The sequence below is a fragment of the Paenibacillus psychroresistens genome (genome assembly GCF_009728935.1).
Lineage (GTDB): Bacteria > Bacillota > Bacilli > Paenibacillales > NBRC-103111 > Paenibacillus_AC > Paenibacillus_AC psychroresistens.
Genome location: NZ_CP034235.1, coordinates 7,390,515 through 7,851,887, shown reverse-complemented (window position 1 = coordinate 7,851,887; position 461,373 = coordinate 7,390,515). Strand labels below are relative to the sequence as shown.

Below are 461,373 nucleotides of genomic sequence, written 5' to 3'. Positions count from 1 at the left end.
TGTCGCAGTAGCTCCTGGAACAGTAATGAATGCATCCACATCTGTGTAATAACCGCTGGAAGCCGCATTCTTATCGCTCCGCAGCTGAATTTTAATGGTGTGGGAGCCACTGCTTAAACCTGTTTTCGTATAAAGAATCTGCTGCTTATCGAAGGTTGCCGAGTACGTATCGATGGTTGCATCGAGGACACCATCCATATAAATGTCAGCTTTTCCATGATCGTTATTCTTCGCGCCCATCCATTTAACGCTTGTGCCTGTAAATCCATATTGAGCATAATTTCCGGATGCATTCGAATAATGCACGGAGCCGTTATAATAACCTCCCGATGGAATGCTGCCCCAAGTACCGGAGTAAGTAATCCCCGCATCACCATCATCCGTCGTAGTAGGAGATCCCGGATAAGGTCCAGGCAGCAAGCCAGGGGTAGTGGAATAGAGTGCCAATGACAATTTATCCAGATTAACATTACCGCTGTTTCCCGAATCGTACTTATAGGTTATTGTATTATTACCCGCTGTAAGCCAAGCAAACATCGTAAGCTCTGTCCAAGTAGCATAGACCTGCTGGGATTTCCCCAGCTTTAATGTATCTAATTTAACACCATTTACATAAAAACTAATACTCTGATAAGCACTCGTATTGTAGCGTATCTTGAGAATATGTGAGCCAGCAGTTGCCGCATTCACAGTAAATTCAGCTTTATCGCCTACACTATCAAAGCCTGTAACATATCCGCTTCCCGTATAGCCCGCTACACTGGTTGAAGTAGTTACGCCAGTTAAAGCAGATGAGGTTTCAGCTTCAAAGGATTGAACGGGATTCGTTGTGAAATATACGGGCAGCAGCTGCAGCCCATATGGACTTCTCCCTGATGTGGTTGCCCACATTTTCTTGCCGCCATTGCTGGTGAAGCTCTGCATAAGATAAGCCCATGTGAGGTTGTCGCCATTCTTATTATTTCCATTTTCTTCAAGAATGGTTGTCCACGGTCCCCAAGGGTTGGGAGCTTCGTGCATACGAATCGTGCTATCTATGGGTGGGCTCAACCAGCTATCACTTTTGAACGATGTCATAACATAGCGATCCAATCCGTAGTTGTAAACCATAGCCGTAGGTGAGTTCTTGCCGTCGTAGATTGATACTGCACTTGCCGCGCTTGAAGACCAAGTAGCTCCAGCACCGCCTGCATAATACTGAATCTTGGTTTTATCGAAAGTGGTTGTCCATGCTGATAAATCGGATCTTAAGATGCGGGCTAAATATAAATGATCATTGGCCTCATCTGGATTTGTTAAATATACATAGGTCTGAGCATTATCTATATTAGGAGCTGCACCACCCTGACCATATTTAACAAAATTAACCTCGCCCCAGCCGCTAGGGAAGGTGCTGGAAGCAGCATTATCGCCGGGCAAGGTGTTGGTTTGACCGCTAATATTAATCCAGGTTGCTCCGCCATCCGTTGATTTCAGCAAGCTCGGATTGCGGAATACCCAATTCCCAGGAACCTGGCTGCTATAACAAATGATATGGTATAAAGCGCCATCAACCTCATAAATGCTGGTGGAATAAGTGCTGCCAAGAAAAGAGCTGATATTCGAGCCCGATATGGTTGAAGGTGTGTCAGGTGATCCGTTAAATTGCGAGATGCGATCGTGTTGGGAGGTGTTGCTGCCACCCCAGCCATAACCATCATTATTTTGTAAGAAGGTGGTGCCGTTGGCTCGCCAGGTTGAATCCCAGGTATCTCCTTCATTTCCTCCAGGAACGACCGTTTGTCCAAAGCCAGCCATGGTAATGGGACTGCCTGCTGCTTGTGCTTGATCAGGGGTCTGTATTACAAATTGGAGAATGAACAATAATAAAGCTGTGAAGAAAATGCGGCTTCCATATCTTGCTGGTGTCATAATATATTCCTCCTATATTCATCTAGTTTTGATAGCGCTTACAGCTGTCGACTTTAAAGATCATACCATTGATTTACATGGTTGATAATCCAATAAGCTGTTCACTTAACTACACTATCCTGTCATTCGTTTCAATCAAAGGTATCGAATTTAATAATGCTTTCTTTGATTGTTTTACGATAGACACTAGGGGAGGTTTGGGTCGTTTTTCGAAAAATTTCATTAAAATAGTTCGCATTTTCATAGCCCACAAGCTTCGCAATTTCTGATATGGTCTTATTCGAGGAAAGCAGCAGCTTTTTAGCTTCGTCAATTCGGCGGGTAATTAAATAATTAATTGGAGAGTCGCCCGTTTCATTCTTAAATAAATGAGAGATATAATGCTGGCTCAAATGAAAGGTTTTGGCAATTTCTTTAAGTGTTACTTCCTTCATATAGTTCTCATTGATGTATTCCATGATGATTTGTCCTATGGAATACGTTTTATTAAGGGTATGCAGCTGATGAAGATGGTTAAGAATTCTCAGTATCAGAATAATTAAAGAGGTCAACAAATTATGGCAAACGGTTTGATAGCCGATGGCTTCATGCTTGCATTCGTTGAAAATTTCAGATAGATAATATTCGACTTTGTAGGAGTACTCGTTGTTTGATAGAATAGGCGGTATGGTTCTGGGGATTAAGTCGCCTTCTTTTAAACCATCAATGCTGATGTTTCCAATCATGCAATAATAAGTTTGCAAGGGATTAGCCGGATTTGAAAACTCTTCATGATTGACGCCTTTATTAAAAATAGCGATATCGCCCTTTTGTACATGATACCGTTGGTTATTAACGATGAATTCGCCTTCGCCTTCTGTAATAAAGATGACCTCACTATAATTATCATGCTTATGCGATGGAAAATAAAGATGGGGTTCATCTTGGATTTGCCCGCAACCAATCAGTATAGGAGGTTTCTTTAAATAAAAAATCGCGTGCTTGAATTCGGTAAAACTAATATTAGCCATCATATTCACCCCATTATCTATACTAATTCAACCTAATAGAAACAGCAATAGATTTAAGGTGTTAAATGAAAATAACAGGATACCTGTGATTTGTTGGCAATATAGTTAATTTTCATAATCGGATTTACCGAGTAAGATTAAGATATAAGCGAGATGAAAGCGCTTAAAAACAGATTTACTGGAGGGTCAATCAATGTTTAAATCAGCTAAGCGCAACGGATTGGTTTTATTGATAGTTATGTGTCTTATGGTGTTAACTGCCTGCGGCAGCGGGAATAAAGACGAAGCATCAGATGCGGCAAATCCGGACGCAACATCAACGAAAGCCCCAGATAGCGGCAAGAAGCAAACTTTAATTGTTTATGCACAAGATGATCAGAATGTATTTGGCGATGAGGCGAAAGCCGACCAGCTGTTTGGCGATTTCAAAAAGGAAAACAATGTGAATTTACAAATTGTATCGATCAAGTCCAGTGACTTCTTGCAAAAATTTACGATTTCAGCTCAAGGAAATGAACCCATGGATGTGCTTTTTACAAATGGGCAATTCATCCGCACCTTTTACTCTAAAGGCTTAATAGCTGATTTGACGAATGAGATTAAAGCACCTGCGGATCGTTTTAATCAAAGTGCATTAGATACTTATACTTATGGGGGCAAGCTATATGCATTGCCTTGGAGCGGAGCAACGACAAGCGCCTTATATTACAATAAATCGCTATTCGAAAAATATAATCTAAAGGTGCCGACTACCTTTGATGAGCTGACTGCTGTATCCAAAGAGTTCAATAAAAACGGAATTGCTCCCATTGCCTTTGGCGGTGGAGATAAGTTCATGTGGCCAATGTGGTATTTTGAAACCTTCGCTCAAGCTTCTGGAAATGATTCTGTTAATCGTACTTTTGCAGCTCTGCAGGGTAAAGCCAAGTTTACAGATCCTGATTTTGTTGAAGCGATGGAGGAGCTTGGGAAGTTTGGCAAAGACAAAATTCTCCAAGATGGTGTGAATGGAACCAATATGGATGCAGCCCGTGCGTTGTTCATTGCCGAGAAAGCGGCTATGTTCTATGGCGGCAGCTGGGAATTGGATGGCTTCAGCAAGGGTATCGCCGATAAACTGGATGTAGCCTTGTTCCCAACTGTTAAAGCTGGAACCAAGGTACAAATGACGGGAGCTGGCGGAGATGGTGTCGCTTTATATGCCAAGGTAGCCCCGGAGAAAAAAGACCTTGCTGTTAAATTAATTGAGTACTTTACTTCGGATGCCGTCCATCAAAAATATGTAGATATCAGTGGAATGGCGCTTCCTGCCAACAAGAACATACCTACTAAAGGCAATGCTGTAGTTGCTGCGCTTAAAGATAAGCATGTTCCTGTAACTGTAACTTTCTTAGACTGGTACTGGCCAAAGGAAATTACAGAGGAGTTCCAAATCGAAATTCAAGCAGTTGTCGGTCAAATGGTTTCGGCTAAGGACGCTATGGCTAAAATCCAAGCGGTATACGATAAAATAAAAGCAGGCGGCTATGATTTTGACAGCACTAAGTAAAGCAAGTCATCCGTAAGTAGATAGGAGGAGGGATGCGCAGATTGCATCCCCCCCTCTATTTATACAGATAGGAGGTAAGTGGAGTTGACCCAAAAAATAAGAAATACATTGACCGCTTATATATTATTGTTTCCGGCACTCCTTTTGTTTCTTGTTTTTGTATTGATTCCCTTTGCCTATGAATTTTGGATTTCTTTGCATCATTGGGATGGCTTTGGCGAGATGAAGTACATGGGTCTGCACAATTATTTAGCATTGTTGAAGGATGCGGAGTTTTATCTGGCTTTAAAACATAATATTTATTATGCCTTTGGAACTGTCATAGGCAAAGTTTTCTTTGCTCTAGTAATAGCACTTTTATTAAATGGGGCTTTTCGTGGGGTTGTCTTCTTTAGAACAGTATTTTTTATGCCGGCGGTGATGTCATTTGTTGCTATAGGTATCCTCTGGCAATGGATTTACAATCCAAGCTTTGGCATGCTTGATGCAGCGTTAACTCATTTAGGCATAACAAAAGTACCGATTCAGTGGCTAGGTCAAGCCAAGACAGCACTGCTTTCATTAATGATCGTCGATATTTGGCGATGGACGGGCTATCATATGGTGCTTTTTTTAGCGGGACTGCAGAATATTCCGCGGGATTTATATGAAGCTGCAGAGGTAGATGGAGCCTCTCCTAGGCAAAAACTATTTTATATTACGCTGCCTCAATTAAAAACCATCACTTTATTGAATATTACTATTTCCGCCATGGGAGCTTTCAACGTTTTTGATATCATTTACGTTATGACCGATGGGGGACCTTATAATTCGACAAACGTGCTGCTAACCTACATGTATAAGCAAACATTTGGAGCTTCGAATGATTTTGGCTATGGGACGACCATCGCATTTGCGCTGTTTCTAATCATTCTTGTCATAACTTTTATTCACCTTAGAATTATGGAAAAAGATCAGCGCGATTAAAGAGAGGTGAATCGTATTGAAAGCAAATCCCTTATATAAATTGCTGCGTATTCTCGTGCTTTTCATATTCTCGCTTACGATATTGTATCCGCTGCTCTGGATGCTTGGCGTTTCGTTGAAGGATCAGAAGGATATGTTTGCAAGACCATGGAGTATTGTTCCGCAAGAGTTTTTATGGTCTAATTTTTCGAAAGCTTGGACGGTTGGCAAAATCGGCAATGCGATGTGGAATACGGCATTTGTTACCGTGGTTACACTGCTGTTTATTGTGATTTTTTGCTATCTCGCTTCTTATGCGCTAGCCAGAATTGAATTTAGAGGTCGAAAGCTTATTTTGACGCTTTTTATTTCGACCATGCTGCTGCCGATCCAAATTATCCTGATCCCGCTTTATCGAATTGAGAAAATGTTGCATTTGCTTGATTCCTTATGGGGCTTAATTTTACCGTATATCGCTATAGGCCTGCCTATTTCGATTTTTCTAATGACTGCATTTTTAAGAGCCATTCCGTTTGAGTTGGAAGAAAGCGCAGGTATTGACGGCGCCAATCGGCTGCAGCTTATATACAAAATTATGCTGCCTTTATCGAGACCGGGTTTAGCGACTGTAATTATTCTACAATTTATGACGGTTTGGAATGAATTTCCGCTAGCTTTAATCGTTATCAATAATCCGCATTTGCGTACGATCACTTTAGCCTTAAGCAACTTTAAAGGCATGTGGGGCATGATGGATTTTAATAAATTATTTGCAGCGCTTGTTATTACAACTCTGCCTGTTATAGCGATGTTTATTGTTTTTCAGAAGCAGTTTATTAGCGGTCTTACCTCTGGGGCACTTAAAGGCTAAAGTGTTGAGAACTTATTATGAATTGAAAGGTTGAGCATCTGTGAATTATCGTCTAGAGAATGAATATATAGCCGTTGAATTTTCCCCTGAAACGGGAGCACTTAGCGGATTGTTAAATAAACAAAACGATTGGCAGGTTATTCGTCAGCCGAAGCTAGCAATGGGTATTCGCTTAACAGTACCGATTCCTAATCATAGAAACAATCGGATATTAAGCGAGAGGCAGAAGCTGTCCTCTTACTGGAATCTTGCACCGAATAAAGTGAAGCTGAAATGGGATAAGGTTGAAGGTGACAAGTCTGGAGTTATGGATATAAAGGTCCAATTAGTTGTTACTCTTGAAAAAGACCAAATCCATTTTGTTCTTGAAATAGATAATCAATCGCCTTACATTGTGGAAGAAGCGTGGGCTCCATGTCTAGGCGGTCTAAGAGAGCAAAAGGGCGAGCCGCATCTTAGCTCGATGTCGATTAATATGTGTGGTGGATTTCGCGAGGTCGCACATGGTCCCACATTTCCTAATCAACTGGGATACTGGGGAACGGATCATCCAAGCTTTCTAATGACTTATCCAGAGAGCAGTGTATTAACTCCATTTATTCTGTTGACTAATGGTTTGAATGGTATTTATCTAGGTCAGCACGATCAAGAACAGAATATTGTCAACTTTCTTCATGAGCTAAAGCCGGGTTATATCGATAGCAAACACAGCCGAGTAACCGAAGAGGATGAGATAGACGGGGTCCCGGCGGGTTATGTGATTAGTGCGATTCGCCTTCCGTTCATTCAACCAGGTGAGAGCATGACGTTGGCTCCAATGGTCATTCGGATGTACGAAGGTTCTTGGCATGAGGGATTGAAGCCTTATATGGATTGGCGGCAAACCTGGCACGCGCGGGGTCCGCTTCCTGAATGGGCAGAAGATATCGATTGTTGGATGACGCTGCACATTAACTCTCCGGAGGGCTGCTGCCAGCATTCCTATCTGGAGCTGATAGATATTGCTAGAGAAGCCAAAGAGCGTGGTGTTGGAGCGATTCAGCTGATAGGCTGGGCACGTGGAGGCCAGGATGGAGATGTGCCGTTCCATGACTTTGACCCGCGTTTGGGAACAGAGGAGGATTTAAAAACGGCTATTCGAGAAATGGAGCAGCTTGGGGTACGAGTGTTGTTAATGTGCAAATTTAAATGGGCGGATCGGACTACCTCCGAGTATACAGAGGAGATATTACCGCACACCATGAAGGATATGTATGGCGAGCCAGTTTATTTTCAAGGGTATGCTTATCAAACTATGACCCAACAGCTGGGTGGTGCTAGCCGTCGCACAGGGGCAACTTTATGTCATTTATCGGCTGATTATCGCAAGCTTGCGTTACGGGAGCTGCAAAAAATACTGGAGCTCGGCTCAAGTGGATTGCTTTATGACGAGTTAACGAGTGATGACCGCTTATTATGTTTTGATCCCTCACATAACCATCGTTATGGAGAGAATAATGTTAAGGGCTCTACACGTCTTGCTGAAGAATTCAACGAAGCCTGCATGCAGCACAATCCTCAGTTCTTGTTGGCTGGAGAGGGCGGCAACGATCATCTGTCCCAAATGTATCTGATTAATTATGTGAGGTCTAATGATTCATGGGCGGGCTGGGAGACTAATCATCGAGCTGCTTGGAAGTACATGGATCCCGAAATGAAAATGGCCACTTGCCTAACGGGTTGGGATGATCGGGAAATGGTTAATCAATGCCTAGCGTATGGATATATTATTAATTATGAGCCCTACAATTTTAAAGGTCGCTTAAGCGATTATCCACGCACCGTCGAGTATGGGCAGCAAGCACAGCAGCTTAGAAAAAAGCTAAAGGACTATTTATGGGATGGAACCTTTCAAGATACTATAGGTGCAAAAGTTGTAGCAAATCAGGAGCAGGAATTTCTGTATAGCGTTTTTATCAATAAGCAAAATGGTAAAAAAGCCGTAGTGCTGGCAAATCAAACTGTTGATATATTGGATGCTCTAGTTACACTTGTGGGTAAAGAGGCCACGTTCGAATTATATAGATTAGGTCAAAAAGAAGTCGAAGAAAGCCAAGGTATTGTTATTGTGCAGCCTAGATCTGTTATCGTTCTGGTAGAGAAGTAGAATTAAGGAAAATAGGAGGATATAGCCTATGAAAAAGACAGGTATTATTAACCATAGCATATCTGAAGTGATTGCCAGCATGGGACATTATCAGAAAATAGTCATTTGTGATGCAGGATTTCCGATTCCACCCCACGTGAAACGGATTGATGTATCACTGACACCTGGGATGCCTGCTTTTATGGATGTACTTAAGACAATATTGGTTGAGCTATGTGTGGAAGATGTGATTATTGCGGAAGAGACAGGCCTTTATTCACCTCAAAGGCTTGAAGAGATCACGACTCTATTTCCTGAGATTAATCCAACCTTTGTCCCGCATACGGAATTCAAGGAACAATCTAAAACAGCAATTGCCTGTATACGCAGCGGTGAAGTTACACCTTACTCTAATATTATCTTGGTTTCGGGCGTAACCTATTAATAAAATTAACTTTAGTGAAGCTAAGGATTATCTCGGCTTCACTTTTTTATGTTTATGAAAGGGTAAATGTTAAGTTTTATATACTAAGTGTATTTTGCTTATTGCGGCATTCGGTATTGTTAATACGCTTTTAGTTAATGTAATGGATAGAATGAAAGAGTTTGCCATGCTGCGGGCGATTGGAAATACCAGATGGCAGATTCGCAAGATGATTATTGGCGAAGGGTTGATTGTGGGCACTTCGGGGATATTGTTTGGGATAATTATGGGGCTGGGTTTGTCTTATTTATTCGCTATAGCAGGAATGAATTGTTATCTTTCAAATTGCATTTTATTACGCCATGGCGCACAATTGAATTAGCTGCTATTCTTGTCCTTTTGAATCAAGGTCCACATTATGGATATGAGATCAAAAAGGAATTTGATGAAATGGTGCAAGCGCAATGGCCATTAAATACGGGTCAAATTTATTCAACCATTGATCGGCTTGTTCGGGATGAGCTTGTGGATTCTCTGGGCAAGGATGATGCGGATCGCAAACAGTATGCCATTACCTCAAAAGGTGAGGATGAACTGCGCAGCTGGCTGCTGAAACCAGTGGAACGTTCGATGTTTCAGGATGAGTTTTATTTTAAGGTGCTCTGTGCTCGAAAAATGAACTTTGTGGACGAGCAAGAAATGATCACCCGACAAAGAGGACTCATCATGCAAAATATTATGGCACTTACTAAGCTGCGCCGCCAATTATATGAACAGAAAAACCGCAATATGCTTCTCATGATCGAAGGTTCTTTGCTTCATTTGGAAGCAGATCTCAAATGGTTAGAGATTATTGATAGTGAGAAATAAGCAAGGAGGCGAGATCTATCAAAAAGCGAATTTTAATTGTCGATGATGATCCTTCCATTGTTAAAATTATTAAATTGTATTTAACAAAAAACGGATATGAGGTTGCGGAAGTTTTTGATGGACAAGCCGCGTTGGAGCAAATTAAAACGGGGAATTTTGAATTGGCTGTGCTTGATTTAATGCTGCCTATTAAAGATGGATGGGCTGTATGTCGGGAGCTAAGAGAAATTCATAATTACACCCCAATTATTATGTTAACCGCGCGCGGTCAGGTCCATGAGCGAATTGAGGGCCTTCGTTTGGGAGCGGATGATTATTTAGTCAAGCCTTTTGATCCCAATGAGCTGTTAGCAAGAATTGATTCGGTGCTGCGCAGATCGGAAAGAAAAACAACTGAAGATAAGTCGCAGGAGTATGAAGATGAGCTAACGATTGGGAATTTGTCCTTACATATAGATGGGTTCTCAGTAACAGTAAATAGATTACCTATTTCAATAGCGCGGCGGGAGTATGAGCTACTTGCTTTTTTGGTTCGTCGTCCGGGAAAGGTATTCACTCGTGAAGAACTGATCTCTCAAATTTGGGGCTGGGATTTTAATGGTGAGGATCGGGTTGTGGATTTATACATCCAACGTATTCGGCGCAAATTAGGTGTCGGAGTGGGTTGGCAGCTGACAACCGTTTGGGGAATAGGTTATAAATTCGAGGTGATCTCATCTTAATGAACTCTATTTTTCGCAAATGGGCTGTTGCTTCTATTGCCATCACATTTTGTATAATTCTTATTCTTATCCTTAGTATTACTTGGTTAGTGCAGCGCGACTTTTACAAGCAAGGATTGGATCAATTAAAAAGTCATGCACAATCTGCCGAGCAATCTTTTGAGGAATATGAGCAGGGTAATCTATCTTTAGCGGAATTCCGTACAGGGTTAAAAAGAATAGAGAAGGATAACGATGTCAACATCAGCATTATTGGAAAAAAAGTTAACTTTCTTAAAAAAGAGCTTTTGGATATTGGTGTGCGTCCGGATGTGAGAAGCTGGGTTACCTCTGTAAATGAAGGCAATTCCGTCGAAAAAATCTCTACATTCCGAAAACAAGATAATGAAAAAATGCTCGTTGTCGGATTCCCTTTGCGGGTGGGAGATAAAGTTGTCGCCTCGGGATTCATTTATTCTCCGGTGGCTGATGTTAAGCTGCTTTCAGGGCCAATTCGCAAGAAAATTTGGTTGGTAGCACTAGCTTGTGTAGGACCATTGATGCTGTTATTGTGGGTTGCAGCACGCCGATTTGTGAAACCGATCCAGGAAATGAATGCGGCTGCTTCATCTGTAGCAGCTGGGGATTTTAGTCGTAGAGTAAAGGTGAAAGGTGATGACGAGGTAGCGCAGCTAGGTTCAGCTTTTAATATTATGGCAGAGCGAATGGAGCGGATTGAGGATCAAAGACGACAGTTGATAATGGAAATCACCCATGAATTACGCACGCCATTGACGACAATAAGAGCAACATTACAGGCTGTTTCCGATGGGATTCTTACAGCTTCAGAGCTGAATGAATTTATCACACTTTCACTTGAGGAATCGAAGCGTCTCGGGAGCTTAATCGATAATCTTCACGAGCTATCTGCTTTTGAGGAGCATCAGGTAAAATTTGATTTTAACAGGGTGGATTTGACCGAGCTTGTGGAGCAGACCGTAGTCCAATTTCAGCCTAAAGCTGAGCAGCTGGGGATATATTTGAATATGCATATGGATCAAAATAGACCCATTTATATAAATGGGGATTCGTTACGGATCAAGCAGGTGTTGATTAATTTAATTGGCAATTCGCTCGATCATAACAAGAGTGGAATCAGGGTGAATGTCAGCCTGCAAAGTCACTCTTATAAAGCAAGAATTATTGTTCAAGATAATGGACAAGGCATAGCTGCGGAGCACATGGCACATTTATTTGAAAGATTATACAAGGTGGAATCTAGCCGTTCGACTAGAGGATCGGGACTTGGGCTGACCATATCTCGTCATATTGTTAATGCTCACGGAGGAACGATTATCGCAAAATCAGAAGTAGGAAAAGGTACGGAATTTGAAGTTGAGCTGCCTTTGGTTCTCGCATGACAAACTTTTGATACAATTAAACGATATGCTTAACTTGTAAGTAAATAAGCCTATTGGAGGTAGATTACATGTTGAAAAAGAAGATGGCAGTGGCTGTCATGGCGCTTGCCCTATCGCTATCGGTGGTTCCCTCGGCATTCGCGGCAACGACTGGTACAACCGCGGAAAAAGCTGCTAAAAAGGAACAGCACCAGGTATGGAAAGACCAAACGGCGTCGCTTAAGGCACAGTTGGTTTCGCTGAGAACGGAGCAAAAGGCTTTAGCAGTACAAATTAAAACGCTGCAAGCTTCGAATAAGGCTGCGAAAAAGACCTTAACTAAGCAAGAAAAGACAGCTTTAAAGGTAACCCTTGCTAATTTAGCTCAACAAATCAAGGCGCAGCAGACTTCGATTGAAACGCAGCGTTCGCAAAAGCAGGCACTCTGGGTTCAGGTGAAAACGGCGAAAGCAGCCGGTAATGTTAGTTCAGGGTTAGCGGATCTGGAGCAAATTATTAGTTTGAAGCAGCAGATCATCCAGGAGAAAAACACAGTCTTAGCTTTGCAGCAAAGCTTACAAACTTTGCTGAATGGCAGTAATGCTTAAGGATTAATTGTTTTTGAAGTAAGCAGCCTTGTTAAGCGAGGCTGCTTTTGTTAAGTCTTTTGAGATCTGCTGTAAAGCTGAAAATCAGCTCTACAGCAGCGAAAAGAACGCTGGAATAAGCTGTAGAGCTGAAAATCAGCTCTACAGTAGAAAAAAGAGCGCTGGATCAAGCTGTAGAACTGAAAATCAGCTCTACAACAGTAAAAAGAGCGCTGGAACAAACTGTAAAGCTGAAAATCAGCTCTACAGCAGAAAAAAGAGCACTGGATCAAGCTGTAGAGCGGTAAAACCGCTTTACTCGCTCTGATTCGCCTTTGACCTGCGCTGTAGAGCGGTAAATCCGCTTTACTCGCTCTGATTCGCCTTTGACCTGCGCTGTAAAGCGGTAAAACCGCTTTATTCGCTCTGATTTGTCTTTGACCTGCGCTGTAAAGCGGTAAAACCGCTTTATTCGCTCTGATTTGTCTTTGACCTGCGCTGTAAAGCGGTAAAACCGCTTTATTCGCTCTGATTTGTCTTTGACCTGCGCTGTAAAGCGGTAAAACCGCTTTATTCGCTCTGATTCGCCTTTGACCTGCGCTGTAAAGCGGTAAAACCGCTTTATTCGCTCTGATTTGTCTTTGACCTGCGCTGTAGAGCGGTAAAACCGCTTTATTCGCTTTGTTCAGCCTTTGACCTGCGCTGTAAAGCTGAAAATCAGCTCTACAACAGGGACAAACATGTTGCTATTCCTGCAATATCGCCTTAAGAATAGCATCACTCAAGACACGATCAAACGCACCCCAAGTGATATCAACATTCCCGTAAGGATGGTTGACCATATTGCCTTTCAGCTCTGTAATGAAGTATTTGCCATAAAGGTGGAGTTGGTCGAAATATGCGTATCCTCCGACAAAAGCTACCTTGTATTCCGCAGCCAAACGGCGATAGAGCTCATGATACAAGCGGAAGTTTCGCTTAGCTCCAAGTGGAGTGAAATGAGGGTTCACGCCGTTGTTGGTGACAACCAAACACGCGGAGCCGGAATCCTTAATTCGCTCTAGAATGGTTCTTATATTCTTTTCTGTGATTTCAGGATCGCCGGAGCAAGCATCATTGATCAGATATTCAAGTATTATTAAATTTGGCTGAACATTAAGCACTTCATTCTCCAACCGGTGAATGCCGCGATTAGTCCCTTCTCCGCCAATAGCAACATTGGATGAATATAGGCGAGTATCGGGATATTTTGATCTTAAACAGCGCATCAGCTGATAAGTCCATAAACCTGAACGTGTGGTGCTTTCGCCAAAAAAAGCAATCCGCGCCGTTTTTGCTGAACTTAGGGAATGCTTAAAGCCGGTAAGATGCTCTAACTGCTCAAGCGGGATGCGATCTATAGGATTTGAGCCTGCTAGCAAATGCCTCATATCGAAAATCATTTCCGGAATGGCCTCAATCTCATACCGAATGGTAGTAGTCTCGTCTTCACCGCTAGGCTGCTCAATTTCCAGCTCTAAGCCCCAATCTACTTCACTCTCATAAGCGGTTTTCACCAATAACGGCAGCTTCTGGCCAAATTCAAAGGGTTTAGGCTCTGTCCAACGCAACGTCGAATTCGTGATAATCTTATTAGTTCCGTAGTCTTCTCCAGTTGCAGCGAGCTTTACATAGTTCATGCCATCGTCAAGGTCTTGGGCAATCTCAACATAATAAGTCCGTCGTACCATATCTTCATAACGACCATGGAGCAAGACTGGAGCATCAACCGCCCCACCCAATACACGGCTATTTCCTCCATAAATACAATCCTGCCCCCAGCCTGTAAAGATATGGGCAAGCACAAAGCCCTCTCTAACAGCTGGAGGCTCAGGAAGCAACAGCTCCCTCGATTCAGGTGCTTCGCTGTCTCCTTCAACTACACAAATCGTTCCATCCTCATGCAAAACAAGCGCATCGTAGCGGCATAGCCAGACGGAATAATCCAAGCTGAGCTCTTCTCCGGGGGCAATTTTCCCTAGAGGATGCCGTTTAATCGTTCCCCAATAGAAGTCATAAACATAATCTTGATCGGGAATATATTGAATTTCACGGTTTTTGGAATATACGTATAGGCTGTCTGGAACCATTCGTTAATAGGGTACACCGCCACTGCCGCGCATTTCCTCCCCATTCCAAAAGCTAGGTGAAGTCGTTCCTTCCCCGCGAATAGGATAGACATGCTGAGTAAACTGCTTCTGCCCGGCAATCCGCAATTTCACTTTAGATGCTTCCTTAACTTCAATTTTCTTACCTGAAAAAACCAGCTCACCAGGCTGAACAACAACCTCCATCGAGGGCGGGGAGGTAGCTGAAATGGAAAGTCCCGTATAGTTATTATTCATTTTTAGTATTCCTCCATTGTACGTTTTAACATAAGAAAGATAATTATTTTTCAGTATAAAGGATGTATGCTATATTTGCGAACGCTGGCATATTTTGGTAATAATTAGCGGGTGATTTAGAGGGGGAGCCGGTGTTTTCTTTGACCGCTCTACCTTCACAAATGATTTTGTTTAAGGTAATATAATCATAAAAATCAATGAGAGAGAGATGATCTACTATGAACATATTAGCGATTGGTGCGCATCCAGATGATATAGAGGTGTTTTGTGGAGGAACTTTATTGCAGTACAAACAACAAGGGCACAATATCTTTATTGCCCTGACTACAAGCGGGAATATTGGTTCCAACGAGTATAACAGCAGAGAGGAAATCGGTGCGGCGCGGGAATTAGAGCAGCTGGAGGCAGCTAAGATATTCGGAGCTGAAGTCAGATTTATGAGATTTGATGATCAGGGCTTGCAGGACACTCCTGAAACAAGACGAGCTGTAATCAACGCTATTCGTTGGGCGAATCCGGATGTTATTCTTGCCAATTATCCTGAGGATGCCAGCACCGATCATGCGGTTACAGGGAAAATTGTCAGCGAGGTCATGCTGTCTATTCCAGGTAAGCTTATTCCAGCAGATGAACCGCCTATTGCTAAGAATCCTTCGCTATTCTATTACGGTACGGCCGTGGGCATAGGCTTTACACCTGAAGTGTATGTGGACATTACCGATGTCTTTGATCAGAAGTTGGAAGCCTTAAAATTGCATAAAAGCCAGTTTGCCTGGATGGATGTCTATCAAACTCATGGGCTGTTAAGCATCGTGGAAATCACGGATAAATTTAGAGGACTGCAAGCTGGGTTTGTTTATGCTGAGGGCTTTAGAGCTTTCCGAATTCATGGATATATGCCGAATTTTAAATTGCTTCCTTAATTTTTTACAGGAGGATTTCCGATGAAACCAAGCTATTCCTGAGGTTTCAGGTATACAGACACAAAAAAAGGCTGGGAAACACCTTGTTAGGGGTGTCCCAGCCTATATTATTTTTACACACTGCCAATACGAATTAACTCAGCATCCCCAGGAGATAGCTGTAAAATATATTTGTTATCCTTCAGTTCTATTTCTGTCTCTGCTCCAGTGTTTTTATCGAATTGATAGACATGTTGCGAGCCTGTCAGCTCCAAAATAACCTCAGTAGGCGCTTTAAAGTCTTTGTTGGCAATTAAAATATAGTTTTCCGTAAAGTATCCAAGTGTATAATTGCCTCCGGATGCAACCTTTATAAGTTCATCCGCTTGGAAAAAGTTCACCTTGCTGGACTCGCGTTCCTCGCCAACATGATACACTTTCAGTGTTTTTTTATCAAAAAGCTTGTCCCCAAGAAGCTTTAATTGAGGATTAATACGCTTCATTTCTTGGTAATGCTCGGTTTCAACGCCATCATCGATAACAGCATTGCGGAAATTCCACACTGAATCAGGTGGTGGATTCCAATAGGTGAACCAACAAATCGATTTTGCACCATAAGCAAGGGCTTGAAATGCCTCCCAACGCAGCTCGGCTTCCGTAAGATCCCTATATGGGCCATGTGTTACCAGTAGCGCTATGAATATAAAAGGAAGATCGTATTGCAGTGATTTCTGTCTAATCAGCTCTATGTTCTCGAAATAGCCAGGTCTATTCTGACGCCGAATAGAAGCTTCATAAATTAACCTCTGTCTCTCATCCTTAATCTCCGTTTCCGATGTGATCTCAGCAGGTTTAAAAAAGTGATAATGATCGTAGCTGATTACAAACGGCTTTACTTCTTGGATAAAACGATCGACATACTCCTCGTAGGTGGCTGTATTCAGCTGGTTCGGACTTGCATAGTTAGGAAATAAATTAATATAAGCATGACGAGTGGGGTCAATTATCTTTAAGTAGCTCACAATCTCTGAAATTCTGGAGAAATCATCGGCACCTGGCTCATCTTTAATATCGTAGGCGTATAAAGCAGGGTAACCTTTATAATCTTCCACAACCTCATCTATTAATGCTTTCCAATTATCCGAATGGACAGCTTCATAGATTCTGTCGTCAGCCAGATAAGTCTTCAATCCATGCTTCTCGCAGAGATTCAAGAGTTTTAAATTGGACTCCTTGTTAAGAGCACCCTCATCTATTGGCCAGCTTGTATAATTAAAGCCCGCTGCTTTCATTTGGAGATACCTAAAGTCGTTTGTTTCATAGCTAGGGGGAGATACCCAAGGAAAGATTTGAAACTCATCCAGCATATACATCCTACTTTCGTTTATAGTCTATTTAATATCATATTACTTTCACTTGTTATTATATTTGGGATATATATGCAAGTCAATGATTGAATATCATCCATAAACTCATTATAATAGAAAGCATATGAAAGAATTGTGAAAATAACATCTTAAATTGAAGAGAGTGATCTTAGTTGAAATATATAATGGCTCTTGATGGCGGAGGCTCCAAACTGCTATGTCTGGTTTCTGATGAATACGGCAATCTATGTGGTTACAGCACTAGTGGTCCGACTAATTCGCACTTTAACTCAGAGCAAGAAATCGAGCAATCCATTTCACAAGCCATTGAGCAAGCTCTTCTCCGCAATAATATCCAACGCGTTGATATAACTGCAGTCTATTGGGCGATGCCAGTCATCCATCAATTTGTTCATGATACGATTATTAAATGGACGCATCCGCATGTAGCTGTACATAATTGCGAAGAATACCATCTCTCCCTATATGCCGCTATTCAAGAGGAATATGGTGCAATCTGTGTGGCTGGCACCGGTTCATTTACGATGACCCATACAAAGAAATTCGGGGCGAGATATGTCGGCGGGTGGGGGAGCATATTCGGTGACGAGGGGTCGGGTTATTCCATTGGATGTAAGGCGTTTGCTGCCTGCACCTATATGTCTGATCAGATTGGTCCCTTTACCTCGCTTCTGGAAAAAATCTTAACCGAATTCCAATTTGATAATTTAAGAAATCTGCTATTCTACATACATGGTCTACAGAAAGGAGACCAAAGGAAACGCATCGCTTCGATTTGCAGAATAGTTGGCCTCTCAGCAGCAGAAGGGGACATTGTAGCCATAAATATCTTAAAAGATGCTGCAATCATGCTTGCAAATCAAACGATTCAGACATTAAGGCTCGATCAATCTGAGCTATACCAAGGGTTTCCTCTCACAATTTCCGGTGGCGTATGGAAAGCACACCCGCTTTTGTATCAAACATTTGCGAAGATGGTAAAGCAGCAACAGCCTCAAATTGAGGTTTTTCAGCCATTATTCGAGCCTGTAGTTGGTGGAATCCTTATTGGGCTCAGAGAAAGAAACTTTCCCATAAAACATAATATTGGTAAGTTTAAGCAAATTTACGCTGATTATTTAATAGATAAATAAACAGAAATGATTTTGATAATACGAAATACGAAAGATATTAACTATAATGATTGCAAATAATTATTTTGAAGGGAATCCGGCTATGCATGCATTGCAAAGACATAAAAAGATAATCGATTACCTCGCTGAAAATGGCTTTGCCGGGGTAGCGCAATTAAGCGAGATGTTCGAGGTCTCTCAGGTGACCATTCGCACCGATTTACGTTTATTGGACGAGAAGGGGAAAATAGACCGCAAGCATGGCGGAGCAGCCTTAAAAGAAGGAGAACCGCTTCCATTCTCGTTTACTTCTCAGGCGTTAAGCGAAAGAAAAAGCGCGATTGCTCGCATGGCCATTTCATCTATTAATGAGGGTGATACTATTTTCTTAGATTCAAGCGCTACTGTTTGGCATTTGGCCCTAGAATTAAGGAAGCTCAAGAATATTACGGTAATTAGTCATTCCATCCCTATTTTCGAGATATTTAAAGACTATTCGGAAGGAACCTTATTTGGAATTTCGGGAACGCTTAATCATTTTTCACAATCCTTTGTCGGACATTTCGCCGAAGAAACGATTCGGAAGTTACGCGCAACTAAAGCATTTATTTCCCCCAACGCCATACTCCCTGAAGGATTACGCTGTATTAATATGATGGAAGCAGCTATACGCCGATGCATGATTGAATCCTCAGCCGAAACGATAGTCTTAGCCGATTCAAGCAAATTTTCCAATACATTTGCAAATTCAAAAGCTTTATTCGGTATTGACGGCTTCGAATCCGTTAGCCAAATTTATTCAGACGCTCCGCCAACGGATGAAACATTTATTAATCTATTTAAAGAGAAGAAAATAAGGTTTACATGCTCTAGTTAAGCAAGGAAATGATTGAATATATTTTATAAAAGAATAAGTGACATGGGGCATTATCCCACAAGGAGGGGATCGGAGATGCAGAAAAAGATTTGGGAATGGACCGGGTATAACGCATTAGAATCAAGCGTAATAACACGTGAGGAACCAGGTCCTGGCCAAGTAGAGATACGAATTCTGTCCATCGGCATCTGCGGCACGGATCTGCATATCATGAGCGGACATGCTGATTTCAGTACACCGCCGCTTCCGCTTGGCCATGAATTGGCCGGGTTTGTGGAACGAGTTGGTACCGGGGTTACCCAATGGCAGCTTGGTGATCGTGTTTGTATTGATCCGTTGATCGGCTGTGGGACTTGCCAGGAATGTTTAGCCGGCAATAAACACCGTTGTATTCGGTCTGGCGAAATTGGGCTGCAATTTCCTGGGGGCTGGCAGGAGTTCCTTGTTGTGCCTTCCACTAATCTATATAAACTGCCGGATTCCATCAGCTTCGCAGAGGCTACACAAGCAGAAACGCTGCATTGCTGCTTAGGCGGCATCGACAAATTAGCTATTCGCCTAGGGCAGCATGCCGTTGTGATAGGAGATGGTCCAACCGGTTTATACTACGTGCAGCTGTTGAAGGCCGCTGGAGTGAGCAAAGTCACTTTGATTGGGATGAGGGAAAGCCGACTGGAGCTGGGGCTTAAGCTTGGAGCGGATGTAACGGTAAATTTGCGAGCTTCGGAGGCTGCTCTTTCTGAAGAAACGCAGGATATTGTAATAGATGCGGCGGGAAATGAAGCCTCAATCAAGCTCGGCATTGAGCTGTTAAAAAGAGGTGGACAGCTCTTGTTATTCGGATTGCCGGGCAAGCCAATTTTAGTGGATATTCAAACTGTAGTCCTTAAAGAATTAACTTTATTAGGTTCAACAAATGCTCCTCAAGTGTGGCCGCGGGTTATTGAAATGATGGCTTCCGGCAGCGTGCAGGTGGATCCGGTGATTACCCAATATTATAAGTTTGAGGATCTGGATAAAGCGATTGAGTTTGCGCGAAATGAGCCTGATGAAGCTATCAAAATAATCGTAAATAACAAATAAAATTTGGGAGGAAAACAAATGAAAATTACAGCAGTTCATACCAAGATGATCAAGATCCCATTCTACAAAGGTGAGAAATGGTCTGGAGGAACTCGATATAGTGCGCCTTCACTGATTGTACAAATTGAAACAGACGAAGGCTTAATCGGAATTGGCGAATCGGTAGGGCCGACAATACCCGTTATCCAAACTGTCGTGGATAAAGAATTTGCGCCTTTTATCATTGGCCGCGATCCGATGGAATTGGAATCGATTCTCCACCGTTTGGAGGAATACAGTGTCAATTGGAAGCAAATCGGTTATTACGGTATGGCTGGGGTTGAAATGGCCTTGCTTGATTTGCGCGGAAAAATTCTCAACACGCCAGTCTATAATTTATTGGGCGGCAAGGTTAAGCAAGAAGTTGCTTTCTCAGGATATATTTTTATCGATAAGCCAGAGAACAATGCTGAAGAAGCACGGAAGTTTGCAGCAGCGGGGTATACGGAACTAAAGCTGAAGGTTGGCCGCGATATCGAATTGGATACTTTGCGGGTGAAAGCCGTACGTGAAGCTGTAGGTCCATTAATGAAGATTCGCATTGATGCGAACCAAAACTGGAGTGTGCCGACTGCGATCAAAGCAATTCGCAAAATGGAGAAATATGACCTGCAAATGGTTGAACAACCTACGCGCTATGATGATGTAGACGGAATGGCTGCCGTAGCCCGCGCAGTAGATGTGCCGATTATTGCGGATGAGGGCTGTGCGACCTATGAGGATGCGCTGCGCCTAATCGACAAAAGAGCCTGTGCATGCTTTCTCGTTTACCCATCTGAAGCAGGCGGTATCTTAAAAGCCAAGCAAATCGTCGATTTAGCCAATCATGCAGGCATTTGGTGCATCACTGGAAGCTGGGCTGAAACGGGCATCGGCACTTTGGGCAATGTACACATGGTCGCTTCTTCACGGAACTTTCCGTTTGCAAATGATACGCATCTTAAGTTCATGAGGGGTGATTTGCTTCGTGAAGAGCTTGTATTTAATGATGGCAAAATAACAGTACCTGACCGCCCCGGGTTTGGAATTGATTTGGATATTACTAAGCTGGACTACTTTGGACAAAACTTCGAACGCGAAATGGTTTTCTACGATCCTCAAGATCCAGGATTCCAACCACGTATTGGGCAAATTTTATAGGAGTAATCGCAAATTTAAGCATCTAACAATAAAGGAGATAATTGAAATGAGAGTTCTAGCAATCGGTGCACACCCAGACGATGTTGAATTATGTTGTGGAGGTACATTAGCGAAATTCGCTGCACGCGGTGATCATGTTACGATCATGATAGCAACGAACGGAAATGTAGGCTCACCTACATTAACTAAAGAAGAAATTGCAGCTGTTCGTAAAAAAGAAGCAGAGGCAGCCGCTGCCGTAATTGGCGCGGATTTAATTTGGATGGACTATGATGATGAATTCCTGTTTCATGATCGTGAATCCAGAATGGCTTTCATTAATGCTATCCGCAAAGCTAATCCAGACATAATGCTTGTCCATAGCCCTAATGACTACCATCCCGACCATCGCATCTGCTCGGAAATCTCGATTGATTGCCGTATTCCGGTTACTGTTCCATTGATCGTCACAGAATACCCAGCTATGAAAAATGTACCTCATGTATTCATGTATGACAATGTGGGTGGTATTGATTTTCAACCGGAGATATATGTCGATATTACTGAAACATTTGATACCAAAGCCCAAATGCTGAAGTGTCATGAAAGCCAAGATGTTTGGTTGCAGCATGTGTTCGGAGCCGACATTGTAGCGAATATGGTAAGAATTTCTTCCATGCGCGGTCTTGGACCTGGATATAAATACGCGGAAGGCTTCCGCAGCTTGCCTATGTTCCCGATACCTGGCAGACCGCACTTGCTGCCCTAGATGGAGGCATAACCGATTGCTTTAATAAACACATCATTTAGGCTAATCTTTATTCATTAGCAGAAGAGGTGTGCTTTTTTCTTTTTATTTATAAGCATCTTATAAGAGGAGTTAGGGGAATGAAGAAAACGGTCAAACAAATGCTTGAAGCTCTGAATGAGAAATTTGCTGTTATCGGGAGTCTGGATGCGGGACAAATGGTTATTCTAGAGCGTGGTTCTCGCGTGATTGAATTAAAGGCTCCGAACCACGATGAATCGGCATTTTGGACTAATCTATCCGCTATTGCCGAAGAGCAATGGAATGTAGGCGGGGATCGAACGTGGATTAGCCCAGAGCTAGATTACTTCATAGATGCTAGTGGCGAATATGATATACCCAAACAGCTGGACCCGGGAAGCTATTGGATGGGGGATGCTAGCGACTCTGACAAGACCACAACACAGCAAGCTTTTATGGTTAGGAATTCTCGTACCAACCAGAATATTCACTTAAAAATGCATAAGCAATATTCACCCATACCTAATCCCATGAAGCGCAATTTCTCTACGGAGAGCTCAGAGCTTTTAGATATCAGCTATGTCGGCTATGAGTGCGAGACTCGATTACTTGCCTTGCCTGAGGAGAGGTCAATTTCACGGCTCGAAGGATGCTTCGACGGATCTTTCACAGGTCTATTATTTTGTGGGGAAAACAGCTGCAATTGCAAAAATAGTGGAGCGTATGCTTGGTATTACATTATAAGTGCTTTCTTTGGTGTAACGATTATTGTGCTAAAAGGAGGCAAGGTCTCAGGGGTTTCGCATCAAGCTGTTAATAGATTATAAGGAGACTATGGCATATGGAACAATCAATTATTGCAAAAGATGAGCTTCAATGGAACTCACCAGTCGAAGCACCTTTTCAAATTTCCGGATTTGCTTGGTGGTCGAAGGAGCAGAAGTTCCGCCGACTGCCTGTAGTTGAACCTGGAGCTATTCGCCAAGAATTAGATGATTTGGCTGATAATACGTCTGGCGGGCAGATTCGTTTCCAGACGAACGCCACCAAGCTGGTGATCAAAGTAAAGCTATTTGGCCCGAATACCGCAGAACATATAACAGGAACTGCAGTAAATGGGTTTGACTGCTATTTAGGCAAGCCAGGCTCTCAGCTCTATTACGGCACAACCCGATTCCCGCATGATTCTGATCAATACGAGTATGTATTCTTCGAAGCCCTAGAAGCTGAAATGCGCTGCATTACACTTAATTTTCCTTTATGCCAAGGTGTCCATGAAGTACTAATAGGATTGAATGAAGATGCTAATATATTCAATTTTCCAGCGTATGCTACTGATCAAAGGATTGTTTTGTATGGAACATCCATTACACAGGGAGGCTGCGCCTCACGTCCAGGTATGTCTTACACCAATATTCTTAGCCGCCGCTTTGATCTAGAATTTATTAATTTGGGCTTCTCCGGCAACGGCAAGGGCGATCCGGAAATTGCAGAAATGATTAACGAGATTGCGGATCCGAGCTGTATTGTAGTGGATTATGATGCCAATAACCCGCATATAGATGACTTGATCCGCACAATGCCTGAGTTTATTCGTATACTCCGCAGTCGGAATACAGAGGTTCCTATTCTTGTCCTATCGCGAATTCCCTACAGCTTTGAGCATGCTAACACCTCAGCTTATGAAGATAGGATAGCAAGAAGAAATTATCAAAGTGAGCTGGTTAAGGAGCTGCAGGCTAAAGGCGATAGCATGATTTATTTTCACGATGGAGCTGAGTTGTTCGGGGAGATTTGGAATGATTGTACGGTAGATGGCATCCATCCGACAGATCTTGGTTTTATGCAGATTGCTAATGGGTTAACTCCGATTCTGAAGGATATCTTGAAGCTCTTAGGCTAAAATTGAATTCTATTGTTGTGAATAGAAGACACATATCATATACTCTTTATATCCACTTTCAGTTTTAGAGGAGATATATGTAAAGAGAGGTACGGCTAAATGAACAGAAAGATTCCCTTGTACAATCAAATTCAGAAATTTATTTTGGACCAAATTCAAGCTGGAGTATGGAAGCCCCATGATCAGCTGCCGGCTGAACGAATTCTGGCGGATCAATTTAAGGTAAGCCGCATTACAGCCAAGAATGCAGTAGTAGGCTTGGTTGCAGAAGGGTACCTCTATCGCCATCGCGGAAAGGGGACATTTGTTACCGATAAAAAAATCTCGTTGTCTTCCCCAACCTTTGAAAATACACTATTGGTTAAATCGGCACCTAAAATTGGCTTGATAATGCCATGGATGGAATTTCGCTACCAATTCCTCTTGATATCGGGTATTGAATTTGAGCTAAGCCGCAGAGGTTATCACCTTGTTTTTAAGCGGATTGACGATTCTGACAACCTAGGAGCATCGACGATTAAAGAGTTGTTAAGTATACCGATTGATGGATTAGTAGTCGTGGCTAGCCGAGGTGAATATTTTCAGGATGATATGCTGCGGCTTATATTAGAGAAGTTTCCATTGGTTTTTGTTGAGAAGTATTTTCGTGACTTTAAGGTAAATGGCGTGCATTGTGATACAGAAAAAGTGGGCTATCTAATGGGGCAGTATCTGGTTAGCCGCAAGAAGCAGCAAATTGGCTATATCAGCTATCCTTCCCATTACACAGTGGGTGTGAGAGAAAGATTATTTGGATTTCAATCGGCTCTGCTCGAATATGGCGTTCCTCCATTGCCTGCACATCTTAATTTGACTGTTTCTCCAGAAGTATTGCAAGGTTTGAATCAAATAGGTCCACATCCAGTACCGGAGGAGATCTTGAATTTCATTAAGGATCATCCGGATTTAGAAGCAATTGCAGCCGCTGATGCCCACATTGCTCAATTCATCGGCAGAGCATGCTGGCAGCTTGGTCGACATGATATAATCATTATTAGCTGTGATGAGCCTAGTCTTGCACCTGAATGTATAATGCCAGCGGCCTATGTAGATCAGTCTCCTGCAGAAATTGGCATCATCGCTGCTCAATTAATGGTTAATAGCATAGAACAAGACTCGGATACCGTATTGACGCGGGTGGAGCCCCGGTTAATTGAATTATATAATTAAATAGCTAAGCGAAAAGTGCTGATTCTCTTAGATGAATCGGCATTTTTTGCTATAAGGAAGATTTGCAGCAATGTGTCAGCCAGCGGAATATCAGCGCTATTATTCATAGGATTCACCAAGAAAACGCGCGATATTTTAATTATAGTAAGGGTAGATAGTTAAGAAAGGATGATGAATATGGAACCGATTCTAACACCCGAACAAATCGCCTTTTATCAAGAAAATGGCTTTATTCAAGTAGATAATGTATTAACCTTAGATGAGGTTGCTGAGCTAGCTGAAGCAATGGAAGAAGCAATGACGGTTGACGCCGAAATTTCGGTAAAAACAGACAAGCCAGATGGTGCCTATTTCAAGGTATTAAATCAAAAGGTAAACGTATGGCGCGACCAAGGCTCGATGGGTAAATTTTCTTTTCATCCAAGAGTTGCCCAGATTGCCAAAGAGCTGAGTGGTGCTGACCGCATTCGTTTCTTCCATGACCATGCCTTGTGGAAAATGCCTCAAGATTCGAAGCACACACCGTGGCATCAGGATCTTGTATACTGGCCCATGAATGAACCAGGTGCTCTTTCGGCTTGGATCCCAGTTGATGATGTAGATGAAAATAATGGTTGTATGAAATTTGTACCGGGTTCTCATAAATTAGGCAAATTAACGGGTATTGATTTAGTAAATCCGCAAAATATTTTTGACTTCACTCAGGGAACAGATATTTCGGAGAAAAGAGCAGTCATCGTCCCTTTAAAGAAAGGAAGCTGTACTTTCCACCACGGGTTAACCTTTCACTACGCGCATGCCAATAAGACAGATAAACCACGCAGGGTTTTAGCCGTGATTTATATGCCCGATGGAACAACATATAATGGTGCCAAGCACTTTATTACGGATAATCGCTTTCAAGTGAATGATCCGATTAAAGGCGGCACGTTTCCTTTGTTGACCAAATAAACAGACTTGTGTAGATCGGTTGCATATGACTTGATCTAGGATGAAGGGGTTTTTTATGCCAAGTGAAGTGAACTATCTACGTTGCGAGTATTTGGTTAATCCACTGGGGATTTGTACAGCCAAGCCCAGATTTTCTTGGGAAATCATAGATAAAAGAAGAAGTGTTAGGCAGACAGCCTATCGTCTTCTAGTTGCATCAGATCGCATGATATTACAGCAAAATATTGGTGATTTGTGGGATTCAGGCAAGGTGGAATCCGATGAGACTCTTCATGTTGAATATACGGGGGTGCCGTTATCATCGGGGGAAGCTTGTTATTGGAAGGTTTATAGTTGGGTTGCGGCTGCGGGAGAGTCGGAGGAAGCGTGTGAATCCCGCGAGTTGGCTGAGTTCTCAATTGGTCTTCTGCATGAAGAGGATTGGAAAGCCAGCTGGATTACCGCTGCTGAATTTATCTCGGATACACCTGCACATATAGGTTACATGTCATTGGAAACGAAGGACCCATTAGAACAAAAGTGGGTCCAAATTGATCTGGGCCATTCGCAAGAGCTAGACGGCATACGGCTATATACCGCTGTCGGAAAGCGGGGCAACAGGCCGTATGGAGGTGAAGCTTCCCCGACTGACGGCTTTCCTGTCCGTTTTATAGTGGAGGTATCGGATAACGAGGAAATGTACGCAAGTCAAAGAGTGGTTGATTGTTCAACGGAAGATGTTTTACCCGAACCGATTATTCAAATGAATTTTAACCAAGTTAGTGGACGTTATGTTCGCTTTACAGGGCTTAAGCAGCTTGGATCCGAGTTTATGGGAGAGAGCGTTTGTTTGAAATTTGCCGAGATCGAGCTGCTGAACAAGGATCTCAATATAGCTGTGGGCTGCCGAGTGACTGCATTGGATTCCTATGAAAATACACAAGAGGGCTTTAGTGCAGCTTATCTGACGGATGGAAAAACAGCCTATGATGCAGGAAGCCGCAGAAAACTCCGTTCCGCTCCTCTAATGCAGAAGGAGATTGCTTGCAGCAAGCCCGTTAGCCGGGCTATGGTTTATGCAACTGCCTTGGGCAATTATGAGCTGTACATTAATGGGGAACGTGTTGGCGACCATTGTTTGGCTCCTGGTCTTACTCAATACGAGAAAAGGGTGGCTGTGCAGGCCTACAATGTTACAGCCCTATTAAATCAAGGGGATAATGCGATAGGGGCAATTCTTGCCGATGGCTGGTACCGATCGCGATATCGTTTAGATGGATTTGATCAATTTAAGGATTTTGCGGAGGGGAGCTTTGGCGATGCAATACCACGGCTGCTTGTGCAGATTGAGATAGAATATAGCGATGGATCAGCTGAAATAGTTGGTACGGATGAAAGCTGGACCTATTCAATGGAAGGTCCATACCGAAAGACAAGCATGTATGACGGAATCCTCTACGATTCAAGGCTGGAGCCCGCGGGCTGGAGCAAGCAAGGCTTCAACGACAGCTCGAAATGGAGTCAAGTAAGCGTCTCAGATGTCCCTTGGCCTTTAATTAAATCGCCGCAGACCGTGCAGCCGGTTCGCCGTATTCGTGAATATCCATTTATTTCCGAGAAAGAAATTAGCCCTGGTGCATATTTATACGACTTCGGTCAAAGTGTTGGCGGCGTTTGTCGGGTGACGTTGCAAGGAGCAGCGGGTCAGAAGGTAAAGCTTCGTCATATCCCTGTTTTAAATGAGGATGGATCGATTTACACAGACACCCTGTGGGGAGCCTATGACAATGGAGATATTTATATACTGAATGGCCAAGGTCCCCAAACGTTCGAGGCTGCTTTCACTTTTCACGGCTTTCGTTATGTGGAGCTGACGGGTTTGGTTTCATTAGATAATTTGTTGGATATTACAGCTGTGATGATAGCAGACGATTATCCAGAGGCTTCTAGCTTAAAGACATCGGACGAGCGTTTGAATAAGCTATGGTCCAATGCACTCTTGACCTATCAAGCCTGTATGAAAAGTGTTGTAGTTGATGTCTGCGATCGTGACGAACGTTGGCCGTGGATGGGAGACTGCTTCACCACCCACTCTCAATCTCTGCCTTATATGCTGGATATAGCAGCTCACTTTACCCGTCGCTGTAGAGATCTGCAGGATGATCAAACCGAGGGTGGCTATTTTTCAGCAACTGCACCGCGTATGAATTTAATTACAGGGGCAGCTTGTTATTCGGATGCAGCTATAACTACAGCCTGGTCTTCGTATATGAATTATGGCGACATTCGCCTGTTACAAGAATTGTATCCCTCCTTGTTGACCTATTACCGTATGCTTCAGGATAAATATGAAAGCGGAGCTGAGCCGTTCGTGGAGGGATGGACCGATCACTTGGCATCCAATATGACGATTAAGCCAGGTGCTATGTCTTGGAAAGAAAAAGGACCAGCAAAAATCGGGAAAGCGCATTATGAAATGCTCTCCTTTTTACAGGTAAGTAAGTTGATGCGAAATATGGCGGAAGTGTTAGCTGATTTGGCAACATGTGCGTCCATTGATGGTTTTGCAAAGAAACTACGCCAGGAATTCGTGAGAACCCTATTGGAATCGGATGAAAAGATCGACGGGGCGCAGACGCTTTATGGGTTATTGCTGGGCTACGGCATTGTTCAACCCGAAGAGAAATCAGCTGTATTGGACCGGCTGCTTGTAGCTATCGAACAATATAACGGATTCATGACAACGGGCACGCCATCGACGAATTTGCTTCTGAATGCCCTATCTGACAATGGCCATCATGAATTAGCGTATGGATTGGTGATGCGTCCAGAATACCCGTCGTTTGGAAGCATGATTGACCAAGGAGCAACTGTAATTTGGGAGCGGCTTGATTCACATGTTCCCGGTTTAGGTTTTAATCCTTCTGGAATGAATGGGCTTATTCACGTTGGTTTCGCTTCAGTTGCAGAATGGATCTTTGGGAACTATGCAGGCATTCGACCCCATGAAAGCTTACCTTCCTATAAACAAGTGGTTATTCAACCGTGCATTGACAGCCCAATCGATCATGTACAAGCCTCCTATCGCTCCGTTCGGGGTCCAATTACCACGGAATGGAGCAAGGATGGGGATGGATTTGTTTTGAAGGTCGAAATCCCAGCAAATATGGCTGCGACAGTAATTATTCCTAAATTCAAGAGTGGATTAATCACCGAAAGCGGAGCGCTGGCTGCAGAATCAAAAGGAGTCACATTCGTCTCAGCAAGGGAAGGCGCTTCAGAATATCTCATCGAATCGGGAGCTTACTTCTTTCATTCCCAATAAATGATCTGAAAAGAACGAATGTAGATAGATAAATGAATATTAATGATGATTAAGCAGGGTCCTTAGCGACCTTGCTTTTTTATTGTATAGGAAATAAAAAGTGACGATAGTACAATGCTGAAAATCAGCATTACTGAGCCAGAGTAGCCTCAAAATCAGCATTACAGAGCGCCAGCAAGGCGAATTTGTTTTTACTGAGAAAAACTGGATATATATTAAATCCAGAAATGTATATCCAATTAATCAAAATTTATTTTTCATCCCACACATATCTCATTTTAAAAATGCGCTATACCGCTGCTAAAACTGCCGGTTTTATCAAAAAAACATGCTGAAAAGCTAATAATTTATTGTAAATACGGTTAATTGGATATAAAAATAACTAATTGGACTTATTGACGTATCCAATAAACTGATCTATACTCAGGATATAAAAGAACGTAGGAATGGGAGAAGAATTGTGCGAGGACTAAAAGGAAAAGTTGCTATTGTTACTGGCGGAGCACAAGGGTTAGGACAGGCGATTGCCCACCGTTTAAGCGAAGAAGGCTGTATAGTCTGGATTCTCGATCTTAAGGCGGATGGCGAAGAAACAGCAAATGCAATTAAAGATGCAACTGGACATCCCGTTTACTATGCAAAGGTTGATATTAGTAAAGAAACTCAAATAGAAGAAGTATTTCTCCAGGTTGCCGAAAAGTCGGGCTGTGTAGATATTCTCATAAATAACGCTGCTCAATTTATTTTTAAAGGAATTGAAGCTACTCCACAAGAATGGAAAGAAATTTTGGATGTGAATATTATCGGTACCTCACTAGTTACTCAGTATTGTGTCCCTTTGATGAAGAAGACAGGTGCAGGTGCAATCATTAATTTATCTTCTGTAAGCGGTTTTATCGGGCAGCCTAGCTTTGCAACCTATAATGCAACTAAGTTTGCAATTCGCGGGTTAACAAAATGCTGGGCAATAGATTTAGCCCAATTCCATATTCGTGTGAACAGCGTTTGCCCAGGCTACATTAGAACAGAAGCATTTGAGAAAAGCTGTATCCTGCTTGGCATGGATCCTGAGGAAGAGAATGCGCGGATATCACAGCATCATATTCTGGGTCGTCAAGGACGTCCCGAAGAAGTATCGGGTGTAGTCGCTTTTATGGTATCCGATGATGCATCGTTCATCACTGGCGAGGATTTAATGGTAGATGGCGGCTATTTAGCTAAATAAAATTCCTTTATTGGAGAGTAGGCGGCGAGTTGACTGCCCAAGGAATTTAAAATGAAAGCGATTTCATAACGGGTCTCTAAGAAAGCTGAAGTTAAGCTACAGACAGGAGTTGTGGGTATAAATGCAAGCGATGATCTATCATGGTCCCGAAAAGGTAACTGTTGAAGAGGTAGATGCCCCGAGCTTTCAACCCAATGAAGTGCTCATTAAAGTGGAAAGCACAGGGATCTGCGGCAGTGAATTGGAAGGTTATTTGGGGCATAGTAGTATTCGAAAGGCACCGTTAGTTATGGGCCATGAATTCTGCGGGCGAATAGTTGCTCTAGGAGATCAGGTTCACGGCCTATCCGTTAAAGACAAGGTCGTAGTTAATCCGTTAATTGCCTGTCGCACTTGTGCTAGCTGCCTCATGGGGAAAACCAATGTTTGTCGCAATCGGAAGATCATTGGCATTCATCGACCGGGTGCATTTGCAGAATTCGTTGCCGTACCTTATGAAAATATATTCCAAGTACCAGAGGGTATAGATGCCTCGTTAGCCTCGCTTGCTGAACCCTTAGCTGTGGCGATCCATGCGGTTAAGCTGGGGCTTCAGCCACTCGATGATTTACTCATTTATGGTGCTGGCCCAATAGGGTTGTTATGCTTATTGGCTGCTCAGCAAATGGGGGCAGGGAAAATCGTAGTACTTGATCTGCAGCCTGCAAGATTGGAGCATGTTCGTAGATTAGGCGGTATCGGGATTGCTCCAATGCAGATTGAAGAGCAGCGAGAAGAGCTATTTTCTCAGGGGATACCGACAATTATTGATTGTGTTGGCGTGAAAGCCACTAGAGAGCAAGGTATGAACCTGGTGGATTCGGGCGGAACGATCATTATGGTGGGATTAGGCCATGACAAATCTGATTTGCCTGTGAATCATTTGGTAAGGCAGGAAATTTCACTTATTGGTTCCTATACTTACACGCATGCAGATTTTCAGCAGGCAATTACGCTTTTGCAGCAAGGGAAAATAGACATTCAGGGATGGTCAGAAACACGTAGTTTAGTTGATGGACCTGCTGCATTTCAAGAGCTGGTTGCTGGTAAAAGCAGCTTTAGTAAAATTTTCTTAAAACCTTGATTCCAAATTATCCATTGCGGAAAGGGTGAAAGTGTATGGCTGTAAGGATCGTGGATTTATCGCTTGAAATTTATCATGGCGCACCTAACTTTGCTTGGGATCCGAAATGCGCAGTGATTGTGCATAACACAACCGAGAGTATTGGCTATAACATGACCCAGCTTTCCATGAGCACACATCAAGGAACCCATCTCGATGCGCCTTTTCATTTCTTGGATGAGGGCAAGACGGTTGACCAATTGGATTTGCATCAATGCATAGGCAAAGCTATCCTCATCGATTTAACCTACAAGAAGCCTAAGGAAGCCATTGAAATAAAAGACTTCGAGCCCTATGCGGATCAGATAGTAGAAGGCTCCAAGGTGATTTATCGCACAGATTGGTTTAAACAGCTTCAAGAAAGACATTATTTTAGCGACTTTCCTTATATGACAATTGAATTGGCGAGATGGTTGGCTGAGCGAAAAATAGGCTTAATCGGGATGGATGTTCCCACGCCTAACCCCACGGATTATGATCCTGTCCATAAAGTTCTATTGGGTGCAGAGATTGTCATAGTTGAAGGCTTGGCGAATCTAGGTGATATTGGTGCAGATGAATTTTATTTTGCCGCAGCTCCTTTAAAAATTAGAGGTCGAGACGGAGCGCCGATTAGAGCTTTCGCAATGATTGGCTTGTAACGGTTTAATCTTTTGTAGTACCTTTGAAAGGTGGAGATGCTATGGTGTAGGTGGTTAATAAGGTAGCTGTGCGATAGTGTGGGATCGATTCTGTAATGCGGATTGAAAATTAATGCGATTGAGAATTCATTCTAGTATTTCAATTAAAATCTGAGGGGGAAGTAAATTGAAAAAAAATGTAGCATTTATCCTTATTCTAGCCTTACTGGTTGTAGCCTTTTCTGCCTGTACCAAGAAAGATACCCCTGAACCGTCCGCTGCTGCAACCACTGCACCAACTGCAGCTGCAGAAACAGCTGCTCCACCAGAAGCAACACCAGAAGCGACACCTGTTCCTGCTAAAGAGTGGGCAGGGGAAATCAACATTAACTCACCATCTACCAATTCAGCTGGCTGGAATGCCGTTGCAGCTGCGTACAATAAACTAAACCCTAAGGTAAAAGTAAATGTGGAAATGAAGCCGTCCGCAGGTTATGCAGATTGGTTGCGCGCTCAATTAACATCAGATAAGCCGACACCTGATATTGTTGTTAATAACACAGTAGTTGATTTGCAAAGAACCAAATTTGTTGATTTTAAACCGTATTATGATCAACCAAATCCATACAATAACAATGCAAACTGGAAAGATGGCTTCAAAGACTTCTCGACCCAAACCGTTGATGGTGTTACAGGAGGCATCTACAATATTAACTTAGAAACCGTTCAGGTCGCTTGGTTCTATAATAAAACGATGTTCGAAAAAGCTGGAATTACTACGCCGCCAACTACTTGGGATGAGCTAATCGAAGTGAGCAAGAAGCTGAAGGCAGCAGGCTTTACTCCACTTGGTCTTGGTGGAACAAGTGATGATTTCTGGCTTGGAGCAATGGGCTGGATGGCTCGAATTTATGCAGATTCATTCCAAAGAACCGAGTTTGAGAAAGTGCGTTGCCAAGAAAATGATTATTGTTATGATCCTGAGGTTGATGGAGAATGGAAATTAGATATAACGGATCCTCATAACGATGATGATGCCAACGTTAATAAGAACCCATTGCGTCAAGCTTTAGCCATTCAAAAAGGCGATATTAATGTAACCAATGATGGTTATAAAACGATCTACACAAACTTTAAGAAAATGATTCCTGAATATACGCAACCTGGCTTCTTTGGTACTAATGAAGCTTCAGCCTATACTTTATTCTTAACACAAAAAGCTGCTATTCATATTGATATCGCTGGGTTAATTACTTCACTGGATAAGGATTTGAAGGATGCTACAAAAAATGGCGGAAATAAAGACGGTCTTCCGGCATTCGAATATGGTCTTTTCCCAATGCCTACTATGAAGGAATCACAAGCGCCTGTTCGTACTATTGAAGTACCAATTGGATTCTTGGGAGTTGTGAAGAAAGAACAAGAGCAAAATGATTTAAACATGGACTTTATGAAATATTATGCAAGCCCAGCCGGATATTCCATTTACCTGGATGCAACCTTTAAAGATGGTAAAGGTATCAACGGACCTCCAATTCTTAAAGATGTTACGCTTGAACCTAATCTGCAAGAGAAATTCGACGCTTTGAAATTACTTGGTAATGCTGAAAAGAATAACTCGATGCATATCATGTCCCGTGGAATTTTTGATTTTCAACCATCTGTTCGTGAATGGACTGGATTAGCTCAACAATTTTTCTCTGATAAATTGCCTTTGGATGACTTCTTAACACAGTATGAAAAATCCATTCAAAAGAATCTTGAAGCAGCTTTGCAAGCACAGAAAATAGAATTAGTCGACTTGAAAACACCTGAAAAGAAAAGCCCTGAACGTAAATAATCGCAGGTCCAATTAGAAAGAAATTAGAACAAGAAATAAGAAGTCATCTGACTTCTTATTTCTTTCATTGGAAAGGAGGGCATCTATGAATGCAATTAGCGCTCCAAAGAAAAAAGGGATAAATTTACGAGGATGGACGATAGCTTCGATTGTACTTTTGAGTATCTCATTCATTTTATTTGCCGTTGTTTGGTTCTTGGATCGCAGTCTGGAGACACCTGTAGCTTGGACGAAGGACTTCGGCATTCAGGAAAGTGTGGCTGCATTGGATAACGATGCAGGGTTAGTTATTGGAGGCAAGGATAATCAGATTTCGCGGGTAGATAATGCGGGCAATATCGTTTGGACATTTAAAACAACGGGTAGTGTCAAAGGTCTAGCCCTTTCTAAGGATGAACAGGAAATTGCAGCGGCGACAGAGGATCGTCTGGTATATATTCTGGATATAAAAACCGGAACAATGAAGAAGAGCTGGAAAATCCCTTATCCTGCAACGACTATTGAGATGAGCCCGCAAGGATTGATCTCTGTATCCGCAGGGGCCATTTTGGCAAGTAAATACCGCATTTATACATTCGATCACGAAGGTACAGAGATTTGGAAATATGAGAGCAATGTCGCAATGCGCTCTTTAGTGTATTCTGCCGACGGTCAAACCTTATTCATTGGAACGGATTCATCCCGTATTATGGCGCTGGACAAAAGCGGCAAATCGGTTTGGGAGTTTGTTTCCAAAGCCCCGATATATGGAGTAAACCTTATAAGCGAGCGTATTATTTATGCGGATAAGCTGGGAACAGTTGGCGCATTGGATTCAAAAGGGAAGTCATTGTGGACCACTTCCTATAAAGAAGTATTTACGGGTTTAACCTCCTCCTCTACAGGAGACAGCTTGATGCTGGCCAATGAGCAAGGGAATTTAAAATTGATTTCTGCCAAAAATGGGGGAGAAATCACACAGCTGCCTTTAAATAATGGTACTAAATACGTTCATATGGACCAAAGTGGGAAAAATTTAATTGCAGCAGGCGAGCAGGTTACCTTTGTAAATGTAGTTGCTATGGAATCCTTTAATTCCATCTCACAACAACGAGGGATATTCTTCCTTGTACTCGTATGTGTAGGGATTGTTGCCATATGTGTGCTTATTTTACGCTTATTATTCCAAAGCTACCGAATACAGCAAAGCTTGCTCTTAACTCTAAAGCTAGTATTTAAAAATAAAACAGCTTACTTACTACTCCTGCCTACTTTATTATTGCTCGCGTTATTTAATTATTATCCAGCTTACTCGGCATTCTATCATTCTTTTACAGATTGGAAGCCGGGCTTATCCACAACATTTGTTGGTTTCGAACAATATATAAAGGTGTTTAACAGCCATTATTTCTGGATAGGGATTAACAATATGCTGTTTCTGGTTGTTTCTAGAGCGCTTCAGCTGATCATTCCATTGCTTGTTGCTGTGATGATCTTTCATTTGGCATCTGAGAAAGCCAAGTATTTTATGCGGAACCTGTTTATTTATCCGCTTGTTGTTCCTAGTATTGTGGGTACGTTGTTATGGTTTTTCATTTACGACCCCAATTTCGGAATGCTTAATCAAGCTTTAGGGGCAGTTGGACTAGAAAGTCTGCAGCATGTTTGGCTTGGAGAAACCAAAACAGCCATGCCGGCACTTGCTTTTATGGGCTTTCCGTGGATTGGCGCCTTCTCTTTGCTGATTTTCTATGGGGGCATGATCGGAATTCCCAAGGATGTATTCGAGGCAGGAATTATGGACGGCATTGGCAAATATAGACGATTCTGGAGCATCGAGCTTCCGCTTTTGACTGGTCAAATTCGCTTGCTGCTAGTCTTAACCTTTATTGGAACTATCCAGGATTTCACGCTGGTCTATCTCACTACATTAGGGGGACCTTTCGACAGTACGTATTTGCCGGCTTTGGAGTTGTTTTTTGCCGCGACCCGATTCAATGATTACGGTTATGCTTCTGCTATGGGAATAATCTTGTTCATATTCATTCTTATCGGAACAATATTCCAATTGAAGGTCAAAACAGCCGATCAATAAAGCAACAGGACTGGAGGTTAATCCATGTATAAGTCTTCAAAAATATCGAAGTTATCTGTTTGGTTTGTGCTAATTCTATTGGGGATCCTTACTTATATCCCGATTGTTATTATGCTATCCATGTCTTTTCGCAATAATGGGCAAATTTATTCCGACTTCTGGGGATTGCCCAGTCCGTGGATTTGGAAAAACTATAAAGAAGCTTTTGAGGGGATAGGGAGAAGTATATTCAACAGTGTTTTTGTGAGCGGAATCGCGACTATAGGCGTGGTCTTCTTATCATCGCTTAGCGGCTATGTTTTTGCACGCTTGCAGTTTCCTGGAAGAAACTTCTTTTATTTGCTGATTCTTTCTTTGATGATGATTCCCGGTGTCTTAACGCTCATGCCTTTGTATGCGCAGATATCTGGGTATGGATTGCTTAATACCTGGTGGGCTTTGCTCCTGCCTTGGATTGCTGGTGGGCAGGTATTCGGAATTATTCTTTGTCGTACCTTCCTTGAGGCTTTGCCTAATGAGCTATTCGAATGCTCACGTATAGACGGTGCTACCGAATTCACGAATTATTGGCGGATTGCAGTGCCGTTGACGATGCCGATTCTAATTACATTGGCTGTAATGAATATGATCGGGAATTACAATGATTTCATTTGGCCTTTACTTACTATTAGTGGGGAAAAGCTGCAAATGGTCACCGTTCAGCTCCAGAAGATTGGCGTTGATTCAAGTAACAATGTTCAGTATGGACAGAGAATGGCAGCGTATATCATTTCTTGTCTGCCGTTGTTAGTTTTGTTCAGCTTTGGAATGAAATATTATGTTTCAGGTGTTACATCAGGGGCGGTTAAAGGCTGAAAGCAATTTATTATAGGAGTGGAACTAGATGAAGCTGCAATATAGCATGGCACATGAACCGTTGCTGGATACTGCTACGAGAGATGCGTTGGTTGCGAATATGAAAAGAGCCGGAATCCAGAAAATATGGATAGCCGGTTTCTTTTCGGGCAAAATGGTCGATATCGAAGAGCTTAAGGAGGCTAAGGCCTTTGTTGAGCATAATGGGCTTGAGGTCGGTGCGGTAACCATCCCGATCGGGCATCCTGGCAATGCGCTTAATCCGGACGATCCTGATCTCGATTTGGAGATCCCTAAGCATTGGCATTATCGGGTTGATAATGAAGGTGAGACCGTTTATTTCTGTGGGGCGATTGATACCTGCCTGATTGAGGACAACGGCAAGGTGGCCCAAATACTGCATAACGCAGGCTTCAAAGAGGTATTTCTCGATGATGATCTCCGTGTCGGCAATTTTAACGAATTTATCGAAGGCTGTTATTGTGATGCTTGCGTGACCGAATTTAATGGGATTTATCACCACAGTGAAACTAGAGAAACCTTAATGGTGCAAATAACCCGAAAGCTCAATCTCCAATTAATGAAGGATTGGGTTTCTTTTCAATGCGATAAAATTACAGCTGTGATGAAGGCAACGGATATAGAGGGTGTCCAACCAGGCATTATGGTGATGCATTTTGGGGACGAACGCCATGGAATAGATATTCCGGCAATTCGCGAGCAAATCCCAAATGCACTGTTTCGCGTCGGGGAGCTGCAATTTAAGGATGCTTCCTTTACGAAGCCATCTGCAAAAGCGGAAGAAATGCTGGGCATAACTTACCATTTGAACTTTATGGATAAGGAATTAGCCTATAGCGAATCAACGATTTTTCCGCCGCGTTCCTTAAAGGAGCACAATTTGGTATATAAAGCGAAAATGGCCATTACAGCGGGACTTGAGAATGTGCTATTTATGAGCGGCACCTGGGTGCTGGATGATAGCTATTGGCAAGCAATAGCTGCTGCACTGCCGGTATTGCAAGAGCTGGACAAAGCAACTGCAAACACAGAAAGATTTTATCCGGTGCACTTAGCTTATGGAACGCACGGATCTCACGCAGAGCCCATTGTGCCAACAAGTCTGCCTATATTGGCGGGATTACCGGTCAAGCCCGTTCGTGCGGATCAGAATAGTGAAGGCGGAGATTTGCTGTTGTTCTTCGGAGATTATGAACTAGGAGCAGAATGGCAGAAAAAGCTGCCTCTATATAAGCAAGTCATATTTGATCAAAAGGCCATTTTTAAGAATAAAGATATCCTCCAGCAGCTTGAGCCATCTGCTATTAATTTTATTAATTGGGATCACCAAGCTGCTTCCAAGCCTGTTGCTGAAGACATTGCCTTGCTTCAAAGCCTGGTGGAACAAGGTAACTGGAGCTTCCCACGGTTTGTCGAAGGCAGCAACATCGGCTTAGTATGGTTGAAGGAAAGCCGCAAAGTCATTTTGTATAATCTACTGGAAACCGTAAATCAGGGAATTGTAAAAATCGCAGATAGTCTATATCCGGTTCGGTTGAAAGCATTATCCTTTGCGATTATGGACAGCGCAGGGACATTCGTCGAGTACGATACCGAAATTACTCTTTAAAAAGTACACTACTACTCTATATGGAGGAGTGACATTCAATGAATCCAAATACGCTTAAACAAGCCAACATAAAGGCATTTGATTTAAAAACAGAAAATACAATTAACCCATTGGGGATTAGCACGATGCTGCCTTTGTTGAGCTGGAAGCTGGAGGCATACAAGCGGGCCCAATGCCAAACAAGCTATCATATTATTGTCGATACAGACGAGACACAATTGAATCGATTGATTGGAAGCAGCTGGGATAGCGGCAAGGTGAATTCTGATGAAACCCTGCAAATTCAATATTTGGGAAGCCAGCTGGTCTCTGGCCAACGTTATTATTGGAAGGTTATGGTTTGGGATGGGGAAGAAAACGCCTCAGATTGGAGTCAAACGGCATGGTTTGAAACAGGCTTATTGCATCCCGAGGATTGGCAAGGCGAGTGGATTGGCGGCAATTCGAGCTATAATCCGCTAGACGGGAGCCAATGGATATGGCATTCGTTGAATTTAGCTGAAGCAGCTCCGGATACTAAAGTTATATTTAGAAAAGTGCTGCAATTGCCGACAGATCGGATAATACGTCAAGCTATCTTTCACGGAACCTGTGGCAGTCTCTTCACTTTGTTCGTCAACGGAAGCACAATAGCTAAGCTGAATAAGAGGTGGAAGCAGGATTGGATCTCGCCTTTTTATTATATTGATTTTACCGCTAAGCTCATCGATGGGGATAACTGTCTGGTTTGTGAAGTGGAGAATACAGACTCCGAACATGCTGGTTTTGTTGGTGTGTTTGAGCTCCATTATGACGATGGCTCGCAAGAAACTATTTTCACGGATGCTGCCTGGGCCGTTTCTGATCCAACAGAAGACGGCTGGAAGCTGGCTGACTATGTGGCGGATAGCACTTGGAGCGAAGCGAAGGTCATTGCAGAGTTCGGGGATCAGCCATGGGGCCGTATTAAACGCAGAGGACCAGCACCTTTGATTCGTAAAGAATTTGTGGTCACGAAAACAGTCAAGCAAGCAAGGCTGTATATGTGCTGCCTTGGGTATTTTGAAATGAGCTTGAATGGTGAGCGAATGGGCGATGGAGTGCTGCAGCCGGATTATACGCAGTTTCCTAAACGCGTGTATTACCTGACCTTTGAAGGTGAGCAGCTACTTGAGATGGGAAGCAATTGCATCGGGGTTGAGCTTGGCCGAGGCCATTATGCTTATGGAAAAGATTGGATCGGCGATAACTTCAGCAAGGCGGAGCCTAGCTCAGGGACAATAGAGCCTAAATTTCTGCTGCAGTTGCAAATGGATTATACAGATGGAACAAGCAGCACCCTAGTTAGCGACAGCTCTTGGATGACAGCAGATGGCCCTACCCGAGATGATAACATTTGGTACGGGGATAAATATGATGCGCGATTGGAGCAATCAAGCTGGGATAAGGCTGGTTTCGCAGCTGTAGGCTGGGTGAGTGTAAATCGGATGACTCCTAATGAAGGGGTCATTGAAGCTGCTTTTATACCGCCAATCCGTGTGGTTGAAACCGTTAAGTGCGAGTATATTTCAAATCCTAAACCCAATGTCTATATCTATGATGCTGGCAAGGTTACAGCTGGATGGGTCAAGCTAACGATAGCAGCTCAAAAAGGAGCCAGTCTTAAGCTGATCTATGGGGAGTCGCTGACTAAAGACGGTCTGCTCGACATTTGGAAGAAGGGCTATGACCATCAATTCTGGGAAAACGCGCAAGAGGATACTTACACCTGCAAGGGTGGGGGTGTAGAAAGCTGGGAGCCTAAATTTAGCTATAAAGGCTTTCGCTATGTGCAAATCGAGAGCTTGTGTGAGATTAGCAACCTGCAGCTGGAAGCTAGAATCTTTCACAATGATGTAGAAGCGATAGGCAGCTTCGAAAGCTCGAACAAGCTGTTCAATCGAATTCATCAGGTGATGGTGGATACTATACTGAATAACTTCCACAGCATACCTACCGATACTCCATTCCATGAGAAAAGAGGTTGGTTGGGTGACGCGCAAGCGATAGCCGAATGCTCAGTGATGAACTTGGATCTAACTGCATTTTACAGCAAATGGCTGCAGGATATCGCGGATTCGCAGGATGAGTATGGGGCTGTTTGCCACACCTGTCCAGGTCCATTTTTATATATGAAGCCAACACCGGCTTGGATGTCAGCGTTTATTATTATTCCATGGACTTTGTATGAATATTATGGAGACAGAATGACGCTAAGTAAACATTACGATGGGATGAAGCGTTATCTGCAATATGAAATGAATCGCTTGGTAGATGGCACGAGCACAGATGAAAGCTATGCAGATTGGGGAGCACCAGATCCATTTATTGGTCCTGAAGGTGGAGATCTACTGGCTACAGCCTACGTAAGCTATTCGTGCACCTTGATGGCGCAAATCGCAGATGTTCTCGGACATGAGGCAGACGGCAAGGTTTTCCGAGCAGCAGAAGCCAACATGAAAACCGCAATCATTGAAAAGTTTTATGATCCCGAGCAGCATGTATTCCACACGAAGATCGAGGCTGGTTACCGCCAAACGTCCAATGTCCTGCCGATCGCATTCGGAGCTGTGCCTGAAGCGAATATCCCTCATGTAATTGCAAACCTGGTAGTGGATATCACAAATCGAACAAACGGACATTTGGATACAGGCTGTTTTGGTACGAAATATTTAGCACCTATGCTGACAGAGCATGGAAACGGTGAAATCGCCTATCAAATTGCGAACAAAGAAACGTTCCCAAGCTGGGGGTTTTGCCTGGCTGAAGGGGGTACCACCTTCTGGGAGGGGTGGGTGACGGAGACCCGATCCTATAACCATTTTTTCCTGGGGACAATAGACGATTGGTTTTATAAGCATTTAGCAGGAATCAAAACCGGGACGAATGGCTATAAAACTAGCGTAATTAAGCCTTATCTCTTAGGTGACCTTACTAGCGTCAGCGGTAAAATAAACACCGTTCGCGGCTGGATCGAATCCTCTTGGGAGAAAACGGAGAGCAGCTTTAGCTATAAGCTTACAATCCCGGTTAATACAACAGCTACAATATTTGTGCCAAAAGCAGGCAGCGGTGTTTTGCAAGAAAGTGGAGGGCCAGCTGAGCTCGCTGAAGGCATAATCGCAATAACAGATGAACACGAATATTGGAAGGTTCAAGCGGGCTCAGGAACCTATCAATTTGAGCTAGATATAGAAGGAGAAATATAGATGAAGCTATCTTTTCACATTATAGTCCCCCGTTACGAAGATGAGCAACAGTTTAAACAGCTGCTTTCGTTTTTGTTGGAGCATAAAGATTGTGTAGATGAAATCGCATTTTTTACGGATTATTGGCATCATGGATATTTTCCTTTAGAAGATTTCAGCAAGCGCTGCGAGATTCTCGAGGACCGTATGGTACGGCTGCGAGAGCATGGATTTACGAATGTTGGCATAAATGTACTTGATACGCTTGGTCACCTTCCTGAAGCATGGGATTGGCTGCCTAAGCTGCCTTACCAGGCTGCTATGTCGCCAGATGGAGTCCTATCGAAAAGCAGTTTTTGTCCCAATTCTAATGAGTATCGAGCCTATATCGCTACAAAATATACGCTAGTTGCAAAAGCTAAGCCCGCTATTATCTGGGTGGAAGATGATATTCGAATGCACTCCCTTGGCGTTCCATTTGCCTGCTTTTGTGCGGAGTGCGTGCGAATCTATAACCATAACCATCAAACAGCTCTAACGAGAGAGCAGCTGGTGAGTGAGCTTAACTCCCTAGATGGGGGGATTGCCCGAACACGTTGGGTGGAGCAGAATGTTCGTACCATTGAGCGTCTGCTTGAGCTTATTGAAGAATCGGTCCACACCGTGGATAGTCGAATTGAGCTGGGACTGATGACTCTGGCGCTTGGCTTGACGACGTATGCAGGCTCCGATTTCAAGCGATGGTTTAAGGCTTTAAAAGCGGTTAAAGCTAGGCCGGGCAACGGTTTTTATGATGATAATCAGCCGTTCGACTTTGTCAAAAAAATACATGAGGTCAATCGCCAGGTTGCTCATTACCCCGATTTCGTCCAGGATATCCAGTATGAGCTGGAGAATTTCCCGTTTCAAAGGCTGAAGAAATCGATCCATATTACAATGTTGGAATGTACGGTCTCTATTATGTCAGGTGTAAACGGGATTGCTGTTGATGCGCTTAAGCAAGAGGAAGGGGAGCTTGAAGAATATCATGCCTTAATGCGTGGTTTCAGTAAAAATATACCACTATGGACCGCCATGGACGAAATTGCCGGCAAGTATAAAAATGCAGGGCTTTATCCCGCCTTGTCCGCTTCTTTTGAGGCAAAACGGAGCGTAGTAAACGGAAAATGGTTCGAAAATCCTGCCGGAGAAAGTGGCTTAAATGCTTATGTACTGAGCGAGATAGGCATTCCGTTGACAATGGATGGCAGTTCAGCTTGCGCAACAATTCTGACCGGGAATCTGCCTGAAGGATATACAACAGATGAGCTTATAATCATGTTATCCGGTGGAGTGCTGTTAGATGGCAGAGCCTTGCAAATTTTAACTGAGAAAGGCTTAGGGGCTTATTGCGGGGTATCCATTGAGCAAATTTATGACAATGGCATTTATGAACGCCTGACGGATGACCCGTTAAATGGAGAACATCAGGGTGAGGAAAGAGATGCCCGAACCGCGGTATTTAATGGTTTGGGATATATTCTAAAGCCGCTTCACGAAGAAGTAAGAATCTTGAGCCGCTTGATCAGCTACACTAAGGTTGATTTAGGCCCGACCACTTCGATATATGAGAACACATTAGGTGGTAGAGTTGCTGTTCAAGGCTATGCTCCCTGGGACAATATTCATTCAGAGGTTAAAAGAACGCAGATTATGCAAATCTGCGATTGGCTCAGCTATGGACGTCTTCCTGTAATCATTGACAGCTGTATCAAGGTTGTTCCTTTTCTCAAGCAATCGCCGGACGAAAGCAGTTGGTTGCTGATGCTGATGAATGCCTCATTTGACGATACGGAAGCTTTTGTAGCTAAGCTTAGATATTCAGAGAATAAAGGACCTGTTTTTGAACTGTTGGCGGATGGAAGCAGCATTGAACTGCCAGATAGCGTTTATCGAATAAGCGCTGAAGAAATTCATATTTCAATAGATAATATTAACGGCTGGAGAAGCCGGTTTTTCTACCAAAGATAGGAGTGGATACGAGCATGGAGAAACGGTATGTATTGGACAACGGGCTGAAGCTGTCTTTTCGGATTGTCGTTAACCGATATGAGGATGAGGAGCAATTTCAACAGCTGATTGCATTTCTGTTAGAGCATAGAGACTGTATAGATGAGCTGGCAATTTTTACGGAATATTGGCATTATGGTTATTACCCGCTGGATAAATTTGGTGCTATATGCTCCATCATCGATAATCGTACTGAACGGCTGCGGGCGCTTGGTTTCAAAAACGTTGGCAGCAATATGCTGGCGACCTTGGGCCACTTTCCTGAGGCTTGGGATTGGCTGCCCGCATTGCCGTATCAAGGCGCTATGGCCCCTGATGGGAGTGTCTCAACCAGCAGTTTTTGTCCCAATTCGGCAGAATTCCGCGCTTATATTGCCCAAAAATATATCCTTACTGCACAGGCTAAGCCAGAGTTTATCTGGGTAGATGATGACATTCGAATGTTTGCTCTTGGAGTGGAATATGCTTGCTTCTGTCCGGAATGCTTGCAGATTTATAATCAAAATCATAATTACGAATTCACCAGAGAGCAGCTTGTAAGCGAGCTGAATGCGAGCGGTGGCGGCCTTTATCGGGAGCGCTGGATTCAGCAGAATATCGAAACCATTGAACGATTGCTTGTGCATATAGCGGAAGCTGTTCATAGTGTGGATGAAACAATCGAGCTTGGTCTTATGACAGTAAGCTTAGGCATATCCACTTATTCCGGTGTTGACTTCGCAAGATGGTTTAAGGCGCTAAAGGCTGTAAAAGCCCGGCCTGGCGGTGGTTTTTTTGAAGACAGCAAGCCGTTTGGTTTTGTGCGCAAAATTCATGAGATTAACCGCCAAATCTCGTTATACCCTGATTCTGTGCGAGATATCCATTATGAGCTTGAGAATTTCCCGTTCCAGAGATTGGCTAAATCCATCCACATTACAATTTTGGAATGTACAGCGGCTATTATGGCCGGGGCGAATGGGATAGCCTTCGATGCACTTAAAGGCGAGCGAGGCTCACTTAAGGAATATGATGAATTAATGCGTGGTATTCAAGCGAGCAAGAAGTTATGGAGCGAGATCGAACGAATTGCCGGGAAATACAAGACGGCTGGCTTGTTTCCAGCGCTGTCCCCTTTGTATGAAGCGAGACGAAATGTGGAGAATGGCAATTGGTTTGAAACTGTCACTGTAGACAATGCGGCGACGGCTTACGTGCTTAGCGAAATAGGTATTCCACTGAGTATGGATGTGAATTCAACATGCGGGACTATTCTGGCAGGTACTATGGCAGAAGGCTACACAACCGCTGAGCTGAAGGAAATGCTTAGTCGGGGAGTATTAATGGACGGGAGGACATTGCAATATTTAACCAAGCTAGGCCTAGGTGAATACTGTGGAGTAGCTATTGAAAGAACCTACGATAACGGAGTTTTTGAATCTCTAACGGATGATCCCTTAAATACGGGCAATCAAGGCGAGGAGAGAGACGCGCGCAACTCCATGTATAAAGGCTTGGGTTATATCTTAAAGCCGCTAAATGATGAAGTCAGAATTCTGAGCAAACTTATTAGCTTTACAAGAGATGAGCTGGGACCCACTTCTACCGTTTATGAGAATACTTTAGGCGGTCGGGTTGCTGTTCAAGGCTATGTGCCATGGGTGAGTATTCACTCCGCAGTAAAAAGAACACAGCTCCTGCAAATCTGTGATTGGCTTACCTATGGACGACTTCCGATTGTAATTGACCGCAGCCTAAGGGTGGTTCCTTTTCTCAAGCATGCAGAGGACCAAAGCCGTTGGTTAGTTATGCTGCTGAACACTTCCTTTGACGATACGGGCATTTTTGAAGCGAAATTGAGATATCCGGCAAGTCATGGTCCAGTATTTGAATTGATGGCTGATGGAAGCAGTGTCTTGCTGCCAGAAAGTGCATATAAGAAATCGGATGATGAGATTATACTTTCGATAGATACTATTGCTGGCTGGAAAAGCAGAATCTTCTATCAAAGCTAGCGAGCGAAAAAGCGTCAACCAACTGCAAATCTGCAGATGATTGACGCTTTAGTTTTAAGCATCCAATAAGCCTAGCTGTCCGGCAAATTCGGCTAATTGACCGGATCGTTGTTTACGCAGCTGGAGCCATTCTACATAAGGAAATTCAGTGCGGAAAAGCTTGGCAGCCTTAGATAATTCGTTATAAATGGTCTGTTCATTATAGAAAAGGGCTTCCGCCATTTCCTTAGTGCTCTGTCCATCTGCAAGGCGCTTTAATATATCAAGCTGAAGTGGGGTCAAACGATCCTTCAGACCAACACGGAAGGATTGAAGCATGCGCTTTAACAGCTTGCTGGAAACAGAGTGATGAACGCTTGCGGTACCTTTACCAACCTCGCGGATGGCTTGCGGAACGTCCATATAATGTTGTTTGACGATAAAGTTAGTTGCTTTCCCGAAACCAAAAGCATGCCAAATCATGTCTTCATCCTCAATATTGGAGATAATAATGATCGGCAATTCAGGGCGTGCTGCTTTCACTTCGATAGCGGCTTCAAGGCCATTAAAACCGTAGAGATCGCTAGTCGCAAGCTCCAAAACAATTACATCAATCGCAAGTGAGCGAATAGCGCTGACAAGCTGATGGCGGTAGCCTACAATGCCAACAACTTCGAAATCAGGCTCCTTCCCGATCAAATCTGCAATAGAGTCACGAAACAAGGGATCTCCGTCGCACACTAAAATCTTAATTCGATTCATATATTTTCCTTCTGTCTACTAATTTATTTGTTTAACTAAGCCTTATATTGTTGATTAATAAACTTCCCATCCGAACGGTCGTTAGGTATAATGAAATCACCTATTTAGATAGGGATATTATACCATAGTAGTGTGCAAATATGAAAAATTTTCTAGAAAGGATGTCATTGAAGATGAACGATAAGCTAGAGGATGATGATATTGAGTTTGAATTTGATATGGATGACGATGATACGGATGTAGATTTTGAGTTCGAACCCGAGAAGCCAGCACCACCGCCGCATTTATTCGCAAAATTTGGTGGACCAGAAGCTATCCAAATTGTAGTTGAGAAATTTTATAATTTGGTCTTGGAGGATGAACAGCTTAGGCCTTATTTTCAAGATATTGATATGAATCGCTTAGCGAAGCATCAAGTGGATTTTGTTTCTTTTGCATTAGGCGGTCCAACTTTTTATTCCGGTCAGAGCTTAAGTGAATCTCATAAGGGTTTGAATATCAAGCCGGAGCACTATGATTTAACGCTTAACCATTTGGCAGCTTCCTTACTCTATGCAGGTGTGTCCGCAGAGGATACGGAAAGCGTGATGGTCATGTTTAGACCACTCCGTGCGTCCATAGCTCCAACTCTAGAATAGTCTTTAAAACCTCTAATAATACTCGTATAGTGTAGGCGTTCTGCTTCCCTGCTGACCGCCTAACGTCTGTAATCCCTCTATTTTATGTGCCACATCCCCAATTATCCGCTTAATTCTAACTCTGAAACGCAATATACTCAATTTTCGAGTATATCTCAACCGGACCCCCTCGGTTAATATAAAGCTATCACCTGAAGGGGGAATCAACTATGGAAAAATTGCACAATAAATTTGGCGGCCAAATCGTCATTGCTAAATTGGTTAAATACTTTTATCAGCAGGTACTTACAGACAATACGATTAAACATTTTTTTACTAGCCCAGATAAAGAGCAACAAAGAAAGCATCAAGTGAAATTTATCAGTCTTATTCTCAGCAGTTCCAATACGGCCTCTGCTGCAACGATGGCTAAAGAAAATCCGGAATTGAATCTACAGCCTGTTCATTATCAGACGATTGCCAAGCATTTATCTAATGCACTAATCTATTTTGGGGTACATGAGACACACATAGGGCAAATTGTCGGTACGATCGCTCCATCAAGCAACCAGGGATCCATTAAAAAATGGGTAAATAATAGCTATGCACATTTATTATAGGAGTCGCAGGAATTTTTGGGTTTTTGGAATAGGTTTCATAGGGATTGTAACAAGGTTATGGATGCTGAGCTTCACCCTAATAGGAAAATTACTATCCAAAATATATAGAAGTTTTTTGCCTAATCATTATCTAATCGATAAGAATGAGATCTGGTTTCGCTCGTTATATGAGAATAACTCGGATGGCATTATCTCTATTGATTGCAATGGCCGAATCATTGGGGTCAATCCTGCAATCTTAAGAATCACAGAAACCAAGCAAACGGATTATATCCATAGACACCTATCTAAGCTTAAGTTGAATCTCAAAGAAATGGAAAGTGAGAAATTAATAGATGCCTTTTATAGATCCTTCCATGAAGCGCCTCAAAGCTTTGAAGAGACCTTCCTCCGATCCAATGGAACTTCTATAGAATTAAGATTTGTAAATGTTCCTGTTGAACGTAATGGGAAACGGATTGGAAACCATATTATCGTTAAAGATATTTCAGAGGAAAAACACTCGCAGGAGCATATCCGCCATCAAGCCTTCCATGATGAATTAACAGGGCTTCCTAATCGGCGTCTATTTAATTTAGTGCTTTCTCAAATCATAGAGACCAGTTATCTTAACGGATCTGGATTCGCTGTTATGGCGATTGATCTGGATCGTTTCAAGCTGATCAACGATTCACTAGGACATGCCTATGGCGATGTGTTTTTGAAAATGGTGAGCGAACGAATTAGCAAAAGTGTAGAAGGATATGCCGTAACGATCGCGAGGATGGGGGGAGATGAGTTCACTCTGATCTGTGATGGTGACAGCTTGCAGGAATATTCGCTTATGGCTGAACGGATTATGAACGAAATTCAGCAGCCTTATCTTTTGAAGGATAGTGAGTTTCATATGTCATCTAGTATCGGAATTGCGATTTACCCGGAACACGGTCTGGATGCAGAGCAATTGCAGAAGAATGCAGATATCGCTATGTATGCAGTGAAAAAAAAGAGTAAAAACAACTACCACTTTTATTCCACAGGAATGGACAAAAAGGAGCTGGAGAAGTTTGTACTTGAAGGCGATTTAAGAAATGCGATTGACCGTGGAGAATTACAAATCTATTTATCAGCCCCAAATCCAGACCAAGGATCATAAGATGATTGGGGTTGAAGCCCTTCTTAGGTGGAATCATCCTACAAAAGGTTTCTTGCCGCCGAGCGCGTTTATTCCGCTTGCTGAGGAATCTGGGATTATTTATGAGCTTGACGATTGGGTGCTGCGCGAAGCTTGCCGACAGATGAAAGAATGGCAGGATGCAGGCGGGCCACTTATTCCAGTAGCGGTTAATTTATCAGCCAACCAGTTCCATCAGCTAAACCTTGTCGATAAAATCAAGCAAATTCTTGAAATGACTGGCTTAGAGGCCCAATATCTCGTTCTGGAAATAACCGAAAGTATGATGATGGATATCGAAGGGTCATCTGAAAATTTAATAAAACTATCCGATTTAGGCATCAAAATCAGTCTGGATGACTTTGGTACAGGCTATAGCTCACTCAGCTACTTAAGGCAGCTTCGCATCCATAAATTAAAAATCGATAAATCATTTATAACAGGAATTGCACAAACTGAAAGCAATAGACAGATTGTTTCAACTATTATAGCAATGGCCTATCATCTTAAAATGGATGTAATTGCAGAAGGAGTTGAAACGAGAGAGCAGCTTGAAATCCTCACAGAAATGAAATGTATGGAAATTCAAGGCTATTACTTCAGTGCTGCACTGTCCGCTATCAATGTGGAAGAGGACTTTTTTATGCCTATGCGGGTTGGGTGCTAAATCTAAACTCCAATATCTAAAATTCCTGTGCACCTTGGGAGGTAATCTATCGAAAAAAGGAATTTTCAGTAGAACTGTGGAATATGTCTAGAGAACTATGGAAGTTGGCGGAAAAATGGAGTACTAATATACAAACCGCAGTGGAGGTGTTTTAGAGTGGCTGAGTCTAAACAAAAGAAATCATCTATAAATGCGAATGGTACTGAAATATCTGTACTATCAAAAGGAAATGAAGATGACTTTATCTCCTTGACGGATATTGCTAAGTTTAAAAACCCGGAATTTCCGGCCGATTTAGTAAAGAATTGGATGCGTAGCCGAAGCACGATTGAATTTCTGGGATTGTGGGAACAGATGTACAACTCAAACTTTAAACTGGTCGAATTCGACCAGTTTAAAAATGAGGCTGGTGCGAATAGCTTTGTACTCTCCCCTCAAAAATGGATTACCCATACCCAGGCAATCGGGCTGGTCTCCAAGTCTGGTAGATATGGAGGCACATTCGCCCATAAAGATATTGCTTTTGAATTTGCGTCGTGGGTATCCGCTGAGTTCAAGCTGTATATCATTAAAGATTATCAACGATTAAAAGCAGAAGAGAATAACAGTCATGCGTTAAATTGGAATGTTAATCGAATACTCTCTAAGATCAACTACAAAATACATACAGATGCAATCAAGTTAACCCTTATCCCAGAGAATGTCTCAAAAGCACATCAAGGCATTACTTACGCTACGGAAGCAGACTTACTTAATGTCGCGTTGTTTGGCAAGACAGCCAAAGAGTGGCGGAAAGAGAATCCTAACTTAGAGGGAAACCATAGAGATTATGCAACTTTGCACCAATTAATAGTATTATCCAATATAGAGAGCTTAAACGCAGAATATATTAAAGAAGGTTTGTCCCAACAAGAACGCTTAATTAAATTAAACCGAATTGCAATTGGTCAATTACACTCACTATTGGATAATTTAAGTGTTAAGAAATTAGAATCTCTTAATTAAACAAATAAATGAGCTAAAAATCGAAAATGCCTTGCTCGCAAAAAAGAACCCTCAGTCAGTCAGGGTTCTTTTTTTGTCAGTAATTACTTATCAGCCTCTTCAGAAAAACTTCTCCAGCTGGTCCTGGATTTCGTTGTTCGTACCTCCAACAACCGTTTGAAACTGTGGTTTATTGAACAGGGCTTGAATTTGCTGTGGAAATACCTGTTCAATGCTGCGCAATTGTATGGATTCATCGAATTTGGCAGGGTGAGCGGTTGATAAAGCAACGGTTACTTCATTGTCTGCAGTTATTTTATCAGCTGCAGCAACTCCACAAGCTGTATGCGGATCGAGCAAATAATTATATTTATCATAATAGGTTCGGATGGTATCTAAAGACTCTTCATTCTCTACGCTATACCCAACAAAGTCAGCTTGTACGAGCTGGAGCTTGTCAGCAGGGATAACAACTCGCCCTGTATCTTTGAACTGCTGCATAATCGTTGAAACAGCTTGCCCATCCTCTCCGTAGAGGTAGAACAAATAGCGCTCAAAATTACTGGCAACTTGGATATCCATAGATGGGCTGTAGGTACCGCGGAAGGCTCCGGGTTCATATACACCTTCACGTACAAATCGCTCAAGAATATTATTCTCGTTAGTTGCAAGAATGAGCTTATGGATCGGCAGCCCCATTTTACGAGCAAGATAACCAGCAAAAATATCGCCAAAATTCCCAGTAGGAACGCTGAAATTAAGCTTATCCGTTTTGTTTTCTTTGGAAAGCTGCAAGTAAGCGTAGAAATAATACACGGTTTGGGCCAAAATGCGAGCGATGTTGATCGAGTTGATAGCGCGCAAATGATAACGGTGCTTGAAGTCCACATCGGCGAAAAGCTCTTTAATGATACGTTGGCAGTCATCAAAAGTACCTTCAACAGCTAAATTCAAAACATTGGCATCATCGACTGTTGTCATTTGCAGCTCTTGCACCTTGCTTACCTTCTGATGGGGGTGAAGAATGCAAATCCGAATGCCCTCTTTGCCGCGTACACCTTCAATTGCTGAAGCTCCTGTATCGCCGGAGGTTGCTCCGAGAATGTGAATGATCGAATCGGTTTTACGTGAGATGTAGCCATACAGGTTGCCCAAGAATTGCAAAGCAACGTCTTTAAAAGCAAAAGTCGGGCCATGGAACAGCTCAAGTACATATAACTCATCGTTGAGCTTGTGTAGTGGAGTTACAGCTGGATCACGAAAAGTTGAATAACTATTATCGACTAATTCCTTTAAATCGTTACGTGGGATCTCATCCTGGATGAAGAGTGAAAAAACTTCCAGAGCAAGCTCTGAGTAGGATAGCTGCTGCCACTTGCCAAGTGTTTCCGTTGTCACTTGTGGAATATGCTTGGGTATAATGAGGCCCCCATCATCAGCCAATCCCATTAAAACGGCATCCATGAAGCCGATTTCTTTAACTTTTCCGCGCGTGCTTACATAATCCATTATGATTCCCCTTAGACAAATAAGTTTGTACCTAGTTTATCAAAATCAACACGGCAGAACAAATAATTTGCTAAAGAATTTTGTATATCTCTTATTAATATTTCAATAATGCGCAATCAACTTAGAAGGAAGGATCGAAACCGCTAATCTAGCGGGAATAAAATGAGTGTTATCCCAGGTTAAAAGGTTTTCGACATACCCAAGTGTGTCCGCATTAACGGTTCCAATGATTCGCTGCAAGGCTAGTAAATCATAGTTCATTGTTTTCAAATCTGTAGCAATCGGATAAAGCGCTCCTAGAGCAAGCACCCCACCTGTGGTCGGTGTTTTTAACGTTCCATTCTCATTGTAATATTGGGCTAAATAATCATGTCCTTTATTACTAATGTCCAATATAAAAAGTACATCAAGCTGAGGGCTTCTTATACTAACTCGATAGTAGTCTTCAAAATGCACATCGAATTGAAAGTAACTATTATAGCTGTCCACATCGAAGAGTCTACGTAAAACGTTATTTTTAAACGAATAAACATAAGCACTGATATATCCGCCGCTTCCGCCTGAATCGATAGTTACTAGAATATCGGCTATTTTATCTTTATTGAAATCGCCAAGGAACAGCCTGCCGTTATAGCCAGCATTATTCGGGAGGTTAACGGTTGTTTGAGTATGGGAATGGCCATTCTGAATGATAAGAGTTATGTGATCAGTGAATCCTCCAGAGGAGTCATCTGCTTTGTTGCCGTATAAATAGACATGATCGATTATTCCATCTCCATTTACATCCGCTTGCTTCATATCCAACAAAATCAGGTTATTATGTGGCCGATTCATTACAAAGACCTCCGTATACGATTGGATTAGTTTTTTCATCGTATGCGGAAGCCTATTTGATAGTGCAGCTAAGCTTATTTGTTATTTTTGAATCAGGTCCTCAATGGAAGCAAGGTTCATATACTTTGGAACGACTAGACCAAGCTTGGTTCCAATCATGTTGGGTCCCAAGTCATCGAATTTACCTTTAAACTTCTCATAATAGTCTTTATGCGTAGTTGGCAGCCAGCCTGCAACCATAGCGTCAGCATCACCGCTGGCAATTCCAGCCCACATCGGCCCAGCCTCGACCTGAAGCATGTCCACTTGGTAGCCAAGCTTACTTTCTAGTACGCATTTAACCACGTTGGAGCTGGAAATTTCAGAATCCCAAGCTACATAAGCCAGCTTTAGTTTTTTGCCGCTCGCTTTTGGAATACCTTTGATCCATGCATTTACTTTATCAGGGTTAGCCTCCACCCACTGTGAAGCTGCTTCCTCTGGCTTCTGTCCTTCTTGAATTTTTACCATCACCTGTTCCATGTCGGCAGGCTTCCACTCGAAATTATCGAGGAATTGGTATGCCGAAGGCTGATCAGCTTGCAAATCAAGACGTACAATCGTGTGAATCTCCTCATCTCCGCCGAATACGTTTTTTGGATCCGCCAAATATTTAAGCTCGTACTTGGAAAACATCCAATGTGGTGTCCAGCCGGTCACGATGATAGGCTTGCCTTCCTTATAGGCCTTGTCCAAGGCGATAGTCATTGCCGTACTTGAACCTTCAATTAGCTTCCAAGAGGTTAGATCATAGCTTTGAAGCGCGGTTTCCGCAGCTTTCATTAAACCAGAACCGGGATCAATGCCTATAATGCTATAATCGACCTGCTCACCAACAAAATCACCTGTTGAGCTAGGAGATTTCTTCTGTATCCCTACAACGAATGCTACTACACAGAAAGCGATTATGGCTGTGATCACCAGTGGTTTTTTTAATGCGAAAGATTTGTTCACTTTTCTTTTCTTTCCAATGACGTTTTGTGTCAGGCGGTCCAACAAGATAGCCAAAACTACAACAGCAAGTCCAGCCTCAAACCCCTGTCCCGTCTTTAGCTGAGTCACTGCCCGATATACATCTGCTCCAACACCTTGAGCTCCGATCATGGAGGCAATAACCACCATAGACAAGCTCAGCATGATGGTCTGATTGATGCCAGCTAATATAGTCGGCAGAGCTAATGGAAACTGTACTTTGAAGAGCTTCTGATAGGGGGTTGAACCAAATGCATCCGCAGCCTCGATTAAATCAGCAGGTACCTGCTGAATACCGAGATTTGTTAAACGAATAGTCGGCGGGATTGAGAAGATAACCGAGGCGATAACACCTGGAACCACGCCAAGCCCGAAAAAAGTAACCGCTGGAATAAGGTAAACAAATGCCGGCATCGTCTGCATGAAATCTAACAGCGGGGTCAGCGTACTACGGATAGAGTGATTTCTGGCACACCAGATTCCGAGGGGAAGTCCGAGAACAATTGAAACTAAGGCAGAGGTTAAAACCAATGCTAATGTGTCCATAGTGGGTTCCCAATAGCCTAGATTTAGGATAAGCAGCAGTCCGAGCGCAGCAAATAGCGCAAGCCGCCATCTACCGAAGTAATAGGCAAGAAGCGTTAGGAAGATGATAACTATAAGAGCGGGAAAAGCATGAAACAGCAAAGTGAATCCGCCTACAAGCCCGCTAATGATGGATGAGATGAAATCAAAGAGAAAGGCAAAGTGGATATTTAACCAGCTGATGATGGATTCAACCCAGCGATCCAAAGGGATTTTGATGAACATTAGGGGTTCACCTGCTTGTCACTGGTCTCATGGGTGCCTGCGATAGCAGCTAGGACAGCACCACGAACTATAATACCTAGTAATCGGCCATTTCCATCAACCACACTTACCGGAATTTTTGCGCTGCTGATAAGTTCAAAGCATTCATTCAAATGGATGTCAGGGGGAACTATAGGGACGTCCCGAATGACAATATCCTCAATTGTTTTACCATCCCGAACAGCAGTAACGGCATCCTCGGCAGTAATGGCGCCAATAAGCCGTTTTGCTCTGTCCACTACATACAGATTGGAAATCCCATTATCCTGCATTAGCTGCAGGGCCACTCTAGGTCCTCGTTCGAGGGTGATTGTTTCAGGTCTGCGCATTACATAGGCAGCCGTTAACACTTTGGATAGATCGACATCCTCTACGAATCTTTCCACATACTTGTTCGCTGGATTCTTTAATATCTCTTCCGGTGTTCCAATCTGGACAATAGAGCCGTCTCGCATGAGTGCGATCCTATCACCGATTCGCAAGGCTTCATCTAAATCATGGGTGATAAAAATAATAGTTTTTTTCATTTTATCCTGGAGCTCCAGCAATTCATCCTGCATATCCTTACGAATTAAAGGATCCAATGCGCTGAACGCTTCATCCATGAGCAGTACTTCTGGATCGTTCGCTAAAGCGCGTGCCAGCCCAACCCGTTGCTGCATGCCCCCGCTTAGTTGATCGGGAGTGCTATCCTCTAGGCCTTTTAGGCCGACAAGTTCTAAAGATTCCAGAGCTTTCTGCCGATTGGCTATCTTGGAGCCACCTTGAATCTCCAACCCAAATTCCACATTCTCAATGATTGTTTTATGTGGAAACAAGGCGAATTTCTGGAAGACCATACTGATTTTGCTGCGCCTAACTTGACGAAGCTGTTCATGGTTCATCGATACAATGTTTTCCCCATCAATGAGAATCGTTCCAGCGGTGGGTTCAATAAGACGATTTAATAGACGTACCAGAGTAGATTTACCGCTTCCCGACAATCCCATAATCACGAAAATTTCTCCAGCCTGTATGGTTAAATTGACCTTATTGACACCAATAGTATGCTTTGTTTCTTCGTATATTTTCTTTTTGGACCATCCTTTATCAAGCAGTAATAGCGCCTTTTTGGGATCTTGTCCGAAAACCTTAGTCAGATTATTGACTTCAACAATATGCATAGTTACCTCCTGTTGTTTAGTTGAAACCAGCCTCTCTTTAACTCGACAATTTCCTCTCCGATCGTAAAAGCCATCTAATAAGTATAGACATAAATGCTAAAGCTGAAACATGAGGTCCTAAACCGCTCGTGCATGAAATGAGTCGGGTTGTCCATAATATAACAGGACGTAAGTCCAATTCGTGTTTAGAAGGAGAAGGTATATTTGAAAATAGTATTGTTGAAGCTAACCTTTTTGGCTATGTTCCTCATTGTCAGTGTGACCCCATTAAAAGCTGAAGCCCAAGATAACGTTCAAGCTGCCAAGCACAAGCAGTGTATGACCCAATCGATGGTTCAGCTTAAAGCAAGCATGAGAAAGCTTTGGTTTGACCATGTTTTATGGACGCGAAACTACATAGTTAGCGCCGTTGCAGGCTTGGATGATCAAGCAAAAGTGCTGGCAAGGCTTTTGAAGAATCAACAGGATATTGGCGATGCGATAAAGCCTTATTATGGAGAGGCAGCGGGCAACAAACTAGCTGAGCTGTTGAAAGAGCACATTCTACTTGCTGGGAAAATAGTAGACGCAGCTAAAACTGGAAATCAAGCGGATGTGGAAAAATACAATAAAGATTGGTATAGAAACGCGGATGATTTGGCGAAGTTCCTCAGCAGCGCTAACCCGTATTGGTCGGAAAAGGTTCTGAAAGAGCTGTTGTATATGCATCTACAGTTAGTTACCGATGCTGCGACTGCAAGGATCAAAAAGGATTGGGATGCAGATATCGAAGCTTTTGATAAAGGCGAAGCCCATATAACGGTGCTGGCGGATACTCTTACCAAAGGCATTATTCAGCAATTCCCAGATCGCTTTAAATGAAATAAAAAGGGAAAAGAGACCCAATCACATGAGATAGGGTCTCTTTCCTAATTGGAGTGTATGACATCGTAACCGGTTATCCGCTTATTCAGACGAATGATTGATATCACACTTGTTCAGGATGAACGAAATTTGATTCTCAAGCCGACTAATCATTTCTTGGGACTGCTGGTTTTCAATAGGGCGTCCACGATGCATAGCAAGCTCCTGCTTAAGTTTATGGAGATCACCGCCTGCATCGGCACAGTCATAATTACTCTCGAGATTATCCATCATAAAAGTCCTCCATTCGTTAATGGGTACTAGCTTATTATGGAGAGTTTCGTTTATCTTATTCAATTAGCAGGTTTTAACTTCATTCTTGTAGTCATATATTACCTTTCGGCTAATAGAGTGGTAATGGAGCTTGCCCCTTGTTTTAATAAATATTTTTTGGGATAATAAAAAGACTGTAGGCTTCGGGTGTGTAATTTTGAAGATAACGGATTTTCTAAGTTTGAAAAGAGGGTAAAGCATGAATAAGGACTCCATATATGGATTAACGCTTGAAAGATTAACAGAGTGGCTTGAGGGACATGGACATAAGAAATTCCGCGCAGCCCAGGTCTGGGATTGGCTTTACCGGAAGCGGGTAACGGAATTCTCAGAGATGATCGATGTAAATCCAGAGTGTCTGAAGTTATTGGCTGAGCATTATGTCATTCAAACCTCAGATGAGCATTTGAAGCAGGAATCTGCGGATGGAACGATTAAGTTTCTATTTAAGCTTAAGGATGGCAATCTGATTGAAACGGTATTGATGCGCCATAAATATGGATTGTCGGTTTGTGTCACGACCCAAGTCGGCTGCAACATTGGCTGCAGCTTTTGTGCGAGCGGTTTATTGCCTAAAAGCCGTGATTTATCCGCTGGTGAAATTGTCGAACAAATTATGAAGGTCCAGCAGCATCTCGATCTAGCAAAGCTTAATGAAAATGTAAGCCATATTGTTGTTATGGGGATTGGCGAGCCGTTTGATAATTTCAAGAATTTGGTCGACTTCCTGCAGATTGTTAAAGATCAAAAAGGGCTTGCTCTAGGTGCAAGACATATCACCGTATCCACCAGCGGCCTTGCCGATAAAATAATTGAATTTGCTGATTTGGATTTACAGGTGAATTTAGCGATTTCTTTACATGCACCCAATAACGAGCTGCGAACGCGGATTATGAAAATAAACAGAGCCATCCCATTAGAGAAATTAATGGCATCCATCGATTACTATTTAGCTAAAACAAATCGGCGGGTTACGTTGGAATATATTCTTATCAAAGACATGAACGATCAGCGGGAGCATGCATTGGGGCTTACCGCACTAATTGGCGATCGGCGGGAACTAGCTAAGGTTAATTTAATACCTTATAACCCTGTGGATGAACATAGCCAGTATAAAAGAAGTGAGCATGAATCCGTGATGGCGTTCTATGATACTTTGAAAAAGCAAAATATCAATTGTACGATACGCCTTGAGCATGGGACAGATATTGATGCAGCATGTGGGCAGCTAAGAAGTAAGCAAATAAAAGCTACGGTTGGTTAATAGGGGATAAATAAAGAAGCTACTAGAGAGTTATCTCTGGAAGCTTTTTTTGTGTTCGAATTAGTTGAGACGCTATTTCTTCACTATAAAAGTGACTGTAGTCCCTTGATCGAGCGTGCTCTGGATTTGTAACCCATTGCCGTAAAGCTGCTTCAAGCGACGATCGGTATTAACTAGACCGATTCCTGATCTTCGCCCGGCTTTTTTGTCCAATAGCTGCTTATGCGCAGTAATATCCATTCCAATCCCGTCATCTGCCACTGTCACCTCCGCATAATCACCATAATCGATAATCTGAATATGAATGGTTCCGCCTTCAGTGCGCTTCATTATGCCATGCCGGATGGCATTCTCGACAAGCGGCTGGATGGAAAGCGGTGGGATAGAAAGCACAAGGCTCTCATCGATATTCCAGGTCACCTGCAGCCGCTCTTCAAAGCGTTCTTTTTCAATAAAGAGATAGGAACGAACTAAATCCAGCTCATCCTTAAGTGGAATCACGCGTTCGGAATTACGGAAGTCGAAGCTCCCTTGTAAATAATTGCCGAATTCAACAAGCAGGGTGCGCATGCGATCTGTGTCGAATTCACTTAACGCTGCGATGGCATTCAAAGTGTTGAATAGGAAATGAGGCTGGATTTGCGCTTGCAGCCACGCGCCTTCCATACGCAAACGATCGTGGATCGATTTTTTGATTTCGGTCAGTGCTCTTACGCGTGACTGCAGCTCCATCGTATCGACAGGCTTCGTGACGTAATCATTAGCTCCAGCAAGAAATCCTGCATCAATATCCTGAGGCCGATTACGTGCGGTTAGCAGCAGAATGGGCAGCTCTGAGACAGAAAAACGCTCACGTATCGATCGTGAAAGTTCGTAACCAGACATTTGAGGCATCATAACATCCGAAATAATTAAATCCCACTCCCTAGTATCCAAAAGAGCTATGGCTTCTGTTCCACTTGTAGCCGTAACGATATCATAACGCTCCTCAGTGAGCACACTTACCAGAATACTCAAGTTAATAGGATCATCATCTACCACTAAGATTTTTGGTCTATCAGCAGCAAGTGCGGTTTTTGGTTCAAGGGTTATGCTTGAGCTAGCTGCGGCAGCTTCTAAATGGACTAAGGAAAGCAACTCCGTGTGATTAGGCTCAACCTCTTGAAGGGGAGCCATGGAAAGCGGCAAGCTCAGAGTGAAGGATGAACCTTGATCGAGCGTGGAGCTAACGGTTAGTGTGCCGTGATGCAGCTCTACAAGCTGCTTGCAAATATTCAAGCCCAGACCAAGTCCCACTACACTTTCGGTTTGATCCACTTCACCTTGTTCGTAAGGTTGAAATATTCTTCGCAGTGTTTCCAGATTCATCCCAATTCCCGTATCCGTGATTTGAATATGGGCTTTACCATCTATAATCTGAGCGTCAATGGTAATAGAGCCTTCTTTAGTAAATTTTACTGCATTATGCAGCAGATTAAACAGGATCTGGATAAGGCGATTCTCATCTGCAATAACAGGCGGAAAAGTATCGGGAATGTTATTAATTAACAGGATAGGTTTACCTTCCGTCATAAATCGCAGCATATCCAAGGCGCCAGCAGCAACGGTTTGCACTTGTAGATTCTTCAGCTGAAGCCGAACACGACTTTCTTTCAGCATCGTTAAATCCAGCAGGTCATTCAGCAGGAACGACATTCGTTTCCCGACAGAGATAAGCAGCATCATATGTTCTCTATTCTTGCCTTCGTCATATCTACTTTCACTATTTAGCACAGTCTGGGCAATGTTTAGCATTCCGTGCAAGGGATTTCGCAGCTCATGAGAGGTATTAAGCAGAAAGTCATCTTTAAGCTTGTCTGCTTTTTGAAGCTGGTCGGTGAGTATGGCTCTTTGAGTAGATGTACGGAAATAGCCTTTGAACCAGAAGGCGGCAAATGCGACAAAGCAAGCGATAATATCGATAGGGTAGAAGCCTAGCTCGATTATGCCTAAATTCTTAATAATGCCCCAAACCATATTCGTTGTAATAGCAGTTGAGCCGAGCAATAAATAAATGGCATCCTCATTGCCTCGTCTTGCTGAACGGAATAGCAGGGTTGGAAGCACGAAGAAAGGGACTACGATGACTAAGGTATGAAGGGCATCTGTGAGCATTATAGTTTTGACCGGTAGAAACAGTGCGAATAGGAAATAAATGCCGCAGAAGTAGGTGTACCAGCGAAAACCTCTGAACGATGCATATTCGGGTAAAAGCCCCTTGGCATATTGAGTCAAAAATGTAGCAAGCCCAAGATAACCCAGGTAGTATAGCTTTAAGGTCCATTCATAGTTTAATGTGGACCAAGCCGGCAACAAGCGATCATCATCGATCAGGATCGTGATAATGGCACAAAGAATGAGCATCGCAAAAGAGAGCAGCACCTTCTGGCGGGCTCCAACCCAATATAAAATTAAGATATAGATCACATGCATCAGAAGGAGCAGACAAACCGCAAGCTGTGTACCAACTGAGAAACCGACAGCTCTATCGATAGCAAGATCTGTGCCGAATTTTACTGGTAGAAATAGCCCGCCAGTTAAACGGTCCGCATAATTGGCAGTAACAATGATGATCTCAATCTCACTCTGATCGGTAGCAAACGAGACTGTATAAGGCACATTGCCTGCTATGTATTGCTCCTCGCTTGCTGCAGGTTTGCCGGAATGAGCTAATAAACGGCCATTGACATATAGCTCGGAGGAGGAAGCAATAGGAGGTATGCGAATACTAAACAATTGATCTTTATCTGGTTGGATCAGCAGCCGTAAACGATAGCTGCCATAACCGAAGGTTGGGTTTTTATCGTTAGCTATTGTGCTGTTCCAAGTTCCAGGCACGTTAATAAACACTTTATCATCGGGGATGGTGTGCTTGTCTTTGTCACTCTGCAGCAGCAATATACTAGGGTAAAACTCCCACTGGCCATCCAATGAAAGAACGTGGGTATCTTTGAATTCCCAATTCCTTAAATCCACTTCACCCTTTACGGCCTGAACATGATCGGGTGTATTCTGAAGTAGGATCCAGATAATTCGGATTACCGTTAGGATTAGGAAAAAGCAGCCAATAGTCAGAAAAATTCTTTTTTTAGTCATCATACAGCATTATTTTCGACAAAAACTCCCATATTCCTTTATTTAAAGATTAAGCTGATTTTCAGCTTCATGTGGTATGTTTGAAGCAATAGGCTGTTAAGGGGTGTGATGAGCTTGATCAGGGAAAGATCCATTAAGTGGCTTATGAGTATATCGGCTATATCCTGTTTAGTTTGGTTGGGAGGATTAACGTGGTCATTCCAGAATTATTTCAGCAGCTCATCATCACCGCTGGTGCCAGCTACAGTGCCCGCGCTGGTGGAAACAACACCTGATCCAGTGGGAGCAGATGATCATTTTCACTTGCTTGCGCTAGGGGATTCATTGACCAAAGGAACGGGAGATCCAAGCGGCAAGGGTTATGTAGGTTACTTGCTAGAAGATTTACAGGGGAAATTGAAGCAAGAAGTAGTTGTGAGCAATTACGGTGTAAATGGTCAAACCACTAGCCAGCTTGCAGATGAGCTCAATCAAAGTAAATTGCAGAGTGAAATAAAGACAGCGGATGTGATTGTGATAAGTATAGGTGCGAATGATTTATTCCAAAGTGGCGAAACACTGGGGAATTTGGACTCCACCTATATTCAACCTATAGAAGATAAGTATACGCAGCAGCTGGATGCCATTCTCAAGCAGCTTCGTGGGGAAAACGCCAAGGCTAACATTTACTTAATTGGATTGTACAATCCATTTAGCGCTTTAGAAAATGCAGAGAGAACCAATGAAATTATCCGAGACTGGAACTATAAAATGGCAGATACGGCTGCGAGCTTTCCGTTGACCGTTTTGGTGCCGACAGCAGATATATTCCAATTGAAGGTTCAGGATTATCTAGCCAGAGATTTATTCCATCCGAATGCGGCCGGCTATCTATTAATGGGTGATCGGGTAGCTTCACTGATCGACGAGCAGGGGGTGACTGAATGAGTCAGATTACATTATCAGTCAAAGGCTTGCGCAAAATAATCGGAAAACGTGAGATTATTCAGGGGCTTGATTTTGAGCTGACGCGCGGCGAGGTATTTGGTTTTCTTGGGCCAAATGGTGCGGGGAAAACAACGACGATTCGAATGCTTGTTGGATTGATTAAACCAACGGCTGGCTCTATACACATCTGCGGATATGACCTGCAGAAACAGTTTCCTGAGGCTATGAGCCAGATGGGGTGTATTGTGGAAAACCCTGAGTTATACACTTATTTAAGCGGCTGGCGCAACCTGCAATATTTTGCACGGATGATGGATGGGATTGATGAGGCGCGGATGACGGAAGTAGTCCGGCTTGTCGGGCTGGGTGCAAGAATACACGATAAAGTGAAGACTTATTCTTTGGGGATGCGTCAACGGCTAGGTATTGCCCAAGCTTTGCTGGGACGGCCTAAGGTGCTTATTCTCGATGAGCCGACGAATGGGCTGGATCCCTCGGGTATTCGTGAGATGAGAGAGTTCATCCGCTATCTTGCGGAGCAGGAGGGTTTAAGTGTGCTGGTCTCCAGCCATCTTTTGAGTGAGATTCAGCTAATGTGTGATCGAGTGGCGATTATTTCCAAGGGACGGATTGTTCGTGTAGATACCGTGGTTAATCTTTTGGCTGATCAAGAGCGGGTGAATTGGCGGTTATCCCCTCAAGCTCAAGGGGTAGAAGTGCTGCGAACGCTAACGGATTCAGTAGAGGTGGTTGGAAATGTTGTGAAGACCCCTTATATGGAACAAGAGGTTGGGCGATGGAATCAGGTGTTGGTCGAAGCGGGAGTAACGGTAATGGAGCTAAGCCGCAAGCTTCCCTCTCTAGAGGATCTGTTCATTGAGCTGACGGGAGGGGAAAGCATTGATTAATTTGGTCTATAACGAAATGGTCAAAATTACCGGGAAGCGCAGGCTGCTCGTGATTACGTTAATTATTGGGATTCTTATCTCTTTGTTCACCTATGCACAGCTTCGCCAAGCTCAAGAGAATCTCAAGCGATTTGGTAATACCGATTGGCGGATAGCTTTGGAGCAGCGGATTTCTGGCTGGGAAAATCGTTTGTCGAGTGGTCGGACACCAGAGGATGGGCGAGAGGATCTCAAGGCACGTATAGATCAGCAGCAATACTATCTAGACCATGACGTTAATCCGGCTGAGCCAGGGGCGCCAACCTTTGTTCGAGGCTTCGTAAAAAGCGGAATTAGCCTGTTGCTGCCTTTAATGATGATGATCATCGCGGCAGACCTGGTATCCTCCGAGTATAGTGCTGGAACGATTAAGGTCTTGTTGACTCGCAAAGCTCGCAGGTGGCGGATTCTACTCAGTAAATACTTGGCGCTGATGCTCTGTGTCTCGTTTATTATTACTTTGTTCGGCTCACTGTCGGCCTTGATCTCAGGGCTGATCTTCGGCTTTCAAGGGTGGACTGCCCCCGTTATTATTGGGTTTTCTTTAAGCGATGGTTTGTTGGATGCAACTGGTGTACATTTACTGCCGCAATGGCAATATATTATCATGGAGCTTGGTCTAGCTTGGTTCGTCTCACTCGTAGTAGCAACAATCACCTTCATGTTATCGGTGCTGTTTCGCAGCACAGCAGCGGTGATGGGAACCATGTTGGCTTGCCTCATTGCAGGAACTATTCTGAGTACGATGATAGCTTCTTGGGAATCTGCCAAGTATCTCTTTATGGTGAATCTCCAGCTAATCGATTATTTTGAAGATGTGGCACCACCGATACCAGGGATGTCACTGGGCTTTTCAATGCTGGTACTCTTGGTCTGGGGTGCATTGGCGCTGACAGTGGCATTCGTATCCTTTACCAGGCGGGATGTTTACTAGATTGAGCTCCGATATCAGCTCAATTTCCGCTTTGAAATAGAAGCTGCCCCATAAATCAGCCCAATAATCAGGATAATAGTCACACCTATCGGCAGCCAAAGCTGATTTTGCGAGCTTCCTTTTGTAACCAGATCTCCTGCAGCTTTCGATAGGTGGCCTGGACTCCATTTCATATAACGTGTTAATAGTTGGCTAGATAACGAAAAGCCGGCTACTGTTAGCAAGGAAAGAAAGGCGATTCCACCTGTCGATTTCAGCATGCTGCTATAAAGCAGAGTGACTGATAGGACGAATAAGAGCCAAAGACTGTAAATAAGCAAGCTCGGCCAAACCTGAGCAAAATCTACATCGCCAATAAGCTGCCCCGTATAATACCACGCTGCTAGATATCCGAGAACAAAAGATAGGATCGTCAATGAAAACATCCCCGCCCATTTGGTGGTTACATAAGAAAGATGAGCTACGGGCTTAACTAGTACCATAATAGCCGAGCCATTCTGCCGTTCACTAGCCAATGTTCCCATAAAAGAAAGCACGAGGACAAGTATGCCTAGCGTGTTGAATTGGGATAATGTTTTGATCATTGTATCAGCAGCTGTAGGTATAGGAATCGTCAGGAGAACCTCCTTAGCAATACCATTGGCTTCGAGAATTTGAGGCATATAAAAATTCAGTACAGGATTCATCATACCTAACAGAATAAAAACAAGCGGAACCCACAGCCATTTGTGATTTCTCCACATTTCCAGATTTTCCTTTTTAAATAAAACGAGCCATTGTGTCATCACCGAGCCACCACCTTCATGAATAAATCCTCCAGCGTGGATTGAGCAACCTCAAATTTCATAATTGAAATGCCCCTATCGACAATCTCTTTTAGAAGGTCAACCTTCGCCAACTCCAAATCATTTACGGTAATTTTAGCTGCGTTATGTTGGGTTTCGAAATCAATTACATAGGGTTTGTTAGCTAAAGAATGCAGCCAAATCTGATCATTACTGGAAAGTGCAATGGATATGATAGGCTGCTGATTCTCTAGCATGATCTTACCCAACTCACCATTTAGTACAATTTGGCCGTCACGAATAATCAGTACGTCGTCGCAGATGGCCTCGGCATCATGAAGCACATGGGTGGAGAATAGGATAGTGGTTTCCTGCTTCAATTCTTGCATAAGCTCTAAGACCTCGCTTCTACCGATGGGATCGAGTGAGGAAACCGGTTCATCCAACAAGAGCAGCTTAGGGCGATGAATGATGGCTTGTGCCAGTCCAAGCCGCTGCTTCATCCCACCAGAGTAGCCGCCAATCCGGCGTTTGGCCGCATCCTTCAGCCCAACTCTATCGAGAATGTTGCTCGCTCTCAAGGCTGCTTCCTTCTGTGATAAATGAGCCAGCTTTCCCGTGAACTCAAGGAACTCCTTGCCGCTCATCCAATTATAGAAAGCAGGATATTGCGGCAAATAGCCAATCGATTGCCGTATATCGAGTTCATCCGTACCTTCAAAACCAATAGTTCCAGACGAGGGAGCCAGCAATCCAGAGAGCATTTGCAAAGTGGTAGTTTTGCCAGCCCCATTGGGTCCTAATAGCGCAACACAACGTCCCTCTAAGACATTAAAAGTTAGCATGTTAACAGCTATTTTAGCACCATAGTGCTTAGTCAACTGATTAACCCGAAGTAAAGGCACTATGAATTTCTCCTTCCAAAAATGAAATATGCGATGGTACCAAGCAAATTGCCTAAAACAATAATTGTCACCCACATTAGCTTAGGTCCATTGGTTTTCTCAGTTTTAGCCAAATCAACAAGTGCAATAGCCATCAGAATCAACTCAATAAGGATTACAGGTAGAATCACATTCCAGCTAATCGACATATAACATGCCTCCTTTTTGATTATTTATATAAGCTTAGTCCTAGAGTAAGTAAAATTATGCCAACTAAAGCTACTATTTAAAGTACAGTCGATAGGGTTGATTTTGTCAATACTTTTGTCAATACCTAAACCTTGAAGGTATGCTGAGCCGTATTAGGGTTACCCTAACACGGAGGAGGTGATTAGTATGTCAGGAAGAAACAACAAACCAGATAATGACGGGCCAGCAAGCAGTCCGTCACAATTAGATCAGTTCGGTGATAAGCTGGCCTCACACAATGAAGAGGAATTCAATGACGCGCTGGAGCAAGTATGCGAGGCTGAGGCTTCTAATGGCGCCGATCACAAGAAGTAAATGCTAAGATCATAATATAATAAATGGAGGGCTAGGTATTTATCCTCAGCCCTCTTAATTACTCACCCACATTTCAAGGCAATTGTAGTGTATAATTAGTTGCAAGATATAATGCAGGGGAATAAAATTTAATGTAGAATAGTAATAAGCTAGGGTTCATTACCAAATTTAATAGAGGGCTTATTTTTATATAGATTATATTCATTTTTACGCACATTTATAGTAATTGGATTTTCGCATAAGGAGTATTAAAGGCATTCATGGAGGAGATTTAGTCATGCGGAATCTGTATAAAAACGATTATTTGTACCTGCAATCTGAACGGGAAAAAGTCTTTGTTGAGGTTTTTAAGCTTGGTTTTCAGCTCAAGGATTTTGATCAAATATTGAAGGAAGTTCCACAGGTTGCGTTGACCCAGTTCGCTAATTTAAAAAAAGCTTTGTCGATGATACATAATGAAGCAATTGAGATAGGGATTATTAAGCCACGGGTTGAATTGGTGATATCTAAAGATTTATTAGAGTTAAAAGCAAGGATAAATATGTCGAAGGAAGAACTAGAGGAAGCTCGAGCGGAAATCACTACAGAAATTATGGATTTTATTGAGAAGACAGGAGTGAAGGTAGGCATTCTTCATGAGGTGATTAGCTCGGGGTTAGTCGCTGGTGATGAGGTTGTAGTTGCTAAAGGCACTGCACCTGTAAACGGACAAGATGCAAAAGTCACTTATTATACTTTATCGGAGCGCAAACCTGTCATTCAACAGGACGGAACGGCTGATTACTATGAAATGAATTTTTTAGATGAAGTTAAGCAGGGAGAATGGCTCGGTCAGAAAATACTACTGGAGGCAGGTATTCCTGGAGTATCGGTAACGGGAGAAGTGATTCCAGCAAGTTCGGGCAAAGATAAGCAGTTGTACTATGATAGGGATACCATATCGGCTGTAAATGAAGGGGATAAAATTGTACTGCATGCGCGTATTAAGGGTGCGTTTGCTAAAGTAAATGGCAATATCATGGTGCAAGAAGTCATGATTATTGAAGGTGATGTCGGCAGTAAAACAGGCAATATTGATTACGATGGCAGCGTTATAATTAAAGGGACGATTAATGATGGCTTTAGCGTACATGCGACTAAAGATATCTCAGTGATCGGTAATATGGGACTTGGAGCCATCGACAGCATCATTTCACGTACAGGGGATATCTATATTAAAGGCGGTATTTTTGGTAAGGAGAAGGCGCTTATTCAAGCTGCTAATAATGTCTATATGAAGCATGCCAATGAGTGTACCATTCAAGCTGGTGGGGACATCCATATTGGTTTATATGCTATCGGCTGCAAGCTGACAGCTAATAATATATTTCTAGATGTAAATCGCGGCCGAATTATTGGTGGCAAAATACAAGCCAAAGCTCAGGTGGTTACAGCTTTCATCGGTAATGAAGCCGAAAGATCAACAAGTATTAATATTGAAGGCTTTGACCGTGCCATTCTCAAAAAAGAGCTGGACGAGCTCATGGATAAACATCAAAAACTGACACTGATCATGGATAAATTAAAGCGCGAGCTGGATGCATTTGAAGAAACCTTTGAGAAAATTGTTGAAGAAAGAACAGTTGCAGATGAAGCGGAAAGCGAAGCCATGCGCAGTAAATATGAGCAGATTCGCCGGATGATTTTTACTATTGATGAACGTAAGAATGCCTTGATAACTGTCCTGAAAACAAAGGGTGAAGGTGAAGTCACGATCATGCGTAAGGCATTCCCCAAAACCTCACTCTTGATTAAAGATTTCCAGAAAGAGATTGAGAAGAGCACAACAGGTGTGTTTTTTGTTAAGGATAAAAACTTATTTTTTGAGTGATAAGCGTCGTGACTTATTCAATAGCAAGCAGCATAGTAATTTTGTTTAAAGCAGGCAATCCTTTGGATTGTCTGTTTATTTAGAATTCTAAGAAAGTATATTTTTTTTGCGTATACTGATCTTAGAATTCCGGACAAACGCACCGTTTTCTTTCAGAAAGACGGCGGAGCCGGTATCCTTGGTTCTTTTAGTGATAAATGTCGAAAAGTGTAAATATTCCGAAAACAAATCTCCTATACAATGGTATAGACATGTCTTATTACAGGGAAGAAAATTAGGAGTGAGCACAATTGAGAAAACTGCTGGTATTGGCTGCTATTATTTGTCTATTAATTGGGATAGCAGCATGTATTTCTACCCCTAAAAAGCTAACGATTGGTTTTGTTCCCTCTGGCAGTCCTGAAAAAATGAAGGTCGACTTTCAGCCCATACAGCTTTATCTTGAAAAAACTTTGGGTGTAAAGGTGGATGTATTCATTCCTGAAGATTACCTTGGATTAATTGAGGCCATGAAGAATAAAAAAGTCGATATCGGCTGGTATGGGGCGTTTTCTTATATTGCTGCTGAGAGTCAAATGAAGCTTGATCCAATGGTGATTCAATCGCGATACGGGTACGGGACGATTTACCATTCGCTGATTGTGACGCGAAGTGATTCGGAAATTCATACCGTTGAGGATTTGCAAGGGAAATCATTTGCTTTTGTGGATAAAGGCTCGACCTCTGGTTTTGTTGTACCTATGGCATTGTTTAAAAGTCGTGATCTGGATTATGAACAATATCTGGGAGACACCATTTTTTCGGGTTCACATGATGCTGTGTTTAATGATGTAATGAGTAAGAAAGCAAATGCAGGCGCCATGGATGATCTCACATTAGGGAAAAAAATAGATACAGGCGAAATAAAAGTAGATGATATAAGGATTATTTGGAAATCCAATGATATTCCAGGCTCGCCATTTGTGGCAAGAGCGGACTTAAACAGCAAGCTTAAAAACAGATTTAAGACAGCGATGATTCAATTAAATCAGAAAGCTCCTGCTGCGATAAAAGCTTTCGATTCGAAAACAGAAAAATATATTCCGTTTGAACCCAGTATGTACAATGAAATCCGCAATATTGCTACGCTGCTTGGCAATGATTATATTCGTACCAATTTCCTGCAAAAAAAATAACTTGGCTATCTAGGTAGCCAAAGGGGTGCGTGCTTCCAAATGAGAAGCATTAAATTTATTGCTACAGCGTTAATTCTTGGAGTTAGTACGATAACGATTTTAATATTTGGCTATGTTTCTCATATGAATACAAAAACGAGTATTGAAAAAACATATTTTCACGAATCTGACCTCGTTTTACGGCAAACCGTAATGGCTTTTGAGAATCTGATAAAAAGCTCAGAAGCGACCATGGAACAGTTTTCTAGCTCCGTTTTAATTAAGCAGGCTAGCTATATTAAGGATCCAAGCAGCATAAGTCCACTATTGGAGGTTTATCAGAAAACAGTCCCGCAAAGCAGCGCATTGAAGCTGGGATTAACCACTGGAGCCATGTATACGGGCACTAAGATGTCGATCCCCCCAAGCTACGATCCGAGAACAAAAGCTTGGTATACCAAAGCCTTGGAATCTCCAAGCAACCACATTGTTTGGACAGAGCCTTATATTGATTATATGACTCAGAAAATTATTATTTCAGCTGCCAAAACTATATATTCCAAAACTGGCGAGGTCGTTGGCGTACTGGCGATCGATTTTGATGTGAGTAAGATTAGCTCTTCCATAAGCTTTTCTAGAATTGGTGAACAGGGATTTGTGATGCTGCTTAATCCAAATGGAGTCATTATTGCCAATAAAGATGATTATTTAATTGGCGAGTCGATTTTTGGTGAACAATTGCAGGAAATGGTAAATAAATCTACTCGAGCGCAAACTCCCTTTATATTGCACGGTAATAAGTACTATCTTAAGTCGGCCTCCTTTGGGGACAATGGGATGATGGTAATGACAGCGGTCAACATTAAAGAGATTAACACTGCGCTTCTTAAAGAGCTTTCTAGTGTGTTTATTATCGCAATCATTTGCTTGTTGGTCTATGGTATTCTGGCATATGCGGCAACTTTAAAGGGGATAGCTCCTCTCCAGAAGCTGGTGCTTCTTATGCAATCTGCTGAGAAGGGAAACTATCAAGTTCATGCAGAAATGAAGAATTACCGGGAGATTGGAGCTTTATCCAGTGGGTTTAATCAGATGATTCAAGGAATTAGTGAGCGGGACGCTCAATTAATGGTAACCAATAGCGAGCTAAAGGCTAGTGAAGAGAAAATTATGCTCCTTGCTTATTACGATGTGCTGACAGGGCTGCATAATCGGCGGAATTTGTTTGAGACGCTGAATAAAGTAATCAGCAAGCAGGTGAATTCAGACGCTAAAGCGGTATTTTTTATTGATTTAGATAATTTCAAAACAATAAATGATACATTGGGGCACGCTACTGGAGATGCGGTTCTCAAGGAGGCCGCTCTCCGTATTCAGGAGCTGGCAGGGCCTGAGGATATTGTCGCGCGGATCGGTGGAGACGAGTTTATTCTTATCATTCACATAGTGGATCTCATTCCAGATACGATAAGAGTGGCACAGCGCTTATTGGGTCTGATGGAGAATCCCATTAAGATTGATGCTGTTAGTCAAGCGGTTACAGCGAGTATTGGCATTGCCTTGTATCCGAAGCATGGTGTAACCCCGGAAGCCCTTCTGCAAAAAGCAGATATGGCTATGTATAAAGCAAAGGCCAGCGGGAGGAACAATTATCACATCTTCGATGAGAGTATTCAGCAGGCGATCAATGAGAAAGCGCTGATTAAAAATGGAATTAGAGAGGCGCTAAAGGACGATCTTTTTGAGTTGATGTACCAACCGTTGTTTGATTTGCGGGAATGGCGAACTACTAGCGTAGAGGCACTTTTACGGAGTAAGTCGGCTGCACTTGCAGGCAAAACGACACTTGATATAATTGAGGTAGCTGAACAAACGGGCCAGATTGTAAAAATCGATAAATGGGTATTTAAAAAAGCGTGCCAATTTGCCAAGATAATCAATCAGGATTCAGATGAGCGGATAAAAGTCTCGATCAATGTCTCATCCTTCCAAATTGGACAAAGTGATTTTGTGAAATTTATTAAAAATGCCCTCACCGAGGTAGGTGTTTCTCCCAGATGCATCGAGCTTGAGATTACAGAAACGGTCATGATGGACTCGTTCGAGGCCAACCGCCAAAAGCTGGATGAACTAAGGCAATTAGGGATACATATTCATTTGGATGACTTTGGTACGGGGTTTTCTTCCCTAAATTATATGAAAAACCTGCCGATCGATGATGTGAAAATAGACAAGTCTTTTATCGATTCGATGCTCCATTCAGAAAGAGACCAGAAAATTACTAAGGCAATCGTTGATTTAGCACATAATATTGGTCTGAAAGTAACAGTTGAAGGAGTAGAGAGTGAAGCGCAATTTGAGATGCTGCGTACTTATGAGTGCGATGTTCTTCAAGGCTATTTTATTAGCAAGCCACTATCGGAAGATGATATAATTGCGTTTATTCAGAATGAGAAGGTTAAAAGATAAGTATATTACTGGATATTGAGAATTAATTGAATTGAGGATTACGCTTTATGACTCTAGGTCCACGTGTATTAAAAACAGGAATTGCTGTAACCCTAGCTTTATATTTATGCTCCTTTATAGGTTTAGAGCCAGGTGTGTTTGCTGGTGTAGCGGCATTGCTCTCCATTCAACCATCGATATATAGAACATGGAGATTGATGCTGGATCAGATCATTACAAACACGCTTGGGGCGACTATTGCACTTTTGGCCATTCAATTTCTCGGAGACAGCCCTGTTATTATAGGATTTGTCGCAATGCTGGTCATAGCTGTCACGCTTAGAATCAGAATGAGCAATACAATCCCGCTTACATTAGTAACGGTATTGGCCATTATGAGTGTTCCCGGCAATGAAACCTTTCTGTTTGCATGGAATCGTTTTGCCATCATTATGGTTGGGGTGGGCTCGGCTTTGCTGGTGAATTTAATCATATTGCCACCCAAATACAAAGAGAATTATCTGAAAAAAGCACATACTGCGTTTGAGAATATGTCCTTGCTGCTGCGTACAGCGATTTCGAATGAGATGCTAGAGAGAACTGTGAGGGACGACAGCAAAAAATTTAAGGATGACATGCAAGCGCTAGAAGAGCAATTTGAATTATTTGATGAAGAACGCGTAAAAATGATCAAGCTTAATCCAATGGATGTCCGAGAAATTGTCGTTTTCAAACAGATGCTTAAGACCTTGCAGCATGGAGGGCAAGTGCTGGATAACATCGAAGAGCATTTCTTTCAGAGCAAGGTGGAAGAGGCCGAAAACCATTTATTTGATCAATATCTGGAGAGATTGGTCCGTAGTCATGAATACCTTTTGTTGAAATATGAAGGCAAAATGAAAGATAAAGAAACACACTTTGAAGAAGATGTGCTTAAAGAGAGTGGGCTATTCTTTAAGCAGGTATTGGAGTTCTATAACCAAGACGTCGACCAGAAATATCGCTTGCTGATTATCGCATCATCCATTGTTGAATATACTTTTCATTTGCAGCGCTTGAACCAGCTCATTGAACAATATGACAAAGTCGCGAATAAGAAGTAAAATTATAGTTATAGACATGCAATAAGGAAGGAAGACTATCTGTGGAAATATCCAAAGTCGAACAATTTAGGATTTTTAAGAATGAAATTACGCGGTTTATGATGGTTTATAAATTTGCTTTAGATGCGATAGATACCAAATTGGAGATTCTTAAAGAAGAATTTCAAATCCTACACGACTACAACCCCATTGAACATACCAAATCTCGGCTTAAATCACCGGAAAGCATTATGAAGAAGCTGTTTAAAAAAGGCTGCGAAATTACATTGCCTAGCATTAGAAGCAATATTAGAGATATTGCAGGCATTCGAATCACTTGCTCTTTTATTTCTGATATTTATTGGTTAAGCGAGATGCTTAAGGGACAAAGCGATTTGAAGATTCTCGAAATCAAGGATTTTATCCAACAGCCCAAGGAAAATGGTTATCAAAGTCTACATATGCTGATTGAAATTCCGGTATATATGTCAGATAGGCAAGAGCAGGTGTGTGTCGAGGTACAAATTCGGACGATTGCTATGGATTTCTGGGCCAGCCTTGAGCATAAAATTTTCTATAAATACAATCAATCGGTGCCACAGCATTTATTAAATGAATTGAAAGAGGCTGCGGAAACAGCCACAGCCTTGGATCGCAAGATGGAAATGATTCATAAGGAAATTTCGGAAATTAAAGAAAGTCAGCCAGAGGATTTGGAAGAGGAGCTTAAGCAGCTGCGAATCGGCAACCAACAGTTTCAAATCCCGGAGGATTTATTAAGATTGATCAGCGGGACTTAATGAATTTCTACTTGAATGGGTGTGCATAGATAGCCGTTACAATCGCTTTCCTCACAAGGGCATGCGGAAATGGCAACTATGACATCCATTTCTGCTTTTAGGGTAATGTAATCGCCTGCTTTGGACAGTGGAGCTTTAACTTGGATTAAACCCTTCTCATCAACAACTGTATTCATAAAAATATTAAAAGCATGATGCTGATCGGGAGGAGAAATCCCGTGTTGGCTTAAAGCATTATTTAAATTATGGTAACAGCTAGCGTGATCAGGCTTCTGGTATAAGAAAGCATACATTTCTGGGCGGCAGGAGGAGTTAAGGAAATCATGCTTACCAACCTTGTCTTCGATTAAGGTAAACATCGGTGTATACAGATTGGAGTAAATTTTGTCATGCAGATTAATGTTTATTGATCGTAGGACATCCATAGTCACAGTGGGATCTAACCGTTCTTTGTGGTTGTGTGCGTTGTAAGCCACGAAATCGGATACCTGCTGACCCGCTATATCAATGATTTTAATGTACTGGTCTTGCTGTAATGTGAAGCTTCGTCCTTCTTTTGCCGGAATGGTTATAATATCGATGCTCAGCTGCTGGCTCATTAGAAACCTCCTCTTATTTGAATAATCTAACCCTAAAGAGACCATCCTATGTGGGTGTTATAACAAATTTCTCAGGAGGTAATAAGACGCATGCAAAACTCATATTCACAACAAGGCAATTTACAAGGTAATTCTCAAATGAATCAAGCGATGAATCATGGTGGACATGAGATGTTCGATGCCCATGAAATTCTAGCTGGATTTATAAATGTCTTAGATCAGTATGTGCTGTATAACGGCTTCATTCAAGACCAAGAGCTTAAACAGATGTTGCTGCGCCAGTATGAGTTTATTACGGATTTATACAATATTTCGGTTGAAGCTTTTTCAACAGGAAGTAAACCGTCTCATCCAACTCAAAACTATATGATGAATCAGAATAATGATGTGGTTTATGGGATGCAGCAGCAATCAGCTCCTAAAAAACCAATGACTAATATTAATGAAATCAAAGATGCAGGGATTTCTGCTTATATGCTAGGTCAGATTAAAGGCATAACGTCATGTCTTTCGATGGCGGCATTTGAGGTGACTAATCCGGTCTTGCGACGGATGATGGCAGATAGCGTGCCTGACTTTATTGAAATGGGTTATGAGATATTCCTGTACCAGAACAAGAACCAATATTATCAGGTGCCGCAGCTTGCCGAGCAGGATATGAAGCAAATGCTGAACAGCTTCGATTCCATTCATTAAAACACCGCGCGGCCACCTGAAATGGTGGCAGTTAACGTTGCTTGGCATGGGCTGCACGATCGGCAATGGCTTCTTCCTTGGCTCAAATATCGCCTTGCAGAGGAGTGGCTATACCGTGCTGTTCCTGTTTGTTCTGGCAGCGGTAGCCACTTACTTTGTGTTTGAAGCATTGGCTAAAATGACTGCAGCGCATCCAGAGCAAGGCTCATTCCGCACGTATGCCAAGATGGCTTATGGGCGATGGGCCGGCTTCAGCAGCGGTTGGATTTATTGGTCATCCGAAATGCTAATCTCAGGGAGCTCCTTATTGGCGCTCTCTATTTTTACACAGTTTTGGTTCCCTCAGCTTCCGCTTTGGATATTGAGCGCGATTTATGCTGTTCTTGGACTTGTTATTGTGATTCTCGGAGCCAAGGGCTTGGAGAAAACCGAGTATTTGTTAGCCGTAATGAAAGTGACTGCCATCGTTTTATTTATCTTAATGGCTTTAGCCATTTGGCTAGGCTGGTTTGATTGGAATGCCTCGTGGACGAAACGTACAGTAAGCTGGAAGAGCATAATTAAGCCTGGTTATTTGGGGATGTGGCAAGGATTAATCTATGTATTCTATGCGTTTGCCGGTATAGAAGTTATGGGCTTAATGGCTTCTGGCTTGAGTGAGCCACGCAAAGCGATTCGCTCAGGTTTTATAATGCTCCTCTTGGTAGCTATTCTTTATCTTGCGTCGATTGGTTTGCTGCTCTTATTAATCCCACTCGATCAGCTGCAAAAGGAGGGAAGTCCATTTATTCTCGGCTTAACCAGCCTGGGCTTTCATGTGCTGGTCCATGTGTTTAATGCAGTCTTAATAATTGCCGGCTTTTCGACGATGGTAGCTTCTCTATATGGAATTACACTTATGCTTGTAACATTGGCTGAAGATGGCGATGCGCCAAAATGCTTCATTAATAATAAGCAGCCAAAAGGTAAGATACCAATTCCTGTTTTGGGATTAACCGCAGCGGGATTATTAGTCTCTATTCTGATGGCATTGTGGATGCCTAAGCATATTTTTGAGCATGTTGCGACTGCTGCAGGCTTGGTGCTGCTCTACACATGGTCGTTTATCTTAATCTCTGCTCCTAAAGTAATTAAGCTCTCCACAGCCGCTAAAATTAAAGGGATCTTCGCCTTGGTCCTAATGGGTATTGCGGTATCTGGAACTGGAATTGTAGCGTCTAGTCGACCTGGTTTGTGGGTTAGTTTGTTATTGGTGGCAGTTATTGCGAGTGTAACTCTTATTATGAACCGAAAATGGAAGCAGCCAAGCAGTTGATGAGGTTATTTTGATGAGTCATTGCTGAAGCTGCTCCACTTCTTCTTTAGTAAAACCAGTGAACTCGACAATGGATGGAATGTCTAATCCTTTAAGCAGCATGCGTTTTGCTACTTCCTCTTTACCTTCTTTCTTTCCTTCGAGCTTTCCTTCGAGCTTGCCCTCTAACTTGCCTTCCTTTTTCCCCTCTAACTTAGCTTCTTTTCTAATCTTAGGATCGAAAATAGATTTACGCATATGGTTTATCTCCTCTTCCATTTCTTTGTATTGTCCATATCGGTTGTATAAGTAGTCTGTTATGTTTTGGATGACACGCAAGATTCGTTCTAAATCTCCGACTTTTATTTGATGCGTATCATGCAATTCTCCAAGCACTTCTAAGGTTTGTTGGATCGTCCGTTTTAATTGTTCAAATTGTGCAGCCATTAACTGACGTTTCTCAGTCTCAGGCCGATTGCTGGTGCTTATTGTTCTCATGCGCTTACGCGATTGAAATACGAGCAGTGGAAGGAGAGCATACATCCGTTGATGTCTTAAAGATTCAGGAGTGTGCTTCCAATACTTCATCACATCAACATCGTAAGTAAGCTCATGACCGTTGGAAAGTCGTAGAATCAAGGATAAAGTGTCATCGACGGCTTCATTCTCTTCTAGAAAAATGACAAGCTGCTTTGGAAATAAGAAAACTTTCTTTTCCCGTGGCACTTTGTTATTAGCTTCCAATGATGTAGCATGCTCGAGTGCTTTCTCGAAGCCATAGCGGAACATGCGAATAACCATTGTCTCATCGTTTAAGGTTTGAAACTCAATATGAAAATGGAACGTTTTGTGCTTGGACTCCACGGTGATGAACATATCGCCGATGATCCGATCATACTCGTCACTGATAAATTCACTGTTCCCATAACGAATTTTCACTTCAGGTCCATAGAAGGTTTCATTAAATAATCCGTTGATCAGCTCAATCGTCAAATTCTTCGATAATTTGAATAATACTCGCATGATCTGGTCTAGCTTTATTCGTTCTTGTTTGTTCTGTTTACTACGAGCTTTGCGTTTTTCATTCATCCACTCAGATCCCCCTTATTATACCACATTCCTTTTCTGCCTGACCAAGCTGAGTTAACGTCTATAGACAGAAAAAACACACTCCAACTAGGCATAAAGCCAGAAGTTGGGTGTGCTTCACCACAATTGTTATGAAATTAGCTATCTTTAGAGAAATCATAGCAAACATCAGCTCATATGACAATTTATTCTTTTATTATTCAAAGCTTCATCTTTGCAAATGGGCACTGGGCAGGAACCTGGTCATCATCTCTAAGATAATACTGCTTCCATTCTAGATTGTCTTTTTGCCCATACCAATTCAGTGAAGGATGCGCAGGAATTCCATCATATTCGACTAAGCGGCTGCGTATAGCTTTCTTGATTTTTAGCCCAAACGGAGTGGAATCATTGATATCAGCGAACACCCAGCGGGGTTGAAAAGCGAGCAAGAGAGAGGAGAAGTGTCTACTTTTACGAATGGTATGTGCAGGGGTGGCACAAAATATGAAATAAGGATTGCCATCAAAACAGAACTCCCAAGAGGCTTGCGAGGGATCTCTGGAAACCTCGGGTGGCCATGCTTTTTGATCATAAGAGTTTACTTTATTCATTAGTTCCCAGAATACATGTTCATACTCTTCAATCGATTTTTTCTGAACACCCTCTAAAGGCTGGGTAAAAACGACTAGAGAGGCATATTTTCCGGTTTCTCTGGAAATTTGTCCATATTGCATTAATAAGCTTGCAAGCTCTCGGGAAGCAGCCTCCGAATTTGGGTCAGGGATAAAGCCGAAACGTAAATGATCCGCCAGAAAGCCTTGTTTACCAGGAATACAGGGGTACGCATTCTCATCATCGTTAAGCATTGCTGCAAAATCATTATAAGCTTGCAGTTGCCAATTACGTAACGTTGACGGATGTTGGTCCAACCTGCTTTTTGAAAATAGTTCAGACATCTGTTCTAATCCTCCTTCACTATGCACGTAATATGTGTATGTAGAGGAGACTATCTAGGTGAATGCCTTGCTTATAACAATAATGCTTTAACAGCTTGATAGCCGAAATAGAGACCAAAGCCGATTAATGAAACGCTAGCCATTCCCGAAATAACCTGAATAATTTGCTTGCTGCCCCATTTGAATACGGTGCTGGCTATAGTCGCCATAATGACATCCCAAAGCAAGATGCCAAGAAATATGCCCAAGCTATAAATAAACACATATCGCATACCATAAGTCTCCACTGTTTTGGCTAAGATCGATCCATAAATCCCGAGCCAAAAAAGAATATTCAATGGATTAGTCAAGGCCATTAGAAAACCTGAGAAAAAAGACTTAGCGGCAGATACATCCTTGCTTGTGACGCGAGCAGCTGCTTGGTTCTTTCTAAGATTAAGCAAGCTCTCAATTCCTGTGTAAATCAGAACGAAGCAGCCAAATGCCCAAAGAAAGGTTTTCATGAAGGGCGTGTTAAGAAAGTGCGCTAGTCCAAAGTAAATCAACAGCATGTAAACCACGTCAGCAAGCATAGCCCCTAGCCCAACAAGCCATGCATGTAGAAAGCCATATTTAATACCCTTGTCCAGCTGAGCAGCATTGATCGGTCCGATTGGAGCGGATAAAGATACACCAAGAATCATATAGGTAAAAAAGATATTCACAATCCAATTCCCCCTTGTAAAAGCTTGTACACGTAATTGTATTCTTGTGAAATAGAATACAGAACGGCAAATAGTGGGGCAGATTGTTTTACATCGCTAAAAGTAGGGTAAGTTATATAGGAATATAATTTAAAGGAGTGATTGAAGATGAGTCAAGTCAGTCTGAGTCAAACCAACCTAACCGACAAAATTAAAAAAGTGCTGGATGCGAATCAAGTATGTTCCTTGGCAACTATTGAAGGTACTAAACCACATGTTCGGTATATGGCCCTGTTTCATGATGGCATAAATATCTTATTGGTTACCAGTAAGAAAACACACAAGGTTGAAGAACTGATAGAAAATCCACACGTTCATATCATTACTGGTTTTAATGGGGATTGGGAGTCGGAAACCTTGCAGGTTGAAGGAACAGCTAGTGTTTCTTCGGATGGAGGCTTACGGAAAAAGCTCTGGAAGGATACGTTTAAAATATGGTTTGAGGGTCCAGAGGATCCTAATTATGTTGTGCTAGTTATTAAACCACAGAGGATTCTTTACTCGGATGGAAAATCGATGAAAAGTGAGATATGGGAATCATAGAATTAAGTTAGTAATCGCCTTCTGTTCAACATGAAATTGATGTTGAGCAGAAGGCTTTTTAAGGAAATGATTGTGCAAAAAATGTCGAATAATCTAGCCTTATAAAGGCAGAAATCAAGTTCAGGTTTGCAATGAATGGTTTTTAGCCTCTGAATGAGGGATAATGAGATTAATGGGAAATAAAAAATAAAATTTTAACCAATAAAAGGGGTTTATCTATGAGTGCAAGCAGCTTTAGTGATTATACATTAAGTGAAGAAATCGTCCGTGCATTAGAAAGCTTGGGTTATACCAAGCCAACAGAGGTACAAAGTAAAGTAATTCCAATCGCGCTTACGAAGCGGGATATTGCTGTGAAATCACAAACAGGCAGCGGCAAGACGGCTGCATTCGGCATTCCGCTATGTGAAATGGTAGATTGGGAAGAGAATAAGCCACAGGTCTTAATCCTAACTCCAACAAGAGAGCTTGCTGCACAGGTCAAAGAAGATATTACTAATATAGGTAGATATAAACGGATAAAAGCAACAGCGATTTATGGCAAAGAGCCCTTCATTAAACAAAAAACGGAGCTAAAGCAGAAAAGCCATTTCGTAGTAGGTACGCCAGGACGGGTATTGGACCATATTGAGAGAGGTTCGTTTGATTTGGAGCGTCTGGAATATCTCGTGATAGATGAAGCGGATGAAATGCTGAGAATGGGCTTTATTGATCAAGTGGAGTCGATTATTAAAGCATTGCCTAAAGAGCGCATGACGATGTTATTCTCCGCGACTTTGCCGAAGGATGTAGAAAATCTATGCCATCGCTATATGAACAACCCGCTTGATATCGAGATCGAAACAACGGAAAGTTCAACCGTTAAAATAGATCATTCGCTTTATATCGTGAGAGAAAATGATAAATTCAGTTTATTTAAAGACATTACAACTCTCGAAAATCCAGACAGCTGCATTGTTTTTTGTCGGACGCAGGAGCAGGTCGATCATGTTGCTAACGAATTGGATCGGATTGGTTATACGTGTGATAAGATCCATGGCGGTATGGTGCAAGAGGATCGTTTTAAGGTAATGAATGAGTTTAAAAGAGGCGAATACCGTTACTTGGTAGCGACGGATGTTGCGGCAAGAGGGATCGATATTGATAGTATTACTCATGTGATCAATTATGATCTTCCTTTAACCAAGGAAAGCTATGTCCACCGAACGGGAAGAACCGGGCGTGCCGGCAAAACAGGAATTGCTATCAGCTTTGTTACGCCGCATGAAGATAAATTTTTAAGCGATATAGAAGGCTACATTGGGTTTGAAATTCAGCAAAAGGAAGCTCCGTCCAAGGAAGAAGTAGCAGCTGCTAAAGCTACATTTGATGCGAAAATGAGCACTCAGCCTCCTGTAAAGAAGGAAAAAAGTGAGAATTTGAATAAAGAGATTCTCAAGCTGTTTTTTAATGGAGGCAAGAAGAAGAAGCTTAGGGCTGTTGATTTTGTCGGGACGATTGCCAAGATTGAAGGGGTAACTGTCGAGGATATCGGAATCATTACGATTGAAGAGAATATTTCGTATGTGGATATTCTCAACGGCAAGGGAATGCTCGTCATTAAAGCAATGAAAACAACAACGATTAAAGGTAAGCAATTAAAGGTGTACGAAGCGAACAAAAAATAATTAAATTAAAGGGGGCAACAGAGATGATTAGTTCCCTTAATACAGGTTTATCCTATGTAATGTTAGGCATTGTATTTCTCGCGATGCTCTCGATTGTGTTTGTTAGCTGGCGGAATGGGATATCTCCAATGCCTTCATCGGTCAAAGTCCGTTCAACGGTAGCGAGTGAGATCAATCGGCTTTCTGGAACTGGAACAATCGTCGAAGCGGGCTCAGGCTGGGGTACGCTTGGATTGCATTTGGCGAGACAATGTACAGGCTGGAAAATAGTTGGCTTAGAGAATTCGCCGGTCCCATTGTGGATTTCGCGGGTTTTTTTACGCTGGGCATCAACAGTGAACGGTATTTCTCGTGAGAGTATTACGTTTATTAAAGCTGATATTTATACGTATCCGTATGGTGCAAATGATGTGATCGTTTGTTATTTATACCCTGGTGCGATGAAACGGCTAAGCGAGATGGCTAATAATCGACTCTCGCCTGGAACACGAATCATAAGCGTTTGTTTTGCGCTGTCTGGCTGGGAGCCTGAGCGGATAGTGACGTGCGGAGACTTATATCGGACTAAGGTTTATGTGTATAGCATATAGGTTTGCTTATCGTTGCCTAATAGGAAAACGACTCACGGCTAAAGCCTTCAAATCATCAAGATTAGCCATTATTATGCCAGATAAGGTTAGTAAGGCGCCAAGTATGGAAGACAAGGAGACACTTTCGTTGTACCACAGTGCACCTATGATAAGGGCAATGACAGGCGAGATATAAAGCCAAGTGGCTGGGAAGACGGCGTTCGTTTTGGCAAGCAGCCAGTAATACAAGCTGTGGCCGATCATGGAGCCGATAACGATTAGATAAAGCATTGAGCTTGCTGATGAAACTAGATTAATGGATTCTGGATGGAAATGCTCGAACATTAAAGAAATCAATAACATGCCAGCTCCGACATACATCATCTGGATAGCGTTGACCGTGATGGGAGAGATCTCCTTGACGCGAAGCATAGTTTTGCGAGAATACAGAGTACCTGCAGAGTATCCAACTTCACCAATTAGAATTAGCAAACAGCTTACACCCCAAATCAAATTATGTTTTAGCCTGACGAGTTATAGCCTGACGCAGGAAAATCGATTGCATGCTCAGAATCATAATAGGTCCCGTGGAAGACAGCATAGCAGCAATGCCTGAGGAGACATGCTGTTCGGCCCAATATAACGATGAGAATGTAATAAAGGTGCTGGTCATCCCGATGATCATAAACTCTATTCGTAGAAGTGAGGATATAGAGATCCTGCGCTTCCATAACATCCAAAGGAAGATGATTAAGCCGGCGATGAAGAAGCGACTTCCTGCTGAGAGGAAAGGGGGGGGCCCGGCGTCCACCCCGATTTTGATCGCGAGAAAAGTTGTTCCAAAGATTAAGCACATAAATACATAGTTGATAAGAATCATTAGATGTTCACCTCTTATATACACTATAATGGAATAGGTATAGAACAGATGGAATAATAAATAGAACAGAATTCACGAGTGGAATTTAGAATAGAGATAAACCTCCATATAGCTTTATTTACTGATGTGGCCTGAAAGAGGCGATGAGATGAGAAATGAGAATGAGCTGCAAGCGAATGTTGTAAATTCTCGGTTTAAAGCTGCTTATAATATGGTTTTAGCAGGTATTGAGCAGGGTGAATGGCAAGAACACGATAAGCTGCCTTCTGTGCGATTAATGGCTGAACGGATGAAGCTGCACCGCTTAACGGTCTTTAAAGCCTATCAGCAGCTCAAGCAGGATAATATTGTTTATGTGAAGGAAAAGTCGGGTTATTATGTTAATCCTCTTCTCAAGAATGTAACAGTTGATGCAGATAAGGAGGAGGTATCATGGGATTATCGGGCAGAAAATGTTTACGTCAATCGCAGCCGCCTCTCGGATATTCATCAAATCCCAGTGAAATATCCTATGTCCGAAGCGCTGATTAATCCCAATTTGCTGCCGAATATATATATGTCTGAGTATGTGAAAAAAGTGTTTGATTTATATCCTAAGGTACTTGGAACTTATTCATCTGTGCAGGGTGATCCTGAGCTTCGTGAAGCGTTAGCCAATTATTTTATTGAAAAATATCGAATTGAGGTATCCGAGGTGGATCTCCTGATTACATCTGGTGCTCAGCAAGCTATTGATCTGATTTCACGGGCGCTGCTTAGACCTGGAGATGCCGTAATGATTGAGCGACCTACATATAGTGCGGCTATCGATATTTTAGGCAGCAGAATATACGATTGCTGCCAGTAGATATTCATCCGGACGGTTATGATCTCGAGCAGATCGAAGGATGGATGAAACGAGCGAAGCCGCGGCTTTTTTACATGAATCCAACCTTTCATAATCCAACTGGCTTTACCGTGCCAGCTTGGCAGCGCAAGCTGCTGGTAGAATTGGCAGAGCGATATAAATGTATGCTGGTGGAGGATGATGTTTTTCATGATATTTATTTCGAAGAGTCACCTCCGCCGCCCATTTTCTCCTATGATACTGAGGGTTATGTCATTTATATAAGCAGCTTTAGTAAATATATTGCGCCTGGACTTAGAGTGGCAGTTATAGCAGCTCGATCTTCTATTATGAAGAGCCTTATGCCAGTTAAAGCCTTGTTAGACAACGGATCGCCTCTGCTTAATCAGAAGATTTTCTTGCTTTATTTTTTTTCAAAAAGGCTTCAGGAGCATGTGGCAAAGCTAAGGATTGCTTTGCAGATTCGCAAAGAGAAGATGGAGCAGGTTCTATCTGCTTCAAATTGGAGCTGGACCAGCCCAAAAGGCGGTTTAAGCTTATGGGTCCAGCTGCCCAAGGGGGTAGCCGTTGACCTGCTTTTGGAACGAAGCTTGCAGCAATCTATCGCATTCGTGCCAGGTAGCATCTGTGATCCGCTAGGTCACCTTGATGATTGGATTCGCCTGAATTTTTCCTATATTCAACAGGATTTGATAGAAGAAGGCGTTCAGAAGCTGATGGTAATTGCTGATTCGATAAAGCAGGAATATTCTTATTTAATACTGGTAATTATCGAAGATTAGCTAGATTGAGAAAGCCTCAATTTACTCAGGTGCATTTCTGCACCTTGATTCATGAGTTGCGGCTGATAGCACTCAACAAGGTGCATTTCTGCACCTTGATTCATGAGTTGCGGCTGATAGCACTCAACAAGGTGCATTTCTGCACCTTGATTCATGGATTGCGGCTGATAGTGCTCAACAAGGTGCATTTCTGCATCTTGATTCATGGATTGCGGCTGATAACGCTCAACAAGGTGCATTTCTGCACCTTGATTCATGAATTGAGGCTGATAGCACTCAACAAGGTGCATTTCTGCACCTTGATTCATGAGTTGCGGCTGATAGCGCTCAACAAGGTGCATTTCTGCACCTTGATTCATGAGTTGCGGCTGATAGCACTCAACAAGGTGCATTTCTGCACCTTGTTTTACGGATTGCGGCTAATAGCGCTCAACAAGGTGCTTGAATGGGGCAGTTTGCTTGACAGTCAATCATTCTAATGTAATTTTGGATAAGCTGCTATTTTGTGAAGGAGTTACATGTCAGAAAGCTTTTGAAAGATCCTCTTTTACGGCAGAGATGCTGTGGAAGAGGTTTTTTTTCAGTAAACCTTCAGTTTATGTTCAAGTTATATTCAGTTAGGCGCTGTATAGTAAACCCATATCCAAATAAGTATAGACGGTTACTATCGTAAAATTCAGATGCTGAGAGGATTGAATAAAATGGTGATGAATAAACTGAAAATGCTTGGAATTTGCACGCTCCTAACACTGGTGCTTACAGCATGCGGAACGAAAGCAGCGGTTGAGGAAGATACGAATCAGATGGCAGCTCAAACGGATGCGGGTGGAGACAAGGCGGCAGAAGCTAATGCTCCTAGAGCAGCCTTAGATCCGAATGCCTTGGATCCGAATGCCATGTTAATGATGACAACCTTTCGTGGGTTGATCCAAATGGACAAAGCTGAGGGACTCGCGATAACGAAGGCACAAGCGGAGCCGATGGTTACAATCGTCCAGGATGTCATAACGAAAGGTGAGCTAACTGCTGAGGTACAAACTCAATTGGAGGCGTATCTAACAACGGATCAGAAGAAATTCCTTACTGATAATGCAACTAAGAGACCACAACAAAGAAATGGCAACGGAAATGCAAATGGTGATGGTCCTCAAGGTGGCCCGAATGGTGATGCACCTCAGGGAGATCCGAATAGTGACGCAGCTCAAAGTGGCCCGAATGGTGATGCTCCTCAAGAAGATCAGAACGGCGATGCTCCACAGGGCAGTCCTAGGCCAAGACCGAACGGGAATGGCGGCGGTGGTTTCGGTGGTGGCGGCAATTTCCAGAACATTGGACCACAGCTGCTTGAGTTGCTGCAGGCAAAATTGAAATAACTTGAATTTGATCTAGTAGGCAATCGTTCCTTAGTATTTAGGGAAAGGGTTGCTTTTTTGAATTCTAAGAAAGTATAAGTTTTTTACTTATACTGGATCTTAGAATTCCGGACAAACGCCGTCTTGAAAGACGGCATAGCCGTTTATCCTTGTTTCAAAGCTTATACTTTTCGAGCAAAGGGATTCCGAATTTAGTTAGCAGTTTTTCGAGGAATGACCAGCTCCAGCGGCGGTGAAGCGGTAAATGGCTGTCGAAGACAATGCTATATTCAATGTCTCCACGTGCTCCGCGATTGCGTTTAAACTGAGCTGCACCTGAGCTTTCGTGCAGCAGAATTTGCTTCTGCTCGGCAATGCTAAGCAGGACGGCAGATAACATACGATATAAGCCAAGCTCCTGAGGGAGTGAGGTGTCGTAGCCGAATAAAGGTGTAGTCATGGCACCGTTGCGAATAAAAAAGCCAAGTACTGCGTCAATCTGATTATGTTTACGCAAAACATAGAGCTGAAGGATCTTTTCCTGTAAGGCTAATTGCATAAAGGCTTCGGTGAACTGTGGATTGTGATAGGAATATTTGTCTAGATAAAGTGCATTGTACAGCTGTAAAATGCGCGGAATATCACTTTCCTTGAGCTCATGAGCTGGTATTACTTGATAACCTTTTTTAGCAAGGAGTGCATAGTCGCGTTTGACGAGCCAACGTGATTTCGCATTTGCATAGGTGGCATCTGAGGGGGATAAGAAATATATTTTACGGCTAGGCACTTTTTTACTGCCCAGTTTGTTACATGCAGCAAGGATGGTTGAATTTAAAGTTTGATTTAATGAACGGAATACAATAGCATGCTGGGGAAAACGAAGCTTAATAAAGTCGATTATCCGGTTAATTTGATCTGCAGTTAGATTTGGATAAAGGTTGGTGGATACTAGCCAATTATTCACATGAACCACACGGTTGATTCGACTCAACTTAAGTAGAAGGCCAAGCCCATCCAGAACGATAGGGAGCATTAATTTGGCTAAACGGTTTTGGACTAGATAAAGCTCCTCTTTGGCGTAGCTGACATAATGGGTAAATGGCGAGCAGACGTAGCTATTCGTGTACTCCTTGTCGTTAATGGTTATGGGGATTATTAAATGATCTAAGGCGAGAATCATAAGCTTGGTTTGTACATTTTGAAAATAATCGGACACGGAGTGCTGCACCAACGGCATTAGATAACGCCTCGCATACTGTCCATCCTCTGTGTCGGGCCAAACAAGCTCTGCGATATTGCCCTTATCGTATAGAGTTATCAGCGAGCTCATTGGACAACTCTCCGTTCCACGCGGCGTAATTTACGGATACCGGGTATGAAATGATAATGTGAAAAGCAGATTTCAGGCATTTGGCAGTGGAGCTTTTGAAAAAGCTCTGACAGCGATTGCGTCATACTTTCCTCTGCTTGCATACGTGAGGCTCCCTCTTTAAGCAAATAACATATTTCTATGCGATCATTAGCATGCTGAATCGCTTGATATTCCACTATTTCAGCACAGCTATTTAGAATCGCTCTCGTAATGAAATCAGGAAAAACAATCACGTTTTTACCGTTAGCTCCCACCACAGAATCTTCAGTAGATGGAAAAATAAATAAATCATCACAACGGCCTTCAATCGTTTCAATGGCTGTAAATATAGAGCCGCAGGGGCACAGACCCTCACGTTCAGTCAGAATATCGTTTAAACGATAGCGGATAATTGGCTGCGTGAAGCGGGTGAAATCCGTAATAATGGGTACAAATTTCCGCTGAGCTTCATCAAGGTAAGCTTTTTCAATATGGACGTACTCTTCATTAAGATGCAGGGTGCCATAATGACAGCTTGAGGCTAAAAAGCCTTCCGTACACTGATAAATTTGATGAACAGTTTGCTCAAAAGCAGCCTCAATCCGCTGACGATCGAGGGGATCAAGCACCTCGGCAACCGAGATGATTTTACGTGGATGGATAGCAAGTTGTTTAAGGTTTGCTGCTTCTGCAAGCAGGCTAAGCACGGAAGGAGGCGCAATGAGGAGCGTGGGCAGAGTTTGATTTAGAGTGGCAATGTGTTGATCTATAGGTATCAATAAGTCATAGTAGGAAAACTTTAAACGGCCACGTTGCACACTCTGGTAGAGATTACTATTCGCTCGTAGGAAGAAAGCAATATGCTCGGTCTGTAGTAGGGAACGAGGAAGCACCTTAGCCAAGATTGTACCTGCCCATTGGGCTTGTTCTTGCTCGCTAACGAGAAAAAGACCGCGATTACCCGAGGTTCCAGAGGATAACCCTACAGTAATATTGCCGATTTTTGGCGCGAAATCCCTCGTAGTTTCAGAATGAAGAGCAACAGAAAAAGCTTCATCCTTACTTATCCCCGCAGTATTTAATAAATCAAAATTTTCCATCATAATACCTTTATCTAGCAAAGGAAATTGTCTCCATTCAGCAAGAGGTTGATCCGCCCATAACTCACGATAAAAGGGCGAGTGCTGGCGAACAAAAGCTAAATGCCTTAGAATACGTCGTTCTTGCCATTGCTCAAACGAAGCACGATCCGACCATTTATATAAGTATTTAGCCCGCAGATAATAGAAGAGTGGTTTTAGTTTAGCTAACATTAGAGCACTCCCTTCTGTGGAGCTAATGGATAGAATGTGGGGCAATGGCTGGGGACAATTTGCAGCTGAGGATATTGCTCATGTAAGCTGCAAAGACGTTCAAAGCTATCTTGGTACTGTGTCCGACTAGACATGATCAAACCTGCTAGCAAGTTAGGCAAACGATGCTCGCGATAAGCGCGGCTTGACCAAACGGTATCTGCACATAGTAGATAGGATTGCTGATCAGTCGCAACCATTAAGCCGATTTGTCCTGCAGCATGTCCAGGTAAATCAACAGCAATTAAACTGCCATCACCCAAGATATCCATTACACGCCGAAAAGGAAAGTTCTTTGGTACTGAGAACTGCTGTGCTTCATCAATTGGCAGAGAACGTGCAATAAAATCATCTGGCAACAGCTCGGACAGATATCCAGCTCGGAGAGCACTTAAGCCACGGCGATCCTTAACGGCATTATAGGCAGCTTGCAAATAAATGAACTGGGCATTCGGGAAATCACGCAAACCTCCGAGATGATCAGCATGAAAATGCGACAGTACAATGAGCTTTACTTCTTCTGATGCAATGCCAAGAGCATTAAGCTGGTTAACAGCGCTTTGGCTATCCTCATAAATAACAGGAGTCAGCTTGCGATACATGCTAAAAGGAAAGCGCTCTGTAGCAGCGAAAAAGCGAGAAGAGTAGCCCGTATCGAACAAAATAACCCCTAACCGAGGATGCTGTATACAAGCAAATCCAGCAGGAAAAGGCACAGAACGGAAGGAGCCTCCCCGAAGGGTTATCCACTCTGGATGTGTGCAATAACCGGCAGCTAATAAGGTTAATTGAATTGTAAGCTTATTTATACCCTTCATAGCTTCGCCCTCCAAGCCGCGGCAAATCGCCCCAAGCCCTCCGTTAAACTTACTTTGGGTTTATAACCGAGATTAGTAACCGCTTTTGTAATATCTAAAGTTTGGCTTCGACCCAGCACGCCAACGGTATAACGAGTAAGAAGCGGCTCTTTATTACCAGGCAGCACTTTTGCTAAAAGCTCCATGCCGTATGCAAGCCGATAGGCATTTGCAAAGGACACTGGCTTAGTTTTTAAAGGAAGTTCAAGTAAGTCAAACAGCTGATGCAAGACTTGAATAAAAGTAACAGGCTCTTGATTGGTTATATTATAAATTTCACCACTTGCAGAAGCATTCGCAGTACCGCAAAGTACAAGGGCTTCCACCACATTGTCGATATAAGTGAGATCAAGCTCAATGCTACCACCATCGATTAGCGGTATGCCGCGTGAAGAATTTGCTTTAATCAATCTCGGAAAAATACTGGGATCCCCCGGACCAATAATCGCACGAGGACGCAGGATAATCGCAGCTAATCCAGCAGAAGCCGCTTTTTTAACGACCAGCTCAGCTAAGCGTTTTGTTGCTGCATAAGCATTGGCGAATTTAAAAGGTAGCGGTGCAGATTCTTTAATATTCAACCGATGAGTGTAATCCAAATAAACGCTAGGCGTGGATACATGGACAAGTCTTCCGACGTTATGCGCCATGCAGCCCTGAACAATATGCTCGGTTGCTTGGACATTACTGCTATAAAAATCAGCATACTTGCCCCAAGGTGTTGAAAGAGCCGCACAGTGATAAACAACATCCTGATCAGCACATAATAGATTTGTTTTAATGGGATCACGCAGATCCACGGGAACAAAACGAATATTCTGTGAAAGCAGCTCAGAGCCAATAGCTGGATTACGTCCCGTAGCCGTGACATTCCATCCAAGCTGCTGCAGATTTAAGGCCAAGCTTTTTCCGAGGAATCCTGTAGCGCCTGTGACAAGTGCGTTCATGCTTCACCATTCCATTCGATATCATAGGTCAAAGCTTCAACCATAGAGATTTGAAGCTTTCGACTCATTTGCCAGGTTGCAAACAGTACCCGAAGCTGCTCAACGTAAGGAAAAGGATCTCGCCATCGGAAAATAACATCTTTACTCTGAGAGTAGGCACTGATCCAAGCACGTAGATGCTTCCATGTACGTATTCCAGCAAATCCGTAGGATAACATAGCTAAGGATAGCATAGATCGGGTAGTGGGTTTAGGAGTTAGTGGCTTGCTTGAGGCAAATGAAATAAAAGCTTGGTCCAGTCGATCCGCAGGCTCGAATAAATGAGTACCGCTAGTTGCACGAGGATTGCATTCCAGTGGATAGAGTTTGCCCTCCGAAGTTTCGATAAAATCAAAAGCTATCTGACCCGTAAATTGCTCCAGCTCCACAAAACGCCGTATCCAGTTAAAAACCGCAATGTGCTGCAAAGGTTTGAAAAAGATGCTAGCGCCAAGGCCTGCTTTATAGGAGGTTTCATAAGCTGCATGTGCCGATACAATGCCATCGTGTACGATGCTATAAGTCGAAATAAGCTGGCCTGGAATGTAAGCCTGCACCACCCAAGGAGCTGTGACAGATATTTCGGAAACCGGATATTGGTGTTGTAGGTTTTCTAAGTCAACCTGCGAATTTCGCTCCAATGAAGGCTCAATAATCAAGGTTTTAGCAGCAAAACGGGAGTAGACTGGCTTAAACACAAGTCCATTTTCCGGTGAAAAAGCAGATAAAGCAGCTCGCCATTCTTCTGCTGATTGAATAAGTCTAGTTTCAGGCACAATAAACCCATATCCAGCAGCTTTTTGAATAAAATCCAGCTTGTTATGCAAGGAAGTGAGCTTAGAGAAAGAGTCTGTAAATACCGTGCAATGAAGCTTCAATCGCTCTAGACCTCTTGCCACATAGAAAATTTCCTCACACGTAGGGATAATTAAATCGATTCCTTGTTTGATTGCAATTTCACACAATGCATCAATGAATTCATCCGGCTGAAATCTAGGTTCAGGTACTTTAAAACATCCAGTCACAGCAGAAGAAACCCGGCATAAATACCGGTTTAAGCTTTCAGCGACATAAACACGATGCCCAGCAGCGGTAAACTGCCGTGCCAATTCTAGCGTAACCGGTGCTCTACCACCGGTAAGCAGGATATTCAGCGGTTTACTGTCCGTTATTTTAATATTCAAGGACCAGTCCCCCAAGCGATAAACCCGCCGAGGTACCAAGTAATAACACGCGGTCGCCCCGGTTCACACGTTGCTGAGAGATGGCTTCATGTATGCCCATAGGGATTGCTGCGGCAATGGTGTTTCCATGATCGGGTGTAATATATATGAGCTGTTCATCAGAGATACCCAGTTTTTTTTGCAATAAACGCATAGCCATCGCGCTTCCTTGGTGAGGGATTACCAGTGAAATATCTGCAATCGAGCAGGATGCCTGTTTCAACAAATCAGCTACAAACTCCGGTAACAGTTTAGAGGCCATTTTAAAAATAGCCGAGCCATCCATTTTAAATAAGAATTCATTTTCGGTAAGCGGCGTATACTCACGCGGGTGATATTTAGTCCCGCCGCCGCGAACTTCAGATAAGTGTGCCCCATGGCTGTATGTTTTCATCGATGCACAAATTACTTGAGAGCTTTCCCCAACCTCGGATCTCCCAATTACAACAGCTGCAGCGCCATCACCGAATAAAGCAGCACTTTCTTTGTCCTGCCAATTCAAGGCGTTCGAAGCCACCTCAGTAGATACAATTAAGATACGCCGATACCGCCCAATATCCACAAGGCAGGACATTACATCCAACGCTGTAACAAAGCTAAGGCAGGTCGAGTTGATATCGAAGGCGGGAACGCCGGATTCCTGCTCGCCCATAGCTTTCTGGATCAATACAGCTGTACAGGGGATAGGCTGCTCCATCGAACCGCTGGCACAAACCAAGCAATCGATATCTGCAAAAGAAAGATTAGCAGCAGCCAATGCCGCCTGAGCAGCCTGAGCTCCCATGTAAGAGGCAGTTTCATCCTCTACAAAATGGCGCAGAGCCACATCCGTTTTCTTGAGCACCCAGCCAGCGGGCATGCCAAGAAGTTCATCCATGTCTGATGCGGTTATTTTTCGTTTAGGCATGTATTTGCCGGTTCCAAGTATTCTTACTTTGCGCGCTTGCATGTAAAACCTCATCTCATTTTAAACCCTAAGTCTCCATTATCCGTCAAATCACGAGAAAATCAATATAAGTTTCAGTTGAAAATATAGTAAAATAGGCTATAGAGTCAAAATCGACTGGAGAAAATAAGTGAAGCCTTATACATTGCAGGTCATAAAAATTATTCAAAGTATTCCTGAGGGTTATGTGATGAGCTATGGACAAATCGCCGAACTGGCTGGTAGCGCTAGAGGAGCCAGACAGGTCGTACGCATTCTGCATTCGATGAGTAAAGCATACAAATTGCCCTGGCATAGGGTTGTTAATGCCAAGGGACAAATTGCTATTACGGATGACGAATCACGTTTTCAGCAGATTCTTTACTTACGCGATGAAGGTGTGGAAGTGGACGATAGCGGTCAAATTGAGCTGGATATCTACCGATTCGTACCGGAGGTCACTTAGATTTGTGCCATTTTTCGACCAAAGGCCCGTTTTCGCCATAAATCGGATCTAAAAGTGGTAGAGGAACCTGTCGTATTTCTTCCAATACCTCAGGCCGCTCATCAGCTAATCCTCTGCGTAAATTATAGTCCATCCCTTCGGGATAAGCGCCTACAACCTGAAAGTCGGAGCTGGCTGACAAGCGTTTATGCCCAGTTCCAGCGGGGAGCACCAGAACATCGCCTGCTTCTACAACCACTTGATCACCTTGCTCGCCACCAAGCTGCAGAGTTGCCGAGCCTCTTATGCTCCCTAATACTTCATGAACGTTGCTGTGATAATGATGATAACGGAATACACCGTTGGTCCAGCTGTTGCGCCAATTGTGGCTATTGAAGATTTTTTCCGTTTGCTCTGGTTTTTCCTTGAGGGCACCTACATATAGTAAAGCCGGTAAATCCACGTTATTAGGAATTTTCCCGTCATCTTCATAATAGTAACTCCGAACCTCCAAGCCTTTCATACCGAAACCCTCCTTTTAAATAATAAAATGATGGGAAGCTTTATTGGATGAAACATATATGCGTAATACGGCATCATTCTGGTCCACTGTATCGACTATAAAGTATACAGGTGTTTCATCCTTTGGATCATCCGGACGGTGAGATAATTCCTCTTTAGTCAGAATACGTATACCCACTTCTGTCACTTGTTTAACATGGTAAGCTTCAAATGCCACTAATTTAGCTTGATCAAAGGTAGCGGAAGGTCCTATCACTCTATCGTGATCCATGGACAGTGTATTATATTCTGGGATGTAACTAATTAGAAATTGCATTGTTTCTGCTACATAACGAATAGGTAGATAGATATGATTATTATAGTTCAAAACCGTATACTCTGCTGGTATCGTAACCTCTTTTCCAGCTACAGATAACTTTACTGGGAACAGATAAGCTTGAATAGTCTTTGCCTCCCCCAAAGCTTGCTGTACAGGAAGCATTAATAAAATGATTGATAGGATCATTATTCTTTTTATCATTTTGCGTCACCTCTTTTTATATTTAGCCGACAGAATAAAAGGCTATCCTAGGTTGTTACTGTTAATAATCCAATAAGTTCCTTTATATCCCACAAAATAGTGGATTATAATGATAAAGAGCGATATAGTCAAAGAGAAAATACTTTTTCTGGGGAGGTAGCAGATGGCTGAAGGTGGGAAACGTAAAAAAGCATTCGCTTCCATTCTAAGCAGAGACAGTCTAGTGAAAACAGCCCTATGGATCATTTATATGTGGGTTCTGGTGCAATTCGTTTTCAAGCTAACGAATGAAATATGGGAAATTATAGTAGTAGTATTGGTATGTTCAGTAATTTATGGATTTATCGAGCACTTTATACTTAAAGGGATTAATCGTGTGTTTAACAAAAGATAGATGTTGCTTAACCTAATCGATAGGGAAAGTGAGCTGAATTCCAAAATGAATCTAATGGAGCAAATAGGCGATATTGACATTTATTTATTGGATCAGATTCTCAAGGGTCGAATTACAAAAGACATGCGAATCCTCGATGCTGGCTGTGGATCTGGGCGGAACTTAGTTTATTTTCTGCGTAACGGATATGAAGTGTTTGCGGTCGATAAATCGGAGACAGCCATACGTTCGGTGCAGCTGCTTGGGGCAAGGCTTTCACAGACCTGGACGAATGAACATGCACGTGTAGGAACCATAGAGCAAATGAGATTTGCGAGGGAGAGCTTTGATTTCGTAATTAGTAACGCTGTGCTGCATTTTGCGGAGAACGAGTTGCATTTTCAACAAATGCTAAATGAATTATGGCGCGTGCTAAAGCCAGGCGGGCTGCTATTCGTACGTTTAGCCTCTACATTAGGAATAGAAGATCAGATAGAGCCACTAGGTGATGGACGTTATATTCAACCTGACGGAAGCACGCGATTTCTTGTTAATGAAGCTAAGCTAATTAAATTAACAGATGAACTGAATGGCATCTTGTTTGAACCTCTAAAAACCGTTGTTGTGGCCGGACAGCGCAGTATGAGTACTTGGTGTGTGGAGAAGATTAAAGCATTAGATGATCTGTAGAACAACTAATATATAAATAAAGCTAACTGGAATGAGAAGTAGGTTTTTATAACCAAGGAGGACAGCCAATTGTACAGATTCAACGGAGAACTTGGTGAGCTGTCTTTTTTTCATGAAACCAGCGATCATATGTTTAGTAAATAGCCTATTTAGAATAAGATTGTATATCCCGAAAATAATCGCAAAACCAACAAACTCCCAAATGATATCCGTAACCGTCATTCCATATACGCTGAGAGATATCTTATCGCGAAATCCAATTGAATTGAAGTCGCGAATGGCTGTGTCTGTACTTAATGATATAATGAGAATATATTGAAAAATGCGGATGATTTGAACAATAATTTCAATAAGGTAGTACCACCAGGCATTGATTCTTTCTTTATAAAGGGCCTGATAGCAACGGCCAGCGGCAGTAATTATAGAGATGCCAAATAGCATAATACTTGCAAAATAGAATACATAGGACTCACGCAGCGTGTTAAAGCCATCAAGAATAAACAAGGTGTGCCTCCTTCTTGGGTGTGCATCTTATCTTCATCATATAGGGGCAAGCCATTTGTTTCAAGAGCAGCTTTAGGAGTGTGCATCAGGAGGACGATAATGAAACGGTTAAGTGATGTTGAAGCGAGTAAGCGGAGTATCAGTCATGTGGGTTTGAATCATATTTTTCTACCCGAGCTCGTTGAAGCAATGGAGCTTAGAGGCTATGCAGATAAAGAGAAAATTTGTTCCATTGGTGATAAGCTGGATGGAATATTCGTGTTGGTTACTGGTAAAATAAAGGTTTATACGATACTGCCCAATGGAAAAACGATGCTCATTCGCTTTGCCAAACCTCCTTCACTTATTGGTGATGTGGAGTGGATGGCGGATTATCCCATTCAGAATATCGTAGAGTCGGTTGGAGCGAGCTCTCTGTTGGTCATTAGCCGATCGCTAATGCTAGAGATGGAGCTGAACAATCCAGCTTTTCTGCGCTTTATGATACAGACCCTTAGTCAGAAGCTGTACACCCTAGCCCATACATCTGCCATGAATCAGCTTTATCCGGTCGAGAATAGGTTTGCCAGCTATTTGCTTTCCCTGCTTTTGGATGTAGAAGGAAACGATCCTGCTGAGGAAATTCGCACTTCAACACTTGTGGAAACGGCAGAAATGCTAGGGACAAGCTATCGACATTTAAATCGCGTGATTAATCGTTTGGTTGAGGATAAAGTTCTTGAACGAACTAGAGGGCGAGTACGGATACTTAACCAACCGCGGCTTAAGGAGCTAGCTAACGATAACTTATACACATAGAGGATCTTAGAAAAACATTTAATAGGACATATGTCCTTTTTGGAATTGCTGCTGATTGCGTATACTAAATTTCAGAAGAAGGAGTGTCCAGGAGACAGAAAGAAGGAATGGCAAGCATGGCAGGTATTTTATATTCGTTGTTAGCTGGGATTGTAATTGCAACACAAGGTGTCATTAATACCAGAATGAGTGAAAAAGCAGGGTTTTGGCTGACTAATACGTTCGTGCATGGTTCGGGTTTTCTACTATCCTTGGTGCTGTACGCGATCATTCGTGACGGCAGCTGGAGTCAATTACATAATGTAAGTAAAGGATATATGTTAGGCGGCGTGCTAGGGGTCATTATCCTATTCTCTGTTATGAAAGGCATTGGCCAGTTAGGACCTGCGTATTCGGTGGCCATTCTAATGGTAGCTCAATTGATCTTCGCGCTAATTATTGATAGCTATGGTTTATTCGGCGCACAGAAAATCCCTTTTGTATGGAACAAAGGAATGGGGATTCTGATTATGGTCGCAGGCATAGTGGTGTTTAAATGGAAATGAGATGTAAATCCATTGATTTATATGCAAACGAGTACCTGCCTCGAAAATAACCCCTTCTTAGCAACTCCGCGATCTACAATAGTGAATCCTGCTTTTGCGATCATTTCATCCATTTCTTCTATGGAAATCACAACTACTTTGTTGGCAATACGACGTGCATGCTGCAGGATTGAAAACTGTTCCTCCGTTGTGATCGTGGAGAATAAGTTATAGGGCATGTCGACAATCGCTACATCGTAATGGTCGGAAACATTCGCTATAGCCCCGACAACAACTTCTCCATCCAGCCCAAAATGCTCCAGATTCTCACGAGCCCCACGCACGATGAAGTGGTTGATATCTCGACCAACTATATCAATTCCCATAGATAGAGCTTCGACCAGAACAGTGCCGATTCCACAGCACGGATCAATCGCCTTAATCCCTTCAGGATGAGGAACAGCAATATTCGCCGCTGCTCTTGCTAATCGGGTCGTGAGCGCGATTGAATAATTACGCGGCTTTTTCATATGGTGCAGCCAAACGGCTGTATTCTTAAGGTAGTTTCCGAAATACCATTTCCCACCTAAGGCAACAATCCCAAATACATAGGTTGGATGATGGACATCGGCTTCTCCAGTGATATGAATCCCTAACTCTCGCTCTATAGCTCGCTGATCCTCGTAAGATATTTTATCCTCGGGACTTAAATCATTTAATTTGACGAAAATAACTTTGAATGTAGCGTCTAGCAATTGGATGGCTTCCACCTTTTGCAGGATTTCAGCCATAGTGCTCCCCTGATACATCACTTCAATACGTTCTTTAATAAAGGGGCTGCGGCTGGGGTCTATTCCAACTGTACTTTTCAAGATATGACTGGGAGCCTCCATACCAAAAAACGCGCGCATTTCCAGCTGGCTTAAGGAAAGCTCGTCCTCACGGCAAGCAAATGTATATATAAAACTAGGTTGTTCGGTAGTATTCAATCGTATCTCATCCTTATCCTGATGCATTTATCTTCCTCTCAAACCATAGCTGTAAAAGCCTAGAAAAGCAAAGATTTATCAGGTATTGGAATGCTTAATAGTTGGTTTTTGTAGTAAATCTTTACATTCCATTAACAGTTCATTGATTTTGTAATGAGGGTTGAGGGGTATGATAAGAAGAAAAGCTGCAAAAGGAGTCCCTCATGACAACCGATCAAATTTCCCAATTCGAGAAGAAAGTGATCATTCGCAGTATCGTACGAACCGATTTTGATAAAATTATTGAGCTGCAGAATATTTGCTTTCCCAACATGCAGCCTTGGAATATCAAACAGCTGGAAAGCCATTTGCGACTTTTCCCAGAGGGTCAAATATGCGTTGAATTAGATGGTGATATTATCGGCTCTTGCTCTAGCTTAATTGTTAATTTTGACGATTATTTGGAGCAGCACACGTATCAAGAAATCACCGATAAGGGATACATTCGCAATCATAACCCACGCGGCGAAAACCTATATGGCATGGAGGTCATGGTGCACCCCAGCTTTCGTCGAATGAAAATTGGCAGGCGGTTATATGAAGCTAGAAAACGCTTGGCAGAAACGCTGAATCTCAAAAGTATTATTGTCGGAGGCAGAATCCCAGGCTATCATAATTTTAGCGATAAAATGGCGCCGCGGGAATATGCCGAAGAGGTGCTGCAGCAGAATATCTATGATCCTGTGCTCACCTTCCAAATGATGAACGGCTTTACCTTGAAGCGGATTATTACGAATTATCTATCAGATGATGAAGACTCGATGAATTACGCAGCATTGCTGGAGTGGAATAATATTGAGTATAAACCGAATATCAATAAAACACATTATAAAATGTCCTTTCCCGTCCGTTTCTGCGTCATTCAATATATGATGAAAAAGATTGATTCCTTCGAGGAATTTGCGACGCAATGCGAGCATTATGTGGATGTAGCCTCTGACTATAAATCGGATTTTGCCGTTTTTCCAGAGAATTTCACGATGCAGCTGCTGTCGTTTCTTGAGGAGCGTTCACCAAGCTTAGCCATACGCAAGCTGAGTACATTTACGGAAAATTATGTAGCCTTGTTTTCTGAATTAGCTGTCAATTATAATGTTAATATCGTCGGCGGCTCGCATTTTGTCGAACAAAACAACCGAATTTATAATGTTGCCCATTTGTTTCGACGAGATGGTACAATTGAACAGCAATATAAGCTGCATATTTCCCCTAATGAGCGTAAATGGTGGGGAATTAATGGCGGCTCTAAATTAGAAGTATTCGATACAGATTGCGGTAAAATTTCGATCCAATTGAGCAGTGACATAGAATACCCGGAGATTTCGCGAATTGTTGCGGAGGAAGGGGCACAGATTATTTTTGTGCCTTTTTGCGCCGAGGATCGCCAAACCTTTCTACGAGTCAAATATTGTGCACAAGCCCGTGCTGTTGAAAACCAGGTTGTAGTAGTTACAGCGGGTACAGTAGGAAATTTAACACACGTCGATAATGTCGACATTCAATATGCACAATCAGGCGTTTATACACCTGCTGATTTTTCATTTCCACGTGATGGCATTGCAGGTGAATGCAGTGAAAACACGGAGGCTGTGATCATGGCAGAGGTAGATATGGAGAATTTACAGCGTTATCGCAAGTCCAAGGATGTATTAACTTTCCGAGATCGCCGTACAGATATTTATTCACTGCAAATCCGATCTTGATTCATTAAATAGGGGGCACATATGACAAGCTTAACTATCGCAACCACACAATATGGACTCTCGAGCTTACAGTCTGTGGAGCAATTCTGGACAAGGCTCAGCGGCAAAATACGAGAAGCAGCAGAAGCTGGAGCGGAGCTGATTCTATTCCCTGAATACATGACCGCACATTTATTATCGCTTAAAGAAATTCTGACGCATGACGAGGCCTGTGTATACTTAGACAGCATTACCGCAGATTACCTGCATTTCTTCCAACAGCAAAGCAAAGAATGGAACATAGCCATACTCGGAGGAACGCATATTTGCAAAGAAGATCAGGCTTATGTGAATAGAGCGCACTTGTTTTTTCCTGATGGGCGGATGGAGATTCAGGATAAGCTTCAGCTAACGCCAGAGGAGCAGAATATTTGGCCGCTCATACCTGGTGAAGATCTCCATGTTTTTGATACTAAATGGGGACTTGTCTCTATTCTGACCTGCTATGATATTGAATTTCCAGAGCTGGCAAGAGCAGCCGCTGATCGAGGTGTGAAGCTGATTCTCTGCCCTTCTTACACCGATTCTTCCTTTGGTTACCACCGTGTCCGGCATTGTGCACAAGCAAGAGCGATTGAAAACCAGCTTTTTGTCGCTTTAAGTGGAATTGTAGGAGTACTGGCAGAGGGGCGGCCTCAAGTAGATACAGGCTACTCGCAGGCAGGCGTTTTTGCTCCATGCGATCGACCGTTTACAGTAGACGGCATCCTTCAGGTTGGAACACCAAACGAAGATATGACCGTTTTTGCAAATGTAGATTTCGAAGAGCTGCATGAGAATCGCGAGCATGGTGCAGTTGCACCATTTTATGACCGACGTCCAGCGCTCTATGAGCGAGAGTTTCAGAAATTGATCGTTAAGGAACGCTGATGAGTAGATAATTACACAACTAGGGGTACATACATATGAGGTGGATGCAAGGTTATCCGTTTTATTTATTAATGGGATTCGCAGTTTGTTTGCTGCTAAGCATTCTTTCTTATAAATATCGTAAAATACCTGGTAGGCGTTATTATTGGATCATCAGTATGCTGGCGGCTATCACGCTATTAACAACTGTTTTTGAGATCATGGCGATCTCGTTTGGCCCTAAGTTATTCTGGCGGAACGTCCAGTCGGCAGGCCGTTGGAGAAGATCCAGAAGCAGCTGAAGCTGTTAGCTATCCCTATTTTTATCGATGCTTTGTTAATTTACACAGACCAGTATCATCATCTCTTGCGCAGCAGTATTGGCTTAGTGTATGTAAATGGATTAAGTGAAATTACCGTGCATCCTACTTTGTTAAGTATGGCTTTCATTGTCTATAACCAAAGCCTTACGCTGTTTGCAATGTTCATTCTAGCGGTCAATATTCGCAATACACCTAAGCATTACTTTCGTCAGCATTTATTGTTGTTTCTAGCGCTATGTTTGCCGATTATACTGGTTTTCCTCATGCCGCTCATTCATCTCAAGATTCTAGGATTTACGGCAGTAGCCTTCATACCGGTTATGGTCATTATTTATTACATATTGTTTCGTATGGAACTACTTTCGATTTGGCCGATTGCCAAGGATAAAATTTTTACGAACCTCAAGGACGGTATTGTACTTACGGATCGATATGGAATAATTGTCGAAATTAACCCGTCTGCGGAACGGGTTTTGGCGCTTGTAAGTCAGGATTTCCAAACTAAATGGTTGAGTAAAGCGTTAGCTCCAATCCTTCAGAGCTTACCAAAGCTTTTAGACCATTATGATAAACATGAGGAAACTAGCATAGAGCTCACATTGTCTGGAGAAGTTGCGTTAAGCTATAGTGCAGCACTTATCCCAATTGGGGTAAAGGCAGCCCATAGCTCAGGAATGCTGTTTATTTTCACGGATATTAGTGTAAAGAAAAGCTATGAACAAGAATTGATTCATCAAGCTGGAATTGATGAGCTGACCGAAATATACAATCGTCGATTCTTTCTCTGTAAGGTTAGATCGAGGAATTGTAGGCAGAGTCGGCGGGGAGGAGTTTGCCTTATTCCTTACTGACTTCACTGATCAGAAAAGCTTCAACGAAGCAGAAAGATTTCGAAAGCTGGTGCAAGACCAGCTATTCACGGTTTATGAAGATACGCCTATTCCTCTGACTATTAGTATGGGAATTGCCCATTCGAAGAAGCGGGGTATAACTTTTGAAGAATTATATCAGCATGCGGATGAAGCACTGTATTCCTCCAAAAAAGCTGGGAAGAACAAAGTGACCTTGAATGTGCTGACTGAAACTTAAGCTGGATGATGGAGTGGATAAGATGACACTTACGAATAGCCGGAATATAGCTGCCCAGCCTGATCAACGTTTAGCTGTAGTCACTGGTGCAAGTGGCGGTATGGGACGGGCTACCGCTGCATTGCTGGCTAAAGATCATGGAATGAAAGTGTATTTAATCGCACGGAATCAAGAAAAGGGGCAAGCGGCTGTTGATTATGTGAACCAGCAAAGCGGACGTAGGGACGCGGAGTTGGTTATTTGCGATCTAGCTTCATTTGACAGCATTCGCGCGGCTGCGGCTGATCTTGCTGCTCGCTGTGATCATATCGATGTCTTAATTAATAATGCGGGAGTGGTCACCTTGCGACGTGAAGAAACGGAGGATGGTTTTGAACGACAGCTCGGGGTTAACCATCTTGGGCATTTTCTGTTATCAGGACTATTATTACCGTTGCTGCAGAAAAGTGACTCTGCGCGAATCATCGTCGTCTCCTCAGCCGCACATAAAATCGGTAGGATGAATTATAATGATCCGGGCATGACCAAAGGATTTAGGGTTTGGAATGCCTATGGCCGCTCGAAGCTAGCTAATCTTTGGTTTATGAAAGAACTAGCTGGACGTTTGGCTGGAAGCTCTATAACCGTTAATGCCGTGCATCCCGGAGCCGTTGCCACGCAGATTGGCGTAGATCGTAAAACAGGCTTTGGAGCTTTTGTACATAAGCTGCTGCGTCCATTTTTCTTAACTTCAGAACAGGGATCGACGACAGCTATCTATTTAGCGACTTCAACTGAAGCAGAAGGACAAACGGGTCAATATTATTATCGGTTGCAGCCAGCTAAAGCTTCCGAACGCGCTGACTCGGTTGAAGAAGCTCAACGTTTTTGGGTTTGGAGCGAGCAGGCAACAGGATTTCGTTGGGACTTGTGAAGTTTTAGTGGATAGCTTGGTTGTGACTTGTCCCGCATGTTGGGGAAGGTTATAATTTAAGAGTTATCTATAGAGGGGGAAGTTGAATTGACGTATCCAAATGAATTGAACTATAGCATGCCTGCGGAATGGGTTAAACATTCGCGCACTTATATCTCTTGGCCCGTACAGGATTCGATGGTTTACCCAGATGATTATGAAACCGTGAGCGAAGGATACAAACAGATTATCAAAGCTATTGCTGAGTTTGAACCAGTAAGTGTTGTGGTGAATTCTGCGGATTTAGAACGGGTGAAGCTTAAATTTACAGAAGACAACATTGAATTCCTGCCGATTGAGCATAATGATGCTTGGCTCCGTGATAACGGACCGACTTTTATTGTTAATGAACAGGGTGGCATTGCCGGTGTAAACTGGGGCTTTAATGCGTGGGGCGGCAAATATTCACCGTGGGATCTCGATGATCAAGTAGCACCACAAATTCTCGAATTTGCTGGCCTGCAGAAATTCGATGCTCCTTTTGTAATGGAAGGCGGCTCGATTCATGTCGACGGCGAAGGCACACTTTTGACAACGGAAGAGTGTTTGCTCAATCCTAATCGGAATCCCAACCTGACTAAAGCGGATATTGAAGCCTATTTAAAGAAATATTTAAACATCGATAAAGTCATTTGGTTGAAAAATGGTTTGAGCGGCGATGAGACGGATGGCCATGTGGATAATATTGCTTGCTTTGCAGCTCCAGGCAAGGTTATTGTGCAGGTTTGTGATGATCCTGAGGATGACAATTATGCGATTACCCGGGAAATGTTAGAGGTATTGAATAATGCAGTAGACGCCAAGGGTAGAAAGCTTGAGGTTATCCAGATTCAACAGGCTCCCATTGCTGAGTATGATGACAATCGATTAACCTTGAGCTACTTGAACTTTTATTTCGTAAATGACGGGATCATTCTTCCTATCTTCGGTGGGACAGCAGCGGAAACAGATCGTTTAGCAGAAAAAGTGCTTAGCGAGGCTTTTCCAGATCGTCGAATTCGAACAGTAAATGGTATGGCGATTATTCGCGAAGGCGGCAATGTCCATTGCACCACGCAACAGATGCCAGCAACAATATAAAATAAATCAGATACATGATAAAGCGAGGTTATTATGAGAATCGTTAAAGTGGCAGCTACACAAATGAGTTGTTCGAGCAATATTGATGAGAATATAAACAAAGCCGAGAAGCTTGTTAGGGAAGCAGCAGCTCAAGGTGCGCAGATTATCCAGCTGCAGGAGCTGTTCGAGACACCGTATTTCTGCCAAAAGCAAAAATCCGATTATTATGCTTATGCGACCGAGCTAGAACAGAATAAAGCGATCAATCACTTTAAGAAAATTGCTAAAGAGCTCGAGGTTGTCTTACCCATTAGCTTCTATGAGAAGAAGAATAATGCCCGCTATAATTCACTTGCAGTCATTGATGCAGACGGAGAAGTGCTGGGCAAATATCGCAAGAGCCACATTCCAGATGGGCCGGGGTATGAGGAAAAGTTTTATTTTAATCCAGGGGATACGGGCTTTAAAGTATGGAATACGCGCTATGCCAAGATTGGCGTGGGAGTTTGCTGGGATCAATGGTATCCGGAATCGGCACGCTGTATGGCATTAATGGGGGCAGAAATCCTGTTCTATCCTACTGCTATTGGAACAGAGCCTCAGGACAGTACGATTGACTCCAAGGATCATTGGCAGATGTGTATGCTTGGGCATGCGGCATCCAATTTAGTGCCTGTGATCGCCTCCAATCGGATTGGTCTTGAATCAGATGAAGATTCCTCGATTACTTTCTATGGCTCCTCCTTCATTTCAGGTCCAATGGGAAATAAGGTTGCTGAAGCTAGCCGTTCAGAGGAAGAAGTCCTTGTAGCCGAATTTGATTTGGATCAAATTGAGATTATGCGAATCGAATGGGGAATTTTCCGTGATCGCAGACCGGAGCTTTACAAAGCAATAGCTACTTATGACGGTGAATTATCGGTGTGAGATTTAGGAACACGAGCTGCCACTATTTGGTGGAACTCGTGTTTTTTTGTTGAGAAGACTTACTAGTAAGTGATAGAGGTCGATTGAATGGTTAGTATAATAATGTTAGAATAAAGTCAGAATAAAGCTATCTGAAGGGTGAGATAAAATGAATATTAAACCTTCTTCAACAATTAGACAAGACTATAACGGGTTTTCAAAATATTGTCATGAACTCGATGAGCCGGTCACACTTACCCGTAATGGTGAAGCAGATTTGGTAGTGATGAGTCATGAAACTTATCGAAGGATGGAGGCTCGTATCAAGTTACAATCGAAGCTGCTAGTGGCAGATAAACAAATTGCCGAAGGCATTCCATTACTTGAGCATGATCAGGTTATGGCAAGAATGCGGAGGAAAATTGATGCCGCCAAAGAGTAAAATTAAATATACGGCAGTAGCCGTTGATGACATGGATGAGATTTTTTCGGTTATCTCGTTAAATCATCTCTCTTTGGCTGAAGTGATGCTAGAAAAGCTGAATAGCCGGATATCCATGCTTTCAGATTTTCCGAATATGGGGTCAGTATTGTCAGATGAGGAATATAGTCTTGTCGAACGTGGGTATCGTTTTATTGTCGTACAGCCCTATCTTGTATTTTATCGGGTTAATAAGGATCTCATCATAATTTCCCGAATCCTTCATAGCCGCCGAGATTACCTTCGTGATTTATTCACTGCATTGGAATAAGAAAATTAGTACTTAACGTTTTAAATAGAGAGGAACCTTAAATGATATATTTAATCATAGCTGCTGCCATTATTGTCTTAGCGTACCTTGTATTAAACTTCTACCCAGCACTCGGCGGGAAAAAGTCGCAAGAAACTATACGGAGAATCAATGTGTCGAAAAACTTCTCCAATGGCAAGTTCATTAATCAAATTCCAACCCCCATGGATATGAAGCTTAAAGAAACCTTGAAGCTCGTTGGACAGATGATTAAAGGTAATCCATTAAGTAGACCTAAAGGCGGCATTATCGCAGATAGCTTGGACCCAAAATTCGTTAGAGAAAATAGAGCGGATCAAATCACATGGTTTGGCCATTCGGCTCTATTGCTTAGAATAAATGGATTGACGTTGTTATTGGATCCGATGTTTGGAAGATCACCATCGCCCTTTCCGATTTTTGGCCCTAAGCGATATAGTACTAAGCTGCCCATAGAAATTGAAGAGCTGCCGACAATTGATGCTGTGATTTTTTCTCATGATCATTATGATCACTTGGATTACGGCACGATTCGGAAGCTGAAAGCTAAAGTGAAACAATTCATCGTGCCATTAGGAGTCGCAGGACATTTGGTAAGATGGGGTGTAGATCCGCAGATCATTCAAGAGCATGATTGGTGGGACGAGTTTACTTTTAGAGGACTGACTTTAGCTAGTACGCCAGCAAGACATTTTTCTGGACGTGGCTTAGGCGGGAGAGATACTTCATTGTGGTGTTCTTGGGTCATTCTTAGTGAGGATACGAGGATTTTCTTCAGTGGGGATAGTGGGTATGGCCCGCATTTTAAGGAAATTGGCAGCAAGTACGGACCTTTTGATTTAACATTAATGGAATGTGGTCAATATAATGAACGCTGGGCAGGCATTCACATGATGCCGGAGGAAACCGTGCAAGCCCACTTGGATGTGCAAGGGAAGCTAATGATTCCGATTCACTGGGGTGCGTTCTCTTTAGCATTGCATAGCTGGTCAGATCCAGTTGAGCGGGCGGTTAAAGCAGCGAAGCAGCTAGGATCAGCAATAGCGACACCACGAATTGGTGAAACAGTCTCTATTGGGGCAGCGGTTTATCCGAATTCAACATGGTGGGTATAGATCAGGTATAACTAGATAGCTGCAAAATAAAAATCACCCTCGTGGTGGTTTTTTTTGTGGATAAGCTGTTTAACGAAGCGGAAATACGGGTAAGACAGTATCCAAGAGAAAATTATCCAGAGGAGGCAGTATGATGCCGAAAGCTGTTGAAATTGCCAATGATAGACAGGATATTCATGTTATACCTAAAGGAGAACGCTGGATCGTTAAAGAGGTAGGTGAAAGCAAGGCTCTTTTGAATGCCAACACCAAAGCAGAAGCGGTTGAACGAGCTAAGGAATGGGCTTTAGATGCAAATAGAAGTGCTATTATACATCGTAAAGATGGAACTGTGGAAACCTCATACAATTACTCTTAATAGAGCAAGCTACTCTAAAAGCTAACAATTGGAGGAAATTACAATGGCTACAGCTGAAATTCAGAAGCAAACTATGCCCCCGCAGCACCAAAGCAAGCAACCCGGAATCGAAAGTGAAATGAACCCTAAACCAGAATCTAAGAATAACAAGTATAAGGGTAGCGGTAAGCTGCAGGGCAAGGTTGCCATCATTACGGGTGGAGACAGTGGAATTGGTAAAGCAGCAGCGCTTTGTTATTCTGCAGAAGGCGCTGATGTAGTGATAGTCTATTATAATGAGCATAGCGATGCGGAGGAAACCAAACGCTTGATTGAACAAGAGGGCACTAAGTGTCTTTTGGCAGCAGGTGATATTGGCGAGGAAGCATTCTGCAAGGAAGTAGTGGATAGAACAATTGCCCAATTTGGTAAACTCGATATTCTGATAAACAACGCAGCTGAGCAGCACCCTCAAAAAGAAATAACGGACATAACGCAGCAGCAACTCGAGCGTACATTCCGCACCAATATATTCTCGTTCTTTCATTTCACCAAAGCAGCCCTGCCGCATTTGAAAAAAGGAGCGACTATAATTAACACAGCCTCGATTACCGCCTATATGGGCAGTCCAGAGCTGTTGGATTATTCAGCAACTAAAGGTGCAATTGTCGCTTTTACGCGGTCGCTCTCGCTTAATTTGGCTCCAAAAGGCATTCGTGTGAATGGAGTTGCGCCAGGTCCGATTTGGACCCCACTTATTCCATCCACCTTCGATGAGCAGAAAGTAGCTGAATTCGGTGGAGATACTCCGATGATGCGTCCAGGACAGCCAGATGAGCTGGGTCCAGCGTATGTATTCCTTGCTTCGGAAGATTCTTCTTACATGTCAGGGCAGTTTCTGCATATCAATGGTGGCGAGATTGTTAATGGTTAACTTATAACACTCATCCAGTTTCAGGTGAGAAGATGGGGAGCTGCCTTAATAGGGCAAAGCTCAAATATCCATTCTCTTGCCTGAAATTTTTCTGTTCATAAGGGGGATAATAGAGTAGAATTATATTGCGTATACTCAATAAGTTATTGGACTTTAAGGAGAAAATATCATGAGCGATTTAAAAGTACCTGTTTCACCAGAGCCTCCAACAGCCGCATACCTCTTGGAAACGTTATTTAAATCGACACACCATATTCATCGCCATTTTGAAGAGTATCTATCCGCCCAGGGAATTCCAGCTTATTTAACGGGACCTAGGATGCGATTTCTGAAATTTGTTGCGGATGCGGGTAAGATTCGGATGAGTGATTTAGCCGCAAGGGTAGGCATTAAAGCACGTACCGTTACCCAATTCGTCGACGCATTGGAACAAGAGAATGTTCTGGTTCGCATACCCGATCCGGATGACCGTCGCGCTACATTAATTCAAATTACCGAATCCGCCATTCCTCTGATTAGAAAAGCTGGTAATGCAATGAGCGAAGCTGCTGAAAAATTATTGATTTCTTTACCTCCAGAAAGCCGATCTCAGTTGCTCAAGCATCTCTATCAGCTTGCCGAAGTAAAGGGATTGAATGATGATATGAATGAAGATGAGAATGGATAGAGAATCAGAATGCTTCAGCTTTATTTTATCGCATGCAAGGCTTGATCAAAGCCAGTGTAGTAAATAACATCGTGATTTATTGCTGCGGCGGAATGAATTTTGTCAGTGCTGATTTTCCAAGTGAGCTGGCCAGAAGCTGCATCGATAGTATATAAATAATCTTCATTCTGAGTGCCCTCATAAGCGTAACCTGAACCAAAGATAAGCTGATCTTTATCAAATAGAGGAGCAGATAGGACATTGCCCTTGGTGAAAAATTTCCAAATGCTAATACCTGATTTAGCATCAACGGCTTCTACAAAATTTCCATTCGAGTTTCCAACATATATCACTCCATTTACGTAAATAGGTGAGGCTACCCAAGCAGGAGTGGTTAGCTCCCAAAGCTGTTTACCGCTGCTTGCAAGAATCGCATAGAGCTTAAAATTTCTCCCAGCTAGATAAATGACTCCGTCGTGTAAAGCGGGAGTAGATTGAATTGCTTTATGTCTGCCATTAGGTTCAGTTGCAAAGGTCCATTGTTTAACCCCCGTTTTTTTATCTAAGGCATACAAGCTTCCTTCCCAATCACCAAAATAAACCGAGTTATCATCATAGACAGGGGTGCTTTTTACAGCTCCACTGGCTTTATAATGCCAAATTTCAGTTCCGGATAGAGCATTCAGAGCATATACATTGTGATCAGCGCTTCCTATATAGACAGTATCTTTATCGATGGACGCAGAGGAATCGTAATAATCCCATTGATCCTGCTCCCCTTGCTGAACGGTTGTTGCAAAGCTCCATTTGCGCTTTCCTGATGTAGCATTTACAGCATAAACGGTACCAGCATTGCTCTGGAAAATGATTAAATCACCGCTGGACTGTGGATTGGAGCGAATAGAGCTGTCTGCTTCGAAACTCCACTGAGCTTGACCTGAGCTCTCATTTACAGAGTAAAGCTTATGATCATCGCTGCCAAAGATAAGGCTATCATTATAAACGAGTGGGGTGGAACTAATTCGGCCATCTGTTTGGAACTTCCATATTTCTTGATGAGTGGCAGGTATTTTTGTTTTGCCTGAGTAGAAGTTTAAATAGTCTTCAAAATGGCTGGACCAATAAGAAGTCGCATGTCCTCCTGGGCTGGTATGCCACTCTGCGGGAATTTGCTTGGCTTTAAGCAGGTTATAAAGCTTCTCATCCACCACAGCTAGCCCATCAGATTCACCTGCATCTAGATAAACCTGAACAGAGCCTAAGCTCCTAGTATCAGCAAGCCGAAAAGGATCCCTTAGATTTCGCAGAGCTTCGGTTGGGTATAGCCAGTCTCGTTGGCCCGCGTACTCATCATTAACCGAATAATCCCAGATAGATGCACTATGCCCACCGATTTTGCTGAACAGCTCTGGATGAGAAAAGCCGAGAAAAAGTGCGGCGTAACCTCCCATAGAGAAGCCACCGATGTATCTGCTTTCTTTTGCAGGGGCAGTGCTGTAATGGGAATCAACATAAGGAATGAGCTCTTTTATAAGGTAATCCTCATAGCTGCCTTCGTCGACACTACCTGGATTTACACCTTGTCCCGGTTTAGTGTTGACCCCAAAGCTATTCCCATAATCAGGGGAAACAATGATCAGCGGGTTGATGGATCCGGCTTTAATTAGACGATCTGTGACTTGATCTAAGCCCATCGAACCGAAGATATAATTACGGGTTCCGCCATACCCATACATCGAATAGAGCACAGGATACTGCTTTCCTGCATCATACCCAGGTGGGAGATAAACATTAAAGCTGATTTTTCGCTGTAAGGCTTCACTGGCAATCTCGATGTCATCTATTTTTGAATTCAAATTTGCTATAGATGCGGAAGCGGTGATGATTAATTCAGGAGCTAGCTTTCCTGAGGTGGGCATTGGAGTTGCCAAGGGTAGCAGGTCAGTTTGTTTAGCCTCGCAGCCTGTTAGTATGACTAAGGTAAATACGATAAGTAAAGATAACAACTTGAGCATGAGAGTTTCCTCCTTCGACATAGAGAAAGTATAACGGATTATATTTATAAAAAATCAGGACAGGACATATTTGTCCTCGACAATATTACCAATTTCTAGTAACGTGAATAGTGTTACTAAGAGGAGGAATAGGGTCATAATGATTAAATTCGGTGACTTATTAAATGAACTGCTACAGCTTAGAGACTGGTCGGCAGCAAAGCTGGCAAAAGCATTAAATATAGATTCTTCCTATGTCCGTAGATGGATTAGAGGGGAAAGAACGCCTGGGCTTAATTCCAACTATATAAGGCAAATTGTCGATGTTTTAAACGATGGATTGGACAAGGAATATAAAAAAACTACCAAAACGGCTTTCGTTCTTGGAGCAGAAAGTTTCTCGCAAGCTCGGATACCGCAGAACCCTTTCATATAAGATTAGAGCATGCGTTTCATGAATCGCAGATCTATTCGTTAACTCTGGATCCTGATTTGCGTAAGACCCACAAGCCATCAGATCGACCTACCCATGTGGTTGATTTGTTGGAGCATGCGCACCGTTCATCACCAAGTGAGATTATTACTAAACCTGGGAGCATAGAGGGTTTTATTAATAAGCAAATCCCCAAAGCAATTCAAGGTAGAGAGGCGGTGCTCTCGGCTGCTATATCGATGATTAAGACGGCAATTAATGAGAGTGTGATCAAGGGTAAATGTGAGATTTTACTTACACTGCAGAGTGAGCGAGAGCATTTTGACGGATATCCCAAGCTATATAGCTATTGGCAGGATACGATCATTCAGGCTCTGGACTCAGGCTGGAATATTAAGCAGCTGTGCAAATTAAATAAGAACGTCGGCAGATCGCTTAAACTGGTCAATCAGATTATGGACTGGACGAATTACCCTGGCACCTACAGCCTGTATTATTTTAATAAATATGGGATTCTCAATCCGCCTTTTGAAATCATTTTAGTGGAAGGTAAGTGTGCTTTGTTATGCTTTGCTGCAGAGAATCCTAGTGAAATAGATTCAGCGATATACATAGATGATATTGGGTCCGTGCAAGTGATTGAGAAGTTTACGAAGATGATGCTCTTGGAAGTGGAGCCACTGGTTAGAACGCTTGAATTGGAGGAGTATTTTGAGTTGAATGCGGCGAAGGATCATAAGTCAGGTAATCATTTACTGGTCTATCAGGATCTTAATTTTATAACAGTACCTTATCCTTTGATGGAGAAATATATAAAAATCACCATTCCTGATCAGGATGAACGTAAGATTCATCTGAAACGAATTGCAGATTGTCTGCAGAGCTTTAATCGAGATATTATCAAGCATAAAATGTGTCATATCTACCCGATGAGAGCATTTGAGCATCTAATTATGACAGGTGAGCATGTGAAAAACTCTTATTTTAGGCCTACGCCTGTCGACATTAAGCTGCATCTGGAACATTTAATTGGGTTGCTGAAAAGGCATAAAGGGTTTGAGGTTGCTTTAGTGAGTGATAATCAGTATGAGTTGCTTAACCAAGCTGAGTGGGAGATTAAAGGGGACCATACAATAACCATCGGGGTTACGGCCAAAAATGCTGGAAATAATAATGTGGCATTATTAACGATAACAGAGGGCACTATACTCGCTGCTTTCCAAGAAAGCTTCTGGGATCTTTGGGAAAGAATCATTCCGATTCATCGTGATAAGGCTTTTGTCATCTCTTGGCTGGAAGAGCGGATGATGTCGATCTGATTCAAAATGGCCCAAAGTGGTTATATAAGAGATATAACAACTCGAAGGAGATGATTCAAATGGAAAATTCAACAAAAAGCAGTGGTCTTTTGCTAGGTACCCTAATCGGTGGCGCTATCGGAGCAGCTTCGGCGTTTCTTTTGGCTCCTAAGTCAGGTGCGAAATTACGCGAGGATATAGCAAATAAGTACCATGTCATTAATGACAGAATGCAGCAAATGGCAACAAACGTTGGAGATAAAACACAGGATATCGCAAATAGCGTGAGTGAACAGTCCACTAAGCTTACAGATAAAGTAAGCGAGATCAGAGGCAATGTTACGGACAAAGCCATTGATGTTAAGGATAAGTTTACAGAAAAAACCAACGAGGTTAAAAACAATGTAGTTAACGCTTGGCAAGATAGCAAAGCAGAGGTTAAACGCGAGGCGGATAGTCATCGCCAGCCGTTTAGCAGCTAGGAAATGAGTTATATAGAATGAAAATAAGGCTGTCGCTCAAGTAGATTAACTACTTAAGCGACAGCCTTTTTAAAGATAATGCATTAAATTAATTTACGAATTCTGCAAATTGCAGCAATCTTTTTAGCATTACGACTGCTTGAGCGCGGCTTGCATTTGCTGTTGGAACGAAAGTTGTAGCCGTCATACCGGAGATGATTTTCGCATCTACAGATTGTGCTACAGCTACTTGTGCCCAGCTGCCAATGGAAGCTTTGTCTGTGAACTTAGCCAAAGCATCGCTTGATGAGGCAGCTGGTTTTTTACCTGCTGCGCTAATCGCTCTTGCTACCATAACCGCCATTTCCTGACGCGTAATGGTATTGTTAGGCTTGAAGCTCTTATCTTCAAAGCCGCTTACTAGCTTAGCTTTAGCAGCTGCGCCAACAGCGCCTGCGAACCAATCGCCTGCTTTAACGTCTTTGAATGATGCTGCTGAAGCGGCATCAGCCGTTAAACCTAATGAGCGAACCAACAAAGCTGCGAATTCGGCTCTTGTAATGCTGCTATCTGGAGCAAAGGTAGTATCTGTTGCACCTTTTACAACCAATTTAGAAGCCAAAAGTTCGATATCCGTTTTTGCCCAATGCTTGTTAATATCTGTGAACGTTTTAGTGGAAGAAAGCGCTGTGTAGATACTGTTTCCGTTACGTTTGAATGTAACCTTGGTAGTGCCGTCTGCTAGTTTCTCAAACAAGGCTGGTACGAAGGAGAATTCGCCAGTAATCGGATCATACAACACTACAGTTGCATGAGTATCATCAACTGGAATCGTCAATACAATGTTACGATCTACATAAGTGGTACCGAAATTGTTAAGCTCGATTGTTTTCCCGTTACCAGTTGCTGTAATCGAGAATTCAATTGCAGTTCCTAGCTGGGAGGTAGTGATACCTGTAGCATCGGATTTGATCTTAGCATTAACATCATTAGCTACGGTTGAGATATTAACTTGAATGCTAATTTTATCGCCTGTAGTACCAAGGCTTTGTGCTAGTGCAGCAAAGTCAATAATGCTAAGCGGTAAAGAATACTCACCATCATTGGTTTGTAAGGAAACGATAGTGTTAGGTGAATTTAATGCAGCTGCAGCTAATACAGATGATGAAAGATTAAATACGACTGCTTCACCTTTAGCATTATTGAAGGTAAGCGTAACGATTGGATCATCGCCATGGTTATCTTGCTTGAATGCTTTATCAAGTGCGGTTGCAAGTGCTGTATCGTCTTGAGTAACCGTTGTGGTTACTTTTCCGTTTGCATCCGTAACTGATTTTACTACGTTCTTGCTTGTATCCACAGCCACTGGTGTTGCTAGTGAATTAGGAGGAGTAACCGGGTTGCCATTTGGTGTTGCTGTAGGTGTTGGTGTTGGTGTTGGTGTTGGTGTTGGTGTAGCTCCATCGATAGGTGGTGTATCACATGAAGTAACACATGGGATAACGGTTGATATCGTGTATAGAGCAGTTGCTATTGCTGAATTGTTCATATCCGTTTTAATCGCAATGGCCTTTATCGTTTGGGTGGTTGTTACACTAATAGCACCTGTAAAAAGGGCAGATTGGACTGTCGGTGTACTTCCGTCTATCGTATACCTGATGGTAGCGCCAGCAGTTGCTGTCGTAATTGTAATTGACTGAGCTGTAGAATAAGTTCCAGCAGCAGGACTGAATACTGGCGTAATAACTGTTGATGGTAGTGTTGGCGTAGTGACATTAAATGTCGTCGTAGCAACTTGGTTAGCTTGTCCAGCAACAACCGTATAAGCGCCGCCTGTCTCCGTACTTGACAAGGTAAAGCTACTTGAAAAATGCCCATCAGTAACAGGGGTTATGTCGTAATAGGCGGTACTATTTCCAGGGCGAAGCACTTTAATAATGACTTCATTAAAAGTAGAATCACCGGAAATTAGTACAGAACCGCCCGGTGGGGTATCTGCAATAGTCTTTAAAGTTATCGCAGAGCTGCTGCTAGCAAAAGCAGCAACAGGTACGAGTGACAAACACAGCGCTAAAATCAGCATTAAACTTAACTTGCGTAATTTCACTTTGACATTCCTCGCTTTCATTTCAACTTAATATTCATAAAATATAAACTCAATTCATTTCCTTATTTAACTTCTAACCTATATCATTTTCATAATCATAATCATTCTGTACTTGATCCAATTCATTTTGTGTTTTTATAGTCGCTAGATTTAATCCAACATTTGCGGGGTCACTGCTGTATTTACTTACAATAAAAACATTAACAGTATAGTTCGGGTTAGCAGCATCTGCAACATTAAAGTTAGCTTTATAAGTCGCATCGGCTAGAAAGGAATCTAATGATACTATACTTACTGGGGTCGTTCCATTCATTAATTGGAATATAATCGTTGCATTACGATTGCTACCGTCGTATTCGAAGCCATCGTATATTTCAAGTGGATCATAAATATTCTTAACATTTACAGAGGCAGTGATACCACTTGTTCTAGTTAATGCTGGGGCTGTCATAATGTATGTTTCATTTGGTAGTATTGAAGTTCCTTCAGCATACGCATAATAATATTCTCCTGCATTAATATACAATTCATAATAGACGCCGTGTTTAAAGACTCCGGGATTAACTGTCAATTTCCCCGCTGAAATAGAATACTCATCTGCATTTAATATGCGATATGCACCACTATAATTGGTTTCTTCGTAGATAGTGACATTTTGAAAATTGTCCTTCCATACTTGGTTGTCTTCAAATGTAAATTCACTCGGTGCATTGCTATAGAAGTTACCTGTAATATCGGGAGTATTCTTCGTATTCACAGTTTCTTCAATAGGTGAGGTCTGAACATTACCATCTAAATCTTGTATTGCATTCGCTTCTATAATAAATTTAAGATTGTCATTTTTTGCAGTTTTAAAGAATACCGTAACTAATCTGCCATTTACCACTACAATATCATCAGTGGATAAGCGTTCAAAATTTGTACCATCTGTAGAAATGGTTATCTTATCATGTAAAGAAGATATGCCTTCTACTAAGGGGGCATACAAAGAAGTATTAAACCTAATATTCAACCATTGATTATTGTGAACTAAATACGCATCTTGTGTATATGGCTCGTTCGTATTCGAGAGACATGTTGGGTCAGATACGATATCTGTTGCATTTACATTACCATGGACATCTTTCACGCTATTAGCTTGAATCGTAACCTTGTATTTATTAGAAGTTAAAGATGTTGGAAACTGAATGACCAAATATTTACCAAAATGGTTTATCGTAGCGTTAGTCAAAGAAACTGGATTCCAACCACTGTCGACTAAATCAACATTATTAGGAAAAGAAGAGACAGAAATTGCAGCTTTCAAGGTATCTTCAGTCGCAGTGTTATTGTACATATCTTCATCAAACACAAGGACCAAGTCATGATTTGTATTGGAAAAAAACGAGCTATTCACTCTTGGTGCGGATTGATCCGTTGTGACCTTTAATGTTTGAGTCACAATGTTATCCCATAGTGGCATATTTTTAATGTTTTTAAGAGCATAGTTATCAACATAGATTACAATCGAATTTCCATTAAGTCCTGCAGCGAAATGAACAGTAAGTTTATTGTCTGAGACGGTAACAGTATCATTGGCACCCAACGATCTTAGGTCGTAGTTACCATTTTCTGAGTAGGAAATATACTCTTTTAAGTCTCCAACATTTGAAAACACATTCTCATTAAATGTCAAAACCGCATCTTTACCATTATCACTAAGAGCAGCAGATTGGTACGTAGGACCTATAGCGGATATTATAGTTGCATCATGCTGTACATGACCATAATCATCTACAAAGACATCTCCAGCAATTTTTATAACGGCTTTAGTGAAATCAAATTGATATTGATCTATATATAAATATATCGAATCTCCTCTTTCGTCTACTACCCAATATCCACTTGGATTAAGCGGATAAAAATGTTCACCATCTGTACTGTAACTAAGCTTATTTTTTAATTCTTGTAATGATACATTGAAGTGCGTAACTTTATCGAAATGAAGATTTATATCATAATAGTTAACACTATCAATACCTACAAAATTAGGAGCGTTTAAATCATTCGCAGTAATCAAACTGCTAACTTCAGAACTACCCGATAACACAACTAAATTAGCATCATTTTGAGTGCTCTTTAGGCCGTCTTTAACTATTTTAATTCTATTAGTTGAGCCTGTTAGCGCTGTAGCAAAAGTTATGGTTAGGGTATTATCCAAAAGTGCAACTGTATCTCCACCGACTAATGGATTGAAGTTAACGTCATCCGTTGATAATTGGATTGCATCCTTCAAATTCGGTAAATTGCTGGCTGAAGTATCACTATTGAGATATAATTCCAGTACTTTATTATCAGTTGGGCTCAAATCATATTCGTCGTCTATTAGTTCTCGGTTGAAATCACCACTGAAGTAGCTTGTCTGAGTGAAACAAACATTGTTCGAATCTTTTACAGCATTTGCAGCAATTTGTATACTATTCCAATTCTGAATCGCATCTACCAAGGTGATGACTAACGTTCCATCTAACGACATTATTGCAGTATTATTGGAATTGTCTTCTAAAAGTGGGACATCCCCATCGTCGTTTCTATCAATCATAATTTTTCCTGCTAAGGTTCCAGGGTTCACTGCAAATGCATAGACATTATACTCCACGGTGATCGTGTGTCTATCGCCGTATACGGTTGCTGTTGCAGAGGTAATTGTACCACCACCGGCAGCATGCCCCACACCAGGTGAAACCGTAATTACTGTTGCGATTACTAGTAAAACCGCCAACATTTGTGAAACGAATCTCATTAAACGGGTCTTGCCATTTGTACTTTTTGTCAACATGTTCATCTCTCACTCCTATAATTTGTTTTGGTCGAACAATGTCAGAATTGCTCACATTATGCGACATTCATCTCACTACTATATGCCTATTTGGAAAAAAAAAATATCCCCCAAATGGGGGATAAGGACTACTTTATAGTAAATTTTGTTCCTTAGCTGCCTGTACAGCTTGCACACGATTGTTTACTTCAAGCTTTTTATATATCTTTTTAATGTGTGATTTTACTGTTTCCGCTGTTATAAAGACTTGCTCTGCAATTTGTTTATTCGACAAACCTTGCTCTATTTGTTTGAGAATCCGCGATTCTTGTTCAGTGAGCTTTAATTTGCTAGTCGCTAGCTCAGGTAAATCGCCTTTGTAAGCACGAAGCAATTGTTTAATATAAGGCAGATAGTCGACAGGTGCTTTTTTCGGGATAAGATTAGGTGTGTTTATTAGTAGATATAGCATTGCAGCTAATGTAGGACCCCTGTCTATGAAACTACGAATGTAACCTTGCGGCTCGGCTAAACGCAGTGCTTCTAATAGAAAAACAAAAGCTTCGTTGGTTTTACCTAGTTCATAGAGAATCACGCTTTGTGAGATTCGAACTTTGATTTTATTGCGAATTCTGCCTTCTCTATTGGCGAACTGGTACATTCGCTCTAGGAGCTCCAAGGCCTCGCTCGTTTGTCCCGTATGAGCTAGGACTTCTGCAAAAACATGATATTCCTTGAAAGGATAAGAGGTAATAGGATCTTTATAATCAAAGTCACTTTTTTCTAACCAAGCAGAAGCTGACGCACTAGGATCCTGCTGTAAAACTAACTGGAGCTGGAATGCCTCAATTCTCAGCAGAAAGGCAGCTTGCTCAGAAGATTGAATCTGCTGTTTGATTTGCTCTAGAAGCTGATTGGCTCTTTCTGGATGTCCTTGTGCTTGTTCAATTTTCGCTAGAACCGTTGTGCAAGCAATTAAAAGCCGAGCGTAGGGCTGAATATCCTTGCGCATTAGCGTACGCTCTGCAATTTCTTTGGCCTCATCGAGACGATTCCACTCATAGAGCAGATCACTTTGCGAGGTTAGAAAATAACCGATTGCAGGATAATGCTGCTTCATTCCCCATGCTTGAACTCTATTGTTAATGTAAGAGTCAGCAACGTGCAAATCATTAACCAAGAGCAATACATCATCGTGGTCTGTACCGCCATAAGAATTGCCGCCAATCATTTGAAAGGAATTTCCTTCAGGCATAAGCGAATCGTACATTTCAAAATAGTGCAGTGAGCGAACATGATCTTTTTGATCAGAAGCTGTTATTGCGCCGAAAAAATATAAAGTCCCCCCAAGTTGATTCCATTCGGGTTCACTTAGGTAATCTTTTATCGCGAGAATGCGTAATTCAGCTTGTTTGGTTCGCTCTAAAGCCATGCTCCATTCTCCAACACCAATAAGCGCGCCAATGTAATAAATATCAATCATCGGTTTTCCGATTATGGTTTCATCAGGTAGTGCAGTGAGCCAGCGATGCAATACATTCCACTTAGAATGATGCGTCTGAGGCAGAAGCAGCTCAATTAATCGGATGGCTTCCGTATATTGCTTAGCGGCCAGAAAATGATCAACCGCAGCTTCTTGGAATCCATTGCTTTCTAGCCAGTGAGCTGCGTTCATATGGGCTTCTAACCATTGGTCATGATACTTCTGCTCTAGTGTATGCTGTAAGAATTCAGAGAATAATTGATGATACCGATACCAAACCCGATTGTCATCTAGCGGAACAATTAATAAATTCAATTTTTCTAAGCTTTCTAATTTGTCCTGACAGTTTTTTTGCTGGGTAACAGCCTCGCAGAGAGAATGATTCATTTCGCTCAACACAGAGGTTTTCAGTAAAAAATCCCGCATTTCCACAGATTGCTGTTGAAAAACCTCTTCAATTAGGTAATTAGAGATATCACGGTGTTTTCCGCTAAATTGACGAATAAACTGAGCTTGATTTTTAGTTTTTTCCATAGAAAGTGCAGCCAGCTGTAAACCGTTAATCCAGCCTTCGGAACGATCCACAAGCTGGCTGATTTCTTTTTTGGATAAATTCAATTCCGATCTCAGCTTGAAAAAATGAGTGCTGTCAGCTAATTGAAACCGTAAATCTTGAACGTTTATTTGATGGAGTTCTTTTTTGGCGAATAATCGGGTAGCTGGAAAGCTAGGCTTAGAACGGCTGGAGATATAAATATGGATCAAAGGTGGTAGATTTTCTAATAGCATGGTAATGGAATCATTAATTAAGTCATGGTCCACGAAATGGAAATCGTCGAGAATAATTACCCAATTCTCCTCTAAGGCTTGAAGCTCGTGGAGAAGAGATGTGGTAAAAACCTCGATCGATTTGGTTGAGAAATTTAGAAGAATAGGCCAAAGGTTTACGGCAAAGTCTGGTTTTATTAATTCAAACCCTGTCAGCACATAACTCCAAAAAGGAATAAAATCATTGTCATGCTTGTCCAAGGAAAGCCAGACGATTCTCGCCTTGGATTGTTTAGCCCACTCACTTAAAATAGTTGTTTTGCCATAGCCTGCTTGTGCCGTAACAAGTGTCAATTTTCGGGTTAAACCTATATTCAAATTATCAAGCAAAGAGGAGCGTTTGATAATCGAAGGATGTACACGAGGGATAAGAAGCTTGTTGTTGAGTAGCATAAATTTGTCACCTGACCCCAGTTAATCGTTTGTTTCTACTATAATAAGTATACTCCATTAGGGGTCTGATAAATAGCAGATAAATCCATCGGTGGAATTAATTTTTCCTCTGTGGCTCTTGCGAGAAGAGTGTGGACAGCGGCAAACCCACTTTCACCCAAGTCAGCGGAAAATTCGTTCACATATAAGTCAATATGGGCTTGGACAACTTCAGGTGCCATTTCTTGAGAGTGCTCAATTACATAATCCTGAGATGCTTCGGGGTGTGCCCATGCATATTCTACAGAAGCACGAATCCAACTGGAAATAGCTGCATGGTCAAGAGACTTGCGAGCAATAATTGCCCCAAGTGGAATAGGCAAACCGGTATCCGATTCCCACCACGCGCCTAAGTCAGTTAGTAAGGTTAAGCCAAAGTTCTGATAGGTGAAGCGCGCTTCATGAATGACTAATCCTGCATCAACTAAACCATCACGTACGGCAGGCATAATTTCATGAAAAGGCATAATCACAATTTCGCTGACGCCGCCGGGTACATTTTGTGCTGCCCAAAGTCGGAAAAGCAAATAAGCAGTTGAACGCTCGCTAGGGACAGCAACACGTTTACCTGCTAATGCAGATGGATTTGCTGCGATATTGCCAAGCCCAGCGCCGGTCAGAACAAGTGGTCCACAGCCTCTGCCTAAAGCGCCCCCACAGGGGATAAGGGAATAATCAGCATGGATCCATGGCAGTGCTGCATAAGAAATTTTCATTATATCAGGGCCCTCATTACCAGCCGCCAGTGTGTTGGTGATATCGATATCGGCATACATAACATCTAGCTCGGGAGCACCTGGCACTAAACCATGGACCCAAGCATGAAAAATAAAGGTATCATTCGGACAAGGTGAGAAAGCAATTTTCATGAGTGTAATACCTCCTTTAATATAGCAAAAGCTGATTCTAAGGCTTCTAACGCATCTTTAATCCGCCAAGCCTCGCGGTCCCGAGGACCAACTGGATTCGATATAGCGCGAATCTCAAGAATAGGAATGTCTTGCTCCTGAGCGGCAGTCGCTACCCCGAAGCCCTCCATGCCTTCAGCTGCTGCACCTGGCACTTGATCTGCTCGCGCTAAAGCTGTCGCAGCCGTACCTGTGGCAGTGGAAACCGTAAGGACAGGCCCTAAACAAACTGTAAGTCCCGCAGCACGCAGCGCTTCAGTTATTCTATTCGCAAGGTTAATCTCAACCTTAATAGTTGCCGAGCCAAAGCCAAGTTCATCCAAGCTAAGGAATCCATCGGCTGCTTCTGCGCCTAAATCAGCGGCAACGATTTCTGTTGCTACAACTAATGTTCCCACTTTTGCAAGATCTGCAAAACCACCTGCAATTCCTGCACTAATCACTAAGCCATAATTTGCTGCTGCTAGAGCCTTAGTCGATCTTACAGCAGCTAATGCAGGGCCGACTCCAGCTAGCTGGACGTCAAATTTATCACTATTGCCTAGTCCGCGCAAAACGGCGTCTTTTTCAACCTGCACGGCAGTCATCACCAGCACGCGGAAACTCTTTAAATCTATATCCATAGTCAATAACTCCTTATATTAGGGAACTAGTTTGAATCAAATAACTTTTTTAAATTATTAATTTTCTCATCCCAGAATTGTTCGTAGATTTGAAGCCAATCTTTGACTTCTCTAAGAGCATGAGGATTCAATTGGTAAATGCGCTCTCTGCCTACTTTTTCTTCTGTTACGAGCTTAGCCCCTTTGAGAATTTTTAGGTGCTTGGAGACGGCTGTTCGAGTAACGGGGAAATGGTCTGAGAGATCAGTAACGTTCATATTGTGAGTAGAAAGCAGAGTTAGGATACGGCGTCGAGTTGGATCGGCAATACCATCGAATACATCATATTGAAGTGCAGCACCCATATTAATTTCCTTTCTCTAATGGTTTTATGTTCGCCGTCCATTACATAAATCAAACCTTTTGGTTTCACTTAATTATACAAAAGGATAAGAAATCGTGCAATAAAGCAACCAAAAGTAACTATTGACAAAACATTCTAGACACATTAATATAAAGTATATAAACAAATGATAGATAATTATTAAAAGTAAGTAAATAACAGGAGGTAATTATAATGGGCAAGGTTAAATGGGCAGTAGACGCATCACATAGCAGTATTGATTTTTCAATTAGACATATGATGATCGCAAAAGTAAAAGGTACTTTTCATACGTTTGAAGCAGCGGTTGAGGCAGATCCCACAGATTTAACGACAGCTAATATTTCCGTAAGTGTTGATTTAGGCAGCATTGATACACGCAATAAAGATCGTGATGCACATCTTCGATCTGCAGATTTCTTTGATGCTGAGAATAACACGAAGATGACTTTTCAATCGACTAAAATCATTAAAACAGGCGATGGAGAATACGATGTGATTGGCGATTTAAGCCTGCACGGAGTAACTAAATCCGAAACGATTTCCGTTACTTTTGAAGGTGCTGGCAAAGATCCATGGGGCAATGAAAAAGTAGGCTTTAGTGGACACGGCAGCATCAAGCGCAGTGATTTCGGATTGACTTACAATGCAGCATTGGAAACAGGCGGCGTGCTAATTGCAGACGAGGTTAAAATCTCAATTGAAATCGAAGCTGTTCAACAGGCTTAATTACCGACTTATAATAAACAGCATAAATACCAAAAGAGACACCTTTCAAAAAGGTGTCTCTTTTGGTTGATTTAGGAAACTTTTAGAAAGCTCCGCTATCACTTCCCAACTGCCCATTGGGCAAACCAATCTTGCACATCATTAGATGGCATAATATTAAGCTCTTGAGAGAATAATTGAAGCATGGCTTCGTATTGTTGCTTTACAGCTTTGTTATTCTGATTGCGTGCGTGGATACGCATAAGTCCCAGATAGCTGATCTCTAGAAAAGGTGCTCGAGCTTGAAGGTGGTTATAGCAGTTAATCGCTTCACTATAGCGTTCGTTGCTCTCCAGAAATTCAACCAATCGAACGGCATGATTCTGCCAGAGGATGCGCAATCGTTGACGTTCGCCTTCTGCCCATAGATAGCCTGGCACCTCCAAGTAATCGCCAAGATAAGCCTTCTGCAGTAGTAGATGCTCCTCAATTGTTTCTGTATGCAGTGATGGTGCTGAATGTAAGCTGCGTTCCCACTCTTCAATATCTATCAGAATACTCCCCATGTCTAAGCGATAGCCTTCATTTTCATAATTCATATGCATCGTAGGCAGCTTTTCTTTTAAAACCTTTCTTAAATGATAGATGACGGTATGTAAATGAGCGATTGCTTTTTCAGGCTCCCATTCTGGCCAGAGCAGCTCAATTAAGATAGAGCGGTGCAGGGTTTGATGACGATAATGAATGAGGATCGCGAATACTTCCATTGTTTTCTGAGTACGCCAACGCAGCTGCACCGGTTCGCCATTAGCTTTACGCAGATGTAACTGCTGCAAGCATTGAATTTGCAGATCCTCAGTTGGTAATGGAGTTTGTATTTGAGCTTGAGGTTGCCTGGATTCAGCTTGTTTGAGCAATTTATTAATGGTTTGATCGACACGATTCCGCTGTAAAGGCTTTAGCAGATAGTCCAACGCATTTAAATTAAACGCTTCTACGGCATATTGCGAGTATGCGGTAACGAACACAATATCGGCGTCTGGACATAGCTGACTAATTCGTGCTGCGGCTTCTAAACCATTAATTTTTGGCATTTCAATATCCAAGAAGATGACATCTACTTTCTCCGTAATAAGAAATTCAAGAGCTAGAAGAGGCTCGTTAAAACAGCCAGATATCGATAAATCCGGGTAGGTGGATAACATGCGTTTTAGAAAGCCCAATGCGGGGTTTTCATCGTCAACCAAAAGTATTTTCAATGTCATTTTCCTTCGCCGTCTCCTTCGGTATACGAAATTTAACAAGGGTTCCTTGTTGAACAATACTGCTAATTATTAAACCTTTGCCATAGGTGTGAACTAAACGGTGCTGGATATTTTTAAGGCCAATCCCATTCACATCAGAGGTATTGGGCGTTTCATCAAAATCAGAGTCGATTGAGAGTTTGCTTAGGAGACTAACCAATTGCTCATTTGGAATGCCAATCCCGCTATCCTCGACGGCTAGCTCGACTTCATTATCGATGACTCGGGCTGTTATTCGAATACTACCGCCTTCCGATCGCTTCATGACACCATGGCGAATGGCATTCTCTATTAGAGGCTGTAGAGATAAGGGGGGTAAACGTATGTCTTTTGCTTGTGCAACATCTACATATATTTGTAAACTTTCACCAAAACGGGCTTGCTCTAGCTTTAAATAGGCTTCTACTAGCGTCCACTCCCGATCGAAGGGGACAGAAGGCTCTAAATTGGTGAAATCAAAGCTGAAGCGTAAATAAGTGCTGAACTCTCCCAGGAGATCTTGAGCTCTATAAGGCTCTGTCTCGATAAAAGAACCAATGGTGTTTAAGGAGTTAAATAGAAAGTGAGGCTTGATTTGAGCTTGTAAAAAAGCCATTTCTATGCGAACACGCTGCAAGGACAAGTTTTTGACCTGCTCCATAGTTTCTACGAATCGATGAGTAACGAGCAGCATAAGGCTTAATGCAAAAATCATCAAATCGATAGGCGGAACAAAAGGGAGAATAATATCGTAAATCTGTAAAATATAAGTAATTCCATTACACATCAAAGCTACAGCAGCAAGGAACAGGTAAGGCGCATCTTCGCGATGAATCCAAACGGCTTTCAGCAGAATAGCCAGCATGTAAATGATCATAATCTCTAAAAAATAATACCAATAGGGGAGGAATAGCGAATAGAAAGTCATCGGTGTGAATAGAAAAAGACAGGTATAACCTACACAAATAATTTGGATTACCAAAAGGATCGATTTCAAAGATAATTCAGGGTACAGCCAGATAATGAATTTGTAGGCAAAATAAACTATTCCAATGGTTGTAAGCATTTGTAAATCAGTATAGACGTTAAAGGGTAAAGCAGCAGTCGCTATTAGCAGTTTTTCACTATTGGTCATGAGGTAGAGAGAACTGCTGAGACAAAATAACATGAAATAAAGCAGATGCCTTTGTTTGGACTGATAGCTGAATAAAAACCCGCAAAAAATAGCAAGCAAAAGCAGAAGCACAATAATCGCGGTATCACTCATTTCGGCATATTTCTTACCTGTAATGATTTGGTCAGCTGTGCCAAACTCTAAAGGTAGAAGGATACCTCCACCCATCTGATGGTCAAAATTAGCTACATGTAGAATAACCTCGGCTTCGTTCCCTTTAATATTGGTTAAGACGATGTAGGGATAATTTTCCGGTTTATAGCTGGCTTTAGCTTTACCAGGAATACCGAGATTGCCTAGAGGAACTCCATTGACAAAAAGAGTATGCGCGCTACGGATATTCTGTATTTTGAAAGCATAAATAACAGGTTCCACAGAGGTAGTATTGTTGTTTTTAGGCAGAAGGATATTCAACCGATAGCTGGCATAGCCTAGCGGTGTCGTTTTTTTGTTGTCAAAAAAAGCATTCCACAAATGAGGAGTTTTCACAAAAGTAGCATGGGTTAAGTCTGAATGAGGAGCGGCAGGAGAAATAAATTGATTAGGGACAAAGGTCCAATCTCCTCTCAGCTTTACTTTGCCTTTCAATTGGAAATCCCATTGACGAAGATCCATTACACCCTGAACAGCTTTGGGCTGTGCATAACCGTTAAACACAAAAGGCCATACGAAACGCATGGTCACAAGTAGAATCGCTGCTAGAATCACACCGATCAAACGTTTTTTACGGTTGGGTAAAAGATGCATCCATTTCATAGGTTTTTTCCTTTCGCGATGATGAACCTTGTGTATAATTCGACATAAGATTTGCTTTTTCCTGCGTTTGTTTGATGGTGTAAGGGATGTAAAGAATTTGTTGAGAGTCATGTCATAAAATAGGAGAACGTGGTGAAATGCAAGAGGAGGTTTAAGCTGCAATGAAGTATATTTTAGGAAAAACGCTTAAATATGATGTAGTAAATGGAGTAGGGCTAGTTGTTGTTGCTGCAAAAACGGTAATAGAGTATGAGCACATTGAGTTAATGAAGCAGCATGAAATAGATGAATTTTCAATTGTTTTGGAAGCTGCAAACGGTACGACTAAAAGCCATACGAACCTGCTGGCGTTGCAATTAGTTGATCAGTGCATGGCATTGTTCAAGGGAATTGAGTACTCGCGTAAAATTCCTGTAATGGAATTCAAGAACATCATTGTGCCTACACTCCAGAAGATAGCGAATGATCCTAATATTTTCAGATTATTTGAGGCAATTAAGGCTAAGGATAATTATACGTATGAGCATAATGTAGGCGTTGGTGTATTAGCGACCTTAATCGGAAAGTGGATGAATCTGCCTGAAGCCGAGCTATCCTCCCTATCACTTGCAGCAATTCTCCACGATGTTGGAAAGGTTAGAGTTCCCACAGAGATATTAACCAAGCCCGGTAAGCTAACGGAAGAAGAAAATCAGGTGATGAAAGCACATACGGTTTTTGGCTATGAATTATTAAAAAATACAGTTGGTATTAGTCATAGAATGGCGTTAGTGGCCTTGCAGCATCATGAAAAAGAAGACGGTTCTGGCTATCCGTTTGGTTTGGGCAAAGATCGAATTGATCAGTTTAGCAAAATTGTAGCGGTAGCAGATATTTTTCATGCGATGTCGTCTAAGCGTCCTCATCATGGAGCGATTCCATTTTTTGAAATAATAACCCAGATGCGGCATGAGACTTTTGGTAAGCTTGAGCCTTATATTGTTTCGATGTTTATTAGTAACATTACCAAGCGAATGGTTGGCAAAAAGGTGTTGCTTACAGACGGTAGAGCAGGTGAAATTGTGTTAATCAATCCCAGTAATGACATACACCCGTTGATTAAATTAGAGAATGGATTTATAGATCTAAGCATGGATAGCAGTGTGAAAATATCGGAGATTATCATGTAATAAAGGAAAAATCATACAACCAAAGGAAGAGATCCAGTGATAAAGTTAAATGTCATGCTAATTGATGGTGATAAGGCTGCGTTTTCCATTTTGGAGAGAATGCTGGTCCCTTATGAATTTCTTCACTTGGTTGGTTCCTATTCAGACCCCTATCAAGCATTGGCAACTCTAAATCGCTATCCCTTAGATATGATTTTTCTTGATCTGGATATACAATATATTAATTGTTTGGAGATAGCTGCTCGTATTGGGCGTCTTTGTGAGACGACAGAGATTGTTTTTGTGACGGTTGAACCACATTATGCAATAGAAGCCTTTAATTTGAATGTAATGGATTATTTGCTGAAGCCAATAGAGCAACCGAGGCTGGACCAAACCATTATGAAGCTGCTGCGAAGAGTTGAAAAGCGCAATTTTATTAGAACTGTGGTAAAGTAAAAGGTAAATGAGTTAGAAGAATTGGAAAATATAGATGCAACTTTCATGGGAAGATATTGAGATATTCTTAAACAAATATGAAGCACTTGGGCCATTACCTGGTATATTGGCGGCGATGGTGGAAGCTTTTGTACCGGTTTTACCTTTGTTCGCGATCATTATTGCTAACGTAAACGCTTATAATTTCTGGGAAGGGATGCTGCTTTCTTGGATTGGGGTATTCTGCGGTTCGATTAGTGTTTTTTGGCTTGTGCGGAGGTTTGGCGATAGATTTCGGGCATTTATTGATCGCAAGTGGCCTCGTTCACGTAAGCTTACGGAATGGCTGGAGCATAAAGGGTTTATGCCGATTTTCCTGCTTGCTTGCTTTCCTTTTACGCCTTCGTTTTTTGTTAACTTAATTGCCGGTATCTCCAAAATGCCGATGCGTGTATTTGTAGTTGCAACCGCACTAGGTAAAGCAGTCATGATTCTCTTGGTTTCTTTTGTTGGTTATGATCTTTCGGCATTGTTCAAGGAACCGTGGAGACTAATTTTGGTAGCTCTGCTAATCCTATTCCTCATTGTAATTGGTCGTAAAATTGAATCGAGGTATATCAAGGAATAGCGGGGCTGGGATAGACAATAAATTCATCCAAACCTGCTTTCTCAAGCTGTTGAATCAGATATTCCTCAGGAGTTCCTTCGACACCTGCATAACCTCGTCTTGTATAGATTTGTTCGGCCTCAGGGAATAATTCGCGAAGTAAATAACGAATACGTTTTCCTGAGGAATCATTATCGGTAAACAGATAAATCGGCAAAGAGCCTGCTTGTTTCTTCAGTGTTTCAAGCTGATCCGTTCCAGGAGTGCCTAATGTACATAGTATCAGAACCTCATCTGTAAGAACTCGCTTCAGCCGCGCTTTGTCTCGTTTGCCTTCTACTATGATTACAATTTCCATGCTGCCTCCGGTAATGCAATAGTATGCAATAGTTTAAATTACTTGAAAAGCTTAGCTAAAGCTGGTTTCATTGTACACCCAGATGATAGGAAATCCAAACTCAGAAACAACAAATATAACTAATCTTTACAGCTATGATTTATTGCATGGATATAAGTGGGTATGGTATGGTGAAGCTATCTTTAGGAAGGGGGTGAGGTAGGATGAATCACGAATTAGTGAATAACCGTATTAGCCAGTTGCCGATCGCGATGGCTGGCATCGTTCATGTATTTATGGGCAAATGGAGCAGTCTGTCCAATAAAGCATATACGGTTTCACCATTCGCGAAATGACGCCTACCTTGACCTCAAACGGAACGTATCCACTGAGCTGTAGGGAAATTTCCCTACGGTTTTTTTGTGCAAAAAATTCTAAGGAGATTAAACAATCATGATTATAAGCTGTCAACATATAAAGAAATACCATGGTGCCCAATTGGTGCTGGAGGATCTCACACTCGAAATTCGTCAAGGAGAGCGAGTTGGATTAATTGGGCGAAATGGTTGTGGAAAGTCGACCTTATTGCAGCTGATTTCAGGTCAATTGAATCCAGATGAGGGACAGCTTGCGATCCGCAAAGGAACCCAAATAGGCTACTTGTCGCAAATTCCGCAAGAGCAGGATGAATTTACGGTTTATGAAGTTTTAGCTTTGGGCTTTCAAATGCTGATTGCTTGTCGAGACCAGATGGCAGAGCTGGAGATACAAATGGCAGAGAGCACGGGGCATGAGCAGCATTTGGAACGGCTGCTGAAGAAGTACGCAGAGCTGCAGGAATCCTATGAAATTAGCGGCGGTTATGAAATGGATGCGAGAATGAATCAAGTCATCCAAGGCTTACGGATCCCAGTCGAACAGCTTACCAGACGCTTCGCATCTTTATCAGGCGGGGAGAAGACTAAGGTCGGGCTGGCAACATTGTTGATTGAAAGGCCAACCTTATTATTGTTGGATGAACCTACTAACCATCTGGATTTAGCGGGTGTAGAGTGGCTTGAAACGTATTTAAATAACTATGAGGGGACCTGCATAATCGTATCCCATGATCGTTATTTTTTGGATCGCGTTGTGACTAAGATTGTGGAAATTGAAGATGGTGAAGCCTTTGTATATCATACGAATTATAGTGGTTATTCACTGGAGAAGGATGAAAGGCTGCTGCTGCAATTCGCCAGCTATCAAGAGCAGCAGAAGAAAATTAAACAAATGAAGGAAACGATAAAACGCCTGGAGGAATGGGGGCGGATTGGTGACAATGGAAAGTTTTTTCGTCGTGCGGCTTCCATGCAGAAAGCGTTGGATCGTATGGAGAAGATTAAGCGACCTGATCTTGATCCCAGGGCTGTAGACTTCGAATTAAAGCAAGGGGATCGATCCGGGCAAAAAGTACTAAAGCTAGAGGAAGTACAGAAGTGCTTTGGAGATAAAAGGATCCTAAACGGAGTAGAGCAATCTCTCCAGTATGGCGACAAGGTAGCGTTAATCGGCAGTAATGGATCTGGGAAAAGCACCCTATTCAAGCTTATTCTTGGGGAAGAGAGCTGCGATTCGGGAAATGTAACGTTAGGCTCAAGAATAGAGCTGGGTTACTTAGCGCAAGAAGAGAAGCCGCCAGAGGATCGCAAAAAAACCGTTTTACAGGTATTCCGTGAGGAAGCTGGCCTGGAGGAGGGGGAAGCTAGAGGCAAGCTTGCAGGTTATCTGTTCTATGGCGGAGATGTATTTAAAGCAGTGAATTTACTGTCTGGAGGAGAGTGGACTCGGCTTAGATTAGCTATTTTGCTGCACAAACAACCCAATCTCCTGCTATTGGATGAGCCGACGAATCATTTGGACATTTCCTCTCGTGAGGCGTTGGAGGCTGCTTTGGAGGAGTTTCCAGGCACAGTGCTAGTCATATCACATGATCGTTATTTCATAAATCGAATGGCAAAACGAGTTTGGGAGCTTCAGAAAGGTAAGTTAATTGGTTATCTGGGTAATTATGATGATTTTAGGGAAAAGCAAAAACAACTCGAATCCAGCCGCGAGCTTATAGAGATAGCCATTCCCAAAAAGCAGAAGACTGTAATAGAAGTGCACAAGCCTAAATCGAATTTGTCCGTTGAGCGAAATCGAGCTCGCCTAGAGCAATCCATTGCCGCAGCCGAACAGCAGCTAGCTGAGCTGGATGCGTTCTTTCAAACGCCGAATTGTGCGGACGATGTAATTAATTATGGTCAGACTGTGAGCCGGTGGGAAGCGCTGAAGGCGGAGCTGGAGCTATTCTATAATCAGTGGATCGAACAGGAGAAGTAAAGCAGACAACAGTTTGTGAGGCTGAGGTGTAAAGCCGGAAACCGGCTTTACATTGTGTTCATAAGCCACTATTACCGATTAAGATTCACCCTTCATAGGCTCTAACTGCTCTAATTTTTCCCGATCCAAATCCAATTGCTCATCAAGCCGATCAAAAGGCTCTTGATTCTCAGCTGTTAAATAAGCAGACATAACTCCATTTTCTGCCCGTTCTAAGGCATTCTGTGCCTGGTGAATTAACTGTGGACTTGGATGTGACTGTGCTTGTTTTAAAGCATTAGTTGCTTTATCCACTGCATTAGATAGCTGGTTAATCGGTTTATCCGGTTTCCAGCTTGTTTCGCTGTGCTTGGCCATTTTTAATCCTCCCAAATAAATTTATTTCCTATAACTACACTTCCTTACTATGTGAAGAAAATCCTATTTTATACATTCGGAAGCTCGTAAGTCCTCGGTTAGAGGTGGCGAGTTTTTTATTGTTTAAAAAATTTATTAAACGACTATTGACAATAAGAGCAATACGTCCTATAGTTAGTTACATAAGTAGTTAACCAGTTTGGTGGTGTGCGAATGGGATTTATCATAGACGAAAACAGGATCATATTCTTACAAATTGCGGAAAGAATTGAAGATGACATTATCGAGGGAAGGCTGCCTGAGGAAACGCAGGTTCCATCCACACTGCAGTTTGCTGCCTTTTATAAAATCAATCCAGCAACCGCAGCAAAAGGTGTTAATTTGTTAGTGGATCAAGGGATTTTATACAAAAAACGCGGTATCGGTATGTTTGTGGCAACAGGGGCTTGTGCGGAGTTGATGAAGAAACGTAAGGAGCAATTTTATAAGCAGTATGTAGTTACGATGCTGCAGGAATCCAAGAAGCTGAAGATTACATCCGAGGAATTAGCTGAAATGATCGCAAAAGGGGAGGGATTGGAATGAGTACCATTGTCGAAGTAAAGAAATTAGTGAAGTCGTATGGAAAGGTAATGGCGGTAGGGGAAGTTAGTTTTTCACTGGAAGCGAATAAAATCTATGGCTTGCTAGGAAGAAATGGAGCGGGTAAAACCACGATCATGCATATTCTAACGGCACAGCTATTTGCAACAAGTGGAGAAGTTAAGGTTTTTGGTGAGGATCCTTATGAGAACCAACATGTGCTTAGCCAAATCTGCTTTATTAAAGAAAGCCAAAGATATCCGGATAATTTTACTGTTGCTGATGTTATGGAAATCTCAGCCTCCTTCTTCCCTAATTGGGATCGGGAGTATGCATTATCTTTGATTGAACAATTTCGACTACCCTTGGATCGGAGGATGAAGAAGCTCTCTCGAGGCATGATGTCCTCTGTAGGTATTGTGGTTGGGCTTGCCAGCCGAGCGCCTCTTACGATTTTTGATGAGCCTTATTTGGGATTGGACGCAGTGGCTCGCAGCTTGTTTTATGATTCATTGATTGAGGATTATGCGGTCTATCCAAGAACTATTATATTGTCTACACATCTCATTGATGAGGTTAGTCGGATATTGGAGCATGTGATGTTAATTGATGACGGAAAAATGATTATTAATGAAGACGCAGATGCGTTGCGTGGAAGAGCATTCTCCATTGTGGGTCCAGAAGCGGTGGTCAAAACTTTTACAGCTGGGAAAAAGATTCTTCATCAAGAGTCATTAGGTGGTTTGAGTTCAGCGGTGATTATGGAGCAAACGGAAATAGCGGGTATGAAGCAAGCGGAGGCACTGGGATTAGAGGTAACTGCGATTTCCCTGCAGCAATTAGTCGTGTATCTTACAAATGGCAAATCGGCAAAAAAGGCGGTGACTGTAATATGATCTCGATTATTAATGTATGGAAGATGCATTTAAGAGATAAAAAAAGCTGGTTTATGATGCCTTGGATGATTATGATGTCGAGCTTTTTAGTTAACCTGGTCATCAGCTTTTTTACGGAGGATTTATACACTGGAGGACTTGCTTCCTTCTATATATTCGTGTTTGTTGCAGGGATTATTACGGTAACCCAAACCTTTCCTTTTGCAATCGGGTTTAGTGTAAGGAGAATCGATTTTTTGTTAGGCACAGGGCTAACTGTTACTCTAGCAAGCATCGTGAATGCTGTTGGGTTAGTTTTGCTAGCTGTAGCTGAGCACTCATGGTTTAATAGCTGGGGAACAGAGCTGCATTTCTTTCATATCCAATATTGGAGTGATGGAGCTGTATGGGAGCAGCTGTGGATCAGCTTTATGACCTTGCTGCAGTTTTTCTTTCTTGGTTTTGTTACGGCCTGTATCCATCGAAGATTTGGCCGAACAGGGATGTATGTATTCTACATCGGTTTTTCCGTACTGTTCACGATACTTAGCTTCCTCTGCACAAGCAACAATTGGTGGAAACCTATTTTTAATTGGCTGGGGGATCAAACCGCTTTTGATTATAGCTTGTGGATGATTCCGCTGCTTGCTTGCTATGGAATTATTGCTTACTTGCTGTTGCGAAGAGCTACAGTTTAATAAAGACAGAACATGAAAAAAGCCGAAGCTAAATGCTCCGGCTTTTGCTGATTATTAATTGATGAATTTTAGCTGCTGAAGCATATGCTTCAAGGCTGTGACCGCTTGAGCTCTAGTTACAGAGGCGGTAGGTTCGAATTGTGTTTTGGATATACCCGCCATTACTCCGTTCGCTAACAGCTGCTCGATATCATCCGCAGCCCAGCTTGGAACTTTGCTGCTGTCTTTAAAAGTATTCAATCTAGAAACTGGGGGAGCTGAGCGGATGATAGTTTGGGCTCCACCTGCATATTTCATTGCACGTGATATCATAACGGCCATCTCCTGCCTGGTTATGGTTCCGTTTGGAGCGAAGGTTCCATCGGCATAACCAGTGACTAAACCAGCTTGCACAGCCGCTGCTACAGATCTTGCATACCAATCCTTTGTATTAACATCTTTGAAATTGATATTCGGTTGTGGCAATAACAAGCTTAAAGTCCGAACTAAGAATGTGGCGAATTCGGCTCTTGTGATTAGTTGTTCCGGCATAAAGGTGCGCGCGGTTGTCCCTAAGACAATTTTTTTGGAAGCCATAATTTCGATATCATCTTTGGCCCAATGGTGAGCAATGTCATCGAAAGTTTTGGAGGCATCCACCAGTGTGTAAATACTGTTGTGGGGCGATTTAATATCGACAATCGTTTTGCCAGCTTCAACCCTCACTAGTGCAGGTACGAAGCTCGATTCATTGGTTATTGGATCAAATACCAGTGCAGAAACAGAAGCGGTGTTTACGTTTGTCGAAAGTACTATTGAACGAACAACATAGGTTCCATGTAGATCAATAATCTCGACCGTTTTACCATTGGATTCTACAGAGAGCGTGAAATTAATCGAGTCACTTAAAGTTGTGTAACCGTCTGAGGCCATCTTTTGCTTGATTTGATTGCTAAGCGAATCGTTTGCTTTTTCTATAGTCATGTTGATCTTGGAGTTAGTAATATCAAAGCTATCCCCAAAAAAAGTCTTCATCGCTTGTGAGGTCAAGAGCTGGACAGGCAAGGTATAGGAAGCCAGATCAGATTTCATAATAATAACCGCATTAGGTGCTTGTTGGTTGGCATCGGCGAAAAGCTTTGCTGGGATTTCTACATTTGCTCGATCAGAGGTGCCGTCAACTGGTATGACAATAGAAGGTACAATAGCTGCGTTATTCTCCTTCTCATACTGCTCGGAGCCGGATTGTGCAGACTTAAGCGCATCAAGCAGCTTCTCGACATTTGGCTTAATGTTCGATGATGTTTTTCCAAACGCATCGGTCTGATGCTCAACGACTAGATCATCTTTCCCCATTTGCCCAGTTGGCGATGGAGTTCCCTTCGGCGCTGCTGGAGTAGGCGTTGGGGTTGCGGTTGGAGTTGCTGATCCATCTCCAGCTGGCGGCGGTGCTCCTCCCCCTGCCGGAGGTGGTCCTCCCGTAGGTCCACCCCCAGTTGGAGGCGTTCCTCCAGTAGATCCTCCCGGAGGCGTGGTATCTACAACAGGCGCTGGTGAAGGTGTTGGGACAGTAGCAGGAGCACAGGGATTAACATTTAAAGCCTGTACCAAATTAGTTGGAGCGGGTAAGCTAAACCCGGCTTGAGTATTCGCAGCTAATGCATTCCCATTAGACTGGACATAGGTTGAAACAACAGAGGTGCTGTCTCCTCCATTCCTCGAATAAGCAATTAATAGCTCATTAGGATGTGAGCCCATTAGAATAGTTGAAGCCGCTTGAGGCAAAGTAATTTGCTGCAAAATATTATTGCCCGAGTAGTTATATACCTTTAAAATATCATTTTTTATTGTATAGAACTTCTCTAGAACAGAATCAAAAGCAATATCATCAAACCCGTCAATGGTTTGGGCTAGTTTCAAATCGATATATTGATCTGAACTATATATGACAGAACCAAAGGAGTTAAATAGGAAACGATTGTCTGGAGAAACTCTTAAAAGCTTAAGCAGTGGGTATGTGTCTTGGGTTGAAGAGTCATTTGACATAATGAAATTACCATTAGTATCAATATGGAAGGATCTAATAGTTCTATCATATTCATCTGTAGTGATTGTATAAATTCTATTAATAGTTGAGTTGTATACCATATATGAAAGTTGACGGATAGGAGTAGCAGAGAGGTTTGTTCCGTCAGCTCCTGAGTAGGATTTGAGATAAGTGTTTTGACCCGATCCCGAAGTAACATAGATATTGCCAACCTTATCTACAACAAGGTCATAAGGGTCACTATCAATCTTAAATTGGTTTGCTTTAGCTAATGAATCTGCATTTAGAATAGCTATGCTGCCAGTTTGGTCGGATTCTTGCCAATCATCATTATGCGGCTTGTCGGTTAAAGCAACATATATCTTATTATCCGCATAAAATAAGCGGACAGGAACCCGATCCATTGTGATGGTTTTAGTGGCTCCAGTATCCATATTGGCAGAAATGACTAGATTACTATTTTCAAATATGGAATATACTATAGGCTGGTTTGGATGTTTAATCATTTGTTTAAGTGGTTTGTTATAGTAAAAAGAGCCGGCAGACCCAAGAATTATTGGAGGTGCTGTTCGATTTAAAACTTGAAGATTATTGAAGGAAGGATATTGATTCTCGTGTAGATCTTGGATGATAGCAACAGCATTATCCTTATTATAAGTGATAACGATATTATCTGTTGGTAGAACCGGTTGGGATAAGGTGACAGTAATCTTTCGTGAGGCGATACTTGTGTTCTTTACAGCTGCCAAGCTTCCATTCACTTTAACCTGAATAAGGGAAGCTAAAACAGCGGAAGATGGCTTTATATACTCATTGAAGGTTAACACCAATTGAGTTCCCATGATAATTTTAGTAGATAACACGGGGGCTTTGGTATCGGCAACCAGAAAGTAGCCTGTATTCCAGTCAGGACGAATAGAATAGCCAAGGGTAGATGAACCAGTGGAGACGGTAACTTTATATTTATTATCCGATACTAGGTTTGAAGTGTTTAAAGTTACGCGGTCGAAAGTGACACAATCCACAACAATTCCAGTAATACTAGGAGCTGAGATGGATGGATCCAATGATTTAATTTGATAATTTACAGAGTTATTAAGCGAAGCAGAATCCATAGCTTTATTAAAAATAAGCGTAATTTGATTGTTGTTGATGGATGAAGCAGAAGCTAGCTTAGGGCTTATTGAATCTTGTATGGCTGTAACTAACCACGCTTGAGAAGTACCGTTTTGGGCTGTAACCATATAAGTAACGGGATTATTCAAGTTCACAGGGGTCTCGCTTGCAGGTAAAATAGTTGCATTTTGTGTAACATTAATGGTTGGTATTAAGGCTGTAACATCCACATCAGATTCCACATAAAAGGTGACTCTATGATTAATCCGATCAATAACCGCAGGACCGGTTTGCTGATCAACTTCAAAATCTAGAATATCATTATCGCGGATTGCTGGCACTACAAAGCCTTGAATAGTCCAGATTTGCTCAGCACCTAGATTTGATCTTACTCTATAGCTCACTGGGCTGGTAAAGTCTTTGGCTACAGAAGCATCAGGGGTTATGGTTGCTCCAGGTGAAACAGTAATTACGGGAGTTAAATTATTCAAGCTTGTGCCTGTGGTAACTTGGAATGTAACTGTGTGAGTAGTTGAATTGATAGCGGGTTCTCCTACCATATTAGGCGTCTTGAAGTATACAATATTATTGCTTATTGTATTTGCATACCCAAGTCCAACAGCCGCCCAAGCATCTTTAACTGCTTGGATGAGAGCTGGTTTTAGATTGTCGGCAACGGTTGTTAAATCACCTGCGGCCAGAACAAAAGCATCCCGCGCATCAATGAAATTGGAGGTTGGTGTTAAATAGGAGGTCATGGCGCCATAAACAATTTGCCCAAGCAGAGTTTTACCTTGCCCTTGTAGACCGGATATTTGATCAATCCCCGTTCCAATTAGGTAGGCGGCATGATTCGGAATACCGCTATTAGTATGAACACCTCCATTATCAATAGAGAGAGGTAGAACTTTAAAATCACTCATGATCGAAGGCTGTGGGTCAAGGCCTCTTGAAGGGGTTTGCAAGTCGCGAAGTACACGGTTGCCCCCAGTAATTCCAGTCGTTTCCCCGATAGTCCAATCCTTATTCTCGATAACCACGCCCATGATGTCAGAAAGCGATTCATTTAAAGCACCTGATTGGAAGGAATAATCCAAGCCTGCTGTATACTGGGTGACTCCATGAGTTAATTCATGCGCTACTACATCTAAGGCACAGGATAAACAGCTAAAAGTAGTCGAACCATCTCCATAGAGCATTTCATAGCCATCCCAATAGGCATTATCGATAGCCCCTACATTTACATAGGAAAGGATATCCATGCCATTATCATCTATACTGTTTCGATTAAGTTTATCCCGGTAATAATCGTAAACTAATCCAGCATTATAATGTGCATCTACAGCATCAGAATCGGTGAAAAAAACGGAGTTGCTCCAAACCGGCCCTTCAAACTGCTTTTGTATATCATAGGTAGCAATTACACCTGTCTCAAGGTTATTGATATTTTGATACATCGGCTTGGTTTTATCCTGAAGATTATAGCTGCCGTTCGTCTCTTGGAAAATATTAAGCATCTTCTTATCGTTGTAAAAGCCCGTACCAATTCCAATCGCATCGAAATGCTCAAGCTGACTATTCTTATTAAGGACAGCCCCTGTATTAGCATCAATAAAACCATCCCATTGGTTATAAGAAGGCTGGAGATATTCCAATTTCACCCGATAGGCTAGCAAGTATTGATTGTCAACGGGATATATAATCAACTCGGCAGTAGGATCCGTTAACTGACGCGGGCCGATGTTTCCACCAAGTGTAATCGGTTGGCCTATTGCTTGCTCTACTGCTGTAACAAGCGCAGCTGAAGCCTGACTTGAAGATATTGCAGGCGTCGTATCCAGAGTGATATCATTAAGCTCAGGAATCGATTGATTGGTAATAGCGTAAAGCTGATTACTTGAATCGACATGGGCACGCATATATTTACCATAGACGGGAATCCCTTTGTAGCTCTGCTGCAGCAGATAATGCTGTTTTCCTTGGGAATCGCTGTCTTTTTTGATTACATTAAGGTCGTTTTGAGGACTTGAAAAACCATATAGCTTCTTGTTGTTAGCTAAGTAACTATAAATTTCAGACTCGCCACGAACGGAGGAAGAAAGCGCTCCTTGAAGCATTCGCGGATGATTTCCAGTATCGTTCCAAGTAATGGACGGATTAGAGACATTACTTACGGGAACAATTGGAGTTGAACCCTCCGCAGCATAGGTAATATTTTGAAGCAATAACGTGGAGATTAGCGCTACTATTAGCACCAAGGATAAATGGGGTATAAGACGTGACTGTTTCAAGCGGGAGCCTCCTCATAATATGGCAATCTATCTAGCATTATAGCATTTGGAAGCCTTAGGTATTATGATAGATTTAATAATGACTACATTTATAGAAGCAGGTGCAAGCAGGCTATGGATTTATCCGATATTCAGTCTTATTTTACAGAAGAAAATTTAATGAATCTATTAGAGCAATACCGCTCATACGGTCCTTTCCCGGGGATCATTCTGACATTTATGAAATCGTTTATACCTCCCCTGCCAACTATGTTGATTATTGGGGTCAATGCGGCGGTTTATGGCCTTTGGTTAGGTTTTTTGTATTCTTGGATTGGGATTGTGACGGGGTGCTTGGTGACATTCTTAATTGTCCGTAAAATAGCGGAGCATCCTTATATGGTAAGGTGGGTGCAGAAACCGAAGGTAGAGAAGAGCATGCTGTGGGTACGGAGGAATGCTTTCAGCTATGTATTTCTGTTAAGTATTTTCCCTGTTGGTCCGTTTGTGGTGATTAATATGGCAGCAGGGATGGCTCGCATGCGGTTGAGGTCGTTTCTGATCGCGATCTGCTTTGGAAAAGCGATTATGGTGTTAGCCGTGTCCTATATTGGCTATGATTTAGCGCGGTTTAGACAGCATCCTTTTCAAATTATCTATGTGCTGTTATTCGTAGCTGCTTCTTTATGGATCAGCAAAAAAATCGAGAAGCGTTTTACAGTAGTTAAAGCTGATTAAGATAAGAAAACCCCGCCATAGACAAAAGCGGCAACAATAAGCAAAGCAGGATGTACTTTCTTCTTGGTCATTAGCCAGAGGGAGACTAGCGCAATTCCGAGAAATTGCAGGATGTTTATAGCAGCTATAGAATCTTTGGAATTGTTCCAGGTCAGGATCAGCATCATGATTGCTATCACAGGCTGAACCAGCAAGGTCATCCCTTTGACTATCTGAGATTGCCGAAAGCGCTGGAGAATTTTTAATAAAATAATTAGAGCAGCGGCAGAGGGCAGGACTGTAGCAATTAGAGCTATGAAAAACCCGAACCAGCCCGCGATATCATAGCCTACATAAGCGGCGATTTTAGTAGCTATCGGTCCCGGTAATGCATTGCCGAGCGCCAGCATATTAGAAAATTGGGCATTATCCAGCCAATGGTGATGCGGAACGATTTCTTGATACATTAAAGGGATAGAGGAAGGACCGCCTCCGTAGCCAAGCGCATTGGCCATGAAAAATCCATACAGCAGCTGCAACCACTCCATTAGACTCCTTCCCCCTTTTTCAATTTATTCTTAGCAAGCTTGGCTAGTAATTTGTAATGAAACGCCCCATACAGTAGGAATAGGATAATGACGATCGCAGGATGAAGATGCAAGATTTGCAGCAGGAGGAAAGAGAGCACGAAAAACACGATGCCTAAGGTTTTGCCCAAGCCTTTAATCGCCTTTTCCCCGAATTCATAAGCCATGATCCCCAGCATCACACAAACGACCGGAACTACTGCGGCAATCATCCCCGAAATGATCGAAGAGGATTTAAAAAAAGCAATCAGCGAGAATAAAGCCACCATAGCAATACAGCTGGGCATAATATGAGCCAGTACGGAAACAATGGCGCCAATAGTGCCTTTTCTCTGATAGCCTAGATAGGCAGCGAGCTTGGTAGCGATTGGGCCGGGCAGGGCGTTAGCTATAGCAAGCACTTCACCAAATTCATCATTATTCATCCATTGATAACGAGTCACAGCCTCATAGCGAATCAAAGGTACTGTAGCAGGTCCCCCGCCATAACCTAACATTCCCGTTCTGAACATTGCCATGCTCAGATCCCAATAATCATTTTTCATTGCCGTCACTCCATTATGCTGGTATAGTCTACAGCCGCATGCCCATGCGACTTTTATATCTTTTTATCAGAACCTGACAATCGACGCTATTAATACCGGGAAGCGTGTAGAGCTTATTCTGGAGAAATAGCTCCATTTCCTGATTGCCTTTGAATAAACCGTGCATATGAAGCTTGCTGGGTCCGGTCATGTGATAGAGGCTGGTTACTTCGGGCTCATCCGCTAAGGTGTCGGCAACCTGCATCAGATATTTGGGCTCCACCTCAACATTGAAAAAAGCAGAGACCGTAATGCCGAGCTTCTCTGGATTAACAATGCAAGCAAAACGCTCAATTGTACCATTCTCCATTAAAGCGTTGATCCGCGTTTGCACAGCAACCCGAGAAAGTCCGACTTCTTTGGCCAAATCAGTATAAGAGGTTCTGCCATTGAGATGCAGGATGGAAATGATTTTACGATCGATCTCATCAATTGGATTCTGTGAATTTTCAGTGGCTGGTTTAAGCTGCATCGAAGATTACCTCTTTTATTGGTTATTTTCAAATAGAAACTATTATATTAGTCTTAATTACCTTATGTAAGAATATAAACTATAATTAATTCTTATTCAACAGTTTATTTGATTAATACTTTCTTTATGATTAATTTAATATGCTTGCTTTTACGGATTCACGATTTGGTATTAAGAAATTCTTTTTATATAATGGAGGTATTGCAGCGCAGAATCGGAGGAACAGCATGATTGGAAATCAATGGGTTTTAGAGGAAGCGGAGAAGTTTATCCGAATTAGTTATGGTGAATTAGGCAAAAGCTACATAGATGTCGAGAATAGGCTGCAAGAAATTAGACAAGCAGTTGCTGAAAAAGGAACCTATGAGCATACCTATGAAGAGCTGAAGCATGGCGCGAAAATGGCTTGGCGCAACAGCAATAAATGTATCGGCCGTTTGTTCTGGGATATGCTTGAAGTCTATGATATGCGCAGCTTAGATGAGGAAGAGCGGATTGCCGAAGCCTTGTTTAGCCATATCGAGCTGGCAACCAATGGCGGCAAAATTCGTTCATCTGTTACTGTGTTTAAGCCTGCCATCGATGCGGTTGATCAAGTTATGATTTGGAATGATCAATTGTTGAGCTACGCAGGCTATGAAACGGAAGAGGGTATTATGGGTGATCCACTCAGGGTTGCATTGACTAAAAAATGCCTTGAGTTGGGATGGAGCGGTAAAAATACGAGGTTTGATATTCTGCCACTAGTTATCCAAATTGGTGATAAAGCGCCGCAGCTGTTTGAAATCCCTCCCCATATTGTGAAGGAAGTAAACATTGTGCATCCCGATATACCCGCATTTGCGGAGTTGGATTTGAAATGGTACGGAGTGCCGATTGTTTCGAATATGCTGCTTGAGATTGGCGGGATTAAATATACAGCGGCACCTTTTAATGGTTGGTATGTGGGGACGGAAATTGGGGCTCGTAATTTATCGGATACTGGGCGTTATAATATGCTGCCTGAAGTGGCGGCAGTGATGGGACTGGATACCCGAAAAGCAGCCTCGCTTTGGCAAGATAAAGCTCTAGTCGAGCTTAATATAGCCGTCTTGCATTCCTACAAAGACCAAGGTGTAATGATCATTGATCACCATACAGCTGCAGAGCAATTCATGCGGTTTGAGAAGAATGAGCAGAATAGCAATCGGGAGCTAACGGGGAGATGGTCCTGGTTAATTTCGCCGCTCTCTCCCGCAACTACGCCTATTTTTCATAGATCTTATGATGATACAATACTCTCCCCTAATTTTTATTATCAGTAGGGTGTAGATATAGGGATGAGGCAGAGAACGAGTAAACAAGGTGCAGAAGTGCACCTCATTTCACTGATTCCACTCAGATCACTCAAACAAGGTGCAGAAGTGCACCTCATTTCATGGATTCCACTCAGATCACTCCAAACAAGGTGTAGAAATGCACCTCATTTCGCTGATTCCGCCCAGATCACTCAAACAAGGTGCAGAAATGCACCTCATTTCACTGATTCCACTCAGATCACTCAAACAAGGTGCAGAAGTGCACCTCATTTCGCTGATTCCGCCCAGATCACTCAAACAAGGTGCAGAAATGCACCTCATTTCGCTGATTCCGCCCAGATCACTCAAACAAGGTGCAGAAATGCACCTCATTTCGCTGATCCCACTCAGATGACTCGAACAAGGTGCAGAAATACACCTCATTTCGCTGATCTCGCTCAGATTACTCGAACAAGGTGCAGAAATGCACCTCATTTGGCTGACTCCACTCAGATCACTCAAACAAGGTGCATTTCTGCACCTCATTTCGCTGATTCCACTCAGATCACTCAAACAAGGTGCATTTCTGCACCTCATTTCGCTGACTCCGCTCAGATCGCTCAAACAAGGTGCAGAAATGCACCTCATTTCGCAGATCTCGCTCAGATTACTCAAACAAGGTGCAGAAGCGCACCTCATTTCGCAGATCTCGCTCAGATCGCTCAAACAAGGTGCAGAAATGCACCTCATTTCGCAGATCTCGCTCAGATCACTCAAACAAGGTGCAGAAATGCACCTCATTTCGCTGACTCCGCTCAGATTACTCAAACAAGGTGCAGAAATGCGCCTCATTTCGCTGATTCCACTCAGGTCACTCAAACATGGGCAGAAATCAGACTGTTGAGAAAGTCTTTACTTCAGCGGGAACCTTAAAAACATAGACTCCTTGCACCTAAGTTACTTATTACTTTAACAAAATCCATTCTCCCAAGATATTTTGTGAATTATAGCTCATTTTTGTTGCTCTAACTGGAAAACATCCCGTTAATATTGCATTATTCGAGCATATTCAGTGAATAACTGGAAAAGCTCCATGTAAAAAGTGCCTTTAGCTGTTTCAAGGCCATTTTCGCTGAATTATCAGGAGGAAATCCATCTAAATCGCAAAAACCTATCTGAATCCATTTATTAACATGAGAAAATCCAGCTAAATCATCTGAAGGGTAGGAATCATCATCCCTAAAAAGTAACTTTCTCAATAGCCTGAAGGTGCAGAAGTGCCTCATTTCGCTGATCTCACTCAGATCACTCAAACAAGGTGCAGAAATGCACCTCATTTCGCCAAATGACTATAACAAACCAAGAGACCATCCCCAAGAGGATGGTCTCACTTCTTGCCCTACTTATATGAACCTTACTTATATAAACTCTACAAAAACCGTGAACCTACAAACCGCAGGAGATCGCCGCGACTAATAATACCAACAAGTTTGCCATCTTGGAGAACAGGTACTTTTTTAATTTTCTTTTGACCCAGAATTTCGGATACATCGCCAATTTCGGCATCATAATCAACACTGATGACTTTACGTGTTGCGAGCTCTAGTACATTTAGCTGCAGCAGCTCTTTTATTTTATCCTCGATACCTTCTTGATCGTACCAAATTCCCGAATAGGCAACAGATATGGCATCAATCATCATTGGTTTATGATGACCGATGCTTTTTAACAAATCCCCATCACTAATGAATCCAACAACCTCATTTGCCGAGTTAACTACAGGAAGTCCGCTGATCCGATGTGTAATAAAGTGCTTCAAAACATCAAGCACCAACGCATTTTCAGCGACTGTAATTACTTTTGAAACCATAACCTCATTTGCTTTACTCATTGTACGAGCAGCTCCATTTCGAGTGTTTCTGGATTAAGCTACAACTTCAGCAGGAACTAAAGCTTCTTTAGGCTTATGCTTTTTAACCATCCAAGTGAATGGCAAAGCGATCAATGCTATAAAGGTTGCTAATAAATAGACATCATTCACACTCATTGTATAGGCAAGCAAGGTAATCGTTTGTTCATTTCCAGCACCCTCTGCAGCTAGAGTAGCAGCATGAGTGGGGATATGTGACGCAAGTAAAGTGGAGAATAAGGCGATGGCAAAAGAACCAAAAACGTTACGCACCCAGTTAGTGATAGCAGAAGCATGACCAGACAGTACAGCAGGAATCTCTTCCATGCCTGCGTTGCTGGATGGCATCATTGTTAACGCAACGCCAATATTACGAATCGTCATCCAAAAAATGATATAAAGGTGAGAGGTACTGGTGCTTAACCAACTAACCGCAAGCGTGCCAATGACAATTAAGAGAATCCCAGGTACGGAAAGCGCACGCGGCCCAAGCTTGGTATAAAGCTTACCAATAAGCGGCATGGCAACAGCCATTGCCAGGGAAGCGGGAAGCAGAATAATTCCGGTATCCAACGGAGTTACATGCTGGACAGTTTGAAGGAATAACGGAGTTAAGAATGTCCCTGAATATAAACTAATCGTCACAATAGTTGTTGTAATTAAACTAAGGGTGAACCTGATGTTTTTGAATACTTTTAAATTCAATAAAGGCTCGTCTGCTCGAAGCTCACGAACGATAAAAATCGCTAACATCAATAAACCGAAGGCGAACAATCCCAAGACCCTCAAAGAGGTCCAGCCCCATGAATGCCCCTGACTCAGAGCCACTAATAAAGATGCACTGCTGAGGATAACGGTAACTAATCCAAGAACATCAAGCGATTTCGCGACACTGAGACGATAATGAGGTATCATGAAAATAATCAGCACAATAGCGAGCAAACCAATCGGAACATTGATGAAAAATAACCATTTCCAGCTGTAATATTGAATTAACCAGCCGCTGATCGTCGGGCCAAAAGCCGGTGCAAGCATAGCGGATAAAGCCCACAAACTAATAGCCATAGGCTGCTTCGCGCGGGGAATAACTTGAAAAATAATCGTCATGGTAGCAGGCAGTACAAGACCACTGAACATACCCTGAATAATTCGGAAAACAATGAGTGATGTCGCACTCCAAGCAAAGCCGCAAAGTAAGGAGAATACGGTAAACCCGATGATGGCAAACAAGTAAACTCGCTTGTAACCAAATTTATCACCTAAATATCCAGTGAGTGGGGCGATCGTTCCCAAAGATAACATAAAACCAGTTAAAGTCCATTGGATGGTACTCAGACTGGAATGAAAATCGTCAATAAGTGCAGGCAAAGCGATGTTAATCATACTGATGCTCAAGATGGTTAAAAAAGACCCGAAAAAAATCGCGGTCATAACAGGCCAAAAACGAATATTCTTCATATCAACTGCTGTGCTCATGTAAACCTCCCTAAAATTATAGCCTTGTCTATGTTTGAATTGATTATATGTATGTAATTACATATAATAGACGTGAAATGATCATACTATGCCTTAAATAGATATGTCAACAATTACATAACCTTAATAAGTCTGAAGAATTTATTTGAATTAGAGGGGGTTTAGAGTGAATACGTTATCTTTTGGATTGCTTTGCATCCTGGCAACACATAATTATACGGGCTATGAACTAATGTTAAAAATTCAGCCGTTTTGGCAAGCTAAGCACAGTCAAATCTACCCTTTACTAGCGGCACTTGTGAAAGAAGGCTTGGTGCTTTTTGAAGATGTAGCTCAATCAGATAAGCCTGATAAGAAAATCTACTCCATTACAGAAAAAGGCTTGAATGAACTCAAGCAATGGATGGCTGAATCTTCAGCCGAACCAGTTACTAGAGATGAAATGATGCTCAAGGCTTACTGCATCAGTATTGTCGATGTGGACGTAATTCAAACCTTATTCGATGAACAAGAGCAGATGTATGCGAATAGACTGGCGAAGTATAAGAATTATTGTGAGTTGATCCCCAAAATAGATGGTGGCATTGCCGAGATTGACTTTCATTCCCCACAGTTTGGCCTTTATATCATTCTCAAAAAAGCGATTATGAATGCAGAGGTTAACCTCGAATGGTGCCGCTGGGTGAAAAGTCAGATCAAAAAGTAATCATCTGCGCTCTAAATTAAAACGCCCTCGCTTCTCTTTAATGAGAAGGAGGGCGTTTTTAACTTTTAAGATAAACTTATTTTTTCAAAATCGGGATCCAAATTTCACTTTTAAAAGTAGGTGAGGTCGTATCTTTATCTGCGTTCCAGAGGATTTCCGGACCTTTAATCTGTTCATAGCTGGAGGTTGGAAACCATTCGGAATAAATCCGCCCCCATACATTTTGCAGCGTCTCGGGAAAAGGTCCAATTGCCGTGAATACAGCCCATGCAGATGCAGGGACATCAAGCTGCGTCAGATTATCGGGACATTCTTTAGTTGTTGCTGCGCCAATAAAGTGATCAAGCTCCCCTTTTTCCTCCATCCTATTCTCAGAAAAGTTTGTGGATGCACTAATTAGTCCAATGGGCTCGACATTAGAAAGATTTTTGAGGGTAAGGATTATTTCACCATCTAAGCTTTGCCACATAGCGGCAATCTCTGGATTAACCCCGTTAAAAATAATCGGAACTCTTTTCTTAATACCCACAATTCGAAATGCCGCTTTCTCTTCAATACGATAGTTCATTTCAATGCCTCCTTTAATGGATAACTGAAAAGTCATTGGTGGATAAGCTTTAAGTGAATGGCCATTATTTCTGGCGTCTGATGGTGTTATACCATGTAAATTCTGAAAAGCTCTCGCAAAAGAATCGGATGAGCTATATCTGTATTTAATCGCAATATCAATGACCTTTATGCTGCTGTCATTAAGCTCAAATGCTGCAAGCGTAAGGCGTCTGCGGCGAATGTATTCCGAGAGCGAAATGCCTGCAAGAAAGGAGAACATTCTTGTGAAATGGTATTCCGAGCATAGAGCCAGTTTGGTAACTTCTTTAAAATCAATCTCGTTCGTAAGGTTTTCCTCGATGTACTTTATCGCTCCATTCATGTTCTTAAGCAAATCCATTTATCTGACCTCCTTCATAAAAAGAATAGCAGGATTTGGAGGGAGCCACCCGACATTTGCTGCACAATTATGTAGGCTTAGCACCTCACGGCATCTGCCTATGCTTATCGGATTAAGGGCCACTTGGCTTGCCAATTTTTACTTATTAGGCGTTTTTCATAGATTGCCATTCTTTCTGAGGTGGCTGAGAAAAAAGCGGTCGGTTTAAGTTCTAAGTGAATAACATCATAAATGCCACAAGGTGCTGCCAAAATAATTTGATTATGCTCATCGAGCTTGAGTCCGAGAGTTGTTGCCGTTTCAGGAAATTTGGAGATGGCATCAACAGATGATATATAAGGGGGAAGGTTATTTACGCTATGCATTCTCGCTTCGTTTTTGATTGACCAAGGAATATGTGGATGAGTCAGCTTTAAGCGATTCTCCAGCTCTTTCTCAACAGCTTCATCAATCAAGGTGGGGTCGAAATATATCAGATCAATGTCGGGAAGCGGTGTTCGCTCATTATACCCATGAATAACATCCCATAGCTTAGAACGCACAAAACCAGCACAAATCCACCAGTCAGGTAACTGCAGGCTTTGAGCTGTTTGCAATAAGTCCATCATCCAGCTATCCTTACGGACAAGCTGAATAATATCTGCTTCATTAGTTATTGCCATAGTATAACCCCTTTTCGAACATATATTCCTATTATAAAGGAATGTTATTAAATGAAAAGGGGGATTATTCAGCTAGATTTTTAAGCCGGAACGAGATCTTTCTTTTTTTCTTCTTCTATCGCGGCCACTTTTGCTTCAAATGAATCAACTTCTAAATCTGACTCAGGAGACTCTTGAACGTCACTTACTGGAATGGTCATAATTTCTATAGCTTCATTGGCAGCTTCGGGATCGGATTCATCTGAAGCTATTTCAATTTCAAATTGGTCGATTTCAGTAAATAACTCTTGTGATAACCCATTGATTTCTACAGCGTGCTCGGCGATTTTGCGGATAGCCATATCCTGCTGCTGTGAGCTGGAGTTGACTTCCTCTACCCCGGCTGCAGTTTCTTGAGCGATCCCAGCGACTATTTGCAAGGTTTCATTAAGGCGATCGTTCTTGCGTTTAACCTGCTCAACCTTCAAGCTGATTTGCTCCATCTGTGAGGCTATTTCAAGAGCGGATGCATCCATATCTTGAAAAGATTCCAGCGTTTCCGATACTTTAATATTCTGTGAATGGATGCTCATTCGCGCTTCCAAGGTTTGTTGCTTGGCATCCTTCATTTGCAGCTGAACGGAGTTGATTAGTCTTGCGATATGTCCTGCGGAAGTTTTAGTTTCCGAAGATAAAAGCCGCACTTCCTCAGCGATTACAGAAAAGCCTTTACCATGAATGCCTGCACGGGCTGCTTCTATGGCTGCATTCAAAGCCAGAACGTTGGTTTGTGTAGAAATTTCGGTAATCGTATGTACAATTCTTTCGATTTGTGCGGAACTTTCTGTTAGCTTTTCCATTGTAATGCTGACGTGATCCATTTTATGATCGGATTGCTCTGCGGCTTCTTTTAATGCGCCTACTGATGCGGCTCCAAATTGTGTTTTTGCTAAAGCTGTAGCACCTGATGCTTTCATTGTCGTGGTGTAGCTGGCAATATCGTTCATTTCTGCTTCTAGCTCATAGATAAGAATGGAGCTTTTCTCGGATAATTCAGCTTGCTGCTCAGCCCCGTGGGAAATTTCTTCGATTGATCTAATAATTTCTGAATTTGCAACAGCTGTCATTTTAGAGAAATCCTCGAAGGAATGAGAATAATCAGCAAGCGAGAGGGCAATTTTACGCGAATGCCCGAGCATTTCACTAACTTTTACAATCATATGGTCAAAGCTTTGGCTTAATTGTCCTAGCTCATCGGAGCTTTTCTCGTTCAATTGATGACGAAGATCACCTTCTGCAATTCGATGCACAGCTAGCTGCAAACGACGAACCGGCTTAGTAAAGGAACGTATGATCAGAAAAGCAACTATTATCGAGAATAGGATAACTGCTGCAATCGCAAGCGTGGAAATGCGTACAGTAGAATCAACCATCTTATTAGAAGCAAGTAGTGCATCAGCCACATTTTGAGTATAGGTCAGATAGGATTCGTCAATTAAATTAACGATATTCTGTTTTTGAATTTGCGACTCGACATTCATGGCATCTGTTTGGTCCAGCAGGTCCATCGGATCTATTTCGAGATCATTTAATTTCTCCAAAGCCTTCTCTATATTAGCAAAATAAACCTGAGCTCCTTCAAGAACCTGGGCAGTAAAAGATTTTTCCGCAGCTGTTATAGCATCAATGGCGAGATTATCAAGATTTTGTTCAAAAGCTGCTCGCTTCTCCGCTAATAGATCAGCTAAGTCTGGATTATGATCAACCATAATAGATGAGGCTACAGGAGTGACATCCTCTAAAAGCTGCTTTAGTTCTAAAGTAGCTATTTTCTGATCCATTTGGGCATTCTGGTAGGTCATTTCCGCTTTAATTTGATGTACATTGGAAAGGTTGTACCAGGCGACAATGGATGAGATTAACACAATACAAGTAAAGCCCATAACTAATCTAGCTTTCATAGTTTTGAATAGTTTATTAAACAATGGCATAGGGCGCCTCCCATTTCCAACCTGTCTTCTAAAATGAAGATGGTATAGGATTATAGTACTACATGCATATTTTGTAGAAATAAATTCCATGTAGATATTTGTAAAAAAATAAGCAGAAAACGCTGAAAAATATCGTTAGATTTTACATGGAGCATACAAAAAGGGAGAGATATTCAATGAAAACGCAGTCAATATGGCAGAAGTGTGAAAACTAAATTTTAAGTATTGACGTACTTAAAGTAAGCGTGATATAGTATGAAAACTATATCCGAGTAAAATGGTAAGGTTTATCGGGTAACGCAATTTATCTTAGGGGGAAATAACATGGTAAACAAAAAAGTATTATTCGTTCTGGTTTTAGTTCTTGCATTAAGCAGTCTTTTGGCGGCTTGCGGTAAGAAGGAAACTACGAGCTCACCGGCACCATCAACAGAAACGGCAGCAACACCTGCTGCTTCAACAGAAGCTACAGCTGCTCCAAGCACGGATCCAGTTGCAAGCTTATCAGGTAAAAAAATCGCTTTGCTTATCCAATTAAGCTTAGGAACCTTTTCAGCTCAATATATCGATGGTGTGAAGGAACAGGTCGAAAAACTAGGCGGAACCGTACAGGTGTTTACAGCTGAAAACGATATGGCCAAAATGGCATCTAACCTAGATGCAGCGATTAACCAAAAATTTGATGGTATTTTAATTGATCATGGTACTACAGCAGCTTTGGAGCCCGGAGCGAAAATTGCCTTAGAGAAAAAGATTCCAATCGTTTCTTTTGATTCGGAGCTTTCATTGCCAGACATAACGGCGCTTGAGCAAGGTGACCAGAAGATGGCAGAACAAACGCTTACTCAGCTTGGTAAAGATATTGGCGGTAAAGGCAGTATCGTGAAAATTTGGGTTGCCGGCTTTGCTCCTATGGAACGTCGCCAAATTGCTTATAAAGCTTTTATTGACAGTAATCCAGATATTAAGGAAATTGCTGCATTCGGAGCTGCAACGAATAATACGGCTTTGGATACACAAGCACAAATGGAAGCCATTCTTAAAAAATATCCGAAAAAAGGTGACATTACAGCGGTATGGGCAGCTTGGGATGAGTTTGCCAAGGGTGCTGCAAGAGCGATTCAACAAGCTGGCAGAGACGAAATTAAAGTATATGGTATTGACTTAAGTGATGAAGATTTGCAAATGATTCAAGATCCGAAAAGTCCGTGGATCGCATCTGCAGCCGTAGATCCTAAAGATATCGGTCGTGTGCAGGTTCGCTTCCTATACCAAAAGCTGCATGGTGATGAAACACCAGCAAAAGTGGTGCTTGATCCAATCTTTGTATCGCGTGATCAGCTTCCGACAACACAGGTTTCTACAGTTGATTTAGGTCAGCATGTTAAAGGCTGGGGCGGTAGTGAACAAGGTTATACGGATTGGCTTAAACAATTGGAGCAGCTATCAGCTAAGAAATAAGGCGACAAACTTATTGCCTTACACCCATCGGCTTAGGCTGGTGGGTTTTCGTTGTGAGGAAAGGGAGTGTGAACGACAATGAAAGATAAGACATTGCTTGATATGAAAGGCATCAGTAAATCTTTCTCTGGAGTAAAAGCGCTGCATGATATCGATTTCTCCGTATCTAAAGGCGAAATCCATGCTTTATTAGGAGCCAATGGGGCTGGGAAGAGCACATTGATGAAAATATTATCCGGTGCTTATTCCATAGATACTGGACAGATAGCTTTAGATGATACAGATGTGGCATTTCTCAGTCCGCGAGAAGCGATTAGAGCGGGTATTCAGTGTGTGTATCAGGAAGTGGACACAGCATTAGTTGCAGAGCTGAATGTAGCTGAGAATATTATGATCGAACGTATAACCAATGCTTCCAGATGGATTAATTGGAACAGCATCTACCGGGACGCGGAAGCTTTGTTGAAGGAGTTGGGTATTGAGCTGCCTTTACGTCATAAGATAAGCCAATTGAGCATTGCTCAAAAACAGCTCGTGCTGATAACTCGCGCTTTGGCCCAGCAGGCAAAGCTAGTTATCTTTGATGAACCAACGGCACCTTTAAGCTTGGAAGAAGCCGAGCAGCTCTTTGTAATTATGCGTAAATTGAAGGCTGATGGTGTGGGATGTATTTTTATTTCGCATCGACTTCCTGAAGTTTTCAGCGTTAGTGATCGAGTTACAGTAATGCGGGACGGTCGGCATATTATGACGAGTTCTACAGCGGAAACAAACATCAATCAAGTGATTGAGGCAATGTTAGGCAAGGCATTGGTTGAAGAATTTCCTAAGGCAACTGTTGCACGAGGTGAGCTGCTGCTTGAGGTAAAAGGTTTATCCTCTGGCAAAAAAGTTAAGGCAGTGGACTTTCAGCTGCATCGTGGCGAAATTGTCGGAATTGTGGGGCTTGTTGGAGCAGGTAAGACGGAATTATCTCGTCTGCTCTTCGGTGCTGACTCTTTGGATAGCGGTGAAATTAAGCTTCTGGGACGTACCCTAAGTTTAAAAGATCCCAGTGATGCTGTACGTGAAGGGATTGCCTCTGTTCCAGAAGAACGGCGTAAGCAGGGGGTATTCGTCAATGAAACGCTATTGGACAATCTAGCTATTCCCTCCATGAGGTCATTAACCAGCTGGGGAATATTGAGCAAGCGTAAGCAGGTTTCATTGGCCCAGAAAATGATAACGGAGCTAGATATTCGCCCGCCTGATCTGAATCAAACTGTTAAGCATTTAAGTGGGGGAAACCAGCAAAAGGTATCTATTGGCAAGTGGATTCCTACAGATGCAGAGGTATATTTGTTCGATGAACCAACCAAGGGTGTGGATATTGGAGCGAAGACAGATATTTTTCGCTTGATTGGCGAGCTAGTTCAGCAGGGCAAGGGTGTATTGTATTTTTCATGTGAGATTGCGGAAATAATGGGCATTGCTGATCGAATTTTGGTCATGAGCTATGGCAAGGTTGTCAAGGAACTGACTCGAGCGCAGGCTACCCAGGACCAAATATTATATTATAGCAGCGCAGGGGAGGCAGATGAATATGGGCAATAAGCTATTGGATTTAACCTTTAAATACGGTGCATTATTTATCATAGCTGCCGTTTTTGTAGTTTTCACACTAGTGAATGAGAATTTTTTAACCTATAGCAATATGACCGATATTCTTCGAGCTATCTCGATTGTGACTTTCGTTGCCATTGGTGTAACCTTTTCGCAAATTGTCGATGGTTTTGATCTCTCCGTTGGGGCGACTGTTTCATTAACTACGGTTGTGACGGCTACCTTGATGGTTTGGTATCAACAGCCGCTGTGGATCGTTTTGCTTGTTCCGCTTGTGGTTGGTGCTGCGATTGGTTTGTTGAATGCATTGTTGATTGTTAAAATGAAGATTCCTGATTTACTAGCTACCTTGGGTGTTATGTATCTAATTACGGGTTTGCATAAAACTTACTCCAAGGGGTATTCGATTTATAACAATATGCCGATGACGGACGGTTCAAAGGCGCCAGGTAAATTTAGTGATGCTTTTCTCTGGATCGGTCAGGGCAAGCTGTTTGGTGTTCATTTTCCCGTTCTCTTAATGTTAATTGCAGTCATTGGTGTTCATTTATTCCTTAATTACACTCGGTGGGGTCGGCAAATGTATATCACTGGTGGAAATAAGGAGGCAGCGCGGCTTTCGGGCATCCGCGTTAATCGTGTACGAGTTATGGCTTATGTGTTATCCGGTTGTTTTGCAGGGATTGCCGGTATCCTGTTTACAGCGCGTGTAGGCTCAGGACAAATTGATGCAGGCGCTCCCTTGCTGATGGAAGCCGTAGCTGCTGTTTTTGTGGGATTTTCTGTATTAGGAGCAGGCAAGCCGAATGTCATTGGTACCTTCTTTGGCGCGGTATTAATTGGCGTGCTGTTGAATGGGCTGACGATGCTCAATATGCCTTACTATGCTTTCGACATTGTCAAAGGCTGCGTGCTCGTATTAGCTTTGGCCATTACCTTTGTGCACATGAATCGACGAGTGGCTTAAGAAGACGTGATGCTTAATAAAATTCGCTTTTGACCTGTATCCCCTCGGCTCAGTCTGTAGCTGAGGCAGAGGGATACAGGTTATCATTGGTTCCTTTTTTGCTTTTTTAGATAAAGAATAAAATACCAAGCTATAAAAATGGTGAAACAAATTAAACTTGGATAATAAATTATATGATCCTTTAATAATTTCATTAGAAAGTCGAAAAAGAAAATTGCCATTAACATAATAAGTAGGCGCAATCTTATCCCTCCAATGTTTAAGCTGCTCATTTCATTATACTCTATTCCAATATTTCCATGTTCTAACATATGTACAAGTAAGGTGAAAAAATATTGGAAAGCAGGCCTGAAATTATTCAGGCTTATTCTGCGTAGGGGATTCAAACCATATAGAAAAGGTCTCGCTTCCATTACAATTAATGGAAGTTTATTATATTTTGGTAGTTAATAGTAAGTTAATTATGTATTGTAATTAGATATCTTATAGTATATGATAAGCAAGTAACAAAAAATAAGTAAGTAGAAGGGAAGTTATATTAATGGCAACAGTTTTGTATATCACAGCACATCCGCTAGATCACAGCACTTCATTAAGCTTGGCAGTAGGAAAAGAGTTTATCGAGGCTTATCAAAAACAAAATCCAAGTGACGAAATCGTTACTTTGGATTTGTACAACATAGATATCCCTCTAATTGATAATGATGTTTTTACTGGTTGGGGTAAATTGAGCACAGGAACTGCGTTTGATCAATTATCCGATACTGAAAAAGCGAAAGTAAGCCGTTTAGGCCAAATCGTTGATCAATTTGTTGCTGCTGACAAATATGTAATCGTTAATCCAATGTGGAACTTTTCCTTCCCTCCAGTTTTGAAAGCATATATTGATGCTGTGTGTGTTGCAGGTAAAACTTTCAGCTATACAGCAACTGGTCCAGTTGGTTTGCTTGGAAGCAAAAAAGCGTTACATATTCAAGCAAGCGGTGGCGTTTATTCAGAAGGTCCTGCAGCTGGATTTGAACACGGACACAAGTATTTACAAACAATTGCAGCTTTCACAGGAATCCCGACATTAGAAGCTATCTTTATTGAAGGCGCAGCTGCTGCTCCTGATCAAGCTCCTGCTATCAAAGCTAAGGCTATTGAAAAAGCGCTTGAGCTAGCACTAAGATTCTAAAATATATTATTATCTATCAAGCTACAGAAAAGCCTCGAATTCTCAGCATTTGCTGCTGGATTCGAGGCTTTTATTTACCTTCTGCAGCTATTATCGATTCGTTTCCCTGTATTCCTGTGGTGTCATATTGAGATGTTTTTTGAACAATTTAATAAAATAACCCACCTCTAGACCAACTTGCTTAGCAACTTCATGGATTTTATAGGGAGTTTGTTTAAGCAGCGCTTTTGCTCTGTCTATTCTTTTTTCGGCAATATATTCGGTTAACCCATGGTTAGTCATTTGTTTGTACAATCTAGAAAGATACGAAGGATTCAGATAGACCACCTCAGAAAGCTGGGTTAAAGAAAGATCATCCTCTAAATGACTATTAATATATTGCTGGATGCGGACCAAGAGCGCTTGGGAATTCAATTCTTTCTCATTCTGCCTTCTCTCAAGCAGGAGTTGCGCTATTCCCTCAAAATAATGCGAAGCGATTTCCCAGGTTTTATGTTCTTCAATCCGCATGAGGCCGTCCAAATCACTATGTTCTAATAAGCTCCAAGTAACATCCATTCGATTCAAATAAGATAAGATCATCGTTGCAATACTATAATAGATTTCGGTATAAACATAATGATTACGCGAAGAAGATTGCAGCATGGAACGGCATAAAGTAGAAAACTCCAGAATAGCTCCACCCTCTAAATGAGATTCTAATAAGGGCATGTGATTACGATAATTTTGAATCATAAGACCATCTTCGAAGGGGCTTTTATTGAAAATCGACATCGCGGCTGCCGCATCTGTTAAGAGACTTTCTTTCTCAAGACCTAGGCCGCGACCTAAAAGTCGATTTAAGCTAGCGAATACCGTAGAAATGTCTCGCCAATGGCAAGGCTCAGCATGGGTAACTAGCGAAATGGTTATTTTCAGTAAGTTCCTGCAAGTGGATTGGATCGAATCCAATACTTCATGAATGCGATTATCTGCAACCTTATCTTCCAGAATAACAGTTGCTTTGACCTGCAATAGCCAGACAAATTTGCTCTGATCATATGAAATAGGAATGACATGAGAGAAAGCTAAGTATTCCTTAGCAATATTATGAATGGCATACATAAGCAATACCCGATCAGAAGTCGTGTAATCCTCAGGCCACTCATCCATCCGACCTACGATTAGCTGGACAGGTAAATCTGTTTGCAGCGGGATATCCAACTCATTGAATTTCCGTTTAATATTTTCGCTATAAGAGCGGTCCCCATTAAGCAGACTGACAAGATATTCTTTTTGCAGCATGGGCTTGGCTAGATACATTTCTTGTTTAGCTTCTTCGATAAAGCGATCTTTTTCTGTAATCTCCTCTAAGCTGGCAATGGCCTTATCGAAAGCATCCAGTATGCGTTCATCGCCTTCGGTTTTTAAGACATAGTCCAATCCACCATTTCGCATGGCTGTTTGTACATAGGAGAATTCATTAAATCCAGTTAGAAAAATCAGTTTGCAACGCGGCCAACGTTCTTTGATATGCTGCTGCAGCTCCAACCCATTCATTTCGGGCATATGAATATCGGCGAATACGATATTTATGTTGAACATAGCCAATTGTTCCAAAGCTTCAGCTGCTGAATAGGCTTTATAAACCTCGAGCTCGACATGCTCAACCTCGTTAAATAAGTCGTACAATCCATCCACAATGATCGGCTCATTATCAATAATTAACAATCTGTACATGTTCGGTCAATTCCTTTCGTTTGAATAAGATTATGGATGCGGCAGCTTAATTGTAACTTTAAAGCCGTCTAATGAACCTTTGGAGACGGATAGTCCAAAGCCGGCTCCAAAGCGAAAGCTAAGCCTGCGATGCACATTAATCAATCCTGTTGTTTCCATGGTAACATCCATATTTTCGAGTTTCCTTTGCAAGCTTTTAAGTATGGCTTCATCAACAGCCTTCCCAGTGTCCTCTACCATCATCAGCAAGCTATCGTCTTGTACAAGAAAACCAACATGAAGCTTGCCGCCGCTTCTGCGGTGCTCGAGCCCATGTTTATATGCGTTTTCTACGATCGGCTGTAGAATCAGGCGTGGCACCTTGAGTTGGGCGTAAAATGCAGGAAGCTCTTCAAAGCTAACTTCAATCTGATCGGCAAACCGCATCATTTGAATCTCCACATAGTTCTTGGCATGCTGGACTTCTTCTCCCAAGAGAACTTCATCGCTTGAATTATACGTCATGAACTGGAAGTAATCCGATAAATACTTGGTGAATTTAATTTGGTTCTCGTCGCGATTTTTCTTGGCTAGGCGATAGAGAATAAACAAGCTGTTGTAGAGAAAATGGGGATTGATTTGCGACTGCAGCTGCTTTAGCTCTGCATGCTGGACGCGATATTTCTGCTCGTAAACCTCATAGATCATCTGCTGCAGGTTGCTCACCATTGCATTAAATTGAGTGTACAGATATTGAAATTCATCCTTGCCGCGATAATCTAGGGTTAAGTCCAGATTGCCGTTCTCCACCTTGCGAAAGGCGCGAACCAGATGCTTAAGCGGACGGTGGATCAGCCTGTAGACAAAATAAGAAACCAGAATGATCACAACAAAGGATAAAGCGGAAATCATCCAGAACCACACCTTGAATTGATACAGCGGACCCAGCACATTCTGCTCGAGCTCATACATAACAAGAGTTGTGCCCAGTATTTTTGATTTTTCAAAAGCAACCAGATAGGTTTGGTTTTCGAAACGAATCGATTTTAAACCATGGGGGATGCCATTTATTTCTTTGGTGTAAGTAATTTCATCCAAGGCCTCTTCTTTGCTGCTTGCTGTGATCCTCCAGTCCTTCTGAAGATTAACCAGCATGGTGCTGCCGATGGTTTGATCTGTAAACTGCAGCAGCGCATTTCGGAGCAGGTCCTGTGAAATTTCAATATCAACGACAAACTGCGGGGCCAGATTATTCAGTTGAATCGGATAAGGCAGACTGATAAACAAACGGCCATCCCAATAAATAAAAGGGGATTCATAAATATTAGTGACCACATTCAAGGCGTCAAACTCATCCTTAGGAATCGCTTCAATGCTGCTGTCGGAAATGGAGCGGTCAATGGAAGGGATCAGCACTTTAGCGCTTTTGACATAATTACTGGCATTCTTGATCACAGTCAATTCCTTCTGCAGCTTGCGGATGGATTCAAGCTGTTCATAATAACCGAGGATTTCACTGCGATTGCTTAGTAGATCCAAGTCGTCATAGCTGGCGAATTCTTTCATCAATTGAATAATGCGGGTAAAATCACTCTCTAAAGCGCTATTATAAAAATGAACCTTGGATTGCATCGAGTTTGTAATTTCGCTTTTCACATTGTTCGCGCCATATTCATTCATGATCAGGCTCAATAGAAAAAGCGGGATCAACACCAGCAGGAAGGTGAGAACAAGCTTAGGGTAAATGGTGATTCTATTAAAAATATATTTCATAGGTGTCCTCCCTCAAACTCTTAGCTCTTGATTCGACAGGGTGCTCATGATGTCCTTTCCCAAAAAAATGTATGTAAAGAAAAAGCTATGAAAAGCAGAAGGATGTAAAAAGAGTTCTATATCTGTTAGAGAACATAGCTCTTATAATAAAGCCATCGAGGTTTCATGATCATGAAGAATATCGTCAGAAGCACAGAAAATCGGGAGGTATCAGAATGAAAAGTTTAAATGGGAAAAGATTCGCAGCTTTAGCACTCATTCTATCTATGGTAGTGGTTACTGCATGCACGAAGAAAGAAGCAGCTACAAATTCGTCAGCAGCGCCAGCAACTGAAGCTCCAAGCTCAACAGTGGCAGCCAGCCCAGCAGCAGACTTGAATCCACTAGGTAAATATGATCCGCCGATAACGCTTTCTACAGTGAAAATATTTGGTTCCACAGATAAATTTGCACCTGGCGAAACTCCAGAGAAGAACATTTGGACAGATGGCTATCTGAAAGACTTAGGAATCACGATGAAAATTAATTGGTCAGTAGTCGGTAATGAGCCAGGTGGTCCGGGCGAGCAGAAAATGAATATCGCCATTGCTTCCAATGACCTGCCAGATATCATTCCAGTTAATTCCAAGCAATTAAAGCAATTGGTGGATAACGATATGGCTGAGGATTTAACAGCTGCGATTGATCAATATGCCTCTCCTTTGTTGAAAAGCTTTTTATCGATGAATGATGGCTTAGCGGTTAAGACCAGTACATTTGGCGGCAAGGTTTTGGCACTTCCCGTTGTAGCGGCGAGCATTGATACTGCAGCGATGGTCTGGGTCCGTAAGGATTGGCTGGATAAGCTTCAGCTGCCAGAACCAAAAACGATGAATGATATCTTAGCCATTTCAGATGCCTTTACTAATAAGGATCCGGACGGTAATAACAAGAAGGACAGCTTCGGTCTAGGGCTTAATAAAGATATATATACCGGTGGTCTCTATGATTTAACTGGCTTTCTGGAAGGCTATCATGCCTATAGAAACCTATGGTTGAAGGGTGCGGATGGCAAGCTCGTCTACGGCGGGATTCAACCGGAAATGAAAACGGCGCTTACCAAGCTGCAGGAAATGTTTAAAGCAGGTCAATTTGATCCTGAATTTGGCGTTAAAGATAACGGAAAAGTCAACGAATCCGTTGTATCTGGTAAAATCGGCATGTTCTATGGCATGCACTGGAATGCATTCTACCCGCTGCCAGATGTCTTTAAACAGGATCCAAAGGCTGTCTGGATTCCTTATCCGATTGTGTCCGCTGACGACAAAACAAGTATTCCCTCCATTGGTCTTGGTGTAACGCCAACTTCAGTGGATCAAGGCTATGTAGTGTTCAAAAAAGGCTCGAAGCATCCGGAAGCGATTGTTAAGCTGGCTAATTATTTTGCAGATAAGGAATACGGTTTTGAGACAGGTGGCGTTGATTTGAACTTCCATCAGCCAGTGCCTAACCCGGAAAACTATATACGTTGGAGATTTGCCGCTGTATTAGCACAGGATCCGGCGCAGAATATCAATATTTTCCGTGGAGTCAAGGCAGCTGTGGAGAATAACGATCAGAGCGTGATGAAGAATCTTCAGGTGAAAGACAACTATACGAACTATTTGAAATTTACGAATGACCATGATGCCACTCAATATGCAACAGCAACCTGGATTGGACCGAAAAACTCAGGGTTTTCAGTAGTCGATTATTATTTGACCAACAAGCTTGGGGTTACGGATCAATTTTACGGGGCCAAAACAGACACAATGGTCCAAAAGCAATCGACACTAGACAAGCTGCAATTGGAGTCATTTACAAAAATATTAATGGGCGCTTCACCTGTAGAGGCGTTTGACAAGTTTGTTGAGGATTGGAAGAAGCTTGGCGGCGATGCCATTACTCAAGAGGTCAACGATTGGTACACTGCACAAAAATAAGGTTTAGAAACAGGGGGATGTAGAAGATAAAGCTTTTACATTTCCCGTTTTTACCACACGATTGGCTTGAAGGAGGAATAGGCATAATGCTTTCAAAAAAATGGCGGCGTGTCATGCCGCTTCATCTGATGCTTTTACCGGCTTTAGTGCTGCTAATTATTTATAGCTATGGCCCGATTGTGGGTTTGTTGATTGCTTTTGAGCGGTTCATGCCTTCCAAGGGCATATTCGGATCTCCGTTAGTTGGCTGGGAGAATTTCAAGTATGTTTGGGATTTGCCTGATACGAAGCACGTACTAACAAATACCGTGGTCATTGCCTTTTTTAAAATACTTCTGAATTTGATCATACCGATTATCTTAGCTTTATTGTTAAATGAGGTGAGGCTTAAGTTTTTCAAAAGAACGATCCAAACGGCCATATATTTTCCTTATTTCTTATCATGGGTATTATTAGGCGGCATTCTGATTGATATTCTTTCCCCTTCACAAGGCATAGTCAACGAAATCATCCAATTCTTCGGATTCAAGCCGATTTTTTTCCTCGGAGATCCGCATTGGTTTCGTTTTACCATAGTGGCTACGGATTTATGGAAAGAGGTTGGCTTTAATACGATTGTTTTTCTGGCTGCCGTCACGAATGCCAACCCTTCCCTATATGAAGCGGCTGTGATTGATGGGGCAAACCGCTGGAAGCAGACGCTTAATGTTACGCTGCCTTCGATGCTGCCAGTGATTATTCTGATGGCGACCTTAAGCATGGGGAATGTGCTCAACGCGGGTTTTGACCAGATTTTTAATTTGTACAGTCCCCAGGTTTATAGCACGGGTGATATTCTCGATACGTTCGTTTATCGCATCGGGTTGATTGATACGCAATATGGAGTTGCGACAGCTGTTGGTTTGTTTAAATCGGTTGTGTCCTGCTGCTTTATCTCCATATCTTATATTCTCGCTTATCGGCTTGCTAACTATCGAATATTTTAGAGAGGGTGATCTGAAGATGGTGGGTCAAGCATCCTTTTCCAGAACATTATTCACCATATTCAACCATATATTTCTATTCCTCTTCGCTTTAATGGCAATCCTGCCTTTCGTAAACGTGCTGGCAATTTCCTTAAGCGACAAGTCAGCAGCTGCGGCAGGGCTGGTCAAGCTTTGGCCAATAGGCTTCAACCTGAATTCCTATAAGTTTGTGTTCTTGCGCCATGAGTTTTTTACAGCGGCATTTATTTCACTTCAACGAGTTGTGATCGGGTCTATAATCAGCATGCTTATGACGGTGTTGGTTGCTTACCCGCTATCCAAAGAGGAACGGAGCTTTCCGGGCAGAACGCTTTATGCGTGGCTCTTCGTCATTACAATTCTCTTCAATGGCGGATTAATACCTTGGTATATGACGATAAAGATGACTGGGATTCTGGATTCGATCTGGGCACTGGTCCTGCCGAGTGCGGTACAAGTATTTAATTGCATTCTGCTGCTGAATTTCTTCAGAGGGTTGCCTAAAGCACTGGAAGAGGCTGCGTTTGTAGATGGAGCCAATCATTGGACGACACTTTGGCGTATTTATATACCGCTGTCGACGCCTGCATTAGCGACGGTTACTTTGTTCTCGATCGTCGGGCATTGGAATTCATGGTTTGACGGGCTAATCCTGATGAACTCGCCGACCCATTATCCGCTGCAAAGCTATTTGCAAACGGTGGTTGTGAAGCTCGACACCTCGACCTTTGCCAACATTGATCCAGCTCAGGCCAAATTGCTGAGCCAGATATCCGATCGAACTGTAAAAGCTGCACAAATTTTTATGGCCGCGGTGCCAATTCTGCTGATTTATCCTTTTTTACAGAAATATTTCATGGCTGGAATCGTACTGGGCAGTGTTAAGGAGTAAGACTCTAACAGCAATAATCTAATTTTAATAATTTCGCCAAGCAGTAAAGGCTATCGAATCTCTCGATAGTCTTTAACTGCTTTTTGCAGTTCGTGAATATAATGGCAATTAACGGAGAAATTACGCGTGTTTTGGAAGAAAATCTTAGCATAAAATGATATAATTCTAAGATGACATGGAATGAGGCGGCGATTGGTTTGGAAATGCAAAAGATGATCACATGCGAATGGATCTACTATAGTACTGCGAATTATGCGATGCAGCAAAATTATGTACCCCTAGTCCGGAGAATCACCCTCACTAACCATTCCGCGGAAGATTTGGTGAATGTGACGGTTTCCCTCTTAGCCGAGCCGGATTTCGCAAAAAAATGGACCAAAACGCTGGAGGTAATACCAGCAGGACAGTCGGTTGATTTAGGTGCAATTAATGTGCAGCTCCTAGGAACATATCTAGCAGGACTAACGGAGCGAATTGCTGGACATTTGCAGCTTACCGTAATGCACAATGAGACATTAATATATGAAGAGTCTGCACCAATTAATGTGCTGGCTTTTGATGAATGGATTGGATTGGCGGTATTACCGGAAATGATTGCAGCATTTGTAACACCGAATCATCCGGAAGTTGTGAGGATCGTGCAGGAAGCTTCTCAAATATTATTAAAATGGAGCGGGAATCCGGCTTTTGATGCTTATCAGAGCATGGATCCCAATCGTGTTCAATTGCAGGTAGCAGCGGTTTATGCGGCTCTCCAAGCTCATAGTCTCGTATATAGTGTGGGTTCACCCAGCTATGAAGAGATTGGTCAGCGAGTCCGCTTGCCAGAAGCTATCTTCGCTTATCGCTTTGCGAATTGCTTGGATATAACGCTGCTCTATGCAGCTTGCTTAGAAGCGATTGGGTTACATCCATTGATTGTTTTTACTAAAGGACATGCTTTCGTTGGGGCTTGGTTGATCCAAGAAACCTTCTCGGAGAGTGTACAGGACGACGCTTCCTTATTGACCAAACGGATTGCATCGGGGGTAAGAGAAATTTGTTTAATCGAAGCAACGGCGTTGTTGGCTGGTGTTCAGATGGCAAGCTTCGAGCAAGCAGAACGCGCAGCGCAGGCTCATTTAGCCGATGAAACTAAATTTGATTGTTTCGTAGATATCCGTAGAGCCCGAACTAGCAGCATTCGCCCACTCCCCATGCGCATTTTGACGCCAAGCGGCTGGGAGATTACCGAAGCTGACTTGAAGAAGACGGATTACACCGAAGCTCCCGGAGAAAAAGAGGTTTATGCCCGCCCGATAGACGTGGAGTCCATTCCAATTACTAAGCAAAAGCAATGGGAGCGCAGACTTCTAGATCTTAGCTTGCGCAATACTTTACTTAATTTCCGGATGACCCAGTCGAGTATTCCCTTAATGAGCACTCAGCTAAGTGAGCTTGAGGATGCTTTAGCAGATAGTCAAGAATTCCAAATTCTCGCTAAACCCCAGGATTGGGGAGATTCGCCGCGTAACTTGGAGCTTTTTCAGAGCATAAGCAATGATAATCCGGTGGTTACCTTACTGACGCAGGAATTTACTCAGAAACGGCTGCGTGCCGAGCTGACTGAGCTCGATTTAAACAATCGGTTAGTAAATTTATACCGTTCTGCGCGTTTATCGATCGAGGAGAATGGAGCGAATACGCTGTATCTCGCCTTGGGATTATTGAAATGGTATGAAACAGGAGCCAGCCAAAAGCCGAGGTATGCACCGCTTGTGATGATTCCCATTGAAATTATCAAAAAATCATCACGTTTGGGCTTTATTGTGCGGCAGCGAGATGAAGAGCCGCAGATGAATATCACGTTGCTTGAGATGCTTAAACAAGACTTCCAGCTAGACATTGGCGGATTAGATCCGTTGCCCAAGGAAGAAAAAGGGATGGATCTCAAGCGTGTTTTTACCGTCATTCGACATGCTGTTATGCACATGCCGCGTTGGGATATTGTAGAGTCTGGCTATCTGGGGTTATTTTCTTTCAGCCGATTTGTGATGTGGAATGATATTCGTACACGTTCAGAGGATTTGGCGAAGAATAAGATTGTAGCCAGTCTGATGGCAGGGAAGCTGCAATATACACCCGAGATACTAATTGCGAGCAGCGAAAGATTGGATGAGAAATATCACCCGAAGCAGCTAGCATTGCCGATTAGTGCAGATTCCTCACAGCTAGCTGCTATCAGTTCAGCGGCAGAGGGCAAAAGCTTTGTCTTGCATGGTCCGCCAGGAACAGGGAAGTCACAAACCATCACAAACATGATTGCGAATGCGCTGGCAAATGGCAAAACCGTGCTTTTTGTAGCAGAAAAAATGGCTGCACTCACGGTTGTTCAAAGGAGGCTGGCGAATATCGGATTAGGCCCATTTTGTATGGAGCTTCATTCCAATAAAAGCACGAAAAAGGCGGTTTTGGAGCAGCTGCGTTTAGCTATGGAGGTTAATCAGGACCAGCAGGCTGAGGATTGGGAAAGCGAGGCTAATCGCCTTGCGCGAATGCGCCAAGAGCTTAACGCTTATGTGGAAGCGCTGCATAAAAAGACGAGCTTGGGGATGTCCTTGTATGAGGTGTTGACCCATTATGGTCGAGTGAGATCAGCGTCAGAGGCGATTACATTCACTCGTTCACAGGTGGGAGCTTTGAGTGCAGCTAAACGGACAGAGTGGATAGATACCGTTGAGGAAATTCGTGCTGCAGGCGAGGCATGCGGCGAGCCCTACAGGAATGCTTGGGAGGATGCGGCTTGTACGAGTTATTCCCAAACGCTGAAATTGCAGGTCAGTGAAGGGATAGCGACGTATAAACAGAAGCTTGTGGAATACGAGGCTGCTTTGGCTGAAGTCGTTGAAATTCTTAAGCTTGGCAGAGCTGGAAATCAAGTTAATGAGCTCCCTCTGATTAGTGAAATAAGTGAGTTATTCGCTGCTATGCCTGTATTCCCTACATCTATGCTGCGTGTGGAGGATGCAGAGGGCACTGTTACAAGACTTAAACTTATCATGCAGCACGGCTTATTACGAGATGGATTAAGAGCGAAGGTTTACGCGCAATTTAGATCAGAGGTGCTGACTTTTGGAGCTGTTGGAGCTCTAACCGAATTGCAAAAAGTGAATCAGCAATGGTTCTTGCCGAAGTTTTTGGGGCGGAATCGGATTCGTAAAAGTATGCAACAAGTTATGCAACCCGGAAAGACAATTAGCAAAACGGAAATGGAAGACGAGCTAAAAACGATTATTCAGCTGCAGGAAGAAGAAAAGGCAGTTAGAGAAACGGAGGCGTTTGCTGCACCAATACTAGGTGTTATGTGGAATAGCGGGGATGCTAATTGGTCTCAGGTTTCGGCAGCTAGTGATTGGTTTATAGAGCTCCATAAGCTGATTACAGCTTTCTGTAAGGATGGCATTGAAATGCGCCAGCTGCAGAACCAGTTTTTAGATGTGCTGGCAATCGGACGGGAAGCATTTCTAGAGAGAAACACTCCAGCTCTCCAGCGGTTTATTGGCTTGAAAAAGCAAGTAGATGCGGATGAAGCGGTGCTAGCACAATTGCTTGATCTAGATTTGAAGCTCATCCGAGAAAAAAGCGGGTTAACGTCTTGGTTCCCTTACATGAACAAGAAGCTAAGCGGCTGGGAGCAGCATTTGGAGGTGCTTCGTGATTGGTGTACTTGGAGACGGGTGCGTGCTAAGGCCGAAGAGGCAGGGCTATCAGCCGTTATTCAGCCGTATGAGCTGGGCAAGCTGCGAAGCAGTGAACTTGCAGCAGCTTTTGAACGAGCGATCTATAAAGCTTGCTCTGAGCTTATAATCGCTCAGGATGAACGTTTAAATGCTTTTTCAAGCAAGCTGTTTGAGGAGACAATCAAGAAATTCACGGATGCTAATGAGCGCTTTGAGGCTTTGACTCAACGTGAAATTTACGCGAGATTGGCTGCCCGAGTACCACAAATCATCCAAAATGCGGCACAAAGCTCCGAGTCAGGCATACTCTTGCGTGCGATTCGTAGTAATGGTCGGGGTGTCTCGATCCGTAAGCTTTTTGAACAAATTCCTAATCTATTGAATCGCTTATGTCCTTGTATGCTGATGAGCCCGATTTCGGTTGCGCAATATTTGGATCCGAATAATACGCTGTTTGACCTTGTCGTATTCGATGAAGCCTCGCAAATGCCGACAAGTGAAGCCGTAGGCGCTATGGCTCGCGGACGGAATGTGATTGTTGTAGGAGATCCGAACCAGCTGCCGCCGACAAGCTTTTTTACAGCAACGGCAAATCTGGAGGAGAATGAGGAAGGTGTAGCTACAGAAGACTTAGAGAGTATTCTCGATGATTGTATGGTGCTTGGTTTGCCGCAGGAGCACTTACTGTGGCATTATCGCAGCCGACATGAGAGCTTGATTGCGTTCAGCAATACCCATTATTATGAGAATAAGCTACTAACCTTTCCTTCGCCGGATGAGCTGATTTCTTGTGTGACCTTACGTCTTGTAGACGGGGTTTATGATCGTGGGAAAACCAAGCATAATCGAGCAGAGGCGGAGGGGGTTGTAAACGAAATCCTTCGTCGTTTGCGGGATAATGAGCTTTCAAAGATCAGCATAGGAGTCGTGACATTTAGCTCGGTACAGCAGAATTTAATCGAAGATATGCTGGATGAGGCGTTTCGGTTAAATCCTGATTTAGAGCTGGTATCCACGGAGTCTGCCGAACCGATTTTTGTAAAAAATCTGGAGAATGTACAGGGGGATGAGCGTGATGTAATTCTATTTTCAATCGGGTATGGACCAGATTCGAATGGGAAGGTAAGCTTGAATTTTGGTCCTCTGAATCGTGAGGGAGGCTGGCGTCGTTTGAATGTAGCCGTTTCACGTGCTCGACATGAAATGATCGTCTTCTCCACACTGCAGGCACAGGATTTGGATGTTAGCCGCACCAGCTCCCAAGGGGTGGCGGGGCTTAAAGCTTTTCTGGACTATGCTGCTAAAGGCAGATTAGCCCTTGCCCTCCAAAACAAAGATATCACTGCGCTTCCTGCCAAGGGAATAGAACAACAAATTGCAGCCGAGCTAAAGCTCTTGGGTTACAAGGTTCATCTGCATATTGGAAGCTCCGGTTATCGAGTTGATTTGGCCATAGTGAATGCTAAACAACCAGGTAAATACCTGCTTGGGATAACCTGTGACGGTGATACCTATAAGAAATCACGCACAGCTCGGGATCGTGATATTCTGCGTACTCAGGTTTTGAAGCAGCTGGGGTGGAGCTTACACAGAGTCTGGTCATTGGATTGGCTGGAGAACTCGGGTAGAGAAATCCAGAAGATTGTACAAGCAATCGAGTTAGCTATGGAAGCTGCTGCGAAAAAGCCGCTTGCAGTTAAATCAATAGCAGCTGTCGAACATGAGCCAGTGCAGAATTCGAGCATAGGAGTAAATAAGCCAGCTGAAAAAGCCATTGAAGTCAAAGCGGATCCAGCATTTCCTGAATATAAAACATGTGTATTAGATTTTGTTGGGCTTGATCCTGATGATTTCTATGCACCAAGTCATATTCGCCAAATTTGTGAGCAGCTGACTAAAGTGATTGAATTCGAGGGACCCATTAGCCGTCAGCTTTTATGTAAACGAGTTTTAGTCGCTTGGGGTATTACTAGAGCAGGGGTCAAAAACGAGAAGTATTTTACGGAGCTGCTTAAGAAAATACCAACCGTTCAAACCAAAGTGGAAGATATGGATTTTTATTGGCCATTAGCCTCAACGCCGGCTTTGTATGACCGCTTTCGTGTCGCTAAACAGGAGAATGAACGCAGAAGTGCTGAAGATTTGCCTGTGGAAGAAACGGCTAGTGCTGTGAAGTATGTTTTGTCTGTTCAGATAAGCTTGCCGAAGCTTGATTTGATTAAGGAAGTTGCTAAGGTGCTTGGTTACCCGAGAAGCAGTGCCGCTTTAGAGAAAATCATCAGAAACGGAATCGATGAAGCAGTCAAGCGTGGAACTGTAAGAATAGACGATTTAGAGAGAGTTATTCTAAAGGGGTAATGCTAATGATAAGGAGGAGAAGTCATTGCTTACTAAAATACAATATGATCAAATAATCAGAGTCTTCCCTGTACTTGAAGAGATCAGCTCTGAGGAATGGGAAGCATGCGAGCCCGTAGTGCGTCATTTTGCGGAGAAAACAGTCGTTTTTAGTGCGGTAGATTATGAACAATATTCGATATTTATCGTCCAAGGCAAAGTGAGAATTACCAACCTGAGTGAGAACGGAAGAGCCACAGCTATGAACCAAATTAGTGAGGGTGACGTTTGTTCTTTAATGGTATTGAGTACGATGAGCCAACGAGAGTACCTTGGATTTATGACATCAGAAACAACGATTTTAGCGCTATTCCTGAAAAAAAGTTATTTTATTAAGTGGATTGAGACTTACCCTAATTTCCGCAAGTTTATATTTGAGAACATCTTGAATGGCTTTGTACATTTGACAGGTCTCATTCATAATGTGTTGTTTCAGAGATTGGATTTGCGGTTAGCTAAATTTCTGATTGAAAAGACCTCGGTTTCGCAGCCTGTGCTACGCATGACCCAAGAGGAAGTAGCTATTGAACTGGGCACGGCACGTGAAGTAGTCAGTCGAATATTTAAACGCTTTAAAGAAGAAGGATATATTCAAGCCGGACGCGGCTACTTGAGAGTTGTACATCGCAGTAAGCTTGAGAAGCTTGAGATTAGTTAATGGATTAATGGAGGAGCTTACCAATGAGGTAGCTTCTTCTATTTTTATTAAATAACGGAGGAAGCCATGATGCTTAAAGAAAAATATAAGAGAGTTCTAAATGAGTTTCTAGATAAAGAGAAAAACGAAGAAATAGTTATCGGCATATTCGTCTCTGGGTCGTATGTTCTTGACGATTTACATGCTAATTCGGATCTTGATGTTTTTATGGTCACAACAGACACTTACATACAAATTGCAGCAAATGTGATCGAGGGGATTGAGCTTGAATGCTGCTACAAGCCGCTTAAACAGTATTACTATGATCTCAATATTACAAGGAATCCAGTGGACATTCAGAGATATGCTATCGGGGAGATATTATATGACCCCATGGGTGAAGTGCAACCGGTTATTGCCAGAGCTAATGAGATTTACATCCAGGGTCCAAATAATAAAATCAATGATTCCGATTTATATCACTTAAGCGATCTGTTTTTAGATCTGGAAGATCGAATAAACTCTGCTTATGGAAGGGTGCTGCTAGTTAAAGCATTTGAACAATTAATCAAAGTATATTTCAAGAAAGAAAATTTATGGGAATGCAAGATAAGCCAGTGTATTGCAAAATTGAAAGCTCATCACGCTGAAGTTGGTCAATTGGCAGAGGATTTATTAATGGAACAGAAATTAAATAATCAGTATCAAAAGCTCTTATTGCTGAAAGAGATCATAATGAGTGGGGTTCAACCTCTGGATAAGCTGTGGAAAACCCCAAGGATCATCGCTCCCGCTTTAAAGGAAGAACTCAACTAATTTCGGTTGGATGCTATTGCCAATGTGATGGGCTGGTGAGCGAAGGTGGCAGCTTTGTCTGGGTATCACCTATTGCCGCGTTGAGCTGAGCTTGGGTGAGGAAGATGCTTTCTGTAAGGTCGGCGCCACTGAGGTCGGCGTCTCGAAAATCAGCTCCGATGAGATCAGCAGCTCTGAGGTCTGCACCTCTGAGATCAGCAGCAATAAGGTAAGCGCCTCGCAAATTGGCACCACTGAGGTCGGCGCCTTTGAGCTTGGCCCCGATGAGATCAGCTCCACGGTTGTAGGCCTTCCGGTATGCGGAAGGTTTTTTATTATGATGATGGGCTTCAGCTCTCACGAGTTCGCTAGTCCTTAAGAGTAATTCATTGACGTTGGCTCGATGCACTGGCATGTCTAGTTCTATGAGCGCTTCAGGACTGAGAAGTGTGAGCTGCTCTGTTTCTTCAAGAGCCGAACGGATGGCGTCATGTAATGAATAAGCGGATTGCAGAGTCAGCGCTTCGGTCAGGTACCAGAGCAGCTCGTGTAATTGCTTCATAATGGGGAGCACAGTAAACATTTGCGTCGCGGATGCTGGGACTTGCCGCCAATCTTTCCCGCCAAAGGTGACTTGGGATACTTTTTGCCCTGCGCCGAAGCAATCGTAAACCGTGCAGCCCTTAAGACCCTGCTGCCTAAGGTTTTTATGAATACTGCAGTGATAGTCCGCTTGCAGATTATGACACGGCTGACCGCCGTCTTTGGTGAACGCAAAATCTGCTGAAGCAGCGAAGGGCAGCGCAACACAGCACAAGCCGAAGCAGCTATCACAGTTGGATTGCAGGCTGCGACGACTACTTTCAGCGAATACAGCTTCTGAATACTCGTGATTCTCAGACATTTTTTGTGGTCCCCCTCCGTTTTATAGTTAGCTTATATAGTAGATCCGAATAGACTATTCGTCAATCCTTGTTGAATCTGATCCCCTCGGATCAGCCTGTTGCTGAAATGAATAAAAGCTAACTTTAGCGCTTTTCACCACTTTGTTATGTGACTTAGTCACAGAAGAGTGCTCTGGTTTAGTCTAAAGTAGGGAAGGTAGTGAGAAACCAACGAGGAGTTGATCGAGAGATGAAAATACAATCAGGAATGACAGCGCCAAATTTTGAAGTGGAGGATATGTTTGGCAAGCAGGTGAGCTTACAGAGTTATACAGAGCGTAAAGTGTTACTGGCTTTTTTTCGCAATTCAGCTTGTGCCATGTGTAATTTACGTGTGCATCAATTGATTCAGCAATATGCGGAATGGAGTCAGAAGGGGTTTGAAATCATTGCAGTTTTCGAATCGCCGCTTGAGAATATGGCTCCGTACGTAGGTCAAAGAGAGGCACCATTTCCAATCATATCGGACCCGCATGCAAAGCTTTACGAGCTATATGGCGTAGAGACTTCCGCAGAAAAAATTCAGAAAATGTTGACAAACCCCGAGACTGGGCAAATGATTATTCATGCAGCAGAACAAGGTTTTCCGTTAATTAAAGAGGAAGGGAGTAATTTCAATCGTCTGCCTGCTGAATTCTTAATCGGACCGCAGCTAAGAATTCAGCAAGCTTTCTATAGCGATGTGGTATATGAGCATCTGCCGCTGGAAACCATTGCACAGTTTGCAGCCTCGAGCGTCTAGCAATTGCTTATCTGGCATATTTTTTATTGGAATACATCAGCGGATAATGACTTCCATGAGATGTTAAATCCCTTCCGCCAAACAAGGAAATTCACAACGAGTAATAATCCCATATATCCATATAAACCGCCGTTAAGTATGGTAGCTAAGTAATGAATTCCGCCCAATAAAGAAACCAATACAATAAGTGCAAGTATAACCCAGAATTCGTTTTGCTGCCCAGCTTCAGAGGCTTCCGAGAATGGCAGAGCTTTTCTTAATGCTCGAAATGAAATAAAGGTGAACAACAAAATACTCAAGAAAATGACTAGTAAATGAGGAAAAATTCTAGCTCCGAATAGTAAAGTGAAAAGAATGCTTTCAATTATAAAAACAGGAAGAAGGAGCTTAATAATGAAGGCTTTAAGCGTTCCCTTAAAGATGGGAGCTGTATTCTGAAACGGAACGGTTTTGTAAATCCAGGCTGCTTTATATTTAGAGGAGTATTTAAGCATCATAATGACGGTAGGGATCATAATAGCGCATAGGTAAAGGCTTAAATACCAATTACCCGCTGCAACCGCACTCAACCCTTTATCCTTAAATTCATTAAAAATAAAAATAAATGGAAAGATAATCGAGAAGCCGAGTGTGGGATAGACCTTGAGCTTAAATTCCCTTTCATTACCCATCATGTAAATAGCAAAACGAAAGAAGGTGCGTTCATCTTGGCTTCTGCAGACGACCTTCGAGATTATTTTTAACAACCAACCGTTGCCTTTTTGATTAGTGATGCTGTTGTTGGCTAACTTTTGCAGATATCGCTCAAAGGTAGGCATTAGATTGCTGTATATTTTAAGGGCTATAAACGGTACTATGAGTGCGAGTATCGAGAAAATAATAAACTGGGTTTGGTTTTGACCATGCAAGAGCCATTCAAATGGGGCTCCGAACCATAAGGGAATAACGAATACTTGCCACCAATGAGCTTGGAATTCGAAATTAAACTTGATCATGTTGAACGAACGTACTACTAGCTGATACCCCACGGTAATAACAATAGATAGAGCGATTTGGACATAGTTGATCATATCCTTAAGCTTCTCTCCATCAAAAAACTTTAAAATCAATAAATAAACCATGGCTGTCATCACGACTATCAAGATATCGAGCAGAATTATTTCCACCACGAATACTAAGAAGAATAAAACGCCATTTTTGACCAGGCTGGTAACCAAGGGAGCGGCAGATAGTGAGCCTGTTAAGAAGAACAAATAAACGATGATGTGGATCAATTTGGCCATACTGACCGTTTTACGGTTAATGGGTTTCGAGAGGATGATCGTGCGGTCGCGAATATCCAAAAGGACAGCAGAAAAATCCGAGATCATCGAGGTCATGACCAGGAACATCAGAATTCCAAAGATAAAGCCCATTTGAAACAGATAATTCTGCCCGACGAAGAGCAAGGGAACCATAATGCCGCCCATCAATGCATAAAACCACAATGATTTAATAAAATTATTCTTATCGCTTGAATCTGTACGTTTTTTGGTGGATTGATTGAATATGGCGGGAACTCTTCTGCCATCCATAGTCAGCTTAACCTGTACCAGCTTGCGCATGATTGGATAGTCTATGCCCATTTTCACGAAATAGCTTTGCAGTAAATCCAATAGCTTAAGTGTCCGAAATTCTTTCATGTTTACACCTCTTGAACAATAGAAACGAATTGTTTAGCAATGTTCTGATGTTCGTGAAAACCAGTGAGTTGATTAAAAATAGCTTCCAGCGAGCCAACCTGTGATTTTTCTTTAAGCTCAGCGAAGCTGCCATCGGCAATAATCTCCCCGCCATCCAGCAGGATGATGCGATTGCTGATTTTCTCCACGACATCCATGATATGCGACGAATAAAAGATCGTTTTACCTTGACGGGCTAGCTGGGCTAGAATTTCTTTGACTACTATCACACTATTGGCGTCGAGACCACTGAGGGGCTCATCTAGAAATAAGACATCCGGGTTATGCAGCAAGCTGGAAACAAGCAATACCTTTTGTTTCATACCTTTGGAATAGGAGGATATGCGAGATTGATAGACATCAGATAAACCGAACAAATCTATCAAACGCTTGGCTTTCCATTCTGCTTGCTCATCACTAAGCCCATACAAATTACCAATAAAGGTCAAATACTCACTTGCTGTAAGGGCATCATATAGCTCGGCTGTTTCCGGAACATACCCAATTCTGCTTTTGTAACTAATATCCCCGTTTGAGATGTCGCTCCCGAATATCCGAATTTCACCTGAATATCCTTCAACCAAACCGAGCATAGCTTTAATCGTAGTGCTTTTTCCAGCGCCATTTGGACCAATATAGCCGATTATTTCCCCTTGATGCACGTCCAAATCGATCCCTCGTAGAACATAAGTATCACCATACATCATGCGCAATCCGTTAATAGAAATGACTAGCTCGTTTTTGGAATTCATAGGTGCTCCTTTTAATAGATTAGCTAAAATTCTACTAAATAATTACAGTTACGTAATCATTATTACATTTATGTATGCACTAAGACAAGGTGCGATGGAAGGCCAATCTAGCTATCTCGATTCTATTATTATTTATTTTTAAACAATAAGTGCAACCTTTTCTAGGGAAGTGCCGTTTAAAGGTTAACTCTAGAGGAGCAGTACACTAACTTAAACAGACAAAAGGAGATTAACTAAAATGAAAAAAATTATATCAGTAGCTCTAACAACTGTACTTGTAGGTAGCTTGTCATTCGGGACAGCATTCGCATCATTTACCGACGTTGACGATTCTCAAAAAGTAGCGATTGACCTTCTTAAGGATCGTGGAATCGTAAGCGGAATAGATAAGCTTCACTTCGCACCTAAAGGTAAAATTACTTACGCACAAAGCGTTCAAATGATAGTTAAAGGCTTGGATTTTAATTTAGATACTATGCGTTTTATTAAACAACCTTTAGCATCCGATACGTACACGAATGTTTCCAATGATTCTTGGTATGCAAATGCATTTGTTATTGCTAAATACAGTGGCTTGGAAATTCCAGCGGATGTAAATCCGAATGCAGTTATAACACGTGAGCAATTCGGGGATTTGTTAGTACGTGCATTGGAAAAGAAGGGTAGCTTCCCTACCGTGAAAATGTTTATTCAATTCAATGATGAAGCGCAAATTACCCCGGATCTGCAAGGCAGCTTGCAAAGAATGGTACTATATAAAATTGCTGAGCTAGATAAGAAAGGGAATTTCGAACCTAAAGGCGAGGTTACTCGTGGACAAGCTGCAACTTGGGTTTACAACACCGTTCGTTTTCTAGAAACACATGAAGCTGCACCAGCTCCAACACCAGCGCCAACTGAACAGGTAACAGTTAAAATTGATAAAATAAGCGACGATGTAAATAAAGTAACCTTATCTCGTGGTGAAAAGCCAAATGCAGGGTATGGTATTGTGATTAACAGCATTCGTTTTGCACAAGATGGCCATGCCGTTGTTACTTATTCAATGGTTGAACCAGATCCAGATAAAATGTATGCAGAGATGCTTACAGAAGCTAAGGCTGAAACGTATATTTCATCGAAATATACAGTAACATCAGAGCCTTCATTTGAAGGGATTAAAGGGCAAGTAACCACTGAATCACTTCCTGAAGCTAACAGATAATAGAAACAGAAACAGAAACAGAAACAGAAACTAACAGCAAATAAATGCCGCTTATCTCTTTAATGAGGTAAGCGGCACTTTTTTGTTTTATATCCGAGGCAGAAGGAGCTCAAAGGTTGTTCCTTGGGGAGAGCTTTCTACTAATGAAAGCTTCCCATTCAAAGCATTGGCCAGCATGCTGCTAAATGTAAGGCCAAGCCCTAGTCCATGAACAGCAAGCTTCTTGTTACCGCCGCGAAAATAGCGCTCGAAAATATTCTTCTGCTCTTCGATTGGAATGCCTTTTCCAGTATCCGTAACATGAATGGCCAGCATTGTGCTAGATTGCGTAAGCAGGGTGACTTTGATCTGTTCTTGATTCTGTCCAGATAGGGCTTGGCGGCTATTGTTCAGTAGATTGACGATAATTTGCTGAATTCGACTAGGGTCTCCATAAGCAAAAAGTGGTTGCGGCGGAAGCTCTGTAATCAGATCTAGGTTCTCATCTTGATAGAGCAAGCTCCACTGATAAGTGATCTCTTTAAGCAGCTTGCCTAGATCAAACTGAATCTGCTCTACATTAATCTTGCCAGAGGCGAACGAATTGAAGTCCAATAAAGCGATAACCATTTGCTGCAGTCGTTCGGTTTCTTTTATTGAGATGTCGAGAAACTCCTCGGCTTCGGTTCCAGTAACTATCTTGTCCCGAACGGCATGGATCAAACCATTAATCGAGGCAATCGGTGTCTTCAGCTCATGCGTGACTCCAGCCAAAAGCTCTGTACGCAAGTCCTCCAGCTGTTCCAGCCGCACGGCCATCCCGCGAAAGGAAACGAGCAACTCATAGATTTCTTTTTCTTTGACGGTATTTTGCAGCTCAATATTGTAATCGCCAGCTTCAATTTTCTTAGCAGCTTCGGCAATATCTCGAATGGGTCTTGTTAGCTTTTGCAGGATAAGATAAATGACCAGCCAGCCGAGTAATCCTATGCCGCCTAATAGTAAGGCAAGCAAGCGAGACTCTTGATTAATTTTGGTAATAGCCTTCTTGGTCTGGCCTATTGTTATCGTGCCAATCGTTGTGTCTTGATAGAGAATAGGCTCTGAAACTGTATATTGGGCAGCCTTAGGAGGTTCGGGCTGAGCTGGCTTATCGCCTTGAGGATCCGCAATGTTTGGTTGATTGGACTGGCTATAAATCATTTGATTGCTGTTGTTTTTAATGATTACAGAGACATGATCGGGTATGTGATAAAATCGCTGTCGGCTATCAATTAAATCGCCGAAATTATTGGGCAGCTTTATGGAGCCTTCTGGAGAGGTAACCTTTTCAGCTAACTCTTGAGCTAGCAGCTGCATCAGCTGCAGGCGATTCTGAACCGTTGAATGTCTTACCCAGAGAAAGGATAGCAGACCAATTGATAGCAGCCCAATGCACAAAATGATCACATAACGATAAGTCCAATGTCTTAGCATGGAGGGGCGATTAATTGTCTTTGTTGACATAGAACTGATACCCCGTTCCCCGTAATGTGCGGATTTCTCCTTCTTCCGGAGGCCAGTGCAGCATCGATTTGCGCAGCCGTTTGATCGCTAAATCCACGGCACGGTCACTGCCTTCATAATCGATTCCCCAGACTTTCTCTATTAGCTGTTCTCTATGAAATAATTGGTTGGGGTTTTCTGCTAAGAATAAAAGCAATGCGATGTCCTTGGGAGTGATCGTTAAGCTGGCACCATTTAAGAAAACCTCGCGAGCTTTAAAATCAATTTTTAAGCTTCCAAAATATTTTTGTCCAGAAGCCACTAAGGATTGGACAGGTCTGCGTAAAACCGCATTAACTCTTGCCACAACCTCATCTGGAATAAAAGGTTTAGTGATGTAATCATCAGCTCCATTGTCTAAGCCGGTAAGCCTATCTTGGATATCACCGCGAGCAGTTAACAGGATGACGGGGCAAGCGCTTTTACGGCGAATCTCAGCTAGCACTTCCCAGCCATTCAAGCTTGGCAGCATGACATCTAGCAGTACAAGCGTTGGCTGAAGCTCTTCAAATTTCTTGACAGCTAAGCCCCCATCCGCACATATTTCACAAGCATATTCTGCTTTTCGTAGATAAGCAGCCAGCACACGAGAAATCGCAGGCTCATCTTCAACTATTAAAATGGTTTTCATGCTTGTTCCTCCAAGGGATAGGACCCAGAATATGTCTCTTAGTATAACGCAAACTAGCTGATTGCTCTATCGTTACCTTTTATCATAATTCATGTTTATGTCAAGGGGATGTCAAACGGATAAATAGTTAAATATTTTTTTGTTCGGAAATTGTACAGAAATAGCCCCGTAGAAACGCAGGTGAATGTGGTAAGCTTTAATCGTAAGTACAAGGAGGGAAATATAATGGGAGTACCTGGATGGGTTTGGGTCGTTTCGGCTATTACAATTTTCATAATATCGTGGATTGCCATATATATAATTAACAAAGCTTACTCGAAAAAATGGGAAGAGCCAGAAGAAATATCTTGAGAATAGCGAGTGTAAATATCCCTTCTCCAAAGTTAATCTCGATTAACTTCCGAGAAGGTTTTATTTTATAATTATAAAGTATATTCCTTGACAGACATATTCCAGTTTAGGTATATTAATAGTGAGAATCTGTTTCAGGAAAAGGGTGATCTTATGAATGTAATGACTTTCAGTGCTCTTGCCGAACCCAACAGATTAGATATTGTTGAACTATTGCGTGATGGACCGTTGACTGTAGGTCTAATTGCTGAACGACTTGAGCTTAAACAGCCCCAAACCTCTAAGCATCTGCGGTTCCTTAGTGATGCGGGGCTTGTTGAGATGCAGCCAATGGCAAATAAACGAATCTACAAATTAAGGCCTCAATCTCTTAAGGAGCTAGATACTTGGTTGGAGACCTTCCGCCGTATTTGGGAAGAGAAATTCGATAATCTCGATAATTATTTACGTCTATTGCAAGATCAAGAAAAGGAAAAAACTAAATCGGAGGAATAAAAATGCCTGAAAACGAGTTTGTCATATCACGTACTTTCAAAGCTTCGCGGGAATTAATGTTCAAGGTATGGTCAGAGCTTGAGCATTTCAAAAAATGGTGGGGGCCAACAGGCTTTGCATTGGAATCCTCTAAGCTGGATTTCCGTCCAGGCGGCATATTCCATTATTGCATGCGTGCTCCAGATGGCTTCGAAATGTGGGGTAAGTTTGTCTATCATGAAATCGTAGCGCCAGAAAAAATTGTATTCGTCAATTCTTTTTCGGATCCAGAGGGCAATATAGTTCCAGCCCCATTCGAAGGTAAAATCCCATTGGAAATCAAGAATACGCTAACCCTCACTGAAAATGAAGGCCAAACGACACTAACATTACGTGGTGGACCCATTAATGCAAGTGAGGAAGAGCGCAGCTTCTATAGTGGTATGTTCGATAGTATGAATCAAGGCTTCACCGGAACGTTCGATCAGCTTGAAGCATATTTGGCTACATTTGAGTGAGCGATAAATAAATAATAAAACCAGCCCGACACAATTAGTGTTTGGACTGGTTTTTATTTGTGATGGCAAGGATGAATTAAGCTTTTTTCATCATATCGTGATCGACATAACGTGAGCCGTTCAGCTCACTGATGATATTGATTGCTGCTTTTGCGCCATCGCCCGCTGTAATAATCGCATGTACGCTTACGCCTGCCACAGTGCCTGCTGCCCAAATACCAGGAATGCTGGTTTTGCCGCTAGCATCGACATCGATAATCGTTTTAATTCTTGGCTCCGTGCCGTCTTTGGTTGCTAAGCCTATATGTACAGCTAGATCTGTTGCTGCGCCTGTTGCAAAGATAATGTGTTTAGCTTCATAGGATGTGCCTGATTCCGTAGTAATCGTCAGCCCATTTTCTGTTGAGGTGATATTCAGTACAGTATCTTCTACAATTTCGGCTCCGAATTTAACGGCTTGCTGCTTACCTATTTCAATTAAATCAGGTCCGCCTATTTCTAGTATGCCGTAATGATTCTCGAACCATGCATGCTTGGTCATTCCTTTGTTATTCTCGAATACCAAAGTTTTCTTACCAGCCTTAGCAGAGAAGATTGCGGCACTTGCGCCTGCGGGACCTGCACCAATAATTGCGATTTCATACATAAATGTCAGCCTCCAATTAATTTTAGTAGCTTACTATATATAATTATAGGTAATGTTTCATAAAGAATCAAATTATATGAAGTTCATAAACAGTTCATAAAAATATAGTATGATTATTTCAAACTGAAGTTATGAAAGAGTACTTACAAGGAGGAAAGCTAATGTTCAAATTGTTTCGGTTCGCAAGTCCGTACAGATGGATGATTGCTGCGGTTGTGCTGCTGATGTTTCTGCAAACAATTGGTCAGCTGTACCTACCGACGTTTATGGCTGACATTGTTAATGTCGGTATTCTTCAAGGCGATTCGGGCTACATCTGGCGAATTGGCGGTATTATGCTGTTGATTGCGGCTGGGGGCATGCTCTGTAATGTGTATGCAGGCTACCTTTCAGCCAAGATTGCTACGGGTTTTGGTAAAATTACGCGTGGCAAGGTGTTCACACATGTCGAGCGATTTTCGCTGCAAGAGTTTGACAAGATAGGAACAGCTTCACTAATCACCCGTACTACCAATGATATTACTCAAGTGCAGCAAGTGTTTTTTATGATGATGCGAATGTTCCTTAGTGCTCCGTTGATGATTGTCGGTGGGATTGTGATGGCGGTATCCAAAGATGCTAAGCTCTCACTAGTTTTAGTTGGGGTTATCCCCATTCTGGTTGGGGTTATCGTGCTGATTGCGGCTAAAGGGATTCCACTTTTTCGGGTGATGCAAGGTAAATTGGATCGTTTAAATCTGGTGCTGCGTGAGAACTTAATCGGTATACGAGTTGTTCGTGCCTTTAACCGTACGGATCATGAGCGTGAGCGTTTCGGATCAGCCAACGAAGATTTGACGGTTACGGCGATTAAAGTGACACGAATTATGTCTATTATGTTCCCGATTATGCTGTTTCTGCTCAATATAACGATTGTCGCTATCATGTGGTTTGGCAGTATTCGCATAGACTCGGGGAGTATGCAGGTGGGTGATTTAATAGCCTTTACCCAGTATGCTGGGCAAATTCTATTCTCGCTAACGATGGTATCGATGATGTTCATGATGGTGCCGCGTGCTTCGGCATCATCTGTGCGAATTAATGAAGTCCTAGGTACAATGCCGGTTATCATTGATTCGACTAGCGATCATAAAGAAGTTACGGATAAAGGCTCCGTACATTTCAAGAATGTTACTTTCAGCTATCCGGGAGCGGAGCAGCCTGCGATTCGCAATATTACTTTTAGCGCAAATTCTGGTGAGGTTACGGCTATTATTGGAGGGACGGGATCCGGTAAATCGACACTCGTGAATTTACTGCTTCGTTTCTATGATACGGACAGTGGAAGTATTCTCGTGGATGGTACTGAGGTTAGCAAGATGAGTCAGGAAAGTCTGAGGGCGAAGATAGGTTATGTTCCGCAAAAAGCTTCCTTGTTCACAGGTACAGTTGCTGATAATATTCGCTTCGGTAAAGAATCGGCTTCACAGGAAGAAGTGGAGCAGGCAGCCAAAGTAGCGCAAGCGGAGGAATTCATCACGGGTATGAAGGAAGGCTATGAAGCTGTGATTTCGCAAGGCGGAACGAATTTATCCGGTGGCCAGAAGCAGCGGCTATCGATTGCTCGAGCACTTGTGCGCAGGCCGCAAATTTATGTATTCGACGATAGCTTTTCAGCGCTCGATTTCAAGACGGATGCCAAGCTTCGCGCAGCGTTGTTGGTTGAGACCGCAGATGCAGCCATGCTGATTGTAGCCCAACGGGTGAGCACCATTATGCAAGCAGATCGGATCATTGTGCTGGACAATGGTGAAATCGCTGGAATTGGGTCGCACCGTGAATTGATGCAATCCAGCACCGTTTATCGCGAGATCGTCTTGTCACAACTGTCTGAGGAGGAAAGCGCATGAGCCAAGATCACAAAGGAGCGAATCGCAAAGAAACGACTCAGCAGCAGGGACCGCCGCCAGGTATGGCATTCGGCAGAGGACCGATGGGACTAGGAGCGCCAATCCAGAAAGCTAAAGATGCCAAAGGCACGATGAAGCGGCTTCTCGGTTATTTAAAGCAGCATCGTATGAAAATTTTTGTCATCTTCCTCACAGCTATTTTGAGTACTTTATTCGGAATTATTAGCCCTAAAATTATGGGGAAGGTAACGACTCATCTCTTCACATTCTCGATAGCGAAATTTAAAGGTACGTCTGGAGTCTCCATTGATTTCGATTATATTGGAAACATCTTATTACTGTTACTAGGCTTGTATTTGGTCAGTGCCTTATTTACGTTTATCCAGCAGTATATCGTTGCCGGCTTGGCACAGAAAATTGTCTTTAAGCTGCGCAAGGATGTACAAGATAAGCTGGTCCGTCTGCCATTGAAATTCTTTGATTCTCGGACACATGGAGAGATTCTTAGCCGTGCAACGAACGATGTCGATAATATCGGGACCACAACGCAACAAGTGCTTTCCCAGCTGATTTCTAACATTGTGTTATTAATAGGTACAATTGTAATGATGTTTACAATTAGTTTCTGGCTAACGTTAATTGCTCTAATTACACTGCCGTTAAGTATTCTTATCACTAAGAAAATCTCTTCATACTCTAAGCAATATTTTGTCTCACAGCAGAAGTCGATTGGTGAATTAAATGGACATGTCGAAGAAATGTACGGTGGGCATACGATTGTTAAGGCATTTGGACACGAGGACAAATCCGTGGAGAAATTCTCCGAGATCAATGATAAGCTTTACGATTCAGGCTGGCGGGCACAATTCATTTCCGGGATTATTATGCCGTTGATGATGTTTGTCGGCAACATTGGCTATGTGCTAGTCAGCGTAGTTGGTGGTGTTTTTGTTACAACAGGGGCGATTACTATTGGTAATGTTCAAGCATTTATTCAATATTCGCAGCAGTTTACGATGCCGATTACTCAGGTTGCCAGTATTGCCAACCTAATACAATCCGCGCTGGCATCAGGCGAACGTGTTTTTGAATTGTTGGATGAAGAGGAAGAAATACCAGAATCAGCGGTTGAGAAATCACTTGCTTCGCCTCGCGGCAGTGTCAGCTTCGAGAACGTTAAGTTTGGCTATAAAGCGGAAGAACCTGTTATTGAGAACATGTCAATTAAGATTCATGAGGGGCAAACGGTGGCGATCGTAGGTCCAACCGGAGCCGGTAAAACAACACTCGTCAACCTGCTAATGCGGTTCTACGAAATTGACGGTGGTCGCATTGTCATTGATGGAGTAGACATTCGTGATATGAAACGCAGTAGATTGCGCAACCTGTTTGGGATGGTGCTTCAAGATACGTGGCTGTTTAATGGTACTATACGAGATAATATTGCCTATGGCCGTGAAGGGGCAAGCGAGGATGATGTTGTCCAAGCAGCGAAAGCGGCTTATGCGGATCATTTTATCCGCACATTGCCAGAAGGTTACGATACATTACTGAACGAGGAAGCATCCAACCTCTCACAAGGTCAGAAACAACTGCTCACTATCGCTCGCGCTATCTTAGCGGATCCAGCGATTCTCATTCTGGATGAAGCAACGAGCAGTGTGGATACGCGAACAGAAATGCATATCCAGAAAGCAATGACCGAATTGATGCAAGGAAGAACCAGCTTCGTAATCGCCCATAGACTTTCTACAATTCGTGAAGCCGATTTAATTCTCGTCATGAAAGGCGGTACTGTCATTGAACAGGGCACACATCATGAGCTTATTGAAATGAACGGGTTCTACACTGAGCTGTACAATAGCCAATTTGCGGTTGGAGCTTAACTAGAGAGAGGTATTGTTAGCATCATGAGGCGACCTTCGGGTCGCTTTTATTTTTAAAATCTCACAATCCAAGGATGAAAAACGAATTAGACAGAAAATAGAGCAGGTTGTACAATATAAACTATATATTATTACTATTTCCTACCTAGGAGCTGGCATAATGAATATACTAGGCAATGATCATAAGCTGGAGATAATATTTTCGCTTCTGCGCTGGTTTTTTGTTGTGGCTTCTATTGTGCTGTTTTTTGAATACTATAACGACTCTACAGATAAGCTAATTAAGTTCTCCATACTTTTGTTTTTTGGGATTATATATATGACGGTGACGGAAGTGGTATTACATCGTAAAAACATTCATCCAACCATTTATAGTTATATGACTAAGGGCGGTGTGATCTTTGATTACATGGCCATATTATTTGTGATTTCGTTAACAGGTGGAACGAACAGCCCATTATTTCCGGTTGCGTATCTGCTTATTCTTCATGCTTCAGTCTATTGGGGGCTGGCAGGTGGTATTGTCACTGCTTTATTCGTGGAAGTTGGATATTCGGCTGTAATTGTTTTCGCAGATGGTGGTTATACAGCGGAGAGGCTTCCTTATCATGTTATGAACTATATCTTTGTTCTGATGGTGGGGATATTAGGCGGCTTCATTGTGGCAAGGGGAAGAAAGCATTTCTCTGACAAAAACTATTTTGAAAATATGGCTAAAAAAGATTACCTAACTGGGCTTTTTAATCATCGGAGCTTTCAAGAGCAGCTAAAAGAGATTGTTCATAGTAAGATGAACTTCATCCTGGTAATGGCGGATATTGATTTGTTTAAATTGATTAACGATCATTATGGGCATATTGCAGGTGATAAGGTTTTGAAGGAAATCGGCAGCTTGTTGGAGAAATGCATTCCCAAATCTAAAGGCAGCTCCTATCGATATGGTGGCGAAGAATTTGCTATTCTGCTTTATATGGAGGATCTTCAACAAGCGGATAATCTAATACAGCAGTTTAGAGAGCAGCTTTTGAAGATTCATTTGGAGGCTGGTAATGAGGAAATGAAAGTGACGATGAGTTTTGGCGCCGTACTGAATCAGTTTGAACAGCCCGCTGAGCTAGTGGCAGAAGCGGATAGCTTATTATATAGAGCCAAAGCGCAAGGGAGAAATCAAATTGTTTGGTCTACCCCGGCTGCGTGAAATTCTCAATACATAAGAGAGGCTTCTAACAAAACAAAAGACTCCTTATTAGGGGAGCCTTTAGTAAATCGCTATCTTATCTTCGCTTCAAGAACCTGCTTCTTAGCGCAAATCCCAGAATAATTAAGAAGAGACCAGCTAATATAACATTCATATGACTGGATTCTCCAGTCGTCGGCAGCATTCCATCACCTGGTGATACGCCTAGCGGAACTTCTTCCACATCAATATTAATAAAGACTTCTTCTTCATTGCCATCTTTATCAGTAATTATTATTGAAAATGAATCACTCCCGGTAAACCCTGGTTTAGGAGTATATATCCATTTACCATCTGAACCAACAGTAACAGTTCCATGTTCGGGACCTTTACCAATGGAAGGCGTACTTCCCTCAGGTACTTTAACAGTACCGGTTATAGGCACGTCTTGTTTTGTTGTTTCTATTTTACCTGGAGGTGTTGCAGTTGGTTTTACGACTGGTGTTGCTGATGGTGTTACTGCCGGTGTTACGACTGGTGTAACTACCGGTGTTGCGGTTGGTGTTACAACTGGCGTAACTGTTGGTGTAACCGTTGGTGTTGCAGTAGGAACTTCGGTTGGTGCCGGTGTTGGCGATTGTGTTGCCGATCCGGGTATTGGACTAGGTGTCGGCGTTGGCGTCGGTGTAGAAGTTGTGATTTTCGTATTGGTCACAACCTGATTGATTTCGGTGATTGAATTTATAGTTACATTGTGAGCGCTTGAATCCAGTAAATATCCCGCTGGAGCAACCGTCTCTTTGAGAATATAATTCCCACCTAAAAGGTTATTGAAAACCAATTTTCCATCTAAGCCTGTTGTAAGTGTGTTAACTAGTATCTCCGATGAACCTAAATCGCGGTACAAAGCAAATGTCGCGCCGCTTAGATTAAGGCTAGGGGAGTCTTGATCCACTTTGGTTACGGTCAATTTGCCAATGACTCCGCTTCCTGTTCCTGATCCAGAAGAAAACAGCACCTCAATGTTTTTGATTGTGGGGACACTCACTGTAGTCACATTATTTCCACTCAATGTAACCTTATTGCTAACAGTGTCATGGCTATCAGCAAAAATAACGGATTTGTATTCCAAAATGTATGCTTTCGTAATCGGCTGAATAAATGATAATACAAAAGTTTGTTTGCTGTTATTATCTGTGTGGATGACTACGGTATAATCGGTATCCTTAACCAATTCTCTATCTTTGGTCAAAGCTCCAACCATATTAACGGTGGTAGCGAAAAGATGGAACGAATCCTGCAACAATAGTTGGTTTACACTTGGCTCGTCTAATATAATGGCATCGTTTACTGTGGATTGTCCGCGATTAATATGGACGGTCCAATCTATAATATTGTTGTTCTGATGTCCATCCTTGGCTACATACTCTCCACCATAAACTACAGGTACTGAGGCAGTTAAGTTGCCGGATGCTAAGTTTAGAGTATCAAATAGCTGAGCTGTGTTAGGGATTTGAGCATCAATCAGCTTCCCAGCTAAGCTTGTTTTAAACTCTACATAGTAAGGTGAATTAATTGGACCATTAAAATTAACATATACGGTATTAGTCACATTATTTAAAATAAGGCCATACATCGTATTTGCTAGAGCTGAACCTAGCGTTTGAGTCCCATCCAAACCAATATTCATTGCGGATACTTTTAAGGAATTTGGAACCAGCTCTTGTCCTTCAAGAAGCGTATCTGCCAAAATTGCATGATTAATTGTCCGGCTGTTATAGTTCAGCCCAACTGTCCAAGTAATTTCTTTAGTTATCGCATTATAAGATCCAGACTTGGAACCATTATTCCTCGTTTCAATTCTTGGTGTGAATGTTGAGGTTGCTTCTGCCTGATGTTGGGTAGGAGAATTGGAATCATCTTGCCACTCAATTTTACCCTTGTTGACGTAATTGCTTATAGTCGAAGTAAGCCCTCGTTTATCAAAATAAGTTTTATAGCTTATCGTATAAATCCCTGTAATATCATGATTATGAAAGTCTACAGTAAAGCCTGCATGGAGTACAAGTGAAGCTACCGTATAAACCGATGACGCGACATCTACGCCATTGCGTTTTACAACCAATGAACCTGGAATGAATTCAAGATCGCCTGAAGTAAAAGTATCCGTTACAACCACATGTTTCATCGTGTAATTGTCTTGGTTGATGGTAAGATGCCAGTCTAGCGTTTTATTCTGGTAGTTTACATTATCATTGCTCTTGGCGATAACAATTTGATTAATGCCTCTATTGCCTGTTGCTGTATAAACATCTGAAGTAACTGTGTTGTGAATGGTTGTATTACTTTCAACCCGATCATGTGAGATTGTTTTGTATAAAATTTTGTAAGCGGATGAAGCATCGTAAATTACAGAAGTATTCTCTTTAAAAGTTAGTGTAAAGCCCTGGGTAGTTCCATTGCTTGTAACTGGCGTAAGGGTATAGTCGGTATTCAATACCAACGGGCTGCCCACTATGGTTTCTGTTCCTGTCGGACTCAATGAAATTTTATAGACGACAGCGGAAACAGGAAGGTAATCTTGGGAATCATTGAATAGATCCGTTAACGTAGCTGTTCCAGCTGGGATAACTTTTCCATCATAGTTATATTTAATTTCCCAATCAATCGTTTGGGTTGTTGAATTATAACCAGGTGATCTTTTTCCAAGATGAACACCTCTTACAACCGCCACAGTAGCTGAAGACACAACACTCGGCAGATTAGAACCGCTGAAGGAAGCTGTATTGGTATAGCTCGTGGCTGTATCGAGAATGGAAGTCACATATGAAATACGATATGCGGAAGTGATTGTCGCTGCTGAATCATGGAATGTGATAGTAAGCAATCCACCAGCTGATGTAGTTACTGTGTAATTATTTGGATTAAGAATAACAGGTACAACAGGTATCGATGTCGTGCCATTGAGGCTTACATCAAGCTGTTGAATCGTAATGCCGCTTGGATTACCTAATCCAGCTGGAGTTTGGTCGGTTACAACCGCATTCTGGACAGTACCCAAAGCCTTGTTAATATCGATCGTCCAATCGATCTGATCGGGATTAAAGCTGTGAGGGACGCCTTTCTTCTCGATGGTTAAGCCTACGTTTGGCTTGAAATGTACAGTTACATCTGGTAATTGTTGAAAAACCGGGAATTGGATTACATGTGTGGTACTGTCGGTAATTTGAGTCATATCGAACTTGCTGGTAAAGGTAAGAGTTCCTTGAACATCGTCATGGCCTTCAATAAAATCGTTAAAAGTCATAAGCACCTTTTTTGAAGCTTTATCCACAGAAAATGAGCCAATAGGAGTACCATTAAACAGAAGGCTGCTATTGGTAATATCATTGTAAAGCGCAAATTCAACGGGAAGAGCAAATTCAAAGGTAGATCCTGCTTCGTAACCATGATTGTTTGGCAGAGCCCATGTATAATTCAAAGTTACGTCTGAGCCTTGACTATAAACATTGCCAGTCACAGGGACATTGGGAGATTCATAAACTACCATTGTTACACCAGTCAGTATGTTTAAGTGGCTTTCTATTGTTGTAGCTATAGCATTTGCCTGTTTAATAAAGCCCATTCCATTTACGCTTTGCATAATGAGCACAAGCGCAATAATCATCATACTGATCTTTCTTTTTAACATTGAATAATTCCTCCAGCTCAAATTTTAACCTGTAATAGAAAATTTCATCCCGTTTATTATGTAGGTTAGGCTTACAACATTCTTCTCCCGTCCGTGTTCATTCTCATTGCAGCTTTTCTACTCTTCAGCTTGTATTAATTAATATTTTACAAACCGAGTAATCGGGAAGGCCTATTTTAAAAATAGGTCACTGGTTCTATATACCCATTTCAACAAGGTTTGAACCATTTTGAACCCATTACTTTGTCTGATTGCGCTAAAAAAGACCTGTAATCAGCTCTTCCATTTTGGAAATGAGCAGATCTACAGGCCGAAATTAAATGGAACATATTCGTTTATCAAACTTACAGCTCAGCTTTAGCATTTGCCTTCGCCCAAAATCTGACTCGTACAGTGGAGCAGAGTCGGAGCATATAGCGGTCAAATTTCTGAGTAAGAATCGGATAACGGAAGCTGCCTTTTGCTCTGTCATAGCCTTGACGGATAAGAGCTTCTCTTAGTATAGGGTCATTTTTTAAGCGCAGAATTGCATTAGCAATCTCAGTTGTTGCATTTGGGTCTACCACTAGACCTGTTTTTTCATGCAGCACAGCTTCGCCAGCCCCACCGGAATTCCCAGCAATGACCGGGATTCCGGCACACGCTGCCTCCAAATAGACAATGCCAAAGCCTTCGGCATTACCGGTATCGAGCTCCCTTGCAATCATTAGGAATTGATCACAGGTATTGTAATACTGATTAAGCAAATCCTCATCATGTATATTGCCTACAAAAATAACCCGATCGCTCAAGCCCAGCTTTGCTGCAAGCTGCTCCAAGCTGCTTCGTTCTGGCCCGTCACCAACTATTAGATAAACCAATTCGGGAATATCTCTTATCAGCTGAGGTAATGACTCAATCACACGATCATGCCCCTTGCGTTTAACCAAACGTCCTACAGTTAATAGCGCATATTTACCTTCTAAATCATGCTTTTTGACCAAATCGGGATGTTTGCTTTGTTTTTCATACATTTCCTCGACTCCAGGGAATACCAACTCTACTTTGCTTGGATCTACGCCATAGCCCAGCACCAGTTTTTTGGTGAATTCACTGTTTGTAAGCACGCCATCTGCCTGCTGTAGAATCAGTTTAGTCATGAAATTCAAGCCCCAGAAGCGGCGGAATTGCAGCATATCCATTCCGTGTGTAGAGATGACGTATTTATGCCCGAACAGCTTTTGCATAATCAGACCAATTAAACCAATCATGACATAGCCATAAATCGTCAATTCCGTGTTTTCTTCGCGAATGGCCTTACGTACATGTTTAAAAAGCCGCAGCCAACTCGTAATGTGCACTCGCTCATTTTTCATAAAGGGACCACGAATGATTTTAAAAGACTGTTTGGCGTCGAATGCTTTATCATCCGGATAATGAGGTGCAAGCACCGTCAAATCATGCTTCGAATGCTTCCCTATATTATAGTAATACTTCTGCATACCGCCAATGCCTGGAGGGAATACACCTGTGACGAGAAGAACTTTATTCCGTTTCATGATAGTCGCATCCTTTGCGTTACATAGTGAATTGCATTCATTCCCATGAAAAACAAAACCTCGCTCAGTACATTCCAAATTCGTGCAATTACAGATATCTGCAGTGCGATTTCCGGATCCATTTGAAACGAGAGAAAATACACGAGAAACCCTTCTCTAATGCCAATTCCACCGGGCAGAGGACTCAGTAAACCCAGTAACCAAGCCGAAGCGAACGTGCCTGCTGCATAGAAAATCCCGATGTTATATAAATGAAAGCTGCGGATCAGCAGCCAAAAAGCAAGGCCCATAACCAAATGGCTACTCAAAAAATAAAGTAAATATTGATAAAAGTGATTCCTTGTCAAAAGCGAGCCAGGTCCAGAGAACTTTTTCCAATGCAGCTTTTGCAGTACCCAACGAACAGATAGCTGTAACGAATTCGTAACCTTCGTATAGAAGAGATAAGCAACACCTAATGCCGCTAAGAAAAGCAGGAAAACATAAAGCTGAAGTACCCCGAGATAAACCAGCAGCACAAGAGAGTAAATAGAAGCGGCTAAGACAATCAGAATATTTTCGTAAAAGATCGTGGTCATTTGAATGCTCAAACCAACACCTTCACGACTTGTGAGCACTACACGACCGGCGTAATTCCAGAATCCACCCGGGATATACTTAGCGAATTGCGTATTGATGTAAATCATTAGACCCTTCACTAGACCTAGCTGTCGTCCAGAATCATTAAGGATGATTACCCAAATGCTTGCTTGGAGGACTAGGAAAAAGCTGAACAACAGCAAAGAAGCGTAAAAGTAGGCTCCAGTATGAAGCAAATAGTCACCGATTTGAGCAGCATTTAACGGAATCCCAGTCACAATAAAATAGAGGATACTCCCAACCAAAACGATTCTGAGCCCGTAAGGAAGCGACCTTTTTAGAGTCAACAAATCATTCACCTGCCTATGTAGGTATTATATAACCTCTAGTAAACATGAACTACCCATTTACGAACTCTAAATATTGCAGCAAAAAAGCCCATCTCATTTATCTGAGAGGGGCTTTGAATTAGGGTTAAATCGGCTCGCGGCGGGCAATTTCATGAATATCACTCAACAGCTGCTTGGACTGGCTCAGTAGGTGAATATAATTTTCCTCGGTTTTGCATATGTCTGTAAAAATGGTTATAGGCAGATCGCTTAGCTTCGACTTCAACGACTCGCCTTTCTCCGTTAAGCTGATCTCGACTTTCCGTTCATCTACAGATGAGCGTTTACGGTGAACCAAATTAGCCTCTTCCAATCTTTTTAGCAAAGGGGTTAATGTGGCAGAATCTAACAGCAGCTTCTCGCCAAGATCCGATACAATACAGCTGCCGTTTTCCCATAGCACGACCATGACCAAAAACTGCGGATAAGTAAGCTTGAATTTACTGAGGATAGGTCTATACAATCGTGTTAATTCACGAGAACAGGCATAGATGGAGAAGCAAAGCATAGTATCCAGCTTAATGGTTTCATCGGTTGCAGACATGATAATCACTCCTTTTTGCAATTATCACAACTATAGATTTCGTTTTGGAGAAAGTAAAGCTTATTTTTTCAATAAACCTTTTAGATCCTTCTCAATAGCAGATGGCTTGTCCGTAGATCCGTATCTTTTTAGAACCTTGCCGTTTTCATCAACAAGAAATTTAGTGAAATTCCACTTAATCGATTGGGAGCCAAGCACTCCAGAGGCTTCTTTTTTGAGATATTTATAAAGTGGCGCTGCATTATCCCCATTAACTTCAATTTTCTCGAATAGAGGGAAAGTTACTCCATAATTAATCTGACAGAAGCTTTGTGCTTCTTCATTGCTGCCTTTTTCGCCGCCCCCAAATTGATTGCTAGGGAATCCAAGAATTTCAAAGCCACTATTTTTATGCTGCGTGTAGAGATCTTGGAGCTCTTTGAACTGTGAAGTAAACATACATTTGCTGGCTGTATTGACGATCAATACGACTTTACCTTTGTAATCCTCCAGGGATTTAAGCTCCCCTTTACTCGTTTTCACTTTGAAATTATAAATTGACATTATGATCATCCTTTTCATTTTTTATAGTAAATTTATTGATGTATCGCTTATCTGTTATTAATATATAACACTATTTAATAGTTGTCAAATGAATAGTGCGCTATTTAATTTGCGGAAGCAACTATTCCTTATTCCCCACGTCTAATTAGATATGTTACATAATGGAAAGGATTGAAATAAATGAAAAAGTGGTTGCTTGTAGGCTTGCTTAGTTTACTTATTCTAGTTGTTGTTTTTAAGGTTCGAGAGTCAGATCCAGCTGCTGTTTCATCAGAACCGATGCAACCGGAGCCATCCATTTATATAAGTAATCCGCCACCTACAACCACACCGACTACTTTAAAAGAAATCTGGTTCACAGGATTAAGCGACCCAGAGCAAATGAATATCAGCACAATGGAGGATGGAATGCAGAGAATGTATGAGCCGGTGGATCGGCTATTCTTCAACAGCCCTGATGCCACAATTGATTTTTATTACCGGGATGTCCCTAACTTGACACTAAATGATATTGCAAAAATCAAAGCTGGTGTGACCGTTACAGCAAAAACAGATCAGCAGGCTATTCCATTCACAGTAACTGCTTTTAATGAGCTGAATAGTCAGGGGATTGCCATTCATTTAAATAAGGTGCCTCAAGCTGATTTAGTCGTGCAATTTAGAGCTATGGATGGATCTGCGCTGAAAGAATTTACATTTGAATATATGCCATTGTTCACTTATGAAATCCATAGCCCGGAGGAAAAAGATGCGGAATATTATGCGAAGCAATCGGGGACTTTATTCCGTATGCCGCCAGACCAGACGTATACCTATCAGGTTCATTTTTCGCTGGATGTGAATCAGACCGAAGCTTTAAAGCTGCTGCAAGCGCAGTTCAATGATCTCGATTGGTCCTCTGAATGGAAGGGAAGCCGTGATTTGATTATAACTTTGCGAACTCGTCCTGAGGATATTGCTAAACAGTTTCTGATCCATTTCTATGGAGTTAAAAGTACAGAGGGGTATGTGATTACTAGTTCGCAAGCTCTTCATGGGGTAATCCGGGAACCCAAAGTTTATGAAGCAGTTAATGTAGCAACAGGCAAGGTCAGTACGTTATTTACCAAGCAGCCTCAGTATCAGAAACTCGACTTATCGCCTAATAAGCAATTTTATTTAGCAACGGAGCCGCTGGATGATTTTCAAGGGGAATATCCCGTTGCTTCTGTATCCTTACTCGATTCAAAAGGGGACGTTATTAAGCGTTTTGCTAACATGGGAAACTTTGCACATTGGCTGCCAGATGGTCGATCCTTTGTCTATGTGTCTGATTCTTCTATTCTTAGCTATACGCCTGAAACGGATGTAACAAAGGTCATCTGGACATCACCGTACAAAGGGATAAAGACGTTCTACTCCAGCTTCGATGGTCTAGAAGTAGATCCTCAAACAGGAAGGATGATCGTGAGTATTAATCGACTTCCAGGGCTTGAGATGGAAAAGGGGGTTGTTGAGTTGTATTTATTTGATAATGTAAATGATCCGTCTCCGCGGCATGTTAAGAAGATTTCAGAGCGAGGCAATAGTTCCTTTGGTTTTCAGTTTGATGGGAAGTATGTCGTTTATACGAACTATTATGTTGCCGGTGAAGGGGACGAGAGTCGCTGGGAATCTAAACAGCAATGGCTGGATTGGAAGAGCTTGAAAATTAAGGACATAACAGGAATTGCGCCAACTAGTTATCTTACTTTATTAGCAGGTGGAGAGGCTCTATATCTAACGGGGGATAACAATTATTACGAATGGTTTCGTTACAATTTAGAGAGCGAGCAAAGTCGAAGTTTGTTTACTGCAGAGCATGGAATAGACGTTGCATGGTGGATAGGCAATGGGCAATATATGATTCATGATTTTACAGGCACCTATAAATTTAATCTAGAAAAGCTAAAGTTTGCTAACACCCCATTATTGCCTGAGAAGGCAGAGATTTTAGGGTCACAAGCGAATACAATCATTTATTTGCGAAATCCAGACCCATTGGGAGGAAATTGAGATGAGGGCTTCCGTTCTTCTAATTTGTTTGGTAATGGTATTGGTTGGGTGCGCCAGTACTGTTCAAACCGATTATCCCCCTGTTACGCGCTTGAATGGCCACAACTACCATACGACTATTGAAAACACATCATTGGCTAATATCGACAAAGAGCTTGGTACGGTTAAAAAGCACGTGGGTACAATGCCAGCGAAGGATTTCCAATCCAATGAGTTTCCAAAAGGAAGCAAGCTGTTTGAGATTAAAGATAAGGACCCCTCAGTGGTAATTGCCGTTCTTATTAATGGGGATTATCGTTTGTTAATTAGGATGAGTGGAGACTAAAGTCTTGAGTTCACGGCTTTTTTTGTTTTGTGTGGTGATGGAGTGGCATAAAGATATTAAATACCTCTACAGCAGGTTACTCTAACAAACTGGGTGCTGTAGCAATATTTCTTATCGCTACAAGCCCGAACCTAGCTAACTTTTTACACTCACTTCCACCCTAACGATATTAAATATCTCTACAGCAGATTACTCTAATAAACTTAGTGCTGTAGCAATATTTCTTATCGCTACAGCATCCAACCAGCCAACTATCCGTACACTGAGATATATAGCCTGAAACTGGCTCGAACCTAAAAATAACTCTTGCCTTAAAGTTAACTCTAAGGTGTATGCTAATTATAGTGGATGAGATGGTGAATAGCCCCGAGTGATGCTGGACAACCTGATCCACAAGATGAATAAATGGAGGAATCTACAGATGCAAACTCATTCTAACCAAGCATATACAGTTCAAACCGCAATACCGTCGGGGTTCGGCCCACAGACAACCGCTTCGGAAGCGTTAGCTGGCCGCGATCTGACAGGAAAAGTAGCCATTGTCACAGGAGGGTATTCCGGGATTGGTCTTGAGACGTCGCGTGTTCTGGCGGAAGCGGGGGCTACGGTAATCGTGCCTGCACGAACACCAGAGAAAGCGAAAGCTGCTGTGGCAGGTATTCCGCGACTAGAATTGGAGTCGCTGGATCTTATGGATCCAGCCTCAATCACCAGCTTTGCGCAGCGATTTCTAGCTTCAGGAAGACAATTAGACATACTAGTTAATAGTGCTGGTATTATGGCATCACCGCTACTGCGTGACTCGCGAGGTTATGAATCGCAATTTGCGACGAATCATCTGGGTCATTTCCAATTGGTGGCGCAGCTTTTGCCAGCTTTGCTGCAAGCGGGGAGTGCGCGAGTCGTTTCCGTTTCCTCGCGCGGACACCGACTTAGTGGCGTTGATTTGGAAGATCCGAACTTTGAACATAGAGAATATGACAAATGGAAGGCTTACGGGCAATCAAAATCGGCTAACGCATTATTTGCAGTTGAGCTTGATAAGCGCGGACGGTCGCAAGGTATTCGTGCGTTTTCCGTGCATCCCGGACTTATCCTAACGGATCTGAGTCGTCATTTAACGGATGAGGAGAGAGGGCCAAAGCTTGTGAAAGACGAGCATGGGAAACCTGTCGCTGATGAAAAAGCTGATCATATGAAGACAATAGAACAAGGTGCGGCGACCAGTGTTTGGTGTGCTGCGAGCCATCAGCTAGATAATAAGGGTGGTGTTTATTGCGAGGATGTAGATATCTCAGAAGCTGTCCCTGCCGATAGCCTCAAGGGTACTGGCGTTCGACCGTGGGCGATTGACCATGAATTGGCAGAGCGGCTTTGGCTTTTGAGTGAGAAGCTTACTGGTGTAAAGTTCACGATTTGATTAAGCATAGAAAAACGTGAATTAAATCAATAATAAAGCCCAGCTCAATAAAATGAGCCGGGCTTTATTAGCAACCGCAATCTATATTTTCCAGGCAAAACGTCGCTCTTGGGAAGCTTCAAGTGGAATGACAACTGGCTCTCCATTTAGCGCCCAAGCTTCATTTTGCTGCTCAATAATTTTTCGGGCGACCTCATAACAATCATTGATATGGCTGTTGCCAGCATGTCGCATCGCGCTAAAGCTTAACGCTGCAGCCATTCCTTGTCCCACTAAAGGAACGTATTTCACCACTTGCTTAGATGCAACACGGATCCCGACTTTTTTCATCAGCTGCAGGACAATTTCTCTTGAAATGATTTTGCCGATGGTCCGACTGCCAATAGCTGTAATGTAGCCATAAATATAGGCCTTCGTCCGACTATCTAAACCGGAAAGCTGCTCTTCGGACAAGCCGAACTTCTGGTTAATTGCAGGAAGCAGCTGCATCAGCATCGACACATCAGCAAGAAAATCAGTGCCTGGAAAAGGGACTATTGCTGCGCCGCCAGAAGCTGTTGCTCGCCGAATGACCATGCGTCTGCATTCTTTTTTAATTCGCTCAAGATCGTTTAAAGAGTAGTTGACCATAGGTAACCTCACTTTCACAAGCTTTTGTGTAGCTATTTATTAAAACGTTCGAGAATAGATTATGTTTCATTTCTTTTATTTACCCTATTTTAACTTTTTTCAATCAAAAAATTATTGCAAAGGCTCGATAATATCTGGATTAAACTTCAGTGGAATCATAAGCTGGTTGGTGGAAGCCCCATCCTTAGCGCTTTTCTCAAAAATAATTAAAGCTCCAACTGGATTGCTTGGCTTTTCATAGGTGACCGTATACTCGAAATCAGCCCATTCCGGTGCACCTGCGGCTGCTTTCACATTTCCCTCTGACAAAACCTTATGGCCATCTTCAAAAGAATAACTAAATGCGGCTTCAAAAACACGCGCTTGCCCCTTGACAGTAAAGGTGGTTCCAACTTCAGCATTAGGTGCAGGCTCGAATATGCGAAACGCTTCATTCTCCATCACTACTTTTGAAGTATCTGGAGCTGGTGAAGGAGTCAGAGTTGGCGAAGGAGAAATGGATGGCAATAACGTTGGCACAACTGTTTGCTGCACATTCATAGTCTCTGAAGCTTCAGGTTTTTTGGAATCGTCGGAAGTACATGCTGTAATTGAAATCGAACATACAATTATGAACGCTATTTTAAGAAAGTTATGGGATTTGATTTGCAAAGGTATGCACCGCCTTTTTAGTCTATAGTATGTTATTATTTCAAGTTATTATCATAATATTAAACCACTTTTTGAATTTTCAATCTACTGTTTAGGGGGTAATAAGAATTGACACCTTTATCATATACCACTATCCTAGGATTATAATGAAATGAATCGTTTTCCAAAATGATGAAAATGTAGGGTGGTAGCTTAATGATACAGCTTAAGGATGTTGCAGAATTAGCAGGGGTTTCGACCGGGTCCGTTTCCAAGGTATTGAATGGGTATGCGGTTTCACCGAGGATGAAGAAGAGCGTGGAGCTGGCTATAGCTGAATTAAACTATAAGCCGAATATGGTGGCGCGGAGCTTGCGAACCAAGACATCTAACTCGATCGGTGTCATGGTACCGTATACGAATGATCCGTATTTTATGGAGTTTTTCCGCGGAGTTTCTATTGGATTAAGTGAAAAGGGGAAAGTACCCTTCTTATTCTCGACCGAGCCGCACGATGAGTTTTCCGCTCAAAAGATGCAACAGATTTTCATGCGGGGTGTGGATGGATTGATCGTTTCCACCTATGGCTGGAAGGATTCTGTGCTTGAGGAGCTTTATCTGATTGCCGAGAAAATCCCAGTCGTTTCCTATAAAAGATCCTTCCCAGGAACCGCGATTCATTCGGTTGGAGTCGATGATTGCAGTGGGATGTTTAAAGCAGTAGAGCATCTAACCTCGATTGGACATAGAAGAATCGGCTATATTGCATCAGGGCTGAATTTGGATACAGGCCAGCAACGCCTAAAAGGGTATCAACAAGCTTTAGAGCAAGCAGGAATTGCCTATGAGGATAATTTAGTGGTAGAAAGCGCGGCTTTTCAGATTGAGGATGGCTATAATGCAGTTCAGCAGCTTTTAAAAAGATTCCCACTGCCTTCTGCGATCGTAGGAGCTAATAATTCAGTAGCTATAGGCGCTTTGAAATTCCTTGAGAGCCGGAATGTTAAGATTCCCGAGGACATTGCAGTGATGGGCTATGACGATGAACCCTTATCTACCTTGGTTACACCTAAGCTTTCATCGGTTTCCGTTCCGGTCTACGAAATGACGGCGAAGGCTGTCCAAATCATTGAAGATGCCATCCTTGGAGTCCATAAAGAAACAATAAACATACTCTTTCCAACTACACTAAAAATCCGCAATTCCACTGATTTTAGCGCTACAGCTGCTTTTGAATTTGAACGGTTTTCTCGATAAATTGGACAAGCCATTAGACTTTAAAGTCATAAGGGCTTGTCTTTTTGTGAGCGTTCAACAACCACACAAGCGCACCTCCTAACACAGCCGCCTTCCAAACCTTCCACAAACTGGAGTTGTAAAAATAAACCTAAATAAACCCAAAAAATTGTCGATAAATGGAGTAGGAATCAATACATCAGCATGGAGGCTGTCTATGAAATCTACTTCTTTTTTTATCCGTGCAACTCTCTTCTCACTTTTATTGATAGGTTCGTTAACTTTTGCTAGTACTAGAGCACATGCAGGACCAGCATTGGTACTTTTACAAGACTATACACAGCCAACTGGGGAGCATTTCACTGCAACAATTAAGGGTGATGAGTGGAAAAATTGGATTGCTACGGCTAAAAATGAAGTAATTATACAAGGTTTGGATAAGTTCTGGTACTATGTACAAATTTCAGATAATAAAGTAATAGCTTCTAGTATTAAATATGCTATCGATCCGCCCCCAGCACGAATAGTAACCTCTCAGGAGATTATTGATGAGGTAAGTGGGGATGCCCCTTCAAAGCAGGTCAGTTTAAGAAGTGCAACCACGGACTTTTCGTTAAGTCAATCAGCTGCACCCATTTTAACCTCACATAACCTTACTATGCCCCATAAGTTACTGGTGATTCTTGTAAGCTTCAACAATAAAATTATTCAAAATAGCGAAGCGGCTTGGAGCAATGAGATTTTTGGTGCTACTAATTCTGTAAACAGCTATTATAAAGAGGTTTCTAATAATCAATTTTACTTTTTACCTGCAGAAGAAACTTCAGGTATTACAGATGATGGTGTGATTAAGATTACATTGAGTCGAGCCCATCCGAATACAAGTAACGATACAGATGTTCGAAATGAACAGATTGTAAGTGATGCTTTGAGCGCAGCAAATGCGAAGATCAATTTTGCGTCCTTCGATAAAAATCTAGATGGTTATGTCTCTATGGACGAGCTACATATTATGACAATCATTGCAGGAAATGAAGCTTCACATGATGATCCTGCACCGACTGTTTGGGGGCATAAGTCCTCTCTTTATTATATTGTACCACCCACACTAGATAATGTTACCTTAGTTGATCCCTATCATTCTGGCGGCTATGTTCAATTTGGCGAAATGCACGGTACTCATATGGCAACAATCGGTATTTTGTGCCACGAGCTAGGGCATGATCTTGGTCTGCCTGATCTTTATGATACCGACAGTTCTTCATCCGGTCTGGGGATTCATAGCTTAATGGCAAGTGGAAGCTGGGGTTACACATCAAGCACTGAGGTGGGCGGCTCCCCTTCTCATTTTGATGCCTGGTCCAAAATGTTTTTGGGCTTTACAACTGCGCCTGAAGCGACTACTAGCAATCTAGTAGATGCTAACGCAGGAGATGTTTATAGGGTATCGACATCCAATCCAGCCGAATACTTCTTAATAGAAAATCGGCAGTTTAACGGGTATGATGCTGCGCTTGCTGCATACGTACTTCACGGTGGTATAGCTATTTACCATATTGATGAAGGAGTTATTTCTTCAACCTTAGGATCTAATAAAGTCAATAATAACGATGCCCATAAAGGGATTAAAATTATAGAAGCAAACGGAAAAAATCAATTGGATACTAGATCAGAAGATTGGTATGACCATTACTTCGCAGGCTCTTCCCTATATAAGACCTTCTCTGACTCAACGAATCCGAGCAGTAAATTTTATGACGGTACAGCTTCGAATGTTTCCATTACAGCCGTAAGTCCAAGTCAGAATGCAATGACTGTTAGTGTTGTTGGAATTGCAGCAAGCCCGAATGCTAGTTTGCGAAGCATTATTCTCTCCCAAGGGACAGTGAATCCTAAGTTTTCAGGTGCCGTAACGAGTTATAAAGCTATTGTAACTGATACAACAACCAGTCTTACTGTAACGCCGACTGTAGCTGTTGAGGGGTCAACGATTACGGTGAACGGTACGCCAGTCACTAGTGGAAATGCCAGTGGGGCGATTAATTTAAGTCTAGGCTTGAACAATATAAACATTCATGTGACTTCACAAGGGGGGACGGTTAGTAATGATTATGTAATAACCGTAAACCGCTCACAGGGTGTAGAAGCGACCTTCATCACCCTAAGCAAACGAGAATTAAACCTAACTCTGACATCACCGAAAACAACGTTAACTGCTCAATTTACACCTCTAACGACAACAATGAAAACAGTCACATGGAGCACTTACGATTCTAATGTGGCAACGGTATCCAATACAGGTGTAATTACAGTAGTTGGGACAGGATCTACTAAGATCGAGGCTAAATCAGCTAACGGCTTAACGGATGCAGCGATTGTGAATGTAACTGTACCCGTAACCAAGGTTGAGTTGAATGCGGATGAGAGTAAAGTCTTCCTAAACGTAGGGGATTCAGATATCAGTCTGCATGCAGCGGTATCACCATCTGGTGCAACGAATACTAAGCTAATCTGGACATCAAGCAATACTAAGTCAGTCACGGTGGGTACGTACGGTTCGATTCATGCTATTGCTCTAGGTACGGCTATCATTACAGCCACCTCACAGGTAGGGGGTAAATCAGCGAAGTCTACCGTTACAGTGCCGACTAAAGCAACGGCCGTAACGATTACGCCTAGTACGCTAACTTTAAAAATGGGGCAAGCCGTTTTCACGATGAAGGCAGCCCTTACACCAACGACAGCAACTTACAAGGTATTGAGTTGGTCAAGTGAAAACACAGCTATCGTAACGGTTGATCCAATAACAGGTAAGGCAACTACCGTTAGTGTTGGCGATACCTTTATAAAGGTTGTTACTCCTGAGGGGATCACAAGTAAAATCCCAGTCAAAGTCATTGTCCCAGTCAAAGCTCTGATTTTATCTCCTTCGGTCACAACAATAACTTACCAAGGCACTTTACCAATGGTTCCTTCCTTTGATCCACCAGATGCTACGATTAAAGATATAATTTGGACGAGCAGTTTACCAAGGGTAGCAACGGTAGATTCCTCAGGTACCGTTACTGGAGGCCATGCTGGAACAACTGTTATTACAGGTAAAACAGTGGATGGAAGCAAGCAAGCTTCAAAAACCATCGCAATAAACGGAATAGCATTAGCTGCAGATGAATTATTTTTGAACCTAAATAAACCCACTTCACTAAAAGTGACTCTGTTTAATACAGGTACGAATAGGACGCTCATTTGGAAGAGCAGTGATCCAACAGTCGCAGAAGTTAATACAGCCGGCTTAGTCACCCCAAAACTTATTGGTGAAGTAACCATAACCGCTTCCACCTATGACAAAATGTACTCAGATACCACGAAGGTAACGATCATCCAAACATCATTAGCTACATTTACGATAGATCCTAAGGCGGTAACTCTAAAGATTGGCGATACTGACCTTCAACTAACCCCAACAATTGGGCCTTCGGATGCAACTATACAGAAAGCTATATGGACTAGCAGCAATACGGCTACAGCTACAGTAGATTCAAGTGGTTTTGTACATGCTGTTGCGGCAGGTACAACCATAATCACTGCAACAACGCTTGATGGAGCAAAAATAGCCAAAGTCACCATAACCGTTCCAATTCCAGTCGCTAGTGTACGAATAGTAAACACAGGACCTCTTACATTGAAGCTCAATACCACCATTTCATTGAAATCAGCAATAACCCCTGCTACGGCTAGAGATCCTAAGGTAACGTGGGGCACTAACAGTTTTGTTGCTGAGGTGAGTACAACAGGACTCGTTAAAGGACTTGCAGTGGGTACAGCCACAATAAGCGTGCATACCAGTGATGGTGGATTCAAAGATAATATCACCGTGATAGTAATTATTCCTAACTCAACCATAAGCTTTGCTAGCACAAAAGAAACCTTAAAAGTAGGTGCTGCAGATATTACCTTAGTCCCTATTTTCAAACAAGTAGATGCAACAGATAAATCAGTTACTTGGAACAGCAGTAACCCAGCAGTAGCTACGGTAGATAGCGATGGTGCTGTGCATGCTGTAAGTGCAGGTACGGCAACTGTTACCGCTACTACGGTAGAAGGGGCAAAATCAGCTAAAGTCATAATCACGGTGCCTAATTCAGTGAAGAGTATTAAATTACTTCATCCAGATGTGATTTCGATTAATCTTAAATCAGCTCTGGCCCTAAAGGCTTCCGTCCTTCCACTTACTTCTACTAATTTAAAGGTAAGCTGGAAGAGCAGTGACGAAAACGTGGCTACAGTAGGTGCCAAAACGGGAGCGGTAAAAGCCGGCAGTATTCTAGGCTCAACTATCATAACAGCAACTACCGAGGATGGCTTAATTACAGATACCATCACTGTGAACGTCATTAAAGCCATTACAACATTCACGGTTAATAAAACCTCTGCGACTTTAACGGTTACTGGAGCTGATCTGGCTTTAGGGGTTAAAATTCTTCCTGCGGATGTAGTGGACAAGGCTATAATTTGGGAAAGCAGCAATTCTGCTGTAGCGACTGTCGATTCAAACGGCTTGGTACATCCAGTCAGTGTAGGCAAAGCAACCATTACAGCAACAAGCAGTGATGGTGCGAAAGTAGCTAAGACCGCAATAACAGTTAAATAAAAAACCGAAATAAGCCCACTTGTTGCTAATTAGCAAGCGGGTTATTTTTTAACTGAATAATTGTTTGATGAAGGGAAGGGAATTAACATAGAATAAAAGAATTAGTTATGTAGTATGAAAAAATAGGCAACTGCTGTGAGATTTCTTGAGCATATATTCAGGAGGGATTGAGCATGAAGAAAAAAGCGTTTCATCAATTTTTCAAAGGATTAAAGGGGATTCCGTTTGAGGTTTCCTATTGGGACGATTCTAAAGAAAATTTTGGAGAAGGTGAGCCTAGGTTTAAACTGATTTTTCGCGAAGAGGTTTCGCTAGCCAAGTTTATTAAAGAGCCGGTTATGACTTTCGGTGAAGGGTATATGAATGGTCACATAGAAGTAGAAGGCAGCTTAGAAGAGATGCTTAAATTAGCTAATATAAATCATAGTGTGTTCTGGACTAAGGCGATAACTCGCTGGAACAAGCTCACTTCGATAGGTAAGCAAAAAGAGAATGTTCAGCACCATTATGATGTAGGCAATGCATTCTATGCCATCTGGCTGGATCCATCGATGAGCTACTCTTGTGCCTATTTCAAAACACCTGAGGATTCTCTCGAACAAGCCCAAAAACAGAAAATCGACCATGTTCTACGGAAGCTGCAATTAAAAAGCGGTGAAACTTTATTGGATATTGGTTGTGGCTGGGGCGGATTAATCATTAGAGCAGCGCTGGAGTATGGGGTTAAAGCCAAGGGTATCACCTTAAGCGAAGAGCAGTACAAGAAGGTGCAAGAAAGAATTATTGAGAACGGACTGCAGGGTCAGGTTGAAGTTGAGCTGATCAGCTATCAAGAGCTAGCAGCGCCTGCAACAGGTGCTTATGATAAAATTTCAAGCGTGGGGATGTTCGAGCATGTTGGACAAGCGAATTATCCGCATTTTATGAAGGCTGTAGATCGTTTGTTGAAGGATCAAGGCGTAGCCGTTTTACATACAATTACCCATCCCATTGAGCAAAAGCCAGATCCATGGATTGAAAAATATATTTTTCCTGGGGGGTATATTCCTTCGCTTCGTGAGATTGTAAATCTTCTGCCTGAGTATAATTTTCACGTAACAGATATTGAAAGCTTGCGAATCCACTATGCGATGACCTTGGATCATTGGGCAGATGCGTATGACGCTCATGAGGATCAAGTGAGAGAGATGTACGGAGAGAAATTTGTGCGGATGTGGCGTTTGTACTTGCGTGCCAGCGCATCGGCTTTTCGCAGGGATGGCATTAATTTGCACCAGATTGTTTTTACAAAAGGTTTGAATAATCAACTGGCTTTAACCCGTGACTTTCTTTACAATGGATAAGAATGTCATGAGAAGTGGGGAAACACATATGAAAAAATACATCTTAGTTGGCGTCATCCTCGCTTCATTACTTGCTTGTCTAATTGAATCAATGATTCAAAATTATGAGAAGAGCTTGAAGGAAAGTGTTTATTTATCGACAAGGGTCCAGTTATCTGCAAAAGTGCTTACTCTAAAGTCAATCATTGATCGCAATTTTAACTTTATGAGTGCTTTAGAGGCTTATGTGGTAACCTCCAATTATTTGTATAATACTTCAGACAGCGATGTGAATGACTATTTAAAAACGTTATACAAAGGTGGGGGCAGTGCAGCTTTTAACTATTATATTGCACCTGCAGGCACTGTGAAATTTATTTATCCCGTAGAGGGAAATGAGAGCTTCGTTAATTTCGATTTGCTTCATGATCCCCGTGAGATGATCAAGCGGCAATTAGAACGAGCTTTTCAATCCAAAGCAATCACGGTTAATGGACCTTTTAAGCTGGCGCAAGGTAATAATGGATTGGTGGCACGTAAAGCTCTTTACCGGGACAATACATTCTGGGGATTCGTCTCTGTTGGACTTGATTTAGATGATATCTTAAACAAATCAGAAATGGTGCAAACGAATAATCATGATTCGGTATTGGCTGTTCGAATTCCGGGACATCCAGCATTCTATGGGTCAGATAGCGTGTTTCAAGGTAAATTTTTCTTGAACACGCTAGTTTTGGCTGAAGGAGAATGGGAGGTTGCAGCACAGCCTAATCCAGATCGAATCAAAGAAGTTCACTTACAAATCCTGCTGATGCGGTTAGGCAGCTATCTGACACTTTTGCTGGTATTTGGTTTTTTTACAAGCATTCTCTACCAACGCAATAAACTTAAATTAAAAGTAGCCTCGCGTACTCAAGAGCTGCTGCTGACCAATGAATACTTGATTTCAGTTAATAAAGAGCTTATTTCGGGTGAACTGGAATTACGTAAATCCGAGCAGCGATTTTCCTATATGGCCTACACGGATGCACTAACGAACATTCCGAATCGGGTGCGGTTTCATTCACGGCTCGACGAGGTATTGCAGCAATTGAGAGATGAGGAAGCTTTACAAAGTGCTACTGTGCTTTATTTTGATTTAGATGATTTTAAGCTGGTCAATGATACCTACGGACATTACATGGGAGATCTGTTGCTAAAAGAGATTGCAAAACGTATTCAGCAGGTTGAGCTTCCGATAGATTTATTTGCTAGATTAGGCGGCGACGAATTTGCCTTGTTACTCATAGAGCAGCAAGGAGAAGAGCAGATTTGCAGGGTTGTGGAGAATATGCTTAGCTTGCTTAAGGACCCTTGTGATCTAGGTGGGCAGGAATATTATGTTGCGCTGAGTATTGGTATTGCCCGATATCCTACGGGTGGAAAAACGGTTGAAGAGCTGTTTAAAAGCGCGGATATTGCCATGTATGAAGCTAAAAAAGCCGGAGGCAGCAGCTATAAGTTCTTTAATCGCAGGATGGAGAGCGACACCATTGCCAAGATGGAGCTGGTTAGTCATTTAAGACAAGCATTGGAGCGCAAGGAGCTATTGCTTCACTATCAACCACAGGTAGATTGCCTGAAAGGGCAGATAATTGGAGTGGAAGCCTTGCTGCGATGGAATCATTCGACTAAAGGCTACATTTCACCGGCCACTTTTATTCCTTTGGCTGAGGAAATGGGTATCATCATTCCTATCGGTGACTGGGTGCTGCAGCAAGCCTGTAATCAGATGAAAATCTGGCATGATGCCGGCCTTCCTCGCATAAAACTAGCAGTAAATCTCTCCGTAAAGCAATTTCAAGATGAGCAGCTAGTGGATAAAGTGCGGATGATTCTTCAACAAACCGGATTAGAAGCCAAATACCTTGAGCTAGAAATCACAGAAAATATAGGCATGAAAGATGAAGAGTTGGGTATTCTACGAGAATTACGCCAGCTAGGTGTTTCGATTTCAGTAGATGATTTTGGAATGAACTATTCGTCATTGAGCTACCTCAAGCGTTTTCCTGTAACTAAGATTAAGCTGGATCAATCCTTTATAAGAGGGATTCAAACGGATGAAAAAGATCGCGCGATGATTAAAACCATGATTTTTCTTGCTCAATCCTTCGGCTTGGAAGTGATTGCAGAAGGGGTGGAATCGCTGGCAGAAGCGGAGTATCTGCTCGAAAATGGCTGTTCACAAATCCAAGGCTATTACTTCTATCGCCCAACTGAAGTTGACGGGTTAGAGGAAATATTCCATAATCAGAGTAATCTAAAGCTAAATTAAAATAGGCTTACGCAGCAAAATTTTCACAAAAACACAAAATTCATGCCTTACGAAGGAGCGTTTCCATGTATTCATTTGAAGAAAATTTAGAGAAATATGCCAATCTTGCCGTTAAAACCGGGGTGAACGTCCAACAAGGACAAACCTTGGTGATTAATGCACCGATTCTTTCGTATAAGCTGGTTCGTAAAATTGCGCAAAAAGCATATGAAGCTGGAGCAAAAAATGTACATGTGGAATGGAACGATGATCAGCTTGGCCATATTAAATTTACGCATGCACCAGATGAAGCCTTTACTGAATTTCCGATGTGGAAAGCAAGCGGGATGGAAGAATTAGCAGCAGGCGGTGCTGCATTCTTAACGGTATATGCACCTAATCCGGATCTATTGAAGGATATTTCGCCTGAACGAATTGCTACAGCTAATAAAACGCAAGCACTAGCTTTGCAAAAGTACCGCAGTTATTTAATGGCGGACAAAGCGGCTTGGTCCATTGTAGCTGTACCGACAGAAGAATGGGCTCAGAAGATGTATCCGGATTTAGAGACTGAAGAAGCCATGCAGCAGCTGTGGGAAGTTATTTTTGAAGTGACTCGAGTGAGTGTTGAAGATCCGATTCAAGCGTGGAAAGAGCATAAAACTAATCTTGCTGTCACAAGTGCATATTTAAATAAGAAGCAATATAAAAAGCTGGTATACGAAGCGCCGGGAACGAATTTAAGCGTGGAGCTTACGGAAAATCATATCTGGCACGGTGGCTCGGCAGTAACCGATAAAGGCGTGCAATTCAGCCCGAATATGCCAACTGAGGAAGTATTCACAATGCCGCACAAGGATGGTGCAAATGGAGTTGTACGCAGTACGAAGCCTTTGAATTACGGCGGAACGTTGATCAACGGCTTTTCTCTTACCTTCAAGGATGGAGTAGTGGTTGATTTCACTGCTGAAGAAGGCTATGACACTTTGAAGCATTTGCTGGATACGGATGAAGGCGCGCGACGATTAGGCGAGGCTGCTTTAGTGCCGCACCACTCCCCGATCTCGAATACAAACCTTATTTTCTACAATACCTTATTTGATGAGAATGCTTCATCCCATCTGGCTATTGGGAAAGCTTATCCAATCAATATTAAAGACGGCTCGGATATGGCAGAGGCTGATTATGCAAGCCATGGCGTGAATACGAGTCTGGTGCATGTCGATTTCATGATTGGATCCGCTGAGATGAATATTGATGGAGTGACGAAGGATGGCAAGGTTGAACCGTTAATTCGTAATGGAAACTGGGTTGCCTTTACAGATTAAAAAGCTCTAAAGGAATAGGTGAAACCGATGATTGCTTATAAAACGAAGAATTTAACGGTGTTTCAAAGTGCGCTGTTTCATACAACCTCAAGTGTGGTTGAGACGGATGATTGCGTTGTGGTCGTTGATCCGAATTGGCTCCCGCAAGAGGTAGAAGCGATTCGGTATTATGTGGAGCAAATTAGAAAAGATCGCCCGTTGTATCTGGTTTTTACGCATAGTGATTGGGATCATATTATTGGCTATTCCGCATTTCCTAGTGCGACTATTATCGCGAGTGAAGCTCTTGTTAACTGTGTGGAGAAGGACGATATTTTACAGCAAATCAAGGATTTTGATGATCGTTATTATATCTCTCGGGATTATGAGATTGCTTTCCCGAGAGTAGATATTGTGATTAAAAAGGATGGACAGATTGTCACGGTTGGCGGCACCCGGTTGACCTTTTATCTGGCTCCGGGCCATACGGCGGATGGTATTTTTACGATTGTTGAGCCTCTGGGGATATTTATCGCTGGTGATTATTTATCGGATATTGAGTTTCCCTACATCTATTCCAGCAGTGTGGATTATGAAGAAACAATCGAGAAATTCAAAGAGATTATGCAGGTGCATCCCATTAATCTTTTGATCCCTGGGCATGGCAATGTAACGACGATTCAAACAGACATGCTGCTGAGATACGAGCATTCGCTGCAGTACATTGCCAGCTTACGTGAATCGATAGTTACAGGGGATGAGCTGACTTTGGATGCTTTTGTCAACGAGCGGCCATTTCCCATTGGGATGAGAAAATTTCATGCGGATAACAAAGCCCTAATGAAAAAGGAGCTACAGCTTAAGAACGCCAAAAGCCCTCATCCTTCAGATACTTTTTAGCCTCCGTATAAGTTTCGAAAGCCATCTCGAGATTAGAGCCTGTATACACATTCCAGAGCTCGTCTTCCTCGACGAGAGTGAGGGTTTGGCCTTCCCCGTCTTCCCAGCTTTCGGAGGAGAGAATGGTTTCCTGAGATAATTCAGGAAAAGCTGGCGATGAAACCATCAGTGGTATAGCAGGATTGGATAAGGATTGAATCGATGCTTGAATGATTGAGCGAAGCTCATCTGCTGTAAATTCACGAATATTAACAAAGCCTTTATCATCCGTAGCGGTATGTGGAATTTGCTCGGCATAAACGAAGCCGTTGCCGTTAGGGTGCAGATGATAAACAACGATTTTCTTATCGACAATACTAGCTTCATAATGGAAATTGACGCGTCCCATGGATACGTCTTTTTTTTGTAATTCAGGGAATGTTGTTATTACCGCAAGCTTTTCTTCAAAAGTAAGCATAGTGCCTCCAGAGTTTAGATTGATTTTGAGTTTGTTTAGATTATAACGCATATGTATTATAATAAAAACATAGCTTTCGGAAAGGGTGCATCTTATGGCAGCTACACACGTTTTTAGTAAAAAGGAAGAGCTGGCGAATGCGACGATTCATGGAATTGGAGCTGCGCTAAGTATTGTTGCAATTGTTCTCTTGGTTGTATTCTCAAGCTTGGAAGGAACCGCTTTGCATGTGGTCAGCTTTTTAATATATGGGGTTACGATGCTGCTGCTTTATCTAAGCTCAACACTCGTACATAGCTTTCCCGAGGGGAAAACGAAGGATCTGTTTGAGATTTTTGATCATTCTGCGATTTATCTTTTTATTGCCGGGAGTTACACGCCGCTGCTATTTCATGTGGTTCAAGGCAAATTAGGCTGGGTTTTATTCGGTGTTGTTTGGGGCATGGCTGTGTTGGGGGTTGTCTTTAAAGCTTTCTATGCCAAAAAATTCCTGTATACATCGACCATCCTTTATATTCTCATGGGCTGGCTAATTGTATTTGCTTGGAAGCCGTTGCTGTTAAACTTAAGTGGAAACGGATTAACACTGCTGATTATCGGCGGTCTGCTCTATACCGTAGGAACGGTTTTCTATGTTTGGCGGAGTTTTCCTTATCATCATGCTATCTGGCATTTATTCGTGCTGGCAGGCTCGATTTTTCACTTCTTTGTGATTTTACTGTATATTCTGCCTTAAGTAATGGAGTCCACAAAAGGAGAGATTAGCTTGAATATACATGTAAAACAGGAGAGCAGCCCTTATCGACGATTTACGCTTATTCTAGGCTGTTCCGTGGTAGCGATTGGACTTGCCATTGGACTGGCAACCATTTTGTTCATTAATAATTTTGTCGTTAAAGATACCAACCATTTCACTAAGCTTGCAGTCCAGAGTCATTTTAATGCTTTCTCCATCCTGAAGGATATTTTTGCTGAGGATAAGGAGGCAGAGGAAGATGAAGCCTATAGCATGGCGGATCATGGGATGATTGATAACTATAAAGGTGTCGATGGCTTGGTCCATTTGCATTTTGATTTATATAATTTTGTGAGTACGCGATTCTATCGAACTAATGGAATGATTACATATAGTTATAATCTTAAAGATGTGGGGACCATGCTGCCTGCATCGGATCAGAAAGCTTTTGATCAAGTTTTAAAAGGAGTAACCCTGGAGAAACGGCAAGGAGCGCATGGCTTGCATATGTGGGTGCCGATCGAAAATACGTCTAATAAAGTGATTGGGGTTGTAGAGCTAACTCGAGATATTACGAGCCAGGATGCATCGAGCCGCAAAGTGATGCTGTGGATTTTCGTTGTAATTGTGATTTGTTTGCTTGCTTTGTTCTTTGCTTTGAGGCAGGTATTTCTGCGTTCCACACGGACCATTGATCGAAAGAATCACGAGCTTGCAGATATGGTCCAGACCATAGAGAGTACCTATGATCAATCCTTGCATGCTTTATCGAGTGCACTTGATTCGCGAGATAATGAAACCCATGGACATTCCTTCCGTGTTACTTCCTATGCTATCCGATTAGGTCAGTCGCTAGGGATCGAGGGAGTCGAGCTAGGTCTGCTTGCTCGCGGAGCGTTATTGCACGATGTTGGTAAAATCGGGGTGCCAGACGCGATTCTTCTAAAGCCGGGTAAGCTGACGGAGGAAGAATGGGTGATTATGTGCAAGCATGTACATACCGGGTATCAGATGCTAAGTCATATTGAGTTCTTGCAGCTTTCCCTGGATGTTGTGAAGCATCATCATGAGAGCTGGGATGGGAACGGTTATCCTAATGGATTGCGGGGCGAAGAGATTCCGCTGTTTGCACGGATATTTGCTTTATGTGATACGTATGATGCGATAACCTCAGATCGACCATATCGCAAACGCCGCTCATATGCAGAAGCACGCGCTGAGATAATACGCTGCTCGGGCACGCAGTTCAGTCAAGAGGTAGTTGAAGCATTCTTGCGAATTCCTGAAGCAGAATGGACAGAGATTCAGCAAATGGATGCAACAGCGTCATTTGGTCATGATCCTATGCAACGTCAAGCTGCAGCTTCCTTGGAGGAATAGTAGGTTTGTAAAAGCAGAATTGGGGGAATTGAAGAATGAATTTACACAGACCCATTTATCATTATATGCCTGAACAAAACTGGATGAATGATCCCAATGGGGTCCTATTCTATAAAGAGGAATATCACTTATTCTATCAGCATAATCCGCATGGGGTGCAATGGAGCACGATCCATTGGGGACATGCCAAAAGCAAGGATTTAGTACATTGGGAGCAGCTGCCGATTGCTTTGGCTCCATCGCTAGAGCTTGGGGAGCATCACTGCTTTTCGGGCTGTGCGGTGAATGCTGCTGGAGTGCCGATGATTTTCTATACCAGTATTGGAGTTAATGAACGGGATCATATTCATGGTGCGGAGCAATGGATGGCAACGAGTACGGATGATATGCTGAGCTGGACTAAATATGAGGGTAATCCGGTACTAAGCTTAAAAATCCACGGGGATTTTGAGGTTAAAGACTGGCGCGATCCATTTATCTGGAGAGCTAGAGAAGCCTGGTTCATGGTTTTGGGCGGGGGGCATCAGGGTAAAGGCTGCGTGCTGCTTTATCGTTCAGAGGATTTATTGGAGTGGACGTTTATACATAAAATGTTAGAAGGGGATGCTGAGATTTGGGAGTGTCCCAACTTCTTTCCACTAGGGGATGAAGGGAAATATGTCTTAATCTATTCTCCAAGCAATGTAGTGAGATATTATATCGGCACCTGGAATGAAGATTTCACCTTCACACCGGAAGCTGAGGGTATCGTGGATTATAGTGGCTGGCAGGGCTTTTATGCACCGAATAACTTGCTTGATGGGCAAGGCAGACGCATTATGTGGGGCTGGTTGACGGAAGTGGCTAGAGGAGCGTTTCCTGTAATTGGAGAATGGGCCGGGGTACAATCACTGCCGCGAATTCTCAGTTTAGCTGAATCGGGGAAGCTTCAATATCAGCCTGCTCCAGAGCTGCAGATGCTGCGGAACTCACACCATACTTTTGAAACAAGGAATATAGCTGTAGGTGAATGGCTAACAGGAGTACAAGGACGCTCACTGGAGATTATTGCCGAATTTAAGCTTGAGAATGAGACGATACCTTTTGGCATTAAAGTGCTTCAATCTCCCGATGGCGAGGAAGAGACGGTCATCGTTTATGATCCTAGCTTTGGCACATTAAGTGTCGAGCGAGGTAAGTCAAGCTTGTCAGACAAACCGCATAAATCCAATTTAATAGGCAGATTGGACATTAAAAAGGGCCAAAAGCTTACTCTGCATGTATTCGTAGATCATTCCGTTATTGAAGTGTTTGCTAATGAGATAACGTGCATTTCTACACGGATCTATCCAACTCTTGAGCAAAGTGTGAATGTCTCCGTGTTTGCGCTAAATGAAGCTTCCGTTACTCTGTTGCAGCTTGATATTTGGGAACTGGGTTCTATTTGGACTTAGTAACGATATTAATTAAACGATTCTAATTATGACTTTCTCCATCCTTTAGACCTGTATCCCCTTGGCTCAGATAGAGATTTAAGCTGAAGAAACGCTTAAAGAGTACTCTTTTTCCTGTTTCTCTGCTCGCTGAGCCGTGGGGATACAGGCCAAAGGGGATCTTAGATTCCATAATCACTAGCTCTGATTTTGCTATGCAATATTTCCATAATAAATATTCAATGAAACAGATCAAAAAGAAGTTAAGGCTATGATATACTAAGCTTGAAAAGTTTGTAGATGATAAAGGAGCTGTTAATAAGATGAGCAATAAGTTTGCATGGACGTGGAAGATTAAAGAGGAAAACTTAGAGGAATATGTAAGTATGCACTTGGCTCCATGGCAGGAAATTATGGATGAGCATAGCAAAGCAGGCTTTAGCAATTATTCCATATTCCAGAATGGGAATCAGTTTTTCTATTGTTTTGAATGTGATGATGTTGAAGCTGCATTTGCTTATATTGCAACAAGTGACGTATGTAATAAATGGAATGCCATTACCTCAACTATGGTAGAAGGCTCTTTTGATTTCAATGAGGCTAGTCCGATTACACCTATGCGTGAGATTTTTTACTTAGCTTAGTCCAATCTTTTATCAGCATACTTAACTCATCGCTAGTTGTCTTAATAAACTCTTTGACTGCATCTTCAGTGATGTATCTGAGGGTTATTTGAGGTTCATTTGCTGGATCTTTTAACCAACTAATGGTTTTATCGCGATATAAACTAATTTCCGTGTCCGTAAGATAAGGCTCGATGGAGAACACCTTGGAGTCAGCTAATGAAGCAAAAATATAACCTGCCCATTCCTCTTTATAGAGTTCAAAATCGAGCTGGCAAACTTCCATGCTATAGATCTTCTTAATAGGTTCGTTACGATCTTCGGATTGTTTAATCTTCTCTTTATACTCTTCCCAAATCGTTTCTGTCCATCTTAAATCAGCTAAAACATGGGAAGCATACCCCAGGACAAACGAGTTCCAGTCCAGATCCTCAAATTTGTTTAAATTGGTAATGCAAAAATTCGCTAGGGATTCCAAATCTGGCATCGAGCCATCTTTTTTACAGAGATGGGTTCGATTCTTATCCTGTCTATTCGAATTTTCCCGGCTATGAATCGCATCAGGGGCAATACTTCCCAGCAAGAATGCAGAGGAAGGCTTGTCCTTATAAAGCTTATCTGCAATTGCGAAATGTACCATTTGCCAAGGCAATTATCATCACTCCCATTTATCAAGTTCAGTTAAGTAGATTTGGAATAAAGCAATATCCCGCTTCTTCGCTGCCAGCCCGCTTTTGCCCAAAACTGATTGCCGATCTCATTGTCTTCAAGCACCATCAGGTGACATTTGGTTATTCCTTCGGAGAGGAGCTTATCTAAGCTGGAACGTACTAGCTTCTGCCCGATGGATTGACCGCGATACTTCGGATCAACGGCTACATGATAGATAAAACCTCTTCTTCCATCATGTCCACATAGAATAGTCCCAATGATCTTCTCCCCAATTACACTTACAAAACTCATTCCAGGGTTTCGGTTTAAGTAGTTAGCGATTGCTGGTTCAGAATCAGCATCACTTAACACCATGCCATCTGTTTGCTTCCATAATTCGATGGCTTGTTCATAGTCTGCTATCGTCATTCCTCTTAGTTCAAACATCTTGTTTTCCTGCTTCCACAAGCTCTTCCATGTTGAATAACGAATGGACACGAAGTCCGATTTCTTCGAGCTTTCGTTTGGCTTCTGGACTTCTTTCGATTACACAGATGATATCCTCGACAATTGCTCCGGCAGCTCTTAAATCCTGAGTACTTAGAATCACTTGACCACCTGTGGTCACAACGTCTTCAATAACACATATGCGTTTTCCTCTGATATCCGTGCCTTCTGCCAATTTGCATGTACCATAATCCTTGGCTTTTTTTCTAACGAATGCAGCGGGTATACCTGATTTAAGCGACATAGCAGTCGCAATTGGGATTCCTCCCATCTCAAGGCCAGCCAAGACCTCAACTCCAGGCGGGATCAATTTAACTAACTCTTTCGATAAGGCTAGAAGTACTTTGGGATTAGACTCAAACAGGTATTTATCAAAATATTCATTGGAGGTTTGCCCGGATCTTAAAAGAAACGTCCCTGTTAAATGGGCGATATCATAGATTTGTTTAGCTAAAGTCGCAGTAGTCATGGTAGACAAGCCCTCTTTCATGTTGGGGTTATTGTATATTTTATTATAGTCTTTCTTTAAGGAATGAAACCAATCTTAACTTCTCTTTTTCCTCATAATTATTGCATTTACTTAGCTCAAAATTGTAATGATCGTTGGTTTCTTTTATATCGATTGCTCTACAAATGTACTCCGTTTTTCCTTTGTCGCTGCTATATGGATCTCTAGAGTTATCAACCGTCCACCTGATTTCTCGACCATTAGACATGACATCATGAATCGAAGGGACGCCCTCTAGGGTAGCTTGAATTATCATTAGGTTATCGCCTTTGCCTTCTTTAAACCGGGTAACCATTGTTTTTAGGTGCTCATAATCCTTGAGATCAAAATTAATCAGAAAAGAGTCACTTCTGTTAATCGTATTGCCTTTTGTAGAGGGACTCTGATTTTCATGGTTAGTTTTTACTAAAATAATAACTAGACTGCAGATAATCAACAAGAGGATATAATTCAGAGTTTTAGCACTCATTGGATGGATGTCCTTCCTGAGACTTTTTCAAAAGCACTACGGAATATTGATGAGGGATTATTAAGGGGGCATTTCCTAAGCTTGCTTTTAACTGCTCTGAGATCCTATCTTTAAGCGCTTCATCGGCATTAGTTAGCCAGGAAAGTGAATTAACTTTGCCACACCATTCGTCGATTGTAAATGTCAGATCATAGTTATATTGCCATTCATCGACGATTTGCAGCTCAGCTGTAAGCCATTCTTCAAACCAATTTACGGGAAAACCATTTCTTCTTTCAGCCGTATACGCCATGGATCCTGCGGGTTGTATATCCACTCCATTGCTGCGAATAATATTCAGGCTTTGTTGAGCTGCTGCGGATATATGAGGGAGAAATATGGCGTGAATAATAATTAAGTGGCCCTCCGGTTTAAGCAGTCGGTTAACTTCCTCCAAGACTTTAATCCGCTCAAACCAATGCCAGGCTCTAAGCGCAGTTATAAGATCAAAGCTCTGATCAGGCAAGTCGATTTCCTCAGCTACTGAATTTAAATAAGTAATTGATTTATTATGTACATGATCTTGTAACCGTGCCTCATTAATTAAATTATATTCCGGCTCTATCCCGTAAACTTCAACTCCCTGATTAGCAAGAGCCCTGCTAAAAATACCACTCCCCGCACCTAAATCAATCGCCTTTTTATTTTCAAATACTACGTTTCTTTCTCGAAGCTGTTCAAAGATTACATCTGGGAGCTGGTCCCGATATTTGGCATATTCCTGAGCTACGTTACCAAAGCTGATCTTCTTCGACATAGAATCACCTCATAATCAACTTACAGCTTTATCCATAAAAAGTAAAATTTAAAATAATGCTCATGCCGATAAAATTATTTTATCAACATAGCTTTCAAACATAAAAAAGAGGAACCCTTGAGCGGTTCCTCCTTAATGTTTGGTGTAGTATTTAATTTTGGTTAAACATTATTAAGATAGAGTTCCAAAGGCCTCTTTAGTAAAAGGTTTAAGCTCATCATTCCTGCCATCTTTAATTTTATGAGGCCATTCAGGATCAACCAGCAAGGCACGGCCTACAGCAACTAAGTCAAACTCTCCTTGCTCTAAACGAACTAGCACCTTATCAATACTTGCCGTTCCAGAGCCTTTTCCTCCAAAAGAACTTAAAAACTCTTCATCCAGACCAACCGAGCCTACAGTAATAGTAGGTTTGCCAGTTAATTTTTTGACCCATCCCGCAAAATTCAACTCAGAACCCTCAAACTCAGGCTCCCAAAAACGGCGGGTAGAGCAGTGAAATATATCGACCCCTGCATTTACTAAAGGAGTTAAGAATTGTAGCAGCTCATCTGGATTCTTCGCTAATTGAGACGTGTAAGTGGATTCTTTCCACTGTGAGATACGGAGGACGATAGGAAAATCAGGTCCTACTGCAAGACGGCAAGCTGCAATAACTTCAGCAGCGAAAAGTGTGCGAGCTACGAGGCTTCCACCATACCGATCCGTACGGTGATTCGTTTTGTCCCAGAAAAATTCATCAATTAAGTAGCCATGAGCACCATGGATTTCAATACCATCAAAGCCAATTCTCTTTGCATCAGCAGCAGCTTGCGCGAAGGCTTGAACGATCTCAGCAATCTCTGTTTCTGTCAAAGGTTCGTTTACTTTTACTCCGGCTGAAGTAATTCCTGATGGACCTACAGGTAAGGCCTCTAAGTTGGGAAGGGCACCTATCTTACGAGTTGTACCTTCATGCCATAGCTGAGGGAATATCAGCCCGCCTGCTCCATGAACAGAAGCCACAACCTCAGCCCAGCCTTTAAGCGCAGCTTCACCATAAAAGCTAGGGTAATTGGGATTACTTGCAGACGCTGGATGATTAATTAAGGTTCCTTCAGTGATGATCAGCCCAACTCCGCCTTCTGCTCTGCGGCGATAATAATCAGCAACGTTTTGACCAGGTACGCCATTAGGAGAAAACCCTCTTGTCATGGGCGCCATCACTATACGATTGGGTAAAGTAAGATTCCCAAGGTTGAAAGGCTGAAACAAAGCTTGCACCGTTTGGGAATGAGTTGATGAATTAGTCATGAATATGCCTCCAATAAATTGTTTTTTTTAGTAACTTTAATAAATATAGATTTCTATAAATATAGATTTCTATAAATATAGAATTTAAAAAAATATCAAAGTCCAACTCTAACGCTTTCTTTAAACCTGGCAATGTTACCTTCATCTCTCCGATAATATGTCCATTGTCCGAAACGTTTAGTCTCCAGTAAACCAGCTTTTTGCATTTTGACCAGATATCCAGAGATGACAGATTGCGCTAGTCCCGCCTTCTCAGAAATCTTTCCAACACAAACACCACCTTCAAAAGTACAATCCTTAGGAAGATGAGATTGAGGTCCGAAATGCTCTTCGGAATTTTTAAGCCACTCGAGAATATTAAATCGCGTTTCGTTAGACAATACTTTAATAATCGTTAAGGTATCCATACCTTTATTATATCTATATTTATAGAAATGTAAATATGATTAAATTGTCAAAGCCCAATATTGCTTTTATGTCCTTGGTAACTTCCTGAATCGGGGAATCCTTTGCAAGCTAATTCCATAAATTTTTCTGAGAAGTCATATTGGGTTATTGCTTCAAGAGGTACGAAACGAACATCACTTATTGGAGTGGAGTCAAATTCATTAGTGGGCAACTGGATATAAACCTCACGGATTACAGTTTGCTCGATTAACACGCCTGTAGGCCTAACTCTTGAGAGATGTGATTCCATCATAGCCCCACAACATTCACTAGATCGAGCAGGTTCGTGATAGCATATTTAGGTTTAATGTCGTTTGGCATGACAATGCTTTGGCGGTTATAGAAGCAGAAGTCGATACCAGAGTTTAGCGCGCCATGATAATCATCCTGCAAGGAATCCCCAACGAATAAAACTTCCTTTTGGCTTAGTTTGAGATCTTGTAGAGCTATTTCAAAAATCTCTTTTTTGGGCTTGCGAATACCTACTTCATCAGAGATCACTATGGATTTGAATAATTCAGCTATATTTCCAGCTTTAAGCCGCTTTCTTTGTGATTCACTGATTCCATTTGTAATGATTCCTAGAGGATATTTATCTTTAAAATGCGACAGCAGCTGCTCAGCTCCATCTTCAAAAAAACAGCTGTTGCAGAAGTAATCCCAGTAGGTATTAGACAAATCACTATGAAATAATTCTTCTAGATTAAGAGAGTCTCTGAACGAAAATCGCAATACATCACCGATGGTTTTGACCTCGCCGCCATTCACAAATTCCATCCAATGACGGAAATTATGCTCCGAAAAGGCTCCCCAGAATAAGTCCCATTCCGCAGCATTATCCACAAAAAGTTTGTGATCGATGCAGGTCCTTTTCATAGATTCCGTTTCACTAGTGTTAAAATTCAATAAGGTATTATCTAAATCAAAAATAATAGCTTTATACATAGTGGTCATCCTCTCGTTGTGATTCTAATAGTTCTTAATTCCAATATTATCCATTTCCATGAGATGTCCCTGCAATTCAAGTTTTAAATATAATTTTGAAAATAGCTGCCTTTAGAGCAACTAAATGCTATGTTTCTATAATTTGGGGATGAATAGCTGCCTTTGAAGCAACTAATCGTAGTAAGAGCTCGAAAATGCTAGTAAATCACGGATTTACTTGCCCAAAGAGCAGCTAATTTATAACTTCTGACTTTTTTCATCATTTAGTTGCTCAAAAGGCATTTAAAAGCTCGCCCCCCCAAAAAAAAACAAACAAAAAAACCGCACCAAAGCACGGTTTTCAAGCAAACAAATCGTATCTACTACTTATTCAATCGACGATCTTTGAGCCAGAGCGGCAAGCGGAACAAAAGGTTAATCATGAGGACTACAAAGAGCAGCACGGCAGCCGATTTATCAGCGACTTCTTTGGCATCGGCGACGATGGCTTCAGACTGAACGTACCAGAGATGTACGGCGAGAGTTTCACCAGGAGCAAATAAATTAAAATCCCACAATTCCCCTGATGTACTAAGCCCAGCGGTCAGAATAATGACGGCGGATTCCCCAAATGCACGACCAGCTACGAGCGAAACTCCTGTGATAATACTGCGTGAAGCAACAGGCAAAACAGCGGTAAGGATCACTTGGTATTTAGCGGCCCCAAGCGCATAAGAGGCTTCGCGAATATCACGTGGTACGGACCGAATAGCTTCTTCGGTAACCCGTGTTAACACCGGAAGATTCAAGAAGGCTAAGCTCACAGCGGCTCCGATAATGGTTAAGCCGACTTCGAAGAATTCAATAAAGATGGAAATACCGATTAAACCAAATACGATAGAGGGAACAGAGGCAAGACCCTCGACACAAATACGCATTAGCTCAGTGAACTTATTCGGGGCTGCATATTCAGCCATATATATACCAGCACCAATCCCGATGGGCAACGAAAAGATTAAGGAAAGAATCAGCACATAAAACGAGTTGAAGAGAATCGGTCCAATCCCGCCGCCAGAGTCGATTTCCTCAGGAAGCTTGGTCAAGAACCCCCAGTCCACTTTAGTGATCCCATTCTTAAGAATGGTAAACAATAGCCAAACGATTAATACAACAATCAGAATACCCAACACCCAAAAGGCAGCTGTGGCGAAACGATCCATATAAGTGGTGAATTTCTTGCGTTTTTTGAACGAGTAGGGCGCGGTTGGGGTACTCATGCGGATGCTTCCTCCTTCGGTTTGAGTAATCTAATGCCAATAATCAAGATTAACGAGATAACCAGCAGGATAAAAGCCATCATATAAAGCGCATGACTCCAGATGGAATCAAACTCTACATTGGATATCTGCATGACAATATTACTGGTTAGAACTGAGGTAGGCATAATTAAATGTTTAGCGAGCTGAGGTGTATTCCCAATAACCATAACCACGGCCATAGTTTCACCAATAGCTCGGGCCATTCCAAGAATGATGGCAGACATAATTCCGCGGCGTGCCGAAGGAATAACAATGAAGAGCAAGGTCTGGAGTCTGGTGGATCCTAAGGCATAGGCTGCACTGCGATAGCTTTCCGGAACGGAAGTAATCGCATCATCGCTTATTCTGCTGATTGTAGGCAGGATCATTATAGTAAGGACGAGAGAAGCGGCTAATATTCCATCGCCAAGCCCTTCGCCTGAATATTCACGAATGAGTGGAACGAGTACGGTTAAGCCAATATAGCCATAAATCACAGAGGGAATTCCTACAAGCAGGTCCAAGATCGGGCGAAGAATTCGCTTAAACCAGCCTGGTGCAATCTCAGCTGTAAATAGGGCAATTCCAATAGAGAGCGGAACAGCGAATATCAGCGTTAATCCAGTAAGGAATAAGGTGCCGATAATTAAGGCGCCAGCGCCATATTGCTCTTCTTCCGGTGTCCAGTTTAGAGAGAGGAAAAATTCAGATGGAGTTACATCATTAAAGGTAAGCAGGCCTGTCTGTGCTACTAGATAAATAACTAATCCCAAGACCAAGCAAAGCATAGCAATACTAAAGAAAAAGAAATAATGATACATTTTATTCTGGAGCCGAATTCGGAAAGCGCGGTTAAAAGAGAAGTTAGGTTTATTGATCTTCGGTGGCAGCTGTTCGTGAACAGACGGTGTGTTCATAGTGGATCCTCCCATAAATTAACCAGCCTCGCGTTAATCCCGAGGCTGGTTGCGTGAACTCTTACTGCCAAAGCTTAATGCTTTGTTGAATACTTGATTACTTCATTGCTGCAACTGGGATAAACTTCATTTTCTTCAATGAACCCTGTTGGAAATCCTTGCTTTGTACATATTCGATAAATGCTTTGGTTGCGCCAGTAGGTTGGCCTTTAGTCATGTAGTAACCATATGCCCATACTTTATATTTTCCGTTAATTACGTTTTCAGCAGATGCTTCAACGTCGTTGATTTTGATTGCTTTGAAATCACTGTTCACATAAACCAAGTCAAGGTAACCAATAGCATTAGGTGTAGTAGCAACGTTTGTTTTCATGTCGCCGCTTGATCCTACTTCTTTATAGTTGCTTGATTTCTTAACTGTGTCAGTACCGCCCAATGCTTTCATAATGAAGTTAACACGAGTACCTGATCCGAATGAACGGTTGATAACTACGATATCAGCATCAGCTCCGCCAACTTCTTTCCAGTTCGTGATCTTACCTGTGAAAATTCCTTGCAATTGAGCTGTAGTTAAATTGCTTACTGTTACATTCTTATTAACTACTGCAGCGAAAGGAATAACAGCTACTTTGTTAGCTACTTGGCCATCAAATGCTTTGAATCCAGGAACGTCGATGCTTGCATCCCAGTCACATGCGCCGATTTCAGCAATGCCTTTTTTTACTGCTTGAGGTCCAGTAACGGAACCTTTACCTGAAGCTGCAATGGAAACACCCGGGTTAAGCTTATTGAATTCTTTTTTTGCTTGTAGTGTAAGAGGAAGTAATGCAGTGGAACCGTTAATGGTGATTTTACCTTTAAGGTTTGATTTAGCTTCAACAAGTGAAGCAGTGCTGACTAGCAATACAGTAGCTAGGGAAAGAACGGTTAATTTTTTAAGAAAACTCATGGTCGATAGACTCCCTTTCAAGGAAAAATGATTTTGATATTACTTAGTTAAATAAGTGATAGTTCCGTTATTGATTACGGCTAGCTTGCCGTCAATTGTTGCAAAGATTGTAGCGCCGTCAGTAGAGGATGAGATATCTACAACATCTGCATCGGAAGTAACAACATCTGTTTTCTTGCCATCTGCAGTTACGGTTGCTACTACTGTTTTACCAGCAGCATTCAATCCAGTAATGATGAATGAACCTGAAGCTGTTGCTACGCTTGAAGTTACATCTAAATCAGCAACTAGATCTTTAATTACACCTGCTGCTGAAACTAACTTCAATGAACCTTTTGATGCATCGTCAGCAGGATCAACATTTACATAAACCGCGCTGCCGTCGTTTAGTACAGTTGAATCATAAGTATTAGCTTTGCCATCTGTAAGCTTGACTGGTTTAGCGCCGGCTGTGACAAGATCAAGCATGAATAATTGTGAACCTGCTACATTGAAGTCTAATGCTAGAGTATCTTCAGAGGCAGCCAAGTCTTCTGGACCTGATGCAGCTTTAAAGGTGGAAGGTGAAGTTCCAAGTAAATTCAAGTTGTACAGAAGCTTAGTTCCGTCAGCAGAAAGGTGCAAATCGGATTTATAATTAATTTTATCTTCCAATACTGTTTTAATCGCGCCTGTTGCAACGTCGATGTATGAGATTTTTTCTTGATTGTCACCTTGGGCAAAATAAATCTTTTTGCTGTCAGCGGACCAAGTGAAATCTGTCTTAAGAGATTTATCTACGCTAAGTGTCCCAGTAATACCAGGGTTCAACGTAATTAGCTTAATTTGTGCATCTGTATTCGTGTATACTCCATAATTTCCATCAGGAGAAACGATCAGGCTCAATGCATCTTCATTGTCGGAATACAATTCATAAGACATATCAGTTGGGTTAACCTTGTAAATGCTTTTAGTGTCACCGTCTTTAACAGCGATAATTTTATTGCCGCTGATCCAGTAAGGTGTGCTGAAATCGCCTTCTAGTAGCTTGAAGCTGCGGTAAGTAGTTGCTCCTGAAGCAGTATCAACACTTCCACCAAGACCATCTACTGTTGTATCTAATTCTACGAATAAAGTGCCGCCTACATTTACAGGTGCTGCTGTATAAGCCATTGTTGCGCCATTAACGGTATAAGCTGATACTTTTTCTTTCAATTCTAGTGTGTTCTGCAATTGAAGTGTAATTGTTCCGTTATCTGATTCTAGTGATGCACCAAGTACATCTACTAAATCACGTAGAGCAACTAGCTTTACTTTGTTGACTTCAACCGTTCTAAGATCAGCATTCTTTCCGTTAAAATTTAATGCTGTTTTTGTAAACGCTGGAGCTTTGGTCGTTACGGCTGCAGCTGAAACGGTTGCTACAGAAACGACTGCTGTTAATACGGAAGTTGCTAAAACGAGCTTCAAGATTTTCTTCTTCACCTTTTCACCTAGCCCAATCTAGTTTATTTTGTGTACTTGAGATTCTATACTGTTAACGCAACAGTATCTCTCTACACGCTAGATTCATTATCACATTGGATTGTTAACCGATTTCTCGCTTTATATTAAGAGAATGTTAAATTTAGGCAAGTGTGTATTAATTGTAAGCGAGGTATCGAAATAAGGGCATAAAAAAGTAGCTTTTGGAAAATAATAGGGTTGACGCTAAGGATGGGATGTGGTTGAGCATGCTAACGATTCATGAGGCAGTAGATAGCTTGCAGCAATACTTAGGCAAACCCATTGATTTAGAGATCAAGTATATGACCTTTCCGCATCATCAAGACGATCAGATGGTGCTGATTTATATAAGAAGTATTGTAGATCCGCTGAATATCAACATGAACATACTAGATCCCATCAGAGAGGCAATCGCTAAAGAACAGATTACAGACGAACCGCTTAAAGACCAGCCTTTAATTCAAGGTATTCTTGCTTCTTGTAAACCGGTTTTAATGGATAATAAAGAAATGGCTGATGTTCTCTTCGAAGGGAATTGGTTAATCTTAGTCAATCAACTAGCTCAAGGGTTTTATTACAATGCAGTCAATTGGCATAATCGCGAGATGGTTCCACCGGAGAGAGAAGTAGGTTTGGTTGGCCCTAGGGATGCTTTTACGGAAGATATTGATATCAATTTATCATTAATACGCCGTAGAATTCGTGATAATAGTATCCGCATCGAAGAATATGTGATTGGAGAGCGATCCAAAACAAAAGTGAATGTGGTCTATATGGATGGCTTGGTCAATGAAAAAGCACTGGGGATGTTCCGTGATCGTATCGATGATTTTAAATTGGATATTGTTCTGGATTCCACACAGATAGGCTACTTGATATCCAAACAGGTTTATTCACCATTTCCGATGTTTCAACTGACAGAAAGACCAGATAAAGCGGCATCCTCGATGCTGGAGGGGCGATTTGTTGTTGTGGTCGATACCTCGCCTTCCGTCTTGATCTTTCCTACAACGATAACCTGTCTTTATGAAGCCTCAGACGATTATTACTTTTCTAGCATCGCTGCATTATTATTTCGTGGCATTCGTTTATTGGGACTATCCATAACCTTGTTCTTGCCATCGCTGTATGTTGCCATTACAACCGTAAATCAGGATGTGTTTCGTGTTCAATTCATGCTGGCTGTTACAGCGAGTCGGGAAGGTATCCCCTATCCATCCTATATTGAAGTCATAATTATGCTGTTGCTCATAGAGCTTATTAATGAAGCTACGGTGCGCCTGCCAAGGACGATAGGTGGCACAGCTACGATTGTTGGCGGATTAATCATTGGTACTGCCGCTGCGCAAGCCCATTTAATCAGTTATATTATGATCGTAATCACCGCGACAACAGCAATTGGCAGCTATACAGCTCCTAATTATATGGTTGGGCTGGCTTGGCGGATACTTAGTTTTCTAATTGTCATTATGGCAATACCTTTGGGATTATATGGAGTAGTCATTGGGACAGGTTTTATAGGGCTCTATCTTTGTCATTTGCATTCGTTTGGTGTTCCGTATACCGCTCCTTTTAGTACATTTCGTTATAAGGATTTATTCAGAGATGCGATGACAAGGGTATCACGAGGCATGATGAGAATTCGTCCTTCTACCTACAGCCGTGAAGCAGCAGGGAAGAAAAGGCTAGAGTGGCTGGAGCAGGAGGATCTATTCTAATGATGAAACTCCCAAAAGAGACATCTGTCCATTATCCGATTCTGTTATTTGTAGTTATGCTTGGATTAGCAACTCGAGTAAATCCAGAAGTGGTAGTGTGGATGGGGAGAAATAGTGTTTGGTATGTTTTTTGCTGCTATTTACTGGTTTTGTTTGGAATATGGATTAGCTTAAAGGTACATGCCATGAATGGATTATCTTTATTGCTGGATACGAAAAATTGGGGTATAGTGCTCTCGGCTCGATTGATTTATCTGGTTTATGCTTTATTCTTTTGCGGTATTGTATCCATTGTTAATTATGTTAGCGGGGATTTTTTCTCTAGAGCCTTATTATTGGGGGAGCCTAAAGAGTATATGTTGCTTGAAACGGTTCTTGCGACAGCAGGGGCCTTATACCCTTTGAAAACCCATGCTAGATATGCACATATTATGATGATATTTGCAATTCCATTTTTCCTTTTTATTTGTGCGATACCTTTATTGCATGCTAGATGGCATTGGCTGAATCCCTTATTTAATACAACGGAAATGACGGCACCCTTTAATGCTTTTGTTAATTTCTTACCGCTTTTTTCGCCGCTAGCTGCTATTGTGTTAATGCGAAAAGGCAAGGAAGATATTAATGGGAAATCGATCATGTTATTCACTTTGGTAATTACCATTTTCATTTCATTTATGCTGGCTATGGGCATAGTAAGCTTTGGTATCACTCGAGCTAAGGAATCCGTCTATTTTGTGTATAGTACAATTAATGCAGTGCGTATAGAGAATTTTGTGCTGGAGCGGATTGTGTTCATTTGGATGCTTTATTGGAAGTACATTGAAATTATTTGCGCAGCCTTTTTTATTCGTTGTTCTGCTCGGGCTACCGCGAGTATTTTTAAAAAGCGAACCTCTGGCTTATTTGTTTTGAGTGCTGGATTTCTATCAGGGACTGTTGTTTTCTTTAATTCTGGCCCGTTGATGATCTATCGATTCGGCAGCATGATGGGGATATTAACGGGTTTTATGCTCCTAGTCATGCCGATGATCATTTGGTTACTTGTGAAATTAAGGAGAGCCGTCTAATGATTATAAGCAGACTTGGACTAGTTATTGTTATTTTACTCACGCTTGCGGGATGCTCCAATATGAAGCAAATCAACCGAATCACATTTATTACTGCACTGGGTATCGATAAAAGCAAGCTTGGAGTAAAGGTTTATGCACTGGCTGCAGTACCCGGAAGATATGCGGCTCTTGCTCCTGGGTCGGGGGGATCAACAGGTAAACCACCTAATTACATCTTGACTGCGGAAGGGAGAAATGTTGCCGAGGCGCTTTTCATTATGAAACGGAAATCGGCAAGGGATATTGAATTTGGCCATACCAAGATTTTTTTGTTTTCCAATGAAATGGCTAAACAGGGGATTGATCCGTGTTTGGATCTTTTTATGCGAAGAGCGGAGTTTCAGCCCGTATCATGGATTGGCATTACACCAGGCAGTGTTAAATCCATCCTTGAAATTGTCCCAGAAGCGCCTGAAACTGTAGCAGATGCACTAGTGGATACTTTTTCGCAATACGGCTCAGATACTTCTGAAGTGCTGCCTATTTATATGTTTGAATTCTATAGCTTGAGTGCAGAAGTAGGGCAAAGCCCATTTGTGATGTTCGTAAAAAATAGTAAGTCAGGCAATAAAATTGAAGTCTCTGAGCTAGCTGTATTTAAAAAAGATAAGCTGGTAGGCCATCTTAGTCCGGAGGAAACTAAAATGCTTTATTTGCTGCAAAAAAACAAGCTCCGTGCGACCACCTTTACCATTGGGAATAGTACTACCTTTAATTTGCTGAAATACCATAATAAAATAAAAGTTAACGCCCAGCAAATTAGCATTCAGCTTCAATTGGAGCTGGAATTCGACCAGAATGAACAAGCGATGCTTGTTACGGAAGCTCATCAAATAGACGAAATGGAGCAGCGGGTGAATGAGAGTGTTCAGGATGAGATTAAGGAGCTGGTTAGTAAGCTGCAGCATTTAAGATCAGACCCAGCGGGCTTTGGCAATAAATATCGTACAGCAGTAAAAGGTGGCTTTATGAGTATAGACGAATGGGAAAATGAGCTATTTCCGGAAATGAAAATAGAGATTAAAGTGAAGTCTACGATCCAGAGGCGCGGAGTAATTAAATGATGAGTTTGCTTGCGCAGGATGATATACTCGTCTTTAAGTAACATTGATGGAGGTTTATGGATGAATATAATAGGTCAAATAACAGAGCTAAAGCGCTACCCGATTAAGTCATTTGCTGGCGAAGTGTTGCTTAAAGCAGAATTAGCTGCTTATGGTTTTGTAGGAGATCGCAAGTATGCTTTTATAGATGAAAGCAAACAGGATTTTGCACGATATTTTACAGCTAGACAAATTCCGCAAATGCTTCAATACCAAGCAGAATGGGTGGCGGGAGCAGATAATAAGTCTCCAAAAGTACAAGTAACCTCGCCGCAAGGGGCTATTTTTGATTGGAACGAGCAGCTATTAACAGAAATTCAACAATTCACAACTAGCCAGATGAGTCAGCTGATCTGTGAACCGGAGGGCTCTGAGCTCATGGCAGTTGATTGTGAAAGTGTCTTATTAATTACGGATGCTTCATTGCGGGAGCTTGAGCAGCTTTGGGGAAAGCCGCTGGATCAACGTCGATTTAGATCTAATATTAAAGTTGCTTTAATAGAAGATACTCCATTTATTGAAGCGGAGTGGGTAGGAAGAAAGCTGCGAATCGGCGACGTGGAACTGCAGATTAACGTTGAATGTGAAAGATGCTCGATGGTGACACTGGATCCAGATTATATTGTAAAAGACGGTACCCTTTTAGAAAAAATAATTAAAGTAAATAAGCAGAATTTCGGTGTTTATGCATCCATAATTAAGCCAGGAATGATTCGCCAAGGGGATGCTATTTATTTGATTTGAGTGCGATTGGTAACATTTGGACGGGCGTTTTGGTGTTAAATAATGCAACTTCTGCAATTCCAATAGAGTCTCTACTAGAGGGCAGTAATCAACGGCTGCTTTTTTTATCATTTAGTAGATTCTACAGGAGGTTGATTTATTTTGAAGAAAAAGTGGGTTTATACGTTAGTAGGTTCGGTAATAAGCATTGGTATTGCAACGAAAGTAGTGTTTGCGGCAGGGTTAGTCCAGGTCCAAGTGAATATTGTGCCGTTTAAGTGGAGTTTGAATGATAAATCCTATACTTCCGAAGATAGCTTTGACAATGGGAAAGAGCGAGTGCCTACAAGCTTGAACTACAAAGGGACTACATACATACCGATTCGCATGGTCGCCGAATCGATCGGTTACAAGATTAAATGGGATGATGCCAGCAAAACAGCGATGATAGAGAGCTCTGCAAGTCCTGAGGATCCAGTGGAGGATCTGCCGCCGATCGATAATCCAGCACCTGTAACCAAATATTATCCTCAGCCTGCCACCGTTACCGCATTCGGGACTTTACTGAAAGATCCCACTTCGGGTGCCAAGGTTTTACGCAATATGCAGAAAGCATCGGTTGTACATATTACGGAGGAAACGAATAAAGACTGGCTCCAGGTTGTTGCAGATGATGGACAGATTGGTTATCTGCTTAGGGCTTCAACAGATTACATATATAAAGCGGACCGCCCAGCATGGGAGAAAAAGATCGATACTGTTATTGCTGAAGGGCTTAAGTTTATGGGTGCTCCTTACCAATTTGGAGCCTCAACTAAACAAACCGAAACATTTGATTGCTCGTCCTTTATGAAATTGATTTTCGGCCGCAGTGATGTGATCCTGCCAAGAGATTCGCGCCAGCAAAGCCAGCAAGGGGATAAAATCTCTCTCGACCAGCTTCGTAAAGGTGATCTGCTGTTCTTTACTACGGCTTCCCGTAAAGATCTGACTGGCTTAGACCATATTGGACATGTTGGTATCTATCTAGGTGAGAATAAGGTGCTGCAAACGTACAAGGTAGGCGTTGGTGTAACCGTAACGAATCTCGATGCCAATTGGACAAGCCGGATTGTATCGGCAAAGCGCATAGTGAAATAAATCCTCAAAACGAAGCAGCTTCTAGATTTCATCACCTCATTCAGCGTATGATGTAGATAGCATCGTAATTTAATCATGGAGGTTTTCCATGTCCGACAATATTTCTTATACATCTGAAGAAATCGCCAGTTTGCTCAAGGTATCGAAATTAACCGTCTATGATCTCATTAAAAAAGGGGAGCTGCGTTCTTATCGGGTTGGCAAACAGATGAGGGTGGATAGTGCTGATCTAGAAGCTTATAAAGAAAGCACGAAAAGCGGGCATAGTCGCGTTCTGGCGGTGCAGCAGGAACTCCCGAGTAAACCGAGTATCTCTGTAGCTTCTAGTGGGCTGCGAACTATTGTGATAACAGGGCAAGATATTAGCTTGGACATTCTGGCTAAGCATTTGGAGAAATCAGAGCTAGGCATTCGTCCGCTTCGCAGCTTTGCAGGCAGTATGGGCAGCTTAATCTCGATGTATCAAGGGCAATCTGATATTGTGAGTACACATCTGTTGGATGGAGATTCAGGTCATTACAATGTCCCATATATTAGTAAGCTGCTAATGGGTTTCTCCTATATAGTGATTAATCTGGTTTCCAGACCGGCAGGTTTATATGTACAAAAAGGAAATCCGAAGCAGCTTGCGTCTTGGCAAGATCTTGGACAAGCAGGATTGATTATCGCTAATCGAGAAAAAGGCTCCGGTGCACGAGTTTTGCTGGATGAAATGCTGCGATTGCATAATATAGCTTCAAGCCAATTAATGGGCTACTCTAGCGAAGAATCCAGTCATATGGCAGTAGCGGGTAGAATAGCATTAGGTGAAGCCGATGTTGGCGTCGGAATTGAGAAGGCGGCTCAGCTGGTAGCTGGAGTGGAATTTATTCCCCTAATTCAAGAAAGATATGATTTGGTTATGCTGAAATCTCCAGACAGTCTAGAGTGGATTGAGGTAGTTAAACAGATACTAAATTCGGAAGGCTTCAAACATGAATTAACCTCGATTCAAGGCTATGATTTGTCGCGAACGGGCCAAGTTGTATTCGAAAACTAATACCTAGTTATATCTACTTATGCTTAATTATATCTAATTATATTTATAATCGATTTTATCTGTGTTATTATAGGTCCTATAATAATTTAGGATAAGGTGGGGATTAAGCATGAAGATTAAAAAGTATTTGCTTTCATTAAGCTTGTTGTTGGTTGTAGTGGTTTCAGCTTCAGCTGTGGTATTAGCCAAAGGTGAGACAAAAGCAGCAGCACCAACAGAGATAATTATATCGGCAGCCGCTAGTCTTCAGGATAGTTTGCTCGCCATCGAGAAAGAATTTGAAATGAAAAATCCATCGATTAAATTGACTTTTAACTTTGCTGCTTCGGGAATTTTGCAGAAGCAAATCGAGCAAGGCGCTCCGTCGGATGTGTTTATATCGGCTGGCTCCAAGCAAATGAAGGCATTGGTTGATGGAGGCTATGTGGATTCAGCAAACCAAACGCCTTTATTGGCTAATGATCTTGTAATGATTATGCCAATTGACAGTAAGATCAAGCTTGCCAAAGAAACCAATAAAGAATTGACTAAACCCGAGTTTAAATTAGTTGCAATAGGAATTCCTGAATCTGTACCCGCAGGTATGTATGCTAAACAAACACTGGATTATTTGGGAATCTATGAAGAGTTGAAGCCAAAGCTGGTGCAGACGAAGGATGTTCGTCAGGTGTTGACTTACGTTGAAACTGGGAATGCAGATGCAGGCTTTGTATATCGTACAGATGCATTAACATCGAAAAAAGTAAAAATCATGCTTACTGTAGCACCCAAAGCACATGACGCGATCATTTATCCAGAAGGTATTGTTAAAGAAACGAAGCATTTAATAGAAGCAACAAGTTTTTATAACTACTTGCAGGGGAAAGAAGCAACGGCGATATTCGTGAAATATGGCTTCAAGCTTCCAAGCAAACCATAACATGGCTAATGAGCATATAGGGTGGCAAGATTTTTGGTCACCTGTTCTGATGTCAATCAAAGTCGGGTTTTTCTCGAGTATTATCGTATTTCTCTTGGGGATTGCCGTGGCTTGGTTGATGACACGAAAACGGTTTTTCGGAAAAATAATCGTAGAAACGTTGTTTCTACTTCCCTTAGTCCTACCACCAACGGTGGTAGGCTTTGTGCTGTTAATTTCCATCGGCAGGCGTAGTGGGTTTGGACGGTTTTTTGAGCGGATCTTCGATCATCCCCTCGTTTTTACTTGGTGGGCGGCTGTGCTTGCTTCGATTGTTATCGCGTTTCCACTGGTTTATATGACAATCAAAGCGGGGTTTCTTGCCGTGGATAAAGACTTGCAGGATGTAGCCCGCTCGATAGGAGCTAAAGAATGGCAGGTTCTCTTCTGGGTCATCCTTCCCTTATCGAGTCGCGCGTTAGTCTCCGCTTATATTCTTGGCTTCGCTAGAGCCTTAGGTGAATTTGGTGCAACCCTGATGGTCGCAGGCAACATTCCCGGTAAAACACAGACCATTCCAACGGCAATTTATATTGCCATTGATGCCAATAAAACTAATCTCGCCTGGCTGTGGACGGGTGCAACCCTCCTGATCTCCTTCTTATTGCTGCTTCTGGTTTATCGTAAGTCGAATTAGTTTAGCTCGTTTTTTCTCCTCTGAATTATTAAACAAGAAAAAACCACTTAATCCCTAAATTCTGGATAAGTGGTTTTAATCATTTACTCAACTAAACAGCTTAGCATATTGCCCATAACCGCGTTTTTCCAAGTCAGCAGCTGGAATGAACTCCATGGAAGCTGAATTCATGCAATAGCGCTTGCCAGTTGGCTCAGGACCATCGTCGAATACATGGCCTAGGTGAGAATCGGCATATTTGCTGCGGACCTCGACTCGTTCGGAGCCCAAGCTAGAGTCTGTTTTAAGCACAATATTGTCAGGCTCTAACGGTTGAAAGAAGCTAGGCCAGCCAGTGCCGGAATCGAATTTTTCTTTGGAGCTGAATAACGGCTCTCCCGATACAATATCTACATAAATGCCGGCTGCTTTATTCTCATCATATAGATTTTGGTAAGGGATTTCTGTCCCTTCTTTCTGGGTTACTTCAAATTGGGTTTTGGTTAGTGTCTTTAGCTTTGCTGCTTTGTCGAAGTTCTTATAATCAACTGTCGCAGCCGAAGCTGCTGGCGTTTTCACAGAAAGCTTCACTACACGATCTGCACCCCATATTTTATCAAAATACTTATCACGTCCAGAAGCATCCCGGTAAGATTCATAATGGTCAGCATTGGTTTTATAGTAATTCTGATGCTCTTCTCCAGCAGGATAGAATTTCGTAGCTTCTCTAATGGCAGTTACGATTGGCTTATCGAATCGCTTGGAGTCGCTTAAAGCCTTTTTGGAGGCTTCGGCTATCGTCTTCTGCTCATCGCCTGTATAGAAAATCGCCAGTCCGTAGGATTCCCCGCGATCATAGAATTGACCGCCTGCATCCGTCGGGTTGGTATTCCGCCAGTAAACTTGAACCAGCTCATCGTAACTGATTACATTAGGATCATAGTGAACCTCGACGGTTTCCAGATGTCCTGTAGTTTCAGTGGTCACATCGGCATAGGTTGGATTGTCCAGGTGGCCACCCATAAATCCAGAAATCACACTAAGTACACCTTGAGTAGGCTCAATCGAGGACTCCATACTCCAGAAACAGCCTCCCGCAAAATAAGCTAATTTCTCATTCGCAGCTGATGCAACAACAGTTGGGGCAATCGTAGTAATTGGCGCCATTACCTCAGCCATAGGCTCAACCTTTTCCTCTTTTTTAGAGTAGTGCATAGCTGCAAATATAGCGAGAATGACGAGAACAATAGGTGGTGTGAAAAACTTGAATTTATTTTTATTCATAATGGGGTGCACCTCCGTATCGATTTAAGCTCAGTGTAAGCGATAAACATTACAAAACTCTTACTGAAGTGTAAAATAAGGATGAAATCGAATGCTATAATGATAAAGATAAATCACAATGAGCATAATGAAAAGGTGATATAGATGAGTGAGAAGAAAATGAGAAATGTGGGTATCTTTGCCCATGTCGATGCGGGTAAAACGACAACAACGGAGCACATTCTATATGAGAGCGGAAGAATCCGTACATTGGGCAGTGTGGACTCAGGAACATCCCAAACGGACTCTCTTGATATAGAACGGGAGCGCGGGATTTCGGTGAAAGCGGCCACGACAAGTTTTCTATGGCAGGGTGTTTACGTTAATCTTGTGGATACGCCGGGCCATGTCGATTTTCTATCTGAAGTCGAGCGCTCGCTTCGTGTTATGGATGGAGCTGTGCTTGTAATATCTGCTGTAGAAGGCGTGCAATCGCAAACGGAAATTATCTGGCAGGCGCTGCAGACCTTGCGAATCCCTACCCTTCTGTATATTAATAAAATGGATCGGATTGGTGCCGATTTCGAGCAGACATTAGATGATATAGCCAAGCTATTAACTCCATTCGTGATTCCAATTCAAATACCTTCTGGTGAAGCCGAGTTTTTTCTAGGTTCTACAAGTATCTGGCAGGATAGTGAGCTTACTTCCATGCTTGAAAAATTAGCCGACCTGGATGATGGGCTTATGATGAAATTTATCGAAGGAGCTAAGGTATCAGCGGGTGAGCTAAAAGAGAATTTGAAGCAACAAGTGCTTGCTGGCCAGGTTTTTCCAGTATTGTTTGGCGTGTCCAGCAGGGGCTTGGGAATCACGGACTTGATGGATGCGATTATTGAATATTTACCTGCTCCATTAGGGGATGCAGAGCAGCCGTTGGCAGCTGTGATATTCAAAATCGAACGAGATAAGGTTATGGGCAAGCTAGCATTTGCCCGTGTCTATCAAGGTACTATCCGCAATCGTGATATCGTCATTAATCATACGCAAGGAATGGAAGAAAAGATCACCCAAATCCGCAAAATCGATGGCCGCAAAGTCGAAGATCTCGGTGTTGTTTATGCGGGGGATATTGCTGCATTATGCGGATTGGCGCAAGCTCAGATTGGTGATGTTCTGGGAGATCCAGCTCAGATTCCAGTGCTGCCAAGAATGGCGGTTCCGCTTTTGAATGTGCAGGTATTCTCTAAGTCGGAGCAGCATACAGCTTTAGTTGCCGCTCTGCAAGAGCTGACGGAAGAGGATCCGTTGCTGGATTTGCAGTGGCTGCAGGATGAGCGGGAGCTGCACCTCAAGGTTATGGGCAGCATTCAGCTGGAGATTCTCACAAGCTTGCTGAAAACACGATTCAATCTCCAAGCGACGTTTGGTCCGCCTTCTGTGATATATAAAGAAACACCTTCGCAAGTAGGCGAAGGCTTTATTGCTTATACGATGCCTAAGCCATGCTGGGCGATTCTGCGTTTTTTAATCGAGCCAGGTCCGTTGGGAAGCGGGATTCAGTTTCATTCACAGGTTCGCGCCGAAAGCTTGTTGATTCGCTATCAGAATGAAGTGGAGCGCAGAGTGCCCGAGGCTTTACAGCAGGGCTTGTATGGTTGGGAGGTAACCGATGTGGTCATCACCTTAGTTGAAGGAGAGCATCATGTGTGGCATACCCATCCATTAGATTTTGCAGTTGCCACACCCATGGGGCTGATGGATGGACTGCAGAAAACCGGAACGACCTTGCTTGAGCCGTTGCTGCGCTTTCGAATTACTGCGCCTGAAGAGTTTAGCGGGAAGATTATGAGTGATTTGGTGCAAATGAGAGCTAGTTTTGAGCCGCCTGTTACTGTGAAAGGGCGCGTATCGCTTGAAGGTATTTTACCTGTGGCTACGTCCTTAGAATATCCGATAAAGCTTAGCTCTATAACAGGGGGACGAGGGACGATCACTACCTTTTATGTAGGTTATCAACCGAGTCCGCCCGATGTTCAGGCTTCACGTACTAGAAGAGGGGTTAACCCGCTCGATCAATCCAAATTTATCCTTGCTGCTAGGAAAGCTCTGCTGTAAGTAGGGTTCTTTTGGCCTGTATCCCTTTGGCTCAGGAAGAACAGCTACTGATACGCTGATGCGCTGGAAAACAAGCTAACAGCTAGTTACTTAAACAAACTGAGTCACTATAGACTGAATTTCAGTGTATCGAGATCCTGCCAGGCCCGCAAACTAACTTCAGAAATATTTTCTTAACAGGGTGATATAAATATCGGCTTGCCTATGTCTTATAGATATACGGTTAGCGAGCAGGGTGTACAACTTACCCGTTACCCGTTCAGCTGCAGCTGTGAAAGGAGCCTAAATGGAATGGAACCCATAGTACCCGATTTATTTAAGAATCTTTTTCATAGTCATTATCCAACAGTCCGACGTAAGCTGGTTGCTCTTGTCAGAGACGAAGCGATTGCGGAGGATTTAACCCAAGAGGTTTTCTTGCGACTTTATCGAAATCCGCCGGATGAGCTTAATGCCTTAGGGGCATGGCTGCATCGCGTGCTTACACGTATTGGTTATGATTACTTGAATAAGAAGGCGCGGGAAAAGGTGCTAATAGAGAAACAGGAACGTTTAGGCGGAGCGCTTCAGCAGGAAACGATTTCGAACGAGGATGCCATGATTCATCAGTTGGATCGGGAAGAAGTTCAAGACTGGCTGAAGGAGCTTTCGGAACGAGATCGCAAGGTGCTGATGCTGCGATATTCGGGATACAGCTATAGCGAAATAGCGGATCAATTGGAAGTGCGTTTACCACTCGTAGGCACATTGGTACAGCGAGCGACGACACGATTAAAACGCCAAGCAGAGCTGCACGAGCAGGAATTATGGAGCAGGGGGAATATACAATGAATCAATCCGAAGCAAACGATAATAAAAACACTTCAACATTAGCGGCATGGGAACGACTGCAAAAGCAGCTTGTGAATGAGCCTGTCAATGCACAATGGGTGCGTTGGTCTAAGCAGGCACATGAACTAGCTACTAAGGATAAGAAAAATGAGGATGACCTAAGCCTAATCCTAGATGAAGAAGCTACAACTGATTCCACATTCTTCAAGACTGCTGATAACAATGAACATGAGACTATAAACATCTCAGATAGTCGCAGAAGCGGACTTTGGATGAATTGGTTGAAAAAGAATCGTAAATGGCTTAGTGGGACGGTTGCAGCAAGCGTATTAGCTGTAACTTTATTCACACCGGTAGGCAATCAAGCACTTGCTGCTATTCTGAGTAAGTTTCGCATGGAGCAGGTGACGGTTGTTCAAGAGGATGATATTCAACAAATAATGAATAACATTTTTACAGATGGCCGTTCACAAGAAGCAGTTAACACTTTCGGAGCATTTTCGCATACCTCGGGTACGTTGAATGGAGAGTATTCACTTATAGAGGCAGAGAAATTATTGAATCGGAAGCTTATTATGCCACAAGGCTTTGATCTTAATAAAGTTAATATCTCTCCAAGCAGTGAAATTATACTTAACCTGCATGTCGATGAAGTAAACAAAGCCTTGAAACGCCTTGGTGCCAAAAAACTATTGCCGCAAATTATTGATGGCAAACCCGTCACCTTAAATTTTGGGGAAATTGTCAGCGGATATCAGCAAGTAACGATAAATGGTGAACAGCGCAACATTTCTTTTTCCCAAATGGCAGCACCTTCGATTGATGTAGATCCTTCGATACCTGTTGAAGAAGCACTGGATGCCGTTATGCAATTCCCGTTCTTACCAGATTATCTGAAGGATAGCTTGAAGAGATCAGGCGTCTTGGATAATGGGAAGCTGCCTTTGCCTGTTATTGTGAACGGGACTGTTGAAAAACGCACAATTGATGGTATTGATGTTGTGATGACTCAGCAGAAATATAATGTTTATCAAAAGAATGCTGAAACAGTGGAACAAATCCATTATGGATTAACTTGGGTCAAGAATAGCCAGCTTTATACGATAAACGGAGATGGATTTACGGATTCCGAGTCAGCATTCAAATTAGCGGGAGAGTTGATTAAGCAATGAGTCAAACTGTAATTGAGACAAGGCAGCTAACGAAGGATTACGGAAACGGTAGAGGCTGTCGGCAAATTACATTATCGATTGGAGCAGGGGAAGCCTTTGGCTTTCTCGGTCCCAATGGGGCGGGAAAAAGCACGTTCGTGAAAATGCTGGTGGGGCTGATTCAGCCGACAGCAGGCTCAGGAACATTGTTCGGAGAACCCATTGGTTCTTTGGCTGCGCGCAGAGAGATTGGCTACTTACCGGAGTTATATCGTTACCAGGAATGGTTAACGGGTGAAGAAGTGCTAATTCTGCATGCGAAGCTGTGTGGAATGGATCGACTGCATGCTAAAAAACGGATTCCACAGCTTTTGGAGGAAGTGGGCTTAGGCAAACGCGGGTATGATCGTGTAAAGCGTTACTCCAAAGGCATGCAGCAGCGGCTTGGCCTTGCATGCGCACTTTTGAATGATCCAAAGCTGCTATTTCTAGACGAGCCTGCCTCGGCACTGGATCCTGTAGGACGGCACGAAGTGCGACTCCTATTGAAAAGGCTTAAAGAACAAGGGAAAACCATCTTCCTCAACTCGCATTTATTAGAGGATGTTGAATTATTATGTGATCGTGTGGCGCTGCTTAACAATGGCCAAATCCTTACAGAGGGCTCGGTTACAGAGGTTTTACAGGAGAAGCCTCGTTGGCAGATTCGAGTCGGCGGTTTCGCCCAGCTTACGTTGAACTGGCTGCAGGAGCAAACAGGCTTGCAAATTCGCGCGATTAATCTGGCTGTTCCTCATGAGAGTGATTCTGTTTGGCTAGAGGCTGAATTAGAGGAAGATGAACAAATTGGCTGGCTGAATAGTCTTATAATTGAGCAGGGCATGACCTTATATGAAGTGAAGAAAGCCAAGACACCTTTAGACGAATGGTTTATCCAAGCGGTCTCCGGATTAAATCACAGGGGGGAACGTGTATGATCACCATTGTAATGATGACCTGGAAGGAAATGCTGCGTAAAAGAGTTATGACGTTATCCTTGGTGATGTCAGCTGTTTTCCTCATTGCTTTTTGGTTTGTGGCTCGGGCAATTGGCAAAGACATGACATATGGAATAGGCGCATTGGACCAGAATAGTATCGCTGTCTTGCTGGGACGCTTTCAACAAGGAGCGATGACGCTGTCTTTAGGCTTCTTTTTTGGCTCTTTTGTCATTGCATTTTTAGCGATTTTTAGCTCAGTCGCCGTAGTTGCAGGAGAAGCAGAGCAAGGTGTGCTGCAAGCTTTGCTGCCTCGTCCTTTAGCGCGCTGGCGCTGGTTTCTGGGTCGGTGGCTAGGATATGTAAGCTTAGGCATCATTTATGCGGCGCTGTTATTTGGCTCTATTTTAGCGATTACCCAAGCTCATTCGACCGTACCGGGAGATTTCATCTCTTTAACCAAATCATTCGTTTTATTCGCATTTGTTGTACCTTTATTGGTCTCCGTCGCTATGCTGGGCTCATGCTTTTTCTCCGCATTAGGGAATGGTGTGTTCATGGTCATGTTGTTCGGAGCAGGTTGGCTGGGTGGAATGATCGAAAAAGTAAGCTCTATCGGCATTGTTTCAGAAGATACCTTCAAACCGTTGCAAACTATATCAGGCTTGATGTCGATTGTTATGCCAGTTGACTCCTTACAGCGAAGGATGTTAGCCGAAATGTTCAGCCTTAAAGATTTGCAGGGGCTGACTGGCGCTGATGACTTCTTAGGTTTTTTTGGATTGAACCAAATTCCTTCTAATACTTTCTTAGTTTATGCCGTTTGTTACACCCTCTTTGCTCTATTGCTTGGGATGTTTATTTTTAGAAGAAAAGATCTTTAGTTCTCGCAGAATGAAAGGAAGCTGAGTATGTCACTGGTTCTAGAAGTTAACGGACTGAGCAAGAAAATCGGCGATCGTACGATCGTGAACAACATATCGTTTAGTGTTAATAGAGGTGAAATTTTCGGGCTGCTTGGACCCAATGGAGCAGGGAAAACAACGACGATTCGTATGCTAGTAGGGCTTGCGCGCTCAACAGAAGGCACAATTTCGATTTGTGGGCATGACATTCATTCGGATCATCGCAATGCGTTAAAAAATGTCGGCACAATTGTCGAGAATCCAGAGCTTTATCCTTACCTAAGCGGATTAGAAAATCTGCGTCAGTTTGCGCGGTTATCTGGACCGATAGATGAGGCGAAAATAGCTGAGGTTGTTAAAATAGTAGGTTTAGAGGATCGCATCGGTGAAAAGGTAAAAAGATATTCACTGGGTATGCGCCAGCGTTTGGGATTAGGCCAAGCCTTGATCCACAATCCAGCTTTGTTAATTTTGGATGAACCGACTAATGGCTTGGATCCAAGTGGGATTCGTGAATTTCGTCAATTGCTATTAAACCTTGCGGCGCAAGGAACTAGCATATTGATATCAAGCCATCTCTTGGCGGAGCTTGAGCAGATAGTTGATCGTGTCGGCGTCATTCATCAAGGAAAGTGGATTATTACCTCTACCTTAGATGAGCTGCGCAATCAATCCAATTTAAATCGTCTGATACTTCATGTCGATTCCGTAGATAACGCATTGCTATGCCTGAAAACTGAGCACCCTAAGCTGAATTTGCGTCATGAGACGATGGGTCAATTGATTCTGGAGGAGCCGCCGACGGTGCTGAATCCAATTCTATCAAGCTTGCTGCAAGCTGGCGTGCAAATATATAAGCTGGAAGAACAGAAATCCTCGTTAGAAGATGTCTTCTTGACGATGACAGGAGGGCATGAGCATGGGTGAGTTTTGGCGTATTTTTCAGAATGAATGGATTAAATTAATTCGTCGTAGAAGATTCGTAGTCGTGTTATTGCTAGGTTTGGCGTTAATCAGTTTCTATACCTATGCACGATACCATGAGGACCAGAACCAGAAGCACTACAATGATCCAGCTACGCAAATTCAGATGACGGATAGTCAGATTAAACGGACTCAGAACCAGCTGGATACCGATAAGAATCTAACGGCAGAGCAGAAGAAATTGCTGCAAGAGCAGATCATTGGCATGAAGCAAAGCAAGGAACAAATCGGTAAAGAGAGCTTGCAAATACCGCCAACAAAAGCGGATATTGAGCAGAAAATCGAGCATATTAAGAGCTCCATAGCTCTATTATTACCCGATCAAGCAGCGGAAAAAGGGCAACTGCAGATCCAACTCGTACTGGCAGAATACCAGCTAACACATCCACCAGAGATCCAGCGAAACTCTTTATCCTCTTGGGATGCGATTCAAGATTTCTTAGGTGTAGGAGCACAGCTATTCATTCCACTTTTGTGTGTGCTGCTCGTGGCAGATATGGTTTCTGGGGAGCAAACAGGAGGCACGATTAAACTATTATTAACTCGGCCAGCCTCACGCGTAAAAATCTTGTTTGCCAAGTATATGACTGCTATTATTGGTGCGATTTGCATTCATATTATTATTTTAGGGGTATTGGCAGGGGGCTTGCTCGCAGTCTTTGGCACCCATGGCGCAACCAATCCTACTGTGGTTGGGGTGAAATATGAGAAAGTAAGTGTAGTGAAGGATGATGGACGTATAGGTACGGAGCTAGCAGCGAATCCAACAGATGCTAAAGTCATATCCATGCGCAGCTTCACCATTCAATCTATTTTGCTTACGTTATTATCGACCATTGGCATGTGCGGTTTAGGTTTTTTCTGCTCCGTCTTAGTACGTTCAGCTGCAGTGAGCACGGGGATATCAATTGCCGTAATCATTATTGGCACGATCATTATCAATGCGATGCGCGGCACCACCTGGTTAAGATATTTTCTAACTCCACATTTCGATTTACCGAATGCATGGACCGGCAGTTTATCTAGAAATTTTGGCTACCCCATGAGCTTATCTCAGAGCTTGATTATTACAGCCGTATGGGTAGTAGGGATGTATGCGATAGGACATTTTATCTTTAAAAGACGTGATGTGCTGGCATAAAAATTTAATTAACTTGATGAATGCAGCCTTACTGAGCAATCGGTTTGGCTGTTTTTGTCATGATTTGTCATAATTTTCTATTCTGGCAAGCTATTAAATGCTATAATTTCTATTGGCTTCCATTAGATTATAGTTAAGGCGAGGGATTTCATGAGATATCAATTGACTGGAAAAGAAATAGCACTACTACGCGCTGTCATGGGCGGTCGAATTCCTTATATTGCTTTGGGTGATGTGGATATACGGTTCGACAACTCGGCACAAATTGAAAATGAGCTTAAGCTATTTCATGGTAAGCATCGAGAATGGTTAAGCTATGATACTGGAGCACCTGTTTTTGACTTTGAGTTTAAAAAGACCATGATGCTCTGCTTCAACGCAGATCGAGAAATTAAGCTTGACAATAAAGAGGATGAATACTTTTATGGCTATACCAATCAATATATGTCGGTTAAGAGTCATGGACCAGACACTTTTTATTGTGAATATTATGCAACAATCGAAGATTTTCAATTGAATTTTTATCGTTTCCTTGGGATTCGCTATCAGCAGAATAAATTTCCAGTTACCCCATTCCGCTTAATTTTAGCTAAAAAATGGTTTGACCTCTTGGTTAAGTGGCATTCAAAAGGTGATCTCAAAAAAATCGAAAAACTATGTCTCAAGCAAGGTAAGAATTACGACATCTGTCTGCAAATTCTAAACGATATCAAAGAAGTATCTTGTCTTACTATAGTTTCAACTAAAGTGGATACCTATGAAAGCATACGTACAAATGTGTTTTTTGATCCTATGGGTGTTGTTAGATTGACTAAACGTATTGGATCCAAATATCAGGAGCAATATATACTTATGCAGGCTGAAACAAGCCAGCTCCCGCAAATTTCAAGTCATTTTGAAGGCAATGCACATCGAATCAAGCAAAGGGCCGGATTTCCAAAAGTTATTTCAATTTGTATATTCGTCTTCTTAATCCTAGTTGGTTTAATTAAATTTATAGCTTCAATTGATACCGATGATGAGATTAGCTCAAGCTCGATTTCCTCCGGATTACCTGCAAGCAATACAACTAAGGAAGAATTGATGGATATTAAAGCCATATTAGCAACAGCAAATCAGAAAATCCTATACCCAAGCCAATTGGGCAATTATGAATTATTCTCTGAATCCGTAAGCTATAGATCAGGTTTAGATTTTACAGACTTGGAAATTAAATATGCTTTTGTTAATTCGAAGCCTTCCACTCCTGAATATATCAATTACTCTTGTGCCAAACGAACGGACCCTTATGCCCTAGAAACTAAAGATCTGATCGACATTCAATTAACTAATGGCATCCATGGATATATGGATAAAGGCAGTTACATGACCTTTGATGAAGCTGGCTTCCAATGCTCGCTTAGCCCTTATAAATCATCCAAAGAGGACGTAATTGCGTTTGCAGAGACTCTAACCAATAAAGCCCATATAGTAGAAAATGCGATTGATCTCAATCAGGTAACTATATTAAAGCTTCCTAAAGAGTTTACTTCAGATTTTTACAGTACGATCACTTTTTCAAATTGGTATAGGAGTGAAAGTAAAGAAGCGAACAGCGAGGTAAGCATTTATCAATCTGAATCTTCCGCTAGTCTCAGCTTGAGCTATACGATAGCAGATAAATTGGGATCTGAGCTAACGGATGAGCGCGTCTCTAAGAAGAAAAGTGTAAACGATATTACGGTCTATACTTTGAAATCTAAAGAAGTATACTTTCAAAAAAATAATCTGCATTATTACTTAAGCGAAAGTCCTGACTTGGACTTAATCAAAATTATACGAAGCAGTACTTAGAAGATTTCAGCACGGAAGTATCAATATTGATTCATATTTCGGCTGCGAGGTTATATTTAGATACTTGATAGAATATACTATCGGGATCCAATTCTGGCCTTAAAGGAGAATAGAAATATGAAACTAGGTTATCGCTGGTTAAATCTACTTGCCTATATAGCAGTTGTTGGGACGAATGGGGCGGCTATATCCTTGCCGCTTTTTGGCAGGTCGACTAAAGAAATATCGGACAGTTACCCAGTTGCGGTGACTCCAGCTGGTTACGCTTTTAGTATTTGGAGCTTGATTTATATTCTGTTGGCAGGCTTTGTCATTCTGCAATTTATACCTAAAGAACGAAATCGTTCTGAATTCTCGAGAATCGGCCCATGGTTTGTAATTAGCTCAGCGTTTAATGTAACCTGGCTGCTGTTATGGCACTCCTTGCATATTACAACCACCGCATTTATTATGATCGCTATGCTGATCTCATTGATTATCATTTATCAAGAATCCAGAGTCGCTGGGCCTGGTTCAAACATGGGGGCACGCTTGTTTATTGCACTTCCTTTCAGTATTTATCTCGGGTGGATTTCCATGGCGACGATCGTTAACGTATCGGTTGCTTTATACTCTGTGGGCTGGGATGGTTGGGGACTCTCGCCGCAAGCTTGGGGCATCGTTCTATTAATTGCCGCAGGGCTGCTGGCCGTATCCATTGGGATTAATTATCGTGATCCTTTCTATGCTCTCGTTATCATCTGGGCAGCAATTGCCATCGCATTGAAACAATTTGAGTCTTATCCACAATTGGGTTATGCAGCTTTGGGAATTGCCTTTATATTAGCCGGCTTTATTCTAATAAAAGGGTTTCAATTTCGCAATGGTTGGGTATATTAATAGTAGAAGGCAGTTGGATAAATTTAAGTTCATCTGCCATCTTTCACTTCTTGATGAATCGTAGTAGAATGGATGTAAGCGCTAGCAATAGAAACATAATTTAACGGAGGCGAGTTAATTATGGCATATAATCAAGGCGTCAAGATTTTAAGTTTACAGGATTTGAGACAAAAATCATTTCATGAGCTTGCGCTCATTCGAGATGATGTCGAGAAACACGTTTATGATAACAATATGGACACCCAAACATGGGAACGTTTATTGGTTTATTTTGAAACCGTTAAACGCGAGCTGCACTCCATGCAGAAAGTTAAAGCTTAAAGAAACATTTGCTGGCGCTATCAAAGAATAAAATAAGGCGACTTAGGTGATGACCTGGGGACGCCTTTTTTAGTTATTTAGTGATCATTGAGTTAGTACTTGTAGCGGCCCTTTCAACAAATTCCCAAAGACAAGCGCTACAGCGCCGATTGCATTCTGCGAGGTACCAAAGCTTGAAGGTTCAATACGTAATCGTTCTTGTGCAAATGCATAAACTCTTGATTTGACATGAGCTTTTACCTCTGGCAAATACATCGATAAGTAAGGATAAAGCTTACCCCCCAGAATAATCACGTCAGGATCATATATATTGAATAAGGTAATTAGGGCTGACTCCAGATAATATAACGTTTCTTGCAAGCATTCATTTGCTAGTTTATCGCCTTGATGTACGGCGTGGAAAAATGCATCAATGGTATCTCCCCCAGACCACCTGCGTAGAATACCTGGAATTGAACCTAGTGTTTCCCAGCAACCCTCGTTTCCACAGGCGCAAACGGATCCTTTCGGAACGAGAGTCATGTGGCCAACCTGCCCAAATAAGCCATTTGAGCCGACAACAAGCTCACCTTTGGATACGACCCCACTGCCTATCCCCATTCCCATGGTAACAAAAACGAGATCCTGACTTTTTCTACCAAGCCCAAACCAACGTTCAGCCAACGCAGATGCACGGGCATCATCCTCGATGAAGACCTTCAGACCAAATCGCTTTACTAGAACATCCTTGATCGGATATCCTTCCCAGCCTGGGAAATTGGGTGGACTTAGCAAGTGGCCATTAACTTTATCCATAGGTCCCGGAATGCTTACCCCAAGACCAAGCACGGGGAGTCCTTTAAGATTGGCATAAGCTATCATCGACTGAATATGGGGCTCAATTAAATCTAACACCTGTTCAGGGGCGCTGATTCCTGTGATATTTCCTTCAATTGACTTCATAACGCGGCCCATAAGATCGGTCATGACAATTTCGAATGTCGTACGACTAATATCCAGACCAATTATGATATGGCGGTCGGTATGATACTTGAGCATAACTCTCCTGCGTCCAACTGAACCCTGTGAGGTTTCGGATTCACGGATTAAGCCCCACTGTATCAATTCTTGCGTTAGATTTGTAATAGTTCCTGAGGTTAATCCAGTTAATTCGACGAGTTCCACTCGCGAAATGGCTTCATGCTCCCAAATGGTTTGGAGAATGTTTGCCATGTTTTGCTGTTTGACCTTTTGCAAATAAATAGGTTTAATGTCGCTCATATATGCCTCTATGATTAATTTATTTATTAAATATAGTATATGAATATCTATATTAACTGTAAAGTAACGATCTAAAATTTGCCTTTACAAAAGGGTATTAGTCGGTTTATGATTTGATTATATATTTACTTAATGAAAAAGTTAATTAGCAAGAAATCATATTATATAGGAGGAGAGATGACTCATGTCTCAAGAAAATGTAACGATGAACAAGGTAGTGCTGTTTGATTTCGATGGCACGATTTCAACCTTAAGAGCGGGGTGGGAGGAGGTTATGACTCCCTTCATGAAGGAATCTATCTTAGGCGCTTACCAACCTACAAATGAGGAAGAGCAGGCCTTGGATCAGGATATTGCCCTTTATATTGATCAATCCACAGGGATCCAGACCGTATATCAGATGAGATGGCTGGCAGAGCAGGTGGGCAATAAAGGCTGGAATGAGCAGATCCTCGATGAATGGGAGTATAAAGCCGAGTACAATCGACGCTTGCTGGTCAAAGTGAAGGAAAGGGTGCTTCGCTTGGAGAATGGAGAGCTGCAGGCGGAGGATTATCTAATGAAGGGCTCGCTGCTTTTTCTGCAGCATTTGCAAAGTCTTGGCGTGGAGATGTATGTGGCAAGCGGTACGGACCACCCTGATGTTGTTCGAGAGGCAGGGGTTCTGGGAGTCGCAGCTTATTTTAAAGAGATTGTTGGCGCACCAGTTGGCAAAGCGGAATGCTCTAAGGAAAAGGTCATTAAGGAACTGATAGAGTCGAAAGGCTTGTCCGGCAGTGACTTAGTTGTAATTGGCGATGGGAAGGTGGAAATTCGCTTGGCTAAGGAATATGGCGGCTTGGCGATCGGATTGGCTAGTGATGAGGAGAAACGGGAAGGGATCAATCCAGTAAAAGAGCAACGCTTGCTTGAGGCAGGAGCGGACTGGATCGAGGGAGATTTTCAGATTATGGCGGAATGGATTAAAAGATTAGGGCTGTAACGAGAGGAGGATGAGACGATGACAGAAGCTGCTTCAGGGAAGCGACTTTCATTTAGCGGTATTAAGACTAACTCGGTGTATTCGAGAACCAATTTGGTAACGATTAAGAATTTGGCGCAGCCCTATAAAGATCCGCTTCCCGAGTGGTCACTCAGCAAGCAAATGAACGAACAATTCGCGGAATTGATCGAGCATATCGTAACGGCAAGGCTAAACGGGAAGCCTGTCATCTGGTCAATGGGGGCGCATGTCATTAAAAACGGCCTGTCCCGCTATATTATTGAGATGGTCAGACGCGGTATTCTGACTCACGTATCAGGCAATGGCGCGACCAGCATTCATGATTTTGAATTGGCCTTTCTTGGTGAAACCTCAGAGGATGTTGCTCGTTCGATTGAGGATGGCTCCTTTGGAATGTGGGAAGAAACGGGCAAGTATATGAACGAGGCTATTCAACAGGGAGCGGCGAAGGGGCTTGGTTATGGTGAAAGCCTATATCAATATCTGGATCAGGAGCCGGAGAAATTTCCTCATTACGATGATTGCGTTTTTGTGCAGTGCCAGCGTTTCGGAGTCCCATATACCTGTCATATTTCAATTGGCACGGATATTATTCATCAGCACCCCATCGTGGATTTTGAGAGTCTTGGCTTGGCTAGTGGGCGAGATTTTGCAACCATGTGCCAGTCTGTGGCGGGTCTTGCAGAAGGAGGGGTGTTCTTGAATTTTGGTTCGGCCATCTCAGGCCCGGAGGTTTTCCTCAAGGCACTGAGTTTGGCGCGGAATGCAGGGCTGCCGATGGAGAACATTATTGCGGCCAATTTTGATATCGTTCCGGCCACCGCCTTCCCGCAGCCTGCGGAGGATGATCCGGATTACTACTACCGGCCAAGGCGTAATTTTATCGATAGAATGGAGCAAATTGCTGGAAAAGGCTATCTCTTTCATGGCTTGCATCAGCTTACGATTCCCCATTTATTTCATCGCCTATTAGAACGCGAACGTGAAATTGGCAAAGCCTTTTTACCTTATGAGAGGCAAGAAAAGCCGCTGAGAGAGAAGCTAATTCTTTATCCGATTCAAGAGCGTAAAAGCCAACTGCATGCCGCCGATTTGTTGAATCCAAATAAGTCGCAACAGCCCATTTGGAATCCGAATAATCAAGCAGATTTTCTGCAGTTTGTTGAACGAGTTGCCGAAGCGCGTCAGGCAGGAAAAGAGATACTCGTTTCGTTAGGTGGAAATGTTATCGGTAGCGGGGTGACTCGCTATCTGATTGAACTGCTGGAGCAAGGGGTGATTACACATGTTGCCGTTAACGGAGCTTGTGCTTTTCAAGACTTTGAGCTAGCGGCGTTTGGCCATACCGAGGAAGCGGATGAAGGTGCTTTAGCCAGCGGCAGATTGGGAATGTGGCAGGAGCCGGGCTCCTATTTGCATGAAGCTCTTCAGTTTGGTAACTCTGTCGGCTTGGGTTATGGGGAAAGCTTGATCTCTAATGCTCAGAAGTATCCAGAACGTTTTCCCTTTGCTAAAGAAAGCTTATTTGCCTGCTGTGGGAGATTAAACATTCCCTATACAGTCCATATAACGATTGGCACGGATGCGATTCAACAGCACCCGGCAGCTGACTTTGCCATTCAGGGCAGGGCGAGTGGGCTTGATTTTCAAAGCTACTGCCATACGGTATCCCAACTGGAAAATGGTGTTTTTATTAATTTCGGCTCCACGGTTACAGGTCCAGAAGTGTTCTTAAAGGCATTATCGATTGCCCGTAATTTAGGCTTTGCCGTGCATCATATCACAACCGCCAATTTTGATATTGTGAAGCTTGGCGATTATCACCGCAAGGTTGGTTATGAGGATTGGGACTACTACTACAGACCAAGGAAGAATATCATTCACCGTCCGACTAGCTTGGGGGGTAAAGGCTATCACTTCGAAGGGCTGCATCAAGAGACGATCCCCGCTATTTGGCATCATTTGAATTCGTTAACTATAAAGCCCTGAATATTGGGGATCAGAAAGAAAAGGAGCTACAGATACATGGATAACGAAAAGATACCTTCCTCAATAAGTGATCTCGAACGGTTTGATGAATTATCGCATGAACGAATGGAGCAAATTTTTGCGGATATCTCTCAGCTCAAGGCAGGTGTGATTGGGGACGGTTGTCTCGATATATATTGGCATGCGGATATGACCTTAAGCCAATTGTCACGTGAGACACCTCATTATCCGCTTCCTATCGTTCGCGAGGTATATTCTCCGGGTGCAGTCGGAAATGTGGCTGCTAATTTGAAAGCGCTTGGCTGTAAAGAGGTTTATCTGTGCTCGGTACTAGGGAAGGATTGGCGGGGAGATTTATTGCGTCAATCTCTGAGCGACTTAGGTATACTGGATAGCTTTTCTTTAATGGAGGAGAATTGGATTACGCCTGCGTATTGCAAGCCAATTCGACACGGGCTGCAGGATGCTTATCAGGAAGACCCGCGGCTGGATTTTCAAAACTATATCCCTATGTCGGAGCAGATTACTGAACGTTTAATTGCTAAGTTAGATCAAATGGCAGCGGTCGTGGATGTTATTGCGGTTACAGATCAGTTTCAAGTCGGAGTGGTCGGTGCAGCTGTGCGGAAGCGACTTGCCTATTGGAGCAAACTAGGAAAGATTATTGTCGTCGATAGTCGTGATCGGATTGGTTTATATACGGATGTAATCGTAAAACCAAACGAGGTAGAGGGTCTGCGCTGGGTTAACCCAAATGAAGATCCGCGCCTAGGGACGTGGGAGTTATGGCTGGATGCTGCGCAGAAGCTTTCACAGCAGGTGAATGCTCCTTGCTGTATGACGCTCGGGGAGAAAGGCTCACTTTGGATTGAGCAAGGGCAGAGCATTTGGGCAACAACTAAGCCTGCGGAACCGCCTTTGGATATTGTCGGAGCCGGGGACTGCTTTGCATCTGCGCTTTTAGCTGGACTAGGCACTGGATGCAGCGGTCCAGAAGCTATGGCTTTTGCCCATCTGGCAGCTTCGGTAGTCATTAGGAAGCTAGGTACAACAGGGACAGCATCGCCTGAGGAAATTAGAATTACAAAAAGATAACCCTTGCTTGCGGATTATCTTTTTGAAAAGCTTATATTTAAATAGACCTCGTCCCTTGAGTTAGAGAAGTCTATTTCTTCTTATGAAAAGAAAGTAACAACACAATCAAAGCCGCAAACGAAATCATCAACGTCAAAGCCTGGTATACTTCCATATCATCACCTCCCATCTAAGAAGGAAGGTATATGAATATGATAACTAAGGCATAATTATGCATAATATTACAATCATCGACAAATTCTTTTTGATTCAATAACTTGACATGCACTTGTCAGGTTATTAGCTGTATAATGGACTCGAGGTGATGGCATGCAGATCAGCAGACTTTTCAAAATTGTCTATATTTTGCTTGATAAAAGAATAACTACAGCCAAAGAGTTAGCTGAGCATTTTGAAGTATCCATCAGAACGATTTATAGAGATGTTGAAGCGCTAAGTTCAGCGGGGATTCCCATCTATGCAAGCCAAGGGAAGGGCGGCGGTATCTCGCTGCTTGACGATTTTGTGCTTAATAAATCCTTGCTTTTGGATCATGAACAGAATGAGATTCTGATTGCTTTGCAAAGTTTATCCGTAACCGAATATCCGAATGTCGATACCGTACTATCTAAACTAAGCAGTCTGTTCAAAAAAGATAAATTAAACTGGATTGAAGTCGACTTCTCAGCTTGGGGAAGCAGCAAAAATCAAAAAGAGAAATTTAATATCCTTAAAACTGCGATTATTAGTGATCATATGATTACTTTTGACTATTTTAATTCATCCGGGATAAAGAGCAGTCGCAGGGTTGAGCCGACAAAACTGATTTTTAAAGCGAAATCATGGTATCTGCAAGGCTTCTGTTTAGCGATTAACCAAAATCGAACCTTCAAAATCAGCAGAATGAGGGGGATCGAAGCTACGGGAGAGATTTATATTCAGAGATCTTTAGATGAGCAGCCTGGTGATTCTCCTGAAAATCAGTTTGGTGATCGGCTCGACCTTCAGCTGAGGATTTCGTCTGAAGGGGCATTTAGAGTATATGATGAGTTTGATGAAAACGATATTGTTAAAAATGAAGATGGCTCATTCACGATTACGACTTCATTGCCTGAGAGTGATTGGCTCTACAATTATATTCTGTCCTTTGGCACCGTTATCGAAGCAATAGAGCCTCCTAGTGTGCGGGAGATAATTGCAGCGAAGTTAGCAACAATGTTAAATAAAATAAGTCGATAATTATAACTTGACGTACTGTTGTCAGGTTACGTAGGATATGATTTAGTGGTTCACAATTCTGAGGATTGTTTTACTTAAAGACACAGCATTGAAAGCAGGGGATTAAAATCGCTGATGCACTAAAAGATATGTTCCATGAAGCTTTTTTGCGGCAATTTGGCAAGAAGGTGCATGCTGTATATGAAGCTTTTGACACTAATGCATTTGTTACTGAAACCATGAGTGCAGGCTGGGACGAGCTTAAGCTCAAGGAAAGAATCAGGCGGATTTCAGTAACTCTCGGAAAGCATCTGCCATCTCGGTATGAAGCGGCATTGGATGTTCTGTATGCGATAGATGGGACATGCATCGGGTTCCCGTATCTATTCTTTCCTGACTTTGTGGAAGTGCACGGTCAGGCTGAGGAGCACTGGACATTGTCCATCGATGCTTTGGAGCGGTTTACTTCCAAATCGTCTGCGGAATTCGCAGTGAGATCGTTTCTGCTGCGTGATCCTGAGCGGATGATGCGCCAGATGACGGCTTGGGCAGAGCATCCAAACGCGCACGTGCGGCGGCTCGCAAGCGAAGGCTGTCGTCCCCGTCTCCCATGGGGACAGGCACTTCCCATGTTCAAGCGTGACCCAGCTCCGCTGCTTCCTTTGCTTGAACTGCTGAAGGCGGACTCTTCGCTATATGTGCGCAAGAGTGTTGCCAACAACCTCAACGACATCGCCAAAGATCACCCTGCGGTTGTGATCGCAACAGCTCGTCGTTGGCGGGGTGTCAGTCCTCACACGGACTGGATCATCCGGCACGCCTGCCGAACTTTGATTCGCAAGGCTGATCCAGAGGTGCTTGCACTGTTCGGTTATGCGGAAGCGGGAGAAGAGCAGGCTTTGCATACGTATGCCGCTTTGGCTGTAGATACAGCCGATCTGCAAATCGGCGGTGCCTGCGAGCTGCGCTTCGAGCTTCATATTCGCGAAGGCGCTCCTGTGCGGATTCGAATCGAATATGGCATTGACTTCGTGAAGGCAAGAGGGCAAACCTCTCGCAAGCTATTTCTGCTTTCCGACAAGACTGTCGCTGGCGGTTCACGTTTATCCGGTACCCGAACTCACCGTTGGGCCGATCTGACGACACGCAGGCATTATCCTGGGGAACATCGGATTTCACTGACATTGAACGGGGTAGAAGCGGCTCATGTGGTGATAAATCTGGGAGAACTAGAGATTAAGTAACTTTACCTCGCTTATTACCTGCATCCCCCTCGCATTTGACCTGTATCCCCATCGCTCAGCGTGCTGAGCCAATGGGATACAGGCCCAAAGGGCGTAGTTACCAAGAATTGAATGCGAATAATTTACAAGATTGCATCCCTAAGCCGATTTGGCCCAACAGGATGTGATCTTTTTCGCTTTCTCGCCCGGCTTCCTCTTATAATTGCTTGGATTTTTGTGTATGATAGAATGTAGATTAAATATAATGATTTTCGAGCGCAAGAGAGGATGTTCACCATGGAGACAGAGACTAAACCAACAACCAATACGAACTTTATTAAAAATATCGTGCAAGACGATATCCAGGCTGATCGAGTTAAACAAGTAGTTACCCGCTTTCCCCCGGAGCCAAATGGTTATTTGCATATTGGACATGCCAAGTCGATTTGCTTGAATTTTGAGCTGGCGGATGAATTCAATGGCCGGACTAATTTACGTTTTGATGATACCAATCCAGCAAAAGAGGATATCGAATATGTCGAAGCCATTAAGGAAGATGTACGATGGCTGGGCTTTGAGTGGGATGGTTTGTTCTTTGCTTCGGATTATTTTGGCGAAATGTACGATCGTGCGGTCCTCTTAATTAAGAAAGGCAAAGCCTTTGTCTGTGAATTAACAGCAGACGAGATGCGCACGACTCGAGGTACTTTAACGGAGCCTGGGCAAGATAGCCCTTATCGCACACGGACAGTAGAAGAGAACCTAGATTTATTTGCGCGGATGCGTGCGGGTGAATTTGCGGACGGATCGAAGATTCTACGTGCCAAGATCGATATGGCTTCCCCTAATATCAACTTGCGTGATCCGGCTTTATACCGTATTTCACATACGATCCATCATAACACTGGAGATACATGGAAAATATATCCGATGTATGCTTTCGCACACCCGTTGGAGGATGCCATTGAAGGGGTTACGCATTCAATTTGTACCTTGGAGTTTGAGGATCAACGGCCCTTCTATGATTGGGTAGTTGAAGAATGTGAGATGGAGCAACGGCCTAGGCAATATGAATTTGCGCGACTTAACATAACGAATACGGTGCTGAGCAAGCGTTTCTTGAAGCAGCTTGTGGATGAGAATTCGGTGGACGGCTGGGATGATCCGCGGATGCCGACGATTTCCGGTTTGCGCCGCAAGGGCTATACCGCAGAAGCTATCCGACAATTCGCTCGTGAAATTGGTGTAACCAAGAGTAATAGTACGGTGGACGAACGGTATTTGGAGCATTTTCTGCGTGAGGATTTAAAGCTTAAAGCGCTGCGTACCATGGCTGTATTAAAGCCGTTGAAGGTGGTTATTACCAATTACCCTGAAGGTCAAACCGAAGAGATGGAAGCGGAGAATAACATCGAGAATCCAGAGATGGGCAATCGTACAGTTACTTTTTCACGGGAAATCTATATCGAGCAAGACGACTTTATGGAGAATCCGCCCAACAAGTATTTCCGGCTTTTTCCTGGCAACGAAGTGCGTTTGAAGAATGCTTATTTCATTAAATGCAATGAATTTATTAAGGATGCGGATGGCAATGTGACGGAAATCCATTGTACTTATGATATCGAAACAAAGAGTGGCTCAGGCTTTACTGGGCGCAAAGTGAAGGGCACGATACATTGGATTGATGCTGCTAATGCGGTTCCGGCGGAATTCCGTCTATACGAACCTTTAATTTTTGATGCAGAACCAGAAGAAGGCAAAACTTTTATGGATCATCTAAATCCGAACTCGTTGGAAACTATACAAGGCTTTGTAGAGCAAGCTATGTTGGGGGTTCCAGCTCAAGAGAAATTCCAGTTTTTCCGTCATGGCTATTTTAATGTGGATTCCAAGCATTCCACTGCTGAGAAGCCTGTATTTAACCGGATTGTTTCTCTAAAAAGCTCATTCTAAATTTATAAGTTATCAAATCAATCAGGAGGTTCAAGTCGTGAAGAGCTTGCAAACGCGCATCCTACTCGTTTTTTCGACGATTATTTTATTGTCGGGGGTCACGTTAGGAATAGTTATTAATACTTCATCCGAGAAGCTGATTGCCCAATCATTGGGACAGCAAGCACAGACAATCGCAGAGCATGTCGTTGCAAAAATTGATTTGGAGCAATACGCCAAAATCACGCCGGATGGCGGAGAGACGGAGTATTATAAACAACTACGCTTAGAGCTTGATAACTTGAAGGCTACCAACAATCTGAAATACTTATATACGATGGCTGAACGCAAAAATGGCGATAAAATGGACTATTTTTACGTGGTTGACGGTGCTCCTATGGATGCTGCTGAAGGAGATTTCTCTAAGCTTGGTGAAGTGGAGGAAGAACCCTTTGAAGGCTTGCATAATGTGTTTGAAGAGCAGAAAGCCCAGCTAGGTGAGCTGACCAAAGATGATGCTTATGGAGCGACTGTATCCGCTTATGTTCCTTTGAAGGATGCAAGCGGTAAAATGATTGGTGTGGTAGGCGCAGATTTTGATGCGGAGAAAATTTATCAGCTGCTTGCAGATAATCGCAAAAAAAGTATAATCATCGCAGGCTCAATCTTACTGGTTTCGATCCTAATCATTTATCTCTTTGCTCGCATGATCGTGAAGCCTTTGCGTAATCTTATGCAGCAGATGGAACGGGTGCAGCAGGGCGATCTTACGGTGCAGGTTGTTGTTGAGCGTAAAGATGAGATAGGAAATCTAGCTATGGCGTTTAAGCAAATGGTCGCGGATTTGCGCGGGATGATTCAAGGTATTCAAGCAGGTACCTCACAGCTGAATACTGCTATGCGTGAGCTTAGCGCAGGCACCGAGCATACTATCGAAGCGAGCAATCAAATTACCGCGCATATTCAAGACGCCGCAAGCGGGTCGGAGCTGCAGTTGCAGCGTGCAGAGGATACGGCTCGGGCTATGACTGAAGTTAGCTCAGGAGTTCAGCGGATCGCAGTATCATCGGGCAGTGTTGCTGAGTCATCCAATGAATCTACAACCAATGCCAAACTAGGCAATGAATCGATCCAAAGAGCCATGCAGCAAATGGAGTCCATTCATGGCTCCACACAGGATATGGCTGTGAACATTCATACTTTAGTAGAGCAGTCGAGTCGTGTAGGGGAGATTGTCGATGTCATTTCGGGGATTGCTTCGCAAACCAATTTGCTCGCGCTGAACGCAGCCATTGAAGCCGCTCGAGCAGGTGACGAGGGCAGAGGCTTTGCCGTAGTTGCCCAACAAGTCCGCAAATTGGCTACGCAGTCCGAAACATCTGCGATGCAAATTGCCGAATTAATTACCGCCATTATAGATAATACAGATAAAGTGGTTCATGCCATTGCTAAGGAACAAAAGGAAGTGGAGAGCGGGCTGCTTGTAGTCCGAGAAGCGGATGAAGCTTTCCGACGAATTCTTCAAGAGGTTGAGCATGTAGCGGAGCAAGTCCAAGAGGTTTCGGCGGTTTCGGAAGAGATTGCGGCAGGCACGCAAGAGGCTACGGCTTCAGTGGAAGAGATGGCACGGATATCGAGAGAAACGAATGCCCACTATCAGGGCATTGCCTCGTCATCCGAGGAACAGCTGGCGGTAATGGAGCAAATTGCAGCTTCCACGGAATCTTTGAATGATATGGCAAGAAGTCTGCAGAGGCTAATAGAGAAGTTTAAGGTTTAGCTTATTAGACTTTATGTGCAGTAGCTCCATCCCAGAATAAGGCGACAATTTCAGTGGCGGTTTCTTTAGGTGTTGTGAACAAACTGCTGACGTCGTTGCGGTTGCCAATCATCATTAATGCAGAGAAAGCATAGGACAGAAGCATCACGTTGCCTTTAGCGATTTCTCCTCTGTCCATGGCAGCTTGAAATTCATTCGCCATTTCAAGATGGATCGCCATTTCGGCATCGCGCATTGCTTCAAGCTGCTCTTCGCTTAGAGAAGGAGTGGCCTCTTTCATTAAGGTGTCAAAATTAACATGCGAATTATTATGCAGATAAGCTTCAGCAACGAGTGTTAGCCGTTGTCTGAGGCTTTCTTTGCGCTCAAGTATCATCAAAGTATAGCGACGTATATTCGTCATCATTTGAACAACGGCTGCTGTGAATAGATTGGCTTTGTTCACGTAATAGTAATAGACGGAAGCTTTGGTCACACCGCTGGATTTAGCGATTTGTTCCAAGGATATTTGATCATACCCGAATTCCATAAAAAGCTGGGAGGCTGTCCGCAGAATTAGCTCTTTAACGGATGCATCCTGATTGTTGGCTTTTGGTCGGCCTGGTGTTCGTTTTGAGTTCGGCTCCATGTTGAAAACACCTCGTTTTCGATTAAATATATTTTTAAATAAAGGACTTGATTAATTAACCTTCCGGTATATATAATTATAATGTTAAAGCATAAAGCTATTATACAATAAAATGCTCAATCGATACTTATGAAGTTAATTTAGGAGGATCATTCATGCAGAAATCATGGAGCAATCAAATGGCAGGCTGGGTAGCGGGGAAACGTAGTAAATGGGTAACGCTAGCGATTTGGATTGTGCTTGTCAGTGCATTGACAGCGATTTGGCCAAGTGTGAATAGTGTCGAAGATAATAGTGCGGCCAATCTAAAAGATTCTCGTCCTTCGGTTCAAGCAGATCTTGTTGCTGAACGCGAGTTTCCAAGCGGGGTTAGCATACCTGCACTGGTGGTGTGGCAGCGTATAGGCGGATTGAGTGATGCGGATTATGCGTTTATTCAGAACCTAAGCCAGAGTCTTGAAAGCAAGCCGCTGCCAGATCAAACCTCAATAGTGCCGCTTCATAAGCTGCCATTAGCAGCATTAAAAGCGCAAGCCTCTGAGAACGGCAGCACTTTAATTATGCCAATATTGTTCAAAGCCGATTCGGATCGCTTAGAAACGAGTGTGGACCAACTAAAAGATCAGGTGAAAACGGAATTAAAAACCGATCCGTTTGATATACCGAGTTCAAACAAATCGGAGCTTAGCGCACATGTAACGGGTCCTGTAGGCATAGCTATTGATGCGACTGGCTTATTTGCTAGTGCAGATATTAAATTATTGCTTGGGACTGTTCTCGTTGTTCTGATTTTACTTCTCTTGCTGTACCGTTCCCCAGTTCTGGCGATAATTCCACTCATTGGTGTAGGCTTTGCTTATGGGGTGTTAAACCCTATTCTTGGCATTCTGGGCCAGAAGGGCTGGATTACGGCTGATTCGCAAGGGATATCAATCATGACCGTTTTATTGTTTGGCGCTGGTACAGATTACTGTTTGTTTCTTATTGCTCGTTTTCGTAAAAATCTTGCAGAAGAACGAGATAAAACCACTGCTCTTGTGGATGCTATAAAGGCTTCATCCGGGGCAATCGCCATGAGTGGTTTAACGGTGGTTATCTCTCTATTGGCTTTGCTTTTATCGCAATATGGCTCTACTTACCGTTTTGCAATTCCATTCAGCCTGTCTATCGTGGTGATGAGCATCGCGAGCTTAACTTTAGTACCTGCATTGCTGGCGATTATCGGCAGAGCTTCGTTCTTCCCTTTTATTCCCCGCACAGCTGAAATGCGGCACGAGCGTGCTGTCCGCAAAGGCAAGCCAGTTAAGCCAGTTAAAGAAATGGACCGCCTTGGCGGAATTTTAGGCAGGCTGGTTATACGCAGGCCACTGGTCATAGTCATTATTACCGTAATTTTGTTAGGCGGCTTTGCGGCATTCGCCTCGCAGATTAAGCTAACCTTTGATATTCTATCTTCTTTTCCCAAGAATATGGAATCGCGTGTTGGCTTCGACATTATCGGTGAGCAATTCTCACCAGGCGGCTTAGCTCCCGTCAGAATAATCGTCAACGAGGAAGGCAAAGCAGCGAACATAGCTAGTGACTTGGCCAAGTTAAGCTATGTAGATAAAGTGATGGAGCCGGTTAGCGGTCAACAGGACCCGAATATTAAAGCCTATGATGTCGAGCTTTCCATGAATCCTTACTCCATGGAAGCTATGGATCGCATCCCGGATCTGCGTGAAGCAGCTGAGCAGTCCTTATCCAATGCAGGTATTAGCTCAGCTAAAGACAAAGTATGGATGCAGGGGGAGACCTCAACTCAATACGATACAAGAGTGGTCACCACACGAGACCGGAACATCATTATTCCGGTGGTAATTGTGCTAATTGCTTTACTTTTGCTCCTTTATTTACGATCCATCGTTGCGATGGTGTATTTAGTCGGAACCGTTATTTTATCGTATTTTTCCGCGCTTGGCTTAGGTTGGCTTATTGTGCATTATATGTTTGGTGCAGAGGCCATTCAATGGGCCATCCCGCTATATACGTTTGTGTTCCTTGTCGCATTGGGAGAAGACTATAATATTTTCATGATTTCAAGCATTTGGCAGAAGCGCAAGATCATGCCGCTCCGCCAAGCCATTCAAGAGGGCGTAGCTGAGACAAGCTCCGTTATTACCTCAGCAGGATTAATTCTTGCCGGTACTTTTGCTGTGTTGGCAACTTTGCCGATTCAGGTTCTCCTGCAATTCGGTTTAATTACAGCAATTGGAGTACTGCTGGACACCTTTATTGTTCGACCGTTCCTCGTACCGGCGATCACGGTACTTTTGGGTCGGCACGCGTTTTGGCCGGGTGATCCTGGAGACAATGGAAAAGCACAACAGCTTACAAAAGGAAGCTGAGCTAGTCAATGTCACAATTAGTTTTCACAGCTACAACAAGGTTGTTGGGTTGCATGTTGGATGGCTTGCATTAGTCTTTCGTATTGGATGGGTTTATCGAGAAAATCGCAAGCGCCGGTTTTTATGGCTTGTATAACGAGGGATTGGCTGTGCATCGCAGAACAGAGAATAATCTTAGCGCTAGGGTTAATAATCAGCATTTCTTTTAATGCTGTAATTCCGTTCATGCCAGGCATTGTAATGTCTAAAGTCACAACATCTGGGAGAAATTTGCTGTAATTGGCTACTGCTTCACGCCCTTCAGACGCTTCGCAGGAAATGGTATGACCCATTTTAACTAACATAGTCTTGATGAATTTGCGCATGAACATGGAATCGTCTACGACCATAACTTGGGACATCAGAAAAGCCTCCTTTAATTCCGAAGGAGGTTATGAACCTGCCATTCGGTAACCCAGCTACCCTAGGATATGAATCCCTTAGATCTGTGGTTTTGCGACCTTATCTTTCAATAAGTATGCCTTTTCGAATAAAAGTGATTTCTGTAAGCGGTTTCTAACCCCCTCATTATCTTATACTAGCAGAAAAAAGTAAACCCTTTGACCTACTGTTTATAAAAAAATGAAACTAAAGTGCTAGGCTATGAAACACTTGTTATTAAAACTCAATCACAGTATGGTATTATTAATCATTATATTTTAGTGGGGTGTCATTTCATGGATATGCAGGATATAGAAATTTTAAATGCGACTTTGGCGGATCTTGAAAGCATTGTAGCGATTTATAATGCGACCATACCGAGTCGGATGGTTACAGCGGATTTAGAGGCTGTTAGTGTGGAAAGCAAACGCAAGTGGTTTGATGAGCATTCACCTGAGCATAGACCTTTTTGGGTCGTGAAACAAAGCAATGAAGTGGTAGCTTGGCTAAGTTTTCAGTCTTTTTATGGTAGACCTGCGTACAATGCGACAGCAGAGATTAGTATCTATGTGGCAGAGTCGCATCATGGATGCGGTTTAGGAAGCCTTCTTCTAGAAAAAGCGATTCAAGCGTGCCCTGAGCTGCAAATACAGACTTTATTAGGTTTCGTGTTCGGACATAATGAGCCCAGTTTAAAATTATTAGGCAAGTTTGGCTTTAGTCCATGGGGAAATCTTCCCAAGGTTGCTAGCTTGGATGGGATTGAGCGCGATTTAGTCATCGTGGGTAAACGGATTTAATTATTCACCAAATATAATAAGTGTTATTATTGGGCTCAGGGATACTTAGTATCTCTGGGCTTACGCCTATTATAGAAAATATTTTTAAAGGTGGCTTCACTCATGCGGATTATTCAATGGCTGCGATCACGCTTGTTATACAAAATGCTGCTGCTCTATTCCCTGCTTACGCTTATTCCTCTAATTATTGTTAGCGCTTCCTTTTATGCTAAATCGAAGAATCTTTTGGAGAAGGATTCAACAGAGACTGCACAAAAGGCTTTGCTTGATGCCTCGGACCGAATGGATAACTTCCTAAAGGGGATAGCCAAAAAGCTGAACCAAACGGCTGAGAATGATCCCAAAAAGAATTCATTAATCAACTCTCTATTATTAAGCAAGGTTGAAAGCGACCAAAAGGAGCTTGAGCCCATAGTTATGAGGCTGCTTCTAGCACAAAAGGATGATTTAGTAGATACGATTTACTTGCAAAGCTTGATAGGGAAAAGCTACTCGGTTGGCTCCAAGGCACCCTTGCAATTTGAAGAGGCTTTTAGAATCATGCCGTTTGAATACGATTATGTTCCAGAATGGGCTTTTTTCACAGACGGCAAGCGGTTGGCATGCAATCTGAAGCTGTTTGATAAAAGATCAGGAGCGGATATTGGCCGGTTGATTCTCACTCTCGATCCCAAGAAGGTAACCTCGCTTTACGAGCAATTTCCAGTGGGTAATTTCTATATAACTAATGCTTCCAGCAATCTCATTCTCTCAGCGAATGATGAAACGCAAATTGGTAAGCTCTTGAATATTCACAGCCAAACAAATATGGTCGCGCTTACACAGAAATCACGGGCTACTGATTTTCAATATGTGTACCTGATTCCTTCTAAGCCGGGGCAAATCATTACAAAGCAAGCTTTTTTCTCCGTTTATGTAACCCTTCTTGCCTGGCTTGCCGTTATTCTGATTACGTTCTGGATATTGCGCAAAATCAATGTGCCGATAACAAGGCTGACCCGCCTAATGCGCAAAGCGGAGCAGGAGGAGTATAATTTAATGCAGGATATTCGCACCACAGATGAAATTGCTCTGCTTTGCCATGGCTACAACCAACTGGTAAGTCGGACTCAAGAGCTGATCGAGAAGAATTACAATTCCGGCATGCTGCAGAAGGAAGCGGAATTAAACGCAGTAAGGATGTATATTAATCCGCACTTTTTATACAATACCCTGGAGTACATTAGCATTTTGTCTAGATCCCAGGAAGGCTCGGAGAATATAGCAGATGTGGTGCAGAATTTAGCCGGCATCTTCCGATTCTCCATTGCTCCGGGTGAAACAACAGTTCCCTTAGAGACAGAGCTGCTGTTTGTTAATAAATATTTGCTAATCCACCAACGCCGTTATGGCAAGCGGCTTCATTACGAAATTATAGTCCCGGAATCATTGAAATCGATACCTGTTCCCAAGCTAATTCTGCAACCGCTTGTGGAGAATGCATTTACTCATGGGATCGATTACATGCATAAAGATGGACATGTCATTGTCCGAGCGTATGAGGAAGACTTTAGGCTCGTTATTGAGATTGAGAATTCTGTAGGAGATCCTTCAGAAACGCATGAGCATGTTTATGAACGCAAAGGCTTGGGCTCCGGTTTGCAGAATGTAAATGCTAGAATTCATTTTCATTATGGGCCGGAGTATGGCGTAGCTCTGCATAAAGAAACCAATATTACGTTAGCTAGGGTTAATCTGCCGATTACTTTTGAATGAAGGAGCAAACGCTATGGGGATTCTAATGAAAATATTAATCGTAGATGATGAACAGGAAATTCGCGACTTTATAGGTCGTATGCCAGAATGGAAGCTTGCTGGTTGTGAAGTCGTAGGTACAGCCTCTAATGGAGCTGAGGCTTATGAGATGATGGTCAGGCTGCAGCCGGACGTATTGATTACAGACATTAAAATGCCGATTATGGACGGTATTGTATTGGCAGAAAAACTGAAGAAGGAGCGTCCCGAGCTGCCGATTATTTTTCTTACGGCATACAGTGACTTTGAATATGCCAGACAAGCGATTAAATTGGGTGTTGTTGATTTTATTACGAAGCCATTCAGACCTGAGGATTTGATTAAAAGTGTAAATTTGCTAAGAGTATACGTTTCACATCAGAATGAGTGGATTTGGCAGGATGAGTTTTTTGCCTATTTTAGCCACCCTTCCCCAACGGAGACAGAGAAGCTGGATTGGCTGCAAAAACAAGCTATTGAAGATCGTCCTTATCGCTTAGTCTATGTGGAGATGGATAATACGCCGACAGCGGTGCATGTGAATCAACCATTCTCACGGCTGGGATTGAAGGATAAGATTGATGTGATTCTTAAGGATGAGGCTTTTTCTTATTGGTCCGCTCTTTCTGAAACGGGTATCTATTACCTGCTCTTTGATGGGCTGTTTGAGCCTGGTGATCCCGATGAACCAACATCGAGTCATATAATGAACCTGATTAGAACCATTATGGAGGTTTGTAATGAGGATGCGGTTATCAGTATCTCGATTGGCTTGAGCCAGCATTTGAACTCTTTTCTCGAGCTGACTGATGGGATCTATCAGATTAGCCAGTGTATGGAATATCGCATGCTGCTGGGCAAAAAATCGATTGTTTCTCACGAAGCATTAGATGATTTGTTCGTTGAACATAATCGCAATCAAGACATTTCACGCAATGAGTTCTCTTTGCTGCTGCAGAGAGGGGATAGTAGTGAGGTATCTGGCTTTCTGCGCTCATCTTACAAACGAATGTTAACAGAGGGCTTCAATAAGGCGGAAATGCAAAGCTTTAATATGCAAATGGTCGATACCTCTGAAGCCATGATGGTTGAATATGGAATTCAAACCTCATCTGATAAAAGGATGGAGGTCCATAAGGCATTATTGGGCCTTAATATATTAACGGAAATGATGCAGTTTCTCGAAATCTATCTCCGTCGGGTGGTAGAGCAAATTCAGGCTAAGAAAGTGGACTATGCTTCTAGGCTTATTCTGGAAACGAAGAAAATGGTTGAACGTCATTATGCCGAGGATCTTACCCTGCAAATGATCGCGGATCGGCTTAACGTCAACTACTCTTATCTGAGTCGGATCATCAAGAGGGAAACAGAGAAGAATTTCAAGGATATTCTCGTTGAATTTCGAATAGAGGAAGCTAAGCGCAATCTGGCGCAAACGGATTTAAAAGCTTATGAGGTGGCTTATGCCGTCGGGTTTAAAGATGCCAATCATTTCAGCGAAATCTTCAAAAAAATAGTGGGAAAGACCCCGAGTGAATATCGTGAAGAAATTCGCAGCAGTAAAAAATGACCGTGTAAAAGGTAAATTACAGCTATCTACATGAACCTCGACCGATGATAGGATGAACTTGTAGCAGAGAATCAGAAGAGAGGGTTGATTAAATTGAAGAAAATGACGGTAATGCTAATTGCGATTGTTTTGACATTTAGTGTTTTATTGGTTGGATGCAGCACGAAGAAGGAAACTCCTGCAAGCAGTGAAAGTGCTGCCTCGAGTACAGCAGATGGAACGGCAGCTCCAACAACAGATGGTGCAGATCAGAAGGAATTTACGATTCGAGTGGGTGCCTGGTTTATTGATGATCGTACAGTTATGAAGGATTTTAAAGCAAATATTGAAGCCGCTTACAAGAAGCTTCATCCAAAAGGAACGATTCAATGGGAAATTACACTAGGTGCTCCCTATGCAGATAAACTGACTGCACAGCTGGCATCCGCTTCTGCTCCAGATGTCTTTTTTACACAATTGATGTCTCAATACACAGAAGGTGGATTTCTAGCGGATTTGTCAAATGAACCATGGGCAGCCAAATTAATTCCATCGGTTAAAAAAACGTTCACTTATCATGCAACTAAAGACGAGAACAAGCAGTATGACGGCAAAATTTATGGCGCATCAATGGGTGTCGGTGTAAGCGGCTACTGGTATAACAAAAAAATATTCACGGATCTTGGCATCACAGCACCAAAAAATACAGCTGAGTTTTTTGCAGTGACCGAGAAGATTAAACAAGCCGGCATTATCCCGCTTGCCCTTGGATTCAAGGATGCTTGGACAGCCCAAATGTATCTGACCAATGTATTGCAAAACTTCGGCTATAACGGCAATGACACATACGGTAAAGATTTATATGACGGCAAGAAGACTTTAGATGGGCCTGAAGCTCAAGCAGCTATGCAATTCTTCCAAACGCTGAAGGAAAAAGATTATGTGAATAAGGATGCGCTTAGTATCGACTGGCCGCAATCAGCGGATTTATTCACTAAAGGAAAAGCAGCGATGATTATGCAAGGACCTTGGATGCCAGGTGCCGCAGCAGATAATTTCAGCAAAGGTGCCGCAGCTTTTGAGCTTGGTTATTTCCCAGTATCAGACGATAAAGGCTATTATGATCTTTCTCCAACTACCGATCAACAGTTAGCTGTCAATGCTAAGACGGAGCTCATGCAGCAGGCTAAGGACTTGATTTCCGTTATCTTAAGTCCTGAGGTTTATGCTCCATTCGAGAATGGCAGCGGCGTAATTCCAGCGATTGATGGTGTTGAAGTGAAATACGACAATCCGGTTATGAATGAAGTGCTGCCGTATGTGCAAAGTGCAAAGTCGCATAATGGCTGGGTGCTTTATCTTCCACAGGTTGCAGTGGATGTTATGACGGAGCAAGTAACCAAAATTGTATCGGGTGTTAAATTTAATCCTAACGACTTAAAAGCGGCTCAGAAAAAGTTTGATGATAACAAAAGTAAGGTCATACTTCCAGCCGAGTAATTTCGTGAGGTGGGGTCTCGGTTGCAGTACTACTGCGACTGGGACCTTTTCTAGACAACATAGAGGGAAGCCAAGAAAATTCGAAATTATTGGGGAAGCAGGTGAGGGGAATGAGTATAAAGCGGCGTACCTATTATACCGGTATTTTTTTTCTGCTGCCGGCGCTGCTGGTCTTCTCCATCTTTAATTTTTATCCATTTCTATCGAGCATTTTTTACTCGTTTAGCGATTGGAATGCCATCAGTAAGGCCAAGTTTATCGGTATGCGCAACTACCGGGGATTTTTTGAAGATCCACGGATGATCCATGGCTTAAAAAACACTTTTATTATGGGGATATTCGGCATAATTATTCAGAACACGCTAGCCTTGGGATTAGCCGTTCTTCTGAACATGAAGCTTCGTTCTAGAACGTATTTGCGCACAGCTTTTTATTTTCCGGTTATTATCAGCTTAGTGGTCACTTCCGTCGTTTGGAGCCAGCTGTTGAAGTACGGCGGTGTGCTGAATACCATTCTGACCCATATTGGTTTAGAATCCTGGGTGCATGACTGGCTGGGCACTGTACAGACCGCCCTTCCCACGATTATTCTGCTAACCCAATGGCAGGCAATTGGCTATTGTGCGGTTATTTACTTGGCTGGGCTGCAGTCCATCCCTAAGGAAGTTTATGAAGCGGCTTCCATCGAAGGGGCAAAAGGGATCGCGATGTTCCGTCATATTACGCTGCCAATGCTGATGTCAACGGTTACGATTGTGATGTTTCTAACTGTAGTGGGGGCGCTCAAATTGTTCGATCTGCCCTATATCCTGACCAATGGTGGACCTGGTCAAGCTTCGTACACGGTTTATCTGGCTACTTATAATGCAGCCTTTAAGAATAATGATTATGGATATGCGTCTGCTGCAGGCGTTATTCTCAGTCTTATTATCATAACTTTAACCTTGATTCAGCTATCCATCACACGCCGTCGGGAGGTCGAGATGTAATGAAGCTGAAGTTAACGCGGTCACTTCCCTTGGAGCTAGTGTTGATTCTCATCTCCCTTTTGTTTCTTTACCCCATATATTACTTGTTCATTGGGAGCCTTAAGGAACCAAATGACTTTTATGATACATTTAGCTTTCCGACTACCCTATATTTGGGCTCCTATGAGAAGGTATTTGATAAAATCAACTTCTTCAATGGGCTTTGGAACAGCACGCTTGTTACATTAAGCTCTTTAACGCTAACGATTATTATTGGCTCTATGGCTGGCTATATTCTGGCTAGAATGAACGAGCGATTTTTCCGGTATGCCTTTATTTTTATTCTATCAGGCATGATTATTCCAACAATCGGCAATTTGATTCCGCTGTTTAAACTGGCTATCTCGCTGCATTTGATGAATACACGGATATTTCTTGTGATTTTGTATACAGCAAGTCAACTCCCGTTTGCCACTTTCTTGTATTCGGCATTTACCAAGTCGATTCCCCGTGAGCTGGAGGAGTCCGCGAGTATGGATGGCTGTGGAAGATTCCGTAACTTTTGGCGTATTATTTTTCCATTACTGCTGCCTGCGACGGGTACTTATGTAATTACGAATGTCTATATCATTTGGAATGACTTCCTGACTCCGTTAGTTTTTCTCAGCCAGGAAAAGAAAATGACGTTAATGCCTTTGGTCTTTCAGTTCATGGCTAATAGTCAATCTATTGATTATGGACCGGTTTTTGCAGCAAGCGTGATGACGGTTTTACCGGTTATTGTTCTATTCTTGTTCACTCAGAAATACATGCTTAAGGGTCTTGTAGTAGGATCAGTGAAGGGATAATACAGTTTTAGAAATATACAAAAGGAGATTTCCTTAATGAGCAAACCTTATGAAGTAGCAGTTTATTATTTTCCACAATGGCATGCCGATCCACAGAATGAACAGAAGTATGGAGAAGGCTGGTCGGAATGGCGCGGACTAAAGCTGGCTAAGCCGCGCTTTCCCGGACATCAACAGCCAAAAACCCCACTGTGGGGAGACTTGGATGAAGCAGATCCTGCTGTCTCGGAGAAGCAGATTAATGCTGCTGCAGATCACGGTATTACGGGATTTATCTACGATTGGTATTGGGATATGGGCAGTGCTAAACAGGGGCCATTCCTGCATAGAGCATTGGAGGAAGGATATCTGCAAGCAGCGAATATGAATCGGTTAAATTTTTCTTTGATGTGGGCTAACCATAATGAGGTCACGCGGGAACGCTTTGAGGTCATGACAGATTATATTGTAGAGCAATATTTTGCTTATCCTAATTACTGGAGCGTCAATGATGGCTTATATTTTTCGATTTACGAAATGCATACTTTAATCCGTGGGTTAGGTGGGATAGAGGAAACGAAGGAAGCGCTGGAAAGCTTTCGTGAGAAAACAAAGGCTGCTGGATTCGGTAAGCTGCACTTGAATGCAGTGGAATGGGGGCTTCAGGCAGAGCATCGTGAGCTGATTGGGGATGATCCCAATTTGCTGATTCGGAAGGTAGGCATCGATAGCGTCACCTCATATGTTTGGTTTCATAATGAAGCTTCAGTTGAATTCCCGGTGATTCCATTCGGCAGGGTAGCAGAGGAAGCCAAACAGCTTTGGTCTGTTTTCCGTGATAAATTCGCTGTTCCTTACTATCCCAATGCGACGATGGGATGGGATCCAAGCCCGCGAACAGATCAAACGAAGAATTATACAATAGGCCCATATCCGGACACGGTTATCTATGTGGACAACACGCCAGCCGCTTTTCAAAAATCATTGCAGCAAATCAAAGCATTTCTGGACGAGGGCCAGACCCAGCCGAAAATTCTAACGATCTATGCATGGAATGAGTGGACGGAAGGCGGTTATCTGGAGCCAGATACCGTACATGGAATGGGTTATCTAGAAGCTATACGCAATGTTTTTGGCCATCGGCCAGCAGAGTAAAATAATTCACAGGATGTGAATGGAATGACGGATCAACAAGCCTTAAATCGAGCTTCGCTTCCTCTCATTGGCGCTATCCGCTGGGATGCCTGGTTTCCAGGCAATACGTATCCCGGCTTTGTCGACCCTTTGCTTTATACGGCATATGATTTTCGTAAGCCTTTCTATGGCTGGTTTAATTCGGGGATTCCAGAGCATGCTGAAATCATGGACCAAGAGATTGATTATGCTTCAGAAGCTAAGCTCGACTTCTGGGCTTTCGTCTGGTACCCGGAAAATGATGAGCATCCGGGCATTGCTCAAATAAATGGCTGTTTGAATGATTACATGAGCTCAGCTAAGCATCATTTAATGCAGTTTTGCCTCGTGCTGCAGACGGGCTGGGTAGCAGGCAAGCACCTTGGAAGCTGGAGGGAGCTTTTCGTTCCCGAATTTGTGGAGAAAATGCGAGATCCCCAATATGTAAAGGTAGAAGGAAATCGTCCCTTGTTATTCTGGATGGATACAGAGTTTCTCGATTCTGTGGATAAGGGCTTTGGCTGTAATTGGCGAGAGGAACTCGATTACTTGACGGAGCAGTTATTGAATGCGGGAATGGGCAAACCTTTCCTGGTAGATATGAGGCATGATTATGCATCAGCTCTTCGGTTCGGTCTCGATGGCATTTCCGATTACGGGCCAGCCTCAATCAAGCTGAAAGGGCATCATGCTTATGCAGCACTGGCAGCTCATGATCGGGAGAAGCTCGAGAGCTCGCACGGTCTGCAGATTGTTCCAGGCATAGGTGCCGCTATTGACCCAAGACCAAGAGATCTAGGTGAGTGGACTCTGCAGACAGGTATTCAATATGGATTTTCATTTGAGCTTCCAACTCATGACGAGTGGCTTGAGCATCTCAAATCCACCTGTGAATGGGTTCAGCAGAATGAGAAGAAAGCAGGCAGTCCAGGGATTGTATGTATTTACTCATGGAATGAAATCGATGAAGGTGGACCTGGCATCGTGCCTACAGAGCAGGAGGGTACCTATTTTCTGGATGCCATTTATGAAGTGAAAACAGGGAAGACAAGGGCAGATCAATGGAATCGAGTAAATGATTCGAATCCGATGATCGTGTATAAGGGTGAATGGGAATCGATTTTTCCACATAAAGGCTGTTATTGCAATGATATTACGAGTAGCGATGCGATTGGAAGCTCTTTCTCTTATACTTTTAACGGTACTGAGCTGAGGCTTATTGGTGGGAAAGGGCCGGATTACGGGATGCTTGAGGTGGAAATAGATAGCGGTAAAGTCCGAATGGAGGTTGATTTATACAACATAGATGCACAACCATCCATAGTGTTATGCTCTATTGGCGGTCTACCAGCTGGAAAACATATTCTAAAAGCAATGCTTTTGAAAAAACACAATTGGAATTCATTAGGGCATAAGGCAACGCTGGATGCTGTTCACTTTCGTACGGAGTAATATTCCAAAAAGACTCCTTCAGCCTTGATTAGGCAGAGAGAGTCTTTTTACTGTGTCTATGTAATAGGTAATAAAAGATTAGTCCTGTTTGCCTTCAATAACACAAAGTAAAATACCTGCAGCCAGCCCTAGACGTCTATCCAAGGTTTGTGATTTATCCATCGAGAAATCCAAATTCAGCTTAACGACAAATGGATTGAAGTTTTGTTTGAATTCAGCTACTGGAGTGCCATTCATTTCAACCTTAAAGCTTTGTGGAATCAAACCAATAAAGCGTCTTAGAATGGCAAGCAGAATATTATCCTCTTGAATCTTGCCCACCTGCACATCATTTGCATTCAGAATGGACCATTCATCTTTAATCATCGATTTCATGCCATGTCTTTGCAAAGCTCCGATTTTCTCACCGGTTTTACTATCCATAACATCATAGATTGCGGAGAAGTCCAACGCGCTGCGAGCATGTATGGAGATAAACTCTTCTTGCATATCTTCACCACTAAAAATCCGAATATCTTCTCTAAGCTTAAACGCCTTCATTTTCGAGAAAAAGATGACCTGCTCCTGTGCGTCAAAAATCTCCAGTTTAGCTCCAGCAAAAGTCAATATGTGCTTGCGAATATGAAAAAGATCCTGATTAAAACGTTTATCCACGCCATCACTCCTGTCTATTTTCATCGATATGCTCTAACTAGTATTTTAACACAAATCCATGGAAGGAATTGCATTTATCTGGATGAAGCAACTTTTGCTAGTTAATCAGGTAAAATGTATAGTAGTCTATACTACTTAATTGAATTACTACATAGAAAATGGAGGCATAACTAAATTGGATAAAATAAACGTACAGCTCGTTTCTCATGAGAGCATAGAGTTAATCGGTTTAATAGCAAAGCTGGATGAGGATTTATACCAAAGGTATCCGGAGGATGAAGTGCATGTTGTCGACTTTACCGATCCAAGTATTGCAGAAATTGTCTTTATTATTGCCTATCAGAACGAAACTCCAGTAGGTTGTGGCGCGATTCGTCCGATAGATGCGGATTCAACTGAATTAAAAAGATTTTATGTCGAGCCTGCTTTTAGGCAACAAGGCATTGCTAAACAAATGCTGGTCTTTCTCGAGGAGCAAGCGAAGGCGTTGCAATTTACACGGATAAAGCTTGAAACCGGGGCAGCGCAGCCAGAAGCCGTGAACTTCTACGAAAAGCATGGCTATCAGGCAATCGATAAGTTCGGAGAGTATGTGGATTGTATATCCAGCCTTTGTTACGAGAAGGTGATCATTTAAGTGTCTTGGGGTTACAATAAGTTTATTAATTTTGTGAAACGAGCCGTTATCCTGTTAATTGTTTTGGTGTTTATAGCTTTTATTGTCCTTTCTTATTCCGTACGGAATGTGGTTCCGAAACAAACAGGATTTGCTGATTATGGCCAATTTGCGGAGTCGATTTATCTTGCTGAAACAAAGGTAAATTATCAGAATAAAGAGCTGCTGAATCGTTATTTTGCGCTTAATCTTAATAAGCCTATGACTAAGTTAACTAATCTAGAAATAAAAACTTTACCCGAGACAGGTATTTTTAAGTTCTCCTATATATCAGATGAAGGTAGAGCCGTTTTCGTTGATGAGCTAGGCAGCATTTATGTTACGGTAAATCCTCACGACATTAGAAATAAATCGCAAAAAGGTTGGCTATGGTGGAGGCTGGACGGTGGACGGACAAGCATGATTTATTACCGAACTGCAGCGGACCCAGAGATGGTTAAGCTAGTAGCTGAGATTCGTGCAGATACAGCAAAAAAATAGATATGCGTAAGCATGGAGGTCCATTTGAAGCGAATTGTCATTGTGTTAATTGTTATTGCCTTAGCGTTTGGTGTGAAATTATATTTAAATAAAGCGTCATCCGGCACGGCTATAGATGAAATTGAACGAAAACGCGGTTCGATTGGCGAGCTTTTGGAGGAAAGGGAGGTTCGGGACGGAGAAGTAGTATTCTATATGCGTCAAGAGGGAGAGCGAGCACCCGTACTCTCTGCGGACTATGTGAATAAAAGCTTCCTTGGCTGGAAGTGGGCGGTTGGAGGCGGACATAGCTTGCCTGCTGCGTCTGGGAATGAAACCGCTTGGTCCTTTCAATATATGGATGCAACCAAGGGATCTTTCTTCAACCATTCCCCATTCCCATTAGTCTTCGGGACCGTCAATAATCCGGCTATTACAGCTGTAACCATTAAATCTGTGAAAACAGGACAAGAAACTATAGCAGACTTAATAACTTCAAAGAGTAACATTACGCTCTGGTATGCTTTCATTGAGGAAGAGCAAGGTAAAGCCTTTGATCTAACTGGGCTTGCTAAATCTGGAGAAACCGTCAGCAAGAAGCATATATTTGATTCCGAATAAGGCTTCAACACAAAAACAAGCATGAATCAATTCGACTCAACGCTTGTTTTTTGTGTATGTGATTTGGGGGAGACTCTAGTTTCATCTCATCTTTTCTTTCTTGTGTGTATACATTCGCTGATCTGCTTGAATAATCAATTCACTTAAAGTAACTTGGTCATCCGGGTTGTAGTAAGAGGCTCCAAGGCTAATGGAAAGATAAAAAACTCTTCCTGCACTTAGATTAAAGCTTGTTAATCGGGTCTTCATTTTAGTGTTAAGCTCTTGTTCAATAATCATATGATCCACATATTCTTCCTTTTTTTGAGGGATGATTACGATAAATTCATCGCCACCCATCCTTGCAATAATCGAGGAGTTTAGGAATGTTTCTTTTAACATATTTGCTGTATCTATTAAAGCCAAATCACCAATATGATGGCCGAAGGAATCATTGATCTGCTTCATACCATCCAAATCGGCAACAATGATATAGAAACCTTTGTTATCCTCACCAAATGTATGAAGCAGCTGTTCGGTTTGGTTGAAAAAGCCCCTTCGATTATAAAGGCCGGTCAGCTCATCAATAATCGATAAATTATATAACTCATCTTGTAAACGATGACGTTCGATCGCATAACGCATGGATCGCATAATGAGTGTCGGATTAACCTGCCCTTTGATTAAATAATCTTGAGCCCCACGCTTAACCGCATTCATCGCCACTTGTTCATCATCAAGTCCGGTTAAAACGACAATGGGCACAATAGGTGCCTGCTCCCTAAGGGAAATAATCGTCTCTATTCCATGGCTGTCCGGAAGGGAAAGATCGAGCAATACAACATCAAATACATCCTTGGTAACCCATTCGATACCAGAATCTAATTTATCGACCCATTTGACTTCAAAATGTACTTGCTCCGTATCCGATAAGGCTTCCTGGATCAACCTGGCATCGCCCGGATTATCTTCAATCAATAAAACCTTGATGGAGGGTATGCTTGATTCCGGATTACTTCTCAATGGGCTTACCTCCTGGGTATCTTGACGATAGTCAACCAAAATTCTTCAATGGATCTAACAACATTTAAAAACTGATCTAGGTTGACCGGTTTAGTAATATAACAATTCGCATGTAAATCGTATGCTCTTAGAATATCTTGCTCTGCTTCAGAGGTAGTAAGTATAATAACTGGAATATGTTTTAGCAGAGGGTGTTTTTTGATTTCCGCAAGTACTTCAGTTCCATTTATTTTAGGTAAATTTAAATCCAACAAAATAATATCAGGTACGATCGCATCCGTGTAAATACCTTCACGCAGGAGATAGGCAAGAGCTTGCTCTCCATCTTCCACTACGCTTAAATTGTTTTTAATTTTCCCATCCTTTAACACTTCAACAATTAATCTAATATCTCCTGGGTTATCCTCCACTAAAAGGATTTCTACATCCGAGCTTAATTTTTGATCCATCATATTTGTTGATCTCCTCTGTCTGGTAGCTTGAAGTAAAAGGTTGTGGAAAGGCCCATTTCAGATTCTACCCAAATTTTTCCGCCGTGGCGTTCTACGATTTTTTTGCAAATGGACAATCCAATACCTGTACCCGAATACTTCGATTTCGTATGAAGCCTCTGGAAGATGAGGAAAATTCGTTCTTTATATTGGGAATCAAAGCCAATACCATTATCTTGTACGGAAATCTGCCAATCCTCGCCGACACGCTGAACACCAATATGTATGGTAGGTATTCGACTGGCATCATTGAATTTAATCGCGTTTCCGATTAAATTTTGCAATAGCTGCGCAATTTGTGTAGGATCTGCTGTTAGGGTAGGCAGCGTGTCGTGGGTGATAACAGCGCCGTTCTCAAGAATGGCTTGTTGTAAATTAGCTAATACATGCTGCAATACAATTCCTAAATCGACTATCTTGAACTCTTTGCCTTTAGACCCCACTCGGGAAAAGGCCAACAAGTCGTTGATTAAACTCTGCATCCGCTGCGATCCGTCAACAGCATAGTGGATAAAATCATCCGCATCCTGATCCAGCTTACCTTTATAGCGCTTGGCTAAAAGCTGTACATAGCTTGCTACCATTCTTAGGGGCTCTTGCAAATCATGTGAAGCCACATAAGCAAATTGCTCTAATTCTCCGTTGGAAACGGCCAAATCTTCCTTTTGTTGTTTAAGCTGCAGCTCATTTTCATGAATATTTTGCGACATTTGATTGAATGCTTCACATAACTGTATTAACTCCATTGGGGCTGTTTTTAAATCGCTGTAATGGATTTGATAATCATATTCACCATTCTGCAGCCGACTAACTCCCCTTAACAGCATTTGTATGGGTTGTTCAATATGTTTAGCAAGCTGCAGCATCCCAATTAATCCAATGGCTAGCACAATGAAAATAATGACGCTCATCACCATCAATTGTTGGTAAAAGCTATGAAGCACTTCATTTTTTTCTATTTCACTTACCGCAATCCACTTTGAGTTATTGACTAACTGGTAGGTCCCAAACACTTGATTGCTCCGATAGTTCGTATAAACCGCTGCGGATTCAATTCCTATTTTGGCCCGTTTAAGAATTTCACTTTCATTCTTAAATTCCAGCTTTTTGCGATTTTCCGCAAATCTCGAATCTGTAATTAAATAGCCATTTGTATCCATTAAATAAGATTCGCCACTATTGCCATTTTGGAACTGATCCATAAAATGATCAATCGTCTCTAGTGTAACAGTACCGTAAACGGCCCCCAGAAACTGATTATTCACATCTATAATGGGAGCGGAGAATAAAATCGTCGGTTGTTTGGAGACCTTACCCATCAGCACATCGGATATATATTCCTTACCTTTTAGCGCTTCATCATAGAAAGTACGATCTGAGAAATAAACACCAATTTGATTCATCGTGCTGAATTCGACAATACCTTCTTTATTTACGTAGGAAAGAGCTTCGAATTCGTGCTGATTCTTCATGAAAAAATTCATGTTTTGCTGAATGCTATCCAGATCAATATTTTTATAGGTTTGCAGATTAGCTAATATGCGGATTTCGGAGGCTCTTGTAGCAAACCAGCTATCGATTGTTGTTTGTTGTATGGCGCCATTCATCCGCATAGAATTGATTTGGTTAGTTTCCGTTTGTCGATATTGAGTGAAAGAATAAGAGGTAATCGTCAATAGACCTACTAAAAGCACCAATGAAATCCCCAAAAAACGCATACGTTCTTTTAAGCCTTTTAGTCGAAGCCAATATATTAAGAATCTCATACTACTTCACCGTCAATCTAGAATAAGAGTTGACTTATCCTTAATATAGTTATCATCCGCTTCTTTTAATTCATTTTGCAGTTCTTTTCCTAGAAGAATCTGATTCAATGCCTTATTAATCGAGTCATTAGCTGAGTTAGTCATCAAGTGTCCAGGGTTAAACGAAGTTGGATTTAGCTGCAAAGCTTTCTGCACTTCCTTCATAGCCGGATTCGTATATTCAGCAATGACATCTTTAAAAGCGGATAGAGCTATATTCTTGCTATATAGCGCTAACATATCTTTATCAAGGAGCAGTGATAATAAATATTTAGCTTTAATCGGATAAGCGGTCTTAGCATTAATAGAAACTTGTTTGTCGGGAGCTGCAGCCATAACTGTTTTTCCATTTTCGTCGGGCAATGCAAAAAATCCCATTTGAAAATCCTTGGTCTTGCTATCGACGACTCCCGGTGTCCAGCTTCCCATCAAATGCATCGCGCCTTTTCCATCTATGAATTGCGCGGTCGACTCCTCATAGCCAATGGTTAAAGCATCCGGATTAAAAAATCCACCTTGAGCTATCTGTTTGAACTTGTTTAGTGCGCCATTCACTTCAGGCCCATCAATTTTCACTTTGCCTTCGTAAAGATCCATTTCAAATTTAGGGTTTTTTTCAAACTCGGCTGTTGCAGCAATCGGGATGTAAACTCCTTGAATGGTCCAAGTATCTTTAAAGCCGCCTATAATGGGGGAAATTCCCGATTGCTTGATTTTGCTGCATAGCTCTACAAAATCATTCCAAGTTTTAGGCTGCTCCAGCTGGAGGTTTGCAAAAATCTTCTTATTGTAATACACCCCAAAGGTACTTACATCTAATGCCGCCCCGTAGGTCTTCTCTTTAAAGGCAACCGTTTGTTTGGCTGAATCAATCATACGATCCACCCAAGGCTGATCAGATAAATCAAGCAAGTAACCTGCTTTTGTATACGCTTTAATACTTTGATTGAAAATAATATCGGCAGCTTGGTTTGCTTTTAATTGATTTGCCGTGTCGTCAGCAAACGTTTTTTCGTCTAATTTCTCCCAAGTGATCGACGAGTTGGGGTACTTTTGCTTAAATTTGTTTTCTACTGCTCTAAAATATCCGTTATTATCTTTTGCCCAGTATGTAACTCGCAAAGTAAAACTCTCTTCCGTCTTATCACTCAGATTAGTTTGACTAGCGCTTTGGCTTGGATCACGGTTAGCAGATTTGCTGCATCCAGATATAATTGTAAACAAACTTAACACAATCAGAAAAAAGAACGTTTTGCGCATTCACTCACTCCTCAAGTTAATTGTAAACTTCGAGTTCATAAATTCTGGCGTAGCCATCAAATCCGGTAACCAATTCGGAGATGCTGAATGGACGCTACCTTAAGTTATATCTAGTCTAACATACCTAGCGTTTGTATTGATATTACGATCTGAATAATTTGCTGAAATTCCAGTTACGGTGTCGATATCTGTAAAACCCCCTGTGATTATTATATAGGTCTCATGACCCATAACTATATTACCATAGTTTTCTAATGTGTAAATAAATTGTTTGAAAAAAAACCACACTTTAACCTCTATGAAGGTTGAAATGTGGTTGATTATGTTCTAAATAAATATTATTCTGGCGAATTTACGCTTTCCAACCTGGATAATGTCTCCCTCTCGAACTTCTAGCTCTACATTGGGATCTAAGATTTTAAACTCGTTTATAGAGACGGCTCCACCTTGAACGCTGCGTTTTGCCTCGCTTAATGAGGATTGAAGCTGAAGTGAAACAAGCAGCTTGGCTACGCGAATCAATCCGTTATCTCCTAGTTCGGTTGCTGATAAAGCAACATCACTTATTTCTTGGGGCAATGCCCTTTGCTGGAAAACAGAGATAAAATGCTGCTCTGCAGCAATCGCTGCTTGTTCATCATGGAACTGAAGGACAAGTAGCTTGGCAAGCTGCATTTTCGTATCTCGTGGATGCGCTGAACCATTAGTCAAATTTGTTTTTAGTAGCTGTAACTCATCCATAGTGGTCTCTGTGGCCAATTCATAGTATTTTAGCATCAGCGCATCAGGGATAGACATGACTTTACCGTAAATTTCATTGGGTGCTTCATCAATCCCAATATAATTACCCAAGCTTTTACTCATTTTTTGGACACCGTCTAAACCTTCAAGAAGTGGCATTGTCATGATGGCCTGAGTTGGTTTGCCATATTCCTTCTGTAAAGTTCGACCCATGAGGAGGTTGAATTTCTGGTCAGTACCGCCAATCTCAATATCACTTTCCAAAGCGATCGAATCGTAACCCTGCATTAGCGGGTAAAAGAATTCATGAATATGGATGGGAAGGCCATTTGAATATCGTTTGCTGAAATCATCACGCTCTAGCATGCGTGCCACTGTTGCTTTGGAGGATAGCTGTACCACATCGGCAAAGTTTAATAACGCCAGCCATTTCGAATTGAAGAAAACCTGAGTTCTAGCAGGGTCCAGAATCTTATAAATTTGGCTGCGGTAAGTCTCCGCATTACGAATAACATCTTCTTCTGTCAGCTGCTTGCGTGTTTCCGATTTCCCTGTTGGATCGCCAATCCTACCTGTGAAATCACCAATAACCAGCTGGATCTGATGGCCCCAAAGCTGGAACTGCTTGAGCTTCTGCAGCACGACAGTGTGCCCTACATGAATGTCAGGTGCAGTAGGATCCAAACCAAGCTTAATATTAAGCGGGCGATTAAAGTAAATCGATTCTGTAATTTTCTCTTTAAAGGCATCCTCAGGAATAATCTCGAAAGTCCCCTTGCTCAGAATAGTCCATTGCCGTTCAACCTCTGTTTTCTGTGTTTCCGTTAATTCCATACACTGATTAACCATAACTGCACCTCATTTCAAAGTTTTTGTGAACGCAAAAAGGCCCTCTCCCTGTAGGGACGAGAAGGCTAACCCGCGGTACCACCCTAATGAAGCCGTTGCAGCATAGGGAATCTCTCTGCTTGCAACGTCAACGCTTTAGTCCGTGGTAACGAGGCGGTCTCGAGTAAAAGCTAATCCAATCCCCTCATTACTTTGTTAATTACACAAAGTCAGCTTGGTAGATTGTTTCGCTTTCCTTGCTCAGGAACGTAATTCGTGCATTCTGCGTCACATCAGCTCGCACCAACCGCTGACTCTCTGAAGATATCGCAAACGCCTACTGGGGTGGCATTCACCCTGATCCGTCATTGCATTTTCTTATTAAGGTTGTATACGTTATATCATACGATTTCAGAAGAAGTCAATTGGGTGCGCCCAATCCATGGCATTAGCCCGTGCATACAATGTGGGATAGCCTAACTTCGAAGGAGTGAAATCGAATGGTATTCATGCCGCCACCACCGCCTCAAGGACCAGGATCTCAAGGACCACCAGGATCTCAAGGAGGACAACAAGGATTTCCATGGTCTCCATGGTCGCAAGGACAACCTGGTTCGCAAGGACCTCAGTGGCCACAGCAGCAATGGCAAGGATCACAACAAGGGCCATGGCAAGGATCACAAGGTCCATGGCCAGGTTCACCAGGGCAGCAGCAATGGCCTGGCTCATCTGGTCCACAAGGATCTCAGCCGCCAACTGCCCCGCCACCCCAATTTACGCCTCAACAACCTAGCGCCACTCTATTAGCAGTTGATCCTGGAGCTATCTCGGGTTGCTTATTCCGCAACACCTTTGTTTGGCTCAACAATGGAGAAGGGTTTTGGTTCTTTCCCACCTTTGTAGGTCGTACCTCAGCAGCTGGCTTTAGATGGAATGGTCGCTTCTGGATGTATTTTGGAGTCGATCTACGCCAAATACAAACATTCACTTGCTTTTAAATACTTAAGTCTAAGAAACCTCTAGTTCCCTTGTGTAAAAGGAAATTGGGGGTTTTTGGCATAGAATAATTCCTTGCTAATGGGGTGGTGTTTAGGGTGTCTTATTCATTCCTTTTGGCCTGTATCCCCTTGCCTCAGTATTCCCTAAAGTGTTGCTAGAATCAGTGATAAGTCATTAGATCAGCAATTGCGTTTACTCAGATTCGCTGACCAATAGAGTAATAATTACTTAACAAGATTAGCGTATAGTGAAGAAGGGGTAAAAGCGCATAAATTCAACAGTGACTCAAATGGTGACTGATTATGAAATTTGGAGTTAACTCTCCAACAGAACTCATTCCAATAATGCTGAAGATGATGCTGAGCTAGACCTCGAAAAGTCTTCTTAATCCATGTTTTTGCTTTTTTAAATGTAGGATAACCTCTCATATCCTTGCGCTTCATTCGAACTCTGGCAGAATGGGTCATTGTAGCTTCATCATCGACATGTGTATCATGGAACGCGCAAATTGCCCGAGGTAATATGTCCGTGTCGGTATAATCGGATTTAGGTACCATCTGGATTTTTACATAAGTAGGTTGGTTCTGGTCGTCTATGGCTATTCCCACTAAAACAGGGAATTCATCAGCTTCAAAATAGAAATTATTGGTCCAAGGTTTTCCGCATTTGCCCTCATCAACATAGACTGTACCAGTGAGTTTAACGGAATGGTCAGCCTGCGTAATGGATTGGCGAATCTTACGCAGCATCAACCATGCTGTTTTATAGGTAACCTGAATCAATTTGCTTAAGCGTAAGGCATGAACGCTTGATTCAGTTGAAGAGACGAGAAATAAAGCGGTAAACCATTTGCGAAGATCAGTTGAGCTGCTCTCCATTATAGTACCAACCGTAGGAGAGGCTTGATAATGGCAATGAATACATTGGTAGAGCGGCAGCCGTCTGGTGTCGATCCGAAATGCGAGGGTATGCGAACAGCGAGAACAAATAAATCCACAAGGCCATTTCTGAGCAAATAAATAATCGGCGCAGGCTTCCTCCGAGTAAAAACGAGCTTGAAATTCTACTAACGATGCAAACTCCGTAGTTAAGTCTTTGAACAATTCAATCACCCCAATACCGAATGTATGTTCCTATATTTTAACATAAAGTTTTCACCACTACAAGAAAATTTAATGAAAAGTAGGGAGATTTAAGGCTGATTTTCCTAGTCCAGAATCTTGTATTAAGGAAGGCATATATTACTTATAAAATCTTTATTTAACGACGCCTTAAAGGAATGCTGAGGCAAAGGGATACAGGCCAAAAGGAGCTAGAATGGCAACTACAAGCAGCAAAAAAAGGCATTATACATAAAAATATATAATTATTCAGAGACCGTTCGATTAAACAAATATTCCCACAGCTTGGACCGTGTTATATAATAGATATAACTACTCATAACAAAGACAGGCGATCTAACAAACGATAGGAGATATAAAATGGATATTGTCACAATCCCAACTCATATGATTGATGAAGATACGGATCAGCCACGGTACCAATTTGATGAAGAATCCCTACAGGAATTAATGAAAAGTATTGAAGAGCTTGGGCTGCTATCTCCGATCAAAGTGAGAACAACGAAGGACGGCCGCTATAAAATCATTTACGGCAACCGCCGTTATAAAGCATGCAAAACGTTGGGTAAGCCAACAATCCCTTGTATTGTTTCCAATGTAACCGATGAACTGGAAATTTATTTGGAGCAGATTGCTGAGAATTTGACCAGAGAAGGTTTTTCGCCAATTGAGGAAGCAGAAGCATTCAATAAGCTTTTAACCGATCCGAAGTTCAGCAGCTCTACCAAGTACCTGTCTAGTAAATTAGGCAAGCCAGAAGCTTACATCAAAAACAAATGTGATTTGCTCAAATTCAGCAATGCCGTGAAAAAGCTAGTCGTTAGCGGCACGGAAATTAAGAAAGACAAGCTTACAGAAGAGCAGCTAATGCCCATTAAGGAATTGCCAATCGAGCACCGGAACCCATTGGCATTACTTATTGCTAAAGATGAGCTTTCAGTGAGTGATGTCAAAAGAATCGCCAAGTTATTTAAGGATAAAGACATATCGGACAGCACGAAAAATAAATTATTATATAAGACAGGGCGCGAGCTGATAGAAACCTGGTCCGTTTTTGAGCAAAATAGAGCGGAAAGAGCAAAAGCAGTTGAACCCAAAGCACCAGCATCTATAAAAATTGAGAAGTCTGAGAAACCTGCAAAGAATGAGGAAATCCAGACCATCTCCGAAAGGGTATCTCCATTAGAGAACGCTCTACAGAAGTTGTCTTCTGTGCTTCCAGTTTATAATCCATTCTCCTTGGAAATCTTACATGCAATAACAGTCATGGGACCAAATGATAAAGATAGTTTTATATTGGAGATTAACCAATTGGTCGATCATTTAGAAAAGCATCTCGCAGAATGGAAAAACGTGAGGGAGCTTGCAGCTTCAAACGAATCATTTCTATTAAAGGAGAATCTATAATGGGAAATACAATTAATCAACAAGACGTTTATATTCTTGCAGGGTCCTATTCTGAATCAGAGCAAGAAGGCATTCAATTATTAAGGTTTAATATTGCGGAGGGAACTATAAAGCGGGTAGGAGGTATTGCGGGAGTGGAAAACCCAGCCTTCTTAGCAATAGATCCCGAACGATCAAGGTTTTATGCAGTTAGTGAAGTAGAAGAGGGGCAAATCATCGCGTTTACCTATGACTTAAACAGCGGAGAAATTAAAGAAGTGAATCGCCAATCCACACAAGGTTCGTCACCTTGTCATTTAACGGTTGATGCAACGGGGAGTTGGTTATTTTCGGTAAATTATTCAAGTGGGAGTGTCTGTTTGTTTCCTATAGCTGAAGATGGATCCATTGGACCCATTGCTGATTTCAAACAGCATACGGGCAGCAGCATTAGTCTGGATCGACAACAGGAGCCCCATCCACATTCTATTTTCAGCTATCCCGATTCCAATTACTTATTTGTGCCGGATTTAGGTACCGATGAAATTTATATCTATTCACATAATGCATTAGAAGGAAAGCTGCATTTACTCGCAGCAGCTCCTGCTACAGCAGGTGCAGGTCCCAGACATGTGGATTTTCATCCAACAAAGCCGTATGTATATGTTATTCAGGAGCTAGATTCGACGATTGCGTTCTACACCTTCGATGAGCAAACAAAAAGCTTATCTCTGCAGCAAACATTGAGCACGCTTCCGCATGATTTCTCAGGAGAAAGCTATTGTGCCGATATCCATATATCTGCCTCAGGCTCGTATGTTTATGGTTCCAATCGCGGAGATGACAGTGTAGCCGTTTTTAGAATTGCTGAGGATGGAAGGATAGAATGGGCAGGAAGTTCATCTACTAAAGGGGAAATCCCGCGTAACTTTGTTATTATGCCAAATGGAGAATATTTGCTGGCTGCCAATCAAGATAGCCATTCGATTATTGTACTGTCATTAGGCGCAGACGGAATTCCAACTCCCACTGGAGAGTCTTATGAGATGAATAAGCCGGTTTGTTTAAAGGTCATTTAAGCTTCATTTTGCAGAAATGCTAATGCCAATTCCATCTTCTTAATGTAAGCAGGGTCATTATTCGAGCATAAGAATTTGATGTCTGAATGACCATGTAAACTTAATTGATCCTGATTTTTTAATACCTCGGTAAGTCGCTTAATAGTTCCTTTGCTTCCATCTACGATTTGAATATGACTGGGCAAGATACTCTGCAATGTAGCTTTATAGAAGGGGTAGTGGGTACAGCCAAGTACAATTGTCCCATAGATACTGAGGTCAAATTCGGAGAACACTCTGTTGAAATAATCTGTGATTATTTTCTGATCAAACATCAATGATTCGCAGTACAGAACCAACTCAGGTAATGGTAAGGAGTCAACAATATATTGATCATCTACGCGGGAAACTAATTCCGCGTATTTGTCTTGTTTAAGAGTTAGCGTCGTAGCTAGAACAAGCACTCTTTTACCGCTGGTACGGTTCATTTCAATTGCCGGTTTTACTGCTGGCTCCATACCTATGATTGGAATCTTATAAGAGCTTCGCAGCTCCGAAACAGCAATACTAGTTGCCGTGTTACATGCGATAACAATAGCCTTAACATCTTCTTGGATTATGCGGTCTATAGAGCTTTTGACATATTGGTTTACTTCGTCCTTGGATTTAGTCCCATAAGGCACGTGAAGGGTATCGGCAAAATACAAAAAATCCTCGTGAGGCAGCTGTTTCATAGCTTGATTTAATACCGTTATTCCACCGAGCCCTGAATCGAAGAAAGCTATTTTCATTGCAGTCACCTTGTCTCGTAATTGTTATTTGGTTAATTCTATCTTGCTTTGAGGTCCTTTTCAAGCGTTTAGACTGGTAAAGGGCTTTTCAGTATGGATTTTCGATAAACATTGCTAATTTTCAAAGTGTTATAAGGGGAATTAGTGCGGTATGATAGGATGAAGGGGGACTGTATATGACATTTCTTAAACGGATCCTACAGTATCGTATCTATCGCAGATTAGTTATATCCTATTTGCTGCTGATGATTGTGACAATCACTTTGCTGTGTACAATACTTTATACGCTATTTTCGTCTAGTGCAGTTAAAGAAATCGAACAGTCCTCGAAGGAAATGCTGTCCCAGGTCAGCTATACGGCTAATGTTGTTTATAAACAAGTTCAAGATATTACCTTTCAGCTGTTAAACGATAATCAGATCATGACCTTTATATATGCGGATGAGGAGAATAAGTTAATTAACTACAATGCCAGCTTACTGCTTGGAAAAGTAAATGGCTTAAATCCGTTAATTGCTAATATCAGCTTATACAACTTTACGAATGGTGCCTATGTAGACACAGCGGGATATGAGCCTGACCGGAAATTTGCAGCAGCAAAGCAAACGCAATACATAGGCTTGTATCCTCAGGAAAAAGTGAAGGAAGGTAAAGAGTCTCTTCATGTGCTTACCTTCAAAATATTACCAGAGCAGTTTGCAGGTATTATAACCTCTGCGATTATCGTAGATTTAAAGGAGTCCACTATCCAGAATACGATGCTGAGCATTAGCGCTTCACAGAAGGATGCTAATTACTTTGTTGTAGATAGCAAAGGAACTGTTCTGTCTCATTCTGACACAACCCGTTTTATGGATAATTTCAGCTCGCAGGATTATATCCAGGACATCTTGAAAGGTGATAAACTGCAAGGAAGTCTAGTGCGGTCAATTGATCATAAACAAATGCTGATCACTTATGTCAATTCATCTGCTTTGAATTGGTACTTTATCAGTGTACGCCCTTATGACCAGCTGCTCTCCAATATTCATCAACTGCGCAATATGACGCTGCTTTTTGGCTTTTTATTATTTATTATCGGGTTAACTCTTTCATTGCTGTTTAGTGGAAATTTCTATAATCCAATAAAGGCATTGGTTGATAAAGTGAATGAGAATGGAAATGCTGCAAAACCCCCGTTACTGCGGTTCGATGAGTATGAGCTGCTGTCCGAAGCATTCTCCAGCTCGCTGGAATCGGCCAAAACCATGCAGAATTCGTTAAATCGCTCTACGGAGCTGCTGAATAATAGCTATATTTTTAATGTGATCAAAGGGAATTTAGATAAAGGTGTAATAGCCTATGAAGTGGGGCGTGAATGGCTGGAGCGTCTGCGTGGGCCTCAATTTGCCGTGCTGCTTTTCCGGATCGATGGACTGCGTATGCTTAAGGAACGTTATAATGCGTTTGACCGACGCCTCTTCCGATTTGCCGTCAGCAATATCGCTCAGGAGTTGCTGAGTAAAGTCTTTAAGGTTGATATTGCCATTGTAGAAGAGGAGGAAACCGTCATACTGATCCAAACGGATCAAGTCAGCTTTGATAAGGATTTTTATTTTCTGCTAGCTGAAATTCAGGACACCATAAACGCTTACTATAAAATAACGGTTTCCATCAGTATAGGAGATTTATGCGACTCGGTTGGGGATATTAACGGTTCTTATCAATGTGCCCAGCAGTATATGAAGGAAAAGTTATTCGCTGGGAATGGAGCTATCCTAGATGCAACCTCTGTTAGCAGGGGAAAAGAGATGACCACTAGGTACCCCTCTTCCAACGAAAGAAAGCTAATTGACTCCATTAAGCTGTGCCATAAGAAATCCATTCAAAATGAAGTGAGCATTTGGAGTGGTTATCTTGCACGAAGCAGCCATACACAGGCCATTCAATATACGAATTTCTTGTTCCATGCCATAATACGTGAGTTTGAAAGTATAACGGAATGGTGGGCGATGGATCCCATTGAGTTTAACCAGGTTATGGATGATATTCATTACATTGAGACCTTGGATGAAATGGAGCAGTTATTAACCTCATTCTGTTTCCGAATTGTTTCGTTGATCGAGGAGAATAAGAATGATGTAGCGGCTGCCAAAAACGCGAAGGTAATTGAAGAAGTGAAACGATTTTTGCATAAGCAGTATGCAGATCCGAGTCTTTCATTGGAGCTAGCTTCGGACCATGTGGGCTTATCAGCAGGTTATATCGGCAAGCTGTTCAAAAGTATAACAGGCTCCTCGTTTAATGATTATGTAGCCATTATTCGGATGGAGCAAGCCAAAACCTGGCTGACAACAACAAACGAGGCTGTGGCGCAGATTGGGGAAAAGGTTGGGATTTACAACGTTTCTTATTTCTCAACATTGTTCAAAAAAAAGTACGGCATGACACCTTCTCAATATAGAGAACAACCTGGACCTTAAGCTGATTTTGGCTAAAGGTTCTTTTTGTTTTCCCGTATGTTTATTAAAAATAAGCTATTCTGTATTTCCGAAACAAAACACTGAATTGCGAAATTTACAGATGGCTTCATGCGACCCTATACTGTGAACATAAGTAAGCGAGGGGGAATTAACATTAAGGCCATACCGCTAGTTCGTAAGAAGAAAAGAGGCTTTTTTTGGGAGCTATCCCGCAATCGATTTTCTTATCTGTTAGTTCTGCCAGCGCTCATATATGTATTTATTTTCTCTTATGCGTCCTATCCGTACCTGGCTATTGCCTTTCAAAAATTTAATTACGTTAAGGGCATATTTGGAAGTGATTGGATTGGCTTTGAGAACTTTGCTTTCTTCTTTAAATCAAGCGATGCCATTCTGATCACGATCAATACAGTCAAGCTTAATCTGCTGTTTCTTGCATTTGGCACCTTCTTTGCGGTATCCATAGCTATATTATTCAATGAAATAAGGAGTAAATTATTTCAAAAGCTGGCCCAAACAACCATGATTTTTCCGAGCTTTCTATCCTGGGTTGTTGTCAGTTATATGATATATGGTTTGTTCTCAACGAATTTTGGGATAATCAATCAAATCATTCATTACTTTGGCGGCGAGACAATTAATTGGTACACCAAACCGGATGCGTGGACTTGGATATTAGTCGGGATGAAGGTATGGAAGGATGCGGGATTGGCATCCATTATCTATCTGGCAGCCATTGCTGGAATCGATCAATCCTTATATGAATCAGCCGATATGGACGGGGCATCCAGATGGCAGAAAGCAACACGTATCACACTTCCGCTGCTTGCACCAACCATTGCAATTCTTACGTTGCTTAGTTTAGGGAAGATTTTCTATGGTGAATTTGGCATGATCTATGCGATTATCGGTGACAATGGCGTGTTATATCCAACGACAGATATTATTGACACCTATGTATTCAGAGCTTTACGACAGGTGGGAGATCCTGCCAACGCTGCTGCTGTAGGACTATTTCAGTCGACAGTCGGGTTCACCCTTGTATTCCTAGCGAACTGGTTTACACGTAGATTCTTTAGGGAAGGGGCGTTGTATTAAGGTGAATATGACTAGACGAAAATGGGATATACCTGCTGTATTTATTTATCTGTTTCTCGCCTTGTTTTCAATTGCTTGCATACTGCCTATGGTTCTTACATTCATCGTTTCGATCTCAAGCGAGGATAGCATTATCAGCAATGGGTATAAATTTTTGCCGGATCATTACTCTCTTGAAGCCTATAGGAAGCTGTTTGCAAATGGTGCTACGCTGGTTAGAAGCTACATGATTACAATTACGATAACTGTCGTAGGTTCAATAGTTGCATTGGTGATTACAGCCATGGCAGCTTATACACTTTCCAATCCCAATGTGAGATACCGCAGCGGCTTGAATTTATATTTTTTTATTACCATGCTGTTTAGCGGTGGGCTTGTGCCTTGGTATATCATGTGTACGAAGCTTGGCTTGAAGGATAATATCTTGGCACTGATTATTCCGGGGTTAATGTTTAACGCTTTTTACTTGTTCCTGATTCGTAATTTTATGGACTCGCTTCCCAGTTCATTGCGAGAATCTGCTTACATCGATGGCGCCAATGATATGAGAATCGCTTTCCGAATTTATCTGCCGCTGTGTATCCCTGTGCTTGCTACCGTCATCCTGTTCTATGCGCTCTCTTATTGGAATGACTGGTTTAACGCCATTATGCTAGTGGACAATTCTAAGCTGTATCCTCTCCAGTACGTGCTTTTTAAGATCAAGTCGAGTATGGAGATGCTAAAAATGATCCCTAAAGGAGCAATCGCAAGTCAGTATACTAACCCAACGGAATCGACCAAGATGGCTACGGTCATTATTACAATAGGGCCAATCATTTTTGTATACCCGTATTTGCAGCGTTATTTTGTAAAGGGACTAATCATTGGCTCGGTAAAAGGTTAATAGTGTTAAAATCTGCGATATAAAGCTCGAAAGAGTTTATATAATTAATAATTGAGGAGAGGGTCTATTTGAAAAAGATTTTATTGATTGGATTAACATTTGTAATGGTATTGTCTATGTTGGCTGCTTGCAGCAATACGGACAAAACTGCGAAGGACACAGCGAGTCCGACAATTGCACCTACAGTAGCGCCTGCCAGTACGGTTGCCCCTGCGACAGCAGAACCGACAGCAGAACCGACAGCAACACCAGTGAAAGAGGAAGTTATCAATCTGAAGTATGTCATTCCTGGTGCACCGTCTTTGGAAGATGAGGCCGTTATGAAAGTGGTCAATGAAAAGCTTCTCGCAGACGGAGTGAATGTCCATGTTGAAAAAACGCGTATTGATTATGGCGTATGGGAACAAAAGCTGAACCTGATGCTTTCAACGGGTGAGGATTTTGATATGTTTCATGTCATGAATGACTGGATTTCGCTTTCTAATTATATTGGTCGCGGTGCCGTTAAGGATATTGCGGCTGAAGTGGAAAAATACGGTCCGAACTTAAAAACAGCGATTCCTGAATCGGTATGGAGCGGCGTGCAGAGAGACGGCAAAACCTATGCGGTTCCAGCTTATTGGTATGAATCCTCCTTCGAGGGATCGTTTACAGCAAACAAGATCCTGCTGAAACAAGCGGGGGTTCAAGAGGTTCCTAAGACACAGCAGGAAATGCTAGATGCTATGGAAAAAGTAATGGCTACACAAAAAGGCGCCAATAAACCGTATTTACCGATTATTGGAGGCTTGCGAGATGCTTCCGAAGTGCTTCACCGTGCTTATGATTCTTATCCGTTTGCTGTGAAAGACAAAGTAGCTTTTATCGGTCAAGACGGCAAGGTGAAAAACTGGGCGGATTCGCCTGAATTTAAACAGGATGCTGCTTTCTTCCGTACAGCTTATCAGAAAAAGCTGACTAATCCCGACATCTTAGTCATGAAGAATGATCAGTTTACGGCATTTTGGACCTTCGCATTTGGTTCACCAGGCAGTAAGGATGCACTAGTCAAGTTTTTCCCGGATTTGAAGGATGAAGATATTACCGTACAGCGCTTAAACCCAGAGAAGCCTAATTATCGGATGTTGAATGCAAAGAATGTTAATGCTGTAGCTGCCAATAGCAAGCATCCCGAAGCTGCAGTCAAGTTTCTGAACTGGCTTTACACCAATAAGGATAACTATGATTTGTTCATGTATGGAATAGAAGGGAAAACCTATAAGAAGGTGGGAGACAACGGTATAGAATACATTATGAATGATCAGAATCAGACGCTGTACACCCAGGAAGAATGGATGGTCGGCAATCTGAATTACATTCGTACTGATGCGAAGGATCTTACTGCCAATAAGGCAATGTATGTGTCAGATGCCAATGCTCAAACCTTCTATACTGCATCCTTCTTCTTCGATTCAAGCGCAGTAAAAGCGGAAATGGCCAATGTGCAAGCCGTATATACCTCTGACATTATGCCAATTTATGATGGTGTTACGGATTACGACAAAGGCATCAAAGGTGCTTTGGCAAAGCTGAAAACGGCTGGAATCGATAAAGTCATTGCCGAATATCAGAAGCAGCTGGACGTTTATGCGGCTTCGTTAAAAAAATAACAAAACGACAATAACCTGCTGCCCCATGTGTTGCTTTAACATTATGGGGCAGTTAAATCGTCAGGAGGTAGCGTAACCCATTCAGCTATAACTTTATCCAAAACCCAAAATAACAAGGAGGAATATTTATGTTTAGGAATCGTTTTATTAAAGGCTTTGTAATTTGCTTGGCAGGTATCATGGCTTTAGCAACTACATTAAGCGCTCAAGCGGCTTATATTCCTGTATTACCGGCATCAACTCCAACAACTGGGCTAGTTGTTTTCGATTTAACTAAAGATATTATGCCTCCAGATAACTCGGATGGCAGGCAAACTATTTATGAGGATGTGTTAATTTCACTTACCGCTATTCAAGGAATAGTCAATCGTACAAGCCCAACTAAAATTTATTTTCTTAATGAGCCTACCTACTATCCAGACTCATGGAAAGGGAACAGCACCTTTAATGATGAGAACCAGTGGATGCTTGATTTAGGTTTATTTCCGGTCACTACAACAACACCTGTATTAGATAATACAAAAACCTATCCGGTGCTTAGTTACCTGTTAGCTCACTATTCATCCTATTTAAAAGGTAAAGTAATTTATCCGGCTACAGCAGGACAATCTCTTGCCACTGTTAATACAGGCGATATTATTGCCTATCTTCCCGAGAGTGCTGCCATTGCAGCAGCCATCACTGCGAGCGGCATAGAAGATGCTATTCCTGTTTCAGCAGCTATTGATACTTATATCACTGGCCAAGGCTATAATTTCACATTAAAAGCAGATACCCGTGGTTTAACGACCAATGAAGCCGCCTATGACTGGGCTAAAGCGAACTATTTTAAACCGGAAACCTCCCGTAAATTCATTGGCTCCCTTATGTTTGAATGGGTATATTCACCTTCGTTTCATGATTACTATACCGCTAATCGCGCGTTTGTAACGGTCCTGAATCCAAGTATCCCTTCCCAATACAGCCGGATGATGGATTTGTTATCCAATTATCCCAAAGGAACTATGCTGCTAGGCGATGTTGTGGGAAATGAAGAGGACTTTCATGCCTTGGGATCAACAACAACCAATACCCAAATCGGAAACACATCAGCGACTAGCTCGTTCACCTTGGATATGAGCACTTTGCCTATTGCACCTACTCCAAGCCCTTTGCCGGTATTAAGTAATGGTGTTTATGTTTCCTTCCTCTCCGGAGATGGAGATGTCCCGGGGTTGACGCAGAATCAGGATATTGGCATTTTTAAGAATAATCAGGCTAATCTGAATAATGTGAATTTTGGGCTGCATATTAATCCGTTATATATGGATTTGAATCCGCCTTTAATGAAATACTTTTTCCAGAAGCAGAATAGCAAGCTATCCATTTCAACTACGCTCAATGATGGAGGTGCCCCAACTGATCCCCAGGGCAGAACCTTCTATAAACGGCTGCTTAAATATTATTATGACGCAGCCAAGAATCATTTTCTTGTCTACAATCAATTTAATATAAATACAGGTCAGGATGATCTATCCACTTATATAGATCCCTATATGTCTATATATGGATGGGGTGGGGACGGCTCATCTCCATCTGCAATCCGGCAAATACCGGGGTCCAATGTCATAGTCACCTCTATTGTACAGAATCCAGTGAATTTTGAAACGCAAATCCGGAATGCAATTAACAGCACCAGTCCAAGTGCGCCAATTTTTTTGTTAATCAAAACAGGCGGCGGCTGGGGCAATGATGTTTATAATGCTGTTTCGGGGATTAAAACGGCAATGGATGCAATTGCTAATAATCCACCAGCCGGGCGTGTTGTTAAATTTACCAATCCAAGAGATATGGCAGCAACCTGGAAGCAATGGAAAGGTCTCACGGTAGCCGTTCCAGCTAGATCAACGACTTTGGATTACCCATTTGATCCAATAAGTACTACCAATTTGGCTTTCAATAAGCCAGTGACAGCTTCCTCTGCAGTTAGCGGCCTGCCAGCATCCAATATAGTAGATGGGAATACCTCATCACGTTGGGGCTCAACAACAAATGGAATCCAATGGATATATGCGGATTTGGGCCAGAGTTATTCGATCAACCAAGTGAAAGTAAACTGGGAAGCCTCTTATGCAAGCAGCTTTAAGATTCAGACCTCTAATGATGCCAGTAATTGGTCGGATATTTACTCGACCACTACAGGAACTGGAGGCATCAATACTTTGAATGTGACTGGCAGCGGCAGATATGTCAGGGTATACAGCACCGCAGGTCCGAATGGTTTGTATTCGATATGGGAATTGGAGGTATATGGCCCAAGCTCATCTCCAACGCCAACTCCGACACCAACGTCTACACCTACAGGAACGCCTACACCAACGCCAACTGCTACCCCGACTCCACCACCAACGGGTACTCTGAGCTTCAGTTCCACCGCTGACACCTTTGTAGATGAGGCAACAGCTTCTACAAACAATGGTACCGGTGTTAAAATGGGCGTCAAATTCGATACGGGTGGCAAGAGAATCAGTTATGTCCGCTTTAATGTGACAGGCCTAAGCGGCAAAACAGTCAATTCGGTTAAGCTCCGCATGAAGGAGAGCTTGCTCGAAGGCAATGGCAATACCAATTATGAAATCAGGAAGACAACGAGTGCCTGGACGGAGACGGGAGCTACTTGGAGTACTAAACCAACAACCGGAGCAACGATTTATGGCAGCTATACAGGAGGGCAATTATCGGATGGCCAGGTTGTGGATACGACGTTAACCACATCGGTTTTAAGTGGCGATGGGACTTATGAGCTGGCGGTTATTTCTACTAGCGGCACAACGGATGATGGGTTTGATACCCGAGAGGGCTCACAAGCTCCGCAGCTGATTGTGAGTTATACTACATCAGCCACACCGACCCCTACACCAACACCGACCCCTACACCGACGCCAACCCCAGCTCCTAACGAGAAGGTAGTTAATGGCACCTATGAATTAAATCCAATTAATGCTAATAGCTGGGCAACTATAAGCTGGGGAGGAACACCAACTTTTACTTGGGCTACGGATTTCGCACATGGAGGTACGCATTCGGCCAAAATAAACGGAACAAGTATGGTCGCTGCCAATTTTACCGAGAACAATATTGTTATTGGCGGTAATACTGCCGCAACGCTTAGCGCATGGTTAAAGACGACAAGCTTCACGGGTACTGGCGTATATTTTGCCGTGCAGGAGCTGAATGCTGCTGGGGTAGAAATTGCAGGCACTTATTGGGAAAGCACCTATAAAACAGGCACCAATGGCTGGACACAGGCTACGCGAAGCTGGACAACTAACGCCAATACAACTAAGATTTTTATTAGAGCGATTGCGAACGGGACTGGAACGGCTTGGTTTGACGATTATTCAATCACCGTGCCTTGAGTTAGCTGACTAAAAGCATCAAGAAGCCCTGCCTCGACATCGACATTGAGGTAGGGCTTCTATGCGCTTGGGGACTAATTCGCTTTTAGAAAAGTGAATTGAGAATGGTATAAAGTATAATACAAGCCCTTTAATTCCAATAATTGCTCATGATTGCCTTGCTCCTGAATAATGCCTTGATCAATATAAAAGATGCGGTTCGCATTCTTAATCGTTGATAAACGATGGGCGATAATAAAGGAAGTCCGGCCTTGCAGGAGCTTGTTTAGACCGATTTGCAGTGCAATTTCAGTATTGGTATCAATGCTGGAGGTGGCTTCATCGAGAATCAGTATTTTGGGATTGGCTAGCAAAGCTCGGGCAAAAGAAATTAACTGACGTTGTCCAGCCGATAGTGTGCTTCCGCGCTCTTTAACTTCGGTGTAGTAGCCATCTTTCAGCGGGGCGATAAAGTCATGAGCTTTAACTGATTTGGATGCCTCAATAATTTCTTCATCTGTTGCATCCAAACGACCATACCGAATATTATCCATAATGGTACCCGAGAAGATAAAGGTATCCTGGAGCATAACTCCCATTTGAGCTCGCAGAGATTGCAGGGTAACATCCGCAATGTTGTGGCCGTCAATCTTAGCTTCACCTTCATTAATGTTATAGAAGCGGCTGAGCAAACTAATAATGGTTGATTTTCCTGCCCCTGTAGGGCCGACTAAAGCAATGGATTCTCCAGGCTGGACCGTAAAGTCAATCCCTTTGAGAACTTCTCTTTCTGAATTGTAGCGAAAATATACATTTTTAAATGTCACTTCACCTTTAATATTCGGCAATACATAAGCGTCCGTCTTATCTATTACGTCAGGCTTTTCATCAAGTGTTTCAAATATTCGTTCTAAATAAGCGGTTCCTGTGATTAAAGAGTTATAAAAGGTACCGATGTTAATAATTGGGTTCCAGAAGTTTCCGATATAGCCAATAAAGGCGATAAGCACACCTGTTGAAACATGGACGCCTAATTCTCTTATGCCTACATAATAGACCAAGCAGGTTGTGATCGTGGCGATGTTATGAACAGATGGCCAGAGCAGGAATTGATACCTCATCGCTGTCATCCATGAGCTGCGATACCCATTGCTTACTTGATCGAAGATCATGAGATTCTCATCCTCGCGGGCAAAGGATTGCGTAACTTTAATGCCTGCAATACTCTCGTGAATATAAGCATTCAAATTGGATTGTTTGTTGCTTACTCGCTGAAAGGCTTTACGCTGTGCATTTTTAATAACCCAAACCACTAACATAAGAATAGGAATTAAAGCTAGACTGTACAAGGTTAGCTTGTAATCAATGAATAACATGAATCCTAAAGCTACGAATAAACTTATCAAATCAGAAATTAGATTGATTAAGCCGTTCGATAGCAAATCACTTAAAGAATTAATGTAGTTTACAACTCGGATAAGAATTTTACCGTGAGGGCGATTATCATAATAGGTGAAGGGCAATTTCTGCAGATGCTTGAACAGATCCAAGCGCATCGTTTCCAGAATATTCTGCCCCATCTCATTGATGGTTCGAATCCGATATCGCATACAAAAGCCTGTAATAACAATGGTAAACAGAAAAATACAGCTAAGTATAATAAGCTGCGTATAATTCTGATTCGGTATACTTTCATCAATCGCTATTTTGGTTAAATAAGGACCGAGCATCAGCGCTAGATTCGCCAGTAGAATGGTTGACAGCGTTAAGAGAATTTGTTTTTTATAAGGTTTGATATAAACCATAATGCGCTTAAAATCACTGAAACGGAATGGCGAATCGAGCATCTCATCTTGATCAAATTTATTACGTGCCATTTTTAGCTCACCGCCTTTTGTTGATTGAAATCACCAAGCTGTTCTCTGAACACATTATAGTAATAACCTTCTTGCTTCATTAATTCCTCATGGGTGCCACGTTCTATCACTTCGCCATGCTCCATAATTAAGATTAAGTCAGCATCCATCACGGAAGAAATGCGATGAGCAATAACGAAAATCGTCATATCGCTGCCAATTTTCTTAAGCTCCTGTTGGATTTTAAACTCTGTTTCCATATCCACTGCTGAAGTTGTGTCGTCAAGAATTAGGATGGATGCATTACGCAACAAAGCACGTGCTAATGAAATACGCTGTTTTTGTCCACCGGATAAGCCAACACCACGCTCGCCGACAATGGTATCGTAGCCTTCGTTTAATTTCATAATAAAATTATGTGCATCGGCAATCCTGGCAATGGACTCGACTTGAGAAAATGTTGCATTTGGTTCACTAAAAGCAATATTGCCCTCTATCGTATCGGAGAATAGAAAAATATCCTGCATAACCGTGGAGATACTGCTGCGCAGATCTCTTAATTCCAAATTTCGAATGTCCTCATGGTCAATGAATAACGTTCCCTCGGAGGCATCATAGAAACGACTAATTAAGCTGACCAAGGTTGATTTGCCTGAGCCGGTTGCTCCAAGAATGGCAACAGTCTGGCCGGGCTTGGCTTCGAAGGAAACCTTCTTCAGCACATGCTGATCACTATCCGCGAACTGAAAAGAAACCTGATCAAATCGCACGTAGCCCTGCAGCTTTTTAGCATTTTGCAGCGGAGGATTGGTGATCTTGGATTCAGCATCGAGCATCTCGCGTATTTTATAAGAGGATGCAACAAAGCGCTGGACATCATTAATTAACCAGCCTGACATCCGCATCGGACCATCCAGCATCCAGAGGAAGCCGTTAAACACAATTAAATCACCAAGCGAAAAGGTGCCCTTCATCACAAAAATCCCGCCAACAAGCAAGGTAGCTACTTTTAAGAAACTGGTTAAAGAGTCGACAATCGGCAAATATTTGACCCACACCTTGGCTGAATCCATATTGCGTTTATTATAATCCTTGTTATGGATTGTGAACTTCTCAATTTCAAAATCCTCACGGGCAAAAGCTTTAACCACACGATTCCCGCTAATATTCTCCTGAACCACTGAATTCAGGCGTGAGAAGCTTTGACGAATTTCGTAAAACATCGGCTTAACCTCACGCGACATTCTAAAGGTAACTATGCCAATAAAAAAAGTAATGACGACTAGAATTAGCGTTATAGGTACATTGATTTGCATCATCATATAAATAGCGAAGAGCAGCAGAGTCATATTCTCCACTATGTTATAAACTACAAAAGCTAAGAAATGACGAAAGGCTTCAATATCGCCTGTCATTCTTGCCATAATATCGCCAACACGCGTATTGTTGAAGAAGTCAAAATCCAGGCTAAGCAGTTTTTTGTATAGTTCTTCTCTTAAATTAAATAAGGCTTGCTGTGATACCTTTTCGCATAACATTTGATAGACATACCTGATAAGCGATTTGAGAAACATAAGTCCAATCATCGTCCCTAGAAGCGGGAGCAGCAATTCGGAATGACCCTTATTAATGACATCATCCACCAGCCTGCCTGCCAATAAAGGATAGAACATACTAATGACAGACCCGACAACAACTAAAAACATCGCCGTAAAAAGGCTTAATTTTAAATTTCGGATGTAACTCCAAACCCACTGCATATTATTCATCTGACTCACCCCTGTAGTTATCTCTCTAGCAACTCATTATGAGGGAAATATCGTACAGAAGAAATGTACAATACTCGTGGTTTGATGTATATTTTAATAAAAATACTTAGAGGAGCTATAGGGTGAAATGGGACAACTGCAATTAAATACTAGCACCTTAAATCCGGAAATTTACTATGTCTATTACCATGAAACCTTAACAGAGAGAGTGTGCTCCAATCATAAGCATGATTATCTGGAAATCAGTGTGATTCTCGAGGGCTCTGTCCTTTATAACATAAATGGAACTTTTTATAACTTGGAGGAAGGGGATATTCTTCTCTTTAATCCAGGTATAGAGCATTATGAAACGACTGAAAAAAACACCACAAATAAGCAATTGCATATTGGCTTTCAGAATATTATTTTTGAAGGTTATCCAAGGGACACATTTCCAAGTCATTCTTCCATAATTAAGCTGGATAGGCACAAGGAAGAGTTCTTTCAAACCTGCAGAGAAATGCTCAAGGAGAAGGAAACCGGAGATTGTGGCTATGAGGTCGTGCTGATGGCGCTGCTGATGAAATTAATTATTCTGATCATACGCGAATTGAACAAGGAAGCGACGCTTAATCGTGACCTTTTACTTACTTTTGAAGAACGCGAAAAACAAGATATTGCCAATGTCATTATGAAATATATGCAAATTCACTATATGGAAGATATCACGCTAAGTAAAATCTCCCAATCGATGTATATCAGTCCAGCTTATATTTCTAAAATATTCAAGGATGAAACCGGCGATTCACCGATCAATTACTTAATAAAGCTTCGGCTGGCTCGCGCGAATGAGCTGTTAAAGCATGGCAAGCTATCGATTAAGGAAGTTGCGAGAAGTGTGGGTTATGACGATGCCTATCACTTTAGCAAGCTGTTTAAGAAATATTACGGATACCCGCCTTCCAGAACAACAGCTAATAAAGAAACGGGTTAAATTTAGAAATATTTATAGACCTCCACGCAAAGCGCATGGGGGTTTCTTCCTATTTTGATCCCGCCATAAGCACCTTCGTCACCATTTAGCACACGGCCCCTTGTCCAAGCCTCTTGATCAAAGCTGCCTTCCTCAATCCGTACGTATCCTACTTGAAGCTGTTCACCGCGCTTCGGCAGAAAGTCTGCTGAGAATCCAATACCTGCTAGAATAAACTCGTTTTCAGAGGTTTCAATGATAAGACCACCGCCGATTGGTTTGCCTTCCTCGGCGGGCAAGTAGGTGATTTTCAGGTCATATTTGGTAAAAGCCAGCAAGCAGCCTTTATCTCTACTCTGTAAAAACCCAGTCATTTTACCTGTTCCGCGATAACGATGAATAATTCCCATCATACTACTTAACAGCTTATAGCTCTGAGCCAGATAAGGGCCGGTCCCATTAAGAATAAACCCGGATTGCTCAATATTCAAAGCTGTCAGTATGCTCAAATCGACTGCTTCATCTTGGGGATCGGCAAGGAAATCCTCGATTCCAAACGGAGAGAAGCAAAGCGCATTGTGCTTGCCGATGGCATAGAAAACATTGGTCGCCGACACTAAATCCCTGCGGGCTTCTGGGATAAACAAAGGATTTCCATCCTGTGTATACTCTTCACAAATTTCCTTAAAAGACGGAAGATAAATATCTGGAGCGTAGAGGCATATAGTTGGAGCGGCTAGCTGCCACATCTTCATGACTTTGGCGATAGGTCCACCGCTAGGGTAAGATCCTGCCCTCTCTGGAAACTGCTCCAGCCATGCGTTGACGAACATTGGCAGCGCATAAGCTTCCGTTCCCGCCTTTGTGATTAGTTCAACCGCAGTGGCATAGTGGTAAGCCATGAAATATTCACTTGCATCTTCGCCAAACACGTCGCTCCATGTACCTGTTTTTCCGAAGGCTTCAGCTATATTTGCAGGAACTAGTTTAATGAATTCTTGATTTGCAGCTTCCGAAAAATCGCGTTCACTATCTAGAAAACCAATTTCATTCTCTACTTGTACCATAATGACGGTATGTTGATTTTCATCTATCTTCTTCAGGTGGTACATCAGCTGTTGAAAGGCATTAGCATCCGCTTGAACAGCAGCTTCGCAAAAAGGTGAAATGCTTTCCGAAGCTGTATTCCCCGCAAAACGTGCTTTAAAGTAAGTCGTGTAATCCTTCTTAACCCACCCAGGTACATAAGTCGATAATCCATTTTTCCAGAGGCCAAACCACAGCAAAACCAGTCGTACATTCTCTACTCTGGCTTGTTCAATTAAGCCTGTAACCAATGTAAAGTCAAACTCTCCTGGAGCAGGCTCAACAAGCTCCCAAAAAACAGGTGCAATTACCGTGTTTAAATGCAAGCCTCGCAGCTGCGGCCAAACCTTATCTCTCATATAAGTTAAATTGGAGGAGCTCGAGTTGTGAATTTCCCCAGCTAAAGCTACATAAGGTGCTTCATCGACATAAAGCGTTGTAAGGTTGCCGGTTTTATGGAGATAGGGTAAAGTTTTCATGATTTAGACTCCTTTATTTGTGGAGATTTAACTTCCAATTGTATGTTGTATACATTATACTAGAAACAATTCTTATATTCTACATAATAATTAGGAGATGGTTGGACGTGAAGCAAATCCGTATTGGCACTTGTCTGAACGGTGAAACGGCAGCTAAAGTAATCCCTCAAATTATTCATCATGGCTTTGAAGCATTTGAACTTAATTTTTGGCAAACAACGGGAAATGTTGATCTCGCTGAGATGGCTAAGCAGGTAAGGGAGGTTGTTGATGAGCACGGTGCAGTGATCAGCTCGATTGGCGTATTCGGAAATCCCTTAACCGCAGATGGCAGCAATGCAGATACTTTGGCTAGCTGGGAGCGGCTAATTGATCATGCCCATTTATTCGGAGCGAATCTGGTTGGCGGTTTTACTGGACGGCTTCCCGACTGCCCGATTGATCAGTCCATGAAACGATTTGCTGAGGTATTCGCACCTTTAGCCAAGCGAGCGGAGGATCGTGGAATCCGGCTTGTTTTTGAGAATTGCCATATGGAGGGCACATGGAATAAAGGGGATTGGAATATCGCGCATAATCCAACCGCTTGGGAAATGATGTTTAATGCTTTGCCTGTGGAGAATATCGGTCTGCAATGGGAGCCTTGCCATCAGATGCTGAGCTTGATCGACCCGATTCCTCAGCTCCGCAAATGGGCACCGAAGATATTCAGTGTACATGGCAAGGATGCGACAATTGCTTGGGACATTGTGAAGGAATATGGCGTTCATGGCCCTAAGGAATTTGCTTGGCATCGAACTCCAGGCTTTGGGGACAGCAATTGGTCGGATATTATTACGATTCTCCAGCTGAGTAATTATACAGGAACGATTGATATTGAAGGCTTTCATGACTGGGTTTACGGAAATGATCTTGAAATGACAGGCCAGGTCCATGCGTTAAACTATCTGAAAAATTGCCAGGGCGGACGGTTCATTCCTAACCCGGAGGGTTTTTAATATGGCTAAGCATAAAATTATTGTCGTTGGCTGCGGCGGAATGGCTCGAGCTTGGGTCGAATATGCGTTGCAGCGCCCAGAGGATTGCGAGATAGTAGGACTAGTAGATATCAGCGAGGAACATGCACGTAGATTGGCGGAGAAGCATGGTCTCCAGGTTCCGTGCTTTGTGGATGTTGCGCAGGCTATTCAAGCTACTGGAGCTAATCTGGTGTTTGATATTACCATACCGGAGGCGCATCTTTCAGTTACATTAGCTGCATTCAAGGCAGGCTGCGATGTTATGGGCGAAAAGCCGATGGGTGCATCTGCGGAAGAAGCTAAAGCTATGGTTTCCGCTGCCGATGAATCAGGGAGATTCTATGCGGTGATGCAGAATCATCGGTTCAATTCGGGGGTTCGAGCATTCCGCTCCATTATAAAGGATAAGCATATTGGTGATCTTGGCTTCATAAATGCTGATTTTTTTGTTGGCCCGCATTTTGGCGGATTTCGTGAAGCGATGAAAAGCCCTTTGATTCTGGATATGGCGATTCATACCTTTGATCAGGCGCGTTTTATCAGCGGAGCAGATCCCGTATCTGTTTATTGCCAGGAGTTTAACCCTCCCGGCTCCAAATTTTCAGGTAACGCGGCTGCAGTTTGTATTTTTGAAATGTCGGATGGATCGATTTTCAATTATCGCGGCTCTTGGAGTTCGGAAGGAGCACCTACCTCATGGGCTTCCAAATGGAGAGTCTCTGGATCAAAGGGAACAGCGATTTGGGAAGGACCTGCCGCACCTTATTATGAGCTGATAAAGCCAGCAGCTGGACCTGTGTTTGAGAACGAGTTTGATCGATTCGAGCCTGAGCTTCTGTTTATGCGCAGCGATGCACATTTCGCCTGCTTGGATGAAATGTTCACCGCACTTCAAGAGCAGCGCAAAGCCGAAACAGATTGTGCTGATAATATCAAAAGCATCCAAATGGTTTTTGGTGCTTTGGAAAGCTCATCGAAGGGGAAGAAAGTTCAGCTGCGGTAAACCGAGTTATAGTGCGATGAAGTGGCCTTATTCGGTTCAGAGTGGATGTAAAGCGTCGGGGCCGCTTTAAATCAAGCCCGGCAGCCGAAATGCCTGATGTAAAGCGTCGGGGCCGCTTTAAATCAAGCCCGGCAGCCGAAATGCCTGATGTAAAGCGTCGGGGCCGCTTTAAATCAAGCCCGGCAGCCGAAATGCCTGATGTAAAGCGTCGGGGCCGCTTTAAATCAAGCCCGGCAGCCGAAATGCCTGATGTAAAGCGTCGGGGCCGCTTTAAATCAAGCCCGGCAGCCGAAATGCCTGATGTAAAGCGTCGGGGCCGCTTTAAATCAAGCCCGGCAGCCGAAATGCCTGATGTAAAGCGTCGGGGCCGCTTTAAATCAAGCCCGGCAGCCGAAATGCTAGATGTAAAGCGTCGGGGCCGCTTTAAATCAAGCGCGGCAGCCGAAATGCCTGATGTAAAGCGTCGGGGCCGCTTTAAATCAAGCGCGGCAGCCGAAATGCCTGATGTAAAGCGTCGGGGCCGCTTTAAATCAAGCGCGGCAGCCGAAATGCCTGATGTAAAGCGTCGGGGCCGCTTTAAATCAAGCGCGGCAGCCGAAATGCCTGATGTAAAGCGTCGGGGCCGCTTTAAATCAAGCGCGGCAGCCGAAATGCCTGATGTAAAGCGTCGGGGCCGCTTTAAATCAAGCGCGGCAGCCGAAATGCCTGATGTAAAGCGTCGGGGCCGCTTTAAATCAAGCGCGGCAGCCGAAATGCCTGATGTAAAGCGTCGGGGCCGCTTTAAATCAAGCCCGGCAGCCGAAATGCCTGATGTAAAGCGTCGGGGCCGCTTTAAATCAAGCCCGGCAGCCGAAATGCCTGATGTAAAGCGTCGGGGCCGCTTTAAATCAAGCGCGGCAGCCGAAATGCCTGATGTAAAGCGTCGGGGCCGCTTTAAATCAAGCGCGGCAGCCGAAATGCCTGATGTAAAGCGTCGGGGCCGCTTTAAATCAAGCCCGGCAGCCGAAATGCCTGATGTAAAGCGTCGGGGCCGCTTTAAATCAAGCCCGGCAGCCGAAATGCCTGATGTAAAGCGTCGGGGCCGCTTTAAATCAAGCCCGGCAGCCGAAATGCCTGATGTAAAGCGTCGGGGCCGCTTTAAATCAAGCCCGGCAGCCGAAATGCCTGATGTAAAGCGTCGGGGCCGCTTTAAATCAAGCCCGGCAGCCGAAATGCCTGATGTAAAGCGTCGGGGCCGCTTTAAATCAAGCGCGGCAGCCGAAATGCCTGATGTAAAGCGTCGGGGCCGCTTTAAATCAAGCGCGGCAGCCGAAATGCCTGATGTAAAGCGTCGGGGCCGCTTTAAATCAAGCGCGGCAGCCGAAATGCCTGATGTAAAGCGTCGGGGCCGCTTTAAATCAAGCCCGGCAGCCGAAATGCCTGATGTAAAGCGTCGGGGCCGCTTTAAATCAAGCCCGGCAGCCGAAATGCCTGATGTAAAGCGTCGGGGCCGCTTTAAATCAGGCTCGGCAGCCGAATCGATGGATGTAAAGCGTCGAGGCCGCTCTAAATCAGGCTCGGCAGCTGAAAGAGGGAGTAGGTTGACAAAAGAATTGGATCATCGCTATAGTTGTTGTATACAAGATCCATCCAACCGAAAGGAACCAACAAATGGAATACGAAAAGCTGGATAACTCCAATCTCTGGGATAAAACCTACCATCTTCTGAAAGAAAGCATCATCCGGCGGCAGTTTGCACCCAACCATAAAATCTCCATCCCAGAAATTTCAGAAAAATTAGGCATCAGCCGGACACCGATCCGCGACGCTTTAAATCGTTTGGAGAAAGATGGATTGGTTGTAACTATTTCTAAAATAGGCACCTTTGTTAAGGGGATAGATCACCAGACAGCTTTGGAGATTACAGACTCGCGCATGATGCTGGAATACTGGTCGCTCCGCCATGCCCTTCGAGATCAAGAATCACTTCTATTGGAAGGTATTAGCAAGCTGGACATGATTCTGCAGCAAGCTGAAGCGAATATTTCACAGCTGAGCTTGGATGAATATTTAAAGCGTGATTATAATTTTGCCTTTCATCTTGAGCTTGTTCAGATGGGGAATAATCGGACCAATACGGAGATCTATACCAATTTAATGAATTATCGTCATATTCTCTTTAATACGCATGTTGTTTCTTTTGAGATGATAACTCAAGCCAATAAGGAGCATGAAGGTATTGTAGCTGCACTAAAAAAACGGGATGAAGCGGATATTTTGCAGCGAATTGAAGATCATCTACAAGCATCAAAAGCCGTTTTGCTGGAGAAGATCAAGCATCACGGAGATATGATTTAACTAAGCGGAGCTGCGGCTCCGTTATCTTCTAATAAACCTTGCATACATGATACAAGGTTTATATATGATACAAGGTTTATATGTGATACAAGGTTTTTCCAGTCAGGATAGGGGGTAAAAGGGTGGATATCGTCATTTTTGCAGATGATTTGACAGGTGCTAATGATACGGGGATTGCTTTTAGTTCGGCTGGAGCTGTCACTACCCTTTTATTCTCACCCGATAAACCGTTGTATTTTCCTGAGTGCTTTGCTTGTGCTATTGATGTCAATTCTCGTGGTTGCCAGGAGGATGAAGCAAGGCTTTTAACTTTAGAGGCTGCTGAATCGGTACGCATGCTAAACCCACACCTTGTTTATAAGAAAATCGACTCGGCGCTCAGAGGGACAATTGGGGCTGAATGCACTGCGATTTTGGAGGTATTTAAACCGGATTTATGTGTGATTGCTCCTGCTTTTCCAGCTATGGGGCGGACTACGATAAATGGTATACAGCTGATTAATGGAATTCCTGTTCACGAAACGGAAATGGGTAAGGATCCATTGTCACCTGTAACCAAGTCGCGGATTATTGAGCTGCTTTCTACAGATTACTTAAGCTCTCGTGTGATGGAGTTGGGAAGAGATGTTATCACGGATTTGGCCCGATTTAACAAAGTAATCAATCAACTAAATTCAGCAGAGAGCCAAATCCTTATATGTGATGCAGAAAGCGATGAAGATTTGGATCGGATTGTTGCGAATGTCGAGAAGCTTGATAGAAAGGTTATTTGGGTCGGATCAGCCGGTTTAGCTCAGGCGCTAGCAAGAAAGATAAAGATTCCATCCGGAAGTGAGGCCAAGCAAGCTGGGGCTAATGGCTGGAAAACCGAGTTCAACACAGGCAGATCAGACGTGCTAGTTGCGAGTGGAAGCCAAACCGCAGTTAATGCGAGGCAGCTGGAGCGACTATCTTCTGTGGCAAAATTAGTTTGGACTGAGTTTTCTGCGCAAGATCTGCTAGTTAAAAGTTTATCTTTTGCTGAAAACATGTTTCATAGTGACATTGGTTTAGCAGCAATCAGCATCCGAAAAACAGATCAACCAGGCCGCTTTCTTCAGGAAGCAGCACGGCAACGCAATATTGGACTGCGTGAGATGAACCGGCTGCTCTTATCCAAGTTTGGCCGACTAATCCGTATAGCTATTGATGAAAATGAGCAGCTTGGGCTGCTAGTCATGGTCGGAGGGGAAACTTCAAGACACATTTGTGAAGAATTAGGTGTAAGTGTATTGCGACTAAATACGGAATTGCTGCCTGGTGTAATTGCGGGGACTATTCCTGAAATGAATAATTTAAGCTTTGTTAGCAAGTCTGGGGCTTTTGGCAGCGATGATACGCTACTGCAAATTCTGAACAAATGGAGAGGTGAGACGATTGAATTCTAAACCGACTATTGGGATAACAATGGGGGATGCGGCAGGCATAGGGCCGGAAATTATTGTGAAAGCATTAGCCCGTCCGGATATTAGACAAATTTGCAGGCCTATTGTTATCGGAGATGCTGCACCTTTAGAAAGAGCGATTGCCTTGCTAGGCTCAGAATTGCGGATAAAACGAATAGAAACGCCAGATGAAGACACCGTTATTGAAGAAACGGGCAGCATACCCTTAATTGATTTGGGATTGCTGCACGAAGCACCTGCATATGGCTTTTTGTCAGCAGAAGCTGGGAATGCAGCCTACCATTATATAGAACGCGCAGTTAAGCTTGGGCTGGAGGGAAGCATTGCTGCGATTTGTACCGCCCCGCTCAACAAAGAAGCCCTTCATCTAGGTGGACATCGCTTCCCAGGCCATACAGAAATCCTCGCTGAACTGATGGGCGTTAAGGATTATGCCATGATGCTTTCAGCTCCAAATCTGCGCGTTATTCACGTTACCACTCATGTTGGAATTATAGATGCCATTGCAATGATTAACCCAGAACGCGTGCTGCGTGTTATTCAGCTTGCCCATGATATCCTGCAAGAAAGCGGAATGCAAAACCCGCGAATTGCGGTTTGCGGCATAAACCCGCATGCAGGGGAAGGCGGGCTGTTTGGACGGGGCGAAGAAGCAGAAAAAATTATTCCTGCGGTTCAACAAGCTGTGGAGGCGGGGATACTGGCATATGGTCCGCTGCCTGCAGATACACTTTTTTTCCGAGCTGTCCGTGGTGACTTCGATATGGTTGTAGCTATGTATCATGACCAAGGGCATGGCCCCGTGAAGGTGCTAGGTCTGGATGCCGGGGTGAATATTACGGTGGGATTGCCTGTGGTGCGCACGAGTGTGGATCATGGAACGGCTTTTGATATCGCAGGGAAAGGCATTGCAGACGAATCCAGCTTAGTAGAAGCGCTTCGTCAGGCAGTAATGCTTGCACCATTGAAATAGGGGGATTGTGCATGTTAAAGCCTAGTGGAATTATACCGGCAATGGTCACTCCATTTACAGATAAGGATGAGCTCAATGAACCGGTAGTTCGCCAGATGGTTAACTATTTCATCGAGTCAGGTGTGCACGGGATATTCTGTCTAGGTACAAATGGAGAATTCTTCTCGATGAATGAAGCTGAGAAGCTGCTTCTTGTGCAAATTGCTGTCGAAGAGAGCGGCGGACGTGTACCGATTTATGCGGGGGCTGGAGGTATCACGACTAGAGAAGCCGCAACTCTTGCAGCAAAGTTTGAGCAGGTAGGTGCGGATGCTTTATCGATTATTACGCCTTATTTTGTTCCAGTCAGCCAACAGGAAATGGTGCAGCATTATAAGAGCATAGCAGCTTCAACATCTCTGCCTATTCTGCTATACAACATCCCGGCGCGAACTGGTGTTTCGTTGGCTCCCCAAACAGTTGAAGCGCTGTCCAAAGTACCGAATATTGTTGGCATTAAGGATTCAAGCGGTAATTTTGATGCTATTCTTGAGTATATAGAACGAACGGATCCGGACTTTGCAGTTATGGCTGGGACAGATTCGTTAATTCTGGCAACGCTGATGGCTGGTGGAAGCGGTGCAGTTGCTGCAACGGCAAACATAGTACCTAAGCTGGTGGTCTCGATTTACGAGCACTGGCTTAAAGGTGAGCTAGAGCTGGCAAAGCAAGCTCAGATGAAGCTTCGCCCGATCCGAAACGCGTCGCAGCTGGGCACACTGCCTTCCGCTTTTAAAGCAGCGATGAACATGCTGGGAATCCCGGTCGGTTCTACTCGATTGCCTGTTGGTGCAATTTCGGATAATGCTAAAGAGGAGCTGAAGCAGATTCTGCAGCTTTATTCAGCTGGAGAGGGACTGCATCTATGAAGACCGTTCGTTTTCAAACCCCAGGAGCTATTATAGCTGGTAATGGCTGTTTCTCGGAAGTCAGTAAACAGATAATCGAGCTTGGAAAGATAAAAAGCATATTGATTGTTACTAGTCCAAGCATAGTGCGGCAAGGCTTTGCTACAGATTTGCTGAATAGCATGACTAAGGTCGGAATTGCAAGTAAAGTGATAAGTGGAGTCATGCGGGAGCCTACGGTTCAGCATATTGAAGAGCTTCACGAGCAGCTGGACGGTCAGGTATTCGATGTGTTTATTGGGCTTGGCGGGGGCAGCGTGCTGGATGTAACTAAATTGCTGGCAGTGCTCAGCACGGGCAAACAAATGCTTGCTGATATAATCGGTATCGATCGGATAACGAGCAGAGGTGTACCAACAATCCTCATTCCAACTACATCTGGAACTGGATCGGAAGTGACACCTAACGCAATAGTAACCGTGCCGGAGGAGCAGCTGAAAATTGGAGTTGTTAGTCAACATCTTTATGCTGCAATGGTATTTGTTGATCCGGAGCTGACCTTATCGCTCCCTCCTGCAATTACGGCTGCAACGGGAATGGACGCGTTCACTCATGCTTTGGAATCTTTTATATCCAATAAGGCTAATCCGATCAGCGATATGTTTGCTTTGGAATCAATCCGCCTTCTGTCAAAGGGTATGGTGGAGGCCTATCACAATGGACAGTCTTTGCAAGCTAGGGAGTCAATGCTCTATGGTTCCGTTTATGGCGGAATGGCACTAGCCTGCTCGGGTACCGCAGCGGTTCATGCGCTTGCCTATCCGCTTGGAGGGAGGTTTAATGTTACGCATGGAGTGGCCAATGCCATGCTGCTGCCGCATGTTATGGCATTTCAGCTTGCGGCAATTGCCCCAAGATTGGATTTAGCTGCTAATGCAATGGGTCTAAGCGATAAAGATGGAGCGGAGCAAGTGCTGCAATGTATAATTAATTGGACTGCACAGCTGCATATTCCGCAAAATCTCCGTGATTTTGGTGTAACTCCAGATGATATTGGTGAACTAGCAATAAGGGCTTCTCAAGTTACGCGGTTATTAAACAACAACCCAAAAGCTTTATCGATCACGGATATGGAATCGATTTATCGTAAGCTGCTGTAACTGCCCTAACTAACCAACAAGCAGGAGGAGTATCCATAATGGACTCGAAAAATAACCAATCCCCAATCATAAACTATAAAGGCTCTATAAAAAGCGTAAATCAGCTTTATCATGACGGACTTATTAGGCCAGCAGTGGGAGTTCAGCATTATCAGGTGCTGCGTGCCAACCGATCGGTACCTCAGGATACGGATGGCAGAGGCTGTACTTATAACCATCAGCCAATGATTGCTTATTGGAAGGGGAGCTTCTATGTTCAATACTTGGGCAGTCACCATGATGAGCATGAGGATCCAACCGAGACCTTTCTGACACAATCCGAAGACAGTAGAATCTGGACCCCGCCATGTGTCGCATTCCCTGCGATAGAGTGGTCACCAGGGAAATATACAATTGCCCATCAGCGTATGGGTTTTTATGTTGCTCCTAATGGAAGGCTGCTTGTCCTCAGCTTTTATGGCTTATGGAGGGAAGGCGATTGGGCAAAAATGCCGAATTCTGGCTATGGTCTCGGACGTGCAGTTCGCGAGGTCTATGAAAATGGCAGTCTTGGGCCGATTTATTTTATTCGCTATATGCCTCATGCCGGTTACACAGAAAGCAATACGTCACAGTGGTATCCATTCTACCAAACTTCAGAGGATGATGAATTTATCCAGGCTTGTGATGTTTTGCTGGCCAATAAGCTGATGACTCAGCAGTGGTGGGAAGAGGATCGCAGCTCAGATGGATTCTTCGCCATGGATAATCAGCTATTCAATTGCAAAGCCTTCTGTTTCTATCATCGTAAAGATGGCAAGGTAGTCGGCTTGTGGAAAAATGCTTGGTCTGCCCTGTCCGAGGATGAAGGCAGCACTTGGTCAACACCTGAGTTTACGGAAAGTAAACCAACCGGTACAGCCAAAGAATGGGGACAGCGTACCAGTGATGATTGCTATGCAATTGTTTGGACTCCAACAACGGATGCAGATCACAGATATCCACTATGTGTGATAACGAGCGAGGATGGAATAGAGTTTGACGGCATGCTGCTAGTCCAAGGGGAAGTTCCTTTGCAGCGTTTTACTGGCTGGCACCGGGAGCTTGGTCCGCAATATATTCGCGGAATTGAGGAAGGGAATGGGCTGCCGCCTGATGGCCATATGTGGATGGCCTATAGTATGAATAAAGAAGATATTTGGGTATGCTGCATTCCAGTACCTATTCTTGGTGAAGTTATCGAAGATGTAGATGATAACTTTGAGGATATGACACCTGGCGGGCTGGTGAGAAATTGGAACATATACAGTCCGCTATGGGCTCCTGTTTATGTGGAACGTAATGAAGGCAATCAATATTTACGCCTTGCAGATAAAGACCCTTACGACTATGCCAAGGCAATTCGTATCTTTCAATCAAGTGCTAAGGTGAAGCTCCAATTCGATGTTCGTGCCATGCAAATTGCAGTGGGGCGACTTGAAATTGATGTGCTGAGTCCAGGAGGAACCAGACCCGTGCAGATCGTTTTTGACTCGGTGGATAAGCTGGTAAAAGCAAACAAGGGAGCTGGGCTAGTACCTGTACATAGTTTAGAAGCTAATCACTGGTATTCTTTTCAGCTGGATATTGATGTAGAACGTTTTGTTTATGATCTTTCGATTAATGGTGAGCTTGTGATGAAAGATGCGAGGCTGGCTACATGGGTTTTTGCCGTGGAGCGACTTGAGTTTCGTACAGGACCGTATCGGCGCGAGGATGCCAGACCTTATCAGGATGAGCCCGTTTATACGGAGGGGCTGCTTGCCTGCGATTATCCGGAACCGCTTGCCGTATATCATGTGGATAATGTCAAAATCAGCAAAAGGGGGTAAGCTCCGTTGGGATTCTTTGAAAGATTGCATAGCCGCTTAGTGGAGAAATCCTTGGATCTTCGTGCTAGGGCTGTCACTTACGTGGCATTCGGCGACAGTATAACGCATGGTGGAATGGAATACGGAGTACATGAGCATATCCAGCTCTACCATCAACTTCTCAAATCAAAAATTGTAGAACGTTATCCATTAACATTAATCAATGTAATCAATTCAGGGGTAGGCGGGGATTCGGCGGTTAATGCCCTATCTCGGTTAGAACGAGACGTCCTTATGTATAAACCCGACTTAGTTACCATAATGTTTGGAGCTAATGATGCTCATGGAGGTGAAGCGGGATTGCCAGCATATGCGGCTGCTATTCATCAAATGATTACAGCCATTCGAACCCAAACAGCTGCCGAAATAATAATTCTGACTCCTCCAATGATGGCCCAAAAAGATAACCCCTTAATCCATGATGCTCACAGAGAAAAGCTCTCTAGTTTCTTTGAGACAGAATTAAGGGGATTTACGCGATTATATGTAGAAGCATTGCACAAAATTGCCAACGAGGAAGCACTGCCTATTCTAGATGTTTATGCGATGTGGGAGCAAATGGAGCAAGCGGGAGTGGATATTCATCAACGTTTCGCCAATGGACTAAACCATCCGGACCGTGAGTTCCATGCCGAGCTAGCTTCCTCTTTGTATACCAAGCTAATAGAGAATGCTTAATTGCCGAAGAGTAAATCCAAGGCCGTTCCCAAAGACCCCGTTTTTTTACCATGCAGAATATCGGGATTATAAACCTCAACAAACCCACAATTCAAACAGGATACGAATAAAAAGTGATTGTACTCAATATCAAAAAGCTTACTTAATCCCGTTCCACTCATAGCTACTTCTTTAACATGGCATTCATTGTGCTTGCACTTGGCGCAAATGAACCTATTTGCGATGATTTGTTCGATGTCTTCGGTGTTTTGCTCTGAGTAATTAGGTTCATCCTTTCTTCTGAATGCTGGATTTGTTAAATCGGAATCATCCCAATTAGAGCGCAAGTGCTCCGGCAAAACCTCTTGCTTACACTCCGGACAAACATCTTCTATTAATTGAACTTGATGATGGCACCAGGGACATTCAATCATTTTCATCTTCCTCTCCAAGTCAGTCTAAAATCACTTTTTTATTGGGATTCCGCAGATATTCAAACATCAGCTTGATTTGTTTTTCTGTGTTGCGTTCTACTGATAATGCAGGCAGCTCATCTTCTCCGAAGAATTGGACATCGCTGGTTTCAACTCCACCTTGTGCTGCGCCTCCGATAATAGCGCATTGAATGAACATTTTATAAACATGATAAGGGGATGGCGGGTGGGAATGGAATTTTTTGTCCAGAACAGCAAGCAAGCGTAGTGGCTCTACAACAAATCCGGCTTCTTCTTGGATTTCCTTAACTGCTATTTCAGATGGGGAGTAGCCAATATCAGCCCAACCGCCAGGCAAAGCCCACGCACCATCCATTTTCTCTTTAACTAAGAGCACTCTATTATTCTCAAAAACAACACCTCGCACATCCACCTTCGGTGTCGCATAGCCTGTCTCATTGGCAAAGCTAAGCTGAATGAGATCAGCTCCTGCAGACGTGTAGTTATCCATAATATCTACGCTGATTTCTCGCAAGGCTTCATACCGTTCAATATCGAATACATCGGTAGCATAGGTTAACCCTATTTGTGCAATCGCTTGAATTTGTTTGGCCCAATCGAGCCACTTCTCAGGGGAGGCCGTTTCATCATGCAGGATCTCTAAAAAAGTCTCAACTTGATCAAAAATTAAATCAGGAGCTATTTCAAAATGAGTGCTTTGTGAAGTAGATAACCATTGGACTCCAAAGGTTCGTAAACCAGCGGATTTCCCAGCCTTTATATCAGCATTGCTGTCTCCAAGGAATACAGCTTCTTCCTTAGAGGCATTGAGAAAAGCCAAGGCTGTATAAATGCCTTCAGGATCAGGCTTTGGTTGCAGCACATCATCCCCCGTAATCACGATATCAAAATAGTGAGTCAAACTCAGAGCTTCCACTGAAATCTGATAGGCTTTTCTGCTTTTACCCGTAATCACACCGATTTTTATGTTTTTGGCTTTTAAATATTGCAGCAGCTTTTCGATTTCATAGGTGGAAGGGATCTCAGTGTGATGACCCTCTTGATAAACTTGATAGTATTCAGCAGTTGCTTCGGGAATTTTGGCTTTATTGTTCAGGTTTAAGGCGATAATTCCGTCCTCTGTAGGTCCGAACATGGCTACCAATTCATCTGTAGAAACATCGCGATTGTCATACTTTTTAAAAACGGACTGAAAGGCTCTAAAAGACAGAGGCAGAGTATCCACTAAGGTTCCGTCAAAATCAAACAGCACTACTTTAATCGTCATTTTATTACTCCTTTGGCAGTATGCATGGCTTACTCTACTTTAACATAAACGCTGCCAAATAGTTTGCCGTCTATTGTTGCATCCATCCTCCAAATTCCTGGATAAGGAAGTGACATTGCTGTGGGAACTTTAACTACTTTAAACTTTTCTAGAGTTGGGAGGGTTACAGTTGGATAAGTGTAGCCAGTTGTGCCTGTAAATAAGGGAAAGGACTCCGTACTGCCTTTTTGGATGGCTGAGATCAATAATTTTTTACCAGAAAGCTGCTGCGTTTCATCATCAGTTTTGCCCCAGAAGAACCACATAATCTTATTCTTAGGAAGTGTAGCCCGTAAACCTGTATTTAGGAAGCCTATCTGACCTTCTACCCCCACCAAGCTATACGTGCCAAATTTAAAAGTTTCGCTGGTTTTCCAGCCCTCAGGTACATCGAAGACTACATCGCCCATTTTTTTATTATCCAAATACATAGTGAATTTCCAGAGACCTCCGACAGGTAAATCAAATCTTGAAGAAATTCGCGTGATATCAACATTGTTATATTTATAGCCATATTTCTGCACTGAATCTAAAATCGTTTCAGGAACCTCAATGATTTCTAAACCTGTCTCTTTGTTGATTCCATCCACCCGGAGCTTCTTGCCTTTCACTTGGTCAAACGGAATATAAAGATTCCACCTACCGCCATTAGCTTGACCAGAAGTAAAATCACCACCCACAGAACCTGCGAAAATGATTTTGCCATCTTTATAATCTGGGTTATGGACTTTCCAGCTTGAATCTGCATTTGTCCCTAACCGACTGCTTATTTCATCAAACTGTGTGACCCCGTATATAAGAATCGCGAATATCATGAAGACACTAATCCAGACAGGAGCTAGCTTTTGCTTAGACCTAGTCACTTTCCTGCTAGCTTGCAACATAACCTGTGGCATTTGCTTGTGAATCATTGCAGCAGAATCCCATGGGGTTTCTTTAAGCTGTTCATACCAAGTTGGTTTAGATGGCTTATTCATCCATTATCAGCCTCCTTTAATGCTTGATCGACCTTTGTTCTTGCTCGATGCAAACGAGATTTAATAGTCCCTACAGGAATCTCAAGTAATGCGGACATCTCTTGCTCTGTATAGGCATAGTGAGCTTCCAATAGGAGGATCTCACGATATTTAGTCGGGAGCGTCATGACAATATTCCAAATTTCTTGGGCTTGAATATGGTTAATCATTTCTTGCTCAGCTGAAATGACTGTTGCTTTTGAAAAAACGCGATCTACCAACGTAACTTTACGAATAAAAGCCGATTTTAGAAAATTAAGCGATTTATTGCGGGTAATCCGCAGCAGCCATGTTTTGACAGAGGAGTCTCCTCGAAAGCTATGGATTTGTTGGAAGGCACTTAGGAATACATCCTGCATCAAGTCATCCGCAGCTTCTCTTCGCTTAGTGAGAATAAAGGCATAATCCCAAACATCTTTTCCATAGCTTTTCATCAGATCATTGAGAATTGTACCTGCATCATCATGCTGTGATAAATGCTTGATATACTCCATTTGCAATTTGATTCCTCCTCTACCCTTATAGACAACTTAAGGAATGAAAAGTTCCAAACTGCAATGCATTCCGATATATACGACTATTTTTTCCGAATTATGGTAGTATTTGAAGGGACTAGAGTCACTGTTACTAAATTAGGAGGTGATTTTGTGCGCGCTTTGCGAATTGTTTCGCTATTATCCGTAGTCCTATTTCTGGCGGGATGTACACAAGATGTTACGGTACAAGAGGGCAAGCAGGTTCAAGAGCCAACCGAACAAATTACACAGATTAATGAGGAAAGTCTTAAGCTTAGTGAACAAATAAACCATTTAAAGGAAGAAAAACTGGCTTTTTTAGCTGCTGATCAGTTTGGCAGAGAATTTTATCAGGCGATGGTTCATGGTGATGTTGAGAAATTAAAGCAAGTCACAGATTCCAACCTGGAAATCTTCAAAGACCATATTGAAATGAAAGTGAGTGAGGAATTAGTTGTAATTCCATTCAAAGCTTTCCAAACCGCAGCTCATCTTAGCAATAATGTCATCGTAAAAACCAATGGTTATGAATTTGATCCAATTAAACAAGTTATGGGGATATACTATATGATTATAGAGACTCAAAATTCATCTGCTTATTTTTTGAATGTTGAACTTGTGAAAACAAATACTTTAAAGTGGACAGTTAGTAACGTAGAATTGGATGTTTAACTTGATAAAATATAGAAGCACTAATTTTGTTTGTGATAACCTAAGAATTCAAATTCGCCGTTATCACATTCTTTTAGAGTATAGGAGTGATCCAGCCAAGTACTATGGAATTGGTGGTTACCAATCGGATATAGGGGTTTGTGGAACCGATTGGAATGAATGAAAATCCAACGATCATTGACTCTTGTTAGTTCAACACGATTTTTAATGTAGATTCCTTCGTACTTAAGTGCAAGTTGTTCATCCAGAGCGATTTCCGGAGGCTTTTGTGGAACTAACGCATGTCCTGTAAAGACCAAGCTGCTGATTGCATCACCAATTCGAGAATAATTAACAAAATCATAATTGCAGAGCACTATGATACAAACATCTGCTTCGAAAAAATTCTGCATATAAGCGCCAATCCCATGATAAGCTCCGTCGTGATGGTATCTAGTTTCTCCATATTGTTGGTCCGTGAATAAACCATAAGCGTAGCCGTTTAAATTCTCAGCGAAAAAACGTGAGTAAGCAGCCGCACTGAGCAACAGTCGACTTTTAAGCGCGGCATGCCACTTATATAGATCTGAGCTGCTCGAGACCATGCCCCCAGCACCGATGCTGTAAGCTAAATGGTGATATTCACCTTTAATAATGCTTTTATAATTCATGCAATATCCGTTAGCTTTATGCATAATTAGCTCCATACCGTCATCGAGAACTGTATGGCTGAAACCCAGTGGGGTGAAGATATTTTCAGATAAATATTGTTTGAAAGATATCCCGGTTATCTCTTCTACGAGAAAGGCGAGCATGTGATAGCCAGCATTGCAATATTCAAATTTCGCACCAGGTTCAAAACTCAGCGGACGATTCAAGAAATTACTTAATAAAAGTTCCTTGGTGTAGTTGATCTTATCCCGATCCCCATAAAAGCTATCGTTAAGCCCACTATTCACGGGTAAGCCAGAGGTGTGTGACATTAAGTGGTGTGCAGTAATTCGCGGATCTAGCTGCAATTCAGCAGGAAGATAAGTATTAACAGGCTGATCAATATCAATCAGCCCTTGATCATAAAGCTGCATAACGGCAAAAGCTGTGAATTGCTTGGAAACCGAGGCTAAGCCAAAGAGAGTATCTGTTGTATTCGGAACTTCCAGCTCAAGACAAGCCATGCCAAAGGCTTGGTTATAGATGACTTCTCCTTGCTGAACAACACGAATAGACCCTGCAAAAGGCCATAGTTCCATATACTGCTGCATAAAGAGTTCGATAGATTTATCCAAATCCACTAGTAACAGCTCCCCTTATTCGTTTTCAGCTTGATCTTCTTGAGGCCATCCGCCCCAGATACCCAGGCAATTATCGTCTGGATCAACAAAATGAAAGCTATGACCTCCACTTGGCTTGAATGAAATGGCTTTCACATTGGCACCTTTAGTAACCATATCTGCATGCAGCTCTTGAATGTTATCTACGGGAAAGTTATAATCCAAGCTAAACATTTCTCGGTACCACTTTAAAGAGCACGCTACATTCTTTACTGGAATGGATACAACTTGCAGATGAAACAATTGTGCAGTCATTTAATAGCCTCCTCATTTTCTAATTAAAATTATGGTTACTATTAAGTAACGATATATATTTAATAAACCAAACATTTGGATTTGGACATATTTATTAAAATACTGGGAGATATAGTGAAGCTTTATAAAGTTCTAATAGCCGGAATATAGATTAAGAATTTATCATCCATTCCACTTTCATATCTATCCCAACGGGGACCAATTGGCTTAAATCCATGTTTGTGTAAGGTACGCATATAGTTCAGGCACATAAATTTATCAGCCGTCTCTGACTCGAGAGTAATGAAGAGAGTGGGGTTTAGCCGCTCAATTCGGTAATTCCAATCCGCGGGGAGCTGATTTAGCTTAGATTCCGCAACATTAAGCTGGATGCGATAGCCAATTTCAACCTGCAAGCTATTTGAGTGTGCATTCAATAACCGTACATAACAATCTGGGAACACATGGAGATTAGCTTGCAAAAGTCTGCTCTTATCCAGTTCAATTGGTTCATGATAGGGATGAAGGGACTGAGTTAGAGAGTGAGGAAACCATACAATGATCGAGGAATCTTCCCAATTTACCATTTGCAAAGCCTTCTGTCGGGGCTGTAAACCACTTAAGTATTGCTTGGCGACCTGCAGAGAATTAAGGTTATCCTCGACCTTTTGCAAGCGGGCAGCAGCAGGTTCTTATTCTCGTAAAAACGCAATGTAGTTGGAGGCAATCCGGTTTTCAAAGCGAATTCTTGAATAGTCATCTGCATACTGCCTGCACCCCTAACGCTAATAAATTAGTTTATCTCATAAGCCCAAATATTAATCCGATTACCATCGGGATCATAAAAATGATAGTCATTTAACGCCAGTTCAGAAATCTCCACACCACGTGATACTAACCAAGAGCGTGAGGGTTCTAATTCATCAGGAGTAATTTTAAAATAGTTGCGGCACATGGGATTACCTTTGAGCGAATGCAAGACATTAGGGTCCTCTATCATCCATACATTCATGGGATAGCTAGAGTCTGGCTCTTTTTTTCCATGTTCTGAGATAGGCATACGTAGAAGGGCAGTTCCTTCTTTTGGACCATCCTCTATCTTCTCAAAGCCTAAAATTTCTTCATACCATTTCACGGATTTCTCGAGATTTGAAACCGAAATAATTAGCGCAATATCTCCAAAGCTGACGAGCCGTGAATCTGCAAACTTGACCGTTCCGGCAGGGTGCTGAATGGCTGTAATTCGAGCACCATCATAAGCATAGATATCGACGAAGCTTCTTCCATCAGGTAAAAGCTGAGGCGCTGAAACCTTCACTTCATGCTTCTGAAAATAATCAATAAGCGCAGCTAAATCCTCCGTACTGAAGCATAAACGAAAGTAACCTTCATTGCGTTCTGTATCTTGATAATGCTCCCATTCCGTTTGAAACGATTTAAGTGTAGCTTGTCCAAACGGGGAAGCGGGAAAAAAGCCATCTTGCCGATCGGAGTTAATTCCTGACCCCAGCAGGTCCAACCAAAATGCTGGCTATACCAGTCTATTGCTTCATCAAAACCATCCCATGAGGCCATAATAAAACCACCGTCAAAACCAAAGCATGGTCGATTCATTTCATCATTCTCCTTTATATGTAAGATCCACTTTATTGTAAAGGTTCTAGTTGGTAGAAGGTCAATAGGATATTAATAATCTTCCATTCTATGGTAATATTAAATTCCTAGGATTACAATAAATACATAAAATTACAGGAGGCCAGTTATGCAAAAAGTTAAAATATTATGCACTATGGGACCAGCATGTGATTCCGTTCCAACGTTGGTGAAGCTGCTTCAAGCAGGAATGACTATAGCAAGGCTGAATATGGCACATGGGGATTTGCCAGAGCATCAAGAAAGAATTAAGAGAATTCGCGAAGCAGCAGGACAATTGAATCGGATTGTACCTATTCTCATTGATATAAAAGGGCCTGAGATTAGAATTGGCCAATTACAGGCTCCATCCTATGAGCTTATTCCAAATAATACTATCACACTGACAACAGAGGTTATTTTAGGCAGCGAAAAACGCATAACGATATCTTACCAAGAGCTGCCTCAACACGTCGTGCCTGGCTCGATTATTCTCATAGATGATGGATTGATTCAATTAAAAGTGGAATCGGCAGAAGGCACAGAAATCGTATGCCGGATTATCAGCGGAGGTACCATCAAGCCTCGAAAAGGCGTGAATCTACCGGGGATTCACACTACATTGCCAGGTGTTACAGAAAAAGATATTAAGCATATATTATTCGCGATAGCAGAAGGCATACATATTATTGCGCTCTCTTTTGTGCGCAGGGCGGAAGATATTATAGAAATCAGAAAGCTTTTGGAGACGAATAACGCCGCACACATTCAGATAATAGCTAAAATAGAGAATCAAGAGGGTGTGGATAATCTCGATGCGATTCTTGAGGTTTCGGATGGATTAATGGTCGCGCGAGGTGATTTAGGTGTAGACATTCCAATTGAGGAAGTCCCGATCATCCAAAAGCTAATGATTGCTAAATGCAACGCTGCTGGAAAGCCTGTCATTACGGCAACACACATGCTGGAATCGATGCAGCTTAATCCTCGACCGACACGGGCTGAAGCAAGCGATGTGGCCAATGCTGTTCTGGACGGGACAGATATCTTAATGCTGTCTGGAGAAACAGCTGTGGGCAAATATCCGGTTGAAGCTGTAACAATGATGGCTGCGATTGCTTCAAGGGTCGACACCTTGATTGATTATAAGGCTAATCTAATTAAGAATAGCGCGTTGCAGAAGACTAATATCACCGAGGTCATTAGCCAATCAGTTGTTCATTCTTCAATTCAATTAGAAGCTAAAGCCATCCTTATCCCAACCGAGTCTGGATTTACCGCACGTATGGTTTCCAAATACAGACCCAAGGCACCGATTATCGCCATTACACCTCACGAAAAAGTACTATATAACCTATGTTTACTAAAAGGAGTGATACCTGTTAAAGGCACGCCGCTCCAATCTACAGATGAAATGTTCAGACTATCCATTAAGCATGCTTTGGACAATAAAATGATCCAAAATGGCGATCTAATTGTTCTAACTGCGGGAGTTCCTATTGGGAAGTCAGGCTCGACCAATTTAATTAGAATTGACGTTGTAAAAGAATAGAGGGGATCAACATAATTAAAATGCATTCCTGTTATGTGAAGGATTTTACTGGTAAGTGGGAGATGGGCAAGCTCAAAACTCAATATCATATTATGATAGTGATCACAAAAGGCGAGATTACGTACTGGATCAACGATGAAAGTATTCCTTTGCAAAAAGGAGATGTGCTTTTTATTCCTTCAGGCTCGATACGTGGAGGTACTTCTACTACTCCAGACCATCAACGGTATGCGACGCATTTTACGATTGCGGACGCTGATTTGGCTTTGCTGCCAATCTTCTCGGAAAATCATTACTGTAAAACGACGATAAGCGGGTTTGAATATTTTAAACAGCGGTTTTTGCTTTTGAAGCATCATTGGCTCATGAGGGGACCCTATTCAGAAACAACTTGTTACGCGATCCTCTTGGAGTTGCTGGGGATTATTAATTATGAGCGGGATCATTGGAAGCTGCCGGCCAAAAAAATGGATATGGCAGAGGATATTAAGAAATACATTGTGGATCATTACAAGGAAGCCGTCACATTGAATGATTTGTCCACCTATATTGGGAGAACGCCAAACCATATCTCGCATCTTTTTAAGTCCGTAACAGGACTATCACCGATTGATTTTCTTCACCATGTACGGATTTCAAAGGCCAAGGAGCTAATGTTTGATAAAATGATGCCAATCAGTGAAATTGCGGATGAGACTGGATTCTGTGATCAGGCTTATTTCAATCGGGTATTTAAGAAGCTTACAGGTGGATCTCCAACGGCATTTTTAAAAAGGAGATAGGATTGACTTTATCTTATATATTCATAAAATATAAATCGTTGAATCGTACAAAAGATATATGATTTGTTACTCGAAAACTCCCGTGAAAGCCTTTATGATAAGTAGAAGGTAGAACAGTTTATCGAGGAGGAATTTTGGTGAATCCATCTTGTCTGCAGTTTTCATTAACGGAAGAAGAGCGTAAGATATTTAACGAAACGGGTTATCTGATCGTCGAGAATGCCTTATCGCCAGAGCAAATCGCGAATCTCACGGCAGTATCGGATCGTATTTATGAGCAAAGGGTTAGTGAAGGACATGATTCGAAGACAGCCTTGTTTTATGCTAATTTTATTGCTGATCATGACTCATTTCTGAATTTAGTGGATTACGAGAAGATTATGCCAAAGGTTTGGGACATTCTAGGCTGGAATATCTATTTGTACCACGCTCATATGATCATGACGCCACCCTCAGGCAAGGAAAAGAACGACAAAACATTCGGCTGGCACCAAGACAGCGGGCGAGTGAATGTCGATATGGAATCGCACCCGCGTCCGCGGTTATCACTTAAAGTAGCATATTTTCTTTCCGATATTTCTGAGCCGGATCGCGGCAATTTTTGGGTCGTACCAGGGAGTCATTTAAATGATAATCTGGATATTCCTTTGAATGAGCAAGGTCAGCCCGAAGGAGCCATTCCAGTTCGTGTTAAACCAGGCACAGCGGTCTTTTTCGATAGACGTCTTTGGCATGCAGGATCACCGAATTGGTCGGATATCACGCGTAAGGTGTTGTTCTACGGATACGGATATCGCTGGATTCGCACCAAGGATGATATGACCGTGCAGCACCTATGGGATCAAAGCGATCCGATTCGTCGGCAATTGCTTGGCGCGACAGTGAACTGCAACGGCTACTATAGTCCAACGGACGAAGATGTGCCATTGCGTGCTTGGCTTAAAGAGCATCAACCGGTCAAGGCTTGATTGCTAATCTTGTTCTTAAACCCATCCATACGGATGGATTCTGGCTGTTGAAAAGGTCATCCTGCATATGAAAAGTATCAATTAAATTGATTTATTTCGGATTCCTCTTGATAACCTTAAAAAATAAGCTATAAGCATAAAAATTGTGCGTATAGAGTCTACACACTCGTTCACGTAAAGCATAAGCACAATAATTGTACTAATATCCAGAAATTACTTAAATTTATTGTGTAATCCTCAAGAATAAGCATAAAAAATGTGCGTATCCTCCATTTTATGTGTTAATTATCTATTTTTAGCACAATTATTATGCTTATAAAATGTAGATGATTTAAATTATCTTGTTACGTTTCATTCTTAGAGAATCGAATATATTACTTTCTCAACAACCTGAACCCATCCATACGGATGGGTTATTTATTTGCGCTTTTATCGGATGATTAAGGGGCTAGTGTTAATATTAAAATATTTATTTGTTTATTTCCATAGAGACTATTGCATTTAAAAGTAATTTAAATTACTATTAAAGGTAATTACAAGGAGGGATACTATGGATGATGGCTTGCAATTGAATGTTGCGCTTTTGAAGAAAAGAGTTCCTAATCTTACGGTGGCTGCACGAGCTGCTGGACTTAGATCCGCAACGGTTTCCAATCTCTGCACAGGTAAAATCCCCATCGGCGGGGCAGAGGTACGCACATTAGCAACGTTAGCCTCGATTGCAGGTTGTACGATGGATGAGTTGATTATTCGCAAAAGCGGCGCAGGCATGATTGAAACAGGAATCCGCGTTATTGATTTATTCGCGCCTGTTGTTAGAGGGGGAGTCGTGGGTTTTGTGGCTCGACCAATGGTTGGCCAAATTGTTATGCTGGCAGAGCTCTTCCGCAGAACAAGACAACGTGGGTTCGCGACTGTGTTCTGGCTTTCAGGTAAAGAGGTTCAAGGAATTGAAGATGCTACAACCGAAGTAGAAGTCACATGCAGCACGATGGATGAGGTTTACCAATATATTGCCAATGAGCGTGGAGTACGTGATGTCATTCTAGGAGCAGATCGTTCATTGGTGCTTTCTGGAGAAATGTTGGCTTTACAGGAAAAGCTCAAGGAAGCAGGAACACGGCCGATTACAATTGCATTAATCGATACACGTGGAGAATCTGTGGACGAAGATTCACCTTATGGCCCCTTGGATACCCTTTGGCAATTTGATGTCGAGCTAGCTTCACGAAGTCTGTATCCTGCGGTAAGTCCGATTCTCTCTACTTCGACCATTCTTGAAGGTGCTCAGCTGGAAGCGACACATTTAGCCATTCAACAACGGGCACGGAAGCTGTTGCGGCGCTATCGGGAATTACGAGCTTTGGTTAATGCCTTTGGGATCGAAAAGCTGCCTGAATCGGATATTGCAAATTACAAGCAAGGAGAGCAATTGGAAGCCTACTTCGCCCAGCCTTTTTATGTAGCAGAGCCTTTTAGACCCGAGTTAGGCGAGTGGACTTCATTACAGGATAATTTGAAGCGTGTTGTGGAAATTATGGATGGAGGCGAGAAGTAATGTCTTTTTTCGGAAAAAGTAAGCAAAATGCAATCAAATCAGAGGTGCTTGAAGATGCTCCACAAACCATTGCTAATGAGCGAATGCTGGCCAGGTGGTTAGATCAAATTTACACAGACTATGAAAAGGATGGCGGATTCGAGAAGCTGCCAGGCAAGGGGAAGCCCATTAATCTGGATTCTGGAGATCCTTTAAACGGGATGTTAAAAAATGCGAATATCCTTCCAGTTTGGTTGGATTTACAGCATGAAATTAGGGATGCCATCCAGTCACTTATTAATAGGTTAAACAACCAAGCTGAGTATAATCCTGATGATGATATGGATCAAATCAATAAAAAAATTAAAAAATACAATTCGCTGGTACCCCTTCCTATTTTGCAAAAGGGCCATTTGAGTAAAGAATCTGTAGCTGAGCAATTGGAGAGGTGGATATAGGATGGCTATCTATACATTAACCCCAAGTTCAAGCACGGTACACGGATCTTTCTCAAAAGAGCATGAAACTATTTTATCGATTAATTCAGGAGATACTATAAAATTCTCAACATTAGATGCTGGTTGGGGGCAAGCTTCGATTGAAACGGGCAAGAGGGTTAAGTTAGTTGAGCGAAGGGAGAATATCGATGGGGGCCACGCGCTTTGTGGACCGATCTACATTAATGGAGCTAAGAAAGGCATGACCTTAGAGGTAAAAATTAATCAGATTATCCCAGGAACTATCGGGTTCACATCTGCAGGGCAGTACCCAAATTGGCAGAATCAAAAGCTAGGCTTAACAGAGGAAAAAGAGATCACCCTCGATTGGCAAGTAGATGCAGCAGCAAATATAGCAACCACGAAGATCAAAGATCGGGCTTTTTCCGTTAAGCTGAGTCCTTTTATGGGCATATTCGGGATGCCGCCTGATGAGTCTGGCAATCATTCTACATTTCCCCCTAGACCATGTGGTGGCAACCTTGATTGCAAAGAGCTGACAAAAGGAAGCACCTTATATTTGCCGATTCCGGTAGATGGCGGTTGGTTCTCGCTTGGAGATGGACATGCTGCACAAGGGGATGGAGAAATAAGCGGCCAAGCCATTGAATGTCCCATGGAGCTAGTGGATCTGACCTTCACCATTAATGAGCATAAAGTAATTAAAATGCCACAAGCGCAAACTCCTGCTGGTTGGATAACGTTTGGTTTTCATGAGGACTTGAACGAAGCTACGGTTTTTCTTCTTCCTTTTATTTCTGAATGGTAAGCAAAAAATATATTTTTACTTAGGTTTATTTGTGCTTTCTATGTCTTTTTATACTTTCATCTTGACTAGCTACTGGTTTTTATCGATAAATGAGGCTAATTTAACTTGGAAAATACAAAGCTATACAGAATTTGTAATCCCGATCTTTTTATATTTATTTTATGAACAAATGACAGATTTTAAAATAAAGAAGATAGCAAGGCGATTATGGCAAATTCATTTGATCTTTGCTTTTTCGGCGATTTTTCTGATTGAGGCCAAAAGGAGTGGCTTAACTTCGATGTTCGTCCCTTTTGACTTGTTGACTCTTGGTACTTTCAGTTTAATGTTTGTAATGACGGCTGCAAAGGTACTTAGGGGAGATTATGAGGCAAGAGTTTTTATGCTGGGTCTTTTAGCTTTTATAATCAGCGGCTTTTATGATTTGCTAAGGGCACTCCATATAATTGATGCAAGCAGCCAACTGGTGACTTGGGGCTTTTTTGGTTTTGTTATTGCCTTAACCTTCATCATGGGAAGAAGATTCCAGCGTGTATACAATCGAATTGAAGATCAAAATCTCGAGCTAGAAAAAATGAATAAACTAAAGGATGAGTTTCTCGCGAATACCTCTCATGAGCTTCGAACCCCATTGCATGGAATCATTGGTATTAGCGAATCGATTCTGAATGGGATTGGTGGGCCAATTAATGACAGGATGCGTAAGAATATGCTGATCATTATTTCTAGTGCGCAAAGGCTGAACAATCTGGTCATTAATATTCTGGACCATGCTAAGCTTAATCACAAAGAGATTGCTTTAGATAAGGAAATCTTAAGCGTCCATGAATTAACCGAAAGTGTGCTTGAAGCTACTCAAATCCTAGTGGGGGAAAAGGCTGTGTTACTTGTAAATAATGTGAACAGAACTCATGTTATTCATGCTGATGCAAATCGTGTACAACAGATCTTATATAATTTAATTGGCAACGCTATAAAATACACGCACACTGGGTCGATAGAGATCTCTTCACATAAAAAAGCAGGTTTTATAGAGATAAGCATTGCAGATACTGGAGTCGGCATTCTTAAGGAGCATCAGGCGGGAATCTTTCAGTCTTTTGAACAGCTGGATGGTTCAAGCTCACGCGAGTATGGCGGGACTGGACTAGGTCTATCCATTACCAAGCATTTAGTAGAGATGCATGGTGGGCAGATTGAGGTTTTTTCAGAGCTGGGAATGGGGGCGACGTTCAGCTTTACTTTGCCGCAATCGATTGAACTTTATCAAGAAAGCGCTACTGTACACAATCCCGATTTGGCAGGAATAAATGAGGTTGAATCAGTCAATGGAGATGAAAATGAGCTTCACATACTCGTTGTAGATGATGAACCAGTCAATGTGCAGGTTATTGTTAATCATCTATCCGGGAAGAATTGGGGTATTGTTACAGCAGACAGTGGCGCAGCAGCATTAGAAATCATAGCACGGCAGAAAATTGATTTAATCATCCTCGATATTATGATGCCGAAAATGTCTGGTATTGAGGTGTGTCAACAGGTTCGCATGAAATTCACATCAGAGGAAGTAGCCATTATTATCCTAACAGCAAAGAATACCCCTGAAAGTATAGCACAAGGCTACCAAGCAGGGGCAAACGACTATGCAACCAAACCAATTATTAAGGAAGAGTTATTACGCAGAGTGGACAACGTGCTTAAAGATCGGAAAAATGAAAGTGTTTTAACAGATAAACAGAAGGAAATCATTGTATTATTCTCTACTGGCCACAAAAGAAAAAGAAGTTAGAGATAAGCTTTTTATTGAAGAAAATACATTAAAGAATCATATAACAGAAATCAATAAAAAATTAGGCAGTAAAACCATCCAAGATGCCGTGCAAAAAGCAGTATTAAAAAGAATAATCTAGAGGGGAAGAATGCGTTCCTTTAAACTCATGTACCTTCTATCCCTGTTTCACTCATTTCAATCTGATAAATCCCATCATCTTTCGAGAAAAATAAATATTGGCCGTCCGGACTGACAAAAGCAAATCGGCCTCCAATAAGCTTGCTGCTGAGTTGTTTAGGTTTGGACCAAACGCCGTTTCTATTGTAACGAATAAACATGGGGGCCTCCGAAGATGGTTCAAGGCCTGTTTGAATAAGGTAGCTTTCATCGTGAGCAATATAGGGAATAAAGATTTGTTCCGGTGTTATTTCAGCAAGTTTGAGCACTTCTCTTGGCTGATATTTCCCGTCTATGAACCTAGAGAGATTGATCCCTTCAGAGGTAAGGAAGTATAAGTTTCCATTGCTGGCTACTGTGGGATAGGCGATGTTATCATTATAAGAATTTACTGCATCACTTAAATAAGTAGGTTTACCCCAGCCTGTAGCTGTTCGATCTACCACCCATAATCCATAATTCCATTGGCGCTCTGGAAATCCAGATTCTCGATTGGAAACAAAGAATAGCTTAGTGCCATCAGGGGTGAAATACATATCACCTTCGGATGCTTCGCTAATGGCAAATTCGGGGAGCTCGGGTTTTGTCCATGCATCGTCTATATAATAGGAAACAAAAATTTGATAATGGCCAGAGAGTCTATCGGGTTTATGGAAGAATAATGTCTTGCCGTCTGGTGAGAAGCGTGGTGCAGCAACTAAATCTTCTGATATGAGCCCTTTAGCAAAAATCTTTGCTTCCTTAATAGGCTCTGATGAATCATAAGTGGAATGCTCTGAATCAGAACAGCCTGCTAATAAGGTGCAGCTTAAGAATAGTAATAATAAAAGTTTGTACAAAATAATTCCTCCCATGTCGATATACTTTAATACTACTCGTGAGGTTCAACTTTAGTAATGACTAACTTCGCTTTAGGAGGGCTCCTATTGCCGGTATAGGAGCATATAAAAAGAGAGCCTTGTCAGGATCTGACAAGGCTCTCTGGGGGAAAGCTTTAGTGGACAGAGACGGGACGCCCCTGCTGGAGCTGGTACATCTGATAGTATTTACCGGACTGCTGCATCAAAGAATCATGATTGCCTCGCTCGATGATCTTGCCTCGATCCAATACGAGAATCTGATCCGCATTCTTAATCGTAGATAACCGATGTGCAATGATGAAGGTAGTACGGCCTTTCTTCAATACATCTAGGCCGGATTGAATAATGGCTTCCGTTTCGCTATCGATGCTGGCAGTTGCCTCATCGAGGATGAGGATAGCCGGATTAAACGCCAACGCTCTGGCAAAAGAAATCAGCTGCCGCTGCCCAGCGGATAGAGTAGCGCCTTTTTCAATAACAGGCTCGTCGATTCCCAGTGGCAGATTGCTGAACATTGCTTCAGCTCCAACATCGCGGATCGCTTTCTCCACGACCTCTCGAGTTATCGAGGGATCGTCCAAGCTTACATTCGAGGCGATGGTTCCAACAAACAGGAACGGATCCTGCAGCACGATACCCATCTGCTGACGTAGCAGCTGTTTTGGAATTTCACGGATATCCTGACCGTCAATCGTAATCCGTCCACGTTCGGTGTCATAGAAGCGGAAGAGCAGGTTGAGAATCGAGCTTTTGCCTGAACCGGTATGCCCGACTAACGCAACAGTTTGACCTTGCTGGGCGTCGAGTGAGATATCTTTCAATACATCTTCGTCTTCAATGTAGGCAAAATTCACATTCTCAAACTTAACATGCCCCTTGTAGCGCTCCATTTGACCAGCAACGACATCTGTTCCCTTCTCATCCAACAATTCAAAAACACGGCTTGCGGATACTAGAGCTTTTTCAAGGTTGGCTAGCTGATTAAGCATGCCGACGATCGGATGAAACATCCGATTCATGTATTCAATATAAGCATAAATGACACCGATGGAGAGTGCTGTACTCACGCCAAAGGAGCCTTTGCTGAACATCAGGATCAGCACGATAAAAGCAACATTACGAATGACATTAACTAAATTATGAGTCGAAATCGAGTTTAAGTTAAGCAGCTTATTGGTATATTGCATATGCTCTTGATTTAATTTATCGAATTCCTCGAACATGGGCTTCTGCTGGCGAAACACACGAATGATCGGCATGCCTTGAATCGTTTCATTAATAATCCCGTTGATTAAACCCAGTCTTTCACGAATTTCATGATTGTATTTGGAGGCATATTTGCGGTAAAGCTGGATCCAAATGAACAATATTGGAATAATGGGAATAGTGAATAACGCAAGGCGGTAATCGAGCAGGAATAGAGCTGCAATAATACCTACAATATAGATGACTCCGGTAAAAAAGTTCGCTAAAACCTGAACATACAGATCACGCACAGCTTCTGTATCATTGGTTATTTTCGACACAATCTTACCTGCTGGCTGATGATCAAAGTACTGAATCGGCAAGCGCTGAATCTGTGCAAAAACATCAATCCGCATTTTCTGAATAATGCGATTGGCCGCGGCTTGCAGCATGTAACGCTGTCCATAAGTAAGGAAAGATGCAGCAACAATTAAGATGAAATAAAACACAGCCAATTGCAGCAAGCTGTTGAACTCCGGCTTATAGAATTGATAGAGCTCTTGTACGCTAAGGGTCTGCACAGGATAACTTACAGACTCTGAATCCCTGGTAATGGTAAGTGAAGAGCCTTCAAGCTTGGGCTTTCCTTCAAAGGTTAAAGGCTGATTTACGAAAACCATGTGTATACCTACTTGGAGAATGCGGACCTCACGGCCATGGACTTCATTTGCACCGAGATTATCGGCTCTTTTATAGAGAGCACCTTTGTAAGGAATGGACTTGGCATCCTTAGTTGTGACCTCATACCATGCTGATTCGATGCCAAGGATATGACGATCAATCATTCTTTTAGCGATAAATGGACCTGCTAGCTCAGCAGTAACAGCAAAGGCCAGTAGTATCAAGGCAATGATAATCGTTTTCTTATAATAAGTGGCATATTGGAATAATTTTTTCCCCGTTTGTTTCATTAGTAATTCACCTGCTTACGCTTCGATTTGGGCTTCAATTTGTTGTCGGTCGTACTGTTCCCTATACCAGCCATTCTGCTGCACCAGATGATCGTGGGTTCCTTCTTCAATAATGGCGCCTTCGTCCATCACAATAATCCAGTCTGCATGCTGCACAGCGGAAAGTCTATGGGTCGTGATCAAGGTTGTACGTCCTGCTCGTTGATTGCGTATGCCCTGTACGATTTTGGTTTCTGTTTTGGCATCTACTGCGGATAGCGCATCATCGAGTATCAGGATTTCTGGATTAGCTATTAAAGCGCGAGCAATGGAAACTCGTTGTTTCTGGCCGCCAGATAAGGCAACACCTTTTTCACCAACAAGGGTATGAATCCCATCGGGCAGATACTTCATTTCCTTACTGAAGGAGGCTAGCTCCAGAGCATTTTGCAGCTCATCCTCTGTAGCATTCTGACCACCCAATAGAATGTTCTCTCGAATGGTTTTGGAGAATAGGACTGGCTGTTGAGGTACATAACCGAGCCAACCATGAATATTATCCGTATTCAACTGCTGGAGCGGTATATCAGAAATGCTGATTGTACCTTGCCCAAGTGGATATTCTCGCAGCAGCTGTCTGAGCAGGGTGGTCTTACCGCTACCGGTTTTACCGACAATTCCTAAGGTCTGCCCTTGCTTCAGTGTTAAAGAAATCTGAATCAAATTATCAACTGTTGAGGATGGATAACGAAAGCTAACTTGATCAAAAATAATCGTTTCTGGTCGCTTCAGCTCTTCGTGACCTTCATGATCGACAACATCTGGCTTATAGCCGAGCGTTTCATTTACGCGATCTAATGAAGCATTACCGCGCTGCATGACGTTGATTAACTCGCCAATAGCCATCATCGGCCAAATTAACATCCCGAGAAACACATTAAATGTAACTAGCTCTCCAGGTGTGAGTTGACTATGGAATACAAGATAACCGCCATAACATAACCCGATTAAATAGCTTGCACTCACGAGAATTTTTACAATGGGTTCGAAAAGCGAATCTATCTGAGTGACTGCGATATTCTTGCGATAAACATCTGTGGTCATATCTTGGAAACGCTGCTCGGTTGCTGTCTCTTGGACGAAGGCGCGAATCACGCGAACGCCAGCAATGGTTTCCAGCACACGATCATTCATATCGCCAAATGCATCCTGTGCGCGCATAAAACGTCCGTGAATTTGGTTGCCCAATTTCCCCATAATGTAAGCCATAAGCGGCAGCGGGATTAAAGCAGCGAGAGTAAGCTTCCAGCTAATCAGAAACCCCATCATCCCGAGAATCGTGCACATGTAAACGGTCGAGTCGACTAAGGTTAGAATTCCAAAGCCAGCGGTAGTGGATACAGCCGTTAAATCGTTGGTTGCGCGTGCCATTAAATCACCAGTGCGATTGCGTTCATAGAACGTAGGAGTCATCTTCAGAAGATGGCGCATTAGCTTGGAACGAAGCAATCTCTCCAGCACAATAGAGCCGCCAAACAGCTTATAAATCCATACATAGGTTAATATGTAGCTAGCCACAATTAGGCCGCCATATAAGAACAGTAAATGAGTTAAACGTTCCATACTCATTGTGCCAGTATGTATCCCATCAATGGCATTCCCGATCAATCTAGGTGGAATGACTTCAATAAATCCACAAATATTCAGCAAAATAATTGCTATCGTATACCGTTTCCATTCCAATCGAAAAAACCAGCTTAATTTCTTAAAAACTATAAACATGTTGGTTAACACCCCTTAAGACTGCTTAGAATTTAAAAAAGACACATCGCCTAAGCGACCTGCCTTTTTATTCGTGAGAACAAAAAAACGCTTGTGACGTTTGCACGTAACCCGCGTTTTCCATCATTTATATAATGGTGACGAACTGCTTATTGCTTCTAAGCTAGAAATGTCGTCGGAAAGGTTAGGCTATATTTAGTTAATGTATGAGATTGATGTGTTTTTAAATGATCCATAAATCGTACATTAACCATCTGCTTCACCCTCCTTTTCCAATTTATTTGATACGAATTCATAGATGTGATCTTAACACTCGTTCCGTCGAAACGTCAACGGATTTTTTAATTAATAACTAATCATTCCTGTCTCACAATCACTCGCCCTGCCATGAAAAGTCAATCGCATTCAGAAATGCACGGGTGATCACCATGTGTCCTACTTGACTTGGATGAACTCGATCCCAACCGAGTGTAGCGGGATATATTTCCTTTAACACGGGTGCAAAAGCTGCCTGAATATCAACAAACAATGTTCCGTGGGCTTCGGCAATTGCTTTTACAGCTTGCCCATATTGATCCATGGTCGCACGCATCGCATCGTTTGGATTGGGCTCCAGATAGAACGGGGTCATCAAGATAATCCCTTTGACCTGCTTTTTCGACTGTTCAACCAATTTATTCAACTTATCCGTATATTCTTCGATATAGACATGTGACTCGGTAATATAAGGAGTATCATATTGTCTCCAAACATCATTGATTCCGATCATAATCGAAAGCCAATCAGGCTTAAGATCCGTAACATCCGTCTGCCAGCGGGCTTCTAGATCGCGAACCGTATTCCCGCCGCTGCCTACATTAACCACGCGAATTTTACGCTGCGGATAAGTCGAGCTGATCAAAGCTTCTACCTGAGCTACATAGCCTTTGCCAATTGCTTCAAAAAGTCCCTCGCCTACAGGTCTTGCACGTCCACAATCTGTAATGGAATCCCCGATCATTACTAGCTTTTCATTCTGCTGCAGTTTCATTAATAAGTACGCTCCTTATAAATTATGATTTAAGAGTAGATTTATGATGTTATTATACACGTTACTTCAGCTAAGCTAAATAGAGATTTTCAGCTTATAAACGGACATGCCTATTTCGGTATTAATACCTCATCTTTATACTTTGCTTCAGAAATCCAACAAATCAACACCTTTTTCTAACAAAATACAGCTATTTTTCAAGTATTTTTTAAAGTATGATTTTTATATGTAAAATTAAGGATGTGGTAGTATGGAGGGGCGTAAATTAATAAGCACAATAATTGTCATGACCATGATAATTGCGATAGTGCTTACTACTTCTGCTTGCAATAAAACAAAAAAAGCTCTTGAGCCTGTAAGTATCCAGCTAAGCTTTGCGGGCAACCTGACCGCTGTTAATTTAGATTATGAGAAAGTATATTTGGATGCCGCAGAGAATTTCCACAAACTATATCCCAATATCACTATTACCATCAATTACTCGCATGAGCCAACTCTGATAAGAACAGATATTACAAAATTGCTTGCAACTGAAGATTCACCCGATATTATTCAATTGGATTTGAATTACCTTGAGATAGCTGATAAAAAGGACCTATTGTTGGATTTGAAGCATTTGACCAGTTCCAAAGAAATGGATATCAATGAACGGATTTTAGATGCCTCATTAATCAATGGCAAAATGCTTATCCTGCCTATATTTGCCGTACCTAAAGTAATGGTATATAGGAAAGAATTTTTTGAAGATGTAAATATCTCATATCCGCAGGGTGCTTGGACTTGGGAGCAATTCAGAGATATTTCGAAAAAATTAAAACCAATGGGTTCTGTCTTGCCATATGATATTGCTACCTTAAACTTGTTAATGGGGAGCACCGGAAAAGGGGTGCTTTCACCTGATGGTACAACCTCTGTAGCCTACTTGGATAGTCCGGAGGCAATCCGTACGCTTAGCTGGCTTAACAAGTATTATCAAGATGATAAACTTAAGCAAACACCTATGGATTTCAATGATGCTTTGAACCAATTTGGAAATTCACCAACAGGAATGAGTATGGATATTTGGCCGTACCTATTAAAACTGACATCTGAAGATACAATTGGCATCGCTTCATTACCTTATTTTGAAGGCGGTAAGCGGGCCAACCCCGTTTGGTTATCCGGGTTTGGGATTTCTAAGAACAGCAAGCATGCTGAAGAGGCGTGGCAATTTATCAAATACCTTACTTTAACCAAACAAGAAACCGCAAATAAATTGACTGACTTTTATTTGACAACTAGCAAAGCCATGGCAGATGCTTCTGGGCAAAGCTCAGATCCGGCCAAAAGTGTCTATATTGAAGAAGCAAACTATGTGGTAAAACCAGCCATGGATAATAATCTATACTTCTATAATGCGTGGAATGAAGAGAGGGTCGCACAATTTGAGGGGCTGTTTGGAGAAGTAGAACAAGACCTTCCAATTAAGCTGCATGAGCTTGCACTGAAGCTTGATGAAGAGCTTAACCGCTTAAAAAATGCTGATAAGGAGGCGACAAAGTGAGAATAAAAGAAACTCTTAATCAGGCTTTATCAAAAGCATTTCATCAAAAATCAGACCCGGTGAAGAAAATATTCGATAATGAGTTTAACTACTTGGTCAAAACATCACTCAATAACAATCCATTTGCTGGTAATGTGTGGAAAGAAGAAATCAGAGCTCAATTTATAAGTATACTTGAAACAGACGATAAGGACCTGCCCGGTAAGCTGCACGAGCTTGCGCTGAAGCTTGATCAAGAAATGAAGCGTACTTAATCTTATCGTAACCTTTTCTTTATACTTTCCCTCGTATTGAATGATAATATAACTAACAACAGTTATGTAAAGGGTGAGTATAGATGGATACGAATATTCTAATTGTGGATGATGATAGTAAGATTGCCCAGTTAATCGAGATTTATCTAAAGAATGAAGGCTATAGATCAGTTAAAGCGATTAATGGCTTTGAAGCCTTAGATATTATGGACAGTCAATTAATCCATTTGGTTATTCTCGATGTTATGATGCCTGGAATGGATGGGCTGCAGGTTTGCCTGAAGATTCGCGAGAAACAAATCACGCCTATTCTAATGCTAAGTGCTAAGGATGGAGATATGGATAAAATAACCGGGTTAATTTCGGGTGCTGATGATTATATGGTCAAGCCGTTTAACCCAATGGAAATGGTGGCACGGGTAAAATCTTTGCTGCGGAGAGCTTATTTTAGCTTGCAGATGTCCCCTCCCTCAGAGCATCTTATCAGGCTGCACTCCTTGCAAATTGATAAACAAAGCCATTCGGTAACAGTCGGAGGGAAAGTTGTTAGATTAACGCCGATTGAATTTGGAATTCTGTTTCTTTTGGCAAGTCATTTGGGGCGGGTTTTTAACTCGGAGGAGATATTTGAACTGATTTGGAAAGAAAAATATTATGAAAGCAACAATTCCGTTACGGTGCATATGAGTCGGCTGCGCGAGAAGCTAGAAAAAGAAATGGATGGCGAGAAGTTAATTCATACGGTTTGGGGAGTAGGTTATAAAATTGAAAGCTAACCCGTTTAAGCCGCTGGTTTGGAGTATTGTATCAACGTTCGTACTGATGGTGCTATTCTGGATTATAGCAAGGGCGGTGTTTAATTCTGGGCTGATCTATAACTTTAGCTTGGGCGACCTTTTTGTATGGCTGAACCACTATATCGGATATCCGATGGTATATTTGCTTTTTAGCTTACCCTTGTTTTTGCTGGTATTTGCTTATTTTGATTTTCGTGAGAAGAGAGGCCAGCATAATGAGTACCTTAAGGAAATTAATCAAGATATCCAGAGACTTGCGGATGGTTATTTTGAGCATAAGGTGCAAATTAGACCTAGTGCAGAGTTGAGTCAGCTTGCCGTTAATATTAATCGACTGGTAGAACGGCTGAAGTATACATTGGAAGAAGAGCGAAAAGCGGAGCAGTCGAAGAATGAGCTGATCACGAATGTTTCCCATGATTTGCGCACACCACTAACTTCAATTACCGGATATCTCGGGCTCATTGAGCAGGATCGCTATCGAGATGAAGTTGAGCTTAGATATTATGTCAGTATGGCATACGAGGAATCGCAACGGCTCAGCCAATTGATTCAAGATTTATTCGAATATACTCGCTTGCGCAACAACGAAATGAAGCTGCGAACCAGTAAAATCAACCTGATTGAAATGCTCTGGCAAATTACAGAACAATTTCGCCTACAGCTGAGTGAAGCTAATATGGAGCCGCGATTACTATTCGATAATAACCAGCTGATCGTATTGGCCGATGGCAACAAACTGCGAAGGGTGTTCGAGAATCTATTCACTAATTCCATTAAATATGGTCAGAAGGGGAAGTATCTCGATATAACCGGTCGTATGGATAACCAAGAGGTCGTTGTGGAAATAACGAATTATGGAGAAGCGATTCCTCCCGCAGATTTGCCCTATATTTTTGAACGGTTTTTCCGGGTGGAGAAATCGCGTAACCTCCATAGCGGCGGGTCGGGGATTGGACTTGCAATTGCTAAGCAAATTGTGGATCTGCATGGTGGAACAATTGAAGCGGCAAGTGATTCAGATTTAACCTGCTTTTCGATTAGGTTGAAGCAGTCGCTTAACGTGAACGAGTGAATCTTAATAAAAACGTTAGATTTTCTTAGCAGAATATTAATCCTTCTATTCTATGATGGTTAGATTAGACCAGATAGAAGGGAAATGTATGCTATGAGAATTAGAAGAGGGACTGTTTTATTTAGTCTTATTATGATGTCGGTTGTCTTGGTAACTATAGTTAACCATTGGAGTAGCTTAAAGCCTCATGCAGCTTTGGCATTGAACTCAATAAATAAGCCTTCAATTGACAGCCGCATAGATGCTAGTGCCGTAATTGTGATGAATGAGCAAACAGGTAAAATACTATATAGCAAGAATGATCAGGAAAAGCTGTATCCCGCCAGTACGACTAAGATTATGACGGCTTGGATTGCAATTGAGCAAGGAGAGCTGCAGGATCGAGTCACTGTAGGAGATGAAGTGCAGCTGCGGACTAAGGATGAGAGCACGGCCGGTCTTGTCGAAGGCCAAGTACTTTCATTGCAGGACTTGCTTGCTGCACTGATGCTCCCTTCGGGGAATGATGCAGCGCGAACAATCGCGAGGTACATCGCGGAGAAGTCTAGCGGAGAAGCCATGTCAGCTGAAGTTAGCATCGAGTATTTCGCCAAGCTGATGAATCAAAAAGCTAAGAAAGTTGGTGCGAAGATGACACACTTTGTTAATCCTCATGGACTTCACAGCTCCAAGCATTATACAACTGCTAAAGATATGGCGCTTATTGCCATGCAGGCGATGAAGAACGATACATTTCGACAAATTGTGAATAAGCAGGAGATTACAACGAAGTCCTCATCAGCTTCTGTTACTTATACAAACCGCAATCTCTTGTTGCAGCAGGATGGTCCATTTTCCTTTAATGGTGCTAATGGGATTAAGTCAGGATTTACCGATGAAGCGGGCTATTGCCTGGTTTCTTCTGCAAGCCGTAATGGGAAAAATGTGCTGGCAGTAGTTCTTCATTCCACTCAAGATGGGGTATGGACTGATTCTCAGAAGCTGCTGCAGCAGGGTATTGATGCTATAAATGACTAATGGAATTCGAAACACAACGATTCCAAATATTAGTAATCCATATTCCGACAATAAGATTCTTCCATACTGCAACTATTTGAAAAATTTTACGTTTATATTAACATGAGAGTGTTAATATAGAGAAAGGTTGGGAGAAGGTGGGGACACTATTGGAGGGTACAAAGCAGCTTTTAATGGTGAAGGAAGTAGAAAGAACCTTTCAAGTAGGCAGCACTAAACTGCATGTTCTTAAGGGAATTAGCATGAGTTTAGAGCCGAAACAGCTTGTTATGCTGCGCGGACGTTCAGGCTCAGGTAAAACAACATTACTTAATTTAATAGGCGGCTTAGATCAGCCCGATAAAGGTGAGGTTTTCTTTCATAATTATCCTTTTCACTTATGGAATGACAATCAACGTACGGAGGTACGGCGCAAGGAAATTGGTTTTATTTTTCAATCGTATGCCTTAATGCCTTTGTTATCGGCTTATGAGAATGTTGAGCTTGGTTTGCGGATGGCGAATTCACCTAAAGCTTTATGGAAAGAACGCGTGCTTCATTGTTTAGATATGGTTGGTTTGACTAAACGGATGCATCATCGCCCGTATGAAATGTCCGGCGGTGAGCAGCAACGTGTAGCCATAGCGAAAGCGATTGTACATCGCCCCAGCTTATTATTGGCTGATGAACCTACAGCAGAGCTTGATTCTCAGATGGGTGCACAGATCATGTCTGTGTTTCGTTCCATTATTGATACGGAAGAAGTAACGATTTGTATGACAACACACGATCCTACAATTTTGGAGGTAGCAGACCATGTACTTGAAATGGTGGACGGTAGAATTAAATAAAGCGAAAACAACAAAAGTCATTCTTATCTGTTTATTATCCTTAAGCCTAGTAGTATCTGCGGGCTGTTCTTTGCTGCCCAAGGAAAATGATGAAGAAGCTATTCCGGTTATTGCCCCACCGAAGATTTCCAAAAAACCAGAGTATGCGGTTAAAACAGATACAATGGAAACTCTAGTGCGTGGATCCGGCAAAATTATGGCTACTAAAGAAGAAGAATTATTCTTTACTTTAGATGGCAAACGAATTAAAGAGGTCTTTGTAAAACCGGGCGATACGGTAGAGGAAGGTCAACTGCTCGCTGAGCTGGATGTTTCCGATATCGAGTCTACTCTTAAAGGCTTGGTTCTGGATAATCGCTTAGAAGAGCTTAGTATGAAAACAACCTTGCGCGATGGCAGCTTGACCCCAGAGCAGATGGAATTGAAGAAGCTCGAATTCGAGAAGAAACGCCAAACTATTGCCGACAATCAAGAAATTATTGCCAAAGCCAGACTGGTTGCACCTTTCTCAGGGACGTTAGCAGCCGTTTATGTACAAAAAGGCGATGCTGTGAAAGCCTATGATGCCGTTGCTATTGTAGCAGATCTAGGCAAGCTTACTGTAGCGCTAAGCTTGACACCAGACGATCTTAAAAAGGTAGCTGTTGGCATGGAGGTTCGAGTTGATTTAAATGGCGAGGGCCAGCTTACAGGCAAAATCGCTCAGCTGCCAGATCCGAAGGCTGAAGGCTCGGATGACCCTAATAATGGCAATGGAGGCCAAGGTCCTGTGAAGGAATCCTTATCCAACTATCTGTTAGTCAATCTGGAGAAAATGCCGGAAAATACGATACGTGGTAACTACCTCAGCGCAGCGATCATTATTAATCGCAAAACGAATGTTATTGTCATTCCACCTTCTACCTTACGTACTGTAGGAGCTCGCAATTATGTGCAAGTGATTGATTCAAAAGGCACCAAAAAAGAAGTTGATGTGGAAATTGGGCAGATGACGTCTACTAGCGTTGAAATTATTAAAGGATTGACGGTAGGCCAGAAAGTCGTAGGTCGATAAAATATATGGCTATGCTGCGTTTTCTCATGCGAAAAATGTGGAACACACGGTTACTGACACTTAGTACTTTCCTGGGACTGCTGCTGGCTGTTTCTTTTACAAGTAGTATTCCTATGTATTCGGATGGTGCGTTAAAGCGTGTTGTCATTAAGACACTCGCTGAAAAAAGCGATAATATGCCGGCTGGTTCTCTATTGCTGAGGTATCAGCCAGTCGGTAGCGATAAGCCAACTTTAGCTGCTTTAAACGATGTGGATCAATACATACGTGAACAGGTGCCTAAAGATATTCGATACCCTGATGATGTTTATGTCAACAATATGGCGATTCGCGGAGCTCAGGTCTCCCTGGTGGATGCACCGAAAAACGATTCTGGCAAAAGACGGCAAATGACGCTCTCCACGATGAATGATTTATGGGCTCATACAGAGGTGTCTTACGGCACTAAGTATAGCGAAGTTGTCAGAAATGGTGTTGTCGAAGCGGTTGTCATGGAAGAAGCGATGTTCCGTAATGATCTGCATATTGGAGATATATTGAATTATCCATTGGCTTCTGGATCGAAGAAGCTATCCATGAAAGTGAAGATTGTGGGAGCGTTCAAGCCACTAATTGAAGCGGAGCCTTATTGGTACCAAGGCATGGAATCCTTGTTCAACAGCATTATTATTAGCGATAAGGTGTTTAAGTCAGAGCTGCTAGAGAAGAATAAGGTGCCGCTCAATCTTTCTACTTGGTATTATGCCTTTGACTTAAAGGAAATTAAAACCAGTCGGATCTCCTCTTTGGAGAATACACTCGAGCGTCTGGATATTAATCTGGATCAAAAATTAAAAAACACCAAAGTCGATACTTCATTTCTTGATATGCTTGGTGAGTTTAAACGTCAAAGCACCCAACTGCAAATTCTGTTATTTACGCTTGCAGCGCCGATGATCGCTATGGTCTTTTACTACATTGTGATGAATGCGAGGCAATCATTGGATCGACAGCGGACAGACATTGCCGTGATTCGCTCACGTGGAGGCAGCACGAGGCAGATTATCTGGGTTTATATGCTAGAGGGTTTAATTCTTGGTGGTATTGCCTTAATTATTGGCCCGTTGATAGGCTGGTTTCTTGCTAAAAGCATTGGATCCTCCAGTGGATTCTTGACCTTTGTGGATCGGAAGTCGATCCCGGTCGGATTCTCACAAGAAGCCTTCATCTATAGTGTGATTGCTGTTTTTATCGCTATTGCGGCACAAGTCATTCCAGCGGTGGTGTATGCTAAATCATCGATCGTGAATTACAAGCAGCAGCAAGCCCGTGCAGATCGAAAACCATGGTGGATGCGTTGGTACTTGGATGTCGCTTTGATTCTGTTGTCAGGCTATGGCTGGTATATGTTTCAACAAAACCAATTTATCGCCCAACAAACAGGATTGGCATCCGATGAGTTACAGGTTCAATGGGTATTATTTTTTGTACCGGCTTTATCCATCTTTGCATTAGGTTTATTCTTTCTAAGGATTTTCCCATGGATGCTTAAGCTGTTAGGCTGGATAGGTCGATCTTTGCTGCCTGTATCGATTTACTTGACCTTAACCCAGCTGTCTCGCTCTGCTAAAGCTTATTATCCCTTGATGCTTTTGTTAATTATGACTTTGGGTTTAGGGGTTTATAATGCATCTGCGGCAAGAACGATCGATTTAAACTCAACAGAACGTATGCTTTACCAATATGGGACGGATGTAGTGATGCAGCCGGTATGGGAAGGGGTAACGGATGATTTGCCAAGTGCCCCTACTCCAACTCCAAAGCCAGGCAGCGGTAGTGGCGGAGGAGGCTCAGGCGGAGGAACGGGTGGTCAGCAGCCACCTGCGAAGATTCGTTATATTGAACCGCCGTTTGGAGCATTCGAAGAGCTGAATGGCGTTGAAGCCGCAGCAAGAGTTTTGCAGACGAAAGGCAATGTCATCGTTTCCGGAAAATCGCTTGGCCAGGGTAGTGTTATGGGAATCGATAACGACAAGTTTGCTAAAGTCGCTTGGTTCCGCAACGACCTTTATCCAGCACATCCCTTTAAATATTTGAATTTAATGGGTTCTTATGAACAATCGGTTATAATTTCCACTTCCTTTGCGGAACGGTATCAATTAAAAGCAGGTGACTTGATCACCATCGTTCTATCACAGGTACCTGTTGAATTCGTTATTGTCGGTACCTTGCCTTATTGGCCGACGCAGTATCCAGATAAACAGCCCTTTTTCATTACAAATTTAGATTACATTTATGATCAGGTTCCTCTTATCCCTTATGACATTTGGTTGAAAATGAAGGATGGCGCTCCGGTTCAGCCATTAGTAGCGGATTTAGCGAGTAAAGATATAGAGCTGGTTGGTGTGAAGGACGTGCGGAGTGAGCTGGTTAAGCTTAATAAACATCCAACGCATGGCGGCGTGTTCGGAATTCTAAGCCTTGGATTCTTGGTTTCGATTCTCATCTCGCTCATCGGTTACGTATTATATTGGTTCTTTAATCTTTCCAGCCGGATTGTACAGTTTGGTGTCTTGCGTGCTATGGGATTAAAACGTAAGCAATTAACGGTGATGTTGTTGGTGGAGCAGGCCCTAACGGGCGGTTTATCCATAGCCATTGGGATTGGTGTTGGCAAGCTGGCAAGCTATTTATTCCTGCCGTTTCTGCAAACGTCCGATAATGTGCAAACCCAAGTACCTCCGTTTCACGTCGTATTTCAGGCAAGTGATACGTATCAGCTTTATTTTATAGTGATGGTGATGATGTTATTGGGAGCTGGATTCTTGTTCTTCCATATCCGCAGATTGCGTGTGCATCAAGCTATCAAGCTTGGAGAGGAGCGTTAAACCTTGATTCATTGCGAAGGTCTTGTAAAAATATTCAAATCCGACAACGTCGAAGTCGTCGCCCTGCAGGGGCTTAACCTCTCTGTCGGAGCGGGTGAGATGATGGCGATCATTGGGAATAGTGGTAGTGGGAAGTCAACCTTTCTCAATATTTTGGGAGGCCTCGATCGCCCCTCCGCTGGTCAAGTACGAGTGGGCGAGTGGGATTTACTGAAAATTGAAGATAAACAATTGGTGGAATACAAACGTAAAACGGTAGGTTTTATCTGGCAGAATAATGCGCGCAACCTACTTCCTTACTTAACCGCTCTGGAGAATATTGAAATGCCGATGATGTTAAACGGCAAAGTAGATCGTGGTTATGCTAAGCAGCTCCTCGAGTGGGTCGGTTTGAAGGATCGCATGCATAATAAGCTGCAGCAGCTTTCCGGAGGAGAACAGCAGCGGGTAGCCATCGGCATCTCGCTTTGCAATCATCCATCCTTGCTGCTAGCCGATGAGCCTACAGGCTCCGTAGATTCACAAACGTCGGATATGATCATGGATATTTTTCGGAAGCTGAATAAAGAGATTGGTGTAACCATTGTTATTGTCACCCATGATATGGAATTAGCCGGTAAAGTCGATCGTGTAGTTGCGATTAGGGATGGCTTAACGAGTACGGAATTTATTAAACGCAATCCTAACTTAGAAGAGCTAGGAAGATTGTCGGAGCACAAGAGTACTTTTGAAGAGGAGCATGAAGAATATGTCGTGCTAGACCGAGTAGGTCGACTTCAGGTACCCAAAGCCTACCTGGATGCTTTACAAATCAATGGAAAAGCATCCATGGAATTTGATGGTGAGAAGATAGTCATCCGTCCCCCGAAGAACGAGAAATTAGCCTGACTTAAACTAATAAATGGAGGTGCATTGCAATGAGAAAAATATCGATTACCCTGCTAGCTTTGATTATGGTGGGAAGCATGCTTGCAGCATGTACTAAAAAGGGTTCAAACACTAAGACAGAGCATGTTCTAAGAATTGCATCAAGCTACGGTATGGATGAAGAGTATTTCCGTCAGCAGTATACAGAGCTGTTTGAATTCGCCAATGACAATATCAAAATCGAAATCATTCCTACACAAGATGAAGGGAATAGGTACGGATATGGTGGAGGTTATAGTAGCGATGAGGAAGTGGACCCTAATGCTGAGAAGCCAAAGACTCCATTGGAAACGATGATGGACTTAATGGATAAACCAAATCCACCAGATATTGTAGTTCTGGGCTTTGAACAAATGAAGACCCTGCTGGATGCGAATCTATTAGCACCTCTGGACCAGCAGATCAAGAAGAATAAATTTGATACAACGGATATTGCCCCTGTCGTTCTGGATAGCTTGAAGGGTGCAAGCGAAGATGGTCAGCTTTATGCGCTTACGTCTACATTCAGCTCAAATGCGCTGATCTACAATAAGCAAATGTTTATCGATGCAGGCGTCGAAGAAATGCCTAAAGATAACATGACATGGGATGAAGTTTTTGCTCTAGCTAAGAAGCTTTCTGTAGGTGAGGGTAAAGATCATAAATATGGCTTCTCTTTCTCTTCACAATCTCAAGGCGATATGTTCTATAGCATGAAAGCTTATACCGATCCTTTGAAATTACGGATGTATGATGAGCTAGGCGAGAAAATGACAGTAGATACCCCAGAATGGGAAAATGCACTCAATACCATATACCAACTGCAGAAGGATAAAGTTATGCCGTCCTCTGACAATATGATACGAATGAAAATGGGAGCTGGAGAAGGCGATCAACCACAAGGTCCATTTGGCTATGACGATTTCATGTCGGGTCGTGTAGCTATGACGTTAATGCCCTATGGTCAGCTAGGACAAATCATTAATGCTAATAAGAGTGCAGATACAATTAAAGGCTATACCAAGATTGACTGGGATGTGGTTACCGTGCCAAGTCATCCGTCAGCACAAGGCGAGGTTTCCAATGTATACTTTAATAATTTAATGGCAATTAACGCCAAATCATCTAACTTAGAAGATGCTTGGAAATTCATTGAATTCTCCAATAGTGAGAAATGGGCACAATTGAAATCCCATAGTACGCAGCAAATGGTTTCCCGGATGAAATATATCCTACCTAAAGAAGGCACTGATTACCATATTGATGCCTTTTACAAAATTAAACTAGCTCCACTTATGGACGATACTAAGCTGATGCAGGAAAAACCAAATCTTTGGTCCGTCCAACAGATTGGGCAAGCAGCACTCCAAGAAGTTGCAACAGGCAAGAAAACCGTTAAGCAAGCATTGACGGAATGGCAAACCAAAGGAAATATGGCACTACAGAAGCTTAAAGAAAATCCGAATGCCCAAATCGATCCATCGTTGTTTCAATCATCGCCTGCGATAGCTGTTCCTGCGGGTTAAAGGCAAAGATCAACTTAGATAAGCTAACGATGCTTGCCTTTTACAAAAGCCCAGTAACGCTTACGAAGATATTTTCTGCCAAAAACTCTATGGAGGTAATCAAAAATGCGTTCATCTTTTCAGAAAAGAATCACATCTTTTGCACTAATATTTACTTTATTCTGTGGGACAGCTATTCCGATTTTTGCGGATAATGGGGGGGCAGCAGCGAAACCTGCTGTAGCTCCCAAAGCTACAGAGGTCATCGCAGGAATTGTGCCTGTAGGCTCAGTAGCTATTAATAAAAAGAGTAATTTCGAGCTCAAGCAAGTAGCCATACTTGCAGGGGATGAAGACAAAACAGTAACCTTTACCGTGACCGTTATTAATGGTGAAGATACGGAACTGCAATTTATTGATTATTGGGTACGGTTAACGAACCAAACGGGCGCTAAGTATACAATTAACTTGATGCCTGAGGATAAAGACAAGAATCGAGTCGCTCCTCACAGCAGCTTGGATTTCCACTTCTATGCGAAGGTCAACTCTAAAACGGGCTTAAAGGATTTGAAGTTTAGCTTTATTCAATGGGACTTCACTTTAGGCAACTATGAGCGGAGTCTTGGAACTCTTAGTATACCGGCAACCTATACGGACTTAACTCCAGTTCAGGTGAAAAGAATTATTCCTGTTCTAGGCACATCGCTGAAGACGGCGATCTCAAGAGTCGCTATCAACAAGACGGATGAGAATTATCTAGTTTCTGTTTACTATTCCATCGAGAATATTGGCCTGAAAAGCGTAAAGCTGCCTGCGTATTCTTTTGATTTATTAACAGCAGAAGGTTATGTTTATCCATTGGATGCGAAATCAATTGTAGATTTAACTCTTGCTCCGCGTGTGAAAAAAGAAGTGGTGCTGACAACGACCGTTCCTACAGGCGTTGCTGCAAAGGGTTGGAAAATGCAGGTTACCAAACCAGATGAAACTGTAAAGGTTTTGCCTGTAGCGTTATATGCATTGCCGCAATCTGATACTGCAGCTGGCGCAGATAGCACACGTGTGATTGATGTGTCAGGCACAGCCGTTAATACAACTATTAATCGTGCTTCATTGACTAAAACGGAAACCAATTATATGTCCAATATTTTCTTTACTTTTGCGAATAATGGATCTAAGACGGTATTACTTCCCGAATACACCTTTAATGTGAAGACCAAGGACGGTTTAATTTATCCATTGACGGCTACTGCATTTACCAAAATCAGCTTGAATCCGAAGGAAAGCAAAGAATTTCAGCTTTCCGTCAGTATTCCGTTGACAGTAAACGTGGATGAGCTGGAGCTGCAGTTGGTTCAGCCTCAGGCTACAGGTACTACTGGCACAGATAACGGCTTCAATTATCCAATCGCTACCTACAAGGTGCCTAAATCAACACCTGAAGAGGCTTCGACGGAATTTGCACAAGTAATTGATGTAGCAGGTAAATCCATTAACGCCATTATCAATCGTGCTTCAATGGCCAAAACGGAAACCAGCTATACGTCCAATATATTCATGTCCTTTGAAAACAATGGGGCTAAGGCAGTATTGCTTCCAGAGTATCTGTTTAATGTGAAAACCAAAGATGGTTTAGTTTATCCGTTAACGGCAACTACTTTTACCAAAATCAGCTTGAATCCGAAGGAAAGCAAAGAATTCCAGCTTTCCGTCAGTATTCCACTGACCGTAGACGTAACGGAGCTGGAACTGCAATTGGTTCAGCCTTCAGCAACAGGAACGGATAGCAGCTTCAATTATCCGATTGCTACTTTCAAGGTACCTGAGTCAACAACCCAGGAAGTTTCATTTGGATATGAATATTTCTACACCAATACGAATGGTTCTTACTCCGCACAATTGGTATCCGTTCAACGCTTGCCATGGGAGGACCAAGATATTCTCTCAGCTGAAATTTCGATTAGTAATAAAGGAACGGCTGTTGCGCCTCCAACCAAGCTTCAAGGCTACTTCTTATTAGATGGTAAAATAAAAATTGATGCTAGTATCTTGGATATGGACAAAGCCATTTCTATTCCATCAAGTGGTAAAGCGAGTTATGTAGTCATGAGTAAAATCCCATACACTTCACAGTTTAGCGATCTTAAGCTTGTGCTGCAGGAAAAGAAATCAGAGACAGATAGCTTAACAATAGCTGAATTCAAGAGCAATGCAGATATGGTCGATCTACCTACTATAGCTAAGGGCGAAAGCTATAAACTTCTTAACACAGGTAAATCTGCTGAGCTGACGGTAACTAATCTCTACACTTATAAAGGTACAACTAATGACCTTTATTATTTGGAATTAGATATGAAGAGCTTAGAGAAACGTATTACTACCTCAACTCCTTTATCCGCTTATTTAAAAACAAAGGATGATCTTTATTTCCCAGCAAAAGTAATAGATGCGACAGGGAAGATTAATCCAGGTGGTAAGGCAGTTGTAGCTATTACTGCTGAACTACCACAAGGGTTGAAAGGTACGGATATTGAGCTACTGATTGGTCAAGCGGTCAACAGCGTTTCCAGTGGTCCAGATCCTACTGTTAGTACAGATGGTTACATCCGCGTAGCGAAAATGGTGCTGCCTGATGAGAATACAACAGTAAGTGGATCTCTCAGTGGTATGGTTATTCAACCTTATACAATTGGATTGAGTAACTTTAAATCAGAAACACCAAGTAATGTGAATAATGCTGGGTTTAACATTAATTTTGATTATTCACTTGCTAAGAGCACTCTTCCGCTACCGACTTCAACAAACTTACACAAGCTTGTTGTTGAGATAACCGATTCAGCTTCCAAGAAACATAAGAAAGAGTTTGATTTTAAAGATTTGACTGTAGGTGCTGGTTCAACTTTTATACCTATTACGTTTGCTACAGATAATGAATTTATTGAGTTCATTAAAAATAATGGTAGCAGCAATAGCTATACAATTAATGTTTATGATCAAATCACAACAGGTACAGAAGTGTATACTAAATTACTTGGCTCAACAAACAATACTTGGACATACTAACCAAATGCGAAAACCCGTCAGAGCATGCTCTGACGGGTTTTTTTTCATGTCTGCTCAGGATTATCGTTAGGTTGGAAGTGGATTCGGTCAGAGATGAGGTATGTGCATAGTTATATTTTAAAAAAATATGTCACATTTTATTAGTCCAAATTGTATATTTAGTAAAGCTGCAATGAAAGTGGGGATTGCTATGGAGATAGAAGAACTCATTAACAAAGTGCGACAGGGGGATTCCGCTGCATTTGAAGGGATCATTCGCCTTTTTGAACAAAAAATATATACTTATTGCTACTTCTTGCTTGGTGATCGACAGGAAGCGGAAGATGCAGCTCAAGATACATTCTTTAAAACCTTTCAAATTATTGGAACCTACGATACTAAAGGCTCATTCACAGCTTGGCTGTATAAGATTGCTGAAAACCACTGTCGAAACCTGCTCAAGCGAAAAAGGAAGTGGATGCATTTACTGCCATTGTTTCGGCCAGAGAGTCAAGCCAAAAGCGCAGAGCTCATATTTTCAGAGCAAATGGGTACAGAAATGCCTTATTGGTTCAGTGGCCTCACTATAGCCGAAAAGAAGATGCTGGTTTTACGGATAGAAGAAGATTATTCATTTGAAGAGATAGCTCGGATCTTGGAGATAAGCACCGCAACGGCGCGTAAACGGTTTGAACGCTTGAAGAAAAAGCTGAGAAGTAAAAACAAGCTGAAGGAGGGAATAATCCGTCATGAACAACAACTCGAATTATGATCAACTAATCGATACGATGAAATCCATACAACTCCCGAGAATAGATACTGCCCCTCCTGTCATGGAGAGAATTCGCTTGTATGAAGCAAGTAAAGGGACACAAATTCGGAGATCCTATCGTCTCCGTTTAATATGGGCTGCGGTGGTTGTATTATTACTCGTTACCTCTCTTTCCGTCAGCGCAGCTATTCATTTTACTTCATTTGATTGGAATGGCATCCAGATAGCTTTCTATTCTAATAACAACGAGAATATCATTTATACGAATGAGATGAAGAAAAGCGATATTAAAAGAATTGAACATGAGCTCCTAGACCACGAGAAGTGGAAAGAGGTGACATTAGCAGAAGCGAAAAACCTGTTCCCTTGGCCGTTTTTGCGGTTGGATCCTAAGATTAAATCACCAACTCGAACCTTTGGAGTCCTAAGAGTGGAAAGCAACTCCTTGAAATCGGGTTCAATAGATGAGCTTCCTTTAGATATTAATGGTTTCTATGATTTCTTTGAACAAGGAAAGCAGTGGATCGTCGCCAGGCAAGTGCTTTATTTAAGCGACCTTCTGAAAGTGCAAAATTCTATGATACAAAAGTATCCGGAGAGTTCGGAAGTGGTTAAAGTGGATGATAGCTTAATGAGCATCTATTCAAGTAATAAGTTCAGCAAAGTTCTAATTTTACGTATCAAGATCGATGAGAATACCCTTATATCTCTAGAAGTAAGTGGAAACGTCTCGAAGAAAGAATTGTTTCAGATTGCCGAAGGCTATGTAGGTAAACCACTAAAATGAGTACGCATTTTAGTGGAAGCAGAGAATGGAGCTGAGGGTGAAATGAAACGTGGGCTATGCTTTCTAATGGTGACCTTGTTGGTATTAAGCACTGTTGGTTGTAAAGGGGACGGATTCTCGAAAAATAAAGCAGCAACGACGCTTAAGGTACTTTATTACGATGAAGCAACATTCTATTCCAAATACGGCTCGTTATTCATGGCTCAAAATCCCGAGATAAATGTGGAGGTGGTATCCACAGCTGCCATTCGTCCGCTGGAAATGGATAAGTTTATAGAGGAACAAGCTCCAGATGTACTGATGCTTAACTCGAATCAATATGAAAAATATGCAGATGACGGTATGTTATACGATCTCGAATCCTTGATTAGGAAGGATAAGTTCAATCTAGAGGGTATAGCGCCAACCGTGATCGATACAATCAAGGCAATGAGCGGTGGGAGGTTATATGGGCTTTCTCCGTTTTTTTCTAGTCAGGCGATATACTATAATATAGATTTATTTGATAGAATTGGAGTCACATATCCAAAGGATCAAATGAACTGGGAGGAAGTGCTGCAGCTTGCTCAACGTTTTCCAACTACTGATGGGGATTCCAAAATATATGGACTTATGTTAAATAGATACGATGTCAATCCATACAACGCTGCTTTGCAAATTGGTTACGCACAAGGACTTTCTTATTATGATGCTGAGAATATGAAGATGACGATTCACACTAACGCATGGAGTAAAGTATTTCAGCTCACCATTGACGCATTAAAAACGGGGGCGATTTTCCAAAACGTAGGAGGGAATGGTTTTACTCCTGGATTGAGCAACGAGGAAGTTATAAAACAGGATCCGTTTTTCTCAGGAAAAATAGCGATGATCATCAGTACCAATGATTATAGGAGTGAGTTGAAAAGAGCTGAAACCAACCTGGGTGAGCAGATGCCAGAATGGGATCTAGTCACGGTTCCAATCGATTTGAGTAATCCTGATACAGGAAACGCTATCTGGATCGAAGATATTGCCACAATTCGTGCGCAGTCCTCTAATTTGCAGGCTGCATGGTCATTTGTCAGCTATATTAACAGTGATGAATTTGCACGTGTCGCTTCAAAAGCTTCAATCAATGGAAGTATGCCAACTCGAACAGCGTACATAAAGGATGAGAAAGGTCACCATCTGGAAGCGTTCTATGCTTTGAAGCCATACCCAAACACGATACAAGGAAGTGATAAAATACCTCAGAATTTCTATCAGACCTTTGAAACGATAGCTAGGCAAGAAATAACTGCAGTTTACGAGGGACGTAAAACGATCGACGAGGCACTATTTATACTCCAACAAAGAGGACAGGCTTTATTCTAGCTAGTCAATTACTTCAGCTCAAAATTTCTTTGAATATGTCGTCTATGACGAATGAGACACAGGGAAGCTTGTCCGAGGTTACGATATCATTTGCTTCAAATAGATTTCGAAGCTCATATAAACCATTATCAATAAGCTGATACTGTTCTAAAGTCCGCGCTATTGAATCGACAATCCAGTACTCGTTAATTCCATATTGAGCATACTTTTTCATCTTAGTTACTTTATCTCGTTTGCGTGAGCCCGGAAAGAGAATTTCGACAACTAGATCAGGTGCGCCTTCGATTCCTCTTGCTGTTACGATATGCAGTCTATTGCGGTGAATCATAATAATATCTGGCTGAAATACATTTGTCTGGCTTAAAATTACATCAAGAGGCGCATCATAAATTACGTATTCCGATTTACAGCTTTGTTTTAAGATAAATTCTAGTTCCCCGCTTATGGCTTGGTGGTTCGTGGAGGGACCCGGGGACATCAACTCCATGCTGCCATCAACAATCTCATAGCGTTGCCCATCGTCCGGCATCGCGGCATAAATCTCATAAGTCACAAGCTGTTCCTTAACTTGATCAGTAGCCTTGTTCTTTTCAGTCATCTAATAAACACCCCTTCAGAAATAAAAAACACCTCAACAAAACAACACATTATGTGTTTAATTAGTCCATTCCTCAGCAATAACTCCATAGACCTCGTGATCGTAATAGCGATCATAAATCAGTTCGGCATGGCGAATGGTGCCTTCATGCTTGAGTCCCAACCGCTCCGGGATAGCCCGGCTTTTCAAGTTAGCCGTACAAGCTCTTATCTCCACACGATTCAAGCGTAGTTGATTAAACAGATAAGTGATCATGCTTCGACATGCGTTGGTCATAATGCCCTTACCCTGATAGGCTTCCCCAATCCAATAGCCAATCGAGGTTTTTTTATTCCGCCAATCAATTTCGTGAACGCCAATGCACCCAACTATATTTTGGTTATAAAATATTCCGCAGGAAAATCCACTATTCTTAGCAAAACGTTCTAGCTCAGCTTGAATATATTGCTGGGTATGCTCGATATAGATACTATGGTTCACCCAAGGCAGCCATAGTGCAAGGTACTCGCGATTTAGACTAACTAGGCTCCATACTTCCTCAGCATGCCGATTCTCTAATATTCTCAGTTCAAGCTCATCACTAATATGAAAAGTAAACATAAAGTCCCCCATCATTAGACAACTTACAAAGCTGTTGCACATTTCTTGGAATCAAAGCTTATTTTAGCCGTTCAAGCTCATCCGTAGTGAAGTTTTTAATTTCTTTCTCTTTAGAGAATTTCTCGTTATTGTAATTATTGGAGTTATTCTTCGGAATAGATAAGCTGTCCCAGCTGCTTTTCTTCAAAAGCTTAGCAGAATAAACGATTTGTCCGACATGATAAGGATAATGCGCCAACTGGCGATTAATGGCTTCGATCACGGTGTGCCCTTCATTACGAATATAGATAATTTGCGTTAACTGATCTGGCTCAAGGGATTCAAGAGCACCAAATAAACAGCTCCAGGCCTCATTCCATTTAAGCAAAAGCTCCTCTTTAGTCGTCCAATTATTCTCAAATTCGGCATCACGGTCACGTGTAGGTTTTTCACCATCGGTAGTTAAAAAATCAGTCCATCTGGATAACATATTACCCCAAATGTGCTTAACTATGATCGCAATACTGTTCGAGTCCTCCGTGTTGGTGACGAATAATTGCTCAGGCTCAAGCTGGTCCATAGCCTTCTCAGCGATGGTTTTGTAATAAAGAAACATTTTCTTGCTGCTGTCGAGATAAACCTGATTAATGTCCATTTCACTGCACCTGCCTTCTTTATTGGGCAAAACCTAAGGCTTCCAAATCCGCTTAACCTCTGTTAACTGCTTATCTTCAAAAGCCAGACGATAAATATCAGGCTGGGAGGTTTGCTGCCAGAATGCATAACCGTAGCTCGTATCGTAATATTTGAGAAGGATGGTCAGGATGTTTCCGTGTGTACCGATGGCGATTTTCTGTCCCGCATAGTCAGTTAAGAGCTTTTCAAGGATAGGAACAGCACGATGCTGCGCTTCTCTGGTAGTCTCGCCACCTTCTAGGCAGTAATCGATATCTATAAAAGATTGCTCAATTCCTGCCAGCAGCTCTGGTTCAGTAAGCTGATAATTTAGGCCCTTAATAGGTCGTTCTCTTAATTCTTCGAATTCTATTATCGGCATATTTAATTGATCTGCTAAAGGTTTAACGGTCTCAATTGCTCTGGAGTAACTGCTTGATACAATTAAATTAATTTCTTCATCGGCTAAAACCTCTGCAACCTGCAAAGCAGCCATTTTCCCAGCCTCTGATAAGCCGCGTGCACGTTCATTCCCAAAAACATACGGTGAAACGGCATGCCTTACAAAATAAATATAAGTGCTCATAATACCTCCGAAATATAATTAGGCCTCTAAAATAGCTTTCAGCTTAAGGTTGCGGTCATTAATAAACTTCTTCATATAATGCTTTAAAACAAGTATATCAAATAAGATGCCGATTATCCCATAAGGAGATTGAAACTCTAAGGTATCTTTCATTATCGTACCGTCGCCATGTTCAATGAATTCATGAATATGCTTTAGGGACTTAAAAGCTCCTTTTTGCATTTGATCTGTAAAAAGCGTCGGTCTGTTAAATTCGGTGATTTTCGAGGTGAGTGCTTGGCGGATTGCAAAATGAGTCGCTCGAAACGTAACCGTTTCGCCAAGCTCAATTAATCCCTGAGTAGTTCCTGCTATTGCTTGCTCTCGTGTAAAGGACCATACAGTTTTCGTATGCAAGTCAATATCTCTAGCGGCATCAAAACACTTCTCGATCGGTGAATTAACATAGGTTTCTACTATAATAATTGGCATTTGAAAATTCCCTTCTCATGGACCCGTTCCACCCGCGTTGGCAACCCAGCCTAGCTTGTATTTCTTTACAATGAAAAAAGGTCGCTTGTAGCTCTTAACAATGTATAAATCACCAGACTGAGGGTCACCTACATTTCTACCCTTTTCAACCGAGCTTGAAAATGCCAAAAGTGGCTGCCGGATTAAAAGGCTCATTCTTACGGCCATTTCAGGAGTGGGTGATGGGAAGAATAAGACGTATATAATGGCTAATCCCACAATAATGATAATCGATTTTTTGTAGCTTCGTTTCATAACGATCACTCCTCGGTTAATTGCATTTGATAATGACTGATATCTCCATGAAGGATAATAGTCGGTTCATCATTCTCAACACGGAGGTGACACAAACAAACAGGATGGATGTAGGGCAGATCCCAGAGCTGGGTCAAAGGCTTCTGCTCAAAATGAGTCATCAATAGCTTAATAACTACGGTATGAGTCACGATAAGAATATGCTTGCCTGCGTTCAAGCTAATAATCTCCAAGAGCTTTTCATATGCACGGTTCATCACATCACTATAGGCCTCACCTCCATTAGGTTGGTATGCCTCGGGGTTGTTCCAGAAATGGTTGAATGACTCGGGAAAAGCTGCTTTAATTTCGGTTTGTGTTTGCCCTTCCCATTCACCTAAATTAATCTCTCTAAATTCATCCAGTTGTACAATATCTATATTTTTATTATTTTTAATTATCTCTGCGGTTCTAAAAGCACGATAGCTTGTACTAGAATAGATAAGGTCAAGTGGCTTATCGACAAATGCATCAGCTAACCACTGAGCTTGAGTTAGTCCCAATTCTGTTAACGGAGAATCTTGATGCCCTTGCATCCGATGCGCTACATTCCATTCCGTTTGGCCATGTCGCACGAGGTAAATATTCGTTGCTGGTGTCATTAAAGCAGCTCCTCTGGGATTATTTGTTATTAATAATAAGTTTACCCTATATTAGAGGAATGAGAAAGTTTAGCTTATTACAAAAAATATGATTCAAAAAGATAAAGCGAAGGTATTTATACTTACAACTCGAAGGGCATGCTGATAACTAAGCTTATTAATTACGAGGAGTGAATCCCATGAGGAAAAGAATATTCGCTTTCGCAGAGCAGATGTATTGTCGTTATCAGGACGACGAGGTCGGGGCGCTAGGGGCGCAAATGACCTATTATTTAATCCTTGCCTTTTTCCCTTTCTTAATCTTTCTGATGACCATTGTTAGCTATACGAGCGTGACTACTTCCGATATACTTGCTAACTTCAGTACGATTGTGGCCAGGGACACATACACGGTAATTGAGGACTTTATCAATGAAATTCTCAAATCGAAGAATACAACGCTGCTTTCCTTCGGAATGGTGGGCACTTTGTGGGCGGCTTCGTCAGGAGTTATGGCGATTATGAAAGGCTTGAATAAAGCTTATGATGAGGAAGAGGATCGGCCTTTTTGGAAGGTGCGAGGGATATCTTTTTTATTTACATTAGCTATCGGTGTTGTCTTGCTGTTGGCATTTGTACTGCTCATCTTTGGTGAAGGTATTGGAGAGCATGTGTTCAAGTGGATGCATTTCCCGAATAATTTTGATACGATTTGGAATTTAATTAAGTTTTTTATTCCGTTATTTACAATGTTTATTGTCTTCATTTTTTTATATCAGGTTACGCCCAATCGCCGCTTGTCGTTTAAAGAGGTCATTCCAGGCTCGTTATTTTCCACTTTAGGCTGGATTGTAATATCTGTTTTATTCGCCTTTTATGTGAATCATTGGGGGACGTATACGAAAACTTACGGCAGCATTGGCGGTGTAATAGTACTCCTGGTCTGGCTGTATATAAGCAGTATTATTATTCTATTAGGTGGAGAGATCAACGCGACCTTAGCCTTCCTTCGGGACGGTAAGAATAAAGCGAGCTGCAAGAAGTTCACGATCAGCATACCTTTTTTCAAAAGACGAAAATAGTTATATCGCGGTTCAAATGTTTCGATAGGACTGGGCGTTAAATTTTATTATAATAAGTAGGATGCAACCATACTTAATGAATGAGGTGCCCTACTAATGAAACAGAAATTCAACTATACACCACCCGTTAACGGATATCCGGAGTGGAACAATAATCCGGAGATATTCGCTTTGAATCGACTCGATGCCCATGCAGTTCGTGCAACATTTGCAACGGTTGAAGAGGCGCTTCGTGCTGATGTGGCTGGAGCAGCTTCCAAGCATTCTTTAAATGGTGCTTGGAAGTTTGCGTTTGCTAAGAATGCACCAGCGCGAATTGCTAACTTCTATGAGCTTCAATATAATTGCAGCGCTTGGGCGGAAATTCCGGTTCCTGCTCACTGGCAGCTTCAAGGCTATGATTATCCACAATATACGAATGTACGTTATCCTTGGGATGGGAATGAAGATATTCAATCACCTTTTGCACCGACGGAATATAATCCTGTGGGTTCTTACGTCCGTACCTTTACAGTTCCGAGTGACTGGCAGGGTCAGCCCGTATTTATTAGCTTTCAAGGTGTAGAATCGGCTTTTTATGTATGGGTTAATGGAGATTTGGTTGGCTATAGCGAGGATACCTTTACACCGGCAGAGTTTGATATCACTCCTTATTTGGTTGAAGGTGAGAACAAGCTGGCTGTTGAGGTCTATCGATGGTGTGATGCAAGCTGGCTGGAGGATCAGGATTTCTGGCGGATGAGCGGGATTTTTCGTGATGTATATCTGTATACTACGCCAGAAACGGCACATATTTATGATTATTCCATTGTGACAGAATTGGATGAGCAGTACGAGCATGCGGAATTGAAGCTAAAGGCTAAACTGACAAACTATTATCTTAAAGATCTTGGTAAGTTAGTTGTGGAAGCTATGTTATATGATTCAAAAGGCCAAGCTGTATTCGCAGCTCCTGTTTCTATGGTTGGAGATCTAGGAAATCAAGCAGAATGTCAGGTGGAATCGAGTACATTTATCGATAGCCCACTTAAATGGAGCGCAGAAAAGCCGCATTTGTACAAGCTTGTTATTTCTCTAAAGGATGCCAACGGTCAAATAATTGAGACTATCAGCAATGTAGTTGGTTTTCGTAAATTCGAGCTTAAAGCCGGCTTAATGCAAATAAATGGACAGCCGATTATGTTCAAAGGTGTTAATCGTCATGAATTTACAAGTGTCTCCGGCAGAGTCGTGGGTTATGAGGATATGTTGAAGGATGTTAAATTGATGAAAGCACATAACATTAATTCCGTACGGACTTCTCATTATCCGAACAATCCGCTGTGGTACGATTTATGTGATGAATACGGACTTTATATGATAGATGAAACCAATCTAGAAACTCACGGCAGCTGGACCTATGGGATAGACAGCTTGGCTAAGACAGTCCCTGGCAGCAAGCCAGAATGGACTGGAGCTGTAATTGATCGCTGTAATTCCATGCTGCAGCGCGATAAGAACCATCCGGCCATCATCATTTGGTCATTAGGCAATGAAGCATATGGCGGAGACAACTTCCTAAAAATGCATGATCACTTAACAGCTGCTGATCCGACTCGCTTGATTCATTATGAAGGTGTTTTCAATTACCGTGAATCAGAAGCGGCTTCAGATATCGAAAGTCAAATGTACACTTCCGTGCAAAGAATTGAAGAATACGCGCTGAATAATCCGAAAAAACCTTTTATTCTCTGTGAATATAGCCATGCCATGGGCAATTCCTGTGGAAACCTGTTTAAATATTGGGAGCTTTTCGAGCGTTATCCGATTCTGCAAGGCGCATTTATCTGGGATTGGATTGATCAGTCAATCCTTACAACAACTCCAGATGGAATTTCATATTTGGCTTATGGAGGCGACTTTGGCGAGTCCCCGCATGATGGTACGTTTTGTGGGAATGGTTTGATTTTTGCAGATCGGAAGATATCTCCTAAGTTATTCGAGGTTAAAAAATGCTACGAAAACGTCCGAATTACAGCCGTTGATTTGCGTAAAGGTACTTTTAATGTATTTAATCGCAATTTGTTTACCAATCTATCTGAGTATTTGCTTCAATGGCAAGTGACTAAGAATGGTGTGGAGATAGCTGCTGGATCAACAACGGTTGATGTAACGCCTCTAGCTGAGCAGGAAATCACGGTAGATTATGTTTATCCTTCGATTAATGATCAAGCTGAGTACCTCTTAAACTTCAGCTTTGTAACTAAGGAAGATTTCCAGTGGGCAAGTAAAGGGCATGAAGTTGCTTTTGGCCAATTTGTTCTAGCTCTAGGAGCGAGATTAGAAGCTTCACTAGTGGAATCATCAAATGCTAAGCTGCTAACTGTCGAGAACGATAAGAGCTTAGAAATTAGCGGGACTCATTTCAAGCTTACTTTTAACAAAGCCACAGGAGATTTAGCTTCTTATGAAGTAGAGCAAACGGAAATTCTTAAGCAAGCAGCAGGACCGAATTTCTGGCGCGCATTAGTAGATAATGACCGTGGCAATAAGCTGCAGGAGCGCAGCGGAACTTGGAGAGAAGCGGGCTCCAAGCGAGAGCTATCGCAATTCATTTGGCAAGCCACTGCGTCATCTGTTATAGTGCGCACTCAGTATGTGCTTCCAACTACAACAGCTTCCTACTGCTCGATTACCTATACGGTGCATGTGAATGGGGAAATTGCAGTGCATCAGGATTTAGTGCCAGGCCAGCAATTAGCGGAAATTCCCGAAATTGGCTTGTTGTTTAATTTAGATGCTTCGTTTGAGAATCTTAGCTGGTACGGCAGAGGCCCACATGAAAATTATTGGGATCGTGCAACTAGTGCGAGAATTGGACTTTACGAAGGCAAGGTCAGCGAGCAGATGGTTCCTTACTTACGCCCTCAAGAATGTGGCAATAAAACAGATGTCAGATATGCTTCTCTTGTGAATGAAGCTGGGACTGGGCTAGAGCTATATGGATCTCCTGTATTTGAGCTTAATGCACTGCCTTATACACCTTTTGAGCTTGAGGAACATGATCATGGTTACAAATTACCTAAGAGCGACCATATTGCATTGCGTGTGAATTATAAACAAATGGGCGTTGGCGGAGACGATAGCTGGGGAGCCAAAACTCATCCCGAGTTTACATTATACGCAAATCGCACCTATACCTTTGAGTTCCAGATGCGAGGCATTTCAAAAAGCGGGAAATAACCACTAACTAGATGGACATTCGTGATGAATGTCCTTTTCTGCGTGCAAATTTAATGTAAATTGCCGATAAAACCTGTATAGTATGGGATGAAGTCTAGTGGTGTTTGGAGATGCAAGAATGAGATTTGAAATTGAATTTGAGAATAGTCCAATCGTATTTAATGTGCAATATGGCAAGCGGAAGAAAATTTCCCTTCAGATAGATTCGTTTGGTGCGATAACGGTAAAAGCTCCGAAGGATACAAGCAACGAAGTTATTATTAGCTCAGTGGAACATCACGGGAAATGGATTCTGGAGAAATTAAGCAACCATGCTAAAGCTCGAGAAGCGCCAAAGGCGAAAGAGTATCAGGACGAGGGGAAGTTTCCTCATCTGGGGAAAGAGTATTTTCTTCATGAGCTGATAGAAACGGGTGAATTAAGTGAGGAGAAGCTTAAAGAAAACCTTAAGAAGTTCTATTTTGCCAGCTGTAAGAAAATTGTAGCAGAACGGATAAAAGGCTATCAAGAACAGCTGAGAGTAAAACCGAAAATCATTGAGATCGTGGAGTCCAGAACCCAGTGGGGGAGCTGCTCCTCGGAGAAAAAGCTTACGTTTAATTATCGCTTAGCTATGGCACCCATTGAGATTATCGATTATGTGATTGTACATGAGTTATGCCATCTGCTTCACATGAATCATGATCGCTCCTTTTGGAGACGTGTCGGCAGTATTATGCCGGATTATAAAGAAAAGCAAGATTATCTAGCGAGGCATAGTCAGGCAATGACCCTTTAAAAAGCAACCTTTATCCGGAGTGAGGAATATCAGATGAATGCAAATAAACAAAAGCTAGATCATGTGCTGAGAGTGTGGTTTCCACTAGATGAATGGAGCATTAGCTCGGGTTCAAGTGGGATGAACAATACGACACAGTATGTTGAGGTTAATAAGAAGTCATACGTATTGCGTGTTTACGAAACGCATCGAGATGAGGCGAAGGTTCGATACGAGCATGCTGTGCTGTTAGGTTTAGCAAAGCTGGAGCTGCCTTTTTCCACTCCCGTGCCTGTATTGGCTGGCAATGGCGAATCTTTTATGCGGATGGAGGCGGAGGATGGGCAGGAGAGGGGCAAGCTTGCCTGTCTTTTCCACTATATTGCTGGTGAGCGTCCTGATTTGGAGCAGCTGGGGCAAATCCAATCCTTGGGCAGGACAACAGCCCAGCTGGCGCTAGCACTTCAACAGCTGGAGCTAACGCTCGAGCCTGAATATCCGACTTATTATCAGTTGGGATTAGCCGAATCTGCTACACTGTTTGCTGAAATAATTCAGTTCTGTTTGGAGCCCGCTGAGCCTTTTTGGAATTGGAGAGGGGAGCTTGGGCGGTTGGCTGAGCTGCTTAATTTGTTTACTGCAGAAGCGCCGAAACTTCAAAAATTGCCGCATCAGCTGATTCATGGGGACCTGAATGCTTCCAATTCATTGATTGGAGCCAATCAAGAGGTGGCTGCGATTTTGGATTTTGAGTTTATAACCATGGATTTAAGGGTCATGGAAATTGCGGTTTGTTTGGCCGATGCAATTGCTGAGGAAGCCGTATCGGAACAGGTAACATGGGATAAAATCGAAGCTTACATTAGAGGATATGGCAGTGCAGCTAAGCTAAGCGTTGAAGAAGTTGCGGTGTTGCCGTTACTTATCCAGCTTCGCCGCTTGGATGTTTTCGTGCATTTTATCGGGCGCTACAAGAATGGCATAGATTCTGTTAGCATTGTAGAGGAAATGATTCGCAGCGCAATTGCTGTGGATTCGTGGCTTAGTGCTCATGAAGCTCGACTGCTGGGTTTAGGCAGGGAATACCTACTTATTAAAATGCCATAAGGAGGCAAAAAAGATGTCATTTTTATCTATATCGACGTGGAGCTTGCATCGTAATTTAGGTCCGCTTCACTGGACGCGTTGGGATGAGCAGAAGCAAACTCAGGTTACTATAATCGACCCACAGCCTGAGACAATATCGCTATTGGAGCTTCCGGCTGAGCTTGCAGTAAAAGGCTTTGGTGCTATTGAAATTGGCCATTTCCATTTCCGTGATACTAGCGAAGTTTACTTACATCAGCTAAAAGCGGCTATTCATAATGCCGGATTATGTTTTTACACTTTATTAATCGATTACGGTGATATCTCCAGTGAAGATGAAGTACGCAGACTTGCCGATATTACATGGATCAAGGGCTGGATCGATATTGCTGCGATTGTTGGAGCTGAGCGAGTGAGAATCATTGCAGGCCAAGCTGAGTCAACCAATCAAGCAGCATTAAAGCTTTCAATAGAAGCCTTGCAGCAGCTATGTGAGTATGCGGATACTTGTGGAGTGAGGGTAGTAACAGAGAATTTTCAACCGCTAACCTCAACTGCCGACAACTGTTTAGCTTTATTGGCGGCATGCGGTGAACAGCTAGGCCTGATTTCTGACTTTGGAAATTTCACAGGAGACTACAAGTTTAGTGAACTCAAAAAAATTATCTCAAAAAGCGAGAGTATCCATGCGAAAGCAATTACAGATGGGGATGGACATCCTGATGCTGAAGAATTCCAAGTATGCATGAATTTGGTTAAACGTTTATCTTATGACGGTCCTATTGTTATAATTTATGATGGTCCCCACGATATGTGGGATGGCATTGAGCGTGTTAAACAGCTTGTCATTCCTTATCTGTAGCAGCAGGCCTCAAATGACTCAATAATTCCACCAATTGTTGATCGCTAAGCTTGCCCTGCAGCTTAATTTCATCATAGTGATCATTTAATTTAGCAACATAAATTTGGTCGTAGGCCTGTAGATATCCATTTTTGCTAAATGCCGCATATGATCGCCTTCCACTAAATCACCTCATTTAAATAGACAAAGCAAACTTTATTTTGTTGCAAAATAACCCAAAAATAGCTTATCGTGGAGTAGTGGTTAAACCCCGCAAAATAGATAAGGAGTGAATGAAATGGCCCAACCATTTATTTTACCGCGCAGCCAGCCGGAAGCTCAAGGGATCTCATCATATGCCATTACAGAATTTATTAACTCCATAGAAGCTCATAATTTAGAGCTGCATAGTTTTATGCTGCTTAGGCATGGACATGTCCTAGCAGAGGGATGGTGGAATCCTTACGAAGCAAATCTCCCGCATATGTTGTTTTCATTAAGCAAAAGCTTTACGTCAACTGCAATTGGCTTGGCTGTTGATGAAGGTATTCTAAGCTTGGATGATCAGGTTATTTCTTTTTTCCCAGATGATCTTCCCGTTGAAGTTTCTGCTAATTTAGCTGCCATGCAAATTCGACATTTGTTGATGATGGGTACAGGCAATGGCGAAGATACAATGGGCGCACTCGTGCAACAAGCTGAGGGAAATTGGGTAAAAGGCTTCCTAAGTGTTCCTGTTGGCTATACGCCGGGTACCCATTTTCTGTATAACACAGGAGCAACGTATATGCTTTCAGCTATCCTACAAAAGGTGAGCAATCAGACACTCCTCGAATATCTGGAGCCGAGACTATTGGAACCGCTTAATATTCGCAATGCAACTTGGGCTGTATGTCCGCGTGGGATCAATACAGGTGGTTTTGGGATGAATATTACAACAGAGGCTATCGCTAATTTTGGACAACTCTATTTGCAAAAAGGGATTTGGAATGGGAAGCGGCTGCTTTCAGAGGCTTGGGTTGAAGAAGCAACTTCTAAGCATATCTCAAACGGAGATAGTGACGCTAATGATTGGACACAAGGCTACGGCTATCAGTTTTGGCGTTCTCGGCATAATGCTTACCGCGGAGATGGAGCATTTGGCCAGTATTGTGTCGTTCTGCCTGAACAGGATGTTGTTATTGCGATAACAGCTGGTTTAGGCGATATGCAGATAGTGCTTAATGAAGTATGGGATATTCTGTTGCCTGCTTTGAAGTCCGAAGCTCTTGCCAAGGATGAACCTGCTGCAGCTTTGCTTCAGTCCCTATTGAATAATCTCAAGCTGGATCCACCGCAATTGCAGCTTCTATCGGTAAGAGAAACAGCAATTAACGGGCGGGAGTACAGTCTTGAGGTGAACGAAGATAAGTATGAGAAATTCTCTATCCGATTTGAAGCAAATGAGGCAACGGCTGTTTTCACAATGTCATATGGGGATAATATCTTTCAATTGGGTCGTGGAGCGTGGCTGCCAAGCAAAATCCAAGTTAGCGATGTAGAAAATGGCCATAATATTGCGAGCCGTATCTCATCTAGCTTTACTTGGCAGGACGATAATACTTTGGTGCTTGTTATCCGCTACATTGAGATGCCTTTTTACCAAACCATTATTTGCCGTTTTGAGGGCGAAGAATTGGTATTAGAAAAAACAGTTAATGTGTCGTTTGGCCCTAAAGAGACTGCTCCTATTAAAGGCAAGCAGCTTAACGGCTAAATGCTCATTCCTAATTATTAGATTAGAACTATGTATGGAAAGGGGGATCCTTATGGAAGGGTCCCCTTTCCATGTCTGAATCTTATACTTCTCTAACATTAATCTAGTTCTTTATAAATATTCATCCGTTATGATAGCAGAATAACCAAATGTTATTTTGTTAAGGAGATGAATTAAATGAGTACATTCCATATTTTCCTTTCTGTTTGTCAGCTGCTCGAGACTAATCGTATAGTTTTAGGGCAGCTGCCATTGTTTCATGGGTTAGTTTTCGTAATGCTGCAGGTTCAATTACTATAAGATCAGCGCCATAGCTTAAGACTGTCTGACAAGCCGTTTCCAATGTTTGAAAATAAACCTCTAAGATCATCCAATCTTCATGGGATGATCTTATTTCTTGGATCGCAACAAAGCGTTCCTTCTGCAAACGCAAGTGAGCTTGTGGTTTAAGCTTAATTACGGCAGGGTATTGGGGGAGATTTGCTTTGAAGTCTTTGGTGGATTGCTCCCAGAAGGCGACTAATTCAAATTCAGCTGGCCTGATGAAGGGATCATCGGTAATTATTGCTTGCTGGATCCGGGAAACACGATAAGTCCGGAGCTCACTTTCAACAGCGGCGACCATATACCAGATGGTGCCTTTGACAACAATACCTAGAGGATCAACAAGACGCTCAGTGGCTTGATCTTGTCGAAGGTAAGTAATTTGAAGCTTATGCTCCATCCAGATGGCATCTTGAATCGTAGTTAAACAGGGGACAGGTTCATTGGCCTGGTACCAGCCTGCTCCATCGACATGAATTCTTTGTCGTACTCTAGCGGCATCTTGTTGAACAGCTTGAGGGAGTGATGCCAGCAGCTTCAACGTTGCCATATCATAATTAGCCCGCATTCCGAGATCACCGAGAATATGTGTTGTGTTCGCTAACAGCAGGGATTGAATTTCATCGGCTTTTAGTCCAGTCAAATTAGTGCGGTAGCCTTCCATTAAACGCCAGCCGCCTGCAGCGCCTCGATCGGATACAACTGGAACACCAGATGTACTTAATGCATCCATATCGCGGAGAATGGTGCGCTCGGATACCTCGAATTTCTCTGCCAGCTCCCGAGTATTTATTTTATCCGTGGTTTGCAGACATAATAAGATCGATAGTAAACGGTCAGCGCGCATGCCATGGCCCCCTAGAATAATGATTAGCTAAGTATATCAAATATAGGCGACATAAGGTGTCATATATCCTGTGTTAAGCTGAGAATAGATTAATCAATTGCAAGAGGATGGGAGAAAAATAAGATGAAAGAGAAAGCTTTAGTTGGAAAAGTAGCTGTAGTTGTGGGTGGAACGAGGGGAGCGGGCCGCGGCATTGCTGTTCAATTAGGAGTTGCGGGTGCGACCGTTTATGTTACAGGAAGAAGCGTGCGTGGCAGTACTTCCAACCTAGGACGTCCCGAAACTATAGAAGAAACGGCAGAGCAAGTAACGGCAGCAGGGGGGATTGGCATCCCAGTGCGAGTGGATCATACGATCGAGGTGGAAGTGGCAGCTTTTTTTGCAAAGGTGAACGGGGAGCAGGGCGGTCAATTGGATATTCTGGTCAATGATATTTGGGGTGGTGAGAAGCTTTCGGTTTGGGGAAAACCATTCTGGGAACAGAGCTTGTCTGATGGTTTGTTGATGCAGCAGCGAGCGATACATTCTCATCTCATTACAAGCCATTATGCAACGCCTTTAATGGTCGCGCGCAAGCAAGGACTCATAATTGAAGTAACCGATGGTGTTGATTACAGCTATCGCGGCAATTTATATTATAGTCTGGTTAAAATATCAACGATTCATCTGGCTGAAGCCATGGCTGCAGATCTTCGCGCATTTGGCATTACGGCAGTATCTGTAACTCCTGGATTTCTACGTTCTGAAGAGATGCTGGAGCATTTTGGTGTGACGGAGGACAATTGGCGAGATGGAGCGCTTAAGGAACCCCACTTCATTGCCTCGGAAACACCAACTTTTGTAGGTCGAGCTATTGCTGCCTTTGCTTCAGATCCGAATAAATTCGCGCAAACGGGTAAAGCGCTAAGCTCTTGGGGTTTGTCTAGAGAGTATGACTTTACGGATGCGGATGGGAGCCGTCCTCATTGGGGGGATTTTTATGCTGTCTGCGATAAATAAAGTCGGTAACTGAAGAAAAAAGTTGGTAACTCGATAATAAAGTCGGTAACTAAAGAATAGAGTTGGTAACTAATATAATGGAATAATAATAATAGGTTCAGTTAATAAATGTTAAATTGTAAATAATCCAGAAATTGGTGCTAAGCTTAAGAACTTGGTGTAAAGCGTTACGGTGGGATTATAATGTTGTTCTGGTGTTCGGATTGTCAGGAGAAAATAAAGTTGTAAACTAGTAAAATAAAGTTTTAGACTGGAGTGGGCCATTAAGCTATTCCAGCTAATAGCTTGTCAATATTTATTTATTAATGAAAGCAATGAAGGATGCTATTTTGATAAAAGAGCATAACAAATAACCGTCCCATAGAAATTGGGAAGGTTTTCCTCGATGTCTTTACCGGCAACCCCTAACCTTCTTGTCGTCCATATTATCGCATGTGATTCGGGATCATTGTCCCAACCAGCCTAATCATGGTTAAACAAGTAGGGGGGATGAACTGAATAACTCTCGGGATCCAGCTCCCACGGGCAGAAACGTTCGATCCCCGGCTACCGCTAATCTTACGACCACATAAAAATGAGGTCTACCAGAAATATCTGGTGACCTCATAATACGAACGGGCAGGATAGTTAAAATCATTCTTTACCAACTTAATCCTACATAGTTTGTTTTATCATAATAGGGAGTTAGACTTTATTCATCTAATAAGTGGAGGAGTTTTCAACAAAAAGGGGGAGAATGACGTGATTACTTCTATAAATAATCTCTTAGATAAGTTTCATGAAATGTCAAAAAGACAAAAGACATTAGTAATAGGGATTGATGGTGGTGGAGCCGCAGGTAAAAGTACATTAGCTCGGAAATTCCAATATCTAAATGATGATGTAACGGTCGTACATATGGATGATTTTTATTATCCGACAAAGGAAAGGAAATTGATTAATCATCAGACTGAAATAGGTGGAAATTGGGATTGGAATCGTGTGCTAAATCAGGTTCTGGTGCCAATAAAACAGAATGAGAATGGTTACTATCAAATTTACGACTGGGATAACGACATATTGACTGAATGGCATACAGTGCCTATTGGTGGAATTGTAATTATTGAAGGGTGTTACTCTCTAAGAAAGGAACTATCTTTTCTGTATGACGTTCGAATTTGGATAGAGAGCCCACAGGACATTAGGCTTGAAAGAGGTGTGCAAAGAGATGGAGGTGGTAACCGTGATATGTGGGAAAAAGTATGGTTACCTGATGAAGATAGATATTTTGAAGTCCAGAAGCCAGCCGATTCAGCTGATATTGTTATTGATGGTACAGGTCACAATGGTGATATTTCTAAATTTGAAGTAAATATTGATCGTGCTCCTGAGAATTGGCTAGAGTGATACGGAACTAACGGGTGACGAGAGTGTAGGATCCTGTTCGGGTGGGACTACTTTACTTATTGAAGTAACTGGCAGATTTGCGCAACATTGTTATCTTCGAAGAAAATTCAGATTTCCACTTGATCCTTACGTAACGTAATGATTTATATTAAAGTAAGAGCAGGACGAAACACGGGCCTGCTGCCAAAAAATCGACAACTAAATTCAAAAATCGGAGGAGAAGCAAACATGAGAAAACTCGTATTGTTCATGCATGTGTCGCTGGATGGGTATACGTCGGATTCGAACGGAGGACTAGATTGGATTCCGTACAACGAGGAATTAGAAAAATACGCCGAGGAGGTTGTAGCCGAAGTCGGCTCTCCCGTATACGGACGCACGACGTATCGAATGATGGAGAGCTACTGGCCTACGGTGCTGGACAATCCGAATGCGTCGACGCACGGTATGGAGCATGCCAAATGGCTGCAGGATGTTAAGAAGATTGTCATTTCCGGCTCGATGGACAAGGTGGAATGGAACAATACGATGCTGATCAAGGACAATATCGCAGAGGAAATCAAGGCGCTCAAGGAGCAGCCAGGAAAAAATCTCGTTATCTTCGGCAGTCCGGGGGCGGCGAAGACGTTGCTTGAGCTCGGCCTAATCGACGAATTCCTGCTGACGATTTGTCCGGTCATCTTGGGCGACGGAAAATCGGCATTCCACGGTGACGGTGAGAAAATCAGGCTCAAGCTGCTGTCCAGCCGAATGCTCAAGTCGGGCATTATCGCGGTCCGCTATGAGTTGGAGAAATAGCCGTGCCGTACAAGTTGTTCCACTAACGGGAACTATAACGTAGGAGATTGCTATGCAGCAACTCCTCTTTTCTATTAAAGTAACGGGCAGCGTTCGACAAGTTCTGCTATAAGCGCACCATCGCGTGAAAAGCAGGAGATTAAATCAAATAATCTTAACTTTACAACCGAGGATGGGAATGACGGAACCATGTATCCTGAAACCATCCCGCCAATACTCCTGCATGCGTCATGGCTAACAGGTCATGGGGTTTGAAGATCAGGTAGATTCGGCAGAACGAAGGCTAGAGCCAATTCAAGGTATGCTAACGGATATGCCGCGCGGCTGAAAAACTGGATATGGTGAGTATGGTTCCGTGTAAGGAACTGACGAACAACCGAATGTACAGGTCTAAAGTTACAGCATAAGGAAACTTATGTACCATCCTACGATGGGGTGAGCGGCGTAAAGTAAAAATCTGCCCTCTGAAATACGCTATGCCTAACGATGGCGGCATCAAACTCACAGGCCTACAGGAAGCACCTAAGTTCAGAAGAGAAAGCTAAGTTGTAAGGTACTTGGAAAACAAGGGACGTCGCAACAAGGGCTGTTACCCAAGACGGTTGCAATAAGGTGAGAACCGAAATGCATTTATCCTTGTGAGGGTAGGGGCACGACTGATGAATCTCCTGTAATGGAAGTGGAGGAACAGCCCCAAGTCTAATAGTAAAGAACGATCATTTTCCAAACGTGAATTGCACCGGTCGGGTAAGAACGTGGGAACATCACCTCAAAAGGAGAGGATGCCACAGTGCAAGCTTTGCGAAATTGGGAGTACTACGGCATGACGGAATCTTTTACGGATTTATATGAGAGAGCCTGCAAGCGCGAATCCTTTTCAGACCTTTACGATTTGATTACATCTAGAGAAAATATTCGGCTTGCGTATCGAACAATGAAATCCAATAAAGGATCAAAGACGCCAGGAACAGATGGGAAAACCATCACAGACATTGAAAAGGTGTCCGAAGATGAACTAGTAAAAGAAATTCAAAACAATCTAAAGTGTTATCGCCCTAAGAAAGTCAGACGGAAACTCATAGAAAAAGACAATGGCAAATGGCGACCGCTCGGAATTCCTTGTATACTGGATCGAATCATTCAGCAATGCTTTAAGCAAGTCTTAGAAGCCATAGCAGAAGCTCATTTCTACAAACATAGTTATGGTTTCAGACCCCTACGGTCAACACACCATGCAATGGCAAGAGTGCAATTTCTCGTGAATCGAGCACAGATGCATTATGTGGTAGATATTGACATTTTAGGTTTCTTCGACAATGTGAATCACACTCTACTGATGAAACAATTATGGAACATGGGGATTCAGGATAGAAAAGTGTTATCATGCATCTCCAAGATGCTGAAAGCTGAAATCGATGGAGAAGGAATACCTACCCGGGGCGTGCCGCAAGGGGGTCTGTTGTCGACATTACTTTCAAATATCGTTCTCAACGACTTGGATCATTGGGTGGCTGGTCAATGGGAGTTCTTCCCTCTGACTCAACCTCATAAAACAAGAAGCAGTGAATTGTATTGGAAAAACCGTACTTCCCTTAAAGAAGGATACATGGTGCGTTACGCAGATGACTTCAAAGTCATCTGCAGAGACTACAAGACCGCCTACAAGTGGTACCATGCTGTCGTGTCTTATCTAAAACACCGTCTAAAACTGGACGTTTCGCCTGAAAAATCGCAAGTTGTAAATCTGCGAAAGCGAGAATCTGAATTTCTAGGTTTCACGATCCGAGCGAATAAAAAGGGAAAAATTAGAGTCGCGCATACAGGTATTAAAGCCAATAAAATACAGAAGCTCAAGATGGAAGCTAAAAAACGCCTTCAAAAACTGAGAACTTCTCCAACGGCTCAAAATGCAATACTCTTCAATAGCTTTGTTTTGGGAATCCATAACTACTTTAATCGGGCAACTCATGTTAGTGTTGCGTTCTCACGTCTTGCCTATGACTTGCGAACCTTCATGTATAATTGTCTTAATCAAATCGGGAAATATGAACATCCTGCTAACCCACCGCCTTCCTACGGCAAATTCTATAGTTTGGGTTACAGAACGTTCAAAGTAGCTAATGTCTATTTATATCCGCTTGCCAATGTGAAAACAAAGAACACCATGGGTTTCAGTCAAGATCTTTCACTTTATACAACGGCAGGAAGGGAAGAAATACACAAAAAGCTTCGTCCGGATATACGTCAAGAAATTCTTTCTTTGATGGAATCTAGCATCCCGAACCAAAGTGTGGAATACATGGATAACCGGATAAGCAGGTACAGCATGAAGAGGGGGAAATGCGAAATTACAGGGATGTATCTCTTCGCATCGGACGTCTACTGCCACCACTTCATCCCATTATATCTCGGTGGAAGCGACAAATTCAATAACATACGCATCCTCCACAGAGAGGTATATGAACTTATCCACCTCACACACAAAGAGACGATTGAAGCACTCATAAATAGACTAGGCATCACAGACTTGATGAAAATTAAAGTCAACCAATATCGTAAGATATACGGACAAGAACCAGTCTAATAATCCCAGATCTATGAGTAACGAGGAACTTATGATCTAGTACATTCTGTTAGAGGGAGCGCCGGATGCCGGGAAACTGGCACGTCCGGTGTGGAGCAGGGGAAAAGCTGGAGATCACATCAAAGGCTTACCTATTGCTGACAATAACGTAAATGTAAAGTGCTGTATGGGTAGAGTAACAATCTATATGAATTGGCAAATATTAAATGGGGTAGAATAACCAAGGGTGATAAAATGAAAAAAGTATTGTTATTTACTCTGGTTCTTACAATCAGCGGTTTGCTTGCTTCTAAATATGTACTAGCTGAACCAAGGCAAGTGGTTGATAATTTTATAAATCACTTAATAAAAAAAGAATATGATTCCGCTAGCCTTTATTTGTTTGATAAATCGATGAAGATTCCTGAGCTTATAGAAAACACGCCGATAGATGGAATCAATGTACTTACAACACCACAAAAAAATGATACCCAAATAGAAATAGTGGTAGCGTATTTTAAAGGAGAACATGGCGGGGAACGAATCGCATTTATATGGGAATTAATTGTTAAAGATGAAAAAATCTCACACATAAAGGTTATTCACGATGGAACTAAGCCACTTCTGGAAGAAGCTAAATTGGTAAAGGAATATCAATTGAAGTTTCACAGACGCGTGATGGTGCCCAATGAATACCCATCTGAGGTTACCAGCTTTAATGGTTATATTGATGAAAAAAATGAACTGTTACATTTAGGATATGGTATAGAGTCTCTACACAGCTATCTACATATCACGGTATTCCCAATATCTTTGAACCTAGAGCAATATATAGGAAACAATACCGTGCATCGCACATTAAAAGATGGAACAAAAGTGTTATATAGAGCAAATTTTGATTTGGCATATGAAATAAGATTCCAGAAAGATGGTTTGAATTATAAAATGGCGGTAGGTAAGAAAAACCTAAGTGAAAAATTCACGGTAGATGATTTAATGCAAATCGCGGAATCCATGAAATAAGTGTTGACCCAACTGAGGGACGGATACTTTAGTACAATAAGACAGAGATGCAGTCGGACACTATGACCGGTTGCTTTTTTCAACTATGGGCAGGTTTGAACAACAATGTTCATGAGTTAATGCATCATTTATAGGGATAATTTCTAAGTAATAGGGATAATAACGGTTGGATATAGTGCCCCAGGATAGCTTGCTGTATCTAGTGAGAGCGATATTTGAGGAGAGATAATTAACATGAAAAAGCTCATAATTTTCTTAATGATACTTTTTGTACTGTCTGGATGTTCAAGAAAAGTAAATAGTGTAGCTGCCTCTAATTTAGAAATAAATAATTCAATGTCTCATTTAACACCATTGTCTATTCCAATACACTATACTTCAGCTTATGATGAGAAGACTTTAAAGGAAATGGGTATTAAATTAAGTTCAACAAATATAGTCCCTAAAATAGGGGAATTGGAAGTGCGTAAAATCGCTGAAGATTTATTGCGACAAACCGCTGTACAACCCAAAAGTATATATCTTGAGTACGGTCTAATAACGGCTAATGTCGGTATAGGTGGAATTTCAGCAGAGGCTATAAATGCAAACCCAGTTTTAAAAAATAAAAAATCAATTGTCGATGTACCTGTTTGGGTCATTACGTTAAAAGGGCTTCTTCCAGATGATTATGTGCCAGACCATAGAGGGAAAGAACCGTTGGATATTAGTAGCACCGTAATTGATGCAAATACAGGAAAAGCGTTATTTGGATTTGGAACTGGAAAATAATCAAATTATGGTATTAACTAACGAATACGTTAGTTCAATAAATTTGCTGTTCCCGTAACGCACGATGCATTTGTTAGAGCTATTTTCGGAGAAATTCCTTTTGTCGGTCAATCTCCTGTAGAGAACCTTTGATTGAAGGGAGGAAGCATGGCTTCCAGCAGCTTGCCAGAACATGAAAAAGATCGCACTCTACTTGGCCAAGTGGAGTGCGATCTTTTTATTTTAGGGACCTAATCTACTTCATCCGTTTGATATCGTAACTATTAATTTACAATATAAGAAGTTTGTGTTTATATTATTTGAACTACACACTTAAACTCCAAGACATTTTTATTAGATTTAATAGGTGGAAATAGGAGGTATACAAATGTTTAAGTTTCGAAGCTTTCATAAAAGACTATTTATTAGTCATATAGCGACAATTATCATTTTTTCTTTGATCTCCGGAGTTTCCTTCTTCCTGTATACCTCATCTGTAATTCAAAACAATGTTCTAGGGACTTATCATACTCTGGTCAAGTCCACTTCCAATCAACTGGATATATTCGTCCGGGAAATGGACAATTTGTCCCGCAATATCTTATATTCGCGTGTCTATTATGACAGTGACATGTACTATTATTTACAAAATAACTTTGAGTTGTTCGAGATTCCGAAGACAGGCTATATGAGCGATTATTTTTTTACCAATCTGCAAAATTCGCCTAATGATAAATCTCAATTATACGCTCTAATGAAGGAACGTAATATTGTGAATGTAATCACTTCGTTGAACGGTCCGGAAATGAGAACAAATGAAATTGTATTATTTGATAAGAATGCTACTTTTTTTGGCGCTCCAGAAAGCAATACGTTTACTAAACAAGAGGTACAGCAAAGAATTTCAAATGCTGCGTGGATGGATAAAGTGATTAAGAAGAAAGGCAGCAAGGAACTGTTACCCCCCCATTATAGCGATTGGAGCAGGGATAAAGATTGGGTCATTTCTTTAGCCCGATCATTCAGTGATACGCAAAGCCGTACAAAAGAAGGCATCATAGAGGTGCAGCAGAATTATTCGAAGCTGGAAAATATTATTAAACTCGTTACAGCAGATAAATACGATGCTTTTTATGTGTTTGATAATCATAACCAATTAATATTTCCAGCCATCCAGCCAATAAATGGGGAAGATCCGGTTAATCACTCTTTTAGCTATCTAAGTGATGAAGCATCCGACAAGGAATCCAATCAGAAGCATGTTTGGAATCCAAATACCCATAAATATGAGACTTTATTATATAACTATTCAGCTTTTACAGGATGGACTACGATTTATGCAGTTAAAGACCATTTGCTTTATTCGCAAGCTAACAAATTCAGGATATGGTTCCTAGCTATTCTTATTATCGTGCTCGCTGCAACCCTTATTTTTGCCTACTTTGCCTCTAGAAGTATAACTTATCCAATGAAACTGCTGCAGCGATTTATTAAAAGAACAGATATGTCCAATTTACTGAAAGAATCTGCAAACCCCAGACTGGAATCCGGCATAGAAGAAGTATCTGAGATTTATATAGCGTTTAATGATGTGCGGCTGCGTCTCAATTCAGCCATGAACGATAACATAGAATCACGATCCAATGAGGCGAAAGCTAACTGGATGGCCTTGCAGGCACAAATGAACCCCCATTTTCTCTACAATACCCTCTCTGTTATTGCCGTTACAAGTGAGGAAGGTGGTATGGACAATGTTTCCAATATGTGTAGAAAATTATCCTCTATGCTTAAATATGTCACCAACTTTACCGATTTACAAACAAACCTGGAGCGTGAAGCCGATTATATGATTCATTATCTGGAGCTGATGAAGTTCCGGTATGAAGAGCATCTTGAATACACTATTGAAGTTCCTCAAGAAATGATGGATATCATCGTACCTAAGCTGGTCCTGCAGCCATTGATTGAGAATTGTATAAACCATGGTTTCAGGGAAAGCAGACCTCCTTGGAAAATCTCCATTTATGGCAGGGTGGATCATGGCAGTTGGCTGTTAACTGTTGCTGATAACGGGTGTGGCATGGATTTAAACAAGCTAGAAGCTATAAGTAAAGAAATAGCTGAGTATGACAGTATGAACACTGAAAGAGATGGCACTGTTGAATCAGGTCTGGGATTAATGAACACACTCAAACGGTTAAAGCTAATGTATAAGGATTTGTTTTATTTCAAACTGGAGAACAATGAAAATGGTGGATTTTCGGTTACCTTCGGTGGATCAATTGAGGATTTGCGTTAGAAAATAAAGCCACATTCTATTAAAGGGGGACAATTGGATGAAATATCATGTTTATGTTGCAGAAGATGAGCCGCCTCTATTAAGAAATATCATCAAGAAGATTAACGAATTAGACGGAGATTTCGTAGTGGTTGGACAAGCCTTCAACGGCGAAGATGCCTACAATGATATCATACGCTTAAAGCCTGATATTCTGATTACTGATATAAGAATGCCGATTCTAGATGGCTTGAATTTGATCAAGAAGATAAAAAGCAGCGGGATAAATCTGATTTGCGTCATTATAAGTGGATACGAGGAATTTGAATATGCCAAACAAGCCATACAATTGGGAGTCGAGGATTATATTCTGAAACCGTTGTCTTCAGAAGATTTGGCCAATGTGCTTGCCAGAATTAAAATAAAATTAAAAGATAAGAGACATCAACAGGGAGCCAATGTTCTAAATAAAGTTATTCATTTCAATGCTGACAGTTCTATACTGGACAATCTTAATGAAGAGACCTATGGCATGGTTTATATATGCATCAATAACCCATTGAACCATTTTCCCGGCTCAAGAGCGTATAGCGATCAAATGCAAAGTATCATTCAGCATCTGGATCTGGATGGTGTATTAAAGGCGAACAGCTCGACTATAGAAAATAATTATTGGATTCTTCATGGTAAGTTTCCCAATGAAATCATAGTAGTCCTTAATTGGCATGTTCAAAGTGAAAGAAACCTCGCATTAATTGCAAACCAAATCCTCGAAAGGTTTATCCATACTTCAAATTATGTAACCATTGCTGTAGAGCAAGCTGAAATGAATAGTGAACAAATTGCCGGGACCGTGCAGAAATTAAGACAAATGGTAAATGGAGGTGCTGTTGTAGGAAATCATCAAGTTATCTCTGAGCTGCAACAAGACGATTTCGGCATGGAATGGATAACCCTTAACTCGGACCTGGAGAAAAAGCTGATCTTTTTCTGTAAGAATGGCCAGAGCAAAATGATTACAAGTGAATTGGCCAAAACAATGGAAGCTTGGATAAATGGTTCTATTACAAAGAAAATTATGGAAATTAATTTAAAGCATGTGATCCGAATTTGTTGCCAGAATAGCGGACTATTAAAAAGAGACCTGCTGCATTTCGAAGAGGATATTGAACAGTTATTTCTAGAATACAATCGGATGGATAACATTAGAGTTGAATTTTTAAAGATAATCGAACTACTCTTCAGTTCAAACGGGAAAGTCGATCCGACTAACTATCAACAATTGATTGAGCGAATAACGGAATATTTAGTTAATAATCTGGATCAGAAAATATCCCTGCCGGAAACCGCAGAGTTATTCGGTATTACCGAATCACAGTTAAGCAAGATTTTCAAAAAGTATGTAGGAGATTCCCCCATAGACTATCTGATTAAATTGAGAATTGAAAAAGCTAAGCACTATATCCTAGAGTATCCTGAGATGATGTTGAGGGATATTGCCGAAATTACTGGGTTTAGTGATCAATATTACTTTAGTCGTGTCTTTAAATCCATAACTGGAAAGGCACCGACCGAGTTTAGATCAGAAAGTAATCCTATTTAACACGTGCAGAATAATCCAAACGACAGGTTGATATTCTCCATTTATATATAGAACGATTCTTCTTATACTTTAACTAAAGGGTCGACCTTTAAACATAAAATGGAGGGTATAAAATGCAAAGAACACAAAAGAAAGTATTTACTATCATTCTTACTTTACTCATGGCAATTGTTTTCACAGCTTGTGGCAGCGGAAAAACAGAAAGTTCAAGCGCCCCATCAACCGACCAAGCGTCCGCTGAACCAAAGGCTAGCGCTACGGCTACTTCTGAACCTGCTCCAACTGAAGCGCCTAAAAATGAAAGCGTTACATTAAGCATGATTATCAGTAAAGATTGGTATGATGAGCCAATCAAGTGGGTAATTAGCGAATATGAGAAAAAATCAGGCAATAAAATAGACGTTCAATTCACACCTGGTGGACAGGCGTTTAATGATGCAATTACTACAAAAGCAGCAGTAAATGAAATGCCGGATATCGCCTTTATGTACACTACCGCGTCTTTTCTAGGACAAATGAAAGCGGAAGAATTGCTGGTGGATTTATCAAATGAGCCTTTCATGAAGAAAATATCCCCTTCCATTATAGAGGGTGGAGTATGGCTTAAGTCAAAAGATAAGTTTTATGAAATACCTGTCGGCGGTATGAATGGTGCCGGCGTTATATATAATAAAGAAATTTTTGCAGCAAATGGCATTGAAATTCCAAAAACATATGAGGAATTCCTAGCTGTGTGTGAGAAATTGAAGCAAGCTGGAATAACACCAATTTTTGAAGGTCTTAAGGATGGCTGGCCTCCTTTATTGTTTAATTTCATTGGTTTTACCAATGAGATAACCAAGAAAGGCGACATTGCTAAGATCAATGACGGTACATTCGATTTCTCCAAATCTGCTGGAGCAAAAAACTTTTTAAATAGGCATCACGAGCTTTTTGCTAAAGGCTATTTCAATAAGGATACTGCTTCCACTACCTATGATATGGAAGTTGCGGCATTTTCACAAGGGAAAGCAGCTATGGTAATAAATGTAGATAATTTAATTCCTGGCGCTCTGTCGAAGTTTCCGGAAGCTGCAAAGTTTATAGGCATGTTCCCGCTTCCTTGGGATAATGATCCGATAATTCCGATAGATCTGAGCATCGGTATGGCGATTGCTAAAGGAAAGAATCAAGCAACATCGCTGGATTTCTTGAATTTCTTTACTTCGGATGAAACTCTGAATGGGTACTACGGTAAAGTAAAGGCAATCCCTCCTTATATCGGAGTTACAGCCGAACTCAATCCGGGAACAAGCGATTTGGTACCCTTTATTGAAGCAGGGAAAACACTACCTTTTTATGCCAACCTGATCACTCCGGGCGTAGGTGTTGGATTTGATTTAACAGGAGTCATTCTTGGAGCTAAATCAGTAGATAAGGCTTTATTGGAAGCGCAAGCACAATATCTCAAATCGTTAAAAGATAATAAAATTGCTGGTTTAAAATAATTGCATAATTCGGAGAAGAGTGAACCAGCTATACTGGTAACGGGCTGGAAATTTACATGTTGCCCGTTAACAGTATTAATCGGTTGCTCTTCTCTTTATCAAGGGGGTCTCAGCATAATGAGTAAGCGATTTTATTCCCATCTCTATATGTTGCCGTTATTAATCATTTATTCTACGCTTGCCCTATTTCCGGCGATCATGGGCTTATGCATGTCTTTTACGGATTGGACGGGAACAAGCGGAGGTATATTCAAAGTAAACTTTGTTGGGTTTTACCAGTTTAAGAGTATTTATTCGCAAATTAAGCTTATGGGAATCTCAGGAGATGTGGGCGAGGCATTTGCCAATACATTCAAATATGCCGTTACGGTTATGATTCTAATCAATATATTTGGCATGCTGCTAGCGCTTATTTTTGATCTGCCGTTTAAATTTAAAGGGTTTATCCGCAGTGCCTTTTTTCTCCCTATTATATTTAGTCCTTTAATCATTTGTTTTACTTTTTCTGCTATGTTATTTCCCGATGGGCCTATTGACCAGTTTCTTAAAAACCTCGGATTGGTCAATTACATTCACGGATGGCTGACCGATCATAAAATAAACATTTATGTAGTCAGTGGAATCAATATATGGATGACTTTAGGGTTCACAGCTACAATCTATCTAGCAGGTCTAAAGACGATACCGAATGATTTAAAGGAAGCAGCGCGAGTCGATGGAGCGAGTCCTTGGCAAAATTTTCGTAATATTACACTTCCTTTGGTTGCGCCTTCTATAACGGTCAGCATGGTTATGTCGCTTGTAGGCAGTTTAAAGGTGTTTGATCTTCCGTACCTGCTTACTGGAAATCAGGCTTTTGTCATTAATACGCTGGTATATGCCCAGTTTGGCAACTCGTTATATGCTTATGGTACTGCGATGAGTCTGATATTATTCTTGATCGTTTGCCTGCTTACATTTCCGATGCTTAAACTGCTAAGAAAAAACGAGGTACAGCTATAATGACACTTAAAAAAAGAAATCGCAAAATACTATTCAGTCTCAGTGAAGCAGTTATGATCCTATTAAGCATCGTTGTCATGCTGCCTTTTTACTTTACTTTGTTGAACTCCCTTAAGTCATCCGGGGAAGCAGCCATGCTAAATTTCGCCTGGCCCGCCCATCTGCATTTCGATAACTATTTGACGGTATTCAAGGAAGCGAATATATTTCGCGGCTTGAAGAACAGCGCAATCGTTTCATTATCAAGCGTTTTATTGCTGTTGCTGCTGGCCTCCATTACTGCATTTATTATAGATCGCAGACAGTCTGCTACGACCAAGTTTTCATATAATTATTTCGTATTGGGCATCATTCCTTCCGGATTCCTGATTCCAACGATATACACACTGAAATCAGTTGGACTTTATGGAACTTATTTAGGTTTAGACCTAATTTACGTTGCTGGAGGAGCACCCATCGCTATATTCCTGTTAACGGGATTTATTAAAACCGTTCCCAGAGAGCTGGATGAGTCGGCCATTATGGACGGCGTTAAGGTTTTACGGTTGTTTTTTGTGATCATTCTTCCCCAGCTTAAACCAATTGTAGCAACGACTTTTATTTTTAACTTTCTCGGGATTTGGAACGATTTTGTTGGTCCACTTGTCTATCTGACGAACTCCAAACAATATACGATTCCCATGTCGGTTTATGTGTTTAATTCCTTGTACAACACCGAGTGGGAAAAAGTTTTTAGCGTATTATTGATCTCTACCTTACCTGTAATCTTTGCGTACGCTATTGCACAGAAATATATTGTCGAAGGCATGACGGCTGGTGCCGTTAAAGGATAGTTAGGATTGGAAACCACTAGGCTGCATACTTTCTGGAGGAGGTGGATCAGATGCAGCCTTAGTGGATAACCCCAAAATAGTTGAATAATTACCGACTAGTTTGTAAGCGCTTTATTATTAAAATTTTAGGAGGCTTAAAACGAAAATTTTGTTGATAAAAAATGAGGAGGATGAATGATGTCGAGAATATCTAAAAAAATGGTGGTCTTGGTGTGTCTAGTATTTGCACTTATTTTACCGGTATCGGGGGCTTACGCTTATACAAACTATATGACACTTCCCAGTGAAAGTGGAATTGGAGACCCATATGTAATGAAATACAATGGTGTGTACTATTTGTACACCAGCGGTGGATCCAGCGTCGGTTTTAAATGCTGGAGCTCAACAGATGCTGTCAATTGGACTTATGCGGGTTTATGTTCAACTGAGTCCATTACTGTAGATGGTTATGCGCCTGAAGTGTTTTACTGGAATGGGACTTTCTACATGTATACTTCTCCGGGAGGTGGGGGGCATTACGTTTTAACCAGCACCAGCCCGACAGGACCATTTACAGTCGCAACCAGCAATTTGGGTCACAGTATTGATGGGAGTGTCTTTATAGAAGACAATGGCAATTGGTACTTTTTAAGCGCAGGCGGTGACGGCATTCACTCGGCCCTGATGAGCAGTCCAACGTCAATCGGAAGCGATGTGGTGCTTGGCGGTACGCAGATGAGTGGACAGTGGACAGAAGCTCCAACGCTTATCAAAAGAAACGGGACTTACTATCTCACCGAAAGCGGAAATCATGTTGTCAGCCCCGGATATAGGGTGAATCTGGCCACAAATACAGCAGGACCCTTGTCATCATTTACACAAAGCAGTACAGGTCCTATTCTTCTGAACAGTGAAGGTGGATCGAATCAGGCAATAGGGCATAGCGGCATGTTTGTCGGGCCCGATCTGGACACCTATTATATGGTCTATCACAATTTACTTGCTTCATCCGTACGTCACTATAATCTGGATGCAGTTGGCTTTAATGGTAACAAAATGGTTGTATATGGACCTTCAAGCTGGTCCATGCAAACACCGGCAGCTCCTAATTATGAAGACAGATTCAATAGAGCATCTATTGGGGCAGGGTACTCGAATCTTAATGGAGGTACTTGGGGGATTACAAGTAGTTTTCTTACTCAGAGTACCAAAGGAAGCACAGCATTTTTTGTTGAATATGAGAATACATTCACAACAGCAAGCGACTATACCGCAGAATTTAACGTTCAGGAAACGTCTAGAGGAACCATAGCACCTAGATTTGGAGCCGTATACGGATACGTTGATGCTAACAATTATGGTGTTGCGATTATTAACGGGGTTACTAAACAGCTTGAGACCGAAGTATTGGTCGGCGGGGTATGGAGCACTCAAGTATTAACATCCCTGCCTGCAAGCTTTGACTCAACTAAATTGCACACCATTCGTGTCGAAAAGTCGGGAACCACTTACAAGTATTTTGTTGACGGCATGTTGAAGGAAACCAAGACAGGCGCGGGTTTGGGAGCGGGCAAGGTAGGTTATCTGGCAGTTGATACCGCAGCCAAGTTTGGCTATATTGCAACCAGCAACAAAGTTAACGGAAACGGTATATTTGATTTCTACAAACCAATTCCAGGAACTATTGAAGCCGTGCATTATAACTTAGGTGGCGAAGGTGTTGGTTATCATGATACAGCTGCTGGAAACTCTGGCGGTCAATATATCCGAAATGATAATGTGGATATCAGGAACAATCCTGAAGGTGGACATAATGTTGGCTGGAACGCTACGGGAGAATGGCTTAAATACAATGTCTCCGTTAAAGCAACCGGGGCTTACAATTTAGGCATTAGGTATGCAACGACATATGCGAATTCCCAAGTAAGGGTATGGTTGGATTCAACCGATGTAACGGGTATAGTTACTCTCCCTGCTACTGGAGGCTGGGACAATTGGCAAACTTATACGATTAAAGGGCTGAACCTGACAGCAGGAAACCATACGATAAAAGTTGAAACCGTTACAGGCGAATACGATTTCTATACTTTAAAATTTGTGCAAGCGGATAACTCATCATTCACTAAAACAGATAGTTTTGCTACTGCCTTCAGTGGTGATTGGAATTGGAGCGGAGGTAACTGGTCCATAGTGAGCGGGGCTGCAAGCATTAATAATATGGGCAAACGGACACTTGGAAGCACGGGCTGGTCGGATTACACCGTTGAGGCAGATATCAAAGGGATTGGTGGTTTAAACAGCGGAATTATGGTTCGGGTACAGAATCCTGCCCAAGGTGGTGCTGACAATGACGCTGGCCTTGGAACTGATTTCTATCAGGGGTATTTTGCTTCTATTTCAACCGGTGGAGTTGGGCTAGGCAAACAGAATTACAACTGGACAGCACTGGCATCTGTAGCCGGAACGTATAATCTCAACACATGGTATCATATGAAAGTAGTTGTAAGTGGAAACAATATCAAAGTATATGTTGTAGATATGGTCACTCCGAAAATCAATTATACCGATAACAGCACACCGTTTATAAACGGAAAGGTAGGGCTCAGGGCACATGCTGCTAATACTCAATTTGATAACTTCTCAGTGACACATTAGAATTGTAGAACAGACAACAGAAACTATTCATTAATAGGAGGGTGCCGGCAATTATGTCGGTGCCTTTTTCTATAGACTCGGCCGCTTCCTGATTGGGATAGATACAGGTGAATGCGGTTTGTTAGGAACTGTAATTATAATAAATGAATTTAGAATGATATACTCTTAAGACTAAAACTACAGATATTGAGGTTTGATTACAGATGTCACTTTTTCTTCAAGATTGGAAAATACAATTTAGTGGGTACAGCCGCAACATCCGATTGTTTTTCTGGTTTAATTTCGTTTTGAATTTAGGACTCGGGATGTTTGGTCTCGATTATAATTTATATATCAAAGCACTGGGATTTACACAAACAACACTTGGCAATATCGTTGGGATGACTGCGCTGGCTTCAGCGATTATCCTTATCCCAGCAGGTATCATGAATGACAAAATCGGCCCCAAAAAAGTCATTTCTTTCGGCCTGATTATGGCTATTGGCGTATTAATCGCTCGAACCTTTTTTGTTGGAGAACAGCCGCTCTTAATTACTGCCTTTTTAGGAGGAATGTCACTTGCTATTGTTTCTGCGACGATTCTACCTTTTATGGCTAATAATTCAACCCCGCCACAGCGGATTCATTTATTTAGTTTTAATTTGGCACTTGTTATGTTCGCTAATGTTATTGGAATCGCGCTTGGAGGGTGGTTTGTTGACTTTTTTCAGTTTACCATCGGTTTTACTGAAATATTCAGTTTTCGTATTACGCTTTTAATCGGTACCGGTATTGCTTTTCTTGGGATTATTCCAGTATTAATGTTTAAAGCAGATGAACAAGAAAAACAATCTCTCCAAAAGCCTTTGAAATGGAAGCAACAATGGAAATATCATAAAACTTCATTTCAGGTCATTGCGGTGTTTGCGCTGCTTGGATTGTTATCCTCGATAGCAGGAGGGATGATTGTCCCCTATTTGAACGTATACTTTGAAGATCGTTTTCTAGCATCGAAAACGGAAATTGGTGCTATTGTCGCATTAGGACAAGGTGCAACGGCTATCGCTTATCTAATGGGACCGATGTTTGCCCGCCGATTCGGTGAGGTGAAGTCTATCATTGTGCTTCAAATGGTTTCCATCCCATTTCTATTAATTACTGCTTATTCAGCAAATTTTTATTTAGCTTGTGGAGGTTACTTATTTAGACAAGCTTTTATGAATGCGGCAACCCCTTTTTATAGCTCAGTGAAAATGAAATACGTTGATCGTTCGCTTCGTGGATTCGCATCCAGCTCAGGCGAGGCGGTTTTTCATTTAGGATGGTTTATTGCTGCACCAATCAGTACCAGCTTAGTAATGAAGCATGGCGCATACTTTGGTTATGCTTACGCCTTTAGTATTACCGCTGTTGGATATACGTTGATTTCATTATTATTTTATCTTTTCTTTGGCAAAGAGCGATTTAAAGCAGCAGAATAATAAAAGCTCCCTCATTAGGAGGTTATTATGCGCATGTCTAATAGCTGGTTTCCTTATACTCGGATGGGCTTTGCCCAGTTAAGTTTTTAAAAATTCGGCTAAAATAATGCTGATCCGGATAGCCTACAATTTCACCGATGGTCCGGATATCGAGCTGTGGCTGAGTGGTAATTAACCGGATAGCCTCGTCAATCCGCAATTTAATTAAATATTTGAGCGGAGTTTCACCTATATGCTTTTTGAAGACCTTAGTGAGATAAGTTGGATGGAAGTGAAATTTCTGCGAGATCTCCTCCAAGTGAATCGACTCTGCAAAATTATTTCTGATATACTCAGCAATTTGATTAATAAGCTCAGGCGTACTGTCTGTTAGTTTCTCATCTTTAAAGAGCATACCTTCGATAATGTGCCATATATCTTCAATAATACTATGAAAATGGGGGGAGACAGTGAGCTTGGCGAAGACATTGTATTCGTAATGATAGAGCTCAGCTTCTGATAAGGTTAAAGTTTGCTGATGGGCGATTTGCAGTAATTGACTTAAAGCCTTTTCCAGCTGTCTCTGTGGATAATGCAAGGATTCCCACTTGTTAAACAAACCTAATAATTGTTCTTTGAGATAGGTCTTGTTTCCAGTTTGAATCGATGCCATCCATTTATTCTGCATGGAAGTGTCGAAGAGAAGGGGTTGGGATGGCTTTTTGACAAATAATTTTCCATGGAATACAGCAGATTGCCCCATAACCAATTCTTGATCAAGCCTAATCCGCAGTGTTTGTGCTTCTTCCCAAATATCAGTTTTGGCTATATTCGAGAAAGTGCTGCAAAGGTTGATGTAGTAGGGTTCCGCATAAGGGATAAGCATCCTTCTAATTTGCTCGGCCATCAATTGAATTTCTTCTGGCGTTCGCTGCTTGGCTGACAATACAAGAAACTTCTGATTAGGCAGCTTCTCATCAATCAACCACCATTTTTCATGCTCATGAATGATGGATGCGAACATTTCGGCTAATGGCAGCTTTGCCCATAATAAGCTAAATTGCTCTGTTTGTTTGGCGGCGGTTAAATGCGTTCCCAGATGTCCAATGCAAATTAGAAATACGATGAAATGCTCATGGTCATGAAAGGTAGAGATTTCTTTACCCGAGGCTTGCCCGATATTATCAGAGGCGATCATATTCCGTACAACGAACTGAGCCCGCTGCTCCAAGCTGGCTTTAATTCCTTCCAGTGATTCCAATAAAGCATCCAGTTTTAATGGTTTGAGCAAATAGTCGCGAACTCCCATTTTCATCGCCTGTTTGGCATATTCAAAGTCGCTAAACCCGCTAAGAATCACAATATGCATTTCTGGAAACTCAAGCTTCAGCAGGCGAATTAATTCCAGGCCATCCATTTGCGGCATGCGGATATCGGTGAATAAGACATCAGGTTTAAGCGATTTGACCATAGCTAGTGCGTCCACTCCATTAGCTGCATTGCCTGCTACAATGAAATCCGAATCGGATGCTTCAATTTTTTGAATGATATTGCGGCGAATCTTCGGTTCATCCTCGACAACTACAACCCGATATTTACTTATGTGAGTCATGATGCATTCCTCCTTTTAGTTCATTGGCTATGCTTGACTCCGATCGTTATGACAGCGCCGCCTTCGAATCGATTATCCAGCTTAAAAATCATTTTATCCCCATATAGCAGCTTTAGCCGAATGTAAATATTCATCAGCCCCATCCCATTGATTTTAAGGCTGGGCATGCTCTTTAATAAATCAGCCGTGCGAAATTGCTCCTTCAGCCCTTCTATTACCCCTGGTTCAAAACCCTCGCCATTATCACTGATGGACAGCTCCCAGCGATCTGCATAGGATGATCCAGTAATCCGTATACGCCAAGGGGGATTGGATTTGAATGCATATTTGGTGCAATTTTCTACGAGCGGTTGAATCACAAGCTTGGGTATCTGAATCTCGAGCATGGTATCGGGTATGTTAATTTCAAAAATGAGCTGATCCTCATAACGCAGCTTCATTAAATTCAAATAATCCAAGGTATGCTTCAGCTCTTGCTCCATATAAACGGGAGCAGCATCCTCCGAGGAAACATAACGCAGCATATTAGACAAGCTGTCGCATACGTCTACAATGGCAGTCTGATTGCTTTCCTCCGCCATAATGCTAATGTTTGCGAGTGTATTGTAGAGAAAATGCGGGTTCATTTGAGCTTGCAGGGCGAACATTTGGGCTTCGATTTCATGCGCGCGCGAAGACACCGCTTCATCCAATGATTCTTTTAACCGTAAGCACATCTCCAGAAAGGCATAGTTAAGATGCTCTAATTCGTTAAAGCCGCTGTGAATCGGAAAGGCAGCTTTCGGAGAAAGTGTGCTCAAGCTTAAGTTTTTAATCGATTTGTGGATGCGTTTAATCGGTGTGGTCAGCGTCCTTGAGAACAGAAATGAAATCATTAAAGTAATTAGTATAGAGATTAAACCTAAAAGCAAGGTAGTATTCCTGAACGTATTTACAGGCTGTAAAAGCTCTTTTTCGGATACTGTGGAGAGAACAATCCAATCTGAGAAGCTCGATGAGGTATAGGCCAACATATCCTTGCTCTTGGTTGCCGGATTATTGACGGTAAAGGTTGAAGTATTGCCTCCATGGGATTTTAATTGCTGCCAATAGAACAAGGCGGTTTCTTCCAGGTTAGATTCATTGGAATCCGTCGCTGCTGCAGTCAAGGGATAGATTAATTGCCCTTTTTCATTAAATATATAGATTTTATTGGATTGCTCCTTCTGTAGGTCTGGATTTGCCAAAGCATTATTCACAATATCGAGCAGCACAGTATAATCCTGCTGAATCTCAATAACACTATTAACCTTTTGGCCAAATCCAGCGGAGAAGGCCCGTGTTAAGGAAATGACTGTCTTATTGCTTTGTCTCCAAGAATCCGGATGCGGCTGTGTGATGATTTTTTTTCCGTCGCCTTGAACTGTTTCTTGAACCCACGGAATTGCCTGGATTGCTGTCGGTGAGAATTGAGTAAAGCTGGAGTAGTTCCCAAGGCCGGCAAAGGAGCCGCCAAGCTGAAACATATTAATCTGAAACAGCTCTCTTCCTGTTCCGATAATAGAGTAGAGGATACTGTTGAATTGGCGCTGTTTGGTAATTGATGCATTATTGAGCAAGAATATATCGGAAAAGAATAATTCAATTAAGGGCTTGGAGAAGAGTATTTTATCAGAGGTGGAGTTCATGTTTTTAAGCTCTGAATCCAGCTGGCTCGAAACGGAATTTGAAATTTGGTATAAGGACTCAGAGGCCTTGTCCTCGAGAATTCTAGAAATATATATATAAAATGTGCTGACAAATACTAGGATGATACAAACGATTAATAGAGAGTAATGCAAAAAAAGCTTGAACTGAATCGTCTTAGGTTTTATCATGGGAAAAACCTTTCTTCAAACATGCTGAGTACAAAGTGATTATAACACAGGGCTGTAAAATCTAAAGAGCAAAAATGTCCACATCAAAAGGTTGGTTTTGTTCAAAGATTAGCAGTCCATAAACGGTGTATAGTAAATGCAATGACTGGCCAGTCGGGAATAACCATTCGGGGGGAAGCAACCATGAAAGTTAAAAAGCAACATACAATTCTCAAATCTTTGCTTGTTGGTACTGTAGTCATCGGCTTATTAGCCGGCTGCGGCTCCAAATCATCGACGGATTCTACTAATCCTGAAGCTACAAAAGCAGCAGAAGGCAAAAAATCGAATGTTACCCTGACGATTGCAGCTTCACAAAACTGGATCAGACAGGCAGATAAAGACATTGCCGCTGACTTTACTCAAGAGACTGGCATTAAGGTTGACTTTCAGGTGAACCCGGACGATCAATATAAAGATGTAATCAAGAGTAAATTAGCTACTAAAGAAGCAACGGATATCATTTATTTTCAAGGCGGTGTCTCTGCCTATGAACTGCTTCCTGCAGATAATTTGCTGGACCTAACTAACGAGGCTTGGGTAGCAAGAGAAACGGAATGGGCCAAAGGCGGAACTACACTAGATGGAAAAGTGATTGGACTTAATCGCTGGGGAACAGATGGCTGGGGCATCATGTATAACCCTGAATTGTTTACAAAGCTGAATTTAAAGGTTCCAACCACATATGAGGAATTTCTGGCTGTTTGTGAAGCTATAAAGGCAGCAGGGATTATCCCGATTTTTGAGAACGCCAAGGATACCTGGCATTTGCCTTTATGGTTGAATAACATTGCCTATCAGGTTTCTGCCAAGGATTCCAGTTTATATGGCAAATTAGCGGACGGTACAACTAAGTTTGCAGATATTCCTCAAGCAGAGATGGCAGTTGCTCAATTGAAGGAGCTTGCTGATAAAGGATATTTGGGCAAGGACTTCATGTCCAATGATTGGAATGGAGCCATTCCGGCTTTGGGCGAAGGTAAATATGCGATGATCCTTACTTATACTTCATGGTCTTCTGAAGTCAAAGCTAAATACCCGGATTCAAATGCAGACAAATGGGAAATGTTCCCTGCCCCATTGGCAGGCGTTAAATCCTGGGCGACTTCAGCAGGCGGAGTTATCCAAGTGATCAACAAGAATTCGAAGAACGTAGAAGAGGCTAAACAATATTTCAATTATATTGCGAAAGCAGATGTGCTGCTGAAATTCTATGGAGCCCATGAGATGCTTAAAACCAATGAAATTCCATTTAAGGATGCCAAAAACCCTGTGAAGAATCTAGTTTTCGATACAGTCGTTGCCAACTCTCCTGATGGATACGGATTGGATTTTGAAGGTGGAGTGAAGTTCTTTATTAAAGAGAATTATGGCCAATCCTTTCAGGATTTACTGCTGAACGGAAAATCGCCTAAGCAAGTCATTGACTTTATTGATAATGACCGCGCCAAATTGATTAAAGCGGCAACCGGTAAATAAAGCTGATCTGGGACAATTCACATCAAGGATTAGGGGGTTCGTTTAGTTAGAACTTTCTGATCCTTTATCTTAAGGAGAGATCAAAATGAACACAAAGAAAATTTATTCAGCAAAGTTTTTGATCTTGGCCTTGCTGTTTTATTCTATTCTGGTCGTGCTCCCTTCCTTTATCGGAATTTTTTATTCTTTTACAGACTGGAATTCAATGAATAGTGTGATTCACTTTATTGGACTGGACAATTATAAGGAGATTTTCTTCTCTGATGATTCCTATATGCCTTTTGTTTGGCGAAGTATTAATTTTGGTATTATTACTACGGTATGCAAGGCTTTAATCGGCTTGGCGCTAGCGCTTTTATTGAACTCAGGCTTGAAATCTCAGAGTGTGCTGCGAGCTGTCTTTTTCATGCCAGTGACGATTTCACCCTTAATCATTGGCCTGTTGTTTATCGCGATCTTGAATCCAACCAATGGATTAGTCAATGGATTCTTTCATGGTATTGGGTTAGATTTTTTAGCCAAGCCTTGGCTGGCTGATCCCAAATGGTCCTTTTTATCCGTAATGAGCGTTGAGGTTTGGCGGTATGCCGGCTTTAACATGGCGATATTTCTCGCAGGGATGCAGATGATTCCGAAAAGTGACTATGAAGCAGCGTCGCTTGACGGAGCAGGGGCTTGGGCTAAGTTTATCCATATCACACTTCCATATTTGCTGCCATCCATTGCAATCAATACGATTTTCAATTTAATCAATGGCTTGAAGGTGTTTGATATTGTGTTTGCACTCACTCACGGTGGGCCGGGTAGATCTACAGAGGTGATGAACACGATGATTTTTAAAACGTATTCCTCCGGACTTTATGGATTATCGACTGCGATGGGTGTAGTCATGTTCCTATTAATTATGATTATCGCCTTCACGGTACTTAAACTCCTTACGAGAAAAGAGGAGGCATTCTAATGAAAATTTCGCTCAGAATAACGCTGCTTAAAGAATTTTCCGGCTGGCTGTTAAGCCTGATTGTCTTAATACCTGTTTATTTGGCGGTTATGACTTCTCTGAAAAGCAATCTCGAAGCAAGCAAATTCAATCTTCAGCTGCCTAAAGTCTTCATGTGGCATAACTATGCTCAGGTCATTGAGGAAGGGAGTTTGATTCGCTATTTCTTTAACAGCATGATTATCTCAACGGGTACAACGGTTTTATGCTTGATTGTTTCAGCTTTGGCAGCTTTTGTCTTAGCAAGGAATACGCACGGCATGAATAATGCGATTTACAACTATTTTCTTGTCGGGCTAATAGCGCCGATTAATATCGTTTCGACTATCAAGGTGATGCAAACCCTCCATATTATGAACAGCACGCAAGGTATTATTATTCTATATACAGCCTTGTCGATTCCATTCAGTATATTTCTCTATTATGGCTTTATTAAAGGTGTACCGCGGGAGCTGGATGAAGCGGGGATTATTGATGGCTGCAATGGGTTTCAGCTGTTTGCTAAAGTCATTTTCCCCTTGCTTAAGCCGGTGACGATAACGGTAGCGATCATTAACTTTTTGAACTCCTGGAATGATTTTATTCTCCCGCTCTATCTGCTTAATCGCTCCAGCCAAAGGACGATGGTCATGGGAGTTTATTATTTCTATGGAACATTTATTTCAAATTGGAATTTGGTTTTTGCCGTTATTGTCTTGGCGATATTGCCTATCATGATTGTTTATATATTGGGACAGAAGTACATTATTTCCGGTATGACCGCAGGCGCAGTCAAGGGGTAATTAAGGTTAGACACACTTATTAAATTAATGATATTAAGGAGTCGGTTATGTCCAGTTTAAATGTTAAGCTTAGCAATAAATGGCTAGAAAGAACGATGTCAATTGATGCAAACGGGGTATTAAAAACGAGCTCAATTATTAATAAAGCTAATAATAAAGAGCTTTTACTGCCAGGCGGTGAAGAATTCCTGTTCGTCGCTTATTATGGGGAGTTAATGCGAATTCTTCGCTGTGAGCAGTTTCAATATGTCTCTCATGACATTAACCAGTTAGCTGACGGATCACAAGCTATCTTCTATCTAGAGCTAAAGCCCCAGCTTGCAAGCGGAGCTTCACCGTTTGCGGTTGGAGGCGGAGCGAATGAGATTGAAGATAATGTATGGTGCGAGTGGGATAATGATTTAGGCAATATCAAGGTCGAAGTGATATTCCGAATTTATGAGGATCATCCTGTTATTAGGAAGAAGCTGCGGATAATCAATGGTGATAAAGTGGAAATTCGTCTTCAGGATTTGGCTTGGGAGGATGTGAAATTGCAGAAGGGCCTTAATCGGCATGTGCAGTATCATTATTTTACTCGTCAAGCTTTACAGGTCACAGACTCGATGGATGATTGCGTTATGGCGGTTACTTGGGACGGCGAGGATCATGGCCTCCTTGTTGCAACTGAAGCACCGGGTGCGATGAAGCGTATGGAGCTGTTTAAGAATGAGGACAAAGTCAGGCTTCTGTATAACAACAGTGAAGAAACCATTTTTGAATGGACGTTAGGCAGGAATGAAACATTTGAAACAGATGCGGGCTTCCTGGTGACCTTCTGTGGAAACTGGCAGGATGCTGTAGATGGAGTTTACCACCAATTTGTTGCGGATAAGCTGGCCATTTGTCGGGTTGATACAGTTCCGGGCTTTACTATGAATACTTGGGAAACATTTTATAATGAAATAAATGAACAAATCGTCTTAGAAAATATAGAAATTGCAGCTGAGCTTGGGATGGACGCTTATCAGCTGGATTGCGGCTGGTACGAAGCACATGGAAATTATGTACCGCATTCGCTGAAGTTTCCTAATGGCTTAGAGCCTATTAAAGCAGCTTGCGATAAGCATAATATGCGTTTAGGGCTGTGGATGTCCGTGCCGGTCGTCGCTGTAAACTCACCTGTAGCCCTGTCGCATCCGGAGTGGTTTTTGAGCGATGAGAATGGTGATAAAGGTTTCATGGTTGCATGGAAGGATACAGGAATTATGTGCCTCCAATCGGATTATAAATACTGGATCTTGGAGCAAATGGATGCGGTAATCAAAAAGTATGGAGTTGAGCTATTAAAGCTGGATTTAGCAGCAGTACGGGATCCTTATAATCCAGGTAAATCCATTGGTTGCCATTCGAGAAATCACCATCATCCTACACAGAAGTCTTCTAACCTAGGGATCTACCGCAGCATGTTCTGGATTATGGATGAGCTGCGCGCGAGGAATCCGAATTGTTTAATTGATCTTACCTTTGAGCTGTATGGTGTGCTTCATGGTACGGATTTGGCGCATGTTCAGCATGCCCACCAGAATTGGATTGCGAATCAAGACACTCCTTATCTGGATCCTTTCAGACGTTTGCTCCATACTCGCAGCCGGATCGTTCCGAGCTATACATTGAACTTCGGATCCTGTCATTTAACAGAGGCTGCGGCTGAGCAATATGGATTTTGGTCTGCCTTGCTCTCACATGGATTATATTATGGCGATCTGCGGAAGTTATCGGTTGCCCAAAAGAAGCATTATCAAAAATGGATAGCCTGGGTAAAGGCTTATCGCAGCGAGCTGGATTTCTATGCTTATTCCAAAGTGTCTAACATATTCGATGCTCCAGATACACCTGATCATGTAGACCGCAGATTCAACCGGTATTCGTTTTATGAAGCAGGCCGAGTGGCTTCGCAAGCTGCGCGCTGGGACGGGACTGCCAAGCTAAATAATGAGGGTGAGGGACTGATTCTCATTTTTAGACCGTCTACTTGTTCAATTGAAGAGAGCTTTATTCCATTTCCCTGGATGCGTAAGAACAGAAGCTATCAGATTGTCGACGTATTAGCAGAAAAAATAATGGGCAGCTATATGGGAGATGAGCTTTGTACGGGCATCACATTAAAAATGCCGCTTGCTCAAAGTGTATTGGTCTTGCAATGTAAAATCTCCGAATAGGTCGAGGACGGCATAGAGATCATGACTCCTACAACAAAATGTTTCTGGAGAATGGATTTTGTGAAAATAAAAGTAACTTAGATGCTAGGAGTCAATGTTTTTGAGGTTCGAGGTGCGGCAAAAACTTTCTCAACATTCTGAACTCTCCAGATTTGGAGGGTTCTTTCCCTTTCTATACATATGTTTACGGTACTGTTATCTATGCTGAATCAAATGGCAAGCTTAAGTAGTTGTTTTGAGTCACAAAAGCGTTAAATGGGTCACATTAATTCGTTGTTGAGGTTCAGAGTTTGCTTATATGATTGTAATGCTAGTCAAGAGACTGCAAGTGTTTTCCTAGTTATGGGTGAATCTGAAGAGCTGCCTAATTTGCCTTAGAGAGGAGGTTAACGAATTATTTGAATGTTTACGGTCTTGAGACTGCAAATTCACAAAAAAATGGAGGTATGATTTTATGGTAATAAAGGATAAAAAAACATTGGTATCCTTAGTTTTGATCATGGTAATGGCACTATCTATTTTCTCGGTAGTTGATAACAAAGTAGCTAATGCGGCAGCCGTAACGAGTAATACAACGGATGATGCAACTATGTGGGGAACAAGTTTAATAGGTCCTACAGCAACCACTATGGGCGTCAATTTTGCCCAAGACAAAAGATCTTACTTAAAATTCTCTGTCAGCAATCCAGGCACAATTACTACCGCTGTTCTGAATGTAAAATGCATTACAGGCGGGGTCGCGAATATTGGCGCTTATGCAGGAACGGGTAATACTACTTGGACGCAGTCAAACCTTGCATGGAATAACCAGCCTGCTCTTGGAGCTTTGCTCTCATCAAAGAATATGACTTTTGTTGCGGGAACAGTCTATTCATTCGATGTTAAACCACTTATTACTGGCAATGGAACCTATTCTATAATCTTAAAGGGCATAGCCGGAAATGAGGTTATTTTTTCCACTAAAGAAGGAACTACTATACCGAATATAGTTACAAATACGGGAGCAGCGACGCCAACTCCAACAATAGCTCCGACCCCAACCCCAACTCCGGCAGCAGGTGGACCAGACCTAACCGGATACACATTATTCAGAGACTATTCCTTTGGTACATCACGAAACGTCAACAGCCTTACATCCATTTCCAATTCATTTAATCCTTATGGTGTTGCAGGAACAACAGTCATTAACAATGAATGGCAACGGTATCAGCCTATTAATGCAACCAATCACCATTTAACATCGACAACTTTGGAATTAACAGCAACACCAAACTTAGGCGGAGTATATAACGGTGGAATAAGCAGCGGTCAAATTACTACAAAGGAAACCTTTTATCCATACGACGGGAAAACATATATATTTCAGTTAAGAGCCAAAATACCTAAAAAAGTTGGCGCATGGCCTGCATTCTGGTTGTATTCCCCGGGCGGAGCAGGATCGACCAATTCTGAAATTGATATATTTGAGTTCTTTGACACTCCAACACAGAATACTTTTGATTGGACTGGGTATGATCATGGTGATGGTGTAGGTGCTGATTACTACAGTATAATGACCAATCAATGGGTATGGCATCCAGGAACGGATTTTGCTCCTGACTATCATCTATATACCCTAATTTGGAAGGAAGGCAACATCCAAAAGTGGGTGGATGGGACCCAGGTTAAAGGAACCCTCTTTAGATGGGATGGACCAGCACCGCAGGTTCTAATTAACCTTGCTATGGGTGGAAACACTAATAATAGTCCAGTAGCGGGTTCATTCCCAGCCGTGTTCACCTTAGATTACTTCCGTGTTTATGTGAAATAAATCAACAATTAATAAACTGAAATGAACCTTCTTCGGTCTAACCGAGGAGGGTTTTTTTCGGTGACGAAAAACCCCAATGGCTAACGCTCGCAATTGAAGATATGTGTCATATTAACGTCAACAAGGTCATTTTAATTCGTTGTTTAGGCACTGTGATCAAATATATGATAGTAAGGCTAGTTACATGGTTATGCCTGCTGCACGGAAAATAAAATTAAAAGGAGAGAACGTGAAATGATTAGGATTAAAAAGGTAATTGCTTTATTCTGCATACTTACTATGGTTGCATCTTTAATAAGTATGAATCCAATGGCAGCCAGCGCATCAGCTTTAAATTCTTACTATGTGGATTCAGTAAATGGAAGTGATAGTAATAGCGGAATGAGTCAAGGCGAAGCTTGGAAAAGTTTGGATAAGGTAAACGGTACAAACTTTGTTCCTGGAGATAATATTTTGTTCAAAGCAGGAGGCAGCTGGAATGGCCAGCTAACTATTGATGACTCCGGTTATGGTGCAAACCGCATTACATTTGACAAATATGGTGAAGGTCCGAAACCGATTATTGCGGGTGGAGGCGTTCCAAAAGTCATTTATTTAAATAATGCGGAATATATCACAATCAAAAATCTTGAAATAACGAATGATGCACCTGAAAATGATCATCGTTATGGGATTTTTGTGTCTAATGATACAGGCAGGACATTAAGAAGCTTGCACTTTGAGCATTTAGATATTCATAATGTTAAAGGTAATTATGCAGGCAGCTTACGTTTTTGGTCAGCTGCAATCGGATTCAATGCTTATAAAAGCAATTCATCTTATGATGACTTTCTTATAGCGGATAACCGTATCTATGATAATGAGAGCCACGGTATTCTAAGTGATGGAGATGAAGCTGTAAAAGAGGGTACTCTTTTTACAAATGTAGTTATAAGGAATAATTATTTTGAGAGAAATGGAAATGGAGACATTGTTGTTGGTATTTGCGACTCTCCTTTAATTGAATATAATACTTCCTATGACCAGGCTGGTGGTTTCGAAGGGTCTGGATATACCGTTTCCATGTGGGAATGGTTAAGCAAGAATGCCGTATTCCAGAATAACGAAGTTGCCTACACTAATCATGATCCGTTGCAAGCCAATGACGATGGGGATTCGCAAGCTTTTGACGCCGACATTGCAACAATTGATAGAGTTACCTTTCAGTACAATTACAGCCATGACAATGCAGGAGGTTTTTTACTGGTTATGGGCAATTCTCAAGAAAAATTTAAAGGTTCTACTGTGAGATACAATGTTAGCTTCAACGACCATAAAATTAACGTCAACGAAAATACAACCATGGCAATAAATCACGCGGGTTCAATGGGATCTTACGTTTATAACAATGTATTTTACAACAACATTGAAAATGAAGGAATCCATTTGAAGTCTCTTGCTAGTGATACAGGTAAAGTTTATTACCAGAACAATATTTTTTATACGAATTCAACTTCGACTTATCCTTCTGATTCTAATAACATATTTGACTTTAATGGCTACTTTGGAACTGGGAATATGGCACCAGTAGAAGATATACATGCCATAATATCAGATCCGAAATTTGCTGGACCTATACCAACAGTTCCTACAGATGGTATGGAGGGGGCTGACGTTTTCAAGTTGAGTTCAGATTCTCCCTATATTAACGCGGGAACAGTAATTGCAGATAACGGCGGCAGAGATTTCTGGGGCAATATCCTATATAACGGTGCTCCTGATATTGGAGTACATGAGTTTGGAAGTTCAAAAGCAGAAACAGTTACTTCAACTCCAAAACCATTAATTATTCTCGATTCGATAGATCCGGGCATTCATGCCGGAAGATGGTCTGTGAAAGCTATTTCTACAGATACAGCTTCAGATAATGAAATTACACAGACCATTTCGAGTATTCAACAGAATACGGATTACGAGATAAAGGTTTGGGTAAAAGGTACAGGGGGATATACATTATCAGCTGGAGATGGGAATACCGCAATAAATCAGGTATCCTTTGAAGCTTCAAGTGAATGGACTGAAATCCAGCTACTTGTTAATAGCGGAGATTCCACTACCCTGGTTTATGCTTTAAAGGAGACAGGAGGAGCAGCTGGAACAGCATACTTCGATGATGCTTTTCTAGGAGTCGCAAACGGTGCCAATTTGTTGGAAAACAGCAGTTTTGAATACGGAGCTATGCCGTGGACATTAGGTAATGTATTTTCTCTTTATCATACCTTTGTAGCTGCAAGTCCTACTCCAACGCCAACACCTATAGCGGTGCTTCCGACAACGATGGAACAAGTAAATGATGATTTCGACAGCACTGATTTGAATCCAAGGTGGAATTGGATCAGAGAGGATTCATTAAATTGGAGTCTATCTTCAAGTCCGGGAAATATGAAAATAGCCAGCAGCGGCGGGGATGTCGATTCTACTAAAAACGTATTGCTCCAATGGGCGCCTAAAGGTGACTTTACGATTGAGACAAAAGTATCTGCAATCCCCACAGCAGATTGGGAGCAGACAGGTTTATTGGTCTATATGGATGGTTCTAACCACATTAAGCTTAATAGGGTACATGACGGCATACTGAAATTCCAGTTTGGGTATAAGCAAGATGGAGTGTGGAACAACAATACTTACTCCAATATAGATGATACGAATATTATTAATTCGGACTACTTCTTGAAGCTGGAGAAAAGAGGCGCTACCTATAAAGGGTACTATTCACAAGATGGCATTACTTATATCGAAATAGGCAGCTATACCGTTTATTTTCCTGGCGATAAACAAATAGGTCTGTATAACTGCAATGGAACAAATGTAATAGCTGATTTTGATTATTTCCATATGACAAGCTTGGATACCGATGCAGTTGAACCTGTTGAACCAGCAACAACACCGACACCAGCGCCGACAGTGGTTAACGAAGTATACAGCGGCGATTATGCTATAAAAGTTGATAATAATTCAACCAACAGTGCATGGAAGTCTATGGGATATGCTGATATAGCAGTTACTCCAAATACTGAGGTGGAGTTTAAGGCATGGATTAAAGGAAGTGGAAGCGTATTTTTTGTATTAGATAATGGGGATTGGTCTACATTAGGCGAGAAGAGCGTAACAGCAACTAGTGAATGGACTGAAGTAAGCAGCGGAATGTTCAATACGGGTCCAAATACAGTTATGCATGTAATGATCAAAACTACAGATGTTTTTAATACCATGTTTATAGATGATGTTTTCCTAGGAACATCTGGCGGGGAAAATGGGATCTCAAACTTTGACTTCGAAAGCGGCTCTGGCGCATCGTGGCTGGATGCTCCTTTCACCCGAGTGCAGAAAACGCCAGAAGCAACACCGACTCCAGCTATATTTGTACACAGTGGGACCCAAGCGATAAAAGTTGACAATCATTCAACCGACAGTGCATGGAAGTCTATGGGATATAGCGATATAGCAGTTACACCAAATAATGAAGTGGAGTTTAAGGCATGGATAAAAGGAAGTGGAAACGTACAATTTGTTTTAGACAATGGAGATTGGTCTACATTAGGTGAGACGAGCGTAACAGCAACTGGTGATTGGACTGAAGTAAGCAGCGGCGTGTTTAATACCGGACTTAATACAGTCATGCATGTTATGGTCAAAACTACAGATGTTTTAAGTACACTGTTTATAGATGATGTTTACTTAGGAACATCTGGCGGGGAAAATGGCATCTCAAACTCCGATTTTGAAAACGGGTCGGGTCCTTGGTGGAACGTAAATGGTCCTTTCTCGCTCGTTGAAGTAATCGATGGGAATAGTAAACCTGAGTTTTTTAAGATGAGAGATAAAACTATACGTGAAGGTAACCCTTTAATATTTACCATTCATGCAACAGATAAGAATGGAAATCCATTGACTTACAGTGCGGAAAATCTGCCTGCAAGTGCTGAGTTCAACGCTTTATCCCGTATATTCAGCTGGACGCCTACAGACTCACAAGAGGGTATATACAATGTTACGTTTAATGTAAACGATGGCACAAGCACTGTTTCTGAAGCTGTCCAAATCAGTGTAATCAATGGAACACCAACACCAACACAAGCGCCAACACCAGCACCAACAACAGCGCCAACAACAGCGCCAACACAAGCGCCAACATCAACGCCAACAACAGTGCCAACAACAACGCCGATCCCGCAACCTGATCTCGTGAAGATTAAAGCAATTCCTGACGGTAACGGAAAAGCGGTTGTCGATGTGAAGACAAATGAACTTAATGCAGCTATTCTTGGAGCGCAAGGCACATCTGTAGATATTAATATTCAAGGAGCAGAGTCAGCCAAAGAGGTAATCGTTAATCTTACTGGTGATTCTATCAAAACTGCACTCGACAATAACATCAAGCAGTTTAATATTAGTACTGGACTTGCCGTGGTCTCAATTTCAACAGATCTATTGAAAAAGGAAGACGGAACTTTCGGAGATGTTCAGCTTTCCGTTTCGAATGTCGATTCTTCGACCCTATCGGATGAAGTAAAAGAGGCTATTGGAAGCAATCCGATATACGACTTCAACCTCAGTGTTGACGGGAAGAAAATCAGCCAGTTCGGGGATCAAGCCGTGACAATTAAGTTGAACTACACTTTGAAACCTGGAGAAAACCCAGATCAAATAATTATTTATTACATTAATGATAAGGGCAAGCTGGAAATTGTGAAGAACGGCAAATTCGATGCTGCAACGGCTCAAGTCATATTCAGCACTGTGCACTTCAGCAAATATGCAGCAGCATATAACGGAGTAAGCTTTAATGATATTGCGAATGTATTGTGGGCACAAGACAGCATAGATGCATTGGCAGCAAGAGGCATTATCCAAGGAGTTGGGGGAGACAGCTTTAAACCCAATAATCAGCTTACAAGAGCAGAGTTTATTACGATGCTGATAAATGCTTTTGATTTAATCGATAGTAACGCCAAATCTTCACTGAGTGATGTAAAGAATGATACATGGTATTACAGTGCAATCGCATCGGCACAGCAACTCGGTATCGTTAAAGGTAAATCAGACAGCACTTTTGGCATCAATGACAAGATTTCAAGACAGGACATGGCAGTCATGATTTACAACACAGGGTTATTGGTAAAAGCTAACTTAAACGGAAACGGAGAGGTAGCTTCATTTAATGATCAATCTGAAATCGCGGCTTACGCCGTAAATGCAGTAACAGCTATTCAACAAGCTGGTATCATTAACGGTGTAGGGAATGGGAAATTCGCACCTCGAGGTGTGGCAACAAGAGCACAAGCAGCTGTTGTCATTTGGAAAATGCTTGCTAAAGCTAAGTAACGTCTAATTCATTCAAGAGATGGCTCTTTTACTCAAAGGGTCATCTCACGAGTGAAGAAACATTATTTTCGAGCTTAATGAAAGGAAGAATTGTGTATGGGTATTAATGTTAAAAACAAGCGTTTTATTATAAAATTCAAGTATTTGATGTTACTATTCGCAGCAATTGCAATTGCCTGTACAGCTTTAATATTAGTAGGTATAAATGATGGAAATGGGGAGTCTAGTGTTGTAGCAACTGTAGACGATGAACCTATAACTGTGAAAGAATTAATGCCAAAACTAATTGAGCATCGGTCCGAAATATTTGAATATTTTAAGAAGGAACATAATGCTGTACCTGGTAAAGGATTCTGGACAAGCAGCTTTGATGGTGATATACCTGCAGAAATGCTAAAAAAGCTTGCCTTGGATGAGTGTATAAATATAAAAGTTCAACAAATCCAGGGAAAAGAAAAGGCACTGGTTAAGGATATCAGCTATTCCCAATTTCTTGAAGAGCTTAAGAAAGAAAATGCAAGACGCAAAACGGCTATTGAAAATAAGAAAGTCATATACGGTCCTCAACAGTATACGGAAGCTGTTTATTTCTCCATTTTGTACTCAGATATGGTTCATAAGCTAAAGGAGAAGGTAGATGAACAGTTCAAAGTGTCGGAGGAAGAGATTAAGCAATATTATGATAAAGCTATAAAGGAAAATACCTACAAAAAAGTAGGAAAAGTAAAGGTAGAGAAAATTTCTTTCTTATTTACAGCTAAAGATGATAAGAGTAAGAAAGCTGCAAAGGAAATGGCTGAGGAAGTACAGAAAAAATTCGCTAACGGAGATAATTTTAAGGATTTATCCGATATTTATGGAAAGAATTCATTAATTAAAATTGAATTCGGTGAACAGATTTTTGATTCAACGACTAATCGTGAAGATTATACGCCTGCAACGCATGAATTTACTGAAAAAGCTACAGGCTTAGCTGTAGATCAGGTGAGTGAGGTTTTCGAGTATAACAAAGCTTATTATGTGGTTAAATCTATCGAAAAGACAGATGAAGGATTCAATAAACTGGAGGAAGTTAATGAATCTATAACCCAATTATTAAAAGAAAAAAGGTATACCTCATTTGTTGACAACTTGGTAAAGAATGCAACTGTAGTTATAGATAAGGAAGTATATAGAAAGCTTGAAATGTTTTAGGTGGAAATGCAGCTGTCTCAGATCTTCCTCTGTGATGGCTGCTTTTTTTGAAGGTATTTAAATAGACTACAAAAACGTTAATATAGTCATGTTTCTATATTGTTGGAAATTGCTTTTAAATTATATAATAGAAAGTGCATTCTGCGACGAGTATGCGAAAAGTAACACTATCATATAAATTGCTTTTCAAATAGAATGAAGTTAAAAAAGAGGTAGCGAGATGAATCATAAAAAATCATTACGACTCAAATTCATACTTGGGTTTATTATCGTTACTGCACCTTTGATCTTTTTTCTGTTCTATAATAACTTTTACGCAATGAATGTCGTTCGAACTGAAGTATCACAATCGTATTACACTTTCCTCGAAACACAGGTAAAGTCACTCGATCAAACCCTGGAGGACACAAGTAATTATATTTTGCGTATAGGAACCAGTGATCTTTCTTACACCAATTTAATACCGCTTACATTATACCCTATGGATAGCGGAGATTATTTTATGGCCAAGCAATGGTTATTGAGGAAATTCAGTGATGATCTCAGTACTTATAAAGGGATTGAAACATTTTTTGTTTATTCGAAGAAAAATAAGGATTTGTTTAATGTTCAGAATACCTATGAAGACAATCAAAGATTCGCAAGTGTCTTATTTCCTTTTTTTCAAGCTGCTAAGCAAATTGATTTTCAAAACTGGCAGATCGTCATGCAGAATAATAAATACTATATGATCCGAGTGATTCAAATCAGCCCAAAGGAAGTCAATCGAGAGCTTTATGTAGGCGCACTGATTGATATTGAAAGCTTGTTGCATCCACTTCAGTTGTCTGATCTAGGACATAGCGGCAAAGAACTGCTGCTTATGTCCGATAAAGGGATACCACTTATACAAACCTCTCTATCAACGGGCAATGTAAACGTAATTATGGAAAAACTAAATCACAAAGATTCGAAATACATATCATTCTCAAAATCATCGCAAAGGACAAAAAATTTGCTTATAGGCTTTCCTTTTCAACACGCTGCAATGAGTCTCGCTGTCATCATTCCTGAAAAAATTGTGCTGCAGAAGCTGCTTTATTTTCAACGGTTACTCTATTTGATTCCGCTAGGTTTGATCATTATTCTTGCCTTTTATCTATTCTTTGTTAAACAAGTGCTTTTAAAGCCCATGCATATCCTAATTAAAGGGATGCGCAGCATTACCCGTGGGGATTTGGATGTAAGGCTAGATGATAATTCGACGAAGGAGTTTTCGTTCTTAATCGAGACATTTAATATAATGGCATCACAGGTTTCCAATTTGAAAATCAACGTTTACGAAGAAATGCTTAAGGTTCAGAAAGCTGAATTTAATCACCTGCAGGCGCAAATTAACCCACACTTTTACTTGAATTCATTAAACATTATTTTTAGCTTATCCGTCCTAGAGAAAAATCTGCTGGTTCAGAAAATGACAGAGCATTTGGCAGATTATTTCCGCTTCATTACACGTACCCATCGGGATACGATATTGCTTTCTGAAGAAATTGGACATATCGAAAATTATTTAGAGATTCAAAAGCTGCGTTTTCCGAATAAATTGATGTTTGCTATTTCAATCCCTGAGATGTACCTGCAAAATAACGTTTTTCCCTTGTTGATTCAACCATTTGTGGAAAATGCGATTATTCATGGAATGGATAAAGGGAAGGCGGTATTTCATATTGAAATCAAAGCTCAGCCATCAGAGGAGGCACCTGACAGCTACGAAGTGCTTATTATCGATAACGGCAAAGGGTTTACCGCTGAGAAGCTAGAGCAGCTTCAAGCCGGTCAGTATGCAGAAGGACATGGTTCGGACGATAAACATCTGGGGATTTGGAATGTTCACCATCGCTTGCGGATGAAGTATGGTAGGCAAGTAAAAATATTGTTCGAGAATGGCATTGAGAAGGGGGCAATCATTCGTTTGCGAATTCCCAACCAGATGACGGGTGAAAATCAGGGAGGCCGTTTAAATGTATAATTTACTAATCGTTGATGATGAAGTGTATGCGGTAGAGGCGCTTATGAAAGGAATAGATTGGTCTAAGCTAGGATATAGCGGGATTTATAGCGCATACGATGCAGATGATGCCATGGAAATCATGAGAACTGTCAAAATCGATACCTTGCTTTGCGATATTGAAATGCCTGGGAGTAATGGACTCGAGTTGGTCGATTGGGTGAATGAACAGTATCCGACGATCGTCTCTGTCTTTTTAACGGGGCATGCTGATTTCTCCTATGCACAGCAGGCAATCCGGTTAGGAAGCTTTGAATATGTACTTAAACCAGTGAATTATGATCATTTGCAGAAAATAATGCTTAAGGTTTTAGATAAGTTAGAGGAATTGAAGAAAGCGGAGCAATTTGACGAAACCTATCAAACCCATGTCAAGCTTTGGGAGAAGCAAAAACCGCTGCTGACGGAGCGATTTTGGCAAGATATTTTGGCACAGCGTCATCTCCCGACTGCCGAGAACTTGAAACAAATGCTTCCTTCTTATAATCTATCGTTTGATCCGAATACAACGATTTTGCCTATCCTGCTTAGTGTGGAGCTGTGGAATAAGGAGTTTAATCTGCGTGATGAAGAAATTATGGAGTATGCGTTGCGCAATGCGGCGGCAGAATTATTCCTGCATTCATTGTCAGGGGATATTATCCAAGATCGCAATGGCATTCATTTTATTCTGATTTATTTAACCGAGGGAAAAGGTCTGGAAATGAAAGATTTACAAACTACTTGTCAGGAGTATATTGAAATATGTGCTCGACTTTTTTACTGCAGTTTATCTTGTTACGTAGGAAGTCCTGTGTTTATCAGGGAGCTTAGTCAGTCCTACCGTGAATTACTTGATCTGGAAGCCAGCAACATAGCAAATATGAAGGTTGTGCAATTTCAGCAAGAGCAGGAATTAAATTGCCCGGATCGCACAAAAGCACCCGTTTTTATCGATTGGGAGGATTGGGCGGTTCTCTTTGAACTAGGGAAAAAAGCTGAGCTTATGAACAGGATAGAAGCAGTCCTGACAGGGCTTCAAGATCAAGCGGATATATCAGAAACGATTGATGTGTTATATCATTCGGTTCTGCATATGGTTTATGAAGTGTCGTATAAAAGAGGATGGTCCGTGAAGGAATTTATTGGTTCGAAAAAGTGGTTAGGTGAGGCTTCCGCCACACGTTCAATTGCTCAATTTAGAATGTGGGCTGCACATGTTATTTCAGCAGGGGCTGATTACATTCATAGCCATGAAGGGAATAGTTCATCGTTAATCGAAAAAATCAAGCAATACGTGCAATCCCACTTGAAGGATGCAACCAGAGAAGGTATAGCATCCTACGTTTACTTGAATTCTGCGTACTTATCCCGACTTTATAAAAAGGAAACAGGACAAACTTTAATGGATTATATCATCTATGAAAAAATGACCCAAGCTAAGATCATGCTGACGGAATCGAATATTAAAATCAGTGATATTTGCGAGGCTATGGGTTATGATAATTTCTCTCATTTCGGAAAAATGTTCAAGAAACAAGTGGGGATTCCTCCACAAGAATATCGCAAACGCTATCAAAATATGGGGAAATAAAAATGAATTTTAAACCTTGAATGAATGCATTTATTCATCAAGGTTTTTTTTATACCTTAACAAATACATAGTCATAAAAACGTTAATTAAGTCATGCTACTTCGTAGGAATCTGACTTTTAACTCCTTATAATAAAAATTACAGAAAGGTTCTACTAGAGAGAGGTGATTAGAATAGAAAAGAAAATAAGGAAGAAATCGTTCTTGGGGAAGCTGTATAAAAATCGATATTTACTGCTCATGTTATTACCGGGGACAATCTATTTAATTATTAACAACTATATTCCAATGTTCGGTACGATTGTTGCCTTCAAAAGCATTAATTACGCTTTAGGCTATTGGAAAAGTCCGTGGGTTGGATTTGAAAATTTTAAATTTTTGTTCAATTCAAGTGATGCATGGGTGATTACTCGAAATACGATTCTATACAATCTTGTATTTATCGCATTAACCTTGGTCTTTGCTGTGACATTTGCTATTTTATTAAATGAATTAAGGAATCGATATCTTTCTAATATTTACCAAAGCATAATGTTTCTCCCCTATTTCTTATCGGCTGTAATCGTCGGCTACCTGGGTTACTCGATGCTGAGTGAGGAGTTTGGGTTCCTTAATAACATGATATTAGCTCCACTAGGTATTCATTCGATTGCCTGGTACAGCGAGCCTAAATATTGGCCCTATATCTTACCGATCGTATACATTTGGAAAAATATTGGTTATTCAATTGTTATTTATTTAGCAGCCATTACGGGAATTGATAAAGAATATTATGAGGCAGCCATAACGGATGGAGCTACAAAATGGCAATTAATTATTAATATTACACTTCCATCGATCAAGCCGATGATGATTATTCTAACTTTGTTGGGTATTGGGCACATTTTAAACGCCGATTTCGGCTTGTTCTATCAATTGCCTTTGGATGCTGGAGCATTATACTCAACAACGAACGTTATTGATACCTATGTATACCGCGCATTAATGCGTTTGGGGGATACGGGGATGTCGTCAGCGGCAGGATTGTATCAAGCAGTAGTTGGTTTTGTTCTTGTAGTCAGCGTCAATTTACTAGTTCGTAAAATAGATAGAGAAAACGCGCTTTTTTAGTGAAGGAGTAGAGGAGATTGGCTATATCAACCTCAATGCAAAAACCTTTTGATGATGCACCTGGCAGCAAAAGAAAATATAAAGATAGTTTATCCGTTTCGCCAAGGGCAAATTTATTTCTTAATTGTTTATTTATAATCTACAGCTGTATATGTCTTATGCCTGTATTGCTTGTCGTTGCAGTTTCATTTTCGGATGAAAAGTTAATTGCACTTCATGGTTATAAATTAATTCCAGAAAAGCTAAGCTTTGCTGCGTATCAGTATTTATGGTTTGATATCCACAACATTATGACGGCTTACGGGATTTCGATAATCGTAACGCTGGCAGGTACTTTAGTTGGTTTATTGATGACCGCGATGTTTGCTTATCCGTTATCTAGGCAGGACTTCGATTTTCGGGGATTTTTCTCTTTCTTTATCTTTTTCACCTTGATTTTCAATGGAGGTCTCGTTCCATGGTATTTGGTTTATGTAAATGTTCTTCATATCAAAGACACGATATTTGCTTTGATTATTCCAGGGTTATTGATGAATGCTTTTTTTGTAATCATTATGAGAACTTTTTTTCAAACGACCATTCATCCCTCGATCATTGAATCAGCTAGTATGGATGGAGCGAGTGAAGCCAGGATTTTTGTGCAGATTGTTCTGCCGCTATCGCTTCCGGTACTTGCAACGATTGGCCTGTTTTACTCACTCGGATACTGGAATGGTTGGTACAACAGCCTTATATTCATCAACAATGATAAAATAATCAATCTCCAGTACATGATGTATAAAGTCCTGATGAATTTACAGTTCTTGTTAACAAATGTTCAAGCCAACTCGGGTTCCAGCACAACTGAAATTTCTAAGATACCGAATGAAACCGTTCGAATGGCCATGTGTATCATTGGCACAGGACCAATGGTGTTCGCCTATCCCTTTTTTCAGAAGTATTTTGTGAAGGGATTGACTATAGGCGCTGTGAAAGGCTGAACCCAGCCATGCTGGTTAGCATATATAAAAAACATATTCAGGAGGGTTTGTATGAAGAACACAAGAAAATCATTACAATTCACCATGGCAATACTTCTTTCATTTTCCGTATTATTAGCAGGCTGCAGTTCAAAAAAGGAAGGGAATGCTAGTCCAGCACCGGCAGTCAGCGACACTAAGCAGGAAGCAGCAACACCAGCAGCAACAGCAGCAGCAACAGCTGAGCCCTCGAAGAAACCAGAATTGGCTCCGTATACGATTAAGATGGTCGTACCGGGTTCAGGGCCGCTAAAGGATCAAGAATTGGTGAATCAGGAAATCAGTAAATATCTAAAGGACAAGATCAATGCTTCTTTTGAATTAACCGTAATTGATTGGGGCAGCTGGCAGGATAAGGTAAACTTGAAGTTTGCATCAAGTGAGCCGTTTGACTTATTAGAGACCATGAATTGGGATAACTTCGGCACGAAAATTCAACAGGGCAATATTATTGATTTGACCGATCTTATTGAGAGAAATGCACCGGATCTCAAAAATGTGATCAATCCAGTGTTATTGGAAGGCTCTAAGGTTAACGGCAAAAATTATGGACTGCCGATCAATAAAGAGCTTGCAAGCCAAGCTGGTGTAATGCTCCGTAAAGATCTGCTAGATAAATATAAAATTGATATAACTACCATTAAGACGCTTGAGGACTTAGAGCCGATTTATCAAATGATTAAAGATAAAGAGCCTGGCGTTGTTCCATTGTATTTGAATAAAGATACTAGCGTTGATTGGGTTTTGGGTCCGATGAATTTTGAAGATTTAGGTGATTCCAGTCCTGGATCTGTCGTAAGGGGAGCCAAAGATTATAAAGTTGTTTCCGCGATTGAAAGCGAAATAGTCAAAAATGAATTTGATTTAGCGCGCAAGTGGTTTATGGCCGGTTTTGTGAACAAAGATGCAGCAACAGCGGCGGATATATCAGGTGCGTTAAAAGCAGGCAAGGCGTTCTCATATGTGCAGCAGCTTAAGCCTGGGAAGGATGCGGAGGATAGTTTAGCTAACGGTATGGAATGGGTACAGGTGGAATTAACAAAGCCGATCATTCGAACAGGGGATACGACTGGATCAATGACTTCCATTTCCAGAACCTCTAAAGATCCAGATCGTGCCATGATGTTCCTCAATCTGCTTTATACCGACAAATATTTAGTTAATTTAATTGCTTTTGGTATAGAAGGGAAGCATTTTGTAAAGAAAAGTGAAGGTATTATTGACTTTCCAGCTGGCTTGGATGCTAAAACATCAGGTTATGTGTTGAATGGGGCATGGATGTTTGGCAACCAGTTTAACAATTATCTATGGGCGAATGAAAATCCGCAAAAATGGGAAAATTTCAAGAAATTTAACGAAGCTGCTGAATCAGCTAGCGTACTTGGATTTATTTTTAATCCGGAGCCTGTGAAAAATGAGATAGCTGCATTTAATAATGCCAAAAAAGAGTTCGAGCCTGCTTTATTCACAGGTACTGTTGACCCGAAAGTATTTTTACCTAAATATATTAGTAAATTGAAGGATATCGGAGTAGATAAAATTATTGCTGAAAAACAAAAGCAATTGGATGAATGGGTCAAAACGAAGAAGTAAGTTATATCTCTGAGAGGAGAGATAATATGTTGAAAAAAGTATTGAATGATGAGCAAATAGAACAATTTATGGAGCTTGGCTGGGTGAAGGTGGAAGAAGTTTTCCCACGTGATATGGCGCTAGCTTGTCAACAATTTCTATGGGAAAAGCTTCGAGAGAGGGGAGTTTTTCAAGAGGATTTATCAACTTGGAATACACCGATGATTTATATTCAAGAAGCCTTCCGGAGTCCCGATTTTGATAGGTGCAATACGGCACGTATGGCTGATGCGATTGAGGACCTGATCGGAGAAGGCAGATGGAAGGATCGAGGTGTGTATGGGATTGATGAGATTCAATCGACATGGGGCTGGTGGCCTGTCAATTTTGCTCTTGGGGCTGATAAAGAATGGGATGTTCCAAAAGAAGGCTGGCATTGGGACGGGATTCATTTTCGCCATTATGTGGATAGCCCGGAGCAAGGACTGCTGTGTCTATGCGTTTTTTTCCGAAATTGCTGCTCGAGGCGGCGGCACGCTGGTTGTTGAAGGCTCGCATAAGCTGGTAGCTCGGTTTTTAGCTCAACATCCAGAGGGTATGGAATCGCAAGCAGCGATCGATAGCTTAAACATGCAGCATCCCTACTTGGCAGAATTGACGGGAATAACAAACTCAATGGATGCTTCTGTAGATAATAGAATCCAGAAGTTTATGGACTCTTGGCATACAGATGCTGATGGAATTCGAATGCGTGTTGTTGAAACTACTGCTTCTCCAGGTGATGTCATTCTATGTCATCCATTTCTATATCATGCTGCATCACAAAATCATAGTGGCATTCCACGCTTCATGTGCAATAAGACAACACCGTTAAAAGAACGGATGAATTTGAGTCAGAGTAGTGCAGCTGAAACCTCTACGTTAGAAAAGAGTATACGGAATTCGTTGGGCTACTAGTTACTGATCTGTATATCACTCTTCATAGAAGAACCCTCCGAATTTGGAGGGTTGTTTATGTTTGTTGCCGCTGCACTAAGATGATCTGCCAATATGAATGGTCACTGGGATCACTATTTGCTCTAGAGTACTGGGAACCAAAATGGTTTTGAGCAGCAGCTGGACGGCTTTTATGCCCATCAGCTCAATATCTTGTTCCATAAAGCTGAAATAGGAGCCTGATAAATCATCGATCTTGGGATCATCGAATGTGAGAATAGCAATATCCTCGGGAATTCGTTTGCCCATGGATAGGATGATTCGCGCTGCCATAACGGCTGCTTGCGGGCTTAGGGTAAAGATAGCTGTCAGCTCGGTTTGGTCGGCGAGCCATTCGCGTATGTATTCCTTCGTATTCTCTTCGTCTTTATAGCTTAGCTCATCAATGCGTGTCAACCAATGGTTGATCTCGATTTGCAGTTTGTTTTTGCGCACGGTGTCTAGATATCCGCGAAAACGGTCCTCTGCGCTTGCTGTAGTGGATTTGGTCAAGGAAACCACACCAATACTGGTGTGTCCTATGCCGATCAAATACTCTGTTCCGAGAATACCGCCTTGATAATTGTCGGAATAAACAGCGTTGGTTTTAATTCCTGGCAAATAGCGATCGACTAATACGAATGGAAACCCGCTGGTTTTCAGCTTTAGAATTTCATCACTGTATGCTTCCCCGTCAGCTGGGAAGATAATCAATCCATCCACCCCGGCCAGAATCAGCTGATGAATCGCTAGACGTTCCTCGGATTGCGTTAACACGGACCGTATCATCAGCATGCAGCCTTCATCCTTGCAGGTATCATCCACTCCCCGCAGCAGCTTCATACACAATAAGTCCTCTATAGGCGGCATAATGAATCCGATTTTTTTAGGGGTAAACGATTCGTTCAATTCGTTATGGGACGACTGGCGAATTTCTTCCGAGGTAACAAAAGTACCCTTCCCGGCAATCCGATAAAGCAGTCCTGCGTCAACCAGATACTTTAAGGCGGTTTTAGTCGTAGCGCGGCTGACATGGAATTGTTCCATTAGATCAGCTTCTATAGGGATTTGATCACCGGGGTTTAGTTCCCCGCTGTCGATTTGCTTCTTGATATACTCTTTAATTTGTTGATATAACGGGATAGATTTCATGGGTTCTCCTAGTTTAATACTATTTTATATATTTGACACGTATTATAACGTAACATATAATACATTGTAAATCCTTTTTTTTACAATACTGTGCTGAATCTAATTCATGGAGATGTGAGTATGAATAAAACGTTCACCAAATTTTTTATTTCATACATCGCGATTGTTTTTGTATCCGTTTCGCTTTTATCCAGCGTGCTTTATATTCAGTTCTCCAAAAGCAGTCTCGAGGATATTCAAATAAATCTTAAGGAAACTTTGGATCAAACTGCGGTACATATGAGTTACATTAGGGAGAATATTTCTTCGCTTGGTTTTCAAATGCTGCATGATTCTGAGATTATGAACATTATCTACAGCAGCAATGTGTTGACCATTGATAAGTATCTGATTTCTTTGAAAATCTCCAATATCCTCAATTCCAATCCAGTCATTCATTCTATGTATCTTTATAACAACAAATCGGGAAACGTCCAGTATAATCTCTCGATTTCCAATTCTTCGTTTCAAGACCCGGAAATATTAACGCTGCTAACTAAGAGCGGAGCCAATCAGAACCTGCAGTTCTTACCTCGCCGTGTAGCTTACACCAATTCAAATAGAGTTAAAGTAGAAGAAAATTTAATTTCCTTAATTTTCACGGATACAGTGGGACAGCTAAATAATACGAATGCGGAAATGCCGGACAGACGTCTGATCGACGGTGCATTGGTCATCAACCTTAAAGCCGAATATGTGCAGAAGAGCATCAATACGGCCGTGAAAGGCAAGGACTCTTATACAGCCATTATAGATGGCTTCGGAAATGTTATCTGTGACTCAAGCCTGCAAAACTTCGGGAAAAATGTGGCTAAAGAAGCTTATATGGATCAGATTGTGGCCTCGAAGAAAAATTGGGGGTATGAGGTAAAGACAATCGAAGGCCAGAAAACAGTTGTGACCTATGTGCGATCACCCACCCTGCCCTGGACATTCATTAATGTATCTTCTTATGATTCGTTATTCCAGAAATTTCATCAGCTGATGATGACTTTATTGATCATTTGTACGATTATATTCCTGATTGGGGTTGCTTTATCGCTGCTTGCTGCACGAAATGTTTATTTGCCATTCAGCAAGCTGATTAAGAACATTGACAGCCAGTTGTTTTCTCGCAAGCTTATGGACGATGATAAGAAACGACCAGATGATGCCAGATATTTATCGAACGCATTCACTCATATTTTGCAGCACTCCGACCATCTTGAGCTTTCGGTTAAAGATAATGCCTCCCTAATAAAAAGAGATCATCTGAAGCGAGTATTGGCAGGGAATATACCCTTGGAACATAGTTTGTGCAGCAAGCTTGAGGAGCCGGCTATCGGTGTGATTCTGCTAAGCATTGACGGGTACATTAAATTTACAGAAGCCTATGACAGACAGACTCAGAATTATATGAAGTCATCCTTGGACGCTATTGTGTTGTCACAGCTGCCTGCTTATTTTAATTTTGAGCCTGTTTATCTCGAGAAGGACAACTATTGTTTGATTGTTGGTACTGGGAATGAAGCGGATTATTACCGCAACGCCGTTAAGGCGGTCGAAGAAATCCAGAAAAGTGTCAAGCTTCATTTAGGAATCACTATTTCAGCGGGAATTGGACAGCTGGTTCATAATTTAGAGGATGCTTATTTATCCTACAATGACAGCCTTGAGTTGCTGCTTCACCGTTTTGTGCAGGGCTATAATTCCATTCTGTCCAAAGATACGATTAAGCCTAACAGCAAGAATGAGCTAGCGTCTATGGACAAGAGCAAGAAGCGACTTACGGATGCATTGAAGCTCTCCAATATGGAGCAGGTTGAGATAGAGCTCGACGTAATTATTGAGGAAATGTCCGGGTATCGGCACAATTACATCATGTTGAATTTCAATCAGCTGGTGCTGGACGTTTTGAAGTCGGTGGAAACACACATTGATTCAATCGCGGAGGAATTGGATTTCAATAGCGTATATCGCGAGCTGAACAATATGGATGCATTGGCCGATTTGCGAACCTGGTTTATGCAATTTTGCCTTAAAATTAATCGGTTGATCGAGAACAAGCGAGCTAACCGCAAGACGGACATGATCCAAGGAGTGTTGGATTATATCGCTAATCATTATGTCAGCAGTGAGATAGGAATTGAAATGCTAGCGGATAAAGCAGGTCTTTCACCTGGTTATTTTGGCAAGCTGTTTAGCGACAGTATTGGAAAAACCGTAACCGAATATATCATTGAATTGCGGATGCAGCACAGCAAGCAGCTGTTGGAAACTACTCTGATGCCAATTAATGATATAGCGGCAAGCGTAGGATTTAGCAATCCAGCCTATTTTACGACGATTTATAAGAAGCATTTCGGAATTACCCCGAACCAATACCGTGCCGAATTCCGCAAGAATAATCCATTATAAAGTAAAAAAGTGTATAAGAAGCAGAAAAGGCGGTTCCTATGGGATGAAGAGTAATTTCCTAAGCATAGATTAGCCTTTTTATTTTCCGTTTTTCGGGGAGAAATCCGTATTTATTGAAAGAATCCTTAATATTTGTAAGCTGAGAATTCGCAAAAAACAGAAGAATATCTAATATTTATGATTTACGGAAGAGCGGGGATTATCTAAGATTAAGGAGTCAAATGAATTCGCTTACATAAATAAAAGGAGGAGCCGACATTCATGCAAACACAGCTTGAAAAGCAGTCAAGAAATCGTCCGAAAAAGCGAAGTATGTGGAACGAGCTGGTAAGGAACAAAATGCTATATATGATGACATTGCCGGGAATTATTTTCTTCCTTGTTTTTAATTATGCACCGTTATATGGATTGTTAATTGCTTTCAAAAGCTTCAATATTCAGGATGGCATTCTGGGAAGCCCATGGAGTGGCTTTAAAAATTTTGAATTTTATTTTAAATCCATTTATGCGGCGCAAACAACTTTTAATACCCTTTACCTGAATTTTATGTTTATAGTTATCGGGCTTGTTGTTCAGGTAAGCATCGCGATAATGATTAATGAAATTGCTAATAAAGCTTGGAAAAAGTGGTTTCAATCGGCGCTTTTCTTCCCTTTTTTTCTCTCATGGATTGTGGTGAGCGCATTGGCCTATAACCTGCTGTCAGACAAGTTCGGCATGCTGAATTCGCTGTTAAGATCGATGGATATACCAACAGTAGCCTGGTACAACGAAGTGGATTACTGGCGGTTCATTCTGGTACTGGCCTATTTGTGGAAAACAACCGGATTCTATGTGATTATCTATCTCGCGGCAATCGTCGGAATTGACAGTGAGCTTTATGAGGCTGCACGGATCGACGGAGCAAACCGCTTCAAAACAATCTTTCATATTACCCTGCCTGGCTTGATTCCGACGATTGTTATTCTATTGCTCTTAAGTATCGGCAGGATTTTCTATGGGGATTTCCAGATGATTTATGCGCTTGTCGGAGATAACGGAATTCTCTATCCGGTAACGGACATTATTGATACCTATGTATTCAGGGCGCTGCGAGTGCAAGGCGAGTTCGGAATGGCCACAGCAGTAGGGCTGTACCAAGCCATTCTTGGCTTAATTCTAATCACAATCACCAACGGCATTGTTAAAAAATATGACAAAGATATCGCGTTGTATTAGAAAAGGGGGATTCAAATGCAGCTCAGTCCAGCTTATAAAGTATTCAGAGCTTTTAATTATGTTTTTCTGTTTATCATTTCGCTTGCGACATTTATTCCCTTTTATTTGGTCGTAGTTGTTTCCTTTACTTTGGAGAAAAGCATCTCGCTTAAAGGGTATCAGCTATTTCCCAGGCAGCTATCATTTGCAGCTTATGAAGCTTTGCTGAGCAAGGGGTCCAGATATATCGATGCCTACAAGGTGTCTGTTACGATTACTGTGATTGGTACATTCTTTGCAGTCTTGATTACTTGCTTGCTAGCCTACGCCATCTCAAGAAAGCATTTGCGCTATAGAAACCATATTGCTTTCTTTGTCTATTTCACATTGATTTTTAATGGTGGGCTTGTCCCTTGGTACATTATTGTTGGCAAGCTTGGGATAAAAGACAGCTTGCTGGGTTTAATTCTGCCACTGCTGGTAAATGCATTCAATGTGTTCTTGATCCGCAACTACTTCCGAGCTATACCAGATGCCATTCTCGAGTCGGCTACGATTGATGGCTCTGGCGAGCTGAGAACATTCTTCCGGATCGTCCTGCCTCTGGCTTTGCCGGGACTAGCAACGATTACCTTATTCTATATGCTGGCTTACTGGAATGAATGGTTTGTTGCTTTGATGCTCATTAACACCAAGGAATTATATCCGCTGCAGTTTTTGTTAAGGCAGATTTTATCGACAGTTCTTTATGCTGCTTCCGCAAAAAGCCAAATTACGAATATAGGCGAGCTGCCTGCTGAGGGGATTAAGATGGCAACGGTTGTTTTGACAGTGGGGCCGATCATTTTTGTATATCCGTTTATTCAGAAATATTTTATTAAAGGGCTCGTTGTGGGTGCGGTTAAAGGGTAGGCTATTCTCGGCATGGCCGATAGCGATAATGAAGAATAAGGGAGTGTTAAGCGATGAAGATGGCATCAAAATTCACTAGTTTACTGATTATCATCGGTTTATTGGCAAGCTTCGCGGCTGGTTGTACAAAGAAAGACAGCGCACAACCAAGCGCAACTACTGCACCTGAGACTACCAAGCAGGCGGAAACGGCAGCACCGGCAGATACAGCAGCACCAGCACCGGCAGATACACCGGCACCTGAACTGAAAAAGGTGGACCTGACCTTATTGGTTGCAGGTGACCAACCTCCTGATCAGGATGCTGTGCTTGCAGAGATCAACAAAAGAACGGAAAAAGAGCTGAATATCAATCTAAAGGTTATCTACTTTCCCTGGGCTGATTATCAGGAGAAGGTAAAGGTAATGGCTGCTGGTGGAGACAACTTTGATATTTATCTCGATTTCTTCGGTAATCTGCCTTCTGCCGCGGCTAGAAAACAGAGCATTCCGCTGAATGATTTAATCGAGAAGTATGGACAGGACATCAAGAAGGTTATTCCGCAATCGGAGTTTGACGGGTTATCTATTGATGGCAAGATTCAGGGGATTCCGGCACTTTATCCACGGGCATCTTTGGGGAATTCAATGGCAATCCGCAAGGATTTAAGGGAAAAATACAATATTCCTGAAGTGACATCATTGGCTATATTTGAACAATACCTAGATGCCATTAAGAAAAATGAGCCAAGTATGATTCCGTTTGGTGTAGGCTCAGGAAGATTCGGCGCACAAATCGGTAGAGAAATCGACGATGGCAAATATATATATGGATGGGGCTCAGACGCTTATCCAGCTTATGTGGTTGATGTAACGAGTTCCCCGTATAAGGTTATGAATTCTTTTGAATCCGATACGTATAAGAAAACAATGGAGTGGGGAAGGAAGGCTTACAAGAATGGCTGGTTTGAGAAGGATGTTCTAACGCAAAAAGATGATCAGGGGCTTTTCAAATCAGGAAAATCAGCAGCAGCGCCAGCTGACATGTTTAATATTAACGATTTGGTGCCGCAGCTGGCTAAGAATGTGCCAGGCGGAATCGTAGAGCAGGTTATTTTCAAGAAAGATATGCCTTTATTCAATACAGGCCCAACCAATAACTACTCCGCCATCTCTGGTACAAGCAAGAATCCAGAAAGAGCGATGATGTTCCTAAATTGGCTGCTTAAGGATCAGGCCAACTACGATCTTTACATGTATGGGATTGAAGGCAAGCATTATACGTTAAAGGGTGATCTCATTGAATTGCCGGCAGGTACGGATTTGGCCAACAGACCCTATAATCCAACGCCGTGGTTTATCTACAACACCAAATTCCACCGTGCACTTACAACAGATACGCCGCAGTTCTCGGCAGCGCTAGCCTTCTATAAGACTGCACAGGTTAAGGATAACCCGCTGTTTACCTTTTCGTTTAATGCAGATCCGGTGAAAACAGAATATGCCCAGATCCAAAAAGTCATTGAAGAACTGGCCATGCCGGTATTAGCCGGTGTGCTAGGCACGGATGCGGATTATCAGAAGCTGCTGGTGCAAGTGGATAAAGCAGGAATGAAAACGGTTTTGGCGGAAGCGCAAAAGCAGATAGATGAATATTTAGCCAAGAATAATAAGTAGAAGTTAATTCCATAGTCTTGAAGAATGGTTGAACCTGTTAGTTCAACCTCTCTTCAAGACTTTTGTGAGGGTTTCGCTGGATTTATTGTCATGAAGGAGTGGGCAGCTATATGCAGGAAGGGAATAAACCTATTAACACCTTTCACTTTATTTCGCATACGCATTGGGATAGAGAATGGTTTTTGCCTTATGAGAATTTTCGTTTCAGGCTTGTGCAGCTGATAGATAACCTGATGGAGCTGTTGGATAACGACCCTGAGTTTAAATACTTTCATTTGGATGGGCAAACGATCGTATTGGAGGATTATTATGCAATCAGGTCTTGGGAGAGAGGCAGACTGGAAGCTTTCATACGAGAAGGGCGGATTCTGGTCGGACCTTGGTATCAGCAGAATGACTTGTTCCTGACCAGTGCGGAATCTACAGTCCGCAACCTGATGGAAGGCATTCGGCTATCCAGAGAGCTTGGCGGGGAAATGAAGATTGGCTATTTACCAGACCATTTCGGATTGCTGGGTCAAATGCCGCAAATTTTCCAGTTAGTTGGCATAGACAATTCCGTATTTGGGCGGGGCTATGATTATGAGCTGCACCAGAACCCGTTCTTGAAATGGCGGTCTCCCGACGGCAGCGAAGTAACCGGTATTCTAATGGTGAATTGGTACAATAATGCACAGCGAATCCCTATAGAGACGGAATCGCTAAAAGCAACCTTCCAGTTGATGCAGGAAAGGGAGTCTGCGGTGAATCCACTGCCGCATTATCTGATGATGAATGGTGTGGATCATCTAGAGGCGCAGGAAAATTTAACTGCCGCATTGGATAAGCTGCGTGTGCTTTATGGGGACGAGAGCATATTTATTCACGATACCTTGCCCAATTATGTGCAAACCGTCCAAGCGTATTTAGCGGAGCATCCATCTATTCCTGTGGCAGCCGTCCATGGTGAATTGCGGGAAAGGTTCGATTACGCTATTCTGGGCGGTACTTTATCAAGCCGTATCTATCTTAAACAGGCCAACTTACAATGCCACGATTTGATTGAGAAATGGGCGGAGCCGCTGTCTGTTTGGTGTGCTGGCCTTGGGCTTGAAGCTTATGATGGAGATTACTTTCGCTATCTATGGAAGCTTTATATGGAAAATCACCCGCATGACAGCATTTGCGGCTGCAGTCAGGATGCCGTTCACGAGCATATGATGGATCGTTTCGTTTCGGTCAAGGAAATTGCGCAAGAAATCATTACTCGAAAAATGAGGCTGCTGGCCAATCAAGTAAGTGAAGAGGGTTACAAGTCTGGTGAGCAGAAGCTGCTTATTGTGAATCACTCGCAATTGGACAGCCAATCTGTGATGCAGGCAACGCTTTACTTTTTGAGTGAGGATGAGGTGGAGCAATTCCGTATCGAAGATGATGCAGGCGTTTCGATTCCCTATCGTATTGTGGATGCCAGTCCAAGCCGCCTGCAAGTGACCAGTCCGATTAATTTGCCTGGTGTACTCCATGTACAGCGATATGATATTGAGCTTTACGGAGAGATCCCAGCCATGGGTTATACAACTTATCGTATTCAAGCGAATGAGATAGGTATTAATGTGTCAGATCAGCCTCAGCCTCAGCTTGCGGAAATTCAAGCTGCAGTGCTGTATCCCGTTATGGAAAATGATTCGATTCGGGTTGAGTTCAATGGAAACGGCTCTTTCCATATCATCCACAAGGATACAGGCACGGTTTATCACAATGTCGGACAATTTGAAGAAGCGGGTGACGCTGGTGATCTGTACGTATATACCTCTGTCGACAATGAGTGTAAACAGCGGTGGAACGGCGAGGTAGAGTTCACCGGACATATTGTCAATGCTTTGTACGAGGAATGCTGTTACAGGTTTTCATGGATGCTGCCGAAAGCGCTGAATGGGTTAAACATGCAGCGCGATTCTGAGCTGGCTTCTTGCTCTTTCGAAGTTACAGTTCGCTTGGAGAAGCTGTCGTCACGATTAAATGTGCGGGTGCGGATCGACAATCAGGTTAAGGACCATCGTATCCGCTTCATCTGTGAGCTTCCCGATGTGGCATCGGAGGTATGGGCAGGCGGGCAGTTTGATGTCGTTCAGCGAAAATGGGATGAGGGCAAGCAGTTTGAACGAGATTGCAATGCCCAGCCTTATTGGAAATGGGTTGCACCGCGTCAAGTTATAGGTGGATTAACTGTATTCGGCGTCGGTATGCATGAATATGAAATGATCGATGAAGGAAGCACCCTTGCAGTAACTTTACTGCGCTGCGTAGAGTCGATTAATATGCGGGAAGCCATCCAGCTTGAGAATGATATTCAGCCTCAGGGACAGTGCATCGGTCAGCATACTTTCATGCTCGCACTACGGCCCTTTACTGCGGAAACGGCAACGCAGCTTTATAAAGAGGCGGAGTTATTCCATCAAGGAGTACTGATGAAGCTTAGTCCCGTCAAGGATCCACGTTGGGACCAGGGCAGAGCCTGGGTGCAGGATTCGAAGCTTGGCGGCAGCTTTACCAGACCTGATCCGAATGCGGCCAAGCCGAAGTTGCCTAGATCAGGAAGCTTTATGCAGATCAATGGCGATGTGCTAATCTCGGCGGTGAAATGGGCGGAGAACCGGCAAGGGCCGGTGATTCGGCTTTACAACGTTGAACAGACGGAGTCTTGGATCGGCCTTGGCTTGACAGCAGGATCATGCAACGGAGTGGTTCGCACGAATTTGTTAGAAGAAGAAACAGGCGATGCTATGAAGTTGGATGGACTAAAGCTGCTGATTGCTCCTAAAAAAATTGAAACGTTCAAAATTTATTAAAGGAATGGAGATTAACAGCATGAGCTCAGAAAAGCCTAGAATTAAAGAGATGCATATTGTTTCACATACCCATTGGGATCGGGAGTGGTACCAGGATTTTCAAACTTATCGGTTCCGACTTGTGCATTTGATCGATGAATTGCTTGCTAAGCTGGACAGTGACCTTGCCTATCAACACTTTATGATGGACGGACAAACCATTGTCATTGATGATTATCTGGAAATTCGCCCCGAGGAGAAGGATCGGCTGCTTGCCCATATCAAGACAGGCCGTATCGCCGTTGGTCCATGGTATGTGATGCCGGACGAATTTCTAGTCAGCGGGGAGTCGCTTATCCGCAATTTGCAAATAGGGTTTCGCAAATCCAGAGAGATGGGCGTTGAGCCTATGAAATCAGGTTATGTGACCGATATCTTCGGTCATAACAGCCAATTCCCTCAGATTCTACGCGGATTTGAGATCGATAATGCGGTTTTATTTCGTGGCTTTCGCGGCCAGGCGGATCCTTCAGAAATTTGGTGGGAGGCAGCCGATGGCAGCCGGGTGCTCGGTTTAAAGCTCGATGAGGATCGGTCTTATGGCGATTTCTATTTCTTCCTACGGTATCCGTTTCTGGAAAGGGATTTCGTCTATGAAGAGGATGAGCTTGTGCGCCGGGCAGTCGACATGTTGGCTTATAAGGCCGAGCGGGCGACAACGGAGCTGATCCTCGGTCTGGATGGCGTGGACCATGTGGAAATTGAGCCTCAGCTTCCGTGGATGCTGCAAATTCTGAATGCATCAAACCAGCTTGACGGGGTTCACTTCAAGCACTCGAAGCTGGAGGATTACCTGCAGGCGCTGCGTGGGCAAATTGGCGATTTGCAGGTATACAAGGGCCAGCTAACCGCGACCGGATTCAGCGGTGTCAATGGATGGACGCCGCGCAACGTTCTGTCCTCGAGAATCCACTTGAAGCAGCATAATCAACGTTGCGAGCTCCTGCTTGAGAAGTGGGCAGAGCCTTGGGGATGCTTTGCCTCGCTTGAAGGCCTGCCATATCCAGGTGGTTTTATGCGCAATGCTTGGGAGCTGCTTATTCAGAACCATCCGCATGATTCCATCTGCGGTTGCTCGATTGACCAGGTGCACCGCGATATGATCTATCGCTTTGACCAGAGCCGGATGATTGCAGAACGCATGGTGAAGGAAGAGCTGGATTACATCGTCAATCATCTCAATGCGGAACAGCTGGACGGTCGAGCTTCGTTTACTGTATTTAATGCTGCGCAAACGTCTATAGACGGAGTGATTGAGACGGAGATTCATCTGCCGCAAGGCTCAGACGCCGCGACCACCAAAAAGCACCTAGGCGGCACATCCTTTAGGCTGCTAAATGCAGCAGGTGAAGACATTCCATACCAGCTGCTGGAGGTTAAGCCTGATCGCTCTAAGCTCTGGCGACCTTACCGCGATATTCCGCGCGTAGATAAGGTCGATCACTACCGAATTGCTTTTAAAGCCAAAGTAGGTGCTTTTGGCTACGCTACATATTTGCTGGAACCCTATGAGATCAAGGACCCGGAATACGGTGAGTATAGAGGAAAACTTATGGTCGCCCCCATCCGCTTGAAAGGAACGATGAAGGTTAGCGGGAACGTTTGGGACAATGGAGCGGTTCGTCTAAGTATCCATTCTAACGGAACCTTACAAATAGAGGATAACCTTACAAAGCGTACTTTTATAGGGCTGCTTGGTTTCGAAGACGAAGCGGATATCGGGGATGGCTGGACCTACATTGCACCGGTAAGCAATGAAACCTTTCATTCTTCGGGCTGCCAGGCAATTATCTCGGTTGTCTCGGACGGCCCACTGCTGACCAGACTTCGCGTTCATCTGGAGCTTCTACTGCCAGATGGAGTTGTAGATAAAGAAACGCGCAGAAGCGAGCGGCTTTCAAAGGTACAGGTGATTACTGATATAACGCTGAGGCTCAATGATCCGGTTATCCGCTGTGTAACGACTATAGAGAATACGGTTCGTGATCATCGTCTTCGCTTGCTGTTCCCAACTGGGCTTATTACAGATACTTTCCTAGCCAGCACTCCCTTTGATCTTGTCAAGCATTCTGTGATACGTCCAGATGAAACCGATCATTATGAGCTGGCAGCAGACATTGTGCCTTACAACGGAATTATTGCAGTAGATGACGGTAAGGAAGGCATTGCAGTCTATACCAAAGGTTTGTACGAAGCTGCTGTCCGGGATGACGGGGAACGAACCATAGCACTTACGCTGTTCCGCAGCACAAGTAAAGAAGTAGGGACAGACGGCGGAGATGGCGGGCAAATGCTGGGCAAGCTGGAATTCCAGTATGCGCTCCGGTTGTTCGGTTGCGACAATCATACGGAGAGTGATTTGTGGAAGGAGCATCAGAGCTTTGTTGCCGGCCTGCAGACTGTAAATCGCAAAGCAGGACGCGTTTATCATGAAACAGCTTACCGCAGGCTGAACAATCTTCCCTCAAACCATTCCTACTTAAATGTAAGTACACCAGCGCTGCGGGTGAGTGCGATTAAAGCGGCAGAACGTTGTCCGGGTGATTATATAATCAGAGTTTGGAATTGTACGGAGGAGTTGGTTAGTGGGGAGCTGGTTTTTGGGCAGCAGCTGCTAGCTGTGCGCAGAATCAATCTGGATGAGCAGCATCAGGAGGATCTGCCTATACAAGGGAAAGTAGTTTCAATCCAGGCGAGGCCGAAACAAATCATGACACTTCAGCTTACATTCAGGCAATAGAACATAATCTAACATATAAAAGACTAGAGACATTGGACTCTAGTCTTTTCAGGCTGTTGAGAAAGTCTTTACCGCAGCTTGAACCTCAAAAAATGGACTCCCAGCACCCAAGTCACTGATTACTCTAATAAAGTCCATTCCCCAGAGATACTTTGCGAACTTTCGTTTATTTTTGTTTCTCTAACTGGAAAACCTCCCGTTAATATTTTGTTTTTTGAGTAAATTCAACAAATAACTGGAAAAGCTCCATGTAAAAAAGCGACTTTAGCTGTTCTGGGCTATTTCAGCTGAATTATCAGGAGGAATTCCATGTAAATTATAAAAACAAGTCTGAATCTATTTATTAGCGGGAGAAATTCCTTGTAAATCATCTGAGTAGGTAGGAGTCATGATCGCTTTAAAGTGACTTCTTCAACAACCTGAGAAATGCACTATAACAAGGTGCAGAAATGCACCTCATATCACGGAATGAGCCGAGATGGACAAAACAAGGTGCAGAAATGCACCTCATATCACGGAATGAGCCGAGATGGACGAAACAAGGTGCAGAAATGCACCTCATATCATGGAATGATGACTTTTCATCCACGGAATGACTTTCTCAACAGTCTGAGAAATTCCATGTAAACCACCTAGTTACATCCTTTATTTTCCAGTGTGATATAATGAAATCAGATTAACTTATATGGGTGCCTAATAAAATATAATTAAGGGGTGAAATTATGAAGCTCATTAAACATCTGATTTTCATTTTTGCTGTGTTATTTATCGTTACAGGGTGTGAAAATGATAAGGAAGCTATTAATTGGGTGATAAGCCAATCTTTTAAGGCGGGTGATCTTACGCTTTATGGGATAAAAGATAAGGTTGGGTTAATAAAAATGAACGGCAATGAAGAAAAATTATTTATTGCGAATACAGGTGGATTATATTATGTCTATTTTTGGGGTAACGGAAAGGAATTGAAGGGGAAATACAAGTTGCTTGCTACTAACAAAGAAACAGGAGAACAAATCAAACTGTATGAGTGGCCAATTGAAGCTATCAAGGATAGTACTGGAGCAGATGCAAGTAGTGGCGGGAAATATAGTTTACCTCAGTCTGGATTATGGAAATTAGATTTTTATATTGCTGATGAATTTTTTGATACTATTATTGTTAATGCCGAGAATAAAAGTTAATAACTTTAATTTAAAAAATCCACCATACGAATGAGATCGTAAGTGGATCGAGGATTATCCCAAGGTTATATTTTCTTTTTTGGCGGGTTTAATGAGGAAAAGTATTCCACATAGTTTGAGCTTAAATGAGGTCTTTTAGCTTCTTTTATGTTAGTTAAAAAGCCTGGCTTAATCAGGGCTTCTTTGAACGATTCATCATATGAGAAACCTTCAACTTCAAATCCGCGAGCTACCCAATCAACTAAGTGTTTTTCTGAACACCTAGTAAACGTACCATTTCCCCTGTTAACTAGATCATAGATTTTTTCCAATGTTATCATCTCCTTTATAAAAAGTATGCACGGAGCTTTATTACTAGAAGTAATGGAATAATTAAGCTATAATGTACAAAAATGTGATTCGCTAGTGAGGTAGCCGATGAAAATACTGGAATTTTACTGAACCAGAAGGTATTTTATACGTCTACTATTGTCTATTTCTTTAATCGTTGCTATCTTTTTAGTGGTCTTTTGTTCAGTGCTTTATTTCTTTTCGAAATGGAGATGCAGCCGCAAGTTCGGGATTGATTAGCATCAATCATCAATGGAGGGACTGGCACAAGTGTAAGTTTTCCTCCAACCGGAAGCTTCACCACGGTGGGTACGATTACGGTAAGTGTAACCTTAGCTGCGGGCAACAATACCATCAAGTTTTATACCATTAATGCAGGCGTCTGGTCACCGGATTTCGATAAAATTTCGATTGTATAGGATAAACGAACGGCATTAGCACAGAATACATGCTTATGAAGTACATCGATTTAGTAAGGGGCTGGTTACACACAGAATTTGTGCGTATACCTGCCTTTTTGTCGAGTAATGCCCCAGATCGCTAATGATAAGCCTAATCCTTGTGCTTACCCCTTTTATGGAACACGAATCAACCTCGATACGCACAATTTTTATGCTTACTGAATTAAGCTGAACCAATCTAACTTGGAACTAACCGCATCGAAAGCAGCGGTTCCTAGAATCAAACAATCGTCATAAAGGCTGATTGTCTCATCAGCCTGTAGAACGATGACAGCGCATATCCTGCATGGTATTCTGAATTCAGAAAGCATAACAGGGTTATGGATATTACGAAACAGCGGAGGAATGAAAGATGAGTAGTCGAGCGATTGGCGGTATAATTTTGATTTTGTTGGGTTTAGCTTTATTTTCGACTAGAGGGGTTATTATTGATACAGGATATGTATTCAGCACCTTTTGGCCAAGTATGTTTGTAATTCCACTAAGTGTGTTCTTTCATTGGATGTACTTTGGGTTAACCTCACGCAAGGGAGTGGGGCTGCTGATTCCGGGAGGTATTCTGTTCGTAGTTGGTATTGTTTGTCAGATCTCGATGCTGTTTGATGTATGGGAGTACACTTGGCCAGGCTTTATTATGGCAGTAGCTGTTGGTTTATTCGAATTCTATTGGTTCAGCGGGCGCAACAAATGGCTGCTCATACCGATCAACATTCTAGCAGTGGTTTCAATCCTGTTCTTCTCGATCTTCACGGCAGGCGCCTTATTCAATGGAATCGGACGTCCATTTGTGGCTGTTGCTCTAATTGCTCTGGGAGTCGTATTATTTTTCAACAAAAAGAACTCTCACTTCGAATGAAGTGAGTTTCTTTTTGCCTAATTTATTGGCCGAAAAAGCCACATTTAACCACTAAAGTATCTGTAAACATTTCAAATAATCAGTAGTTGGTGTAGTTCGTGCAGTTGGTGTATTTCAGTAGCATAGTTCGCATATCCGTTGCTGAGGCAAGGGGATACAGGTCAAATAGGACAAACGAAAAAACCCGGACACACATTAAAGTGCTCCGGGTTTTGCGTCTTATTCAAGTTTAATAGGAACCGCGAATATGAGCATGAACGTTTTCTTGGTACCAAGCGGACAAGCGAGCTTGATCTGCCGCTGAAAACGCTGGAACCTGCAAGGCGCCGAGATTATCCAGCACCTGCGCTGTATTCTTGAAGCCGGGGATGACACAGCTCACGGCTTCGTGGTCTAGAATCCAACGCAAAGCAGCGCGTGTCATGCTTTCCTTGCCTTCGGCGATCCAATCCAGCTGGAGGCCCAGCTCTTGACCTTTGGCAAAGCCAAGACCCGCAAAAGTTTCACCCACGTTGAATTGCTCGCCGTTGTTGTTGAAATTGCGGTGATCGTCCGCTTCAAAGGTAAAACCAGGCTTAAACTTGCCCGTCAATAAACCACTGGCAAGCGGCAATCTCGCTAGAATGCCAACACCCTTGGCATACGCAGCGGGAAGCAATTCGGCAACAGGCTTCTGCCGAAAAATATTAAAAATCACTTGCAGCGCACGAACATTCGGCTGCTCCAAGCAGAACAAACCTTCTTCGACGCTTTCCACACTCACGCCGTAATAGCGAATTTTGCCTTCAGCTTGCAGCTTATCCAGCACTTCAAAAACAAGCCCTTGCTGAAGAATCTCAAGTGGTGCGCAATGAATTTGATACAAATCAATCGTATCACGCTTCAACCGCTTTAAACTTGCTTCACAATACGCACGGACAGCTTTTTCAGTATAAGTCGCAGGATCCTGAATATCCCCGCCACGACAAAACTTAGTTGCAATATGGATGTCCGTTTCACGACCTGCTGTTGCTTTAGCCAAGAGCTCCTCACTATGGCCGCCGCCATAAACATCAGCCGTATCGAAGAAATTAACCCCTTGATCCATAGCGGTTTGCAAAGCTCGCAGAGATTCCGAATCTTCGACTGAGCCCCAGCTTCCGCCTATTGCCCAAGTGCCAAAGCTGACCTCACTAATCTTTAACTCCGTATTGCCAAGTGTTCGGTATCTCACCATTCCGCCTACCTTTCGATTTTAAGCAAATTATTTCGCGAGTGCATGCAATAATGCCATATCCTCAGAGGTTAATTTTACATTTATCGCTTCAGCACAATTAATAATATTCGCTTTACGGCTTGAGCCTGGAATCGGAATAATGATATTCGAAAGCTGTAGCAGCCATGCCAGCGCAATTTGTTGAGCGGAAGCCCCGTGTGCAGTTGCAATGCGGCTTAAAGTCTCGTTGTCCCCAATATTCCCTGCGCTCCCCATCCCAGTCAATGGACTATATGGCAAGAAAGCGATACCCAATTCTTCACAACGTTTCAATACATCCAAGGAAGAACGATCGAATAAGTTCATACGGTTCTGCACGCTAACCACTTTAGTAACCAATAATGCTGCTTCCAGCTGAGTCACGCTAACATTGGAAATCCCGATATGAACGATTTTACCCTCTCGTTGCAAATCAGCTACAGCCCCAACAGACTCGGCAAAAGGCACCGACGGATCAGGACGATGGAATTGATATAACGTTATCGCTTCAACACCAAGTGCTTTTAAACTGTCTTCGCAGGCTTGGCGCAAATGATCGGGTCTGCCGTCGGTAACCCAAGCTCCATTAGGACGAATATGTCCGCCTTTGGTGGCAACAACCACTTCAGGATGCTGTTTAAGCGCTTTGGCAATCAAGCGTTCATTATGGCCATTCTCTGAATCATTTAAACAATAGGCATCCGCCGTATCGATAAATGTAATACCTTGCTCTATAGCAGCATGTATCGCTTCAATGCTTTGACTCTCCGAAGGACGGCCATTCACAGATAATGGCATACCGCCCATTCCAATTGCACCTACGAAAAGCTCCGAAGAACCTAATTTGCGTAAAGGCATAGCTACTTTCTTTTCCATTCAACTGACCTCCTAGTTTAACTGTTAGCTCTGTAAGTATATCAAGTAAACTAAGGATTCATAAGTACTCAAAAAATACTTAGTTAGTTACTTTTAATAAAGTAAGGTGCAGCTTCTGGTGCTCATTATCCTCCAAATCGCTAGCATCATCAAGCGATCGTGCTATAATAGAGGAATCAATTCATGAGGGAGCTTCGTTATGATTAAGCGTTTTATATTTCTCGTTTCGTTGCTGTTAATCGCAGGTTTAGTTTTAAATGGCTGTGACAAGGCTGAAACAATCTCAGCTACAGCAACACCGACGACTACCCTAAATCAAGATCCACCTGCAACCGAAGAACCGCCAAATGCAGTAAAGCTAACCCTGCGCCATTCATTAATTAAAGACAGCTCCGCCAATAGCTTGAAAATAGTAGAGGCTGCAGCAGCTGCAACGGAATTCGAAATGCCAAAATTAGAGATTGAGCTAGAAGGTGTGGATGAGAATATCAACCGCTCCACCCAATTGAAAGCGGAAATGGCAGCGGGAACGCAGCCTGATATTTTTGAGCTTTTCGGTGGTAAGGCAGATGCTATTGTCTACGCACAAGCAGGTAAACTGCTTGATTTGACAGCTATACTGACTGAAATAGAGAAACAATATGATTTTGCGAATTTAGAGGATTTTACAGTGGATGGCAAGATTATTGGTCTGCCGATTACAGGGCAAGCAAATGGGGTATTTTATAATAAAAAAATCTTTGCAGAGCTTGGGGTTCAGCCGCCATTAACCTACGAGGACTTTATCGAAATTTGTGCGAAAGCGCAGGCAAAAGGTATTACCCCGCTTGCTCTGGCATCAAGTGATGCTTGGGTTCCGACCCTGCTGTTTAACAGTCTGCTGGTGCGTAATACGGGACCAGCTGTGCCGGGTTACTTCACCATTGGGGATGCAAAGTGGACTGATCCTGAGGTTGTAAATGCTTTTGTTCAATTTGCTGAGCTTGCGGCCAAAGGGTATTTTTCAGCGGGAAATCAAGGTTTTAAATATAGCGATCAGCAGAAGCAATTTAAAGCTGGCTCTGCCGCCATGATGTATGATGGAAGCTGGGCATATGCTAGCTTAATCGACCCTAACACGTCCAAAATCGCAGACGATGTAGGCTTCTTTAGTTTCCCAGATAGAGGCGGTCCAGGCGATGGTTTAATTAATGCGAGCTTCAGCCAAGGCTATGGTTTTTCTGCTGATTTATCAGAGGAGCAGCAAGAAGTGGTTAAACTGTGGATCAAAAACCTCTTTAATGATGAAATACAGAAAAAGCAGCTAACCGAGGATGGGGTATTTCCATCGATGTTTTTCTTGGATAACACAGGTGTGCCCTCCGTTGTAACGGAAATAATCACCTCAGTCAAAAGCTCGGCTGGAACGTTTGCTTCCTTGGACACCCTAGTCCAGAAAACAGTAATGGCTGAATTGGAAGCGGGGCTGCAGCAACTGCTTGAAAACAAAATTACAGTGGCGAAGCTAACAGAAAAACTGCAAATGATTCAGGTCGAAGCCAATGTAGGGCCTTAAGCACATCAAAGAGGAGTGAACAAATATGAATATCGATCAGCTTAGCTTGCGAGAGAAAATAGGCCAGATGATTATGTGTGGATTTGATGGTGCTGTGCCAACAGCAGGAATCGAACAATTAATTCAAGAGTACCATTTAGGCGGCATTATCTATTTTCGGAGGAATGTTAAGGATATCCAGCAGGTAAAGGAGCTTTCTCAGGCTCTGCAAAGCTTGAACAAAAGTGAGCTTCCCTTGTTAATCTCCATAGATCAAGAAGGCGGCATGGTGGCACGAATAGACGAAGGCATAACCTTAGTACCGGGTAATATGGCGCTTGGAGCTACTGGCGACGCTAATGCTGCTTATCAAACTGCGCTTATTTCAGGTGAAGAACTGCGTCATCTTGGAATTAATATGAATTTTGCTCCCTGCATTGATGTGAATAATAATTCGCTTAACCCAGTAATTGGTGTGCGTTCTTATGGCGAAAGCGCGGAATTGGTTGCCGCAATGGGCTCAGCTGCAATTCGTGGGTTTCAGCAAGCGGGTGTTGCAGCAACGGCTAAGCACTTCCCCGGACATGGCGATACCGACACGGATTCACATTTGAACCTGCCTTCTGTTCCGCATAATAAAGCTCGCCTAAATGCGATAGAGCTAGTACCGTTTAAAGCTGCAATTGCTGAGGGTGTCGATGTGATTATGTCCGCACATGTTGTATTCCCAGCTTATGAGCCTGAATCCATTCCAGCTACATTGTCTAATCGGATCCTAACTGGCTTGCTGCGCGAAGAGCTGCAGTACAAAGGAATCATTGTCACAGACTGCTTAGAGATGAATGCTATCTCACATGGAGTTGGCATCGCAGCAGGTGCAATTCAGGCTGTATTGGCAGGCACGGATATCGTGCTGGTTAGCCATCTGCTTGAACGTCAAATAGCTGCTTTTGAAGCGCTGGCTGGTGCTGTGGAAACAGGTGTTATTAGTGAAGAACGGATTAATCAGTCCGTAATACGCATTCTCGCGTTGAAGCAGAAGCGACAAATGGCTATTGGGGCTGAGCGTGAGCAGCTTAACAGCCTAATTGGCACTGCGAAAAGCTGGGGAATCGTCGAGGCTATCAGCGAGAAAAGCATTACTTTAGTTAAAGATGAAGGGCAGCTGCCGCTCGATTCCACTAAAGCGACTTTAGTTATATGGCCTGAAGTGCGTATTGGCACAGAAGTAGATGAAGTAATCCCCCAAGAAATTACATTGGGTAAAGCCTTATCTGCTTATATTCCACAGGTTCAAGAAATCACAATTGGAATAACGCCAACAGCAGATGAGTTAGCTCAGGTGCTTGCCGCGGCGGAGGCTTATGATACAATCGTCATCGGTACTTATAATGTGGATGTTTCTGCTGGACAGATTCAATTAATCGATCAGCTATCGGGAATGAAGGCAATTAAACTGATTGTTGCAGCACTGCGCAATCCGTATGACCTGCAGAAATTTCCGCAAATTTGCACATACTTGGCTTGCTACGAGAACCGTCCAATGGCTATGAAATCCCTTGCCAAGGTTCTAATGGGTATAATCCAACCGCAAGGAAAGCTGCCGGTATCATTAAATCTGGAAGGTGGGAAACAATCATGATTGAATATATAGGGCTGCATCATGTCAGCTTAGCGGTTCGCGATTTAGAACAAGCTCGCCATTTCTATACGAATCAGCTTAAGTTCCAAGAGATTCAAAGACCGCCATTTAACTCAAAAGGGATTTGGTATGCAGTTGGAACGCAGCAGCTGCATTTGCTGGAGCATCTTGAGGGAGAAACTTTAAGGCGAGGTGCGATAGACTCCGTGGATGGCCATTTTGCGATTTGGGTAAAAAGCTACAGCGAAACTATCGCCTTTTTGGAGGCAGCTACTATTGCCCATGAAGCACGACCGGATAGCTTAGCAGGTTTTTCGCAAATCTATGTGTTAGATCTAGATCATAATATCATTGAGTTTGGTGCTGCTTACGGTTCTTAATGTAATAGCAGGAAGATCCGCATAGTGTTTATTTGACTATGTAGGGTCTCTTTTTTGTGAGGGGAAGCAGCTGGCGGTAAAGTTCATCTACGGCTTGCATCCGATAAATCATTTTCTTATCTTTCCCAACTTCGGCAATAACTACGCAAGGGATGCTCTGGATTTGCCAATCTTGACTGACCTGAGGCAGGAAATTAATATTACTCTTATATAAAGGCATTGTGGGCTGCATGGTCATGATAATATCCAACATACGTTCGGCAAGCTTGCATGTGCCACATAATGGTGTATACAAGAATACGGCATAAGCGGTGTCCTTGATTGCTGAGTGCTCCAAAAGCTCCTTTTGCGTCCATTCGATCATGATGGGTTCCTCCTAAACATTTTAATCAGCGGGTTTCCTTCTACTATACCAAAGGTCGAGAAGCTTTTCTATTTAAGTGATATACTATGTAGACTTAAAACCAAATTCAGGGGAGCAACTGTATAATGACTTTGATCAATTTTCTTTTAATCTTACTTAATACGATTATGCTCGTTAGCGGGCAGTTCCTGTGGAAGACTGGCCTACAGAATAATGAATCGAGCTTTAGCTCCATTCGAGCTTTCATGCAGCTGATGTTATCGCCTTATTTTCTTAGCGGCTTAATATTGTATGGTTTAGCTACGGTTTTGTGGCTGTTTATTCTATCGCGTGTTTCACTAAGCTTGGCTTACCCGATTCAGAGCTTGGCATATATTATGGCTGTTTTTGGGGCATATTGGATTTTTAATGAGCCGTTATCTATGCCAAAAGTAGTAGGCTGCTTGTTAATTTTAGCAGGAGTAGTATTTATTGGGTGGCGCGGATAATCGAATTTAATTATACATTGTTTGTTTCCGAGCCATATGATATGATATTAAAAATTTACCCGAAACAATATAAAAAGAGGAGGAGATAGAAGTGGCTCATTATTACATGGAACCATCTCGTACGTTTAGTGAATTTTTATTGATACCTAATTTATCAATGAAGGATCATAATCCGGCGAATGTGACCCTGAAGACACCCATTGTAAAGTTTAAGAAGGGGGAACAGTCTGATATTAGCTTGAACATTCCGTTCTCATCCGCAGTAATGCAAGCTGTTTCCGATGATGGAATGGCGGTAGCGTTAGCGAGAAGTGGCGGAATTTCGTTTATATTCGGGTCTCAGCCGATCGAATCCCAAGCTGCGATGGTACGTAAGGTTAAGGGGTATAAAGCCGGCTTTGTCGTAAGTCGCTCCAACATGACTCCTGAGCAGTCGCTTAAAGATATTCTGGCACTGAAAAAAGTGACAGGTCATTCGACCGTAGCGATCACAGATGACGGAACTCCAAATGGAAAGCTGCTAGGAATTATCACGGGCAGAGATTACAGGTTGAGCAGAGATCCTCTGACTAAGCTGGTTAAGGATATTATGACCCCTTTCTCATCCTTGCATTATGGAAAGTCCGGGATTACATTGTCGGAAGCTAATGATCTAATTTGGGAGCATAAGCTTAATTGTTTACCCATTGTGGATGAGCAGCAAAAATTAGAGTTTCTTGTCTTTCGCAAGGATTATGATGAGCATAAAGAGAATCCTTCGGAGCTCTTAGATAGCAACAAAAGCTACATTGCAGGCGCAGGGATCAATACGATGGATTACAAGGAAAGAGTACCTGCGCTTGTTGAAGCGGGTGTGGATGTTCTAGTAATCGATTCATCGGATGGCTTTAGCGAATGGCAGAGCGAAACTGTGCAATATGTAAAAGCTAACTTTGATGTCAAAATCGGTGTAGGCAACGTCGTCGATCGTGAAGGTTTCCTTTACTTAGTGGAGTCAGGCGCTGATTTTGTGAAAGTAGGTATTGGCGGCGGTTCGATCTGTATTACACGCGAACAAAAAGGAATTGGCCGTGGACAAGCCTCTGCGATTATCGAGGTTGCGGAAGCTAGAGATGAGTATTATGAGAAAACCGGTATCTATGTCCCGATTTGTTCGGACGGCGGGATTGTGCACGATTATCATATTACACTTGCTTTAGCGATGGGTGCTGATTTTGTGATGATGGGCCGTTATTTTGCCCGATTCGATGAAAGCCCGACAAGAAAATTAAAAGTAGGCAACAACTATGTTAAAGAGTTCTGGGGCGAAGGCTCCAATCGTGCCCGCAACTGGCAGCGTTATGACTCAGGCGGTAAACAATCACTTGTTTTTGAAGAGGGTGTAGACTCCTATGTTCCTTATGCAGGAAGCTTGCAGAGCAACTTGGATAAAACGCTTGCCAAAATTAAATCCACTATGTGCAACTGTGGTGCGAAATCTCTAGAAGAGCTGAAGCAAAAGGCACGTATTACTTTAGTTTCCGCTACCAGCCTTGTCGAAGGCGGAGCGCATGACGTTATTCTTAAGGATAACACGCTGTCTGGAGAATAAGCTTAACTTATACAAACTCATATTCTATATTAAGGGCTGCCCTCGGGCAGTCCTTTTTGCGCGTTTTTTAGCAAGCGATTTGAGCCGGATTTCTGCTCCATACCGTGAATTAGCTGTGTTTTGTTTATTTCCATAAGTTATAGTCCACTCGGTTAGCGCGGTACATATGTTATATAATATAACATAATAATTCGTATTCGACAGTTATCTGAACGGAAGCTTCTCTAACTATTTCAAATGACAACAAATGCTACATCGATAAAACACGAACATTAATTAAATAATTAAAATAATTGTTCGTCTTTTTATTTAAATATAAGATAAAAAATGAAGTATTTTCCGAATTATCTATTGAATAATTCGGTTTAATCAGTTATATTGAATTAACAATGTGTAAAGTAACATAACATTAACTGAGGTAATTTCGCTTTTATAATGAGAACATATAAATTATTGTGTTATATTATCTAACATAAATTCATCTAGGGGAGCGTGGAGTGAGATGAAAAAGAAACTAGTTTTAATTGGCAATGGGATGGCAGGGGTTTGGTGTGTGGAACAGTTATTAAAGCTTGCACCCCATAAATATGACATTACAGTTTTTGGCAGTGAGCCACATCCGAATTACAATCGGATCTTGTTATCCTCCGTTTTAGCTGGGGATGCGGATATGAAGGATATCACTTTAAACGATTGGGCTTGGTATAAGGACAATGATATTACTTTATATGCGGGTCAAACGGTTACCAAATTAGATACCACAGCAAAAACGGTGACAACAGATCAAGGGCTGCAGGTATCTTATGATGATGTTATTATCGCGACAGGCTCGCTGCCGTTTATGCTGCCGCTGCCAGGTGCGGATAAAGAAGGCGTCATTGCCTTCCGTGATATTAAAGATTGTGAAACGATGATGGAGACTGCGAAAAAATATAAAAAAGCAGTTGTAATAGGTGGCGGTTTACTAGGTATTGAAGCAGCTCGAGGTTTGTTGAATCTTAAAATGGAAGTTTCGGTCGTGCATATCTACAAGTATGTGATGGAACGTCAGTTGGATGAAACAGCTTCGAATATGCTGCGTGCTGAGCTAGAACAACAAGGGATGAAGTTCTTATTAGAGAAAGGTACAGATGTTATAACAGGTAAAAAACGCGTATCCGGGTTAAGGTTTAAGGATGGTTCGTCGGTTGAAGCGGATTTAGTAGTCATGGCAGTTGGGATTCGCCCAAATATACAGCTTGCTAAGGATGCTGGCGTAGAGATAAACCGTGGTATTGTCGTAGATGACTTTTTGGAAACGAGCATCCCGCATGTCTATTCAGTGGGGGAATGTGCAGAGCATCGTGGCGTAGCCTATGGGTTGGTCGCTCCTTTATACGAGCAAGGTAATATTTTAGCTAAAAAGTTGGCTGGATTGGATGCTGGAGAAGGCTACCAAGGCTCTGTTGTTTCAACGAAGCTTAAGGTCTCTGGGGTGAATGTTTTCTCGGCAGGTGATTTTGTAGAGAAACCAGGCACTCGTGCTGTTCGGGTTCAAGATGATTTCGCTGGCGTTTACAAAAAAGTTGTGATTAAAGATGGCAAGGTGATTGGGTCCGTTCTGTTCGGTGATACGAGCGATGGCTCGCGCATATTCTCGATGATTCGCAGTGAAGAAGATGTAACGGGTAAAGAGCGTGAAATTTTATTAGGCTCGGGTGGAGCGACTAAGACGGGTATAGATTTTGTAGCGGCTATGCCTAATGATGAAATTGTTTGTGGCTGTAATGGTGTCTCCAAAGCGACGATAGTTCAAGCGATCAATGAAAAAGGCTGCGCCAGTGTTAATGAAATCAAAGCTTGTACCAAAGCTTCCGGTTCATGCGGCGGCTGTAAACCGTTAGTTGCGGATTTACTAACTTATACCTTAGGAGCAGATGGGGTAAAAACAGTCAAAGAAGGCATTTGCGGCTGTACCACACATTCCCGTGATGAAGTGGTTGCAGCGATTCGAGAAATGCATTTAACTACGAGTAAAGAAGTCATGAATGTGATGGAGTGGGGCAATCCAGAAGGATGTTCAAAGTGTCGTCCGGCTTTGAATTACTACTTGGGTATGGCGTGGCCTGTGGAGCATGAAGAAGAACGAGAGTCGCGTTTTGTAAATGAACGAAATCATGCGAATATCCAACATGATGGGACTTACTCGGTTGTTCCGCGGATTTATGGGGGAGTGACGACGCCTAAAGAATTGATGAAAATTGCCGAAGTGGCTGAAAAATATAACGTGCCTATGGTTAAGTTCACCGGTGGACAAAGAATTGATTTGCTCGGGATTAAAAAGGAAGATTTAACTTCCGTTTGGGCGGATTTGGATATGCCCTCAGGTTATGCTTATGGAAAAGCTTTGAGAACTGTGAAAACCTGTGTGGGCAACACTTTCTGCCGTTTTGGTACCCAAGATGCGATTCAAATGGGGATTGATATGGAGAAGAAATTTGAACGCTTGAATACACCGGCTAAAGTGAAAATGGCGGTTTCCGGCTGTCCGCGTAATTGCGCTGAATCGATTATTAAAGATTTTGGCGTGGTAGCCATTGATGGTGGTTGGGAGTTGTACGTAGGCGGTAATGGCGGCGTGAAGGTCAGGTCTGCGGAATTGCTTGTAAAAGTGAAAACGAATGAAGAGGTTCTTGAGTGGAATGGAGCCTTCTTGCAATATTATCGGGAGAATGGCAGGTTTAATGAGCGCACCTCAGATTGGATTGAGCGTATCGGTGTGCAATCCGTAAGAGATGCTTTGGAATCCAAAGAAGTTCGTTTAGCTTTAGTTGAGCGTATAGAGAAGACTCTTAGTTTAACAGTAGATCCTTGGAAGGAAATTATTGAGCAAGAAAGACTAAGTCAGATTTTGCAGCCGCTTAAAGCTTGTGAATCCATTCCGGTAGAAAAATAAAGGGTCTATTGAAAAGGGGGTTTACCTATGAAAAGCTGGGTTGTAGCGAATGTTTCTGATATATTGGAGCGTAGGTCGAGAACAGTAATGGTAGATAATATAGAAGTAGCTTTATTCAAGCTTTCAACAGGTGAAATTAAGGCGATTGAGAATAGATGTCCCCATAAGGGTGGGAAGCTATCGGAAGGTATTGTTTGTGATCATCATGTCTTCTGTCCGTTGCACGATTGGCGGATTAATATGAATGATGGATTGGTTGAAGAACCGGATGAAGGCTGCGTTGTCACTTATCAAGTAGAAATAGATGCGCGGAGTGGCGATATTACGCTGAGCTTGAATGATTCTAGCACTATGGCATCATAAGTAAAATAAGGGGGAGTAACCCATGGGTAAGCTAGAGGGTAAACGAGTGGCTTTAACTGGCCCCCGTCGTGCGGAAGATTTAAGCAAGTTTGTTGTAAAGCTAGGCGGGATTCCACTGATTCGCCCAGCACAAGGTACCGTTTTTCTAGAAGATGCACATGTTGAAGATGAAATTCGCCGATTGTTAAAAGAAAATGTAGATTGGTTCATCTTTACAACGGGATTGGGTATTGAAACCTTGTTGAGGATTGCAGATAATATGGAATTATTAGATGCATTTATGAGTAAATTAAAGCGGGCTAAGCTGGCGGCTAGAGGATATAAAGCCATTGGTGCTCTGAAAAAGCTAGGGTTGGAAACAATGGCGCGAGATGATGACGGCACATCAGCTGGATTGGTTCGTGCATTGGCTGAGCATGATCTTACCGGTTGTCGTGTGGCGCTTCAGCTGCATGGCGATCCAGCGCCAAAGCTAGTCCAATATTTGCAGGAGCAGAATGCAGAGTTTCGTGAAATTCTTCCTTACCGGCATGTGCCGCCTGAGCGTGAGGTATTAGTAAGCTTAGTGGCGGAGATATTGAATGGTGAGATCGATGCCGTGACATTTACGAGCGGGCCGCAGGTGAGATTTATTTTTGCCTATGCTGCAGAGCAGGGGGTTCTCGCAGAGTTATTGGCGGCTTTTGCTGGACCGACGGTTGCTGTTGCTGTGGGGAAATATACGGCTGATGTTGTGCGTGAAGCTGGGGTATCGCGAGTTATTTATCCGCAAGAAGAACGGATGGGGAATATGATTTTGGCTTTTGTTGAGTATTTAGAGACGCATGGTTAAATGCGCGAATAGTAGATGGAGCCCGCAATCAGCGGGCTTTTTGCTGTTTTCATACCCGATTTATATGACATCTGTCACCTTCAAGAGATTACGTTTGTGCGTACTCCTTATTTGCTATGTGCAGTAAGATAAGAACAGACAACAAAGCGAAGGAAGATAGACAACATACGAGGAGTGAATTTATGAAACAACTAGCTATTCAATTGGAGAATGTAACGAAGGTGTATAAAGGGAAAAAGGCAGTTGATGATTTATCTTTAAGTATAGAACGTGGAACAGTTTTGGCGCTGCTAGGTCCTAATGGTGCGGGCAAAACAACAACTATCTCGATGATTCTTGGCTTGCAGCAACCGACAAGTGGAAAAATCAAGCTGCTCGGCGGCAATCCGCGAGATTCGGAGGTACGTAATCGAATTGGGGCTATGCTGCAGGATGTGAGCATTATTGATAATCTTAAGGTATCAGAGACGATTAATTTATTTCGCAATTATTATACGAATCCTCTTTCGTTGGCTGAGTTGCTGCGCATTTCCGGGCTAGAGAACGAGAAGAATAAGATGGCAGCGTCCTTATCTGGTGGGCAGCAACGAAGATTAGGCTTTGCATTAGCGGCAGCGGGTGATCCTGAAATTATTTTCTTGGATGAACCGACAGTCGGGATGGATATTAGCTCGCGTCAGCTATTTTGGGACACAATTAGAGCTATGGCGGGAAAAGGCCGAACGGTAGTATTAACCACTCATTACTTAGAAGAAGCGGATAACTTAGCGGATCGAATTGTTGTGATTAATAATGGGAAGTTGATTGCAGATGGAACGCCAAGTGAAATTAAAGCGGGGACAACGGGGCGCGTGATCTCATTTACTGCGGGTGTTTCGGTTAAATCGGAAATGCTTCTTGCAATCCCAGGTGTTGTAGATGTGGAATGGAGCGGTCGTAGGGTGAAGCTGCACAGCAATGATACGGATACATTGATTCGTGTGCTAATAGAAAAACGTATCGAAATGCATGACATTGAGATTCAAAGTGGTGGTCTGGAAGATGCCTTCCAAACACTTGTTGATAATACGAATGTATTAAAAGGAGTGGTTTAGAATGAATACAAAGCTTAAAGCGACAGTGGCCCAATGCAAGGCGGAGCTTATGCGGACGATACGGAACAAACGGTTTGTTTTCTTCTCGGTGGTTATGCCGGTAGCCTTCTTCTTCCTTTTTACCAGCACGATGGATAGTGATACGAAAGTGAATGGAGCGGATTGGACTACCTATTATTTGATGTCTATGACGGTTTATGGTGTGGTTGGCGCGGGTTTGACTTCTTTTGCCCAAAGGATATCTAAGGAGCGCTCACAAGGTTGGATTCGATTATTAAAAATTACACCGCTCCCATCCGGGTCATACATCTTCTCTAAGGTGCTGGCACAAGGATTGATCAATTTAGCAATCGTATTACTGATGTTTATTATTGGTGGTCTAGGCAAGGGGATTCATCTGCCAGCTTCGATTTGGATAGAAAGCGGATTGTGGATTTGGATTGGCGGCTTCTCGTTCATGGCTTTAGGTACCTTGCTTGGCTCAATAAAAAATGCAGATGCTGTACAGATTCTTGCGCTGATGTTATATATGGGGCTATCCATACTAGGTGGGCTTTGGTTTCCAACAGCATCGATGTCAGATACCATGCAGAATATCGCTAAATATACACCGACGTTTCGACTGGGTCAAGGGGCGTGGAATCTGGTTGGCGGCGGGGTTATTGACTGGGATGGGGCGTTAATCTTAGCAGCTTATGTGGTCGTGTTTATGTTATTATCAACGTATATAATGAAAAGACAGGAAGCGATCTAGTCTATGTTTAAACCCAAAGTGCGGTCCCAAGAGGGGCCGCCCTTCTATCTTGCTTTTATCTGGCTAGTATACATGATCTACCCAGTTGCTTCATTGGTGGGGCGACCTGTGAATGAAATGATTCCAGGCTTTCTGCTTGTTGTCTTTTTCTCTGTTATTTATATTTTTAGTTTTTTTAATGCTAAACGACGTATACTTTCTATTCTGTTGCAGATTTTAATTGTTGGTTTTTTTGTTTTTCGATATGATGAGAATTTTCTTTATATGGCTTTTTATCCTTCGCCGTTAATAGGTATGCTGAAGAGTAGGAAGCAAATTGTTGGGTCTATTATCGCATTGTTGACTTTATTTGCGTTTACAAGCTGGAAATATGAAATGTTCACCAACACTATTGAGTTGATTCAATTGATCCCGGCCATGTTGGTTATGTTAGGGATGCCTTTTATTATCCGTGCTGGGCAACGCTCTAATGAGCTTAAACGAAAGCTAAATCTAGCAAACGAAGAAATTGCCCATTTATCTAAAAATGAGGAACGCCAGCGGATTTCGCGTGATTTGCATGATACCTTGGGCCATACGCTTTCGTTAATTACCTTAAAAAGTGAGCTGGCGGAGAAGCTAATGATTAAAAATCCAGAGCGTGCTGCACAAGAGGTGAAGGATATTCAAACAACCTCGAGAGCGGCGCTTAAACAGCTGCGTGAGCTTGTATCTGGGATGAATGCTGTTACCGTTCGGGATGAGATTACCCACGCCAAACAAATTTTAGCTGCAGCTGGTATAGTGCTGGAGGTTAAAGGAGATATGGATAATGGAGTGATGACCCCTCTGGTAGATAACATAATGGGTATGTGCTTGCGCGAGGCTGTTACCAATGTTGTTAAACATAGCAAAGCATCAGGGTGTGCGATCGAGTGGAAAGGTGAAGCAGGAAGTTATATTTTGAAGGTTATGGATAAAGGCAGTGGTGTTGATGTGGATAGTTGTAATGGCGATGTTTCTAAAAATGGTTTAAATGGGATGAGAGAACGACTCAAGCTAGTGGATGGTGAGTTGCAATTTGAATCGGTGATTGATCAGGGTACCACTGTTACTTTTAAGGTGCCTAATGTGAATAGAGCTATTGAGGCTGGGAGGTAGTATCCGATGAAAGTGATCGTAGCTGAGGATCAAGGCATGCTTCGCGGAGCGCTTAGTGCTTTGTTGGATTTAGAAGATGATATAGAGGTTGTTGGACAAGCGGAGAATGGTGAGCAGGCTTTGCAGATGATTGAATCCTTAGCGCCGGATGTAGTTGTGATGGATATTGAAATGCCATATATGACGGGACTGGATGTGGCTGAAAAATTAAAAGAACGAAAAAATCCGTGTCGGGTGGTCATTCTCACAACTTTTTCGCGTACGGGGTATTTTCAACGAGCGATGCGTGCGGGTGTCAAAGGTTTTCTATTAAAAGATTCGCCGATCGCTGAGCTGGCAGCTGCACTTCGCAATGTTTATTCGGGAGGGCGTGCAGTCAGTCCTGAGCTGGCGCTTACTTTCTGGGAAGCGGAGAATCCCTTGACTGAGCGTGAACGTGAGGTGCTTAAGCTGGCGCGCGAAGGACTGTCTGCACCCGATATCGCTAATAAGCTTTATCTATCATCCGGAACGGTGCGCAACTACCTTTCTGAGGCGATTCAAAAGCTGAATGCCAAAAATCGGATTGATGCTTTGAGCATAGCGGAGAAGAATGGTTGGTTGGATTGAAAAGAAGACAGTTTTACCTATCTTTAGGTATACTGTCTTCTTTAATGGCTATATTAATCTATTAATCTATTATCCAGCGGCTTTCATGGAATCAATTAAGGATTGCAGCTCTTTGTTGGCGTCGTCGTATGGGACTTGGCAGGTTCCAGCAGCCTGATGGCCGCCTCCGCCGTGAGTTAACATCAATTCGCCGACATTCGTTTTTGAGGTGCGGTTGATAATGCTGTGACCACAAGCGAAAACGCAATTCTGTTTAGCTCGTCCGTCAATCACCCATATGGAGATATTCTCGTTTGGGTTAAGTGCATAGACCATAAAACGATTACCTGGGTAAATCGTTTCAACATCACGTAAATCGGTAATAATAACATTACCATCTGTGCGTGTGTGCTCTTTCAGCATGCTGCGAAACTCTTGATCCAATTCGTGGTAGCGAATAACGCGTTCTTTAACATCGGGTAATTCTAGGATTTCTTCGGCTGTTTTTATGGCGCAAAGTTCGACAAGATCTTCCATGAGCTGGTAGTTGCTGATACGGAAATCGCGATAACGACCTAGACCTGTGCGGGCATCCATGATGAATGATAATAAATCCCAGCCTTTAGGGTTGAGGATATCGTCTGCGCTGAATTGAGCAGCATCTGCTTTATCAACACCTGCCATAATATTGTCGATGTCGCCGAATACTTCCTTACCGCCGTAATAATCATAGACAACACGAGCGGCGCTCGGGGCGATACGAGTCTCGCCTTTAAATTCAATTTCCGGTGCATTGCGTGTTAATTCACTTGAATGATGGTCGAACCACAGGCCACAGCCTTGAACGAAAGGTAGGTTAGCGATAATATCATTTGAAGTAACTTCTATAATCCCGTCTTGCATATCTTTCGGGTGTACAAACTTCATTTCATTAATCATATCCAATTTTTTAAAAAGCATGGCACAAACCAATCCGTCAAAATCCGACCTAGTTATCAAACGCATGGGGGTTCGCTCCTCTATCCAATAATTTCTAGGACTATTATACCATCGACCGATTTGTATTTTCAATTGTGATATAATAATTTAGTGAAAAGAAAGGCAGGCGTATTAGAGTATGCGAATTAATAAGTTTATTAGTGAAACAGGGATCTCTTCGAGACGTGAAGCGGACAAGTGGGTAGAGGCTGGGCGAGTGACGATTAATGGAAAGCTAGCAGAGCTTGGAAGCCAAGCAGAAAAAGAAGATGAGGTTCGGGTGGATGGTCAGCTAATTGGTGCGAAAAAAACGGCGTTATATATAGCTTTCAATAAGCCGGTAGGCATTACCTGTACGACTGAACGGCATATTGAAGGGAATATAATTGACTTTATTGGACATGAGGAACGTATTTTTCCTATCGGGCGTTTAGATAAAGATTCAGAGGGTCTTATTCTGCTGACGAATAATGGCGATATTGTTAATCAAATTTTGCGTGCGGAGAATAGTCATGCTAAAGAATATATTGTAACGGTTAATCGGTTGATTACTCCGCAATTCTTGCAGGGAATGGCTGAGGGGGTTCCGATTCTTGATACAGTGACTCAAGCGTGTGAGGTTAGCCGTATTTCGGATTATGTCTTCCGAATTGTCTTAACTCAGGGATTAAATCGCCAAATTCGTCGGATGTGCGCACATTTTGAGTATCAGGTACGTAGATTGCAGCGCGTTCGAATTATGAATATCACCCTGGAGAATCTGAGAATGGGAAGCTGGCGGGAGCTTTCTGAAGCTGAATTGGGTCAAATTTATGAAGATATTGCAAAAAAATGATGAAATTTGTCGTTTAGAGTGTAAAATTTAGTAAAAATAAACCTAACTTTCAAACCTTCATGTATAATAAAAAAATAAGTTATTTTGCATCATATTTGCTTAATTATCGGGGTTATGAATAGGGGCGACATCGTTGTTGGCATTCATGCGTGCGAAATTGAAACGGGTTAGAAATCGTGGGTTTAAGCTGTCTTTTATTGTTAGTGTTCTAGTAGGTTTGTCTATTATTCTTGCCCTTATTATCAGCATCGGAGCAGTCTATCAAATTGAGCAATCCTCCTTTACAGAAAGAACGCTAGAACTGAATAGAATCAATTCGGAGCGCTTGGCGGCTACAACGGATTCATTGTTTAAGTCTATGAAACAGAGCTTGGCGTTGACTGCTGGCGAGATGGGTAAGCATTTAGGTGATCAGGACGATATTCAATATCAAATGGATTTACTTAAATCCAGCAGTAATAATTTTAATTCAACTACTTTTGTTGATAAACAGGGTATGTGTGTGGCTATTTCTCCAGCAAGTGTAGGTCTCGCCGGGACAAAGCTAACATCAGACCAGGTGGCACAAGCGCTAAATATAAGAAAATTTTTAATTTCTGAACCCTATATGGCGACTACGGGCAGGCTTGTTGTTAATGTCAGTCATCCCGTTTTTGATATGAATGGCGGATTTATAGGTATAGTAGTCGGGACTATCTACGTTCAAGCAGACAATATCTTTAAAAGCATTCTGGATAAAGAAGGCCAGGATTTGAATGAATCATATACGTATGCGGTTTCACGCTTAGGGGTGCTGATCTATCATCCGGATCCGAGTCGTATTGGCGAGGATGTTAGTAAGAACCCGATAGTTCAGGAGATTATGAATGGGAAGCTTAGTAGTGAGCAGTCCTTAGTCAACAGTAAAGGAGCGTCCATGTTAGCTAGCGAGGCGCTTGTCGCAGAAAGTGGCTGGGGAGTTGTTACGCAAACTCCTTCCAAAGATGTTCTAAACCTTACACAAAAGGCAATGAAGCGAATTATATTATACACACTTCCGTTTGTATTGCTTTTATTAATATTAGCTTGGTGGGTATCTACTCTGGTCGCTAAACCGCTAACTCAGCTTGCGAATTATGCAAGTGTTTTCTCGGAAGGCGAACAGCATGATATGGAATTTCCGCAAATTAAGCATTGGAATTATGAAGCCAATAAATTGAATAAAGCCATTATTAAAGCAGTGGGTGTGCTTCAAGAGAAAGTGGTTCATTTCACGCAGGAGTCACAAACGGATGCATTAACAGGATTGATGAATCGACGCTCAATCGATAGCTACATGGAAATTTGGATGGAGCAAGAGGTGCCTTTCTCCGTTTTACTGCTGGATTTGGATCATTTTAAAGCGGTTAATGATAATTTCGGCCATCTCATGGGTGATGAAATGCTCAAATACTTGGCGAGAATTATGCTGAATGAAGTGAGGCCGGAGGATGTTTGCTGCCGTTTTGGCGGTGAGGAATTCCTTATTCTATTGCCGCGAGTTCATGCAGAGCTTGCCTACAAAATAGCGGAACGAATCAGGATGAGAATGGAATTTTCGGAGAATCCCATAAGGTCGCGAGTTACGTTATCTTTAGGGATAGCGGGCTTTCCTGAAAATGGCGATAATCCTATTTTGTTGCTTGAAAGAGCGGATCGTGCGCTTTATCAAGCCAAGCAGAATGGTCGAAATCAAATTATAACCTATAATGAAAAAATGAATTGATAAATTGTGTCATAAAACATAACATATGGTGAATTATAGATAAACTTTCGTCAAAATGGTGTAACTAATATTGACATAAACATGACTCCTAATTATGATGGATGTATAAGGGGGAATGGTGCATGATAAATACCCAAAAACAACGACAGATGAGTTACCATCGTTCCATCGGCTTTGACGAAATGTTTGCAGGGCCTGATCAAGTGAGAAGTCACTATGCGGGTGTTCATGGACGGTTACTTGCTATGACGGAAGATGAGTTAAGCGGACGCAATGCATCCATGCAATCGCACTTGGTGAAGCAGGGAGTTACCTTTACCCTTTATAACGATGAACAATCCGAGCCGCTAGAACGGTTAATTCCTTTTGATATGGTGCCGCGAATTGTTTCAGCAGAAGAATGGCGAGTCATGGATAAAGGGCTTAAACAAAGAGTTAAAGCTTTAAATTTATTCCTTTGGGACATTTATCATAAACAAAATATTTTGCATGATGAGATCATTCCGCGAAAGATGGTTGTAACGAATCGTTATTTTCGACCTGAAATGATGGGCATGAATATACCGCATGGCGTTTACACTCCTCTCTCGGGAATCGATTTGATTCGTGATGGTGCTGGGGATTTTTTTGTCTTAGAGGACAATTTAAGAACGCCATCTGGACTTTCATACCTCTATAAGAACAGACAACTAATTATGCACTTATTTCCTGAGCTGTATTTTGATTATCATGTTCGTGATATTGACAGTGGACTGAATAATTTATTATCTAGCTTGCGCAGCATTGCACCTAATAACAAAAGAGACCCAATAGTAGCGCTGCTAACTCCGGGTTCAGGAAATTCGGCTTACTATGAGCATACCTTTCTGGCACAGGAGATGGGAATTCTACTTGTGGAAGGCCGCGATTTAATTGTTCAGGATCATAAGGTTTATATGCGGACAATTCGCGGGTTGAAGCAAATTGATGTCATCTACCGTCGTTTAGACGATGATTACTTGGATCCACTGGCATTTCGCGCGGATTCCATGTTAGGTATTGCGGGTTTGATGAACGCTTATCGAATGGGCAACGTAACAATTGCTAATGCACCCGGAACCGGGGTGGCAGATGATAAAGCGGTTTATGCCTATGTTCCAGAAATGATTAAATACTATTTAAACGAAGAACCCATCCTCAAGAACGTTCCGACCTATATTCTTAGCCGCCCAGAGGAACGGGAATATGTGCTGGCTCATTTAAGTGAGTTGGTTGTAAAAGAAACCTCGCTTTCCGGAGGGTATGGAATGCTAATCGGCCCATGTGCAACGGACGAAGAAATCGCCGAGTTTGCTATTAAGATACGCAACGACCCATCCAACTACATTGCTCAACCTACAATTCAACTATCTACTGCACCTACATTCATTGATGGTAAGCTATGCCCGCGCCATATCGATCTCCGCGCATTTGTTACTTATGGCAAAGAAATGCAAGTAATCCCAGGCGGCCTAACCCGTGTCGCTCTAAAAGAAGGCTCTTTGGTCGTAAACTCCTCCCAAGGCGGCGGCAGTAAAGATACTTGGGTTTTGGCTTAAGGTTCATATCTTAAGGACATAGTTTGGTTTTGGTTTAGTCTTTCTGAAAATGACGAAATGAAAATTTGAGTTAATGGTTTTACTTTTAAAGCTGGGTGTAAGGGAGTGATGGGTGTGTCTGGAAAGTTTACGTGCCGCCTTTGAAGATTGCATCCTTACAATCTGTTTTATTCCAATAAAAGAGGATGCAAATTCAAGAGTGGCTGGAAGGCACATCTATCATGTACTGCAACGTTAAGCTTCTAAAGTAAGGTTTAGGGACTTATTTTAAAGGAGGAAGCCTATGCTCAATAGAAAAGCAGAAACCCTATTCTGGTTAGGCCGCTACATGGAGCGAGTCGAAAACCACGCTCGTCTAATAGACGTAAATTATCACATGCGCCACGAATTGAAGGACCCTCAGGAGTCAGGTGCCTTAGTGTGGGAAAAGCTGATTCAAGCCGTCGGCGATTATGCGATATTTGCGGAGCAGAATAAACAAGCGACCGAGTCGGATGTGCTGCATTTTATGACATTCGAACGCAAGCATAACAACTCTATCTTTTCGTGCGTTTCACAAGCCAGGGATAACGCGAGGACGATTAAAGAAGGAATACCTGGAGAGTCTTGGGATATCATCAACGCTTTTTATATCTGGCTGAGAGAGCAGGGTCTTGCGGACATTCGCGCGCTTTCACCGTATGTATTTTATCAGAAGATTAAGGAATGGGTAGCCTTGTTTCACGGCAGCCTTGAATCGACTATGCTGCGGAGCAACGAGTGGCATTTTATTCAATTGGGTAAATACATGGAACGGGCAGAGAATACAGTGCGAATTCTGCAGGTCATCTATCGCAGCTACATGCAGGACGCCTCGAAATTCACCGACCATGATAATTATCAACGGATGATAGCAGTATTGAAATCGGTCAGCGCTTATGAGGCTTTTCGTAAAATGTGTGCCAATGAATTTCATATTGAAAAAATTGTGCAATTTTTGATGCTTAACTTCGTATTTCCACGTTCCGTTAATTTTTCTTTAGTGAATATAGAAACACATTTGAAGAACATCCGCCGTGATCTAGAATTTACCTTGCCTTCCGATCAAGCGATTCGTTTTGCTGGAAAAACACGTGCAAACCTAGCTTATCTGGAGTGGGAAGATCTGGACAGCGAAGGTTTACCGAAGCTTCTAGAGGAAATGTCGCTTTCAATTAATCAACTAGGTGAAGTGATTTCCAAAACATTTTTTCGGAAAGGGGTCTTGGGCGTATGAAACTAGAGATTACACACTTAACGCGCTATCATTACGCAACTCCGACGTCGGAGAGTGTCAATGAAATTCGCTTGACCCCGAGCTCGAATCATCGCCAATCCTGCTATCAGCATACAGTAACTGTAGAGCCTAGTGTTTCGTTATTCTCGTACGATGATTTTTTTGGGAATCGGGTGCACTCTTTTTCAGTTGGGGATCCACACCATGAACTTATGATTAAGACCACCTCTATTGTGGTTACGGATGAGCTGGAGCCTGAGCGTAAACAAATCCTTAGCTTGAAGGAGCAGTTGGAAATGCTGCATAGTGAACGATTTATTAATCAGCATGCAGAGTATCTGATGGATTCCAAATACACCTATATTGATCCAGAGCTTGCCAAGCCATTTGTAAATGGTGAGATAGAGGTAAGCATTGAGAAAAAGCTGAAAATGATTTCAGAGGCGATTTTTACCAATTACGAATACAATCCTTATGCAACGCATGTTAAAACCACGATTGCTGAAATTGTCCATTTGCAGCAAGGGGTTTGTCAGGATTTTGCCCATTTGATGATCGCGATCTGCAAAAATATGCAAGTCCCTGCGCGGTATGTCAGCGGCTATCATTTTGTTGGTGATTTGCAAGGTGGGCATGCGGACTATGAGCAAGCATCACATGCTTGGGTGGAGGCTTTTGTTCCGGGAATTGGTTGGGTAGGTTACGATCCGACAAACAACGGTGATATTAACTGGCGATACGTAAAGCTATGCCACGGGAGGGATTACGAGGACATTGTTCCAGTGAAAGGAATTTATCGAGGAACAGATCAGCAACGATTAGAAGTCATCGTCAATGTAAAACAAGTTGAATAATGTTTCCGCAAAAGGTTAGCTCAAGAGGGGGGCGTACAACATGTTCGACTGGTTAGGGTTTAAAACGGGGCTGCCATTATGGTGGTCGTATCGCCTGAATCGCCGCTTGAAAACGGATGTTGAGGATATTTTTGAAGGGATAGCACAAACGCGGGTTCAATTATTAAACGGGTGGGTCGAAGAATACTGGTCCCATCTCAGTAGATTAAAAGAGCAAATTCAACAGAATACGAGTAAAACCGATGCATTGCTAGAGAGATTATTTAATGCAACTAAGAAGCGCGGGAATGATTTTTCGGAGATTTATTTGCTAGATGAGAATAGGAAGGTAGTCTACTCTACTTTTGCCAAGCATGTAGGTACGGCGTATCAAGCGAATTCTTGTACATATCATGGTTTAGAAGCTACGAATCAAGGAAAGCCTTGTTTGTTGGGTCCATATTCAGATCCTTTGACGTTGGAAATCGGTCCAAGCTCATCCAAATTCCACGATAAAATGACGCTGCTCTATATTTTGCCGATAATGGAAGACGGGGTATGGAAAGGCGCTGTTTGTGGCCGGGTGCCAAATGATGTGTTGGGTGATTTAATTCAAAGAGAGTCAGGGCATATTTATCCGGATTCGGGCGATAATTATATTTTCATGGCAAAGCCAGGGTTAAATAAAGAGATATTACCTGGAACGGCTTTATCGAGGAGCCGATTTGAGGATTTAACCTTTACCTTTGGCGACAATTTAAAAGACGGTGTAAAAACGGATTGGGGTACTGTATCGGTCAAGGATCACACGGAGCTTGAGCTGGTCTTTACAGATCCGGCTACGGGCAAGCTGCATCCAGGTGTTGCTAATACCATAGCAAATGGCAGTAATTTGTTTGTTGAGTTTCCTGGTTATTCCGATTATCGGCATATAGCCGTTATTGGCAAAGGCGTGACCTTTCAGCTTCCTCATTGTCCAGATGTTTGGGGGATGATGTGTGAAGGCGATTTAGAAGAGGTTTATCGGATGCGGAGTATCCAGTGGAAGCTGGTGCGAATGCAGACTTGGTTGGTTTTTGTATTTATGCTCTTCAGTGTGGCGATGATTGTGGTGCTGATGAATAAACCTTCAACTCTCCTAGCGAGCTGCCTTTTAGGTGGCGGTAATCTATTGTTTGGAGTGTTCAGCATTATTCTACCAAGTCGTAAAAGTGCCAAGCCGGTGGCAGACAATCTCTTGAAGATCAACGAATTTATTCGTTTGAATGCCGAGGGCGAAGGTGATTTGACCAAGCGCTTGGATCATGGGCAATTTGGTAATGATGAAACCAAGGATCTAGCCAAGTGGATTAACAATATGATTGATTCCTTAGAAGGTATCATGATTCGAGTTAAACAAGGGGCTGAAGATGTTCTGGCAAGTCAAACTCTGTTGAACGAATCAACCTCATCCTCGGAAGGCTCTTCACAGCGGGTGAATGACAAGATCAAAGATATGCTTCGTGGGATTCGTCGTCAATTAAAGGACATCGATATTGCTAAGGATGTTGCCGAAGAGATGAGTGGAACGCTCAAAAGCTTGGAGGAAAAAGCATCTGAGCAAATAGCTGTAGCTCAAGGCGAGGTGCATCGCATTGGGGATAAAATGCAGAGCATCCAACTCAAAGTTAATGAAACCAATGTGACGATTCGCACCTTTATGGACACTACTAAAGAGATATCGGAAGCTCTATTGGTAATTGAAGAAATTTCGGCGCGGACCAATTTATTATCGTTGAATGCTTCGATTGAGGCTGCTCGCGTTGGTGAACATGGACGGGGCTTTGCAGTAGTGGCTGGAGAAATACGCAAGTTAGCTGATCTGACGAAGCAATCGACTATGCAAATTGGTGAAACCATTCGCCATATTCATCTTAATGCAACTCAAGCAATTGACTCTATGGAGCAAGGTAACAAGGTAGTTGAAGAGGGCTCGCAGCTTGTTGCCGCCGCAGCCGAAATTCTGGAGCAAGCAGGCAATCAGGATGGTTTGAAGAATCAAGTAGTGGATGAGGTCTTGGGACTCATGGAAAAAGTAGCGGCAGTAAGTATCGAGAATCGCAAAATATCAAACGAGGTTGAAGGTACGGTACAAGAATTAATTGCAGATATGGTCCATGTGCGACATACGGCTGATCATGTGGAGGCTATCTCCGGTTCCTTGCACCAATTGGTTAATCAGTTTCATTTAACAGAGGATCGTAAGAGGTAATAGCTTTCAAGAAAAAAACCAGCTTGGACAGAGTGGGAAATCTGTCTAAGCTGGTTTTTTGATCTGTATCCCTTTGACCTGTATCCCTTTGACCTGTATCCCTTTGACTCAGGCAGCTATTTCGACGTTTTCAGGTTTGTATACCCGTTTTTCTCTAGTAACCAGACTGAAAATGACTGGAACAATGACTAAGGTCAAGAGTGTTGAGGTGCTTAAACCGCCAATGACTACGACTGCTAGGGCGCGTGAAATCAGGCCTCCGTCTGTCGAAATGGCTAGAGGAAGAAGGGCGCCAATAGTCGCGATCGCCGTCATCAGAATGGGGCGAATTCGCGTTACTCCTGCTTCCATAAGCGCATCTTTTTTAGCCATTCCATGGGTTAGATTTGTTTTCACGCGGTCTAATAAAACAATGGCGTTGGTTACGACAATACCGCCAAGCATCAGGATGCCGATTAGTGCAGGCATACCGATTGGCTCGTGAACGATAAAGAGCCCAAGCAAGGCGCCGATCCACGAGAATGGAATAGCAACCAGGATAACCAATGGCAGCTTCCAATCACTAAAGGCAATGAGCATAACCATGTAAACTAGAAACATGCTGATAATCAAAGCAATCCCCATATTAATAAAACCATCATTTAGTTCTTTAGAGGCACCTTCTGAGCTCCAAGTCACACCTTCAGGCAGCTTCAAACCTCGAATTGCTTTCTCGGCATCGCTGGTTACTTTACCTGTATTGTTATCAGTAATCGTTCCGTGAATTTGTAAATAATCCGCTTGATTATACCTAGCGATATTTGTTGGATTTTTGACAATTTGTACACTTCCGACGTTCTGAAGAGCAACTTGGGTACCGAGCGGTGTAGAGATTTTTTGCTGCTTCAAGGTTTCGATTGTTGCGTTCTGACCCATTTTCATCGAAAGTACAACATCTGTGGTTCTAGAGTTAATTTGCGATTTAGTGATGGTTGAACCGTCAACCATGTTATGCAGGTTAAGCGCTACTGTGGCTGGGGTCAAGCCATTTGCTGCAAGCTTAGAGTTATCGAAATCAATCGAGATTTCTGGTTTTTCACCTTCAGCCGAGCTCCTAACCTCAGTTAGGTTTGGCACGGGCTTCAAGCTGGTGATGATCTGATCGGTGGCTTGTTTTATGACAGCTAGATTAGGTCCGTTTACCACAATCGAGAAATCGGAGCCAACGTTTACACCGCCGCTTACGCCAACTAAAGTGATGGCTTTTGCATCCGTAATCTCTTTAAATTGAGCTCGCAATTTTGCGGCTAATGCATCTGTATCCGTTTTGGCATCCTTGACTGAAAATCCTAAATAGGCTCGCTCACTGCCAATATATGCTGTAATAAGCTCAACTTCGTCATGGCTTTTTAGAATATCCTCAATTTTAGTGGACACTTTCTCCGTTTTAGTAACTCCAGTGCCAATAGGCATAGTGACGTCTATGTTAAATTTAAGAGCTTTTTCGGCGGGGAGAAAATTAATGCCTAGACCGGGAGCGATAAAAGCGATGCTTGAAACTAATAGGAGAAAGGCGAATGTTAGGGTTAACCAACGTTTTCGTAAAGCCCCTCCCAGAACTCTTCGATAAATTCTTTGCAGCATATTCTCGCGAGGCTCGCTATGTTTAAGGTTTAGCAGGAAAAGCCTAGACATTAGAGGCACGACAGTTACGGCAACCAATAAAGAAAAAAGCAAGGAAATAACAATTGTCCAAGCGAGCGGTACAAAAAATTTGCCGACTATACCTGGCACAAAAGCAAGTGGCAGGAACACAGCGACCGTTGTGATGGTAGAGGATGTAATGGCGTTGGATACTTCGCGAGTAGCGTTTTCTACCAGAACCCCATCTCTATCCTGTGCAGATCTAACACGGCGGAAAACATTCTCAATAACTACAATCGAATCATCTACGACCCTTCCTATTGCGACAGCGATACCGGCTAATGTCATCATATTCAGAGTGTAACCAAGGTTGTTTAGGACTATGACTGAAGCGAGCATGGATAAAGGAATAGAAATGACAGCAATGATTGTCGAGCGCAGGTTGCGCAGGAATAATAAAGTAACTAGAACAGCCATTATGGCTCCTAGAATAACCTCTCGAAGCATGCCATAAACCGATTTTTCAATTTCTGTGGAACGATCGAGTAGAACGGATGTTTTTAAGCCTGCAGGAAGCTGGATGGAAGCTACTTTTTCTTTGGCTTGCTTAGTGATTTTGACGGCATCCTGACCGCCTTGAGGTATGATCGTTAGAGTGACTGCGGGCTCTCCATCGATCCGAGTGATGCTTTGATCAGAGGTATCGTAGGTGATATCTGCAATATCACTTAGTTTAAGTGGCTTATTCTCAGCGGTAAGTATGGGGATATTCTGAATATCCTCTAAGGAATGCAACGAATTATTCATGCGGATCGGTAAAGTTTGGTCGGTGGTTTTTAAGTCCCCGATGGGGAAGGAGGCATTATTGGCTTGAATAAACTGATTTACCTGATCTAAAGTCAGCTTATGAGTTAGTAAAGCATTAGGAAGCAAACGAATGAACACTTTTTTGGTATGAATACCGCCTAAGTTAACAGCTTCAATGCCATCGATGGAGCGAATAGCTGGTTGGAGCGTTTCTTCAACTACCTGCTGAGCAGCTTCCTGTGCTCCGCCATAAATGGCTATAGTATATACTTCAGCATCTAATTTTTCGGCACTAAAGTTTGGGGGTTGCGCCGTATCGGGCAGCTTGAACTTGGCTACAGCCTCGCGAGCATCCTTCTCGCCTTGCTCCATACTAGCTGTCATCGAAAATGCTAGAGTGGCGTTGAAAACGTTTGGGTTTGCCGCAGTATATAAATTGGATAAGCCATCTATATTGCCGAGCTGCTGTTCGAGGGGGTAGCCGATATCCTGCATGACTTGTTCTGGGGAAGCGCCTGGATAGTAGATGGATATGTGCAAATAGGGAATATCCACTTGTGGATACTTCTCCATTTTCATTTGCATAATGGAATAAATGCCTCCTCCAACTAGCATGAAAATTAAGATGAAGATAGCGACGGTGTTCTTCATACTAAACCGTATTATCGATTTCATTTCTTTTTCTTCCTTTCATATGTAAGGTATTGGATTAAATGGCGAACAATCCTGTTAAAATATAGCTAATAATTCGCTTTTTGATTGCAAGAGTTAGGTTTTTGAAGTAAAATACAAAGAGATGAGAAGTACGTGTAAATTAATGTAACATTCAATTTAGCTTAGATGATTGGAACAGGGGATGATAGGTTTATGTACGTCTACAGCAAGAATAACATACCTGATATGGATAGGATTGTTCCCTTTTTCCAGCCAATCATATCGCTGCAAACTCAGAGGATTATAGCCTATGAGTCACTTGGGAGAGAGATTGTTCAAGGGCGTGTTCGTAGCTTAGGTCCGTTTTTTGCTGATGCTAACATAACCGATGATATTCATATTAAAGTTGATCGTCATTTACGGGAGCTAGCTTTCGCAAAAATGATGAGAAGTGATGGGGATTTTCAGCTATTCATAAATTTAAAGCCATCTTGGATCTATCATATGTATAATAATACGGGTGACTTGCCTACCTTGCAACTAATTGATAAGTATGAAATTCCGCCTTCTCGGATTGTAATAGAAGTAGTAGAAGAAGACTTTGTTGGCAATCTTCAGGATTTGCGTGAAGTGTTAGAGGTGTATCGCGCGAAAGGCTGCATGCTCGCTATAGATGATGTTGGCAGCGGATTCAGTAACTTGGATCGTATTGCGATTATTCAACCGAAAATTCTCAAGATTGACTTGAAGATTCTTAAGAAAAGTGCCAAGCATGAAGGGTATCGTGCTTTGTTGCGATCTTTTTCGATCATTGCCGCCCAAATGGGTGCATCCCTGCTAGTAGAAGGTGTAGAAACAAAGGAAGATTTACAGAATGCCATGCTCGCGGGGGCTAGATATGCCCAGGGCTTTCTATTTGCTCCAGCAGAGCCTGAGTTTCTCCCTGAGGACCATTTTACAGAAATGCTGCGTGAAGAGATGAGTTTGTTTCATGCTCAAGAATTGAAAAAACATAGCCGTTTGTTTGAAATTGAGCAAGCCTTGAATCATTTGTTCAGTACGGAAGTCATTGTTCAGAATGCAGAGGAGGCCGATGAGGCGCTCGAACGCTTTGCAAAGTTTGCGCTCGATATCGCTTTAAGATATTATATCTGCAAAGAAGATGGCTATCAAATTTCCTCTAATTTCAATCGCAACCCTGAAGGAGACTGGGAAAAGGATGAGAAGTTCCGTGGCTCCAATTGGATCTGGCGTCCCTACTTTATTCCCAACATTCTCACAATGAAGCATTACCAGATCGGGATACTTTCTCAGCCCTATTCAGATATTAATACCTCAAGCTTTATTCAAACCTACTCGTGTCCCATCGGAAATGGATTCTATCTGTTCATGGATCTCGCGATTTGACTTTATGCAGCAGCTAGTCCAATTGTAACATATAGGGAATAATTGGAAAACATGCGTTAGGCGGATGTTACACTAGACCTCCGACGGAGGTCTTTTTGGCGTTTTGTGCGACTTGGGAGAGGGTTGAATAGTAGCTTGATCCATCCGGTGCTGCTGTAGAGTCGATTATGGACGCTAGAGTGAGTGGATGATCTCGGGTGGAGGTTGTAGTATCGAAAATCGACACTAGAGTGAGTGGATGATCTCGGGTAGAGGTTGTAGTATCGAAAATCGACACTAGAGTGAGTGGATGATATCGAATGGAGTTTGTAGTGTCGAAAATCGACACTAGAGTGAGTGGATGATCTCGGGTGGAGGTTGTAGTATCGAAAATCGACACTAGAGTGAGTGGATGATCTCGGGTAGAGGTTGTAGTATCGAAAATCGACACTAGAGTGAGTGGATGATATCGAATGGAGTTTGTAGTGTCGAAAATCGACACTAGAGTGAGTGGATGATCTCGGGTGGAGGTTGTAGTATCGAAAATCGATACTAGAGTGAGTGGATGACCTCGGGTGGAGGTTGTAGTATCGAAAATCGGCACTAGAGTGAGTGGATGATCACGGGTAGAGGTTGTAGTATCGAAAATCGACACTAGAGTGAGTGGATGACCTCGGGTGGAGGTTGTAGTATCGAAAATCGACACTAGAGTGAGTGGGAGGTCCATTTACTCTGATCATCTACTGCTACTTTAATGCATAAAACTAACTCAAAGCTAGGTTACTTAACTAATCAAACTCATCTAGCGCGGGGACTTAGTCGGAATTCGACACTAGTATTGGGTTGTTGCAATTTACTCAGAACATCTATTACTGCTGTAATGCATAAAACTAACTCAAAGCTGGTTACTTAAACTAATTAAACTCATCTAGAGCGGGGATTAAGTTGGAGATCGACGCTAGTATTGGGTTGTTGCAATTTACTCAGAACATCCTCGAGTGGAGGAAGTAGTATCTCGATAAGTGATACTAACTTCTCAACGGACTTAGGCAAGGAATTAAAGCATATATCTTTTTGCGTTTTCTTCTAGTGTATATTCATGAATCCTTTTAGTACCTGAATTATGTGGCTTAATAAGCTTCTTCTCTACTAGCTTAATTAGCACATAACGAGTGGCAGTAACTCTTAACTGCAAACAGTAGCAGGCATCTTTCAACCGCAGGGGGCGGTTTAGGCGTAGGGCGTAGCGTAATACTTCACGCTCGGAGACGGTTAAATCGTTGAGCGCAGATCCTGCTGTGCTCGAGAATCGCCCAATAAGCTCGTATACTGAACGGCGGCAGGCTTCTGCGCGTTTGTCGAGCTCGTCCCAGCCAAACGGGATGTACTTGTAACCGTACATGGCAATCGTTCGGATGCGCATTCGTTCGAATATGAATCGGTCACGGGTGATTTTCTCCGCATGGACCACGAATCCTTCGCATTCAAATGCAATGCCTAATGGCTCATAAAATACATCGACATATATTTTCACCCCGGTTGAGCTGATTAACTCGTACTCCATGATTAGGCCGTCGAAGGATTTTAGAACGGGCCAAATTACCTCCTTCAGCAGCTTTTTCTCTCCTGTTAAGTCCTTGTTTAATTGCTCCAGCCTTTGTCCGGTCGCTGAACGGCGTTGTGCCTCTAAAAACACTTCATATTCTTGTTCAAACATGGGGATATCTCCTTTAAATTAGTTGGGGAAGCTGAAAGCTGGGAAATAAAAAACGCCGTTTGCCTCCAAAATAGGAGACAAACGACGTGTGCTTCACGAAGTGTGGGAAGTATGGATTTGTGAATTAAAGTGTGGGAAGTATGGACTTGAGAATTAAAAATTAAAATCGCTTTACTTTTAAGAGATTCTAATTAAATTTTAGCAGATAGGTGGAGTATTGTCGAGTTCATGAGGTGTGTTCTTGGGTAGGATTACACAGTTAATGGACAACGGAAAGTAACAAGTTGCCCGTTAACTGTATAGTTACTCGGCTAAGCCTCTACCCAGTCGCGGCGGAGTGAGAATAGGTCATGCAGATCTTCAGTAGACATCTCCGTTATCCAGCCTTCGCCACCACCGACAATTTGCTGACTTAGGCCTTGCTTGCGTTCGATCATTTCATCAATTCTTTCTTCTAGAGTTCCTAGTGTCACGAATTTGTGAACCTGAACATGGCGGGTTTGGCCAATACGGAAGGCGCGATCGGTTGCTTGGTTCTCAACCGCAGGGTTCCACCAACGATCAAAATGGAAGACGTGGTTAGCGGCAGTTAAATTTAAGCCTGTTCCTCCTGCCTTCAAGGAAAGTAGAAAGATCCCGCTGCCATTCTCCAGATCTGGCGATTCGTTCTGAAAGGTCTCAATCATCCGCTCACGTTCTGCTCTAGGTGTGCCACCATGGAGGAATTGGACCTTTTCTTTGAGTTCTTTTTGAATGATATTCTGCAGCAGGTGTCCGGTTTCGACGAATTGGGTAAAAATTAAACAACGATCGCCTTCTTGGCGGAGCTCATTGACCATATCCAGCAGGCGTTCCACTTTATTGGAGCGTCCCAGTGTGTGGGTTTGAACGCCTTCTTTAAGCAAAAGCGCAGGGTGATTGCAGACTTGCTTCAGCTTGGTTAAGGCCGCTAGAATGAGACCGCGACGTTCCATAGCTTTGAGCCGTTCCAGCTTGGCGAACATTTCTTGGATATAGTTTTCATATAGGGAAGCTTGCTCCGTCGTTAAGGAAACATAAGCTTTCATTTCGTTCTTATCGGGTAGATCTAGCTGGATGGCTGGGTCTTTTTTTACTCTGCGCAGTAAGAAAGGGCGTATCAGCTTTTGCACCTGTCCGATGGCCGCGACATCTTTGGTTTTCTCGATTTTGGCGACGTAACGATGTGAAAATTCGCGCAACGATCCCAGATAACCTGGATTTAAGAAATCGAGAATCGACCAAAGCTCGGTTAAGCGATTTTCGATCGGCGTACCGGTTAGTGCAATGCGATGATCCCCTTGTAAATGGCGGATCGCAGTGGCTTGTTTAGTGTAGGCGTTTTTGATGTTCTGTGCTTCGTCTACGCAGATGGAGCCCCACTGTAAAGCAGTTAACTCGGGTTCATCTAAGTGAGCAAGAGTGAAGGAGGTTAACACCAAATCCATTTCTTTGGTCATTTCAGTAAAGGCTTCACCTTTTAAACGCTGCGGTCCGTAATGCAAATGGACTTTTAAGGAAGGGGCGAAGCGTTGGAGCTCTTTTTGCCAGTTGCCTAGTACTGAGGTTGGACAGATCAGTAAAGAGGACTGTAAGGATGGTGCGGCTTCAAGCTCATCTTCATTGGAGGCATCGTTAGAATCAGACTGTGCTGCCGCTATATTCGAAAGTCGAAGCTCTTCAGCTTCTTTGACGGTTAAAAGATAGGTAATCCATTGAATGGTTTTTCCGAGACCCATATCATCTGCTAAACAGCCGCCTAAACCAAAGCGCCGCAGGAATAACATCCAAGCGACACCGTCCGATTGGTAATGACGGAGTGAGCCTTTAAAGCTTTCTGGTGCGGTAAATGGTGGGATTGCAGCTTGCTGCTTAAGCTGAGCCATGAGATGCAGAAGATGTTCATTCAGCTCAACTTCCATTTCAAGCTCTTCTTCAATAGTAGCTAGCTCGGGTGCATCGGCATCAGCGGAAGAGCCTAACAAATGCATTTCCATAACATCGCGAAAAGACAGCCCTTTTTTCTTCTTAACCTGCTTCATGACGTTCTGAATTTGTTCCAATTGTGTTGGATCCAGTTGGATCCATTTGCCGCGGAACTGGACGAGCTTTCGCTTCTGTTCGGCGAGCTGGCGGAATTCCGCTTCGGTTAGGACAACGTCCCCTAAAGCAAGGCGCCAGTCGAACTGCATGATTTGCCCTAAGCCGAACGTGGAGTCATTGGCTGCGCCAACGGAGGACTTGATCTTGGCTTTGAGGCGCGGCTTCTGCTTCCGCAGCCGCTCCCACCACGCGGGAAGGAACACCGCGTAGCCCGCCTCGACGAGCCGCATGCTGCCGTTAGCCAGGAAATCCCACGCCTCATCGGCGGTGATTTCCTGGCGCAGCTGCTCCGGCTCGGAGCTGTCGCGCAGCCAGGGCAGGATGTGCAGCCACTGCTGCACATCCTTGCGCACGCGCGTAAGATCTGCCAGCCACGCCTCGGGCAGGCTGGCTGCGTCTTCCTTCGCGGGCTCGCCCTCCGGGCTGCACGCGACTAGAACATCCGCTCGTTGGCGGTCCTGCAGCTGAAGCTGCAGTCTCCACGAGTCGTCAAGATCGGGCTCGACCAGCTGCAGGCAGGTGCGGAAAGGGCTGGAATCATGCTTCCAGCCAATCGCAACCAGCCAATCTTCTTCATCGAGCCAGAGGTCTGCGGGCAAGCCGCCCGCGAGCATAGGATGTGCTTGCTCCAAGCGCTGCAGCGTTTGTTGAAACTCAGGCTGCTCGCGCACCCATTCCGAAATAAGCGAATCCATCCAGTCGCGCAACAGCGGTGAAACAACCTCGTCAACAAACGTATCATGAACAGGAGGAGTTTTAGGTTTTCCGTCTTTCAGAAGCTCCCCATCTTTCAGAAGCTCTCCATCTTTCAGAAGTACTCCATCATTCAGAAGCTCTCCATCATTCAGAAGCTCTCCATCACTAAGTTCTTCCCCGTCCTTACTCTCACTAACCTCGCCCAAACGTAGCTTCCAGCTAAGTTTACCCTGCTTCCATTTGGCATAATCCGGCATGCAGCGGCCAGCGATTAACGCTTCTCTAACCGCGGGTGCAGCTTGTTTAAGCTCAATTAGTTCATCGCTCCATGTGAACACGGCATGCTGCAAATCCGATGTATTGCAAAAATAATCCAAAGCCATAGCAGCAGGAAGCAAGATGCCTTCCTTGGCTCCTACCTCTGAGGTTTCAATAAAGGTGCCGTAATAGGAAGGGGCATGCCAAGCGAAAAGCTGGTTCTTCAGTTCGATGGGATCCATAATACCCCCATGGGTACGAGTGCCCCAAAGAAAAAGCGAATGAGGAGGAATCCAAGTGGAATGAATCATAGATGTTCCTGTTGCTGTTGCCCTCATAGTAGCCATTTTCCTCTCTGCAATTCTTCTTGAAAAGCGCGAAGGCGCGAATATTTTTTAGCAAGCCGATAGATATAATCTTCCCAACGCTCGGATTGCTTCTGTTTTTTATAGATCGTATACAGTTTTTTTAGATAACGAACAGCCACTTTATAGGAAGCGCGATTCTTCTCAGCAACTGCTTTTTCGACAGCTTGATGATACAAGGGGAGCAACAAAGTCGGGTCTGCTTTCTCGACAGCCTTCAACTGCTCCGTATAAAGGCTGGCAGGAGAGATTTGATGGGACAGCTGTAAATCGACCCATTGACGAAACCGTTCTGTTTTCATCAGGTAATCCGTGTAGTAGTAATAACTCCGTGGTAAAAGCGAAAGCATGACATGAATCCATTCCTCATCCGAAGGCTGATGCTTCATCGCTTCCAGCCAATACGAACAGACCGTATGAAAATCATCCTGTCTTGCCTTCAACATAGTCGGCAGCATCCAGCGCAGCCAAATCAGCAGACGCTCCCATTCCTCGCGCTCCATTAGACCCTGCAGAACCATATAATAATCACTAGGAATCGGGCTTGTTATATTCTTAAGCCAACGCATCGCTGCATCGTCCTGCCCATCCATTAATTCAAAATGTGCTAGAGCAAGCCACAAAGCCTCTTTTTTTCGAGGTGTCAGATCTGTATTTACTAATTTTTCTAGTCGTATACGTTCCGCTCCTGCAAACGCCTTGCGATCAAAAACAGACCACCAAAGCATCCGATACACCGTCATCCAATCCACAGGGCCTGGTTTTCCGGTTAGAGCTGTCTCACCAATAAATGCAATGGTTTCCTCCCAAAGCTTTTTAAGTGGTTTCTTTCTGATAGCAAAAAGCTCCACCATCTCAGCAAGCTTCTCCATACTTTGCTTAGCCACGGCGCGGCATGCAGATTCATGGTAGTAGGATAGATAGGAAGCTTGATTCATCTGGTGGAATAAATCCATTTTACGCATTATAAAAAAGAGAACGTGCAACGAGTAAATTTGACGCACCGATTCCTCCCATTTGGAAGCGAGCTCGCTTAAATCCGTCCATGCTGCTGAATAAAAGCCATCGATGGAATTTTGCTGATTAAGTGAATACCCATAAAACCGTTGTTCAAAATAAACATGCCATTCCTTAGCAGTTCCATTGGCCTGTGGGACTATTTTTTGTTCGACTTGCTTTTTGGCTTTGCCTTCAGAGGTGCGAATACTCCGTTTTTTAGAGGCATGCAGTGAGCTTTTCATTTCTCGCAGCAGCATTTCTGGGCGGCCGTGCACGGAATAAGCATTGAACAACACAGCAGCGATATGCTTACACCAGCCATCGTAGGGGCAGGAGCAGACACTTTTGGAAAAACTCGTCATGTTGATGTCAACGTTATATTTTTTGGTGCCATACACTTGAGCTCGCAGATGGATGACATCTGATAACTCCATAGAAAGTACGTACCCTTTATGATAATATTCCCAGCCTAATTGTAAATTATCGGGTTCCATATGATCCTGCGCCGCCTCGATCAAATAATTCATTCGATTTATCGGGATTTTCAGCTTCAGCATGCCTTATTGATCCTCCGTATCCGTAAGAACGTTAACCTTCATTGTAACAGATTTGAGAAAGGAATGCTTCATGTACAAGAAGTGTATGTGAATAAGTGCTAAATAGAGGTAAATCAACCCAAAAAGCCTTTCAAGACAAACTCCTAAAAGGCTTTCAAATAGTTATTTCTACCCTTGGTAAACCATACAATAAAACCTTCCCACCCCAGTAGGAGTCAACCTTTCATACTCATCAGTCCTAATAAACCCTGCTTTTGCATACGTTTTCTGCGCTCGTTCATTCCATGTATGAACCTCCAGATCAATCTCTTGATCGGGGTATCTCACCATAGCTTCTTTTAAAATAGCTCTCATAAAAGCATGTCCTATTCCTTGGTCACATAAATCTGGTTTTATGCCAAGCCCAATTCGAGTCACACCCTCCATTGGAAAATACTGCACATACCCGATCAATTCTTGATCAAAACTATCCTTTTTCATTTGAATAACCGCCGCAAATTGAGCTTCACGAATGTCAGGATCAGCAAACTGCAATTCCTGTGCAAGCATGATTCCCCAAGAGGGCCAATTGTAGATGTCATAAGGTGCTGCGTAACTCCATTTGCAGATCTCTTTTCCATGCTGCTCTGTCAGAGCTTGCACTTGTAGCTCCATGAACGAAGACTCCTTTTTACAGTTTATCTGATAACGGAAACCCATTCTGGGTTAATGTCATAGGTTGATTTAGGTATTTGGCTATTGAAATGGATTAATTGTAAACCCTTCGCCACAAAAATACATAGTGATAAGAACATAATATGGGTGCTTAGCTCAGCTACGTTTGAAACCAGTAATAACGAAACGTTCGCATCGCCATCACTGTTGGTCACTAATCGATTGAGCAAGTTTATGAGGATAAGGCTAATAATCATAGGGACAGCTAATCCGCTGATCCAACGCCCTTGCTTCTGGGCTCCTGTATTCTCATTCTGAAAATGTTCCCCAATCATTAGATAGGTAGAAGGGAGTCCGTAAAAGCTGTAAATAGGTATCATACTGCAAGCAAGTGCTGAGCCCGAAGAACGAGGATATGAAGGGAAGATCACAACCAAATCCATATGGACTCGGTAAATCCATATTAAATAAATCACAATAATAAGGATATAAAGCACCGTAGATAGGGAATTGATAAAGCTGTTGATCGAGTAAATGGAATCCATGTAAAAGCTGGTATCCACTGCATAGATTATTGTAGCTAATAAATTTAATGTAGTTAGTGTAACCAGTGCCCAAAG

392 protein-coding genes, 1 pseudogene and 1 riboswitch (2 of these 394 running past the window's edge) are annotated in these 461,373 nt (G+C 42.3%); of the genes and pseudogenes, 259 read left to right on the top strand and 134 right to left on the bottom strand.

Annotated elements, in window-relative coordinates; translation table 11 throughout:
* Positions 1 to 1,911, bottom strand: the 5' portion of a protein-coding gene (locus EHS13_RS35210; protein ID WP_155704879.1) for a CBM35 domain-containing protein. Its footprint begins 372 nt before the window's first position; only the first 1,911 of its 2,283 coding nucleotides appear in the window; it begins with the start codon at positions 1,909 to 1,911; the stop codon falls past the left edge of the window.
* A gap of 131 nt (positions 1,912 to 2,042) precedes the next feature.
* On the bottom strand, positions 2,043 to 2,924 hold the full coding sequence (locus EHS13_RS35205; protein WP_155704878.1) for an AraC family transcriptional regulator: 882 nt from the start codon (positions 2,922 to 2,924) through the stop codon (positions 2,043 to 2,045).
* 190 nt (positions 2,925 to 3,114) lie between these two features.
* Between EHS13_RS35205 and EHS13_RS35200 the strand changes: the two genes are divergently transcribed.
* From EHS13_RS35200 to EHS13_RS35155, 10 genes are all read left to right on the top strand, one after another.
* Complete coding sequence (locus tag EHS13_RS35200; protein ID WP_155704877.1) at positions 3,115 to 4,470, top strand: ABC transporter substrate-binding protein; 1,356 nt, start codon at positions 3,115 to 3,117, stop codon at positions 4,468 to 4,470.
* An 84-nt stretch (positions 4,471 to 4,554) separates the two neighbouring features.
* Entirely contained in the window at positions 4,555 to 5,436 is an 882-nt protein-coding gene (locus tag EHS13_RS35195; protein ID WP_155704876.1) for a carbohydrate ABC transporter permease, read from the top strand.
* A gap of 16 nt (positions 5,437 to 5,452) precedes the next feature.
* Positions 5,453 to 6,286, top strand: a complete 834-nt coding sequence (locus EHS13_RS35190; RefSeq protein WP_155704875.1) for a carbohydrate ABC transporter permease — start codon at positions 5,453 to 5,455, stop codon at positions 6,284 to 6,286.
* Positions 6,287 to 6,326: 40 nt separating this feature from the next.
* Positions 6,327 to 8,432 (top strand): DUF6259 domain-containing protein, encoded by a 2,106-nt coding sequence (locus EHS13_RS35185; RefSeq protein WP_155704874.1) that lies wholly within the window; start codon positions 6,327 to 6,329, stop codon positions 8,430 to 8,432.
* A 28-nt stretch (positions 8,433 to 8,460) separates the two neighbouring features.
* Positions 8,461 to 8,856, top strand: coding sequence for a D-ribose pyranase (gene rbsD / locus EHS13_RS35180; RefSeq protein WP_155704873.1), 396 nt, complete (start codon positions 8,461 to 8,463; stop codon positions 8,854 to 8,856).
* Between the two features lie 142 nt (positions 8,857 to 8,998).
* A complete protein-coding gene (locus EHS13_RS37695; protein WP_405083539.1) occupies positions 8,999 to 9,217 on the top strand; it encodes an FtsX-like permease family protein in 219 nt (72 codons plus the stop codon).
* Positions 9,166 to 9,705, top strand: a complete 540-nt coding sequence (locus EHS13_RS35170; RefSeq protein ID WP_227013711.1) for a PadR family transcriptional regulator — start codon at positions 9,166 to 9,168, stop codon at positions 9,703 to 9,705. Before EHS13_RS37695 ends, EHS13_RS35170 begins: the two co-directional genes overlap by 52 nt.
* A complete protein-coding gene (locus EHS13_RS35165) occupies positions 9,702 to 10,427 on the top strand; it encodes a response regulator transcription factor (RefSeq protein WP_155704871.1) in 726 nt (241 codons plus the stop codon). Before EHS13_RS35170 ends, EHS13_RS35165 begins: the two co-directional genes overlap by 4 nt.
* Complete coding sequence (locus tag EHS13_RS35160; RefSeq protein WP_155704870.1) at positions 10,427 to 11,827, top strand: HAMP domain-containing sensor histidine kinase; 1,401 nt, start codon at positions 10,427 to 10,429, stop codon at positions 11,825 to 11,827. The genes EHS13_RS35165 and EHS13_RS35160 overlap by 1 nt, the downstream gene beginning before the upstream one ends.
* 68 nt (positions 11,828 to 11,895) lie before the next feature.
* Entirely contained in the window at positions 11,896 to 12,414 is a 519-nt protein-coding gene (locus tag EHS13_RS35155) for a hypothetical protein (RefSeq protein ID WP_155704869.1), read from the top strand.
* A 725-nt stretch (positions 12,415 to 13,139) separates the two neighbouring features.
* Here the strand turns inward: EHS13_RS35155 and EHS13_RS35150 are convergent.
* Both EHS13_RS35150 and EHS13_RS35145 read right to left on the bottom strand, forming a co-directional pair.
* Positions 13,140 to 14,522 (bottom strand): SGNH/GDSL hydrolase family protein, encoded by a 1,383-nt coding sequence (locus tag EHS13_RS35150; protein WP_155704868.1) that lies wholly within the window; start codon positions 14,520 to 14,522, stop codon positions 13,140 to 13,142.
* Between the two features lie 3 nt (positions 14,523 to 14,525).
* Positions 14,526 to 14,777, bottom strand: a complete 252-nt coding sequence (locus tag EHS13_RS35145) for a hypothetical protein (RefSeq protein ID WP_155704867.1) — start codon at positions 14,775 to 14,777, stop codon at positions 14,526 to 14,528.
* A 218-nt stretch (positions 14,778 to 14,995) separates the two neighbouring features.
* Between EHS13_RS35145 and EHS13_RS35140 the strand changes: the two genes are divergently transcribed.
* Complete coding sequence (locus tag EHS13_RS35140) at positions 14,996 to 15,700, top strand: PIG-L deacetylase family protein (RefSeq protein ID WP_155704866.1); 705 nt, start codon at positions 14,996 to 14,998, stop codon at positions 15,698 to 15,700.
* 113 nt (positions 15,701 to 15,813) lie between these two features.
* On the opposite strand, the gene EHS13_RS35135 is transcribed toward EHS13_RS35140, so the two are convergent.
* Positions 15,814 to 17,046: a glycoside hydrolase family 5 protein gene (locus tag EHS13_RS35135; protein ID WP_155704865.1), complete on the bottom strand. Its 1,233-nt coding sequence runs from the start codon at positions 17,044 to 17,046 to the stop codon at positions 15,814 to 15,816.
* A gap of 173 nt (positions 17,047 to 17,219) precedes the next feature.
* Between EHS13_RS35135 and EHS13_RS35130 the strand changes: the two genes are divergently transcribed.
* The 20 genes from EHS13_RS35130 (at position 17,220) to EHS13_RS35035 (ending at position 46,088) form a co-directional block, all read left to right on the top strand.
* Positions 17,220 to 18,200: an N-acetylglucosamine kinase gene (locus tag EHS13_RS35130; protein ID WP_155704864.1), complete on the top strand. Its 981-nt coding sequence runs from the start codon at positions 17,220 to 17,222 to the stop codon at positions 18,198 to 18,200.
* 46 nt (positions 18,201 to 18,246) lie between these two features.
* A complete protein-coding gene (locus EHS13_RS35125; RefSeq protein WP_155704863.1) occupies positions 18,247 to 19,056 on the top strand; it encodes a DeoR/GlpR family DNA-binding transcription regulator in 810 nt (269 codons plus the stop codon).
* Positions 19,057 to 19,131: 75 nt separating this feature from the next.
* The gene (locus EHS13_RS35120; RefSeq protein WP_162463408.1) at positions 19,132 to 20,139 is read left to right on the top strand and encodes a zinc-dependent alcohol dehydrogenase; all 1,008 of its coding nucleotides are present in this window, start codon (positions 19,132 to 19,134) and stop codon (positions 20,137 to 20,139) included.
* Between the two features lie 18 nt (positions 20,140 to 20,157).
* The gene (locus EHS13_RS35115; protein WP_155704861.1) at positions 20,158 to 21,318 is read left to right on the top strand and encodes a mandelate racemase/muconate lactonizing enzyme family protein; all 1,161 of its coding nucleotides are present in this window, start codon (positions 20,158 to 20,160) and stop codon (positions 21,316 to 21,318) included.
* Between the two features lie 46 nt (positions 21,319 to 21,364).
* Positions 21,365 to 22,066, top strand: a complete 702-nt coding sequence (locus tag EHS13_RS35110) for a PIG-L deacetylase family protein (protein WP_155704860.1) — start codon at positions 21,365 to 21,367, stop codon at positions 22,064 to 22,066.
* Between the two features lie 119 nt (positions 22,067 to 22,185).
* The gene (locus EHS13_RS35105) at positions 22,186 to 22,893 is read left to right on the top strand and encodes a hypothetical protein (RefSeq protein WP_155704859.1); all 708 of its coding nucleotides are present in this window, start codon (positions 22,186 to 22,188) and stop codon (positions 22,891 to 22,893) included.
* A gap of 14 nt (positions 22,894 to 22,907) precedes the next feature.
* A complete protein-coding gene (locus EHS13_RS35100) occupies positions 22,908 to 23,969 on the top strand; it encodes an SGNH/GDSL hydrolase family protein (protein WP_155704858.1) in 1,062 nt (353 codons plus the stop codon).
* A 99-nt stretch (positions 23,970 to 24,068) separates the two neighbouring features.
* A complete protein-coding gene (locus tag EHS13_RS35095) occupies positions 24,069 to 25,178 on the top strand; it encodes a GntR family transcriptional regulator (RefSeq protein WP_155704857.1) in 1,110 nt (369 codons plus the stop codon).
* A gap of 177 nt (positions 25,179 to 25,355) precedes the next feature.
* Positions 25,356 to 26,129, top strand: coding sequence for a phytanoyl-CoA dioxygenase family protein (locus EHS13_RS35090; RefSeq protein WP_162463407.1), 774 nt, complete (start codon positions 25,356 to 25,358; stop codon positions 26,127 to 26,129).
* A 40-nt stretch (positions 26,130 to 26,169) separates the two neighbouring features.
* A complete protein-coding gene (locus EHS13_RS35085) occupies positions 26,170 to 29,433 on the top strand; it encodes a family 78 glycoside hydrolase catalytic domain (RefSeq protein WP_452445561.1) in 3,264 nt (1,087 codons plus the stop codon).
* A 460-nt stretch (positions 29,434 to 29,893) separates the two neighbouring features.
* A complete protein-coding gene (locus EHS13_RS35080) occupies positions 29,894 to 30,658 on the top strand; it encodes an SDR family NAD(P)-dependent oxidoreductase (protein ID WP_162463406.1) in 765 nt (254 codons plus the stop codon).
* Positions 30,659 to 30,779: 121 nt separating this feature from the next.
* Positions 30,780 to 31,781, top strand: a complete 1,002-nt coding sequence (locus EHS13_RS35075; protein WP_155704853.1) for a zinc-dependent alcohol dehydrogenase — start codon at positions 30,780 to 30,782, stop codon at positions 31,779 to 31,781.
* A 35-nt stretch (positions 31,782 to 31,816) separates the two neighbouring features.
* Positions 31,817 to 32,461, top strand: coding sequence for a cyclase family protein (locus EHS13_RS35070; RefSeq protein ID WP_155704852.1), 645 nt, complete (start codon positions 31,817 to 31,819; stop codon positions 32,459 to 32,461).
* 166 nt (positions 32,462 to 32,627) lie between these two features.
* Positions 32,628 to 34,280, top strand: a complete 1,653-nt coding sequence (locus EHS13_RS35065; RefSeq protein ID WP_155704851.1) for an ABC transporter substrate-binding protein — start codon at positions 32,628 to 32,630, stop codon at positions 34,278 to 34,280.
* Positions 34,281 to 34,365: 85 nt separating this feature from the next.
* Positions 34,366 to 36,354 (top strand): outer membrane protein assembly factor BamB family protein, encoded by a 1,989-nt coding sequence (locus tag EHS13_RS35060; RefSeq protein ID WP_155704850.1) that lies wholly within the window; start codon positions 34,366 to 34,368, stop codon positions 36,352 to 36,354.
* A 24-nt stretch (positions 36,355 to 36,378) separates the two neighbouring features.
* Positions 36,379 to 37,209 carry a carbohydrate ABC transporter permease gene (locus tag EHS13_RS35055; protein WP_155704849.1) on the top strand — a complete coding sequence of 277 codons (831 nt, stop codon included), beginning with the start codon at positions 36,379 to 36,381 and terminating at the stop codon, positions 37,207 to 37,209.
* 28 nt (positions 37,210 to 37,237) lie between these two features.
* Positions 37,238 to 38,839: a hypothetical protein gene (locus tag EHS13_RS35050; protein ID WP_155704848.1), complete on the top strand. Its 1,602-nt coding sequence runs from the start codon at positions 37,238 to 37,240 to the stop codon at positions 38,837 to 38,839.
* 38 nt (positions 38,840 to 38,877) lie between these two features.
* On the top strand, positions 38,878 to 42,066 hold the full coding sequence (locus tag EHS13_RS35045) for an alpha-L-rhamnosidase (protein ID WP_155704847.1): 3,189 nt from the start codon (positions 38,878 to 38,880) through the stop codon (positions 42,064 to 42,066).
* On the top strand, positions 42,067 to 44,055 hold the full coding sequence (locus EHS13_RS35040; RefSeq protein ID WP_155704846.1) for a hypothetical protein: 1,989 nt from the start codon (positions 42,067 to 42,069) through the stop codon (positions 44,053 to 44,055). It begins immediately after the preceding gene.
* 14 nt (positions 44,056 to 44,069) lie between these two features.
* On the top strand, positions 44,070 to 46,088 hold the full coding sequence (locus EHS13_RS35035) for a hypothetical protein (RefSeq protein ID WP_155704845.1): 2,019 nt from the start codon (positions 44,070 to 44,072) through the stop codon (positions 46,086 to 46,088).
* A gap of 54 nt (positions 46,089 to 46,142) precedes the next feature.
* Here the strand turns inward: EHS13_RS35035 and EHS13_RS35030 are convergent, their stop codons facing one another.
* Positions 46,143 to 46,829, bottom strand: coding sequence for a response regulator transcription factor (locus EHS13_RS35030; protein WP_155704844.1), 687 nt, complete (start codon positions 46,827 to 46,829; stop codon positions 46,143 to 46,145).
* 173 nt (positions 46,830 to 47,002) lie between these two features.
* On the opposite strand from EHS13_RS35030, the gene EHS13_RS35025 reads away from it, so the two are divergent.
* From EHS13_RS35025 to EHS13_RS35005, 5 genes are all read left to right on the top strand, one after another.
* Positions 47,003 to 47,467, top strand: coding sequence for a group I truncated hemoglobin (locus EHS13_RS35025; RefSeq protein ID WP_227013707.1), 465 nt, complete (start codon positions 47,003 to 47,005; stop codon positions 47,465 to 47,467).
* Between the two features lie 209 nt (positions 47,468 to 47,676).
* A complete protein-coding gene (locus EHS13_RS35020; RefSeq protein ID WP_155704843.1) occupies positions 47,677 to 48,066 on the top strand; it encodes a group I truncated hemoglobin in 390 nt (129 codons plus the stop codon).
* Positions 48,067 to 48,181: 115 nt separating this feature from the next.
* Entirely contained in the window at positions 48,182 to 49,201 is a 1,020-nt protein-coding gene (locus EHS13_RS35015; RefSeq protein WP_162463405.1) for a sensor domain-containing diguanylate cyclase, read from the top strand.
* Positions 49,137 to 49,886, top strand: a complete 750-nt coding sequence (locus EHS13_RS35010; protein ID WP_155704841.1) for a putative bifunctional diguanylate cyclase/phosphodiesterase — start codon at positions 49,137 to 49,139, stop codon at positions 49,884 to 49,886. The genes EHS13_RS35015 and EHS13_RS35010 overlap by 65 nt, the downstream gene beginning before the upstream one ends.
* 156 nt (positions 49,887 to 50,042) lie before the next feature.
* A complete protein-coding gene (locus EHS13_RS35005; protein ID WP_155704840.1) occupies positions 50,043 to 50,891 on the top strand; it encodes a KilA-N domain-containing protein in 849 nt (282 codons plus the stop codon).
* 99 nt (positions 50,892 to 50,990) lie between these two features.
* On the opposite strand, the gene thrC is transcribed toward EHS13_RS35005, so the two are convergent.
* From thrC to EHS13_RS34985, 4 genes are all read right to left on the bottom strand, one after another.
* Positions 50,991 to 52,379, bottom strand: a complete 1,389-nt coding sequence (gene thrC, locus EHS13_RS35000; RefSeq protein WP_155704839.1) for a threonine synthase — start codon at positions 52,377 to 52,379, stop codon at positions 50,991 to 50,993.
* Between the two features lie 102 nt (positions 52,380 to 52,481).
* On the bottom strand, positions 52,482 to 53,213 hold the full coding sequence (locus tag EHS13_RS34995) for a YybI family spore inner coat protein (RefSeq protein WP_155704838.1): 732 nt from the start codon (positions 53,211 to 53,213) through the stop codon (positions 52,482 to 52,484).
* An 81-nt stretch (positions 53,214 to 53,294) separates the two neighbouring features.
* Positions 53,295 to 55,034 (bottom strand): glycine betaine ABC transporter substrate-binding protein, encoded by a 1,740-nt coding sequence (locus EHS13_RS34990; protein ID WP_155704837.1) that lies wholly within the window; start codon positions 55,032 to 55,034, stop codon positions 53,295 to 53,297.
* The gene (locus EHS13_RS34985) at positions 55,034 to 56,236 is read right to left on the bottom strand and encodes a quaternary amine ABC transporter ATP-binding protein (RefSeq protein ID WP_155704836.1); all 1,203 of its coding nucleotides are present in this window, start codon (positions 56,234 to 56,236) and stop codon (positions 55,034 to 55,036) included. The genes EHS13_RS34990 and EHS13_RS34985 overlap by 1 nt, the downstream gene beginning before the upstream one ends.
* Positions 56,237 to 56,440: 204 nt before the next feature.
* Here EHS13_RS34985 and EHS13_RS34980 point away from each other — a divergent pair, with 204 nt between their 5' ends.
* Entirely contained in the window at positions 56,441 to 57,097 is a 657-nt protein-coding gene (locus EHS13_RS34980) for a glycosyltransferase (RefSeq protein ID WP_405083538.1), read from the top strand.
* 84 nt (positions 57,098 to 57,181) lie between these two features.
* Here the strand turns inward: EHS13_RS34980 and EHS13_RS34975 are convergent, their stop codons facing one another.
* Entirely contained in the window at positions 57,182 to 57,373 is a 192-nt protein-coding gene (locus EHS13_RS34975) for a DUF2524 domain-containing protein (RefSeq protein WP_155704835.1), read from the bottom strand.
* A 238-nt stretch (positions 57,374 to 57,611) separates the two neighbouring features.
* Between EHS13_RS34975 and rlmN the strand changes: the two genes are divergently transcribed.
* Positions 57,612 to 58,676: a dual-specificity RNA methyltransferase RlmN gene (gene rlmN, locus EHS13_RS34970; protein WP_155704834.1), complete on the top strand. Its 1,065-nt coding sequence runs from the start codon at positions 57,612 to 57,614 to the stop codon at positions 58,674 to 58,676.
* A gap of 72 nt (positions 58,677 to 58,748) precedes the next feature.
* On the opposite strand, the gene EHS13_RS34965 is transcribed toward rlmN, so the two are convergent.
* Positions 58,749 to 61,814 (bottom strand): ATP-binding protein, encoded by a 3,066-nt coding sequence (locus tag EHS13_RS34965; RefSeq protein ID WP_227013705.1) that lies wholly within the window; start codon positions 61,812 to 61,814, stop codon positions 58,749 to 58,751.
* Positions 61,815 to 61,955: 141 nt separating this feature from the next.
* Here EHS13_RS34965 and EHS13_RS34960 point away from each other — a divergent pair, with 141 nt between their 5' ends.
* Genes EHS13_RS34960 through EHS13_RS34950 form a run of 3 tightly spaced genes read left to right on the top strand, consistent with a single transcriptional unit; the run spans position 61,956 to position 64,619 of the window.
* The gene (locus EHS13_RS34960) at positions 61,956 to 62,738 is read left to right on the top strand and encodes a GDSL-type esterase/lipase family protein (protein WP_227013704.1); all 783 of its coding nucleotides are present in this window, start codon (positions 61,956 to 61,958) and stop codon (positions 62,736 to 62,738) included.
* Positions 62,735 to 63,646 (top strand): ABC transporter ATP-binding protein, encoded by a 912-nt coding sequence (locus tag EHS13_RS34955; RefSeq protein ID WP_155704833.1) that lies wholly within the window; start codon positions 62,735 to 62,737, stop codon positions 63,644 to 63,646. Before EHS13_RS34960 ends, EHS13_RS34955 begins: the two co-directional genes overlap by 4 nt.
* A complete protein-coding gene (locus tag EHS13_RS34950) occupies positions 63,639 to 64,619 on the top strand; it encodes an ABC transporter permease (RefSeq protein WP_155704832.1) in 981 nt (326 codons plus the stop codon). Before EHS13_RS34955 ends, EHS13_RS34950 begins: the two co-directional genes overlap by 8 nt.
* A 14-nt stretch (positions 64,620 to 64,633) precedes the next feature.
* Here EHS13_RS34950 and EHS13_RS34945 read toward each other — a convergent pair whose 3' ends face one another.
* From EHS13_RS34945 to EHS13_RS34935, 3 genes are read right to left on the bottom strand one after another with little or no spacing between them, the layout of a single operon-like run.
* Positions 64,634 to 65,404 carry an ABC transporter permease gene (locus EHS13_RS34945; RefSeq protein WP_155704831.1) on the bottom strand — a complete coding sequence of 257 codons (771 nt, stop codon included), beginning with the start codon at positions 65,402 to 65,404 and terminating at the stop codon, positions 64,634 to 64,636.
* The gene (locus tag EHS13_RS34940) at positions 65,404 to 66,309 is read right to left on the bottom strand and encodes an ABC transporter ATP-binding protein (RefSeq protein ID WP_193571466.1); all 906 of its coding nucleotides are present in this window, start codon (positions 66,307 to 66,309) and stop codon (positions 65,404 to 65,406) included. Before EHS13_RS34940 ends, EHS13_RS34945 begins: the two co-directional genes overlap by 1 nt.
* Positions 66,309 to 66,497, bottom strand: a complete 189-nt coding sequence (locus EHS13_RS34935; RefSeq protein WP_155704830.1) for a PLD nuclease N-terminal domain-containing protein — start codon at positions 66,495 to 66,497, stop codon at positions 66,309 to 66,311. The genes EHS13_RS34940 and EHS13_RS34935 overlap by 1 nt, the downstream gene beginning before the upstream one ends.
* 187 nt (positions 66,498 to 66,684) lie before the next feature.
* On the opposite strand from EHS13_RS34935, the gene EHS13_RS36495 reads away from it, so the two are divergent.
* The 6 genes from EHS13_RS36495 (at position 66,685) to EHS13_RS34910 (ending at position 74,206) form a co-directional block, all read left to right on the top strand.
* A complete protein-coding gene (locus EHS13_RS36495) occupies positions 66,685 to 66,852 on the top strand; it encodes a hypothetical protein (RefSeq protein WP_193571465.1) in 168 nt (55 codons plus the stop codon).
* 277 nt (positions 66,853 to 67,129) lie between these two features.
* Positions 67,130 to 68,722 carry a flagellar assembly protein A gene (locus EHS13_RS34930; protein WP_155704829.1) on the top strand — a complete coding sequence of 531 codons (1,593 nt, stop codon included), beginning with the start codon at positions 67,130 to 67,132 and terminating at the stop codon, positions 68,720 to 68,722.
* A 290-nt stretch (positions 68,723 to 69,012) separates the two neighbouring features.
* Positions 69,013 to 69,897 carry a phosphate/phosphite/phosphonate ABC transporter substrate-binding protein gene (locus EHS13_RS34925; RefSeq protein WP_155704828.1) on the top strand — a complete coding sequence of 295 codons (885 nt, stop codon included), beginning with the start codon at positions 69,013 to 69,015 and terminating at the stop codon, positions 69,895 to 69,897.
* Positions 69,898 to 69,936: 39 nt separating this feature from the next.
* The gene (locus EHS13_RS34920) at positions 69,937 to 72,345 is read left to right on the top strand and encodes a bifunctional diguanylate cyclase/phosphodiesterase (RefSeq protein ID WP_155704827.1); all 2,409 of its coding nucleotides are present in this window, start codon (positions 69,937 to 69,939) and stop codon (positions 72,343 to 72,345) included.
* Positions 72,346 to 72,392: 47 nt separating this feature from the next.
* A complete protein-coding gene (locus EHS13_RS34915) occupies positions 72,393 to 73,427 on the top strand; it encodes an FUSC family protein (RefSeq protein WP_155704826.1) in 1,035 nt (344 codons plus the stop codon).
* A gap of 41 nt (positions 73,428 to 73,468) precedes the next feature.
* A complete protein-coding gene (locus EHS13_RS34910; protein ID WP_227013702.1) occupies positions 73,469 to 74,206 on the top strand; it encodes a GTP pyrophosphokinase in 738 nt (245 codons plus the stop codon).
* Here EHS13_RS34910 and EHS13_RS34905 read toward each other — a convergent pair.
* On the bottom strand, positions 74,203 to 74,805 hold the full coding sequence (locus EHS13_RS34905; protein ID WP_155704825.1) for a DUF1989 domain-containing protein: 603 nt from the start codon (positions 74,803 to 74,805) through the stop codon (positions 74,203 to 74,205). The genes EHS13_RS34910 and EHS13_RS34905 overlap by 4 nt on opposite strands.
* Before the next feature lie 90 nt (positions 74,806 to 74,895).
* Between EHS13_RS34905 and EHS13_RS34900 the strand changes: the two genes are divergently transcribed.
* Together EHS13_RS34900 and EHS13_RS34895 are read left to right on the top strand one after the other, a co-directional pair.
* Positions 74,896 to 75,501 carry a spore coat protein gene (locus tag EHS13_RS34900; RefSeq protein ID WP_155704824.1) on the top strand — a complete coding sequence of 202 codons (606 nt, stop codon included), beginning with the start codon at positions 74,896 to 74,898 and terminating at the stop codon, positions 75,499 to 75,501.
* A 46-nt stretch (positions 75,502 to 75,547) separates the two neighbouring features.
* Positions 75,548 to 76,816, top strand: a complete 1,269-nt coding sequence (locus EHS13_RS34895) for an amino acid permease (RefSeq protein WP_155704823.1) — start codon at positions 75,548 to 75,550, stop codon at positions 76,814 to 76,816.
* Positions 76,817 to 76,834: 18 nt separating this feature from the next.
* Here EHS13_RS34895 and EHS13_RS34890 read toward each other — a convergent pair whose 3' ends face one another.
* The 3 genes from EHS13_RS34890 to EHS13_RS34880 all read right to left on the bottom strand — a co-directional run bounded on the left by EHS13_RS34890 (position 76,835) and on the right by EHS13_RS34880 (position 79,526).
* The gene (locus EHS13_RS34890; RefSeq protein ID WP_155704822.1) at positions 76,835 to 77,884 is read right to left on the bottom strand and encodes an Rpn/YhgA-type helix-turn-helix domain-containing protein; all 1,050 of its coding nucleotides are present in this window, start codon (positions 77,882 to 77,884) and stop codon (positions 76,835 to 76,837) included.
* Positions 77,885 to 78,084: 200 nt separating this feature from the next.
* Complete coding sequence (locus EHS13_RS34885) at positions 78,085 to 78,822, bottom strand: YqcI/YcgG family protein (RefSeq protein WP_155704821.1); 738 nt, start codon at positions 78,820 to 78,822, stop codon at positions 78,085 to 78,087.
* A 71-nt stretch (positions 78,823 to 78,893) separates the two neighbouring features.
* Positions 78,894 to 79,526, bottom strand: a complete 633-nt coding sequence (locus EHS13_RS34880) for a LysE family transporter (RefSeq protein WP_155704820.1) — start codon at positions 79,524 to 79,526, stop codon at positions 78,894 to 78,896.
* A gap of 147 nt (positions 79,527 to 79,673) precedes the next feature.
* On the opposite strand from EHS13_RS34880, the gene EHS13_RS34875 reads away from it, so the two are divergent.
* The 3 genes from EHS13_RS34875 (at position 79,674) to EHS13_RS34865 (ending at position 82,365) form a co-directional block, all read left to right on the top strand.
* Complete coding sequence (locus EHS13_RS34875) at positions 79,674 to 80,108, top strand: pyridoxamine 5'-phosphate oxidase family protein (RefSeq protein WP_227013701.1); 435 nt, start codon at positions 79,674 to 79,676, stop codon at positions 80,106 to 80,108.
* A gap of 218 nt (positions 80,109 to 80,326) precedes the next feature.
* Positions 80,327 to 81,775 (top strand): DEAD/DEAH box helicase, encoded by a 1,449-nt coding sequence (locus EHS13_RS34870; protein WP_155704819.1) that lies wholly within the window; start codon positions 80,327 to 80,329, stop codon positions 81,773 to 81,775.
* 23 nt (positions 81,776 to 81,798) lie between these two features.
* Complete coding sequence (locus tag EHS13_RS34865) at positions 81,799 to 82,365, top strand: class I SAM-dependent methyltransferase (RefSeq protein WP_155704818.1); 567 nt, start codon at positions 81,799 to 81,801, stop codon at positions 82,363 to 82,365.
* 6 nt (positions 82,366 to 82,371) lie between these two features.
* Here the strand turns inward: EHS13_RS34865 and EHS13_RS37445 are convergent, their stop codons facing one another.
* Both EHS13_RS37445 and EHS13_RS37440 read right to left on the bottom strand, forming a co-directional pair.
* The gene (locus EHS13_RS37445) at positions 82,372 to 82,836 is read right to left on the bottom strand and encodes a DMT family transporter (RefSeq protein WP_319633409.1); all 465 of its coding nucleotides are present in this window, start codon (positions 82,834 to 82,836) and stop codon (positions 82,372 to 82,374) included.
* Between the two features lie 22 nt (positions 82,837 to 82,858).
* Positions 82,859 to 83,200 carry an EamA family transporter gene (locus EHS13_RS37440; protein WP_319633439.1) on the bottom strand — a complete coding sequence of 114 codons (342 nt, stop codon included), beginning with the start codon at positions 83,198 to 83,200 and terminating at the stop codon, positions 82,859 to 82,861.
* A gap of 172 nt (positions 83,201 to 83,372) precedes the next feature.
* Here EHS13_RS37440 and EHS13_RS37690 point away from each other — a divergent pair.
* A pseudogene (locus tag EHS13_RS37690) lies at positions 83,373 to 84,853 on the top strand (aminotransferase-like domain-containing protein).
* On the opposite strand, the gene EHS13_RS34850 reads toward EHS13_RS37690, so the two are convergent.
* Positions 84,850 to 85,212, bottom strand: coding sequence for a hypothetical protein (locus tag EHS13_RS34850; RefSeq protein ID WP_155704817.1), 363 nt, complete (start codon positions 85,210 to 85,212; stop codon positions 84,850 to 84,852). The pseudogene EHS13_RS37690 and the gene EHS13_RS34850 sit on opposite strands and share 4 nt — an antisense overlap.
* A 342-nt stretch (positions 85,213 to 85,554) precedes the next feature.
* Here EHS13_RS34850 and EHS13_RS34845 point away from each other — a divergent pair, with 342 nt between their 5' ends.
* Positions 85,555 to 86,226: a hypothetical protein gene (locus tag EHS13_RS34845; protein ID WP_162463404.1), complete on the top strand. Its 672-nt coding sequence runs from the start codon at positions 85,555 to 85,557 to the stop codon at positions 86,224 to 86,226.
* A 154-nt stretch (positions 86,227 to 86,380) separates the two neighbouring features.
* Here the strand turns inward: EHS13_RS34845 and EHS13_RS34840 are convergent, their stop codons facing one another.
* The 6 genes from EHS13_RS34840 to EHS13_RS34815 are packed head-to-tail and all read right to left on the bottom strand — an operon-like array spanning position 86,381 to position 92,923.
* Positions 86,381 to 87,535 carry a GNAT family N-acetyltransferase gene (locus EHS13_RS34840; protein ID WP_155704815.1) on the bottom strand — a complete coding sequence of 385 codons (1,155 nt, stop codon included), beginning with the start codon at positions 87,533 to 87,535 and terminating at the stop codon, positions 86,381 to 86,383.
* Positions 87,532 to 88,869 (bottom strand): F390 synthetase-related protein, encoded by a 1,338-nt coding sequence (locus EHS13_RS34835; protein ID WP_155704814.1) that lies wholly within the window; start codon positions 88,867 to 88,869, stop codon positions 87,532 to 87,534. The genes EHS13_RS34840 and EHS13_RS34835 overlap by 4 nt, the downstream gene beginning before the upstream one ends.
* Positions 88,869 to 89,726, bottom strand: coding sequence for an MBL fold metallo-hydrolase (locus tag EHS13_RS34830; protein WP_155704813.1), 858 nt, complete (start codon positions 89,724 to 89,726; stop codon positions 88,869 to 88,871). Before EHS13_RS34830 ends, EHS13_RS34835 begins: the two co-directional genes overlap by 1 nt.
* Entirely contained in the window at positions 89,723 to 90,712 is a 990-nt protein-coding gene (locus EHS13_RS34825) for an NAD-dependent epimerase/dehydratase family protein (protein WP_155704812.1), read from the bottom strand. The genes EHS13_RS34830 and EHS13_RS34825 overlap by 4 nt, the downstream gene beginning before the upstream one ends.
* A complete protein-coding gene (locus tag EHS13_RS34820) occupies positions 90,709 to 91,935 on the bottom strand; it encodes an ATP-grasp domain-containing protein (RefSeq protein WP_155704811.1) in 1,227 nt (408 codons plus the stop codon). The genes EHS13_RS34825 and EHS13_RS34820 overlap by 4 nt, the downstream gene beginning before the upstream one ends.
* Positions 91,925 to 92,923 (bottom strand): beta-ketoacyl-ACP synthase III, encoded by a 999-nt coding sequence (locus EHS13_RS34815; RefSeq protein ID WP_155704810.1) that lies wholly within the window; start codon positions 92,921 to 92,923, stop codon positions 91,925 to 91,927. The genes EHS13_RS34820 and EHS13_RS34815 overlap by 11 nt, the downstream gene beginning before the upstream one ends.
* A 127-nt stretch (positions 92,924 to 93,050) precedes the next feature.
* Here EHS13_RS34815 and EHS13_RS34810 point away from each other — a divergent pair, with 127 nt between their 5' ends.
* Positions 93,051 to 93,365, top strand: coding sequence for an MGMT family protein (locus tag EHS13_RS34810; RefSeq protein WP_155704809.1), 315 nt, complete (start codon positions 93,051 to 93,053; stop codon positions 93,363 to 93,365).
* Here the strand turns inward: EHS13_RS34810 and EHS13_RS34805 are convergent.
* Entirely contained in the window at positions 93,358 to 93,867 is a 510-nt protein-coding gene (locus EHS13_RS34805) for a cupin domain-containing protein (protein ID WP_155704808.1), read from the bottom strand. The genes EHS13_RS34810 and EHS13_RS34805 overlap by 8 nt on opposite strands.
* Positions 93,868 to 93,882: 15 nt before the next feature.
* On the bottom strand, positions 93,883 to 94,386 hold the full coding sequence (locus EHS13_RS34800; protein WP_155704807.1) for a hypothetical protein: 504 nt from the start codon (positions 94,384 to 94,386) through the stop codon (positions 93,883 to 93,885).
* Between the two features lie 163 nt (positions 94,387 to 94,549).
* Between EHS13_RS34800 and EHS13_RS34795 the strand changes: the two genes are divergently transcribed.
* Both EHS13_RS34795 and EHS13_RS34790 read left to right on the top strand, forming a co-directional pair.
* Complete coding sequence (locus tag EHS13_RS34795) at positions 94,550 to 94,780, top strand: hypothetical protein (RefSeq protein ID WP_155704806.1); 231 nt, start codon at positions 94,550 to 94,552, stop codon at positions 94,778 to 94,780.
* Positions 94,781 to 95,449 (top strand): class I SAM-dependent methyltransferase, encoded by a 669-nt coding sequence (locus EHS13_RS34790; protein WP_227013700.1) that lies wholly within the window; start codon positions 94,781 to 94,783, stop codon positions 95,447 to 95,449.
* On the opposite strand, the gene EHS13_RS34785 is transcribed toward EHS13_RS34790, so the two are convergent.
* Positions 95,435 to 95,953 carry a hypothetical protein gene (locus EHS13_RS34785; protein ID WP_155704805.1) on the bottom strand — a complete coding sequence of 173 codons (519 nt, stop codon included), beginning with the start codon at positions 95,951 to 95,953 and terminating at the stop codon, positions 95,435 to 95,437. The genes EHS13_RS34790 and EHS13_RS34785 overlap by 15 nt on opposite strands.
* A gap of 99 nt (positions 95,954 to 96,052) precedes the next feature.
* Between EHS13_RS34785 and EHS13_RS34780 the strand changes: the two genes are divergently transcribed.
* Both EHS13_RS34780 and EHS13_RS34775 read left to right on the top strand, forming a co-directional pair.
* Positions 96,053 to 96,751: a Crp/Fnr family transcriptional regulator gene (locus EHS13_RS34780; protein WP_155704804.1), complete on the top strand. Its 699-nt coding sequence runs from the start codon at positions 96,053 to 96,055 to the stop codon at positions 96,749 to 96,751.
* 107 nt (positions 96,752 to 96,858) lie between these two features.
* Positions 96,859 to 97,296, top strand: coding sequence for a DMT family transporter (locus tag EHS13_RS34775; protein ID WP_227013698.1), 438 nt, complete (start codon positions 96,859 to 96,861; stop codon positions 97,294 to 97,296).
* 17 nt (positions 97,297 to 97,313) lie between these two features.
* On the opposite strand, the gene EHS13_RS34770 is transcribed toward EHS13_RS34775, so the two are convergent.
* Positions 97,314 to 98,291, bottom strand: a complete 978-nt coding sequence (locus EHS13_RS34770; RefSeq protein WP_155704803.1) for a TRM11 family SAM-dependent methyltransferase — start codon at positions 98,289 to 98,291, stop codon at positions 97,314 to 97,316.
* A 176-nt stretch (positions 98,292 to 98,467) separates the two neighbouring features.
* On the opposite strand from EHS13_RS34770, the gene EHS13_RS34765 reads away from it, so the two are divergent.
* The 14 genes from EHS13_RS34765 to EHS13_RS34700 all read left to right on the top strand — a co-directional run bounded on the left by EHS13_RS34765 (position 98,468) and on the right by EHS13_RS34700 (position 109,049).
* The gene (locus EHS13_RS34765) at positions 98,468 to 100,006 is read left to right on the top strand and encodes a bifunctional GNAT family N-acetyltransferase/carbon-nitrogen hydrolase family protein (RefSeq protein WP_155704802.1); all 1,539 of its coding nucleotides are present in this window, start codon (positions 98,468 to 98,470) and stop codon (positions 100,004 to 100,006) included.
* Positions 100,007 to 100,027: 21 nt separating this feature from the next.
* Positions 100,028 to 100,915, top strand: a complete 888-nt coding sequence (locus tag EHS13_RS34760) for a carbon-nitrogen hydrolase family protein (RefSeq protein WP_155704801.1) — start codon at positions 100,028 to 100,030, stop codon at positions 100,913 to 100,915.
* Between the two features lie 35 nt (positions 100,916 to 100,950).
* Positions 100,951 to 101,196 (top strand): hypothetical protein, encoded by a 246-nt coding sequence (locus tag EHS13_RS34755; RefSeq protein ID WP_155704800.1) that lies wholly within the window; start codon positions 100,951 to 100,953, stop codon positions 101,194 to 101,196.
* The gene (locus EHS13_RS34750) at positions 101,172 to 102,068 is read left to right on the top strand and encodes a histidine kinase N-terminal 7TM domain-containing protein (RefSeq protein WP_162463403.1); all 897 of its coding nucleotides are present in this window, start codon (positions 101,172 to 101,174) and stop codon (positions 102,066 to 102,068) included. Before EHS13_RS34755 ends, EHS13_RS34750 begins: the two co-directional genes overlap by 25 nt.
* Positions 101,986 to 102,306 (top strand): GGDEF domain-containing protein, encoded by a 321-nt coding sequence (locus tag EHS13_RS34745; RefSeq protein WP_155704798.1) that lies wholly within the window; start codon positions 101,986 to 101,988, stop codon positions 102,304 to 102,306. Before EHS13_RS34750 ends, EHS13_RS34745 begins: the two co-directional genes overlap by 83 nt.
* 22 nt (positions 102,307 to 102,328) lie before the next feature.
* Positions 102,329 to 103,219 (top strand): SDR family oxidoreductase, encoded by an 891-nt coding sequence (locus EHS13_RS34740; RefSeq protein WP_155704797.1) that lies wholly within the window; start codon positions 102,329 to 102,331, stop codon positions 103,217 to 103,219.
* A 117-nt stretch (positions 103,220 to 103,336) separates the two neighbouring features.
* Entirely contained in the window at positions 103,337 to 104,338 is a 1,002-nt protein-coding gene (locus EHS13_RS34735) for an agmatine deiminase family protein (RefSeq protein WP_155705631.1), read from the top strand.
* A gap of 33 nt (positions 104,339 to 104,371) precedes the next feature.
* A complete protein-coding gene (gene aguB, locus EHS13_RS34730; protein ID WP_155704796.1) occupies positions 104,372 to 105,247 on the top strand; it encodes an N-carbamoylputrescine amidase in 876 nt (291 codons plus the stop codon).
* Positions 105,248 to 105,395: 148 nt separating this feature from the next.
* On the top strand, positions 105,396 to 105,668 hold the full coding sequence (locus EHS13_RS34725; RefSeq protein WP_155704795.1) for a type II toxin-antitoxin system Phd/YefM family antitoxin: 273 nt from the start codon (positions 105,396 to 105,398) through the stop codon (positions 105,666 to 105,668).
* On the top strand, positions 105,652 to 105,978 hold the full coding sequence (locus tag EHS13_RS34720; RefSeq protein WP_155704794.1) for a type II toxin-antitoxin system RelE/ParE family toxin: 327 nt from the start codon (positions 105,652 to 105,654) through the stop codon (positions 105,976 to 105,978). The genes EHS13_RS34725 and EHS13_RS34720 overlap by 17 nt, the downstream gene beginning before the upstream one ends.
* Positions 105,979 to 106,181: 203 nt before the next feature.
* Complete coding sequence (locus EHS13_RS34715) at positions 106,182 to 107,111, top strand: MBL fold metallo-hydrolase (RefSeq protein ID WP_227014091.1); 930 nt, start codon at positions 106,182 to 106,184, stop codon at positions 107,109 to 107,111.
* Between the two features lie 130 nt (positions 107,112 to 107,241).
* A complete protein-coding gene (locus tag EHS13_RS34710; protein ID WP_155704792.1) occupies positions 107,242 to 107,469 on the top strand; it encodes a DUF2188 domain-containing protein in 228 nt (75 codons plus the stop codon).
* 43 nt (positions 107,470 to 107,512) lie between these two features.
* Positions 107,513 to 108,382, top strand: coding sequence for an SDR family oxidoreductase (locus tag EHS13_RS34705; protein WP_155704791.1), 870 nt, complete (start codon positions 107,513 to 107,515; stop codon positions 108,380 to 108,382).
* A gap of 169 nt (positions 108,383 to 108,551) precedes the next feature.
* Positions 108,552 to 109,049, top strand: a complete 498-nt coding sequence (locus EHS13_RS34700; RefSeq protein WP_155704790.1) for a MarR family winged helix-turn-helix transcriptional regulator — start codon at positions 108,552 to 108,554, stop codon at positions 109,047 to 109,049.
* A gap of 20 nt (positions 109,050 to 109,069) precedes the next feature.
* On the opposite strand, the gene EHS13_RS34695 is transcribed toward EHS13_RS34700, so the two are convergent.
* Entirely contained in the window at positions 109,070 to 111,043 is a 1,974-nt protein-coding gene (locus tag EHS13_RS34695; RefSeq protein WP_162463402.1) for an outer membrane protein assembly factor BamB family protein, read from the bottom strand.
* A 139-nt stretch (positions 111,044 to 111,182) separates the two neighbouring features.
* Here EHS13_RS34695 and EHS13_RS34690 point away from each other — a divergent pair, with 139 nt between their 5' ends.
* From EHS13_RS34690 to EHS13_RS34680, 3 genes are read left to right on the top strand one after another with little or no spacing between them, the layout of a single operon-like run.
* Positions 111,183 to 111,458 carry a helix-turn-helix domain-containing protein gene (locus tag EHS13_RS34690; RefSeq protein ID WP_155704788.1) on the top strand — a complete coding sequence of 92 codons (276 nt, stop codon included), beginning with the start codon at positions 111,183 to 111,185 and terminating at the stop codon, positions 111,456 to 111,458.
* Positions 111,459 to 111,514: 56 nt separating this feature from the next.
* A complete protein-coding gene (locus EHS13_RS34685; protein WP_155704787.1) occupies positions 111,515 to 112,774 on the top strand; it encodes a hypothetical protein in 1,260 nt (419 codons plus the stop codon).
* Between the two features lie 59 nt (positions 112,775 to 112,833).
* Positions 112,834 to 113,235: a YtxH domain-containing protein gene (locus EHS13_RS34680; protein WP_162463401.1), complete on the top strand. Its 402-nt coding sequence runs from the start codon at positions 112,834 to 112,836 to the stop codon at positions 113,233 to 113,235.
* An 88-nt stretch (positions 113,236 to 113,323) separates the two neighbouring features.
* On the opposite strand, the gene EHS13_RS34675 is transcribed toward EHS13_RS34680, so the two are convergent.
* From EHS13_RS34675 to EHS13_RS34650, 6 genes are all read right to left on the bottom strand, one after another.
* Positions 113,324 to 115,321: an S-layer homology domain-containing protein gene (locus tag EHS13_RS34675; RefSeq protein ID WP_162463400.1), complete on the bottom strand. Its 1,998-nt coding sequence runs from the start codon at positions 115,319 to 115,321 to the stop codon at positions 113,324 to 113,326.
* A 73-nt stretch (positions 115,322 to 115,394) separates the two neighbouring features.
* Positions 115,395 to 118,145 carry a hemoblobin-interacting domain-containing protein gene (locus EHS13_RS34670; RefSeq protein WP_155704784.1) on the bottom strand — a complete coding sequence of 917 codons (2,751 nt, stop codon included), beginning with the start codon at positions 118,143 to 118,145 and terminating at the stop codon, positions 115,395 to 115,397.
* A 127-nt stretch (positions 118,146 to 118,272) separates the two neighbouring features.
* The gene (locus tag EHS13_RS34665) at positions 118,273 to 120,822 is read right to left on the bottom strand and encodes a winged helix-turn-helix domain-containing protein (RefSeq protein WP_155704783.1); all 2,550 of its coding nucleotides are present in this window, start codon (positions 120,820 to 120,822) and stop codon (positions 118,273 to 118,275) included.
* Positions 120,823 to 120,860: 38 nt separating this feature from the next.
* Positions 120,861 to 121,730: a 1,4-dihydroxy-6-naphtoate synthase gene (locus EHS13_RS34660; RefSeq protein ID WP_155704782.1), complete on the bottom strand. Its 870-nt coding sequence runs from the start codon at positions 121,728 to 121,730 to the stop codon at positions 120,861 to 120,863.
* Positions 121,727 to 122,392, bottom strand: a complete 666-nt coding sequence (locus tag EHS13_RS34655; RefSeq protein ID WP_155704781.1) for a futalosine hydrolase — start codon at positions 122,390 to 122,392, stop codon at positions 121,727 to 121,729. The genes EHS13_RS34660 and EHS13_RS34655 overlap by 4 nt, the downstream gene beginning before the upstream one ends.
* Positions 122,393 to 122,418: 26 nt before the next feature.
* Positions 122,419 to 122,736: an ArsR/SmtB family transcription factor gene (locus tag EHS13_RS34650; protein WP_155704780.1), complete on the bottom strand. Its 318-nt coding sequence runs from the start codon at positions 122,734 to 122,736 to the stop codon at positions 122,419 to 122,421.
* A 212-nt stretch (positions 122,737 to 122,948) separates the two neighbouring features.
* Between EHS13_RS34650 and EHS13_RS34645 the strand changes: the two genes are divergently transcribed.
* The gene (locus tag EHS13_RS34645; protein WP_155704779.1) at positions 122,949 to 123,482 is read left to right on the top strand and encodes a YceI family protein; all 534 of its coding nucleotides are present in this window, start codon (positions 122,949 to 122,951) and stop codon (positions 123,480 to 123,482) included.
* Between the two features lie 98 nt (positions 123,483 to 123,580).
* On the opposite strand, the gene EHS13_RS34640 is transcribed toward EHS13_RS34645, so the two are convergent.
* Together EHS13_RS34640 and EHS13_RS34635 are read right to left on the bottom strand one after the other, a co-directional pair.
* Positions 123,581 to 124,726 carry a response regulator gene (locus tag EHS13_RS34640; RefSeq protein WP_155704778.1) on the bottom strand — a complete coding sequence of 382 codons (1,146 nt, stop codon included), beginning with the start codon at positions 124,724 to 124,726 and terminating at the stop codon, positions 123,581 to 123,583.
* Positions 124,701 to 126,674 (bottom strand): sensor histidine kinase, encoded by a 1,974-nt coding sequence (locus tag EHS13_RS34635; protein WP_162463398.1) that lies wholly within the window; start codon positions 126,672 to 126,674, stop codon positions 124,701 to 124,703. The genes EHS13_RS34640 and EHS13_RS34635 overlap by 26 nt, the downstream gene beginning before the upstream one ends.
* 161 nt (positions 126,675 to 126,835) lie before the next feature.
* Between EHS13_RS34635 and EHS13_RS34630 the strand changes: the two genes are divergently transcribed.
* Genes EHS13_RS34630 through EHS13_RS34620 form a run of 3 tightly spaced genes read left to right on the top strand, consistent with a single transcriptional unit; the run spans position 126,836 to position 128,888 of the window.
* Positions 126,836 to 127,843, top strand: a complete 1,008-nt coding sequence (locus EHS13_RS34630; RefSeq protein ID WP_155704776.1) for an HD-GYP domain-containing protein — start codon at positions 126,836 to 126,838, stop codon at positions 127,841 to 127,843.
* 36 nt (positions 127,844 to 127,879) lie between these two features.
* Positions 127,880 to 128,281: a LytR/AlgR family response regulator transcription factor gene (locus EHS13_RS34625; protein ID WP_155704775.1), complete on the top strand. Its 402-nt coding sequence runs from the start codon at positions 127,880 to 127,882 to the stop codon at positions 128,279 to 128,281.
* Between the two features lie 34 nt (positions 128,282 to 128,315).
* Positions 128,316 to 128,888, top strand: a complete 573-nt coding sequence (locus EHS13_RS34620; RefSeq protein WP_155704774.1) for a TVP38/TMEM64 family protein — start codon at positions 128,316 to 128,318, stop codon at positions 128,886 to 128,888.
* Here the strand turns inward: EHS13_RS34620 and EHS13_RS34615 are convergent.
* Positions 128,878 to 129,225, bottom strand: coding sequence for a toprim domain-containing protein (locus EHS13_RS34615; RefSeq protein WP_155704773.1), 348 nt, complete (start codon positions 129,223 to 129,225; stop codon positions 128,878 to 128,880). The genes EHS13_RS34620 and EHS13_RS34615 overlap by 11 nt on opposite strands.
* A 203-nt stretch (positions 129,226 to 129,428) precedes the next feature.
* On the opposite strand from EHS13_RS34615, the gene EHS13_RS37320 reads away from it, so the two are divergent.
* Together EHS13_RS37320 and abc-f are read left to right on the top strand one after the other, a co-directional pair.
* A complete protein-coding gene (locus EHS13_RS37320; RefSeq protein WP_264373568.1) occupies positions 129,429 to 129,560 on the top strand; it encodes a hypothetical protein in 132 nt (43 codons plus the stop codon).
* Positions 129,561 to 129,654: 94 nt separating this feature from the next.
* Positions 129,655 to 131,565 (top strand): ribosomal protection-like ABC-F family protein, encoded by a 1,911-nt coding sequence (gene abc-f / locus EHS13_RS34610; RefSeq protein WP_155704772.1) that lies wholly within the window; start codon positions 129,655 to 129,657, stop codon positions 131,563 to 131,565.
* A gap of 78 nt (positions 131,566 to 131,643) precedes the next feature.
* Here the strand turns inward: abc-f and EHS13_RS34605 are convergent, their stop codons facing one another.
* Positions 131,644 to 131,922 carry a hypothetical protein gene (locus EHS13_RS34605; protein WP_155704771.1) on the bottom strand — a complete coding sequence of 93 codons (279 nt, stop codon included), beginning with the start codon at positions 131,920 to 131,922 and terminating at the stop codon, positions 131,644 to 131,646.
* 213 nt (positions 131,923 to 132,135) lie between these two features.
* Here EHS13_RS34605 and EHS13_RS34600 point away from each other — a divergent pair, with 213 nt between their 5' ends.
* From EHS13_RS34600 to EHS13_RS34590, 3 genes are read left to right on the top strand one after another with little or no spacing between them, the layout of a single operon-like run.
* Positions 132,136 to 132,507, top strand: a complete 372-nt coding sequence (locus EHS13_RS34600) for a GntR family transcriptional regulator (RefSeq protein ID WP_155704770.1) — start codon at positions 132,136 to 132,138, stop codon at positions 132,505 to 132,507.
* Entirely contained in the window at positions 132,504 to 133,400 is an 897-nt protein-coding gene (locus EHS13_RS34595) for an ABC transporter ATP-binding protein (RefSeq protein WP_155704769.1), read from the top strand. The genes EHS13_RS34600 and EHS13_RS34595 overlap by 4 nt, the downstream gene beginning before the upstream one ends.
* Positions 133,397 to 134,077 (top strand): hypothetical protein, encoded by a 681-nt coding sequence (locus EHS13_RS34590; protein ID WP_155704768.1) that lies wholly within the window; start codon positions 133,397 to 133,399, stop codon positions 134,075 to 134,077. Before EHS13_RS34595 ends, EHS13_RS34590 begins: the two co-directional genes overlap by 4 nt.
* A 54-nt stretch (positions 134,078 to 134,131) precedes the next feature.
* Here the strand turns inward: EHS13_RS34590 and EHS13_RS34585 are convergent, their stop codons facing one another.
* Complete coding sequence (locus EHS13_RS34585; protein WP_155704767.1) at positions 134,132 to 139,510, bottom strand: S-layer homology domain-containing protein; 5,379 nt, start codon at positions 139,508 to 139,510, stop codon at positions 134,132 to 134,134.
* 114 nt (positions 139,511 to 139,624) lie between these two features.
* Here EHS13_RS34585 and EHS13_RS34580 point away from each other — a divergent pair, with 114 nt between their 5' ends.
* On the top strand, positions 139,625 to 140,227 hold the full coding sequence (locus tag EHS13_RS34580; RefSeq protein ID WP_155704766.1) for a TVP38/TMEM64 family protein: 603 nt from the start codon (positions 139,625 to 139,627) through the stop codon (positions 140,225 to 140,227).
* Here the strand turns inward: EHS13_RS34580 and EHS13_RS34575 are convergent.
* Genes EHS13_RS34575 through EHS13_RS34565 form a run of 3 tightly spaced genes read right to left on the bottom strand, consistent with a single transcriptional unit; the run spans position 140,224 to position 141,849 of the window.
* Positions 140,224 to 140,754 carry a chromate efflux transporter ChrA gene (locus EHS13_RS34575; protein WP_155704765.1) on the bottom strand — a complete coding sequence of 177 codons (531 nt, stop codon included), beginning with the start codon at positions 140,752 to 140,754 and terminating at the stop codon, positions 140,224 to 140,226. The two genes, EHS13_RS34580 and EHS13_RS34575, sit on opposite strands and share 4 nt — an antisense overlap.
* The gene (locus tag EHS13_RS34570; protein WP_155704764.1) at positions 140,754 to 141,338 is read right to left on the bottom strand and encodes a chromate efflux transporter ChrB; all 585 of its coding nucleotides are present in this window, start codon (positions 141,336 to 141,338) and stop codon (positions 140,754 to 140,756) included. The genes EHS13_RS34575 and EHS13_RS34570 overlap by 1 nt, the downstream gene beginning before the upstream one ends.
* A gap of 28 nt (positions 141,339 to 141,366) precedes the next feature.
* The gene (locus EHS13_RS34565) at positions 141,367 to 141,849 is read right to left on the bottom strand and encodes a chromate efflux transcriptional regulator ChrS (RefSeq protein WP_155704763.1); all 483 of its coding nucleotides are present in this window, start codon (positions 141,847 to 141,849) and stop codon (positions 141,367 to 141,369) included.
* A 227-nt stretch (positions 141,850 to 142,076) separates the two neighbouring features.
* On the opposite strand from EHS13_RS34565, the gene EHS13_RS34560 reads away from it, so the two are divergent.
* Positions 142,077 to 143,153: a nitric oxide synthase oxygenase gene (locus EHS13_RS34560; protein WP_155704762.1), complete on the top strand. Its 1,077-nt coding sequence runs from the start codon at positions 142,077 to 142,079 to the stop codon at positions 143,151 to 143,153.
* 457 nt (positions 143,154 to 143,610) lie between these two features.
* Positions 143,611 to 144,030, top strand: coding sequence for a hypothetical protein (locus tag EHS13_RS34555; protein WP_155704761.1), 420 nt, complete (start codon positions 143,611 to 143,613; stop codon positions 144,028 to 144,030).
* Positions 144,031 to 144,555: 525 nt separating this feature from the next.
* Here EHS13_RS34555 and EHS13_RS34550 read toward each other — a convergent pair.
* Positions 144,556 to 145,017: a CBS domain-containing protein gene (locus tag EHS13_RS34550; RefSeq protein WP_155704760.1), complete on the bottom strand. Its 462-nt coding sequence runs from the start codon at positions 145,015 to 145,017 to the stop codon at positions 144,556 to 144,558.
* A gap of 33 nt (positions 145,018 to 145,050) precedes the next feature.
* Positions 145,051 to 146,511, bottom strand: a complete 1,461-nt coding sequence (locus EHS13_RS34545; RefSeq protein ID WP_155704759.1) for a DHA2 family efflux MFS transporter permease subunit — start codon at positions 146,509 to 146,511, stop codon at positions 145,051 to 145,053.
* 166 nt (positions 146,512 to 146,677) lie between these two features.
* Here EHS13_RS34545 and EHS13_RS34540 point away from each other — a divergent pair, with 166 nt between their 5' ends.
* Positions 146,678 to 147,217 carry a PadR family transcriptional regulator gene (locus EHS13_RS34540; RefSeq protein WP_155704758.1) on the top strand — a complete coding sequence of 180 codons (540 nt, stop codon included), beginning with the start codon at positions 146,678 to 146,680 and terminating at the stop codon, positions 147,215 to 147,217.
* 76 nt (positions 147,218 to 147,293) lie between these two features.
* Here EHS13_RS34540 and EHS13_RS34535 read toward each other — a convergent pair whose 3' ends face one another.
* The 3 genes from EHS13_RS34535 to EHS13_RS34525 form a co-directional block, all read right to left on the bottom strand.
* On the bottom strand, positions 147,294 to 148,166 hold the full coding sequence (locus EHS13_RS34535; RefSeq protein WP_155704757.1) for an AraC family transcriptional regulator: 873 nt from the start codon (positions 148,164 to 148,166) through the stop codon (positions 147,294 to 147,296).
* A 104-nt stretch (positions 148,167 to 148,270) separates the two neighbouring features.
* Positions 148,271 to 148,828 carry a nucleotidyltransferase family protein gene (locus EHS13_RS34530; RefSeq protein ID WP_155704756.1) on the bottom strand — a complete coding sequence of 186 codons (558 nt, stop codon included), beginning with the start codon at positions 148,826 to 148,828 and terminating at the stop codon, positions 148,271 to 148,273.
* A gap of 80 nt (positions 148,829 to 148,908) precedes the next feature.
* Complete coding sequence (locus EHS13_RS34525) at positions 148,909 to 150,798, bottom strand: methyl-accepting chemotaxis protein (protein WP_162463397.1); 1,890 nt, start codon at positions 150,796 to 150,798, stop codon at positions 148,909 to 148,911.
* Positions 150,799 to 151,122: 324 nt separating this feature from the next.
* Between EHS13_RS34525 and EHS13_RS34520 the strand changes: the two genes are divergently transcribed.
* The 4 genes from EHS13_RS34520 to EHS13_RS34505 all read left to right on the top strand — a co-directional run bounded on the left by EHS13_RS34520 (position 151,123) and on the right by EHS13_RS34505 (position 156,005).
* Positions 151,123 to 152,259, top strand: coding sequence for a sugar ABC transporter substrate-binding protein (locus tag EHS13_RS34520; protein WP_155704754.1), 1,137 nt, complete (start codon positions 151,123 to 151,125; stop codon positions 152,257 to 152,259).
* A 78-nt stretch (positions 152,260 to 152,337) separates the two neighbouring features.
* Positions 152,338 to 153,852 carry a sugar ABC transporter ATP-binding protein gene (locus tag EHS13_RS34515; protein ID WP_227013696.1) on the top strand — a complete coding sequence of 505 codons (1,515 nt, stop codon included), beginning with the start codon at positions 152,338 to 152,340 and terminating at the stop codon, positions 153,850 to 153,852.
* The gene (locus EHS13_RS34510; RefSeq protein ID WP_155704753.1) at positions 153,842 to 154,828 is read left to right on the top strand and encodes an ABC transporter permease; all 987 of its coding nucleotides are present in this window, start codon (positions 153,842 to 153,844) and stop codon (positions 154,826 to 154,828) included. The genes EHS13_RS34515 and EHS13_RS34510 overlap by 11 nt, the downstream gene beginning before the upstream one ends.
* Before the next feature lie 541 nt (positions 154,829 to 155,369).
* Positions 155,370 to 156,005, top strand: coding sequence for an NAD(P)H-dependent oxidoreductase (locus EHS13_RS34505; RefSeq protein WP_155704752.1), 636 nt, complete (start codon positions 155,370 to 155,372; stop codon positions 156,003 to 156,005).
* 90 nt (positions 156,006 to 156,095) lie between these two features.
* On the opposite strand, the gene EHS13_RS34500 is transcribed toward EHS13_RS34505, so the two are convergent.
* Both EHS13_RS34500 and EHS13_RS34495 read right to left on the bottom strand, forming a co-directional pair.
* Positions 156,096 to 157,724, bottom strand: coding sequence for a response regulator (locus EHS13_RS34500; RefSeq protein WP_155704751.1), 1,629 nt, complete (start codon positions 157,722 to 157,724; stop codon positions 156,096 to 156,098).
* A gap of 30 nt (positions 157,725 to 157,754) precedes the next feature.
* Positions 157,755 to 159,476 carry a sensor histidine kinase gene (locus EHS13_RS34495; RefSeq protein WP_155704750.1) on the bottom strand — a complete coding sequence of 574 codons (1,722 nt, stop codon included), beginning with the start codon at positions 159,474 to 159,476 and terminating at the stop codon, positions 157,755 to 157,757.
* Positions 159,477 to 159,691: 215 nt separating this feature from the next.
* Here EHS13_RS34495 and EHS13_RS34490 point away from each other — a divergent pair, with 215 nt between their 5' ends.
* The 6 genes from EHS13_RS34490 to EHS13_RS34465 all read left to right on the top strand — a co-directional run bounded on the left by EHS13_RS34490 (position 159,692) and on the right by EHS13_RS34465 (position 170,902).
* A complete protein-coding gene (locus tag EHS13_RS34490; RefSeq protein ID WP_155704749.1) occupies positions 159,692 to 161,437 on the top strand; it encodes an extracellular solute-binding protein in 1,746 nt (581 codons plus the stop codon).
* An 86-nt stretch (positions 161,438 to 161,523) separates the two neighbouring features.
* Positions 161,524 to 162,423, top strand: coding sequence for an ABC transporter permease (locus tag EHS13_RS34485; RefSeq protein WP_155704748.1), 900 nt, complete (start codon positions 161,524 to 161,526; stop codon positions 162,421 to 162,423).
* A gap of 16 nt (positions 162,424 to 162,439) precedes the next feature.
* A complete protein-coding gene (locus EHS13_RS34480; protein WP_155704747.1) occupies positions 162,440 to 163,333 on the top strand; it encodes a carbohydrate ABC transporter permease in 894 nt (297 codons plus the stop codon).
* A gap of 170 nt (positions 163,334 to 163,503) precedes the next feature.
* Positions 163,504 to 169,410 (top strand): anti-phage protein ProA, encoded by a 5,907-nt coding sequence (locus EHS13_RS34475; RefSeq protein ID WP_155704746.1) that lies wholly within the window; start codon positions 163,504 to 163,506, stop codon positions 169,408 to 169,410.
* A 25-nt stretch (positions 169,411 to 169,435) separates the two neighbouring features.
* Positions 169,436 to 170,107, top strand: a complete 672-nt coding sequence (locus EHS13_RS34470; protein ID WP_155704745.1) for a Crp/Fnr family transcriptional regulator — start codon at positions 169,436 to 169,438, stop codon at positions 170,105 to 170,107.
* Positions 170,108 to 170,173: 66 nt separating this feature from the next.
* A complete protein-coding gene (locus EHS13_RS34465) occupies positions 170,174 to 170,902 on the top strand; it encodes a nucleotidyltransferase domain-containing protein (protein ID WP_155704744.1) in 729 nt (242 codons plus the stop codon).
* A gap of 13 nt (positions 170,903 to 170,915) precedes the next feature.
* Here EHS13_RS34465 and EHS13_RS34460 read toward each other — a convergent pair whose 3' ends face one another.
* Entirely contained in the window at positions 170,916 to 171,785 is an 870-nt protein-coding gene (locus EHS13_RS34460; RefSeq protein ID WP_155704743.1) for a pentapeptide repeat-containing protein, read from the bottom strand.
* Between the two features lie 230 nt (positions 171,786 to 172,015).
* Here EHS13_RS34460 and EHS13_RS34455 point away from each other — a divergent pair, with 230 nt between their 5' ends.
* The gene (locus EHS13_RS34455) at positions 172,016 to 172,567 is read left to right on the top strand and encodes a peroxiredoxin-like family protein (RefSeq protein WP_155704742.1); all 552 of its coding nucleotides are present in this window, start codon (positions 172,016 to 172,018) and stop codon (positions 172,565 to 172,567) included.
* Positions 172,568 to 172,590: 23 nt separating this feature from the next.
* On the opposite strand, the gene EHS13_RS34450 is transcribed toward EHS13_RS34455, so the two are convergent.
* Together EHS13_RS34450 and EHS13_RS34445 are read right to left on the bottom strand one after the other, a co-directional pair.
* On the bottom strand, positions 172,591 to 174,249 hold the full coding sequence (locus EHS13_RS34450; RefSeq protein ID WP_155704741.1) for a hypothetical protein: 1,659 nt from the start codon (positions 174,247 to 174,249) through the stop codon (positions 172,591 to 172,593).
* Positions 174,250 to 174,251: 2 nt separating this feature from the next.
* The gene (locus EHS13_RS34445) at positions 174,252 to 175,040 is read right to left on the bottom strand and encodes an ABC transporter ATP-binding protein (RefSeq protein ID WP_155704740.1); all 789 of its coding nucleotides are present in this window, start codon (positions 175,038 to 175,040) and stop codon (positions 174,252 to 174,254) included.
* Positions 175,041 to 175,278: 238 nt separating this feature from the next.
* Here EHS13_RS34445 and EHS13_RS34440 point away from each other — a divergent pair, with 238 nt between their 5' ends.
* Complete coding sequence (locus tag EHS13_RS34440; protein ID WP_155704739.1) at positions 175,279 to 176,244, top strand: S-layer homology domain-containing protein; 966 nt, start codon at positions 175,279 to 175,281, stop codon at positions 176,242 to 176,244.
* Positions 176,245 to 176,331: 87 nt separating this feature from the next.
* On the opposite strand, the gene EHS13_RS34435 is transcribed toward EHS13_RS34440, so the two are convergent.
* Both EHS13_RS34435 and EHS13_RS34430 read right to left on the bottom strand, forming a co-directional pair.
* Positions 176,332 to 177,729: a HAMP domain-containing sensor histidine kinase gene (locus tag EHS13_RS34435; RefSeq protein ID WP_155704738.1), complete on the bottom strand. Its 1,398-nt coding sequence runs from the start codon at positions 177,727 to 177,729 to the stop codon at positions 176,332 to 176,334.
* A complete protein-coding gene (locus tag EHS13_RS34430; RefSeq protein ID WP_155704737.1) occupies positions 177,710 to 178,399 on the bottom strand; it encodes a response regulator transcription factor in 690 nt (229 codons plus the stop codon). Before EHS13_RS34430 ends, EHS13_RS34435 begins: the two co-directional genes overlap by 20 nt.
* A gap of 225 nt (positions 178,400 to 178,624) precedes the next feature.
* Here EHS13_RS34430 and EHS13_RS37315 point away from each other — a divergent pair, with 225 nt between their 5' ends.
* From EHS13_RS37315 to EHS13_RS34420, 3 genes are all read left to right on the top strand, one after another.
* Positions 178,625 to 178,750 (top strand): hypothetical protein, encoded by a 126-nt coding sequence (locus EHS13_RS37315; protein WP_264373567.1) that lies wholly within the window; start codon positions 178,625 to 178,627, stop codon positions 178,748 to 178,750.
* Between the two features lie 153 nt (positions 178,751 to 178,903).
* Positions 178,904 to 179,245, top strand: a complete 342-nt coding sequence (locus EHS13_RS34425; RefSeq protein WP_155704736.1) for an ArsR/SmtB family transcription factor — start codon at positions 178,904 to 178,906, stop codon at positions 179,243 to 179,245.
* 2 nt (positions 179,246 to 179,247) lie between these two features.
* Positions 179,248 to 179,742, top strand: a complete 495-nt coding sequence (locus EHS13_RS34420) for an SRPBCC family protein (RefSeq protein ID WP_155704735.1) — start codon at positions 179,248 to 179,250, stop codon at positions 179,740 to 179,742.
* 76 nt (positions 179,743 to 179,818) lie between these two features.
* Here EHS13_RS34420 and EHS13_RS34415 read toward each other — a convergent pair whose 3' ends face one another.
* Complete coding sequence (locus EHS13_RS34415; protein WP_155704734.1) at positions 179,819 to 180,388, bottom strand: FAD-dependent oxidoreductase; 570 nt, start codon at positions 180,386 to 180,388, stop codon at positions 179,819 to 179,821.
* A 161-nt stretch (positions 180,389 to 180,549) separates the two neighbouring features.
* Between EHS13_RS34415 and EHS13_RS34410 the strand changes: the two genes are divergently transcribed.
* From EHS13_RS34410 to EHS13_RS34400, 3 genes are all read left to right on the top strand, one after another.
* On the top strand, positions 180,550 to 182,277 hold the full coding sequence (locus EHS13_RS34410) for an ABC transporter ATP-binding protein (RefSeq protein WP_155704733.1): 1,728 nt from the start codon (positions 180,550 to 180,552) through the stop codon (positions 182,275 to 182,277).
* On the top strand, positions 182,274 to 184,163 hold the full coding sequence (locus EHS13_RS34405; protein ID WP_155704732.1) for an ABC transporter ATP-binding protein: 1,890 nt from the start codon (positions 182,274 to 182,276) through the stop codon (positions 184,161 to 184,163). Before EHS13_RS34410 ends, EHS13_RS34405 begins: the two co-directional genes overlap by 4 nt.
* A 160-nt stretch (positions 184,164 to 184,323) precedes the next feature.
* On the top strand, positions 184,324 to 185,361 hold the full coding sequence (locus tag EHS13_RS34400; protein WP_155704731.1) for a GGDEF domain-containing protein: 1,038 nt from the start codon (positions 184,324 to 184,326) through the stop codon (positions 185,359 to 185,361).
* 76 nt (positions 185,362 to 185,437) lie between these two features.
* Here EHS13_RS34400 and EHS13_RS34395 read toward each other — a convergent pair whose 3' ends face one another.
* From EHS13_RS34395 to EHS13_RS34375, 5 genes are all read right to left on the bottom strand, one after another.
* Complete coding sequence (locus tag EHS13_RS34395; protein WP_155704730.1) at positions 185,438 to 189,031, bottom strand: collagen binding domain-containing protein; 3,594 nt, start codon at positions 189,029 to 189,031, stop codon at positions 185,438 to 185,440.
* A 344-nt stretch (positions 189,032 to 189,375) separates the two neighbouring features.
* Positions 189,376 to 190,569, bottom strand: coding sequence for a glycosyltransferase family 4 protein (locus tag EHS13_RS34390; RefSeq protein ID WP_155704729.1), 1,194 nt, complete (start codon positions 190,567 to 190,569; stop codon positions 189,376 to 189,378).
* Positions 190,566 to 191,507: a lysylphosphatidylglycerol synthase domain-containing protein gene (locus EHS13_RS34385; RefSeq protein ID WP_227013694.1), complete on the bottom strand. Its 942-nt coding sequence runs from the start codon at positions 191,505 to 191,507 to the stop codon at positions 190,566 to 190,568. Before EHS13_RS34385 ends, EHS13_RS34390 begins: the two co-directional genes overlap by 4 nt.
* 115 nt (positions 191,508 to 191,622) lie before the next feature.
* Positions 191,623 to 192,081, bottom strand: a complete 459-nt coding sequence (locus EHS13_RS34380; RefSeq protein ID WP_155704728.1) for a MarR family winged helix-turn-helix transcriptional regulator — start codon at positions 192,079 to 192,081, stop codon at positions 191,623 to 191,625.
* 60 nt (positions 192,082 to 192,141) lie between these two features.
* Positions 192,142 to 192,624 carry a glutathione peroxidase gene (locus EHS13_RS34375; RefSeq protein ID WP_155704727.1) on the bottom strand — a complete coding sequence of 161 codons (483 nt, stop codon included), beginning with the start codon at positions 192,622 to 192,624 and terminating at the stop codon, positions 192,142 to 192,144.
* 180 nt (positions 192,625 to 192,804) lie between these two features.
* Between EHS13_RS34375 and EHS13_RS34370 the strand changes: the two genes are divergently transcribed.
* From EHS13_RS34370 to EHS13_RS34360, 3 genes are all read left to right on the top strand, one after another.
* Entirely contained in the window at positions 192,805 to 194,658 is a 1,854-nt protein-coding gene (locus EHS13_RS34370) for a hypothetical protein (RefSeq protein ID WP_155704726.1), read from the top strand.
* 1 nt (position 194,659) lies between these two features.
* Positions 194,660 to 194,983 carry a hypothetical protein gene (locus EHS13_RS34365; RefSeq protein WP_155704725.1) on the top strand — a complete coding sequence of 108 codons (324 nt, stop codon included), beginning with the start codon at positions 194,660 to 194,662 and terminating at the stop codon, positions 194,981 to 194,983.
* 421 nt (positions 194,984 to 195,404) lie between these two features.
* The gene (locus EHS13_RS34360; protein ID WP_155704724.1) at positions 195,405 to 196,403 is read left to right on the top strand and encodes an oxidoreductase; all 999 of its coding nucleotides are present in this window, start codon (positions 195,405 to 195,407) and stop codon (positions 196,401 to 196,403) included.
* A gap of 81 nt (positions 196,404 to 196,484) precedes the next feature.
* Here the strand turns inward: EHS13_RS34360 and EHS13_RS34355 are convergent, their stop codons facing one another.
* Positions 196,485 to 197,033 carry a hypothetical protein gene (locus tag EHS13_RS34355; RefSeq protein ID WP_193571464.1) on the bottom strand — a complete coding sequence of 183 codons (549 nt, stop codon included), beginning with the start codon at positions 197,031 to 197,033 and terminating at the stop codon, positions 196,485 to 196,487.
* 111 nt (positions 197,034 to 197,144) lie between these two features.
* Positions 197,145 to 197,684: a Gmad2 immunoglobulin-like domain-containing protein gene (locus tag EHS13_RS34350; RefSeq protein WP_162463396.1), complete on the bottom strand. Its 540-nt coding sequence runs from the start codon at positions 197,682 to 197,684 to the stop codon at positions 197,145 to 197,147.
* A 195-nt stretch (positions 197,685 to 197,879) separates the two neighbouring features.
* Here EHS13_RS34350 and EHS13_RS34345 point away from each other — a divergent pair, with 195 nt between their 5' ends.
* The 6 genes from EHS13_RS34345 (at position 197,880) to EHS13_RS34320 (ending at position 209,372) form a co-directional block, all read left to right on the top strand.
* Complete coding sequence (locus EHS13_RS34345; RefSeq protein WP_155704722.1) at positions 197,880 to 198,920, top strand: LacI family DNA-binding transcriptional regulator; 1,041 nt, start codon at positions 197,880 to 197,882, stop codon at positions 198,918 to 198,920.
* Between the two features lie 196 nt (positions 198,921 to 199,116).
* Positions 199,117 to 203,550, top strand: a complete 4,434-nt coding sequence (locus tag EHS13_RS34340; protein WP_155704721.1) for an Ig-like domain-containing protein — start codon at positions 199,117 to 199,119, stop codon at positions 203,548 to 203,550.
* Positions 203,551 to 203,723: 173 nt separating this feature from the next.
* Positions 203,724 to 204,893 (top strand): SAM-dependent methyltransferase, encoded by a 1,170-nt coding sequence (locus tag EHS13_RS34335; protein ID WP_155704720.1) that lies wholly within the window; start codon positions 203,724 to 203,726, stop codon positions 204,891 to 204,893.
* A 28-nt stretch (positions 204,894 to 204,921) separates the two neighbouring features.
* Positions 204,922 to 207,186: a bifunctional diguanylate cyclase/phosphodiesterase gene (locus EHS13_RS34330; protein WP_162463395.1), complete on the top strand. Its 2,265-nt coding sequence runs from the start codon at positions 204,922 to 204,924 to the stop codon at positions 207,184 to 207,186.
* A 65-nt stretch (positions 207,187 to 207,251) separates the two neighbouring features.
* Positions 207,252 to 208,493: an aminopeptidase gene (locus EHS13_RS34325; RefSeq protein ID WP_155704718.1), complete on the top strand. Its 1,242-nt coding sequence runs from the start codon at positions 207,252 to 207,254 to the stop codon at positions 208,491 to 208,493.
* Positions 208,494 to 208,520: 27 nt separating this feature from the next.
* Complete coding sequence (locus EHS13_RS34320) at positions 208,521 to 209,372, top strand: MBL fold metallo-hydrolase (protein ID WP_155705628.1); 852 nt, start codon at positions 208,521 to 208,523, stop codon at positions 209,370 to 209,372.
* Here the strand turns inward: EHS13_RS34320 and EHS13_RS34315 are convergent.
* Positions 209,332 to 209,829: a hypothetical protein gene (locus tag EHS13_RS34315; protein ID WP_155704717.1), complete on the bottom strand. Its 498-nt coding sequence runs from the start codon at positions 209,827 to 209,829 to the stop codon at positions 209,332 to 209,334. The genes EHS13_RS34320 and EHS13_RS34315 overlap by 41 nt on opposite strands.
* A 94-nt stretch (positions 209,830 to 209,923) precedes the next feature.
* Between EHS13_RS34315 and trhA the strand changes: the two genes are divergently transcribed.
* The 4 genes from trhA (at position 209,924) to EHS13_RS34295 (ending at position 214,001) form a co-directional block, all read left to right on the top strand.
* On the top strand, positions 209,924 to 210,565 hold the full coding sequence (trhA, locus tag EHS13_RS34310; protein ID WP_155704716.1) for a PAQR family membrane homeostasis protein TrhA: 642 nt from the start codon (positions 209,924 to 209,926) through the stop codon (positions 210,563 to 210,565).
* A gap of 30 nt (positions 210,566 to 210,595) precedes the next feature.
* Positions 210,596 to 211,945 (top strand): HD-GYP domain-containing protein, encoded by a 1,350-nt coding sequence (locus EHS13_RS34305; protein WP_162463394.1) that lies wholly within the window; start codon positions 210,596 to 210,598, stop codon positions 211,943 to 211,945.
* 35 nt (positions 211,946 to 211,980) lie between these two features.
* Positions 211,981 to 213,378 (top strand): glycoside hydrolase family 32 protein, encoded by a 1,398-nt coding sequence (locus EHS13_RS34300; protein WP_155704714.1) that lies wholly within the window; start codon positions 211,981 to 211,983, stop codon positions 213,376 to 213,378.
* A 302-nt stretch (positions 213,379 to 213,680) separates the two neighbouring features.
* Complete coding sequence (locus EHS13_RS34295) at positions 213,681 to 214,001, top strand: L-rhamnose mutarotase (RefSeq protein WP_155704713.1); 321 nt, start codon at positions 213,681 to 213,683, stop codon at positions 213,999 to 214,001.
* On the opposite strand, the gene EHS13_RS34290 is transcribed toward EHS13_RS34295, so the two are convergent.
* The 13 genes from EHS13_RS34290 to EHS13_RS34230 form a co-directional block, all read right to left on the bottom strand.
* A complete protein-coding gene (locus EHS13_RS34290) occupies positions 213,973 to 214,632 on the bottom strand; it encodes a zinc dependent phospholipase C family protein (RefSeq protein WP_155704712.1) in 660 nt (219 codons plus the stop codon). The genes EHS13_RS34295 and EHS13_RS34290 overlap by 29 nt on opposite strands.
* Before the next feature lie 29 nt (positions 214,633 to 214,661).
* Positions 214,662 to 215,078 (bottom strand): GNAT family N-acetyltransferase, encoded by a 417-nt coding sequence (locus EHS13_RS34285; protein WP_155704711.1) that lies wholly within the window; start codon positions 215,076 to 215,078, stop codon positions 214,662 to 214,664.
* On the bottom strand, positions 215,071 to 215,607 hold the full coding sequence (gene pyrE, locus EHS13_RS34280) for an orotate phosphoribosyltransferase (protein WP_227013692.1): 537 nt from the start codon (positions 215,605 to 215,607) through the stop codon (positions 215,071 to 215,073). The genes EHS13_RS34285 and pyrE overlap by 8 nt, the downstream gene beginning before the upstream one ends.
* A gap of 43 nt (positions 215,608 to 215,650) precedes the next feature.
* Positions 215,651 to 216,115 (bottom strand): DUF4362 domain-containing protein, encoded by a 465-nt coding sequence (locus EHS13_RS34275; protein ID WP_155704709.1) that lies wholly within the window; start codon positions 216,113 to 216,115, stop codon positions 215,651 to 215,653.
* The gene (locus EHS13_RS34270; RefSeq protein ID WP_155704708.1) at positions 216,105 to 216,911 is read right to left on the bottom strand and encodes a class I SAM-dependent methyltransferase; all 807 of its coding nucleotides are present in this window, start codon (positions 216,909 to 216,911) and stop codon (positions 216,105 to 216,107) included. Before EHS13_RS34270 ends, EHS13_RS34275 begins: the two co-directional genes overlap by 11 nt.
* 171 nt (positions 216,912 to 217,082) lie before the next feature.
* Positions 217,083 to 218,204 carry an NADH:flavin oxidoreductase gene (locus EHS13_RS34265; protein ID WP_155704707.1) on the bottom strand — a complete coding sequence of 374 codons (1,122 nt, stop codon included), beginning with the start codon at positions 218,202 to 218,204 and terminating at the stop codon, positions 217,083 to 217,085.
* Between the two features lie 95 nt (positions 218,205 to 218,299).
* The gene (locus EHS13_RS34260; protein WP_319633406.1) at positions 218,300 to 218,584 is read right to left on the bottom strand and encodes an ArsR/SmtB family transcription factor; all 285 of its coding nucleotides are present in this window, start codon (positions 218,582 to 218,584) and stop codon (positions 218,300 to 218,302) included.
* A gap of 74 nt (positions 218,585 to 218,658) precedes the next feature.
* The gene (locus EHS13_RS37095; RefSeq protein WP_227013690.1) at positions 218,659 to 218,865 is read right to left on the bottom strand and encodes an NUDIX hydrolase; all 207 of its coding nucleotides are present in this window, start codon (positions 218,863 to 218,865) and stop codon (positions 218,659 to 218,661) included.
* A gap of 35 nt (positions 218,866 to 218,900) precedes the next feature.
* Positions 218,901 to 219,596, bottom strand: a complete 696-nt coding sequence (locus EHS13_RS34250) for an HAD family hydrolase (protein ID WP_155704704.1) — start codon at positions 219,594 to 219,596, stop codon at positions 218,901 to 218,903.
* A 362-nt stretch (positions 219,597 to 219,958) separates the two neighbouring features.
* The gene (gene pstA / locus EHS13_RS34245) at positions 219,959 to 220,852 is read right to left on the bottom strand and encodes a phosphate ABC transporter permease PstA (RefSeq protein ID WP_155704703.1); all 894 of its coding nucleotides are present in this window, start codon (positions 220,850 to 220,852) and stop codon (positions 219,959 to 219,961) included.
* Entirely contained in the window at positions 220,849 to 221,790 is a 942-nt protein-coding gene (gene pstC, locus EHS13_RS34240; protein ID WP_155704702.1) for a phosphate ABC transporter permease subunit PstC, read from the bottom strand. The genes pstA and pstC overlap by 4 nt, the downstream gene beginning before the upstream one ends.
* A 97-nt stretch (positions 221,791 to 221,887) precedes the next feature.
* Entirely contained in the window at positions 221,888 to 222,739 is an 852-nt protein-coding gene (locus tag EHS13_RS34235) for a phosphate ABC transporter substrate-binding protein (protein WP_155704701.1), read from the bottom strand.
* 39 nt (positions 222,740 to 222,778) lie between these two features.
* On the bottom strand, positions 222,779 to 224,203 hold the full coding sequence (locus EHS13_RS34230; RefSeq protein WP_155704700.1) for a stalk domain-containing protein: 1,425 nt from the start codon (positions 224,201 to 224,203) through the stop codon (positions 222,779 to 222,781).
* 248 nt (positions 224,204 to 224,451) lie between these two features.
* On the opposite strand from EHS13_RS34230, the gene EHS13_RS34225 reads away from it, so the two are divergent.
* From EHS13_RS34225 to modB, 8 genes are all read left to right on the top strand, one after another.
* Positions 224,452 to 225,942 carry a spore germination protein gene (locus EHS13_RS34225; RefSeq protein WP_227014089.1) on the top strand — a complete coding sequence of 497 codons (1,491 nt, stop codon included), beginning with the start codon at positions 224,452 to 224,454 and terminating at the stop codon, positions 225,940 to 225,942.
* The gene (locus tag EHS13_RS34220; RefSeq protein WP_155704698.1) at positions 225,942 to 227,012 is read left to right on the top strand and encodes a hypothetical protein; all 1,071 of its coding nucleotides are present in this window, start codon (positions 225,942 to 225,944) and stop codon (positions 227,010 to 227,012) included. Before EHS13_RS34225 ends, EHS13_RS34220 begins: the two co-directional genes overlap by 1 nt.
* Positions 227,012 to 228,118, top strand: coding sequence for a Ger(x)C family spore germination protein (locus EHS13_RS34215; protein ID WP_155704697.1), 1,107 nt, complete (start codon positions 227,012 to 227,014; stop codon positions 228,116 to 228,118). The genes EHS13_RS34220 and EHS13_RS34215 overlap by 1 nt, the downstream gene beginning before the upstream one ends.
* 60 nt (positions 228,119 to 228,178) lie before the next feature.
* Positions 228,179 to 228,901 (top strand): MOSC domain-containing protein, encoded by a 723-nt coding sequence (locus EHS13_RS34210; protein WP_162463392.1) that lies wholly within the window; start codon positions 228,179 to 228,181, stop codon positions 228,899 to 228,901.
* A gap of 141 nt (positions 228,902 to 229,042) precedes the next feature.
* Entirely contained in the window at positions 229,043 to 230,020 is a 978-nt protein-coding gene (locus EHS13_RS34205) for a C40 family peptidase (RefSeq protein WP_155704695.1), read from the top strand.
* A gap of 88 nt (positions 230,021 to 230,108) precedes the next feature.
* Positions 230,109 to 231,059: a substrate-binding domain-containing protein gene (locus EHS13_RS34200; RefSeq protein ID WP_155704694.1), complete on the top strand. Its 951-nt coding sequence runs from the start codon at positions 230,109 to 230,111 to the stop codon at positions 231,057 to 231,059.
* Positions 231,060 to 231,168: 109 nt separating this feature from the next.
* Positions 231,169 to 231,978 (top strand): molybdate ABC transporter substrate-binding protein, encoded by an 810-nt coding sequence (modA, locus tag EHS13_RS34195; protein WP_155704693.1) that lies wholly within the window; start codon positions 231,169 to 231,171, stop codon positions 231,976 to 231,978.
* A gap of 1 nt (position 231,979) precedes the next feature.
* On the top strand, positions 231,980 to 232,654 hold the full coding sequence (gene modB, locus EHS13_RS34190) for a molybdate ABC transporter permease subunit (RefSeq protein WP_155705627.1): 675 nt from the start codon (positions 231,980 to 231,982) through the stop codon (positions 232,652 to 232,654).
* Between the two features lie 87 nt (positions 232,655 to 232,741).
* Here the strand turns inward: modB and msrB are convergent, their stop codons facing one another.
* Positions 232,742 to 233,917 (bottom strand): peptide-methionine (R)-S-oxide reductase MsrB, encoded by a 1,176-nt coding sequence (msrB, locus tag EHS13_RS34185; protein WP_227013689.1) that lies wholly within the window; start codon positions 233,915 to 233,917, stop codon positions 232,742 to 232,744.
* 144 nt (positions 233,918 to 234,061) lie between these two features.
* Between msrB and EHS13_RS34180 the strand changes: the two genes are divergently transcribed.
* From EHS13_RS34180 to EHS13_RS34135, 10 genes are all read left to right on the top strand, one after another.
* Entirely contained in the window at positions 234,062 to 236,014 is a 1,953-nt protein-coding gene (locus tag EHS13_RS34180; protein WP_155704692.1) for a GTP-binding protein, read from the top strand.
* A gap of 291 nt (positions 236,015 to 236,305) precedes the next feature.
* The gene (locus EHS13_RS34175; RefSeq protein ID WP_155704691.1) at positions 236,306 to 236,845 is read left to right on the top strand and encodes a sigma-70 family RNA polymerase sigma factor; all 540 of its coding nucleotides are present in this window, start codon (positions 236,306 to 236,308) and stop codon (positions 236,843 to 236,845) included.
* Positions 236,842 to 238,017 (top strand): hypothetical protein, encoded by a 1,176-nt coding sequence (locus EHS13_RS34170; RefSeq protein ID WP_155704690.1) that lies wholly within the window; start codon positions 236,842 to 236,844, stop codon positions 238,015 to 238,017. The genes EHS13_RS34175 and EHS13_RS34170 overlap by 4 nt, the downstream gene beginning before the upstream one ends.
* Complete coding sequence (locus EHS13_RS34165; protein ID WP_155704689.1) at positions 238,014 to 238,973, top strand: ABC transporter ATP-binding protein; 960 nt, start codon at positions 238,014 to 238,016, stop codon at positions 238,971 to 238,973. The genes EHS13_RS34170 and EHS13_RS34165 overlap by 4 nt, the downstream gene beginning before the upstream one ends.
* The gene (locus EHS13_RS34160) at positions 238,970 to 239,857 is read left to right on the top strand and encodes an ABC transporter permease subunit (RefSeq protein WP_155704688.1); all 888 of its coding nucleotides are present in this window, start codon (positions 238,970 to 238,972) and stop codon (positions 239,855 to 239,857) included. Before EHS13_RS34165 ends, EHS13_RS34160 begins: the two co-directional genes overlap by 4 nt.
* A 27-nt stretch (positions 239,858 to 239,884) precedes the next feature.
* Positions 239,885 to 240,805: an ABC transporter ATP-binding protein gene (locus EHS13_RS34155; RefSeq protein ID WP_155704687.1), complete on the top strand. Its 921-nt coding sequence runs from the start codon at positions 239,885 to 239,887 to the stop codon at positions 240,803 to 240,805.
* The gene (locus EHS13_RS34150) at positions 240,798 to 242,003 is read left to right on the top strand and encodes an ABC transporter permease (protein WP_162463391.1); all 1,206 of its coding nucleotides are present in this window, start codon (positions 240,798 to 240,800) and stop codon (positions 242,001 to 242,003) included. Before EHS13_RS34155 ends, EHS13_RS34150 begins: the two co-directional genes overlap by 8 nt.
* A gap of 150 nt (positions 242,004 to 242,153) precedes the next feature.
* The gene (locus EHS13_RS34145) at positions 242,154 to 243,836 is read left to right on the top strand and encodes a hypothetical protein (protein WP_155704685.1); all 1,683 of its coding nucleotides are present in this window, start codon (positions 242,154 to 242,156) and stop codon (positions 243,834 to 243,836) included.
* Positions 243,837 to 243,953: 117 nt separating this feature from the next.
* Complete coding sequence (locus tag EHS13_RS34140) at positions 243,954 to 244,715, top strand: TspO-related membrane protein (protein WP_155704684.1); 762 nt, start codon at positions 243,954 to 243,956, stop codon at positions 244,713 to 244,715.
* 120 nt (positions 244,716 to 244,835) lie between these two features.
* Complete coding sequence (locus EHS13_RS34135; RefSeq protein WP_155704683.1) at positions 244,836 to 245,036, top strand: hypothetical protein; 201 nt, start codon at positions 244,836 to 244,838, stop codon at positions 245,034 to 245,036.
* Positions 245,037 to 245,120: 84 nt separating this feature from the next.
* Here EHS13_RS34135 and EHS13_RS34130 read toward each other — a convergent pair whose 3' ends face one another.
* Entirely contained in the window at positions 245,121 to 246,296 is a 1,176-nt protein-coding gene (locus EHS13_RS34130) for an ROK family transcriptional regulator (protein WP_155704682.1), read from the bottom strand.
* A 184-nt stretch (positions 246,297 to 246,480) separates the two neighbouring features.
* On the opposite strand from EHS13_RS34130, the gene EHS13_RS34125 reads away from it, so the two are divergent.
* Genes EHS13_RS34125 through EHS13_RS34110 form a run of 3 tightly spaced genes read left to right on the top strand, consistent with a single transcriptional unit; the run spans position 246,481 to position 250,383 of the window.
* On the top strand, positions 246,481 to 247,278 hold the full coding sequence (locus EHS13_RS34125; protein ID WP_155704681.1) for an HAD family hydrolase: 798 nt from the start codon (positions 246,481 to 246,483) through the stop codon (positions 247,276 to 247,278).
* 18 nt (positions 247,279 to 247,296) lie between these two features.
* Entirely contained in the window at positions 247,297 to 249,288 is a 1,992-nt protein-coding gene (locus EHS13_RS37090; protein ID WP_227013688.1) for a GSU2086 family protein, read from the top strand.
* A gap of 36 nt (positions 249,289 to 249,324) precedes the next feature.
* Positions 249,325 to 250,383, top strand: a complete 1,059-nt coding sequence (locus EHS13_RS34110) for a bifunctional heptose 7-phosphate kinase/heptose 1-phosphate adenyltransferase (RefSeq protein ID WP_155704680.1) — start codon at positions 249,325 to 249,327, stop codon at positions 250,381 to 250,383.
* A gap of 70 nt (positions 250,384 to 250,453) precedes the next feature.
* Here EHS13_RS34110 and EHS13_RS37685 read toward each other — a convergent pair whose 3' ends face one another.
* Entirely contained in the window at positions 250,454 to 250,537 is an 84-nt protein-coding gene (locus EHS13_RS37685) for a putative holin-like toxin (protein ID WP_227014088.1), read from the bottom strand.
* 155 nt (positions 250,538 to 250,692) lie between these two features.
* On the opposite strand from EHS13_RS37685, the gene EHS13_RS34105 reads away from it, so the two are divergent.
* The 4 genes from EHS13_RS34105 to EHS13_RS34090 all read left to right on the top strand — a co-directional run bounded on the left by EHS13_RS34105 (position 250,693) and on the right by EHS13_RS34090 (position 256,515).
* The gene (locus EHS13_RS34105) at positions 250,693 to 251,601 is read left to right on the top strand and encodes a helix-turn-helix transcriptional regulator (RefSeq protein ID WP_155704679.1); all 909 of its coding nucleotides are present in this window, start codon (positions 250,693 to 250,695) and stop codon (positions 251,599 to 251,601) included.
* 107 nt (positions 251,602 to 251,708) lie between these two features.
* On the top strand, positions 251,709 to 252,824 hold the full coding sequence (locus tag EHS13_RS34100) for a DNA alkylation repair protein (protein WP_155704678.1): 1,116 nt from the start codon (positions 251,709 to 251,711) through the stop codon (positions 252,822 to 252,824).
* Positions 252,825 to 253,100: 276 nt separating this feature from the next.
* Positions 253,101 to 254,756, top strand: coding sequence for a glutamine--tRNA ligase/YqeY domain fusion protein (locus tag EHS13_RS34095; protein ID WP_155704677.1), 1,656 nt, complete (start codon positions 253,101 to 253,103; stop codon positions 254,754 to 254,756).
* Positions 254,757 to 254,793: 37 nt separating this feature from the next.
* Positions 254,794 to 256,515, top strand: coding sequence for a methyl-accepting chemotaxis protein (locus tag EHS13_RS34090; protein WP_155704676.1), 1,722 nt, complete (start codon positions 254,794 to 254,796; stop codon positions 256,513 to 256,515).
* Between the two features lie 4 nt (positions 256,516 to 256,519).
* Here EHS13_RS34090 and EHS13_RS34085 read toward each other — a convergent pair whose 3' ends face one another.
* Complete coding sequence (locus EHS13_RS34085) at positions 256,520 to 257,143, bottom strand: TetR/AcrR family transcriptional regulator (protein WP_155704675.1); 624 nt, start codon at positions 257,141 to 257,143, stop codon at positions 256,520 to 256,522.
* Between the two features lie 155 nt (positions 257,144 to 257,298).
* Between EHS13_RS34085 and EHS13_RS34080 the strand changes: the two genes are divergently transcribed.
* A complete protein-coding gene (locus EHS13_RS34080) occupies positions 257,299 to 259,530 on the top strand; it encodes an MMPL family transporter (RefSeq protein ID WP_155704674.1) in 2,232 nt (743 codons plus the stop codon).
* A gap of 17 nt (positions 259,531 to 259,547) precedes the next feature.
* Here EHS13_RS34080 and EHS13_RS34075 read toward each other — a convergent pair whose 3' ends face one another.
* On the bottom strand, positions 259,548 to 259,931 hold the full coding sequence (locus EHS13_RS34075; RefSeq protein WP_155704673.1) for a response regulator: 384 nt from the start codon (positions 259,929 to 259,931) through the stop codon (positions 259,548 to 259,550).
* A 44-nt stretch (positions 259,932 to 259,975) separates the two neighbouring features.
* A riboswitch (cyclic di-GMP riboswitch) is annotated at positions 259,976 to 260,062 on the bottom strand.
* Between the two features lie 190 nt (positions 260,063 to 260,252).
* On the opposite strand from EHS13_RS34075, the gene EHS13_RS34070 reads away from it, so the two are divergent.
* The 8 genes from EHS13_RS34070 (at position 260,253) to EHS13_RS34035 (ending at position 269,992) form a co-directional block, all read left to right on the top strand.
* Positions 260,253 to 260,750 (top strand): GNAT family N-acetyltransferase, encoded by a 498-nt coding sequence (locus EHS13_RS34070; RefSeq protein WP_155705624.1) that lies wholly within the window; start codon positions 260,253 to 260,255, stop codon positions 260,748 to 260,750.
* A gap of 102 nt (positions 260,751 to 260,852) precedes the next feature.
* Positions 260,853 to 262,505: a sensor histidine kinase gene (locus EHS13_RS34065; protein WP_155704672.1), complete on the top strand. Its 1,653-nt coding sequence runs from the start codon at positions 260,853 to 260,855 to the stop codon at positions 262,503 to 262,505.
* A gap of 13 nt (positions 262,506 to 262,518) precedes the next feature.
* The gene (locus tag EHS13_RS34060) at positions 262,519 to 264,093 is read left to right on the top strand and encodes a response regulator transcription factor (protein WP_155704671.1); all 1,575 of its coding nucleotides are present in this window, start codon (positions 262,519 to 262,521) and stop codon (positions 264,091 to 264,093) included.
* A gap of 102 nt (positions 264,094 to 264,195) precedes the next feature.
* A complete protein-coding gene (locus EHS13_RS34055; protein WP_227013687.1) occupies positions 264,196 to 265,572 on the top strand; it encodes an ABC transporter substrate-binding protein in 1,377 nt (458 codons plus the stop codon).
* A 110-nt stretch (positions 265,573 to 265,682) separates the two neighbouring features.
* Positions 265,683 to 266,561, top strand: coding sequence for a carbohydrate ABC transporter permease (locus EHS13_RS34050; RefSeq protein ID WP_155704669.1), 879 nt, complete (start codon positions 265,683 to 265,685; stop codon positions 266,559 to 266,561).
* Positions 266,561 to 267,388 carry a carbohydrate ABC transporter permease gene (locus EHS13_RS34045; RefSeq protein WP_155704668.1) on the top strand — a complete coding sequence of 276 codons (828 nt, stop codon included), beginning with the start codon at positions 266,561 to 266,563 and terminating at the stop codon, positions 267,386 to 267,388. Before EHS13_RS34050 ends, EHS13_RS34045 begins: the two co-directional genes overlap by 1 nt.
* A gap of 36 nt (positions 267,389 to 267,424) precedes the next feature.
* On the top strand, positions 267,425 to 268,522 hold the full coding sequence (locus EHS13_RS34040; RefSeq protein WP_155704667.1) for a glycoside hydrolase family 99-like domain-containing protein: 1,098 nt from the start codon (positions 267,425 to 267,427) through the stop codon (positions 268,520 to 268,522).
* Positions 268,523 to 268,546: 24 nt separating this feature from the next.
* Positions 268,547 to 269,992: a hypothetical protein gene (locus tag EHS13_RS34035; RefSeq protein ID WP_155704666.1), complete on the top strand. Its 1,446-nt coding sequence runs from the start codon at positions 268,547 to 268,549 to the stop codon at positions 269,990 to 269,992.
* Between the two features lie 78 nt (positions 269,993 to 270,070).
* Here EHS13_RS34035 and EHS13_RS34030 read toward each other — a convergent pair whose 3' ends face one another.
* Entirely contained in the window at positions 270,071 to 270,646 is a 576-nt protein-coding gene (locus EHS13_RS34030; protein WP_227013685.1) for an LURP-one-related family protein, read from the bottom strand.
* Positions 270,647 to 270,821: 175 nt separating this feature from the next.
* Here EHS13_RS34030 and EHS13_RS34025 point away from each other — a divergent pair, with 175 nt between their 5' ends.
* Genes EHS13_RS34025 through EHS13_RS34015 form a run of 3 tightly spaced genes read left to right on the top strand, consistent with a single transcriptional unit; the run spans position 270,822 to position 272,402 of the window.
* Positions 270,822 to 271,283 (top strand): GNAT family N-acetyltransferase, encoded by a 462-nt coding sequence (locus EHS13_RS34025; RefSeq protein ID WP_155704664.1) that lies wholly within the window; start codon positions 270,822 to 270,824, stop codon positions 271,281 to 271,283.
* On the top strand, positions 271,284 to 271,802 hold the full coding sequence (locus EHS13_RS34020; protein WP_155704663.1) for a hypothetical protein: 519 nt from the start codon (positions 271,284 to 271,286) through the stop codon (positions 271,800 to 271,802).
* Between the two features lie 12 nt (positions 271,803 to 271,814).
* On the top strand, positions 271,815 to 272,402 hold the full coding sequence (locus EHS13_RS34015) for a hypothetical protein (RefSeq protein ID WP_227013683.1): 588 nt from the start codon (positions 271,815 to 271,817) through the stop codon (positions 272,400 to 272,402).
* An 81-nt stretch (positions 272,403 to 272,483) separates the two neighbouring features.
* Here EHS13_RS34015 and EHS13_RS34010 read toward each other — a convergent pair whose 3' ends face one another.
* From EHS13_RS34010 to EHS13_RS33980, 7 genes are all read right to left on the bottom strand, one after another.
* Positions 272,484 to 273,404: a GGDEF domain-containing response regulator gene (locus tag EHS13_RS34010; protein ID WP_155704661.1), complete on the bottom strand. Its 921-nt coding sequence runs from the start codon at positions 273,402 to 273,404 to the stop codon at positions 272,484 to 272,486.
* Positions 273,405 to 273,409: 5 nt separating this feature from the next.
* Positions 273,410 to 273,856 carry a response regulator gene (locus tag EHS13_RS34005; protein WP_227013682.1) on the bottom strand — a complete coding sequence of 149 codons (447 nt, stop codon included), beginning with the start codon at positions 273,854 to 273,856 and terminating at the stop codon, positions 273,410 to 273,412.
* Entirely contained in the window at positions 273,853 to 275,661 is a 1,809-nt protein-coding gene (locus tag EHS13_RS34000; protein ID WP_155704660.1) for an ATP-binding protein, read from the bottom strand. Before EHS13_RS34000 ends, EHS13_RS34005 begins: the two co-directional genes overlap by 4 nt.
* Positions 275,662 to 275,673: 12 nt before the next feature.
* On the bottom strand, positions 275,674 to 276,960 hold the full coding sequence (locus EHS13_RS33995) for an ABC transporter substrate-binding protein (RefSeq protein ID WP_155704659.1): 1,287 nt from the start codon (positions 276,958 to 276,960) through the stop codon (positions 275,674 to 275,676).
* A gap of 327 nt (positions 276,961 to 277,287) precedes the next feature.
* Positions 277,288 to 278,550, bottom strand: coding sequence for a tyrosine--tRNA ligase (tyrS, locus tag EHS13_RS33990; protein ID WP_155704658.1), 1,263 nt, complete (start codon positions 278,548 to 278,550; stop codon positions 277,288 to 277,290).
* A 486-nt stretch (positions 278,551 to 279,036) separates the two neighbouring features.
* On the bottom strand, positions 279,037 to 279,285 hold the full coding sequence (locus EHS13_RS37680; RefSeq protein WP_155704657.1) for a hypothetical protein: 249 nt from the start codon (positions 279,283 to 279,285) through the stop codon (positions 279,037 to 279,039).
* A gap of 467 nt (positions 279,286 to 279,752) precedes the next feature.
* Positions 279,753 to 280,631 (bottom strand): transposase, encoded by an 879-nt coding sequence (locus EHS13_RS33980; protein ID WP_162463390.1) that lies wholly within the window; start codon positions 280,629 to 280,631, stop codon positions 279,753 to 279,755.
* A gap of 378 nt (positions 280,632 to 281,009) precedes the next feature.
* Here EHS13_RS33980 and EHS13_RS33975 point away from each other — a divergent pair, with 378 nt between their 5' ends.
* Together EHS13_RS33975 and EHS13_RS33970 are read left to right on the top strand one after the other, a co-directional pair.
* Positions 281,010 to 282,056: a ParB/RepB/Spo0J family partition protein gene (locus tag EHS13_RS33975; protein WP_155704655.1), complete on the top strand. Its 1,047-nt coding sequence runs from the start codon at positions 281,010 to 281,012 to the stop codon at positions 282,054 to 282,056.
* Positions 282,056 to 283,114: a lactonase family protein gene (locus EHS13_RS33970; protein WP_162463389.1), complete on the top strand. Its 1,059-nt coding sequence runs from the start codon at positions 282,056 to 282,058 to the stop codon at positions 283,112 to 283,114. The genes EHS13_RS33975 and EHS13_RS33970 overlap by 1 nt, the downstream gene beginning before the upstream one ends.
* On the opposite strand, the gene murI is transcribed toward EHS13_RS33970, so the two are convergent.
* Positions 283,111 to 283,884, bottom strand: coding sequence for a glutamate racemase (gene murI / locus EHS13_RS33965; RefSeq protein WP_155704653.1), 774 nt, complete (start codon positions 283,882 to 283,884; stop codon positions 283,111 to 283,113). The genes EHS13_RS33970 and murI overlap by 4 nt on opposite strands.
* 176 nt (positions 283,885 to 284,060) lie before the next feature.
* Here murI and EHS13_RS33960 point away from each other — a divergent pair, with 176 nt between their 5' ends.
* The 5 genes from EHS13_RS33960 to EHS13_RS33940 all read left to right on the top strand — a co-directional run bounded on the left by EHS13_RS33960 (position 284,061) and on the right by EHS13_RS33940 (position 293,377).
* Positions 284,061 to 286,346 (top strand): helix-turn-helix domain-containing protein, encoded by a 2,286-nt coding sequence (locus tag EHS13_RS33960; RefSeq protein ID WP_155704652.1) that lies wholly within the window; start codon positions 284,061 to 284,063, stop codon positions 286,344 to 286,346.
* A gap of 123 nt (positions 286,347 to 286,469) precedes the next feature.
* Positions 286,470 to 287,444, top strand: a complete 975-nt coding sequence (locus tag EHS13_RS33955) for an ABC transporter permease (protein WP_319633405.1) — start codon at positions 286,470 to 286,472, stop codon at positions 287,442 to 287,444.
* Between the two features lie 7 nt (positions 287,445 to 287,451).
* Positions 287,452 to 288,330 carry a carbohydrate ABC transporter permease gene (locus EHS13_RS33950; RefSeq protein ID WP_155704650.1) on the top strand — a complete coding sequence of 293 codons (879 nt, stop codon included), beginning with the start codon at positions 287,452 to 287,454 and terminating at the stop codon, positions 288,328 to 288,330.
* 68 nt (positions 288,331 to 288,398) lie between these two features.
* Positions 288,399 to 289,979: an extracellular solute-binding protein gene (locus EHS13_RS33945; RefSeq protein ID WP_155704649.1), complete on the top strand. Its 1,581-nt coding sequence runs from the start codon at positions 288,399 to 288,401 to the stop codon at positions 289,977 to 289,979.
* 128 nt (positions 289,980 to 290,107) lie between these two features.
* Positions 290,108 to 293,377, top strand: coding sequence for a CBM96 family carbohydrate-binding protein (locus EHS13_RS33940; protein ID WP_155704648.1), 3,270 nt, complete (start codon positions 290,108 to 290,110; stop codon positions 293,375 to 293,377).
* A 74-nt stretch (positions 293,378 to 293,451) separates the two neighbouring features.
* Here the strand turns inward: EHS13_RS33940 and EHS13_RS33935 are convergent, their stop codons facing one another.
* Together EHS13_RS33935 and EHS13_RS33930 are read right to left on the bottom strand one after the other, a co-directional pair.
* Positions 293,452 to 295,233: an ABC transporter ATP-binding protein gene (locus EHS13_RS33935; protein ID WP_155704647.1), complete on the bottom strand. Its 1,782-nt coding sequence runs from the start codon at positions 295,231 to 295,233 to the stop codon at positions 293,452 to 293,454.
* Between the two features lie 2 nt (positions 295,234 to 295,235).
* Positions 295,236 to 296,981: an ABC transporter ATP-binding protein gene (locus tag EHS13_RS33930; protein WP_155704646.1), complete on the bottom strand. Its 1,746-nt coding sequence runs from the start codon at positions 296,979 to 296,981 to the stop codon at positions 295,236 to 295,238.
* A 127-nt stretch (positions 296,982 to 297,108) separates the two neighbouring features.
* Between EHS13_RS33930 and EHS13_RS33925 the strand changes: the two genes are divergently transcribed.
* Positions 297,109 to 297,954: an AraC family transcriptional regulator gene (locus EHS13_RS33925; RefSeq protein ID WP_155704645.1), complete on the top strand. Its 846-nt coding sequence runs from the start codon at positions 297,109 to 297,111 to the stop codon at positions 297,952 to 297,954.
* Positions 297,955 to 297,956: 2 nt separating this feature from the next.
* On the opposite strand, the gene EHS13_RS33920 is transcribed toward EHS13_RS33925, so the two are convergent.
* Positions 297,957 to 299,498, bottom strand: coding sequence for a GH35 family beta-galactosidase (locus tag EHS13_RS33920; RefSeq protein WP_155704644.1), 1,542 nt, complete (start codon positions 299,496 to 299,498; stop codon positions 297,957 to 297,959).
* A 107-nt stretch (positions 299,499 to 299,605) separates the two neighbouring features.
* On the opposite strand from EHS13_RS33920, the gene EHS13_RS33915 reads away from it, so the two are divergent.
* The 10 genes from EHS13_RS33915 to EHS13_RS33870 all read left to right on the top strand — a co-directional run bounded on the left by EHS13_RS33915 (position 299,606) and on the right by EHS13_RS33870 (position 310,889).
* Positions 299,606 to 300,496, top strand: a complete 891-nt coding sequence (locus EHS13_RS33915; RefSeq protein ID WP_155704643.1) for a sugar phosphate isomerase/epimerase family protein — start codon at positions 299,606 to 299,608, stop codon at positions 300,494 to 300,496.
* A gap of 1 nt (position 300,497) precedes the next feature.
* Complete coding sequence (locus tag EHS13_RS33910) at positions 300,498 to 301,520, top strand: Gfo/Idh/MocA family protein (RefSeq protein WP_155704642.1); 1,023 nt, start codon at positions 300,498 to 300,500, stop codon at positions 301,518 to 301,520.
* A 41-nt stretch (positions 301,521 to 301,561) separates the two neighbouring features.
* Positions 301,562 to 303,193 (top strand): hypothetical protein, encoded by a 1,632-nt coding sequence (locus EHS13_RS33905; RefSeq protein WP_155704641.1) that lies wholly within the window; start codon positions 301,562 to 301,564, stop codon positions 303,191 to 303,193.
* A complete protein-coding gene (locus EHS13_RS33900; protein WP_155704640.1) occupies positions 303,171 to 303,857 on the top strand; it encodes a GntR family transcriptional regulator in 687 nt (228 codons plus the stop codon). The genes EHS13_RS33905 and EHS13_RS33900 overlap by 23 nt, the downstream gene beginning before the upstream one ends.
* A gap of 122 nt (positions 303,858 to 303,979) precedes the next feature.
* Positions 303,980 to 305,284 carry a four-carbon acid sugar kinase family protein gene (locus tag EHS13_RS33895; RefSeq protein ID WP_155704639.1) on the top strand — a complete coding sequence of 435 codons (1,305 nt, stop codon included), beginning with the start codon at positions 303,980 to 303,982 and terminating at the stop codon, positions 305,282 to 305,284.
* A complete protein-coding gene (gene pdxA / locus EHS13_RS33890) occupies positions 305,274 to 306,275 on the top strand; it encodes a 4-hydroxythreonine-4-phosphate dehydrogenase PdxA (RefSeq protein WP_155704638.1) in 1,002 nt (333 codons plus the stop codon). Before EHS13_RS33895 ends, pdxA begins: the two co-directional genes overlap by 11 nt.
* A gap of 11 nt (positions 306,276 to 306,286) precedes the next feature.
* Entirely contained in the window at positions 306,287 to 307,183 is an 897-nt protein-coding gene (gene dapA, locus EHS13_RS33885; RefSeq protein ID WP_155704637.1) for a 4-hydroxy-tetrahydrodipicolinate synthase, read from the top strand.
* A complete protein-coding gene (locus EHS13_RS33880) occupies positions 307,180 to 308,322 on the top strand; it encodes an iron-containing alcohol dehydrogenase (RefSeq protein WP_155704636.1) in 1,143 nt (380 codons plus the stop codon). The genes dapA and EHS13_RS33880 overlap by 4 nt, the downstream gene beginning before the upstream one ends.
* A gap of 38 nt (positions 308,323 to 308,360) precedes the next feature.
* Positions 308,361 to 310,172 (top strand): hypothetical protein, encoded by a 1,812-nt coding sequence (locus EHS13_RS33875; RefSeq protein WP_155704635.1) that lies wholly within the window; start codon positions 308,361 to 308,363, stop codon positions 310,170 to 310,172.
* Positions 310,173 to 310,178: 6 nt separating this feature from the next.
* Positions 310,179 to 310,889 (top strand): SGNH/GDSL hydrolase family protein, encoded by a 711-nt coding sequence (locus tag EHS13_RS33870; protein ID WP_155704634.1) that lies wholly within the window; start codon positions 310,179 to 310,181, stop codon positions 310,887 to 310,889.
* On the opposite strand, the gene EHS13_RS37075 is transcribed toward EHS13_RS33870, so the two are convergent.
* The 4 genes from EHS13_RS37075 to EHS13_RS33850 all read right to left on the bottom strand — a co-directional run bounded on the left by EHS13_RS37075 (position 310,886) and on the right by EHS13_RS33850 (position 314,139).
* The gene (locus EHS13_RS37075; protein ID WP_405083600.1) at positions 310,886 to 311,125 is read right to left on the bottom strand and encodes a zinc ribbon domain-containing protein; all 240 of its coding nucleotides are present in this window, start codon (positions 311,123 to 311,125) and stop codon (positions 310,886 to 310,888) included. The two genes, EHS13_RS33870 and EHS13_RS37075, sit on opposite strands and share 4 nt — an antisense overlap.
* Before the next feature lie 196 nt (positions 311,126 to 311,321).
* Entirely contained in the window at positions 311,322 to 312,590 is a 1,269-nt protein-coding gene (locus EHS13_RS37425) for an NUDIX hydrolase N-terminal domain-containing protein (RefSeq protein ID WP_155704633.1), read from the bottom strand.
* 29 nt (positions 312,591 to 312,619) lie between these two features.
* A complete protein-coding gene (locus tag EHS13_RS33855; protein ID WP_155704632.1) occupies positions 312,620 to 313,606 on the bottom strand; it encodes a DUF4871 domain-containing protein in 987 nt (328 codons plus the stop codon).
* A complete protein-coding gene (locus tag EHS13_RS33850; protein ID WP_155705621.1) occupies positions 313,603 to 314,139 on the bottom strand; it encodes an RNA polymerase sigma factor in 537 nt (178 codons plus the stop codon). Before EHS13_RS33850 ends, EHS13_RS33855 begins: the two co-directional genes overlap by 4 nt.
* A gap of 153 nt (positions 314,140 to 314,292) precedes the next feature.
* On the opposite strand from EHS13_RS33850, the gene EHS13_RS33845 reads away from it, so the two are divergent.
* Positions 314,293 to 314,832: a SadB/YajI family lipoprotein gene (locus EHS13_RS33845; protein ID WP_155704631.1), complete on the top strand. Its 540-nt coding sequence runs from the start codon at positions 314,293 to 314,295 to the stop codon at positions 314,830 to 314,832.
* A gap of 20 nt (positions 314,833 to 314,852) precedes the next feature.
* Here EHS13_RS33845 and EHS13_RS33840 read toward each other — a convergent pair whose 3' ends face one another.
* From EHS13_RS33840 to EHS13_RS33820, 5 genes are all read right to left on the bottom strand, one after another.
* Positions 314,853 to 316,103: a serine hydrolase domain-containing protein gene (locus tag EHS13_RS33840; protein WP_155704630.1), complete on the bottom strand. Its 1,251-nt coding sequence runs from the start codon at positions 316,101 to 316,103 to the stop codon at positions 314,853 to 314,855.
* Between the two features lie 15 nt (positions 316,104 to 316,118).
* A complete protein-coding gene (locus EHS13_RS33835; RefSeq protein WP_155704629.1) occupies positions 316,119 to 316,397 on the bottom strand; it encodes a VOC family protein in 279 nt (92 codons plus the stop codon).
* A 122-nt stretch (positions 316,398 to 316,519) separates the two neighbouring features.
* Positions 316,520 to 317,050 (bottom strand): hypothetical protein, encoded by a 531-nt coding sequence (locus EHS13_RS33830; protein WP_227014098.1) that lies wholly within the window; start codon positions 317,048 to 317,050, stop codon positions 316,520 to 316,522.
* Positions 316,996 to 317,136: a MerR family DNA-binding transcriptional regulator gene (locus EHS13_RS37675; protein WP_227014084.1), complete on the bottom strand. Its 141-nt coding sequence runs from the start codon at positions 317,134 to 317,136 to the stop codon at positions 316,996 to 316,998. The genes EHS13_RS33830 and EHS13_RS37675 overlap by 55 nt, the downstream gene beginning before the upstream one ends.
* Before the next feature lie 33 nt (positions 317,137 to 317,169).
* A complete protein-coding gene (locus EHS13_RS33820) occupies positions 317,170 to 317,895 on the bottom strand; it encodes a VOC family protein (protein WP_155704626.1) in 726 nt (241 codons plus the stop codon).
* A 243-nt stretch (positions 317,896 to 318,138) separates the two neighbouring features.
* On the opposite strand from EHS13_RS33820, the gene pyk reads away from it, so the two are divergent.
* From pyk to EHS13_RS37670, 8 genes are all read left to right on the top strand, one after another.
* Positions 318,139 to 319,560: a pyruvate kinase gene (pyk, locus tag EHS13_RS33815; RefSeq protein ID WP_155704625.1), complete on the top strand. Its 1,422-nt coding sequence runs from the start codon at positions 318,139 to 318,141 to the stop codon at positions 319,558 to 319,560.
* Positions 319,561 to 319,595: 35 nt separating this feature from the next.
* Positions 319,596 to 320,342, top strand: a complete 747-nt coding sequence (locus EHS13_RS33810; RefSeq protein WP_227013679.1) for a helix-turn-helix domain-containing protein — start codon at positions 319,596 to 319,598, stop codon at positions 320,340 to 320,342.
* Positions 320,343 to 320,479: 137 nt separating this feature from the next.
* Entirely contained in the window at positions 320,480 to 321,310 is an 831-nt protein-coding gene (locus EHS13_RS33805; RefSeq protein WP_155704623.1) for a phytanoyl-CoA dioxygenase family protein, read from the top strand.
* Between the two features lie 550 nt (positions 321,311 to 321,860).
* Positions 321,861 to 322,868, top strand: a complete 1,008-nt coding sequence (locus EHS13_RS33800; RefSeq protein WP_155704622.1) for a F0F1 ATP synthase subunit beta — start codon at positions 321,861 to 321,863, stop codon at positions 322,866 to 322,868.
* Positions 322,868 to 323,305, top strand: a complete 438-nt coding sequence (locus EHS13_RS33795; RefSeq protein ID WP_155704621.1) for a DnaJ family domain-containing protein — start codon at positions 322,868 to 322,870, stop codon at positions 323,303 to 323,305. The genes EHS13_RS33800 and EHS13_RS33795 overlap by 1 nt, the downstream gene beginning before the upstream one ends.
* Before the next feature lies 1 nt (position 323,306).
* Positions 323,307 to 324,113 carry an acetamidase/formamidase family protein gene (locus tag EHS13_RS33790; protein ID WP_155704620.1) on the top strand — a complete coding sequence of 269 codons (807 nt, stop codon included), beginning with the start codon at positions 323,307 to 323,309 and terminating at the stop codon, positions 324,111 to 324,113.
* Positions 324,103 to 325,902, top strand: a complete 1,800-nt coding sequence (locus tag EHS13_RS33785) for an ATP-binding response regulator (protein WP_227014083.1) — start codon at positions 324,103 to 324,105, stop codon at positions 325,900 to 325,902. Before EHS13_RS33790 ends, EHS13_RS33785 begins: the two co-directional genes overlap by 11 nt.
* Positions 325,862 to 326,023: a LuxR C-terminal-related transcriptional regulator gene (locus EHS13_RS37670; RefSeq protein ID WP_162463386.1), complete on the top strand. Its 162-nt coding sequence runs from the start codon at positions 325,862 to 325,864 to the stop codon at positions 326,021 to 326,023. The genes EHS13_RS33785 and EHS13_RS37670 overlap by 41 nt, the downstream gene beginning before the upstream one ends.
* 25 nt (positions 326,024 to 326,048) lie before the next feature.
* On the opposite strand, the gene EHS13_RS33775 is transcribed toward EHS13_RS37670, so the two are convergent.
* The 4 genes from EHS13_RS33775 to EHS13_RS33760 all read right to left on the bottom strand — a co-directional run bounded on the left by EHS13_RS33775 (position 326,049) and on the right by EHS13_RS33760 (position 331,868).
* Positions 326,049 to 326,900, bottom strand: coding sequence for a TolB family protein (locus EHS13_RS33775; RefSeq protein ID WP_162463385.1), 852 nt, complete (start codon positions 326,898 to 326,900; stop codon positions 326,049 to 326,051).
* Positions 326,901 to 327,055: 155 nt separating this feature from the next.
* The gene (locus tag EHS13_RS33770; protein WP_155704617.1) at positions 327,056 to 329,077 is read right to left on the bottom strand and encodes an ABC transporter ATP-binding protein; all 2,022 of its coding nucleotides are present in this window, start codon (positions 329,075 to 329,077) and stop codon (positions 327,056 to 327,058) included.
* A gap of 15 nt (positions 329,078 to 329,092) precedes the next feature.
* Positions 329,093 to 330,838 carry an ABC transporter ATP-binding protein gene (locus EHS13_RS33765; protein ID WP_155704616.1) on the bottom strand — a complete coding sequence of 582 codons (1,746 nt, stop codon included), beginning with the start codon at positions 330,836 to 330,838 and terminating at the stop codon, positions 329,093 to 329,095.
* Between the two features lie 373 nt (positions 330,839 to 331,211).
* On the bottom strand, positions 331,212 to 331,868 hold the full coding sequence (locus EHS13_RS33760; protein ID WP_155704615.1) for an SGNH/GDSL hydrolase family protein: 657 nt from the start codon (positions 331,866 to 331,868) through the stop codon (positions 331,212 to 331,214).
* 250 nt (positions 331,869 to 332,118) lie between these two features.
* Here EHS13_RS33760 and EHS13_RS33755 point away from each other — a divergent pair, with 250 nt between their 5' ends.
* The 14 genes from EHS13_RS33755 (at position 332,119) to EHS13_RS33690 (ending at position 349,673) form a co-directional block, all read left to right on the top strand.
* Complete coding sequence (locus EHS13_RS33755) at positions 332,119 to 333,411, top strand: ABC transporter substrate-binding protein (RefSeq protein WP_155704614.1); 1,293 nt, start codon at positions 332,119 to 332,121, stop codon at positions 333,409 to 333,411.
* Positions 333,408 to 333,665, top strand: coding sequence for a hypothetical protein (locus tag EHS13_RS33750; RefSeq protein WP_155704613.1), 258 nt, complete (start codon positions 333,408 to 333,410; stop codon positions 333,663 to 333,665). Before EHS13_RS33755 ends, EHS13_RS33750 begins: the two co-directional genes overlap by 4 nt.
* A gap of 83 nt (positions 333,666 to 333,748) precedes the next feature.
* Entirely contained in the window at positions 333,749 to 334,441 is a 693-nt protein-coding gene (locus EHS13_RS33745; RefSeq protein WP_155704612.1) for a response regulator transcription factor, read from the top strand.
* Positions 334,431 to 335,537 carry a sensor histidine kinase gene (locus EHS13_RS33740; RefSeq protein WP_155704611.1) on the top strand — a complete coding sequence of 369 codons (1,107 nt, stop codon included), beginning with the start codon at positions 334,431 to 334,433 and terminating at the stop codon, positions 335,535 to 335,537. The genes EHS13_RS33745 and EHS13_RS33740 overlap by 11 nt, the downstream gene beginning before the upstream one ends.
* A gap of 93 nt (positions 335,538 to 335,630) precedes the next feature.
* Complete coding sequence (locus EHS13_RS33735; protein ID WP_155704610.1) at positions 335,631 to 336,554, top strand: D-alanyl-D-alanine carboxypeptidase family protein; 924 nt, start codon at positions 335,631 to 335,633, stop codon at positions 336,552 to 336,554.
* Positions 336,555 to 336,727: 173 nt separating this feature from the next.
* The gene (locus EHS13_RS33730) at positions 336,728 to 337,384 is read left to right on the top strand and encodes an ABC transporter ATP-binding protein (RefSeq protein ID WP_155705619.1); all 657 of its coding nucleotides are present in this window, start codon (positions 336,728 to 336,730) and stop codon (positions 337,382 to 337,384) included.
* Positions 337,350 to 338,438 carry an efflux RND transporter periplasmic adaptor subunit gene (locus EHS13_RS33725; RefSeq protein ID WP_155704609.1) on the top strand — a complete coding sequence of 363 codons (1,089 nt, stop codon included), beginning with the start codon at positions 337,350 to 337,352 and terminating at the stop codon, positions 338,436 to 338,438. Before EHS13_RS33730 ends, EHS13_RS33725 begins: the two co-directional genes overlap by 35 nt.
* A gap of 5 nt (positions 338,439 to 338,443) precedes the next feature.
* Positions 338,444 to 341,305 carry an ABC transporter permease gene (locus tag EHS13_RS33720; RefSeq protein ID WP_155704608.1) on the top strand — a complete coding sequence of 954 codons (2,862 nt, stop codon included), beginning with the start codon at positions 338,444 to 338,446 and terminating at the stop codon, positions 341,303 to 341,305.
* Positions 341,306 to 341,308: 3 nt separating this feature from the next.
* A complete protein-coding gene (locus tag EHS13_RS33715; protein WP_155704607.1) occupies positions 341,309 to 342,193 on the top strand; it encodes an ABC transporter ATP-binding protein in 885 nt (294 codons plus the stop codon).
* Positions 342,194 to 342,222: 29 nt separating this feature from the next.
* Positions 342,223 to 343,737: an ABC transporter substrate-binding protein gene (locus tag EHS13_RS33710; protein WP_155704606.1), complete on the top strand. Its 1,515-nt coding sequence runs from the start codon at positions 342,223 to 342,225 to the stop codon at positions 343,735 to 343,737.
* Positions 343,738 to 343,842: 105 nt separating this feature from the next.
* The gene (locus EHS13_RS33705) at positions 343,843 to 346,779 is read left to right on the top strand and encodes a hypothetical protein (RefSeq protein ID WP_155704605.1); all 2,937 of its coding nucleotides are present in this window, start codon (positions 343,843 to 343,845) and stop codon (positions 346,777 to 346,779) included.
* Between the two features lie 190 nt (positions 346,780 to 346,969).
* Complete coding sequence (locus tag EHS13_RS33700; protein ID WP_162463384.1) at positions 346,970 to 347,530, top strand: RNA polymerase sigma factor; 561 nt, start codon at positions 346,970 to 346,972, stop codon at positions 347,528 to 347,530.
* Positions 347,508 to 348,317 carry a hypothetical protein gene (locus EHS13_RS33695; protein ID WP_155704603.1) on the top strand — a complete coding sequence of 270 codons (810 nt, stop codon included), beginning with the start codon at positions 347,508 to 347,510 and terminating at the stop codon, positions 348,315 to 348,317. The genes EHS13_RS33700 and EHS13_RS33695 overlap by 23 nt, the downstream gene beginning before the upstream one ends.
* 42 nt (positions 348,318 to 348,359) lie before the next feature.
* The gene (locus EHS13_RS33690; protein WP_155704602.1) at positions 348,360 to 349,673 is read left to right on the top strand and encodes an ABC transporter substrate-binding protein; all 1,314 of its coding nucleotides are present in this window, start codon (positions 348,360 to 348,362) and stop codon (positions 349,671 to 349,673) included.
* A 13-nt stretch (positions 349,674 to 349,686) separates the two neighbouring features.
* Here EHS13_RS33690 and EHS13_RS33685 read toward each other — a convergent pair whose 3' ends face one another.
* The 7 genes from EHS13_RS33685 to EHS13_RS33655 are packed head-to-tail and all read right to left on the bottom strand — an operon-like array spanning position 349,687 to position 353,517.
* Positions 349,687 to 350,271 (bottom strand): Uma2 family endonuclease, encoded by a 585-nt coding sequence (locus EHS13_RS33685; protein ID WP_155704601.1) that lies wholly within the window; start codon positions 350,269 to 350,271, stop codon positions 349,687 to 349,689.
* Between the two features lie 57 nt (positions 350,272 to 350,328).
* Positions 350,329 to 350,871 carry a GNAT family N-acetyltransferase gene (locus EHS13_RS33680; RefSeq protein ID WP_155704600.1) on the bottom strand — a complete coding sequence of 181 codons (543 nt, stop codon included), beginning with the start codon at positions 350,869 to 350,871 and terminating at the stop codon, positions 350,329 to 350,331.
* Between the two features lie 58 nt (positions 350,872 to 350,929).
* On the bottom strand, positions 350,930 to 351,505 hold the full coding sequence (locus EHS13_RS33675; RefSeq protein ID WP_155704599.1) for a DUF1572 family protein: 576 nt from the start codon (positions 351,503 to 351,505) through the stop codon (positions 350,930 to 350,932).
* Between the two features lie 33 nt (positions 351,506 to 351,538).
* On the bottom strand, positions 351,539 to 352,111 hold the full coding sequence (locus tag EHS13_RS33670; RefSeq protein ID WP_155704598.1) for a histidine phosphatase family protein: 573 nt from the start codon (positions 352,109 to 352,111) through the stop codon (positions 351,539 to 351,541).
* Between the two features lie 18 nt (positions 352,112 to 352,129).
* The gene (locus EHS13_RS33665; RefSeq protein WP_155704597.1) at positions 352,130 to 352,582 is read right to left on the bottom strand and encodes an SRPBCC family protein; all 453 of its coding nucleotides are present in this window, start codon (positions 352,580 to 352,582) and stop codon (positions 352,130 to 352,132) included.
* A 15-nt stretch (positions 352,583 to 352,597) separates the two neighbouring features.
* Positions 352,598 to 352,876 carry a hypothetical protein gene (locus tag EHS13_RS33660; protein ID WP_155704596.1) on the bottom strand — a complete coding sequence of 93 codons (279 nt, stop codon included), beginning with the start codon at positions 352,874 to 352,876 and terminating at the stop codon, positions 352,598 to 352,600.
* A gap of 5 nt (positions 352,877 to 352,881) precedes the next feature.
* Positions 352,882 to 353,517: a histidine phosphatase family protein gene (locus EHS13_RS33655; protein WP_155704595.1), complete on the bottom strand. Its 636-nt coding sequence runs from the start codon at positions 353,515 to 353,517 to the stop codon at positions 352,882 to 352,884.
* Between the two features lie 179 nt (positions 353,518 to 353,696).
* On the opposite strand from EHS13_RS33655, the gene EHS13_RS33650 reads away from it, so the two are divergent.
* The 6 genes from EHS13_RS33650 to EHS13_RS33625 all read left to right on the top strand — a co-directional run bounded on the left by EHS13_RS33650 (position 353,697) and on the right by EHS13_RS33625 (position 362,240).
* Entirely contained in the window at positions 353,697 to 354,578 is an 882-nt protein-coding gene (locus tag EHS13_RS33650; protein ID WP_155704594.1) for a YihY/virulence factor BrkB family protein, read from the top strand.
* Positions 354,579 to 354,674: 96 nt separating this feature from the next.
* Positions 354,675 to 357,800 (top strand): beta-galactosidase, LacZ type, encoded by a 3,126-nt coding sequence (locus tag EHS13_RS33645; protein ID WP_155704593.1) that lies wholly within the window; start codon positions 354,675 to 354,677, stop codon positions 357,798 to 357,800.
* A gap of 118 nt (positions 357,801 to 357,918) precedes the next feature.
* Positions 357,919 to 358,578 carry a M48 family metallopeptidase gene (locus tag EHS13_RS33640; RefSeq protein ID WP_155704592.1) on the top strand — a complete coding sequence of 220 codons (660 nt, stop codon included), beginning with the start codon at positions 357,919 to 357,921 and terminating at the stop codon, positions 358,576 to 358,578.
* A gap of 33 nt (positions 358,579 to 358,611) precedes the next feature.
* A complete protein-coding gene (locus tag EHS13_RS33635; RefSeq protein WP_155704591.1) occupies positions 358,612 to 359,664 on the top strand; it encodes a phosphotransferase in 1,053 nt (350 codons plus the stop codon).
* Between the two features lie 13 nt (positions 359,665 to 359,677).
* Positions 359,678 to 360,505, top strand: a complete 828-nt coding sequence (locus tag EHS13_RS33630; protein ID WP_155704590.1) for a sugar phosphate isomerase/epimerase family protein — start codon at positions 359,678 to 359,680, stop codon at positions 360,503 to 360,505.
* 277 nt (positions 360,506 to 360,782) lie between these two features.
* Positions 360,783 to 362,240 carry a serine hydrolase domain-containing protein gene (locus EHS13_RS33625; RefSeq protein ID WP_155704589.1) on the top strand — a complete coding sequence of 486 codons (1,458 nt, stop codon included), beginning with the start codon at positions 360,783 to 360,785 and terminating at the stop codon, positions 362,238 to 362,240.
* Between the two features lie 223 nt (positions 362,241 to 362,463).
* Here the strand turns inward: EHS13_RS33625 and EHS13_RS33620 are convergent, their stop codons facing one another.
* Positions 362,464 to 363,411 (bottom strand): helix-turn-helix transcriptional regulator, encoded by a 948-nt coding sequence (locus tag EHS13_RS33620; protein WP_155704588.1) that lies wholly within the window; start codon positions 363,409 to 363,411, stop codon positions 362,464 to 362,466.
* Between the two features lie 123 nt (positions 363,412 to 363,534).
* Here EHS13_RS33620 and EHS13_RS33615 point away from each other — a divergent pair, with 123 nt between their 5' ends.
* The 13 genes from EHS13_RS33615 to EHS13_RS33555 all read left to right on the top strand — a co-directional run bounded on the left by EHS13_RS33615 (position 363,535) and on the right by EHS13_RS33555 (position 382,227).
* On the top strand, positions 363,535 to 364,410 hold the full coding sequence (locus EHS13_RS33615) for an SDR family oxidoreductase (protein WP_155704587.1): 876 nt from the start codon (positions 363,535 to 363,537) through the stop codon (positions 364,408 to 364,410).
* A 741-nt stretch (positions 364,411 to 365,151) separates the two neighbouring features.
* Positions 365,152 to 365,796, top strand: coding sequence for a uridine kinase family protein (locus EHS13_RS33610; RefSeq protein ID WP_319633404.1), 645 nt, complete (start codon positions 365,152 to 365,154; stop codon positions 365,794 to 365,796).
* Between the two features lie 228 nt (positions 365,797 to 366,024).
* A complete protein-coding gene (locus tag EHS13_RS33605; RefSeq protein WP_155704586.1) occupies positions 366,025 to 366,594 on the top strand; it encodes a dihydrofolate reductase family protein in 570 nt (189 codons plus the stop codon).
* A 790-nt stretch (positions 366,595 to 367,384) separates the two neighbouring features.
* A complete protein-coding gene (ltrA, locus tag EHS13_RS33600) occupies positions 367,385 to 369,178 on the top strand; it encodes a group II intron reverse transcriptase/maturase (RefSeq protein WP_193571463.1) in 1,794 nt (597 codons plus the stop codon).
* A gap of 234 nt (positions 369,179 to 369,412) precedes the next feature.
* A complete protein-coding gene (locus EHS13_RS33595; protein WP_162463383.1) occupies positions 369,413 to 370,180 on the top strand; it encodes a hypothetical protein in 768 nt (255 codons plus the stop codon).
* Positions 370,181 to 370,414: 234 nt separating this feature from the next.
* Positions 370,415 to 370,951, top strand: coding sequence for a putative periplasmic lipoprotein (locus tag EHS13_RS33590; protein WP_155704584.1), 537 nt, complete (start codon positions 370,415 to 370,417; stop codon positions 370,949 to 370,951).
* A 367-nt stretch (positions 370,952 to 371,318) separates the two neighbouring features.
* On the top strand, positions 371,319 to 373,229 hold the full coding sequence (locus tag EHS13_RS33585) for a sensor histidine kinase (RefSeq protein ID WP_155704583.1): 1,911 nt from the start codon (positions 371,319 to 371,321) through the stop codon (positions 373,227 to 373,229).
* Between the two features lie 37 nt (positions 373,230 to 373,266).
* On the top strand, positions 373,267 to 374,811 hold the full coding sequence (locus EHS13_RS33580; RefSeq protein ID WP_155704582.1) for a response regulator transcription factor: 1,545 nt from the start codon (positions 373,267 to 373,269) through the stop codon (positions 374,809 to 374,811).
* Positions 374,812 to 374,924: 113 nt separating this feature from the next.
* Positions 374,925 to 376,298 (top strand): ABC transporter substrate-binding protein, encoded by a 1,374-nt coding sequence (locus tag EHS13_RS33575; protein WP_155704581.1) that lies wholly within the window; start codon positions 374,925 to 374,927, stop codon positions 376,296 to 376,298.
* 117 nt (positions 376,299 to 376,415) lie between these two features.
* On the top strand, positions 376,416 to 377,300 hold the full coding sequence (locus EHS13_RS33570) for a carbohydrate ABC transporter permease (RefSeq protein WP_155704580.1): 885 nt from the start codon (positions 376,416 to 376,418) through the stop codon (positions 377,298 to 377,300).
* Positions 377,300 to 378,133, top strand: coding sequence for a carbohydrate ABC transporter permease (locus tag EHS13_RS33565; protein ID WP_155704579.1), 834 nt, complete (start codon positions 377,300 to 377,302; stop codon positions 378,131 to 378,133). Before EHS13_RS33570 ends, EHS13_RS33565 begins: the two co-directional genes overlap by 1 nt.
* Positions 378,134 to 378,307: 174 nt before the next feature.
* The gene (locus tag EHS13_RS33560) at positions 378,308 to 380,767 is read left to right on the top strand and encodes a family 43 glycosylhydrolase (protein WP_227013677.1); all 2,460 of its coding nucleotides are present in this window, start codon (positions 378,308 to 378,310) and stop codon (positions 380,765 to 380,767) included.
* Between the two features lie 203 nt (positions 380,768 to 380,970).
* The gene (locus EHS13_RS33555) at positions 380,971 to 382,227 is read left to right on the top strand and encodes an MFS transporter (protein WP_155704578.1); all 1,257 of its coding nucleotides are present in this window, start codon (positions 380,971 to 380,973) and stop codon (positions 382,225 to 382,227) included.
* 37 nt (positions 382,228 to 382,264) lie between these two features.
* Here the strand turns inward: EHS13_RS33555 and EHS13_RS33550 are convergent, their stop codons facing one another.
* Both EHS13_RS33550 and EHS13_RS33545 read right to left on the bottom strand, forming a co-directional pair.
* Positions 382,265 to 383,818, bottom strand: a complete 1,554-nt coding sequence (locus EHS13_RS33550) for a response regulator (RefSeq protein ID WP_155704577.1) — start codon at positions 383,816 to 383,818, stop codon at positions 382,265 to 382,267.
* Positions 383,819 to 383,838: 20 nt separating this feature from the next.
* On the bottom strand, positions 383,839 to 385,674 hold the full coding sequence (locus EHS13_RS33545) for a sensor histidine kinase (RefSeq protein ID WP_155704576.1): 1,836 nt from the start codon (positions 385,672 to 385,674) through the stop codon (positions 383,839 to 383,841).
* Positions 385,675 to 385,857: 183 nt separating this feature from the next.
* Here EHS13_RS33545 and EHS13_RS33540 point away from each other — a divergent pair, with 183 nt between their 5' ends.
* The 14 genes from EHS13_RS33540 to EHS13_RS33480 all read left to right on the top strand — a co-directional run bounded on the left by EHS13_RS33540 (position 385,858) and on the right by EHS13_RS33480 (position 407,820).
* Positions 385,858 to 387,192, top strand: coding sequence for an ABC transporter substrate-binding protein (locus tag EHS13_RS33540; protein ID WP_162463382.1), 1,335 nt, complete (start codon positions 385,858 to 385,860; stop codon positions 387,190 to 387,192).
* Positions 387,193 to 387,277: 85 nt separating this feature from the next.
* Positions 387,278 to 388,153 (top strand): carbohydrate ABC transporter permease, encoded by an 876-nt coding sequence (locus tag EHS13_RS33535; RefSeq protein ID WP_155704574.1) that lies wholly within the window; start codon positions 387,278 to 387,280, stop codon positions 388,151 to 388,153.
* Positions 388,153 to 388,974 (top strand): carbohydrate ABC transporter permease, encoded by an 822-nt coding sequence (locus tag EHS13_RS33530; protein WP_155704573.1) that lies wholly within the window; start codon positions 388,153 to 388,155, stop codon positions 388,972 to 388,974. The genes EHS13_RS33535 and EHS13_RS33530 overlap by 1 nt, the downstream gene beginning before the upstream one ends.
* A 47-nt stretch (positions 388,975 to 389,021) precedes the next feature.
* Positions 389,022 to 391,175 carry an alpha-galactosidase gene (locus tag EHS13_RS33525; protein ID WP_155704572.1) on the top strand — a complete coding sequence of 718 codons (2,154 nt, stop codon included), beginning with the start codon at positions 389,022 to 389,024 and terminating at the stop codon, positions 391,173 to 391,175.
* A 454-nt stretch (positions 391,176 to 391,629) separates the two neighbouring features.
* Positions 391,630 to 392,985, top strand: a complete 1,356-nt coding sequence (locus EHS13_RS33520; protein WP_155704571.1) for a CBM96 family carbohydrate-binding protein — start codon at positions 391,630 to 391,632, stop codon at positions 392,983 to 392,985.
* Positions 392,986 to 393,219: 234 nt separating this feature from the next.
* Complete coding sequence (locus EHS13_RS33515) at positions 393,220 to 398,349, top strand: S-layer homology domain-containing protein (RefSeq protein WP_155704570.1); 5,130 nt, start codon at positions 393,220 to 393,222, stop codon at positions 398,347 to 398,349.
* A gap of 96 nt (positions 398,350 to 398,445) precedes the next feature.
* Positions 398,446 to 399,543 (top strand): peptidylprolyl isomerase, encoded by a 1,098-nt coding sequence (locus tag EHS13_RS33510; protein WP_155704569.1) that lies wholly within the window; start codon positions 398,446 to 398,448, stop codon positions 399,541 to 399,543.
* Positions 399,544 to 399,763: 220 nt separating this feature from the next.
* Positions 399,764 to 401,551, top strand: coding sequence for a sensor histidine kinase (locus tag EHS13_RS33505; RefSeq protein ID WP_155704568.1), 1,788 nt, complete (start codon positions 399,764 to 399,766; stop codon positions 401,549 to 401,551).
* Entirely contained in the window at positions 401,544 to 403,163 is a 1,620-nt protein-coding gene (locus EHS13_RS33500) for a response regulator transcription factor (protein WP_155704567.1), read from the top strand. Before EHS13_RS33505 ends, EHS13_RS33500 begins: the two co-directional genes overlap by 8 nt.
* Before the next feature lie 203 nt (positions 403,164 to 403,366).
* Positions 403,367 to 404,272, top strand: coding sequence for an ABC transporter permease (locus EHS13_RS33495; RefSeq protein WP_319633403.1), 906 nt, complete (start codon positions 403,367 to 403,369; stop codon positions 404,270 to 404,272).
* A 17-nt stretch (positions 404,273 to 404,289) separates the two neighbouring features.
* On the top strand, positions 404,290 to 405,252 hold the full coding sequence (locus EHS13_RS33490) for a carbohydrate ABC transporter permease (protein ID WP_227013675.1): 963 nt from the start codon (positions 404,290 to 404,292) through the stop codon (positions 405,250 to 405,252).
* 51 nt (positions 405,253 to 405,303) lie between these two features.
* On the top strand, positions 405,304 to 406,884 hold the full coding sequence (locus tag EHS13_RS33485; protein WP_155704565.1) for an ABC transporter substrate-binding protein: 1,581 nt from the start codon (positions 405,304 to 405,306) through the stop codon (positions 406,882 to 406,884).
* A 26-nt stretch (positions 406,885 to 406,910) separates the two neighbouring features.
* On the top strand, positions 406,911 to 407,411 hold the full coding sequence (locus EHS13_RS37060; protein ID WP_227013673.1) for a phytanoyl-CoA dioxygenase family protein: 501 nt from the start codon (positions 406,911 to 406,913) through the stop codon (positions 407,409 to 407,411).
* Complete coding sequence (locus EHS13_RS33480; RefSeq protein ID WP_227013671.1) at positions 407,326 to 407,820, top strand: phytanoyl-CoA dioxygenase family protein; 495 nt, start codon at positions 407,326 to 407,328, stop codon at positions 407,818 to 407,820. Before EHS13_RS37060 ends, EHS13_RS33480 begins: the two co-directional genes overlap by 86 nt.
* Positions 407,821 to 407,895: 75 nt before the next feature.
* Here the strand turns inward: EHS13_RS33480 and EHS13_RS33475 are convergent, their stop codons facing one another.
* Positions 407,896 to 408,990, bottom strand: a complete 1,095-nt coding sequence (locus EHS13_RS33475) for a GntR family transcriptional regulator (protein ID WP_155704563.1) — start codon at positions 408,988 to 408,990, stop codon at positions 407,896 to 407,898.
* A 120-nt stretch (positions 408,991 to 409,110) separates the two neighbouring features.
* On the opposite strand from EHS13_RS33475, the gene EHS13_RS33470 reads away from it, so the two are divergent.
* The 7 genes from EHS13_RS33470 (at position 409,111) to EHS13_RS33440 (ending at position 421,981) form a co-directional block, all read left to right on the top strand.
* Positions 409,111 to 411,426: an AraC family transcriptional regulator gene (locus EHS13_RS33470; protein WP_155704562.1), complete on the top strand. Its 2,316-nt coding sequence runs from the start codon at positions 409,111 to 409,113 to the stop codon at positions 411,424 to 411,426.
* 261 nt (positions 411,427 to 411,687) lie between these two features.
* Positions 411,688 to 412,644 carry an ABC transporter permease gene (locus EHS13_RS33465; RefSeq protein WP_227013670.1) on the top strand — a complete coding sequence of 319 codons (957 nt, stop codon included), beginning with the start codon at positions 411,688 to 411,690 and terminating at the stop codon, positions 412,642 to 412,644.
* Positions 412,645 to 412,659: 15 nt separating this feature from the next.
* Entirely contained in the window at positions 412,660 to 413,535 is an 876-nt protein-coding gene (locus tag EHS13_RS33460; RefSeq protein WP_155704561.1) for a carbohydrate ABC transporter permease, read from the top strand.
* Between the two features lie 53 nt (positions 413,536 to 413,588).
* Entirely contained in the window at positions 413,589 to 415,190 is a 1,602-nt protein-coding gene (locus tag EHS13_RS33455) for an ABC transporter substrate-binding protein (protein ID WP_155704560.1), read from the top strand.
* 110 nt (positions 415,191 to 415,300) lie between these two features.
* On the top strand, positions 415,301 to 418,021 hold the full coding sequence (locus tag EHS13_RS33450; RefSeq protein WP_155704559.1) for a glycoside hydrolase family 38 N-terminal domain-containing protein: 2,721 nt from the start codon (positions 415,301 to 415,303) through the stop codon (positions 418,019 to 418,021).
* 19 nt (positions 418,022 to 418,040) lie between these two features.
* Positions 418,041 to 420,800, top strand: coding sequence for an alpha-mannosidase (locus EHS13_RS33445; RefSeq protein ID WP_162463381.1), 2,760 nt, complete (start codon positions 418,041 to 418,043; stop codon positions 420,798 to 420,800).
* Positions 420,801 to 421,522: 722 nt separating this feature from the next.
* A complete protein-coding gene (locus EHS13_RS33440; RefSeq protein WP_155704557.1) occupies positions 421,523 to 421,981 on the top strand; it encodes a DUF4871 domain-containing protein in 459 nt (152 codons plus the stop codon).
* Positions 421,982 to 422,046: 65 nt separating this feature from the next.
* Here the strand turns inward: EHS13_RS33440 and EHS13_RS33435 are convergent, their stop codons facing one another.
* Positions 422,047 to 422,292, bottom strand: a complete 246-nt coding sequence (locus EHS13_RS33435) for a hypothetical protein (protein ID WP_155704556.1) — start codon at positions 422,290 to 422,292, stop codon at positions 422,047 to 422,049.
* Between the two features lie 264 nt (positions 422,293 to 422,556).
* Between EHS13_RS33435 and EHS13_RS37665 the strand changes: the two genes are divergently transcribed.
* Together EHS13_RS37665 and EHS13_RS33430 are read left to right on the top strand one after the other, a co-directional pair.
* Positions 422,557 to 422,730, top strand: coding sequence for a carbohydrate-binding protein (locus EHS13_RS37665; protein WP_405083599.1), 174 nt, complete (start codon positions 422,557 to 422,559; stop codon positions 422,728 to 422,730).
* Between the two features lie 394 nt (positions 422,731 to 423,124).
* Complete coding sequence (locus tag EHS13_RS33430; protein WP_155704555.1) at positions 423,125 to 423,628, top strand: hypothetical protein; 504 nt, start codon at positions 423,125 to 423,127, stop codon at positions 423,626 to 423,628.
* Between the two features lie 229 nt (positions 423,629 to 423,857).
* Here EHS13_RS33430 and EHS13_RS33425 read toward each other — a convergent pair whose 3' ends face one another.
* On the bottom strand, positions 423,858 to 424,841 hold the full coding sequence (locus EHS13_RS33425) for an aldo/keto reductase (protein WP_155705614.1): 984 nt from the start codon (positions 424,839 to 424,841) through the stop codon (positions 423,858 to 423,860).
* A gap of 30 nt (positions 424,842 to 424,871) precedes the next feature.
* Positions 424,872 to 425,738 (bottom strand): aldo/keto reductase, encoded by an 867-nt coding sequence (locus EHS13_RS33420; protein WP_227013668.1) that lies wholly within the window; start codon positions 425,736 to 425,738, stop codon positions 424,872 to 424,874.
* A gap of 199 nt (positions 425,739 to 425,937) precedes the next feature.
* Here EHS13_RS33420 and EHS13_RS33415 point away from each other — a divergent pair, with 199 nt between their 5' ends.
* Genes EHS13_RS33415 through EHS13_RS33405 form a run of 3 tightly spaced genes read left to right on the top strand, consistent with a single transcriptional unit; the run spans position 425,938 to position 429,294 of the window.
* On the top strand, positions 425,938 to 427,293 hold the full coding sequence (locus tag EHS13_RS33415; RefSeq protein ID WP_155704554.1) for an ABC transporter substrate-binding protein: 1,356 nt from the start codon (positions 425,938 to 425,940) through the stop codon (positions 427,291 to 427,293).
* 25 nt (positions 427,294 to 427,318) lie between these two features.
* Positions 427,319 to 428,914, top strand: a complete 1,596-nt coding sequence (gene nagZ, locus EHS13_RS33410; RefSeq protein WP_155704553.1) for a beta-N-acetylhexosaminidase — start codon at positions 427,319 to 427,321, stop codon at positions 428,912 to 428,914.
* Positions 428,911 to 429,294 (top strand): VOC family protein, encoded by a 384-nt coding sequence (locus EHS13_RS33405; RefSeq protein ID WP_155704552.1) that lies wholly within the window; start codon positions 428,911 to 428,913, stop codon positions 429,292 to 429,294. The genes nagZ and EHS13_RS33405 overlap by 4 nt, the downstream gene beginning before the upstream one ends.
* Before the next feature lie 28 nt (positions 429,295 to 429,322).
* On the opposite strand, the gene EHS13_RS33400 is transcribed toward EHS13_RS33405, so the two are convergent.
* On the bottom strand, positions 429,323 to 429,658 hold the full coding sequence (locus EHS13_RS33400; RefSeq protein WP_155704551.1) for a thioredoxin family protein: 336 nt from the start codon (positions 429,656 to 429,658) through the stop codon (positions 429,323 to 429,325).
* A gap of 125 nt (positions 429,659 to 429,783) precedes the next feature.
* Between EHS13_RS33400 and EHS13_RS33395 the strand changes: the two genes are divergently transcribed.
* The 9 genes from EHS13_RS33395 (at position 429,784) to EHS13_RS33355 (ending at position 439,464) form a co-directional block, all read left to right on the top strand.
* Positions 429,784 to 430,146, top strand: coding sequence for an EamA family transporter (locus EHS13_RS33395; RefSeq protein ID WP_155704550.1), 363 nt, complete (start codon positions 429,784 to 429,786; stop codon positions 430,144 to 430,146).
* A 91-nt stretch (positions 430,147 to 430,237) separates the two neighbouring features.
* Complete coding sequence (locus tag EHS13_RS33390; RefSeq protein ID WP_155704549.1) at positions 430,238 to 431,737, top strand: IMP dehydrogenase; 1,500 nt, start codon at positions 430,238 to 430,240, stop codon at positions 431,735 to 431,737.
* Positions 431,738 to 432,239: 502 nt separating this feature from the next.
* Positions 432,240 to 434,672 (top strand): nitrite reductase large subunit NirB, encoded by a 2,433-nt coding sequence (nirB, locus tag EHS13_RS33385; protein WP_155704548.1) that lies wholly within the window; start codon positions 432,240 to 432,242, stop codon positions 434,670 to 434,672.
* A 27-nt stretch (positions 434,673 to 434,699) separates the two neighbouring features.
* Entirely contained in the window at positions 434,700 to 435,035 is a 336-nt protein-coding gene (nirD, locus tag EHS13_RS33380) for a nitrite reductase small subunit NirD (protein ID WP_155704547.1), read from the top strand.
* 22 nt (positions 435,036 to 435,057) lie between these two features.
* Positions 435,058 to 435,867: a uroporphyrinogen-III synthase gene (locus tag EHS13_RS33375; RefSeq protein WP_155704546.1), complete on the top strand. Its 810-nt coding sequence runs from the start codon at positions 435,058 to 435,060 to the stop codon at positions 435,865 to 435,867.
* A gap of 182 nt (positions 435,868 to 436,049) precedes the next feature.
* A complete protein-coding gene (locus EHS13_RS33370; RefSeq protein ID WP_155704545.1) occupies positions 436,050 to 436,961 on the top strand; it encodes an ABC transporter ATP-binding protein in 912 nt (303 codons plus the stop codon).
* A 1-nt stretch (position 436,962) separates the two neighbouring features.
* Positions 436,963 to 437,715, top strand: coding sequence for an ABC transporter permease (locus EHS13_RS33365; RefSeq protein WP_155704544.1), 753 nt, complete (start codon positions 436,963 to 436,965; stop codon positions 437,713 to 437,715).
* 18 nt (positions 437,716 to 437,733) lie between these two features.
* Positions 437,734 to 438,855: a sensor histidine kinase gene (locus EHS13_RS33360; RefSeq protein ID WP_227013666.1), complete on the top strand. Its 1,122-nt coding sequence runs from the start codon at positions 437,734 to 437,736 to the stop codon at positions 438,853 to 438,855.
* A gap of 6 nt (positions 438,856 to 438,861) precedes the next feature.
* Positions 438,862 to 439,464, top strand: a complete 603-nt coding sequence (locus EHS13_RS33355; RefSeq protein ID WP_155704542.1) for a response regulator transcription factor — start codon at positions 438,862 to 438,864, stop codon at positions 439,462 to 439,464.
* Between the two features lie 69 nt (positions 439,465 to 439,533).
* On the opposite strand, the gene EHS13_RS33350 is transcribed toward EHS13_RS33355, so the two are convergent.
* Positions 439,534 to 440,448 carry an exopolyphosphatase gene (locus EHS13_RS33350; RefSeq protein WP_155704541.1) on the bottom strand — a complete coding sequence of 305 codons (915 nt, stop codon included), beginning with the start codon at positions 440,446 to 440,448 and terminating at the stop codon, positions 439,534 to 439,536.
* Positions 440,449 to 440,560: 112 nt separating this feature from the next.
* On the opposite strand from EHS13_RS33350, the gene rluF reads away from it, so the two are divergent.
* From rluF to EHS13_RS33320, 6 genes are all read left to right on the top strand, one after another.
* The gene (rluF, locus tag EHS13_RS33345; protein ID WP_155704540.1) at positions 440,561 to 441,256 is read left to right on the top strand and encodes a 23S rRNA pseudouridine(2604) synthase RluF; all 696 of its coding nucleotides are present in this window, start codon (positions 440,561 to 440,563) and stop codon (positions 441,254 to 441,256) included.
* A gap of 145 nt (positions 441,257 to 441,401) precedes the next feature.
* Positions 441,402 to 443,000, top strand: a complete 1,599-nt coding sequence (locus EHS13_RS33340) for a sensor domain-containing diguanylate cyclase (RefSeq protein ID WP_227013664.1) — start codon at positions 441,402 to 441,404, stop codon at positions 442,998 to 443,000.
* Positions 443,001 to 443,122: 122 nt separating this feature from the next.
* Positions 443,123 to 444,577, top strand: a complete 1,455-nt coding sequence (locus EHS13_RS33335; protein WP_155704538.1) for a circularly permuted type 2 ATP-grasp protein — start codon at positions 443,123 to 443,125, stop codon at positions 444,575 to 444,577.
* Positions 444,578 to 444,860: 283 nt separating this feature from the next.
* On the top strand, positions 444,861 to 445,832 hold the full coding sequence (locus EHS13_RS33330; RefSeq protein ID WP_155704537.1) for an alpha-E domain-containing protein: 972 nt from the start codon (positions 444,861 to 444,863) through the stop codon (positions 445,830 to 445,832).
* Positions 445,829 to 446,686: a transglutaminase family protein gene (locus tag EHS13_RS33325; RefSeq protein ID WP_155704536.1), complete on the top strand. Its 858-nt coding sequence runs from the start codon at positions 445,829 to 445,831 to the stop codon at positions 446,684 to 446,686. The genes EHS13_RS33330 and EHS13_RS33325 overlap by 4 nt, the downstream gene beginning before the upstream one ends.
* Positions 446,687 to 446,726: 40 nt before the next feature.
* On the top strand, positions 446,727 to 448,916 hold the full coding sequence (locus EHS13_RS33320) for a methyl-accepting chemotaxis protein (protein ID WP_155704535.1): 2,190 nt from the start codon (positions 446,727 to 446,729) through the stop codon (positions 448,914 to 448,916).
* Between the two features lie 108 nt (positions 448,917 to 449,024).
* Here EHS13_RS33320 and EHS13_RS33315 read toward each other — a convergent pair whose 3' ends face one another.
* Positions 449,025 to 452,021, bottom strand: coding sequence for an efflux RND transporter permease subunit (locus tag EHS13_RS33315; RefSeq protein ID WP_155704534.1), 2,997 nt, complete (start codon positions 452,019 to 452,021; stop codon positions 449,025 to 449,027).
* A 192-nt stretch (positions 452,022 to 452,213) separates the two neighbouring features.
* On the opposite strand from EHS13_RS33315, the gene EHS13_RS33310 reads away from it, so the two are divergent.
* Positions 452,214 to 453,407, top strand: a complete 1,194-nt coding sequence (locus EHS13_RS33310; protein WP_162463380.1) for an EAL domain-containing protein — start codon at positions 452,214 to 452,216, stop codon at positions 453,405 to 453,407.
* A gap of 67 nt (positions 453,408 to 453,474) precedes the next feature.
* Here EHS13_RS33310 and EHS13_RS33305 read toward each other — a convergent pair whose 3' ends face one another.
* The 6 genes from EHS13_RS33305 to EHS13_RS33280 form a co-directional block, all read right to left on the bottom strand.
* Positions 453,475 to 454,092, bottom strand: coding sequence for a hypothetical protein (locus EHS13_RS33305; protein ID WP_155704532.1), 618 nt, complete (start codon positions 454,090 to 454,092; stop codon positions 453,475 to 453,477).
* A gap of 351 nt (positions 454,093 to 454,443) precedes the next feature.
* On the bottom strand, positions 454,444 to 455,103 hold the full coding sequence (locus EHS13_RS33300) for a hypothetical protein (protein ID WP_227013663.1): 660 nt from the start codon (positions 455,101 to 455,103) through the stop codon (positions 454,444 to 454,446).
* A gap of 311 nt (positions 455,104 to 455,414) precedes the next feature.
* Complete coding sequence (locus EHS13_RS33295; protein ID WP_227013662.1) at positions 455,415 to 458,525, bottom strand: DEAD/DEAH box helicase; 3,111 nt, start codon at positions 458,523 to 458,525, stop codon at positions 455,415 to 455,417.
* Complete coding sequence (locus tag EHS13_RS33290) at positions 458,513 to 460,099, bottom strand: SWIM zinc finger family protein (protein ID WP_155704530.1); 1,587 nt, start codon at positions 460,097 to 460,099, stop codon at positions 458,513 to 458,515. Before EHS13_RS33290 ends, EHS13_RS33295 begins: the two co-directional genes overlap by 13 nt.
* A 168-nt stretch (positions 460,100 to 460,267) precedes the next feature.
* Positions 460,268 to 460,753 (bottom strand): GNAT family N-acetyltransferase, encoded by a 486-nt coding sequence (locus EHS13_RS33285; protein WP_155704529.1) that lies wholly within the window; start codon positions 460,751 to 460,753, stop codon positions 460,268 to 460,270.
* A gap of 23 nt (positions 460,754 to 460,776) precedes the next feature.
* Positions 460,777 to 461,373: the 3' portion of a hypothetical protein gene (locus tag EHS13_RS33280; protein WP_155704528.1), read on the bottom strand. It continues 45 nt past the right edge of the window; 597 of the gene's 642 nt are visible here — the last part of the coding sequence; its start codon lies off the right edge, out of view — the gene reads right to left on this strand; it ends in the stop codon at positions 460,777 to 460,779.

Excerpts from the sequence above, each read along its gene's own strand:
- EHS13_RS34295 (WP_155704713.1), top strand. The coding sequence starts at position 213,681 with ATGAGCAATAAGTTTGCATGGACGTGGAAGATTAAAGAGGAAAACTTA.
- EHS13_RS34465 (WP_155704744.1), top strand. The coding sequence starts at position 170,174 with ATGATGCTTAAAGAAAAATATAAGAGAGTTCTAAATGAGTTTCTAGAT.
- EHS13_RS34515 (WP_227013696.1), top strand. The coding sequence starts at position 152,338 with ATGAAAGATAAGACATTGCTTGATATGAAAGGCATCAGTAAATCTTTC.
- EHS13_RS33995 (WP_155704659.1), bottom strand. The coding sequence starts at position 276,960 with ATGCGCAAAACGTTCTTTTTTCTGATTGTGTTAAGTTTGTTTACAATT.
- EHS13_RS33730 (WP_155705619.1), top strand. The coding sequence starts at position 336,728 with ATGGTGAAGGAAGTAGAAAGAACCTTTCAAGTAGGCAGCACTAAACTG.
- EHS13_RS34905 (WP_155704825.1), bottom strand. The coding sequence starts at position 74,805 with ATGAGCCAGCAGCTGAGCATCGATATTATAACCATTCCGGCAAAAGAA.
- EHS13_RS34265 (WP_155704707.1), bottom strand. The coding sequence starts at position 218,204 with ATGACTAATTCATCAACTCATTCCCAAACGGTGCAAGCTTTGTTTCAG.
- EHS13_RS35120 (WP_162463408.1), top strand. The coding sequence starts at position 19,132 with ATGCAGAAAAAGATTTGGGAATGGACCGGGTATAACGCATTAGAATCA.
- EHS13_RS34890 (WP_155704822.1), bottom strand. The coding sequence starts at position 77,884 with ATGAATGAAAAACGCAAAGCTCGTAGTAAACAGAACAAACAAGAACGA.
- EHS13_RS34715 (WP_227014091.1), top strand. The coding sequence starts at position 106,182 with ATGGATATGAAGCTTAAAGAAACCTTGAAGCTCGTTGGACAGATGATT.
- EHS13_RS33515 (WP_155704570.1), top strand. The coding sequence starts at position 393,220 with ATGATTAGGATTAAAAAGGTAATTGCTTTATTCTGCATACTTACTATG.
- EHS13_RS34135 (WP_155704683.1), top strand. The coding sequence starts at position 244,836 with ATGGCATATAATCAAGGCGTCAAGATTTTAAGTTTACAGGATTTGAGA.
- EHS13_RS34365 (WP_155704725.1), top strand. The coding sequence starts at position 194,660 with ATGAGGGCTTCCGTTCTTCTAATTTGTTTGGTAATGGTATTGGTTGGG.
- EHS13_RS34870 (WP_155704819.1), top strand. The coding sequence starts at position 80,327 with ATGAGTGCAAGCAGCTTTAGTGATTATACATTAAGTGAAGAAATCGTC.
- EHS13_RS33310 (WP_162463380.1), top strand. The coding sequence starts at position 452,214 with ATGTACGTCTACAGCAAGAATAACATACCTGATATGGATAGGATTGTT.
- EHS13_RS33500 (WP_155704567.1), top strand. The coding sequence starts at position 401,544 with ATGTATAATTTACTAATCGTTGATGATGAAGTGTATGCGGTAGAGGCG.
- EHS13_RS33630 (WP_155704590.1), top strand. The coding sequence starts at position 359,678 with ATGTCATTTTTATCTATATCGACGTGGAGCTTGCATCGTAATTTAGGT.
- EHS13_RS35055 (WP_155704849.1), top strand. The coding sequence starts at position 36,379 with ATGTATAAGTCTTCAAAAATATCGAAGTTATCTGTTTGGTTTGTGCTA.
- EHS13_RS35125 (WP_155704863.1), top strand. The coding sequence starts at position 18,247 with ATGATTGCAAATAATTATTTTGAAGGGAATCCGGCTATGCATGCATTG.
- EHS13_RS34420 (WP_155704735.1), top strand. The coding sequence starts at position 179,248 with ATGCCTGAAAACGAGTTTGTCATATCACGTACTTTCAAAGCTTCGCGG.
- rlmN (WP_155704834.1), top strand. The coding sequence starts at position 57,612 with ATGAATAAGGACTCCATATATGGATTAACGCTTGAAAGATTAACAGAG.
- EHS13_RS34160 (WP_155704688.1), top strand. The coding sequence starts at position 238,970 with ATGATCACCATTGTAATGATGACCTGGAAGGAAATGCTGCGTAAAAGA.
- EHS13_RS35020 (WP_155704843.1), top strand. The coding sequence starts at position 47,677 with ATGGAAAAATTGCACAATAAATTTGGCGGCCAAATCGTCATTGCTAAA.
- EHS13_RS34895 (WP_155704823.1), top strand. The coding sequence starts at position 75,548 with ATGGGCTGCACGATCGGCAATGGCTTCTTCCTTGGCTCAAATATCGCC.
- EHS13_RS36495 (WP_193571465.1), top strand. The coding sequence starts at position 66,685 with ATGTCAGGAAGAAACAACAAACCAGATAATGACGGGCCAGCAAGCAGT.
- EHS13_RS34935 (WP_155704830.1), bottom strand. The coding sequence starts at position 66,497 with ATGTCGATTAGCTGGAATGTGATTCTACCTGTAATCCTTATTGAGTTG.
- EHS13_RS33535 (WP_155704574.1), top strand. The coding sequence starts at position 387,278 with ATGAACACAAAGAAAATTTATTCAGCAAAGTTTTTGATCTTGGCCTTG.
- EHS13_RS34930 (WP_155704829.1), top strand. The coding sequence starts at position 67,130 with ATGCGGAATCTGTATAAAAACGATTATTTGTACCTGCAATCTGAACGG.
- EHS13_RS34955 (WP_155704833.1), top strand. The coding sequence starts at position 62,735 with ATGAGTCAGATTACATTATCAGTCAAAGGCTTGCGCAAAATAATCGGA.
- EHS13_RS33735 (WP_155704610.1), top strand. The coding sequence starts at position 335,631 with ATGAGAATTAGAAGAGGGACTGTTTTATTTAGTCTTATTATGATGTCG.
- EHS13_RS33900 (WP_155704640.1), top strand. The coding sequence starts at position 303,171 with ATGGAATACGAAAAGCTGGATAACTCCAATCTCTGGGATAAAACCTAC.
- EHS13_RS33585 (WP_155704583.1), top strand. The coding sequence starts at position 371,319 with ATGTTTAAGTTTCGAAGCTTTCATAAAAGACTATTTATTAGTCATATA.
- EHS13_RS34990 (WP_155704837.1), bottom strand. The coding sequence starts at position 55,034 with ATGTTCATCAAAATCCCTTTGGATCGCTGGGTTGAATCCATCATCAGC.
- EHS13_RS35100 (WP_155704858.1), top strand. The coding sequence starts at position 22,908 with ATGGAACAATCAATTATTGCAAAAGATGAGCTTCAATGGAACTCACCA.
- EHS13_RS34065 (WP_155704672.1), top strand. The coding sequence starts at position 260,853 with ATGCGGATTATTCAATGGCTGCGATCACGCTTGTTATACAAAATGCTG.
- EHS13_RS34695 (WP_162463402.1), bottom strand. The coding sequence starts at position 111,043 with ATGCTCAAGTTGTTATCTTTACTTATCGTATTTACCTTAGTCATACTA.
- nirD (WP_155704547.1), top strand. The coding sequence starts at position 434,700 with ATGAAAAGCTGGGTTGTAGCGAATGTTTCTGATATATTGGAGCGTAGG.
- nagZ (WP_155704553.1), top strand. The coding sequence starts at position 427,319 with ATGAATATCGATCAGCTTAGCTTGCGAGAGAAAATAGGCCAGATGATT.
- EHS13_RS34720 (WP_155704794.1), top strand. The coding sequence starts at position 105,652 with ATGCCGCCAAAGAGTAAAATTAAATATACGGCAGTAGCCGTTGATGAC.
- EHS13_RS34505 (WP_155704752.1), top strand. The coding sequence starts at position 155,370 with ATGGCAACAGTTTTGTATATCACAGCACATCCGCTAGATCACAGCACT.
- EHS13_RS33665 (WP_155704597.1), bottom strand. The coding sequence starts at position 352,582 with ATGCCAATTATTATAGTAGAAACCTATGTTAATTCACCGATCGAGAAG.
- EHS13_RS34875 (WP_227013701.1), top strand. The coding sequence starts at position 79,674 with ATGAGTCAAGTCAGTCTGAGTCAAACCAACCTAACCGACAAAATTAAA.
- EHS13_RS35075 (WP_155704853.1), top strand. The coding sequence starts at position 30,780 with ATGCAAGCGATGATCTATCATGGTCCCGAAAAGGTAACTGTTGAAGAG.
- EHS13_RS34170 (WP_155704690.1), top strand. The coding sequence starts at position 236,842 with ATGAATCAATCCGAAGCAAACGATAATAAAAACACTTCAACATTAGCG.
- EHS13_RS33560 (WP_227013677.1), top strand. The coding sequence starts at position 378,308 with ATGATGTCGAGAATATCTAAAAAAATGGTGGTCTTGGTGTGTCTAGTA.
- EHS13_RS35070 (WP_155704852.1), top strand. The coding sequence starts at position 31,817 with ATGGCTGTAAGGATCGTGGATTTATCGCTTGAAATTTATCATGGCGCA.
- EHS13_RS34555 (WP_155704761.1), top strand. The coding sequence starts at position 143,611 with ATGCACCTCATTTGGCTGACTCCACTCAGATCACTCAAACAAGGTGCA.
- EHS13_RS34330 (WP_162463395.1), top strand. The coding sequence starts at position 204,922 with ATGAAAAAATACATCTTAGTTGGCGTCATCCTCGCTTCATTACTTGCT.
- EHS13_RS34450 (WP_155704741.1), bottom strand. The coding sequence starts at position 174,249 with ATGAAAGAATTTCGGACACTTAAGCTATTGGATTTACTGCAAAGCTAT.
- murI (WP_155704653.1), bottom strand. The coding sequence starts at position 283,884 with ATGAAAATAGCTTTCTTCGATTCAGGGCTCGGTGGAATAACGGTATTA.
- EHS13_RS33855 (WP_155704632.1), bottom strand. The coding sequence starts at position 313,606 with ATGAATAAGCCATCTAAACCAACTTGGTATGAACAGCTTAAAGAAACC.
- EHS13_RS34425 (WP_155704736.1), top strand. The coding sequence starts at position 178,904 with ATGAATGTAATGACTTTCAGTGCTCTTGCCGAACCCAACAGATTAGAT.
- EHS13_RS34005 (WP_227013682.1), bottom strand. The coding sequence starts at position 273,856 with ATGATGGATCAAAAATTAAGCTCGGATGTAGAAATCCTTTTAGTGGAG.
- EHS13_RS34650 (WP_155704780.1), bottom strand. The coding sequence starts at position 122,736 with ATGGGTGCTGCACTTCAATATGATGTATTCGATGGTATTGCCGATCCA.
- EHS13_RS33680 (WP_155704600.1), bottom strand. The coding sequence starts at position 350,871 with ATGTTTACTTTTCATATTAGTGATGAGCTTGAACTGAGAATATTAGAG.
- EHS13_RS33340 (WP_227013664.1), top strand. The coding sequence starts at position 441,402 with ATGCGTGCGAAATTGAAACGGGTTAGAAATCGTGGGTTTAAGCTGTCT.
- EHS13_RS34835 (WP_155704814.1), bottom strand. The coding sequence starts at position 88,869 with ATGTTAGCTAAACTAAAACCACTCTTCTATTATCTGCGGGCTAAATAC.
- EHS13_RS34985 (WP_155704836.1), bottom strand. The coding sequence starts at position 56,236 with ATGCATATTGTTGAAGTCAATAATCTGACTAAGGTTTTCGGACAAGAT.
- EHS13_RS34055 (WP_227013687.1), top strand. The coding sequence starts at position 264,196 with ATGACGGTAATGCTAATTGCGATTGTTTTGACATTTAGTGTTTTATTG.
- EHS13_RS34900 (WP_155704824.1), top strand. The coding sequence starts at position 74,896 with ATGCAAAACTCATATTCACAACAAGGCAATTTACAAGGTAATTCTCAA.
- EHS13_RS33925 (WP_155704645.1), top strand. The coding sequence starts at position 297,109 with ATGGGACAACTGCAATTAAATACTAGCACCTTAAATCCGGAAATTTAC.
- EHS13_RS33755 (WP_155704614.1), top strand. The coding sequence starts at position 332,119 with ATGGAGGGGCGTAAATTAATAAGCACAATAATTGTCATGACCATGATA.
- EHS13_RS34640 (WP_155704778.1), bottom strand. The coding sequence starts at position 124,726 with ATGACATTGAAAATACTTTTGGTTGACGATGAAAACCCCGCATTGGGC.
- tyrS (WP_155704658.1), bottom strand. The coding sequence starts at position 278,550 with ATGGTTAATCAGTGTATGGAATTAACGGAAACACAGAAAACAGAGGTT.
- EHS13_RS34530 (WP_155704756.1), bottom strand. The coding sequence starts at position 148,828 with ATGGCAATAACTAATGAAGCAGATATTATTCAGCTTGTCCGTAAGGAT.
- EHS13_RS34000 (WP_155704660.1), bottom strand. The coding sequence starts at position 275,661 with ATGAGATTCTTAATATATTGGCTTCGACTAAAAGGCTTAAAAGAACGT.
- EHS13_RS33530 (WP_155704573.1), top strand. The coding sequence starts at position 388,153 with ATGAAAATTTCGCTCAGAATAACGCTGCTTAAAGAATTTTCCGGCTGG.
- EHS13_RS34105 (WP_155704679.1), top strand. The coding sequence starts at position 250,693 with ATGCAGATCAGCAGACTTTTCAAAATTGTCTATATTTTGCTTGATAAA.
- EHS13_RS34945 (WP_155704831.1), bottom strand. The coding sequence starts at position 65,404 with ATGACACAATGGCTCGTTTTATTTAAAAAGGAAAATCTGGAAATGTGG.
- EHS13_RS34525 (WP_162463397.1), bottom strand. The coding sequence starts at position 150,798 with ATGCCATTGTTTAATAAACTATTCAAAACTATGAAAGCTAGATTAGTT.
- EHS13_RS33550 (WP_155704577.1), bottom strand. The coding sequence starts at position 383,818 with ATGACTCACATAAGTAAATATCGGGTTGTAGTTGTCGAGGATGAACCG.
- EHS13_RS34725 (WP_155704795.1), top strand. The coding sequence starts at position 105,396 with ATGAATATTAAACCTTCTTCAACAATTAGACAAGACTATAACGGGTTT.
- EHS13_RS33475 (WP_155704563.1), bottom strand. The coding sequence starts at position 408,990 with ATGAAATCTATCCCGTTATATCAACAAATTAAAGAGTATATCAAGAAG.
- EHS13_RS33590 (WP_155704584.1), top strand. The coding sequence starts at position 370,415 with ATGAAAAAGCTCATAATTTTCTTAATGATACTTTTTGTACTGTCTGGA.
- EHS13_RS35140 (WP_155704866.1), top strand. The coding sequence starts at position 14,996 with ATGAACATATTAGCGATTGGTGCGCATCCAGATGATATAGAGGTGTTT.
- EHS13_RS34075 (WP_155704673.1), bottom strand. The coding sequence starts at position 259,931 with ATGTCCCAAGTTATGGTCGTAGACGATTCCATGTTCATGCGCAAATTC.
- EHS13_RS35200 (WP_155704877.1), top strand. The coding sequence starts at position 3,115 with ATGTTTAAATCAGCTAAGCGCAACGGATTGGTTTTATTGATAGTTATG.
- EHS13_RS33580 (WP_155704582.1), top strand. The coding sequence starts at position 373,267 with ATGAAATATCATGTTTATGTTGCAGAAGATGAGCCGCCTCTATTAAGA.
- EHS13_RS34485 (WP_155704748.1), top strand. The coding sequence starts at position 161,524 with ATGCTTTCAAAAAAATGGCGGCGTGTCATGCCGCTTCATCTGATGCTT.
- EHS13_RS34035 (WP_155704666.1), top strand. The coding sequence starts at position 268,547 with ATGACGGATCAACAAGCCTTAAATCGAGCTTCGCTTCCTCTCATTGGC.
- EHS13_RS34200 (WP_155704694.1), top strand. The coding sequence starts at position 230,109 with ATGTCCGACAATATTTCTTATACATCTGAAGAAATCGCCAGTTTGCTC.
- EHS13_RS34790 (WP_227013700.1), top strand. The coding sequence starts at position 94,781 with ATGTTGCTTAACCTAATCGATAGGGAAAGTGAGCTGAATTCCAAAATG.
- EHS13_RS34770 (WP_155704803.1), bottom strand. The coding sequence starts at position 98,291 with ATGCATCAGGATAAGGATGAGATACGATTGAATACTACCGAACAACCT.
- EHS13_RS35150 (WP_155704868.1), bottom strand. The coding sequence starts at position 14,522 with ATGGTTCCAGACAGCCTATACGTATATTCCAAAAACCGTGAAATTCAA.
- EHS13_RS33335 (WP_155704538.1), top strand. The coding sequence starts at position 443,123 with ATGATAAATACCCAAAAACAACGACAGATGAGTTACCATCGTTCCATC.
- EHS13_RS34665 (WP_155704783.1), bottom strand. The coding sequence starts at position 120,822 with ATGCTACTCAACAACAAGCTTCTTATCCCTCGTGTACATCCTTCGATT.
- EHS13_RS33800 (WP_155704622.1), top strand. The coding sequence starts at position 321,861 with ATGGATGATGGCTTGCAATTGAATGTTGCGCTTTTGAAGAAAAGAGTT.
- EHS13_RS34795 (WP_155704806.1), top strand. The coding sequence starts at position 94,550 with ATGGCTGAAGGTGGGAAACGTAAAAAAGCATTCGCTTCCATTCTAAGC.
- EHS13_RS33650 (WP_155704594.1), top strand. The coding sequence starts at position 353,697 with ATGAGGAAAAGAATATTCGCTTTCGCAGAGCAGATGTATTGTCGTTAT.
- EHS13_RS33315 (WP_155704534.1), bottom strand. The coding sequence starts at position 452,021 with ATGAAATCGATAATACGGTTTAGTATGAAGAACACCGTCGCTATCTTC.
- EHS13_RS34435 (WP_155704738.1), bottom strand. The coding sequence starts at position 177,729 with ATGTCAACAAAGACAATTAATCGCCCCTCCATGCTAAGACATTGGACT.
- EHS13_RS33705 (WP_155704605.1), top strand. The coding sequence starts at position 343,843 with ATGCGTTCATCTTTTCAGAAAAGAATCACATCTTTTGCACTAATATTT.
- EHS13_RS34620 (WP_155704774.1), top strand. The coding sequence starts at position 128,316 with ATGCAACTTTCATGGGAAGATATTGAGATATTCTTAAACAAATATGAA.
- EHS13_RS34710 (WP_155704792.1), top strand. The coding sequence starts at position 107,242 with ATGATGCCGAAAGCTGTTGAAATTGCCAATGATAGACAGGATATTCAT.
- EHS13_RS34805 (WP_155704808.1), bottom strand. The coding sequence starts at position 93,867 with ATGAAAGGCTTGGAGGTTCGGAGTTACTATTATGAAGATGACGGGAAA.
- EHS13_RS34410 (WP_155704733.1), top strand. The coding sequence starts at position 180,550 with ATGTTCAAATTGTTTCGGTTCGCAAGTCCGTACAGATGGATGATTGCT.
- EHS13_RS33295 (WP_227013662.1), bottom strand. The coding sequence starts at position 458,525 with ATGGCTACTATGAGGGCAACAGCAACAGGAACATCTATGATTCATTCC.
- EHS13_RS34440 (WP_155704739.1), top strand. The coding sequence starts at position 175,279 with ATGAAAAAAATTATATCAGTAGCTCTAACAACTGTACTTGTAGGTAGC.
- EHS13_RS34155 (WP_155704687.1), top strand. The coding sequence starts at position 239,885 with ATGTCACTGGTTCTAGAAGTTAACGGACTGAGCAAGAAAATCGGCGAT.
- EHS13_RS34570 (WP_155704764.1), bottom strand. The coding sequence starts at position 141,338 with ATGAAAAATGATTATTGGGATCTGAGCATGGCAATGTTCAGAACGGGA.
- EHS13_RS34740 (WP_155704797.1), top strand. The coding sequence starts at position 102,329 with ATGACACTTACGAATAGCCGGAATATAGCTGCCCAGCCTGATCAACGT.
- EHS13_RS34775 (WP_227013698.1), top strand. The coding sequence starts at position 96,859 with ATGGCAAGCATGGCAGGTATTTTATATTCGTTGTTAGCTGGGATTGTA.
- EHS13_RS34275 (WP_155704709.1), bottom strand. The coding sequence starts at position 216,115 with ATGAGTGCTAAAACTCTGAATTATATCCTCTTGTTGATTATCTGCAGT.
- EHS13_RS33835 (WP_155704629.1), bottom strand. The coding sequence starts at position 316,397 with ATGACTGCACAATTGTTTCATCTGCAAGTTGTATCCATTCCAGTAAAG.
- EHS13_RS33725 (WP_155704609.1), top strand. The coding sequence starts at position 337,350 with ATGTACTTGAAATGGTGGACGGTAGAATTAAATAAAGCGAAAACAACA.
- EHS13_RS34865 (WP_155704818.1), top strand. The coding sequence starts at position 81,799 with ATGATTAGTTCCCTTAATACAGGTTTATCCTATGTAATGTTAGGCATT.
- EHS13_RS34700 (WP_155704790.1), top strand. The coding sequence starts at position 108,552 with ATGAGCGATTTAAAAGTACCTGTTTCACCAGAGCCTCCAACAGCCGCA.
- EHS13_RS33285 (WP_155704529.1), bottom strand. The coding sequence starts at position 460,753 with ATGGAGCTACAAGTGCAAGCTCTGACAGAGCAGCATGGAAAAGAGATC.
- pyk (WP_155704625.1), top strand. The coding sequence starts at position 318,139 with ATGCAAAAAGTTAAAATATTATGCACTATGGGACCAGCATGTGATTCC.
- EHS13_RS33365 (WP_155704544.1), top strand. The coding sequence starts at position 436,963 with ATGAATACAAAGCTTAAAGCGACAGTGGCCCAATGCAAGGCGGAGCTT.
- pstC (WP_155704702.1), bottom strand. The coding sequence starts at position 221,790 with ATGAACACACCGTCTGTTCACGAACAGCTGCCACCGAAGATCAATAAA.
- EHS13_RS33875 (WP_155704635.1), top strand. The coding sequence starts at position 308,361 with ATGGACTCGAAAAATAACCAATCCCCAATCATAAACTATAAAGGCTCT.
- EHS13_RS34690 (WP_155704788.1), top strand. The coding sequence starts at position 111,183 with ATGATTAAATTCGGTGACTTATTAAATGAACTGCTACAGCTTAGAGAC.
- EHS13_RS34150 (WP_162463391.1), top strand. The coding sequence starts at position 240,798 with ATGGGTGAGTTTTGGCGTATTTTTCAGAATGAATGGATTAAATTAATT.
- EHS13_RS34635 (WP_162463398.1), bottom strand. The coding sequence starts at position 126,674 with ATGAAATGGATGCATCTTTTACCCAACCGTAAAAAACGTTTGATCGGT.
- EHS13_RS34995 (WP_155704838.1), bottom strand. The coding sequence starts at position 53,213 with ATGAATCGGCCACATAATAACCTGATTTTGTTGGATATGAAGCAAGCG.
- EHS13_RS37685 (WP_227014088.1), bottom strand. The coding sequence starts at position 250,537 with ATGGAAGTATACCAGGCTTTGACGTTGATGATTTCGTTTGCGGCTTTG.
- EHS13_RS34040 (WP_155704667.1), top strand. The coding sequence starts at position 267,425 with ATGAGCAAACCTTATGAAGTAGCAGTTTATTATTTTCCACAATGGCAT.
- EHS13_RS34660 (WP_155704782.1), bottom strand. The coding sequence starts at position 121,730 with ATGAAAATTGCTTTCTCACCTTGTCCGAATGATACCTTTATTTTTCAT.
- EHS13_RS35085 (WP_452445561.1), top strand. The coding sequence starts at position 26,170 with ATGAAGGGGTTTTTTATGCCAAGTGAAGTGAACTATCTACGTTGCGAG.
- EHS13_RS34110 (WP_155704680.1), top strand. The coding sequence starts at position 249,325 with ATGGATAACGAAAAGATACCTTCCTCAATAAGTGATCTCGAACGGTTT.
- EHS13_RS35030 (WP_155704844.1), bottom strand. The coding sequence starts at position 46,829 with ATGAATCGAATTAAGATTTTAGTGTGCGACGGAGATCCCTTGTTTCGT.
- EHS13_RS34490 (WP_155704749.1), top strand. The coding sequence starts at position 159,692 with ATGAAAAGTTTAAATGGGAAAAGATTCGCAGCTTTAGCACTCATTCTA.
- EHS13_RS34480 (WP_155704747.1), top strand. The coding sequence starts at position 162,440 with ATGGTGGGTCAAGCATCCTTTTCCAGAACATTATTCACCATATTCAAC.
- EHS13_RS34615 (WP_155704773.1), bottom strand. The coding sequence starts at position 129,225 with ATGGAAATTGTAATCATAGTAGAAGGCAAACGAGACAAAGCGCGGCTG.
- EHS13_RS34735 (WP_155705631.1), top strand. The coding sequence starts at position 103,337 with ATGCCTGCGGAATGGGTTAAACATTCGCGCACTTATATCTCTTGGCCC.
- EHS13_RS33485 (WP_155704565.1), top strand. The coding sequence starts at position 405,304 with ATGAAGAACACAAGAAAATCATTACAATTCACCATGGCAATACTTCTT.
- EHS13_RS34915 (WP_155704826.1), top strand. The coding sequence starts at position 72,393 with ATGACTCTAGGTCCACGTGTATTAAAAACAGGAATTGCTGTAACCCTA.
- EHS13_RS34495 (WP_155704750.1), bottom strand. The coding sequence starts at position 159,476 with ATGAAATATATTTTTAATAGAATCACCATTTACCCTAAGCTTGTTCTC.
- EHS13_RS34340 (WP_155704721.1), top strand. The coding sequence starts at position 199,117 with ATGAAATCTACTTCTTTTTTTATCCGTGCAACTCTCTTCTCACTTTTA.
- EHS13_RS33575 (WP_155704581.1), top strand. The coding sequence starts at position 374,925 with ATGCAAAGAACACAAAAGAAAGTATTTACTATCATTCTTACTTTACTC.
- EHS13_RS34125 (WP_155704681.1), top strand. The coding sequence starts at position 246,481 with ATGTCTCAAGAAAATGTAACGATGAACAAGGTAGTGCTGTTTGATTTC.
- EHS13_RS33595 (WP_162463383.1), top strand. The coding sequence starts at position 369,413 with ATGAAAAAAGTATTGTTATTTACTCTGGTTCTTACAATCAGCGGTTTG.
- EHS13_RS34575 (WP_155704765.1), bottom strand. The coding sequence starts at position 140,754 with ATGGAGTGGTTGCAGCTGCTGTATGGATTTTTCATGGCCAATGCGCTT.
- EHS13_RS33765 (WP_155704616.1), bottom strand. The coding sequence starts at position 330,838 with ATGTTTATAGTTTTTAAGAAATTAAGCTGGTTTTTTCGATTGGAATGG.
- EHS13_RS33300 (WP_227013663.1), bottom strand. The coding sequence starts at position 455,103 with ATGTTTGAACAAGAATATGAAGTGTTTTTAGAGGCACAACGCCGTTCA.
- EHS13_RS34215 (WP_155704697.1), top strand. The coding sequence starts at position 227,012 with ATGATTATAAGCAGACTTGGACTAGTTATTGTTATTTTACTCACGCTT.
- EHS13_RS34285 (WP_155704711.1), bottom strand. The coding sequence starts at position 215,078 with ATGTTTGAACTAAGAGGAATGACGATAGCAGACTATGAACAAGCCATC.
- EHS13_RS33615 (WP_155704587.1), top strand. The coding sequence starts at position 363,535 with ATGAAAGAGAAAGCTTTAGTTGGAAAAGTAGCTGTAGTTGTGGGTGGA.
- rluF (WP_155704540.1), top strand. The coding sequence starts at position 440,561 with ATGCGAATTAATAAGTTTATTAGTGAAACAGGGATCTCTTCGAGACGT.
- EHS13_RS33395 (WP_155704550.1), top strand. The coding sequence starts at position 429,784 with ATGACTTTGATCAATTTTCTTTTAATCTTACTTAATACGATTATGCTC.
- EHS13_RS35110 (WP_155704860.1), top strand. The coding sequence starts at position 21,365 with ATGAGAGTTCTAGCAATCGGTGCACACCCAGACGATGTTGAATTATGT.
- EHS13_RS34845 (WP_162463404.1), top strand. The coding sequence starts at position 85,555 with ATGGTGATGAATAAACTGAAAATGCTTGGAATTTGCACGCTCCTAACA.
- EHS13_RS35115 (WP_155704861.1), top strand. The coding sequence starts at position 20,158 with ATGAAAATTACAGCAGTTCATACCAAGATGATCAAGATCCCATTCTAC.
- EHS13_RS33695 (WP_155704603.1), top strand. The coding sequence starts at position 347,508 with ATGAACAACAACTCGAATTATGATCAACTAATCGATACGATGAAATCC.
- EHS13_RS33930 (WP_155704646.1), bottom strand. The coding sequence starts at position 296,981 with ATGAATAATATGCAGTGGGTTTGGAGTTACATCCGAAATTTAAAATTA.
- pstA (WP_155704703.1), bottom strand. The coding sequence starts at position 220,852 with ATGAGTACCCCAACCGCGCCCTACTCGTTCAAAAAACGCAAGAAATTC.
- EHS13_RS35090 (WP_162463407.1), top strand. The coding sequence starts at position 25,356 with ATGGAACCGATTCTAACACCCGAACAAATCGCCTTTTATCAAGAAAAT.
- EHS13_RS33570 (WP_155704580.1), top strand. The coding sequence starts at position 376,416 with ATGAGTAAGCGATTTTATTCCCATCTCTATATGTTGCCGTTATTAATC.
- EHS13_RS33470 (WP_155704562.1), top strand. The coding sequence starts at position 409,111 with ATGAATAAAACGTTCACCAAATTTTTTATTTCATACATCGCGATTGTT.
- EHS13_RS34645 (WP_155704779.1), top strand. The coding sequence starts at position 122,949 with ATGGGCAAGGTTAAATGGGCAGTAGACGCATCACATAGCAGTATTGAT.
- EHS13_RS34455 (WP_155704742.1), top strand. The coding sequence starts at position 172,016 with ATGAAAATACAATCAGGAATGACAGCGCCAAATTTTGAAGTGGAGGAT.
- EHS13_RS34830 (WP_155704813.1), bottom strand. The coding sequence starts at position 89,726 with ATGAAGGGTATAAATAAGCTTACAATTCAATTAACCTTATTAGCTGCC.
- EHS13_RS34670 (WP_155704784.1), bottom strand. The coding sequence starts at position 118,145 with ATGAACATGTTGACAAAAAGTACAAATGGCAAGACCCGTTTAATGAGA.
- EHS13_RS34815 (WP_155704810.1), bottom strand. The coding sequence starts at position 92,923 with ATGCAAGCGCGCAAAGTAAGAATACTTGGAACCGGCAAATACATGCCT.
- EHS13_RS33330 (WP_155704537.1), top strand. The coding sequence starts at position 444,861 with ATGCTCAATAGAAAAGCAGAAACCCTATTCTGGTTAGGCCGCTACATG.
- EHS13_RS33455 (WP_155704560.1), top strand. The coding sequence starts at position 413,589 with ATGAAGATGGCATCAAAATTCACTAGTTTACTGATTATCATCGGTTTA.
- EHS13_RS34765 (WP_155704802.1), top strand. The coding sequence starts at position 98,468 with ATGACAACCGATCAAATTTCCCAATTCGAGAAGAAAGTGATCATTCGC.
- EHS13_RS35060 (WP_155704850.1), top strand. The coding sequence starts at position 34,366 with ATGAATGCAATTAGCGCTCCAAAGAAAAAAGGGATAAATTTACGAGGA.
- EHS13_RS34560 (WP_155704762.1), top strand. The coding sequence starts at position 142,077 with ATGATTGGAAATCAATGGGTTTTAGAGGAAGCGGAGAAGTTTATCCGA.
- EHS13_RS34600 (WP_155704770.1), top strand. The coding sequence starts at position 132,136 with ATGGGATTTATCATAGACGAAAACAGGATCATATTCTTACAAATTGCG.
- trhA (WP_155704716.1), top strand. The coding sequence starts at position 209,924 with ATGGCAGCTACACACGTTTTTAGTAAAAAGGAAGAGCTGGCGAATGCG.
- EHS13_RS33370 (WP_155704545.1), top strand. The coding sequence starts at position 436,050 with ATGAAACAACTAGCTATTCAATTGGAGAATGTAACGAAGGTGTATAAA.
- EHS13_RS34095 (WP_155704677.1), top strand. The coding sequence starts at position 253,101 with ATGGAGACAGAGACTAAACCAACAACCAATACGAACTTTATTAAAAAT.
- rbsD (WP_155704873.1), top strand. The coding sequence starts at position 8,461 with ATGAAAAAGACAGGTATTATTAACCATAGCATATCTGAAGTGATTGCC.
- EHS13_RS34395 (WP_155704730.1), bottom strand. The coding sequence starts at position 189,031 with ATGTTAAAAAGAAAGATCAGTATGATGATTATTGCGCTTGTGCTCATT.
- EHS13_RS33700 (WP_162463384.1), top strand. The coding sequence starts at position 346,970 with ATGGAGATAGAAGAACTCATTAACAAAGTGCGACAGGGGGATTCCGCT.
- EHS13_RS34145 (WP_155704685.1), top strand. The coding sequence starts at position 242,154 with ATGAGATATCAATTGACTGGAAAAGAAATAGCACTACTACGCGCTGTC.
- EHS13_RS33510 (WP_155704569.1), top strand. The coding sequence starts at position 398,446 with ATGGGTATTAATGTTAAAAACAAGCGTTTTATTATAAAATTCAAGTAT.
- EHS13_RS33605 (WP_155704586.1), top strand. The coding sequence starts at position 366,025 with ATGAGAAAACTCGTATTGTTCATGCATGTGTCGCTGGATGGGTATACG.
- EHS13_RS34180 (WP_155704692.1), top strand. The coding sequence starts at position 234,062 with ATGAGTGAGAAGAAAATGAGAAATGTGGGTATCTTTGCCCATGTCGAT.
- EHS13_RS34355 (WP_193571464.1), bottom strand. The coding sequence starts at position 197,033 with ATGGTCAACTACTCTTTAAACGATCTTGAGCGAATTAAAAAAGAATGC.
- EHS13_RS33545 (WP_155704576.1), bottom strand. The coding sequence starts at position 385,674 with ATGATAAAACCTAAGACGATTCAGTTCAAGCTTTTTTTGCATTACTCT.
- EHS13_RS35035 (WP_155704845.1), top strand. The coding sequence starts at position 44,070 with ATGGAGAAACGGTATGTATTGGACAACGGGCTGAAGCTGTCTTTTCGG.
- EHS13_RS34320 (WP_155705628.1), top strand. The coding sequence starts at position 208,521 with ATGATTGCTTATAAAACGAAGAATTTAACGGTGTTTCAAAGTGCGCTG.
- EHS13_RS34580 (WP_155704766.1), top strand. The coding sequence starts at position 139,625 with ATGGATTTATCCGATATTCAGTCTTATTTTACAGAAGAAAATTTAATG.
- EHS13_RS33655 (WP_155704595.1), bottom strand. The coding sequence starts at position 353,517 with ATGACACCAGCAACGAATATTTACCTCGTGCGACATGGCCAAACGGAA.
- pyrE (WP_227013692.1), bottom strand. The coding sequence starts at position 215,607 with ATGACTACTGCGACTTTAGCTAAACAAATCTATGATATCGCCCATTTA.
- EHS13_RS33645 (WP_155704593.1), top strand. The coding sequence starts at position 354,675 with ATGAAACAGAAATTCAACTATACACCACCCGTTAACGGATATCCGGAG.
- dapA (WP_155704637.1), top strand. The coding sequence starts at position 306,287 with ATGTTAAAGCCTAGTGGAATTATACCGGCAATGGTCACTCCATTTACA.
- EHS13_RS34780 (WP_155704804.1), top strand. The coding sequence starts at position 96,053 with ATGAAACGGTTAAGTGATGTTGAAGCGAGTAAGCGGAGTATCAGTCAT.
- EHS13_RS33790 (WP_155704620.1), top strand. The coding sequence starts at position 323,307 with ATGGCTATCTATACATTAACCCCAAGTTCAAGCACGGTACACGGATCT.
- EHS13_RS33720 (WP_155704608.1), top strand. The coding sequence starts at position 338,444 with ATGGCTATGCTGCGTTTTCTCATGCGAAAAATGTGGAACACACGGTTA.
- EHS13_RS34370 (WP_155704726.1), top strand. The coding sequence starts at position 192,805 with ATGAAAAAGTGGTTGCTTGTAGGCTTGCTTAGTTTACTTATTCTAGTT.
- EHS13_RS34015 (WP_227013683.1), top strand. The coding sequence starts at position 271,815 with ATGGAGGTCCATTTGAAGCGAATTGTCATTGTGTTAATTGTTATTGCC.
- EHS13_RS33920 (WP_155704644.1), bottom strand. The coding sequence starts at position 299,498 with ATGAAAACTTTACCCTATCTCCATAAAACCGGCAACCTTACAACGCTT.
- EHS13_RS33420 (WP_227013668.1), bottom strand. The coding sequence starts at position 425,738 with ATGGAAAAGAAAGTAGCTATGCCTTTACGCAAATTAGGTTCTTCGGAG.
- EHS13_RS33690 (WP_155704602.1), top strand. The coding sequence starts at position 348,360 with ATGAAACGTGGGCTATGCTTTCTAATGGTGACCTTGTTGGTATTAAGC.
- EHS13_RS33505 (WP_155704568.1), top strand. The coding sequence starts at position 399,764 with ATGAATCATAAAAAATCATTACGACTCAAATTCATACTTGGGTTTATT.
- EHS13_RS34960 (WP_227013704.1), top strand. The coding sequence starts at position 61,956 with ATGAGTATATCGGCTATATCCTGTTTAGTTTGGTTGGGAGGATTAACG.
- modA (WP_155704693.1), top strand. The coding sequence starts at position 231,169 with ATGAAGATTAAAAAGTATTTGCTTTCATTAAGCTTGTTGTTGGTTGTA.
- EHS13_RS33465 (WP_227013670.1), top strand. The coding sequence starts at position 411,688 with ATGCAAACACAGCTTGAAAAGCAGTCAAGAAATCGTCCGAAAAAGCGA.
- EHS13_RS34235 (WP_155704701.1), bottom strand. The coding sequence starts at position 222,739 with ATGAGTTTTCTTAAAAAATTAACCGTTCTTTCCCTAGCTACTGTATTG.
- EHS13_RS34300 (WP_155704714.1), top strand. The coding sequence starts at position 211,981 with ATGAATTTACACAGACCCATTTATCATTATATGCCTGAACAAAACTGG.
- EHS13_RS34165 (WP_155704689.1), top strand. The coding sequence starts at position 238,014 with ATGAGTCAAACTGTAATTGAGACAAGGCAGCTAACGAAGGATTACGGA.
- EHS13_RS33415 (WP_155704554.1), top strand. The coding sequence starts at position 425,938 with ATGATTAAGCGTTTTATATTTCTCGTTTCGTTGCTGTTAATCGCAGGT.
- EHS13_RS34520 (WP_155704754.1), top strand. The coding sequence starts at position 151,123 with ATGGTAAACAAAAAAGTATTATTCGTTCTGGTTTTAGTTCTTGCATTA.
- EHS13_RS34335 (WP_155704720.1), top strand. The coding sequence starts at position 203,724 with ATGAAGAAAAAAGCGTTTCATCAATTTTTCAAAGGATTAAAGGGGATT.
- EHS13_RS34630 (WP_155704776.1), top strand. The coding sequence starts at position 126,836 with ATGAAGTATATTTTAGGAAAAACGCTTAAATATGATGTAGTAAATGGA.
- EHS13_RS34130 (WP_155704682.1), bottom strand. The coding sequence starts at position 246,296 with ATGAGCGACATTAAACCTATTTATTTGCAAAAGGTCAAACAGCAAAAC.
- EHS13_RS34380 (WP_155704728.1), bottom strand. The coding sequence starts at position 192,081 with ATGTCTGCAACCGATGAAACCATTAAGCTGGATACTATGCTTTGCTTC.
- EHS13_RS35160 (WP_155704870.1), top strand. The coding sequence starts at position 10,427 with ATGAACTCTATTTTTCGCAAATGGGCTGTTGCTTCTATTGCCATCACA.
- EHS13_RS34885 (WP_155704821.1), bottom strand. The coding sequence starts at position 78,822 with ATGTCTGAACTATTTTCAAAAAGCAGGTTGGACCAACATCCGTCAACG.
- EHS13_RS34270 (WP_155704708.1), bottom strand. The coding sequence starts at position 216,911 with ATGTCGAAGAAGATCAGCTTTGGTAACGTAGCTCAGGAATATGCCAAA.
- EHS13_RS33640 (WP_155704592.1), top strand. The coding sequence starts at position 357,919 with ATGAGATTTGAAATTGAATTTGAGAATAGTCCAATCGTATTTAATGTG.
- EHS13_RS34590 (WP_155704768.1), top strand. The coding sequence starts at position 133,397 with ATGATCTCGATTATTAATGTATGGAAGATGCATTTAAGAGATAAAAAA.
- EHS13_RS33540 (WP_162463382.1), top strand. The coding sequence starts at position 385,858 with ATGAAAGTTAAAAAGCAACATACAATTCTCAAATCTTTGCTTGTTGGT.
- EHS13_RS33975 (WP_155704655.1), top strand. The coding sequence starts at position 281,010 with ATGGATATTGTCACAATCCCAACTCATATGATTGATGAAGATACGGAT.
- EHS13_RS33880 (WP_155704636.1), top strand. The coding sequence starts at position 307,180 with ATGAAGACCGTTCGTTTTCAAACCCCAGGAGCTATTATAGCTGGTAAT.
- EHS13_RS34325 (WP_155704718.1), top strand. The coding sequence starts at position 207,252 with ATGTATTCATTTGAAGAAAATTTAGAGAAATATGCCAATCTTGCCGTT.
- EHS13_RS34595 (WP_155704769.1), top strand. The coding sequence starts at position 132,504 with ATGAGTACCATTGTCGAAGTAAAGAAATTAGTGAAGTCGTATGGAAAG.
- EHS13_RS33520 (WP_155704571.1), top strand. The coding sequence starts at position 391,630 with ATGGTAATAAAGGATAAAAAAACATTGGTATCCTTAGTTTTGATCATG.
- EHS13_RS33445 (WP_162463381.1), top strand. The coding sequence starts at position 418,041 with ATGAGCTCAGAAAAGCCTAGAATTAAAGAGATGCATATTGTTTCACAT.
- EHS13_RS33660 (WP_155704596.1), bottom strand. The coding sequence starts at position 352,876 with ATGAAACGAAGCTACAAAAAATCGATTATCATTATTGTGGGATTAGCC.
- EHS13_RS35105 (WP_155704859.1), top strand. The coding sequence starts at position 22,186 with ATGAAGAAAACGGTCAAACAAATGCTTGAAGCTCTGAATGAGAAATTT.
- aguB (WP_155704796.1), top strand. The coding sequence starts at position 104,372 with ATGAGAATCGTTAAAGTGGCAGCTACACAAATGAGTTGTTCGAGCAAT.
- EHS13_RS34250 (WP_155704704.1), bottom strand. The coding sequence starts at position 219,596 with ATGTATAAAGCTATTATTTTTGATTTAGATAATACCTTATTGAATTTT.
- EHS13_RS34060 (WP_155704671.1), top strand. The coding sequence starts at position 262,519 with ATGGGGATTCTAATGAAAATATTAATCGTAGATGATGAACAGGAAATT.
- EHS13_RS33350 (WP_155704541.1), bottom strand. The coding sequence starts at position 440,448 with ATGCGTTTGATAACTAGGTCGGATTTTGACGGATTGGTTTGTGCCATG.
- EHS13_RS34460 (WP_155704743.1), bottom strand. The coding sequence starts at position 171,785 with ATGTCTGAGAATCACGAGTATTCAGAAGCTGTATTCGCTGAAAGTAGT.
- EHS13_RS34140 (WP_155704684.1), top strand. The coding sequence starts at position 243,954 with ATGAAACTAGGTTATCGCTGGTTAAATCTACTTGCCTATATAGCAGTT.
- thrC (WP_155704839.1), bottom strand. The coding sequence starts at position 52,379 with ATGGATTATGTAAGCACGCGCGGAAAAGTTAAAGAAATCGGCTTCATG.
- EHS13_RS37425 (WP_155704633.1), bottom strand. The coding sequence starts at position 312,590 with ATGACGATTAAAGTAGTGCTGTTTGATTTTGACGGAACCTTAGTGGAT.
- EHS13_RS33325 (WP_155704536.1), top strand. The coding sequence starts at position 445,829 with ATGAAACTAGAGATTACACACTTAACGCGCTATCATTACGCAACTCCG.
- EHS13_RS34080 (WP_155704674.1), top strand. The coding sequence starts at position 257,299 with ATGCAGAAATCATGGAGCAATCAAATGGCAGGCTGGGTAGCGGGGAAA.
- EHS13_RS37320 (WP_264373568.1), top strand. The coding sequence starts at position 129,429 with ATGAATCACGAATTAGTGAATAACCGTATTAGCCAGTTGCCGATCGCG.
- EHS13_RS34345 (WP_155704722.1), top strand. The coding sequence starts at position 197,880 with ATGATACAGCTTAAGGATGTTGCAGAATTAGCAGGGGTTTCGACCGGG.
- EHS13_RS33795 (WP_155704621.1), top strand. The coding sequence starts at position 322,868 with ATGTCTTTTTTCGGAAAAAGTAAGCAAAATGCAATCAAATCAGAGGTG.
- EHS13_RS33290 (WP_155704530.1), bottom strand. The coding sequence starts at position 460,099 with ATGCTGAAGCTGAAAATCCCGATAAATCGAATGAATTATTTGATCGAG.
- EHS13_RS33710 (WP_155704606.1), top strand. The coding sequence starts at position 342,223 with ATGAGAAAAATATCGATTACCCTGCTAGCTTTGATTATGGTGGGAAGC.
- EHS13_RS35155 (WP_155704869.1), top strand. The coding sequence starts at position 11,896 with ATGTTGAAAAAGAAGATGGCAGTGGCTGTCATGGCGCTTGCCCTATCG.
- EHS13_RS33670 (WP_155704598.1), bottom strand. The coding sequence starts at position 352,111 with ATGAGCACTTATATTTATTTTGTAAGGCATGCCGTTTCACCGTATGTT.
- EHS13_RS35145 (WP_155704867.1), bottom strand. The coding sequence starts at position 14,777 with ATGAATAATAACTATACGGGACTTTCCATTTCAGCTACCTCCCCGCCC.
- EHS13_RS33400 (WP_155704551.1), bottom strand. The coding sequence starts at position 429,658 with ATGATCGAATGGACGCAAAAGGAGCTTTTGGAGCACTCAGCAATCAAG.
- EHS13_RS34415 (WP_155704734.1), bottom strand. The coding sequence starts at position 180,388 with ATGTATGAAATCGCAATTATTGGTGCAGGTCCCGCAGGCGCAAGTGCC.
- EHS13_RS34965 (WP_227013705.1), bottom strand. The coding sequence starts at position 61,814 with ATGATGACTAAAAAAAGAATTTTTCTGACTATTGGCTGCTTTTTCCTA.
- msrB (WP_227013689.1), bottom strand. The coding sequence starts at position 233,917 with ATGAATAAAAATAAATTCAAGTTTTTCACACCACCTATTGTTCTCGTC.
- EHS13_RS34360 (WP_155704724.1), top strand. The coding sequence starts at position 195,405 with ATGCAAACTCATTCTAACCAAGCATATACAGTTCAAACCGCAATACCG.
- EHS13_RS37060 (WP_227013673.1), top strand. The coding sequence starts at position 406,911 with ATGTTGAAAAAAGTATTGAATGATGAGCAAATAGAACAATTTATGGAG.
- EHS13_RS34390 (WP_155704729.1), bottom strand. The coding sequence starts at position 190,569 with ATGAAACGGAATAAAGTTCTTCTCGTCACAGGTGTATTCCCTCCAGGC.
- EHS13_RS34565 (WP_155704763.1), bottom strand. The coding sequence starts at position 141,849 with ATGCAGCTTAAACCAGCCACTGAAAATTCACAGAATCCAATTGATGAG.
- EHS13_RS34920 (WP_155704827.1), top strand. The coding sequence starts at position 69,937 with ATGAGAAGCATTAAATTTATTGCTACAGCGTTAATTCTTGGAGTTAGT.
- EHS13_RS34445 (WP_155704740.1), bottom strand. The coding sequence starts at position 175,040 with ATGAATTCCAAAAACGAGCTAGTCATTTCTATTAACGGATTGCGCATG.
- EHS13_RS35050 (WP_155704848.1), top strand. The coding sequence starts at position 37,238 with ATGAAGCTGCAATATAGCATGGCACATGAACCGTTGCTGGATACTGCT.
- EHS13_RS34375 (WP_155704727.1), bottom strand. The coding sequence starts at position 192,624 with ATGTCAATTTATAATTTCAAAGTGAAAACGAGTAAAGGGGAGCTTAAA.
- EHS13_RS35025 (WP_227013707.1), top strand. The coding sequence starts at position 47,003 with ATGAACGATAAGCTAGAGGATGATGATATTGAGTTTGAATTTGATATG.
- EHS13_RS33430 (WP_155704555.1), top strand. The coding sequence starts at position 423,125 with ATGAGTAGTCGAGCGATTGGCGGTATAATTTTGATTTTGTTGGGTTTA.
- EHS13_RS33480 (WP_227013671.1), top strand. The coding sequence starts at position 407,326 with ATGTGGATAGCCCGGAGCAAGGACTGCTGTGTCTATGCGTTTTTTTCC.
- EHS13_RS37440 (WP_319633439.1), bottom strand. The coding sequence starts at position 83,200 with ATGTGCTTAATCTTTGGAACAACTTTTCTCGCGATCAAAATCGGGGTG.
- EHS13_RS34755 (WP_155704800.1), top strand. The coding sequence starts at position 100,951 with ATGAGGTGGATGCAAGGTTATCCGTTTTATTTATTAATGGGATTCGCA.
- EHS13_RS33555 (WP_155704578.1), top strand. The coding sequence starts at position 380,971 with ATGTCACTTTTTCTTCAAGATTGGAAAATACAATTTAGTGGGTACAGC.
- EHS13_RS37090 (WP_227013688.1), top strand. The coding sequence starts at position 247,297 with ATGACAGAAGCTGCTTCAGGGAAGCGACTTTCATTTAGCGGTATTAAG.
- EHS13_RS34825 (WP_155704812.1), bottom strand. The coding sequence starts at position 90,712 with ATGAACGCACTTGTCACAGGCGCTACAGGATTCCTCGGAAAAAGCTTG.
- EHS13_RS34510 (WP_155704753.1), top strand. The coding sequence starts at position 153,842 with ATGGGCAATAAGCTATTGGATTTAACCTTTAAATACGGTGCATTATTT.
- EHS13_RS34850 (WP_155704817.1), bottom strand. The coding sequence starts at position 85,212 with ATGAATCAAGGTGCAGAAATGCACCTTGTTGAGCGCTATCAGCCGCAA.
- EHS13_RS33850 (WP_155705621.1), bottom strand. The coding sequence starts at position 314,139 with ATGGAGTATATCAAGCATTTATCACAGCATGATGATGCAGGTACAATT.
- EHS13_RS33565 (WP_155704579.1), top strand. The coding sequence starts at position 377,300 with ATGACACTTAAAAAAAGAAATCGCAAAATACTATTCAGTCTCAGTGAA.
- EHS13_RS34225 (WP_227014089.1), top strand. The coding sequence starts at position 224,452 with ATGCTAACGATTCATGAGGCAGTAGATAGCTTGCAGCAATACTTAGGC.
- EHS13_RS34085 (WP_155704675.1), bottom strand. The coding sequence starts at position 257,143 with ATGGAGCCGAACTCAAAACGAACACCAGGCCGACCAAAAGCCAACAAT.
- EHS13_RS33770 (WP_155704617.1), bottom strand. The coding sequence starts at position 329,077 with ATGAAACAAACGGGGAAAAAATTATTCCAATATGCCACTTATTATAAG.
- EHS13_RS34220 (WP_155704698.1), top strand. The coding sequence starts at position 225,942 with ATGATGAAACTCCCAAAAGAGACATCTGTCCATTATCCGATTCTGTTA.
- EHS13_RS34760 (WP_155704801.1), top strand. The coding sequence starts at position 100,028 with ATGACAAGCTTAACTATCGCAACCACACAATATGGACTCTCGAGCTTA.
- EHS13_RS33525 (WP_155704572.1), top strand. The coding sequence starts at position 389,022 with ATGTCCAGTTTAAATGTTAAGCTTAGCAATAAATGGCTAGAAAGAACG.
- EHS13_RS33675 (WP_155704599.1), bottom strand. The coding sequence starts at position 351,505 with ATGGACATTAATCAGGTTTATCTCGACAGCAGCAAGAAAATGTTTCTT.
- EHS13_RS35010 (WP_155704841.1), top strand. The coding sequence starts at position 49,137 with ATGCGATTGACCGTGGAGAATTACAAATCTATTTATCAGCCCCAAATC.
- EHS13_RS33460 (WP_155704561.1), top strand. The coding sequence starts at position 412,660 with ATGCAGCTCAGTCCAGCTTATAAAGTATTCAGAGCTTTTAATTATGTT.
- EHS13_RS33405 (WP_155704552.1), top strand. The coding sequence starts at position 428,911 with ATGATTGAATATATAGGGCTGCATCATGTCAGCTTAGCGGTTCGCGAT.
- EHS13_RS34405 (WP_155704732.1), top strand. The coding sequence starts at position 182,274 with ATGAGCCAAGATCACAAAGGAGCGAATCGCAAAGAAACGACTCAGCAG.
- EHS13_RS33320 (WP_155704535.1), top strand. The coding sequence starts at position 446,727 with ATGTTCGACTGGTTAGGGTTTAAAACGGGGCTGCCATTATGGTGGTCG.
- EHS13_RS33450 (WP_155704559.1), top strand. The coding sequence starts at position 415,301 with ATGCAGGAAGGGAATAAACCTATTAACACCTTTCACTTTATTTCGCAT.
- EHS13_RS37675 (WP_227014084.1), bottom strand. The coding sequence starts at position 317,136 with ATGACTATTCAAGAATTCGCTTTGAAAACCGGATTGCCTCCAACTACA.
- EHS13_RS35040 (WP_155704846.1), top strand. The coding sequence starts at position 42,067 with ATGAAGCTATCTTTTCACATTATAGTCCCCCGTTACGAAGATGAGCAA.
- EHS13_RS33440 (WP_155704557.1), top strand. The coding sequence starts at position 421,523 with ATGAAGCTCATTAAACATCTGATTTTCATTTTTGCTGTGTTATTTATC.
- EHS13_RS35095 (WP_155704857.1), top strand. The coding sequence starts at position 24,069 with ATGAACAGAAAGATTCCCTTGTACAATCAAATTCAGAAATTTATTTTG.
- EHS13_RS33625 (WP_155704589.1), top strand. The coding sequence starts at position 360,783 with ATGGCCCAACCATTTATTTTACCGCGCAGCCAGCCGGAAGCTCAAGGG.
- modB (WP_155705627.1), top strand. The coding sequence starts at position 231,980 with ATGGCTAATGAGCATATAGGGTGGCAAGATTTTTGGTCACCTGTTCTG.
- EHS13_RS34500 (WP_155704751.1), bottom strand. The coding sequence starts at position 157,724 with ATGTACAGATTGTTAATTATTGATAATGAGCCGATCATTGTGGATGGA.
- nirB (WP_155704548.1), top strand. The coding sequence starts at position 432,240 with ATGAAAAAGAAACTAGTTTTAATTGGCAATGGGATGGCAGGGGTTTGG.
- EHS13_RS33685 (WP_155704601.1), bottom strand. The coding sequence starts at position 350,271 with ATGACTGAAAAGAACAAGGCTACTGATCAAGTTAAGGAACAGCTTGTG.
- EHS13_RS34045 (WP_155704668.1), top strand. The coding sequence starts at position 266,561 with ATGAAGCTGAAGTTAACGCGGTCACTTCCCTTGGAGCTAGTGTTGATT.
- EHS13_RS34840 (WP_155704815.1), bottom strand. The coding sequence starts at position 87,535 with ATGAGCTCGCTGATAACTCTATACGATAAGGGCAATATCGCAGAGCTT.
- EHS13_RS33935 (WP_155704647.1), bottom strand. The coding sequence starts at position 295,233 with ATGGCACGTAATAAATTTGATCAAGATGAGATGCTCGATTCGCCATTC.
- EHS13_RS34475 (WP_155704746.1), top strand. The coding sequence starts at position 163,504 with ATGACATGGAATGAGGCGGCGATTGGTTTGGAAATGCAAAAGATGATC.
- EHS13_RS34680 (WP_162463401.1), top strand. The coding sequence starts at position 112,834 with ATGGAAAATTCAACAAAAAGCAGTGGTCTTTTGCTAGGTACCCTAATC.
- EHS13_RS34535 (WP_155704757.1), bottom strand. The coding sequence starts at position 148,166 with ATGGATTTGCTTAAGAACATGAATGGAGCGATAAAGTACATCGAGGAA.
- EHS13_RS33745 (WP_155704612.1), top strand. The coding sequence starts at position 333,749 with ATGGATACGAATATTCTAATTGTGGATGATGATAGTAAGATTGCCCAG.
- EHS13_RS33960 (WP_155704652.1), top strand. The coding sequence starts at position 284,061 with ATGACATTTCTTAAACGGATCCTACAGTATCGTATCTATCGCAGATTA.
- EHS13_RS37315 (WP_264373567.1), top strand. The coding sequence starts at position 178,625 with ATGGGAGTACCTGGATGGGTTTGGGTCGTTTCGGCTATTACAATTTTC.
- EHS13_RS33970 (WP_162463389.1), top strand. The coding sequence starts at position 282,056 with ATGGGAAATACAATTAATCAACAAGACGTTTATATTCTTGCAGGGTCC.
- EHS13_RS33910 (WP_155704642.1), top strand. The coding sequence starts at position 300,498 with ATGGCTAAGCATAAAATTATTGTCGTTGGCTGCGGCGGAATGGCTCGA.
- EHS13_RS34070 (WP_155705624.1), top strand. The coding sequence starts at position 260,253 with ATGCAGGATATAGAAATTTTAAATGCGACTTTGGCGGATCTTGAAAGC.
- EHS13_RS33635 (WP_155704591.1), top strand. The coding sequence starts at position 358,612 with ATGAATGCAAATAAACAAAAGCTAGATCATGTGCTGAGAGTGTGGTTT.
- EHS13_RS33620 (WP_155704588.1), bottom strand. The coding sequence starts at position 363,411 with ATGCGCGCTGACCGTTTACTATCGATCTTATTATGTCTGCAAACCACG.
- EHS13_RS34315 (WP_155704717.1), bottom strand. The coding sequence starts at position 209,829 with ATGCTTACTTTTGAAGAAAAGCTTGCGGTAATAACAACATTCCCTGAA.
- EHS13_RS33355 (WP_155704542.1), top strand. The coding sequence starts at position 438,862 with ATGAAAGTGATCGTAGCTGAGGATCAAGGCATGCTTCGCGGAGCGCTT.
- EHS13_RS33760 (WP_155704615.1), bottom strand. The coding sequence starts at position 331,868 with ATGAAACTGCAGCAGAATGAAAAGCTAGTAATGATCGGGGATTCCATT.
- EHS13_RS34705 (WP_155704791.1), top strand. The coding sequence starts at position 107,513 with ATGGCTACAGCTGAAATTCAGAAGCAAACTATGCCCCCGCAGCACCAA.
- EHS13_RS34605 (WP_155704771.1), bottom strand. The coding sequence starts at position 131,922 with ATGGCCAAGCACAGCGAAACAAGCTGGAAACCGGATAAACCGATTAAC.
- EHS13_RS33950 (WP_155704650.1), top strand. The coding sequence starts at position 287,452 with ATGACTAGACGAAAATGGGATATACCTGCTGTATTTATTTATCTGTTT.
- EHS13_RS34050 (WP_155704669.1), top strand. The coding sequence starts at position 265,683 with ATGAGTATAAAGCGGCGTACCTATTATACCGGTATTTTTTTTCTGCTG.
- EHS13_RS34800 (WP_155704807.1), bottom strand. The coding sequence starts at position 94,386 with ATGATAAAAAGAATAATGATCCTATCAATCATTTTATTAATGCTTCCT.
- EHS13_RS37695 (WP_405083539.1), top strand. The coding sequence starts at position 8,999 with ATGGATAGAATGAAAGAGTTTGCCATGCTGCGGGCGATTGGAAATACC.
- EHS13_RS34655 (WP_155704781.1), bottom strand. The coding sequence starts at position 122,392 with ATGGATATAGATTTAAAGAGTTTCCGCGTGCTGGTGATGACTGCCGTG.
- EHS13_RS33940 (WP_155704648.1), top strand. The coding sequence starts at position 290,108 with ATGTTTAGGAATCGTTTTATTAAAGGCTTTGTAATTTGCTTGGCAGGT.
- EHS13_RS34430 (WP_155704737.1), bottom strand. The coding sequence starts at position 178,399 with ATGAAAACCATTTTAATAGTTGAAGATGAGCCTGCGATTTCTCGTGTG.
- EHS13_RS35045 (WP_155704847.1), top strand. The coding sequence starts at position 38,878 with ATGAATCCAAATACGCTTAAACAAGCCAACATAAAGGCATTTGATTTA.
- EHS13_RS34550 (WP_155704760.1), bottom strand. The coding sequence starts at position 145,017 with ATGAGTAAAGCAAATGAGGTTATGGTTTCAAAAGTAATTACAGTCGCT.
- EHS13_RS34975 (WP_155704835.1), bottom strand. The coding sequence starts at position 57,373 with ATGATGGATAATCTCGAGAGTAATTATGACTGTGCCGATGCAGGCGGT.
- EHS13_RS34545 (WP_155704759.1), bottom strand. The coding sequence starts at position 146,511 with ATGAGCACAGCAGTTGATATGAAGAATATTCGTTTTTGGCCTGTTATG.
- EHS13_RS34175 (WP_155704691.1), top strand. The coding sequence starts at position 236,306 with ATGGAACCCATAGTACCCGATTTATTTAAGAATCTTTTTCATAGTCAT.
- EHS13_RS33375 (WP_155704546.1), top strand. The coding sequence starts at position 435,058 with ATGGGTAAGCTAGAGGGTAAACGAGTGGCTTTAACTGGCCCCCGTCGT.
- EHS13_RS34400 (WP_155704731.1), top strand. The coding sequence starts at position 184,324 with ATGAATATACTAGGCAATGATCATAAGCTGGAGATAATATTTTCGCTT.
- EHS13_RS35135 (WP_155704865.1), bottom strand. The coding sequence starts at position 17,046 with ATGCTGGATGAGTTTCAAATCTTTCCTTGGGTATCTCCCCCTAGCTAT.
- EHS13_RS35205 (WP_155704878.1), bottom strand. The coding sequence starts at position 2,924 with ATGATGGCTAATATTAGTTTTACCGAATTCAAGCACGCGATTTTTTAT.
- EHS13_RS34210 (WP_162463392.1), top strand. The coding sequence starts at position 228,179 with ATGAATATAATAGGTCAAATAACAGAGCTAAAGCGCTACCCGATTAAG.